General features: G+C 65.7%; 416 protein-coding genes, 6 tRNA genes, 11 pseudogenes and 1 other annotated feature. Of the genes and pseudogenes, 231 read left to right on the forward strand and 202 right to left on the reverse strand.

The genetic code is table 11. From position 1 onward, the window contains the following. Positions 1–219 precede the first annotated feature (219 nt). From ACM608_RS03960 to ACM608_RS03995, 8 genes are all read right to left on the reverse strand, one after another. Positions 220–399 carry a hypothetical protein gene (locus tag ACM608_RS03960; protein ID WP_419681969.1) on the reverse strand — a complete coding sequence of 60 codons (180 nt, stop codon included), beginning with the start codon at positions 397–399 and terminating at the stop codon, positions 220–222. Between the two features lie 146 nt (positions 400–545). Then, the gene (locus ACM608_RS03965; protein ID WP_419681971.1) at positions 546–719 is read right to left on the reverse strand and encodes a hypothetical protein; all 174 of its coding nucleotides are present in this window, start codon (positions 717–719) and stop codon (positions 546–548) included. A gap of 33 nt (positions 720–752) precedes the next feature. Then, positions 753–890: a hypothetical protein gene (locus tag ACM608_RS03970; RefSeq protein ID WP_419681972.1), complete on the reverse strand. Its 138-nt coding sequence runs from the start codon at positions 888–890 to the stop codon at positions 753–755. Positions 891–939: 49 nt separating this feature from the next. Continuing rightward, complete coding sequence (gene infA / locus ACM608_RS03975) at positions 940–1197, reverse strand: translation initiation factor IF-1 (RefSeq protein ID WP_419685084.1); 258 nt, start codon at positions 1195–1197, stop codon at positions 940–942. A 2-nt stretch (positions 1198–1199) separates the two neighbouring features. Further along, on the reverse strand, positions 1200–1406 hold the full coding sequence (locus ACM608_RS03980; protein ID WP_419681973.1) for a cold-shock protein: 207 nt from the start codon (positions 1404–1406) through the stop codon (positions 1200–1202). A gap of 168 nt (positions 1407–1574) precedes the next feature. Next, complete coding sequence (locus ACM608_RS03985; protein ID WP_419681974.1) at positions 1575–1778, reverse strand: hypothetical protein; 204 nt, start codon at positions 1776–1778, stop codon at positions 1575–1577. Then, a complete protein-coding gene (locus ACM608_RS03990) occupies positions 1778–1996 on the reverse strand; it encodes a hypothetical protein (protein ID WP_419681975.1) in 219 nt (72 codons plus the stop codon). The genes ACM608_RS03985 and ACM608_RS03990 overlap by 1 nt, the downstream gene beginning before the upstream one ends. Continuing rightward, the gene (locus tag ACM608_RS03995; protein WP_419681976.1) at positions 1993–2160 is read right to left on the reverse strand and encodes a hypothetical protein; all 168 of its coding nucleotides are present in this window, start codon (positions 2158–2160) and stop codon (positions 1993–1995) included. Before ACM608_RS03995 ends, ACM608_RS03990 begins: the two co-directional genes overlap by 4 nt. A 383-nt stretch (positions 2161–2543) precedes the next feature. Between ACM608_RS03995 and ACM608_RS04000 the strand changes: the two genes are divergently transcribed. Next, the gene (locus ACM608_RS04000) at positions 2544–2741 is read left to right on the forward strand and encodes a hypothetical protein (RefSeq protein WP_419681977.1); all 198 of its coding nucleotides are present in this window, start codon (positions 2544–2546) and stop codon (positions 2739–2741) included. A 24-nt stretch (positions 2742–2765) separates the two neighbouring features. Here ACM608_RS04000 and ACM608_RS04005 read toward each other — a convergent pair whose 3' ends face one another. Then, the gene (locus tag ACM608_RS04005; protein WP_419681978.1) at positions 2766–3329 is read right to left on the reverse strand and encodes a helix-turn-helix domain-containing protein; all 564 of its coding nucleotides are present in this window, start codon (positions 3327–3329) and stop codon (positions 2766–2768) included. A gap of 91 nt (positions 3330–3420) precedes the next feature. Here ACM608_RS04005 and ACM608_RS04010 point away from each other — a divergent pair, with 91 nt between their 5' ends. Continuing rightward, positions 3421–3873, forward strand: coding sequence for a DUF6456 domain-containing protein (locus ACM608_RS04010; protein ID WP_419681979.1), 453 nt, complete (start codon positions 3421–3423; stop codon positions 3871–3873). Here ACM608_RS04010 and ACM608_RS04015 read toward each other — a convergent pair. Next, positions 3858–4043 (reverse strand): hypothetical protein, encoded by a 186-nt coding sequence (locus ACM608_RS04015; RefSeq protein ID WP_419681980.1) that lies wholly within the window; start codon positions 4041–4043, stop codon positions 3858–3860. The two genes, ACM608_RS04010 and ACM608_RS04015, sit on opposite strands and share 16 nt — an antisense overlap. 4 nt (positions 4044–4047) lie before the next feature. After that, on the reverse strand, positions 4048–5442 hold the full coding sequence (locus tag ACM608_RS04020; RefSeq protein WP_419681981.1) for a hypothetical protein: 1395 nt from the start codon (positions 5440–5442) through the stop codon (positions 4048–4050). 120 nt (positions 5443–5562) lie between these two features. On the opposite strand from ACM608_RS04020, the gene ACM608_RS04025 reads away from it, so the two are divergent. From ACM608_RS04025 to ACM608_RS04060, 8 genes are all read left to right on the forward strand, one after another. Beyond that, positions 5563–8877: a DUF3857 domain-containing protein gene (locus tag ACM608_RS04025; RefSeq protein WP_419681982.1), complete on the forward strand. Its 3315-nt coding sequence runs from the start codon at positions 5563–5565 to the stop codon at positions 8875–8877. After that, positions 8861–9079: a hypothetical protein gene (locus ACM608_RS04030; protein ID WP_419681983.1), complete on the forward strand. Its 219-nt coding sequence runs from the start codon at positions 8861–8863 to the stop codon at positions 9077–9079. Before ACM608_RS04025 ends, ACM608_RS04030 begins: the two co-directional genes overlap by 17 nt. Before the next feature lie 127 nt (positions 9080–9206). Then, positions 9207–9731, forward strand: a complete 525-nt coding sequence (locus tag ACM608_RS04035) for a hypothetical protein (protein WP_419681984.1) — start codon at positions 9207–9209, stop codon at positions 9729–9731. 92 nt (positions 9732–9823) lie between these two features. Next, positions 9824–11137: a DNA-packaging protein gene (locus ACM608_RS04040; protein WP_419685086.1), complete on the forward strand. Its 1314-nt coding sequence runs from the start codon at positions 9824–9826 to the stop codon at positions 11135–11137. A gap of 103 nt (positions 11138–11240) precedes the next feature. Then, complete coding sequence (locus tag ACM608_RS04045; protein ID WP_419681985.1) at positions 11241–12149, forward strand: energy transducer TonB; 909 nt, start codon at positions 11241–11243, stop codon at positions 12147–12149. Between the two features lie 243 nt (positions 12150–12392). Continuing rightward, complete coding sequence (locus tag ACM608_RS04050) at positions 12393–13508, forward strand: phage portal protein (protein ID WP_419685088.1); 1116 nt, start codon at positions 12393–12395, stop codon at positions 13506–13508. 83 nt (positions 13509–13591) lie between these two features. Beyond that, positions 13592–13888: a DUF6127 family protein gene (locus ACM608_RS04055; protein ID WP_419681986.1), complete on the forward strand. Its 297-nt coding sequence runs from the start codon at positions 13592–13594 to the stop codon at positions 13886–13888. Beyond that, positions 13885–14289 carry an HK97 family phage prohead protease gene (locus ACM608_RS04060; RefSeq protein WP_419681987.1) on the forward strand — a complete coding sequence of 135 codons (405 nt, stop codon included), beginning with the start codon at positions 13885–13887 and terminating at the stop codon, positions 14287–14289. Before ACM608_RS04055 ends, ACM608_RS04060 begins: the two co-directional genes overlap by 4 nt. Before the next feature lie 167 nt (positions 14290–14456). On the opposite strand, the gene ACM608_RS04065 is transcribed toward ACM608_RS04060, so the two are convergent. Further along, a complete protein-coding gene (locus ACM608_RS04065; protein WP_419681988.1) occupies positions 14457–14732 on the reverse strand; it encodes a GIY-YIG nuclease family protein in 276 nt (91 codons plus the stop codon). 281 nt (positions 14733–15013) lie between these two features. Here ACM608_RS04065 and ACM608_RS04070 point away from each other — a divergent pair. After that, positions 15014–15767, forward strand: a pseudogene (locus ACM608_RS04070) (IS5 family transposase). A gap of 126 nt (positions 15768–15893) precedes the next feature. Here ACM608_RS04070 and ACM608_RS04075 read toward each other — a convergent pair. From ACM608_RS04075 to ACM608_RS04110, 8 genes are all read right to left on the reverse strand, one after another. Continuing rightward, a protein-coding gene (locus ACM608_RS04075) for an IS3 family transposase (protein WP_419681056.1) occupies positions 15894–17044 on the reverse strand; the annotation gives its coding sequence in 2 pieces (ribosomal slippage) (positions 15894–16792 and positions 16792–17044; 1152 coding nt in all). A gap of 97 nt (positions 17045–17141) precedes the next feature. Next, a complete protein-coding gene (locus ACM608_RS04080; protein WP_419681989.1) occupies positions 17142–17501 on the reverse strand; it encodes a gene transfer agent family protein in 360 nt (119 codons plus the stop codon). Further along, on the reverse strand, positions 17498–17905 hold the full coding sequence (locus ACM608_RS04085) for a phage tail tube protein (protein ID WP_419685090.1): 408 nt from the start codon (positions 17903–17905) through the stop codon (positions 17498–17500). The genes ACM608_RS04080 and ACM608_RS04085 overlap by 4 nt, the downstream gene beginning before the upstream one ends. Before the next feature lie 113 nt (positions 17906–18018). After that, positions 18019–18411, reverse strand: a complete 393-nt coding sequence (locus ACM608_RS04090) for a DUF3168 domain-containing protein (protein ID WP_419681990.1) — start codon at positions 18409–18411, stop codon at positions 18019–18021. Further along, the gene (locus tag ACM608_RS04095; RefSeq protein ID WP_419681991.1) at positions 18408–18584 is read right to left on the reverse strand and encodes a hypothetical protein; all 177 of its coding nucleotides are present in this window, start codon (positions 18582–18584) and stop codon (positions 18408–18410) included. Before ACM608_RS04095 ends, ACM608_RS04090 begins: the two co-directional genes overlap by 4 nt. A gap of 133 nt (positions 18585–18717) precedes the next feature. Further along, positions 18718–19020, reverse strand: coding sequence for a head-tail adaptor protein (locus ACM608_RS04100; RefSeq protein ID WP_419681992.1), 303 nt, complete (start codon positions 19018–19020; stop codon positions 18718–18720). 109 nt (positions 19021–19129) lie between these two features. Then, complete coding sequence (locus tag ACM608_RS04105) at positions 19130–19636, reverse strand: head-tail connector protein (RefSeq protein ID WP_419681993.1); 507 nt, start codon at positions 19634–19636, stop codon at positions 19130–19132. Between the two features lie 141 nt (positions 19637–19777). Next, on the reverse strand, positions 19778–20905 hold the full coding sequence (locus ACM608_RS04110) for a phage major capsid protein (protein ID WP_419681994.1): 1128 nt from the start codon (positions 20903–20905) through the stop codon (positions 19778–19780). Between the two features lie 76 nt (positions 20906–20981). Between ACM608_RS04110 and ACM608_RS04115 the strand changes: the two genes are divergently transcribed. The 4 genes and pseudogenes from ACM608_RS04115 (at position 20982) to ACM608_RS04130 (ending at position 25716) form a co-directional block, all read left to right on the forward strand. Next, positions 20982–21736, forward strand: a protein-coding gene (locus ACM608_RS04115; RefSeq protein WP_419681188.1) for an IS5 family transposase whose coding sequence is annotated in 2 segments (ribosomal slippage) — positions 20982–21323 and positions 21326–21736 — 753 coding nt in all. Because the reading frame shifts where the segments join, the coding sequence is not laid out codon by codon here. A 51-nt stretch (positions 21737–21787) separates the two neighbouring features. After that, positions 21788–23833: a phage tail protein gene (locus ACM608_RS04120; RefSeq protein ID WP_419681995.1), complete on the forward strand. Its 2046-nt coding sequence runs from the start codon at positions 21788–21790 to the stop codon at positions 23831–23833. Positions 23834–23845: 12 nt separating this feature from the next. Then, on the forward strand, positions 23846–24343 hold the full coding sequence (locus ACM608_RS04125) for a DUF2793 domain-containing protein (RefSeq protein WP_419681996.1): 498 nt from the start codon (positions 23846–23848) through the stop codon (positions 24341–24343). Positions 24344–24583: 240 nt separating this feature from the next. Then, positions 24584–25716 (forward strand): annotated as a pseudogene (locus ACM608_RS04130) (OmpA family protein). A gap of 560 nt (positions 25717–26276) precedes the next feature. Here ACM608_RS04130 and ACM608_RS04135 read toward each other — a convergent pair. Next, a complete protein-coding gene (locus ACM608_RS04135) occupies positions 26277–27668 on the reverse strand; it encodes a PLP-dependent aminotransferase family protein (RefSeq protein WP_419681997.1) in 1392 nt (463 codons plus the stop codon). A gap of 116 nt (positions 27669–27784) precedes the next feature. On the opposite strand from ACM608_RS04135, the gene ACM608_RS04140 reads away from it, so the two are divergent. The 3 genes from ACM608_RS04140 (at position 27785) to ACM608_RS04150 (ending at position 30566) form a co-directional block, all read left to right on the forward strand. Then, on the forward strand, positions 27785–28132 hold the full coding sequence (locus ACM608_RS04140) for a UrcA family protein (protein WP_419681998.1): 348 nt from the start codon (positions 27785–27787) through the stop codon (positions 28130–28132). Between the two features lie 166 nt (positions 28133–28298). Next, entirely contained in the window at positions 28299–29138 is an 840-nt protein-coding gene (locus tag ACM608_RS04145) for a PhzF family phenazine biosynthesis protein (protein ID WP_419681999.1), read from the forward strand. 57 nt (positions 29139–29195) lie between these two features. Further along, positions 29196–30566 (forward strand): glutamate--cysteine ligase, encoded by a 1371-nt coding sequence (locus ACM608_RS04150; protein ID WP_419682000.1) that lies wholly within the window; start codon positions 29196–29198, stop codon positions 30564–30566. Between the two features lie 233 nt (positions 30567–30799). Here the strand turns inward: ACM608_RS04150 and rpsI are convergent, their stop codons facing one another. From rpsI to metC, 6 genes are all read right to left on the reverse strand, one after another. Further along, the gene (gene rpsI / locus ACM608_RS04155; RefSeq protein WP_419682001.1) at positions 30800–31351 is read right to left on the reverse strand and encodes a 30S ribosomal protein S9; all 552 of its coding nucleotides are present in this window, start codon (positions 31349–31351) and stop codon (positions 30800–30802) included. Beyond that, the gene (gene rplM / locus ACM608_RS04160; RefSeq protein WP_419682002.1) at positions 31351–31830 is read right to left on the reverse strand and encodes a 50S ribosomal protein L13; all 480 of its coding nucleotides are present in this window, start codon (positions 31828–31830) and stop codon (positions 31351–31353) included. Before rplM ends, rpsI begins: the two co-directional genes overlap by 1 nt. Before the next feature lie 216 nt (positions 31831–32046). Further along, positions 32047–32991 carry a hypothetical protein gene (locus ACM608_RS04165; protein ID WP_419682003.1) on the reverse strand — a complete coding sequence of 315 codons (945 nt, stop codon included), beginning with the start codon at positions 32989–32991 and terminating at the stop codon, positions 32047–32049. 183 nt (positions 32992–33174) lie between these two features. Then, positions 33175–34293 (reverse strand): tRNA guanosine(34) transglycosylase Tgt, encoded by a 1119-nt coding sequence (gene tgt / locus ACM608_RS04170; protein WP_419682004.1) that lies wholly within the window; start codon positions 34291–34293, stop codon positions 33175–33177. A gap of 308 nt (positions 34294–34601) precedes the next feature. After that, positions 34602–35402, reverse strand: coding sequence for a TorF family putative porin (locus tag ACM608_RS04175; RefSeq protein WP_419682005.1), 801 nt, complete (start codon positions 35400–35402; stop codon positions 34602–34604). A gap of 188 nt (positions 35403–35590) precedes the next feature. Beyond that, the gene (gene metC, locus ACM608_RS04180) at positions 35591–36775 is read right to left on the reverse strand and encodes a cystathionine beta-lyase (protein WP_419682006.1); all 1185 of its coding nucleotides are present in this window, start codon (positions 36773–36775) and stop codon (positions 35591–35593) included. A gap of 82 nt (positions 36776–36857) precedes the next feature. On the opposite strand from metC, the gene queF reads away from it, so the two are divergent. Next, positions 36858–37304, forward strand: coding sequence for a preQ(1) synthase (gene queF, locus ACM608_RS04185; RefSeq protein WP_419682007.1), 447 nt, complete (start codon positions 36858–36860; stop codon positions 37302–37304). Positions 37305–37413: 109 nt separating this feature from the next. On the opposite strand, the gene cysS is transcribed toward queF, so the two are convergent. Together cysS and ACM608_RS04195 are read right to left on the reverse strand one after the other, a co-directional pair. Next, complete coding sequence (cysS, locus tag ACM608_RS04190; RefSeq protein ID WP_419682008.1) at positions 37414–38892, reverse strand: cysteine--tRNA ligase; 1479 nt, start codon at positions 38890–38892, stop codon at positions 37414–37416. Between the two features lie 56 nt (positions 38893–38948). After that, positions 38949–39599, reverse strand: a complete 651-nt coding sequence (locus tag ACM608_RS04195) for an alpha/beta hydrolase (RefSeq protein ID WP_419682009.1) — start codon at positions 39597–39599, stop codon at positions 38949–38951. An 86-nt stretch (positions 39600–39685) separates the two neighbouring features. On the opposite strand from ACM608_RS04195, the gene ACM608_RS04200 reads away from it, so the two are divergent. Beyond that, complete coding sequence (locus tag ACM608_RS04200) at positions 39686–39910, forward strand: DUF3072 domain-containing protein (RefSeq protein ID WP_419682010.1); 225 nt, start codon at positions 39686–39688, stop codon at positions 39908–39910. A gap of 289 nt (positions 39911–40199) precedes the next feature. Here ACM608_RS04200 and ACM608_RS04205 read toward each other — a convergent pair whose 3' ends face one another. Further along, positions 40200–41495 carry a glycoside hydrolase family 130 protein gene (locus ACM608_RS04205; protein ID WP_419682011.1) on the reverse strand — a complete coding sequence of 432 codons (1296 nt, stop codon included), beginning with the start codon at positions 41493–41495 and terminating at the stop codon, positions 40200–40202. An 18-nt stretch (positions 41496–41513) separates the two neighbouring features. Then, positions 41514–43802: a glycosyltransferase gene (locus ACM608_RS04210; RefSeq protein ID WP_419682012.1), complete on the reverse strand. Its 2289-nt coding sequence runs from the start codon at positions 43800–43802 to the stop codon at positions 41514–41516. A 241-nt stretch (positions 43803–44043) separates the two neighbouring features. Between ACM608_RS04210 and ACM608_RS04215 the strand changes: the two genes are divergently transcribed. From ACM608_RS04215 to ACM608_RS04240, 6 genes are all read left to right on the forward strand, one after another. Next, positions 44044–44502, forward strand: coding sequence for an adenylyltransferase/cytidyltransferase family protein (locus ACM608_RS04215; RefSeq protein WP_419682013.1), 459 nt, complete (start codon positions 44044–44046; stop codon positions 44500–44502). A 20-nt stretch (positions 44503–44522) separates the two neighbouring features. Further along, positions 44523–45674 carry an adenylyl-sulfate kinase gene (locus ACM608_RS04220; RefSeq protein ID WP_419682014.1) on the forward strand — a complete coding sequence of 384 codons (1152 nt, stop codon included), beginning with the start codon at positions 44523–44525 and terminating at the stop codon, positions 45672–45674. Next, the gene (locus ACM608_RS04225; RefSeq protein WP_419682015.1) at positions 45671–46591 is read left to right on the forward strand and encodes an NAD(P)H-dependent glycerol-3-phosphate dehydrogenase; all 921 of its coding nucleotides are present in this window, start codon (positions 45671–45673) and stop codon (positions 46589–46591) included. The genes ACM608_RS04220 and ACM608_RS04225 overlap by 4 nt, the downstream gene beginning before the upstream one ends. A 21-nt stretch (positions 46592–46612) precedes the next feature. Next, a complete protein-coding gene (locus ACM608_RS04230) occupies positions 46613–47506 on the forward strand; it encodes a hypothetical protein (RefSeq protein WP_419682016.1) in 894 nt (297 codons plus the stop codon). A gap of 228 nt (positions 47507–47734) precedes the next feature. Then, entirely contained in the window at positions 47735–48580 is an 846-nt protein-coding gene (locus ACM608_RS04235) for a glycosyltransferase family 2 protein (RefSeq protein ID WP_419682017.1), read from the forward strand. Beyond that, on the forward strand, positions 48577–49164 hold the full coding sequence (locus tag ACM608_RS04240) for a hypothetical protein (protein WP_419682018.1): 588 nt from the start codon (positions 48577–48579) through the stop codon (positions 49162–49164). The genes ACM608_RS04235 and ACM608_RS04240 overlap by 4 nt, the downstream gene beginning before the upstream one ends. Positions 49165–49318: 154 nt before the next feature. Here the strand turns inward: ACM608_RS04240 and ACM608_RS04245 are convergent, their stop codons facing one another. The 3 genes from ACM608_RS04245 to ACM608_RS04255 all read right to left on the reverse strand — a co-directional run bounded on the left by ACM608_RS04245 (position 49319) and on the right by ACM608_RS04255 (position 55660). Beyond that, a complete protein-coding gene (locus tag ACM608_RS04245) occupies positions 49319–53659 on the reverse strand; it encodes a calcium-binding protein (protein ID WP_419682019.1) in 4341 nt (1446 codons plus the stop codon). A gap of 126 nt (positions 53660–53785) precedes the next feature. Next, the gene (locus ACM608_RS04250; protein WP_419682020.1) at positions 53786–55276 is read right to left on the reverse strand and encodes a LicD family protein; all 1491 of its coding nucleotides are present in this window, start codon (positions 55274–55276) and stop codon (positions 53786–53788) included. Between the two features lie 75 nt (positions 55277–55351). Further along, a complete protein-coding gene (locus tag ACM608_RS04255; RefSeq protein ID WP_419682021.1) occupies positions 55352–55660 on the reverse strand; it encodes a hypothetical protein in 309 nt (102 codons plus the stop codon). 99 nt (positions 55661–55759) lie between these two features. On the opposite strand from ACM608_RS04255, the gene ACM608_RS04260 reads away from it, so the two are divergent. Together ACM608_RS04260 and ACM608_RS04265 are read left to right on the forward strand one after the other, a co-directional pair. Next, entirely contained in the window at positions 55760–56716 is a 957-nt protein-coding gene (locus ACM608_RS04260) for a hypothetical protein (RefSeq protein WP_419682022.1), read from the forward strand. Between the two features lie 27 nt (positions 56717–56743). Next, positions 56744–57931, forward strand: coding sequence for a glycosyltransferase family 2 protein (locus ACM608_RS04265; protein ID WP_419682023.1), 1188 nt, complete (start codon positions 56744–56746; stop codon positions 57929–57931). A gap of 4 nt (positions 57932–57935) precedes the next feature. Here the strand turns inward: ACM608_RS04265 and ACM608_RS04270 are convergent. The 5 genes from ACM608_RS04270 to ACM608_RS04290 all read right to left on the reverse strand — a co-directional run bounded on the left by ACM608_RS04270 (position 57936) and on the right by ACM608_RS04290 (position 62802). Then, positions 57936–58009, reverse strand: a tRNA-Cys gene (locus ACM608_RS04270). Between the two features lie 124 nt (positions 58010–58133). Continuing rightward, positions 58134–58802: a spermidine synthase gene (locus ACM608_RS04275; protein WP_419682024.1), complete on the reverse strand. Its 669-nt coding sequence runs from the start codon at positions 58800–58802 to the stop codon at positions 58134–58136. A 262-nt stretch (positions 58803–59064) separates the two neighbouring features. Then, positions 59065–59436, reverse strand: coding sequence for a DUF6481 family protein (locus ACM608_RS04280; RefSeq protein ID WP_419685092.1), 372 nt, complete (start codon positions 59434–59436; stop codon positions 59065–59067). 86 nt (positions 59437–59522) lie between these two features. Further along, complete coding sequence (locus ACM608_RS04285; RefSeq protein ID WP_419682025.1) at positions 59523–59837, reverse strand: GCN5-related N-acetyltransferase; 315 nt, start codon at positions 59835–59837, stop codon at positions 59523–59525. A gap of 91 nt (positions 59838–59928) precedes the next feature. Beyond that, on the reverse strand, positions 59929–62802 hold the full coding sequence (locus tag ACM608_RS04290; RefSeq protein WP_419682026.1) for a M10 family metallopeptidase C-terminal domain-containing protein: 2874 nt from the start codon (positions 62800–62802) through the stop codon (positions 59929–59931). Positions 62803–62961: 159 nt separating this feature from the next. Between ACM608_RS04290 and ACM608_RS04295 the strand changes: the two genes are divergently transcribed. Continuing rightward, the gene (locus ACM608_RS04295; protein WP_419682027.1) at positions 62962–63303 is read left to right on the forward strand and encodes a hypothetical protein; all 342 of its coding nucleotides are present in this window, start codon (positions 62962–62964) and stop codon (positions 63301–63303) included. A gap of 57 nt (positions 63304–63360) precedes the next feature. Beyond that, positions 63361–63783 carry a cupin domain-containing protein gene (locus ACM608_RS04300; protein WP_419682028.1) on the forward strand — a complete coding sequence of 141 codons (423 nt, stop codon included), beginning with the start codon at positions 63361–63363 and terminating at the stop codon, positions 63781–63783. 76 nt (positions 63784–63859) lie between these two features. Here the strand turns inward: ACM608_RS04300 and ACM608_RS04305 are convergent, their stop codons facing one another. Both ACM608_RS04305 and ACM608_RS04310 read right to left on the reverse strand, forming a co-directional pair. After that, positions 63860–64483, reverse strand: coding sequence for an HAD family hydrolase (locus tag ACM608_RS04305; RefSeq protein WP_419682029.1), 624 nt, complete (start codon positions 64481–64483; stop codon positions 63860–63862). Continuing rightward, complete coding sequence (locus tag ACM608_RS04310) at positions 64480–64743, reverse strand: DUF3572 domain-containing protein (RefSeq protein WP_419682030.1); 264 nt, start codon at positions 64741–64743, stop codon at positions 64480–64482. Before ACM608_RS04310 ends, ACM608_RS04305 begins: the two co-directional genes overlap by 4 nt. A 44-nt stretch (positions 64744–64787) precedes the next feature. On the opposite strand from ACM608_RS04310, the gene ACM608_RS04315 reads away from it, so the two are divergent. After that, positions 64788–65159: a response regulator gene (locus tag ACM608_RS04315; protein ID WP_419682031.1), complete on the forward strand. Its 372-nt coding sequence runs from the start codon at positions 64788–64790 to the stop codon at positions 65157–65159. Between the two features lie 37 nt (positions 65160–65196). Here ACM608_RS04315 and rpmG read toward each other — a convergent pair whose 3' ends face one another. Further along, positions 65197–65364 carry a 50S ribosomal protein L33 gene (gene rpmG / locus ACM608_RS04320; RefSeq protein ID WP_419682032.1) on the reverse strand — a complete coding sequence of 56 codons (168 nt, stop codon included), beginning with the start codon at positions 65362–65364 and terminating at the stop codon, positions 65197–65199. Between rpmG and ACM608_RS04325 the strand changes: the two genes are divergently transcribed. Together ACM608_RS04325 and ACM608_RS04330 are read left to right on the forward strand one after the other, a co-directional pair. Next, positions 65357–65779, forward strand: a complete 423-nt coding sequence (locus tag ACM608_RS04325; RefSeq protein WP_419682033.1) for a hypothetical protein — start codon at positions 65357–65359, stop codon at positions 65777–65779. The genes rpmG and ACM608_RS04325 overlap by 8 nt on opposite strands. Before the next feature lie 145 nt (positions 65780–65924). Then, positions 65925–66113: a hypothetical protein gene (locus tag ACM608_RS04330; protein WP_419682034.1), complete on the forward strand. Its 189-nt coding sequence runs from the start codon at positions 65925–65927 to the stop codon at positions 66111–66113. Between the two features lie 2 nt (positions 66114–66115). Here ACM608_RS04330 and ACM608_RS04335 read toward each other — a convergent pair whose 3' ends face one another. Next, positions 66116–67018 carry a LysR family transcriptional regulator gene (locus ACM608_RS04335; protein ID WP_419682035.1) on the reverse strand — a complete coding sequence of 301 codons (903 nt, stop codon included), beginning with the start codon at positions 67016–67018 and terminating at the stop codon, positions 66116–66118. 99 nt (positions 67019–67117) lie between these two features. On the opposite strand from ACM608_RS04335, the gene ACM608_RS04340 reads away from it, so the two are divergent. The 4 genes from ACM608_RS04340 to ACM608_RS04355 all read left to right on the forward strand — a co-directional run bounded on the left by ACM608_RS04340 (position 67118) and on the right by ACM608_RS04355 (position 71127). Continuing rightward, positions 67118–67426: a hypothetical protein gene (locus tag ACM608_RS04340; RefSeq protein WP_419682036.1), complete on the forward strand. Its 309-nt coding sequence runs from the start codon at positions 67118–67120 to the stop codon at positions 67424–67426. Positions 67427–67448: 22 nt separating this feature from the next. Then, the gene (locus ACM608_RS04345; protein WP_419682037.1) at positions 67449–68147 is read left to right on the forward strand and encodes a pirin family protein; all 699 of its coding nucleotides are present in this window, start codon (positions 67449–67451) and stop codon (positions 68145–68147) included. 53 nt (positions 68148–68200) lie between these two features. Further along, positions 68201–69121 carry a pirin family protein gene (locus ACM608_RS04350; RefSeq protein WP_419682038.1) on the forward strand — a complete coding sequence of 307 codons (921 nt, stop codon included), beginning with the start codon at positions 68201–68203 and terminating at the stop codon, positions 69119–69121. Positions 69122–69186: 65 nt separating this feature from the next. Beyond that, on the forward strand, positions 69187–71127 hold the full coding sequence (locus tag ACM608_RS04355; RefSeq protein ID WP_419682039.1) for a putative bifunctional diguanylate cyclase/phosphodiesterase: 1941 nt from the start codon (positions 69187–69189) through the stop codon (positions 71125–71127). Here ACM608_RS04355 and hslU read toward each other — a convergent pair. Together hslU and hslV are read right to left on the reverse strand one after the other, a co-directional pair. After that, complete coding sequence (gene hslU / locus ACM608_RS04360; RefSeq protein WP_419682040.1) at positions 71107–72408, reverse strand: ATP-dependent protease ATPase subunit HslU; 1302 nt, start codon at positions 72406–72408, stop codon at positions 71107–71109. The genes ACM608_RS04355 and hslU overlap by 21 nt on opposite strands. Positions 72409–72491: 83 nt before the next feature. Further along, complete coding sequence (gene hslV / locus ACM608_RS04365; protein WP_419682041.1) at positions 72492–73061, reverse strand: ATP-dependent protease subunit HslV; 570 nt, start codon at positions 73059–73061, stop codon at positions 72492–72494. Between the two features lie 117 nt (positions 73062–73178). Here hslV and ACM608_RS04370 point away from each other — a divergent pair, with 117 nt between their 5' ends. Beyond that, positions 73179–74270, forward strand: coding sequence for a response regulator (locus tag ACM608_RS04370; protein ID WP_419682042.1), 1092 nt, complete (start codon positions 73179–73181; stop codon positions 74268–74270). 23 nt (positions 74271–74293) lie between these two features. Here ACM608_RS04370 and ACM608_RS04375 read toward each other — a convergent pair. Beyond that, positions 74294–74370 (reverse strand) — tRNA-Pro (locus ACM608_RS04375). A 183-nt stretch (positions 74371–74553) separates the two neighbouring features. Between ACM608_RS04375 and ACM608_RS04380 the strand changes: the two genes are divergently transcribed. Next, complete coding sequence (locus ACM608_RS04380) at positions 74554–75639, forward strand: 2OG-Fe(II) oxygenase (RefSeq protein WP_419682043.1); 1086 nt, start codon at positions 74554–74556, stop codon at positions 75637–75639. A gap of 142 nt (positions 75640–75781) precedes the next feature. After that, complete coding sequence (gene lepA / locus ACM608_RS04385) at positions 75782–77584, forward strand: translation elongation factor 4 (protein ID WP_419682044.1); 1803 nt, start codon at positions 75782–75784, stop codon at positions 77582–77584. 66 nt (positions 77585–77650) lie between these two features. On the opposite strand, the gene ACM608_RS04390 is transcribed toward lepA, so the two are convergent. Beyond that, positions 77651–79039 (reverse strand): MFS transporter, encoded by a 1389-nt coding sequence (locus tag ACM608_RS04390; protein WP_419682045.1) that lies wholly within the window; start codon positions 79037–79039, stop codon positions 77651–77653. Between the two features lie 198 nt (positions 79040–79237). Between ACM608_RS04390 and ACM608_RS04395 the strand changes: the two genes are divergently transcribed. The 5 genes from ACM608_RS04395 to ACM608_RS04415 all read left to right on the forward strand — a co-directional run bounded on the left by ACM608_RS04395 (position 79238) and on the right by ACM608_RS04415 (position 85475). Continuing rightward, positions 79238–81391, forward strand: a complete 2154-nt coding sequence (locus ACM608_RS04395) for a TonB-dependent receptor (protein WP_419682046.1) — start codon at positions 79238–79240, stop codon at positions 81389–81391. Between the two features lie 4 nt (positions 81392–81395). After that, entirely contained in the window at positions 81396–82586 is a 1191-nt protein-coding gene (locus ACM608_RS04400) for an alpha-hydroxy acid oxidase (protein ID WP_419682047.1), read from the forward strand. A 14-nt stretch (positions 82587–82600) separates the two neighbouring features. Continuing rightward, positions 82601–83359 carry an SDR family NAD(P)-dependent oxidoreductase gene (locus ACM608_RS04405; protein WP_419682048.1) on the forward strand — a complete coding sequence of 253 codons (759 nt, stop codon included), beginning with the start codon at positions 82601–82603 and terminating at the stop codon, positions 83357–83359. 91 nt (positions 83360–83450) lie between these two features. Then, positions 83451–84635 (forward strand): cytochrome P450, encoded by a 1185-nt coding sequence (locus ACM608_RS04410; RefSeq protein WP_419682049.1) that lies wholly within the window; start codon positions 83451–83453, stop codon positions 84633–84635. 33 nt (positions 84636–84668) lie between these two features. Further along, the gene (locus ACM608_RS04415; protein WP_419682050.1) at positions 84669–85475 is read left to right on the forward strand and encodes an enoyl-CoA hydratase/isomerase family protein; all 807 of its coding nucleotides are present in this window, start codon (positions 84669–84671) and stop codon (positions 85473–85475) included. Positions 85476–85486: 11 nt separating this feature from the next. On the opposite strand, the gene ACM608_RS04420 is transcribed toward ACM608_RS04415, so the two are convergent. The 6 genes from ACM608_RS04420 to ACM608_RS04445 all read right to left on the reverse strand — a co-directional run bounded on the left by ACM608_RS04420 (position 85487) and on the right by ACM608_RS04445 (position 92252). Continuing rightward, the gene (locus tag ACM608_RS04420) at positions 85487–86515 is read right to left on the reverse strand and encodes an aldo/keto reductase (RefSeq protein WP_419682051.1); all 1029 of its coding nucleotides are present in this window, start codon (positions 86513–86515) and stop codon (positions 85487–85489) included. Positions 86516–86548: 33 nt separating this feature from the next. Further along, the gene (locus ACM608_RS04425; RefSeq protein WP_419682052.1) at positions 86549–87373 is read right to left on the reverse strand and encodes an IclR family transcriptional regulator domain-containing protein; all 825 of its coding nucleotides are present in this window, start codon (positions 87371–87373) and stop codon (positions 86549–86551) included. A 69-nt stretch (positions 87374–87442) separates the two neighbouring features. Next, positions 87443–89038, reverse strand: coding sequence for a GMC family oxidoreductase (locus tag ACM608_RS04430; RefSeq protein ID WP_419682053.1), 1596 nt, complete (start codon positions 89036–89038; stop codon positions 87443–87445). A gap of 2 nt (positions 89039–89040) precedes the next feature. Then, positions 89041–90537, reverse strand: coding sequence for an aldehyde dehydrogenase (locus ACM608_RS04435; protein ID WP_419682054.1), 1497 nt, complete (start codon positions 90535–90537; stop codon positions 89041–89043). Positions 90538–90547: 10 nt separating this feature from the next. After that, positions 90548–91288, reverse strand: a complete 741-nt coding sequence (locus ACM608_RS04440; RefSeq protein ID WP_419682055.1) for an enoyl-CoA hydratase-related protein — start codon at positions 91286–91288, stop codon at positions 90548–90550. Next, positions 91281–92252 carry an NAD(P)H-dependent flavin oxidoreductase gene (locus tag ACM608_RS04445; protein ID WP_419682056.1) on the reverse strand — a complete coding sequence of 324 codons (972 nt, stop codon included), beginning with the start codon at positions 92250–92252 and terminating at the stop codon, positions 91281–91283. The genes ACM608_RS04440 and ACM608_RS04445 overlap by 8 nt, the downstream gene beginning before the upstream one ends. A gap of 106 nt (positions 92253–92358) precedes the next feature. Between ACM608_RS04445 and ACM608_RS04450 the strand changes: the two genes are divergently transcribed. Continuing rightward, positions 92359–93885: an enoyl-CoA hydratase-related protein gene (locus ACM608_RS04450; RefSeq protein ID WP_419682057.1), complete on the forward strand. Its 1527-nt coding sequence runs from the start codon at positions 92359–92361 to the stop codon at positions 93883–93885. Positions 93886–93887: 2 nt separating this feature from the next. Continuing rightward, entirely contained in the window at positions 93888–94451 is a 564-nt protein-coding gene (locus ACM608_RS04455) for a metallophosphoesterase family protein (protein ID WP_419682058.1), read from the forward strand. Positions 94452–94453: 2 nt separating this feature from the next. On the opposite strand, the gene ACM608_RS04460 is transcribed toward ACM608_RS04455, so the two are convergent. From ACM608_RS04460 to ACM608_RS04480, 5 genes are read right to left on the reverse strand one after another with little or no spacing between them, the layout of a single operon-like run. Continuing rightward, entirely contained in the window at positions 94454–95233 is a 780-nt protein-coding gene (locus ACM608_RS04460) for an enoyl-CoA hydratase/isomerase family protein (protein WP_419682059.1), read from the reverse strand. Continuing rightward, positions 95230–96048: an enoyl-CoA hydratase/isomerase family protein gene (locus ACM608_RS04465; RefSeq protein ID WP_419682060.1), complete on the reverse strand. Its 819-nt coding sequence runs from the start codon at positions 96046–96048 to the stop codon at positions 95230–95232. The genes ACM608_RS04460 and ACM608_RS04465 overlap by 4 nt, the downstream gene beginning before the upstream one ends. Next, entirely contained in the window at positions 96045–97559 is a 1515-nt protein-coding gene (locus ACM608_RS04470; RefSeq protein ID WP_419682061.1) for a class I adenylate-forming enzyme family protein, read from the reverse strand. The genes ACM608_RS04465 and ACM608_RS04470 overlap by 4 nt, the downstream gene beginning before the upstream one ends. A gap of 24 nt (positions 97560–97583) precedes the next feature. Next, a complete protein-coding gene (locus tag ACM608_RS04475) occupies positions 97584–98741 on the reverse strand; it encodes a thiolase C-terminal domain-containing protein (RefSeq protein ID WP_419685094.1) in 1158 nt (385 codons plus the stop codon). 57 nt (positions 98742–98798) lie between these two features. Then, positions 98799–99233 carry a Zn-ribbon domain-containing OB-fold protein gene (locus tag ACM608_RS04480; RefSeq protein WP_419682062.1) on the reverse strand — a complete coding sequence of 145 codons (435 nt, stop codon included), beginning with the start codon at positions 99231–99233 and terminating at the stop codon, positions 98799–98801. Positions 99234–99442: 209 nt separating this feature from the next. Here ACM608_RS04480 and ACM608_RS04485 point away from each other — a divergent pair, with 209 nt between their 5' ends. The 6 genes from ACM608_RS04485 (at position 99443) to ACM608_RS04510 (ending at position 104097) form a co-directional block, all read left to right on the forward strand. Next, positions 99443–100474, forward strand: coding sequence for a phosphotransferase family protein (locus tag ACM608_RS04485; protein ID WP_419682063.1), 1032 nt, complete (start codon positions 99443–99445; stop codon positions 100472–100474). A gap of 10 nt (positions 100475–100484) precedes the next feature. Beyond that, positions 100485–101228, forward strand: coding sequence for an SDR family NAD(P)-dependent oxidoreductase (locus ACM608_RS04490; RefSeq protein WP_419682064.1), 744 nt, complete (start codon positions 100485–100487; stop codon positions 101226–101228). Further along, on the forward strand, positions 101225–101659 hold the full coding sequence (locus ACM608_RS04495; protein ID WP_419682065.1) for a PaaI family thioesterase: 435 nt from the start codon (positions 101225–101227) through the stop codon (positions 101657–101659). Before ACM608_RS04490 ends, ACM608_RS04495 begins: the two co-directional genes overlap by 4 nt. A 22-nt stretch (positions 101660–101681) precedes the next feature. After that, positions 101682–102455: an SDR family oxidoreductase gene (locus tag ACM608_RS04500; protein WP_419682066.1), complete on the forward strand. Its 774-nt coding sequence runs from the start codon at positions 101682–101684 to the stop codon at positions 102453–102455. Between the two features lie 95 nt (positions 102456–102550). Continuing rightward, positions 102551–103324, forward strand: a complete 774-nt coding sequence (locus ACM608_RS04505; protein ID WP_419682067.1) for an SDR family NAD(P)-dependent oxidoreductase — start codon at positions 102551–102553, stop codon at positions 103322–103324. Next, positions 103321–104097 carry an enoyl-CoA hydratase-related protein gene (locus ACM608_RS04510; RefSeq protein WP_419682068.1) on the forward strand — a complete coding sequence of 259 codons (777 nt, stop codon included), beginning with the start codon at positions 103321–103323 and terminating at the stop codon, positions 104095–104097. The genes ACM608_RS04505 and ACM608_RS04510 overlap by 4 nt, the downstream gene beginning before the upstream one ends. Before the next feature lie 204 nt (positions 104098–104301). On the opposite strand, the gene ACM608_RS04515 is transcribed toward ACM608_RS04510, so the two are convergent. Both ACM608_RS04515 and ACM608_RS04520 read right to left on the reverse strand, forming a co-directional pair. Next, the gene (locus ACM608_RS04515) at positions 104302–105522 is read right to left on the reverse strand and encodes a cytochrome P450 (protein ID WP_419682069.1); all 1221 of its coding nucleotides are present in this window, start codon (positions 105520–105522) and stop codon (positions 104302–104304) included. 212 nt (positions 105523–105734) lie between these two features. Further along, on the reverse strand, positions 105735–107933 hold the full coding sequence (locus tag ACM608_RS04520; protein WP_419682070.1) for a TonB-dependent receptor: 2199 nt from the start codon (positions 107931–107933) through the stop codon (positions 105735–105737). 219 nt (positions 107934–108152) lie between these two features. Between ACM608_RS04520 and ACM608_RS04525 the strand changes: the two genes are divergently transcribed. The 7 genes from ACM608_RS04525 to ACM608_RS04555 are packed head-to-tail and all read left to right on the forward strand — an operon-like array spanning position 108153 to position 114326. Beyond that, entirely contained in the window at positions 108153–109379 is a 1227-nt protein-coding gene (locus tag ACM608_RS04525; protein WP_419682071.1) for an acetyl-CoA C-acetyltransferase, read from the forward strand. 5 nt (positions 109380–109384) lie between these two features. Then, a complete protein-coding gene (locus ACM608_RS04530) occupies positions 109385–110233 on the forward strand; it encodes an alpha/beta fold hydrolase (protein ID WP_419682072.1) in 849 nt (282 codons plus the stop codon). Further along, on the forward strand, positions 110230–110982 hold the full coding sequence (locus ACM608_RS04535) for an SDR family oxidoreductase (protein ID WP_419682073.1): 753 nt from the start codon (positions 110230–110232) through the stop codon (positions 110980–110982). Before ACM608_RS04530 ends, ACM608_RS04535 begins: the two co-directional genes overlap by 4 nt. Continuing rightward, positions 110979–111716 (forward strand): SDR family NAD(P)-dependent oxidoreductase, encoded by a 738-nt coding sequence (locus ACM608_RS04540; RefSeq protein ID WP_419682074.1) that lies wholly within the window; start codon positions 110979–110981, stop codon positions 111714–111716. The genes ACM608_RS04535 and ACM608_RS04540 overlap by 4 nt, the downstream gene beginning before the upstream one ends. 23 nt (positions 111717–111739) lie before the next feature. Next, positions 111740–113095: an acyl-CoA dehydrogenase family protein gene (locus ACM608_RS04545; RefSeq protein ID WP_419682075.1), complete on the forward strand. Its 1356-nt coding sequence runs from the start codon at positions 111740–111742 to the stop codon at positions 113093–113095. Positions 113096–113113: 18 nt separating this feature from the next. Then, positions 113114–113500, forward strand: coding sequence for a VOC family protein (locus ACM608_RS04550; protein ID WP_419682076.1), 387 nt, complete (start codon positions 113114–113116; stop codon positions 113498–113500). A 4-nt stretch (positions 113501–113504) separates the two neighbouring features. Further along, positions 113505–114326 carry an SDR family NAD(P)-dependent oxidoreductase gene (locus ACM608_RS04555; RefSeq protein ID WP_419682077.1) on the forward strand — a complete coding sequence of 274 codons (822 nt, stop codon included), beginning with the start codon at positions 113505–113507 and terminating at the stop codon, positions 114324–114326. A gap of 31 nt (positions 114327–114357) precedes the next feature. Here ACM608_RS04555 and ACM608_RS04560 read toward each other — a convergent pair whose 3' ends face one another. From ACM608_RS04560 to ACM608_RS04570, 3 genes are read right to left on the reverse strand one after another with little or no spacing between them, the layout of a single operon-like run. Continuing rightward, positions 114358–115104, reverse strand: coding sequence for an SDR family NAD(P)-dependent oxidoreductase (locus ACM608_RS04560; protein ID WP_419682078.1), 747 nt, complete (start codon positions 115102–115104; stop codon positions 114358–114360). Beyond that, positions 115104–115883 carry an SDR family oxidoreductase gene (locus ACM608_RS04565; RefSeq protein WP_419682079.1) on the reverse strand — a complete coding sequence of 260 codons (780 nt, stop codon included), beginning with the start codon at positions 115881–115883 and terminating at the stop codon, positions 115104–115106. Before ACM608_RS04565 ends, ACM608_RS04560 begins: the two co-directional genes overlap by 1 nt. A gap of 10 nt (positions 115884–115893) precedes the next feature. Further along, positions 115894–116379, reverse strand: a complete 486-nt coding sequence (locus ACM608_RS04570; RefSeq protein WP_419682080.1) for a nuclear transport factor 2 family protein — start codon at positions 116377–116379, stop codon at positions 115894–115896. Between the two features lie 256 nt (positions 116380–116635). Between ACM608_RS04570 and ACM608_RS04575 the strand changes: the two genes are divergently transcribed. Genes ACM608_RS04575 through ACM608_RS04600 form a run of 6 tightly spaced genes read left to right on the forward strand, consistent with a single transcriptional unit; the run spans position 116636 to position 123212 of the window. Then, the gene (locus ACM608_RS04575; protein ID WP_419682081.1) at positions 116636–117847 is read left to right on the forward strand and encodes an acyl-CoA dehydrogenase family protein; all 1212 of its coding nucleotides are present in this window, start codon (positions 116636–116638) and stop codon (positions 117845–117847) included. Positions 117848–117868: 21 nt separating this feature from the next. Continuing rightward, entirely contained in the window at positions 117869–119011 is a 1143-nt protein-coding gene (locus tag ACM608_RS04580) for an acyl-CoA dehydrogenase family protein (protein ID WP_419682082.1), read from the forward strand. Position 119012: 1 nt separating this feature from the next. Beyond that, positions 119013–119978 carry an acyl-CoA dehydrogenase family protein gene (locus ACM608_RS04585; protein WP_419682083.1) on the forward strand — a complete coding sequence of 322 codons (966 nt, stop codon included), beginning with the start codon at positions 119013–119015 and terminating at the stop codon, positions 119976–119978. Next, positions 119978–121096, forward strand: coding sequence for an acyl-CoA dehydrogenase family protein (locus ACM608_RS04590; protein WP_419682084.1), 1119 nt, complete (start codon positions 119978–119980; stop codon positions 121094–121096). The genes ACM608_RS04585 and ACM608_RS04590 overlap by 1 nt, the downstream gene beginning before the upstream one ends. Then, positions 121096–122289, forward strand: coding sequence for an aromatic ring-hydroxylating oxygenase subunit alpha (locus ACM608_RS04595; protein ID WP_419682085.1), 1194 nt, complete (start codon positions 121096–121098; stop codon positions 122287–122289). Before ACM608_RS04590 ends, ACM608_RS04595 begins: the two co-directional genes overlap by 1 nt. After that, positions 122286–123212, forward strand: coding sequence for an NAD(P)H-dependent flavin oxidoreductase (locus ACM608_RS04600; RefSeq protein WP_419682086.1), 927 nt, complete (start codon positions 122286–122288; stop codon positions 123210–123212). The genes ACM608_RS04595 and ACM608_RS04600 overlap by 4 nt, the downstream gene beginning before the upstream one ends. A gap of 13 nt (positions 123213–123225) precedes the next feature. On the opposite strand, the gene ACM608_RS04605 is transcribed toward ACM608_RS04600, so the two are convergent. Continuing rightward, positions 123226–124083: an SDR family NAD(P)-dependent oxidoreductase gene (locus ACM608_RS04605; protein WP_419682087.1), complete on the reverse strand. Its 858-nt coding sequence runs from the start codon at positions 124081–124083 to the stop codon at positions 123226–123228. Beyond that, complete coding sequence (locus ACM608_RS04610; RefSeq protein ID WP_419682088.1) at positions 124080–124823, reverse strand: SDR family NAD(P)-dependent oxidoreductase; 744 nt, start codon at positions 124821–124823, stop codon at positions 124080–124082. Before ACM608_RS04610 ends, ACM608_RS04605 begins: the two co-directional genes overlap by 4 nt. A gap of 119 nt (positions 124824–124942) precedes the next feature. Between ACM608_RS04610 and ACM608_RS04615 the strand changes: the two genes are divergently transcribed. The 3 genes from ACM608_RS04615 to ACM608_RS04625 are packed head-to-tail and all read left to right on the forward strand — an operon-like array spanning position 124943 to position 128271. Then, the gene (locus ACM608_RS04615; protein ID WP_419682089.1) at positions 124943–126436 is read left to right on the forward strand and encodes an aldehyde dehydrogenase; all 1494 of its coding nucleotides are present in this window, start codon (positions 124943–124945) and stop codon (positions 126434–126436) included. A gap of 23 nt (positions 126437–126459) precedes the next feature. Beyond that, positions 126460–127272: an HpcH/HpaI aldolase/citrate lyase family protein gene (locus tag ACM608_RS04620; protein ID WP_419682090.1), complete on the forward strand. Its 813-nt coding sequence runs from the start codon at positions 126460–126462 to the stop codon at positions 127270–127272. Between the two features lie 24 nt (positions 127273–127296). Further along, entirely contained in the window at positions 127297–128271 is a 975-nt protein-coding gene (locus ACM608_RS04625; RefSeq protein ID WP_419682091.1) for an NAD(P)H-dependent flavin oxidoreductase, read from the forward strand. Positions 128272–128440: 169 nt separating this feature from the next. Here the strand turns inward: ACM608_RS04625 and ACM608_RS04630 are convergent, their stop codons facing one another. The 7 genes from ACM608_RS04630 to ACM608_RS04660 all read right to left on the reverse strand — a co-directional run bounded on the left by ACM608_RS04630 (position 128441) and on the right by ACM608_RS04660 (position 138331). Next, on the reverse strand, positions 128441–130630 hold the full coding sequence (locus tag ACM608_RS04630; protein WP_419682092.1) for a TonB-dependent receptor: 2190 nt from the start codon (positions 130628–130630) through the stop codon (positions 128441–128443). A 180-nt stretch (positions 130631–130810) separates the two neighbouring features. Beyond that, positions 130811–132019, reverse strand: coding sequence for a 3-oxoadipyl-CoA thiolase (gene pcaF, locus ACM608_RS04635; protein ID WP_419682093.1), 1209 nt, complete (start codon positions 132017–132019; stop codon positions 130811–130813). 15 nt (positions 132020–132034) lie between these two features. Further along, on the reverse strand, positions 132035–132670 hold the full coding sequence (locus tag ACM608_RS04640; RefSeq protein WP_419682094.1) for a 3-oxoacid CoA-transferase subunit B: 636 nt from the start codon (positions 132668–132670) through the stop codon (positions 132035–132037). 13 nt (positions 132671–132683) lie between these two features. Continuing rightward, positions 132684–133370 (reverse strand): 3-oxoacid CoA-transferase subunit A, encoded by a 687-nt coding sequence (locus ACM608_RS04645; RefSeq protein WP_419682095.1) that lies wholly within the window; start codon positions 133368–133370, stop codon positions 132684–132686. A gap of 341 nt (positions 133371–133711) precedes the next feature. Beyond that, positions 133712–134716 (reverse strand): GGDEF domain-containing protein, encoded by a 1005-nt coding sequence (locus tag ACM608_RS04650; RefSeq protein WP_419682096.1) that lies wholly within the window; start codon positions 134714–134716, stop codon positions 133712–133714. Between the two features lie 521 nt (positions 134717–135237). After that, positions 135238–137910 (reverse strand): EAL domain-containing protein, encoded by a 2673-nt coding sequence (locus ACM608_RS04655; protein WP_419682097.1) that lies wholly within the window; start codon positions 137908–137910, stop codon positions 135238–135240. 344 nt (positions 137911–138254) lie between these two features. Next, positions 138255–138331: transfer RNA gene (locus ACM608_RS04660), tRNA-Pro, on the reverse strand. Positions 138332–138467: 136 nt separating this feature from the next. On the opposite strand from ACM608_RS04660, the gene yajC reads away from it, so the two are divergent. The 6 genes and pseudogenes from yajC (at position 138468) to pepN (ending at position 145605) form a co-directional block, all read left to right on the forward strand. Beyond that, positions 138468–138806, forward strand: a complete 339-nt coding sequence (gene yajC, locus ACM608_RS04665; RefSeq protein WP_419682098.1) for a preprotein translocase subunit YajC — start codon at positions 138468–138470, stop codon at positions 138804–138806. A 10-nt stretch (positions 138807–138816) separates the two neighbouring features. Then, a complete protein-coding gene (secD, locus tag ACM608_RS04670) occupies positions 138817–140415 on the forward strand; it encodes a protein translocase subunit SecD (RefSeq protein ID WP_419682099.1) in 1599 nt (532 codons plus the stop codon). Further along, the gene (gene secF / locus ACM608_RS04675; RefSeq protein WP_419682100.1) at positions 140415–141398 is read left to right on the forward strand and encodes a protein translocase subunit SecF; all 984 of its coding nucleotides are present in this window, start codon (positions 140415–140417) and stop codon (positions 141396–141398) included. Before secD ends, secF begins: the two co-directional genes overlap by 1 nt. A gap of 38 nt (positions 141399–141436) precedes the next feature. Then, positions 141437–141781: an MTH938/NDUFAF3 family protein gene (locus ACM608_RS04680; RefSeq protein ID WP_419685096.1), complete on the forward strand. Its 345-nt coding sequence runs from the start codon at positions 141437–141439 to the stop codon at positions 141779–141781. 395 nt (positions 141782–142176) lie between these two features. Continuing rightward, positions 142177–142953 (forward strand): outer membrane protein assembly factor BamD, encoded by a 777-nt coding sequence (locus ACM608_RS04685; RefSeq protein WP_419682101.1) that lies wholly within the window; start codon positions 142177–142179, stop codon positions 142951–142953. Positions 142954–143015: 62 nt separating this feature from the next. Beyond that, positions 143016–145605: pseudogene (pepN, locus tag ACM608_RS04690) on the forward strand (aminopeptidase N). Between the two features lie 149 nt (positions 145606–145754). Here pepN and ACM608_RS04695 read toward each other — a convergent pair. From ACM608_RS04695 to ACM608_RS04710, 4 genes are read right to left on the reverse strand one after another with little or no spacing between them, the layout of a single operon-like run. Next, complete coding sequence (locus tag ACM608_RS04695) at positions 145755–146345, reverse strand: ABC-type transport auxiliary lipoprotein family protein (RefSeq protein ID WP_419682102.1); 591 nt, start codon at positions 146343–146345, stop codon at positions 145755–145757. After that, a complete protein-coding gene (locus ACM608_RS04700) occupies positions 146345–147289 on the reverse strand; it encodes an MlaD family protein (RefSeq protein WP_419682103.1) in 945 nt (314 codons plus the stop codon). The genes ACM608_RS04695 and ACM608_RS04700 overlap by 1 nt, the downstream gene beginning before the upstream one ends. 7 nt (positions 147290–147296) lie before the next feature. Further along, a complete protein-coding gene (locus ACM608_RS04705) occupies positions 147297–148094 on the reverse strand; it encodes an ABC transporter ATP-binding protein (protein WP_419682104.1) in 798 nt (265 codons plus the stop codon). Then, positions 148091–149197, reverse strand: coding sequence for an MlaE family lipid ABC transporter permease subunit (locus ACM608_RS04710; protein WP_419682105.1), 1107 nt, complete (start codon positions 149195–149197; stop codon positions 148091–148093). Before ACM608_RS04710 ends, ACM608_RS04705 begins: the two co-directional genes overlap by 4 nt. 128 nt (positions 149198–149325) lie before the next feature. On the opposite strand from ACM608_RS04710, the gene ACM608_RS04715 reads away from it, so the two are divergent. The 4 genes from ACM608_RS04715 (at position 149326) to ACM608_RS04730 (ending at position 152406) form a co-directional block, all read left to right on the forward strand. Beyond that, positions 149326–150441, forward strand: coding sequence for a CDP-alcohol phosphatidyltransferase family protein (locus ACM608_RS04715; protein WP_419682106.1), 1116 nt, complete (start codon positions 149326–149328; stop codon positions 150439–150441). Next, on the forward strand, positions 150438–151196 hold the full coding sequence (locus ACM608_RS04720; protein WP_419682107.1) for an NTP transferase domain-containing protein: 759 nt from the start codon (positions 150438–150440) through the stop codon (positions 151194–151196). The genes ACM608_RS04715 and ACM608_RS04720 overlap by 4 nt, the downstream gene beginning before the upstream one ends. Before the next feature lie 17 nt (positions 151197–151213). Beyond that, entirely contained in the window at positions 151214–151894 is a 681-nt protein-coding gene (locus ACM608_RS04725; protein WP_419685098.1) for an HAD family hydrolase, read from the forward strand. Positions 151895–151989: 95 nt separating this feature from the next. Then, positions 151990–152406, forward strand: coding sequence for a hypothetical protein (locus ACM608_RS04730; RefSeq protein ID WP_419682108.1), 417 nt, complete (start codon positions 151990–151992; stop codon positions 152404–152406). A gap of 18 nt (positions 152407–152424) precedes the next feature. On the opposite strand, the gene ACM608_RS04735 is transcribed toward ACM608_RS04730, so the two are convergent. The 5 genes from ACM608_RS04735 to lgt all read right to left on the reverse strand — a co-directional run bounded on the left by ACM608_RS04735 (position 152425) and on the right by lgt (position 157652). Then, on the reverse strand, positions 152425–153744 hold the full coding sequence (locus ACM608_RS04735) for a cystathionine gamma-synthase family protein (protein WP_419682109.1): 1320 nt from the start codon (positions 153742–153744) through the stop codon (positions 152425–152427). A 716-nt stretch (positions 153745–154460) separates the two neighbouring features. Next, entirely contained in the window at positions 154461–155240 is a 780-nt protein-coding gene (gene pgeF, locus ACM608_RS04740) for a peptidoglycan editing factor PgeF (protein ID WP_419682110.1), read from the reverse strand. After that, positions 155237–155749, reverse strand: a complete 513-nt coding sequence (locus ACM608_RS04745; RefSeq protein WP_419682111.1) for an N-acetyltransferase family protein — start codon at positions 155747–155749, stop codon at positions 155237–155239. Before ACM608_RS04745 ends, pgeF begins: the two co-directional genes overlap by 4 nt. After that, positions 155746–156798: a class I SAM-dependent methyltransferase gene (locus ACM608_RS04750; RefSeq protein ID WP_419682112.1), complete on the reverse strand. Its 1053-nt coding sequence runs from the start codon at positions 156796–156798 to the stop codon at positions 155746–155748. Before ACM608_RS04750 ends, ACM608_RS04745 begins: the two co-directional genes overlap by 4 nt. Beyond that, entirely contained in the window at positions 156795–157652 is an 858-nt protein-coding gene (gene lgt, locus ACM608_RS04755; RefSeq protein WP_419682113.1) for a prolipoprotein diacylglyceryl transferase, read from the reverse strand. The genes ACM608_RS04750 and lgt overlap by 4 nt, the downstream gene beginning before the upstream one ends. Positions 157653–157803: 151 nt before the next feature. Between lgt and ACM608_RS04760 the strand changes: the two genes are divergently transcribed. From ACM608_RS04760 to ACM608_RS04775, 4 genes are read left to right on the forward strand one after another with little or no spacing between them, the layout of a single operon-like run. Then, positions 157804–159999 (forward strand): molybdopterin cofactor-binding domain-containing protein, encoded by a 2196-nt coding sequence (locus tag ACM608_RS04760; RefSeq protein WP_419682114.1) that lies wholly within the window; start codon positions 157804–157806, stop codon positions 159997–159999. After that, positions 159996–160964: a ferrochelatase gene (gene hemH, locus ACM608_RS04765; RefSeq protein ID WP_419682115.1), complete on the forward strand. Its 969-nt coding sequence runs from the start codon at positions 159996–159998 to the stop codon at positions 160962–160964. Before ACM608_RS04760 ends, hemH begins: the two co-directional genes overlap by 4 nt. Positions 160965–160991: 27 nt before the next feature. Continuing rightward, the gene (gene phbB / locus ACM608_RS04770; RefSeq protein ID WP_419682116.1) at positions 160992–161714 is read left to right on the forward strand and encodes an acetoacetyl-CoA reductase; all 723 of its coding nucleotides are present in this window, start codon (positions 160992–160994) and stop codon (positions 161712–161714) included. Beyond that, complete coding sequence (locus ACM608_RS04775) at positions 161711–161938, forward strand: ribbon-helix-helix domain-containing protein (RefSeq protein WP_419682117.1); 228 nt, start codon at positions 161711–161713, stop codon at positions 161936–161938. Before phbB ends, ACM608_RS04775 begins: the two co-directional genes overlap by 4 nt. Here the strand turns inward: ACM608_RS04775 and ACM608_RS04780 are convergent. Beyond that, positions 161935–162813, reverse strand: a complete 879-nt coding sequence (locus ACM608_RS04780) for a LysR family transcriptional regulator (RefSeq protein ID WP_419682118.1) — start codon at positions 162811–162813, stop codon at positions 161935–161937. The two genes, ACM608_RS04775 and ACM608_RS04780, sit on opposite strands and share 4 nt — an antisense overlap. Before the next feature lie 102 nt (positions 162814–162915). On the opposite strand from ACM608_RS04780, the gene ACM608_RS04785 reads away from it, so the two are divergent. The 16 genes from ACM608_RS04785 (at position 162916) to ACM608_RS04860 (ending at position 181354) form a co-directional block, all read left to right on the forward strand. Further along, positions 162916–164427 (forward strand): CoA-acylating methylmalonate-semialdehyde dehydrogenase, encoded by a 1512-nt coding sequence (locus ACM608_RS04785; protein ID WP_419682119.1) that lies wholly within the window; start codon positions 162916–162918, stop codon positions 164425–164427. A 161-nt stretch (positions 164428–164588) separates the two neighbouring features. Next, complete coding sequence (locus tag ACM608_RS04790) at positions 164589–165734, forward strand: acyl-CoA dehydrogenase family protein (protein ID WP_419682120.1); 1146 nt, start codon at positions 164589–164591, stop codon at positions 165732–165734. 109 nt (positions 165735–165843) lie between these two features. Next, entirely contained in the window at positions 165844–166914 is a 1071-nt protein-coding gene (locus ACM608_RS04795; RefSeq protein ID WP_419682121.1) for an enoyl-CoA hydratase/isomerase family protein, read from the forward strand. Between the two features lie 4 nt (positions 166915–166918). Further along, positions 166919–167692 (forward strand): enoyl-CoA hydratase-related protein, encoded by a 774-nt coding sequence (locus ACM608_RS04800; protein WP_419682122.1) that lies wholly within the window; start codon positions 166919–166921, stop codon positions 167690–167692. 106 nt (positions 167693–167798) lie between these two features. After that, positions 167799–168722, forward strand: coding sequence for a 3-hydroxyisobutyrate dehydrogenase (mmsB, locus tag ACM608_RS04805; protein WP_419685100.1), 924 nt, complete (start codon positions 167799–167801; stop codon positions 168720–168722). Positions 168723–168867: 145 nt separating this feature from the next. Further along, complete coding sequence (locus tag ACM608_RS04810; RefSeq protein ID WP_419682123.1) at positions 168868–169317, forward strand: MarR family winged helix-turn-helix transcriptional regulator; 450 nt, start codon at positions 168868–168870, stop codon at positions 169315–169317. Further along, on the forward strand, positions 169314–171338 hold the full coding sequence (locus ACM608_RS04815) for an FUSC family protein (protein WP_419682124.1): 2025 nt from the start codon (positions 169314–169316) through the stop codon (positions 171336–171338). Before ACM608_RS04810 ends, ACM608_RS04815 begins: the two co-directional genes overlap by 4 nt. Beyond that, the gene (locus tag ACM608_RS04820) at positions 171335–171550 is read left to right on the forward strand and encodes a DUF1656 domain-containing protein (protein WP_419682125.1); all 216 of its coding nucleotides are present in this window, start codon (positions 171335–171337) and stop codon (positions 171548–171550) included. The genes ACM608_RS04815 and ACM608_RS04820 overlap by 4 nt, the downstream gene beginning before the upstream one ends. Then, positions 171547–172419, forward strand: coding sequence for an efflux RND transporter periplasmic adaptor subunit (locus tag ACM608_RS04825; protein ID WP_419682126.1), 873 nt, complete (start codon positions 171547–171549; stop codon positions 172417–172419). The genes ACM608_RS04820 and ACM608_RS04825 overlap by 4 nt, the downstream gene beginning before the upstream one ends. Next, complete coding sequence (locus tag ACM608_RS04830) at positions 172416–173816, forward strand: efflux transporter outer membrane subunit (RefSeq protein ID WP_419682127.1); 1401 nt, start codon at positions 172416–172418, stop codon at positions 173814–173816. The genes ACM608_RS04825 and ACM608_RS04830 overlap by 4 nt, the downstream gene beginning before the upstream one ends. A gap of 100 nt (positions 173817–173916) precedes the next feature. Continuing rightward, the gene (locus ACM608_RS04835) at positions 173917–175140 is read left to right on the forward strand and encodes a CaiB/BaiF CoA transferase family protein (protein ID WP_419682128.1); all 1224 of its coding nucleotides are present in this window, start codon (positions 173917–173919) and stop codon (positions 175138–175140) included. A gap of 125 nt (positions 175141–175265) precedes the next feature. Further along, positions 175266–176735 carry an aldehyde dehydrogenase family protein gene (locus ACM608_RS04840; protein WP_419682129.1) on the forward strand — a complete coding sequence of 490 codons (1470 nt, stop codon included), beginning with the start codon at positions 175266–175268 and terminating at the stop codon, positions 176733–176735. Positions 176736–176793: 58 nt separating this feature from the next. Beyond that, positions 176794–177554, forward strand: a protein-coding gene (locus tag ACM608_RS04845) for an IS5 family transposase (RefSeq protein WP_419682130.1) whose coding sequence is annotated in 2 segments (ribosomal slippage) — positions 176794–177127 and positions 177127–177554 — 762 coding nt in all. Because the reading frame shifts where the segments join, the coding sequence is not laid out codon by codon here. Positions 177555–177704: 150 nt separating this feature from the next. Then, positions 177705–179363 carry a flavin-containing monooxygenase gene (locus tag ACM608_RS04850; RefSeq protein ID WP_419682131.1) on the forward strand — a complete coding sequence of 553 codons (1659 nt, stop codon included), beginning with the start codon at positions 177705–177707 and terminating at the stop codon, positions 179361–179363. After that, complete coding sequence (locus tag ACM608_RS04855) at positions 179360–180292, forward strand: alpha/beta hydrolase (protein ID WP_419682132.1); 933 nt, start codon at positions 179360–179362, stop codon at positions 180290–180292. The genes ACM608_RS04850 and ACM608_RS04855 overlap by 4 nt, the downstream gene beginning before the upstream one ends. Before the next feature lie 9 nt (positions 180293–180301). Further along, positions 180302–181354 (forward strand): alcohol dehydrogenase, encoded by a 1053-nt coding sequence (locus tag ACM608_RS04860; protein WP_419682133.1) that lies wholly within the window; start codon positions 180302–180304, stop codon positions 181352–181354. Positions 181355–181396: 42 nt separating this feature from the next. On the opposite strand, the gene ACM608_RS04865 is transcribed toward ACM608_RS04860, so the two are convergent. Beyond that, positions 181397–182197 carry an SDR family NAD(P)-dependent oxidoreductase gene (locus ACM608_RS04865; protein ID WP_419682134.1) on the reverse strand — a complete coding sequence of 267 codons (801 nt, stop codon included), beginning with the start codon at positions 182195–182197 and terminating at the stop codon, positions 181397–181399. 277 nt (positions 182198–182474) lie between these two features. Between ACM608_RS04865 and ACM608_RS04870 the strand changes: the two genes are divergently transcribed. The 4 genes from ACM608_RS04870 (at position 182475) to ACM608_RS04885 (ending at position 188036) form a co-directional block, all read left to right on the forward strand. Beyond that, positions 182475–184844: a TonB-dependent receptor gene (locus tag ACM608_RS04870; protein WP_419682135.1), complete on the forward strand. Its 2370-nt coding sequence runs from the start codon at positions 182475–182477 to the stop codon at positions 184842–184844. Between the two features lie 27 nt (positions 184845–184871). Continuing rightward, positions 184872–185633, forward strand: a complete 762-nt coding sequence (locus ACM608_RS04875) for an SDR family NAD(P)-dependent oxidoreductase (RefSeq protein WP_419682136.1) — start codon at positions 184872–184874, stop codon at positions 185631–185633. Between the two features lie 110 nt (positions 185634–185743). Further along, entirely contained in the window at positions 185744–186952 is a 1209-nt protein-coding gene (locus ACM608_RS04880) for an LLM class flavin-dependent oxidoreductase (protein ID WP_419682137.1), read from the forward strand. An 88-nt stretch (positions 186953–187040) separates the two neighbouring features. After that, positions 187041–188036, forward strand: coding sequence for a LysR family transcriptional regulator (locus ACM608_RS04885; protein ID WP_419682138.1), 996 nt, complete (start codon positions 187041–187043; stop codon positions 188034–188036). A 7-nt stretch (positions 188037–188043) separates the two neighbouring features. Here the strand turns inward: ACM608_RS04885 and astD are convergent, their stop codons facing one another. From astD to ACM608_RS04905, 4 genes are all read right to left on the reverse strand, one after another. Beyond that, positions 188044–189450 (reverse strand): succinylglutamate-semialdehyde dehydrogenase, encoded by a 1407-nt coding sequence (gene astD, locus ACM608_RS04890; protein WP_419682139.1) that lies wholly within the window; start codon positions 189448–189450, stop codon positions 188044–188046. A gap of 139 nt (positions 189451–189589) precedes the next feature. Beyond that, positions 189590–190594: an arginine N-succinyltransferase gene (locus ACM608_RS04895; RefSeq protein WP_419682140.1), complete on the reverse strand. Its 1005-nt coding sequence runs from the start codon at positions 190592–190594 to the stop codon at positions 189590–189592. Next, positions 190594–191613: a 2-oxoadipate dioxygenase/decarboxylase family protein gene (locus ACM608_RS04900; RefSeq protein WP_419682141.1), complete on the reverse strand. Its 1020-nt coding sequence runs from the start codon at positions 191611–191613 to the stop codon at positions 190594–190596. The genes ACM608_RS04895 and ACM608_RS04900 overlap by 1 nt, the downstream gene beginning before the upstream one ends. Positions 191614–191783: 170 nt before the next feature. After that, positions 191784–191888, reverse strand: coding sequence for a KTSC domain-containing protein (locus ACM608_RS04905; RefSeq protein ID WP_419682142.1), 105 nt, complete (start codon positions 191886–191888; stop codon positions 191784–191786). Between the two features lie 85 nt (positions 191889–191973). On the opposite strand from ACM608_RS04905, the gene ACM608_RS04910 reads away from it, so the two are divergent. Then, a complete protein-coding gene (locus tag ACM608_RS04910) occupies positions 191974–192795 on the forward strand; it encodes an alpha/beta fold hydrolase (protein ID WP_419682143.1) in 822 nt (273 codons plus the stop codon). Positions 192796–192971: 176 nt separating this feature from the next. On the opposite strand, the gene ACM608_RS04915 is transcribed toward ACM608_RS04910, so the two are convergent. The 3 genes from ACM608_RS04915 to ACM608_RS04925 are packed head-to-tail and all read right to left on the reverse strand — an operon-like array spanning position 192972 to position 193942. Further along, a complete protein-coding gene (locus tag ACM608_RS04915; RefSeq protein WP_419682144.1) occupies positions 192972–193331 on the reverse strand; it encodes a DUF1428 domain-containing protein in 360 nt (119 codons plus the stop codon). Positions 193332–193379: 48 nt separating this feature from the next. Beyond that, positions 193380–193820, reverse strand: a complete 441-nt coding sequence (locus ACM608_RS04920; RefSeq protein ID WP_419682145.1) for an SRPBCC family protein — start codon at positions 193818–193820, stop codon at positions 193380–193382. Further along, the gene (locus tag ACM608_RS04925) at positions 193820–193942 is read right to left on the reverse strand and encodes a hypothetical protein (protein ID WP_419682146.1); all 123 of its coding nucleotides are present in this window, start codon (positions 193940–193942) and stop codon (positions 193820–193822) included. The genes ACM608_RS04920 and ACM608_RS04925 overlap by 1 nt, the downstream gene beginning before the upstream one ends. Positions 193943–193998: 56 nt before the next feature. Between ACM608_RS04925 and ACM608_RS04930 the strand changes: the two genes are divergently transcribed. From ACM608_RS04930 to lpdA, 9 genes are all read left to right on the forward strand, one after another. After that, complete coding sequence (locus ACM608_RS04930) at positions 193999–194679, forward strand: winged helix-turn-helix transcriptional regulator (protein ID WP_419682147.1); 681 nt, start codon at positions 193999–194001, stop codon at positions 194677–194679. A gap of 211 nt (positions 194680–194890) precedes the next feature. Then, positions 194891–195679 carry a succinate dehydrogenase iron-sulfur subunit gene (locus ACM608_RS04935; RefSeq protein ID WP_419682148.1) on the forward strand — a complete coding sequence of 263 codons (789 nt, stop codon included), beginning with the start codon at positions 194891–194893 and terminating at the stop codon, positions 195677–195679. Positions 195680–195681: 2 nt separating this feature from the next. Continuing rightward, positions 195682–196161: a PaaI family thioesterase gene (locus ACM608_RS04940; RefSeq protein WP_419682149.1), complete on the forward strand. Its 480-nt coding sequence runs from the start codon at positions 195682–195684 to the stop codon at positions 196159–196161. Beyond that, positions 196158–197330, forward strand: coding sequence for a cell division protein ZapE (zapE, locus tag ACM608_RS04945; protein ID WP_419682150.1), 1173 nt, complete (start codon positions 196158–196160; stop codon positions 197328–197330). Before ACM608_RS04940 ends, zapE begins: the two co-directional genes overlap by 4 nt. 101 nt (positions 197331–197431) lie before the next feature. Then, a complete protein-coding gene (gene mdh / locus ACM608_RS04950; protein WP_419682151.1) occupies positions 197432–198394 on the forward strand; it encodes a malate dehydrogenase in 963 nt (320 codons plus the stop codon). A gap of 35 nt (positions 198395–198429) precedes the next feature. Continuing rightward, on the forward strand, positions 198430–199314 hold the full coding sequence (sucD, locus tag ACM608_RS04955) for a succinate--CoA ligase subunit alpha (protein WP_419682152.1): 885 nt from the start codon (positions 198430–198432) through the stop codon (positions 199312–199314). 132 nt (positions 199315–199446) lie between these two features. Then, positions 199447–202344, forward strand: coding sequence for a 2-oxoglutarate dehydrogenase E1 component (locus ACM608_RS04960; protein WP_419685102.1), 2898 nt, complete (start codon positions 199447–199449; stop codon positions 202342–202344). Positions 202345–202353: 9 nt separating this feature from the next. Next, positions 202354–203607, forward strand: coding sequence for a 2-oxoglutarate dehydrogenase complex dihydrolipoyllysine-residue succinyltransferase (gene odhB / locus ACM608_RS04965; protein ID WP_419682153.1), 1254 nt, complete (start codon positions 202354–202356; stop codon positions 203605–203607). Between the two features lie 102 nt (positions 203608–203709). After that, positions 203710–205104: a dihydrolipoyl dehydrogenase gene (gene lpdA, locus ACM608_RS04970; protein ID WP_419682154.1), complete on the forward strand. Its 1395-nt coding sequence runs from the start codon at positions 203710–203712 to the stop codon at positions 205102–205104. Between the two features lie 172 nt (positions 205105–205276). Here the strand turns inward: lpdA and sppA are convergent, their stop codons facing one another. After that, positions 205277–207148 (reverse strand): signal peptide peptidase SppA, encoded by a 1872-nt coding sequence (gene sppA, locus ACM608_RS04975; protein ID WP_419682155.1) that lies wholly within the window; start codon positions 207146–207148, stop codon positions 205277–205279. Between the two features lie 252 nt (positions 207149–207400). Here sppA and groES point away from each other — a divergent pair, with 252 nt between their 5' ends. Then, complete coding sequence (groES, locus tag ACM608_RS04980) at positions 207401–207688, forward strand: co-chaperone GroES (protein WP_419682156.1); 288 nt, start codon at positions 207401–207403, stop codon at positions 207686–207688. Positions 207689–207751: 63 nt separating this feature from the next. After that, positions 207752–209407: a chaperonin GroEL gene (groL, locus tag ACM608_RS04985; protein WP_419682157.1), complete on the forward strand. Its 1656-nt coding sequence runs from the start codon at positions 207752–207754 to the stop codon at positions 209405–209407. A gap of 256 nt (positions 209408–209663) precedes the next feature. On the opposite strand, the gene ACM608_RS04990 is transcribed toward groL, so the two are convergent. The 5 genes from ACM608_RS04990 to ACM608_RS05010 all read right to left on the reverse strand — a co-directional run bounded on the left by ACM608_RS04990 (position 209664) and on the right by ACM608_RS05010 (position 212165). Further along, positions 209664–210089 carry a DUF3597 domain-containing protein gene (locus ACM608_RS04990; protein WP_419682158.1) on the reverse strand — a complete coding sequence of 142 codons (426 nt, stop codon included), beginning with the start codon at positions 210087–210089 and terminating at the stop codon, positions 209664–209666. Positions 210090–210190: 101 nt separating this feature from the next. Next, complete coding sequence (locus ACM608_RS04995; RefSeq protein ID WP_419682159.1) at positions 210191–211420, reverse strand: hypothetical protein; 1230 nt, start codon at positions 211418–211420, stop codon at positions 210191–210193. Positions 211421–211512: 92 nt separating this feature from the next. Further along, positions 211513–211656, reverse strand: coding sequence for a hypothetical protein (locus tag ACM608_RS05000; RefSeq protein WP_419682160.1), 144 nt, complete (start codon positions 211654–211656; stop codon positions 211513–211515). Positions 211657–211716: 60 nt separating this feature from the next. After that, entirely contained in the window at positions 211717–211989 is a 273-nt protein-coding gene (locus ACM608_RS05005) for a type II toxin-antitoxin system RelE/ParE family toxin (protein WP_419682161.1), read from the reverse strand. Next, on the reverse strand, positions 211989–212165 hold the full coding sequence (locus tag ACM608_RS05010; protein WP_419682162.1) for a stability determinant: 177 nt from the start codon (positions 212163–212165) through the stop codon (positions 211989–211991). Before ACM608_RS05010 ends, ACM608_RS05005 begins: the two co-directional genes overlap by 1 nt. Positions 212166–212858: 693 nt before the next feature. Here ACM608_RS05010 and ACM608_RS05015 point away from each other — a divergent pair. Beyond that, positions 212859–213638 (forward strand): hypothetical protein, encoded by a 780-nt coding sequence (locus ACM608_RS05015; RefSeq protein ID WP_419682163.1) that lies wholly within the window; start codon positions 212859–212861, stop codon positions 213636–213638. 353 nt (positions 213639–213991) lie between these two features. Here ACM608_RS05015 and uvrA read toward each other — a convergent pair whose 3' ends face one another. Next, entirely contained in the window at positions 213992–216949 is a 2958-nt protein-coding gene (uvrA, locus tag ACM608_RS05020; protein WP_419682164.1) for an excinuclease ABC subunit UvrA, read from the reverse strand. Between the two features lie 245 nt (positions 216950–217194). Here uvrA and ACM608_RS05025 point away from each other — a divergent pair, with 245 nt between their 5' ends. After that, on the forward strand, positions 217195–218265 hold the full coding sequence (locus tag ACM608_RS05025) for an alkaline phosphatase family protein (protein ID WP_419682165.1): 1071 nt from the start codon (positions 217195–217197) through the stop codon (positions 218263–218265). A gap of 307 nt (positions 218266–218572) precedes the next feature. Further along, positions 218573–220165 (forward strand): MFS transporter, encoded by a 1593-nt coding sequence (locus tag ACM608_RS05030; RefSeq protein ID WP_419682166.1) that lies wholly within the window; start codon positions 218573–218575, stop codon positions 220163–220165. A 48-nt stretch (positions 220166–220213) separates the two neighbouring features. On the opposite strand, the gene ACM608_RS05035 is transcribed toward ACM608_RS05030, so the two are convergent. Continuing rightward, the gene (locus tag ACM608_RS05035) at positions 220214–222841 is read right to left on the reverse strand and encodes a TonB-dependent receptor plug domain-containing protein (protein WP_419682167.1); all 2628 of its coding nucleotides are present in this window, start codon (positions 222839–222841) and stop codon (positions 220214–220216) included. Positions 222842–223482: 641 nt separating this feature from the next. On the opposite strand from ACM608_RS05035, the gene ACM608_RS05040 reads away from it, so the two are divergent. From ACM608_RS05040 to ACM608_RS05050, 3 genes are read left to right on the forward strand one after another with little or no spacing between them, the layout of a single operon-like run. After that, the gene (locus ACM608_RS05040) at positions 223483–223971 is read left to right on the forward strand and encodes a RidA family protein (protein WP_419682168.1); all 489 of its coding nucleotides are present in this window, start codon (positions 223483–223485) and stop codon (positions 223969–223971) included. A gap of 47 nt (positions 223972–224018) precedes the next feature. Beyond that, the gene (locus ACM608_RS05045; RefSeq protein WP_419682169.1) at positions 224019–225587 is read left to right on the forward strand and encodes an NAD(P)/FAD-dependent oxidoreductase; all 1569 of its coding nucleotides are present in this window, start codon (positions 224019–224021) and stop codon (positions 225585–225587) included. A gap of 14 nt (positions 225588–225601) precedes the next feature. Next, the gene (locus ACM608_RS05050) at positions 225602–225991 is read left to right on the forward strand and encodes a c-type cytochrome (protein ID WP_419682170.1); all 390 of its coding nucleotides are present in this window, start codon (positions 225602–225604) and stop codon (positions 225989–225991) included. Positions 225992–226000: 9 nt separating this feature from the next. On the opposite strand, the gene ACM608_RS05055 is transcribed toward ACM608_RS05050, so the two are convergent. Beyond that, positions 226001–226654, reverse strand: a complete 654-nt coding sequence (locus ACM608_RS05055; protein WP_419682171.1) for an arylesterase — start codon at positions 226652–226654, stop codon at positions 226001–226003. Between ACM608_RS05055 and ACM608_RS05060 the strand changes: the two genes are divergently transcribed. From ACM608_RS05060 to ACM608_RS05085, 6 genes and pseudogenes are all read left to right on the forward strand, one after another. Then, entirely contained in the window at positions 226648–227370 is a 723-nt protein-coding gene (locus tag ACM608_RS05060; protein ID WP_419682172.1) for an ABC transporter ATP-binding protein, read from the forward strand. The genes ACM608_RS05055 and ACM608_RS05060 overlap by 7 nt on opposite strands. Further along, entirely contained in the window at positions 227367–229862 is a 2496-nt protein-coding gene (locus ACM608_RS05065; protein ID WP_419682173.1) for an ABC transporter permease, read from the forward strand. Before ACM608_RS05060 ends, ACM608_RS05065 begins: the two co-directional genes overlap by 4 nt. A gap of 58 nt (positions 229863–229920) precedes the next feature. Next, positions 229921–231414, forward strand: coding sequence for a sensor histidine kinase (locus ACM608_RS05070; protein ID WP_419682174.1), 1494 nt, complete (start codon positions 229921–229923; stop codon positions 231412–231414). After that, entirely contained in the window at positions 231411–231854 is a 444-nt protein-coding gene (locus tag ACM608_RS05075) for a response regulator (RefSeq protein WP_419682175.1), read from the forward strand. The genes ACM608_RS05070 and ACM608_RS05075 overlap by 4 nt, the downstream gene beginning before the upstream one ends. Beyond that, complete coding sequence (locus ACM608_RS05080; protein ID WP_419682176.1) at positions 231854–232891, forward strand: sensor histidine kinase; 1038 nt, start codon at positions 231854–231856, stop codon at positions 232889–232891. Before ACM608_RS05075 ends, ACM608_RS05080 begins: the two co-directional genes overlap by 1 nt. Before the next feature lie 66 nt (positions 232892–232957). Next, positions 232958–234000: pseudogene (locus ACM608_RS05085) on the forward strand (bifunctional transcriptional activator/DNA repair enzyme AdaA). Positions 234001–234055: 55 nt separating this feature from the next. Here the strand turns inward: ACM608_RS05085 and ACM608_RS05090 are convergent. From ACM608_RS05090 to ACM608_RS05100, 3 genes are all read right to left on the reverse strand, one after another. After that, positions 234056–234571 (reverse strand): FxDxF family PEP-CTERM protein, encoded by a 516-nt coding sequence (locus tag ACM608_RS05090; RefSeq protein ID WP_419682177.1) that lies wholly within the window; start codon positions 234569–234571, stop codon positions 234056–234058. A 254-nt stretch (positions 234572–234825) separates the two neighbouring features. Next, on the reverse strand, positions 234826–237018 hold the full coding sequence (locus ACM608_RS05095) for a primosomal protein N' (RefSeq protein ID WP_419682178.1): 2193 nt from the start codon (positions 237016–237018) through the stop codon (positions 234826–234828). Beyond that, positions 237015–237962 carry a hypothetical protein gene (locus ACM608_RS05100; RefSeq protein WP_419682179.1) on the reverse strand — a complete coding sequence of 316 codons (948 nt, stop codon included), beginning with the start codon at positions 237960–237962 and terminating at the stop codon, positions 237015–237017. The genes ACM608_RS05095 and ACM608_RS05100 overlap by 4 nt, the downstream gene beginning before the upstream one ends. A 139-nt stretch (positions 237963–238101) precedes the next feature. On the opposite strand from ACM608_RS05100, the gene fsa reads away from it, so the two are divergent. The 3 genes from fsa (at position 238102) to ACM608_RS05115 (ending at position 240277) form a co-directional block, all read left to right on the forward strand. Further along, positions 238102–238755, forward strand: coding sequence for a fructose-6-phosphate aldolase (gene fsa, locus ACM608_RS05105; RefSeq protein ID WP_419682180.1), 654 nt, complete (start codon positions 238102–238104; stop codon positions 238753–238755). Positions 238756–238817: 62 nt separating this feature from the next. Continuing rightward, complete coding sequence (locus tag ACM608_RS05110) at positions 238818–239378, forward strand: DUF484 family protein (protein ID WP_419682181.1); 561 nt, start codon at positions 238818–238820, stop codon at positions 239376–239378. Next, positions 239363–240277, forward strand: coding sequence for a tyrosine recombinase XerC (locus ACM608_RS05115; RefSeq protein WP_419682182.1), 915 nt, complete (start codon positions 239363–239365; stop codon positions 240275–240277). The genes ACM608_RS05110 and ACM608_RS05115 overlap by 16 nt, the downstream gene beginning before the upstream one ends. A gap of 138 nt (positions 240278–240415) precedes the next feature. On the opposite strand, the gene ACM608_RS05120 is transcribed toward ACM608_RS05115, so the two are convergent. The 3 genes from ACM608_RS05120 to ACM608_RS05130 all read right to left on the reverse strand — a co-directional run bounded on the left by ACM608_RS05120 (position 240416) and on the right by ACM608_RS05130 (position 245003). Further along, the gene (locus tag ACM608_RS05120; RefSeq protein WP_419682183.1) at positions 240416–241468 is read right to left on the reverse strand and encodes a methyl-accepting chemotaxis protein; all 1053 of its coding nucleotides are present in this window, start codon (positions 241466–241468) and stop codon (positions 240416–240418) included. A 92-nt stretch (positions 241469–241560) separates the two neighbouring features. Beyond that, positions 241561–243060: an anthranilate synthase component I gene (trpE, locus tag ACM608_RS05125; RefSeq protein ID WP_419682184.1), complete on the reverse strand. Its 1500-nt coding sequence runs from the start codon at positions 243058–243060 to the stop codon at positions 241561–241563. Continuing rightward, a complete protein-coding gene (locus ACM608_RS05130) occupies positions 243057–245003 on the reverse strand; it encodes a SurA N-terminal domain-containing protein (RefSeq protein ID WP_419682185.1) in 1947 nt (648 codons plus the stop codon). Before ACM608_RS05130 ends, trpE begins: the two co-directional genes overlap by 4 nt. 141 nt (positions 245004–245144) lie before the next feature. Between ACM608_RS05130 and tpiA the strand changes: the two genes are divergently transcribed. The 9 genes from tpiA (at position 245145) to clpX (ending at position 253838) form a co-directional block, all read left to right on the forward strand. Further along, the gene (gene tpiA, locus ACM608_RS05135) at positions 245145–245894 is read left to right on the forward strand and encodes a triose-phosphate isomerase (protein ID WP_419682186.1); all 750 of its coding nucleotides are present in this window, start codon (positions 245145–245147) and stop codon (positions 245892–245894) included. A 69-nt stretch (positions 245895–245963) separates the two neighbouring features. Continuing rightward, positions 245964–246320 carry a preprotein translocase subunit SecG gene (gene secG / locus ACM608_RS05140; RefSeq protein WP_419682187.1) on the forward strand — a complete coding sequence of 119 codons (357 nt, stop codon included), beginning with the start codon at positions 245964–245966 and terminating at the stop codon, positions 246318–246320. Between the two features lie 64 nt (positions 246321–246384). Next, a complete protein-coding gene (locus ACM608_RS05145; protein ID WP_419682188.1) occupies positions 246385–247521 on the forward strand; it encodes an acyltransferase family protein in 1137 nt (378 codons plus the stop codon). Between the two features lie 68 nt (positions 247522–247589). Next, a tRNA-Leu gene (locus ACM608_RS05150) sits at positions 247590–247674 on the forward strand. Between the two features lie 61 nt (positions 247675–247735). After that, on the forward strand, positions 247736–249355 hold the full coding sequence (gene tig / locus ACM608_RS05155; protein WP_419682189.1) for a trigger factor: 1620 nt from the start codon (positions 247736–247738) through the stop codon (positions 249353–249355). Beyond that, entirely contained in the window at positions 249352–250323 is a 972-nt protein-coding gene (locus tag ACM608_RS05160; RefSeq protein WP_419682190.1) for a glycosyltransferase family 2 protein, read from the forward strand. Before tig ends, ACM608_RS05160 begins: the two co-directional genes overlap by 4 nt. Before the next feature lie 58 nt (positions 250324–250381). Beyond that, on the forward strand, positions 250382–251020 hold the full coding sequence (gene clpP / locus ACM608_RS05165) for an ATP-dependent Clp endopeptidase proteolytic subunit ClpP (RefSeq protein ID WP_419682191.1): 639 nt from the start codon (positions 250382–250384) through the stop codon (positions 251018–251020). Between the two features lie 152 nt (positions 251021–251172). Next, positions 251173–252363, forward strand: a complete 1191-nt coding sequence (locus tag ACM608_RS05170; RefSeq protein ID WP_419682192.1) for an acyltransferase family protein — start codon at positions 251173–251175, stop codon at positions 252361–252363. Between the two features lie 200 nt (positions 252364–252563). Continuing rightward, positions 252564–253838 carry an ATP-dependent Clp protease ATP-binding subunit ClpX gene (clpX, locus tag ACM608_RS05175; RefSeq protein ID WP_419682193.1) on the forward strand — a complete coding sequence of 425 codons (1275 nt, stop codon included), beginning with the start codon at positions 252564–252566 and terminating at the stop codon, positions 253836–253838. Positions 253839–253897: 59 nt separating this feature from the next. Here clpX and ACM608_RS05180 read toward each other — a convergent pair. Both ACM608_RS05180 and ACM608_RS05185 read right to left on the reverse strand, forming a co-directional pair. Then, a pseudogene (locus tag ACM608_RS05180) lies at positions 253898–254002 on the reverse strand (PEPxxWA-CTERM sorting domain-containing protein); the annotation flags it as partial. A 304-nt stretch (positions 254003–254306) separates the two neighbouring features. After that, positions 254307–254969 carry a DUF2490 domain-containing protein gene (locus ACM608_RS05185; protein ID WP_419682194.1) on the reverse strand — a complete coding sequence of 221 codons (663 nt, stop codon included), beginning with the start codon at positions 254967–254969 and terminating at the stop codon, positions 254307–254309. 160 nt (positions 254970–255129) lie between these two features. Here ACM608_RS05185 and lon point away from each other — a divergent pair, with 160 nt between their 5' ends. From lon to ACM608_RS05200, 3 genes are all read left to right on the forward strand, one after another. After that, positions 255130–257532 carry an endopeptidase La gene (gene lon, locus ACM608_RS05190; protein WP_419682195.1) on the forward strand — a complete coding sequence of 801 codons (2403 nt, stop codon included), beginning with the start codon at positions 255130–255132 and terminating at the stop codon, positions 257530–257532. Between the two features lie 97 nt (positions 257533–257629). Next, the gene (locus tag ACM608_RS05195; protein ID WP_419685104.1) at positions 257630–257920 is read left to right on the forward strand and encodes an HU family DNA-binding protein; all 291 of its coding nucleotides are present in this window, start codon (positions 257630–257632) and stop codon (positions 257918–257920) included. Between the two features lie 106 nt (positions 257921–258026). After that, positions 258027–258101 (forward strand) — tRNA-Val (locus ACM608_RS05200). 21 nt (positions 258102–258122) lie between these two features. On the opposite strand, the gene ACM608_RS05205 is transcribed toward ACM608_RS05200, so the two are convergent. The 7 genes from ACM608_RS05205 to radC form a co-directional block, all read right to left on the reverse strand. Further along, entirely contained in the window at positions 258123–261023 is a 2901-nt protein-coding gene (locus tag ACM608_RS05205; protein WP_419682196.1) for a calcium-binding protein, read from the reverse strand. Between the two features lie 327 nt (positions 261024–261350). After that, complete coding sequence (locus ACM608_RS05210) at positions 261351–263918, reverse strand: HWE histidine kinase domain-containing protein (protein ID WP_419682197.1); 2568 nt, start codon at positions 263916–263918, stop codon at positions 261351–261353. Further along, complete coding sequence (locus tag ACM608_RS05215) at positions 263915–264463, reverse strand: biliverdin-producing heme oxygenase (RefSeq protein WP_419682198.1); 549 nt, start codon at positions 264461–264463, stop codon at positions 263915–263917. Before ACM608_RS05215 ends, ACM608_RS05210 begins: the two co-directional genes overlap by 4 nt. Beyond that, positions 264460–265770 (reverse strand): adenylosuccinate lyase, encoded by a 1311-nt coding sequence (gene purB / locus ACM608_RS05220; protein ID WP_419682199.1) that lies wholly within the window; start codon positions 265768–265770, stop codon positions 264460–264462. The genes ACM608_RS05215 and purB overlap by 4 nt, the downstream gene beginning before the upstream one ends. A 53-nt stretch (positions 265771–265823) precedes the next feature. Continuing rightward, complete coding sequence (locus tag ACM608_RS05225) at positions 265824–266402, reverse strand: serine O-acetyltransferase (RefSeq protein WP_419682200.1); 579 nt, start codon at positions 266400–266402, stop codon at positions 265824–265826. Beyond that, positions 266399–267361: a glycosyltransferase family 2 protein gene (locus ACM608_RS05230; protein WP_419682201.1), complete on the reverse strand. Its 963-nt coding sequence runs from the start codon at positions 267359–267361 to the stop codon at positions 266399–266401. Before ACM608_RS05230 ends, ACM608_RS05225 begins: the two co-directional genes overlap by 4 nt. A gap of 144 nt (positions 267362–267505) precedes the next feature. Beyond that, positions 267506–268186, reverse strand: coding sequence for a RadC family protein (radC, locus tag ACM608_RS05235; protein ID WP_419682202.1), 681 nt, complete (start codon positions 268184–268186; stop codon positions 267506–267508). Positions 268187–268424: 238 nt separating this feature from the next. Between radC and ACM608_RS05240 the strand changes: the two genes are divergently transcribed. Genes ACM608_RS05240 through ACM608_RS05250 form a run of 3 tightly spaced genes read left to right on the forward strand, consistent with a single transcriptional unit; the run spans position 268425 to position 272103 of the window. Continuing rightward, positions 268425–271517 carry an intermembrane phospholipid transport protein YdbH family protein gene (locus tag ACM608_RS05240; RefSeq protein ID WP_419682203.1) on the forward strand — a complete coding sequence of 1031 codons (3093 nt, stop codon included), beginning with the start codon at positions 268425–268427 and terminating at the stop codon, positions 271515–271517. An 8-nt stretch (positions 271518–271525) separates the two neighbouring features. Beyond that, positions 271526–271717 carry a YnbE family lipoprotein gene (locus tag ACM608_RS05245; RefSeq protein ID WP_419682204.1) on the forward strand — a complete coding sequence of 64 codons (192 nt, stop codon included), beginning with the start codon at positions 271526–271528 and terminating at the stop codon, positions 271715–271717. Beyond that, the gene (locus ACM608_RS05250) at positions 271714–272103 is read left to right on the forward strand and encodes a YdbL family protein (RefSeq protein ID WP_419682205.1); all 390 of its coding nucleotides are present in this window, start codon (positions 271714–271716) and stop codon (positions 272101–272103) included. The genes ACM608_RS05245 and ACM608_RS05250 overlap by 4 nt, the downstream gene beginning before the upstream one ends. 147 nt (positions 272104–272250) lie before the next feature. Here the strand turns inward: ACM608_RS05250 and ACM608_RS05255 are convergent, their stop codons facing one another. Next, a complete protein-coding gene (locus ACM608_RS05255) occupies positions 272251–273033 on the reverse strand; it encodes a PdaC/SigV domain-containing protein (protein ID WP_419682206.1) in 783 nt (260 codons plus the stop codon). A gap of 168 nt (positions 273034–273201) precedes the next feature. Between ACM608_RS05255 and ACM608_RS05260 the strand changes: the two genes are divergently transcribed. From ACM608_RS05260 to ACM608_RS05285, 6 genes are all read left to right on the forward strand, one after another. Further along, positions 273202–273519, forward strand: coding sequence for an AtpZ/AtpI family protein (locus ACM608_RS05260; protein WP_419682207.1), 318 nt, complete (start codon positions 273202–273204; stop codon positions 273517–273519). A 35-nt stretch (positions 273520–273554) separates the two neighbouring features. Beyond that, a complete protein-coding gene (locus ACM608_RS05265; RefSeq protein ID WP_419682208.1) occupies positions 273555–274343 on the forward strand; it encodes a F0F1 ATP synthase subunit A in 789 nt (262 codons plus the stop codon). Positions 274344–274384: 41 nt separating this feature from the next. After that, positions 274385–274612 (forward strand): F0F1 ATP synthase subunit C, encoded by a 228-nt coding sequence (locus ACM608_RS05270; RefSeq protein WP_419682209.1) that lies wholly within the window; start codon positions 274385–274387, stop codon positions 274610–274612. Positions 274613–274673: 61 nt separating this feature from the next. Then, positions 274674–275165 carry an ATPase gene (locus tag ACM608_RS05275; RefSeq protein WP_419682210.1) on the forward strand — a complete coding sequence of 164 codons (492 nt, stop codon included), beginning with the start codon at positions 274674–274676 and terminating at the stop codon, positions 275163–275165. Between the two features lie 17 nt (positions 275166–275182). Then, positions 275183–275803, forward strand: coding sequence for a F0F1 ATP synthase subunit B (locus ACM608_RS05280; RefSeq protein ID WP_419682211.1), 621 nt, complete (start codon positions 275183–275185; stop codon positions 275801–275803). A gap of 11 nt (positions 275804–275814) precedes the next feature. After that, positions 275815–276501 carry an FkbM family methyltransferase gene (locus ACM608_RS05285; RefSeq protein WP_419682212.1) on the forward strand — a complete coding sequence of 229 codons (687 nt, stop codon included), beginning with the start codon at positions 275815–275817 and terminating at the stop codon, positions 276499–276501. On the opposite strand, the gene ACM608_RS05290 is transcribed toward ACM608_RS05285, so the two are convergent. Beyond that, positions 276498–277709, reverse strand: coding sequence for a glycosyltransferase (locus ACM608_RS05290; RefSeq protein ID WP_419682213.1), 1212 nt, complete (start codon positions 277707–277709; stop codon positions 276498–276500). The genes ACM608_RS05285 and ACM608_RS05290 overlap by 4 nt on opposite strands. 215 nt (positions 277710–277924) lie before the next feature. Between ACM608_RS05290 and uvrC the strand changes: the two genes are divergently transcribed. Next, a complete protein-coding gene (gene uvrC, locus ACM608_RS05295) occupies positions 277925–279859 on the forward strand; it encodes an excinuclease ABC subunit UvrC (protein ID WP_419682214.1) in 1935 nt (644 codons plus the stop codon). 37 nt (positions 279860–279896) lie between these two features. On the opposite strand, the gene ACM608_RS05300 is transcribed toward uvrC, so the two are convergent. Further along, entirely contained in the window at positions 279897–280475 is a 579-nt protein-coding gene (locus tag ACM608_RS05300; protein WP_419682215.1) for a YqaA family protein, read from the reverse strand. 117 nt (positions 280476–280592) lie between these two features. On the opposite strand from ACM608_RS05300, the gene recO reads away from it, so the two are divergent. Beyond that, positions 280593–281321, forward strand: coding sequence for a DNA repair protein RecO (recO, locus tag ACM608_RS05305; RefSeq protein ID WP_419682216.1), 729 nt, complete (start codon positions 280593–280595; stop codon positions 281319–281321). An 81-nt stretch (positions 281322–281402) separates the two neighbouring features. Here recO and ACM608_RS05310 read toward each other — a convergent pair whose 3' ends face one another. From ACM608_RS05310 to ACM608_RS05330, 5 genes are all read right to left on the reverse strand, one after another. Then, positions 281403–282776 carry an L-serine ammonia-lyase gene (locus tag ACM608_RS05310; RefSeq protein WP_419682217.1) on the reverse strand — a complete coding sequence of 458 codons (1374 nt, stop codon included), beginning with the start codon at positions 282774–282776 and terminating at the stop codon, positions 281403–281405. A 148-nt stretch (positions 282777–282924) separates the two neighbouring features. After that, on the reverse strand, positions 282925–283134 hold the full coding sequence (locus tag ACM608_RS05315; protein ID WP_419682218.1) for a DUF2842 domain-containing protein: 210 nt from the start codon (positions 283132–283134) through the stop codon (positions 282925–282927). Beyond that, entirely contained in the window at positions 283131–283691 is a 561-nt protein-coding gene (locus tag ACM608_RS05320; protein WP_419682219.1) for a 5-formyltetrahydrofolate cyclo-ligase, read from the reverse strand. The genes ACM608_RS05315 and ACM608_RS05320 overlap by 4 nt, the downstream gene beginning before the upstream one ends. Before the next feature lie 177 nt (positions 283692–283868). Continuing rightward, positions 283869–284180 carry a cell division protein ZapA gene (locus tag ACM608_RS05325; RefSeq protein ID WP_419682220.1) on the reverse strand — a complete coding sequence of 104 codons (312 nt, stop codon included), beginning with the start codon at positions 284178–284180 and terminating at the stop codon, positions 283869–283871. After that, the gene (locus ACM608_RS05330) at positions 284180–284395 is read right to left on the reverse strand and encodes a hypothetical protein (RefSeq protein ID WP_419682221.1); all 216 of its coding nucleotides are present in this window, start codon (positions 284393–284395) and stop codon (positions 284180–284182) included. Before ACM608_RS05330 ends, ACM608_RS05325 begins: the two co-directional genes overlap by 1 nt. Before the next feature lie 150 nt (positions 284396–284545). Between ACM608_RS05330 and tkt the strand changes: the two genes are divergently transcribed. The 3 genes from tkt to ACM608_RS05345 all read left to right on the forward strand — a co-directional run bounded on the left by tkt (position 284546) and on the right by ACM608_RS05345 (position 288114). Continuing rightward, on the forward strand, positions 284546–286522 hold the full coding sequence (gene tkt / locus ACM608_RS05335; protein ID WP_419682222.1) for a transketolase: 1977 nt from the start codon (positions 284546–284548) through the stop codon (positions 286520–286522). Between the two features lie 36 nt (positions 286523–286558). Beyond that, complete coding sequence (gene gap / locus ACM608_RS05340) at positions 286559–287569, forward strand: type I glyceraldehyde-3-phosphate dehydrogenase (RefSeq protein WP_419682223.1); 1011 nt, start codon at positions 286559–286561, stop codon at positions 287567–287569. 83 nt (positions 287570–287652) lie between these two features. After that, positions 287653–288114, forward strand: a complete 462-nt coding sequence (locus ACM608_RS05345; RefSeq protein WP_419682224.1) for an MOSC domain-containing protein — start codon at positions 287653–287655, stop codon at positions 288112–288114. A gap of 12 nt (positions 288115–288126) precedes the next feature. On the opposite strand, the gene rnhA is transcribed toward ACM608_RS05345, so the two are convergent. From rnhA to ispH, 3 genes are read right to left on the reverse strand one after another with little or no spacing between them, the layout of a single operon-like run. Further along, positions 288127–288561: a ribonuclease HI gene (rnhA, locus tag ACM608_RS05350; RefSeq protein ID WP_419682225.1), complete on the reverse strand. Its 435-nt coding sequence runs from the start codon at positions 288559–288561 to the stop codon at positions 288127–288129. Next, on the reverse strand, positions 288558–289517 hold the full coding sequence (gene thrB, locus ACM608_RS05355) for a homoserine kinase (RefSeq protein ID WP_419682226.1): 960 nt from the start codon (positions 289515–289517) through the stop codon (positions 288558–288560). Before thrB ends, rnhA begins: the two co-directional genes overlap by 4 nt. 3 nt (positions 289518–289520) lie before the next feature. Next, a complete protein-coding gene (ispH, locus tag ACM608_RS05360) occupies positions 289521–290489 on the reverse strand; it encodes a 4-hydroxy-3-methylbut-2-enyl diphosphate reductase (protein WP_419682227.1) in 969 nt (322 codons plus the stop codon). Between the two features lie 104 nt (positions 290490–290593). Between ispH and ACM608_RS05365 the strand changes: the two genes are divergently transcribed. Further along, positions 290594–291235 (forward strand): hypothetical protein, encoded by a 642-nt coding sequence (locus ACM608_RS05365; RefSeq protein ID WP_419685106.1) that lies wholly within the window; start codon positions 290594–290596, stop codon positions 291233–291235. Positions 291236–291427: 192 nt separating this feature from the next. Here the strand turns inward: ACM608_RS05365 and bla are convergent, their stop codons facing one another. The 8 genes from bla to ACM608_RS05405 form a co-directional block, all read right to left on the reverse strand. Then, positions 291428–292276 carry a subclass B3 metallo-beta-lactamase gene (gene bla, locus ACM608_RS05370; RefSeq protein ID WP_419682228.1) on the reverse strand — a complete coding sequence of 283 codons (849 nt, stop codon included), beginning with the start codon at positions 292274–292276 and terminating at the stop codon, positions 291428–291430. Positions 292277–292336: 60 nt separating this feature from the next. Further along, positions 292337–293833 carry a SulP family inorganic anion transporter gene (locus ACM608_RS05375; protein ID WP_419682229.1) on the reverse strand — a complete coding sequence of 499 codons (1497 nt, stop codon included), beginning with the start codon at positions 293831–293833 and terminating at the stop codon, positions 292337–292339. A 62-nt stretch (positions 293834–293895) separates the two neighbouring features. Continuing rightward, positions 293896–293951, reverse strand: a sequence feature (sul1 is cis-regulatory element that is thought to sense ions involved in sulfur or methionine metabolism; They are found in Alphaproteobacteria). A 46-nt stretch (positions 293952–293997) separates the two neighbouring features. Then, positions 293998–295329 carry a dihydrolipoamide acetyltransferase family protein gene (locus ACM608_RS05380; protein WP_419682230.1) on the reverse strand — a complete coding sequence of 444 codons (1332 nt, stop codon included), beginning with the start codon at positions 295327–295329 and terminating at the stop codon, positions 293998–294000. 4 nt (positions 295330–295333) lie between these two features. Continuing rightward, positions 295334–296338, reverse strand: coding sequence for an alpha-ketoacid dehydrogenase subunit beta (locus ACM608_RS05385; RefSeq protein WP_419685108.1), 1005 nt, complete (start codon positions 296336–296338; stop codon positions 295334–295336). Positions 296339–296525: 187 nt separating this feature from the next. After that, positions 296526–297797, reverse strand: coding sequence for a 3-methyl-2-oxobutanoate dehydrogenase (2-methylpropanoyl-transferring) subunit alpha (locus tag ACM608_RS05390; RefSeq protein WP_419682231.1), 1272 nt, complete (start codon positions 297795–297797; stop codon positions 296526–296528). Positions 297798–297907: 110 nt separating this feature from the next. Beyond that, positions 297908–299653: a diguanylate cyclase gene (locus ACM608_RS05395; protein ID WP_419682232.1), complete on the reverse strand. Its 1746-nt coding sequence runs from the start codon at positions 299651–299653 to the stop codon at positions 297908–297910. Positions 299654–299766: 113 nt separating this feature from the next. Further along, positions 299767–301443 (reverse strand): formate--tetrahydrofolate ligase, encoded by a 1677-nt coding sequence (locus ACM608_RS05400; RefSeq protein WP_419682233.1) that lies wholly within the window; start codon positions 301441–301443, stop codon positions 299767–299769. Between the two features lie 16 nt (positions 301444–301459). After that, complete coding sequence (locus ACM608_RS05405) at positions 301460–301978, reverse strand: hypothetical protein (protein ID WP_419682234.1); 519 nt, start codon at positions 301976–301978, stop codon at positions 301460–301462. Positions 301979–302015: 37 nt separating this feature from the next. Here ACM608_RS05405 and ACM608_RS05410 point away from each other — a divergent pair, with 37 nt between their 5' ends. Further along, a complete protein-coding gene (locus ACM608_RS05410; protein WP_419682235.1) occupies positions 302016–302573 on the forward strand; it encodes an ADP-ribose pyrophosphatase in 558 nt (185 codons plus the stop codon). A gap of 266 nt (positions 302574–302839) precedes the next feature. Here the strand turns inward: ACM608_RS05410 and ACM608_RS05415 are convergent, their stop codons facing one another. The 9 genes and pseudogenes from ACM608_RS05415 to ACM608_RS05455 form a co-directional block, all read right to left on the reverse strand. After that, a complete protein-coding gene (locus ACM608_RS05415) occupies positions 302840–304885 on the reverse strand; it encodes an MGH1-like glycoside hydrolase domain-containing protein (protein WP_419682236.1) in 2046 nt (681 codons plus the stop codon). Then, positions 304885–307782 carry a TonB-dependent receptor gene (locus tag ACM608_RS05420; RefSeq protein ID WP_419682237.1) on the reverse strand — a complete coding sequence of 966 codons (2898 nt, stop codon included), beginning with the start codon at positions 307780–307782 and terminating at the stop codon, positions 304885–304887. Before ACM608_RS05420 ends, ACM608_RS05415 begins: the two co-directional genes overlap by 1 nt. Before the next feature lie 200 nt (positions 307783–307982). After that, a complete protein-coding gene (locus tag ACM608_RS05425) occupies positions 307983–309302 on the reverse strand; it encodes a glycoside hydrolase family 27 protein (RefSeq protein ID WP_419685110.1) in 1320 nt (439 codons plus the stop codon). Positions 309303–309325: 23 nt separating this feature from the next. Beyond that, a pseudogene (locus tag ACM608_RS05430) lies at positions 309326–310351 on the reverse strand (family 43 glycosylhydrolase); the annotation flags it as partial. 25 nt (positions 310352–310376) lie between these two features. Further along, positions 310377–311357 carry an arabinan endo-1,5-alpha-L-arabinosidase gene (locus tag ACM608_RS05435; protein WP_419682238.1) on the reverse strand — a complete coding sequence of 327 codons (981 nt, stop codon included), beginning with the start codon at positions 311355–311357 and terminating at the stop codon, positions 310377–310379. A gap of 13 nt (positions 311358–311370) precedes the next feature. After that, positions 311371–312924 carry an alpha-N-arabinofuranosidase gene (locus ACM608_RS05440; protein ID WP_419682239.1) on the reverse strand — a complete coding sequence of 518 codons (1554 nt, stop codon included), beginning with the start codon at positions 312922–312924 and terminating at the stop codon, positions 311371–311373. Positions 312925–312946: 22 nt separating this feature from the next. Next, positions 312947–313873: a Gfo/Idh/MocA family protein gene (locus ACM608_RS05445; RefSeq protein WP_419682240.1), complete on the reverse strand. Its 927-nt coding sequence runs from the start codon at positions 313871–313873 to the stop codon at positions 312947–312949. Positions 313874–313875: 2 nt separating this feature from the next. Next, the gene (gene araD1, locus ACM608_RS05450) at positions 313876–314868 is read right to left on the reverse strand and encodes an AraD1 family protein (RefSeq protein ID WP_419682241.1); all 993 of its coding nucleotides are present in this window, start codon (positions 314866–314868) and stop codon (positions 313876–313878) included. 50 nt (positions 314869–314918) lie between these two features. Continuing rightward, complete coding sequence (locus ACM608_RS05455) at positions 314919–316472, reverse strand: aldehyde dehydrogenase (NADP(+)) (protein WP_419682242.1); 1554 nt, start codon at positions 316470–316472, stop codon at positions 314919–314921. 102 nt (positions 316473–316574) lie between these two features. On the opposite strand from ACM608_RS05455, the gene ACM608_RS05460 reads away from it, so the two are divergent. Beyond that, the gene (locus ACM608_RS05460; RefSeq protein WP_419682243.1) at positions 316575–317324 is read left to right on the forward strand and encodes a FadR/GntR family transcriptional regulator; all 750 of its coding nucleotides are present in this window, start codon (positions 316575–316577) and stop codon (positions 317322–317324) included. A 2-nt stretch (positions 317325–317326) separates the two neighbouring features. Here ACM608_RS05460 and ACM608_RS05465 read toward each other — a convergent pair whose 3' ends face one another. Further along, the gene (locus tag ACM608_RS05465; RefSeq protein WP_419682244.1) at positions 317327–318616 is read right to left on the reverse strand and encodes a sugar MFS transporter; all 1290 of its coding nucleotides are present in this window, start codon (positions 318614–318616) and stop codon (positions 317327–317329) included. Positions 318617–318765: 149 nt separating this feature from the next. Between ACM608_RS05465 and ACM608_RS05470 the strand changes: the two genes are divergently transcribed. Genes ACM608_RS05470 through rarD form a run of 4 tightly spaced genes read left to right on the forward strand, consistent with a single transcriptional unit; the run spans position 318766 to position 323518 of the window. Further along, on the forward strand, positions 318766–319899 hold the full coding sequence (locus ACM608_RS05470) for an aldose epimerase family protein (RefSeq protein ID WP_419682245.1): 1134 nt from the start codon (positions 318766–318768) through the stop codon (positions 319897–319899). An 11-nt stretch (positions 319900–319910) separates the two neighbouring features. After that, positions 319911–321707 carry an IlvD/Edd family dehydratase gene (locus tag ACM608_RS05475; protein ID WP_419682246.1) on the forward strand — a complete coding sequence of 599 codons (1797 nt, stop codon included), beginning with the start codon at positions 319911–319913 and terminating at the stop codon, positions 321705–321707. A gap of 10 nt (positions 321708–321717) precedes the next feature. Then, positions 321718–322575, forward strand: a complete 858-nt coding sequence (locus tag ACM608_RS05480; RefSeq protein ID WP_419682247.1) for an SMP-30/gluconolactonase/LRE family protein — start codon at positions 321718–321720, stop codon at positions 322573–322575. 46 nt (positions 322576–322621) lie between these two features. Further along, positions 322622–323518 (forward strand): EamA family transporter RarD, encoded by an 897-nt coding sequence (gene rarD, locus ACM608_RS05485; RefSeq protein ID WP_419682248.1) that lies wholly within the window; start codon positions 322622–322624, stop codon positions 323516–323518. Positions 323519–323634: 116 nt separating this feature from the next. Here the strand turns inward: rarD and ACM608_RS05490 are convergent, their stop codons facing one another. Then, positions 323635–324477, reverse strand: coding sequence for an MBL fold metallo-hydrolase (locus ACM608_RS05490; RefSeq protein WP_419682249.1), 843 nt, complete (start codon positions 324475–324477; stop codon positions 323635–323637). A gap of 129 nt (positions 324478–324606) precedes the next feature. Here ACM608_RS05490 and ACM608_RS05495 point away from each other — a divergent pair, with 129 nt between their 5' ends. The 4 genes from ACM608_RS05495 (at position 324607) to ACM608_RS05510 (ending at position 326098) form a co-directional block, all read left to right on the forward strand. Then, positions 324607–325146, forward strand: a complete 540-nt coding sequence (locus ACM608_RS05495; RefSeq protein WP_419682250.1) for a hemerythrin domain-containing protein — start codon at positions 324607–324609, stop codon at positions 325144–325146. 336 nt (positions 325147–325482) lie between these two features. Continuing rightward, entirely contained in the window at positions 325483–325650 is a 168-nt protein-coding gene (locus tag ACM608_RS05500; RefSeq protein WP_419682251.1) for a hypothetical protein, read from the forward strand. Position 325651: 1 nt separating this feature from the next. Further along, positions 325652–325906: a hypothetical protein gene (locus ACM608_RS05505; protein WP_419682252.1), complete on the forward strand. Its 255-nt coding sequence runs from the start codon at positions 325652–325654 to the stop codon at positions 325904–325906. Then, a complete protein-coding gene (locus ACM608_RS05510) occupies positions 325907–326098 on the forward strand; it encodes a YetF domain-containing protein (protein ID WP_419682253.1) in 192 nt (63 codons plus the stop codon). Between the two features lie 50 nt (positions 326099–326148). Here the strand turns inward: ACM608_RS05510 and ACM608_RS05515 are convergent, their stop codons facing one another. Beyond that, entirely contained in the window at positions 326149–326277 is a 129-nt protein-coding gene (locus ACM608_RS05515; RefSeq protein WP_419682254.1) for a hypothetical protein, read from the reverse strand. A 185-nt stretch (positions 326278–326462) separates the two neighbouring features. Here ACM608_RS05515 and ACM608_RS05520 point away from each other — a divergent pair, with 185 nt between their 5' ends. Beyond that, the gene (locus tag ACM608_RS05520) at positions 326463–327011 is read left to right on the forward strand and encodes a DUF4142 domain-containing protein (protein WP_419682255.1); all 549 of its coding nucleotides are present in this window, start codon (positions 326463–326465) and stop codon (positions 327009–327011) included. A gap of 99 nt (positions 327012–327110) precedes the next feature. Then, a complete protein-coding gene (locus tag ACM608_RS05525) occupies positions 327111–327455 on the forward strand; it encodes a hypothetical protein (RefSeq protein WP_419682256.1) in 345 nt (114 codons plus the stop codon). Between the two features lie 76 nt (positions 327456–327531). Here ACM608_RS05525 and glf read toward each other — a convergent pair whose 3' ends face one another. Further along, entirely contained in the window at positions 327532–329901 is a 2370-nt protein-coding gene (gene glf / locus ACM608_RS05530; protein ID WP_419682257.1) for a UDP-galactopyranose mutase, read from the reverse strand. Between the two features lie 167 nt (positions 329902–330068). Here glf and ACM608_RS05535 point away from each other — a divergent pair, with 167 nt between their 5' ends. Beyond that, positions 330069–332276, forward strand: coding sequence for a family 1 glycosylhydrolase (locus ACM608_RS05535; protein ID WP_419682258.1), 2208 nt, complete (start codon positions 330069–330071; stop codon positions 332274–332276). A gap of 101 nt (positions 332277–332377) precedes the next feature. Beyond that, positions 332378–333778: a hypothetical protein gene (locus ACM608_RS05540; protein ID WP_419682259.1), complete on the forward strand. Its 1401-nt coding sequence runs from the start codon at positions 332378–332380 to the stop codon at positions 333776–333778. 16 nt (positions 333779–333794) lie between these two features. On the opposite strand, the gene ACM608_RS05545 is transcribed toward ACM608_RS05540, so the two are convergent. From ACM608_RS05545 to ACM608_RS05655, 23 genes and pseudogenes are all read right to left on the reverse strand, one after another. Next, positions 333795–334538 carry an SDR family oxidoreductase gene (locus ACM608_RS05545; protein ID WP_419682260.1) on the reverse strand — a complete coding sequence of 248 codons (744 nt, stop codon included), beginning with the start codon at positions 334536–334538 and terminating at the stop codon, positions 333795–333797. Beyond that, on the reverse strand, positions 334535–335587 hold the full coding sequence (locus ACM608_RS05550; RefSeq protein ID WP_419682261.1) for a zinc-dependent alcohol dehydrogenase: 1053 nt from the start codon (positions 335585–335587) through the stop codon (positions 334535–334537). Before ACM608_RS05550 ends, ACM608_RS05545 begins: the two co-directional genes overlap by 4 nt. A 3-nt stretch (positions 335588–335590) precedes the next feature. Next, positions 335591–336331, reverse strand: coding sequence for an SDR family oxidoreductase (locus ACM608_RS05555; RefSeq protein ID WP_419682262.1), 741 nt, complete (start codon positions 336329–336331; stop codon positions 335591–335593). Positions 336332–336333: 2 nt separating this feature from the next. Next, positions 336334–338553, reverse strand: coding sequence for a hypothetical protein (locus tag ACM608_RS05560; RefSeq protein WP_419682263.1), 2220 nt, complete (start codon positions 338551–338553; stop codon positions 336334–336336). Between the two features lie 131 nt (positions 338554–338684). After that, complete coding sequence (locus tag ACM608_RS05565) at positions 338685–339239, reverse strand: hypothetical protein (RefSeq protein ID WP_419682264.1); 555 nt, start codon at positions 339237–339239, stop codon at positions 338685–338687. Positions 339240–339251: 12 nt separating this feature from the next. Further along, complete coding sequence (locus tag ACM608_RS05570) at positions 339252–340400, reverse strand: zinc-dependent alcohol dehydrogenase (protein ID WP_419682265.1); 1149 nt, start codon at positions 340398–340400, stop codon at positions 339252–339254. A gap of 86 nt (positions 340401–340486) precedes the next feature. Continuing rightward, positions 340487–342364 carry a M61 family metallopeptidase gene (locus tag ACM608_RS05575; protein ID WP_419682266.1) on the reverse strand — a complete coding sequence of 626 codons (1878 nt, stop codon included), beginning with the start codon at positions 342362–342364 and terminating at the stop codon, positions 340487–340489. 50 nt (positions 342365–342414) lie between these two features. After that, positions 342415–342825, reverse strand: a complete 411-nt coding sequence (locus ACM608_RS05580; RefSeq protein ID WP_419682267.1) for a hypothetical protein — start codon at positions 342823–342825, stop codon at positions 342415–342417. Positions 342826–343131: 306 nt separating this feature from the next. Continuing rightward, positions 343132–344226, reverse strand: a complete 1095-nt coding sequence (gene dinB, locus ACM608_RS05585; protein ID WP_419682268.1) for a DNA polymerase IV — start codon at positions 344224–344226, stop codon at positions 343132–343134. A gap of 78 nt (positions 344227–344304) precedes the next feature. Further along, the gene (locus ACM608_RS05590) at positions 344305–345636 is read right to left on the reverse strand and encodes an NtaA/DmoA family FMN-dependent monooxygenase (protein WP_419682269.1); all 1332 of its coding nucleotides are present in this window, start codon (positions 345634–345636) and stop codon (positions 344305–344307) included. Between the two features lie 18 nt (positions 345637–345654). Continuing rightward, positions 345655–347319, reverse strand: a complete 1665-nt coding sequence (locus ACM608_RS05595; RefSeq protein WP_419682270.1) for an ATP-binding cassette domain-containing protein — start codon at positions 347317–347319, stop codon at positions 345655–345657. Beyond that, the gene (locus ACM608_RS05600; RefSeq protein WP_419682271.1) at positions 347316–348143 is read right to left on the reverse strand and encodes an ABC transporter permease; all 828 of its coding nucleotides are present in this window, start codon (positions 348141–348143) and stop codon (positions 347316–347318) included. The genes ACM608_RS05595 and ACM608_RS05600 overlap by 4 nt, the downstream gene beginning before the upstream one ends. A gap of 2 nt (positions 348144–348145) precedes the next feature. Further along, positions 348146–349153, reverse strand: coding sequence for an ABC transporter permease (locus ACM608_RS05605; protein ID WP_419682272.1), 1008 nt, complete (start codon positions 349151–349153; stop codon positions 348146–348148). Beyond that, positions 349150–350694 carry an ABC transporter substrate-binding protein gene (locus ACM608_RS05610; RefSeq protein ID WP_419682273.1) on the reverse strand — a complete coding sequence of 515 codons (1545 nt, stop codon included), beginning with the start codon at positions 350692–350694 and terminating at the stop codon, positions 349150–349152. Before ACM608_RS05610 ends, ACM608_RS05605 begins: the two co-directional genes overlap by 4 nt. Beyond that, positions 350691–352055 (reverse strand): LLM class flavin-dependent oxidoreductase, encoded by a 1365-nt coding sequence (locus ACM608_RS05615; RefSeq protein ID WP_419682274.1) that lies wholly within the window; start codon positions 352053–352055, stop codon positions 350691–350693. Before ACM608_RS05615 ends, ACM608_RS05610 begins: the two co-directional genes overlap by 4 nt. Before the next feature lie 38 nt (positions 352056–352093). After that, positions 352094–354466, reverse strand: coding sequence for a TonB-dependent receptor (locus tag ACM608_RS05620; RefSeq protein WP_419682275.1), 2373 nt, complete (start codon positions 354464–354466; stop codon positions 352094–352096). Between the two features lie 141 nt (positions 354467–354607). Continuing rightward, positions 354608–355833 (reverse strand): annotated as a pseudogene (locus ACM608_RS05625) (rhodanese-like domain-containing protein). Then, on the reverse strand, positions 355830–356441 hold the full coding sequence (locus tag ACM608_RS05630) for a cysteine dioxygenase (protein ID WP_419682276.1): 612 nt from the start codon (positions 356439–356441) through the stop codon (positions 355830–355832). Before ACM608_RS05630 ends, ACM608_RS05625 begins: the two are co-directional and overlap by 4 nt. Next, complete coding sequence (locus tag ACM608_RS05635) at positions 356441–357418, reverse strand: sulfotransferase family protein (protein WP_419682277.1); 978 nt, start codon at positions 357416–357418, stop codon at positions 356441–356443. The genes ACM608_RS05630 and ACM608_RS05635 overlap by 1 nt, the downstream gene beginning before the upstream one ends. 711 nt (positions 357419–358129) lie before the next feature. Then, positions 358130–358468, reverse strand: a complete 339-nt coding sequence (locus tag ACM608_RS05640) for a hypothetical protein (protein WP_419682278.1) — start codon at positions 358466–358468, stop codon at positions 358130–358132. Continuing rightward, on the reverse strand, positions 358450–359322 hold the full coding sequence (locus ACM608_RS05645) for an SDR family oxidoreductase (RefSeq protein ID WP_419685112.1): 873 nt from the start codon (positions 359320–359322) through the stop codon (positions 358450–358452). The genes ACM608_RS05640 and ACM608_RS05645 overlap by 19 nt, the downstream gene beginning before the upstream one ends. Positions 359323–359334: 12 nt before the next feature. After that, positions 359335–360089, reverse strand: a protein-coding gene (locus tag ACM608_RS05650; protein ID WP_419681115.1) for an IS5 family transposase whose coding sequence is annotated in 2 segments (ribosomal slippage) — positions 359335–359745 and positions 359748–360089 — 753 coding nt in all. Because the reading frame shifts where the segments join, the coding sequence is not laid out codon by codon here. Between the two features lie 270 nt (positions 360090–360359). After that, positions 360360–360539, reverse strand: a complete 180-nt coding sequence (locus ACM608_RS05655) for a hypothetical protein (RefSeq protein ID WP_419682279.1) — start codon at positions 360537–360539, stop codon at positions 360360–360362. 172 nt (positions 360540–360711) lie between these two features. On the opposite strand from ACM608_RS05655, the gene ACM608_RS05660 reads away from it, so the two are divergent. The 3 genes from ACM608_RS05660 to ACM608_RS05670 are packed head-to-tail and all read left to right on the forward strand — an operon-like array spanning position 360712 to position 364210. Continuing rightward, the gene (locus ACM608_RS05660) at positions 360712–361914 is read left to right on the forward strand and encodes a 2-hydroxyacyl-CoA dehydratase subunit D (protein ID WP_419682280.1); all 1203 of its coding nucleotides are present in this window, start codon (positions 360712–360714) and stop codon (positions 361912–361914) included. A 26-nt stretch (positions 361915–361940) separates the two neighbouring features. Further along, the gene (locus ACM608_RS05665; protein WP_419682281.1) at positions 361941–363293 is read left to right on the forward strand and encodes a 2-hydroxyacyl-CoA dehydratase subunit D; all 1353 of its coding nucleotides are present in this window, start codon (positions 361941–361943) and stop codon (positions 363291–363293) included. A gap of 26 nt (positions 363294–363319) precedes the next feature. Beyond that, entirely contained in the window at positions 363320–364210 is an 891-nt protein-coding gene (locus ACM608_RS05670; protein WP_419682282.1) for an acyl-CoA dehydratase activase, read from the forward strand. 137 nt (positions 364211–364347) lie between these two features. On the opposite strand, the gene ACM608_RS05675 is transcribed toward ACM608_RS05670, so the two are convergent. Next, the gene (locus ACM608_RS05675; RefSeq protein ID WP_419682283.1) at positions 364348–365142 is read right to left on the reverse strand and encodes an SDR family NAD(P)-dependent oxidoreductase; all 795 of its coding nucleotides are present in this window, start codon (positions 365140–365142) and stop codon (positions 364348–364350) included. A 502-nt stretch (positions 365143–365644) separates the two neighbouring features. Between ACM608_RS05675 and ACM608_RS05680 the strand changes: the two genes are divergently transcribed. The 3 genes from ACM608_RS05680 (at position 365645) to ACM608_RS05690 (ending at position 370935) form a co-directional block, all read left to right on the forward strand. Continuing rightward, on the forward strand, positions 365645–367975 hold the full coding sequence (locus tag ACM608_RS05680) for a TonB-dependent receptor (protein ID WP_419682284.1): 2331 nt from the start codon (positions 365645–365647) through the stop codon (positions 367973–367975). A gap of 221 nt (positions 367976–368196) precedes the next feature. Beyond that, entirely contained in the window at positions 368197–369774 is a 1578-nt protein-coding gene (locus ACM608_RS05685; protein ID WP_419682285.1) for a class I adenylate-forming enzyme family protein, read from the forward strand. 33 nt (positions 369775–369807) lie between these two features. Beyond that, complete coding sequence (locus ACM608_RS05690; protein WP_419682286.1) at positions 369808–370935, forward strand: alcohol dehydrogenase catalytic domain-containing protein; 1128 nt, start codon at positions 369808–369810, stop codon at positions 370933–370935. Positions 370936–371079: 144 nt separating this feature from the next. Here the strand turns inward: ACM608_RS05690 and ACM608_RS05695 are convergent, their stop codons facing one another. The 5 genes from ACM608_RS05695 to ACM608_RS05715 all read right to left on the reverse strand — a co-directional run bounded on the left by ACM608_RS05695 (position 371080) and on the right by ACM608_RS05715 (position 375184). Continuing rightward, positions 371080–371778, reverse strand: a complete 699-nt coding sequence (locus tag ACM608_RS05695) for a TetR/AcrR family transcriptional regulator (protein WP_419682287.1) — start codon at positions 371776–371778, stop codon at positions 371080–371082. A gap of 131 nt (positions 371779–371909) precedes the next feature. Further along, a complete protein-coding gene (locus tag ACM608_RS05700; RefSeq protein ID WP_419682288.1) occupies positions 371910–372164 on the reverse strand; it encodes a cytochrome C oxidase subunit IV family protein in 255 nt (84 codons plus the stop codon). Next, positions 372161–372760 (reverse strand): cytochrome c oxidase subunit 3, encoded by a 600-nt coding sequence (locus ACM608_RS05705; protein WP_419682289.1) that lies wholly within the window; start codon positions 372758–372760, stop codon positions 372161–372163. Before ACM608_RS05705 ends, ACM608_RS05700 begins: the two co-directional genes overlap by 4 nt. Before the next feature lie 6 nt (positions 372761–372766). Beyond that, the gene (locus tag ACM608_RS05710) at positions 372767–373420 is read right to left on the reverse strand and encodes a hypothetical protein (protein ID WP_419682290.1); all 654 of its coding nucleotides are present in this window, start codon (positions 373418–373420) and stop codon (positions 372767–372769) included. 465 nt (positions 373421–373885) lie between these two features. Then, positions 373886–375184, reverse strand: a complete 1299-nt coding sequence (locus ACM608_RS05715) for a TetR/AcrR family transcriptional regulator (RefSeq protein ID WP_419682291.1) — start codon at positions 375182–375184, stop codon at positions 373886–373888. Between the two features lie 226 nt (positions 375185–375410). Here ACM608_RS05715 and ACM608_RS05720 point away from each other — a divergent pair, with 226 nt between their 5' ends. The 5 genes from ACM608_RS05720 to ACM608_RS05740 are packed head-to-tail and all read left to right on the forward strand — an operon-like array spanning position 375411 to position 381611. Next, positions 375411–376361, forward strand: coding sequence for a DUF7064 domain-containing protein (locus ACM608_RS05720; RefSeq protein WP_419682292.1), 951 nt, complete (start codon positions 375411–375413; stop codon positions 376359–376361). Between the two features lie 56 nt (positions 376362–376417). Next, the gene (locus tag ACM608_RS05725; protein WP_419682293.1) at positions 376418–378793 is read left to right on the forward strand and encodes a TonB-dependent receptor; all 2376 of its coding nucleotides are present in this window, start codon (positions 376418–376420) and stop codon (positions 378791–378793) included. A 29-nt stretch (positions 378794–378822) separates the two neighbouring features. Continuing rightward, positions 378823–379809 (forward strand): DUF7064 domain-containing protein, encoded by a 987-nt coding sequence (locus ACM608_RS05730; RefSeq protein ID WP_419682295.1) that lies wholly within the window; start codon positions 378823–378825, stop codon positions 379807–379809. 36 nt (positions 379810–379845) lie between these two features. After that, a complete protein-coding gene (locus tag ACM608_RS05735) occupies positions 379846–381060 on the forward strand; it encodes a phosphotransferase family protein (RefSeq protein ID WP_419682296.1) in 1215 nt (404 codons plus the stop codon). 29 nt (positions 381061–381089) lie between these two features. Further along, complete coding sequence (locus ACM608_RS05740) at positions 381090–381611, forward strand: hypothetical protein (RefSeq protein ID WP_419682297.1); 522 nt, start codon at positions 381090–381092, stop codon at positions 381609–381611. A gap of 95 nt (positions 381612–381706) precedes the next feature. Here ACM608_RS05740 and ACM608_RS05745 read toward each other — a convergent pair whose 3' ends face one another. Together ACM608_RS05745 and ACM608_RS05750 are read right to left on the reverse strand one after the other, a co-directional pair. Beyond that, the gene (locus ACM608_RS05745; RefSeq protein WP_419682298.1) at positions 381707–382057 is read right to left on the reverse strand and encodes an EthD family reductase; all 351 of its coding nucleotides are present in this window, start codon (positions 382055–382057) and stop codon (positions 381707–381709) included. A 636-nt stretch (positions 382058–382693) separates the two neighbouring features. Beyond that, positions 382694–383410, reverse strand: a complete 717-nt coding sequence (locus ACM608_RS05750) for a MerR family transcriptional regulator (protein ID WP_419682299.1) — start codon at positions 383408–383410, stop codon at positions 382694–382696. 139 nt (positions 383411–383549) lie between these two features. Here ACM608_RS05750 and ACM608_RS05755 point away from each other — a divergent pair, with 139 nt between their 5' ends. Both ACM608_RS05755 and ACM608_RS05760 read left to right on the forward strand, forming a co-directional pair. Further along, entirely contained in the window at positions 383550–384836 is a 1287-nt protein-coding gene (locus ACM608_RS05755) for a cytochrome P450 (RefSeq protein WP_419682300.1), read from the forward strand. Between the two features lie 88 nt (positions 384837–384924). Then, positions 384925–386007 (forward strand): zinc-binding dehydrogenase, encoded by a 1083-nt coding sequence (locus ACM608_RS05760; protein ID WP_419682301.1) that lies wholly within the window; start codon positions 384925–384927, stop codon positions 386005–386007. An 84-nt stretch (positions 386008–386091) separates the two neighbouring features. Here the strand turns inward: ACM608_RS05760 and ribB are convergent, their stop codons facing one another. Beyond that, the gene (gene ribB, locus ACM608_RS05765) at positions 386092–387189 is read right to left on the reverse strand and encodes a 3,4-dihydroxy-2-butanone-4-phosphate synthase (protein WP_419682302.1); all 1098 of its coding nucleotides are present in this window, start codon (positions 387187–387189) and stop codon (positions 386092–386094) included. Next, a complete protein-coding gene (locus ACM608_RS05770; RefSeq protein ID WP_419682303.1) occupies positions 387186–387977 on the reverse strand; it encodes a DUF2889 domain-containing protein in 792 nt (263 codons plus the stop codon). Before ACM608_RS05770 ends, ribB begins: the two co-directional genes overlap by 4 nt. 80 nt (positions 387978–388057) lie before the next feature. Here ACM608_RS05770 and ACM608_RS05775 point away from each other — a divergent pair, with 80 nt between their 5' ends. Continuing rightward, the gene (locus ACM608_RS05775) at positions 388058–388768 is read left to right on the forward strand and encodes a TetR/AcrR family transcriptional regulator (RefSeq protein WP_419682304.1); all 711 of its coding nucleotides are present in this window, start codon (positions 388058–388060) and stop codon (positions 388766–388768) included. Positions 388769–388773: 5 nt separating this feature from the next. On the opposite strand, the gene ACM608_RS05780 is transcribed toward ACM608_RS05775, so the two are convergent. After that, positions 388774–390366, reverse strand: coding sequence for a class I adenylate-forming enzyme family protein (locus ACM608_RS05780; RefSeq protein ID WP_419682305.1), 1593 nt, complete (start codon positions 390364–390366; stop codon positions 388774–388776). Positions 390367–390549: 183 nt separating this feature from the next. Between ACM608_RS05780 and ACM608_RS05785 the strand changes: the two genes are divergently transcribed. The 3 genes from ACM608_RS05785 to ACM608_RS05795 all read left to right on the forward strand — a co-directional run bounded on the left by ACM608_RS05785 (position 390550) and on the right by ACM608_RS05795 (position 393694). Beyond that, complete coding sequence (locus ACM608_RS05785; RefSeq protein WP_419682306.1) at positions 390550–391704, forward strand: LLM class flavin-dependent oxidoreductase; 1155 nt, start codon at positions 390550–390552, stop codon at positions 391702–391704. Between the two features lie 34 nt (positions 391705–391738). Then, positions 391739–392839: an LLM class flavin-dependent oxidoreductase gene (locus tag ACM608_RS05790; RefSeq protein WP_419682307.1), complete on the forward strand. Its 1101-nt coding sequence runs from the start codon at positions 391739–391741 to the stop codon at positions 392837–392839. A 96-nt stretch (positions 392840–392935) separates the two neighbouring features. Then, positions 392936–393694, forward strand: coding sequence for an SDR family NAD(P)-dependent oxidoreductase (locus ACM608_RS05795; RefSeq protein ID WP_419682308.1), 759 nt, complete (start codon positions 392936–392938; stop codon positions 393692–393694). A 100-nt stretch (positions 393695–393794) separates the two neighbouring features. Here ACM608_RS05795 and ACM608_RS05800 read toward each other — a convergent pair whose 3' ends face one another. After that, the gene (locus ACM608_RS05800) at positions 393795–394439 is read right to left on the reverse strand and encodes a carboxymuconolactone decarboxylase family protein (protein WP_419682309.1); all 645 of its coding nucleotides are present in this window, start codon (positions 394437–394439) and stop codon (positions 393795–393797) included. Positions 394440–394593: 154 nt separating this feature from the next. On the opposite strand from ACM608_RS05800, the gene ACM608_RS05805 reads away from it, so the two are divergent. From ACM608_RS05805 to ACM608_RS05835, 7 genes are all read left to right on the forward strand, one after another. After that, positions 394594–396981 (forward strand): TonB-dependent receptor, encoded by a 2388-nt coding sequence (locus ACM608_RS05805; protein WP_419682310.1) that lies wholly within the window; start codon positions 394594–394596, stop codon positions 396979–396981. Positions 396982–397089: 108 nt separating this feature from the next. Further along, on the forward strand, positions 397090–397539 hold the full coding sequence (locus tag ACM608_RS05810) for a nuclear transport factor 2 family protein (protein WP_419682311.1): 450 nt from the start codon (positions 397090–397092) through the stop codon (positions 397537–397539). Positions 397540–397544: 5 nt separating this feature from the next. Then, positions 397545–398378, forward strand: coding sequence for an enoyl-CoA hydratase-related protein (locus ACM608_RS05815; protein WP_419682312.1), 834 nt, complete (start codon positions 397545–397547; stop codon positions 398376–398378). A gap of 1 nt (position 398379) precedes the next feature. Then, positions 398380–399150 carry an enoyl-CoA hydratase-related protein gene (locus ACM608_RS05820; protein WP_419682313.1) on the forward strand — a complete coding sequence of 257 codons (771 nt, stop codon included), beginning with the start codon at positions 398380–398382 and terminating at the stop codon, positions 399148–399150. Positions 399151–399172: 22 nt separating this feature from the next. Further along, on the forward strand, positions 399173–399397 hold the full coding sequence (locus ACM608_RS05825; protein WP_419682314.1) for a dodecin: 225 nt from the start codon (positions 399173–399175) through the stop codon (positions 399395–399397). A 22-nt stretch (positions 399398–399419) separates the two neighbouring features. Then, positions 399420–400592, forward strand: a complete 1173-nt coding sequence (locus ACM608_RS05830) for a flavin reductase (protein WP_419682315.1) — start codon at positions 399420–399422, stop codon at positions 400590–400592. 17 nt (positions 400593–400609) lie between these two features. After that, positions 400610–401125, forward strand: a complete 516-nt coding sequence (locus ACM608_RS05835) for a nuclear transport factor 2 family protein (RefSeq protein WP_419682316.1) — start codon at positions 400610–400612, stop codon at positions 401123–401125. Positions 401126–401313: 188 nt separating this feature from the next. On the opposite strand, the gene ACM608_RS05840 is transcribed toward ACM608_RS05835, so the two are convergent. The 6 genes and pseudogenes from ACM608_RS05840 to ACM608_RS05865 all read right to left on the reverse strand — a co-directional run bounded on the left by ACM608_RS05840 (position 401314) and on the right by ACM608_RS05865 (position 406211). Further along, positions 401314–402426 carry a nucleotide kinase domain-containing protein gene (locus ACM608_RS05840; protein WP_419682317.1) on the reverse strand — a complete coding sequence of 371 codons (1113 nt, stop codon included), beginning with the start codon at positions 402424–402426 and terminating at the stop codon, positions 401314–401316. Further along, positions 402423–403373 carry a TylF/MycF/NovP-related O-methyltransferase gene (locus ACM608_RS05845; protein ID WP_419682318.1) on the reverse strand — a complete coding sequence of 317 codons (951 nt, stop codon included), beginning with the start codon at positions 403371–403373 and terminating at the stop codon, positions 402423–402425. The genes ACM608_RS05840 and ACM608_RS05845 overlap by 4 nt, the downstream gene beginning before the upstream one ends. Then, the gene (locus ACM608_RS05850) at positions 403370–403633 is read right to left on the reverse strand and encodes a hypothetical protein (protein ID WP_419682319.1); all 264 of its coding nucleotides are present in this window, start codon (positions 403631–403633) and stop codon (positions 403370–403372) included. Before ACM608_RS05850 ends, ACM608_RS05845 begins: the two co-directional genes overlap by 4 nt. Beyond that, complete coding sequence (locus ACM608_RS05855; RefSeq protein WP_419682320.1) at positions 403560–404945, reverse strand: thymidylate synthase; 1386 nt, start codon at positions 404943–404945, stop codon at positions 403560–403562. The genes ACM608_RS05850 and ACM608_RS05855 overlap by 74 nt, the downstream gene beginning before the upstream one ends. Before the next feature lie 121 nt (positions 404946–405066). After that, positions 405067–405717 (reverse strand): annotated as a pseudogene (locus ACM608_RS05860) (hypothetical protein). Next, the gene (locus ACM608_RS05865) at positions 405717–406211 is read right to left on the reverse strand and encodes a TIR domain-containing protein (RefSeq protein ID WP_419682321.1); all 495 of its coding nucleotides are present in this window, start codon (positions 406209–406211) and stop codon (positions 405717–405719) included. The pseudogene ACM608_RS05860 and the gene ACM608_RS05865 overlap by 1 nt, the downstream one beginning before the upstream one ends. A gap of 213 nt (positions 406212–406424) precedes the next feature. On the opposite strand from ACM608_RS05865, the gene ACM608_RS05870 reads away from it, so the two are divergent. The 6 genes and pseudogenes from ACM608_RS05870 (at position 406425) to ACM608_RS05895 (ending at position 412501) form a co-directional block, all read left to right on the forward strand. Next, positions 406425–409127: a hypothetical protein gene (locus ACM608_RS05870; protein ID WP_419682322.1), complete on the forward strand. Its 2703-nt coding sequence runs from the start codon at positions 406425–406427 to the stop codon at positions 409125–409127. Next, positions 409124–409609 (forward strand): nucleoside 2-deoxyribosyltransferase domain-containing protein, encoded by a 486-nt coding sequence (locus ACM608_RS05875; protein WP_419682323.1) that lies wholly within the window; start codon positions 409124–409126, stop codon positions 409607–409609. The genes ACM608_RS05870 and ACM608_RS05875 overlap by 4 nt, the downstream gene beginning before the upstream one ends. Positions 409610–409696: 87 nt before the next feature. After that, positions 409697–410131 carry a TIR domain-containing protein gene (locus ACM608_RS05880; protein WP_419682324.1) on the forward strand — a complete coding sequence of 145 codons (435 nt, stop codon included), beginning with the start codon at positions 409697–409699 and terminating at the stop codon, positions 410129–410131. Positions 410132–410299: 168 nt separating this feature from the next. Then, positions 410300–410794, forward strand: a complete 495-nt coding sequence (locus ACM608_RS05885; RefSeq protein WP_419682325.1) for a hypothetical protein — start codon at positions 410300–410302, stop codon at positions 410792–410794. 88 nt (positions 410795–410882) lie between these two features. Further along, positions 410883–411545, forward strand: a pseudogene (locus ACM608_RS05890) (DUF6932 family protein). After that, complete coding sequence (locus tag ACM608_RS05895) at positions 411542–412501, forward strand: hypothetical protein (protein ID WP_419682326.1); 960 nt, start codon at positions 411542–411544, stop codon at positions 412499–412501. Before ACM608_RS05890 ends, ACM608_RS05895 begins: the two are co-directional and overlap by 4 nt. Before the next feature lie 219 nt (positions 412502–412720). Here ACM608_RS05895 and ACM608_RS05900 read toward each other — a convergent pair whose 3' ends face one another. Continuing rightward, positions 412721–412870: a DUF2256 domain-containing protein gene (locus tag ACM608_RS05900; protein ID WP_419682327.1), complete on the reverse strand. Its 150-nt coding sequence runs from the start codon at positions 412868–412870 to the stop codon at positions 412721–412723. Between the two features lie 232 nt (positions 412871–413102). Between ACM608_RS05900 and ACM608_RS05905 the strand changes: the two genes are divergently transcribed. Next, the gene (locus ACM608_RS05905) at positions 413103–413528 is read left to right on the forward strand and encodes a DUF1810 domain-containing protein (RefSeq protein WP_419682328.1); all 426 of its coding nucleotides are present in this window, start codon (positions 413103–413105) and stop codon (positions 413526–413528) included. Between the two features lie 11 nt (positions 413529–413539). On the opposite strand, the gene ACM608_RS05910 is transcribed toward ACM608_RS05905, so the two are convergent. After that, a complete protein-coding gene (locus tag ACM608_RS05910) occupies positions 413540–414610 on the reverse strand; it encodes a hypothetical protein (RefSeq protein ID WP_419682329.1) in 1071 nt (356 codons plus the stop codon). 200 nt (positions 414611–414810) lie between these two features. On the opposite strand from ACM608_RS05910, the gene ACM608_RS05915 reads away from it, so the two are divergent. The 4 genes from ACM608_RS05915 to ACM608_RS05930 all read left to right on the forward strand — a co-directional run bounded on the left by ACM608_RS05915 (position 414811) and on the right by ACM608_RS05930 (position 419080). Beyond that, positions 414811–415971 (forward strand): IS110 family transposase, encoded by a 1161-nt coding sequence (locus ACM608_RS05915; RefSeq protein ID WP_419682330.1) that lies wholly within the window; start codon positions 414811–414813, stop codon positions 415969–415971. 677 nt (positions 415972–416648) lie between these two features. Then, entirely contained in the window at positions 416649–416981 is a 333-nt protein-coding gene (locus ACM608_RS05920) for a DUF3489 domain-containing protein (RefSeq protein WP_419682331.1), read from the forward strand. 1 nt (position 416982) lies between these two features. Then, positions 416983–417432, forward strand: coding sequence for a DUF2924 domain-containing protein (locus ACM608_RS05925; protein WP_419682332.1), 450 nt, complete (start codon positions 416983–416985; stop codon positions 417430–417432). Then, positions 417425–419080 carry a recombinase family protein gene (locus tag ACM608_RS05930; RefSeq protein ID WP_419682333.1) on the forward strand — a complete coding sequence of 552 codons (1656 nt, stop codon included), beginning with the start codon at positions 417425–417427 and terminating at the stop codon, positions 419078–419080. The genes ACM608_RS05925 and ACM608_RS05930 overlap by 8 nt, the downstream gene beginning before the upstream one ends. A 245-nt stretch (positions 419081–419325) precedes the next feature. On the opposite strand, the gene ACM608_RS05935 is transcribed toward ACM608_RS05930, so the two are convergent. Further along, positions 419326–419400 (reverse strand) — tRNA-Thr (locus ACM608_RS05935). Positions 419401–419495: 95 nt separating this feature from the next. Here ACM608_RS05935 and ACM608_RS05940 point away from each other — a divergent pair. After that, positions 419496–419624 carry a hypothetical protein gene (locus tag ACM608_RS05940; RefSeq protein ID WP_419682334.1) on the forward strand — a complete coding sequence of 43 codons (129 nt, stop codon included), beginning with the start codon at positions 419496–419498 and terminating at the stop codon, positions 419622–419624. On the opposite strand, the gene ACM608_RS05945 is transcribed toward ACM608_RS05940, so the two are convergent. Continuing rightward, complete coding sequence (locus ACM608_RS05945; RefSeq protein ID WP_419682335.1) at positions 419621–420226, reverse strand: glutathione peroxidase; 606 nt, start codon at positions 420224–420226, stop codon at positions 419621–419623. The two genes, ACM608_RS05940 and ACM608_RS05945, sit on opposite strands and share 4 nt — an antisense overlap. A 37-nt stretch (positions 420227–420263) precedes the next feature. Next, complete coding sequence (locus ACM608_RS05950) at positions 420264–420743, reverse strand: SspB family protein (RefSeq protein WP_419682336.1); 480 nt, start codon at positions 420741–420743, stop codon at positions 420264–420266. Positions 420744–420820: 77 nt separating this feature from the next. Between ACM608_RS05950 and hisB the strand changes: the two genes are divergently transcribed. The 6 genes from hisB to ACM608_RS05980 all read left to right on the forward strand — a co-directional run bounded on the left by hisB (position 420821) and on the right by ACM608_RS05980 (position 424418). Continuing rightward, entirely contained in the window at positions 420821–421417 is a 597-nt protein-coding gene (gene hisB / locus ACM608_RS05955; protein ID WP_419682337.1) for an imidazoleglycerol-phosphate dehydratase HisB, read from the forward strand. Continuing rightward, the gene (hisH, locus tag ACM608_RS05960; RefSeq protein WP_419682338.1) at positions 421410–422030 is read left to right on the forward strand and encodes an imidazole glycerol phosphate synthase subunit HisH; all 621 of its coding nucleotides are present in this window, start codon (positions 421410–421412) and stop codon (positions 422028–422030) included. The genes hisB and hisH overlap by 8 nt, the downstream gene beginning before the upstream one ends. Beyond that, positions 422030–422758, forward strand: a complete 729-nt coding sequence (hisA, locus tag ACM608_RS05965) for a 1-(5-phosphoribosyl)-5-[(5-phosphoribosylamino)methylideneamino]imidazole-4-carboxamide isomerase (protein WP_419682339.1) — start codon at positions 422030–422032, stop codon at positions 422756–422758. Before hisH ends, hisA begins: the two co-directional genes overlap by 1 nt. Before the next feature lie 157 nt (positions 422759–422915). Further along, positions 422916–423686 (forward strand): imidazole glycerol phosphate synthase subunit HisF, encoded by a 771-nt coding sequence (gene hisF, locus ACM608_RS05970; protein WP_419682341.1) that lies wholly within the window; start codon positions 422916–422918, stop codon positions 423684–423686. Next, a complete protein-coding gene (locus ACM608_RS05975) occupies positions 423683–424006 on the forward strand; it encodes a phosphoribosyl-ATP diphosphatase (protein WP_419682342.1) in 324 nt (107 codons plus the stop codon). Before hisF ends, ACM608_RS05975 begins: the two co-directional genes overlap by 4 nt. 37 nt (positions 424007–424043) lie before the next feature. Next, positions 424044–424418 (forward strand): histidine triad nucleotide-binding protein, encoded by a 375-nt coding sequence (locus ACM608_RS05980; protein WP_419682343.1) that lies wholly within the window; start codon positions 424044–424046, stop codon positions 424416–424418. Between the two features lie 101 nt (positions 424419–424519). On the opposite strand, the gene ACM608_RS05985 is transcribed toward ACM608_RS05980, so the two are convergent. Beyond that, positions 424520–424708 carry a hypothetical protein gene (locus tag ACM608_RS05985; protein ID WP_419682344.1) on the reverse strand — a complete coding sequence of 63 codons (189 nt, stop codon included), beginning with the start codon at positions 424706–424708 and terminating at the stop codon, positions 424520–424522. A 13-nt stretch (positions 424709–424721) separates the two neighbouring features. Further along, the gene (locus ACM608_RS05990; RefSeq protein WP_419682345.1) at positions 424722–425765 is read right to left on the reverse strand and encodes an alpha/beta hydrolase; all 1044 of its coding nucleotides are present in this window, start codon (positions 425763–425765) and stop codon (positions 424722–424724) included. Positions 425766–425920: 155 nt separating this feature from the next. Here ACM608_RS05990 and ACM608_RS05995 point away from each other — a divergent pair, with 155 nt between their 5' ends. Continuing rightward, a complete protein-coding gene (locus tag ACM608_RS05995; protein WP_419682346.1) occupies positions 425921–427453 on the forward strand; it encodes an amino acid permease in 1533 nt (510 codons plus the stop codon). Positions 427454–427469: 16 nt separating this feature from the next. Here the strand turns inward: ACM608_RS05995 and ACM608_RS06000 are convergent, their stop codons facing one another. Both ACM608_RS06000 and ACM608_RS06005 read right to left on the reverse strand, forming a co-directional pair. Continuing rightward, entirely contained in the window at positions 427470–428492 is a 1023-nt protein-coding gene (locus tag ACM608_RS06000) for a COX15/CtaA family protein (protein ID WP_419682347.1), read from the reverse strand. A gap of 176 nt (positions 428493–428668) precedes the next feature. Next, positions 428669–429520 carry a TIGR00266 family protein gene (locus ACM608_RS06005; protein WP_419682348.1) on the reverse strand — a complete coding sequence of 284 codons (852 nt, stop codon included), beginning with the start codon at positions 429518–429520 and terminating at the stop codon, positions 428669–428671. A gap of 83 nt (positions 429521–429603) precedes the next feature. Between ACM608_RS06005 and ACM608_RS06010 the strand changes: the two genes are divergently transcribed. From ACM608_RS06010 to ACM608_RS06060, 11 genes and pseudogenes are all read left to right on the forward strand, one after another. Beyond that, a complete protein-coding gene (locus ACM608_RS06010; RefSeq protein WP_419682349.1) occupies positions 429604–430065 on the forward strand; it encodes a Fur family transcriptional regulator in 462 nt (153 codons plus the stop codon). A 160-nt stretch (positions 430066–430225) separates the two neighbouring features. Then, positions 430226–432151, forward strand: a complete 1926-nt coding sequence (gene dxs / locus ACM608_RS06015; protein WP_419682350.1) for a 1-deoxy-D-xylulose-5-phosphate synthase — start codon at positions 430226–430228, stop codon at positions 432149–432151. 50 nt (positions 432152–432201) lie between these two features. Continuing rightward, positions 432202–432522: a hypothetical protein gene (locus ACM608_RS06020; RefSeq protein ID WP_419682351.1), complete on the forward strand. Its 321-nt coding sequence runs from the start codon at positions 432202–432204 to the stop codon at positions 432520–432522. Between the two features lie 418 nt (positions 432523–432940). Further along, on the forward strand, positions 432941–434302 hold the full coding sequence (locus ACM608_RS06025; protein ID WP_419682352.1) for a tyrosine-type recombinase/integrase: 1362 nt from the start codon (positions 432941–432943) through the stop codon (positions 434300–434302). Positions 434303–434415: 113 nt separating this feature from the next. Further along, on the forward strand, positions 434416–435009 hold the full coding sequence (locus tag ACM608_RS06030) for a DUF6088 family protein (protein WP_419682353.1): 594 nt from the start codon (positions 434416–434418) through the stop codon (positions 435007–435009). A gap of 457 nt (positions 435010–435466) precedes the next feature. Continuing rightward, on the forward strand, positions 435467–437275 hold the full coding sequence (locus ACM608_RS06035) for an ATP-dependent nuclease (RefSeq protein ID WP_419682354.1): 1809 nt from the start codon (positions 435467–435469) through the stop codon (positions 437273–437275). 37 nt (positions 437276–437312) lie between these two features. After that, on the forward strand, positions 437313–438986 hold the full coding sequence (locus ACM608_RS06040; protein WP_419682355.1) for a UvrD-helicase domain-containing protein: 1674 nt from the start codon (positions 437313–437315) through the stop codon (positions 438984–438986). 125 nt (positions 438987–439111) lie between these two features. Continuing rightward, complete coding sequence (gene dcm / locus ACM608_RS06045; protein WP_419682356.1) at positions 439112–440377, forward strand: DNA (cytosine-5-)-methyltransferase; 1266 nt, start codon at positions 439112–439114, stop codon at positions 440375–440377. Beyond that, a complete protein-coding gene (locus ACM608_RS06050; RefSeq protein ID WP_419682357.1) occupies positions 440370–440819 on the forward strand; it encodes a very short patch repair endonuclease in 450 nt (149 codons plus the stop codon). The genes dcm and ACM608_RS06050 overlap by 8 nt, the downstream gene beginning before the upstream one ends. A 653-nt stretch (positions 440820–441472) precedes the next feature. Further along, positions 441473–441778: pseudogene (locus tag ACM608_RS06055) on the forward strand (type II restriction endonuclease); the annotation flags it as partial. Positions 441779–441896: 118 nt separating this feature from the next. Continuing rightward, on the forward strand, positions 441897–442046 hold the full coding sequence (locus tag ACM608_RS06060) for a hypothetical protein (RefSeq protein WP_419682358.1): 150 nt from the start codon (positions 441897–441899) through the stop codon (positions 442044–442046). Here the strand turns inward: ACM608_RS06060 and ACM608_RS06065 are convergent. The 6 genes from ACM608_RS06065 to ACM608_RS06090 all read right to left on the reverse strand — a co-directional run bounded on the left by ACM608_RS06065 (position 442004) and on the right by ACM608_RS06090 (position 447844). Then, positions 442004–442852, reverse strand: a complete 849-nt coding sequence (locus ACM608_RS06065; protein ID WP_419682359.1) for an HNH endonuclease — start codon at positions 442850–442852, stop codon at positions 442004–442006. The two genes, ACM608_RS06060 and ACM608_RS06065, sit on opposite strands and share 43 nt — an antisense overlap. Beyond that, positions 442842–444407 carry an ATP-binding protein gene (locus tag ACM608_RS06070; RefSeq protein WP_419682360.1) on the reverse strand — a complete coding sequence of 522 codons (1566 nt, stop codon included), beginning with the start codon at positions 444405–444407 and terminating at the stop codon, positions 442842–442844. Before ACM608_RS06070 ends, ACM608_RS06065 begins: the two co-directional genes overlap by 11 nt. 52 nt (positions 444408–444459) lie before the next feature. Continuing rightward, on the reverse strand, positions 444460–444876 hold the full coding sequence (locus tag ACM608_RS06075; protein ID WP_419682361.1) for an EcoRII N-terminal effector-binding domain-containing protein: 417 nt from the start codon (positions 444874–444876) through the stop codon (positions 444460–444462). After that, positions 444877–446769, reverse strand: a complete 1893-nt coding sequence (locus ACM608_RS06080; RefSeq protein WP_419682362.1) for a DEAD/DEAH box helicase — start codon at positions 446767–446769, stop codon at positions 444877–444879. A gap of 187 nt (positions 446770–446956) precedes the next feature. Continuing rightward, a complete protein-coding gene (locus ACM608_RS06085; RefSeq protein WP_419682363.1) occupies positions 446957–447286 on the reverse strand; it encodes a hypothetical protein in 330 nt (109 codons plus the stop codon). Between the two features lie 18 nt (positions 447287–447304). After that, on the reverse strand, positions 447305–447844 hold the full coding sequence (locus tag ACM608_RS06090; protein WP_419682364.1) for a hypothetical protein: 540 nt from the start codon (positions 447842–447844) through the stop codon (positions 447305–447307). A gap of 241 nt (positions 447845–448085) precedes the next feature. Between ACM608_RS06090 and ACM608_RS06095 the strand changes: the two genes are divergently transcribed. From ACM608_RS06095 to ACM608_RS06120, 6 genes and pseudogenes are all read left to right on the forward strand, one after another. Then, positions 448086–449024 (forward strand): ArdC family protein, encoded by a 939-nt coding sequence (locus ACM608_RS06095; protein ID WP_419682365.1) that lies wholly within the window; start codon positions 448086–448088, stop codon positions 449022–449024. Positions 449025–449200: 176 nt separating this feature from the next. Further along, entirely contained in the window at positions 449201–451327 is a 2127-nt protein-coding gene (locus ACM608_RS06100) for a ParB/RepB/Spo0J family partition protein (protein ID WP_419682366.1), read from the forward strand. A 102-nt stretch (positions 451328–451429) separates the two neighbouring features. Beyond that, complete coding sequence (locus tag ACM608_RS06105) at positions 451430–451843, forward strand: hypothetical protein (protein WP_419682367.1); 414 nt, start codon at positions 451430–451432, stop codon at positions 451841–451843. Next, positions 451840–452064, forward strand: a complete 225-nt coding sequence (locus ACM608_RS06110) for a DUF6117 family protein (protein ID WP_419682368.1) — start codon at positions 451840–451842, stop codon at positions 452062–452064. Before ACM608_RS06105 ends, ACM608_RS06110 begins: the two co-directional genes overlap by 4 nt. A gap of 453 nt (positions 452065–452517) precedes the next feature. Then, positions 452518–456836, forward strand: a pseudogene (locus ACM608_RS06115) (strawberry notch-like NTP hydrolase domain-containing protein). Next, positions 456836–457873: a DUF7146 domain-containing protein gene (locus ACM608_RS06120; RefSeq protein ID WP_419682369.1), complete on the forward strand. Its 1038-nt coding sequence runs from the start codon at positions 456836–456838 to the stop codon at positions 457871–457873. The pseudogene ACM608_RS06115 and the gene ACM608_RS06120 overlap by 1 nt, the downstream one beginning before the upstream one ends. Positions 457874–458154: the final 281 nt, after the last annotated feature.

Raw genomic sequence — 458154 nt, forward strand, 5'->3', positions numbered from 1 at the left:
AAACGGTGAACTATTGTCATGCGGGTTCCCATACCCTCAGCCGTACGCAACAGGCTCCGCCCATGAGAAGATGGAGCATGAGCGAAGCGCCACGCGACGGCGACGCGATCATAGGCGTGACGCGGGTTGAAGGTGTGGAGGTTACGATTTCATGGGCGTCGGCATCCGGAGCCGAACCCTGGCTGGCTGCGAATGGGGCGCGCTACCCCGAGGCCTTCTTTATCGGGTGGAGGCACAGGGTTCCGGCTGATCCTGTTCGTCCATGATCGCAGCGCGCCGCTCGCTGTCCGCCGCTTCTTCCTCCAGCGCCGCGCGTACGACGGGGTCGGCCGTCCGTGTCGCCATCTCGCGGCAGCGGGCGGCCCAGGCTTTGAGGCGGTCAGCGGATCGGTGCGGCATCCGCCGTGCGTATCGCGGCGGATGATCGGCAGAAAGTAACGGACTGTAAATTCCACCGCCTCGAAACGATGCGAGGAAGCGTCAGCCACCCGCCGCTACCAGGATAACGTTGCCCGTCCGTCGTTCAGCAGCGGCTGAACAATTCCTCAGCCCTCGCGGGCGCGGCGGGCGTCTTCGGAGCGGGTGATCTGGTCGGCCATGGCGCGCCAGGCGTGCTCGGCGCGGAGGAAGCGGTCGCGGACATTGTCGAGCGACGCGCCCTCGGCATCGCGGGCGCAGTCGTTGGCGCGGGCCAGGTAGAATTCACTGGTGGCGGACATCGCTGCGCTCCTCGATGGCAGGGTGGTGAAAGATCAGCCCAGCATTTCCGCGACGGCGCGGCGCCATTCGGCCCGGCTGAGCGGACCGATCTTTTCGGCGGCGGCGGCATGGGTGCGGGCCGGGGTATGGTAGGTCTTCTTCAGAAATGCAGTATTGTTCAGGTAAGTCATTCAGTTCCTTGGAGCCTGTGGCTCTTATGATAGTCGGCCGCGCGACGCCTCAGCGTCGGCGGCGCGGCGGGCCGCCGGGTGTGCCCGGCGTGCGTTCACGGTAGATGATGCGACCCTTGGAAAGGTCATAGGGCGTCATTTCGACGCGGACGGCGTCGCCCACCACCGAGCGGATGCGGAAACGCCGCATCTTGCCGGCGGTATAGGCGATGATCCGATGATCGTTTTCCAGACGGACGCCGAAGCGGCCGTCGGGATAGATCTCGTCGATCAGACCTTCGAGGACGAGCAGTTCTTCCTTTGCCAGGATCAGGCCTGCTGGATATTCACGGCCTGGTTCTTGCCGCGCTTGTCGGCCTCGACCTCGTAGCTGACGCGCTGATCGCGCTCCAGGCCGCTGAGACCGCTGCGCTCCACCTCGGAGATGTGGACGAAGCTGTCGGTGCCGCCATCCTCCGGCGCGATGAAGCCGTAGCCCTTTTCTTCGTTGAAGAATTTGACGGTGCCGATGGGCATGAGACGAGTCCTTTCAAGCGCCGCCCGGAATGGGCGATCGACGATGCGATGAAGCTTGGAAGGGGTGCCGGCACGGAGCGCCGAAAACCGTCACAGGCGACGTAAGCAGAGTGCATTATGGGCGTTGCGGCCGGTAAAAGCAAGGGTGAGGCGCATCGGAGCCGGCGATCAGCCCTGCGTCGCCCCGTGGAAACAGCAGAAGCCGTGTTCGCGGATCAGCCGTTCGGCGGCGATCTCGTCGGGGTCGGTGGCGGTCAGGACGATCGACCTGTGCGGGTGCCATGGACCGTGCTCGGGCGGGAGAGCGGCGCCATGTTCCTCCGCCGTGATCGCCCAGAGGTCGTCGCGGCCGATGAAGCACCAGACGCGCATCAGGCCTGCGCCGCCGATGGATCCGGCGCCGCGACCACGGCGGTGAGCAGCGCCTTCAACTGCCGCCGCATCGTCGGCGCGCTGAGATGGGCGTCGATGCTCTCATAGCCTTCCCGGCGGAGCTGCCGCCGGAGGTCGTCCAGCGTGCGGCAGGTACCGAGGCCGGCAAGCTCGAACGCGCGGGCGACGATATCGCGCTGGGCAAGCCGCTGGTTCATGCGCCGGCGGCCGCCCGGAGCGCCTGACCCGCGTCCGACAGGAGGTAATCGTAGCGGCCGACCAGTTCGAGGTGGATCAGCCGCGCCTCGCCCTGCGCGTCGGCGGCGGCAAGGCGCTCGCCGCCGCGGCGGCGCTCGAAATAGGTGATGTCGGGATCGGGCATGCGAGCCTCCTGCAAGGGCGGGAGCTCTCCATCTGCTCTCGGTCGACAGGATGCCGGGGGAAGCCTGCCGATGACTGAGGTCTAGCAGGATAGGCGCTGCGCGTCGCGTGAAATGATGTCGGTTCGGTTGCGACACGAGTTTCGGAGGCTTCAGATCCAACAGGAGAAGCTTGGACCCAGGTCAGCCGACGATGATACTAGCATTCGCCTTGTTGAGGTTGCTCCGCAGCAATTCCGTCGACCAAACCCCAGAAACAATCGAGCTAAGTTACGGCGGACAGACAATTTGCTTCAGAACAAATTCATGGTGCGTTGCGAAATTATTCTGTATATCTTGATCCATGTTATACCATTGGTAGGATTTGGATCGGTAAGCGCGCGGCATGAGCGAGCAACTGAATACCGACGAGCGCCGCATCCTGCGGGCGATCTTCCTGGGTGAAGAGCCGGGCAAGGATGAACCTTGGCCGACCGCGATGGCCGCGCTGATCGAGCGTGGGTTTGTGGAGGTGATGCCTTGCGCGGGGCTGAAGCTGCCGGTGTGCACGACCGAGGGCGCCAAGGTGGCGCGGTTTCTCTGACCCGCGTCTATTCTTCGGCGAGCGCTAAAGGCTCCGGACCAACCGCACCGCGACGGCGATCCAGGGCGGATCGGCGATCACCTGCTGACGCCCGCCCGCGCCGGGGGGCAGGAGGTGGAGCTTGTCGCCTTTGCGGTTGAGGAGGCGGCCGAAGGCGAAGCGGCCGGCGGGGCGGGGGACGAGGATGTCGCGGTTGAGCGCGCGGGCGTAATCCTCCGGGCCGAGGGTGCGGCACCAGAGCTGATCGCCGGCGCGGAACTCGCCGAGCGCCGCCTCCACCAGCACGGCGACGAGGCCCGGCTCCGGCGCGGGAGGCGCGATGACGGCGGTCTTGCGCGGGGCGTGCGCGCCGTCTGGGCCGAGGAGCGCGGCGACGGGCAAGTCGGCGCGGTCGGGCAGGGCGACGAGATCGCCGGCGGTGACGCCCAACGCGGCGGCGATGCGGTTGAGCCAGCCGACCGAGACGGTGCGCATGCCGGTTTCCAGCCGCCCGATGGTCTGCGCGGTGGTGGGCGGCGAGCAGGCGGCGGCGACATCGGCCAGCGTCATGTTCTTGGCGCGGCGGACTTCGCGGATACGGGTGATCATCTTCTGCCCCTGAACCAGATCGGTTTTCCTATGTCCTACAGCCGCGCCGCTATGGCAACCCCTCCGCGACTCGGATGAAGGAGGTCGCGTGATGGTGGGACGGATGCTTGAGGAGCGGGTGACGGCGCGGAACGCGCGAGGGAGGCCGGTGGCGAGCGTGACCGTCAACCGGGCGGAATCGACGATCGGCTGGTTGCGCGCGCGCGGCCTGATCGACGCGCGGCAGTTCGAGGCGGGGGAGCGCATCCGCGCGGATTGGGAGGCGGCGCAGCTGGCCCCCGGCGTGACGATGCGCTGGGACGCGGGGCCGCGATCGACCGGGCTGGGGGCGGACCCATCCACCCGGCAGCTTTCCGCCAAGCGCCGCTTCGACGGGGCGATCGCGGCGGCGGGGCCGGGGCTGTCCGATGTGCTGTGGCGTGTCGCCTGCGCGGGCGAGGGGATGGAGACGGCCGAGGCGGCGCTCGGCTGGCCGCGGCGCGCGGGGCGGCTGGTGCTGACGCTGGCGCTGGACCGGGTGGCGGCGTTCTACGGGATCGGGTGAGGGATGGACGGGTTGCGCTTGCCTTTGGTGCGGCTGGTGAGGTGGAACGCGAAGCAGCGGTCGCAGCGGTAGGGGTAGAGCGGCAGGGCGAAGCGGAGGGCGGCGGCCTCCGCCTCGCCCTCCGTCGCGTAGCGCGCCTTGCGGCGGCAGGTGCTGAGTTTGGTGCGCATGCGGTTAGCGGCCGGGCTCTTCCACCTTTCGGCGGATGATGGTGGCCCGGCCGGAGCCGGGTGTGACCTTGTCGGCGGGGCTGTCGGTGGAGATGCGATCCGCGCCGCCGCCGCCGAAGACGGTGTCCGCGCCCTCCTGGCCGTCGAGAACGTCGTTGCCCGGCCCGCCGTAGAGCCGGTCGTTGCCGCCGCCGCCGAGCAGGGTCGCACCGCCGGGATCGGCGCGGACGTTGTCGATCGATCGACCACCCTTCAGATACTTGAAGGTGACATGATTGCGGGCGTCGTAGGCGGCGCGGTCGTTGTTGCGGGGTTGGCCGTCATTGCCCTTCTGCTGGAAATATTCCTCCGCCGACCAGGGCGAGGTCTCGTCCAGAACCATGCGATCGACGCGGACGACATTGTGCCGGTCCGGGCTGCCGTGGAAGTTGATGTCGCGATTGGTATCAGCGACGTGGATGCGGTTGTAGAACTCGTTGTGCCCGCTCGAGAACAGCACCGCATGGCGGGTGTCGAAGACGCGCACATTGTCGAAGCGGCAGGCGACGGCGTCGCTCAGGTAGAGGCCGTAGCCGTTCGATCCGCCGCCCTTGTTGTAGGCGCCACTGATGCGAAGGTTGTTGCCGCTGGCGGCGATGGAATCGCGGATCTGGATACCGTGGGACAGCGAGTTGGTGACGCTGAGGTTCTCCAGCCGGGTGTTCAGCGTGCCCTGCGCCGAGATGCTGCTGGCGTTGTCGGCATTGCCCTTGAACAGGCGGGGATCCGGGCGGCCGGTGAAGCGGCGGGCGGGATCGGGATCGTTCGGGCGGCTGAAGGTGATGGAGAGATTGCGGACCGTGACGTTGCGGACGGGATCGAAGATGCGGACGGGCGTGGCCTTGCCCTGGGTTGCGACGGGGAAGTCGAATTCGATGCCCTTGTATTCGGGGCCATCGATGCCGGGGTTCACGTCGTGGCGGAGATAGAGGCGGGTAATGCCGCCCTGCGGCACGGCGCGGTCGATGATGAAGAGCGCCTCCCGCGCGTAACGCTCGCCCCCTTGGGAAGGCGTGCGCAGGAGAACCATCTTTCCGGCGACGCGGCCGGGGTTGCCGGCGACGGCGATGAAGTCCTGATGCGGGGAATTCGGTTCGGCGGAGCGGACCGGTTCGGCAAGCGTGGTGGTGACCGGGTAGCGCGCGAGCGAGCGGCCGACGGCGATGATGGAGGTGGCGGAGGAGAGGATGCGGACCTCGCCCGCGCCCTGCACGGTGACGCCGGAGGTCTCGATGCGGAGCGGCGCGTTCCACCGATAGGTGCCGGCCTTGAGCGTGACGACGTCGCCGGGGCTGGCGGCGGCGATCGCCAGGTTGATCGCGGCGAGCGCGTCTGCGGGCGAGAAGAAAAGATTGGCCATGCACCCTCCAGCAATCGCGACTTAAGCGCGAAGACGCCGGCGAGTTCCGTGGCCGCGATCGCGAAGAACGTTGATCCCCGCGCGATTTTCGCCTCATCATGGCCGCGGGGGGACTTTTTCATGCGCGTTATGATGTTCCTGATCGGCGCCGCGATATGGGCTGGGGCCGCGTCGGCCGAGGACAAGCCGTTGATCGGGCCGCCGTCCGGCTGGGTGGCGCCCAGGGCGGTTCCCGCCGTCCAGGGTCCGCCTGGCGAGGCGCCGATCAGCATCGTCATGCAGGACCAGCAGGTCGCGCTGACGCCAGAGGGCGTCGAGGCGTATAACCAGAATGTCGCGCGGGTGCAGACGCCTGACGGGCTGGCCGCCATGGGCACGCTGCAGATCGCGTGGAAGCCGGAGACGGACCGGGTGACCGTCCACAAGCTCCACATCCTGCGCGACGGCAAGGTCATCGACGTGCTGGCGGGCGGGCAGACGTTCACCGTGCTGCGCCGCGAGAGCAACCTGGAGCGGGCGACGCTGGACGGCATCCTGACCGCGACGATCCAGCCGGAAGGGCTGCAGGTCGGTGACGTGATCGACATGGCCTTCACGATCCGGCGGCAGGACCCGCTGTTCCAGGGTGTGCCGGAAACATCATCGGAGGTGCAGACGGTGCTGCCGTCCGGGCTGGTGACGCAGAGCGTGCGCTGGCCGGCCAGCCTGCCGGTGCGCTGGCGATCGACCGACCCGGCGGTGACGCCGTTCGTCGAGAAGAAGGCGGGCGGCGAGCGGATCGCCAGCCTGACGATGCGTGACGTGGCACCTGCGGTGCAGCCGAAATTCGCGCCGTTCCGCTTTGCCGAGCTGCGCCAGACCGACTTCACCACCTATGCGAGCTGGGCCGAGGTGGCCGCGCGGCTGGCACCGCTCTACGCCAAGACGGCGGTGATCGCGGGCGAGCCGCTGAAGGCGGAACTGGCGACGATCAAGGCGGCGGGCGGCGGCAAGAAGGGTCAGGCGGAAGCCGCCCTGAGGCTCGTGGAGGACCGCGTCCGCTATGTCATGCTGGGCATGGGCGACGGCAGCATGGTGCCGGCGGCAGCCGACCTCACCTGGTCGCGCCGGTTCGGCGACTGCAAGGGCAAGACGGTGCTGCTGATCGCGCTGCTGCGCGAGATCGGGATCGAGGCGGTGCCGGTGGCGGTGAACGCGGGCGGCGGCGACGGGATCGACAAGCGCCTGCCGATGGTCGGCCTGTTCAACCACGTTATCGTGCGGGCGGAGATCGACGGCAAGACGTACTGGCTGGACGGGACGCGGATCGGCGATCGCAAGCTGGACCAGATCGAGACGCCCGACTTCATCTGGGGCCTGCCGCTGGTCGAGAAGGGGGCGACGCTGGTGCCGATCCTGGCGAGCCCGCGCGCGCAGCCCGATGCCGAGCGCAGTATAGAGATGGATGCGTCCCGCGGCCTGTTCCTGCCGGTGCCGTTCAAGGCGACGCAGGTCTTCCGCGGCGACGGCGCGGTGGACATGAAGACGCGGCTATCCGGGCTGACCGCCACCGACCTGGACCGGGGCCTGCGCGATTACTGGCGCGGGCAGTACGATTTCCTGACGGTGAAGACCGTGTCGGCGCGTTATGACGAGGAGAGCCGGACCGAGACGCTGAGTGTCGAGGGCACGGCCGAAATGGAGTGGAAGGACGGCTGGTACGAGGCCGACGGCATGCACCTCGGCTGGAAGGCGGACTTCACGCGCGCGGAGGGGCCGAACAAGGATGCGCCGTTCAAGGTCGACTTTCCCGACTGGGGTGTGACCCGCGAGCGGATCGTCCTGCCGAACAAGGGACGCGGCTTCACGGTCAAGGACGTGTCGGTGGACCAGACCGTCGGTGCCATCGCGTTCAGGCGGGCTGCGGCGATAAAGGACGGCGTGTTCGTGGCGGAGGCGAGCAGCCGGTCGCTTGCCCGCGAATTCCCCGCCAGCGAGGCGGCGGCGGTGCAGAAGACCCTGCGGGCGATGAACGACGTGCGCGTCTGGCTGAAGGCACCGGCCGATTACAAGGCGAATGCGGCGGAGGTGGCGCAGCTCGCGGCGGGAGCAACGACCGAGGTTGAGCGCCTGTTGATCCAGGCAGGAGCCCTCCTCGACGACGCGAAGTTCGCCGAGGCGCTGCCGCTGCTCGACAAGGCGGCGAAGGCGGAACCGAAGAACGTCGAGGTCCTGAGCCGGCGCGCGGCGGCGCTGGAGGCGCTGGGCAAGCGCAACCTGGCGAAGGCGGACATGGACGCCGGGCTGGCGATCGAGCCGGCCAACTTTGCGCTGCTGAAGATGCGGATCCCGATCGCGCTTGAGGAGGAGAACCGGGAGCTTGCCAACCTCTACATCGCGGGCGCGGTGCGCGAGAAGCCGGAGGATCCCGGCATCCTGATGCTGCGGGCCGCCCTGCGCTGGGAGGTGCGCGACGCGGCGGGTGCGCTGGAGGACGCGGAGCATGTGATCCGCCTCAACCCGAATAGCGGAGAGGCCTATCTGATGAAGGCCAACGCCTGCCGTCGATTGAAGAAAGCGGATTGCGTGGCGGAGGCGGCCAAGGCGGCGCTCGAGGTGCCGGAGGAGGAGGACAGCTATTCGATCGCGGCGGGCGCGGCGATCTATCGTAGCATCGACCGGGAGTTGGCGATCAAGGCGCTGACCGACCTGATCGCGCGCAAGCCAAGCGGCACCGCCTATCAGCAGCGGGCGCTCCTGCGTCCCGAGAGCCAGCGTGCGGAGCGGCGTGCGGACCTCGACGCCGCCGTTCGGATCGCCCCGGCGGACGAGGATATCGCGCTGGCGCGCGCGCAGCTCGCGCGCGAGGAACGGGACTATGCGACGGCGCTGCGCCTGCTCGACCGGCAGGGAGAGAGTGCGCCCGGAACTGACATCCTCAACGAGCGGGGGATCGTGCGGGCGCTGTCCGGCGATGCGGCGAGGGCGGCTATCGACTTCAAGGCGGCGCGGGCGCGAGCGCGGGGAGCGCAAGCCCTGAATGAGCTGTGCTGGGCCAAGGCAATCGCGGGAGCGGGTCTAGAGGAGGCTCTGCTCGACTGCGAGGCCGCGCTGGCGCAGAAGCCCGACGCTCCGGACATCCTCGATTCCAAGGCGTTCGTCGAATTTCGCCTGGGCCGCCACGCCGATGCGGTGAGGGACTATGACGCCGCGCTGAAGCTGCGCCCGACCCAGGGCCAGTCGCTGTTCGGCCGTGGCCTGGCGAAGATCGCGCTGGGGCAATCGCAGGCGGGGCAGGCCGATCTCGCGGCCGCGCGTGCCGCGTATCAGGAGGTCGATGAGGAATTCCGGGAATATGGCGTCAAGGCGCCTGCGCCACCCCCGTCATTCGCGGAAATAGCGTCGATCGACCGGATCAGCTTCTCGGCCCCGAAGCATGTTGGCCAAGGCGCTTGAAGCGGCTCACACCATGACAGCCGTCGAAGCGGCATTGCGGGCACACGGCGTGGCGTTCGAGCGAAGGCGCGTTTCGGCGGATCCGGCGCTGCTGAAAACCTTCCCTCCTGCCGCAGCGGGTCTGCTGGACGGCGAGCCCTTCCTTGTCTTCCGGGATGACGCACCCTCTTACGTCTACAAGCTGGAGAGTGCCACGAAATAACCCATCCGGTAAAAACATCTTGACATCCGCGCGCTGTTATGGCACATAACGGGAACACTGAGGAATTGTAGCTGAGGGGCCGGGGCGAGGGATCGCTTCCGGCCTCTTTGCTGTCCGGAGGGCGGATATGGCGGATGGGAGCGAAACCTGCATTGCGGGCGGGGCGGGGCGTGTGAAGCAGGTCCGCACGGTGCGGCATGACGGGTGGACGGCGAAGAAGATCAAGCTGTTCCTCGATCACTTCGCCGGCACCTGCAACGTTACGGCGAGCTGTGCGGCGGCGGGGATGGGGGTTTCCAGCCTCTACCGGATGCGGGCGCGGGACGCGGCCTTCGCGGCGGCGTTCGAGGATGCGCTGATCGGCGGGTATACGCGGCTGGAGGCGATGGTGCTCGATACCGCGCTCAACGGCCAGGAGGTCGAGCGCGAGAACGAGGAGGGCGAGGTCGAGGTCGTCCGCGAGAAGGTCGACCCGAAATTCGCGCTGCGCGTGCTGGCCATGCACCAGCGCAAGGTGGCGGCGATCCGGGCGGAGCGGGCGGCGGCGGAGCGTGCGCGCGAGCTGGAGGCGGAGAGCGAGGAGGGGGTGAGGGAGCGGATCCTCGCTCGGCTTGACGAAATGGCGGCGCGACGCGGCGAGGTGGTGACGTGAGCGGGGAGGGCGAGGCGGTTCCGGCCAGCCGCGACTTCCCCTCCACCATCGGCGGTGCCGATGGTCCCACTCCCCAAGCGAGCTTGGGGAGGATGGAGAGGTCGGTGATGGAGCGGCTGAGCGACGAGAGCCGCGCGGACCGGACGGACATTTTGCGTGATGCGACCGATGCGGGGCTTATGAAGATCGAACGCAGCTGGCGCGCCTGGGCGCGGGCGCGGCAGTTGCCGCCGCCGGGGGCCTGGCGGATCTGGCTGATCATGGCGGGGCGCGGGTTCGGCAAGACGCGGGCCGGCGCGGAATGGGTGCGCGGCCTTGCCGAGACCGACGGGCGTATGCGGATCGCTTTGGTTGCGGCGACGCTGGCCGAGGGGCGGCAGGTGATGATCGAGGGGGAGAGCGGGCTGATGTCAATCGCCAGCCAGGGGCATCGCCCGGTCTGGCGCGCGTCGCAGCGGCGGCTGACCTGGCCGAACGGGGCAGAGGCGCGGCTCTATACCGCCGAGCAGCCGGAGATGCTGCGCGGGCCGCAGCACCATGTCGCCTGGTGCGACGAGGTGGCGAAATGGGCGAATGGCGAGGCGGTGTGGGACAATCTGATGATGACCCTGCGGCTGGGCGAACACCCGCGCGTGGTGGCGACGACGACGCCGCGCGCGGTGCCGCTGATCCGCCGACTGATGAAGGCGAAGGACGTGCAGGTGACGCGGGGGCGGACGCGCGACAACGCCGCGCATCTGGCGCGCGGCTTTGTAGAGAGCATCGAGGCGGAGCATGAGGGGACGCGTTGGGGCCGGCAGGAGCTGGACGGCGAGCTGATCGAGGATGCGGCGGGGGCCTTGTGGACCCGCGCGATGATCGAGGGGTGCCGCGTGGATGTTGTGCCGGATCTGGTGCGCGTGGTGGTGGGGGTGGACCCCTCCGCCGGCGACGGGACGGGCAAGGGCGATGCCTGTGGGATCGTGGTCGCGGGGATCTGCGCGGCGGGGCGCGGTTTTGTGCTGGCGGATGCGAGCGTAGCGGGGGCGTCACCGGATGGTTGGGCGCGGGCTGTGGCCTCGGCTGCCGAGCGGTATGGTGCCGATCGGGTGATCGCTGAGGCGAACCAGGGCGGGGCGATGGTGAGGAGCGTGCTGCACGCGGCGTCGGTGGGTTTGCCGGTGACTTTGGTCCACGCCAGCCGGGGCAAGGTGGCGCGGGCGGAGCCGGTGGCGGCGCTCTACGAACAGGGGCGGGTGGCGCATGTCGGCGCGTTTCCGGCGCTGGAGGACGAGATGTGCGGGCTGATCGCGGGCGGTGGTTACGAGGGGCCGGGGCGGTCGCCTGACCGGGCGGATGCGCTGGTCTGGGCGGTGACGGCGCTGATGCTGGGCAAGAAGGGCGAGCCGGGGGTGCGGGGGTTGTGATCCTGGTACTCTGCTCGCTGAGCGAGGCAGGCCTCCGCAGATACACGAACGGTTAGTACGCTCGAGTGCAAGAGTGCGGGAGAACGATCGAGGAGGTAGCCCGATGCTGCTTGTGGGGTGGCAACTGAGGTCGGCGGCGGCTGTTGTCCTTTCAGCATCGCTGGCACCGACCTCTGCGTTCGCTTGTGCCGCTTACCTCCCGCCGCGCCTGACTGACGTCAGCTTGGCGGATGTCGTAGTGATCGGTCGCATCGAGAACTACCGGATCGTGCGGGATGAGGCGTTCAGGCGGGAGAGGCTCGCTTGGCCTAAGCTGACTGCGGACATGCGCAAGGCATACGAGGACCCGGAGGGAAGCCTCATTCCTGATTACGCGAGCTTCGGGGTCCAGGTCGAAAAGGTCTTGTTTGGCCGAGCGCCGTCCAGCCTGCCGGTCACATGGGACAACTCAACATTCGGCGAGCCCGAGGAGATGAGGCAAGGGCGTTATGTGCTGGCGCTGCGATGGCCCCGATCCCCCGCCCCGCCGCTTCGTGGACCGAGCGCCACGATTTCGCCAAGCCCGGAGGCTGGGACGATGACGGTCCTTCAAGCGCCATGTTCGAGCGCCTTCATCTACAAGGCGGAGAGTGCGGAAGGACAGATTATCCAGTTTTTACTGGGTCCGGCGGCGCGGAGCCTGTCCCACAGTTCGGGAGAGCCGGTTCTGTACGGAGGACGGGAGCAGCAGTTAATCAGCGTGGACGATTATCCCCCTGACGCGCTCAGCGCAGGGGCGGAGGGTCTGACGGCCGTGAAGATGGCAATGGGTGCCGACGGCCGTCCTGTCGACTGCGCCGTTATCCGATCGAGCGGGTCCGTTTCGCTAGACCGTGCGACCTGTACGCTTTTGAAGCAACGCTTCAGGCGGGTGAGGTCGGTCGGCCCCAACGGGAAGCCGCTGGCCAACCACGTTCGCCTGTCGCACTTCTGGGTGCTTCCCAGAGCGGGAGAAGACGGCCGAGACTGGTAAGCGGTTCGCGGGCGTTGCCAGCGAGAGTGCCTGTGAGGCGGGCACTCGTCTTTTCGCTGCCTTGGCGGCCGGCATTGCTGGTGCGGGAAGTGGCAGTTCGAAGCACTCACGGAGGGGGCGTGTAGCAGGTCGGGCGGTCGTGTGCGGCACGCCCTTCCACCGCGCTTCGCGCGGCCCCTCCACCATCCTTTGGATGGTCCCCCTCCCCAGCTTTGCTGGGGAGGATGTTTGGAAGGGAAATCGATGAAATGGTTCGGGCGGAAGGGGGCGGAGGTGCCTCGGCCGGTGCTGGCGCGCGGGTTCGGCGTGGCGGCGGGCGGGGGCTGGGCTTCGTCCTATGAGGGGCAGGTGCGCGAGGCTTATCTGGGCAACGCCATCGCGCAGCGCGCGGTGAAGCTGGTGGCGGAGGGGGCGGCCTCCGCGCCGCTCTATGACGCGGCCGGGGACTCTGGCCGGGATGGGGCGCGGGTGGTGACGCCGGCGCTGGTAGAGGCGGTGGCGGCGCAGCTGTTGCTGCACGGCAATGCCTATGTGCAGGTGGTGGCGGATGCGTCCGACGCGCCGGCGGAGCTGTTCGCGCTACGGCCCGAGCGGGTGACGGTGGAGCAGGACGGGCGGGGCTGGCCCGCCGCTTATGCCTATCGGGTTGGTGGAGCGGTGACGCGGCTCGCGGCGGTGGATGCGGCCGGGCGACCGGGGTTGATCCACCTGCGGGGGTATCATCCGGCCGATGATCATTATGGGCTCGGGTGCCTGGGTGCGGCGGCGCGGGCGGTCGCGCTGCACAATGCGGCGACGCGGTGGAACAAAGCGCTGCTCGACAACGCGGCGCGGCCTTCGGGGGCTTTGGTCTATGAGGCGGGGGATGGGGCGGTGCTGTCGGGCGCGCAGTTCGATCGGCTCCGAGGCGAGATCGAGGCGAGCTTTGCCGGGGCGGCGAATGCGGGGCGGCCGATGCTGCTGGATGGCGGGTTGAAGTGGCAGGCGATCGGGCTGACGCCGGCGGACATGGACTTTGCGGGGCTGAAGGCCGCGGCGGCTCGGGAGATCGCGCTCGCCTTTGGCGTGCCGCCGATGCTGCTGGGGCTGCCCGGCGACGCGACCTACGCGAATTATCGGGAGGCGAACCGGGCGCTCTGGCGGCTGACGATCCTGCCGCTGATGACGAAGGTGCTGGGCGGGTTGTCGGCTGGGCTGGCGGCGTGGTGGCCGGGGACGGCTCTGGCGGTCGATCTGGATGCGGTGCCGGCGCTGGTCGAGGATCGGCAGGCGCTCTGGGCGATGGCGAAGGAGGCGGATTTCCTGACGCGCGCCGAGAAGCGGGCGATGGTGGGGTTCGGGGCGGAGGAACAGGGCTGACGTCTCCGTGCTCCTGCGGACGCAGGAGCCTTGGCGGGGCGCTTAGGCTCCTGCTTTCGCAGGAGCACTGGGGCGGGAAGGAGATGATCGCGCAATTGGTTGCACAAGCCGAGGCGGAGGGTGCCGGTCTGGTCACCTTGCGGGCCATTACCGAAGAGGCGAGTGCTGCCGGGGCGGAGCGGGCGCTGGCGCGGCTTGGGCTTGGCGATGAGGGTGCGGTCGGCGACGTGCGGGAGTTGCGGGAGCTGCTTTCCGCATGGCGGGACGCGAAGAAGTCGGCGGTGCGGGCGGTGATCGGTTGGGTGGCGCGGGTGGCGTTCGCGCTCGTGCTGATCGGGATCGCGTTCCAGGCCGGGCTGACGGGGAAATTGGGCCAATGAGGTTCGCGGGCTACGCGGCCTTGTTCGACCGGGTCGACCGGGGCGGCGACGTGATCCGGCGTGGGGCGTTCGCGCGGGCTGTCGCCGGTGGCGCGGGGTTGCCGCTGCTGTGGCAGCACGATGCCGCGCGACCGATCGGGCGGGTGGAGCATATCGCCGAGGACGGACGCGGCCTGCGGGTGATCGGGCGGCTGACGGGCGGCGGTCAGGGCGGTGAGGCGGCGGCGCTGCTGAAGGCGGGGGCGGTGAGCGGGCTGTCGTTTGGGTATCGTGTGCGGCAAGGGCGGGGGGCGCGGCCGCGCGAACTGCTGGACCTGGATGTGGTGGAGGTGTCGCTGGTGACGTTTCCGATGCAGCCGGGGGCAAGGGTGCATGCGGTGGAGGACGGCGCTCCGGTTTGAGCGATATCAGCCTTCGCTGGGATGACGGCTTTTTTCCTCCGTCACCTCAACGCGTGTCATGCCAGCGTAGGCTGGCATCGGTCGGGAAGTGGAGGGCGCGCTTGTCGCGGGCGATCCCAGCCTTCGCTGGGATGACGCGCAGGGCTGGTATGACGGCTTTTGAGGCGTCAGAGGATGACTTCGAACAGGTCGTCCCAGTTCGGGTTGGCTTCTTCGATAAGCCTGATCTGCCAGGCCTTGAGCGCCTTTTCGCGGGTGATGGCGGCGTACATGTCGTCGTGCGGTTCGGCGAGAACGAGGCGAGTGAGGCCGTAGCGGCGGCAGAAGGCGGAGCCGGTGCCAGCGCGGTGCTGCATCATGCGGGCGGGGAGGGTGGCGGTGACGCCGGTGTAGAGGACGCCGTGGGGTTTGTTGGTGAGGATGTAGGTGTAGGCGCGAGGCATTTGGTGGAGGTTAGCGCGCGCGTCCAGCGATGCCAGCCTTCGCTGGCATGACGACTGAAGAAACTGCGTCATGCCAGCGGAGGCTGGCATCGGTCGGGAGGTGGAGGGTGCGCTTGTTGCGGGCGATCCCAGCCTTCGCTGGGATGACGATTAGAGGTGACGGTTGGGCGTGTCCGGTTCGGGCGCGCCCTTTTTCTTTGGGGAGACCAGGGTCCGGACCCAATAACGGCTTTTGCTACCGCTTGGATCGTGATTCACTGCGTTGGTGTGGAGGCGGTGGAATGGCTGATTTCTTCTGGTTTTCCGATGCGCAGTGGGAGCGGATCGCACCACTGCTGCCGACGGACGTTCGCGGCAAGGCACGTGTGGATGATCGCCGGGTGCTGAGCGGGATCGTGCATGCGCTCCGCTGCGGCGGTCGCTGGGTGGACTGCTCGGACGTGTACGGGCCAAAGAAGACGCTCTACAATCGCTTCGTGCGCTGGTCCGAGCGCGGCATCTGGGAGGGGATTTCAGCGCGCTGGCAGGCGCCGACGACGCGCCGGACCGGCTGTTCATCGATAGCAGCTGCATCAAGGTCCACCGCTGCGCAGGCGGTGGAAAAGGGGGGCCTTGGCCCATGGTATCGGCCGCACCAAAGGCGGCCGGAACACCAAGGTCCATGCCGTCTGCGACGCCAAGGGCCGCCCTCACGTCCTCCTGCTGACGCCCGGCAACGTCCACGACTGCAAGGTCGCCAAGACCTGCATCGCGGCGCTGCCCCCATCCGTCGAACTCGTCGCCGACAAGGGCTATGACAGTCAGGAGTTGCGCGAATGGCTCAACCAGCGCGGCACCCAGGCCGTCATCCCGCCGCGCTGCAACCGCAAGGTCCAGTACGACTACGACCGCACCATCTACAAACAGCGCAACGTCATCGAGCGCATGTTCTGCCGCCTCAAGGACTGGAGGCGGCTCGCCACCCGCTTCGATCGCAACATCAAGAACTTCATGGGCGCTATCGCCCTCGCCGCCACCGTCATCTGGTGGTTGTGAGTCCGGACCCTAGGTCACGCGGAGACGCGGATACGCGAAGAATAAAGAGACAAAGGAGCCGCAAAGCGGCTCAACAAAAACTCTAACTCACTCTCCGCGCTGACGTGCTCCCCTGATTGTTACCATTCAGAGGTAGAGTCCGGCTCCTTCATGATGGTTGGTTGAGTGTATGACAACCTGTCTGGGGGCATGCCCCCAGACAGGTTCGCCGGCTTTCTCGGCGGGTGTTCTCCCGCCCAGTTTCGAGTGCGGCCTGACGTGATTGTAGTCGTGCCGCCAAGCGTCGAGCACGAAGCGGGCATGGGCCAGCGACGTGAACAGCGTCTCATTGAGGCATTCGTCGCGCAGACGGCCGTTGAAGCTCTCGACGAAGCCGTTCTGCATCGGCTTGCCCGGGGCGATGTAGTGCCACTCGACCCGCCGCTCCTGCGACCAGCGCAGAATGGCCGACGACGTCAGCTCGGTGCCGTTGTCGCTGACCACCGTATGCGGCTTGCCGCGCATACCGATGAGCCGCGTCAGTTCCCGCGCTACCCGTACGCCCGACAGCGACGTGTCAGCCACCAGCGCCAGGCATTCCCGCGTGTAGTCGTCGACCACGCACAGGATGCGGAACCGACGGCTGCACGTCAGGGTGTCGGAGACGAAGTCCAGCGACCAGCGCTGGTTCGGCCCATCCGGCAGCACCATCGGCGCCCGGGTGCCCAAGGCGCGCTTGCGACCACCGCGGCGTCGGACTCGCAGGTTCTCCTCGCGGTATATCCGCAGCAGCTTCTTGTGGTTGGGCGTCATGCCTTCTCGCGCCAGCAGATAGCCCAGGCGCCGGTAGCCGAACCGGCGCCGCTCCCCTGCCAACTCGCGCAGTCGTTGCCGTAGAGGACCGTCATCTGGCCGTGACGACCGATACCGGATCACCCCGCGGCTCACGCCGACCAGGTTGCACGCCCGACGCTCGCTCAGCCCGTGATGCTCACGAGCATGGGCGACAGCGTCCCGCTTAGCGCCGGGCGTCACCATTTTTTTGAGGCCAGATCCTTCAGCACGACGTTGTCGAGCATCGCCTCAGCCAGCAGCTTCTTCAACCGGCTGTTCTCTTCCTCAAGCGTGCGCAGGCGCCGGGCCTCGGACACCTCCAGGCCGCCATACTTCGACTTCCACTTGTAGAACGTCGCCGCGCTGATCCCGTGGCGACGACACACATCCGCCGTCGCCATGCCCGCTTCCTGCTCCTTCAAGATCGCGATGATCTGCTCTTCGCTGAACCTGCTGCGCTTCATCTTCGTCCGACTCCTTCGCGTCGGACTCTACTCAAAATCGGTCACATTTCAGGGGAGCACGTCAGCGCCTCCGCGCCTCCGCGTGAACCAACTCTACTCACCGCCCCTGCAAAATCTGCCGCAGCAGCACCTTCAACACCGGCGTCACAGCCGCCAGCCCCAGCTCGACCACAGCATCGCCCAAAGTCTCGCGCGACAACCCCTCCGGCCCATCAACGCAATGCCACATCAGCGCCACTAGCTCCCGCAACGCCAGCCCACCCGAAGCCGCCCGCTCCACAAGCGCGAACAGCGGACCCAACTCCTCCTCCGCCGCTACAAGCGCGGAAAAGGTCGGCCGCAACTTCACCGCCGCCCCAGCGACCACAAGAGAAGCCTCGCCCCGCACCGGGTTCGCACCGCCCCCAGCCCGTTCGGGCTGAGCCTGTCGAAGCCCCAGCGCCTCCGCCCCGCTCACAACGACACCACCGCGCCCGAACTCTCCAGGCTCAGCGTGTACGTCCGCTCGCCATTGAAATCGCCCGCATAGTCGAGCCGGGTCAGCAGGAACCGCCCCCGCATCCGCTCCCCGCTCTCGAAGCTGATCTCGTAATCGTCCAGCACCCCCGCCAGCGCATTCCCCTTCAGCCGCGTCTCCGCCGCCGATCCGGTGAACACCCCCGCACCCGACACCGAAACCGATCGCACCCCCGCGCCGGACAGCAGTTCCCGCCACCCGCCCGATTGCTTGGAGGTGATCACCACCGCCTCGCCGTTGATCGACGCCTGCGTCGTCCGCATCCCCGCCACCGTGGCATAAACCACCGGCTCCGCCCCGTTCCCGACCTTCAACAGGAACGCACTTCCCTTCTCCGCCGCCATGAACCCCTCCATCTTGATGCCGTGGCCCCAGCGAAGGCTGGGGCCCATGTCTCGCTCCACCACCACCACCGCAGATCCGCGAGCGATGGACCCCAGCCTCCAATGGGGTGACGTCAGCCAGCCAAAACCCGCGCCCGGAACTCCACCAGCCCCGCCCACGGCCCACCCGCGCCATCCCGCGCCACCCGCGACCGCACGAACACGAGGCTCACCACGCGGAAACCGTGCAGCTCCCGCGCCATCCCAAGCACCGCGTCCTGCACATCGCCCATCAATCCCTGCAGCCGCGCCGAGGATCGCCCGTCATCGCGCACCAAGACGCCCAACCGGATCTCGCGGCCCAGCCCCGTCTTGTGGCTCCAATCCCGCTCCTCCCCGTCGCCGATCTCGACAAAGGGAAAGGCCGCCCGCGCCGGCGCACCGTCGAACACCCCCGATACCTGCGTGCCCAGACCGCTCCGAAGCGCGGACACCATCGCCCCCTGCACCGCCAGCACAGCACTCATCGCCAGAACCCCCTGAACCGCGCATCGGTCACCCACCGGAAGCGCAATCGCGGCCCGGAAAGCACGACACCCTCCTCGCTCTCGGAAACCGACACATCAGCCGGCACCCGCGCCGCCACCCGCGCACGCCAGGCCGCGACCCGCCGCCCGGCGAGCCGTTCGATAACCTGCATGGTTTTTCCCCTTGAGGTCGGTGGTTCACGCGGAGGCGCGGAGGCGCGGAGAACAAGAGCCAAAAGAGCCGCAAAGCGGCTCAAGAACTCTCAATTACTCTCCGCGCCTCCGCGTCTCCGCGCGAACCAACCTCTACCGCTCGTCCTCGGCCACCACCGTCACCAGCCCCGACCGCTCACCCGCATCCTCGACCGCCACCACACGCAGCCACCGCCCGCGCCAGCCGATCCGCCGGTCGAACCCGATCGAGCGCACCCGCATCGTCACCCGCCACCGCCCGGCCGCCTCGAGCCCATCCGCCCGCACCGTCAGAACAGAGGCCCAGACCTCCCCCTCCGCCAGCCAGACGTCCGAAGACCCCCCGATTGCATCCCGCGTCGCATCGAGCCGCTCGATGCTGACGCGCTCCGAAAGCGACCCTGAAATCTCGTCCATAGCCCGTCTCCCCTCTCCGGCCGTTCGCACTGAGCTTGTCGAAGTGCCTGAACCACCCGCCTCACCGGCGCTTCGACAGGCTCAGCGCGAACGGCGTCGGGAACAAAGGCTAACCCACCCGCATCCGCCGAAACGGCCGCCAAAGCGCCGCCACCGCCGTTGGAGGCTCCGCCTCCCCATCCCGATGCGCGTAAAGATGCGCCGCCAGCCGCAACACACCCTGCCGCACCGCCACCGGCACCTCCGCCCAGCTGGCGGAACCCCCCGCGACATAGTCCACCGTCACCAGCGACTGCCCCGGCGCGCTCACCCGCACCCAACCGTCGCCGTTCGCATCGATGTCGATCGCGTATCCGTCCACCGGCACGCCATCGATCCCGTCGATCACCGCCACCGGCGTCCGCGACAATCGCCGCCATTCCGCCGACGCCGGCACCGTCTCGCGGAAGGTCCGCGACAGGATGACCGTCCCCGTAAACCCCTCGCAGAGCGTCACCGCCGTCGCGATCAGCGATCCGATCAGCGCATCCTCCGCCCCATGCTCCACCCGCATCAGCGCCTCGGCCTCTGCCAAAGCGCCCCCCAGCGCGGAAGCAAACCCCGCGTCCTCGATCATAGCATTTCTCCAAATCCTCCCCGGCACGGGGAGGTGGCAGCGCGGAGCGCTGACGGAGGGGGCGTCCGCGCGGACAGCCCCCTCCACCATCAGCCTCCGGCTGACGGTCCCCCTCCCCGTTCCGGGGAGGATCAGCGGCCCTCAGCTCGCCGCGAACTTCATCACCTTGATCGCCTCGCTGTTCATCACGGCACCGCCCACCCGCTTGGTCGCATAGAAATGCACGAACGGCTTGTGCGTGAACGGATCGCGCAGGATCGCCGTCTCCGCCCGCTCCGTCACCAGATAACCCGCGCGGAAATTGCCGAACGCGATGGCGAACGCGTTCGCCGCGATATCCGGCATGTCCTCCGCCTCGACCACCGGATAGCCCAGCAGCGTATCCGGCCGCCCCTCGGATAGCCCCGGCTGCCACAGGAATGCGCCATCCGTCGTCTTGAACTTGCGGATCACACCCAGCGTCGCCGAATTCATCACGAAGCTTGCGCCCTGGCGATAAGGCCCCTTCAGCGCATGAACCAGATCGACCAGCCGGTCCTGCGGATTGGTGCCCGTGAACGCGCCCGCGGCGCCCGACGCCACATACTGCATCGTCCCGAACGCGCGGGTGCCGTCGCCCTCATTGGTGATCGTGCCGGTCAGGAACCCCTTGGGCTTGTTGACCCCGTCGCCGGTGACGAACGCCGCCCCCTCGACCCGCGCGAATTCGAACGCGATCTCGTTCGCCAGCCACGCCTCCACATCGAAGGCCGCGTCGTCCAGCATCGCCTGGCTCGCCGCCGGATTGGCAAAAAGGTCGCCAGATGGCGGCACGATCTCGGCAAAGACCGGCGTATCCGTCTCCGCCCGAGCCCCCGTCTCGCTCGCCCAGCCGGACGCCGTCCCGCCCCGCGTCACGAGCTTGCGATAACCGGCGGAACCCACCGTCACGACATTGGCAATGGAGCGGATCGGGCTGATCGCCTTCAACGTCCGCCCGATCTCCCCATCGATCTCGCGCGGCACCGCATAGCCGCCCGCCGCATCGCTGGTCCCCGCAAAGCTCTTCAGCTCCACACCGACCGTGCCATGCCGCAGATACCCGTCGACGAAAGCCCTGCGATCCGGATCGGGGTCGGCCGACTTCACCCCCGAAAGCGGCGCCCGCCCCTCGGCCACCACCCGCGCATCCACCTTCGCGCGAAGGGCCGCCATCTCGGCCTTCAATCCCTCCACCTGCTCCACGGCATCGAAAGAAGCCGCCAAAGCATCCGCCTTCACCTCGTACATACTAGGGTCCGGACCCAATAACGGCTTTTGCTACCGCTTGGATCGTGATTCACTGCGTTGGTGTGGAGGCGGTGGAATGGCTGATTTCTTCTGGTTTTCCGATGCGCAGTGGGAGCGGATCGCACCACTGCTGCCGACGGACGTTCGCGGCAAGGCACGTGTGGATGATCGCCGGGTGCTGAGCGGGATCGTGCATGCGCTCCGCTGCGGCGGTCGCTGGGTGGACTGCTCGGACGTGTACGGGCCAAAGAAGACGCTCTACAATCGCTTCGTGCGCTGGTCCGAGCGCGGCATCTGGGAGGGGATTTTCAGCGCGCTGGCAGGCGCCGACGACGCGCCGGACCGGCTGTTCATCGATAGCAGCTGCATCAAGGTCCACCGCTGCGCAGGCGGTGGAAAAGGGGGGCCTTGGCCCATGGTATCGGCCGCACCAAAGGCGGCCGGAACACCAAGGTCCATGCCGTCTGCGACGCCAAGGGCCGCCCTCACGTCCTCCTGCTGACGCCCGGCAACGTCCACGACTGCAAGGTCGCCAAGACCTGCATCGCGGCGCTGCCCCCATCCGTCGAACTCGTCGCCGACAAGGGCTATGACAGTCAGGAGTTGCGCGAGTGGCTCGACCAGCGCGGCACCCAGGCCGTCATCCCGCCGCGCTGCAACCGCAAGGTCCAGTACGACTACGACCGCACCATCTACAAACAGCGCAACGTCATCGAGCGCATGTTCTGCCGCCTCAAGGACTGGAGGCGGCTCGCCACCCGCTTCGATCGCAACATCAAGAACTTCATGAGCGCCATCGCCCTCGCCGCCACCGTCATCTGGTGGTTGTGAGTCCGGACCCTAGCAAAGCGGCGGCAGGGGCCGCGGCTGGGCGACCGGACGGTGCAGACATCTTCCTATGGGGAGATGGTGCCGAAGGTGTTCGGACGGATGCGGGTGGCCGGCACGGTGATCTGGGCGACCGACATCCAGGAGGACCGGCATAAGGAGGGTGGCTCAAAGGGCAGCCCCAAGGTCACCACCTATTCCTATTCGGCACGGTTTGCGGTGGCGCTTTCCGCGCGGCCGATCCGGGCGGTGCATCGGATCTGGGCGGAGGGGAAGCTGCTGCGCGGGAGTGCGGGGGACTTCAAGTCGGAGATTGGGGCCTTCCGGGTGCACCTTGGCTCACCGGGGCAGGCGGTCGATCCGCTGATCGCGGCGGCGGAGGGGATCGGGGCGACGCCGGCCTTTCGCGACTATGCCTATGTGGTGTTCGAGGATCTGCAGCTGGCGGATTTCGGCAACCGGATTCCGTCACTCACCTTCGAGGTGGAGGCGGATGAGGGGCCGGTGTCGATCGGCGGGATGGCCGATGCGTTGTCGGGTGGTGCCCTGTCCGGGGCTGGCGGGCCGTTGATCGGCGGGTTCGCGGCGAGCGGGGACAGTGTGCGATCCGCGCTGGACGGGATCACGCGGGCGGCGGGGCTGGTGCTGGGTGACGATGGTGGTGCGCTGCGCCTTATCGATCCGCGCCTGGCGGTGGAGCGGGCGATCCCGGCGGACGCGCTCGGCGCGACGGCGGGCAAGGCCGAGCCGCGCCGCCGGGTGGAGCGGAGCGGGGCCGGGGTGCCGGACGAGGTGGACCTTTCCTATTACGATCCGGCACGGGACTGGCTGGCGGGGCTGCAGCGGGCGCGGAGCGGACGGGCGGCCCGCACTGTGGAGACGGTTGAGTTGCCGGCGGCGCTCGACGCGGGGGTCGCGCGGGCCTTGGCGGAGGATCGGCTGGCACTGGCCGAGGCGGGGCGAACGACTGCGGCGGTGCGGCTCGGCTGGGCGGCGCTGCCCGTCGCGGCAGGTGGGTGCGCGAGGATCGCTGGCGGGGCGGAGAGCTGGCGCGTTGCGGGATGGGCGCTGGAGGACATGGTGCTGGCGCTCGATCTCGTGGCGCTGCCGCCCGAGCGGACGGCACCCGCCGCAGCCGCGCCGGGGCGGGCGGCGGGTGCGGCCGATCTCCAGCATGGGCCGACAATCGTCCACCTGATCGATCTGCCGGCGACGGGTAAGGCGGCCACGGTCCCGCGCCTCTGGGTCGCGGCGGCGGGGCCGGAGGCGGGCTGGCGGCGCGCGGCGCTGGCGCTGAGCGTTGATGGCGGGGCAAGCTGGGAGAGTGTGGGGGCGACCGCGCGCCCTGCCACGATGGGAACGGCGGCGGCGGTGCTGGCTGCGGGCGCGGCCGAGCTGTTCGATCTGGTGAACAGCGTCGAGGTCGAGCTTCTCAACGATGCGATGTGGCTGGCGGGGCGAGACGATGCGGGGCTGTTCGGCGGTGCCAACCTGATCCTGATCGGAGAGGAACTGCTCCAGTTCGGACGGGCGGAGCAGATCGGTGCGCGAAGGTTCCGGCTGTCGCGGCTGCTGCGCGGGCGGTTCGGGACGGAATGGGCGATGGCCGATCATGCGGGCGGCGAGCGGGTCATCTTGATCGACGCGGCGACCATGAAGCCGACCGCCCTGCCCGAGGCGGCGATCGGTGGGACCGTGCGGGTGTCTGCGTCGGGGATAGGTGATGCGGAGGCGGGGGCGACCGAGGCGGTGTACGCCGCGCGTGCCTTGCGTCCGCCATGCCCTGTGCATCTGCGGGCGACGATTGCAGCGGATGGCAGGGTGAGCCTTGGCTGGACGCGGCGGAGCCGTACGGGCTGGGCCTGGCGCGACGCAGCGGACGCGCCGCTCGGCGAAGAGGCGGAGCGGTATCGCGTGACGCTGACGCCCTCCGCAGGCGTGGCACGGGTGGTGGAGACAGCGGCACCGTCGTTCGACTGGACCGCGGCGATGCGCGCGGCCGACGGGGCGGCGGGGGCGAGCAGCCTGACCGTGGGTGTGGTGCAGCTGGGTACGGCCGCATCGAGCCTTCCACCCGCCATGCTGACAATTGCTATCTGAGGAGATGGACCGATGGCGGAGACGGCACGGCTTGGCCTGCCCCTGTTGAGCGCGGGGCAGGCGCAGAAGGAAGTGACGCATAACGAGGCGCTGGCGGCGATCGACACGATCGTCCACCCGCTTATCCAGGCGATGGACGTAATAGCGCCGCCCCCGGCGCCGACCTTAGGGCAGGCATGGATCGTGGGGGAGGGTGCGACCGGTGCCTGGGCGGGACATGACGGCACGATCGCCGGCTGGACGACGGGCGGCTGGCGCTTTCTCATCGCGCCGGAGGGGACGACGGGATGGCTGGTGGCTTCCGACCTTCCGGTCCGGCGCACCGCAAGCGGCTGGATTGCAGGCGATTTAGGGGGCAGCAGCGTGTCGGTCGGCGGGCAGACGGTCGTCGGCGCCAGGGGTGCAGCCATCGGCGATCCGACGGGTGGGACCACCATCGATGCTGCGGCGCGGACGGCAATCGCTGCGGTGCTGCAGAGGCTTCGCGCGCACGGATTGATCGCCTCCTGAACCTTCTCACCCGCGCAGTTGCAAAAATATTTGTCAGACCGGGAAACCGGGGCCGGTTTTCCACGTTTCAGGCCACGTCTGTCGGGAGGGGCTTGGTCACATCCTCGGCAACGAGTCGAACGGCTGCAGGTAGTTGTGGCTTTTCGGCAACATGGCCGGAACTTCCTCGCTTGCGCGGAAATAACGGCTCCGTTACGGGTTCAAAGGTCTCGTCAGAGACGATTTGGAAAGGGGTTTAATATGCGGAAGCTCGCCATAGTTGCGGCGCTCGCCACGACAGCGCTCGCGACGCCGGCGCTGGCGCGCGACGGCGCCTGGTACATCGGTGCTGAAGGCGGCGGTATCCTCGCCGAGGACACCGATTTTGACACCAACGGCTCTCAGGGTTCGATCGCCAATGCCCTGTCCGTCGATAGCAAGTACGGCTACGATTTCGACGGCATCATCGGCTATGACTTCGGTGCGTTCCGCATCGAGGGCGAGGTCTCCTACAAGCGCCTCGAAGTCGACGAGATCGAGCAGGGTGGTGGCGTCGCGCTGCCGACTGTTGCCGGTTACTCGTCCGCCGACTTCACCTGGGAAGCGGCCAAGGGCAGCACGCGTGCTCTCAGCGGCATGATCAACGGCCTCGTCGATCTCGGCTCGGATGATGGCCTTCAGGGCTATCTCGGCGGTGGTGTCGGTATCGCCCGCGTCAAGTATGACGCGCTGCGCGTGACCAACGCGTCCCCGGTGTGGATGTCGGATTCGGACACCAAGTTCGCTTGGCAGCTGATCGCGGGCGTCCGTTATCCGGTGACCAGCAACATCGACTTCGGTGTCAAGTACCGCTTCTTCAACGTCGATGACGTGAAGACGCAGTCGAACTACCTGAATGCGTTTGACACCAAGTCGCGCCTGCGCACCCACTCGATCCTGGCGAGCGTGATCTACAACTTCGGCGAGCCGGCTGCCCCCCGCCCCCGCCGCCGCCCCCGCCGCCGCCGCCTCCCCCCCCGCCGCCCCCGCCGCCGCCGCCTCCGGCGACCCCGGGTCCGTTCATCGTGTTCTTCGACTGGGATAAGTCGGACATCACGCCGGAAGCGGCTTCGATCCTCGACAACGCTGCGGCGTCCTACGCGGAAACCGGTTCGGCTTCGGTCATGCTGGCGGGTCACGCCGACAAGTCCGGCTCTGCCGACTACAACGTGGGCCTCTCGCAGCGTCGTGCCGATGCGGTGAAGACCTACCTGTCCGGCAAGGGTGTTCCGGCCTCCGCCCTGTCGACCGAAGCGTTCGGCGAGAGCCGTCCGCTGGTCGAAACCGCCGACGGTGTGCGCGAGCCGCAGAACCGCCGCGTGGAGATCACCTTCGGTCCGGGTTCGGGCATGTAAGGCCTCCCCTCCCGGCTTCGGCCGGGAGGACGGTGACTACGTTCAAGAAGAGGGTCGGTCCGAAAGGGCCGGCCCTTTTTCTCTGAAGGGCGCGCAGGGAAAACGCGGGTGATACGCAGCATGGGACGCTCCTGGAGCGGCAGCTGCGTCAGTTTCGACCTATTCGGTCCTGCGGCTTGATCGTGTGATCAGCACTGCGCCCATGACTACAGCGGCACGGCTATGGCGCCTTCCCGGCATCGAGGGTGACAAGCGCAGCGCTTCAGGCGCCATCCGGAGCCCTTCCTTCACATGGACGTCGCCAAGGTGCAGACTGCCGCAGGCAAGCTCGACCTGTTCTGGCCGTCGGGCGCCTCAGCAAGCCGGACCGTCTCAGGACGAACGAACGGCTCAAGTGGATGAACCGCGCGAGTGAGGAAGCCACCGTTAACGCTCCACCACGAGACCCAGAACCAGCGACGGGTACATCTCGCTGAGTTCACGGCCACCCACAACCTCGCATGCTGCCTCACGACGGTGGGCCGCCTCACGCCTTACGAATACGTCTCGACAGTCCGGATTTAACGCCCGCCGATCATGGCGGCGAGGTGGCGGTAGACGCGTTCGTCCATGGCCGTCACGTTGAAGCGCATGTAATCGCCCGCCGTGCCCGCCAGGCTGAAGACATCGCCCGGCGCGTAGAGGATGTCGTGGGCGAGGCCGGCGCTGGCGATCTCGGTCGCGCAGAGGCCAGCGGGCAGGCGGCACCAGACGAACAGCCCGGCGGAGGGCTCGATCCACGGCTCGATGCCGAGTCCCTTCAGCCTTGCGATCGCGCTGCGCATGGCGGCGGCGAGGCGAACGCGGACCTTTTCGACATGGCGGCGGTAGCTGCCGTCGGTCAGCGCGCAATAGAGCAGTTCCGTCGACAGCACGTTGGTGGACATGGCGGTGGCGATCTTCAGATCGGCCATCGCCGCGATCCAGTCCGGCCGGGCGGCGACATGCCCGCAGCGTACCGCGCTCGACAAGGTCTTCGAGAAGCTGCCGATGCGGATCACCCGGTCGAGGCCGTCGAAGGCGGCGAGGCGGGGCGCCGGCTCCATCTCGAAATCGGCGAAGATGTCGTCCTCGACGATGACCAGGTCGTGCGCCTCGGCCAGCTTGAGGAGGCGGTGGGCGATTGGGGCGGTGATGGCGGCACCCGTCGGGTTATGGACGGCGGCGTTGGTGATGTAGACGCGCGGGCGGTGCGCGACCAGCGCCGCCTCGAACGCGGCGATGTCGGGCCCGTGCGGCGTCATCGGCACGCCGACCGGCTTGGCGCGATGCGCGCGCAGCATGGCGTGGAAGTTGAAGTAGCAGGGGTCGTCGATCAGCACGGTGTCGCCTGGCTCGATCAGGAAGCGCAGTACGAGGTCGAGCGCGTTGGTGCAGCTGTCGGTCATCAGCACCTGATCGGGGCCGAGTTCGACACCCTGATCGCTGATGCGGCGGGCGATCAGGCGGCGCAGCGGCTCCGGCCCATGGGGGGTGCCGTAGTTGACGAGGATGTCGCCCGCATCCGCACGCGAGAGGTGACGCAGGCCCTTGCGGATCGTGTCCTCGGCCATCCACGCCTGGGGCAGCCAGCCGCTGCCGGGGCGCAGCGCATCGGCCCGCGCCTCGAGCGAGTGGCGCAGCATCCACAGCGGGTCGATCTGGCGGTCCCGCGCGGGGCCGATGTCGGCGAGCGCCAGCGGGGCGAGCGGGGCGGCGACGTAGAAGCCGGAGCCGGGGCGCGATCGGATCACCCCTTCCGCCACCAGCCGGTCATAGGCCTCGACCACGGTCGACTTGGAGACGTTGCTCGCCTCCGCCATCGCGCGGACCGAGGGGAGGCGCGCGCCGGGGGTGAGCATCCGCCGTTCGATGCGCTGGCGGATCGCCTGCATCACCTCTTCGGTGCGGCTGCGTTCGAGGGTGTCGCTCAACTGTCCTGTCCCTTTCACCGGTACAGTTCGTTCGAATCGTACTGAACCGTCACTATCGGTGGAAGCTCCGTTTGGCGAGAGAGGCGATGCTCTCGATGACCGAAAAGGAGGACAGGATGAGCGACAGGAAGCATCTCGTCGGCCCCTTGCTGGGCCTGATCATGCTGGGCGCGCCGGTGATGGTGGCCGCCGCCGACGGCGGTGTCGTGACGCAGGCTCGCGTGGTGAAGGACACGCGTCCGGCCAACCCCAGGGCGGCACAGGTTCTGCTCAACCGGATCGAAGCGGCGGCGCTTGAGGTCTGCGGTGCGCCGGCCGGGAGCCTTGCCGTGGTGAAGCGCGATGCGGCGAAGTCGGACTGCTACCGCGATGGCGTGGCAAACGCCGTGCGTGGATCGCGCAGCCCGTTGCTGGCGGCGGCCTATGAAGGCCGGGCGGACAGCGCGGTCGCGGCGGTGGAGTGACATTCTGGGGGCTGTCGCAGGAGGCGTGCCGCTCTCCGTCTATCCCGAGCGAAGTCGAGGGACGAACATCGAGCGAAGACGAGATGTCCAGCGTGGATGACTCGGCTACGCTCGGCTGGTGTCCCTCGACTTCGTTCGGGATAGACGGGTGAATGAAGGAGCAGGCATGGCGCGCGCATTCCAGATGGTGGACGTGTTCGGGCAGGCGGCGTTCAGCGGGAACCCGCTGGCGGTGGTGGCGGATGGCACGGGGCTTTCGACCGAGGAGATGCTGGCGATCACACGCTGGCTGAACCTGTCCGAGACGACGTTCCTGCTGCCACCGACCGATCCGGGCGCGGATTACCGGGTGCGGATATTCACGCTGAGCCATGAGCTGCCGTTCGCGGGGCACCCGACGCTCGGCACCTGCCATGCCTGGCTGGAGGCGGGCGGGGTGCCGCGCGATGGGGGCTTCGTCGTGCAGGAATGCGGGGCGGGGCTGGTGCGCGTGAAGCGAGGCGAGCGGCTGGCCTTTGCGGGGCCGCCGCTGGTGCGATCCGGCGCGGTTTCGGAGGCGGAGCTGGCTGATATCGCGGCTGTGCTGAACCTGCCGGTCGGCGAGATCGTCGATGCGCAATGGGTGGACAACGGCCCCGGCTGGGTGGCGGTGATGCTCGCATCGGCCGAGGCGGTGCTGGCGGTGCGTCCGGAGCGTGCGCCGGGGCGGCGGTTCGACATCGGGATCGTCGGGCCGCATCCGGCGGGTGGCGACGCGCGCTGGGAGATCCGGGCGCTGTTCTCGGACCAGAACGGCACGTTGATCGAGGACCCGGTCTGCGGCAGCCTCAACGCCTCGGTTGCGGACTGGCTCTACACGAGCGGGCGGGTGTCGGGGGCCTATGTGGCGGCCCAGGGTGCTGCGATCGGCCGGGACGGGCGCATCCATGTCGAGCGCGACGAAGACGGCACGGTATGGGTCGCGGGAGCGACGCGGACGATGGTGCGCGGCACGATCGACTTCTGAACCGATCCGTCTGAAATCCCGCTGGCGTCCCGATCACGGCGCGGCTAGGGGGCGGCCATGACGACGCGGACCGACACCAGCGCCAGCCCGGAGATCGAAGGTCGCGCCGACCTGATCTCGGTTTTCTCCAAGGGCGAGAAGCCGAAGGACCGCTGGCGGATCGGCACAGAGCATGAGAAGTTCGTTTATCGCAAGGAGGACCACCGCGCGCCGTCCTATGACGAGCCGGGCGGCATCCGCGACCTGCTCGCCGGCCTCACCGAATACGGTTGGACCCCGGTGGAGGAAGGCGGCCATGTCATCGCGCTCGCCGGCAAGGACGGCACGGTCAGCCTGGAACCGGCGGGGCAGCTGGAGCTGTCGGGCGCGCCACTGGAGAACCTGCACGAGACCTGCGCGGAGACCGGGCGGCATCTGGAGCAGGTGAAGGCGGTCGGCGACCGGCTCGGCCTCGGCTATCTCGGCGTCGGGCTGTGGCCGGACAAGACGCGCGACGAGCTGCCGATCATGCCGAAGGGGCGATATGCCATCATGCTGCGGCACATGCCCCGCGTGGGGACGATGGGCCTCGACATGATGCTGCGGACCTGCACCATTCAGGTCAATCTGGACTATGCGTCCGAAGCCGACATGGTGAAGAAGTTCCGCGTCGGCCTGGCGCTGCAGCCATTCGCCACGGCCCTGTTCGCAGCCTCTCCGTTCCTGGAGGGCAAGCCGAACGGGTTCCTGTCCTATCGCAGCCATATCTGGACCGACACCGATCCGGGACGAACCGGCATGTTGCCCTTCGTGTTCGAGGGCGGGTTCGGCTACGAGCGCTATGCCGATTACGCGCTGGACGTGCCGATGTACTTCGTCTTCCGCGACGGCAAGTATATCGACGCGGCGGGCCTCAGCTTCCGCGACTTCCTCGACGGCAAGCTTTCGGTGCTACCCGGCGAGCGGCCGACGATCGCCGACTGGACCGATCATCTGTCGACCGCCTTCCCCGAAGTGCGGCTGAAGAGCTTTCTGGAGATGCGCGGCGCGGATGGCGGGCCGTGGAACCGGATTTGCGCGCTGCCGGCGATCTGGGTCGGCTTGCTCTACGATCAAGGCGCGCTGGACGCCGCCTGGGATCTGGTGAAGCACTGGACAATCGAAGACCATCGCCGCATCCGCGCGGAGGTGCCGAAGCTCGGCCTCGCCGCCACCGGCCCGCGCGGCCGCGATTTCCGGACGCTCGGTGGGCTGGTGCTCGACATCGCCGAGGGTGGCCTGAAGGCGCGGGCGCGGTTCAACGGCGCCGGCGATGACGAGAGCGGATTCCTCCAGCCGCTCCGCGACATCATCGCACGGGGGAAGACCCCGGCGGAGGTTCTGCTCGACCGCTACCACGGCGAATGGGGCGGCGACCTGTCGAAGATTTACGAGGCGAAGAGCTTCTAAGCCGCGAGCGTGATTACGGCTGGCAGGCCGTTCGTCCTGAGCCCCTCGACTTCGCTCGGGACGGGCCTGTCGAAGGGTCGGGGAAGGCCGTTGCGCTGGCGCTTCGACAGGCTCAGCGCGAACGGGATTGGCCGCAGGCGGGCTGTTCGAACCGCTCTTCGCCTACGCACATCCGCGCAACAAAAAAGGCGGGGATTGCGCCCCGCCTTTTCCGTTTTGAATTGTCGCGAAACTTAGCGCTTCGAGAACTGGAAGCTGCGGCGGGCCTTGGCCTTGCCGTACTTCTTGCGCTCGACCGCGCGGCTGTCGCGGGTGAGGAAGCCGGCGGCCTTGACGGGGGCGCGCAGCACCGGCTCGTACTTGGTCAGCGCCTGGGCGATGCCGTGCTTCACCGCACCGGCCTGGCCCGAGAGGCCGCCGCCGGTGACGGTGGCGACGACGTCGTACTGGCCCTCGCGGCCGGCGACGCCGAAGGGCTGGTTGATGACGAGGCGCAGCGTCGGGCGGGCGAAGTAGACCTCCTGATCGCGGCCGTTGATCGTGATCTTGCCGGTGCCGGGCTTCACCCAGACGCGGGCGACCGCGTCCTTGCGGCGACCGGTGGCATAGGCGCGGCCCTGGGCGTCGATGATCTGCTCGCGCAGGGGCATGGTGGAGACCGGGGCCTCATAGGCCGGGGCGTCGCTATAGGCGGCGCCCTCGGCGGCGGGGGCCTGCGCGGGGGCGGCCGGCTCCTGACCGGTCAGCGACGCGAGGTCGGAAAGGGACTGGCGGTTGTCGGACATTATGCGCCCACCTTGTTCTTGCGGTTCATGGCCGCGACATCGAGGACCTGCGGGTCCTGCGCGGCGTGCGGATGCTCGGTGCCCTTGAAGAGGCGGAGGTTGCGCATCTGCTGACGGCCGAGCGGGCCGCGCGGGATCATCCGCTCCACGGCCTTTTCGAGCACGCGCTCCGGAAAGCGGCCGTCAAGCACCTTGTCGGCGCGGACTTCCTTGATGCCGCCGGCATAGCCGGTGTGCTTGTAGTACATCTTCTGCGTCAGCTTGCGGCCGGTGAAGCGCACCTTGTCCGCGTTGATGACGATGACGTTGTCACCGCAATCGATGTGCGGGGTGAAGCTCGGCTTATGCTTGCCGCGCAGGATGTTGGCGATGATCGAGGCGACGCGGCCAACGACTAGACCATCGGCATCGATCAGATGCCATTTCTTCTCGACCGTCGACGGCGTGGCCGACTTGGTCGTCTTCATCAGCGCCTTCATGGGTGCCTCTTTGTGAATAACGAAAGCGCGCCGCCCGTTGCGGGACGGCGCTGACGGAGGCGCTAATGGGGGAAAGGGGTTGCGCCGTCAAGAAAAAGCGTGAGGTATCATGATACCTCGTCGAGCGCGGTGGTCATGGCATCGCTGGTCACGGGGGCCGGTCCATCAGCCTGACGGTAACCTTTTGACCGCCTTGCGGCCGACGAGTCGAGAAGACTACGATCCGTCCGTATAAACCTTTGTCATGTAGTATATGCTAGGGACATAATCGCCGTCATTGTCGAGAACGGAAGTGACCAGCACATCGGCGCGCACAGACTCTCTTGTAAAAAGGTCGTCTGGCCGGATGTCGGGTGCGAGATGAAGCGGCTTACGATCATGTGAGATTTCGGCGATCGTTGCTGCCCAATCCTTCGGACGAGTCTTGTCATGACGAAGGAAGGATACAATCACGCCTTCATACAGGGCCGTTTCTACAGGAGGCTGATACTGAGCGATATCTACCTCACTAGGAATGGCTGAGATTGCGCTCTGCCGTATTCCCTCACCGCTGGGCAGAGTAATCGCCGTTGCGTTATGGCGACGTGCTGGTGCAAGAAAGTCCATCGACGCCTTACTGACACTCACCTGACGCTTTCCAAGAACCGTTGATAGCGCCTCTGCAAGCTGCTCAGTTGGAATTGAGAGATGATTGGCCGCTTCATTCGTCAATCTACGACGCTCTTCCGCTAGGGCTTCTTCCTTCGCCTCCAGGCGTTTGCGCTCGCCATCATCCTTCATGCGCTTAAGCCGTTTTACGAGTCTCTCTGCACCCCACATGCTAACCAACAGCATGATTAGAGAGACAAAGCTGTCATAACTGTCGGGGACATTATACCCGAAGATAAGTTGTATGATATCGGCAGGCATGTCTTCCGTTAGCCCTGGCGACAATGCAGCGATGACGATGCCCTCAAGCCGGTGGCGCATCGGACTGTTTTGGACGATCTCACGAACGATGATCTCGGCGCGTTCGACCTCGAGTTCAGGAAAGCATTCCTCCAGAACGAACAACGCCTCGCGAAAGAGCTTCTCTTGAGCAGTGAGCGACTTAGCGACCTCGGTGACCGTCGCTCGACCGTCGAACTCATAGGTGATCTGATGCCCGACACGCCGATCCATTTACGCTCCCACTCGACTTTTATAAGAGCGTAAGCTTGGCGAGGGAGGCGTGTCAAAGGTAGCCTTATCCGAAAAAATAATGTCATGCTGTCCAAGCAGACGTGGACCCAATCGGGTACTAAGAAGCGAGGTTTGTAGGGGAAGCGTTTTCCGCAGATTGATCCTCGTTAGTCGAAGCGGGCCTCACACAGTTTTGCAGTACCGCGCCCTGAACCCATCCGCGAACGCCTTCAGCCGCCCCTCCGCGATTGCCTCCCGCAATCCCCCCATCAGGCGCTGGTAGAACCACAGATTGTGTTCCGTCATCAGCATCGCGCCTAGCATTTCGCCGGAGCGGACGAGGTGGTGGAGGTAGGCTTTGGTCCAGTTCGCGGTCGGGCTTTCGGGGTCGAGGGGGGTCTGGTCCTCGGCATATTTCGCGTTGCGGATGTTGAGGGGGCCGTCCCAGGTAAAGGCCTGGCCGTTGCGGCCGGAGCGGGTGGGGAGGACGCAGTCGAACATGTCGATGCCGCGCTCCACCGCGCCGACGATGTCGTCGGGTTTGCCGACGCCCATAAGGTAGCGGGGCCTCGTCGCGTCGAGCTGGCCGGGGGCGTAGTCGAGGCAGGCGAACATCGCCTCCTGCCCCTCACCCACGGCGAGGCCGCCGACCGCATAGCCGTCGAAGCCGATGTCGAGGAGGGCGTCGGCCGAGGCCTTGCGCAGGCCCTCGTCAAGCGCGCCCTGCTGGATGCCGAACTGGGCGGCGGCCTCGCTATGCGGGTCGGAGAGGAAGGCGTCGCGGGAGCGTTTGGCCCAGCGCATCGAGCGTTCCATCGCGGCGGCCTGCACCTCGCGCGTGGAGGTGGTGGGGACCAGTTCGTCAAAGGCCATGATGATGTCGGAGCCGAGCAGGCGCTGGATCTCGGTCGAGCGCTCGGGGCTGATCATGTGGCGGGAGCCGTCGAGATGGCTGGCGAAGGCGACGCCCTCCTCCGACCGCTTCGTGAGGGCGGAGAGGCTCATCACCTGATATCCGCCGCTGTCGGTGAGGATCGGCCGGTCCCAGCCCATGAAGGCGTGCAGCCCGCCGAGGCGGCGGACCCGCTCCGCGCCGGGGCGGAGCATCAGGTGATAGGTGTTGCCGAGGATGATGTCGGCACCGGTCGCGCGGACGTCCGCCGGCTTCATCGCCTTGACTGTGGCGGCGGTGCCGACGGGCATGAAGGCGGGAGTGCGGATCTCGCCCCGGCGCATCGCGATCATGCCGGTGCGCGCGCGGCCGTCCGTCGCGGCGATGGTGAACTGGAACCGAGGAGGCATGGCGGGGGATTAGCGTGGGCGGGAGAAGGCGTCCATCTGATGAGTTCCCGAGCAGCGTCATGCCAGCGCAGGCTGGCATCGCTCGGGCCGGGGCGTGCCGTTCATCGCGATCCCAGCCTTCGCTGGGATGACGTGAGAGGTTCTGTCGAAGCGAGGAATCCAACCACTCCCGTTCGCACTGAGCTTGTCGAAGTGCTGGAGCGACGGTTGCGTTGGCGCTTCGACAGGCTCAGCGCGAACGGGGGGAGTTAAACGAAAAGGCGGCAGAGCGTTGGCTCCGCCGCCTCCTTGTGCAACTCAGGCCCGGATCAGAACGCGAAGGTGACCGAACCCAGGATGGTCGGATCGACCAGATCGTAGCCGTTCTTGGCATAGCCCGGCGCGGTGTCGAGGCCGGGGAAGAACAGGTAGGGGCTGCTCTTCTTGAAGTCGGTGTCGACGTAGGAGACGCCGAAGGTGACGTTCTTGTAGGTGTAAGAACCGGTGATGTTCCAGTCGAAATAGTCCTTCTGACCCAAGGTCAGGGCGCTGCGGCCGTGGCTGTAGCCGAGATGGCCGGAGATGCCGATCGGCGTGCCGGGGATCGTCGTCGACAGCTCGCCATAGACGTAGAGGTTGTCCTCGCGGCTGGCATAGCCGTCCAGGCTCAGCGCGTTCTGCTTCGGTGCGTAGGCGGCACCGAGCTTACCGGTGACCGGGCCATAGGTGTACTTGACGCTGGCATAGGGCTCGAAAAAGTCGCTGCGGATGCCGGGGGCGGCGGAGGCGTAGAGGTAATAAAGCACGCCGCCGTCGAGGGTGAAGCCGTCGACCGTCTTGGAATAGCCGAGGATCAGGTCGACCTCCGCATCGGCATCCAGATAGACGTAATCGTCGATCGAGGAGCCCCAGAAGCTGGCGTAGAAGCCGCTTTCATGCGCGATGGTGGCACCGGCCTGCACCGCCAGCTTCTCGTTGGTCTGCGAGATGCCGCGGAAGCGGTAGTCGGTGGTGAGCGCGGCGGTGCCGGTGATGGTGAAGGGTGCGGCGGGCTCGGCATCCTGCGCGAAGGCGGGCGTGGCGAGCACGACCAGAGACAGCGCCGAAGCGGCGATCAGCGAATTGCGCATGTAATTCTCCCTAGAAACCAGAAGTCTTCGGTTTCCATCCCGCGGCGGGGCTGTGCCGGTGTGTCATGCGTCTTCGCGCAGACCCCAGCTTGCCGCCCCGGGTGAGAGCATTAAGCGCTGTGCCCTGCTGCACAATTCCAAATCATGTCTGACAGCGCTGGTGCGTTAACAATGTGTCTGTAATGTTGCTACTCTGCAACATGTCTGAAGCGGGCGAGCGCCTGGGCGAGATCGGCGATGAGGTCGTCGGGGTCTTCGAGGCCGATGTGCAGGCGAACGAGGTTCTGCTCCTGCGGCCACGGGGTCGCGCGGCGACGGGGATCGACCGGCAGCTTGAGGCTTTCGTAACCTCCCCAGGAGAAGCCGAGCCCGAAGAGGTCGAGCGCGTCCACGAAGGCGACGCGCGCCTCGTCCCCGCCGCCGGCGAGCGCGATCGAGAACAGGCCGGAGGCGCCGTTGAAGTCGCGCGCCCAGGGTTCGTGGCCGGGGCAGCCGGGGAGGGCAGGGTGGAGGACAGCCGCGACCTCCGGCTGTTCGGCGAGCCAGCGGGCCACCTTGATGCCGTTCTCCTCATGCGCCTTCAGCCGGATGCCGAGTGTGCGGAGGCCCCGGCTGGCCAGATAGGCATCGTCCGGGGCGACATGCTGGCCGTAGAGGCGGGTGGTGCGGCGGAGTTGCTCCCAGACGGGCGGCGCGGCGGTCACCGCGCCGATCATCGCATCCGAATGGCCGACGATATACTTGGTCGCGGCCAGGATCGTCAGGTCGACGCCATTCGCGATTGCGGGGAAGAGGAGCGGCGTCGCCCAGGTGTTGTCGAGGAGGGTGACGACGCCTCGTTCCTTCGCGGCGGCGCAGATGGCGGGGACATCCTGCACCTCGAAGGTCAGGCTGCCGGGGCTTTCCATGAAGATGGCGCGGGTGGCGGGGCCGATCAGGTCGGCGATGCCCTCGCCGATCAGCGGATCGTAATAGCGGGTGGTGATGCCCATCGGCTTCAGCACGTTGTCGCAGAACACCGGTGTCGGCTCATAGGCGCTGTCGACCATCAGCAGCTCGTCTCCCGGCTTGAGGATCGAGAGGAGCGCGGTTGCGACCGCCGCCACGCCAGAGGGGTAGAGCATGGTGCCGGCGGCCCCGGGCTCCAGCTCGGTCAGGGCCTCGGCCAGCGACCATTGGGTCGGCGTGCCGCGGCGGCCATAGTAGAGCGTGTCGTCGGGGTTGGCGACGGCGTGACGGAGGTCGGCCACCGTGTCGAACAGGATCGTCGATGCGCGCCAGACGGGCGGGTTGACGATGCCGTTGGTCCATTCCTTGCGCCGTCCCGCGTTGGCGAGGCGGGTGGCGATACGGTGGGTGTCGGATTTCTTCATGCGCATACGCATAGAAGAAGGCCTCTGATATTGTCACATCGTCCGGTGGCGTTTGCGGTGAGACACTCCTATCTGCGCCGCCATGAACCCGCTCCATCTTGGCCAGACCAGTGCCCTTCCGGTGTCACCGGAAGCGGCGGTGCTCGACTACGTGCCCAATCCGCGCACCGGCAGACCCTATCTCGTGCGCTTCACCGCGCCCGAGTTCACTTCGCTCTGCCCGGTCACCGGCCAGCCGGATTTCGCGCATCTCGTCATCGACTATGCGCCCGGCGAGACGATCGTGGAGTCGAAGTCGCTGAAGCTGTTCCTCGGCGCGTTCCGCAACCATGCGGCGTTCCATGAGGATTGCACCGTCGGGATCGCCGAGCGGCTGGTGGCGGAGATGATGCCGGTTTGGCTGCGCATCGGCGGGTACTGGTATCCGCGCGGGGGCATTCCGATCGACGTGTTCTGGCAATCGGGGGAGCCGCCGGCGGGCCTGTGGGTGCCGGCGCAGGACGTGCCGGGGTATCGCGGGCGGGGGTGAGCTCTCGATCGAGTAAACCCGTTCGTGCTGAGCGAAGTCGAAGCACGGGTTACGAAAGTGTCGCTTGTTGCCCGCCCTTCGACTTCGCTCAGGGCGAACGGGTCTCTTGCTAGAGCGTAACCCGCCAGTCCCAGCCTAGCGGGTCTCCGTCCATCACCTCGACACCCTGCGCTGCCAGCTCGTCGCGGATCGCGTCGGAGCGGGCGAAGTCCTTGGCCGCGCGCGCTTCCTTCCGCTCGGCCAAGCGAGCGTCGATCTCCGCCTCGGTTATCAGCGCATCCACCGGACGAACGCGGAGGTCGGCGCGGCGGAGGTCGAGAATGCCGAGGCCGAGGACGCGGTCCATCGAGGCGATTACGCGCAGCTTCTCCTCAAGCGATAGCGCCTTGGACGCGATCGCCTGATCGAGGAGCGGCAACGCCTGCGGCGTCATCAGGTCGGCCGAGACCGCCGCGTCGAACTGGGTGAGGAGGTCGGTCGCCGCTTTCGGCAGGTCGCCTTCCAGCCGCTCGCGGTCGAGCGGGAAGTGCGTCTCGCCATGCCGGTCGACCAGCGCCTGCACGGCGATCGCCAGGCGGCGGAGGCGGGTAAGAGCACCGGAGACCGCCTCGGCCGAGAACTCCAGCTCGCTGCGGTAATGCGCCGACAGGCAGAGCAGGCGGTAGGCGAGGGGGTGGACGCCGCGATCGATCAGCGACTGCAGCGTCGAGATGTCGCCCTTCGACTTCGACATCTTGCCGCCGCGATCTACCAGGAAGTTGTTGTGCAGCCAGTAGTTCGCGCCGGTGGCGGAGGTGCAGGTGAACGCCTGGTTCTGCGCGATCTCGTTCGGGTGGTGGATCTCCCGATGATCGATTCCGCCGGTGTGGATGTCGAACTGCGCGCCGAGATATTTGATGCTCATCACCGAGCATTCGAGGTGCCAGCCGGGCGCGCCACGGCCCCAGGGCGAATCCCACTCCATCTGCCGCGTCTCGCCCAAAGGGGAGTTGCGCCAGAGAGCGAAGTCGGCGGGGTGGCGCTTGCCCTCCACCTCGGCGATGCGGGCGACGCCGCCGTCGTCCTGCGGCGGGGCGCCGGCGAGCGCGCCGTAATCGGGCACCTTGGTCACGTCGAAATAGAGGCCGGTGTCGAGCGGATAGGCGGCACCGTTCGCCTCGATCGCCTTCGCGAAGTCGAGCATGTCGTCGATGTGGTCTGTTGCGATCGACCAGCGGCTGGGGTCGAGGATGTTGAGCTGGCGGAGGTCGGTCTTGAACGCGTCGGTGTAGAAGGCGGCAACCTCCCAGATGTCCTTGCCCGTGCCGGCCGCTGCCTTCTCCATCTTGTCCTCGCCCGCATCGGCGTCGGAGGTCAGATGGCCGACATCGGTGATGTTGATGACATGGGTGACGCGATAGCCCTTCCAGTCAAGCACGCGGCGCAGCGTGTCAGTGAAGACATAGGCGCGCAGATTGCCGAGATGGGCGTAGTGGTAGACCGTCGGGCCGCAGGAATAGACGCGGGCATGGCCGGGCTCGATGGGGGTGAACGGCTGCAGCGCGCGGCCGAGGCTGTTGAACAGAGTGATCTGGGCGCCGGTGGTCATGGCCGCTCTCTACGGGCGGCACGGCCCGGCGTCATCCCCCGGAGCGGGCGCGTCGATCAGGCCGGCAGCACGCGTTGTGCGAAGCGGAGGCCGCGGGCGATGCCGTCGGGGTCGACGCTGTGGTCGAGGCCGGGCTGGAGATGCGCCTCCACCTCGAGGCCGAGGGTGCGGAGTTCGCGGACGGTCTGGTGGTAGCCGCTGGCCGGCACGACGCTGTCCGCCGCGCCGTGGATGAGGAGGATGGGCGGGCGGGACACGACGCCTCGGGTGAGGGGATCGGCGAGGATGCCGCTATAGCCAGCGACACCCGCGACCGGCCGGTCGCGGGTGAGGGCGATGTGGAGCGCCATCATCGTTCCCTGCGAGAAGCCGGTCAGGAGCAGGCGGTCTTCGCTCAGGCCATGTTCGGCGAGCAGCGCGTCGATCTGGGCGTTCAGCCCGGTTGCCGCGTGGCGAACGCCGGCGGAAAGCGCCTGCCGGTCGAAGGAGTGCAAGCCGAACCACTGGAACCCGCCTGGCGCGCCGTGACAGGGCTGCGGCGCGTTCCAGGCGACGAACAGGGTGTCGGGCAAGGCCGCGCGCCAGAGCGAGGCGAGGCCGATCATGTCTGCGGCGTTGGAGCCGAAGCCGTGGAGGAGGAGGACGATCTGCTGCGGCTTGCCGCCTGATGCGGGGAGGAGGCGTTCGCCGGAATAGGATGCTGGCATGGTCGCAGAAGCGATCGGGCCGGCGCTCCGTTCCCGGAACCTCGCGCGCGGCGGGGTGTTGAACATAACAAGAACGGAGATGATCGATGACCAAGCCCGCGCATAATCCCGAGCTCGATGAGCATCCGGCGTCCAATGCCGAGAAGGACCCGGACAATTGGGTGACCGGCGGCGAGCCGATGACCGGAGCCCAGGCGTCTTACCTGACCACGCTTACCGAAGAGGCGCATGTGGAGCCACCTGCGGAGGATTTGACCAAGGCGGAAGCGTCGAAGCAGATCGACGCGGCGAAGGGGGAGTTGGGGCGCTAGGGTTCGCCTGTTGACCGTACCTCGACTTCGCTCGGCACGAACGGGTTTTCGCGTGGGGGCCATGGGAAGCATTGACGCGACCTCACCGCTCGTCCCGAGCGTAGTCGAGGGACGGGTCAAACGCCCTCCCGATTAAGCCCGGAGCTCGGCTTCACCGCTTTCCCAAACCTAACCTCCGTTCGCACTGAGCCTGTCGAAGCGCCGGTGAGGCGATTGGTGCTGGCCCTTCGACAAGCTCAGGGCGAACGGCGTTGGACTGGGCCTATGGTAGTGTGGCCCACCTGCCGCCTCACATCATCCGCAGCAGGCTCTTGATGGGCAGGAACGCGAAGGCGACCGAGCTGTCGGCCACGCCATAGGGCATGAAGAGATCCTTGCCGATCTTCATCGCGCCGCAGGTGTAGACGACGTTCGGGACATAGCCTTCGCGGTCCTCGTCAGCGGCCGAGAGGATTGGTTGGATGGTGCGGCCGAGGACCTTCGAGGGGTCGTCCTTGTCGAGGAGGACCGCGCCGATCGAGTATTTGCGCATTGCGCCGACGCCGTGCGTCAGGAGGAGCCAGCCCTCGTCGATCTCGATCGGGGCACCGCAATTGCCGATCTGCACCAGCTCCCACGGATAGCGCGGAGTGAGCAAGATCTCGCCCTCGTCCCAGTGACCGATGTCGTCGGAGGTGATGATGAACAGGTTCTCGCCGTCCTGGCGGCCGATCATCTTGTACTGCCCGTCGACCTTGCGGGGGAAGAGGGCCATGCCCTTGTTGCGGGCGGCCGAACCCTTCATCGGCACGAGATCGAAGCTGCGGAAGTCGCGGGTGCGCATCAGCTCCGACTGGATCTCGCGGCCCGAATAGGCGGTGTAGGTGCCGATATATTCGAGGCTGCCATCGTCATGGTGGAAGGGGACGAGGCGGAGGTCCTCCAGCCCGTTGCGCTGCGCGGCGGTGATGGGGAAGATCACCGTGCCGCTGAGCGTCGAATCCTTGTGGCGGTGGACGGTGACGGGGCCGTCCACGTCGATCTCGCCTTCCAGATAGTCAGGAATCTCGATCGAATTGGCGGCGGTGGCAAAGGGCGGTTCGGGCGCCAGCTCGAAACTGCGATCGGGCGACACGATGCCCTCGCGGAACGAGACCGAGGAGATGTGTCCCTCGCCGACGGCGCGGAGCGAGATCGCCACGCGTACCGCGCCCTCGCGCAGGCCCGATTGGTCGGGATGCGGCACGATGCTGGGGTTCATCAGCGCGGCGGCGGCGTAGCTGTACTCATGACAGAAATACGCGCCGAGAAGCTGCTTCTTCTCGTCATGGATGCGCGATCCGTCGAGCTTCATCTGCTCTTCGATCTCGTCATAGCGGGCCTGGAAGACCTGCCGCGTCTGCCAGTGCCGCGCTTCGAAATCGCGCAGCACCAGGCTGAGCTCGGATCGGGTGGTGCGCATGTCCATCGCCAGCACCTCGCGGATGATCCGCTCGGTCCGGCTGAGGGTACGCCCCACCGCCTTGTTGGAAATGTGAAACGGGCGGACGACGACCCGCGAAGGATCGGCCTGCAGGCGCAGGTCGTGATTGAACAGGTCAGTCATTGAGCGGCGCGGAGCCCCTTATTCGGCAGCAACGCTCAGATACTGCCCGCCCGATGATTCCTTGAGAAGCCGGTTTATGCCGCTCGTCGCAAAATGAAATGCGAGGACCGATTCCGCGCCACGGTTGCGGTTCGGGCCGGTGGGGGTGAGGCCGTCGAAGCACTCGCCGCTCGTCGCATCCGCCAGCGGCACCATCAGGTCGTTGTCGCCCAGGAACCAGCGATAGGCGCGCATCGCCTCCTTTCGCCACCGACGGTCGCCCGTGATCTGGAAGGCGACAGCGCAGGCGTCGATCGTCGCCTGCGCCTCCAGCGGCTGCTGGTCGAACTGCAGCGGGGCGGAATAGACGCGGCCGAAGCTTTCCGAGCCGACCGGGCGGAAATTGCCCTCGGCCGAGGTCTGCTGCCGCACGATCCAGTCGAGCGTTTCGATGCCGCGTTCGATGAAATCCTTGCAGTCGAGCGCCTTGCCAGCGCGGAGCAGCGCCTCCGGCAGGCGGCAGTTGTCATAGGCGAGGACGATCTCGAACCAGGCCCAGTCGGGGCGACGGGCCATGTCGACCAGCGCCATCAGCTCCTGCCCGAAATCGCCGAGCATCTTGCGCGACAGGCCGTGGCCGGGATGCGCCTCCAGCATCGCCGCCGCCGCAAGCATCATGAAGCCGCGGGCGCGGGGGCTTTCGAAGGCGAGGCAATGGGGGGCGACCTGATCGAACAGGGTGGAGGCCCAGCGGCGCCCCTCCTCATTCCGGCAATCGCGCGCGGTGACGCCGAGCGCCCAGAGCGTGCGGCCGCAGCTGTCGTCGGATCCCTGATCCTCCAGCCAGCTGCGATCGAAGGCCATGAAGTTGCGGAAGCTGGCGGTCGCCGGGTTCCAGGCCGCCTGAACGAAGGCGGCGTAGATCGCCCACCATTTGTCATGGGTCGCATCATCGAGATGCGGCAGCTGGCTCATCAGCATCAGCGCACGAGCGTTGTCGTCGACGCAATAGCCATGCGCGCGATCCGGCACCGAATAGACGCTGTGCTGGAGCATGCCGGTCGAGTCGCTCATCCGCTCGATCGCGCGGAAATCGGCCCAGTCGGGGATCAGGTCGCGCGTGGGCGCCGGGGCCGGATGGACGCGCGCCGGCTTGCGGTCGCGGATATCGGCGAGGCACGCCATGCCCGCCTCGACGAAGCGCGGCCAGATCATCGTGCGGCCAAGCGCATACGTCCGCATGCGCAGCGCATTGCGGGCATCGTCGTCGGCCAGCAGGTCGATCACCGCATCGGCGATCTGGTCGCTATTGCCGAAATCGACCAGCACGCCGTGATTGCCCGCCAGCAGCTCGCGCGCATGGACGTAGGGGGTGGAGACGACCGGCTTGCCGAGGCCGACCGCATAGGAGAGCGTGCCGGACGTTACCTGCGCCGGATTGAGATACGGCGTGATGTAGATGTCGGCAGCGGTCAGATAGTCGAGTAGCTCGTCGTTATCGAGGAAGGCGTTGACCCAGCGGATATTGCCGCCGACCCCGAGCGAGGTCGCCAGCATCTGCAGCGAATCGCGGTACTTCTCGCCCTCATGCGCGACGAGATGGGGGTGCGTCGCGCCGACGATGACGTAGACCACGTCGGGGAACCGCGCGACGATCCGCGGCATGGCGGCGATCACGTTCTCCACGCCCTTGCCGGGTGAGAGCAGTCCGAAGGTCATGATCGTCGGCCGCGTGCCGAGATCGAAGGCGGCCTTCATGCTCTCCGGCTCGGCGAGCGGACGATCGGGGATGCCGTGCGGAATGACGGCGATCTGCTGGGGCGAGGCGCCATAGGCCTCGATCAGGATCTCGCGCCCGCGCTCCGCCATGACCAGCAGTTTGGCCGCGCGCGCGATAATCGCGTCCATCACACGGCGCTCATCGGGATTGGGCTTGGTCAGGATGGTGTGGAGCGTGACGGCGACCGGCGTGGTGATCCGGTCGAGCAGCTTCAGGACGTGGTCGCCCGCCGATCCGCCGAAGATGCCGTATTCGTGCTGGAGCCAGACCGCATCATAGCTGCCGGCCTCGATCTTGCGGGCGGCGGTCAGGTAGGAGGCGACGTCCTGCTGCTCGATCTGGCAGGTGACGGCGGCCGGGTACTCGTACCCCTTGCCGGCGTCGTTCATCGCGAAGACATCGACCTGCGTTTCCGGATAGCGGTCGCGCAGCGCGTTGTAGATATCGGTCGTATAGGTGGCGATTCCGCAGCGGCGCGGCAGGAAGTTACCGATCAGAGCGATACGGCGCACGGGCTTCGCCGGACCCCTCCCGAAACCTGCCGTCATCGCCCGTCCCTCCATCTTCACAAAGAAGCCTCGAAAACTGAACAATCTGAAAGGTATTTGGTTGCACTGCGCTGCAGCACGGAACGCATAATCTCCAGGGATGGTTAACACGGTGTTGCGATGCGGCGAGTGCCCGAGGGTCATCTCGTGAAAAGACAGAATGGGAATTTGCGCCTTGACGCATCACGTCACAATACCGAAAGGATTTTGTCATCTTGGGTAGGTAAGGCTGCAATTCGTCGTGACGTTCGCTCCGGACGCTGGGTTCAAGATCGCGGAGGGAACCAGCGGTAGGCGGGTCCTAACTTTCGGCACCTTCGACCTGTTCCACATCGGCCATTTGCGCATTCTGCAGCGTGCGCGTGCGCTGGGCGGATGGATGGCGGTCGGCGTGTCGTCCGACGAGCTGAACTACGCCAAGAAGCGTATCCTTCCTCATTTCTCCTACGACGAACGGGCTGCGATCGTTGGCGCGCTGCGCGACGTGGATGTCGTCTTCAAAGAGGAGTCGCTCGATCTCAAGCGCGATTACCTGATTCATCACCGGGCGGACATGCTCGTCATGGGGCATGACTGGGAAGGGCGTTTCGACGAGTTCAGCGACATCGTCGAAGTGTGTTACCTGCCGAGGACGCCGTCCATCTCTACGACCAGCCTTGTCGCGCGCATCCGCTCGGCGGGTGAAGCCGTTTCCGCCTGACGCAGCGAAGCCGAACGGCGATGACCAGCGTTGAGACCTTGCCAGGCGTGATCTGGGTGACCGGCTTTTCGGGTGCAGGCAAGAGCACGGTGGCGGCTGAAGTATGGCAGCTTCTGGACCAGAGCGGCGCTAAGGGGATCCTGCTCGACGGGGACGAGCTTCGCGACATCTACGGAAAGCCCTACGGTTACGAGCGCGGCGATCGCGTGGCACTGGGATACGTCAATTTCACGCTGTGCCGTTACCTTGCGGCGCAGGGCTGCACTGTCGTGATCGCCGCAGCCGGCATGTACGAGGAAATCTTGGATTGGAACCGGGCACACATTCCCAACTTCATCCAGGTGTATCTGCGCGTGTCGGACACGGAGCGTCGCGAGAGGGACGCGCGCACCAAGAAAGTTTACGGCGAGATCAACAATCTGGACAAGCTTTACGACGAGCCTGCGACCGCCGATCTGACAATTGAGAACGCCGGGAAACTGTCGCCGGTCGAAGCCGCGGAGCAGATCCTGGACTTCTATCGTGCGAAGGCGGCGCCTGCGCCCCGGGCGGTACTGCCGCCGTTCTGGGAGGAGCACTACGCGCAGGACGTGCCCAACGTGCCCTCCGATCTGGCGCAATCGCTTGCCGAAAGCTTCGGGCCCGCCGGTCGCCTCATCGAAATCGGATGCGGGCGCGGCGCAGATGCCGCCTTCTTCGCAGAACGCGGCTGGCAGGTCGTCGCCGTCGACAGTTCGGATACCGCCATATCCATCTGCCGCGCCGCCGCGGCGCAATCCTCCGTGGACTTCCGCATCGGCACCATCGCGGACGTCGCCGACGAGTTCCGCGGCACTGCCGATCTGGTCCTCTGCAGAAATGTGCTGGATGCGCTGACGGTCGCCGAGGAGGCGGAGCTTCTGCGCGACGTAAGAGCGGTGCTGCGCCCTGGCGGCAAACTGGCGATCGAATGCGCCTCGATCCTCGATCTGGCACATCGGCAGGGCAAGGCGATCGGGCCGGGCGAACGGCTTCAGGACCGTTACCGACGCTTCCAGAGCGAAACGGCGGTCCGCAGCGCGATCAGGCGAGCGGGGCTCGAGGTGCTCTCGACCAGCCACGTGGAGGTCCCGCGCGGGGCTAATGCGCCAACACAAGTCCTGATCCGGGTGATCGCCGGGCTGCCGGCGTGAGCACGGCTGCCCTGATCATCGGATATGGCGCGTTCGGCCGCGCGCTATACCACGCACTTCGCGCCAAGGCGTCGCTGTCCGTTGCCGTGTATCTGCGCACACCCACGGCCGAAATGGATTGCCGGGATGCGGATGCGATCTATCACGATCTACCCGCTATCCCGGTGGGCCGTTTCAGCCATGTACTGGTCGCGGTGCCGAGTTATGCCGTGCGATCGACGGTCGGAGCGCTTGCGCTGCGGCGCGATGGTAGCGATCCGGTCTTTATATCCTGCGCCAAGGGCATCGATCTCGAAAGCGGCCAGTTCCCGTCGGAGATGCTGGCGGACCTGACCGGATCGGATCGGATCGGCGCACTTTCCGGGCCTTCCTTCACTGACGAGATGGTAGCGGGCAAGCGGACGCTGGTGTCGGTCGCAACGCCGGATCTCGGGATGGCGAAGGACGTCGCCCGCCAGCTTTCGACCGACAATTTCCGGCTGCGCCCCACCGATGACGTGCATGGCCTGGAACTGCTGAGCGTCGCCAAAAACATCATCGCGCTGGGCGCCGGTCTGATCGATGGCCTGAAACTGGGCGAGAATTTCCGAGCCGCCTTCGTGGCCCAGGGCGTGTTCGAGCTGGCGGACCTGCTTCCCCGGCTCGGCGGGAACGCCGATACGCTGCACAGCATCGGTGGTCTCGGAGACATCCTGCTGACCTGCGTATCCGCGCGATCCCGCAACTACCGAATGGGCCTCGCCATAGGGTCAGGCGAAAGCGCGGCCGGAATCATGTCCGAGGGGTTGAACTCCGCTACCTCCTTCGTGCGCTACCTGGAGCGCAAGGGGGTGTATTCCACCTATTTCGAAAGTGTCGCCGACGCGATCGACGCGCCTGCCGGCATCATCAATATCCTGAACAATCACGCGGCCTGACCCACACGGAAAGATCCGACCATGGCGAAACCCAAGCGCAAGAAGAAACCGGCTGCCCCGGCGGAGGAGGTCTACTTCCCCATCGCTCTCCGGAATGTTCCGGCGGAGATCGCGATCGGGGATGAACGGATCATCTTCCACGGCGTCAACAAGAGCGGTTCGGGCATGATCACCGAAGTGCTCTATAAAGCCTATATGAAGGAGGGGAAGGAGGATCAAATCTTCTCCTTCTACCAAGGAAAACCCGCAAGCTCGAAGGGGTTGCGCGAGGCGATCGCCACGTCGGAAAGCGGCAAACGCATCTTGTTCGTGGATCATTACCTGTTCGGCAGCGGCGTGACCAAGCAAGTCGACTGCACCTTCGTGTCGCAGTTCCGGTACCCGCTGCCGCGCGTCGTCTCCTGCTACTTTTGGCTGAAGAAGCGTCATGCGCAGGCGAAGCGGGAGGATCCGTTTCCCTCGCTGGACGAATGGGTGCGTTCGACGGGCGGCAAGGGACATAGCCAGATCGCGCAATTCGGGCTCGGCTTCACGCCGAGCCGGGCGGAGCGGCTCAAGAAGACCACACCGGAGCAGCTATTCGAGAAATCCCTCGAAAATATCGAGAAGCACGTGCGATGGTTCGGCATCGCCGAGCATTTCGAGGAGTCCATCTTCGTCATGGCTCATCTTTGCGGGCTGCAAGCGGTGCCGGCCTGGCGGAAGGACAACCGCAACAAGAGCCGCACGCCCATCGATGAACTTGAGCCGGAGACGGTTGCCCTGATCAAGGACGTCTTCGCCTACGACTTCAAGCTCTACGACCATGTGCTCGGCATCTTCAAGTCGCGGATTGCCGGCATAGACTTCGGAGACAGTTTCCAGGCGTATCGCGAAGCCTGCGCCGACCAGTACAAGGATCGCGTCCTCCTCTGATTTCTTGGGGCGGATCGACATTCGGCTCTGCCAGCCGCCTCCGGTCGCAAACCCGTTTGCTCGCGACAGCCACTATCCATTCCGTGCTCGATCGAAGGCCGAGCGCAAATGGATCCTGATTTTCGTCGGGACGAGATGGCGCCCGCCCGGCGTTCGATCATCTTGAATGACCATGCGCAGTAGCGCTGTCATCGATCTGTCTCCGGCCGCTGGGATAGTGCCGGCGTTATGCGTATCGCCGTCATCATGATGCAACGGGACGAAAGCGATCTGCTTCATCCCTGGATCACCTATCACTCCGCCCTGCTTGGCCCCGAGAACCTCGTCATCATCGACAACGGCTCGATCGAGTCCGCGGCGCTCGCCAGGCTCGATCAGGCCAGATCGGAAGGCGTCCGCGTCATCAGCGCGCCGACGCGCGCCGACTTCAAGCGCAAGGGGCCGCTCGTCCAGAACATCGGCCGCGCGCTTTCCGAAACGCACGACTGGATCGTGCCGCTCGACTGCGACGAGTTTCTCGGCACCTTCGACAAGGATCGCTTCGTCGCCGGGCGGGATGAACTGGAGCGCGCGTTCCGATCGGCGGCGCGCAAGGGTGCCGTCGCGCGCGTTACCCACGCGTTCTGGAACCTGCCCGGGCAGACCGGGCTCTACTACAACAAGATACACAAGGTGGCGTTCAAGCCGCAGGCGCCAATCAAGCTCGACAAAGGCTTTCACCTTTTTGACGGCAAGTCGAAGAGCAGCCTTGTGCCGGAGGGTTTGGAGACCGCATCCAGGATTTGCTACCTCCACTATCACAATCGTCACGCCGCCGAGCTTCTGAAGTCGGCAAGGTACAAGCTGGAAGGGCAGGTTCCCGATTTCAGGCGCCGTACGCTGATCGATTTCAAGGGCTCCGGGCGCCATGTCGCACGGTACTTCATGTCCGAACCGGAGACCTATCACCGCAAGCTGAAGCCGGCGACCTGGGATGCGGCCGCGGTTTTCGAGGACGTCGGCCTCGTCCCCCCTTTTCCGACGCGGCGGCCCCGCTCAGCGAGGAGGAGCTTCGGCGCCTGCGGGATCCGGTGAATCTCAGCCGTTTCGAGGAGGAGACCTGCCTTTCCCGGTCAGAACTGCGGCTCCTCTACCACCACCTCTTCAATGCGGAGCGGTATTTCGAAACGGGTTCGACCGGCACTGCGCGGCTCGCCTGCGAGGCCGGGGTGGGGAAGATCGTGGCGGTCGATACCGACGTGGACCGATGCCACGAACAGATTAGCCAGGGCGCGCTCCTGAAATACATCCACTGCAATCGCCTGGAGGTGCGGCATGTCGACATTGGTGAAACATGCGAGCTTGGCTATCCGGTAAACCCGCCCGCGCGGCACCGGGTCGAGCGTCTGGTCGATCAGCCGCGCGACATCGGCTTCGACCTCGCGCTCATCTCCGGCCGCTTCCGCGTGGCGACGGCCGCCGCGGCTTATTTCGGCGCACGTGAAGGAGGTCTGGTCGCCATTCGCGATTTCGCGGGTCGGCCGGAATATCACGCGCTCCGCGAGATCTTCCAGCCGGTGGCCGAGGTCGAGAAGCTCACCTTGTTCGAACGGCGGCCGGGCGACCGCTCGATGACGGCCCTGCGCCTGAGGGACGAACATCTGAGTGATCCGCGATAGACCGCAGAGCCGAACCGCACACCCCACAGCGTGAGCAAGAAGCGGCTCTCGCCTGGCGTGAAGCGACATGCGGAAGATCAACCGAGCGGTTGCAGTCGCGTCCGTCAGCTGTCTGGCGGCGGTGACGCTACCAAGGTCCGGATGTCCGTCCGGATTAGAGGATCAAATCCGCCTGGTGCAGCGTGATCTTCCCCGTAAGATCGATCTGGAAGTCAGCCTTGCCGTCGCCGTTCACGTCCCCGAAGATGCTCGTCAGATTGCCGACTGTTACTGCACGAAGTTCGCCTGCATGTTTCCCGAACGCATTGCCGCTGATAAAGTCGAACTTCTGATCACCCTTTGCCTTTGTATCGGCGTCGATGAAGCTGAGGTCGATCCGGTCCTTGTCCTTGCTGGAGAAGTCGGTGATCAGATCCGCCGCAGCGGCCTTTCCGGTCTTGACCTTGCTGTCCGTAATCGCCGCGAAGCCGAACGTGTCCGCGCCCGAGCCGCCGGTCAGCTTGTCCGCGCCGGCCCCGCCCCAGAGCTTGTCCGCGCCCTTTCCTCCGCTCAGGGCATCCGCCTTCGCGCCGCCGAAGATCATGTCCGCCTTGTCGCCGCCGCGCACCGTCGCGCCGATCCGGTCTTCGATATGCAGGACCTGTTCGCGCGTGCTCGCCAACTGAACAGTGCGCGCACCGTCCAGCAGGAGCTCGGCGCCGCCCTTCGGCGCGCCGATATCTAGTTTGACTGGTGAGGCCTTCGTGCTGTCGCCGACCATCATTTCCAGCGACTTGCCCGTCGCCTGGCTCAGGATGGCGTCGGTGAAGTCGATCTTGACGTTGCCTTTGATATTGCTGAGGTCGAGCGCCTCGACGCTCGTGAATTTGCCGAAGCTCGCTGTCGTGGCGGTAAGAAACCCTGCCTTGACCTGAAGAACGTCGTACCCCGCGCCGCCGATCACTGCCGCCTTCTTGGTGAGGATGCCCGCCGTCGTGGACCAAAAATCCGCTCCATCCGTGCCGACCACGATCCCTACGCTGCTGTCGAAGTTGAAAGTCTTCTCAGCGCCTGTTCCCGTCTCGAACTTGAAATTGGCGGAAGTCAGCTTGGACTTACTCACGTTGTTGAGGGTGATTGTTCCGGCGTTGCCGAGATCGACGATCGTCGCCTTGCCCGACTGGGTCAGCTTCATCTCGCCGAAGCTCTTGATAGCATAGCCTTTCAGCGCGATAACGTCGCCGCCCTTCCCGGCCTTGAAGTCCCCGATGACGTCGTTCCCGTCCCCGGGATTGAAGATAAACCTGTCGGTCCCGGCGCCGCCGATCAGCCGGTCTGCGCTCAGACCGCCGACGATGGTGTCGTTGCCCTTGCCGCCCGTTAGCTGATCGCCGCCGGCCGCGCCGTCGAGATATCCGCCGGCCGCGATGGCGTAGAGCTTGTCCTCGCGGCTGCCACCGACCGCGTATTTCGCGGTGATGCTGTTCGCGTCCAGCGTGGATTTGGGATGGATCGGGAAGAGGCCAGGTGACAGCGCCCGCCACTCCTCCGTGCTGTTCCCATACTCCAGAACCTGCTTGTTCAGGATGATGGTGTTGCGGGAGTCCGCGCTGCCGTGGAAGTTGATATCCCGGTTGGTGAAGTCGACCTGGACCTTGTTATAATGTTCGGCACTGAAGCTCGACGTTATGACGCCGTGGCGAACGTCCTTCATCGTGACGTGCGTGAACGTGTTGGAGAACGCCTCGCTTAGATACAGTCCGTAACCGTCGCCCGAATCCTTATTGTGCGCGCCGTTCGCCGTCAGCTTGTCGCCAATGACTTCGAACGTCCGCTGGAACTTGAATGGGATAGACCGGGCCTGGTCGACGGTCACGTCGGTGACGGTCGAGTTGCGAACCTGGTCGAACTCGACCGTCGCGACGCCGTTCCACGCCTCGTTCTCGTTGATGAACGCGTTAGGATTGGCCTTTTTGCCGTCGGTCGTAAATGTCAGGCCGGAGATGCCGACGTTCTCTAGCATCTCCATCTTGTAGACGACCGCCTTATCGGCCGTGAACGTATAGGGAAGCTTCTGCGAAATCGTCAGCGTGTTGCCGCTGATCGCGGTGACTTCCACGATCGCTTCGCGCAACCAGTTATTGATGTCGTGCTGCCCGCCGGCCCCGAACTTCAGCCCTGTATTACCGCTAGTTTTGAGGAAGGCGTCGTCATTGTCCTGGCCGATGTAGATCATGTCCCCGACCTTGAGGTCGCCGACCGAGTTCAGCGTGATCTTGGTGGCATCGACCGTCGCGGTCGCATCCAGCGTGTCCACCCGCTCTTTGAACGCAGTGGAGGTGACGAGCAGCGCGCCGTCGTTCGAGTTCTTCGGCAGAGTAGAATGGATGATCGTCTGCCCGCTACCCGCACCCTTCAGAGTGATGTCGCCGCGAGTGATCTCCAGCTGCTCGTCCCAGTAGTAATGCCCCTTTGCAAGGATGATCTTGGCCCCCGCCGGCGCATCGTCCACCAGCGCCTGGACCGAGGCGATGCTGGCGCCCGCCGATACCTTGAACAGCAGCGGATCCTGGCCCTTGAACAGGAACTGGTCCGCCTTCAGGTCCGACTTCTCGATGCCTTTGAGCAGGATGGTGGTGTCGGCGCCGATCTTAATCTGCGCGCCGTCTGGCGTGTCGGTGATCTTCAGGCCCGACATGCCGGTCACGCCGACGCCACGCAAATCGATACGTTCGATCCGCGCGGTCAGGTCAAAGTCGGTGATGGTCGTGGCGCCACCCTTGACCTCCAGCACCAGCTGGTCGCCGCCGGCGCCACCGGCGACGGTGTCATTGCCTGCGCCGAAGCGGATGGTGTCGCCGCCCGCACCGCCCACGATCTTGTCGTCACCAAGTCCGCCGGTCAGCAGATCACGCCCGTCGCCGCCGTTCAGTACGTCATTGCCGTCCCCCCCGGCCAGCGTGTCGTCGCCCGCGTCACCCGCCAGGTTGTCGTTCCCGGCCTCTCCCGAAAGATCGTCGTTCTCCTCGCCGCCGGCCAAGGTGTCGCGGCCCGCACCGCCGCTAAGGATATCGTCGGCGCGATCGCCGGCGACTTTGTCGTTGCCGCTGCCTCCCCGGATAACCTCCATGCCCTCTCCGCCGGAGACGTTGAAGTCGAACCCGTCGGCGAGCGTGAACTCCTGCAGGCCGAAATTGCGCACCGACACATCGCCGCTGCCTTCGAGCACGATGGTGCCGAAGCCGTTGGCGAGCTGTGTGTCGACGGTGAGGTCCGTCGCGCCATAGACGATGTCGAGCCGGTCGCCCTCTGCCTGGTCCACCAGCCGCTTGTCGATATGGATCTCGCTCTTGCCGGTCGATCCGGAGACGTCGATGCGCTCGATCGAGGTCAGGCCGGCAACCACCTTTTCCGATAGCCCGACATTCGCCCCCTGAACGCGCAGGATGTCGTAGCCGGCGCCGCCGTTCAGCTTGTCGCTGCCGCTCAGCTTGGTGCGATCCCCCGACAGGTCGAAGATGTCGTTGCCGCTGGTGCCGGTACGGTTGTCGGCGGCGGCGGTGATCGAGAAGAGGGGATCGGCCGAAAGCACGCTCGCCAGCGCCCGGAGCGCATTGCCGGCGAAGACGAAATCCCGCTCGTTCACGCTGGCGGCGCTGATCCCCTTCAGCGTCACCGTGGCAGCCCCCGCCGTCACGACCGTGTTTGCGCCGCTCTGGACGATCGACAAGTCGTCGAAGCTCGCCACGCCGGCCACCCCGCGCAGGTCGATGACTTCATGCGCGTCGCCGATTGCGAAGTCGGTGATGGTCAGGTCCTCGCCATCCGCCAGGACGAAGGCGTCGGATCCCGCGCCCCCGGACACGATGTCGTCGCCCGGGCCGGCGCTGATTAGATCGTACCCGGTCCCGCCAAGCAGGGAATCGTCGCCGGCCGCCCCGGTCAGGACGTCATGCCCACTGCCACCGTCCAGCGTGTCGTCGCCCGCGCCGCCACTCAGTTCGTCGTCGCCCGTAAAGCCCTTCAGGGCGTCGTCGCCGGTGCCACCGGACAGATAGTCCTCGTAGCTGGCATCCCCGGCATTGATCCTGCCGTCCACGTCGTCGGCCACGGTGATATGCTGACCGCCGAAGTTGCGGAGGGTGACGAGACCGGTGCCGTCCAGTATGACCTTGCCGGCATCGCCGACATCCGCCGTGTTCAGGGTCATCTTGTTCGCGCCGAAACGAACGGTGAGGGTGCCGCTCGCCTGTCCGACCGTCCGGTCATCGAGCTCAAGGGCGATCTTCGTGGTTGCGGCCGTGACATCGATGACTTCGATCGAGTTGAGACCCTTGAGGAGGTTCGCGCTCAGATTGGCCTCGTCATTGCGGACCTGGAAGGTGTCGTTGCCGGCACCGCCGTTGATCGTGTCCGATCCGCTCAGGCGCGTCGAATTCCCTTCGAGGTAGACGATGTCGTTTTCCGCGCCGCCGTCGAATTTCTCTACCTTCGCTTCAAGACGATAAACAGTCATCCATCCCCACCCGTATTTCGGCGCCATCTACCAGAACGCTAAGCAGCACTCACGTTAATTTAGTGTAAAATCATGCTGCAGCGAGCGGGGAGCATCCTGATTTAACGCCCGAAACAAGGAGGCCCATCAGGGTACTGCGACTTTCCCGCCCTTCGTCCACGGCAGGTCGAAATACGGGTTCGGTATCAACCAGTCCCCGCCGTAGCGCAGGCGCAGATGCGTCTGTGGGTCGCCGGGCGCGGCGAGGCGCTGGCCCTCCAGCTCGACGGTTCCCAGCGGCACGATCGCGCTCTTCGGGACGGTGCGGAGCTCCAGCGCCTGCATGTGCATGGTCAGCTCGCCTGGCACCTGCTCGAACGCGGGCCATATGTCGAAGACGACCGGCAAGCCGGGGAACTGGGTATGCAGCAGCTTGGTCTTCGAGAATTTGGTTGGGAAGCCCAGAGCTGTCAGGCGCGCGGCGAGCATCTTCAGCTCCGCGACGACCTCCTCGGCATTGCTCGCTTTTGACAGATAGGAGATGTCTACATCGTCGTCATGCCGGATGAACTGCCCATCCCGCACAGCGCCGAGCAAGGTGCCGTAGTTGATGAATGCGGGAAAGCCGATCTGTTCAACAGCCCTGATGATCTCGGCGGTCTTCGCCGCCGCCTGGCGCCGATGGCTCACCAGCCATGAGGGTGACATGCCGTGCTTGCGCAGCATGATAGGGACGGCGTCCCGCTGTCCCCCGAACGCGACGAACAATTCGCTCAGCTCTTGCTCGAGGGCGGCAACCGTCATCGAGCGCAGCATCCGACGGAAGATCTTCATCATCTTGAGCGGGGCCAAGGCGCCGCCCAGCATCCTGCTGGCGAGATACATCGCGGCCGCGCGCCGTTCGGCGGGCTCACCATAGCTCTTGTCCGCGCCCCGCCAGATCAGCGCCCGGATGAGGAGCGACGCGCCCTGAAGGCCGCCCATCTGCAGCATGGCGTCGGCGTCCAGAGACAGTTCGTTCAGCCGTTCCAGCGCTTCCCGCCTGCCGGCACGCAAAGCAGCGAAATCCGCCGTACCGCTGTCCAGCACTCCGCTGATGTTAGCCACCTGCCGTTCAAGCGCCTCAAGGAAGCGATCAAGGGCGGCGGAGCCGACATGCACCTGCCGACCCTCCAGGATCGCGGCACGGAGATTTGATATTTGTTCACGGAAACGAGCGCCCGAGACAAAGGCGAAAGTACCCCGCTTGCCGTCTACGTCCTCCCAGGATCCGCAGAGGTCGTAGGTCGCTTCACCCGGCGGTCCGTACTGGATGTTCAGGCCCACCTGCGACACGCGGGTCGGCTGATCGAAATCGACACGCCAGAACGGCCTGTCGACGCTCTCGGTCCGGAAGATCTTGCCGGAGAGGAGGTTGGCCGCCGTTCCGCGGACGAGAGGCGACGAAGAGAAGGATGCGGCGCTGGCGGTGCCGGCGGGCAGCTTGATCCGGACGTCCCGCAGCATCAGCTCGCCATGACGTTCCAGTGACAGCTCGAACCACTTCACGCGGCAGCCGACGGGAACGCGGCCCCCGTTCAGATAGGAGAGTTCAGGCAAGGCTTCCCCGGCCAGCCGGAGCAGGAACTCGGAATCCAATGCAGTAACTCGCGCCCGATCAAAGAGACTTAGTTGGCCTCTTACACGAACCTGTCACCGCGTCACGGCCTCTCTTCAGGCCGCCAGTCGCTCCTCGAGCCCTCGCAAATCCGCAGCCAGGGACCGGAGCAGCATCGCGGAACGGGCGGAGGTGGAGACGATGGCGTAGGACCCCGATCCTTCGTCCTCGCAGGTGAAGCTCTGGCCGTTCGTCAAGATCTGCAAGCATCCGAAGCCATCGTCGACAATCGTCCCGTTCCGCGCCTCAAGCGCGGCGAGAATGGCGTGATGGTCCTCGGCGGCATAATCCAGCGAGACCCGCCCGCCGAGCAGCTCGACGACCTCCACCTCGGGGCATTGCATGTCCTTCAACCTCTGCCTCATGAGTCACTCTATCGCAGGCGGGGGTGACCGTTCCGTGACAGAGTGATGACCGTGATGCTACCGGGCGCTCACGCGGCGGCAGGCCGGGAAGGAGAATTCGTGTTCGACGACGCCACGATGCCTAAGGCCTCGCCCATCCACTTCCGGCTCGACAAGGGCGGGAACTACGCGCTCGTCCAGGCGACGATCTTCGGCCAGGTGCGCGCGGCTCTGGGCGGCACGCCATGCAGTGAAGGCTTCGCCCGCCGGAGCGATGCCTTCAACTTCTCCCTTTTCATCGGAACGCAGGCAGACGCCCTGATGTCGCATGGGGTTGCGGACAAGAACTACCTGCTGCGCAGCGCCAAGGGGCGTCCGCTTCTCCACAACTTCCGCCATGTGTTCGTGCCCGGCCGGTGGAGCGCGGAGCGCCTGCAGCGCAGCCCCGGTCTCGACTTCAGGGGCGGCATTCACGTCGTGGGCTGGCCGCGGTTGGACGCGCTGATCGCGATGCAGAATGCGGTTCCGCAGAAGGATGTCGGCGGCCGCCCGAAGGTCCTCTGGGCGCCAACCCACGATCTTGGTGGCTTCGGCGGAAAGGGGGAGGGGATGTCTTCCTTCCCCGCGTTCGAGCGGCACCTGGAGGCGCTGGGTGAGATCGCTGAGGTGACCGTCTCGCTCCACCCGCGCAACCGGCGGGACAAGAAGCCCACGCAGGAGAAGCTTGTCGAATGCGACATCCTGATCTCCGACACGGGCACGATGGTCTACGAGGCCTGGGCATTGGGTAAGCCGGTGATTTTCCCGCGCTGGCTGCTGGAGGACCGGGTCGAGCAGGCGCTCATGCCCGAAACGGCCGAGCGGCACATCTTCGACGAACGAATCGGACTTCATCCGCGGTCCTTCGACGAACTCGCGGACATGGTCCACGCGCGCCCGGCGCTGGACCAGCGGACGCGTGACTTCCTGTACAGCTATCTGGATCCCGCTCTTCTCGGGCGAAGCAGCGCTCGGATCGCGGATCTCCTCCGTTCTTTGTCTTGTCCCGGCGGGGCGCCAAAGTTGACGGTTGCCTAACGGCACTTTGCCGAAGAGAATAAAACAATGGTCCGCGCCGAAGATGTCACCGTAATCATCCCGGCTTTCAACGTCGCCGAGTACCTGCACGACGCCTTGCGGTCGGTCATGGACAACGGCGGCGCGCGATCCCGGCTGATCGTGGTGGATGACGGTTCTACCGACGGCACGTTGGGGGTCGCTCTCGAATTTCGGGTGAAGCACGCCGATATGGTCGTCGTCACGCTGCCCAATGCCGGCCAGGGCGCTGCCCGCAACCTTGGAATGCGTTTGGCGCGCACAAGCCACCTGATGTTCGTCGATGCCGATGATCTGATCGCGCCGAATGGCCTGACCGCGCTGTTCGAAGCCGCCGACCCTGACGACGATATCACCTTCAGCAACCGCCGCCGCTTCAGCGATGACGCCAGTGTCCGGCTCCGCGACAGGGCGCATTACAGTCGCCAATCGCGCGTGCCGGTGACAGATCTCCCCTCAGTTCATATCATGGCCGTTCACGGCAAGCTGTTCCGGCGCGACTTCCTGACGGGCAAAGGGATCGTCTTCCCGGAGGGGATGGACTGGGAAGACCTGCCGTTCTCTACGGAGACGCTGCTCCACGCTGACCGCGTCTCCTCGATCAAGGATGTGACCTATCTCTGGCGCGTCCGCGCGGGGGACAATCGATCGACCATGCAGAAGCTGCTGACCCCTCGTAACCTGGCCGGTAGAATGCGGCAGATCGAGATGACTCTCGCGATCGAAGCTTCGCCGGAGTGGCGCGCGCGGTTCGGCAAGTCATGGCGCAAGCGCGAGTTCGGGACCCGCATGGCGATGCATCTGCGCGCAATGCTGACGGCTGACGAAATAACCACGCGTCGTGCCTTCGGGATATTACGGCCGTTCGTCCTCGCACATTGGAATGTGATCGAACGGACGGTGCCAGCCAAGCGCCGCCATCTGTACGATGCGCTGAAAGCGGGTGACCTGACGCTGTTCCTGGCGAACCGGAGAGATCCGCTCGCGTCGCTTGCGCCGTCGTCAGCATCCGAGCCGGTGGTACAGCCCGCGCAGCCGATCCGCACGATGACGCCGTCCCGCGCCGCGACGAGGGGAATCCTGCCGAACCTTTATGTACGCGTGGCGCTCGCTGTCGGTGCCGCCGCGTCCGCTGGCGCCGCGGCGCTCACCGATCTTCTCGACTTCAGCGAGTGGCTGGAGCTTGCATTCAGCTAGGAAGTGGAGGCCCGAGCCGGAATCGAACCGGCGTGCAAGGATTTGCAGTCCTCTGCGTAACCACTCCGCCATCGGGCCAACGTCGCAGCGAGGGAGCGTTTGCTGAGGTTTGCGGCCGGGGTCAATCGATGTTTGCGGCGGGGACTGAAAACTCTTCCGCGTGATCGAGGTTGCGTCGGCTGGGGGGAGAAGAGGAGTGGGATCACCGCCCCGCCAGCCAGATCGTGTGGGTCGGGCCCTTGCCGTTCTGGCGAGCGCGGACCTTTACCTCCTCGACGTCGAAGCCCGCGCCGCGCAGGCGCTTAGTGAAGGCAGGGTCGGGGGCGGCGGACCAGATCGCTAGGGTGCCGTTGGGCCGGAGGGCGGCGCGGGCGGTAGCGAGGCCGCGGTTCGAATAGAGCGCGTCGTTGTCGGCGCGGGTAAGGCCGTCCGGGCCGTTGTCGACGTCGAGAAGCATCGCATCCCATTGCGCAGGGCCGGCGGCGATGACCTCGCCCACATCGCCGATCGCGATGGTGACGCGCGGGTCGTCGAGGCAGCCAGCGGCGAGGTGCGCCATTGGGCCGCGTGCCCAGTCGATCACCTCGGGCACCAGTTCCGCCACGGTGATCCGGGCGCCGGGGCCGAGCCGGGCGAGGAGCGCGCGCAGGGTGAAACCCATGCCATAGCCGCCGACGAGGATGCGAGGCGCCTTGTTCACGCCCAGCCGGTCGCAGGCGAGCGTGGCGAGCGCCTCCTCCGATCCGCTCATCCGGCTGCTCATCAACTCGTCGCGTTCGAGGACGATCATGAAGTCCGCGTTCCGGCGATAGAGGCTGAGGGTGCCGCCGCCGGGGACCTGGGCCGAGGCGATGAGTTCGCGGGGGATCATGGGCGGGGTGCTCTATGGACCCATGATGCAGACATCCGACGCCGTTCGCCCTGAGCTTGTCGAAGCCTGTTCTGAGCGCCTGCCTCGGGCAGGCAGTCGAAGCGGGCCAGCACCGAAGGTCGCGCTGGGGCTTCGACGGGCTCAGCCCGAACGGGGTTGCGGGTACGCCTGATAGCGTTCGGAAAAGGTGCCCCGTCGATCGGGGACAATGCGCCAAGCGCGCCACCCTGGGGCCGACCCCGGGGGGCAGGCCGCAGCCGTATCAACGGCCCTTAACGCGGGCCTTCCGCGCGGCGTAGCGGGCGTCGCGGGCTGCCTTCATCTCGGCGGCGGTGGGAAGCTTCGGACGCGCGGCCTCGGCCGCGAGGCGAGCCTCTTCGGCGAGACGCTCGGCCTCTTCCTCGGCGAGGCGGGCGGCCTCGGCCTTGGCAGCCTTCTCGGCCTCGATCGCGGCCTGCTTGGCGGCGCGCTTCTCGGCCTCGGCGGCTTCCTTCGCCTCGCGCGCGGCGACGCGGGCGGCGACGATCTCCGGATCGACCGGCGGCTTGGCGCGCAGCTTTTCCAGCGCCTTCTGCTTGGCGGCGCGGGCGGCGGCCTGGCGTTCGTTCAGATCGGGGGCCTTGAATGCGGGCATGCTGTCTCCGTAACCGGCGGCGTTCCTGATGAACGCGCGGGCGGCCCCCATAGCCGCATCGGCCGCTTCGGGCAAAGCAAAGCCGGTCATCGCGCGTTTCGCCGCTGCTTTCGCCAGACAAGCGAACGGGCGTTCAGTTGAATCAGGTCTCCGTTTCCGTCGAGAACCGCCTCGCCCAGGTGCAGCGCGCGGAGGAGAAGCGCACTGTCAGCAGCCGCATAGGCAGGCCGACCCGAGATGTGATCGTACCAGCACCCGCCGCAGGCATTGTCGAGCAGGATGCGCTGGAAGCAATGGTCGGCAGACACGGGCCAGTCGCGCGCTGCCGCCTCGGCCGGGAGGCGCTTGCGCGTCAGTTCCAGCCAGCTTCGTTCGAGGCTGGCCCAATCGTGCTTCTCCATTCGAACCGAACGCACAAGAAAGCCCGGCCGCTCCAGGAAGCGACCGGGCCGTCTGCTTCGTATCCCCGCTCAGGCGAGGATGACGATCGGTTTACAGGACGAAGTCGAGCGCGAGCAGCTTGTCGGGCGTGGTGACGTACAGCTTGAAGTCGGCCGCGCCGTCGCCGTTCAGATCGCCCTCGACATACTGGTTGGCGCCGGCCGTCACGCTGCGGAGTTCACCCGCGACGTTGTGGAAGGCGGAACCACCGATGAAGGCGAAGGCGTTATCGCCGCCGCCCGTCACCGCATCGATGCCGGACAGGTCGATCTTGTCGCCCTGACCGCGAACGAAGTCGGTGATCTTCCCGTAACCGTTGTTCACGGCGGACTGGCCGAACACGAACTTGTCGGCGCCGAGACCGCCGGTCAGCGTGTCGAGACCGCCGCCGCCCGCCAGCGTGTCACCGGCGCTGCCGCCGATGATCAGGTTGGCGAAGTTCGACCCGGCGACCGAGAGCTCGCCGAGGGCCGAGGTGCCGTCGACATTCTCGAAGCCCCAGACCGACTGGCCCACGACCTGGGTGGTCGAGAACTTCGACAGGTCGATCGTCAGCGCCGAGTTGACGACCAGCGTGTCCGTGCCGGTGCCGCCGGTGATGGTGTAATCGATAGCATCATAGGTGATGCGGTCGTTCCCGGCATCGCCGTAAAGCGAGTCGCGACCCGTGCCGCCGTCGATGACATCGTTGCCGCCATTTCCATGCACAACGTCAGTGCCGCCGCCCGCCGACAGGATATCGGCAGCAGCACCACCCGAGATCGTGTTGTTGTACTGCGATCCCGTGACGGTGACGGAGACTGTGGACGCCGAAGCATCGACATTCTCGAACCCGAACACCGACTTGCCCGCGACCTGGGTGGTCGAGAACTGGCCGAGGTCGACGTTCGCCGCCGTCTTGACGACCAGGGTGTCGACGCCCGCACCGCCCTGCACCGTGCTGTCCGCCGCGTCATAGACGACCTGGTCGTTGCCTTCGCCGCCGAGCACGACGTCGCGGCCCTCACGCCCGTCGATATAGTCGTTGCCGACATTGCCGGTGATGACGTTGTCCGCCGCGTTGCCGAGCAGCACGTCGTTGCCGGAGCCGCCGGTCGCTTTCTCGATCACCACGCCGTTGGCGATGGTGTAGCCGCCCCAGATCCCGTCGACGAAGGAGACCACGCCACCGCCGGTGGGCGAGTAGTCGAGCGTCGCCGCGATCAGATCGATGCGGGCATCCTTGCTGCCCGAATACTTGATCTCGTCATATCCGCCGGTGTCCCAGATCGTCTCGTAATAGGTGCCGGTCGCCTGCACGTCCTTCAGCGTGTAGACATTGCTGCCGGTCGCATAGGCGTGGACGCCGTAACGCTCCTGCAGCTTGGCGATATCGAAGGCGCTGAGCGTGCCCGACCAGCCGTTGCCGATCTGCGCTCGGGTGAACGGCGTACCACCATCCGGATGCGTCTCCCAGGCGTCGTTGTACGACATGACCGTGTAGACGCCCTGGTTGAGGTCGAAGATGCCGAGCGAACCGGTGGCACCGGTAACGCCGACCATCACGTCCGACCCGCCGCCATTGTCGTGCGGGTGGGCCAGGCCGTGGGCATGGCCGAATTCATGCAGCATAACCGCATAGGCATAGCCGCCCTGCTGCAGGCTCGGCTGGATGCCGTTCTCTTCCAGGCTCCAGCCGCCCGAATCGACGTTGAACGCGCCGATGCCCTGCTGCGTGCCGTAGCTCGGATCGCGCGGGTAGAAGTAGGCGCCGTACTCCTCCGAGGTGGTGGTGATCACGCGGAAGGTGGCGTTCGTCGCGCTGGTCGTCTCGACATAGGTGATGCCGGTAATCTTGGTATATTCCTTCAACGCGTCAAGCAGCTGCTGCTTCTCGTAGGAGTTCCAGCCGTAGGACTCGAGCGGCGAGGTCCCGTCGTCCGCCAGCTCGCCGAAGTTCTCGCCCTCGACCGCAAAGTAGACGGTGGCGACATTGTTGTTGGTGGGGATGTTCGCCGCGTTGACCCAGTCGATCGAATCGAGCGGATCGAGCGAGGTGAAATCGATTTCCTGCGTCTCGAGCGTATAGCCGCCGGTCTGGCCGGCATAGGCGGCGACGTCGATGTAGTAGGTGCCGCTCTTGGTCGCGTAGAAGCTGAGGCCGGAGCTGATGTCGCTCGGATAATTGTTGTCGTCGTTGAGGAGCAGGCGATTGCCGTCGGAATCGTAGAGGATCATGACGGTGTCGAGCTCACCCGCCGGCACGTCGGCGGCGTCCGTCTCGTAATCGGCACCACCCGCTACCTGGAAGGTGTAGTACTTGCCGGCTTCAAGGGTGATCTTGAAGGTGTCGACTTCACCGAGGCCGGTGTAGACTGTGCCGGCCTGACTGTCGATGAAGCTGAACACGGTGTCGCCCGCGGTGATCAGCTGCGCATCGACGAACGTGTCGGCGATGTCGGCCTGGCTGCTCTCCTGAGTCACGTCGACGGTATAGGCGCCGATGCCGCCGCCGAAATCGAGCGCGTCGATATAGTAGACACCGGTATAGTCGGCCGTGAAGGTCAGGAACGAGTTGATGCCGACGCCGCCGTCATCGTCATAGTTCACCAGCGTCCCGGCCTGATTGTACAGGATCAGCAGCGGATCGGTCATGCCGTTGACCGGCGCGCTGTGCAGCGAGATCGAATAGGTCTGACCCGCCGTCACGTTCAGGACGAGGAGATCGTCGTCATCCGGGGTCTGGATCTCACCGGTGTAGGTGACGCCGGGGGTCACCGTGTCGAAATCCTCGACATCGTCGGCCAGGGTGCTGGCCGTCGCGGCGATCAGATTGTCGGCGACCGTGTAGTCGGTGAGGAAGGAGGAAATTGCGGACGGCTTCCACGCGTAGGTGTAGTCGGCGCAGACGGAAAACTTGGCAGGCGCTACGAAGCTGCGGCTCATTGGGAAGTCCCCTCTGATGTTATCGGCGAACGGAATCACCCAGGGAGGGCGTTCATCCGTCGTTAACCCGTTCGAGCACGGTAACGAGCGGCTTTCAATGGCGAAATTTCACAAACAGAAACAATCCGCGTACACTGGCAAATATTCAGGAGGTCGAAAATGGTTGCAATCGCGAAACAATCATTCGGCTTGCTCTGTGCCCTGCTGGTGGCCGGCGAGGCGCGGAGTGCGCCGTACAAACCGCTCCCCGGAGAGCCGCCGCGGACTGCTGTCGACCACGATCCCCCCGGCCGGACCGGCCTGCCCTATGCGCGCGACCGCAGTTTTGCGACACTGGATGAATATCTCGCCTTTCGCGAGAAGCAGGGCGCGATCGACCTGCCCTGGTACAGGGAGGTCTCGCCCGGCGTCTACGAACTGCAGACCCGCCGCCTTCCCCCGCCGGAGAAGACCCGCTTCACCCGCGCGGAACTGGCGGCGAAGTTCGGCTTCAAGGAGTAGCCGGGAACCGTCTCCGCCCGCACCGGTTCACCCGCGCGCAACAGGAGGGTTCTCGCGATGGCGGTCTTCAACAAGGATATGGTCGAACTGGCGATCAAGAACAGCTTCTTCCAGAAAGAAGTCTACCTCGATTCGCGTGTCCAGATCGTGCTGATGAGCCTGAAGCCCGGCGAGGACATCGGCGAGGAGACCCACAATGCCGACCAGACCACCTTCTTCGTCGCGGGCGAGGGACAGGCGGTGGTCGACGGCAGCCGGACCAAGGTGGGTGCGAACCGGATGATCGTCATTCCCAAAGGCGCCAAGCACAACATCATCAACAAGGGCACGACGCCGCTGAAGCTTTTCAGCGTCTACGCCCCGCCGGCCGAGGAGCCGGGCGTCAAGCACAAGACCAAGGCCGAGGCCGAAGCGGCGGAGGAGGGCGTGGTCGCGAAGGTGGTGAAGAAGGTGAAGAAGGCGGCGGGGAAGGACGAGTAGGCGGCGAGCGGTTTTCCGACGCGGCAAGCACCGCCCTCTTATCCGACCGGGTGACCTGCTCAACGCGGCTGGTTGATCAAGCGGCGTGTTTGCCGTCCGCGAACCGGTTCAGGATCCACCCTTCCGCCTCGCGCCAGTCGTCGATGCGGACATGGGCGGCGGGCGCGGCGGGGACGACAGCGGCGACGTCGGGCTCTCCGATCATGTGGACGCGCCACACCTCGGGCGCGTCCTCCGCCACCGAGCGGTGGTGTCCGGCGAGATCGTCAACGAACACGGCGACGCTCGGCTGGTACTCCGCGAGCAGTCGCTTGACCGGCGGACCCTTGCCGCCCTGGTTGCAGATCACCCGGTGATGAACGCCCAGGGTTGCGAGCTGGTCGATCCGGCGGAAGCGGCAATCCTCGGTCAGGTTCGTGAGGACGACGATGTCCGCGACCTCTCCTATCGCCGCCAGCGCATCGCCGGCATGGGGGATCATCGTCTGACGGTGCATTTCCGTGCCGAAGAAGCTGTCGAACAGCGGCCAGATCTCGCCATGGGCGAGCACTGAGCCATCGGCGCGCTTGAAGGCGTCGACGAAGTCGGGACGGGTGATCTCCAGCGCGATCTCATGCTCGTCGTTCAGCCAGGAGGAAAAGTGGCTGATCATGTGCAGCAGCACTTCGTCGCAATCGGTGATCAGGAGCGGGCGGCTCACGCGGAAAGGCTCCTTGCGGTGGCGACGATATCGGCGGGCTTCTGGCCGATCGCCTCGGCACAGGCAATCAGGTCGGGCTCGTGCGCTTCGAGGAACTCCAGGACGGCCGCGAGCACCGCAGGCTCGGTCACGCGGGAACGGAGATCGTCCGGCGTCAGGCCGGTAAGCGCGAGCAGGCGTTCGGCCCGGCGATCATCCGATATGGTCCAGGCCAGTGCACTTAGTGCAGTTGTAACCCTTTCCTGATCTGGTTCGTTCATGTTGGCCCGTCTATAATGCCGCGAGGCTGAGTATCGGAGCTGCAGTGACCAAGCGTGTGCTCGTTGTCGAGGACAACGAACTGAACCTTAAGCTGTTCTGCGACTTGTTGCGCGCACACGGCTATGAAACCGAACCCGTCCGCGATGGTCGCGAGGCGTTCGATCGCGCGCGTGCATTCAATCCAGACCTAGTGGTGATGGACATCTCGCTGCCGCATGTCAGCGGGCTGGACCTGATCCGCACGTTCAAGGCCGATGCGGAGCTGAAGGCCGTGCCGATCATGGCTGTGACGGCCTATGCGGCAAAGGGCGATGAGGAGAGCATCCGCGCGGCGGGGGCCGAGGCCTATGTCTCGAAGCCGATCTCGGTCGCGCGGTTCGTCAGCGCGGTGGCGGCTCTGGCCGATCCCGCCTGAGGTGAGGGGGCGCCCGATGGCGGGCGCCGCCTAGCGCTTACTTGATCTTGGCTTCCTTGAACTCGACGTGCTTGCGCACGACGGGATCGTACTTGCTGAACGACAGCTTCTCGGTCTGGGTACGCGGGTTCTTCTTGGTGACGTAGAAGAAACCGGTATCGGCGGTGGACACGAGCTTGATCTTGACGGTGGTCGGCTTGGCCATGACCGGAAACCCTTCGAAGCGAATCTGCAGAAATGACAAGAGCGGCGTCGCCGCCGCTCCCGAACGGCGGCGGCAATGGCCGCACGCCGCCGAATTGTCAAGCCGGCTCTTGGGTCCGGACGGCGGCGCGGCGAGCCTCACGGCACAGGCGGTTGAGTTCCCGGCGGATACCGGCACCGCGCAGGTGCATGTCGGCGGCCTCGTACCCCTCCTTGCGAAGCTTCTGTTCGATACCGCTGGTGCTCGGCAGCTCGCCGGAGCGGGCCAGTTCGTAAGCGCGTTCGAAGAGCGTTTTCATGCACTCTATAACGCCCATGCAACGATTGCCGTCAATAACATGAAGCAAGGTGCCCAAGAAAGGGCATCTCCTTCTTTGATCCCCGTCGCCCATTGGGATCGCCTGCGTAATAAATGAGTAGATCTTCAACCATGTAATAAATTGTCAGTGCTGTTGAAGCGTGTCATGTATCTGCGTAGTCGCGCCGCAACATTGACAGGAGTATTGTAGCGTGGGGCAACGTGTTTTGGGAAGCTTCGTTAAAGGAAGCTGGACGGACGGGATGACGACCTTCATCGTCGACGTTGATAACGACTTCGAGACGGTCCGCGTCGAAATGATGGGCGAGGACATATGGCTGCTGGCGCAGGATGATGCCGCACAGGCCGGTCTCCAGCACCGGCCTGTGCTGAGCGGCGAGATGATCCTTGCCATAGCCGATGTGGTGATGAAGTCGCGACTGCCCGCCTGAACTCAGGTCTCGGCGCAGGAGGTCGCGAACCGCTCAACCAGCCATGACGCCGCAGGGCCGGGCGGTGTGTCGCGCCGCCAGACGGCGGCGAGCGGATAGGCGAGGCTCGGCTGGTCGGGCATGGCGAGGCGGACGAGCGTCCCCGCCATCAGATCGCCCTCGATCATCGGCAGCGGCATGTTGCCCCAGCCGACCCCCTCTCGAAGCAGCTGATGCTTCGCGCCGAGATCGGCGAGGCGCCAGGTGCGTGGGCTCATCACCGAGAAGTCGCGCCCTTTGGTCAGCGGCGAGCGGTCGGTCAGCACCAACTGCACATGATCCTTTCCCGCACCCGGCGGGATCGTCTCCAGCCGGGCGAGCGGGTGGTCGGGCGCGGCCACCGGGAGCAGCTCCACCGAAGCGATCGAGCGGCAGTCGATGCCCGGCATTTCGGAGGCGAGCGGCCCGCTGATGGCGATCACCGCCTTGCGGTCCAGCACCTGCGCAGTCACCGCGCCCAAGGCCTCGATGCTGAGGCGAAGGGCGACCGTCGGATATTCGCGCGCGAAGGCCCTAAGCACCGCGCCGAGCGCGGCAGAGGGGAACATGACATCGACCGCGAGGCAGATTTCCGCTTCCAGCCCGTCCAGCAGGCCCTTCACCTTGGCGCGGAGATTGTCGATCCCCTGCGCAACCCCACGCGCCTCGGCGAGCACCGCCTGACCCGCCACCGTCAGCTGCGGCTTGCGCGTGCCCTCCCGATCGAACAGCGACAGGCCGAGCTGCGCCTCCAGATTGGCGATGCCGTAGCTGATGACCGACACTGCCCGGTTCAGCTTGCGTCCGGCCGCCGCGAAGCTGCCGGTCTCGACCACCGCCAGGAAGACGCGCAGCTGGTCGAAAGTCGGGGTGCCGGGAGTGGACATTCCTAATTCCTCGAACGAACGGCTCAGTTTTATCCGGCTGAACGGAGAAGTCGAGCCGACGTATATCCGCCTCAACGAAGCGCCAGGTGGAGGCAGACGATGCAGGCTCATCTCGACAGCGACCCTAAGCTGACCACGACAGAGTGGCAGGCGGTGTCGATCGCGATCAAGGATGCAGCCGGCTTCGGCTGCGCCGGCGCGCCGAAGACCGGCCCGATCGGCCGCCTCTACACCGCGCTGACCGGCAACCAGCCGCCGCGCCCGCTGGCCGACCCCCGGCTGGAGGCGATCCGCCGCTTCGGGTGCGCGACCCGGCGTCGCCTGACCGGCCCGGAACATGCCGACGCGCTGCGCCGCGTGGGCTTCAACGATCGGCAGGTCGCGGCGCTCGGCCTCCTCTTCGCGTGATATCTTGGACAAGGAATCAACAATGATCGACATTCGACCCTTCGCCAGCCTTGGCGGCGAGAGCCACGGCTGGCTCGATGCCAAGCACCACTTCTCCTTCGCGAACTACCATGATCCGAAGCGGGTCCACTGGGGCGACCTGCGGGTCTGGAACGACGACACGATCGCGCCGAAGAGCGGCTTTCCGCCGCACCCGCATCGCGACATGGAGATCATCACCTATGTCCGCGAAGGGGCGATCACGCATCAGGACAATCTCGGCAACAAGGGCCGGACGGAGGCCGGCGACGTGCAGGTCATGTCGGCGGGCACAGGCGTCGCCCATTCGGAATACAATATGGAGGACGTGGCCACCCGCATCTTCCAGATCTGGATCATCCCGACCGAGACCGGCGGTGCACCAAGCTGGGGCGCCAAGCCCTTCCCCAAGGGTGACCGCGCCGGGCAATTCGTGGTGCTGGCGAGCGGCTTCGCCGATGACAACGACGCGCTGCCCATCCGCACCAATGCGCGGGTGGTGGGCGCCACGCTGAAGGCGGGTGAGACGGCGGAATATCCGCTCGGCCACGACCGTCGTGGCTACCTCGTGCCGGCGACTGGTGCGGTGACGATCGAGGACCAGCGGGTCAATGCCCGCGACGGTGCCGCGATCAGCGATGTCGATGTCCTCCGCATCACCGCGATCGAGGACAGCGAGATCGTCCTCGTGGATGCGGCCTGAGCAAAGATGGCCGTCCGCGCATCTGCGGGCGGCCACCATAAAGGAACAGAGACATGACCCTTCGTCCGACCGACATCGACACCATCGACATGGTGATCCTGCCCCCCGTCCGGGATCTGGGCGACGGGTTCAGCGTGCGGCGCGCGCTTCCCTCGGCACACCGCCGCATGGTGGGGCCGTTCATTTTCTTCGACCAGATGGGTCCGGCGGTGTTCGGCGCGGGGGAGGGGCTGGACGTGCGCCCGCATCCGCATATCGGCCTGGCGACGGTCAGCTATCTGCTGGAAGGCTCCATGCACCACCGCGACAGCGTGGGATCGGTGCAGACCATCCTGCCGGGCGAGGTGAATTGGATGACCGCCGGATCCGGCATCGTCCATTCGGAGCGGACCGGGCCGGAGGCGCGCGCCACCGGCGGGCCGCTTTACGGCCTGCAGACCTGGGTGGCGTTGCCCGCCGCCCATGAGGAGACCGCCCCGAGCTTTGCCCATCATAAGGCGAGCGAGATCCCGGCGATCGCGGCGGAGGGTGTCACGCTCACTCTCATCGCGGGCAAGTCGGATGGACTTACGTCTCCCGTTCGCACCTTTTCCGACATGGTCTATGTCGACATCCAGCTGGCGCCGCGTGCACGTTATCAGCTGAAGGCCGAGCATATCGAGCGCGCCGTCTACGTCGTGTCGGGCGAAGTTTCGATCGAGGGGCAGACCGGCTGCTTCACCGCCCATAAACTGGTCGTCTTCAAGCCGGGTGCGGAGATCGTCCTGACCGCCCACCAGGGCGCGCGTCTCATGCTGTTCGGTGGCGAACCCTTTCCGGAACAGCGGCATATCGAATGGAATTTCGTGTCGTCGCGGGCGGATCGGATCGAGCAGGCGAAGGACGATTGGCGCCACCAGCGGTTCGCTCCAGTCCCCGAGGAAAGCGAGTTCATCCCGCTGCCGGAGGTGCCGAAGCCCGTCCGCTATCCCTGATCCTCGATGGCGGGGAACGGCGATCGACTCGCCGCGCCGCAGCGATTAACGCTTGCATATGCGCGATGAGGCGTGATGTTTGCAGCGACCAGAAGGGGGTTGTTGCTGGTGTCGCGCATGAAATCACCCGCCTCTCGTGGGCGCGGGTCAGAGCAGTCAAGGCCCTGCGGCGCGCGGCCGCGCCTTTCGCAGATGAGCCGGGCAATTCGGTGATGGCGATCGACGCGCCACCGCCGAAGCGAACGCGTCGCGCCAGCATCCCCGCGCCGCTCGTGATGCGGCCATGGACCCGAGACTCCAAGATCGCCCTGCGCGATACCGATGACGCGCTGTACCGCGGCACCGCCGACCTCGGGAGCCAGATTCCCTGGAGCACCGATCCAGAGGGCAACATCGTCGACATCGGCAGCCGTTTCCTGGAACTTACGGGATGCGCGGAGGAGCTCGCCCTGGAGAGCGGCGCAACCCAATTCCTGCACCCGGACGAAGCGTCGCGCGTAGGCAGGACGTGGCAGGCGTCGCTGGAAACCGGCAACCTGTACGACATGGAGCTTCGTCTGCGGACCTCCAACGGTGCCTACAGATGGCACCGCGCCCGCGCCGCCCCCTGGCGTGACGACTTGGGATCCATCAAGCGCTGGTTCGGCGTGTTCGAGGACATCCATGAGCGGCGCGCGGCGGAACTTGCCCGTGACTGGGCGACGAGTAACGATCTGCTGACCGGCCTTCTCAACCGTCTCACGTTCGCCGAGCGGCTGGAGGAGGCCGTCACGAACAGCCGCGCGGGCGCGGAGGCCTTGGCACTCATGCTCCTCGACATCGACGGCTTCAACGAGATCAACAGCCAGCACGGCATGGAGACGGGCGACCACATGCTTCGGCAGTTCGCCGACCGCATTCGCATCAATCTCAGCTCCGGAGATTTCGCCGGACGCACCGGTGCCGACGAATTCGCGATCGTGATTTCCCCCGATGCGGTCACTGGCGAGATCGACGGCCGGATCGTAGCGCTGGCGGAGCGACTCGCCGAGCCGATCGCCGTTTCGCGCACCAATGCCGCGGGCAGGGCGAGCATCGGCATCGCGACGCATCACCGTGTGTTGATCGACGGCGCGGAACTGATGCGCTCCGCCAACCTCGCGCTGCGTGAGGCGAAGCGTCAGAGCCATCACCGGATCCGATCCTTCGAAAGCGGCATGCGCGCGGACCTGCAGCGGCGCTCCTCGATGCTCGCGGTCGCGCGGCGGGCGCTTCGGCAAAAGCAGATCGTTCCCTATTACCAGCCGCGTATCTCGATCTCCGCCAACCGTGTCGAGGGGTTCGAAGCGCTGCTCCGCATCCGGGGTTTCGGGGTGGCGCCGATCGGTCCCGACCTGATCGCGGCCGCGTTCGACGAGCCTGAACTCGCCGTCGCGATCACCGACCGGATGCTCGACCTCGTGACACGCGACATCGCGAAATGGCGCGACAGAGGCATCGAGTGCGGCACCATCGGCATCAACGTCACCACGGGCGACCTGCGCGGCGGCAACTTTCCGGAGCGTGTCTTTCGCAAGCTGAAGCGCGCAGGCCTGCCCATGGAAGCGCTGGAGGTGGAGGTGACGGAGGGGGTCCTGCTCCACAATGATGGAGACGATGTCGACCGGGCCCTGGGCATGCTGGCGCGGGCGGGGATGGTGATCGCCCTGGACGACTTCGGCACCGGCTTCGCCTCGCTGACCCATCTCCAGAAGTTCCCCGTCGACGTGATCAAGATCGACAAACGCTTCATTCGCAACCTGGTCAGAGACGCAGATGACGCCGCGATCGTGCGCGCGATCATCGATCTCAGCCGCAATCTCTCGCTCGGCACGGTTGCCGAGGGCGTCGAGACGCAGGCGCAGCTGGACGCGCTTGCCGAAATGGGCTGCGAACAGGTGCAGGGCTTTTTCGTGGCAAGGCCGATGCCGGCGAGCGAAGTGCCGACGTTCCTGTCCGCCTACGACCTAGAGGACGTACTTGGATAGATCGGTGTTGCGGGCGAGGCTGGCGAGCTGGCCTTCGACATAGGCGGCATCGACGGTCAAGGTGCTGCCCTGTCGATCCTCCGCCTCGAAGCTGACCTCCTCAAGCAGCTTCTCCATCACCGTCGAGAGCCGGCGTGCGCCGATATTCTCGACGCTGCCGTTCACCTCCGCCGCGATGCGCGCGATGGCGGCGATCCCTTCCTCGGTGAAGGTAATCTCGACGCCCTCGGTGCCGATCAGCGCCCGATACTGCTCGGTCAAGCTGGCGCGGGTCGCAGAGAGAATGCGGATGAAGTCCTCCTCGGTCAGCGCCTTCAGTTCGACGCGAATCGGCAGGCGGCCCTGCAGTTCGGGCAGCAGGTCGCTCGGCTTGGCGACATGGAACGCGCCCGATGCGATGAAGAGGATGTGGTCGGTTTTCATCGGCCCGTATTTGGTGGCGACCGTGGTCCCCTCGATCAGCGGCAGGAGGTCGCGCTGCACCCCCTCACGGCTCACCGATCCGCCGCGCACGTCACTGACCGCGATCTTGTCGATCTCGTCGAGGAAGACGATGCCGTTCGCCTCCGCATCGGCGAGCGCCGAACGGCTGACCTCGTCCTGGTCGAGACGCTTGTCGCTCTCCTCCTCCACCAGCTTGGTCCAGGCGGCGCGGACGGGCAGCTTGCGGCGCTTGGTCTTCTGACCGCCGAACGCCTTCCCCATCACATCGGACAGGTTGATCATGCCGACATTGCCGCCCATGCCGGGAATCTCGAAGGATTGATTGGGCTGGTCCTCCAGCTCGATCTCGATCTCGGTGTCATCCAGCACATGATCGCGGAAGCGCTGGGTGAAGGCGGCGCGCGTCGCCTCACTCGCATCCTTGCCGACGAGGGCGTCGAGCAGGCGGGCGAGTGCCGCCTCCTCCGCCTTGTCGCGAACGGCGGCGCGACGGCGTTCCTTCTCCAGCCGGATCGCCTCCTCCACGAGGTCGCGGGCGATCTGCTCGACATCGCGGCCGACATAGCCGACCTCAGTGAACTTGGTCGCCTCCACCTTCACGAACGGCGCGTCGGCGAGCTTCGCCAGGCGGCGGCTGATCTCGGTCTTGCCGCAGCCGGTGGGGCCGATCATCAGGATGTTCTTCGGAGATACCTCGTCGCGCAGATCCTCGTTGAGGCGCTGGCGCCGCCAACGGTTGCGCAGCGCGACGGCGACGGCGCGCTTGGCCTCGTCCTGCCCGACGATGTGGGCGTCGAGTGCTGCGACGATGGCTTTGGGGGTAAGGGCGTCGTTCATGTCTATCCTATGGATCGTCATGCCAGCGAAGGCTGGCATCGCTTCGACCAGAGAGCGACCCCAGCCTTCGCTGGGGTGACGTGTTATGGTTGGGCTTCCTCGATGCTCTCCACCGTCAGCCGATCGTTGGTGAAGACGCAGACCTCGGCGGCGATCGCCATCGCCTTGCGGCAGACCGTCTCGGCATCCGGCTCGTACTCGACCAGCGCGCGGGCGGCCGCGAGCGCGTAATTCCCGCCGGAGCCGATCGCGGCGATGCCGGCCTCCGGCTCCAGCACGTCGCCATTGCCCGTCAGGATCAGGCTCACATCCTTGTCGGCGACGATCATCATCGCCTCCAGGTTGCGGAGATACTTGTCCGTCCGCCAGTCCTTCGCCAGCTCGACCGCTGCGCGCAGCAGCTGGCCGCGATGCTGCTCCAGCTTGCGTTCCAGCCGCTCGAAAAGGGTGAAGGCGTCCGCCGTCGCGCCGGCAAAGCCCGCGATCACCGACCCGTCGCCCAGGCGGCGGACCTTCTTCGCATTGGGCTTCATCACCGTATTGCCCATGCTGACCTGCCCATCGCCGGCGATGACGACGCGGCCGTTGCGGCGTACGGACAGGATCGTGGTGCCGTGCCAGACGGCCGGCCGGTTGTCGTTGTTCCCGCTCATGAGCGGCAGATGGGAGAGAGCGATCGGGCCTGCAAGACGTAACCTTTGTTTGCAGCGCGGTAAGCATTTCGCAACCGTGCCGATCTAAGTTGCTCCGCAGCAAGTTCCGGGGGATCCATGCAGGGCCAGACGCCAGTTGCAGAAACGGTGCCGACGCCGCAGTCACGCATCGAGGCGCTCGCCGCGCTGACCGGGCATTTCGCGCATGATTTCAACAATCTTCTGACGGTCATCCGGGGTTCGGCGGAGTTGCTGGAGCGCGGGGCAGGGGACCCGGAGCAGCATCTGGCGGCGATCATGGACACGGCCGACGAGGCCGCGCTCCTGACCAGCCGCCTGCTTGCCTTCGCCCGCCGCCTGCCTCTGCGCCCGCGTGCGTTCGCTCTGCGCGCGGTGCTGGAGACGCTGCGCGACGAGGTGCCGGACGGGATCACGGTCCGGATCATGTGCGCGCGCGACCTGAAGCCGGTGATGGTCGATCCCGATCAGTTGTTGAACGTCCTGCGCAGCGCCGTCGAGAATGCGGCGGAGGCGATGCCGGAGGGCGGCGTTTTGACCTTCGCTGCGGTCAACCAGACCGCGCCGAACGGCGTGCCGCAGATCAAGCTGTCGATCGCGGATACCGGCGTCGGGATGGGCGTGGACGTGCGCGAGCAGGCGTTCGAGCCGTTCTTCACCACCAAGCCGCTGGGCCAGGGGCCGGGTCTCGGATTGAGCCAGATCTACGGATTCGCGGTGCAATCGGGCGGCACCACCGAACTGGACAGCGCGCCGGGGCGGGGCACGACACTGGTCCTGACCTTGCCGGCGGCAGAGGTCGTCGCCGAGGCGGCGGCGCAGGGCAGCATCGCCGAGGGCACACGCGTCCTGCTGGTCGAGGACAGCAACGCCGTCGCCGCCTTCGCCGAAGCGCTGCTGGCGGACATGGGTTGTGCGGTGGTGCGCGCCGCTTGTGCCGAAGAGGCGCTGGAACGGCTGCACGAGGCGGCGGACGGCTTCGACATCATGTTCTCGGATATCGTGATGCCCGGCATGAACGGCCTGGAACTCGCCGCAAAGGTCCGCGCCGAGCGTCCCGCCCTCCCCATCCTCCTTGCGACCGCGCATAGCGAGGCAGCGGCCGAGGGCGGATCGGTCTTCCCGATCCTCGCCAAACCCTACCGCCGCGACGCGCTCGCCACGATGATGGGCAGCGCGCTGGCGGCGTGATCGCTAATCTCAGATGAAGAAAATGGTCGGGGAGAGAGGATTCGAACCTCCGGCCCCTGCCTCCCGAAGACAGTGCTCTACCAGGCTGAGCTACTCCCCGACGGAGCCGGTCGTTGAATGCCTTCGGGGGCCGACCGGATGTGCCAAGTGGAGGGGGCCTATAGAGGCGGGTTCCGGCGGGTTCAAGCACCTTTCCTGCATCTGTTGTGGATGGAATATCGGCGGACCCCTCCGCGTGAGCCGGGTGATGGTGCCGCACGCGCGCCGACGCTAAGAGAAGCAAATGACGGCCACCACCTTCTACCCCGGCGATCCCGCGCCCTGGTTCCGCGCCGCGACCACAACGGTCGCGCGGTTCAACTTCGACACGGTGGCCGGGCGCCATGTCGCGCTGCTGTTCTACGGCACGGCAGGCGTCCCGCAGGCGAAGGCTGCGCTGGATGCGGTGGTGGCGTCGCGCCACATCTTCGACGATCGCACCCTTTGCTTCTTCGGCGTGACCGCCGATCCGGCCGATGTGGATGCCGGTCGTGTCGCCGAGCACGTTCCCGGCATCCGCCATTTCGTTGACAACGATCGCGCGGTGAGCACGCTCTATGGGCGGATCGAGACCGAAGGAGGCAAGGTCAGCTACGCGCCGCTCTGGATCGTGCTCGACCCGACCCTGCGCGTGGTGTTCACCGCGCCAATCGGCGAAACCGAGGAGGTGCTGCGCCGTCTCGCTGCGATCCAGGACCGGCCGCTGCCGAGCCTGCCCGCGCCCGTCTTGGTTGTGCCGCGCGTGATCGAGCCGGCGATGTGCCGGCAGCTCGTCGACCTTTACGAGGCTCGAGGCGGGCAATCCTCCGGCTTCATGCGGGAGATCGACGGCAAGACCGTCGCCGTACGCGACACCGCATTCAAGCGGCGCGCCGATTGCCAGATCGAGGACGAGGCGCTCCGCACCCAGCTTCGCCTGCGCCTCCACCGCCGCCTAGTGCCGGAGATCCGGAAGGCGTTCCAGTTCGAGGCGACGCGGATCGAGCGCTACATCGTCGCCTGCTATGACGGGGGCGAGCAGGGCTTCTTCCGCGCGCATCGCGACAACACCACGCCCGGCACCGCGCATCGCCGCTTCGCCGTCACCATCAACCTGAATGCCGAGGAGTATGACGGCGGCAACCTGCGCTTCCCGGAGTTCGGGGAGCAGAGCTTCCGCGCGCCGACCGGCGGGGCGGTGGTCTTCTCCTGCAGCCTGCTGCACGAGGCGCAGCCGGTGACGCGCGGACGGCGCTATGCCTTCCTGCCTTTCCTGTACGACGATGCGGGCGCGAAGATCCGCGAGGCAAACCTGCACACGCTGGATCTGGAGGAGCGGCCCGCGGCGTAGAACATCCTGTCTCGCGGCCGTTCGCCCTGAGCCTGTCGAAGGGCCAGCGCTGGCGCTTCGACAGGCTCAGCGCGAACGGGGGGTGAGGACTTTGGCTTGCCCCCCTTTGGCATCCGCCGCTTCGCCTGCTAGGCGCACGGGCATGACCCCGCTCGACAAGATCCGCAATTTCTCCATCATCGCCCATATCGATCACGGCAAGTCCACGCTCGCCGACCGCCTGATCCAGCGCACCGGCGGCCTTTCCGAGCGCGAGATGTCCGCGCAGGTCCTCGACAACATGGATATCGAGAAGGAGCGGGGGATCACCATCAAGGCGCAGACGGTGCGCCTCGACTGGAAGGGCCATGTCCTCAACCTGATGGACACGCCGGGCCATGTCGACTTCGCCTATGAGGTCAGCCGCAGCCTCGCCGCGTGCGAAGGCGCGCTGCTGGTGGTGGACGCGGCGCAGGGCGTCGAGGCGCAGACCCTCGCCAACGTCTACCAGTCGATCGAGCATGATCATGAGATCGTGCCCGTCATCAACAAGATCGACCTGCCCGCCGCCGAGCCGGAGAAGGTGAAGGCGGAGATCGAGGACATCATCGGCCTGGACGCGAGCGGCGCGGTGCTCGCCTCGGCCAAGTCCGGCATCGGCATCGACGAGATCCTCGACGCAATTGTCGAACGTATCCCCGCGCCGAAGGGTGACGCCACCCAGCCGCTGAAGGCGATGCTGGTCGACAGCTGGTACGACCCGTATCTCGGCGTCGTCATCCTCGTCCGCGTCATGGCGGGCGTGCTGAAGAAGGGGCAGGAAATCGCCTTTATGGCGGGCGGCACCCGCCATCTGGTCGATCGCGTCGGCTGCTTCCGGCCGAAGATCGAGCAGCTCGCCGAACTCGGGCCGGGCGAGATCGGCTTCATCACCGCGCAGATCAAGGAGATCACCGAGACCCGCGTCGGCGACACCATCACCGACGCGAAGAAGCCGGCGGCCGAGCCGCTGCCCGGCTTCAAGGAAGTGCAGCCGGTGGTGTTCTGCGGCCTGTTCCCGACGGACGCGGCGGATTTCGAGAAGCTGCGCGACAGCATCTCCAAGCTGCGCCTGAACGACGCCAGCTTCTCCTTCGAGATGGAAACCTCGGCGGCGCTCGGCTTCGGCTTTCGCTGCGGCTTCCTCGGTCTCCTCCACCTGGAGATCATCCAGGAGCGGCTGACCCGCGAATACGACCTCGACCTCATCACCACCGCGCCGTCCGTGGTCTACCACCTCCACCTCAGCCACACGAAGAACGAGGAGGCCAAGGTCATCGACCTGCACAACCCGGCCGACATGCCCGATCCGAACCGCATCGAGAGCATCGAGGAGCCGTGGATCGAGGCGACGATCTATGTGCCGGACGAATATCTCGGATCGATCCTGAAGCTCTGTCAGGACCGGCGCGGCATCCAGAAGAATCTGACCTATGTCGGCGGCCGTGCGCAGCTGGTCTACGAGCTGCCGCTGAATGAGGTGGTGTTCGACTTCTACGACCGGCTGAAATCGATCAGCCGGGGCTATGCCAGCTTCGACTACCACCAGATCGGCTATCGCGAGGGCGACCTCGTCAAGATGAGCATCCTCGTCAACGAGGAGCCGGTCGATGCCCTGTCGATGATCGTCTACCGCGGCAATGCCGAGACGCGGGGACGCGGCATGTGCGAGCGGCTGAAGGACCTGATTCCCCGCCACATGTTCAAGATCCCGATCCAGGCGGCGATCGGCGGCAAGGTGATCGCGCGCGAGACCATCGCCGCGATGCGCAAGGACGTGACCGCCAAGTGCTATGGCGGCGACGCGACCCGCAAGAAGAAGCTCTTGGAAAAGCAGAAAGAGGGCAAGAAGCGGATGCGGGAGTATGGATCCGTGCAGATCCCGCAGGAAGCCTTCATCGCCGCGCTCCGGATGGGCGAGGAATAAGGCCGGGAAAGCAGGTGACTGCCGACGATCGCGGCGTCCTGTTACCTACATAACAGCAGGCACCGGTCAGGCCGCGTGTGCCGGCGTATCGCTGGCGCCGGCTGCATGACCCGCAGGAGACTGCTCCAGGAGCCCGAGGTCGAGGCGGCGGCGTCCATGCTCCCGAAGCGAGATCATGATCAGCGCCATCACCATGGGCACGCACAGCCCGCCGATCACCGACAGGGAGACGGACAGGGGGTGCTGCACGCCCTGCAGGTGATCGCTTAATATGCCCGCCAGCACGGGCCCGAAGCCGGTGCCGAACAGGGCCGCGACCATCGCCATGATCGCAATCGCCTGCGCGCGGAGGTGGCGTGGCGTGATGTACTGGAAGGGCAGGGAGGAGAGGCTGGTCACCGAGCTGATCATGAACAGTGCCGCGCCCATCATCGCGAGTTCGGCTGTCAGGGACGATGTCATCAGGCCGAAGGCGGCGAGCGGCCAGAGAAGTGCCAACATCAGCAGCATGTAGCGCATGACGGTGCGCACGGGGTCGTCCCCCGCTCGCATCATGACGAGCACGCCGGCGGAGAGCGTCCCCGTCGCGCCGCAGATGAGATAGATCGGCCCGAACAGCGCGCCGACCTGCGCCTCGTCGATACCCTTCGACCGCATGATCGCGGCCGGCAGCCAGGTCACATAACCGGCGAGCACGACCATGATCAGCGCCATGGCGAACTGGAAGAGCATGTAGATTTTCCACTCGCGGCGGAACAGGGCGAAGACCTCCGATACGCTTGCGCCCTTCTTCGCAGCGCCGCGTGCCGGTCGGTCGGCGATCAGGAGGAGGAGGAACGCAGGGACCAGTCCCGCCGCCCCGATGATCAGGAACACGATCTGCCAGTCCGAAAAGCCGGCAAGGACGAGGATTGCGTCGGGTTCGAGATGCTGTGCCCAGACATAGACGGCACCACCCGCGCCCAGTGCGAGGCCGCCACCAAGGAACGGGGCCAGCATGAAGAGCGATGTCGCCGTCGCGAGCTGCCGCCGGTTGAAGCGATCCGACAGGGTGGCGAGCGCGGCGGGCGTCAGGCCCGCCTCCCCGACCGCCACGCCGATGCGCGCCGCCATCAACTGGCCGAAGCTGCCGGCAAGGCCGCAGCACATCGTCATCACGCTCCAGAACGCCACGCATCCGCTCATCACGCGCGAGCGACGGGTGCGATCGGCAAGCCAGGCGAGCGGCAGTGCGGCGGCGACGTAGAATAGCGAGAAACTGACGCCCTGCAGCAACCCGAACTCGGTATCGGTGATGTTGAGCGCGGCCTGGATCGGCTTGATCAGCAGGCTGATCACCTGCCGGTCGAGATAGGCGACCGTGTAGCAGACGGCGACAAGCACGGCGACCAGCCAGCTCCGCCAGCCTGCGCGGGGAAGCTCCGACGGCTCATCACTCGCGGTTCGATCCTGCACGGCTGTCCCTCCTTTGCGGCGGGTCGGCCCGCACTGTCGATGCGTGAATATAGAACGAGCGAGCGATAATCAAACAAAGTTGCTTGTCGGATTGACCCGATCAAGGAAGTGCGCATAATGCAATTCAGAACGAAGGTGCGTTAATCGCACATAAAGGGAGAGGCTTGCATGAACGGGCATTCGCGACATTTCCGATTGATGGTTCCCGCCCTTCTGGCCGGCGCGGCGCTTTCGCCTTTGCAGGCCTATGCGCAGGAGCCCGCGCCCGCACAGCCGGCGACCGGGCCTGTCGACGATAGCGGAGACATCATCGTCACGGCGCAGAAGCGGAGCGAGCGGCTTCAGGACGTGCCGATCTCGATCCAGGCGCTCACCGCCGTGGACATCGAGCGCAGGAGCCTGACGCAGGTGTCGCAGCTGCCGCAATCGGTGCCCGCGCTCCGCATCAACTATGCGGGTATCAACATCCAGCCATCGATCCGCGGTGTCGGCAGCCTCGTTGCCGGGCCGGGGTTCTACTCGAACATCCCTGTCTATGTTGACGGCTATTACGTGCCGACGCCCGGCGCGTCTGACTTCGACCTGATCAGCATTTCCAGCGTCAACGTGCTGAAGGGCCCGCAGGGCACGCTCTTCGGCTTCAACGCGACCGGTGGCGCGATCCAGCTCAACACGCGCGAGCCGCAGCAGACGCCGACGCTGACCGCGAAGGTCGGCTATGGCTCATACGACCATCTCACCACGGCGTTCTACGGATCGACCGGCATCACCGAGACGCTGGCCGTCGATGTTGCCGCCTCGTTCGAGCGGGGCGAGAGCTTCATCCGCAATGTCGTGACCGATGACGGCGATGCGGCGCGCTTCCGCCGCTGGCAGGTGCGCAGCAAGGTCCGTTGGGAGGCGAGTGACGCGGTCAACTTCACGCTGGCCTATGCTCACCGCTTCGAAAACAATCCGCGCGCCGTCCTTCTGAACGCGCGTGGGGACGAGACGATCGGCATCAGGGTGCCCGACAACATCATCGTGTCGGATCGCGGCGACTATGCCGGCACGGCGCCCGCCCAGTTCCGGATCGAAAGCGACTCCTTTACGCTGACCAGCCGCTTCGATCTGGGGTTTGCGGACCTGACGTCGTACACCGGCTATCGCAAGGATCACATCCGCCAGGCGCTCGACTACGACATGACGCCGGCCAACATCTATTCGGTCAAGACGGATATTCCCAACAAGACGTTCACGCAGGAGTTCAATCTCTCGTCGAAAAAAGATGGGCCGCTCGACTGGGTGATCGGGGCCTTCTACATGAACACCAAGGAGGTATACCACTTCGACACGAACACGCCGAGTGCGGGGTTCGGCACGGGTGAACCGTACAACCGGCTGTTCAACACCACAAACCGGCTGAAGTCCTATGCGCTGTTCGCGGATGCCACCTATGAGGTTGCGGAGAACCTGTTCCTGACGGCCGGCGGCCGCTACTCGATCAACAAACCCCATCTCGACTACGAACTGATCCCGTCCAATGCGCGGGATTCCGGCGGGGTCAAGTTCACCAATTTCTCACCGCGCGGCGTGATCCGCTACGAGCTGACGCCGCAGTCCAACGTCTATGCGTCGTTCACCCAGGGCTACAAATCCGGCACGCTGCCGGGCTCCGGCTTCTCGCTCAACCCGATCGACCCGGAGAAGATCGACGCCTGGGAACTTGGCTACAAGATCGCCAATCGCAAGGTCCGGTTCAACGTCGCCGGCTTTTACTATAACTACAGCGACATCCAGGTCACGGCCTTCGGAACGAACGGCGCCAGCGTGACGCGGAACGCCGCCAAGGCCGAGATCTACGGCGTGGATGGCGAGTTGAACTATAACATCACGCCGGACTTCAGCATCGATCTGAGCGCCGCCTACACTCACGCCGAGTACAAGAAGTTCCCCGATGCTATCGGTCTGCAGCAGGACCGCGATCCCGCAAGCCCGACCTATGGTCGCTTCCTGAACATCGGCATCAACGCTAACGGCTTCCCCGTGGCGCGTACGCCGCGCTTCTCCGGCAATATCGGCGCGACCTATGGCATGGATGTCGCGGGCGGGCGGCTCGTCCTGAACGGCAGCATGTTCTACACCTCGAAGATGTACTTCGACTCCGTGAAACAACTTCCGCAGAAAAAGTACGCGCTCCTCAACTTGCGCGCGACCTGGACCGATCCGTCCGAGCATTACGACATCTCGGTGTTCGGGACCAACGTGACGGACAAGAAGTACCAGGTGAACACGCACATCGACAGCTATTCGATCCGCCAGTTCTGGGGTGATCCGGCGATGATCGGGGCGTCGCTCACCGTGCGCTACTGATCCGATGAAGGCGTTCGGCAGCATTGAGGAGGCGCGGGCGATCGCGCGCCGAAGGCTGCCGGCGGCTGTCTTCCACTATGTCGAGGGGGGCAAGGAGGCGGAGACTACGGTCGCCGCTAACGAGGCCGCCTTCGGCCGCGTCCTCTTCGATGCCCCCGCATGCCCCACCGCGATCGATCCGGATTGCTCCACGACCGTCCTGGGGCGGCGCGTATCGATGCCGCTCGCCATCGCGCCGACCGGCTTCGTCCGCATCGTCCATCCCGATGGCGAACTCGGGGCGGCACGCGCGGCGGCGGCGGCGGGTGTGCCGATTTCGATCAGCACATGGTGCGGCACGCCGGCGGCGGAGATCGTCGCCGCCAACCCGGACACCTGGTTCCAGCTCTACATGGTCAACGGGCGCGAGGGCGCGGGCTGGTGCATCGACATGGCGCGGGAGGCCGGATGCCGCGTGCTGGTGGTGACTGCCGACATCGCCGGGATCTCGCCGTCCGACCGGCTTGCCCGGCCATTGCCCGAGACGATGAGCCTGCGCGCGGCTTTGGCATTCGCCCCCGATGCCTGGAACCGTCCGCGCTGGCTCTGGTCGCTTCTGAAGGGCGGCCTCGCCATGCCCGCCCCGAACGCGCCGCGCCGGGCGGACGGATCGCTGCTGCGGGTGCAGGACGCCGGACGGCTGCTTGCGGCGACGCCGACGGGTTGGGAGGACCTCGCCTGGATGCGCAGCCGCTGGGACGGGCCGATGGTGTTGAAGGGCGTGATGCGCGCCGCCGATGCGAAGCGCGCGATCGATCTCGGGCTGGACGGCGTCATCGTCTCCAATCACGGCGGCAAGGTCCTCGACGGCGTGCCTTCGACCATCTCCGTCCTGCCCGAAATCGTCGATGCGGTCGGCGGGAGGGGCGAGGTCCTTCTGGACGGCGGCGTTCGACGCGGGGCCGATATCGTGCGCGCGCGTGCGCTCGGCGCGCAGGCGGTTCTCGCGGGCCGTTCGTATCTTTGGGGCCTTGCGGCGGGTGGCGAAGCGGGGGTGGCGCGGGTCCTGTCGTTGTTCCGGCGCAGCATGGCCGCGGCCGTCGCCAATCTCGACCGGTCGGGGATCGACGCGATCGACCGATCGGTGCTGCGTTCGCTGCCGGATCCCGTACTGTGGAACCTGATCGATGGCGATCCGGCGCGGCGACTCTCCTGAAAGGATCGAGGATGATGCGTTTCGAAGGCAGGACGGTGATCGTCACGGGCGCGGCGTCCGCCAAGGGCATCGGCTTCGCCTCGGCACGCCGCGTCGTGCAGGAGGGCGGGCAGGTCGTGCTCACCGATCTGGACGGCGAGGCGCTGGCCGCGCGCGTCGCTGAGGTCGAGGCGATGGGCGGGGCGGCGTTGGGCGTCACGCATGATGTCACCGATGCGGCCGGCTGGGACGCCGTTCTGGCGCAGGCGACTGCGCGCTTCGGTCGCGTCCACGGCCTTGTCAACAATGCCGGCATCACCGTGCTGGCGATGGTCGAGGCGCTGGAACCAGCGATGTGGCACCGCCAGATCGAGGTCAACATGACCAGCGTCTATCTCGGCTGCCGCCTGCTGATCGGCCATTTCCGGGCGCATGGCGGCGGATCGATCGTCAACGTATCCTCGGTGGCGGGGCTGGTCGGGATGCGTCGGTGCACGGCCTATTCCGCAAGCAAGGGCGGCGTGCGCCTCATGACCAAGACGCTCGCGCTCGAATGCGGCACCGACGGAATTCGCGTGAACTCGGTTCATCCTGGCGTAGTGGAGACCGACATCCAGAAGGTCGCGCGTCGTGACGCGAGCGGAGATTCCGCGGCTATCGCAGCAGCGGTGCCGCTGGGCCGCACCGCTGTCGCCGACGAGCTCGGCGCGGCGGTCGCCTTCCTGCTCTCCGACGATGCGAGCTACGTCACCGGCACCGAGCTGGTCGTGGACGGCGGACTGACCGCGCAATGAGGCGCGCCCGGCTTGACAGCTGCGTCCCTCGCGTCGTTATGTGAACGGACGGGCGAATATCGAACTATATGGTTGTGGCGAGGAGGATGTGGTGGGCCAGACGCTGGAAAGCTTCGACATCCACGCGCCCAAGGCTCGCGAAGGCGCCGAGTGCCTCTGGGCGCAGATGCGTGACATGCCTGGGCTGTACCGCAACGAGCGCTATGGCGGCTTCTATGTCGTCTCGCGCTTCGAGGATGTGATGACCGTCCTGATGAAGCCCGCGATCTTCGGATCGGGCAAGGGCATCACCCTCCCGCCGCCCGACGCCGTCCGCAGCTTCCACATCCCGGCCGAGATCGATCCGCCGGAGCATCGCGAATACCGCGCGCTGATCGCGCCGTTGATGACCGCTGCCCATGCCCGTGCGCGCGAGCCCTTCGTGCGGGCCATGGTCACGGAACTGGTGGACCGCGTACCCATCGATACTCCCGTCGACTTCGTGCGCGCTTTCGCCCGCCCGCTGCCGATCCTGGTGGCACTGGACCTGCTGGGGTTGCCCGCCAGCGACGCGGCTGAGTTGGAGCAGATGGTCGGCGATCTCCACCGCGAGGTGGCGACCGGCGTGAAGACCGGCGCGGGCGACCGACTGAAGACCTATTCCGAGAATGTTCTCATCCGCCGCCGCGCCGACGCGACCGACCCGCAGGCGGACGTCGTCTCCTCGATCCTGCTCGGCACCGCCTTTGGCCGCCCGCTGACGCCGGACGAGCAGATGTCGATGGTGCGGCTGATCCTGGTGGGCGGGTTCGACAGCACGTCCTCCGCACTCGCGACGATGATGTGGTGGCTGGCGACCAACCCTGACGAGGCCGATCGCCTCCGCACCGACCCCTCTCTCCTCGACAGCGCCAGCGAGGAGATCGTCCGCTTCGCCTCCCCCTCCACCTATCTCCGCCGCGAGGTGATGGAGGATGTGGAACTGAGCGGCGTCCAGCTGAAGAAGGGCGACTCCGTCCTGGTCGCCTTCGGTGCCGCCAATCGCGATCCCGCAAAGTTCGCCTGTCCCGACGAGATCCGGCCCGATCGCAAGCCCAACCAGCATGTCGGCTTCGGCGCGGGCCACCATCGCTGCGTCGGATCGTTCATCGCGAAGACCGAGCTGCGCCTCGCCTTCGAGCAGATCCTGGCTCGCTTCGACGGGTTCAGGATCGATGAGACGCGCGCCATCGAATATACCACCGGTCTGGGGCAGGGCATCATCGCCTTGCCGATGATCTTCTCCCGCGCGTCCTGACCGCGCGGCTCGTACCCACTGAAAGGACCGACTTTGCCCGCGATCGACCCCAGCCGCTACGAGTGGATCAAGATCGAGAAGCGCGACGATGGCATCGCCACGCTGACGCTCAACAACCCGCGCCGCAAGAACGCCGTGTCGCGGCCGATGCATCGCGAACTCGAGCGCATCTGGGACGATGTCGACATGGACGACGACATCCGTGTCGTCATCCTGACGGGCGAGGGGAACGCTTTCTGCGCCGGCACCGACCTGTCTGTGCAGGACCAGGAGAACCAGAGCGGCCGCAAAGGCCGTCCGCCGTTCCGCAGCGCGCGCCGCCTGTTCTGGGGCATGATGGATACGGAAAAGCCGATCATCGCCAAGGTGCGGGGTCCGGCCTACGGCGTAGGCGTCAACATCGCGCTCGCCTGCGACATGGTGATCGCGGCGGAGGGCGCGAAGTTCTGCGACTCCCATGTCCGCATGGGCATTGCGCCGGGCGACGGGGGAGCGGCGTTCTTCCCCTTCCTCCTCGGCTTCCACCGCGCCAAGGAGTATCTGATGCTCGGCGAGCCGATCGAGGGGAAGAAGGCTGCGGAGATCGGCCTGATCAACTATTGTGTGTCGGATGAGGAGCTGGACGGATTCGTCGACGGCTATGCCAAGCGCCTCGCCGCCGGGCCGCCGCTGGCCATCTCCTACGCCAAGATGTCGGTGAACCTGCTGCTCAAGCAGGCAACCGCCGGTGCCTTCGAGGCCTCGCTGGCCTATGACCAGCTGACGCTCTTCACTGACGACCATGCCGAGGGCGCGCGGGCGTTCCTCGAAAAGCGTCAGCCTAATTTCAAGGGCAGCTGACCGCCTCCGTCTTAGCCGCCGAGCGCTTTACGGAGAGGCGCATCGGCGAACTTGGCCTCGAACCAGTCCGGATAGGCGGGGACCGGCGGCATCGCTTCGTCGATTGCCGCCAGGTCCTCGCCGGACAGCTGCAGCGTGGCGGCGGCGAGGTTGTCCTCCAGTTGCTCGATTTTAGTCGTGCCGAGCAGGACGCTGGTCAGCGCCGGCTTCGCCAGCAGCCAGGCAATCGCCACCTGTGCGGGCGTCGCGCCATGCGCCGCTGCGATGCCGCGAAGGCGATCGACGAGCGCGAAGCCTTTGTCACGATCGAACTCAAAGATGTCGCCGCCGCCGAAGCGATGCTCTCCCGAGGCGAGGTTCTCCCGCGTGATCCGGCCGGTCAGGAAACCCCAGGCGAGCGGGCTCCAGGCGGTAAGGCCCAGGCCGTGATGGGCCATCATCGGGATCGTGTCGCGCTCAATGTCGCGGATCAGCGCGGAATAGTGCATCTGCCCATGGGTGAACCGCGCCCACCCGTTGGCGCGCTGCATCTCGACAGCGGTCGCCGCACGCCATGCCGGCCAGTTCGAGTAGCCGAGATACCGCACCTTGCCCGCCCGAACGATCTCGTCCAGCGCTCTCAGCGTCTCTTCGAGCGGGACGAGCGGGTCGGCGCGGTGGCAGATGAAGACGTCAATCCAGTCCGTGCCGAGCCGCTTCAGGCTGGCGTCAACGGAGGCGTGGATGTGGCGCGCGGACAGGCCAGACCGCGTCAGAGCCGCGCCGCTGCGGATCCCGCACTTCGTGGCGATGACCACATCCTGCCGGCGCGGCTTCAGCACCGTGCCGAGCACCTCCTCGGACTGGCCGCGATCGTAGACATCGGCCGTGTCGAAGAAGTTGATCCCGCCATCGATCGCCCGGCCGACGAGCCGGTCAGCAAGCGAGAGGTCGACCTTGTTGATCGACGGCATCGACTGATTGCCGCCGGTGAATGTCATCGCACCAAGGGACAAGCGCGAGACCGGAAGGCCGGATCGGCCCAGCATGGCGTATTGCATCAGTCGTTCCTAACCTGCCGTACCGACGTCGCCTTACGGAAGGATTTCGGCAAGTTGAGCCTGCATCTCCAGCATCGCCGGCAAAATCTCGTTCTCGACCCGCTCCGGCGTGGCGCGGGAGACGTGGAGGCCTACTGTAACGGCCGCTACCGTATCGCCCGCAAAGTTACGGACCGGCACTGCGACCGAGCGGGAATTCGACTCCAGCTCCTGGTCGATGAACGAGTAGCCCTGTTCCCGCACGCGATCGATCTCGGTCATCAGCGCCTTGACGGAGGTGAGCGTCCGCTCGGTCAGCGCCTGCCGGTCGCTCGCCTCGACCAGCTGCTTGGCCTGCGGCTTCGGCAGCGCGGCGAGAAGTACGCGGCCGAGGGAGGTGCAATAGGCGGGCAGGCGGCTGCCGGGATGAAGCCCGACACCCATGATCCGGTGATGCGAGGCGCGGGCAATATAGACCACCTCGGTCCCGTCCAGCACCGCCGCCGAGCAGCTTTCGCGCAGGCGGTCAGCCAGATGATCGAGTGACGGCCGGATCAGTTTCGGCAGCGAGGCGGCGAGATAGGAGTGACCGAGCTTCAGGATCTGCGGCGTCAGCTCGAAATAGCGGTCGTCGGTGGTGGCATAGCGACGCTCGACGAGGGTCAGCAGGCAGCGGCGCGCCGAGGCACGATCAAGCCCGCTCAGCCGTGCGACCTCGGCAATGGTCAGCCGGTTGCGGCCCTGGCCGAACGCCTCGATCACCATCAGGCCCTTGGCGAAGCCGCCCATGCGGTCCACGTCGCGCAGCACGCGCGTGGCCGGCTGCGTCGCTTCCGCCGTCACATCCTTGACGCTTACGCCCGCTACTCCGCTCGCCATCAACATCCCCCAATGTATTCTCGTGCGATTATTGCACGGTTATTTTCGAGTGTATAGCGCGGCGGGCGTTCACCGCGCCTGTCGGATCACGTCCGCGGCGCGCCAGGCAACAGCCATCACGGGCGCGTTGGTGTTGCCCGCCAGCATGAACGGGAACACCGAGGTATCGACGACGCGCAGGCCGTCCACGCCGCGGACGCGGAGCGCCGGGTCGACCACGGAGCCCTCGTCCTTGCCCATCCGGCATGTGCCGCAGGCGTGGTAATTGGCGTAACCGAACTGAAGATACGCCCGCTCGATATCGGCGGCGTCGGCGAACTGAGGACCGGGGCGGGTTTCCTCCTCGACGATGGTGTCGAGCGGCTTCTGCCGAACCCAGCGGCGGACATAGTCGAACATGGTGCTGACGATCGCCCGGTCCGACGGGTCGCTCTCATAGGAGGGCACGATGTCGGGCAGGGCGGCCGGATCGCGGGACGTGATCATCACGGACCCGCGCGCGTCCGGCCTGATCTTGTAGACGCAGAAGTTGAGGCCGCCATGGTCCTCCACGCGCAGCGGCACGGCGTTGTAGTTGAAGGTATAGGGGGACATCAGGATCTGGAGATCCGGGCGATCCTTGGACGGATCGGACTTGGCATATGCGGCCATGTCGTAGGCGCCGCCGGCCATCGCGCCCTTGCCGCTGAGATAATAGCGCGCGACGCTGCCGACCAGATTAGCGCCCCTGAACGCCCTATTCTGCGAGAGCGCGTCGGGAACCCTCCACTGGAAAACGATGCCGCGATGCTCGAACAGGTTCTGACCGACACCCGCATTGTCATGGACGACCGGAATGTCGAGCGAAGCGAGGTGAGCGGCCGCGCCGAGGCCCGATCGCTGCAGGATCGCCGGGCTGGCCAACGCACCCGCGCTGACGATGGTCTCGCGTGCGGTGTACGTCACGGGACTGCCGTCGCGGATCGCCGCGACGCCGGTGGCCCGCTTGCCTTCGAAGGTCACGCGGTCGATCGCGACGCCGGTCAGCACGGTGAGGTTCGGGCGCTTCATCGCCGGCCGCAGGAAGGCGGTAGCGGCGGACTGGCGCTTGCCCTTGTAGATGGTGCGGGGCGCGTAGCCGACCCGCTCGCGATCGGCGGGATCGTTGATGTCCTCCATGCGGGTGAGGCCCATCGCCTCGCCGGCGGCGAGTACGGCTTCCGTTAGCTTCGACCGATATTCGGGCAGGGTGATGCGGAGCGGCCCCTTGGCACCGCGCGTGGGGCCGGCCCCAAGCTCATGCGCCTCCATCGCCTCATAGGCCTCGCCGATCCTGGCCCAGCTCCAATCCTCGCTGGTGAGTTCGGCGAGGCGGTCGAAGTCGGGTTGGCTCCCGCGCACATAGACCATGCCGTTGACCGAGCTGGAGCCGCCGAGCGTGCGGCCCCGAGCCCAGCTTTCGGCGACGTTGTTCGACCCCGCTTCCGCCTTCGTCCAGAACGGCCAGATGAAGCGGAGGTTTGACATGACCTTGGCGAGGCCACGCGGCATGTGGATGAAGGGGTGGTTGTCCTTGCCCCCCGCTTCCAGCAGCAGCACGCGCGTGCTCGGGTCCTCGGTCAGGCGGTAGGCGAGCACGCAGCCTGCCGCGCCCGCACCGACGATGATGTAGTCGTAATCGGCCACGCTCACGCGTCCTTGCCGGCGAGGGCGGCAGGCCGGCCCTGCAGCAGGATCGTCTTGGCCTCCAGGAACGGTTTCAGACCTTCGACCCCGCCCTCTCGGCCGACACCCGATTGCTTGAAGCCGCCAAATGCGATCGTGAAGTCGAGGCGTATGCCGTTATGTCCGACTGTGCCGGAGCGAAGCTCGCGGGCCACCTGGTAGGCGCGCTGCGCATCGTTGGTGAAGACCGCGTTGTTGAGGCCGAACGCGCTGTCATTGGCGATGCGGACGGCGTCGGCCTCGTCGGCTGCCGGGATGACCGACAGGACGGGGCCGAACACCTCTTCCCGCGCGATCGCGGAGGCGGGATCGACCGCGCCGAAAACGGTCGGTTCTATGTAGAAGCCGCGCTCCAGATTGGCCGGACGGCCGCCGCCTGTGCCGAGGCGCGCGCCCGTGTCGCGGGCGCCGGCGATATAGCCTTCCACCCGCTCCCGCTGTCGCGCGGTGGCGAGCGGGCCCATGCGGGAGGCGGGATCGAAGGGATCGCCGACCGTGACCTTGCCGAAGGCGGCGCTGAGCGCGTCGAACATAGCGTCGTGGCGGTGCCGGGGCACGATCACGCGGGTCAGCGCGGCGCAGACCTGACCCGTCATATCCGGCGCACGCTTGGCGAGCGCGGTCGCCGCCGCCTCGATGTCGTAGTCGTCGAGGATGACGGCCGCCGACTTGCCCCCCAGTTCCATCGTATAGCGCGCCATGCGCCCGCCGAGGATGGAGGCGATCCGTCCGCCGGCTGCGCTGGATCCGGTGAAGCTGATCTTGTCGACACGCTCGTCCTTGACCATCGCCTCCCCCGCGACCCGATCGGCGGTGAACACGTTGAGCACGCCGGCGGGAAGGCCGATGCTCTCCGCAACTTCGGCGAGCAGCAGGGCGTGGCCGGGTGCCTCGGGCGAGGCCTTCAGGATGACGGTGCAGCCCGCCGCGAGCGCGGGCGCGACCTTCAGCGCGATCAGCATCGCAGGCGCGTTCCACGGCACGATCGCGCCGACCACGCCGACCGGCTCACGCACCAGCAAGCCGAGCTTGGCGTTCGCCGTGGTCCTGTGCTCCTCCACAAAGGGAAAGCTTTCGATGATGTCGGCATAGCTGCGATAGGTGAAGGAGATGCCCTTCGACATCGCCTCCGCCATGCCGAAGATGATGCCCATCTCGTTCGGCCAGATCTGCGCGAAGTCGGCGGCGCGGGCGTCTATACCCTCGGCCAGCTTGCGCAGCCAGGCGGCGCGCTCCTGCGGCGAGAGGCGCGGCCAGGGGCCGTTGTCGAAAGCGCCGCGCGCGGCGGCCACAGCTCGGGCAACGTCCGCCTCATCCGCCTCTGCCACGGTGACGTAGAGTTCCTCGGTCGCCGGGCTGATGACGTCGATGGTGCCGCTGCTGTTCGGCGCGACCCAGTCGCCGCCGATGAACAGCTTGTCGGGATGCGCGAGCGGCGCGGCGCGGAGGTTGGTGCTCATCGTTTCTCTTTCATGCAGCGGCGGTCTTCTCGCGATCGTACCGGGCGAGAAGATCCTGTTCGATAGGAATGGCGGCGTTCCGCGCGTCGATGTCGCGGAGCATTCGGTCGTGAAGGCCGAAGGACAAGGGCTGGCGGCGGGCCTGATCGGCCATGGCGCGGGCGAGTTCGGCCGCACGGTCGAGGAGGGAGTCGGTAGGAACGATCTCGTTGACCAAGCCCCAGCCAAGCGCGGTGTCCGCGTCTATGAACGCGCCGGTCAGCATCATCTGCCGCGCGCGGCGTACGCCGATCGCGCCGGTGAGCAGCGCGCCGCCGCCCCAGCGCGGGAACAGCCCCACCTTGCAATGCGTGTCGGCGAAGCGCGCGGCCGGGCTGGCGATCGCGAAGCTGCAGGAAAGGGCCATCTCGATTGCGCCGGTGACGCACGGGCCGTCCAGCGCCGCCACGATCGGCTTCGATAGCCGGCGGAGCGCCACGCCGGGGTTCGGCTCGACCGGCGGCGCGCCGGGGAGGCGATCTTTGAGGTCGACGCCAGCGCTGAATGTGCCGCCCGCGCCGGTCAGCACCAAGCCCTCGACGCCAGGGTCGGCATCCGCTCCGGCGAGGACCGCCGCGAAGTCGGCACGCATCGCGCGGGTCAGCGCATTGCGGGCATCCGGGCGATTCAGGATGATGAAGCGGACGCCTTCCCGATCCACCGTCACCATGGGGGCGGTAGAGCCGTCGAGAAGCGCGGCGAGGTCAGGCACGGGCTGCGACTTCCGCCATGTCCGGGATGGCGCAGGCCTCGACATACTCGCGCCGCAGACGTGCGACGAGGGTAGCGACATCGGGGATGTCGTCGATCAGGTCGATACCTTGGCCGGCGCTCCAGAGATTGCGCCAGGGGCGTATGCCTTTGGGCAGGTGATCGTAGCTGGGGGTGGGCGGAGGCAGCGCCTCGATTTCCAGCCCGTGCATCGCGAGCGACGGTTTCAGCCAGTTGGCGTGGACGCCCGAGACGCGCGGGGTGAACGACAGGTCGCCGGAGGTGCCCTCCACCAGCATCTCCTTGTACGCATCCGGCGCGCGGGACTCCTGGGTCGCGATGAAGCGGGTGCCAAGATAGACGAGGTCGGCACCGAGCACCTCCGCCGCGCGGATCGCGGCACCGTTCGAGACGCTGCCCGCGAAGACGATCGTGCCGTCCCACATGGCACGCACGCGCGGCAGGAAGGCGAGGGCGTTGAGTGTGCCGGAATGACCGCCCCCGCCGCTGCCGATGCAGACCAGCCCGTCGACACCCGCTGCGATCGCCTTTTCGGCGAAGCGGAGGCTGGTGACGTCGTGGAAGACGGTCCCGCCACGATCATGGATGGCGGCGGCGAGATCGGTCGGGTTGCCGAGCGCGGTGATGAAGTGGCGGACGCCGTTGGCGATGCAGAGGTCGAGGTCGGGCAGGATTTCCGCCAGCGGACGCTTGGCGGTGATATTGGCGGCGAGCGGGCCGATGATCGCATCCGGCTGCGCTTCCCGGAAGGCGTCGAGGTCGGCGCGGATCGTGGCGAGCCAGCCGGCGAACTCCTCGGTCGAGCGCGCGTTGTGCCGGGGCAGGCTGGCCATCAGCCCGGCCTTGCAGGCGGCGGTGACAAGCTCCGGCCCGGACACGATCATCATCGGCGCGCAGATCGCGGGCAGGACCAGCGAGGATCGGATTGCCGGATCGAGGCTCATGCACTCTCCTTCAAGTGGTGCGTTATTCGCTCCAGTGTTCATATATCGGACTTCTCGCTTGTCGTCCCCCCTGTCGTCAAGTAGGCCGGCGAAGAAGGGAGAGGCCATGAGCAACGCTGAGATCGCCAGCTATCGCGTCGAGGACGGGGTCGCCGTCCTCACCATTGACTCGCCGCCGGTGAACGCGCTCGGCCATGCCGTGCGGATCGCCTTGTGCGAAGGCGTGACGCGGGCGCTGGACGATCCCGAGGCCAAGGCACTGGTTCTGATCTGCGGCGGGCGGACCTTCTTTGCGGGCGCGGATGTGACGGAGATCGGTAAGCCGATCCTGCCGCCGCTGCTGGCGGACGTGATGGCCGCGTTCGAGGGTTCCACGAAGCCGATCGTCTCGGCGATGCATGGGACCGCGCTGGGCGGCGGGTTGGAACTGGCGCTCGCGGGCCATTATCGCGTGGCCGTCCCCTCGGCGGTCGTCGGCCTGCCGGAGGTGGCCCTGGGGCTGCTGCCCGGCGCAGGCGGCACGCAGCGCGTTCCCCGCCTGATCGGTGTCGCGGCGGCCGTGGAGATGATCGGCCTCGGTAAGCCGGTGAAGGCCGAGCAGGCGCTTCAGATCGGTCTAATCGACGCAATCGTGCCGGAGGGGGAGCTTGAAACTCGCGCCATCGGCTTCGCGCGCGATCTCGTGGCGAACGGCGCGCCGCTCCGTCGCGTGCGGGATCAGGCGCCGAACCTGACGCTTGAGGAAGCGCGTGTCGTGTTCGATCGGTTCCGCGCCGCGAACCCCGACCTGTTTTTCGGCCTGAAGGCAGCGGACGGCGTGCTGCAGGCGATTGAAGCGGCGATTACCCTGCCGTTCGAAGCGGGGCTCAATCGGGAGCGCGAGATTTCCCGTGCGCTGATCGCGGGTCCGGAGTCGGCGGCGCAGCGTCACCTGTTCTTCGCCGAGCGCGCGGCCGCGAAGCTGCCGGGCGCGGAGAAGGCGAAGGCGGGCGACGGGCGGGTGGCGATGCTGCCCGACACGGGCGATCGCGCGACCTACCTCGCGGCAATCGCCGAAGCGGACGGCGAGCTGATCCTGGCCACGCGGTTTCTTGACGCGTTCGACGATCTGGCGGGTGCCGCGGTCGATCCGTCCAAGCTCGTCGGGATGCGGACGGTCGAAGGCGTCACTGAGATCATCCTTGGACCGCAGACGAACGCGCAAGCCGCCTTGCAGGCGATGGCGATTACAAAGAAGCGCGGCGAGACCGCGATCTTCGTTTCTCCCGCGCCGGGCGGCGTGGTCCAGCGGCTATCGGAGAAGATCGCCGTCACGATCGCAGGTTTGCTGTCGAAGGGGGTGCCTGCCGGTGTGATCGCCGCGACAGGCCGCAACTTCGGCTTCCGCGATGCCTTGCTTCCGGACGGCAATGGCGAGCCTGATCCCGCGATCGAGCAGAGATTGATCTATCCCGTGCTCGCCGAGGCGATCGCGCTGCGCGGCGAGGGTGTGGCGAAGCGTTCGTCGGACATCGATGTCGCCATGGTCAAGGCGAAGCTCTGGCCGGTCTGGCGCGGTGGGCCGGCATTCATGGCCGACCGGATCGGGCCGGATGTGGTGCGTGCGGGTCTCACGGAACCTGCTCCGGCCTGACGATGCACGTCGGCATCGTCTCGGACATTCACGGGCAGGTGCGGGCGCTTGAGGCGGCGCTTGAGGCGATGGGGCCGATCGATCGTCTGATCTGCCTGGGCGACAGCATCCAGCAAGCCGCGTTCTCGAACGAAACCGTCGCGCTACTTCGTGCGATGGATGCGCTGACCATCCTCGGCAATCATGAGGAGGCGTTCTTCGCGGGAGCCGGGCGCACATCACCCAGCGTGGATGAGAAGCTGGCCGAGTGGCTCGCCACGCGCCCGACCGAGATCGCCTGTGAGATGGACGAGCGCCGCGTGCTGATCGTCCATTCGACGCCCTGGCCCTCGGCGCATGCCTATGTGCCGCCGGGTCATCGCGACTTTCACCGCTTCGAGGAAGCGGTGGCGGATGTCATCCTCTACGGTCATACGCATCAGCCGGTTGTGACACGGCTGGGTGAGAGGTTGATCGTCAATCCGGGCTCAACCGGAGAAGGCCGGCCTACGGATGCGGGTTTCGTGCGGAGTTGTGCCGTGCTCGACCTCGCGACGCTCTCGGCCGAGGTGATCGACCTCGACTGATCTCAGCGGCCGGTGAACTTCGCCGCCCGCTTCTCCACCCAGGCCTTGAATGCCTCGGTGCGATCAGCTGTCTGCAGCAGGCGGATGTGGCGTTCGGCCTCGATCGTGATGAAGCTTCGCAAGTCGGTACGCTCCGCCTCGACGAAGTTCGCCTTCATCGCGGTGAGCGCGAGGGGGGCGGCGCCTGCAAGCCGTGCGGTGTAGCGGGCCAGCTCTTCCTCGAAGGTCTCGCCGGGCCAGACCCGTTGGAGCAGGCCGATGCGCAGCGCCTCGTCCGAGCCGATCTTGCGGGGGAAGAACATCAGGTCGCGGGCAAGGCCCGGGCCGATCAGCCGGGGCAGCGACCAGGGCACGCCCATGTCGCCCGCGACACCGACGTCCAGGAAGGCGGAATTGATCCGCACGTCATCGTCGCCGACCCGCAGGTCGCAGGCCGCCGCATAGCCGAGCCCGGCACCGGCGCAGGCACCCCGGATCGCGGCGATGGTCACCTGCGGCATTTCATGCAGCAGGACGCTGACCTGATAAGCGTCGAAGTCGGGTGTGGGCGGCGGGGTTTCGTCAGGCGTGCTCTGCGCCTTGATGTCGGCACCGGGACAGAAGTCCCGGCCGATGCCGCGAAAGACGAGAACGCGAATGTTCTTGTTCGCCGCGACTTCACGCAGCTTGGCGTGGATCTCGGCACCCATGCCGCGCACCAGTCCGTTGCGCGCCTCCGGGCGGTTGATCGCAACGGTGGCGATCGCGCCGTCAATCGTGAGGAGGATGCGGTCCGCGCTCACTCGCCCGTCCAGGGCAGGAAGCGGGGCGGGCGCTTCTCCATGAAGGCGCGCGCGCCCTCGCCGATGTCAGGGTGCTTCAATCCTGCCAGAGCGCGCGCGAAGGAGTCCTCGACGGCGGCGCGGAAACCGAGATCGAGATGACCGTAGACCTGCTGCTTGATCATCGCGAGGGCGCGCGGCGAGACCCGCGCCTTCAGGTCGGCGACATAGGCCTTGACCGCGTTCAGCTCGGTCCCGGCGGGAACGACATGCTCGACAAGGCCGATCTCCTGCGCCTCGGTCGCGCTGATCTTGGCGGAGGTCCACATGAAGTCGAGCGCGCGGGCGGTGCCGATGCGACGGGGGAGCAGCCAACTGGTGCCATGCTCCGCCGGCAGGCCGCGATTGCTGAAACCGGCGGTCAGGCTCGCGTTTTCGGACGCGAAGCGCAGGTCGCACATCATCGCCAGCACGAAGCCGCCCACCGCCGCCACGCCGTTCAGCGCGCATACGACCGGCTTCGAACAGGCGAGCAGGTGCACGAAGAGGCCGGGGATCTCGCCCTCCGGGAACTGCCGTGCCGAGGAGCCGCCCGACTCCGCCGCTGCGGCGAGCAGCGAGATGTCGAGGCCGGAGCAGAACGCACGGCCAGCACCGGTGATGGCGATCGCGAAGACCTCCGGATCATTCTCGGCCGCGTCGGTCAGCCGGCGCAGCTCGTCGATCATCTCGCGGGTCAGCGCGTTCAGCACCTCCGGCCGATCGAGCGTCAGGATGAGGAGGCCGTCCTCGATCCGCGCGTCGAGCCCGGCGGCATTGCTGGAAAGCGCGCTCACCGCACCTTCTCAAGGAAAGCGGGCGCTTCCTTGTACTTGTCGCGCAGCAGCACCTTGTTGATCTTGGTGGAGGCCAGGCGCGGCAGCGGCTCCCGCTCCAACGCGACGTAGCGCGGCACCTTGTAGCTGGCGAGCGCGGCGCGGCAATGGGCGACGATCGCCTTGGGATCGAGCCGGTCGATATCGCCGTGGATGACTGCGAGCGGTGTCTCTCCGAACTCGGCGTCGGGCGCGGCGATCACGACCACCTCCTCGACACCGTCGATTTCGGCGATGGCACCCTCCACCTCCATCGCGGAGATGTTGAGGCCGCCGGAGATGATGATGTCCTTGATCCGGTCGATGAAGGTCAAATTGCCGTCCGCGTCCATGACGCCGCGGTCGCCGGTGTGCAGCCAGCCGTCCTGATAGGTCTTGGCGGTCTGTTCGGGATCGTTCCAGTATCCGGCGGTAAGCCCCGCGCTGCGGATCAGGATCTCGCCCGCTTCCCCCGGTGCCGCGATCGATCCGTCCGGCAGCATGACGCGATAGTCGCTGAACATCGCGCCGGGGCCGCATTTCTCCGGTTCGCTCACCGCCGTGCGGTCGCGCGCGGCCCAGGCGCCACCGGCTTCGGTGCAGCCATAGGCGGGGCGGAGGACAAGGCCCTTTTCGCGATATTGTGCGAGGAGGCCGGGGTTGACGCGCGCGCCGCTGATCTGCGCGAACTTGATCGTCGACAGGTCGGCTGCCGCGAACTCCGGCAAAGCGGCGATCCGCTCCCAGAAGATCACCGAGGCGAGGAAGGTGGTGATCTTCTTCTCCTGCAACAGGCGGAGTGCGATCTCGGGCGTGAACTTGTTCTGGGCGTAGATCGTGGCACCGGTCGACAGGAACTGCATCAGCAGCAGCGTGCCGGATGACGAGCTGTATGGCCCGGCCGCCAGGATGCTGCCGCCGTTTCCGGTTGCCGGTTCCATCATCGCGAACTCGGCCGCGTAGGTCATCGTGGAGCCGTGGGTGTAGACCACGCCCTTGGGGAAGCCCGTCGATCCGCTCGTGCCAATGATGAACAGCGGGTCGTTCGCATCCGGCTCATAGACGGCCGGCGGCTCCGGCGCGTCACGAAGCGGGCGGATGATGTCGAGGGAGTGGAGCTTGTGCTGCTCGCCCTCGCCCAGCGCCTCGATCACGCAGTCCTGCCGCTCGGCATCGCAGAAGAGCAGCGTCGGCGTCAGCAGGTCGAGCGAGCGGCGCAGGTCGCGCGCGCTCGCGCGGAAGGTGAGAGGGGCGTTGATCCCGCCGGCCAGCATGATGCCGATGATCAGCACCGCATAGTCGAGCGAGTTGGCGGCGACCGTCGAGACGCGATCGCCGGGCTTCACGCCCTGTTCGGTCAGCCATGCGGCGACGCGCGCACCCCAGGCGTAAAGCTCGGCATAGGTGACCGGCTCGCCCTCGTAATCCAGCGCGACACGGTCGGGCCGGTCCCAGGCCCACCATCTAAATGCCCGGCTGACCGTGAAAGCCATTTCGTCTCGTTCCCGATCTAAGGGTTAAAGCGTCTCTTCGCTGCCGAGCAGCGCGGTGCTGCTCATCAGGTCGCCGGGGCCGCCGGTGACCAGCGACAGCTTCGCATCCGGCACCTGGTTGGTGGAGGTGCCGCGGATCTGGCGCACCGCCTCCGGGATCAGGCCCATGCCGTGGATGAAGCCTTCGCCGAGATCGCCGCCCGATGTGTTGATGGGCAGCTTGCCGGCGGGCGCGGTCAAGTTCTCGAAGGTGCAGAACGCGCCCGCTTCCTCCATCTTGAAGAAGCCGTGGTCGATCATCGCGCCGATGCCCATGGAGTTCATGTTCATGTAGACCTGCGCCACGTCGACGTCCTTCGGCCCGTAGCCGGACTCGCGCCACAGGCGATCGGCAAGCTCGACCTGGCCGGCGGTCGAGTAATACGGACGCCAGTTCTCCTCCAAGGCCCCGCCGCCCTCCATCGTGCCCATCGGGGCGGAGAGGATGTAGGCGGGCTTCTGCTTGAGGTCCTTCGCGCGTTCCGCCGACATGACGAGCACGCAGGCGGCACCGTCGTTCTCGCGCGAGCAGTCGAAGAGGCGATACGGCTCGGAGATCATCCGGGCGTGCTCGTACACCTCTTCGTTCATCTCGATATTGCGGCCATAGGCGCGGGGGTTGTTGGCCGCGTGATAGTAGCTCGCTTTCACGGTCGCGTAGAACGCCGACTGCGGAACGCCGTGATATTCCATCATCCGCTGCGCACGCAGAGCGAGGATCTGGGCGGGCGAATCGAGGCCGTTGACCAGATACTGGGCGGAGGTGTCGTTCTGCGCGACGATGACACGCAGCCGCTGGCTGCTGCTTTCCGCCATCGACCGGTAGACCGCGACGATGTCCGCCTGACCCGACATGATCGCCATCGACGCGATGTTGAGCGTCGCCGGCAGCGCGCCGCCGTGGAACCACACCAGCGAGGCGAAACTGCATTCGCGGGTGCCGAGCGCCGGCATCAGCTTGGCGGGATCGCTGCGCTCGGAAGCGTAGGAGATGAAGCCGTCGATGTCGCGCACGTCGATGCCCGCATCATCCGCCGCCTGCGTGATCGCGCGGATCGCGAGCTTCAGCTCCGGCTCGGGCGAGGTGCCGCGCTTGTAATAGGGGGTCTGCCCGATCCCGACGATCGCGGCCGCGCCACGCATCTTGCTCACTTGCCGTCTCTCCCTTGATTGCGTCGCTTCAGTCCAGGCTGCCTCGCTTCAGAGGTCCAGTTCCCAGACGATCGATGGATAGTTCTTGGTCTTCGGGCTGGGCGGCAGGATGCGACCCCTGACCGGTGCTCCGATCGCGAGCCCTTCTTCCGGTCCGGCGAGCACGCCCATGACGCGGATATTGCCGGCTTCCGGGATCTCGGCGACGACGGACACGTACGGGACGTCATCCTTGCGCTCCAGAACGCGGTCGAAGGCATAGCGGCTGCGCGTGTAGGTGAAGATCTTGCCCTTCGGCTCCATCTCGACCCACTCCATCTCCCAGCAGCCACAATGGCCGCAGCGGAAATGCGCGGGCCAGGTCCAGGTTTTGCAGTCCGAGCAGCGCGAAAGCTGGAACTTGCCGTCCTCCAGGCCGCGCCAATACTCGTCATCGGCCTCGATTGCCCCGGTGATCTTGTGCTGCTCGAAGCTGTACGCCATCGGCTTCCCCTCGCTTGCTAGTCGGCTACGAAGCCGCTCGCACCGTTGTGCGAATATGTAACATCCGTTCGATCTACGATACGATCGTCGTTTTGACAATCCCGATTTCTGCGCATCAGTCCAGCCTTGACAGCGCCAGCTGCACTGCCGATTGATCGAATAACGACGGTACGCGCTATATTCGAACATCAGCGTGAAAAGGGGAGGTGATGATCGAGACCTGGCGAGACGCGATCGATCTTGAGGCGCTCGGCCGCTGGATGGATGGCAAGGGGCTCGGCTCCGGCGCGATCGAGAACCCCCGGCTGCTGGCGGGCGGCACCCAGAACCTGATCCTGATGTTTGAGCGCGCGGATCGCCGCTACGTTCTGCGCCGCCCTTCCGCCCATCCACGCCCGGCCGCGAACGAGACGATCCGGCGCGAGATCCGCGTGCTCGGCGCGCTGGCGGACACGGACGTGCCGCATCCCCGCCTGATCGCCTCCAGCCCCGAAGAGGAGGCACTGGGCGCCGCCTTCTACCTCATGGAGCCGATCGACGGCTTCAACGTGACGGTCGGTATGCCCGCGCTTCACGCCGCCGACCCCGCGATCCGGCGCGACATGGGGTTTGCGCTGGTGGACGGCATCGCGCGGCTCGGCAGGGTCGATCATGTCGCTGTCGGCCTGGCCGATTTCGGCCGGACCGAGGGTTATCTGGAACGGCAGGTCGGCCGCTGGCGCAAGCAACTGGAGGGCTATTCGGAACATGCCGGCTGGCCCGGGCAGCAGGTCCTGCCCGGCGTGGTGAAGGTCGGCGCCTGGCTGGAGGCGAACCGCCCCGCGACGTTCGCGCCCGGCATTCTCCACGGCGACTACCACCTGGCCAATGTCATGTACCGGAACGACGGGCCCGGCCTTGCTGCGATCGTCGATTGGGAGCTGGCGACGATTGGCGATCCGCTGATCGATCTCGGCTGGGTGCTGACCACCTGGCCGCGGGCGGGCGATCCGACGTCGATGAAGATCGAACCCTGGGACGGCTTTCCGACTGCGGACGAATTGCTCGCCTATTATCGCGAGCGTAGCGAACGCGATCTGTCGGCTATCGACTGGTACGTTGTGCTCGCCTGCTACAAGCTCGCGATCCTTCTGGAAGGGACCAGCGCCCGCGCGCTCGCCGGCAAGGCCGATCAGGCGACCGGCGCGCGCTTCCACGCACGCTCTGTCGCGCTGTTCGAGCGCGCGCTGACGCTGATCTGAGGAGGGCGGCATGATCGATTTATTCGACCTGTCCGGCAAAGTCGCGCTGATCACCGGCGGCTCGCGCGGGCTCGGCCTCGAAATGGCGCTCGCTTTCGCCGACGCCGGCGCGGACGTGATCGTCGCCAGCCGCAAGATCGAAGCCTGCGAGGAAGCGGCCGAGAAGATCCGCGCCAAGGGCCGCCGTGCGCTGGCGCTGTCGGTCCACGCCGGCAAGTGGGAGGAGGTCGATCGGCTGGTGGAGGACGCCTATGCCGCCTTCGGCCGGGTGGACATCCTGGTCAACAATGCCGGCATGGGTCCGATGCAGCCCTCGCATGAGGTGACCGAAGACCTGTTCGACAAGGTGGTCGCGCTCAACTTCAAGGGGCCGTTCCGGCTCGCCGCCCTGATCGGCCAGCGCATGGCCGAGGGGGAGGGGGGCAGCATCATCAACATTTCCTCGGGTGCGTCGTGGAAGGCAATGCCGCGCGTCATACCCTATGCCGGGGCCAAGGCGGCGCTGAACGCGATGACGATCAGCCTGGCGCAGGAATACGGCCCCAAGGTGCGCGTGAACGCCATCGCGGCCGGCCCATTTCTCACCGACATCGCCGCTGCCTGGACGGACACGCAGCGGGAGAGCGCACCCAATGCCGTCGGTAGGCCGGGCCGGCCGGATGAGATCGTGACCAGCGCGCTCTATTTGGCCAGCCCGAATTCCAGCTTCGTCAGCGGCGTGATCCTGCGCTGTGACGGAGGGCTGCGCGGATGAGCGCGGTTCCGGACGACGGCCGGCATTGGGAGCAGGTCACCGGCTGCGGCGCGTTCGCCGATCACGTCGGTCCGCTCTACATGACGCTGGACGCGCTCGACGCCGGTGAGGCGGTCCGCTTCGGCTTCCGCGTGGCGGATCATCACTGCAACCCGCGCCCGATCTGCCATGGCGGGATGCTCTCCACCTTCGCCGACATCGCGCTCGCGCGTGGTATCCGCGTAGTCAGCGATATCCCGGCGCCGCTGCCGACCATCACCATGTCGCTCGACTATCTGGCGCCGGCGCCGCTGGGTGCGTGGGTCGATGCACGGGTGTCCGTCACGCGTATCGGCGGCGGAACCTGTTTCGCGCAGGCGCTGATGTACGCAGGCGAAACCCCGGTCCTGCGCGCGAGCGGGGTCTACAAGCGGATGAAGCCCGCAACATAGCGGCGGCCAAGAGGAGAGAGCGATGACGGAAGGGCGGAAGAACGCGGCGGTCCTCGGCGCGTCGGAGGAGGGGGGAACCGGCTGGGCGATCGCGCAGGCGCTGGCGGCGCGGGGCTTCGCGGTTACGGCGGGTGCGCGGCGGCAGGCGGGGATCGACAAATTGGCCGGCGAGATCGGCGGCAAGGCGGTCGCCTGCGATGCCACGGTCGAGGCGGACGTCGCCCGCTTCTGCGAGGCGGCGGCTGAGGACGGCGGGATCGACTGCGCGGTACTGGTCGCAGGCGCGGGCGTGGTCGGGCTGATCGACGATATCCCGGCCGACACCTTCGCGCGCAGCATGAAGCTCAACTTCGAATCGGCCTATCTGTTCGTGCGCCATGCCGCGCGGGCGATGAACGACGGCGGGTCGATCGTGCTGATGAGCTCGATTGCGGGGACCAACCCTTGGCACGGCTACTTTTCCTACGGCTGCGCCAAGGCGGCGCTGCAGATGCTCGTGAAGTATGCGGCGATCGAATACGGGCCGCGCGGCATACGGGTGAACGCGGTATGCCCGGGTCCGATCTCGACGCCGGCGGCCGGGCATCTCCTCGATCATCCGCGCGCCGGCCCGATCGTCGCAGCCGAAGTGCCGCTTGGCCGATGCGCGCGGCCGGAGGAGGTGGCGGAGGCGGTCGCCTGGCTCGGCACCGCGCCCGGCTGGATCACGGGCGAGACGATCCACACGGACGGCGGCATGTTCCTGCGCCGCCCGCCGATCGTCGCCGACATCAAGGCGGCGATGGCAGGCGGTTGAGAGTGCCGGGCATCCCACGCACGAACTAACTTGACCCGATCCACGCACATCAACAGTACGAACGTGCGATATATGAACAAGAAGGAAGGCGATCGATGAAACTGGACGGATGTACGGCAGTGGTGACCGGCGGCGCGAGCGGCCTTGGCGAGGCGACGGCGCGCGCGCTGGCGGCCGAGGGCGTGAAGGTCGCGATCTTCGACCTCAACGCTGAGAAGGGGGAAGCGCTTGCCAGGGAGATCGGCGGCGCTTCGTTCACCGTCGACATCACCAGCGACACGTCGGTCGACGAAGGTTTCGCCCAGGCACGCGCCACGCTTGGGCAGGAGCGGATCCTGGTCAACTGCGCGGGACGCGGCAACACCTTCAAGACGGCGCAGCGCGATCGCGAGAGCGGGGCTATCAGCCATTTCCCGATCGACCAGTTCGAGAAGATCGTCCTCCTCAACCTCGTCGGCACCTTCCGTTGCATCGCCAAGTCGGCGGCGGGGATGATGACCCTCGATCCTCTCAACGAGGATGGCGAGCGTGGCGTGATCGTCAGCACCGCTTCGGTTGCGGCGGTGGACGGGCAGGCCGGGCAGGCGGCCTATGCCTCCTCCAAGGCGGGCATCGTCGGCTTGACCCTGCCGATCGCGCGCGATCTCCGGCGCGAGGGCATCCGCGTCAACGCGATCCTGCCGGGCATCATGGACACGCCGCTCTTCGCCACCGCCAAGCCGGAGCTGCGCAAGCAGCTGGGCGACAGCGTGCCCTTTCCGCGCCGTCTCGGCCATGCCGAGGAGTTCGCCAGCCTGGCGGTGGAGATGTGCCGCAACAGCTATTTCAACGGCGAGCATGTCCGCCTGGACGGCGCGATCCGGATGTGAGCGGGTATCGGTTCATCTCGACGCGGCGGGAGGGTCATGCCCTGATCGTCCGCATCCAGCGGCCGGAGGTGATGAATGCGCTGCATTCGCCGGCGCATTTCGAGATGGCCGATGCCTTCGACGCCTTTGCCGCCGATGACGATTTGCGCGTCGCGATCGTCACGGGGGCCGGCGAGCGGGCGTTTTCGGCGGGCAACGACCTGAAGCATCATGCGGCGGGCGGATCGCTGGAGATGCCGGCGAGCGGCTTTGCGGGGCTGACCCGCCGGTTTGACCTCGCCAAGCCCGTGATCGCGGCGGTGAACGGGCTGGCGCTCGGCGGCGGGTTCGAGACGGCGCTGGCCTGCGACATCATCGTGGCGGGCGAACATGCGCGTTTCGGGCTGCCAGAACCCAAGGTCGGGCTGGCTGCTCTGGCGGGCGGGCTGTTCCGCCTGCCCCAGGCGATCGGGATCAAGCGGGCGATGACGATGATCCTGACCGCGCGTCAGGTCTCGGCCTGCGACGGGCGGGAGCTTGGCTTCGTCTCGGAGGTGGTAGAGCCAGGCGGCGAACTGGATCGCGCGCTGGCGATCGCGGGCGAGATCGCGGTGTGCAGCCCGGCCGCGATCCGCGCCGCGAAGGCGACCGCCATGCGTGGACTGGACATTCCTATAGCGGAGTCGATCGACGCGCAGTTCGACTGGCCGGAGGTGAGCGCGATGCGCGCCTCGCCCGATGCGATCGAAGGACCGCGCGCCTTCGCCGAGAAGCGGGCGCCGCGCTGGAATTGATAAGCTTAGCCTCATCCTCCCCCGGAAGGGCAGGGGGACCGCCGCAGGCGGCGGAGGGGTAGGTGCCGCGCAATAGGCGGCTGATATCTGTTGAACGAGTTTGCAGGCTGCGTTGCGACGTTGCCTAACCGCGTGTGCGCAGAGACTACCCCTCCACCGCCGCCTTCGGCGGCGGTCCCCCTCCCCCTCCGCGGGAGGATTTAATTACGCCTCTTTATCCGCCGGCCATTCAATGAAGACGTCGTGCATGGCTGCGACGCCGCCGGTGCGCCATTTCGGCTCGGTGCCGGGCTTCAAGCGGAAGCTGGGAATGCGGCGCATCCACTCCTCCACCATCACCCGCATTTCGGCGCGGGCGAGAAAGTTGCCGACGCAGGTATGCGCGCCCGTCGAGAAGGCGACATGGCCTCGGTCCTGACGGTCGATGTCGAACTTCTCCGGCTCCGGATTGCGGCGTGGGTCCATGCCGCCGAGATAGAGCGGGCAGGCGATCATGTCGCCGACGCGAAAGGACGCGCCTTCGAAGTCATAGTCCTTCTTCACGATGCGGGTCTGCGACACGATCGAGAAGCGGCGCAGCGCCTCCTCCACGAAGTCGGTGTACGCCTCCGGGTCGTTCCGCAGCCGCTCCTGCAGCTCGGGATGCTTGGCGAGATAGTGGAAGGTGAAGGTCATCGTGTTGGCGACGGTGTCGAGGCCCGCGATGAACAGGAGGAAGCCGATCGATTCCAGCTCCTCGTCGGTCAGCGGCCGACCCTTTACCGTCTCACCGACCAGCTTTGACATCAGATCGTCCTGCGGCTCGGCGCGGCGCTTGTCGAAATACTCCTTCATCGTGGCGATGATGTAGTTCTGCATCTCGATGCGGCGCTCGACCGTGGTCGGGCTGAAATATTCAAGGACGATCTCGCGAAAGGGCTCGAACTTGTCGAGCGGCAGGCCCATCAGTTCCATGAAGACGGAGACGGGGAAGCCGGCGCCGACATCCTCGGTGAACTCGCATTCGCCCCGCTCGATGACCTTGTCGATCATGCGGTTGGCCCAGATCCGCAGCTTGGGTTCCATCGCGGCGATATGCTTGCGGTCGAAATGCCGCATCAGCGCCATGCGGTAGCCGAGATGCTCCGGCGGATCGAGGTTGAGCGGGATCATCACATTGGGGCTGTTGGACGGCGGGATGTCGAGTTCCCGGTTTGAGAAATGCTCGGTGTCCTTCAGCAGCTGCGACATATGGTCGAAGCGTGTGATCACCCAGTATCCGCCGTTGCAGGGCGAATAGAAGATGTCGGGTGCCTCGTCGTGCAGCTTGTGCGTGTCCAGCTGAACATCGGTTTCGATGCGGCTGTCTTCGAACCGGTCGAAGAAGACGATCTGGTCGTCTCTCACATGGTCGGGCACATTGGCCGGTCGCGCGATCGTCGCCATCGTTTTACTCCTTTTCCGAAGGGCCGCCTGAGGCGGTGGCGACCCTTCCACACACATGATTGACCTGTCCGGTGACTGAACCGGGGGCACTGTCCGGCGATCCCGCCGAAAACGATCGCGCGGACCGGCCTTGATAGAGGCACGATCCGCGAGAAAATTTAGGTGCCGCCCGGCAGGCACGCCATGGCTGGCGCGCCGAGCCGGGTTGCCGATCAGTAGCGGACGGTGACCTGTGCGCCATAGACGGCCGGCTCACCCCAGACCTGACGGCTGGCGAAAGTGTCGGTGAAGTTCTGCACCCGGTATTTGGTGCTGGTGACATTGGTGCCGAAGATCGAGAAGTCGTAATGGTCCGACGGATCGGTCCATGTCGCGCGCAGGTTGAGCAGCGCATATTCCTTTTGCGGCAGCTGCTTGACGGAGTCGAAGTAGAAGCGCGAGGTGTAGAAGAGGTTGCCATTGAGCGCGAGCTTTCCACCGGCGACATCGACGTGGTAATTGGCCCCGATGCTGCCCGCGAACTTCGGCGAACGCTGCACGGGGAAGTCGTCGGCCGGGATGTTGATGGCGAGGAACTGGCCGTAGGTAGCGTTGGCCGGGTTCAGGTCCTGCTGGAAGCCGATCGCGTCCGGGAAGCTCTTGAACTTGGCGTTCGTGTACGCGCCGCTGAGCGTGACGTCGAAGTCCGGAGTCAGCTGGAACGTCAGGTCGCCGTCCAGGCCGTAGATCCGCGCGGCGGCAGCGTTGCGAGTGATGCTGGCGCCAGCCGCGCCGTAAGCGGTGACCTGAATGTCCTTGTAGTCATAATAGTATGCGGCGATGTTGAACCGGATCGCGCGGTTCGAAATCTTGTAGCCGACTTCCCAAGCGTCGATCTTCTCAGGCTTCACCGGCACCAGCGAGAATGAAGAGCCGGGCAGGGTACCGGACTTGTACCCCTTGGTGAAGGACGCATAGACGTTCGACTGCGGCGTGAGTTCGTAACGGATGACGCCGCGCGGCGAGAAGTTGTGGAACTTGACGTCGCCCTCATCGATGAACGCCGCCGGGAAAAGATTGAACTTCAGCTGCGGATTGTCCCAGCTGTAGCGGCCGCCGGCGGTGAGGAAGAGGCCGTCCGCCACCTCGTAAGTGCCGTCGGCGAAGATGGCGATCGATTCGTTCTTGTTGACAGTGTGGAACAGCGGGACAAAGGGCGCGCCGCTGCCATCCGGCGAGGTGGAGTTGCTGAGGTTGTAAAAGTAGTTGTTCTTCACGTCCATGTAGAACGCGCCAAGAACCCAGTTGAACGGACCGCTGCCCGCGGAGGTGAGATTGAATTCCTGCGTGAAGGTTTCGTCCGGGATCTTCCAGGTTGCAGCGTTGATGTTTGCCGGTGTCGTGTCGTATTCCAGACCCTGCGACACCTTGTCGCTGCGGAAGCCGGTATAGGACGTCAGGTTCGCAAAGCCGAGATCGAAGCTGCTGGTCAGCGTGATCGAGTCGGTGTTGAGGTGAATGTAGTTCGGTGCGTTGTTGGCGACTTGCCCCCGCTTGGTCACGATCGTGTTGCCGGGGATGATCGTGCCGATGGTCATGCCGTCGCGCGCGTTGGTCAAATTGGCGGCGGGGTCGTCGGTATAGCTGTGGGCATAGGCGAGCTTGAAGCTGATCGCGTCGCTCGGCTCCCACAGTATCTTCGTGCGGACCTGCCACTGGTGGTACTTGCCTGCCTCGTCATCGTTCGTGACGACGTTGGTGACGAACCCGTCGCCGCGCTCGTACCCGCCGGCGATGTCGATCGCCAGGCCGGGCGCGATGCCGGTCGACGCATATCCGGCAAGTGCGACCTTGTTGAACCGCGCGTAGCTGGCGCGGGCGATCAGCGTCGGATCCTGCTGCGGATCCTTGGTCGTGACCTGGATCGCACCGCCGGTCGCGTTGAAGCCGAAGAGGGTGCCCTGCGGCCCCTTCAGCACGTTGACGCTGCTGATGTTGATGAGGTTGAGGTCCGACGATCCGGGGCTCGGCAGGTAGAAGCCGTCCACGTAGATCGGGATGTTCGAATAGAAGCCGGGGCCGGCCACCTGGCTGCCGACGCCGCGAATGGTCGGCTGAATCGAATTGCCGGCATAGTCGATGCGCAGCGCGGGCACGCTCTGCGAAAGTTGCGCGACCTGGGTCAGGCTGCGCTTCTGGAGCTGGTCGGCCGTGACCGCGCTGATCGAAATCGGCACGTCGGTCAGCCGCTCGGACCGCTTCTGCGCGGTGACGACGATTTCGTTGGTGTCGTCCGCCGCCGTCTCTGCCGGGGCCGCCGACGGAGCCGAGGGAGGAGTCTGAGCGAACGCAGGTATCGCCCCCAGCGAAACGCCGGCCAGCATCAGCACCTTCAGCGTAATCGGATACACGTCGCCCTTCTGCACGATCATCTCCTCATCCTCCCCATGAAGTTGAGCGTTATTCGCCCATACGTTCGTAGTTCGTGCATTCTTATGGATTCGCGGAAATGCTGTCAATTGGATGCGCCGGGTTGCAGAGGGGCGCATTGCGCTGGGGTCCGCCTATCCTTGACAAGGTGTCGAGCGGCAGCGCAAACACCATCTGTATATCGAACTGACGAGCGATAATCGAACGCTACAGGAGGGATCGTGAACGAGGTCTGGATCATCGACGCGGTGCGCAGCCCGCGCGGTCTCGGCAAGGCGGAAGGTGCCATCGCCGGCGTCCACCCGCAGCGCCTGCTCTCCCAGCTTCTGATCGCGCTCGCCGACCGCACCGGGCTCGATCCCAAGGACATCGACGACGTCGTCACCGGCGTGAATACGCAGCAGGGCAAGCAGGGCCTGAACCTCGGCCGGATGGCGGTGCTCGACGCCGGCTTTCCCGCGACCGTGCCCGGCTTCTCGCTCGACCGCTTCTGCGGATCGGGCCTGACGGCGGTGAATCTCGCTGCGATGGGCATCCTGTCCGGCGCGCAGGACGTGGTGATCGCGGGCGGCGTCGAGATGATGTCGCACACCCGCACGCTGTCGCGCGAGTTCATGATGGACTCGGGCAATCTCGCGCTCCGCAAGAAGATCCCGCAGCCGCATCAGGGGCTGTGCGCGGACCTGATTGCCACGCTGGAGGGGTTCCAGCGCGAGGAGCTGGACGCGCTCGCGCTCACCAGCCAGCAGCGCGCCGACCGCGCGGTGCGCGAAGGTCGCTTCGTTAAGTCGCTGGTCGCGATCAAGGACGAGGATGGCACCGTCCTGCTCGACCGCGAGCAATACCCCCGGCCGCAGACGACTGCGGAGGCGCTGGCCAAGCTGAAGCCCGCCTTCGAAGCGTTCTATGACCGGGAGATCGACAGCGAGGGCAACACCTTTGGCGCGCTGCTGCGGCAGGCCTATCCCGACACGCAGATCCGCTACATGCACACCGCCGCGACCAGCTCCGGCGTGGTCGATGGGGCGGGGGCGCTGCTGCTCGCCTCGCCCGAATACGCCCGGGGGCATGGGCTGAAGCCGCGGGCCCGGGTGCGCGGCGTGGCGACGGTGGGCGATGACCCCACGCTGATGCTGAACGGCCCGGTTCCGGCGGCGAAGAAGGTGCTCGAAAAGGCCGGCATGTCGATCAGCGACGTCGATCTTTTCGAGATCAACGAGGCCTTCGCCGCCGTACCGCTGAAGTTCATGCGCGACCTCGACCTCGATCCCGAGACGGTGAACGTCAACGGCGGGGCGATGGCCCTCGGCCACCCGATCGGCGCAACCGGCGCAATCCTGACCGGCACGCTGCTCGACGAGCTGGAGCGGCAGGACAAGTCGGTCGGGCTTGTCACCATGTGCGCGGCGGGTGGCCTCGCCCCGGCGGCGATCATCGAGCGCATCTGAGCGTCGTGCGCGCCACGCGCTTCTCGACTGCCGGGGGCCTGACGCTGGTCGGCGACGTCGGCGGCGATCCGGCGGCCCCTTGCGTGATCCTGATGCACGGCGGGGGACAGACCCGTTTCTCCTGGATGGGTGCGGGGGCGGCGCTGGTCGCGGCCTGCTATCACGTCATCAACTTTGACGCGCGTGGGCATGGCGAGAGCGACTGGGCGGGGCCGGGTGGCTATTCGCTGGCGCTGCATGCGCGGGATCTGGCGGAGGTTGCCGGCGGTCTGCCCGGACCGGTCGCGCTGGTGGGCGCTTCGCTAGGCGGGGCGACGGCACTGCGCGCGATGGCGGATGGGATGAGGCCGGCGGCGGTGGTGCTGGTCGACATCGTGCCCAATCCCGATCCGAAGGGCGTCGCCCGCATCCGCGAGTTCATGCTCGGCAAGCCGGACGGGTTCGAGACGCTGGAGGAGGTCGCCGACGCGATCGCCGCCTACAACCCGCACCGTCGCCGGCCAGCCGATCTGGAAGGCCTGCGTCGCAATCTGCGCGAGACGGAGACCGGCCGCTTCCGCTGGCACTGGGATCCGGCCTTCCTGGGCCGCGAGATCGACTCGGAATTGGCCGAGCTGGCCGATACGGTCGAGGGTGCCCGTGAGGCGCAGGATACGCCGGTGCTCCTGATCCGGGGCTCCAGCAGCGATGTCGTCAACGATACAGGGACGGCGATTCTGCAGGACGTGCTGCCCCGGCTGGAGATCTTCGACGTGGCCGGCGCGGGGCATATGGTCGCGGGCGATCGCAACGACGTGTTCAACGGTGGCATGCTGCAGTTCCTGGCGCGGTACTTCCCGGCGACGGCGCGGTGACGCTGGCTGGCCGCAGCGTGTTGGTTACCGGCGGCAACAGCGGTATCGGCCTTGCGACCGCCCTTCGTTTCGCGCGCGAGGGAGCGGATGTCGCGATCTTCTCCCGCCGTGCCGACCGCAATGCGGCGGCGCGAGCGGAGGTCGAGGCGCTGGGTGTCCGCTGCCTGACGATCGCCGGCAGCGTCACCGATGAGGATGACGTGCGCGGCGCAGTGGACGCCACAGTCGCGGCGTTCGGTTGGTTGGACTACGCGTTCAACTGCGCGGGCCTGTCGCAGTCGCTTACGCCGCTGGAGGCGCTCGGCCTCGACGAGTTCACCGCGCTGATGGACATCAACGCGCGCGGCACCTTCCTGTCGATGAAGTACGAGATCCCGGCGATGCGCGCGCGAGGCGGCGGGGCGATCTGCAACTGCGCCTCGGCCGCGGGCCTCATCCCAAGCGCCTTTCAGGTTGCCTATGCGGCGGCGAAGTTTGCCGTCGTCGGCATGACGCGCGGCGCGGCCTTGGAGGCGGCGAAGGACCGCATCCGCGTCAACGTCGTCTGTCCGGGTGCGACGACGGGCGAGATGTGGCTGCAATTCGCCGCCGACCATCCTGATCGCGCGGCTCTCGCATTGGCCAAGCACCCGCTGGGCCGCGTGGGCGAGAAGGAGGAGGTCGCGGGTGCGGTCCTCTATCTGTGCCGCGACGCGACGTTCACCACCGGCCATGCCTTTCCCGTCGATGGCGGGCGGACGACGGGATGACGGCTGCGCTCTCCGGCAAGGTCGTCATCCTGACGGGCGCGGCCGGAGGGCAGGGCCGTGTCGCGGCGCGCCTGATCGTGAAGGCGGGCGGCAAGGTCGTGATGACCGATCGCGACCCGGGGGGTGCCGGAGTCGCGGAAGAGATCGGACCGGACGCCTGCTTCGTCGCGCATGACGTCACCGATCAGGAGGGTTGGGTGCGTGTGGTGGCGACGGCTCTCGACCGCTTCGGGGCGGTCGATGCCCTGATCAACAACGCCGCGATCGCCGGGCGCGACAGCGTGGAGACGCTGACCGCCGACCGGATGCGCGGCTATTTCGACGTGAACGTCATCGGCACGCTGAACGGCATCCAGGCGGTGTTGCCCGCCATGCGGCAAAGCGGGGGCGGGAGCATCGTCAACATCGCATCGATCTCCGCCCTGCGCGCGACGCCGGGCCTCGTCGGATACGGCGTCAGCAAATGGGCGCTGCGCGGCCTGACGCGCAATGCGGCGGCGGAGCTGGCGGGCGACAAGGTCCGCGTGAACCTCGTCCTGCCGGGGGCGGTGTCGGTGTCGATGATCAAGGACGGGCCTGCGCCCTCGGACAAGCAGGCGGTGGCGGCGCAGGTGCCGCTGGGTCGTGTCGCGGAACCGGAGGAGATCGCCCGCACCGCGATCTTCATGGCCTCGGACGCGGCCAGTTACGTGACCGGCGCCGAGATTGCCGTCGATGGCGGCTGGTGCGCCTGACAAGACCATAAGGGAGAGGACGGATGGTGGATTTCGCGGTCGAGCCTGCATTTCAGGAGAAGCTCGATTGGATGGAAGAGTTCGTCCGGGCAAAGATCTACCCGCTCGAGTATCTCTACGATTACGACAAGGATTCGCCCTACGACATCGCCAATACCGGCCTGCGCAAGATCATCCGGCGGCTGCAGGAGGAGGTGAAGGCGCAGGGTATGTGGGCGGCGCATCTGCCCGCGCATCTGGGCGGGCAGGGCTTCGGGGCGGTCAAGCTCACCTACATCAACGAGCGTTTCGGCTTCAGTGGCTTCGGTCCGGTCGTCTTCGGATGCCAGGGGCCGGATAGCGGCAATTCCGAGATCCTGGCGATGTTCGCGACCGACGAGCAGAAGGAGCGGTTCCTGAACCCGCTCCTCGCACAGGATGTCTTCTCCTGCTACGCAATGACCGAGCCGCAGGGCGGGTCCGACCCCACCAATTTCCGCACCACCGCCGTGCGTGACGGCAAGGACTGGGTGCTGAACGGCGACAAATGGTTCGCATCGAGCGCGAACCACGCCGCCTTCATGATCGTCATGGCAGTAACGGATCCCGATGCACCGCCTTATGGCCGGGCGACGATGTTCATCGTGCCGACCGACACGCCGGGGTTCGAGACGGTGCGCAACATCGGCCTGTTCTGCGACCATCGCGGATCGGGCGGGCACCCCTGGATTCGCTTCACCGACGTGCGCGTGCCCGACAGCCAGCGCCTTGGCCCGGTGGGTGAGGGGTTCAAGGTCGCGCAGTCACGCCTCGGCGGCGGCCGCCTGCATCATGCGCAGCGCACGATCGGCCGGGTGAAGCAGCTGATCGACATGATGGGCGAACGCGCGTTGAGCCGCGAGTCCTATGGCGAGGTCATTGCCAAGCGGCAGGCGGTGCAAATGGATATCGCCAACAGCTATATCGAATATCTCCAGTTCCGCCTGCTGGTGCTGCACACCGCCTGGATGTTCGACCAGCAGCTCGAACATGGGCGCGAGGGGCGCAAGATGATCTCGGCCGTCAAGGCGGCGATGGCGAAGATCGCGCAGGACGTGACGCTCCGCGCACTCCACCTCCACGGATCGATCGGCCTGTCGAACGAAATGCACTTCGGCCGCCACCTGGCGATCGCCCTGCACGAGGGCGTCGCAGACGGGGTGACCGAGCTTCACCTGGGCGCCGTGGCGAAGGAGGTGCTGCGAAACTACCAGCCGGCGGACGGGCATTTCCCGACCGACACGCTATTCAAGCGCAAGGCGTGGGCGGCGGAAAAGATCGCGCCGCTGCTGGCGGAAGTCGGCACCACATTGGAGGAAAGCCGCGCCGATCTCGACTACGCGCGGCCGGTGGAGCGGTGATCAAGAAGGGGATGTCTTATGATCGGATACGCTTTGGTGGGAACCAACGAGCCGGAGCGGGCGCGCGCGTTCTTCGATGCCGTGTTCGCGGAACTCGGGGTCAAGCGGCTGATGGATTATGGCGACACGACCTATTGGGGTGACGGGTTCACCGCCGGGACGGTCGGCATCTGCCGGCCGTTCGACAAGCAGGCGGCGAGTGTCGGCAACGGCACGATGATCGCGCTGAAGGCGCCGGGGCGGGCGGCGGTTGACTCCGCCTATGCCAAGGCGCTGTCGCTCGGGTCTGTCAGCGAAGGGAAGCCGGGGGTGCGCGCCGGCGAGGGCGAAAGCGCGTTCTACGCCGCTTACTTCCGTGATCTCGACGGCAACAAGTTCAGCGTCTTCCACATCGGCGAGGGTTGAGCCCATGCGGATGACGCTGGATTTCCGAGGACGCCTCATCCTGGTCTGCGGGGTTGCGCGCGGTGGGATCGGCGGGGCGACGGTGCGCGCGCTGGCCGGGCTCGGTGCGCGGCTTGCCTGTGTGGACCGGACGCAGGACGTTCTCGATCCCACGTTGGCGGACATCCGAGACTTGGGTGCGGAGGCGATCGGGATCGTGGCCGATCTTACCGATCCGGCGCAGACCGATGGGATCATCGGCAAGGTTCTTGAGGCATTCGGCCGCCTGGACGGCGTGGTGAACGTGGCTGGCGGGACGCGCGAGGGGGAGTGGGGGCCGCTGGAGGAGAGCGGGGTCGCGGGGTTCCGCGATACGGTCAGCCTCAACCTCGAATATGTCTTTAGCATCTGTACGCAGGCGGCGCGGTCCATGGTCGCGCGGAGCGCGCCCGCGCCGATCGTCAATGTCGGATCGATCAGCAGCCTCAACTCGGCGCCGTTCCATGGTCCCTATGGCGCGGCGAAGGCGGGGCTGAACGCGCTGACCCGGACGATGGCGTTCGAATGGGCGAGGCACGGCATCCGGGTTAACGTGGTGTCGCCAGGCGCGGTACCGTCCGAGCGGGTACTCGCGAAGGGGCTGACGCCGGATGCGGTGCGGCAGGAAGGGGCGATCAACGATGTCGTCCAGACCACCGCCGACGAGATCGCCGGGGCGATTCTGTTCCTGCTCAGCGACCTCGCGACCGGCGTCTCCGGGCACAATTTGGTGGTGGATTCCGGGATCACCACACGGAACGCGGTGCTCCCGATCCGGATGGACGCGGTGAAGGCGAGTATGTCCTAGTAGTCCTCCCCTTGGGCGAGGGAAGGATCTGTCAGGACGTCAGGCTCATGCCGCCGTCGATGACGAGCGTCTGGCCGATCACGTAGCTGGCGAGCGGCGAGGCGAGGTACAGGACTGGGCCGGCCATTTCCGCAAGCTCCGCCGGGCGCTTGACCGGGATGCGGCGGACGGTCTTGTCGACCAGCTCGTCATATCTCGGATGGCTGTTGCGGCCCATTTTTGTCTTCACGAGGCCGGGGGCGATGCCGTTCACGCGGATGCCGTCGCGGATGTAGGTCATCGACAAAGCGCGGACGAGGCCGAGGAGCGCGGTCTTCGACGCGGTATAGGCCGGCTGGTAGGGGATCGTGCGATAGGCGGCGAGCGAGCTGACCATCACGATCGCGCCGCTTGTCTCAGCGAGCATCGGCTTGAACCGCTCGGCGCAGTCGAACATCGTCGCGAGGTTGACGTCCACGACCTTGCGAAAGGTCAGGGGATCGAACTCCTCGGCCTTGAAGAAGGCGAGGGCCTGGCAGAGGACCAGTACGTCGAGCCGGTCGAACGGAGTCCGCCACGCGGCGAGGGCATCGGCCTGCCGGAAGTCGAGCGTCGAATAGGTGAGGCCGGTCATGTCGCTGAGATCGTCCGGGCCATAGTCGGAGGCCGCAGCGCGGGTGCCGGTGACGTGGACGGTGGCCCCGCAGTCGCGAAAGGCCCGCGCGATGCCGTTGCCGATCCCGCTCGATCCGCCGATGACGAGGACCTGCTTGCCGGTGAAGTCCAGCGCCTCGCGCATCAGAACAGCCCCTGGAACGAGCCGCCGTCGTTGATGATGTTCTGACCCGTAAGATAGCCCATCTGAGCGGCGCAGAGCATGGCGATGAGGTCGCCTGCCTCCTGCGGGTCGGCAATGCGGTCGGCGGCGGTGCGGGCACGGACCTCGGCCTCGACGGTCTGGTAAGGAACACCGCGCGCGTCGGCGCGGCCCTTGAGCACGTCCTGCAGCGCCTCGGTGTTGATCAGGCCGGGCAGGACGCTGTTGATGGTGACGTTATAGGGCGCCACCTCCCGCACCAGCGAGGCGATCGCGCCGGCGAGCGCGAGGCGGGCGGCGTGCGAGGGGACGCCGGTCTGCGGGAACTTGATGAAGTTGGCGGAGACGTTGACGATGCGGCCGAAGCGGCGGTCGCACATGCCCGGCGCATAGGCGTGGATCAGGTCGATCGCGGAGAAGAAGTGGACGTCGAACCAGTGCAGCCATTCGGCGCGGGTAAGGTCCTGATATCGGACGTTCCGTTGCGGCACGCCGGCATTGGCGACGAGGATGTCGGGCGCGGGGTGGGCTGCGACGAGCGCGGCGCGGCCCTCTTCCTTCGTCAGGTCCGTGGCGAAATGAGAGACCGGAACGCCGCTCTCGGCGGAGATCGCCTCGGCGGCCTCCTCCAGCGTGGCAGGCGTCCGGGCGACGATGACGACGTTCGCGCCTTCCAGCGAAAGACGGCGGGCGGCGGCGCGGCTCATCCCCTTGCTGCCGCCGCAGATGATGGCGGTGCGGCCCTTTACTCCGATATCCATGCTTCTCTCCTCAAGGTCGCTGGCCGTCACCGCGCTGGATGACAAGGCGGGTGAGGCGGGAGGCGACGATGCGCCAGCCCTCCGCCGTGCGACGGCAGGTGTCGTGGTAATGGCCGCGCCCGGCAAGGATCAGCCGCCCGGTTCGGTCGCGCAGTTCGTCGCTCATCGCCCAGATGACATGGGCAGTGTCATGACCGTCGAAGGTGAATTCCGGCATGTGGCCGTGGTGGATGGTCGCGATCTCGGCGACGGCGCGCCTGACCATCGCGATCACCGCCTCGCGCCCGTGGACCAGCAGGGGCTCGGGCGGCAGGGGCGGCGTCCATTCGCCGGTCCAGATGTCTCGCACCGTGTTGCCGTAGGTGCGGTCGAAGACGATGTCCTCGGCAAAGACGGTGTCGAGGCCGTCCCAGTCCTTGGTGTCCACAGAGCGGAAGTAGCGCGCCTTGAGCGCGCGGATGTCCTCTATGGCGGCGAGCCGCTCCGGAATGTCCATGTCCTCTCCCTTACCAGCAGAGCTACCGGATGTTGCGATAAAGCGCAAACGGACGATAAACGCACAAAAGTCGGTCCGATTGGCCCCTGTCGTGTTGACAGCCACCGGCAAAGCGGCCATCGTTTCTATATGGAACAACGGGGCGTTAATCGAACGCCGTGCGCGTGTGGAGGGGTCGTGAGGGGAACTGGACCAGCAGTCCGGGCCGGGGACATGATGTCGCCCGTTCACCGCCAGAAGCCGGGTCGCGCCTGATATGCTGCAGGAACTCGAACGCCTCGAACCATTCCGCGCGGAGGTCCGCGCCTGGCTCGCCGCCAACCTGCCCGCCGACTGGCAACAGAAGATGCTGGGTGCCGAGGAAGACGACCATGTCGCCTTCCAGAAATGGTGGTTCCAGAAACTCATGGAGGGCGGTTACGGCGCGCCGCATTGGCCCAAGGAATGGGGCGGTAGCGGCTTCTCCTTCGCCGAGCAGATCGTTCTCTATGAGGAGATCGCGCGCGCGGGTGCGCCGCGCCTGATCCTCTACTTCATCGCACTCCACCACGTCCCCGGCACGCTGCTGCACTGGGGCACGGAGGAGCAGCGCCGCCGCCATCTGCCGGCCGTGCTGAGCGGCGACGAGATCTGGTGCCAGGGCTTTTCGGAACCGAATGCCGGCTCCGACCTCGCCAGCCTGCGCACCCGGGCCGAGAAGCGGGGCGACCATTATGTCGTGAACGGACAGAAGACCTGGTCGTCCAACGCCCATCACGCGCGCTATTGCCTGCTCCTCGCGCGGACCGATCCGGCGGCGTCGAAGACCAAGGGCATCTCCTACTTCATCCTGGACCTGCAGACGCCGGGCGTGACGCTGCGCCCGATCAAGCAGATGACGGGCGCGTCGCATTTCAACGAGCTGTTCCTGGACGACGTGGTCATTCCGGCCGAGAACCTGATCGGCCCGGAGAACGGCGGCTGGGCGGTGGCGCAATCGACGCTTTCGTCCGAGCGCGGCCTCTCCGTCCTCGAACTCGCCGAGCGGATGCGGCAGGGGTTCAAGCTGCTGCTGGCCGATGCGCGGGCGCCGAAGGACGGCGGGCGCGTGCCCTATGAGGACGATGAGATCCGCCGCGGGCTGGTCGGCATCTATAGCCGGATCGAGGCCTTGCGCCTGCTGGTGAATAACCAGCTGACCAGCGTGCTGAAGGGTGAGGCCGTCGGCGTCGAGCCGTCGATCATCAAGCTCTACTACAGCGATCTGCTGCGCGACTTCACCGAACTGGGTGTGTCGATCGGCGGGATCGATGCGCAGTATCTGCAGGCCGTGCTGATGGGCGGCGCCAACGAGACCGGTTATTGGATGCAGGACTATCTCTATTCCTGGGCCTGGACGATCTCGGGCGGCAGTTCGGAGATCCAGCGCAACATCATCGCCGAGCGGGGCCTGAAGCTGCCGCGCGAGCCGCAGGCCAAGGCCGCGTAAGAAGAGGATCGGTCGACACCAATGGAATTCGCCTGGGCCCCCGAACAGGAACGGTATCGCGAGCGGGTGAAGGCCGCGCTCGACGAGCTCCTGCCCGATGATTGGGACGAGAAGTACGTCCCCGAAAGCTATGCGTCCGACCTGCAGGTCGCCTTCTCGCGCGAGTTCTGCGCGGGGCTTGCCGAGCGTGGGCTGCTGACGCCGCACTGGCCGGTCGAATATGGTGGCAACAACAGCGCCGACTGGGACCACTTCGTCCTGGGCGAGGAGATGAAGGGCGCGGGCGAACCGCGCGGCCCCCAGTACATGAACGTGAACTGGATCGGCCCGACGCTGATGCGCTACGGCACGGCCGAGCAGAAGGACCAGCACCTCAAGGGCATATCCAGCGGCAAGGTGATCTGGTGCCAGGGCTTTTCGGAGCCGAACGCCGGCACCGATCTCGCCGCGCTCAAGACCCGCGCCGAACGGCAGGGCGACGAATACGTCGTCAACGGATCGAAGATCTGGACCAGCTATGCGCGCACCGCCGACTGGTGCTTCCTGCTCGCCCGCACCGGATCGGGCCGCAAGGACGTGTCGATCTTCCTGGTGCCGATGGACACGCCCGGTATCTCGGTCACCAGCTTCCCCGGCCTGATCAAGCCCGGCCATCTGAACGAGGTGTTCTTCACCGACGTGCATGTGCCCGCCGCCAACCGCGTCGGCGCGGAGGGGCAGGCCTGGGAGATCGTGACCCATGCGCTCGCTTTCGAGCGGGTCGGCGTGGCGCGTTATCACACCGGTCTAGATGCGCTCGACCTCGCGGTCGCGCAGCTGAAGCGGGAAGGGCGCTGGGATGACGATCCGATCGCCCGATCCCGCGCCGGCATGTTGGTCGCGAAGTTCGAGGCGGCGCGGATGCTGACCTATCTGGTCGTCGACCAGCGGGTGAAGGGGATGCCGCCCGGCACCGACGCCAACCTGGCGCGCGTGGTGGCGCTCGACGCGGTGTCGGACATGATGAACTTCATCGCGGAGTTCGTGCCCGATTGCCTCGCCGGCGGCGACGTCCTGCTCGACGATTATTACCGGATCAACGTGCCGGCGGGGATCACCGGCGGCACCAACGAAATCCAGCTCGATCTCGTCGCCCAGCGCGAGTTCGGGCTGCCGCGGGGCTGAGATGGACCTTCACCTGACCGAAGACCAGCAGGCGCTCGTCGCCGCGCTGCAGGACATCATGGGCGATCATCAGGCGCTGCCGCAGGACGAGCGGTTCAGCTACGCCTGGCACGACGCGGCGCTGCAGTCGCTGCTGGCGGAGAGCGGGTTCCTGGATGCAGGCCGGGACATCGGTCCCCTTGAGGCGGCGCTGGTCACGTTTGAGGTGGCGAAGGGCATTTCGGCGATCGACACGATCGGCGCCGGGCTCGTCGCGCCGCTGACGCTGCCGTCGGAGCGGTTCGCCGGGCCCGTGGCGTTGGTCGCCGTAGCGGGGCTGGACAAGGCGATCCGCAACTTGCCGATCGCCGGCACCTTGCTGGTCGATTGCGGAGATGATGTCGTCGTGCTGCCGGTGGACGCGGCAGCGGTCGAGTCGGTCGAGAGCGTCTACGCCTTCCCCTATGGCCGCTTCGCCGAGCGCCCGGACCTTGCCGGCGGGAAGCGCTTCGCTGGCGCGGGCGCGGCGATGCGCCGCTGGTGGCGCGTCGGGATCGCGGCGGAGATCGCCGGCGCGGCGCGGGCATCCATCGACTTCACGATCGACTATGTGAAGCAGCGTCATGTTTTCGGCCGCCCGGTCGGGTCGTTCCAGTCGGTGCAGCACCGTCTGGTGCAGCGGCACGGCTGGGCGAAGAGCCTCTATTATCTGGCGATGCGCGGGGCGTGGAGCGAGCGAGCGATCGACGCCGATATCGCCGCCTGCCATGCGCAGCTCGGCATCCAGGCACTGCTGTTCGACCTTCACCAGTTCCACGGCGGCATGGGCGTGACGACCGAGCATCTGCTGCATTTCTGGACCTATCGCATCCGCGCGCTTCAGGCGGAGGCGGGCGGGCTCCACAATGCGGCCCTCGCCATCGCGGCGGCGCGCTGGGCCGAATCCGCTCCGGCGCTGGCCGAGGCTCCTGTTCGGGCGACGGCATGATGAGCGAGATGATCGACACCGAAGAACTGCGCGAGGCGATCCGTGGCGTGCTCGCCGATCGCGCGGGCGACAGCATCGAGATACCGGAAGAGGAAGGGCGAGGTCTCGATCGCGCGCTTTGGGAAGAGATGGCTGGCCTCGGCTGGCTGAGCCTCGCCATCCCGGAGGCGCATGGCGGCCTTGGCCTCGGCCTGACGCATCTCGGCGTGCTCTACGAGGAACTGGGCCGGCAACTGGCGTCCGTGCCGGCGCTGCCGACGATGCTCGCCGCCGCCGCGATCGCGGAGCATGGCGACGAGACCATGAAGGCGCGCTGGCTGCCGAGGATCGCGGCGGGCGATTGCCTGGCGGCGGTCGCACTGCCGGGCGAGGCGGGCCTGCCCGTGCTCGGCCCGGGCAACCGGATTGACGGTGCCGTCGACCACCTCGCCTTCGCCGGTGTCGCGACGCTTCTGCTCATTCCGGTGCGCAGTGCGGCCGGCACGGCCCTCGCGCTTATCGAACCCGCAGCCGATGGCGTGTCCGTCACGCCGCGCCCCGTGGTCGATCTGACCCGCAGCGTCGGCCACGTCACGCTGTCCGGAGTGGCGGTCGAGGCGGGCGCGCTTCTTCATCTCGACGCGCAGGCCTGGGATGCGCTTGTGAACCATGCGGCGATGGGGCTTGCCGTCGATGCGGTCGGCGGGGCGGCGGCGCTGCTCGACCGCACCGTCGAGTATCTCACCGTGCGCGAGCAGTTCGGGCGACCGATCGGATCGTTCCAGGCGCTGAAGCACCGCGCCGCCGACTGGAAGGTGAAGATCGAGGCGATGACCGCGCTCGCCCGCCATGCCGCGGCGCTGGGCGAAGCGGGTGCCGAGGATGCCTCTGCGACCGCATCCGCCGCGAAAGCCTATGCCTGCGACACCTATGCGGCGTTCTGCGGCGATGCGATCCAGCTGCACGGCGGGATCGGCTTCACCTGGGAGCATCCGTGCCACCTGTTCCTGAAGCGGGCGAAGCTCAGCCAGCAACTGTTCGGCAGCTCGACCGTGCATAAGGAGCGGGCGGCGCGTTTCGCTTTTGAACGGCAATCGGCGGAGGGCGATCGTCCCGCGCCGATGCTGGAGTGGGCTTGATGGAGGAGACCATGGACCAGATCGTCAGCAATCCGCCGCACGCCGGCGGCACCGTGACGCCGGGCCAGCGCCGGCTGCTCGAAAAGATGCCGGAACTGGCCGACTGCCACTTCCCGCAGGTCCGCGACACCGTGCCGGCCACCAACTACACCGATCCCGCGCGCTATGAGGCGGAGCTGGCGGCGGTGTGGAAGAGCGTGCCGGTGATCGCGGCCCCATCGGCGCTGCTGCCGGAGCCGAAGAGCTTCCACCAGGTGACGATCGCCGGGATGCCGGTGCTCCTTACCCGTAACAAGGACGGCGTGGCCAAGGCCTTTGCCAATGTCTGTCGCCATCGCGGCATGAAGCTCTGCACCTCGACCAAGACCGAGAAGGCGCCGCGGATCGTATGCCCCTATCACGCCTGGACCTACGACCTCGACGGCAAGCTGATCGGCCTGCCGCGTGCCGAGATATTCCCCGGTCTCGCCAAGTCGGAACTGGGCCTGCGCGAACTGCCGTCGCGTGAGGCAGGCGGGCTGATCTGGGTCGGCCTCGATCCTGAGAAGGAGTACGACTTCTCGACGGTTGACGGCGAGCTGGCGGAGGACTTCGACGCGCTCGGCCTCGGCACCAGCTACCTCTCGCACTACGCCACCTTCCCGGTCGATGCGAACTGGAAGCTGGTGATGGATTCGATGCTCGACAGCTATCACGTCACGCGGCTGCACAAGGACTCGCTGGCGCAGTTTTCGGTCGATTCCGAGAACCAGATCGACCGCGTCGGCCCCCATATCCGCAACGCCGCCCACCGCAGCAATTTCGAGCGGAAGCTGATCACCGATCGCCACGACGAGCTGCGCTGGATCATGGTGTTCTCGTATATCGGCTTCCCGAACGGGATCATCGTTGTCAGCCCGCATTACACGAGCCTTGGCGTGGTCCGGCCGATCGCAGTCGATAAATGCGCGGTCGACTATTACCTGCTTGCTCCGAAGAAACCGGAGACCGAGCGCGCTGAGATCCGCCTGCAGAAATCGATGGACCTGATGACGCAGGTGTTCGGCGAAGAGGACTATTGGGCGGCCGCCATGTGCCAGGAGGGGCTGTCCTCCGGCACGTTGAAGGAGGTGCAGCTGGGCGGCATGGAGGTGCAGATCCGCATGTTCCAGGATGCCGTCACCGAGTGTCTCGAACGCGCCAAGTCCGCGTGAGCCTTGACCGGCTGAAGGGGCAGTTGCGGCTGCCGGTGGTGGCCGCGCCGATGTTCCTGGTTTCCGGCCCCGACCTCGTGATCGCGGCGGGGCAGGCGGGGGTGCTGGGCGCCTTCCCCGCGATCAATGCGCGCAGCACCGAGGAACTGAAGGGCTGGATCGAGCGGATCGAGGGTGCGCTCGGCGGTTCTCCCTATGCGGTGAACCTCATCGTGCAGGCGGCGGGGTCGCCGCGCTTTGCCGACGATCTGGCGCTGATCGAGGCGAAGAAGCCGCCGGTGGTGATCACCAGCGTCGGCCAGCCCGCCGAAGTGGCGGCGCGGGTCCACGCCTATGGTGGCGTCGTCTTCCACGACGTCGCGACGATCCGCCATGCGGGGAAGGCGATCGAGGCGGGGGTGGATGGGCTGATCCTGCTGACCGCCGGTGCGGGCGGACATACCGGAACCGCGAACCCCTTCGCCTTCGTGTCGCAGGTGCGCGCGTTCTGGAACGGCGGCGTGATCCTGGGCGGTGCGATCAGCGACGGGCGCGGGGTGGCGGCGGCGCAGGCGCTCGGCGCGGACCTCGTCTACATGGGCACCCGCTTCGCCGCCACGCAGGAGTCGCTGGCGCCGGAGGATTACAAGGCGCTCTTGGTCAGCGAGACGCTGGCCGACGTGATCACCACCGATCGCGTCTCCGGCCTGTCCGCCACGTTCCTGCGCGGCTCGATCGCCCGCGCCGGCCTCGATCCCGACGCGTTGCCGGAGCGTCTGGGCGTGTTCAAGCCGAACCTGCCCGGGGGCCTGAAGGCCTGGCGCGACATCTGGAGCGGCGGACACGGCGTCGGCGGGATCACCGACCTGCCGCCCGTTGCCGAATTGGTCGAGCGTCTGGAGGCGGAGCATCGGGCTGCCCTGGAGAGCCTCAGGCCGCTCTGACCGGCTGCACCCGTCAGGTTGAGGCCGGCCGCCAGCCGATCCCGACATCGCTGACGACGGGGAAGTTGGTCCATTCGCCGGTGGGCGTGCGGTAGAAGCCGGCCGCCGCGAGTGCACCACCGTCGACATGGATCGTGGTGCCCGTCACCCAGGCGGACAGATCGCTCGCCAGGAACACCGCGCATCCGGCCGCGTCCCGCGCCTCGCCGAAGCGGCCCATCGGGATCCAGCGTTCGATATGATCGCGGTGCTCGGGCGCGATCATCTGCGACACCGGCACCTGGGCGGTCTCCGTGGTCTCGGGCGCGATGATGTTCACGCGGATGTTCTCCGGCCCCAGCTCAAGCGCGATGCTCCGGGTGAAGCCAGTGATGGCCGCCTTGAACGCGGCATAGATCGCCGCCGGGGGCGCCCCGCGATAAGCCTCGATCGTGGACAGGTTGATGATGCTGCCGCCTCGGCCGCCGGCGCGGATCAGGGGGAGGGCGGCCTTGGTGCAGGCGAAGATGTGCTTGAGGTTGATCGCGTAGAGCGCGTCCCAATCCTCTTCGCTGCGGTCCGCGAAAGATCCGCGCAGGCGCAGGCTGTCGCCGACATTGTTGACGAGGACGTCGAGCGCGCCGAACCGGCGTTCGACCTCCGTGAAGGCGCGGGCGATGGTTTCAGCCGAGCGGACGTCGCCCTCGACCACGACATGTTCCGGCCCGAGCACCTCGCGGAGATCGGCGGCGCGCGCCGGATCGATCTCGATCGTGGCGGTGCGCGCGCCGAGCGCCGCATAGGCCTCCACGATCGCGCGGCCGATCCCTGCGCCCCCGCCGGTCACGACGGCGACCTTGCCGTCGAGCCGGATCGACGGCGCCTCGGTCACGCGATCACCATCCCGCCGTCGACCGGCATCGAGATGCCGGTGGTGAAGGTGGCGCCGTCCGACAGCAGCCAGATGGCCGCCGACGCGATTTCCGACGGATCCGCCATGCGGCCCATCGGGCGGGTGCGCGTCTTGGCGAGCGCCGGGTTGGCGTTGCTGGAGTTCATCGCCAGCGGCGTGACGGTCGCGCCCGGCAGGATGGCGTTCACGCGGATGTTCTGTTCGGCGCAGTCCATGGCGGCACCGCGCACCATGCCGTCCACACCCGCCTTGGATCCGCAATAGTCGGAACTCCACGGCAGGCCCTTCACGGCGGCGGCGGAGGAGACGGCGATCACTGAACCCTCACTATACGGCCACATCGCCGCGATCTGGTACTTCAGGCAGAAGAACATCCCACGCAGGTTGATGCGGTGGACGCGGTCCCATTCCTCGACGGCAATCTCGTGGATCGGCTTGGAGCAGCCGGCGATGCCCGCGCAGTTGATCGCGCCGTGAAGCTGGCCGTAGGCACCGGTCGCGGCCTCCACCATCGCGCGGACGCTCGCCTCTTCGGAGACGTCGACGGTGACGAACTGCGCCTGGCCGCCCGCGTCGCGGATCGCGGCGGCGATCGCCTCACCTTCCTCGTTGCGGTCGGCGATGGTGATCGCCCAGCCTTGCGCCGCGAGTCCCTCGACACAGGCCTTGCCGATGCCGCTTGCGCCGCCGGTAACGATCGCCGATTTCGCCTGTGCCATATGCCTCTCCTCGCTTGGCCCTTGCCAATGATAGGCCGATGGCTAATGATGGCGATAATAGAACGCAAGGGCGATAATCGAACTTGTTACGTTCGTTTGATCAACCAAGGGAGAGGCCCGTGGCGACCAGTTTCCAGGCACCGCTCAAGGATCCGAAGCGCATCTTCATCGGCGGTGAGTGGGTCGATCCCTCCTCCGACGCACTGATCGACGTGATCTCGCCCGCGACCGAGGAGCTGTTCGTCCAGGTGGCCAGCGCCCAGGCGTCGGACGTGGATCGCGCCGTCGCCGCCGCCCGCGACGCCTTCGACAACGGCCCCTGGCCGCGCATGAGTCACAAGGAACGCGCCGACTACATGAACCGCCTGGCCGAGGAGCTGACGGCGCGGGCGGCGGATGCCGCGCAGATCTGGCCCAACGAGATGGGTATCCTCCATTCGGTCGCGAGCAGCGTCACGCCCGCCGCCGGACACTTCTTCCGCTACTACGCCAAGATGGCGGATACCTTCGCCTTCGAGGAGGAGCACAAGACCGTCTCCGGCGCGAAGCTCGGCCTGCTGGTGCGGGAGCCGGTTGGCGTGGTCGGCGCGATCATCCCCTGGAACGGGCCGATCATGATCACCGCGTTCAAGGTGGCGCCGGCGCTCATCGCCGGCTGCACCGTGGTGATCAAGGGATCGCCGGAGGCGCCAGGCCATGCGCTGCTGATGGCCGAGGTGGCCGAGAAGGTCGGCCTGCCGAAGGGCGTCATCAACGTCGTCATCGCCGATCGCGACGCGTCCGAGGCGCTGGTCCGCAATCCCGGCATCGACAAGATCAGCTTCACCGGCTCCTCGGCGACCGGCCGCCACATCGCCTCGATCCTGGGCGAGCGGATGGCCCGCTACACGCTGGAGCTGGGCGGCAAGTCGGCGGCGATCATCCTCGACGACTATGATGTCGAGACCGCCGCGAACGAAATCGCGGCCCGCGCCTGCGACATGACCGGACAGGTCTGCGCCGCGCTGACCCGCGTCGTCGTGCCGCGCCATCGCGCCGATGCCGTGGCCGATGCGATCGGCGCCGCTTTCTCCAAGGTCGTCGTCGGTGATCCCTTCGACCCGGCGACACAGATGGGTCCGGTCGCGACGCGGAAGCAGCGGGATCGTGTGCAGGGTTATATCGATCGTGCCAAGGCGGACGGCTATCGCGTCGCCGGCGGCGGCGGTCGCCCCGCGCATCTCAATCGTGGGTTCTTCGTGGAGCCGACCGTCTTCGCCGGCGTCGACAACAATGCGGCGATTGCGCAGGAGGAGGTGTTCGGCCCCGTCCTGTCGGTCATCCCCGCCGCCGACGAGGCCGATGCCGTGCGCATCGCCAACGACTCCCAGTTCGGCTTGAACGGCGCGGTGTTCACCAACGACGTCGATCGCGCCTATTCGGTCGCGCGCCAGATCCGCACCGGCACCGTCGGGCATAACGGCCATCACGTCGACTTCATGATCGCCTTCGGTGGCTTCAAGCAGTCCGGCGTGGGGCGCGAGGGCGGGGTGGAAGGGCTCTATCCCTATCTCGAAACCAAGACGATATTGCTGGGCGGCCGGCCCGGCCATCTGCCTCCCGTCGAGGTCTGAGCGCAGGCCGCACGGGAGAAGTCATGCCGATCGTCGAAGGGCGGCTGCGCGCCGCATTGTACCTGCCTGCCTCCAACGCGCGTGCGCTCGCCAAGGCGAGGACCTTGCCCGTGTCGCTGGTGATCCTCGACCTTGAGGACTCGGTGCCCGCCATCGATAAGACCAGTGCGCGGGACGCGGCGGTGGCGGCGGTCGGGCCGGACTTTCCGAACGCCATCATCCGCGTCAACGCGGCCGACAGCTCGCATCATGACGCCGACGTGACCGCCGTGGCGGGAAGCGCCGCGCCGGCCGTCGTCGTCCCCAAGGTCGATGATGCGGCGACTGCCGCAAGGGTTGCGGCGGCGCTCGGCAAGCCGATCTTCGCGATGATCGAGACGCCGAAGGGTGTGTTCGCCGCGCGCGAGATCGCGGCCGCGGAGGGTGTGATCGGGCTGATCGCTGGCGGCAACGACCTCGCCAAGGAACTGCGCCTGCCTCCTGCGGGCAATCGGCCGGGCCTGCACCTGTCGCTTCAGATGATCGTGCTGGCGGCGCGGGCCGCAGGCGTGCTGGCGCTGGACGGCGTGTTCAACGGGTTGGAGGATGCCGCCGGGCTTGAGGCCGAGTGCCTGGAGGGCAAGGCTCACGGTTTCGACGGCAAGACCCTGATCCACCCCAATCAGGTGGAGACCGCCAACCGCGTGTTCGGGCCGACCGCCGAGGAGGTCGAGGATGCAGAGGCGCTGGTCGCTGCCGCCCGCGACGGGGCCGAGCGGTTCCGGGGACGTATGATCGAGAACATGCACGTCGCCACCGCGCGTGACATCCTGGCCGAAGCAGCCCGCTTCGTCTGAAACAGCTCAGAAGGCTTCACGACCATGCTGCGGACACGCGTCACCGAGCTGCTGGGTATCCGGCATCCGATCATCCAGGGCGGGATGCAGTGGGTCGGACGCGCCGAACTTGCGGCGGCGGTGTCGAACGCCGGTGGCCTCGGCATCCTGACCGCCCTGACGCAGGCGACTCCCGACGATCTTCGCCGCGAGATCGCCCGCTGCCGCACCATGACCGACCGGCCGTTCGGCGTGAATCTGACGATCCTGCCGACGATGAGCCCGCCGCCTTATGCCGAGTACCGGCAGGCGATCATCGACGAGGGCGTGAAGATCGTCGAGACGGCCGGCTTCAAGCCGCAGGAGCATGTCGACGCGTTCAAGGCGCACGGCATCACCGTCATCCACAAATGCACCGCCGTCCGCCACGCGCTCTCGGCCGAGCGGATGGGGGTCGATGCGATCTCGATCGACGGCTTCGAATGCGCCGGCCATCCGGGGGAGGAGGATATCCCCGGCCTGGTCCTGATCCCGGCCGCGGCAGACAAGGTGACGGTGCCGCTGATCGCCAGCGGGGGCTTCGGCGACGGACGTGGCCTCGCGGCGGCGCTGGCGCTCGGCGCGGAAGGGATCACGATGGGCACGCGCTTCTGCGCGACCGTCGAGGCGCCGATCCATCAGGCGGTGAAGGACGCCATGGTGGCCAATGACGAGCGCGCGACCAACCTGATCTTCCGCCCGTTCCGCAACACCGCGCGGGTGCTGAAGACGGAGCGTTCGGACGCGGTAGTGGAGATCGCCAACCGTCCGGGGGCGAAGTTCGAGGATGTCGCGCATCTGGTGCGTGGCGCCGACGGCCGTCATGCTCTGGAGAACGGGGCGCTGGAGGAGGGACTCGTCTGGGGCGGCCTCGTTCAAGGCCTGATCCGCGACGTGCCCACCTGCGAGGTACTGATCACGCGCATCGTTGCCGAGGCGGAGGCGATCATCTCAGGACGTCTCGCGAAGCTGATCGGCTGAACGTCTCACAACAGCATCAACGATCCTCCCCGCCAGGGGGAGGTGGCGCCGTTAGGCGACGGAGGGGGAGGGCGGCGATGTCCTTCCAATTAGAAGTATGCCGCTGTCCTCCCCCTCCGTCAGGCTGCGCCTGCCACCTCCCCCTTGCGGGGGAGGATGAAGCTGGACATCAGTAGCGGAAAGTCACCGACGCGCCAACGGTCGCGGGCTCGCCATAGGCCTGGCGGATGGCGACGGTGTCGGGCAGCGTCTGCGTGATGTACTTGGTGTCGGTCACGTTGGTTCCGAACACCGAGATGTCGAAGCGATCGGAAGGATCGGTCCACGTCGCACGCAGGTTGAGCAGGCCATAGGCCTTCTGATCGAACTGCTCCACCGCATCGAAGTAGAACTTGCTGGTGCGGTAATAGTTCGCGTTAAGCGCCATGCGGCCACCGGCAAGATCGAAGCCGTAATTGGCGCCGACGTTGAAGGCGAAGCGCGGCGAGCGGAGCACCTGGAAGCCGGAGGCGTCGATGTTCACGGGCTGGAAGGTCGAGAAGGTCGGGCTCGCCGGGTTCAGATCCTGCTGATAGCCGATGGCGTTCGGGAACTTGTCGTAGTCCGCATGGGTCCAGGCGACGTTTGCGAAGACGTTGAAGTCCCGCGTGATGTCGTAGGAGAGTTCGCCGTCGATGCCGTAGATCTCGGAGCTTGCCGCGTTGCGGATCACCGAGACGCCCTGGCCGAAGAACGATGCGACCTGCACGTCCTTGTACTTGTAGTAGAAGCCCGCAAGGTTGAAGCGCAGCGGCCCGCTCGCCGTCTTATAGCCAAGCTCGAACGCGTCGATCTTCTCCGGGTCGACAGCGGTGGTCGAGAAGGACGAGGCAGGCAGGATGCCCGACTTGTACCCCTTGGTATACGACGCGTAGACGCTGGAGCGCGGCGTGATCTCGTAGCGGACCACGGCGCGTGGCGAGAAGTTGGTGAACTTGTCGCCGCCGCTATCCGCGACATTCGCCGAGTAGAGGTTGAACGCCACCTCCGGCTTGTCGATGCTGTAGCGACCGCCGACCGTCACGAACAGGTCGTCCACCACCTCATAGGTGCCATCCGCGAAGAGGGCGTAGGAGTTGGTCTTGTTCTCGCTGTCGAACAGGCGGAAGTAATCCGCGCCACCGGCGGCAACATTGTAGTGATACGCGCTCTCGTTGTACAAGTAGAACGCGCCGACCACCCAGCTGAAGCGCCCGCCCGGCTTGGACGTCAGGTTGACTTCCTGGGTGAAGGTCTTCTCCGGGATCGTCCAGATCGCCGCCTGAACTTCGGCGGGGGAGGCGTCGTAGTCGAAGCCCTGGTAATCCCGCTCCTTGCGGTAGCCGGTGTAGGAGGTGAGCTCCGCGAAGCCGAGATCGAAGACGCTGGTCAGCGTCACCGAGTCGGTCTTCAGCTTGTCGAAGTTCGGACGCGTGTTCGACACGTCGCGGCGGCCCGAGGCGACGATGGTGCCGGGGATCAGCGCGCCGGCGCTCATGCCGTTGCGTGCGTTGACCATGTTGGGCGTGGGATCGTCGCTGTCGCTATGCGCGTAGGCCAGGGTAAAGCTGACACCGTCGGTCGGCTCCCAGAGCGCCTTGGTGCGGATCGACCACTTCTCGAACTTGCCGACATCCTTCTCGCCGGTGACGATGTTCCGCTTGAAGCCGTCGCCACGCTCATAGGAGGCGGCGAGGTCGACCGCGAGCGTGTCGGTCAGGCCGGTCGAGCCGTAGAAGCCGCTCGTCAGGTGATCGAACGACTGATAGCCGACGCGCGCCAGGATTGTCGTGTCATGCTGCGGCGCGCGGGTGGTGACCTGGATGGCGCCGCCGGTCGCATTGCGGCCGAACAGAGTGCCCTGCGGCCCCTTCAGCACGTTCAGCGACGCGATGTTGATCAGGTTGAGGTCGGTCGCGACCGGGTTGGGGATATAATAGCCGTCGATATAGGTCGGGATGTTCGAGTTGGTGCCCGGACCCGCGATCGCGCTGCCGACGCCGCGGATGGTCGGCTGGACGGTGTTGCCGCTGAAGTCGATGCGAATGGCCGGCACGGTCTGCGAGATCTGCGCCACCTGCGTGACGCTCTGCCGCTCCAGCGTGGCGGCGGATACGGCGGAGATCGAGATCGGCACGTCCTGCAACCGCTCGCTACGCTTCTGCGCGGTGACGACGATTTCGCTCGGCTCGGCCTCCTCCGGCGCGGCCGCGGCGACCTGCGGGGCCGGCTCGGCTGCGGTCTGGGCGGAAGCCGGCACCGCGATGAGGCCGGCGGTCAGCGCGGCGATCGAAGCGGCGTTGCGGTGGAAGGAAGAGCGGGCAGTGTGGGCGGGGAGCAAAGCTAGGTCCTCTCCTGGGGAAAACTGGAAAACTCTGACGTGCGTTATTCGAACTTAAGAGCGATATTGCGTTGAGACGTTCTGCGCCGTTCTGTCAACCGAAAATGGTCGAGGGAAGACGAAAGCTCGCCCGCGTTGCTTCGAAACCACTGTTGCATAGGCGCAGTCCGCGCGGTCCGTTCAGACCCGCTCGACGGCGAGCGCCAGGCCCATGCCGACGCCGATGCAGAGCGTCGCCAGCCCCCGCCTGCCGCCGCTTTTCTCAAGCTGGTGGACGAGGGTCATGGCGAGCCTCGCACCCGACATGCCGAGCGGGTGCCCGAGGGCGATCGCGCCGCCATGGGCGTTGACCTGGGGCGCGTCGTCGGCAAGGCCCAGGCCACGGAGAACCGCGAGCGACTGGCTGGCGAAGGCCTCGTTCAGCTCGATCGCGTCGAAGTCGCCGATGCCGAGGCCGAGTTGGCGCATTAGCTTCTGCGAGGCGGGCACCGGGCCGATCCCCATCACACGCGGCTCCACGCCGGCCGAGGCCATGCCGAGGATGCGCGCGCGGGGCGTCAGACCGTGGGCACGCGCGGCGGCCTCGCTGGCGACGATCATGGCGGCGGCGCCGTCGTTGATGCCGGACGCGTTCCCCGCCGTCACGGTGCCGTCCGAGCCGAAGAGCGGCTTCAGCCTCTGCAAAGTCTCGATCGTCGTGTCGGCGCGCGGATGCTCATCGGCCGATACCTCGATCACCTCACCCTTCTTGCGGCCGGGCACCGCGACGGGCACGATCTCCTCCGCGAAATAGCCGCTCTGCTGGGCGGCGGCGGCACGCTGCTGGCTGCGGAGCGCGAAGGCGTCCTGATCCGCGCGGCTGATCCCGTAGTCCTCGGCCACATTCTCGCCGGTGCGCGGCATCGTCTCGGTGCCGTAAAGCGCATCGAGCGCCGGGTTGACGAAGCGCCAGCCCATGGTCGTGTCCTCGATCTTCTGGTTGCGGCCGAAGGCACCGTCCGCCTTGCCCATCACGAACGGGGCGCGCGTCATGCTCTCGACCCCGCCGGCGACGGCAAGCGCCATCTCGCCGAGGCGGATGGCTCGCGCCGCGGATCCGACCGCCTCCAGCCCCGAGGCGCAAAGCCGGTTGATGGTGACACCCGGTACGGTGTGCGGCACGCCCGCCAGCAACAGGCTCATCCGCGCGACATTGCGGTTGTCCTCGCCCGACTGGTTGGCACAGCCGTAGAAGACCTCCTCGACCGCTGCCGGGTCCATGGCGGGGTTGCGCGCGATCAGCGCCTTGATGGGGAAAGCGCCGAGATCGTCGGCGCGGATCGCCGCAAGCCCGCCGCCATAGCGGCCGATCGGCGTGCGGACGGCGTCGCAGATGAAAGCTTCGGTCATGTGTCTCTTCTCTCTTCAGGCGGCGAGCGGCACGCCTACGAGGCTGCGCAGTTCGTCGATGCCAAGTCCCTCGACCGCTTCGACAAGGCGGGCGCCGCCGCTGCCGGTCTCGAACACGGCGACGTCGGTGTAGACGCGCGAGACGCAGCCGATGCCGGTGAGCGGATAGGTGCAGGCGTCCACCAGCTTGCTCTCGCCCGACTTGGTGAGCAGCTCCATCATCACGAAGGTCTGCTTGGCCCCGATCGCCAGGTCCATCGCGCCGCCGACCGCCGGGATCGCATCCGCCTCGCCCGTATGCCAGTTGGCGAGGTCGCCGGTCGTGGACACCTGGAAGGCGCCGAGCACGCAGATATCGATATGCCCGCCGCGCATCATCGCGAAGCTGTCGGCATGGTGGAAGAAACAGCCGCCGGTGAGCAGCGTCACCGCCTGCTTGCCGGCGTTGATCAACTCCCAATCCTCCTCGCCCGGGGCGGGGGCGGGGCCCATGCCGAGCAGGCCGTTTTCGCTCTGGAGGAGGATCTCGCGATCGACGGGAAGGTAGTTGGCGACCTTGGTCGGCAGGCCGATGCCGAGGTTCACATAGGCGCCCTCCGGAATGTCGCGGGCGACGCGGGCGGCCATCTGGTCGCGGGTGAGGCGGTTCATCATGCGTCTCCGGTCAGGCGGCGGCGTCGAGGGCGGCGGCGGTGGCCTGGACCACCCGCTGGACGAAGATGCCGGGGGTCACCACCGCTTCGGGATCGAGTGCGCCGAGCGGCACGATCTCGGCCACCTGCGCGATCGTCGTCTTCGCCGCCATCGCCATGATCGGGCCGAAGTTGCGCGCCGTCTTGCGGTAGACGAGGTTGCCCCAGCGATCGGCTCTCAGCGCCTTGATCAGCGCGAAATCGGCGTGGATCGGATATTCCAGCACATGGTTGCGCCCATCGATCTCGCGGGTTTCCTTCCCCTCGGCAAGCAAGGTGCCATAGCCGGTGGGCGTGAAGATCGCGCCCAGGCCGGCGCCTGCCGCCTGGATGCGCGCGGCGAGATTGCCCTGTGGCACCAGTTCCAGCTCGATCCGGCCCGCGCGGTAGGCGGCATCGAAATGGTGCGAGTCCGACTGGCGCGGGAAGGAGCAGATGATCTTGCGCACGCGCCCCTCGCGGATCAGTGCGGCCACGCCCTGCTCGCCGTTCCCGGCATTGTTGTTGATGATGGTGAGGTCGCCGACGCCGCGCGCGATCAGCGCGTCGATCAGCTGCTCGGGCATGCCTGCCGTGCCAAAGCCACCGATCATCACCGATGCGCCGTCACGGATGTCGGCCACCGCCGCCGCGACATCGGGTACGGCCTTGTCGATCATATCCTCTCCTCACAGTCGATCAGCACATCTGGCGTCATATATCGACCATAATGTCGCATATCGAACGGTGTTGGACAATGGCGAATGGGGTGTCGCCAGCGAGGCGGGCACCCGGTCGAAGCGTGTAGCCCACATAAGCGGGCGTCTTACGGCTGGGACCCACAAGCCGATTCACATGGTGACCGGATACGATTCGGCCTCGGCCTTGAACCGGAGAGCAGTGGTTCCGGTTTAAGCCGTTGCTGCCGACTGCGCATCGCTGAAACCTTGGCCGGCTCCGACCGCTCCTCCCCGCGATACTTGTCCTCAGCCGGCATCCGGCGGCAGCGGCACTCGATCCATCACGAGGGTGCCGTCAAGACTATTGCGGCTACGACGCGGTTGCGCCCCAAGTCCTTCGCTTTGTAGAGCGCGGTATCAGCGGCCTGGACCAGTCCTGCCGGCATTTGCACAGATGCCCCCGAGCGCGCGAAGGCCGTCCCGACGCCGATGCTGACGGTAACGCGCATCGCATCGCCAATCCCCATGGCATGATCCACCCCGAGCGCCTCAACCTGCATGCGGATGGCTTCCGCCACGTCTGAGGCGCCGGATGAATCGGTGCCGGGCAGAATTACGGCCAGTTCCTCGCCGCCATAGCGGGCGGCCGAGTCCCCCGGCCGGCGTGCGCAATTCTTGACCGCGGCGGCGACCACCTTCAGGCATTCGTCGCCGGCTTGGTGGCCGTATAGGTCGTTGAAGCTCTTGAAATGGTCCACGTCGATCATCAACAGGGACATCTGCGCGCTATCGCGCACCGTGCGATGCCATTCACGTTCCAGTTCCTCGTCGAAAGCGCGACGGTTCAGCAACCCGGTCAGGCCGTCGGTTGCGGCCAAAGTCCGCAGTTCATCCTCCAGTCTCTTGCGTTCCGAAACATCGCGCATGACCATCACCACGCCTGCGGCTGCGCCATCGCCGCCGTCGCTGAGCCGGGCATTGGCTTCGATCCAGACGTCATGACCATCCCGGTGCACCATACGGCACTGGACGGTCGCTTCCCTCAGTTCTCCGGAAATAAGGCGGTCATTGATCGCGCGCACCATCGGCTCGTCGTCTGAATGAATGGTCCGCGGGCCGATCGCCATCATCTCCGTGGCCGACCAACCCAGCATTCCCTGCACAGAGGGCGACACATAATCGGGGAAATTCCGCGCGTTGATACGAAAGATCACGTCCGGGCTGTTCTCCGCCAGCCTGCGATAATCGATATTCTCGCTCTCCTCGTTGCGCGCGCGTTCCCTTCTCGCGGTCGCGAGACGGCGTGCTTTGCCAAGAACCTGGAGGATCTTCTTCAGAATGGCCACGCATGTCTCCTCTAATCGCGTTCAGCCGGTTACGCCGTCCACCTGAGCGCGTGTCGAAGCGCGCGTGCGGAGGCCTGACCTTTCGAGAAGCCATTCGGCTCGGTCCGCGCGACGTCAGGCGCATGGCCGGGCCAGCCAGATCCATGCCGGCCGAACCGCCAAGCCCATGCGGTCGCGTCGCCCTGCGATCCGCGCACAAATGCTCAGCCTCGTGCTCCGTAGGCGCATGTTCATGCCCGACGCGGGTGGCCGCGGCATGCCGACAAGCGGTCCGTTGCCCGAGACGTCGATTACATAGAGTTGTGCGGCGTGATCTCCCTAATAGACGAGTGTTGCTCGCCGGGAAATCCGAACGTGTTCTTTCGAACACCGGTAGCGATCGCTGAAAGTCGGCCGCTCCAAACCTCGACATCGCGTGTCCGATAAGCTGTTCGTCGCCCCTGACAGGTCTGCAAGGGACTGACATCAACAACGCTCCAATGGCCGTTAAGCTCAATGCCGTCCTCTCTTGGACTTGATCGTCAGCCTGCCGCGTCGCTCAGCTGGCGGCGCAGATATTCGCAAAATGCGCGGGCCGGCATCGGCCTGCCGTAGCGATAGCCCTGCGCCTCCTCGCATCCTCTTGATACGAGATAGCGCTCCTGCTCGTCGGTCTCGACACCTTCGGCAATCACCTCCAGCCCCAAGGTGCGACCCAATGCCAGAATGGCCTCGACGATCGCCCTGTCATGGGGGTTGTGCGGAAGCTGGGATACAAATCCACGATCGATCTTGAGGCGATCCACCGGCAAGTCCTTGAGGCTCTTCAACGAGGCAAAGCCTGTGCCGAAATCGTCCAGCGCCAGGGGAACGCCTGTGGCCCGAAGGCGTGACAGCGCCTCTCTCGACCCTGCGGACTCCAGCCCGATATCCTCGGTGACCTCGATTTCCACAGCGCCTGTCGGCAGCTCATACTTTTTCAGAATATCATGCATATAGTCGTCGAAGCCGTCCCAGCGCAGCTGTTCGGCGAACAGGTTGATACCGACACGTATGGCCAATCCGCGGCGCAGCCACAGGGCCGCTTGACGGCAGGCCTCGTCCACGATCCATCCGCCGACCTTCAATGTGTGACGGCTGCCTGCCAGAACATGCATGAACTCGCCTGGCGCCAGAACACCGCGATCGGGATGGTTCCAGCGGAGCAGGGCTTCGGCCCCGACAAGCCGCGCATCGGCCAGACGCAGCTGTGGCTGATAATAGAGTTCGAACTCTCCGATGGCCACAGCGCGGGCCAATTCATCCTCCAGCTGCCGGCGTGCCTCGTAGCTGTACCGCTCGGCCTGGGTATAGACGTGGCTTATCGCGCCGCCGGCCGCTTTGGCGCCGTAAAGAGCCAGGTCGGCATCCGCGAGCAGGCCCTCCGCCCCCGCGTTCGTCGCTTCGTCGAGGAAAACAATTCCGCAGCTGGCCGTCACCCGATGGTCAAGACCATGGACGTAGAACGGCTCGCGGGCCAGGGCCTCTATCAGCGAATCGCCAATCGCCACGCATTGTTCCTTGTCGAGACCGAACAGCAGGGCGACGAACTCATCGCCGCCGAGCCGCGCGATCATGCAATGCATGCTGGCGCACGAGGACAGCCGCCTCGCCACTTGCCGCAGCATCTCGTCGCCGGCGGGATGGCCCAACCGGTCATTGACGTGCTTGAAGCCGTCGAGGTCGATCAGGGCGAGGGCGGACAGGGAGCGGTCGGCTACCTTTTCGGTCGCGACCTGCATGGCGTGGGCTCTGTTCGGCAATTCGGTCAAGGGATCGTTCAGCGCCAGATGACGCAATTCTTCCTGCGCCCTGTGCTGGGCCGTCACCTCCCGAATAAAGAGGGTAAGTCCGCCGTCGGTTGCCGGGAAGGCGTTCACTTCGAAATGACCAGCAAGCTTGTCATAGCGGAAGATGACTTGGGTGGGCCGTCGCTCCTCCATCGCTGTTCGTAGACTTGCTCTGAGCTCCCGGTTGGTGATCTCCGGGAAGGCTTTCCAAAGCTTCTTGTGGAGCGGGTTGAGCGCACCGAGGCGAGCCTCCGCCCGGCCGTTGAGGAAGGTGACGGACCAATCCGGACCGATCGTCGCGACGATATCGGTGGTACTCTCAAGGGTGTCGCGCAGGCGGCGTTCGCGCTCCACGACGGTCTCGGCGAGCGCGTCGAAGGCCGTTCCGAGATCGTAGAATTCCGATCCAGGATCGAGCCGACCGACGCGTGCGGTCTCGTCGCCATCCCGCCAGGCCGCGACCGTCTGCGCCAGGCGCTTCACAGGGCGCCGGATATAATGGGTCGCGAAACGCCACGCGAGCAGTAGCGCTGCTCCGAGAACGAACAGCAGCATGCCGAAGCCGACGAGTGTCTCATCCCGTAGAGCCTTTGCGGCCACCGCGCGATCGACACCGATCGCGATCAGAAACGGCATGCCACGATCCACTGCCGGGGGTGTAAAGGCCAGCAGACGGTCGCTTCCATCGAACCACCTCACGCGCATCACGCCCGGCCGCTCGGCCCGGAAGGCGGGGCCGAAACGGTCCGGCATCTGGCTGCCTATGCCTTGCCCGTTCGGAAGATGTACCAACAGCTTCTGATCGGGGCCGATGATTGCGAGCTCACTGTGGGGCGGAAGCTGCGCGCGCCCCACATCAGCGGCAAGGCGCTTGAGATCGAGTCCGGCGACCAGCACGCCCATCAGCCGGCCATCGGCATCTGCGAACGGAAGGCTGAAGTTGAGCGATGGCCATCCGCGGTCGCGGCCGACGATGAACCCTCCGGTCGTGAATTCGCGTGTCCTGATCGCCTTCTGAAAGTACGGTCGATCCGCGATCCTCGCGCCCGTCCTCGTACTGCTGCACCAGATGTGCCCGCGGGCGTCTGCAACCCCGATCACGATATAAATGGGGAATTGCGCCTGAAGCTGCTTAGCCAGCATGCTACAGTACTTCTCATCACGCTCGCGAACGGCCTTCACCAGCGACAGGGCCGAAAGCAACTGTCTTGCGCCCTCCACGATGCGCTTCTGCTCGGCGCCTGCGCGATAGGCGGTGCGCAGGGCGGTCTGCGCAAGTTCGTCCTGCTGCTCCGCCGCTTCCTGGCGAACGCTTATGATTTGAAGTATGCCAATCGGAATCGCGGCGAACAGCACGATCAGCAGGAGCCGCTGGACGACGGTCACGTGGATCGTCGGTTGGGATGTACGGCGCTGACAGGCATTCGAGTCCTCTCCGCCATGTTTCCCGGCTTCACGGATCCAACGCGATGGCGCATCCAGAGTTCAACCGGACCAGTGGCGCCGATCGTTCAGGAATTGCCGTCGACGGGATCGTCACTCGCCTTCGACGCGCGGTAATCGACCCGGTATCAGCGCAGCCGCTCGACCTCGGTCTCGCCGCTGCCGAATGGACCAAACGAGTCCCAACCTGGGGAGTGTGCACCGGCCGTGTCTGCCGGGTGATTGCTGCCTGCGCTGTTGGGCGCGGCGGCGTGAGACGATACGACGTCTAAGTCTTTGATCTTGTTTGGTCGGGGCGACAGGATTCGAACCTGCGACCCCCACACCCCCAGTGTGATGCGCTACCAGGCTGCGCTACGCCCCGACCAGAGCCGCGCGCCTTAACGGGGGCCGGTTGCGAAGGCAAGCGCGGCCGCGCCCATTGCGCCCGATCCGCCCTTCGTGATAGCGCGCGGCCGATTTTGCGGTCGCACCGATCGCTCTCGAACGCCGGAATCCAGATGTTCTCCACCCCTGCATTTGCCCAGACCGCCGGCGCCGCCGGTTCCTCCGCGGGCAGCACCGTGTTCTTCGTCGGCCAGTTCGTCCTGATCGGCCTGATCTTCTACTTCCTGATCATCCGCCCGCAGCAGAAGCGCGCCAGGGAACACCGCGCGATGATCGACGCGGTGAAGAAGGGCGACACGGTGGTGACGGCAGGCGGCATCGTCGGCAAGGTCACCAAGACCGAGGATGCCGAGCTGGAGATCGAGATCGCCCCCTCGGTCAAGGTCCGCGTGGTCAAGGGCACGCTGACCGACGTCCGTCCGCTGGGCGGCGCGAAGCCGGCGAACGACTGAGCGCCAGGCGATGCTCGACTTCCCGCGCTGGAAGGTCCTGTCGATCAGCCTGACGCTGCTGGTCGGCGTGCTCCTCGCCATCCCCAGCCTTCTGCCGGAACGGGTCACGGACAAGTGGCCGTCCTACCTCGCGCCGCGCATCAACCTCGGCCTCGATCTCGCCGGCGGCAGCCATCTGCTGCTGGAGGCGGATACCGCCGATGTCGCGCGGCAGCGGGTCGAGGCGATGGAGGAGATGGTCCGCAACGAGATGCGACGCGCCGACCCGGCGATCGCGATCGGCGACATCTCGACCAACAACGGCGCGCTCAGCTTCTTTGTGCGTGACGTGGCGCGGCTCGACGCGGCGGTGGACAAGGCGCGCAGCCTGACCAATGCGGTTGGGGTCACCGGACAGCGTGACTGGAACGTCGCGGTGGTCGATTCGACCCGCATCGTGATGACGCCGACGGAGGCCGGGCTGAAGTCCGAGACCGAAAAGGCGATGGACACCGCGACCGAAGTGGTGCGCAAGCGCATCGACGAGCTCGGCACGCGCGAGCCGACGATCCTCCGCCAGGGCGACGACCGCATCCTCGTGCAGGTGCCGGGCCTTGAGGACCCGACCGCGCTGAAGGAACTGCTCGGCAAGACCGCCAAGCTGGAATTCAAGCTGGTTGACCAGACCGCGACCACCGATCAACTGGCCCGCAATCGCGCGCCGATCGGCAGTCAGATCCTGCCCTATCCCGACAATCCCGCCGGCACCCCGCGCATCGCGGTCAAGCGTCGTGCGATCCTGTCCGGCGACGAGCTGGTCCAGGCGGACCAGGGCTACGACCAGAACAACCGTCCGATCGTGAAGATCACCTTCAATGCCGAGGGCGGGCGCAAGTTCGCGCGGGTGACGCAGGAGAATACCGGCAAGCCCTTCGCCATGATCCTCGACAATTCGGTGATCTCGGCCCCGAACATCAACGAGCCGATCCTGGGCGGTTCCGCGCAGATCAGCGGCAACTTCACCGTCGATAGCGCCAATCAGCTCGCCATCGCGCTCCGCTCCGGCAAGCTGCCGATCGCCTTGAAGGTGATCGAGCAGGGGACCGTCGGGGCGGGCCTCGGCGCGGATTCGATCCGGGCAGGCGTCATCGCATCGGTGGTGGCGACCGTCGCGGTCCTCACCTTCATGCTGCTGACCTATGGCCGCTTCGGTTTCTATGCGAACTGCGCGGTGGTCATTAACGTCTTCGTGATCCTGGGCGTGATGGCGCTGATCAAGGGCACGCTGACCCTGCCGGGCATCGCCGGCTTCATCCTGACCATCGGCGCGGCGGTCGACGCCAACGTGCTGATCAACGAGCGCATCCGAGAGGAGCGGCGGCGCGGCCGTTCGATCGTCCAGTCGGTGGAATTGGGCTACAAGGAAGCCAGCCGCACGATCTTCGAGGCGAACGTGACGCACGCGATCGCGGGCCTCATCATGCTGCTGCTCGGCTCCGGCCCGGTGAAGGGCTTTGCCGTCGTCTTGCTGATCGGCATCGCGACGTCGGTCTTCACGGCCGTGCTGTTCACCCGGATGCTGGTGGTCGGCTGGCTCAAGCGGAAGCGCCCGACGGAGATCGTGATCTGATGCGCCTGCTGAAACTCGTCCCCGACAACACCAACCTGCCCTTCGTCTCGCTGCGCTATTGGGCGTTCGCGCTGACGGCATTGCTGACCGTGCTCGCGGTCGCTGCGGTCGCGGTGCGTGGCCTCAACATGGGCGTCGATTTCGCCGGCGGCGTGATGGTCGAGGCGCAGTTCCCGACGGCGCCCTCGCTCGACAAGGTGCGCGAGGATATCGATCGCTTGGACGTCGGCGACGTGCAGCTACAGGCGGTCGGCACCAACAACTCGGTCCAGATCCGCCTGCCCGTCCCGAACTCGACCGATCCGGAGGCGAGCGCCAAGCTCGTCACCCGCGTCGAACAGGGGCTGCGCGCCGACTTCCCCGGTGTGACCTTCTCGCAGCAGCAATCGGTGTCGAGCAAGGTGTCGGGCGAGCTGGTGCGCAACGGCGTGCTCGCGGTGTTCCTCGCGGTGTTCGGCATCGCGATCTTCAGCTGGCTGCGTTACGAATGGCAGTTCGGCGTCTCCACCTTCGTCGCGATCGCGCACGACGTGCTGATGACCCTCGGCTTCTTCGCGATCACGCGCTTCGAGTTCGACCTGAACATCGTCGCCGCCGTGCTGACCATCGTCGGCTATTCGATCAACGACAAGATGGTGATCGACGACCGCATCCGTGAAAACATGCGCAAGTACCGCCAGATGGACATGCGCGCGCTGATCGATCTGTCCGTCAATGAAACGCTGCCGCGCACGGTGATGACCTCGATCACCATCCTGCTCGCGCTCGGATCGCTGCTGATCCTCGGCGGCCATGTGCTGCGCGGGTTCACCGCGGCGATGATCCTCGGCATCATCGTCGGCACCTATTCGTCCGTCTACGTCTCCTCCTCGCTGCTGATCTCGCTCGGCCTGAAGCCCGGCACCAAGGTCGGCGGCGGCAAGGCCGTGGCGAGCCCGGCGGCGGGTGCCGAGCGGATCGGGCCGAGGGAGGGCGGGCGCTGAGCCTGCGCCTGACGCGCGAGGAGGCACCCGGCGGACCGATCGTCCGGGGCTTCTCGGGCAGCGGGTTCAAGGTGAACGACCTCGTCTTCCCCGGCGGCGTGATGATGACGACCGAGGAAGCGTGGGAATGGGACGCGCCGGCGCTCGATGCGTTGAGCGTGGCCGATCTGGAGCCGCTGCTGACGGCCGGCCCTCCGCCTGAGTTCGTCCTGCTCGGCACCGGCACCACGATGCGGATGCTCCCCGAACTCGCCAAGGCGCTGGAGGCGCGGGACATCGGCCTCGCCGCGATGGACAGCCGCGCCGCCGCGCGCGCCTGGGCCGTGCTGCGCGGCGAGGGGCGGCAGGTGGCGGCGGCGCTGATCGGCCTGGATCGGGCCTGATATCGCATATCCACGGCCGCTCGCGCTGAGTGTGTCGAAGCGCCGGCACCACCCAACCGCACAACCCGTCATGCTGACTTTCGTCAGGATGACGTTAGAGGCTCAGGGGAAAACCCTGTCCTACAGGGCAGGCGATGTGCTCCATCTCCGCGTATGCTCGCCGTTCCCGACTCTCTCCCGCGACACGCACCACCGCGCTTATGTTCAGTCGTGCCGCTTGGCCGCCGCGTAACTGCCGCGTCTGCGGCGCGCGACTGCCGCTTCCCCGCCGCAACCGGCGCAAAAGCCGCTCGCGAGCCGCAACTTTCGCAACTTAGCGGCTTCAGTCGATGCAGTCGTCGGACAACGCCATGGCCGCTTCCCACGCCCCGAACGCTCGGCTAAGACCCCGGTCCATGTCGCGCTTCGCCTATCGTCCGCTCGCCGCCGTCGCGGCCCTCGCCATCCTCGCTGGTTGCGCTACAGGCAAGAACAAGGCGGACACCACCTATGTCGCGACGGACGTGGACACGCTCTATTCGGTCGCGAAATCCCGGCTGGCGCGCGGGCAGTACAAGACGGCGGCGCAGGTCTTCGACGAGGTGGAGCGCCAGCATCCCTACTCGGTCTGGGCGCGGCGGGCGCAGCTGATGAGCGCGTTCAGCTACTATCTCGCCCGCGATTACACGGCGTCGATCGAATCCGCGCGCCGATTCCTGTCCATCCATCCGGGCAACCGTGACGCGCCCTATGCCTATTACCTGATCGCGATCGACTACTACCTGCAGATCAGCGACGTAAACCGGGACCAGAAGGTGACGTTGCAGGCGCAGGATGCGCTGGGCGAGCTGATCCGCCGCTACCCCGACACGACCTATGCCGCCGATGCGCGCGTGAAGCTGGACCTCGTCCACGATCACCTTGCCGGCAAGGAGATGGAGGTCGGGCGCTTTTACCAGCGGCGCGGCGACTGGATCGCCTCGGTCGTCCGCTTCCGCAAGGTGACCGAGACGTACCAGACGACCAGCCATGTGCCGGAGGCGCTGATGCGCCTGACCGAGTTTTATCTGGCGCTGGGCCTGCCCGACGAGGCGCGGAAGACGGCCGCCGTCCTGGGCGCCAACTATCCGGGCACCGACTGGTACGAGGATGCGTACAAGCTGGTGACGACCAAGAAGCCGCGCGACTCGTAAGTGACGCTACGAACCGGGCGCGCGCGATTGTATTGATGCGCCCGCCTGCCTAGTTCGGGCGCATGGACGTTCAGACTGCCCCCGCCGCCCCGCGTATCATCCGGCGCGAGGATTACCGCCCGCCAGACTGGCTGGTCCCCGACATCGCGCTCGACTTCGATCTGGATGCCGGGGCGACACGGGTCCGCGCGACCTTGTCGGTAACTCGCAACGGCGCGCATGACCGTCCTCTCCGACTGGACGGGTCGGACCTGTCGCCCTCGTCCGTGCAGGTGGACGGCGCCGACGCCGACTGGCGCATCGAACAGGGCGCTCTGGTGATCGACCTTCCCGGCGACGCGCATGAGGTCACCACCGAGGTCGAGATCGCACCCGCCCGCAATACCCAGCTGATGGGCCTCTACGCCTCCGGCGGCCTGCTCTGCACGCAATGCGAGGCGGAGGGGTTCCGCCGCATCACCTTCTTCCCCGATCGGCCGGACGTGCTCTCCCGCTACCTCGTGCGGATGGCGGCGGACAAGGCGCTCTATCCGGTGCTGCTGGCGAATGGCGACCATATCGGCGGCGGCGACCTGCCGGACGGCCGGCACTGGGCGGAGTGGCGCGATCCATTCCCCAAGCCCTGCTACCTCTTCGCGCTGGTCGCGGGCGATCTCGCCGCCAACCGCGACAGCTTCACCACCATGTCCGGCCGGCAGGTCGATCTCGGCATCTGGGTGCGGGAGACGGATCTGCCGAAGACCGAGCACGCCATGGCCGCGCTGAAGGCGTTCGATGGCCTGGGATGAGCGGGTCTATGGCCGCGAGTACGATTTGGGCGTGTTCAACATCGTGGCCGTCGCCGACTTCAACTTCGGCGCGATGGAGAACAAAGGCCTCAACATCTTCAACTCGCGCTACATCCTCGCCGATCCGGAGACCGCGACCGACGCCGATTACGACGCCATCGCCGGCGTCGTCTCGCATGAGTATTTCCACAACTGGTCGGGCAACCGCGTCACCTGCCGCGACTGGTTCCAGCTGTCGCTGAAGGAAGGCTTCACCGTCTACCGCGACCAGGGCTTCTCGGCCGATCAGGGGTCGCCTGCGGTGAAGCGGATCGAGGATGTCCGCGCGCTCCGCGCCGCGCAGTTCCCGGAGGATGCGGGGCCGCTCGCCCATCCGATCCGCCCGGAAAGCTACATGGAGATCAGCAACTTCTACACGGCGACGATCTACAACAAGGGCGCGGAGGTGATCCGCATGTTGGCGACGATCCTCGGCCCCGACCGGTTCCGCGCCGGATGCGACCGCTATTTCGCCGACCATGACGGCACCGCCGCCACCTGCGAGGATTTCATCCGCGCGATGGAGGATGCGTCCGGCGTCGATCTGACGCAGTTCCGCCTCTGGTATACGCAGGCCGGCACCCCCCGCGTCACCGCGATCCTCAGCCATGAGGCGGGCGGCGGGCAGGCGCGGCTGGTGCTCGAACAGGCCGTGCCACCAACGCCGGGCCAGGCGGAGAAGCGGCCGATGCCGATCCCGCTCAAGATCGCCCTGTTCGGCACGGCGAGCGGTCGCAACCTCACCGGCGAGACGCTGGTCATGCTTGATGAGGCCCATAAGGAGGTCCTGTTCGACGGCATCGGCGAGGCACCCGCGCTGTCGATCAACCGTGGTTTCTCCGCCCCGATCGTCGTCGATGCGCAGCGTTCGCCCGCCGACCTCGCCTTCCTCTCGGCACATGACGACGACCCCTTCGCCCGTTACGAGGCGATGCAGCAGCTGATGATCGACACGCTGGTGACCGTCGTCGCCGGCGGGCAGGCGGATCATGCGCCGGTGATCGAGGCGGTCGGGCGGACGCTCGCCGACGCCGCGCTCGACAAAGCATTCATCGGCGAAAGCGTGCTGCTGCCGAGCGAGTTGTTCCTGGGGGATCAGATGCTGACCGTCGATCCGGTCGCGATCCGCCGCGCGCGGGAGGCCTTGCGCATCGACCTCGGCCAGAGCCTCGCGGCGGAGTGGCGCGCAGCCTATGCCGGGTCGGGTACCAACCGCTTCGCCTACACGCCGGAGGGGAAGGGCGCGCGCCGCCTGCGTTCGGTCGCGCTTGGCTACATCGCGGCTTCGGGTGCGCCGGACTGGGGGCAGGTCGCCTTTGCGCAGTTCGGGCAGGCCGACAACATGACCGACCGGCAGGGCGCGCTCGGTGTGCTGGCCAATGGCGATGTGGCGGAGCGGGAAGAGGCGCTGGCGATCTTCTACGACCGCTATCGAGCGGATCCGCTGGTGCTCGACAAATGGTTCACCACACAGGCGCTTTCGACGCGCGAGGACACGATCGACGTGGTGGAGCGCCTGTCGCGGCATCCCGACTTTACCCTCGCCAACCCGAACCGCATCCGCTCGCTGATCGGTGCCTTTGCCGCGAACCAGTACGCGTTCCACGATGCGGGCGGGCAGGGCTATCGCTTCCTCGCCGACATGATCCTCACGGTCGACCGGCTAAACCCACAGACGGCGGCACGGCTGGTGCCGGCACTCGGCCGCTGGCGGCGCATGGACGAGGGCCGGGCGGCGTTGATGCGGAGCGAACTGGAGCGGATCGCGGCGGCGGCAGGCCTGTCGAAGGACGTCTTCGAACAGGTGACGAAAAGTTTGGGGTGAAAGGTCCTCCCCTGGAAGGGGAGGGGGACCGCCGCCGACAAGCGGTGGTGGAGGGGTAGGTGTCACGAGGACTAGGGCCAGTCCTTGCTGAACCTACCCCTCCACCGCCTTCGGCGGTCCCCCTCCCCCTCCGGAGGAGGATGCCGCCTCTACCGCACCCAGTCCGCGACCTGCGCCGCCACCTGGTTGGCGGCTGCGTTCAGGCCCGCCGTCACCGCCGTCGGCGTCGCGCCTGACACCGGCACGCGCGCCTCGAAGCGGCGGCTGTCGATGCGTTCGCCGCCACGACCCTGCTTCAGCGCGTCATAGGTGACCACGACCTCCATCCGGTCGGAATCGAGGCCGAAATGGTCGAGATCGCCGACAATACGGTAGCCGGGGTCGATCGTCGCCTGACGCGGGTTCAGCACGATCTTGCCGGTGCGCGCGGCAACCGTGGTGGCGAGCAGTTGCTGGAACAGTCGGGCGGGCGCCTCCACCCATTGCGCGTCCTTTAGATAGGTGACGGTGTTGCCGCCGGAGCGGACGGGCACGCGGATGGTGTTGAGTTCGGCCGGGGTGCCGGGGACGTAGACGGTGATCGCCTCGCCCGGCCCTGCCGAACGCTGCGTATCGGGGGCAACCGACTGCGCCGGAGTAAGCGTCATCAGGAACGGCGGCGGCTTCGCACCGAAGCTGAGGCAGGCCGCGAGCGGGGTCGCGGCCAGGATGGCGAGAACGGGTTTCAGCCGGTTGCGCATCATTTGCCCTTATAGTCCGGAAGCTTCGATCCGCCGATCAGCCCGCCCGCACCGCCGCGATCCAGGCGGCCGGCGACGGCGGTAAGCGCCTGCGACATGTCGCGCAGATCGCGGACGAGAAGGCCGACCTCCGGCGCGGTTGTCTTGGAGAAGTTCTGCACGCCCGGCCGCGCGTCGGCGATCAGCGCATCGAGACTGTCCATCGTCTTGGCGGCGGAGGCGGTGGCGCGGCGCAGGTCAGCCATCGCGGGCGAGACGTCTCTCTGCATCACGTTGTTGGTGCTGCCGGCCAGCCGCCCGATCTGCTCGGCGGCGGCACCCGCCTGCTGGATCGCGATGCGTGTTTCGGCGAGCGTCGCGGCAATCTCCGGCGCGCGGTCACCAAGCGCGCCGGTCACCTTGTCGAGATTTGCGAGGATGCCGCTGATCGACTTCTGGTTCTCGGGCGAGAGGGTGGCGGTCAGCCGCTCGGTCAGCGAAGTCAGCCGCTCCAGCAAGGCAGGCGCGCTGTTGAGGAGCGCGCCGAGGCCGCTGCGCTTGGTGGGGATGACCGGCACGCCGAGTGGTCCCGGCGCGGTGATCGGCGGCGCGCCGCGCACCGCGCCATCGAGGTTAATCTGGCTGACCCCGGTGAAGCCGACGCCCGCAATCGAGGCGCTGGTGCCCTGCAGCACCGGCGTGTCCCCATCCACCGCGATGCGCACGCGGACGAGGTCCGGCGTTTCCGGCATCAGCTTGATCTCCTCGATCTTGCCCGACGGAACGCCCGCGTAAGTGACCGTCGAACCCTTGGCGAGGCCGTCGACCGACTGGCCGAAGAAGATGTCGTAGCGGTGGGTATTGTCGCCCGAGAGGTTCGCCATCCACAGGATGAAGCCCAAGGTCGCGACGACGAGCGCGAGGACGATGCCGCCGACGAGAACGTGGTTGGATCGCGTTTCCATTAGCCCCTCATGCCTCGCCATGCGCCTCTGCGGCGACACGTCCCCGTGGGCCGTTGAAATACTCCTGGATCCACGGATGATCCAACGCCAACAATTCCGGGATCGTTCCGACCGCGATGACCCGCTTGTCGGCGAGCACTGCGACACGATCACAGATCGCGTGCAGCGTGTCGAGATCATGGGTGATCAGGAACACGGTAAGGCCGAGCGTGTCGGCGAGCGTCCGCGTCAGCCGGTCGAAGGCGGCCGCGCCGATCGGGTCGAGGCCGGCGGTCGGCTCGTCGAGGAACAGGAGTTCGGGATCGAGCGCGAGAGCGCGGGCGAGGCCGGCGCGCTTCCGCATGCCGCCCGAAAGCTCGGATGGGAACTTCGGCGCGGCATCCGCGGGGAGGCCGGTCATCACCACCTTGTAAGCAGCGATTTCGTCCAAGAGCGTCTCGTCCAGCGTCGGGTGGTATTCACGCAGGGGGACCTGGACGTTCTCCAGCACCGTCAGCGTCGAGAAGAGCGCCCCGTTCTGGAACATTACGCCCCAGCGGCTGCGCACCGACTTCGCTTCGCTATCGGCGCGTCCGACCATCGGCTCGCCGAAGACCGAGACCTCGCCGGCGAGCGGGTGTTGCAGACCGACGATCGACCGCATCAGCACCGACTTGCCGGTGCCCGAGCCGCCGACCACGCCGAGGATCTCACCGCGTCGCACGTCGAGGTCGAGGTTCTCGTGGACGATCTGCTCGCCGAAGCCGTTCCTGAGGCCTCGGACGGTGATGATGTCCCCTTGCCGGTCGCGCGGTGCGATCGTCATACCCAGCCGATCGCCGCGAAGAAGACCGCGAAGAACGCGTTGACGACGATTACCAGAAAGATCGACTGCACCACGGCGGCGGTGGTGCGCAGGCCAAGCTGCTCGGCATTGCCCTCGACCAGCATGCCCTGGAAACAGCCGGCCATCGCGATGATCAGCCCGAAGACCGGCGCCTTGATCAGCCCGGTTAGCACGTCGGTCATCGGCACGACCTCCCGAATGCGGGAGACGAAGGTGATCGGCGGGATGTCGAGCGAAATCCACGAGAACAGCCCGCCGCCCAGCAGCGCAAGGAGCGAGGCGTAGAAGCCGAGCAGCGGCAGGAGAACCACCGTCGCCAATACGCGCGGCAGGACCAAGGCCTCCATCGGCGAGATGCCGATGGTGCGCATCGCATCGACCTCCTCCGCCAGCTTCATCGATCCGAGCTGAGCCGCGAAGGCTGAGCCGGAGCGGCCCGCGACCATGATCGCGGTCATCAACACGCCCAGTTCGCGAAAGGTGATGCGGCCGATCAGGTTGATGGCGAACACCTCGGCCCCGAACTGACGCAGCTGGATCGCCCCCTGCTGTGCGATGACGACGCCGATCAGGAAGCTCATCAGCCCGACGATGCCCAGCGCCTCGACACCCACCACCTCGAACTGGCGGACGGCGGCGTTGAAGCGCAGCCGGCGGTAGCGGATCGAATCCCAGGACGCGATCAGCACCGCGCCGAAGAAGCCGAGCAGGCCCCAGAGCGTGTAGCCCGCGCGGGAGGTGGCGTCACCGACCTGGCGGAGCACGCGGTGCCAGTTCGCTTCCTTGTCGGGGCGGCGCTGGGCAGGTTGATCGAGTTCGCCGAGCCGCTCGATCATCTGGCGATCGTCCTCGTCTCCGCCTTCAATGCGCGCGTCGTAGTCGCGAACGAGACGGTGGATCAGCCATGCACCCACAGTGTCCATTCGCTCGACACCGGAAAGGTCGATCGTCTTAGGCGGAGCGGAAAGGTTCTCCAGCCGGTCGGGGAGGGTGCCGATCCTCGACAGGGTCAGCGGGCCGGTGAACCGCAGCACCGTGCCGCCGCCATCCTGGTCTTGAGTGAAGTCGGCGGCTGCGCTCATCGGGTCCGGACAGTGGTGCGAAAGTCGTTCGCGGGCAAGACGTGAACCGTTGGTCCGCCGAAATGGTTGCCTGAAGTCACCGCCCCATCATAATCTTGCCACAGGATCGTCGCAGGCCGCGCCTCCATATGTCGCGCCCTGCCTTTATCCTCGCCGGACAGAACGCCACGCGGGCTTTCGGCCTCTCCCCGTCCGAACGGGCCCGCCGCTTTGCGGTGAAGGCCGGGCTGACGCCGGTCGATGCCGTCCCGGCTTCCGGCGCGGTGATCCTCGCCAATCTCGCCTTTGCCTGGGATCCGGCCTGGCTCCGCTTCCTTGAGAACGAGCCGGGACTTGTCGTGACGATGAACGGCGTGCCCGCACTGGCGCATTGCCCCGATCCGCCGAGCGCGTCTGCGGTCGCGGAAGCGATGGCGGGCGGGGAGGCCGGTACGGCCGGGCTGCGCGAGATGCGTGCCGAGGACGGCACCGTCCTCTACAATCACATGCTCCGCAAGCGGGAGAGCGCGTACCTGATGCCGCTCACGCCCGCCACAGCGCGCGCGGTGGAGAAGGCGAGCTATGACGGCGCATACAAGGGCGTCACCGACGTCCTCACCCTGTACCTCTGGCGCGGCCTCGCCTTTCACCTGACCCGCTGGGCGGCGGCGGTGAAGATCAGCCCGAACATGGTGACGACCATCGGCGCGCTGTTCTGCGTGATCGCCTTCTTCCTGTTCAAGGAGGGGTGGTTCTGGACGGGGATCGCCGCCGGCTTCGTGTTCATGGTGCTCGACACCGTGGACGGGAAGCTCGCGCGCTGCACCGGCACCTCGTCCAAATGGGGCAATGTCTTCGACCACGGCCTCGACCTGATCCATCCGCCCTTCTGGTACTGGGCCTGGGGAATGGGTCTGGACGAGTGGGGTCGCCCACTTGCCCCGGGCGTCCTGACCGCGATCATGGCGGTGATCCTGATCGGCTATGTGGTGCAGCGGCTGATCGAGGGTGCGTTCATGCGCAGCTTCGACGGCATCCACATCCATGTCTGGGAACGGATCGACAGCCGGTTCCGCCTGATCACCGCGCGCCGCAACCCCAACATGGTGATCCTGATCGCCGCGCTGTTGCTCGGGCGGCCGGATACCGGGCTGGAGCTGGTCGCCTGGTGGACGGCGCTCTCCTGCCTGTTCCACCTCGTCCGCTTGATCCAGGCCTATGCGCGGCGGGCGAGGGGCGGTGCCATCACCTCCTGGCTGGCGTGACGCATACCGCCATTCTACTGGCCGGGCGCAGGCCGGGCCTCGATCCGCTCGCCGCGTCCGAAGGGTTGGCGCTCAAGGCGCTGATCCCCGTCGGCGGACAGCCGATGGTCGCCCAGGTCGCCACGACCCTGCTGGACAGCGGCGCGGTGTCGGCGGTGCGCGTGCTGACGCAGGACGTAGCGGAGATCGCGCGCGTCCTGCCCGACGATCCGCGTGTCACCGTCCACAAATCCGGCGGCGGCATCGCCAGTTCGGTCGCGGCGATCGCGGGAAGCCAGATCGCGCCCTGGCCGCTCTTCGTCACCACCGCCGATCACCCATTGCTGACGCCGAAAACGGTCCGCTCCTTCATCGTGCGCTCGCAAGGGACGGACGTGGCGGTCGGGGTGGTCGAGCGGGAGACGGTGCTCGGTCGCTTTCCGGCGAACAAGCGGACCTGGCTCAAGTTCAAGGGCGGCTGGTGGACCGGCGCCAACCTCTTCGCTCTCGACGGCCCAGCGGCCCTGCCGCTGATCCGCCTGTGGAGCGAGGTGGAGCAGGACCGCAAAAAGGGCTGGAAGCTGATCGCCCGCTTCGGCCCCTGGCTCCTTATTCGCGCGCTGACCCGCACCATAACCCTGCCGGCCGCAGTCGCGACGGCCGGCCGGAGCATCGGCGTGCGCGTCGCCGCCATCGCGCTGGACGATCCGCTCGCCGCCGTCGATGTCGACAAGCATTCTGACCTGATGCTCGCGCGCGAGGTGCTGGGCCGGTGAAGCTCGCCATCTACGACATGGACCGGACGATCACGCGGACCGGCACCTTCACGCCGTTCCTGATCTACGCGGCGGCGCGGCTCGCCCCCTGGCGGCTGCTGTTCGCGCCCGTCGTGCCGTTCGTCATGCTCGCCTATGCGGCGAAGCTGATCAGCCGCGCCAAGCTGAAGGAGGTCAACCAGCGTCTTCTCCTCGGGCCCCATCTCTCCAAGGAAAGGCTGGCCCCGATCGTCGACGGCTTCGCCGAGCGCACGGTCAGGCTCAACGCCCTGCCGGGCGCGATGGAGCGGATCGAGCAGGACCGCGCCGATGGCTACCGCCTCGTCCTCGCCACCGCCTCCTACCGCTTCTATGTCGAGGCGATCGCGGGCAAGCTCGCCTTCGATGACGTCATCGCCACCAACAGCATCATTGGCCTCGATGCGCGGATCGCGGCGCGGATCGACGGCGAGAACAACTACGGTCCCGCCAAGCTTCGCATGGTCGAATCGTGGATGGCGGCGGAGGGGATCGACCGTTCGACAGCGACGATCCGCTTCTATTCGGACCATGTCTCCGACGCCCCTGTCCTGGAATGGGCCGACGAGGCCTTCGCCACGACTCCCAGCCCGAAGCTGCGGGCCTTGGCCGAAAAGCGTGGCTGGCCGATCCTCGACTGGAGCCGCATCGCGGTCGGAGCAAATGCGACGGGCGCATAAATCCAACCGATCATCGCTATCGCCAGATTCCAACCAAGCCGTTAATAAAACCATCATCGGAGGCAGGATATAACCGCCCCGATGGAGAGGGTTGAATGAGCAAGCATCTCGCGGCGTATCAGCACCGCATCATCGATATCGTCGGCCGCGCGGAAGCGGTGATCGGGGCGGACACCCGCCCCAGTTCGCAGGCGCTCGGCAAGCTCCGCTGGGATCTGGCGCGCGCGATGAACGAATATCAGGTCTTCAAGCACAGCCGCATCTTCGACCCCGCCATCGCGGCCGGAGGCGAGCGGGGATCGGCCGCATCGCGGATGCGCGAGGCGTGCATGGCGATCGGGTCCGAATACCGGCTCTATGTCGCCGCGTGGAACGCGACCAACATCCTCGACAACTGGGATGACTACCGCGCCGCCGCCCTGACCATGCTCGCCCGCATCCGCGCGCATGTCGATGCGGAGATGGAGCACCTGCCGGCGCTGGTAACAGCGCCGGAGCGCAAGGCGGCGTAACGCCCTCTTCGGACGGGATTATACCTGCGCCAAGGCCTGGTCGAAATCCGCGATCAGGTCGTCCGGGTCCTCCACACCCACCGAAATCCGCACCAGACTGTCGGTGATTCCCAGCGCAGCCTTACGCTCGTCGGGCACCGACAGGTGCGTCATCGCGGCCGGGTGGCTGGCGAGCGTCTCCGTCCCGCCGAGGCTGACCGCCAGCTTGGCGATCTTCAGCGCGTCGAGGAAGGCGAAGCTCTCCCGCTCACCCCCCTTTAGGAACAGTGAGAAGGTCGATCCCGCGCCCAGGCAGTGGCGGCGGTAGATGTCCGCCTGCCTGCTTCCCTCCTCCAGAAAGCCGAGATAGCCGACGCTGTCGATCTTCGGATGGTCGCGGAAGAAAGCGCAGACCTTCGCCGCGTTCTCGCCCGCCCGCGACATCCGCAGCTCCAGCGTCTCCAGCGAACGGAGCAGCATCCAGGCGGAATGCGGGTCGGTGATCGTGCCGATGGTGTTACGCATCGCCCGGATCGGGTTGATCGCCGCCTTCGACCCCACGACGCCGCCCGCAACCAGATCACTATGCCCGCCGGCATATTTGGTCAGGCTGTAGAGGACGAGGTCCGCGCCGTGGCGCAGCGGCTGCTGCCAGAGCGGGCCGAGAAAGGTGTTGTCGATGACGACCGGCGGCCGATCCTCGACGCCGGCGAAATGCGTGTCGCGCGCGGCGGCGACAGCCTGGATGTCCACCAATGCGTTGGTCGGATTGGCCGGACTTTCGAGGTAGATCAGCGCGACGCGGCCTTGGCGCTTGGCGCGGTCGATCACCGCGTTGATCTCCTCCGGCGTGGCGCCCGCTGGAAAATCGAGCCACGTCACGCCGAAGCGGCCGAGGATGCGGCCGATCAGCGTCTCCGTCGCGGCATAGAGCGGGGCGGAGTGGACGATGACGTCGCCGGGCTTGACCAGCGACAGCAGCAGGGTGGCAATCGCCGACATGCCGGAGGAGAAGGTGAGCGCGTCCTCCGCATCCTCCCAGACGGAGAGGCGATCCTCCAGGATCTCCTGATCCGGACCGTTGAAGCGCGAATAGACCAAGCCCTCCGCACCACCCGGCCGCTTGCCGGTGACCCCTTCGAAATGGCGCTTTCCCGCCGCCGCGCTCTCGAACACGAAGGTGGAGGTGAGGAAGATCGGCGGCTTCAGCGATCCCTCGGACAAGGCCGGGTCATAGCCGTGGCCCATCATCAGTGTCGCGGGCTTCAGCTTGCGCCCGCCCACTTCCAGCACATCGGGCTTCGGGCGGCGGCGCGGGGTGGCACCGGTCAGGTCCGCTTCGGTTTCGTTGTTCGCCATCGGTCATTCTCCTAGGGCATCGAACGCAGCTTGGCGCGGTATGCTCCACCGAAGCGGGCGCGTGGTTGAGGTCGGAAGTTGACGAAGTTTACGCTACGTCCACGCCAGAATCACTGCATGTCGGCTACTTTTGGCGGCGCAGCGGCTCGGCCGGAGAACGTGGGGCAGGAGCTGTGAAGCTGGGTCATTCCGGCGGCATAGCGACGCAAGCAGGCTGTAGGACAGCGAAACGGCTGGTTAGGCCTTAACTCATAGAAGTCGCTTGTTGGCTCACGCCCCAGTTGCAGACATTCGCCGACCCTGACATTCTGCCGCGGAAAGCGGTGAGGGATGCCGGGTGCCCATAGCTTCCTCTTGGAGCGACGTGCTGTTTCTCCTTGTCGCTGCCACAGTGGTTCTCGGTGCGACGGCGCTTGCAGTTCGTCTATTCGGACGCAGATTAGCGAAGCGTAGCCGCGCTCTCGCCGTCGTCATCTGCGCACTGGCGCCGCCGGTGTTGATAGCTGCAATAGCGGCGCTTCTCCTCGCTAAAGCGCCTCAAGGGCCTCCGCCGAACGATGGGCCTGCTATGCTGTTCATAGCGCTCATGACACTCGCGCTACTTTCGTCTGTCGTGAGCGTCCCGGCCAGTGTGCTGCTGATCCGCAAGGCCAAATAGGACAACGTCCGCTTTCCACCAACTTCGGGCGTTGAGCCCTCCCGCCGATAGCGGTTGTTTATGGGGTCACCTCCTGGCCGGGAAGACCGATTAGGCTGATCTCCCGCCCGTAATCCGCCTCAGCCCGGTGTGTGGCGCGGCGATAGCTGTAGAACCGCGCTTCATCCGCATAGGTGTCGAGGCCGAGCGCCTCGATCCGCGTCACTCCGGCCGCCGCCAGCCGCCCGGCGACGAAGCCCTCCAGGTCGAAATGGTGGTGCCCGGCGCGGCCGTCCGCGAAGAAGCGCTCGTTCTCCGCATCGGCCTCGCAGAAGCGGCGGAAGAAGGCCTCGTCGACCTCATAGGAGGTGCGCGCGATACAGGGTCCGATCGCCGCCGCGATCCGGCCGCGATCCGCGCCGAGTGTCTCCATCAGCGCGACGGTCGCGTCCACGACCCCGCCGATGGCACCCTTCCACCCGGCATGGGCGGCCCCGACCACGCCCGCCGCCCGATCGGCGAGCAGCACCGGCGCGCAATCGGCGGTGAGGATGCCGAGGAGGATGCCCGGCCGGTCGGTGACCAAGGCGTCGGCATGAGGGCGTGCGACATCCGGCCCGGCCTCGGCGATGACGGCGGTGGCGGAATGGACCTGATGGACGGTGACCAAGGTCGCGCCCGGCAGCACCGCGCCCGCCGCACGCCGCCGGTTCTCGGACACGGCGACGGGATCGTCCTTTGATCCAAGGCCGACGTTCAGCCCCGCGACCACGCCTTCCGACACCCCGCCGCGCCGGCCGAGAAAGCCGTGCGGCAGGCCGTCGAGCAGGCCGGAGCGGATGACCTCTACCCCGCTCACAGTTCAAGCCGCATGATGAGGTCGCGGTCGATCTTCTTGCCGACGGGGAAGTCGTAATCGCCGACATGGACGAAGCCGGCCTTCTCGTAGAAGCGCTTGGCGCGCGGGTTGTTCTCCCAGACTGTCAGGTAGAGTGCCGTCGCACCACCGGCCCTCGCGTTCTCCACCGTCCAGTCGAACAGCACCCCCGCGATGCCGGTGCCGTGATGCGAATAGGCGACGTAGAGCTGGCTCAGCTGCGCCGCGCAGGCGGGATCGATGCCGGGCAGCCAGATGGGGCTGAGCTTGGCGTAGCCGACGATCGTCTCGCCTTCGGTGGCGACCCGGAAGCGGTGGGCGGGATCGGCGAGGTGACGGGTCAGCTCGCCCGTCGGCCCGTAAGCCTCCGCCAGATAGGCGTTGAGATCGTCGGCCTCGTAAGACCAGCCGAAGGTCGGCATCCACGATGCGACCGCCATCGCGTCCAGCGGCACGGCGTCGGCGGGCGTGGCGTCGCGGTACTCGATCATGCCGCGAATCCCGCCGGGGCTGGCCAGCCGGGTGCCGCGACGCCCAGCACCTTGAACAAGGTTCCCATCTGCTCCGGCCTCGACAAACGCGCGGCGGCGGCGGCGATCTCCGCCGCGCGGCCCGGCTGCGCACGGGATAGCGCCTCGGTCCGCGCGCTGAGGCCGAGCGCCTCCAGCCAGACACCCTGATCGGCCGGGCCGAAGGCGTGGCACCCTTCGGCCTGAGCCGCAGCGGCGAGCGTGGCGAAATCGACATGGGCCGTCAGGTCGACCTCGCCCGGCGTGTCGAAGGGGTTGGCGAAGGCATGGCCGCGCACCGCCTGCAAAGTGTCGCCGATCGCCGGCCCCTCATAGCCATAGTCGATCGCCAGCATCGCGCCGCCTTGTGCCCGCAGCTTTCGGGCAAGCCCGCGCATCACGGCGACGGAGGCGGGGCTGGTCTCTATCACGCTTCCCGCCGGCGCGTCGCGCAGATCCTCCGGCACGATCGTGTCGACGGTCTCGCGGCCGGCGACAGGGAGGAAGAGGAGGTCCTGGCACGCCACCCGCCGCTCGACCCAGCCCTCGCCACGCTTGACGATCTGGACGATGGGCAGCGCGTCGAAAAACTCGTTGGCGACGATCAACAGCGGCGCGTCGGGCAGGCTGTCGATCGTGTCGTGCCATGTCGCCCCGGGCACCCGCTCGGCCTGAGCCTTGCGCAGCACCGGGCTGGTCTCGACGAAATGCACCTCCGGCGTGAGTCCCGCCTTCGCCATTACCCGCAACGCATCGGCGGCAAGCGTTCCTCGCCCCGGCCCAAGCTCGACGTAGACCGCATCTTCTGGCGATCCGGCGCGCGCCCAGACATCGGCAAGCGCCGCCCCGACCAGCTCCCCAAACATCTGACTGATCTCGGGCGCGGTGGTGAAATCCCCAGCCGCGCCCAGCGGATCGCGCGTGGCGTAATAATGCGCGTTCGCCGCCGCCATGAACTGCGACACCGGGATCGGCCCGCCTAGCGTGATCGCCCGGGCGAGCCGCTCGGGCAGAGGCGCGTCTTCGCTCACGCCACGCTGTCGCCGCCGGCGATCGGCTCGACGCGCTGGCGGCGGCCCTTGGCGGTTGCCATGAAGTATCCGCCGACCAGGATCATCGGCACGCAGAGCGTCTGCCCCATCGTCAGCCCCCAGCTGAGATGTTCAAGGCCGGCATCCGGCTGGCGGAACAACTCCACGATGAACCGCGCCACCCCGTAGAACAGCAGGAACGCGCCGGTCAGCTTGCCGGGCTGGTAGCGGGCGTCGGTGCGCCAGAACAGGAACCAGAGGATCAGGAACAGCACCGGCCCTTCCAGCGCCGCCTCGTAGAGTTGGCTGGGGTGGCGCGGAATGCCATCTTCCGTGCGCGGAAAGACGATCCCCCAGGGCACGGTGGTCGGCCGGCCCCAAAGCTCCCCGTTCACGAAGTTCGCCAGCCGGACGAAGAACAGCCCGAACGGCACGCAGCAGGCGACATAGTCCGGCACGCGCAGCCAGTGCAGCCGTTCCTTTCGGGCGAGGAGGAGCATGGCGATCGCGACCCCGATCATGCCGCCGTGGAAGGACATGCCACCCTCCCACAGCTTGAAGATCTCCAGCGGGTTACGCAGGATTTCGGGGCGGTAGAACAGTATGTAGCCGATGCGCCCGCCCAGGATGATGCCGAGCGTCACGTAGAAGACGAGGTCGTCGGCATGACGCCGCGCCATCGGCGCGCCGGGCCGGGCGAGCAGCTTCAGAAGATACCACCAGCCGGCGATGATCCCGGCGATATAGCCCAGCGAATACCAGCGGATCTGGAAGAAGCCGAGGTCGAGCGCCACGGGCGAGAAGCCGAGCTGCTCGAACTGGATCGCCTGGGTGAGGCCGAGGAGGTGGATCATGTGGCGGCGCTCCGATGCTCGCCGCTCCATAAAGGGGCGGGCGGGGGAGGCAAGCGGAACCCCTGCTCGCCTGCCTCACGGAGGCACTACGTCCCGCCGCCGTTCGCATAGGGGCTGGCCCCTCCGCAGCCGCGCCCCTATGCACCGCGCCATGGCGATGCGGCGCGGGATCAGCAGGCGGGACGTTCTGGTGGCGGGCGGCGCGGGGGCCGGGCTGGTAGTCGCCTGGACGCTGTGGCCGCGCGAGACGCTGCCCAACCTGACCGCCGCGCCGGGGGAGCAGGTGCTCGACGCCTTCCTGCGGATCGGCGCGGACGGGCGGGTGATCGTCGCCGTTCCGCAGGCGGAGCTGGGGCAGGGGATCTGGACCGCTTTGCCACAGGCGCTGGCGGACGAACTCGGCGCGGATTGGCGGACGGTGGCGGTGGAGCCCGCACCGATCGGGCCGCTCTACGCCAATGACCTGATCCTGAAGGAGAATGGCGCCGGCGATCCCGGCTGGCTGGACGGCTGGCGCAACCGATCGCGCGCGCAGGCAGCAGTGAAAGCGACGGTTGTCGCGACCGCCGGATCGACCTCGATCCGTTCGTTCGAGGCGCGTTTCCGCCATGCAGGCGCCGTTGCGCGAACGCAGCTCTGCCGCGCTGCCGCTGCACGCTGGGGCATCGATCCCGCCGCCTGCGACACCGCGGACGGCTTCGTGGTCCGGGGCGAGGACCGGCTGCGCTTCGCCGATCTGGCGGAGGAGGCGGGCAGGCTCGACCATCCCGGAGATGTCGAACTGCGCAAGGGCGGGGAAGGCGGCCTGTCCGGCCAGCCGGTGCCGCGGCTCGATCTGCCGGGTAAAGTCGACGGGTCCGCGCGCTATGCCGCCGACGTGCGCCTGCCCGGCATGGTCCACGCCGCCGTCCGCATGGGACCCTGGGGTCAGACGACGCTGGCCGGCACCACCACCAAGCCCGCCGATGCGATCCCTGGCGTGCTGGGGATCGTGGAGAACCCCGGCTGGGTCGCGGCGATCGCCAACAACTGGTGGGCGGCGGACCGGGCGCTGGCGGTGATCCGCCCGACCTTCTCGACCGCCGGGCCAATGCCCGACGATGCTGCAATACGCCGCGCTTTCACCCTCGCCTTCGAAGAGCCGGGGGAGCGGGTGCATGAGCGTGGCGAGGGTGCCGACAACCTCTTCGGCGATGGCGTGGTCACCGCCGAATACGCCACCGGCTTCGCACCGCATCTCACCATCGAGCCGCTGACCGCCACCGTCCGCATCTCGGGCGACAGGGTCGAGGTCTGGGCACCGACACAGGCGCCGACAGCTCTACGCGCCGCCGTCGCCGCAGCACTTGCCACCACGCCGGGCCTCGTCACCATCTACCCCGTCGCGGCGGGCGGCGGCTTCGGTCGCAGGCTGGAGCATGAGGCGGCGGTGCAGGCGGCGGTGATCGCCCGCGTGACCGGCAAGCCGGTCCAGCTGACCTGGCCGCGCGAGAGCGAGAGTGTGCGCGGCCGCCACCGCCCGCCCGCCCGCGCGCGCCTTTCTGCCAAGCTGGGCGCAGGTGGAGCGGTCGATACGCTGGTTGCGCGGATCGCCGCGCCGGCGGATGGCGGATTGCTCGCCCGCCTTGCTCCCGAGGCCAGCGGCCGCAGCGATGCGGCGGAGGCGGTTGCGGGTTCCGTGCCTGCTTACGGTATCCCGAACCTGGCGGTCGATCATCACGCCGTGGACACCGGCGTGCCGAGCGGTGTCGGCCACGGCATGGCGCATGGCTACACCGCCTTCTTCACGGAGAGCTTCATCGACGAACTGGCGGCAAAAGCCGGGGTCGATCCCTTCGCCTTCCGGATGCGGATGCTGACCGGACAGCCGCGCCTCGCCCGCTGCCTCGCGACCGTGACGCAGGCGGGCGGCTGGGGCGGTGGCGGGCAGGGGCTCGCCTGCCACAGCGCGTTCGGCAGCCACATCGCCATGCTCGCCGAGGCGCGGATGGAGGGGGAGGCGATCGCGGTCGACCGGATCGTCGCCGCCGTCGATGTCGGCCGCGTCATCCATCCGGACATCGTCCGGCAGGTGATCGAGGGCGGCATCGTCTACGCGCTGGGCAATGCGCTCGGCCGTCCGGTCTCCTATGCGGGCGGGCTCGCCAAGGACCGCAACTTCGACACGATCTGGCTGCCGCGCCTCGGCGACTGCCCCAGCATCGAGTTGACGGTGCTGCCGAGCACCGAGCCGCCGGGCGGCGCGGGAGAATTGGGGGTGCCGCCGGTGGCACCCGCCATCGCCAACGCGTTGTTCGCGGCGGCGGGCAAGCGTATCCGTCAGCTTCCCTTGGGATCAGCGGCATGATCGGCGTCCTCCTCATCAATCTCGGCACCCCCGACGCGCCGGACGCCGCCTCGGTCCGCCGCTACCTGAAGGAGTTCCTGTCGGATCGCCGCGTGGTCGAGATCCCGCAGATCATCTGGCAGCCGATCCTGCGCGGCGCGGTGCTGACCACCCGCCCGGCGAAGTCGGCGGAGGCCTACAAGCTGGTCTGGCGAGAGGATGGCTCTCCGCTCGCCGCGATCACCCGCGCGCAGGCGATGGCGCTGAAGAACGCGTTCGGGCCGGGGGTGCTGGTCGATTATGCGATGCGCTACGGCCGCCCGGCTATCGCGGACGGGATCGCCGCCCTTATGGAGAAGGGCTGCGACCGCATCCTCCTTGCCCCGCTCTACCCGCAATATTGCGCGGCGACGACGGCGACGGCGAACGACGCGGCCTTCACGGCGCTCGCCGCTATGCGCGCGCAGCCCGCGATCCGCACGCTGCCGCCCTATTACGCGGACCCCGTCTATATCGATGCGCTCGCCGCTTCGATCCGAGAGGGTCTCGCCGCGCTCGACTTCGAGCCCGACGCGCTTCTCGCCAGCTTCCACGGCATGCCGGAGCGGACAAGGAAGCTCGGCGACCCCTATCACGACCATTGCCGGGAGACCGCGCGGCTGCTTGAAGAGGCGCTCGGCCGTCCGATCATGACGGTGTTCCAGTCGCGCTTCGGCCGGGCGAAATGGCTCGAACCCGCGACCGACACGACGCTCGCCGAGCTGCCGAAGCGCGGCGTCCGCAGCGTCGCGCTGGTCTGCCCCGGCTTCTCCGCCGATTGCATCGAAACGCTGGAGGAGATCGCGATCCGCGGGCGGGAGACGTTCCTCGAAGCGGGCGGCACCGCCTTCGCCTACATTCCCTGTCTGAACGACAGCGCGGACGGCAACGAAATGTTGCGCGTCATTCTCGCACGGGAACTTGCGGGTTGGCTCCCCGCTACCTAGCCTATGGCCTCAGCCTCAGGAGAAGTTATGGCCCGCATCGCAATCGTCACCGGCGGCACCCGTGGTATCGGTGAGGCGATCAGCCTGGCATTGCAAGCCGAAGGCGCGACGGTGATCGCGAACTATGCCGGCAACGAGGCGAAGGCCCGTGACTTCAGCGAGCGCACCGGCATCGCTACCAGCCGCTTCGACGTGTCCGATCCGGATGCGGTTCAGGCGGCGGTGGACCAGATCGTGGAGAGCCATGGCGAGGTCGACATCGTCGTCAACAACGCCGGCATCACCCGCGACGGCACGTTGCTGAAGATGAGCTACGAGGATTGGAAGGCGGTCATCGACACCAATCTCGGCGGCTGCTTCAACCTCGCCAAGGCGACCTTTTCGGGCATGCGCAACCGGGGCTGGGGCCGGATCGTCAACATCGGGTCGATCAACGGGCAGGCGGGGCAGTACGGCCAAGTGAACTATGCCGCCGCCAAGTCCGGCATCCACGGCTTCACCAAGGCACTGGCGCAGGAGGGCGCGAAGTTCGGCGTCACCGTCAACGCGATCGCACCGGGTTATATCGACACCGACATGGTCGCCGCCGTTCCCGCCGACGTGCTCGGCAAGATCGTCGCCAAGATCCCCGTGGGGCGGCTGGGTCAGGCGGAGGAGATCGCGCGCGGCGTCGCCTTCCTCTGTTCGGAGCGAGCCGGGTTCGTGACCGGATCGACTTTGTCGATCAACGGCGGGCAGCACATGTATTGAGCGGGCCGATCAAGCGATCGGTGATGATCGCCGGCCACGCGACCTCCGTCAGTCTGGAGCCGGTGTTCTGGGACGCGTTGGCCGAGGCGGCGAAGGCGGAGGATCAACCGATCTCCGCCTTGGTCGCACGGATCGACGCCCAGCGGATCGAGCATAAGGACCCCGCAAATCTGGCCAGCGCGATCCGGGTCTGGCTGTTTGAGCGGGCTCGGGCGGTGCGCTAGCTGCCGAGCAGGAGGTCGCGCTCGGCCGCCGTCACCTTGACGATCCAGTCGAGGAAGCATCGGGTCCGCGTCAGGTCGCGCGTATCGCGATGCGTCACCAGCCAGAACGAACGCTGGATGCGGATGTCGGGCAGGATGCGGGTCAGCGTCGGATCGATGTCGCCGATGAAGCAGGGCAGGATTGCGATCCCCGCGCCGGAGGCGGCAAGCTGGTGCTGGGCGTTGATGCTGGACGTGCGCAGATGCGGCTCCAGCCCGACGTCGAGTTCCTCCAGATAGCGAAGCTCGGGCGCATAGATGAAGTCGGGGATGTAGCCGATCAGGCGATGTTGGCGGAGGTCCGCCGCCGTCCGGATCGCGGCACTCGCTTCGACATAGCCGCGCGACGCGTAGAGGCGGAGGCCGTAATCGGTCAGCTTCCGCGTCACCAGCGGCCCCTTGCGGGGGCGGGCGAGGAGGATCGCCACATCGGTCTCGCGCTTGGACGGGCTGAGGAAGCCGCTCGTCGCCACCAGATCGATGTGGATCGAGGGGTAGGCGTCGGCGAACGCATCGAGATGCCGCGCCAGAAACCAGATACCGAACCCCTCCGAGGCGCTGACTCGCACCGTGCCGGAGGGGTCGGGCGTGTCGGCTTCGCCGAGCCGCTGCATGATGTCGTCCATCTGCCCGACCTTGTCGGCGAGCCGCTGTCCCGCCTCGGTCAGGCGCGGGCCGTCGCGATGGCGTTCGAACAGGACCTCGGGCAGCGCCTTCTCGAGTCGCTGGAGACGGCGGCTGACCGTCGTCGCGTCCATGTTCAGCCCGGCGGCGGCCTTGGCGATCTGTCCGGCGCGCGCCACGGCGATGAAGATTCGCAGGTCGTCCCAGTTCATGGACCTGCATTATTGCAGCACTCGCCTGCGCGCAAAGGTCTTGCGGCGCCAGCCGGATAAGCCGAACGGGGACTGAATATCCGTGACGAGAGGACAGCTTTGATGGCTACCGCGCCCCGCGACGTCTCCCATTTCCTCGCCAGTGGCGCGTCCGCCGCACAGGCGGCCCGTTTCAGCGACATCTTCGATCCGAACACCGGCAAGGTGCAGGCGCGCGTCGGTCTCGGCTCGGCCGCCGATCTCGACTCGGCCGTGGCCGTCGCCGTCAAGGCGCAGGTCGGCTGGGCCGCGACCAACCCGCAGCGCCGCGCCCGCGTCATGTTCAAGTTCAAGGAACTGATCGAAAAGAACATGGACGAGCTGGCCCACCTGCTCTCGTCCGAGCATGGCAAGGTCATCGCCGACTCCAAGGGCGACATCCAGCGCGGCCTTGAGGTGATCGAGTTCGCCTGCGGCATCCCGCATGTCCTGAAGGGCGAGTACACCCAGGGCGCCGGCCCCGGCATCGACGTCTATTCGATGCGCCAGCCGCTCGGCGTCGTGTCCGGCATCACGCCGTTCAACTTCCCGGCGATGATCCCGATGTGGATGTTCGGCGTCGCCATCGCAGTTGGCAACGCGTTCATCCTGAAGCCGTCCGAGCGTGACCCCTCGGTCCCGGTGCGCCTTGCCGAGCTGATGCTGGAGGCCGGCCTGCCCGAGGGCGTCCTGCAGGTCGTGCAGGGCGACAAGGAGATGGTCGATGCGATCCTCGACCATCCCGATATCAAGGCGGTCAGTTTCGTCGGCTCCTCCGACATCGCGCATTATGTCTACCAGCGCGGCGTCGCCGCCGGTAAGCGCGTGCAGGCGATGGGCGGTGCCAAGAACCACGGCATCGTCATGCCCGACGCCGATCTCGATCAGGTGGTCAACGACCTCGCCGGCGCCGCCTTCGGCTCGGCGGGCGAGCGTTGCATGGCGCTCCCTGTCGTCGTGCCGGTCGGCGAGAAGACGGCGAATGCGCTCCGTGAGAAGCTGATCCCGGCGATCGACGCGCTGCGCGTCGGCGTGTCCACCGACAAGGACGCGCATTACGGCCCGGTGGTCACCGCCGCGCACAAGGCGAAGATCGAAAGCTACATCCAGATGGGTGTGGACGAGGGCGCGGAGCTGGTGGTCGATGGCCGCGGCTTCAGCCTGCAGGGGCATGAGGACGGCTTCTTCGTCGGCCCGACGTTGTTCGATCAGGTGAAGACCTCGATGCGCTCCTATCAGGAGGAGATCTTCGGCCCGGTCCTCCAGATCGTCCGCGCGGAGAGCTTCGAGGACGCGGTGCGCCTGCCTTCCGAGCATCAGTACGGCAATGGCGTCGCCATCTTCACCCGCAACGGCCACGCGGCGCGCGAGTTCGCGGCGCGCGTCAATGTCGGCATGGTCGGCATCAACGTGCCGATCCCAGTTCCGGTCGCCTACCACACCTTCGGCGGGTGGAAGCGCTCGGCCTTCGGCGACACCAACCAGCACGGCATGGAAGGCGTGAAGTTCTTCACCAAGGTGAAGACGATCACCCAGCGTTGGCCGGACGGCGGCGGCACCGGCGACAGCGCCTTCGTCATCCCGACGATGGGGTAAAGCGATCATCTCCTCCCCGGAACGGGGAGGGGGACCATGCGCAGCATGGTGGAGGGGGCTCTCCGCAGGGGAGCCGGGTCGCTCGCGACACGCCCCCTCCACCACCGGCTACGCCGGCGGTTCCCCTCCCTGTGCCGGGAAGGATATTGTAAGGCCGCAGCATGACCAGCCAGTTCGACCTGACCGAAGACCAGCGCGCCATCCAGGAGATGGCGCAGCGTTTCACCGCCGACGCCATCACGCCCTTCGCGGGCGAGTGGGACGAGAAGCACCATTTCCCGCGTGAGGTGGTGAAGGCGGCGGCCGAACTCGGCTTCGGCGGCATTTACGTCTCTGAAGCAGGCGGCGGCATCGGACTCGGCCGGCTGGAGGCGGCGCTGATCATGGAGGCGATGGCCTATGGCTGCCCCTCCACATCGGCCTTCATCTCGATCCACAACATGGCGGCGTGGATGATCGACCGCTTCGGCGACGACACGGTCAAGGCCAAGTACCTGCCGTCGCTCATCGCCTGCGATCGGCTCGCCTCCTATTGCCTCACCGAGCCGTCCTCCGGCTCAGACGCCGCCGCGCTCAAGACAAAGGCGGTGCTGGACGGCGACCATTACGTCGTCACCGGTTCCAAGCAGTTCATCTCCGGCGGCGGGGAGAACGAGGTCTATGTGACCATGGTCCGCACCGGCGCCGAGGGTCCGAAGGGCATCACCTGCCTCGTCATCGAAAAGGACATGCCCGGCGTCAGCTTCGGCGCGCAGGAGAAGAAGCTCGGCTGGAACACCCAGCCGACCGCGCTCGTCAGCTTCGATGGCGTGCGCGTGCCCGTCGAGAACCGCGTCGGCGCGGAGGGTGAGGGGTTCCGCATCGCGATGATGGGCCTCGACGGCGGCCGCCTCAACATCGGTGCCTGCTCGCTGGGCGGGGCGCAGCGGGCGATCGACGAGTCGGTGAAGTACACCAAGGACCGCAAGCAGTTCGGCCAGTCGATCGCCGACTTTCAGAATACGCAGTTCACGCTGGCCGACATGGAGACCGAGCTGCAGGCCGCCCGCGCGCTCCTCTACCTCGCGGCCGTCAAGGTGACGGAGAACGCCCCCGACAAAACCCGCTTCGCCGCGATGGCCAAGCGCTTCGCCACCGACACCGGCTGGACGGTGGTCGACCGCGCCCTGCAACTGCACGGGGGCTACGGCTATCTGAAGGACTACCCGATCGAGAAGATTCTTCGCGATCTGCGCGTCCACCGCATCCTGGAAGGGACCAACGAAGTCATGAAGATGATCGTCGGCCGCGAAATGGTGCGCCAGTGATGGTGACCGACTGCACGCCGTTCGTGCTGAGCGAAGTCGAAGCGCGGGTTGCTGGCGGCGCTCTTGTGACCCGTCCTTCGACTACGCTCAGGACGAACGGAGGAATGTTGTGAGCGAGGAGAACGCTGCCGAAGTCCTCGTCTCCGTCGATGGCGGGGCGGGGCGGCTTTCGCTGAACCGGCCCAAAGCCATCCATGCGCTGACGCACGGCATGTGCGACATCATGGTGGACGCGCTGCTCGCCTGGCGGGACGATGCAGGCGTCAAGGCGGTGATCGTCGATCATGCCGAGGGGCGCGGCTTCTGCGCGGGCGGGGACATCCGTGTCCTGTCCGAAAGCGCAAAGACCGACGGCGTCGATGCGCTTGCATTCTGGCACCGCGAATATCGCCTCAACCACCTCATGTTCGTCTATCCGAAGCCGATCGTCGCCTTCATGGACGGCATCACGATGGGCGGCGGTGTCGGCATCAGCCAGCCTGCGAAGTACCGGGTCGCAACTGAGCGGACGGTCTACGCCATGCCGGAAACCGGTATTGGCCTGTTCCCGGATGTCGGGGGCGGCTGGTATCTGTCGCGGATGCCGGGGCGGACCGGTCAGTATCTGGCGGTCACCGGCGGCCGCATCGACGGCGCGGACGCGATCGCTTTGGGTGTCGCCACGCACTATATCGAAAGCGACCGCATCCCTGAGGTAAAGGCCGCCATCGCCGCCAACCCGGAGGACGTCGTCGCCATCCTCGACGCGGCCTCAACGACCCCACCTGCGGGCAAGCTCGCCGAAGTCCGTGCCGACATCGACCGCCTGTTCGCCAGCGACCGGCTGGAGGACATCTACGCCGCGCTGGAGGCGGACGGATCGGACTGGGCGGCCAAGCAGATCGCGCTGATGAACACCAAGTCGCCGCAGACGATGAAGGTGGCACTCCGCGAACTGGTCGAGGGCGCGAAGCACGCGGACTTCGCCGACGAGATGCGGATGGAATACGCCGTCGCCTCCCGCGTCCTAATGCGTCCCGACTTCGTCGAGGGCGTACGCGCGGTGATTGTCGACAAGGACAACGCGCCGAAGTGGAACCCGCCGAGCGTTGCCGATACACCCGATGCGCTGATCGACAGCTTCTTCGCGCCGCTTCCCGCGGGCGAGGAATGGACCCCGTTGCCTGAAGCCGGAGCCTGATCCCATGAGCTATGAGACCATCCTCGTCGAAACGCAGGGCGCGGTCACCGTCGTCCGCCTCAACCGCCCGCAGGCGCTGAACGCGCTCAACACGCAGGTCCTGACCGACCTGATCGCCGCCTTCGCCGCTTATGACGCCGATCCGGCGCAGCGCTGCCTGATCCTGACCGGCAGCGAGAAGGCGTTCGCGGCGGGCGCGGACATCAAGGAGATGCAACCCAAGGGCTTCGCGCAGATGTATGCGGAGAACTTCTTCGCCGGGTTCGAGCATGTCACCCGCACGCGCAAGCCGTGGATCGCGGCGGTCGCGGGCTTCGCGCTCGGCGGCGGGTGCGAGCTGGCGATGATGGCCGACATCATGATCGTCGCCGACAATGCGAAGTTCGGCCAGCCGGAGATCAAGCTGGGCGTCGCCCCCGGCATGGGCGGGTCGCAGCGCCTGACCCGCGCCGTCGGCAAGTCCAAGGCGATGGACATGTGCCTGACCGGCCGGATGATGGACGCGGTCGAGGCCGAGAAGGCGAACCTCTGCTCCAAGATCGTGCCGCTTGCCGATCTGTTCGAGGAGGCGCTGAAGATGGCGCAGGCGATCGCCGCCCAGCCGCCGCTCGCCGCCATCGCCAACAAGGAGATGGTCAACGCCGCGTTCGAGACGACGCTGTCGACCGGCATCCTGTTCGAGCGTCGCCTGTTCAACGGCCTGACCGCGACCGACGACAAGGCCGAGGGCATGACCGCCTTCGTGGAGAAGCGTCCGGGCAACTGGACGGGGCAGTAACGCAGCGGTTCGTCATTCCGGCGAAAGCCGGAATCCATTCCGTGCTCCCTCCGATCTGAAGCGGAGCGCGAGTGGATGCTGACTTTCGTCAGCATGACGATCCGGTCTGAAAGACGAACATCAGGAGAGTCATATGGCGAAGATCGGTTTCATCGGGCTCGGCAATATGGGCGGCGGCATGGCCGCGAACCTGGCGGCAAAGGGGCATGAGGTCCGCGCTTTCGACCTCGCCGAAGCGGCGCTGGTCCGCGCTGAGGAGGCGGGCTGCACCCGCGCTGCTTCCGCGCGAGAGGCCGCAACCGGTGCCGACTTCGTCGTTACGATGCTCCCTGCCGGAACGCATGTCCGCGCGGTCTATAGTAACGAGATCATCAACGCAGTGTCCCCCGGTACGCTGCTGATGGATTGCTCGACCATCAACGTCGCCTCCGCCCGCGCGGTGATCGCGCAGGCGGCGGAGAAGGGCATCGCCATGCTCGACGCGCCCGTCTCCGGCGGGATCGCGGCGGCGAACGCCGGCACGCTGACCTTCATGGTCGGCGGCGAAGAGGCGGCGTTCGAAAACGGCAAGCCGATCCTGGAGGCGATGGGCAAGGCCGTGATCCGCGCGGGCGATGCGGGCGCGGGGCAGGCCGCCAAGATCTGCAACAACATGCTGCTCGGCGCGACCATGGTCGCGACGTCGGAGGCGTTCCTGCTGGCGAAGAAGCTCGGCCTCGACCTGCAGACCTTCTACGACATCTCGTCCAAGGCGAGCGGGCAGAGCTGGTCGATGACGAGCTACTGCCCGGTCCCGGGCGTCGGCCCGGAAACCCCGGCCGATCGCGGCTATGAGGGCGGGTTCGCCGCCGCGCTGCAGCTGAAGGACCTCAAGCTCGCCCTTCAGGCGGCGCAGGAAGCGAACGCCTCGGTGCCGATGGGGAGCCTCGCGGAGTCGCTCTATCAGGTGATGGTCAACACCGGCGCGGGTGGCCGCGACTTCTCCGGCATCATCCAGTTCCTCGACGGGGAACTCGCCGCCGCTAAGTGACGGCTGCGGTCACGTCCACGCTCTCCGTCACCCCCGCTTCTCGTCGCGGGTTGCAGAAGGTGGAAGCGCCGGGTCAGCGTATCGGCACTGCACATGCGGCGGTCGGGGGACTTGCGGAAGAAACTTAGCATCCTAAGTTTCGCGCGTGACTCGGCACGAGAAGGAACGGCAGGCGGCGTCCGCCTTGTACCCGCTGGCGCGTCGCTGGCATGCGGCGGCGGATGAGGCGCTCGGCGGGCTCGGTATCAAGTCTGCGGCGGCATGGTGCCTCGTCCACCTCGCACGGCTCGGTCCCGATGTCCGGCAGGTCGATCTGGCCGAGGCGATCGGGATCACCGAGCCGTCGCTCGCCCGCACCGTCCAGCTTGTCATCGCTGACGGGCTGGTCGAGCGCAGCGTCGATCCTGCCGACCGCCGCTCCAGCCCGCTCCGGCTTACCGCCAAGGGCATGGAACTCGCGGCGGTCGCAGAGGAGCGGCTCGCCGCGCTTCGGCGCGAACTGTTGACCGGCATCTCGGACGCGGACCTCGACCGGGTCCTGGGCGTATTCGCTTCGGTCGCCGCGCGGCTCGGCGGCCGGAGGCTGGGGCTATGACCGATCGGTTCGGATGGACGGCCGCGCTCTTCTCGCTGAAGAGCTTTGCCGCCGCCATGCTCGCGCTCTGGCTCTCGCTGCGCATCGGTCTGGAGCGGCCGTATTGGGCGTTCCTCACCGCCTATATCGTCGCCCAGCCGCTCGCCGGGGCGGTGCTGTCGAAGGCGGCGTTCCGCGTCTTCGGCACGATCGCGGGCGCGGCGGCGACGGTGGTGATGGTGCCGACGCTGGTCGACACCCCGGCGCTGCTGGTGGTCGCCCTCGCCTCCTGGCTTGGCCTGTGCGTCTACGTCTCGCTGCTCGATCGCACGCCCCGCTCGTACATGTTCGTGCTCGCGGGCTACAGCACCTGCTTGATCGCGCTGCCCAGCCTCGACACGCCGGGCGAGATCTTCACCATCGCCTCGCTCCGCGTGCAGGAGATCCTGATCGGCATCCTTTGCAGCAGCCTGGTGCACGGCGTCGTCTTCCCCGGATCGGTGACCGACCTGCTCTTCGCCCGGGTCGACGCGATCCTCGGCGATGCCGCCCGCTGGTCACGGGACTCGCTGTCGGGGGAGGGTGGTCCGACCCTCGATGCCGAACGCCGCAGACTGGCGCAGGACGTTACCGAGTTGCACCAGCTTTCCGTCCATCTTCCCTTCGAGACCGCCCGCATCGCGCCGCGCCTCCGCACCGTCCGCGCTCTGCAGGATCAGCTCTCGCTGCTCTTGCCCCTCGCCGCGGCCGTCGAGGATCGCATCGTGCAGCTTGGCCGCGACCTCCCGCCGCCGCTGGCTGAGGTGCTGGCCGACGCACGCGCCCTATTCGACGATGCATCCGCTGCCGACTGGCGTGAGCAAGCGGATGCGCTGATCGCCCGATGCCGCGCGCTGGAACCACCGCTGGAACGGGATCCGAGCTGGACCGAGATGATGGTGCTCAGCCTCGCCAGCCGCCTCGCCGACCTGATCGCGGCCTTCCGCGACTGCCTCGACCTCCGCGCGCAGATGGCCGCGTCGAGCGCCCGCGCGGTCACCCCGCGCGTTGCCGAACTGGTGGGCCTCGCCCGCAACCGTGAACTTCACCGCGACCATCGCGGCGCGCTCGGCGGAGCCGTCGCGGCTGCGGTGACGATGATCGTCGGCTGTACCCTCTGGATCGGCAGCGGATGGCAGGACGGCTATGCTGCCGTGATGATGGCGGGCGTGTTCCTCGCGCTCTTCGCCGCCGTCGACAATCCGGTGGCGCCGCTCCGCGCCTTCCTGATCGGCACCAGCGTCGCAACGGTGCTCGGTGCGATTTACGGCTATGCGATCATGCCCCGGCTCGACGGTTTTCCGATGCTGGCCGCCGCTCTCGCGCCGCCGCTCCTGTGGCTTGGATCGCTGATGACCTCGCCGCGCTGGGGTGCGGTGGCACTTCCGGTTCTGCTCGGCCTCGGCAGCCCGGCGCTGATCTCGGCGCGCTACGTCAACGCGTTCCCCGCCTTCATCAATGGCGCGCTGGCGCAGGTGACGGGCATCTGGTTCGCGATCGTCATGGTGCGCCTGCTGCGCTCGGCGGGCGGTGAGAGCGCGGTCAGGCGGACGATCCGCGCGGGATGGCGCGACATCGCCAATCGCGCGAATCTCGCCGCTCCGCCGGACCTGCGCGGCTGGCTCAACCGGATGCTCGACCGCATCGCGCTCCTCGCCCCGCGCCTCGCCGCGCAGGGAGAGACCGCGCGCCTCTACGACGCGCTCCGTGACCTCCGCACCGGCCTATCGATCGGCGAACTCCGCCAGCTGCGCATCGACCTGCACCGACAGGCCGAGCCGCTGACCCGCGTGCTGGCGGGCGTCAGCGACCATTACCGCCAGCTCGATCCGGCCGCCCCCGCCGCACCCGACGATCGCCTGCGCGGAGACATCAACGCCGCGATGGACGAGCTGCTCGGCGATCCCGACGCACGGGTACGCCGCGCCGCCGCGATCGGCCTCGTCAGCCTGCGCCGCAGCCTCTTCCCGGCGGCGGCCCCGTTCGAACGGGCGGCGGCATGATCGGGGAGGTCGCGATCGGTGGCGTCTTCGTGCCCACGCTCCTCCTGCTCGGCTGCGCGGCCCTGCTGATCACTTTCCTGATCCTGCGCGTGATGAACGCCTTCGGGCTCCACCGCGCGTTCGCCTATCGCGCCGCCGTCGATCTCGCGATCTTCGTCATCGTCCTCGGCGTCCTCGCCGCCTTGCTCCCCAAGTTCGGTATTCAGTCATGAAGAGATTCGTCGCGCCGCTCGCGCGCAGCGCCGCCACCATCGCGATCGTCATCCTCGCCATCCTCATCGCTCTGTGGATGTGGAACCGCTATGAGCGCGATCCCTGGACCCGCGACGGGCGGGTGCGCGCGGATGTGGTGCGGGTGACGCCGGACATCGGCGGGCTGGTGACCAGCGTCGCCGTCCGCGACAACCAGGCCGTGCGCGCGGGCGACCTGCTCTTCGTCATTGATCGCCCCCGCTACTCCCTCGCGCTCCAGCAGGCGGAGGCGCGGATCGCCAGCGCGCGAGCCACGCTCGGCCAGGCCCGGCGCGAAGCACAGCGTGACCTCGCGCTCGGCGACCTCGTCGCGGCCGAGACCCACGAACAGAACGTCGCCCGCGTCACCACCGCGCAGGCGAGCCTCGCCGAAGCGACGAGCGCGCGCGAGGCCGCCGCCCTCGACCTCAGCCGCACCCATGTCGTCGCATCGGTCAACGGCGTCGTCACCAATCTCGATCTTCACCCAGGCGACTATGTCGGCGCGGGGCAGCAGGCGATGGCCCTGATCGACCGCGACAGCGTCCGCGTGGAGGGGTATTTCGAGGAGACCAAGCTCCCCCGCATCCGCATCGGCGCGCCCGTCGCCATCCGCCTGATGGGGGAGGGGCGGGAGCTGCGCGGCCGCGTCGACAGTATCGCCTATGGCATCGACGACGCGACGCGCAGCAATGCGGGCAACCTTCTCCCCAATGTCGACCCCACCTTCTCCTGGGTTCGCCTCGCCCAGCGCATCCCCGTCCGCATCCGCCTGACCGAGGTGCCGGCCGACATCCGCCTCATCGCCGGGCGCACGGCGACGGTGACGATCCAGCCGAGCGGACGATGACCATGCGCGCGATCGGATTGGCGCTGTGCCTCGCGCTCAGCGCCTGCGCCACCGCCGGGCTCGATTACCGTCCGCCCGAACATGCCGCCGCCAACCTGCCCGCCGCGACCGGGCCGTTCGATGCGGCGCGTGGGCCTTCGTTCAGCGCGGAGGAGGCGCCGGACGCCTGGTGGCGGCTCTACGACGACCCCCGTCTCGACGGACTGGTCACCCAGGCGCTCGCCGCCAATGCCGACCTCCGTGCCGCAGACGCCAACCTCACCCGTGCCGAGGCGGTGTTGCGCGAGGTCGCGGCCGGCCGCACCCTGTCCACCAGTATCGGCGGCGGCGCGAGTCTTGACCGGCCGTCGCAGCTCGGCGGCAGCCTGCCCGGCGTGGTCGGCTACAGCCTCGGCCTGTCGCTCGCCTATCCCCTCGATGTCCGCGGGCAGATCTCGCGGGCGATCGAGGCGAGCGAGGGCGACCGGCAGGCCGTCCTCGCCGCCCGCGACTCCGCGCGTGCGACCGTCGCCGCATCGGTGGTCCGCGCCTATGCCAACGTCTGCGGCGCGAACTACAGCCTCGCCGTCAACGCCCGTGTTACCGCCGTGCAGCGCGACACGCTGGCGGCGACCCGCCGCCTCGCGCAAGGAGGACGTGGCACGGCCTTCGACGTCAGCCGCGCCGAGGCTGCGCTCCGCAACAGCGAGGCGGCCTTGCCTGCCTTCGCCGCCCAGCGCGACGCCGCGCTCTACGCGCTCGCGGCCCTGCTCGGCCGGCCGGCGGCCGATTACCCGCGCGAGGTCGCCGCGTGCGCGACCCTGCCGCGCCTGAACCGCGCTTTGCCGGCCGGCGACGGGGCAGGACTGATCCGCCGCCGCCCCGACATCCGCGCGGCCGAACGGACGATCGCCGCCGATACGGCGCGTATCGGGGTGGAGGTGGCGGACCTCTACCCGCAGGTCAGCCTCGGCGGATCGGTGGGGCTGGACGGACCGGTCAGTCGCCTCGGCTCCGGCTCGTCCTTCGGCTTCAGCCTCGGCCCGCTGATCAGCTGGTCCTTCCCCAACCGCCCCGTCGTGCGCGCTCGCATCGCCCAGGCCGAGGCGCAGGTGCAGGGCGATCTCGCCCGCTTCGATGCGACGGTGCTCGGCGCGCTGCGCGATGCGGAGACGGCGCTCGCCACCTATGCCCGCGATCGGGAACGGCTCGACGCTCTCATCCAGGCTCGTGACAGCGCCCAGCTTTCGACCGAGCAGGCCGGCCGCCTCTTCCGCTTCGGCCGCAGCGATTTCCTCTCGCTCCTCGACGCCCAGCGCACGCTCGCAGACAGCGAGGCGCTCCGCACCAGCGCCGAGGTCCAGCTGGTCGATGACGAGGTGCGCGTCTTCGAGGCGCTCGGCGGCGGCTGGCAATAGGACGCGGCTATAGCGCCGGCCTATATCAACATAGCCAGACGGTCCTTCGGTGCCGGCCCCCGAATGGCTACCGCCATATCGAACCATCAGGACGAGGCATGTGACGACAGGGGCTGCGGGGACCATCAACTATCCGATGGAAGGTCTGGTCGTCATCAACCTCACCCAGATCTACAACGGTCCCTATGCCACTTATCTGATGGCGCTCGCCGGGGCGACGATCATCAAGGTCGAGCCGCCGGGCGGTGAGCCGCTGCGCCGACGCGCCGTGGTCGGTGGCGCGGGTCTTCCCTTCGCCATGCTCAACGGCTGCAAGCAGTCGATCATGCTCGACCTCAAGAGCGCCGAGGGCAAGGAGGCGCTGAAGGCGCTCGCCGCCGAGGCCGACGTGCTTGTGGAGAATTTCGCGCCCGGTGCGATGGATCGGCTCGGCCTCGGCAGCGCGACGCTTCAGGCCGCCAACCCGAAGCTGATCTACGCATCCAGTTCCGGCTACGGTCGCGACGGGCCTTACGCGAATTATCCCGCAATGGACCTGACTATCCAGGCGATGTCCGGCGCCATCCAGATCACCGGCTTCCCCGATCAGCCGCCGGTCAAGGCGGGGCCGGCGATTGCCGACTTCTTCGCCGGCATCCACCTTTACGGCGCGATCGCCACCGCCCTCTACGAACGCGAGCGGACCGGCGTCGCGCGCCGGCTGGAGGTGTCGATGCAGGACGCCATCTACGCGTCGATGAGCTCCAATTTCGGCATGCACTGGTTCACCGGCGGCAAGGCCGAGCTGACGCGCACCGGCAACCGCCACGGCGGCCTCGCCGAATGCCCGTACAACGTCTACCCGACGACCGATGGCCATATCGCGCTGATCTGCGTCGGCGATCTTCACTGGCAGGCGCTCTGCCGCGTGATGGGCCGCGACGACCTCGCCCAGCACGAACGCTACCAGACGCTGAAGCTGCGCGTGTCGCATATGGACGAGGTGGACGAAATCATCGGTGCCTGGTCCGCCGGCTTCGACACCGAGACCATCTTTGCATTGCTGATGTCCGCCAAAATCCCCTGCGCGCCGGTTCGCGGGCTGGAGGAGGTCATGGAGGACCGCAACATGCACGCGCGCGGCACGCTCGCCCGCATCCAGCACCCGGAATATGGCGAGATCGTCGTGCAGCGTTCGCCGATGCGTTACGAGGGCGTGGAGGACGTGCCGCTGGAGCCGAGCCACGGACTCGGCGCGGACACGCAGGCAGTTCTGCGCAGCCGCACCAGCCTGGATGAGGCGGTGCTGGACGCGATCGCGCGGGCGGCCGCGCCGAAGGCCTAAACTCCGACGTCCGCCGCTATAGCAACTCGGTATCGCGGCAGAGGCAAATGCTATTTCGCGGCCCTGCCCGCGACCGTCAGAGCGGTGTCGTCCCCCTGACCAGCCCCATCCGGCGAGGTGCCAGCATGATCGATCATCCGTTCCTCGGTAACGCGCCGAAGCAGCTCTTCATCGGCGGTCAGTGGCGCGACGCCGCGTCCGGCGAAACGTTCGACTGCATCAACCCGTCGGACGCATCGGTGCTGGTGAAGGTGGCACGGGGCGGGGCGGCGGACATCGATGCGGCGGTCGCCGTCGCGCGCACCGCCTTCGATAGCGCGTGGCGCGACTGGAAGCCGCTCGATCGCCAGTCTCTGCTCCTCGCCGTCCTCGCCCGCATCGAAGCGCGTTTCGACGATCTCGCCCGGCTGGAGACGCTCGACATGGGCGCGCCGATCGCCCGCACTTCGACCTTCCGGCGCTGGATACGCCAGACCTTCCAATACTATGCGGCGCAGGCGCTGAGCACGCGCGGCGACGTGATGAGCAATTCGGTGCCCGGCGACTTCATGAGCTACTCGCTGAAGGTGCCGCTCGGCGTCGTCGGTGCGATCATCCCCTGGAACGGCCCGCTCATCACCCAGCTGTGGAGCATCTGCCCGGTCCTCGCCACCGGCTGCACCCTCGTCCTGAAGCCTGCAGAGGAAGCGCCGCTCTCGGCCCTGATGATGGCGGAGATCCTGCAGGAGGCGGGCGTGCCGGACGGCGTCGTCAACGTCGTGCCGGGCCCGGGTGCGACCGCCGGTGCCGCGCTTGCCGCGCATACCGGCATCGACAAGATCACCTTCACGGGATCGACCGCCACCGGCCGCAAGATCATCGAGGCCTCGGCCAGCAACATCAAGCGGGTGTCGGTCGAACTCGGCGGCAAGTCCCCCGACATCGTCTTCGACGATGTCGATCTGGAGGCGGCGGCGCGGGGCGCTGCGATGGCCTGTTTCAACAATACCGGCCAGATCTGCTACGCCGGTACACGCCTGTTCGTCCAGCGCGGCATCTACGATCGCTTCGTGGAGGCGGTGGCCGAGGTCGGCCGCTCGCTCCGCGTCGGGCACAGCCTCGATCCGGACACGCAGGTTGGACCGCTTGCCTCGCGCGCGCAGCTCGACAAGGTAGAATCCTATTTCGACGTCGCCCGCGCGGACGGGGCGCGGATCGTCTCCGGCGGCGAGCGGCTGCAAGGCGCGCTCGGCACCGGATTCTTCGTCACGCCGACGGTGATTGCCAACGCGCATAACGACATGCGCATCGCGCGGGAGGAGATCTTCGGCCCGGTGGTGACGGCGATCCCGTTCGATGACGAGAGCGAGGTCGTGAAGCTCGCCAACGATACCGTCTATGGTCTGGGTGGTGGGGTGTGGAGCCGCGATGTCGGGCGGGTCCACCGGGTCGCGCGCGACCTGCGCTGCGGGATGACCTGGGCCAATTGCTACGGTGTCACCGACCCGGGCGTCACCTTCACCGGCGCGAAGCAGAGCGGTTACGGCAACAAGGGCGGCCCCTGGCACCTCGACGAATACCTTCTGAACAAGACCGTCTGGCTCAACCTCGCCTAGGCTCAGGACCCTTTACGACGGCGTGAGCATGTGATTCCAATCGGGTCGGAGGTGAGCCATGTCCGACCTGATGCTGTTGTCGCGCGCACAGATGGCGCGCATCGAGCCGTTCTTCCCGCGCTCGCGCGGGCTGCGGCGGGTTGATGATCGACGGGTGGTGAGCGGGATCGTCTACGTCATCCGCCACGGCCTCCAGTGGAAGGATGCGCCGGCTGGCTACGGACCGCACAAGACGCTGTATAATCGCTTCGTGCGGTGGAGCCGGCTCGGCGTGTTCGAGCGCATATTCGCAGGGCTCGCGGCCGAGGGTGCCCCGCCCGAACGGCTAATGATCGACGCCACCCACCTGAAGGCGCACCGCACGGCGGCGAGCCTTGCCAAAAAGGGGCTGCTCCCCGCTGCATCGGCCGGACCAGAGGCGGGCTGAACTCGAAGCTCCACGCCGTTTGCGACGGACAGGGGCGCCCCGTCGCGATGCTGCTGACCGAAGGGCAGATGAGCGACCACAAAGGTGCTGCCCTGCTGTTGCCGGTCTTGCCGCCTGCCCGCGAACTGCTCGGCGACCGCGGCTACGACAGCAACCGCTTCCGCGCCGCACTCGCTCAACGCGGGATCGCGCCCTGCATCCCGTCCACCCGCTCGCGCAAGGTGCCGATCCCGCACGACACCACCCTCTACCGCCAGCGTCATCGCGTCGAAAACATGTTCGCCCGCCTCAAAGACTGGCGACGCATCCACACACGCTATGACCGATGCGCGCACACCTTCTTCTCGGCCATCTGCATCGCCGCCGCCATCATCTTCTGGCTACCACAATGAGTCCTGACCCTAAGCGCGATTAGCTATATCCGATTGATATGAAGGCAGTCGCCGATCCTAGTTTCGACGCCCCGGCGGCCATGACACGGTGATTCCAGTAGGATGCCAGACCAGCCGAGTGCTGCGGCCTTAGGGCATGAGAGGATCAGAATGTCGCAGTTGAACGCGGTGCAAAGCAAGTCGGACGCGATTTCGGCCGATGTCGTCGTCGTCGGTGCTGGCTTTGCCGGGCTATATCTTCTCCACCGTCTTCGTCAGGCAGGTTTCTCTGCCGTTGTTCTTGAGGCGGGCGACGATGTCGGCGGAACCTGGTACTGGAACCGCTACCCGGGCGCGCGTTGCGACGTGGAGAGCCTGGAATACAGCTATTCCTTCTCCGAAGAGATCCAGTCGGAATGGGAGTGGCAGGAACGCTTCGCCGCCCAGCCGGAGATCCTGTCCTACATCACCCATGTCGCCAAGCGGCTCGACCTCTATCGCGACATCCGCTTCAACGAGCGGGTGAAGTCCGCCGTCTTCGATCGGGGGACGGCGCGCTGGACGATCGCCAGCGAGACTGGCCTCACGCTCGACGCGCAGTTCTTCATCATGGCGACGGGCGCGCTTTCGGCTTCCCGCCTGCCCGACATCGCCGGCCTCGAAAGCTTCGCGGGCGAGGTCTTCCACACTGGTCGCTGGCCGAAGGAGCCGGTCGACTTCACCGGCAAGCGTGTCGGCGTCGTCGGGACCGGATCCTCGGGCATTCAGGCGATCCCGGTCATCGCCCGCGATGCAAAGACGCTGACCGTCTTCCAGCGCACCCCGAACTACTCGGTCCCCGCACGGAACGCCCCGCTCGACCCCGAACATGTGCGCAAGTGGAAGGCGCAATATCCGGAACTGCGGCGGCAGGCGCGCGACACCCGGTCGGGCGTGCTGCACGAATACGGACAGACGCCGGCCAGCGCTGCGTCCCCCGAGGAGCGCGAGGCCGAGTACCGGCGGCGCTGGCTGAAGGGCGGGACGAACTTCCTCTACGCGTACAACGATGTCGGCCGCGATCCGGAGTCGAACGAGGCTGCCGCGAGCTTCGTTCGTGAGCGGATAGCCGAGATCGTCCAGGATCCGGAGACGGCCCGCCTGCTGACCCCGACCGACTACCCGATCGGGGCCAAGCGCATCTGCGTCGACACCGACTACTTCGCGACCTATAATCGGGACAACGTCTCGCTGGTCGACGTGAAGTCCGATCCGATCGCGCGCATCACGCCGACGGGCATCGAACTGCAGAGCGGTGCCCGCCACGAACTCGACATGATCGTTTTCGCGACCGGCTTCGATGCGATGACCGGCGCCGTGCTGGCGGTCGACATCCGCACGACGGACGGCGTTTCGGTCCGGGAGGAATGGCAGGCGGGACCCAAGACCTATCTGGGCCTCGCCGTCGCCGGCGTGCCCAACCTGTTCCTCGTCACCGGGCCGGGAAGCCCCTCGGTCATCAGCAACATGGTTCTCTCCATCGAACATCATGCCGAGTGGATTACGGACTGCATCACCCATCTCCGCGCGCAGGGCCTGAACCTCATCGAAGCGGAGCGGGACGCGCAGGAGGCCTGGGTCGCCCATGTGAACGAGGTCGCGCGCGGGACGCTCTTCGAAAAGGCGAACTCCTGGTATCTCGGGGCGAACATACCCGGCAAGCCGCGCGTCTTCATGCCCTATGTCGCCGGCGTCGATGTCTACCAGCGCCGCTGCAGCGAGATCGCCGAGCAGGGTTATACCGGCTTCGACCTGAGCCGCGTCGGTGAGACGGTGCCCTCGGCGGGATGACCGACGCCTCCGCACTTGCCCTCGTCGCTGACGACCTGAAGGATACGCTCCTCGCGTTGCCCGATCTCGGCGCGCTCGATGCGGAGGGCCTGCCAGGCGTGCGGGCGATGATCGCCGGAACCCCTCCCGTGCTCGGCCTGTCGGATGGCGTCGAGTTGGCCGAGGTGTCGATCCCCGGCGCGGACGGCGGCCAGGTGCCCGCTCTCCTCTACCGTCCCGCCGATCGCGGGGGAGCGGCACCCGCTCTGCTCAACATCCACGGCGGCGGCTATGTCGCAGGCACAGCGCAGCGCGAGGATGCGACCGCGCGGCTGTTCGCGCGCGCGCTTCAATGCGTGGTGCTCTCGCCCGACTACCGCCTCGCGCCCGAACATCCCTATCCTGCGGCCCTTCATGACTGCCAGGCGGCACTGCGCTGGCTGCGGGAGAGTGGGTTCGTGGATCCAACCCGCATCGCCATGCGCGGCGTCAGCGCCGGCGGCGGCCTCGCTCTTGGCCTCGCTCTGCTGGAGCGCGACGAGGGCGCGCCGCCGATCTCGCATCTCCATCTGCTGTATCCCATGCTGGACGATCGCACGGGCGAACACCCGCATAATGGTCGATATGTGTGGAACGCGGCGGCCAACCGCTTCGGCTGGGCCTCGCTACTGGCGGGGCAGGACCGCGCGGCTCCTCCGCCCTATGCCGTTCCCGGCCGCGCAGCCGATGTCTCTGGCCTGCCGCCGGTCTTTCTTGCCGTCGGCGCAATCGACCTCTTCGCAGATGAGGCGCTCGCCCTCGCCAGTCGCCTGATGGCTGCGGGCGTGCCGGTCGAGATGCACCTCTACCCGGGCGCCTATCACGGCTTCAATCTGGTCGAGGGGAGCGCGTCCGCCACGGCGCTCCACCGCGACGGGCTGGCCGCGCTCGCCCGCGCCTTCGAAGAATAGGAGACGGACATGGAAGCCTGGAAAGTCGTCGCGCCGAGCGCCCCTTTGGAGCACTTCACCGGCCCCACGCCGAGCCCGGTGGGCAGCGAGGTTCTGGTCGAGGTCACCCATTGCGGCGTCTGTCATTCCGACCTGCATTTCTGGAGAGGCGAGTACAATCTCGGCGGCGGCAAGGTCCTGAAGCTGGCCGATCGCGGCGTCGAACTCCCCCGCGCACCGGGGCATGAGGTCGCGGGACGGGTGGTCGCGCTCGGGCCGGACGCGACGGGCGTGGTGGTCGGCGATCTGCGCGTGGTCTACCCCTGGCTCGGCTGCGGCGCGTGCGAGCATTGCGCCGAAGGGCATGACAATATGTGCGCGACGCCGAAGGCGATCGGCGTCGTCCGCGACGGCGGCTTCGGCAGCCACGTCCTCGTGCCGCATGCCCGCTATCTGGTGGACCCCGGTAATGTCGATCTGGCGCTCGCCGCCACCTACGCCTGCTCGGGCATCACGGTCTATTCGGCGATCCGCAAGATCATGCCCCTGTCGCCGGATGCGCCCGTCGTCCTGATCGGCGCAGGCGGCCTCGGCCTAATGGGCATCGCCATGCTGAAGGCGATGGATCATCGCAACATCGTCACCGTCGACATCGATCCGGCGAAGCGCGGCGCCGCGCTTCACGAGGGCGCGACGCAGGTGGTCGACGGGACGGGTGAGGGGCTGACCCAGCGCATTCTCGACAGCTGCGGACCGGTGGCGGCGGTGATTGACTTCGTCGGTGCGGATGCCACCGCTCGCGCAGGCTTCGACGCGTTGGCGAAGGGCGGCAAGCTCATCATCGTTGGGGTCGCCGGCGGAGAGCTGACCTTGTCGCTGGCCGGCATGATCTTCGGCGCCAAGGCGGTGCTGGGAAGCCTGACCGGCGATCCCCACGACCTCCGCGCGGTCATCGCACTCGCCAATTCTGGCAAGCTCAAGCCCACCCCGGTCACCCTCTGCCCGCATGACGAAGCCAACCGCGCCCTGGACGAGCTTCATCACGGCAAGGTGACCGGACGCATGGTGCTGGTCCGCGGGTAGAGGTGATACGCGCCCGCCGTTGCACCGGCGGGCGCTTGCCACTCACCCGAACTGCTTCTTCAGATCCGCCATGAAGTCGTTCATGTTCGGCAGGCCCGTGCCGCAGGTCACGCCGCCGTCGATCGGAATAATCGCCCCCGTCACGAAGGAAGCCGCGTCGGACGCCAGGAAGGCGACGACCTCCGCCACCTCCTCGGGACGGCCGACCCGCCCGAGCGGCGTCGCGCCGACGAAGGCCTCGTACAATCCCGGCGCGGCCTTCACGCCGGAGAACAGGGGCGTCTCGATCGCGCCGGGGCAGATCGCATTGACCCTGATGTTCGACTTGGCGAGATCGAGAGCGAGGTTGCGGGTATAGTTGATGACGCCGCCCTTCGCCGCGTTGTACGGTGCCATGCCGAAGTCGCCGAGAAGGCCGGAGATCGACGCGTTGTTGATGATCGCCCCGCCGCCGGCCTTACGGATCAGCGGGATCGCGGCGCGGCAGCCGTAGAAGACGGAGAACAGGTCGATCTCCATCACCTGCCGCCACAATTCGGGCGTGGCGTCCTCGGTCGAACCCATGCCGCCGATGCCGGCATTGTTGAAGAGGATGTCCAGCCGGCCGAAGCGCTTCTCCGCCTGTTCCATGAGGTTCGTCATCGCCGCGAGGTCCGACACGTCGCAGGACTGGAACATGGCCGCCTGACTGCCGAGCTCCTCGACCAGCTCATTGCCGAGCGACGCGTTGAGGTCGCCAAGAACGACCTGCCCGCCGTCCTTGACGATGAGCCGCGCCGCCGCCGCGCCCATGCCGGATGCGCCGCCGGTGATGACCGCGACCTTGCCCGTAAATCTCGCCAAAATGCCTCTCCCTCTTTCCGATCAGACTGGACGCTGATCTTCGCATTGGAGGGCGGCGCGGCTGTTCTTGGAAGAACTTAATTGCGGGGGCGCCATCGCAAAGCGTTATACCGGCAAGCTTTCCTATGATCGATATAGCCCGCGCCTATATCGCTAGACCGAGTTCGTGTTTCAGGCTGCTTGCAACCTGACGCATCTCCTCCGCTCGATGTTCGACGCATCGCAATGTCACCGCCGGATCGAACCTGGACGCGTGGCGACAATGGAGGGGCAAGATATGAACCTGACGAGCAGACTTTCGTGCACCACGGCGCTCACCGTGGGCCTTGCCGTGGCGACCCCGCTCTGGGCGCAGTCCACCGCCGCACCGGGCGCCCCTGCCGGCAGCAGCGCCACGGGATCGCAGACATCCGCCTCCGCACAGCCGGGCTCGGGCTCGGGTGCCGTGGAGTCGGAGGGCGTCGCCGACATCGTCGTCACCGCGCAGAAGCGTTCGGAATCGCTCAGCCGCGTCGGCCTTACCGTCTCCGCGCTCAGCGGCGACCAGATGAAGGCGCAGGGCATCGTCAGCGTGGCGGATCTCGCCAAGGTCACGCCGGGCCTCACCTATGCGAACAGCGCCAACAACACGCCGGTCTATACGCTGCGCGGCGTCGGCTTCTACGAAACCTCGCTCGCCGCCTATCCCGACGTCAGCGTCTATGTCGACGAAGTGGGCCTGCCCTTCCCGGTGCTCGCGACCCAGGCCAGCCTCGATCCCGAGCGGGTCGAGGTGCTGAAGGGGCCGCAGGGCACCCTCTTCGGGCAGAACGCGACGGGTGGCGCGATCAACTTCGTCGCCGCCAAGCCGACCGACAAGTTCGCCGCAGGGGGCGACCTCAGCTACGGCCGCTTCGACACCTTCAGTGGAAACGCCTATATCAGCGGCCCGATCAGCGACACGTTGAAGGCACGTCTTGCGGTCAAGGCCGAGCATGGCGAGGAATGGCAGAAGAGCTACACGACGAACGACAAGCTGGGTAAGTCGCGCGTCCTTGCCGGCCGCCTGCTGCTCGACTGGGATCCCGCGCCCACCGTCCGCTTCCGCCTCAACCTGAACGGCAGCATCGACAAGTCCGATCCCCAGGCGGCGCAATACATCGAATACTTCCCGCAGAACGTGACTGCCTTCCCGGCGCTCGCCAATTACCCCTTCTCCCCGCGCAATCCGCGCGCGGCGGATTGGGGCACCGGCATCGATCGTCCGTCAGGCGACGACAAGCAGTTCCAGGCGGCCCTGCGCGGCGAGTTCGACCTGACGCCCGACATCACGCTCACCTCGCTCAGCTCCTACATCCACTTCAAGCGGGACCAGGTGAACGATCCGGATGGCATGCGCATCCAGGAATTCACCTTCGACGTCATCGGCAAGATCGACAGCTATTCGCAGGAACTGCGGCTGGCGAACGGCTCCGACAATCGTTTCCGCTGGATCGTCGGCGGCAATGTCGAACACAGCAAGGTCGACGACTTCAACGTCCTGCGCGTCAATGCCTCCACGTCTGCGGCGTCGCTCGGCATCGTCGGCAACAACTTCTTCTCGAACCAGCGGATGACCAATCTGGCCGGCTTCGCGAACGGCGACTTCGACGTCAACGACCAGATCACGTTGAAGGCGGGCGTGCGCTACACCTCCAGCAAGCGCAAGAACACGTCCTGCACGCTCGACAATGGCGACGGCCTCACCGCCGCGCTGCTGACCTCGATCTCCAGCGCGCTGCGCGGCACGCCGACGCCGCCGATCCCGCCGGGCGGCTGCATCAACCTCGGCCCGGACAATCTGCCCGGCCTGTTCCAGGACAAGCTGAACGAGGACAACATCTCCTGGCGCGCCGGCATTGACTACAAGCCGTCGTCGACCGCGCTCATCTACTTCAACGTGTCGAAGGGCTATAAGGCCGGCAGCTTCCCGACCGCCACCGCGTCGAGCGACGTGCAGTTCGCACCCGTCGTCCAGGAATCGGTGCTCGACTATGAAGGCGGTGTGAAGCTGCAGCTGTTCGACCGCCGCATCTCGCTCACGGCGGCCGGCTTCTACTACGACTACAAGAACAAGCAGCTCCGTTCCAAGATCATCGATCCGGTCTTCGGCGTCCTCGACGCGCTGGTGAATATCCCCAAGTCGAAGGTGAAGGGCGGCGAAGTCTCGATCACCGCGCGGCCCGTCCAGGGCCTGACGATGAGCGGTTCGGCCACCTATCTCGATGCCGAGATCACCCGCTATTCGGGCATCAACGGCGCCGGTCAGGCCGCGAACTTCGCCGGCTTCCCGGTGCCCTTCGCGCCCAAATGGCAGATCGCGGGGTCGATGGACTATACCTTCCCGCTCTCCGAAACTCTGAACGCGACCTTCGGCGGCAACGTCAACTATAACGCCTCGACCTATGCCGTCGTCGGCCGCGATCCCGCTTCGAAGATCGACTCGTATACCTTGCTCGATGTGCGCGCCGGCTTCGAAACGGCGGACGGCCGCTATCGCCTTACCTTCTGGGGCCGCAACATCACAAACACCTATTATTGGACCAATGCCGCGGTCGTGAACGACGCCAAGGTTCGCTTCGCCGGACGGCCGGCCACCTACGGCGCAACCTTTGGCTTCCGCTATTAAAAGCAAACGAGACCGGGAGAGCGGGTGATGTTGAAGGACAAGGTGGTCGTCGTAACCGGTGCCGGTTCCGGCATCGGCAGGGCAGCGGCGATGATGTTCGCCGGCGACGGCGCGAAGGTCGCGCTGATCGATCGTAATGAGGACGCGGCCCGCGCCGTGTCGGAGGAGATCGGGCAGGCCGGTGGCGAAAGCCTCCCCCTCGGCTGCGACGTGTCGAAGGAGGCGGAGGTCGAAAAGACCATCGACGCCGTTATCCAGGAATGGGGCCGCATCGACGGCGCGTTCAACAATGCCGGCATCGAACTGCACAGCAAGTCGGTGCCCGATCTCACCGCCGACGAATGGCGCAAGGTCATCGACGTCAACCTGACCGGCATCTTTCTTTGCATGAAGTTCGAGATCGCGGCCATGCGCGGGACGGGTGGCGGTGCCATCGTCAACACCGCCTCGGCAGGCGCAATCGCGACGCAGCCGAACATGGCGGAATACGCCTCTTCGAAGGCCGGCATCCTGGGTCTCACCCGCGCCGGCGCGGCCGAGTTCGGTGAGACCAAGGTGCGGGTAAACGCGGTGCTGCCGGGGCTGATCCTCACCCCGATGACCGAGGATCGCCTCTTCTCGGACCCGAACTTCGCCGCCGCCGTGGACCCGCTGCTCCGCCGTCATTCGATCGGCCGCTTCGGCAAGCCGGCCGATGTCGCGGAGGCGGTACGCTGGCTGCTGTCCGACCATGCCGGCTTCATCAACGGCGTCAGCCTTCCCGTGGACGGTGGCTTCACCGCCGGCTGATTTCGCGGGCGTTATAGTCCCGCCTTATAGCCGCATATCCAATACCAAGATGTGATCGCGCGCATGCAAGACTATCAAATGCGTGAGAGGATTTCTGAGGAGTATCGCCAATGTCCGACGGCCGGCTTCGCTTCGGTGCGTTCGTTGCCCCCTTCCATCCGCTCAACGAGCATCCGGCCCTCGCGCTCGACCGCGACATGGAACTCGTCGAATGGATGGACAAGCTCGGCTATGACGAGATCTGGCTTGGCGAGCATCACTCGGGCGGGTGGGAGATCAGCGCCAGCCCGGAGGTCTTCATCGCCGCCGCGGCCGAGCGCACCAAGCGCATCCGCTTCGGCACGGGCGTGTCGTCGCTGCCCTACCATCACCCCTACATCCTCGCCGACCGCATCCGGCAGCTCGACTATCTCACCAAGGGCCGGGTGATGATGGGCGTCGGCCCGGGATCGCTCCCCTCGGACGCCTATATGCAGGGCATTCCCACCCCGCGCGTCCGCGATCGCATGGACGAGGCACTCGAACCCATCGTCCGCCTGCTGAACGGTGAGACGGTGTCGATGGAGACCGACTGGTTCAAGCTGCAGGAGGCGCGGCTGCAACTGACGTCCTATAACGAGCAGGGCGTCGAGATCGCCGTCGCCAACCAGGTCTCGCCGACGGGCGCGCGCAGTGCCGGGCGGCTCGGCCTGTCGCTGCTCTCGATCGGCGCGACCTCGGCCGGCGGCTTCAACGCGCTATCGACCAGCTGGCAGATCTGCGAGGAGATGGCGGCCCAGCATGGCCAGACCGTCAACCGCCGCGACTGGCGGCTGGTCGGGCCGATGCACATCGCCGAAACGCGCGAAAAGGCGCGCGAAAATGTTCAGTGGGGCTTCCACCGCTGGAGCGACTACTTCGTGAACGTCGCCGCCCTTCCGCTGACCCCGCCGCCCGGCGTCGATCCGATCGACGCGATGATCGACAGCGGCTTCGCGGTGATCGGCACGCCCGAAGACGCGGTCGCCCAGATCAAGCGGCTGCAGGAGCAATCCGGCGGCTTCGGCTCCTTCCTGCAACTCGGCATCCCTTGGGCCGACTGGGCGGAGACCAAGCGCTCGTTCGAGCTGTTCGCCCGCTACGTCATCCCCGAGATCAACCAGCTGAGCACCAATCGCATCGCCTCCGAACATTGGCTGCGCGAACACAACGCCAAGTTCCGTGGCGAATTGCAGGCAGCAGTCGGCGCCAAGATCGCGCAGCACGCGGCGGAAAAGGGCAGTACCGACCAGATCCAGCCCGAAATCATGGAGGCGTTCGTCGGCAAGCCTGGAGGGTAATCAAAGTCGCGAATAGGGCTGAAGGCCTGCTCCAGGTGAAGCTTCCCTAAAGCGAAGTGCCGGAGTAGGCTGCCCGAAAACAGAGAGGATGACCGGTATGGATATTCGCCACCTGCGCTATTTCGTGGGGATCGCGGATTGTGGCAGCCTGATGAAGGCCAGCGAGCGGCTCCACGTCGCCCAGCCGGCGCTCAGCGTCCATATCGCCAATCTGGAGGTCGAGCTTGGCGTCAAGCTCCTCGAACGCAGCAATCGCGGGGTGGAGCTGACGGAGGAGGGGCATAACCTCTACGCCCGCGCCACCACCCTGCTGAGCTATTATCAGGAGACGATCTCCAGCATCCGCGACCGCCGCGCTCAGGCGACCGGCACGGTCTCGGTCGGTGTGCCCTCCACCATGTCCGGCATGATCGCGGCCGAGCTTTACCGCCGCGTCCGCGACGAACTGCCCGATGTCACCCTCTACATGACTGACGCCAGCACCGCGATGCTTTACGAATGGCTGCAGGACGGACGGCTCGACTTCTCCATCCTCTTCAGCCTGCCGGAGAGCTCGAACCTCGATCTGATCCCGCTGGATGTCGAGGAGTTCTGCCTGGTCAGCAAGGCCGGCACCTCGTCAGGCACGGAGACCATCGAGTTCGACGAACTGTTCGAGCATCCCCTCGTCGTCTCCTGTCAGTCGACGACATGGCGGAAGATCCTGGATCACGTCGCGGAGAAGAAGGGGCGGACCTTCAAGGCCTCGATCGAGACGGAGGCCGTCAGCGTGATCAAGTCCATCGTCCGCTCGGGCGAGGCCTGCGGCGTCCTGCCGCTCAGCTGTGTGGTCGATGAGGTTCGCCAGGGCGTGTTCGACGCCCAGCGCGTGATCAACCCCGACATCAAGGGCATCCTCGCTCTGGCCAACCTGCCGTCATTGCACATGACTCCCGCCAAGCGGGCGATCCGCGATCTCGTCGTGCGCGTCATGCGCGAGGTTCGGGCGGGGGAGGGCGGAACGCCGGCCCTCAACAACGTCACGCCGATCTTCCGCGCCGTCCCCAGCAAGCTCCTGCCGATGGCGCGCCAGTCCGCCCGGTAACGACCGCCTAGATCAGCCCCGGCACCTCGACCGCTTCGACCGCTTCGGCTTCGAAGCTGGCGACAGGATAGGCGCAGTAATCCGCTGCGTAATAGGCGCTCGGCCGGTGGTTGCCGGACGATCCCAGCCCGCCAAACGGCATGTTCGCCGCCGCACCCGTCGTCGGCCGGTTCCAGTTCACGACGCCCGCCCGGATTTCGCCGACGAACCGCTCCCAGAGCGCCGCGTCACCGCTGATCAGGCCCGCCGACAGGCCGTACTGCGTGGCATTCGCCGTCCGGATCGCCGCATCGAAATCAGGCACGCGGAGGACTTGGAGGACAGGGGCGAAGATCTCCGCATCGGGCACATCCACGCCCGTGACGTCGATGATGGCAGGGGAGACGAAGGCCGCGCTCCGGCCCTCGACGTTCTCGAACGCGCGGATCACCTTGGCTCCCTGCGCCACCAGCCCCTGATAGGAGGCTAGCGCACCGGCCGCCGCCTGTTCGGATACGAGCGGACCCATGAAGGCCGCGCCCTCCTCGTCCCAGGCGGCGATGCGCAGCCGCCCCGCCATCGCGTCCAGCGCCTCGACGATCGCATCGCCCGCCGGACCTTCCGGCACGATCAGCCGCCGCGCGCAGGAACAACGCTGTCCAGTGGTGACGAACGCCGACTGCACGATGATCGAGGCCGCCGCTTCGGGTTTGTCCCAGGCGACCAGCGGGTTGTTGCCGCCCAGCTCCAGCGCGAGGATCAGATGCGGCCGGTCGATCGTCGCCCGTTTCAGCGCCGCGCCGGCCCCCGCCGATCCGGTGAACAGCAGCCCGTCGATGTCGCCCGCGACCAGCGCCTCGCCCGTCGCCCGCGCACCTTGGACGAGGTTCAGCACGCCCTTCGGCAGCCCCGCCTCACCCCACGCCTTCACCATCGCCTCGCCGAACGCAGGGGCGATCTCGCTCGGCTTGAACACGACGGTATTGCCCGCGAGCAGGGCAGGGACGATGTGCCCGTTCGGCAGATGGCCGGGGAAGTTGTACGGCCCGAGCACCACCATCACGCCATGGCCATGATGGCGCAGCACCGCCTGCCCGAACGGCATCGCCGCCGACCGCGTACCCGCGCGCTCCGCCTGCGCGGCGATCGAAACGGTCACCTTGTTGACCATCGATCCGATCTCGGCCCGCGTCTCCCAAAGCAGCTTGCCGGTCTCGCGCGCGAGCAGTGTCGCCAGTTCCTCCTTCCGCGCCTCCAGCACGCCGGCAAAGGCGCGCGCGAAGCCGATCCGTTCCTCAAGCGAAGTCCGCCGCCAGCCGGGTAGGGCGGCGCGTGCGCGGGCGATGGCGGCTTCGCATTCGGCGGGGGAGGCGGCGGGGCCTTCCCAGACGATCTCCCCGGTCGCGGGATCAAGGGACTTGAAGACGTCGGTCACAAATACTTCCTCATCACAGAACCGTTCGTCCTGAGTAGGCACTGAGCTTGTCGAAGTGCCGTATCGAAGGATGCTTCGATACGCGTCTTCGACTTTGCTCAGCCGCTACTCAGCACGAACGGATATGTTGTGCAGTCGTCTAGCCCGCCACCCGCACATACTCACCCGGGCCGACGCGCAGCGCATGCGCCGCCGCCCCATCCACCACCGCCACGCCGTCGCGCAGCACCACGTCCGCCCGCACCGCACGAAATCCGCCGACCGCCGCGCGGGACACCAGCATCGGCTCCCCACCGCTTGTGTCGCCGATCTCCACCCGCCACACCGCCGCCTCATGCACGGTCCGCAACGTATCGCGCGGGCAGGTCATCGTCGGCCCGCCATCGAAGATGTCGATCAGCCCCGACTTCTCGAACCCCTCGCGCTCCAGCAGCGCGCGCGCCGCCTCGCCCTCGCGGTTCACCCGCTCGATCGCGGCGCAGGCCTCCTCGCCGATCAGCTCGACATAAATCGGGTGGCGCGGCGCAAGGTCCAGGATGAACTGCCCGTCCGTCGACATCACCATCCGGTCCGCCTCCTCGAAGGGCAGGCGGAAGAACTTCGACGCGACATCCTCCCAGAACGGCGAGCGCCCTTCATCATCGAACCAGCCGCGCAGCTCCGCCATGATCGTCCGGCTGAACTTCGCCGGCTCTGCGCCGATCAGCATGTAGCGCGATCGGGCGAGCAGGCTCCCCGCGCCGCCGGAGCGCCGCTCCGGCCGCAGGTAGAGCGACCCCACCTCGGTCCAGCCATTGCACTCATTGACCAGCACCAGCGCGCGATGGTCGAACCGTGTGTCGATCGCGGAGGAATACTGCGCCAGCGTCATCACCCGGAACGAGAAGTGCGGCCGCCTGACCCCCACCGCCGCGCGCACGCCCGCCAGTCCCTCGACCCGCCCGGTCTCGCCGTCCTCCAGCATCAGCGTATACCAGGCCGCCTGCGGCTCGACGTGCCCGGCGAAGCTCGCCTCGGCCAGCTCCAGCCGCGCCGCCAACGTCGCCTCGTCCTCCGGCAGGCTGGTGAAGCCGCGCCCGGACAGCACCGCCAACTCCATCAGCACGTCGAGATCGCCGGTGGACGCCGGCCGGACGACCAGCATCAACCCGCCTTGGTCATCGCGAAGATGCCGGTCGCATTCCCCGCGTCGAACTTCAGGTCGATCCGGCCCGCCTCGTCATCCAGCCGGGTGATGAACTCGTAGAACGATCCCGGCACCGCCCGCGTGACCATCCGCCCATCGGCATCGCGGAACTCCCGCTCGACCTGATCGGCGCGAAAGGCGGTCTGCTTCACCCGTCCGCTGCCGGAAATCTCGACCGTATCCTTCATCGGCCGGCCCTGATCCTTCAGCATCTGCGCTAGCGCTTCGACATCCTGCACCCGATCGGTCGCGTGGTTGAAGGCGTTGCCCTCGGTCGCGATCCAAGCCGCCTCGGCCGACTGCGCCTTCAGCACCTCGTAATCGGTGAGCGCAGGCACGTCATGGTGCCGCCCGAACGCGCCCGCCAGCACCGGCAGCGCCGCCGCGGCCTTAGTGAAGTCGACCGAACCCTCCGCCGCAAAGCTATCCAGCGTCGCCACGGTCGCCGCATCGATCGGATCGCGCGAACTGTCGAACACCCGGTGCGCCGCCGCCTCGAACGCCCCATCGAACTGGTCGACATACAACTCGCTGACGAAGAACTGCGGGATCTCGGCCGGCAGATCGGCATGGGCGTAGACATGGCCCTGCATCTTCAGCTTGGGGAGCGGGTAGAGCCCGGCCAGCGAATAGCCGATCGGCTCCAGCAGCCGCTTGAACGCCGTCTCCCCCGCCGGCAGCGCGCCGGTCGGCCCGTCCGCGAAGCGGATCGTGCGGAGCGCGCCATGGTCGAAGAACACGCCGTTCTCCGCCGCAACCTCGCGCACATAGGCCGCCCCGCTCGGCACCCGATCCAGCAGATCGTCGAACAGCACGACGTTCAGAGCCATTGCGAACGCCGCCCGCGACACCCGCGCTCCATTCTCGGACAGCAGGGCAGGGGCGATCCTGAGCGCGCTCAGTGACCGCGCCGCCGCCTCTTCGCCGATGGCCGAGGCGACCAGCCGGGCAACACTGCCCTCGGCTCGCGATGACATGAGGCACAATCTCCCAAACCCGTCGGTATGGTCACGAATATAGGATGCGATCCGCCCGTCGGCAAAACGGCGTGCGGCTACCGCTTCCGTGCGAAGGCGTATGCGCCCCGGATCCGCCGGTTGAAGAACTGCCCCTTCGATGCGGTCCGCCGCATCCTCTTCGCGACGGCCTACGGCACCTCGAAATAGCTGTAGATGCGTCCGGTGACGAACTCGATGTCCAGCCGCCGTTCCGCCGCGTCATAGTCGAAGGACTGGATCACGCTCGACGGCATGAACGCCAAACGCCCTCTCCCGCGATTGGATGCGGAACGTCTTTGCGGCAGCCGCCGTTTGACGAGGAACCTGAAGGAGCCACCTATGCCGATGATCGAAGCCCGCGACGGCCTGCCACTGCACGTCAAGGACATGGGAACCGGCCGCGCCGTCGTCCTGATCCACGGCTGGCCGCTCACTGGCGACATGTGGGAGTATCAGACCCTCGCCCTGATCGAGGCGGGTTATCGCGTCATCACCTATGACCGGCGCGGCTTCGGTCACTCCGGGCACCCGGCGACCGGCTATAACTACGACACCTTCGCCGACGATCTCGCTGCCGTGCTCGACGGCCTCGACCTGCGCGACGCCACCCTCGTCGGCTTCTCGATGGGTGGGGGCGAGGTCGCGCGTTACCTGTCGCGCTACGGCTCCGGCCGGGTCGCCAAGGCAGCGCTGGTCGGTGCGGTGGTGCCCTATCTGCTCAAGACCGACGACAATCCCGACGGCGCGGATGAAAGCGTGTTTGAACAGATGAAGGCGCAGATCCGCGCGGATCGGTTCGACTTCCTCGGCACCTTCGCGCAAGCCTTCTACGGCGTCGGCTGGGTGTCGAGCCCGGTCAGTCAGAAGCTCCTGGACTGGACCTTCATCCTGGCGATCATGGCCAGCCCCAAGGCGACGATCGACTGCGTGGACGCGTTCGGCCGCACCGATTTCCGCCCCGACATGGCAGCCTTCACCATGCCGACGCTGATCATCCACGGCACCGCCGACAAGACCGTGCCGATCGACCCCAGCGCCCGCGCCGCCGCCCGCGCGATCCCGCACGCGACCCTCATCGAATATGAGGGCGAACCCCACGGCCTCTTCGCCACCGCACCGGACCGCTTGAACCGCGACCTGCTGAAGTTCCTGGCGCTTTAGCCTCTTGATCCTCACCCGGAGGGGGAGGGGGACCGCCGAAGGCGGTGGAGGGGTAGGTTCAGCGAGGATCGGCCGTGGTCCTTGCGGCGACTACCCCTTCACCATCGCCTGCGGCGGCGGTCGCCCTCCCCTTCCAGGGGAGGACCTCAAGAGCCGAACGCCGCCTCCGCCCGCCCTCAGTCCTTGTCGCTGTCATAGACCGGCACGAACCCGCCGAAGATCATGCGCTTGCCATCGAATGGCATGTCGCCCATCGCCTTCATCTCAGGGTCGTCCATCATCGCCTTCTGGCCCGCGTCGCGCACCTCCTTCGACGGCCAGATCACCCAGGAGAAGACGACGTTCTCGCCCTCTTCCGCCTTCACCGCGCGGAAGAAGTCGGTCGTCTTGCCCTCCGGCACGTCATCGCCCCAGCATTCGACGATCTGCAGCACGCCATGTTTCTTGAAGAAGCCGGCCGCCGCCTTGGCCATCGCGACGTACGCGTCCTTTCTGTCATGCGGCACCGGAACCAGGAATCCATCGACATAGGTCATCGTCTCTCTCCTTGTTTATCCCGACGTCCTCCCCCCTTGCGGGGAGGATCACTCGCCCTCCGCAATCTCCGCGAGCTGGTCCGCCACCTGCCCCCAGCCGGTCTCGAACCCCATCGCCTCGTGCTGCTTGCACGCCTCCTCGGTCCAGTGCCGTGCGCGGGCGGTGTAGCGGGTGCCGGCGCCCTCTCTCTCGAACGTCGTGATCGCCACCATGAACGGTCCCTGCGGCACCCAGCCCGGCGCCAGCGCATCGGTGGTCACCAGCCGCTCGTTGGGCACCACCTCCAGGAACACGCCCTCCATCGGCATCTCCTCACCCTCGGGGCTCTTCATCACGATGAAGGACCGCCCGCCCGGCCGGAGGTCGAACTCGGCGGTCGTGACCTGATAGGGGCGGGGCGCGAACCACTCGGTCGTCCGCTCGGTCCAGATGCGATAGACCAGCTCCGGCGGCGCGGCGATGAAACGGGTGACGGACAGCTCGAACATCACGCGGCCTCCTCTTGGGCGTCCGCCATCGCGGCGGTCATCTTGTCCGCTTTGGATGCCGCGAGATCGGACACCGGCAGGTTCACGAAGGTCAGCCGTGCGGCTGTCGCTGTGTCGCTCATCTCCCTTGCGAATCGATGTTTGACTGTGATGCCGCCTGAACCTACGTAAAGCAACTATGAAGTCACAAAAAGAAACCAAAGAGTCGCGCCGCCGCTATCATGATGCCTGTGGGGCGGCGCATGGACTGGAACTGATCGGCGAACGCTGGGCGCTCCTCGTCCTGCGCGAACTCATGCTTGGGCCAAAGCGGTTCAGCGCCATCCGCGCCGACCTCCCCGGCATCAGCGCCAAGGTTCTGACCGAGCGGTTGGAGGGGCTGGAGGCGGACGGCCTCGTCATCCGCCGCCAGCTTCCGCCCCCTGCCTCGGCCTGGGTCTACGAGGCGACCGCCTGGGGGCTGGAGGCGGAACCGATCATGCAGGCACTCGGCCGCTGGGCGGTGCGCTCGCCGAACCACGATCCGACCATGCCGATCAGCCCGGTCTCGCTCCTCCTCTCCTTCCGCACGATGCTCGATCCGATGCGCGTCGGCGATCTCGACCTCCGCATTGGCTTCCGCTTCCCCACCGACACCTATGTCGGCCACCTGACTCGCGACGGCTTCGCCATCGCGCGCGGAGATCCCGATGACGCCGACCTGACCCTCATCGGCACCGCGCCCGCGATCGGCGCGCTCGTCCACGGCGGGGTCCCGGTGGAACAGAGTGGCGTTACGGTCACCGGCAACATCGACCTCGTCGGCCGCTTCGCCACGCTCTTTCCGCTCCCGCCCAAAGTTGCGACGGGGAACTCGTGAGGTTGTGCTGTCCTACACCTCTGTCATTGGGGTAGGCAGAAAAGGCTGGCTGTTCAGCGGATTAGGGGAGGGGGAGCGGGACCCTGCGTGAACCGCAACTTTCGCAACTTATTCAGGAACGCCCCATCTGAGAACCCTTCGCAACTGCGGAAAAGGGTCTTTCGGTCTGCGCGTTCACCCGCTATCGCCCGGTCGATAAAAGGGATCGAAGATGGCCGAATTCGCACTTCCGAAGAACTCGAAGATCAAGCCGAAGGGCAAGGTCCACAAGGCGGCGTCCGACGCGAAATCGGTCAAGGCGTTCCAGGTCTACCGCTACGATCCCGACGCGGGCGAGAACCCGCGCTACGACACCTTCGAGATCGATACCGAGAATTGCGGGCCGATGGTCCTCGACGCGCTCATCAAGATGAAGAGCGAGCAGGACCCCTCGCTGACCTTCCGCCGCTCCTGCCGCGAGGGAATCTGCGGCTCCTGCTCGATGAACATCGACGGCAAGAACGGCCTCGCCTGCACGACGGCGATCGAGGATTGCAAGGGCAAGGACGTCCGCATCACGCCGCTGCCGCATATGGACGTCATCAAGGACCTCGTCCCCGACTTCACCCATTTCTACGCACAGTATTCGTCGATCCAGCCCTGGCTGAAGACCGTCTCGCCCGCGCCTTCCGGCAAGGAGCGGTTGCAGTCGCCGGAGGAGCGCAACAAGCTTGACGGCCTGTACGAGTGCATCCTCTGCGCCTGCTGCTCGACCTCCTGCCCCAGCTACTGGTGGAACAGCGACAAGTTCCTGGGTCCGGCGATCCTCCTCCAGGCCTATCGCTGGCTCGCCGACAGCCGCGACGAATATACCGGCGAGCGGCTGGACGAGCTTGAGGACCCGTTCCGCCTCTATCGCTGCCACACCATCATGAACTGCGCGAATGTCTGCCCGAAGGGCCTGTCGCCCGCCAAGGCGATCGCGGAGACCAAGAAGCTGCTGGCGGAGCGCCAGATCTGAGCGTGACGGTGCCGGGCGAGGGTCCTGCCGCCGACGTCCGGGCCCCCTACGCCTTCCCGCTGGCCGAGGATCAGCCCGGCTGGAACCGCTGGGTGCCGGCGCCCGAAGGCTTCAACGCCATGTTCGGCCCCGTCCTGATCCGTCGGGAAGGGGAGGGGCCTCGCGTCCGGCTTCGTGCCCAGCCCGATCTCGGCTGGATGAACCCGCGCGGTGTCGGTCATGGCGGCGCGATTGCCGGATATATCGATTCTGTCGGGTTTCTTGCCTGGTACTTCCTCAGCCCCGGCGACTTTCGCGCGGCGACCGTCGATCTCCAGATCCAGTATCTGGCACCGGTCATCATCGAGAAGCCGGTCGATGCGGTTGTCGAGATCACCAAGGAGACCGGCAAGCTGGTCTTCGCCAGCGGCCGGATCGAGCAGGAGAACGAGGTTGCGGCAGCCTTCATGATCTGCCTGCGCAAGATCAAGGCGCCGCGATGACCCGGGTGCTCGCCCGGTACGACGCCCTCCTCGCCGCCGGAGAGCTTCGCCCCGACCCCGATCAGCGTGCCGCCGCCGAGCAGTTGGACCGCCTCGCGACCGAACTGGAAGCGCCACCCAGAAAACTCGGTCTGTTTGAGAGGCTGCGCGGTCACAAGCCGGAACGGCCGCGCGGGCTCTACATGTGGGGCGGGGTCGGTCGCGGCAAGTCGATGCTGATGGACCTGTTCGTCGAGTGCGTACAGGTCCCGGCCAAGCGCCGCGTCCATTTCCACGAGTTCATGCTGGAGGTCCACGATCGCCTCCGCGTCGAGCGGGAGAAGGAGGAGGGCGACCCGATCCCGCCGGTCGCCGCGGCCATCGCCGCCGAGGCCGGCCTGCTCGCCTTCGACGAGATGGTGGTCAACAACATGGCGGACGCGGCGATCCTCAGCCGGCTGTTCACCGCCCTCATCGACGCGGGCGTGGTCGTCGTCACCACCTCGAACCGCCCGCCGCGCGACCTCTACAAGGACGGGCTCAACCGCCAGCTCTTCCTGCCCTTTATCGACCTGATCGAGGCGCGGCTGGATGTGCTCAGCCTCAACGGCCCGACCGACTACCGCCTTCAGCGGCTCGGCGGCTTTCCCACCTGGTACTGCCCGAACGGCTCCGCTGCGACCGAGGCGCTCAGCCGCGCCTTCTTCCGCCTTACCGACTTCCCGGTGGAAGACCGCGCCCATGTCCCGTCCGAGGAGATCGCCGTTCCGGGCGGCCGCAAGCTCTTCGTGCCCAAGAGCGTGAAGGGCGTTGCCGTCTTCTCGTTCAAGCGGCTCTGCGCGAATGCTCTCGGCGCTGCCGACTATCTGGCGATCGCCCGCCGCTACCACACCGTCATCATCGTCGGCATTCCCCGGCTCGGCCCGGAGAACCGCAACGAGGCCGCCCGCTTCGTGACGCTGATCGACGAGCTGTACGAGCACAAGACCAAGCTCCTCGCCGCTGCCGATGCCCCGCCCATGCAGCTCTACCCCTCCGGCGACGGCGCCTTCGAGTTCGAACGCACGGTGAGCCGCCTCATGGAGATGCAGAGCGAAGACTATCTAGCCGCCGGACACGGCGCGAGTTCCGGAGGGGGGGCTGATCGGAACTCTGCCAATTTAGCGTCGCAAGTCCGCAAATTCGCCTAATCCTCCGGTTGCCCCTGTTCGCACATGCGGCTAAGCGATCGGCGTTTCTCCGGGGTGCGTCTCACAGCACCCTTCTACGATGACCTTGAAGGGAAGACGGGGTGGCTCGCAAGAAGATCGCGCTGATCGGCGCAGGCAATATCGGCGGCACGCTGGCGCATCTCGCCGCGACCAAGGAACTCGGCGACGTGGTGCTCTTCGACGTGGTCGAGGGCGTACCCCAGGGCAAGGCGCTGGACCTGTCGCAGTGCGGCCCGGTCGAGCGGTTCGATGCGAAGATCACCGGCACCAACGACTATGCCGACATCGCCGGTGCTGACGTCATCATCGTCACCGCCGGGGTCGCCCGCAAGCCGGGGATGAGCCGTGACGACCTGCTCGGCATCAACCTGAAGGTGATGAAGGCGGTTGGCGAAGGGATCAAGAACAACGCCCCCGACGCCTTCGTGATCTGCATCACCAACCCGCTCGACGCGATGGTCTGGGCGCTGCGCGAGTTCTCCGGCCTGCCGCACAACAAGGTCGTCGGCATGGCCGGCGTGCTGGACTCGGCCCGCTTCAGCCACTTCCTGGCCGAGGAGTTCAACGTCTCGGTCAAGGACGTGAACACCTTCGTGCTCGGCGGTCATGGCGACACTATGGTGCCGGTGCTGAAGTACTCGACCATCTCCGGCATTCCCGTGAGCGACCTGATCGCCATGGGCCTGTCCACCAAGGAGAAGGTCGACGAGATCGTGAAGCGCACCCGGGGCGGCGGCGGCGAGATCGTCGCGTTGCTCAAGACCGGCTCGGCCTTCTACGCGCCGGCCACCAGCGCCATCGCCATGGCCGAGGCCTATCTCCGCGACCAGAAGCGCATCCTGCCGGCGGCGGCCTATCTGTCGGGCGAGTACGGCGTGAATGACCTTTATGTCGGCGTGCCGGTCCTCTTCGGTGCGGGCGGCGTCGAAAAGATCATCGAGGTCAGCCTGGATGACGAGGCCAAGGCCAATCTCCAGGTCTCCGTCGACGCGGTGAAGGAACTTCTGGTCGCCTGCAAGGGCATCGACGAGAGCCTCGCCTAACCACTTCGACCCAAGAACAAGGAAGACCGACCCACATGTCGATCCTCGTCAACGCGAACACCAAGGTCATTACCCAGGGCTTCACCGGAGCCCAGGGCACGTTCCACTCCGAACAGGCGATCGCCTACGGCACCAAGGTCGTCGGCGGCGTCACGCCCGGCAAGGGCGGCACCCAGCATATCGGACTGCCGGTGTTCGACACCGTCAAGGAGGCCGTGAAGGTCACCGGCGCGGACGCCTCGGTTATCTACGTGCCGCCGCCCTTTGCCGCGGACTCGATCCTGGAGGCGATCGACGCGGAAGTGCCGCTGGTCGTCTGCATCACCGAGGGTATTCCGGTGCTCGACATGGTGAAGGTGAAGCGCGCGCTCAGCGGTTCCAAGACCCGCCTGATCGGCCCGAACTGCCCCGGCGTCCTGACGCCGGGCGAGTGCAAGATCGGCATCATGCCGGGTTCGATCTTCTCCAAGGGTTCGGTCGGCGTCGTCAGCCGCTCCGGCACGCTGACCTATGAGGCGGTGTTCCAGACCACCAACGAGGGCCTCGGCCAGACTACGGCGGTCGGCATCGGCGGCGATCCCGTCAACGGCACCAACTTCATCGACGTGCTGGAACTGTTCCTGGCCGACGAGGCGACCAAGTCGATCATCATGATCGGCGAGATCGGCGGCAGCGCCGAGGAAGAGGCCGCGCAGTTCCTGAAGGACGAGGCGAAGCGCGGCCGCAAGAAGCCGATGGTCGGCTTCATCGCCGGCCGCACGGCGCCTCCGGGGCGCCGCATGGGCCATGCCGGCGCGATCGTCTCCGGCGGTCAGGGCGGCGCCGAGGACAAGATCGCGGCGATGGAGGAAGCGGGCATCCGCGTCTCCCCCAGCCCCTCCGAGCTCGGAATAACTCTGAGTAATGTTCTTAAGGGTTGAACTTTTCTCGGGCGGGGACCAGATGGCCCCGCCCGAACACTATTAACCCGGTGTAGATTTCTGTGGCGGATGCGGCACGCCACCAGCGAAGCCCGGTCGCGATCGGGCACGCGACACGGCGAGGACGACGACGTGGGATACGACGCTCTAGACTTCAGTGACGTGGAGGGCGTCAGCCCATCTTTCGTCGAGGCGCTCTACAAGCAGTACGCTGCCGATCCCACCTCCGTCGAGGCCAGTTGGCGCGACTGGTTCTCCGGCCTGGAAACTGCCGCGAGCGGGCCGAGCTGGCAGCGCAAGAACTGGCCGCCGGTCGAAACCGACGCGCTGACTGCCGCTCTCGATCCGACCCAGATGGCGCCCGCGCCCAAGCCGGCGAAGGGCAAGCCTGCCCCGGTCGCCGCGCCGCAGCCCTCCGGCGGTATCGATATCTCCAGCGCCGCCGCCGACTCGATCCGGATCATGAACCTGATCCGCACCTATCGGGTACGCGGCCATCTCGCGGCGGATCTCGACCCGCTCGGCCTCGAAAAGCGCGATCTGCCCGCCGACCTCTCGCCCGAGTTCTGGGGGTTCAGCGGCACCGACCTCGACCGCAGCATCTATCTGGGCGGCACGCTCGGCCTCGAGAAGGCGACGGTTCGGGAGGTCGTCGACATCCTCCGCCGCAATTATTGCGGCCATGTCGGCCTGGAATACATGCACATCGGCGATGTCGAGGAACGCAAGTTCCTGCAGGAGCGGATGGAAGGCCGCGACAAGGAGATCAGCTTCACGCCTGAGGGCAAGAAGGCGATCCTCGCCAAGGTGATCGAGGGCGAGCAGTACGAGAAGTTCCTCGCCAAGAAGTATGTCGGCACCAAGCGCTTCGGCCTGGATGGTGGCGAGTCGATGATCCCTGCGCTTGAAGCGGTCATCAAGTACGGCGGCTCGGCGGGGGTCAGCGAGATCATCGTCGGTATGCCGCACCGCGGGCGCCTGAACGTTCTGACCAACGTCATGGGCAAGCCCTATCGTGCGATCTTCAGCGAGTTCGCGGGCGGCTCCGCGAATCCCGAGGATGTCGGCGGCTCGGGCGACGTGAAGTACCATCTCGGCACCTCGTCCGATCGCGAGTTCGACGGCCATAAGGTCCACCTGAGCCTCGCGCCCAATCCAAGCCATCTGGAGGCGGTCGATCCCGTCGTGCTTGGCAAGGCGCGCGCCAAGCAGACCAAGCTGGACGATCTCAAGCGTCGCCAGGTCCTGCCCGTGCTGCTCCACGGCGATGCCGCCTTTGCGGGGCAGGGGATCATCATGGAGTGCTTCGGCTTCTCCGGTCTGCGCGGCTATTCGACCGGCGGTACGATCCATTTCGTCGTGAACAACCAGGTCGGGTTCACCACCAGCCCTCAGTTCGCGCGCTCCTCGCCATATCCGTCCGACATCGCCAAGATGGTGCAGGCCCCGATACTGCATGTGAACGGCGACGACCCGGAGGCGGTGACCTTCGCTTGCAAGCTCGCCACCGACTTCCGCCAGACCTTCGGCCGCGACGTCGTGATCGACATGTGGTGCTATCGCCGCTTCGGCCATAACGAGGGCGACGAGCCCGGCTTTACCCAGCCGCTGATGTACGACGAGATCCGCAAGCATCCCCCCGTCTCGGTTATCTACGGGGAGCGCCTGAAGCAGGAAGGCGTCGTCGACCAGGTCTGGATCGACGAGCAGACCAGTGCCTTCATCGGCCGCCTCGACGAGGAGTTCGAGGCGGGCAAGTCGTACAAGCCCAACAAGGCCGATTGGTTCGAGGGCGACTGGGCCGGCCTTGCCACGCCAGACGAGGCGATCAGCGCGCGCCGCGCGGCGAAGACCGGCGTGACGCCCGATCAGGTGGCGGAGATGGGACGTGTCCTGACGACCGTTCCCGGCGACCTCAGCATCCACAAGACGCTCGCCCGCGTGCTCGAAGCCAAGAAGGGCATGTTCGAGAGCGGCGAGGGTTTCGACTGGGCGACCGCCGAGGCGATGGCGTTCGGCACGCTGCTGACCGAAGGCTTCGGCGTTCGCCTGTCGGGGCAGGATTCCGGGCGCGGCACGTTCAGCCAGCGCCACGCCGTCTGGGTCGATCAGAAGGACGGGCACAAGTACATCCCGCTCTCCGCGCTCGACCGCCGTTTCCAGGTCCTCGACAGCCCGCTCAGCGAGTTCGGCGTACTCGGCTTCGAATACGGCTATGCCTCCACCGCGCCGAACACGTTGGTGATGTGGGAGGCGCAGTTCGGCGACTTCGCCAACGGCGCGCAGGTGATGATCGACCAGTTCATCGCGGCTGGCGAGGCGAAGTGGCTGCGTGCCAATGGCCTCGTCATGCTGCTGCCGCATGGCTACGAGGGGCAGGGGCCGGAGCATTCGTCTGCCCGTCTGGAGCGCTACCTCCAACTCTGCGCCGAGGACAATATGCAGGTCGCGAACTGCACCACGCCGGCGAACTACTTCCACATCCTGCGCCGGCAGCTGCACCGCAAGTTCCGCAAGCCGCTGATCATCATGACGCCGAAGTCGCTGCTGCGGCACAAGGCGGCGGTGTCGTCGCTGGCGGACTTCACCGGCGACAGCCAGTTCCACCGCGTGCTCTACGATCCCAAGGCGCCGGCCGATGTCGAGGTAAAGCGGCTGGTGCTCTGTTCGGGCAAGGTGTTCTACGATCTCGCCGACGCGCGTGACGCAGCGGGGGATGCGAACACGATGATCCTCCGTGTGGAGCAGATCTATCCGTTCCCGGCCGATGACCTCGCCGCGCGGATCGGCCGGATGACCAATCTGGAGACGGTCGTGTGGTGCCAGGAGGAGCCGAGGAACGCGGGATCCTGGTTCTTCGTCGAGCCGTTGATCGAGGAAGTGCTTGCCACCGTCAAGACGAAGCCGGCCCGCGCGGTCTACGCCGGGCGCGCGGCTTCGGCGGCGACGGCGACCGGCCTCGCCAAGACCCATGCGGCCCAGCAGGCCGCGCTGATCGCCGACGCACTCGGCCACCAACAGAAGGCGTAAGGACAAACGATGGCGACCGACGTAGTCGTACCGACCCTGGGCGAATCCATCACCGAGGCGACCCTTGGCCAGTGGCTGAAGCAGCCCGGCGAAGCGGTGAAGGCTGACGAGCCGATCGCCAGCCTGGAGACTGACAAGGTCGCGGTCGAGGTGCCGGCACCCGTCGCCGGTGTGATCGGCGAACATGTCGCGGCGGAAGGCGACACGGTCAATGTCGGCGCGGTGATCGCCCGCATCAACGAGGGCGCGTCCGCCGACAGCAGCGCGACCCCGAAGGTCGAGGATCGTACCGCAGTCGGCCAGGCCGAGAAGGCGGCTCCGCCCGCTCCGGCAGCTGCCCCCGCGCAGGAGGAGCCGGCGAGCGGCTCGGCTCCGCTCACCTTGTCTCCCTCCGTGCGCCGCGTGGTGCTGGAACGCGGTATCGATCCGACGACGATCAAGGGCACCGGCAAGGATGGCCGGATCACCCGGGACGACGTGATGGCGGCGCCTGCTCCGGCCGCGAAGGCACCTTCGGCTCCTGCGGCGGCATCCTTCGCTCCCGCCGCATCCTCTGGCGGCGAGCGCAAGGAGGAGCGGGTCAAGATGACGCGCCTCCGCCAGACGGTCGCCCGCCGTTTGAAGGAAGCGCAGAACACCGCAGCGATGCTCACCACCTTCAACGACGTCGACATGTCGGCGGTGATGGAGGCGCGATCCAAGTACAAGGACCTGTTCGAGAAGAAGCACGACGTCCGCCTCGGCTTCATGGGCTTCTTCGTGAAGGCGGCGTGCCAGGCGCTGAAGGACGTCCCCGCGGTCAATGCGTCGATCGAGGGCGACGAGATCGTCTATCATGACTATGCCGACATCTCGGTCGCGGTCTCGGCGCCGAACGGCTTGGTCGTGCCCGTCATCCGCGACGCGGACAAGCTGTCCGTCGCCGGGATCGAGAAGACGATCGGCGACTTCGGCAAGCGCGCCAAGGACGGTACGCTGAAGATGGAAGAGATGAAGGGCGGCACCTTCACCATCTCCAACGGTGGCGTGTTCGGATCGCTGATGTCCACCCCGATTATCAACCCGCCGCAGTCCGCCGTCCTTGGTCTCCATCGTATCGAGGAGCGGCCGGTCGTGGTGAACGGCCAGATCGTCATCAAGCCGATGATGTACCTGGCGCTGAGCTACGACCACCGCCTGATCGATGGCCGCGAGGCGGTGACCTTCCTGGTCGCGATCAAGAACGCGATCGAGGATCCGACCCGCGTTCTGATCGACCTGTAAGAGACTTTCGGCCCTGACCGTCATCCCGGCGCTTGTTGGGAGCTAGTTCCGACGGTGGGCCTGGATACCGGCCTCCGCCGGTACGACGATGAGGAAGAACGAATGGCTGACTACAATTTCGACGTGCTGGTGATCGGTTCCGGTCCCGGCGGCTATGTCGCGGCGATCCGCGCGGCGCAGCTGGGGCTGAAGACAGCCTGTGCCGAGAGCCGGGAGACGCTGGGTGGCACCTGCCTCAACGTGGGCTGCATTCCGTCCAAGGCAATGCTGCATGCCTCGGAGCTTTTCGGAGAGGCGGCGACTGGCAAGCTCGCCAAGCTCGGCGTCAAGCTGGGTTCCGTCGAACTCGACCTGGGCGCCATGCACGCGCAGCGTCGCGAGGCGGTGAAGGGGCTGACCGGCGGCATCGAGTACCTGTTCAAGAAGAACAAGGTCGAGTGGCTGAAGGGCCATGCCAAGTTCACCGGCAAGGACACCGTGGATGTCGCGGGCAAGACGGTCCGCGCCAAGAACATCATCATCGCCACCGGCTCCTCGGTCACCCCGCTGCCGGGCGTCGAGATTGACGAGGATGTCGTCGTTTCCTCCACCGGCGCGCTGGAGCTGGCGAAGGTGCCGGAGAAGATGGTCGTGATCGGCGGTGGCGTGATCGGACTCGAACTAGGTTCGGTGTGGAGCCGCCTGGGTGCCAAGGTGACCGTTGTCGAGTTCCTCGACCAGATCCTGCCCGGCATGGACGGCGAGATCCGCAAGGAAGCCAACAAGATCTTCAAGAAGCAGGGTCTTGAGTTCAAGCTGTCGACCAAGGTCACGGCCGTGAAGGTCGACGGCGGCAAGGCGACGCTGACCGTGGAGCCGGCCGCAGGCGGTGCGGCCGAGACGATCGAGGCCGACGCCGTGCTGGTCTCGATCGGCCGCAAGCCGAATACCGATGGACTGAACCTCGAAGCGGCCGGCCTCTCAGTCAACAAGCGCGGGCAGATCGAGATCGACCATGACTTCGCCACGCCCGTGCCGGGTATCTGGGCGATCGGCGATGTCGTGCCCGGCCCGATGCTGGCGCATAAGGCCGAGGACGAAGGCATCGCGGTGGCGGAGAACATCGCGGGCCTGACCGGGATCGTGAACCACGATGTCATCCCCTCCGTCGTCTACACCACGCCGGAGATCGCAGGCGTCGGCCTGACCGAGGAAGCGGCCAAGGAGAAGGGCGCGATCAAGGTCGGCAAGTTCCCGATGGCCGGCAACAGCCGCGCGAAGACCAACCACGAGCCCGACGGCTTCGTGAAGGTGATCGCCGATGCCGAGACCGACCGCGTGCTGGGCGTGTGGATCATCACCTCGGTCGCCGGCACGATGATCGCGCAGGCGGCGCAGGCAATGGAATTCGGCGCGACGTCCGAAGACATCGCCTACACCTGCCACGCGCATCCGACGCATTCCGAAGCGATCAAGGAAGCGGCGATGGCGGTGCTCGGCAAGCCGATCCACATCTGAGAAAGAGCGCACCGGAGTTGCCCGCGTGAGCGCGGCGACTCCGATGAAGCTCGTCCTATGTCCGATGGTGCGGTGTAGGACAGGACCTTCTTAGGTCTCTTCTCAGACTGTCCGTTCGGGTGCTGGCCCTTCGACAGGCTCAGAGCGAACGGAGTGGAAGACGTTCAGTTTTCTAACGGATCTGAAGTGCAGTTCTGGCCAGCGTCGCCAACCAGCTGTTTTCGGGCCTCACCGGTCGCGCCGCCGCTGTTCCGCATTCCAGGCAGCGGGCCTGAATCGCGGCACCGGTGGACAGCTTCTCCGCTTCCGCCAGTGCCTGCGCGATCAGCGCCTGGGGGCGGGCGGCGAGGCGGGTGAAGACGTCGACGCGGGCGTCGCCGCGCCGTTCGCGGTCGCGATAATCCTTGAAGAGTTGCGCCCAGATCGACGGTGCCTTCTCGATCAAGACCGGACGCGCATGCTGCGGATCAACCTTGGCGAGCCGCGCGGCGGCGGTGACGGCGGCATCGAGGCCGCCATACTCGTCGATCAGGCCAAGGCGCTTGGCGTCGATCCCCGCCCAGACACGGCCCTGGGCGATCTCGTGGACGGCGGCGAGCGTCATGTTGCGCGACCGGGCGACGAGGCCGAGGAACCGGGCATAATAGTTGTCGACGCCTGCCTGGACGAGACGGTCGACCTCCGGCGTGGTGCCGCGCAGGACATCGGGCTGTCCGGAATAGGGCGTGGTGCGAACGCCATCAGCGCCGAGGCCAAGCTTGGCGAGACTGCCTTCGAAAGTGGGGATGATGCCGAACACGCCGATCGACCCGGTAATGGTGGACGGCTCGGCAAAGATGCGGTCGGCGGGGGTCGAGACCCAATAGCCGCCGCTCGCCGCCACCGAGCCCATCGAGACGACGACCGGCAGGCCCGAGGCCTTGACCTTGACGATCGCGCTGCGGATGCGCTCGGATGCGTTGACCGATCCGCCGGGGGAATCGACTCGGACGACGAGCGCCTTCATCTTGCCGTCGGCAAGAGCGCGCAGCAGGTTGTCGGCGATGTCGTCGCCGCCCGCCGTGCCGGGAGGGGCGCTGCCATCCACGATCTCCCCCGCGATGGTCAGGACGCCGATTGGGGCCCCGGCGGGCTGGGGGACGGCGCGGGCATAATCGTCAAAGCGGATCTGCCTGTACGGCGTCACACCGTCATTTGCCCCGCCGGCGAGTTCGGCGAGCCGTGCGTTGAAGGCGAGGCGGTCGCCGATGCGGTCGATCAGTCCGGCGGCTTGCGCGGCCTTCGCCATGTCCCCGCCCGACGCGGCGACGCGATCGGCAGGGGCCGCGACATAGGTGGCGACCTGCGCCTTCGGCCGTGCCCTGGCGACGTCCGCCTGCCAGTTGGTCCAGATGGTGTCGGCGAGCGCCTGCGCGGCCGCCCTGGCCTCGGGCGACTGGTCCGAGCGGGTGAATGGTTCGACCGCCGACTTGAACTTGCCGACGCGGTAGACGTGGGCAGTGACGCCCAGCTTGTCGAGCAGGCCCTTGTAGTAGAGCTGCGTGCCGCCGGGGCCGGTGACCAGCACCGCGCCGATCGGATCGAGCCAGACCTCGCTGGCATGGGCGGCGAGCTGGTACCCATCGTCGGTATAGCCGCTCGCGAAGGCGAGAACCGGCTTGCCGGAGGCGCGCACCTTGTCCAGCGCCGCGCCGACCTCGCCGAGTGCGGCATGGCCGCCGCCGCCGAACTGGTCGAGATCGAGCGCGACCGCCTTGACGCGGCTGTCGCCCGCTGCGGCGGCGAGGCTGCGGAGGATGTCACGCAGCCGGTATTCGCGGGCGCTGGTGTCGTTGGTCAGGATCGCGGTCGGCGGAACCTCGGCGGGCTGCTCGACGATCGGCCCGTCGAGATCCAGCACCAGCGCGCCTTCGCGGATCGAGATGGGAGCGGGGCGGAAGGAGAGGGCGGCGTAGAGCGCGCCGAAGAACAGCAGCAGCAGCAGCAGGACCAGCGCGTCCTTCACGCCACGCAGGATCTTCCATGTCCATTTCAGGATTTTCATGCCGCTCCGCTTCTGATCACAGACGGGTGTCGCCGGTTCGATCCCGCTCCTACCCCGCTTCGCCGCCGCCGTCATTGCCTTGCAAGAAAAGCACCGTCTTGTCGCTTCGCCGCTTGAACGACTTTTCCGTTGTCCTAAATGCGGGGCGTTGGCACTCCTGCAAAGAGAGTGCTAACAGCAGTTCACGGATGCGGACGAGTCGCCGAGAAGGGGCTCGCCCGCGCCTTACCATGGAAGCAAAAGGAGACGAGCATGGGGTTCCGTCCACTGCATGACCGCGTACTGGTCAAGCGCATCGAGGCCGAGGAAAAGACGGCCGGTGGCATCATCATCCCCGACACCGCCAAGGAAAAGCCGCAGGAGGGCGAGGTCATCGCCGCCGGCACCGGGCTGAAGTCGGACGACGGCAAGATCACGCCGCTGGACGTCAAGGCGGGCGACCGCATCCTGTTCGGCAAGTGGTCCGGCACCGAGGTCAAGCTCGACGGGCAGGATCTGCTGATCATGAAGGAAAGCGACATCCTGGGGATCGTCGGCTGACGCCAACGGATTCGGGATCTTACGCTGATCTTCAACGCAACGAATTGAGAAGGAACACAGAACATGGCAGCGAAAGACGTCAAGTTTTCGCGTGACGCCCGTGAGCGCATCCTGCGCGGCGTCGACATCCTGGCCGATGCGGTCAAGGTGACCCTGGGCCCCAAGGGCCGCAACGTCGTGATCGACAAGAGCTTCGGCGCGCCGCGCATCACCAAGGACGGCGTCACCGTCGCCAAGGAGATCGAGCTGAAGGACAAGTTCGAGAACATGGGTGCGCAGATGCTGCGCGAAGTGGCCTCGAAGACCAACGACAATGCCGGCGACGGCACGACCACCGCGACCGTCCTGGCGCAGGCGATCGTCCGTGAGGGCATGAAGTCGGTGGCCGCCGGCATGAACCCGATGGACCTGAAGCGCGGCATCGACCAGGCGGTCGAGAAGGTCGTCGCCGACGTGAAGTCGCGTTCGAAGCCCGTGTCCGGCACGCAGGAAGTCGCCCAGGTCGGCATCATCTCGGCAAACGGCGATACCGTCGTCGGTGAGAAGATCGCCGAGGCGATGGAGAAGGTCGGCAAGGAAGGCGTCATCACTGTCGAGGAGGCCAAGGGCCTCGAATTCGAGCTGGATGTCGTCGAGGGCATGCAGTTCGACCGCGGCTACCTCTCGCCGTACTTCATCACCAACCCGGAGAAGATGACGGTCGAGCTGAACGACCCGTACATCCTGATCCACGAGAAGAAGCTGTCGAACCTGCAGGCGATCCTTCCGATCCTGGAAGCCGTCGTTCAGTCGGGCCGTCCGCTCCTGATCATCGCCGAGGACATCGAGGGCGAGGCGCTCGCCACGCTCGTCGTCAACAAGCTGCGCGGCGGCCTGAAGGTCGCGGCCGTCAAGGCGCCGGGCTTCGGCGATCGCCGCAAGGCGATGCTGGAGGACATCGCGATCCTGACCAAGGGCGAGATGATCTCCGAGGACCTCGGCATCAAGCTTGAGAACGTCACGATCGGCATGCTCGGCACCGCCAAGCGCGTCACCATCGACAAGGACAACACCACCATCGTTGACGGTGCGGGTGAAGCCGAGTCGATCAAGGGCCGCATCGAGGCGATCCGCCGCCAGATCGAGAACACCACCAGCGACTATGACCGTGAGAAGCTCCAGGAGCGTCTCGCCAAGCTCGCCGGCGGCGTTGCCGTGATCAAGGTCGGCGGTTCGTCCGAGGTCGAGGTCAAGGAGCGCAAGGACCGCGTCGACGACGCGCTGCACGCGACCCGCGCGGCCGTGGAAGAGGGCATCGTCCCCGGTGGCGGCACCGCGCTGCTCTACGCCTCGAAGGCGCTGGACGGCCTGGTCGGCGCGAACGACGACCAGACCCGCGGCATCGACATCATCCGCCGCTCGCTGACCGCTCTGGTTCGCCAGATCGCCAGCAACGCGGGTCATGACGGCGCGGTCGTCTCAGGCAAGCTGCTCGAGAGCAACGACCCGACCCTCGGCTTCAACGCGCAGACCGACAAGTACGAGAACCTCGTCGCGGCCGGCGTGATCGATCCGACCAAGGTCGTCCGCACCGCCCTCCAGAACGCGGCCTCGGTCGCGGGCCTGCTGATCACCACCGAGGCGGCGGTCTCCGACGCCCCGGCGGACGAGAAGGCCGGCGCCGGCGGCATGCCGGGTGGCATGGGCGGAATGGGCGGCATGGGCGGCATGGACTTCTGATTTCGCACCGGTGCAGCCGATGGCTGCACCGGAGACGAAATCAGAACGGCCGGCGGGTCGGCGGCAAGTCCGCCGAACCCGTCCGACGGGCCGGGCTGCGCCCGGTTCGTCCCAAGCCAGACCGAAGTTGGGGCCGGGGGAGCGATCCTCCGGCCCTTTTCTTGTGTGTGCCTCACTTGGTCGTGGCTTGTGCCCGGCGCGATTCCCGCTTTCGCGGGAATGACGAGAGGGGTGCAACGAGCGTGACGCCTGCCCCTTAGTCCTTAAGGTCCGCCGGCACCTTGCCGCCGTTTTCGGCGAGCTTCTTCATCACCGCCTTGTGGAGGGCGATGTTCATTTCCGCCGAGCCGTCCTTCGGGCCGGCATAGCCGATCTCCTCGGCCAGCTCCTTGCGGGCGGTGAGGCTGGAATCGAGGCCGAGGAGCTTCATCAGGTCGACGATCGAGCTGCGCCAGTTGAGCTGCTGCCCGGACTTGGCGGCGAGATCGGTCAGCACCGCCTCGACATCCACCTCGGCCATCGGCGCGGGGGCGGGTGAGGCGGCGGGGGCCGGGGCGGGCTTCGCGGTGGGGGCGGCGGGGGGCGGGGTTGGAGCAGCCTTGGGCGTCGGCGCGGGGGCCGGGGCGGGGGCGGCGGGCTTGTGTCCGAAGATGGCGTCCTTGATCTTGCTGAAGATGCTCATGCGTTCTGCCTTTGTGGGGGATGGGATGGGCGGAACGTGTGGGGGGGAGCGATGATCCTGCCCGGGGAGGGGGAGGCAGTCAGAGGCGCTGGAGGGTTGGGTCAGCAAGAGCTGGCCTTGGTGGTTGCGGCACCTACCCCTCCACCAGCCTGCGGCTGGTCCCCCTCCCCCTCCGGGGGAGGTATGAGTTGCGCGGCCGCCGCCTCTTCCGCCGCCACCGTCTTTTCCGCCCATTCGGTGGCGAAGTCCTCGAGATAGTTCTCGAACCAGCGGTCGCGGGCGATGGTCTCCCTGGCTCCCTGCGCGGCGATCTCGACGTCGGCGGGGGTGTCCATGATCGCGACCTCCTCGGCGGTCAGCTCGCGCTGGTAATCGGGCGCCCCGTAATAGCTCCACCACTCGCCGTCGAAGCCCTCCGGCGCGGGGAAGCGGGTGCGCCAGCACTGGCTGCCTTGGTGGAACCAGACGGGCTTGGGCTGCTTCAGCGGCGGCAGATCGTCGCTAAGTTGCGAAAGTTGCGGTTCACGCGCTGCCTCGTCCGGATCCTCCACGGGGGTGACGGCGATCAGCCCGGCGGCCTCGGCGCGCTGCCACTGCTCGGCGGTCCAGGTCGCGCGGGTGGCGAGATCGAGATCGGCGGTGTCGACCTCGGAGGCGAGGCCCGCGCCTGCCTTCAGGAAACGGTCGGCGCGGGCGAGCGCCACGACGGGGGCGAGATCGGCGGCGGCGCTGTCGCCCGGCGCGCCCGCCTCTCCGACGGGAAGCCGCGCGGCGAGGAACAGGCCGGCGCGGGCCGGCCCCTCGTCACGCTCGACCAGGTCGAGGAAGGCATCGAACTCCTGCGCGACGAGGCGGGCGGCGAGGCCGTGGCCGTGCGGATCGGGCGCATCCGCCTGCCGATCGGCGCGGGCGAGCATGTGCAGGCCGAGGCGGTTGTCGATGCGGGTGCGGGTGATGGTGACGATCTTGGTGCCCCCCTCCCTGTCGATGGCTTCCTTCTCGACCGTCTCCTTCTGGCCGTGGATGGCGCGGGCGAGGAGGGTGGCGGCGATCCGTTCCCGCCCATGCAGGTTCGCCGCCGCCCAGCCGAGCGCGAAGGCCGAGCCCGGCGCGCGGCGACGGAAGCTGTAGGCAGAGGTCGCGCTGAGCCCGACGACGAGGCAGGCGTCGTCCACGGTGTGCCCGTCGGCGATGAGTTCGAGGAAGCGGCGCTGGCGATCGGGCGTCCAGCCGTCGTTGCGGTGGCGGTGGGCGGATGCGGTTTCGGGCGCCGGGGTGGCGGTGGCCGCATCCGACGCGGCGGGGGAGGAGATGGCGGTGTGGGCGTTCATGGGCCGAGTCCTGTCGAAATGGTTTCGCGGACCCGACTGATATGCACCAACCGGGGGTGTAGGACAGGGGTTTGTTGCGGGTTTGTTCCAGTCTACTCGGCCGGCGCGGTGCGCCGCTTGTGGTCGCTGAAGCGTTCCCCGTCACGCCGCTCCGTGCGGTGGCCGTTCACCTTCCAGTGCTTGCACAACTTGCAGCCGGCGCGGGCATTGCGGGGGCGTTTGCGCTTGTGATGCATGGTCCGATCTCCTGAAGACAGTCGATCAGGGTATCAGAGTGGCAGGTCAGGCGGCAAGCGTCAGGGGTATTGCTGACGAGTGTGGACCAGCGTGAGAATCTCTATCGCGTTGGCGGTGACGCGGTAGATGAGAATGTAGTTCGGGTGGACGACCGCTTCCCGCGTGCCGTCGATGCGGCCAGGGCGGTGTGCATAGGGGTGGTCTGTCAGGCGCTCGGAGGCTTCGATGATGCGATCCGCAAGCCGCTCGGCCGCGAGTTTGTTGCGTTCGGCGATAAAGTCGATCGCGGCGCGAAACTCGTGTCGCGCTTCATCACTCCAGATCAGGAGCATCAGGCTTTGCGATGCTTCTCGATGATCGCCCGGACCTCGGCCACAACCTGATCATGGGGCACGCGCGGCTTGTCCGATGCAATCGCGCGGGCAACCTTGGCGCGGACCCAGGCGTCATGCGCCTCCGCCTCCTCGGTCGTCGCAAACTCGGAGACGAGAGGGTCGAGCTTGGTCATGGGGGTAAGATAAGGCAGATGGCCGGATGTTGGAAGAGGGGCGGGTGAGCGCAGGCGTTAAGACCGGACTTTCCGCTGCTCCCGCCGCAAGGCATCATCGTCTCATGGGGGAAAAGATTTAGCAAACTGTCGCCGTAACTCCGCGCCGTAAGTCCGTTTGACGAAGCGCTTGGCCGCTACCTCCAGCCGATCTCAAGGAAGTCGAGAATAACATAGAGCGCGAAAAAACGGAGCGGCCGGAGCCGCCCCAAGTGGTTGATGACGAGCTACCCGAAGGCAGCGACTAGACCGCTAAATTAGCGGCGGCGGTAGTGGGGGCGCACCCGCTCGATACGGCAATGCCGGATGCGGATGTAAGTGCGAACGAAAACCATCGGTCGCGTGCTCCATCTTGCCCCGAGCGCCGAATTATGCGAAACGGTGCTTCTCACAGTCAGCCGTTCCGAAGGCGATTTCGTCGGTCGGGGTAGGTTACGGGAGAGGCGGCCTTCGGGTCGCCTTTCTCATATGCGGCTCTCGTTACCGCTGCTCGGTCGCTATCAAATTGGCTCCTCCTGCATCAAGCGAGTCTCGCTCGCATCGGTTTGATAAGCAGAAACCGTTCCGCCCGCAAGCCTTCTTCAAGGGTGATGTGAAATTCATTGAAATTGAAATTCAGGCGTGAGAATAATCCGATGTACTTCGGAGGCTGACATGGCGGACACCCCCTCTACACGTTTCCCGTTTATCAACCTCACCAAGGCGCTGGATCGAGCCGAGGCGCTCTACAACGACGATCGGCGAGGTAATGGCCTCAAGATGCCAACGGCGTTTGCCTCGTGGGGCTATTCGGACAAGAGCAGCGGCGGCTTCCAAACAGTAGCGGCGCTTAAAGGCTACGGTCTGCTGGCTGATGCTGGAGCAAATGCCGAGCGAGCGGTCAAGCTCACCGATGCCGCGCGCAAGTACTTTATGACCGAGATTGAGGATGACCGAGCGGAGCTGCGCGCCACGTTCGCTCTCTCACCGAACCTCATGCGTCATTTGCACAAACACTGGGGGGATGAGCTGCCGAGCGACCCCGTTGCGCGCAGCTACTTGAAGACCGAAATCGGACTGAACGATCAGTCGGCGCGTGCAGCATTGGGCATCTACAAGGACAATCTAACCTTCGTTTTCAATAAGGGATCGGGTGATGGCGATGACGATCAGGCGACCGCCCCGACCGGCGGCGATCGTCAAGAGGACGTTACGGTGCAACATTCACAAGTTCAGGCGACCGCGCCCCAGAGGACGGCTCCGACTATGATCGTTGAAGGGCCGGAGCTTAAGCTGTCGCGATCCGTCAATGGCGGATACGTCATTCATCTAAGCGGTGCGATTATGAACAAGGCGCACGCAGAAGAGGCGCTAACCCTGATTACTGCGCTGAAAGCGGCACTTCGCGAGGCGCCAGAGATGCCATCGCCGACGGACGATGGCAGAAACATTTGACCCGAAGCGGGGCTTTTTGGTGTAAGCTGCATCCATGTCACTATTGAAGCCATGGTCGCCATACAGGCAAATCGTGATCGAGACCTACGAAGGGCCGTCGAGAGGCGGCAAGGGCAGCGTCCGCGCTAGGCCAGTCTCCGGGCAGTTTTATTCTGAAACCATGAATGTGGAATGCTCACGCGATATGCGGAAGCGCTACGCGGTAGGCACTAAGTTTCGCATCTATGCGAAAGAGGTGACGAAGGAGGATGGAACGCCCTTCTTATACACTCATTTCAGTTGGCCCGCTGAGATCGTGAAATAATGGTGGATCACGCACGTATATAGATTCTCCCCGGAAGGGGAGAGTGAGATTAGGCGGTTGCTTTTGTCTTCCGCACTCTCTTCACCGGCGCTGCCTCCGCCACCGGTGCCACGCCCGCCCGCGCCAACAACGGCGCCAAATACCGTCCCGTATAGCTGCCCGGCACCTCCGCCACCTGCTCGGGCGTGCCCTCCGCGACGATCTCGCCGCCCTTGACGCCGCCTTCGGGGCCGAGGTCGATGATCCAGTCGGCGGTCTTGATGACGTCGAGATTGTGTTCGATCACGACGACGCTGTTGCCCTGTTCGACGAGGGCGTGGAGGACCTCCAGGAGCTTTCGCACATCCTCGAAATGGAGGCCGGTGGTGGGTTCGTCGAGGATGTAGAGGGTCTGGCCGGTGGCTCTACGGGCGAGTTCCTTGGCGAGCTTGACGCGCTGCGCCTCGCCGCCGCTGAGCGTCGTCGCCTGTTGGCCGACATGGACGTAGCCGAGGCCGACCTCCGCCAGCATGTTCATCTTGTCGCGGATCGGCGGTACGGCCTTGAAGAACTCGGCCGCGTCCTCGACCGTCATGTCCAGCACGTCGGCGATCGACTTGCCCTTGAACTGCACTTCCAGCGTTTCGCGGTTGTAGCGCTTGCCGTGGCAGACGTCGCAGGTGACGTAGACGTCGGGGAGGAAGTGCATCTCGATCTTGAGCAGGCCGTCGCCGGTGCACGCCTCGCACCGGCCGCCCTTCACGTTGAAGGAAAAGCGGCCGGGCTTGTAGCCGCGCGCCTGCGCCTCCGGGAGCCCCGCGAACCAGTCGCGGATCGCGGTGAAGGCGCCGGTATAGGTCGCGGGGTTGGAGCGCGGGGTGCGGCCGATCGGCGACTGATCGATGTCGATCACCTTGTCGAGATGCTGAAGGCCGTCGATCCCGTCGCACGGGCCGCAGATCACGCGCGCGCCGTTCAGCGCGCGGGCGGCGCCGGCATAGAGCGTGTCGAGCGTGAAGCTGGACTTGCCCGATCCCGAGACGCCGGTGATGCAGGTGAAGGTGCCGAGCGGGATCGACGCGCTGACGCCGCGCAGGTTGTTGGCGCGGGCGTTCTTCACCGTCAGCTTCTTGCCGTTGCCCTTGCGGCGGGTGGGGGTGACGGCGATCTCGCGCCGGCCGGTCAGGTAGTCGGCGGTGAGGCTGGCGTCGTTGGCGAGGACCTGATCGAGCGTGCCGGCGGCGATCACCTCGCCCCCACGCTTGCCCGCACCCGGCCCCATGTCGATGACGTAGTCGGCGGAGCGGATCGCGTCCTCGTCATGCTCCACGACGAGCACGGTGTTGCCGAGATCGCGGAGGCGGCGGAGGGTGGCAAGCAGCATGTCGTTGTCGCGCTGGTGCAGGCCGATCGACGGCTCGTCGAGGACGTAGAGCACGCCGGACAGGCCGGAGCCGATTTGGCTGGCAAGGCGGATGCGCTGGCTCTCCCCGCCGGAGAGGGTGCCGGAGGTGCGGTCGAGATTGAGGTAGTCGAGGCCGACATTGTTGAGGAAGCCGAGCCGCTCGACAATCTCCTTCAGAATGCGTTCGGCGATCGCCTTCTGCTGATCGGTCATGCCCTCCGTGAGGCCCGAGAAGAAGGCGAGGGCGTCGACCACCGAGAGGTGGGTGGCGTGGCTGATGTCCTGCCCGGCGATCTTGACGGCCAGCGCCTCGGGCTTGAGGCGCGCGCCGCCGCAGGTCTCGCAAGGGGAGGGCGTCTGGTACTGCGCCAGCTCCTCCCGCATCCACGCGCTCTCGGTCTGGAGCATGCGGCGGTTGAGGTTGCCGATCACGCCCTCGAAGGGCTTGTTGACCTCGTACGACTTCTTGCCGTCGATGAAGCGGAGGGTGACGGGCTTGCCCTTGGTGCCGGTGAGGATGACGGCCTGCGTCTCCTCGGGAAGGTCGCGCCAGGGGGTGTCGAGGGTGAAGTCATAGGCGCGGGCGAGGCTGGCCAGCACCTGCATGTAATAGGGGCTGGGCGGGTTCGACTTGGCCCAGGGGACGATCGCGCCCTTCTTGATCGTCAGCGCCTCATTGGGGACGACGAGGTTGGGATCGAAGAGGAGCTTCTCGCCGAGGCCGTCGCAGGTGGGGCAGGCGCCTTGCGGGGCGTTGAAGGAGAAGAGGCGCGGCTCGATCTCCGGAATGGTGAAGCCGGAGACGGGGCAGGCGAACTTTTCGGAGAAGACGATGCGGTTGTCGGGCACGCCCGCGCCCTTCATCTTCGCGCCCGAGGCGGTGCGGTCGGCATCCGGCAGCGCGCCGTCGGCCAGATCCACATAGGCCAGCCCCTCGGCCAGCTTCAGCGCGGTTTCGAAGCTGTCGGCGAGGCGGCTTTCGATGCCTTCGCGAACGGCGAGGCGGTCGACCACCACCTCGATGTCGTGCTTGTACTTCTTGTCGAGCGCGGGGGCGGACTCGATCTCGTGGAACTCGCCGTCGATGCGGACGCGGGTGAAGCCGTCCTTCTGCCATTGCGCGAGTTCCTTGCGGTACTCGCCCTTGCGCCCGCGCACGACCGGGGCGAGGAGGTAGAGGCGGGTGCCCTCCGGCAGGGCCATGACGCGGTCCACCATCTGGCTGACCGTCTGCGCGGCGATCGGCAGGCCGGTGGCGGGCGAATAGGGCACGCCGACCCGCGCCCAGAGCAGGCGCATATAGTCGTAGATCTCGGTCACGGTGGCGACCGTCGAGCGCGGGTTGCGGCTGGTCGTCTTCTGCTCGATCGAGATCGCGGGGCTGAGGCCCTCGATATGATCGACGTCGGGCTTCTGCATCAGCTCCAGGAACTGGCGCGCATAGGCGGAGAGGGACTCCACGTAACGCCGCTGCCCCTCGGCATAGATGGTGTCGAAGGCGAGGCTGGACTTGCCGGAGCCGGAGAGGCCGGTGATCACCGTCAGCGTATCGCGCGGGATGTCGACATCCACGCCCTTGAGATTGTGCTCGCGCGCGCCGCGGACGCTTATGTGCGTGAGCATACGGCGCACCTCTGCTCGGGGATGTGGGTCAGCATGTGGGGTGTTCTAGCTCTGTTCTGGCGAGAGGGCTAGCGGGGAGATAGGGAGCGGTGGCTGGAATCGCCAGTGAAAGTGCGGGCGTCCGCGAACTGACTTCTATCCTGTCTAAGGCTCGCCAAGCCGCCGCTGGCCGATTCTCGTCGGACCGAGGCTCCTATGGTGGCAAGTGGTGCCGGCCTTCGCCGGCTTGACGATGGGGTGGTGAGATGCGGAAGTTGGTTGCTGTTCTGATCGCGGGTGTCGCGGCGCTTGCTGGCCCCGCCTTTGCCAAGGACAACGGCCAGCGCCTGATCCTCGTCACCCTCGACGGGATGCGCTGGCAGGAGGTGTTTCGCGGGCCCGATCCCCAGCTGATCGAGGACAAGGCGTTCACCGATGACGAGATCCGCCCGCTCGCCAAGGCGGCGTGGATGGACGTGCCCGATCGCGCCGCCGCCCTGATGCCCTTCGTCCATAAGATGGCGGAGGCGGGCGTGCTCTATGGCGAGCAGGACAAGGGCCAGTGCATGCGCGTCGCGAACGGCATGTGGTTCTCCTACCCCGGCTATAACGAGATCCTGACCGGCAAGCCCGACGACGCGATCCGCAGCAACGACAAGGTCTACAACAAGAACACGACCTGGCTGGAATGGCTGAACAAGCGGCCGGGCTTCCAGGGCAAGGTCGCGGCGGTGTCGATGTGGGATGCGTTCCCCTACATCATCAACGACAAGCGGAGCGGCGTGGCCGTGAACGCCGGTATTCCGGGCAACAAGTCGCCGACCGACGTGCTCGCCGTGCGGCAGGCGATCGATGCGATCCGCGGCCCCAAGCCGCGCGTGCTCTACGTCGCCTTCGGGGAGACCGACGAGGTCGCCCATGCCGGGCAGTACAACCAGTACCTCTATGCCGCGAACCGCACCGACGACCAGATCCGCCAGATCTGGGAGGCGGCGCAGGCCGACCCGGACTATCGCGGGCGGACGACGCTGATCGTCACCACCGATCACGGACGCGGGGCGGCGCCGAATGTGAACTGGACCTATCACGCCAGCGCCGCCGCCGTGGTCGCCGCCAACAAGCCCGGCACGCCGGAGGAGATCAGGAAGAACGGCTTCGCCGGATCGAACGAGATCTGGTTCGCCGCGATGGGCCCGGCGGTGAAGCAGGGCGCGGCCCCGTCGGGCGACTGCCTGACGCAGGGGCAGGTCGCATCCAGCGCGCTGACCGCCCTGGGCGAGGACTGGAAGGCGTACGACCCGACGATCCCCGCGCCGTTGCCGCCATTTGCCAGATAGTTCGTCATCTCGGACGTGATCCCGGATCCCGCTGCCTTGCGGACCGCCCGACGAAGCGGAACCCCGGATCACGTGCGGGATAATGGCTTCAAAGGCCCCCTGAAGGTTCCGGAGATTCATTTCGTCACTGTTGCCGTAATTTAGGAACCGCAGCGGCGTTGAAAGCCGCAAAGGTCGCAACCCAACGCAGGTGCGCCTGCGCCTGCGCGCGCAAGAGGGGATGGGTCCGCCCTCCGATCTCTTCCGATGCCAAGCGCTTGCCCTTCTGTTCGCTCCCCGTAATACCGGGGCGAGGAGAGGGGGCCATATGTCATCGCACACACCCGCGCAGAGTGAGGCCGCGCGTAACCGGCTGGTGATCGTCGCGTCGACGCTCGGCACGGTGTTCGAATGGTACGACTTCTTCATCTATGGCACGCTTGCCGCGATCATCGGGCGGCAGTTCTTTCCGGCGGGGAACGAGACGGCGCAGTTCCTGCTGGTGCTCGCGACCTTCGGCATCGGGTTCGGGATGCGGCCGATCGGGGCCGCGTTGTTCGGCCATTTCGGCGATCGGCTGGGGCGGAAGTACACGTTCCTCGCGACGATCGTGGTGATGGGCCTTGCCACCGCACTGGTGGGCGCCATGCCCTCCTATGCCAGCATCGGCGTGGCCGCCCCGCTGCTCCTGGTCGTGCTGCGCGTGTTCCAGGGGCTGGCGCTGGGCGGTGAATATGGCGGGGCGGCGATCTATGTCGCGGAGCACGCGCCGGCGGGCAAGCGGGGGTTCTATACTAGCTTCATCCAGGCTGGCGTGATCGGCGGCTTCCTCCTCAGCCTGATCGTCACGATCACCGCGCAACTCGCCGTCGGCGACGAGGCGTGGCAGGCCTGGGGATGGCGCATCCCGTTCCTGTTCTCGATCGTGCTCCTCGCCCTATCGCTCTGGGTGCGGCTGATGCTGCACGAAAGTCCGGTGTTCCAGGCGATGAAGGCGAGCGGCGACATCGCCAAGGCGCCGCTGAAGGAGACCTTCGCCAGCTGGGGCAACGTCAAGCTGGTGCTGGTGGCGCTGTTCGGCCTCGCGGCGGGGCTGACCGTCATCTGGTACACCGCGCAGTTCCAGGCGCTCTATTTCCTGCAGAACACGCTGCATATCGCCGACACGCCCGCCCGCGCGATCGTGGGGGCGGGCGCGGTGGTCAGCCTGTTCTGGTTCATCCTGTTCGGCTGGGTGTCGGACAAGATCGGGCGGAAGAAGCCGATCGTGATCGGCTATGCGCTCACCATCCTCGCCATCTTCCCGCTGTTCCACTGGATGGCGGCGAGCGGCAATCCCGAGCTTGCCGCCGCCAGCGCCCGCGCGCCGGTGGTCGTGACCGGCAGCGACTGCACCTACGATCCCTTCGCGCAGAAGGAGCAGCCGACCGCCTGCGGCAAGGTGCTGGACGTGCTGTCGAAGAAGGGCGTGTCCTATACCAAGGCCACGGGCGCAGTCGGCGCGGCGCCGGTGCTGACGATCGGGGGCGAGCCGGTCGACGCATCGGACAAGGCGGCGATCGAGGGGGCGCTGACGCGGGCGGGCTATCCGCTGGACAAGATCACGCCGCCACTCTCCCGATCGGTGCAGATCGTCATGGTGATCGCGCTGATCGGGTTCCTGTCGGGGATGACCTATGGCCCGGTCGCGGCGTTGCTGGTCGAGCTTTTTCCGGCACGCATCCGCTATACGTCGCTGTCGGTGCCCTATCATATCGGGACGGGGTATTTCGGCGGGTTCCTGCCGCTGATCAGCCAGTACATCGTGGCGCGGACGGGCGATCCCTTCGCCGGCCTTTGGTACACCGTCGCGGTGGTCGCGATGGCGCTGGTGGTGACGCTGATCTGGCTGCCGGAGACGGCGGGGCGGGAACTGGACTAGCAATCCGGTCTCCGCGCCCGGCGTGAACCGGGCGCGGAGTGATCGCCGTCAGAACTTCACGCGGACGCGGCCGTACCAGAAGCCGCCGTTCATGCCGAAGGGGCCGCCGCTGCGCGGATAGACCTGACCGTCGGCGGTGCCGCCGGTGATCGGGTAGATCGGGTTGTCGACCGTATTCTTGATCTTGTCCGGATAGTTGTTGAACAGGTTCGTCGCGCCGACCGAGAGCGTATAGTGATCGGACAGGGTGTAGCTGACGTCGATGTCGGTGGTGAATTCGGAACCGAACTTGTCGCCCGGATAGTCCTGTTCGGTGGACCATGACGAGTAGAAGTTCTCCCGGACGGTCAACGTGAAGTCGCCGATCGAGTAGACGCCCGAAGCGTTCAGCCGGTGCCGAGGCGAGTAATGGCTGATGTCGTAGATGCGGGCATCGTTGATCGCGACGGGATTGTGACTGGTCACCTTGTTCTTGTTGTAGTTGTACGCGATCGTCAGGTTGAGAGGATTGTCGAGGGCGTTGATCTTGTAGTTGGCGACGACGTCGACGCCGCGCGTGCGCGTGTCGAAGCCGTTGGTGAAGTAGTTGACGTCGCCGCCCTCGCCAACTGCCGCCAACGCAGGTTGCGCGATCAGGTCCGCCGCCGTCACGCCGAAGGACGAGGTGATGCTGATGCGGTTGCGGACCTTGATCTGATAGGCGTCGATGGTGACGGTGAAGTCGGTCATCGGTTCGAGCACGAGGCCGAGGCCGTAGTTGGTCGATTTCTCCGGCTTGAGGCCGACAGCGCCGAAATACTGAGCGATCGGGCTGTCGACCGGGTAGGTGCCGGTCTGGACCTGAACGCCAGCGCTGAAGGAGGTGGTGAGGATCTCGGTCGCGGCCTGGCCTGGCGATGGCGCGTGGAAGCCGGTGCCGACCGTGCCGCGCACCGAGACCCCGGGGGTCGCCTTCCACAGCGCGTTGATCTTACCGACCTTGGCGCTGCCGAAGGTGTTGTAATGTTCGTAGCGCCCCGCCGCGCCGAGGGTGAGCGTGTCGGTGACGTCCGCCTCGACGCTGAGATAGCCGCCCCAACTCTTCTGGGTGGTCGTGCCGGCGGAGTTGGGGCTGGTGCCGCCATAGCCGCTGGCGCCAGGGGACATGCTGACGGTCGAGTCGAGCACGAAGACACCCGGCGCGGTTTCGACGTAAAGCGGCTGCGTGCTGTACGGGCCGATACCGTAGGATTGTTCGTCGCCCGCCGTCGAGGTGTAGGACTCGCGGCGGAACTCGCCGCCGAAAGCGATGGTGATCGGGCTGGCGAGGCCGGCATCGACCTCATAGGTGAAGTCGGCGTTGGCGTTGAACTCCTTCTGGATCAGCTTGCCGAACTTGAACTCGGTCTGAGACAGCGGTCCGTAGGACGCGTTCAGCGACTGGTACATCGACAGGTCTAGCGAATTGCGGGCCAGTGAGGCGGACAGGTCGTAGCGCAGGTCCGACACCTCGCCCTTTACGCCGAGCACGCCATAGGCCTGATCCTTCACGCCGACGAAGCGGGGGGTGAAACCGGCCGGATAGAGCGAGCTGAAGTTGAAGACGTTGCTGTCCTTGATGAAGCCGCCGGCCGCGCAGGTGACGCTGCCCGGCGGGCAGGGCGTCAGGTAGACGGGATGGGCGAAGGCACCGTTCATGCCCAGGCTGTGCGAGACGCCGCCCTCATCCACGAAGGTGCCGGAGATCGGCGGGCGATAGTTGAAGCTTTGGTCCGCCTTCGAATGGGCGAGATTGCCGAAGAAATAGATCTGCGCGTAATCCGCGACGTCGAAGCCGGTATTGAACATCAGCTTGTAGCCGTCGGTCGGTGACGAGCCCCAGATCTGCGCCGGCCCCGGATAGTTCGGGATCTGATCGGCAAGGCCGGGATTGTTCTCGGCCAGGAGTGCCGCCAGCGGGCGGGTGACGCCGCGGCTGGTGCCGTTGTCGTCGAAATACTCACCGGCGAAGGTGATGAAGCCGGCATCGCCCACGGGGAGGCCAACGCTGGCCGCGAACTGCTTGCTCTCTCCGTCCCCGCCATTGTCGTAGAACTGGCCGTAGCGGGCCGTCGCCTCGAAATGCGGATCGGTGCGCAGGCTGTAGTTGAGCACGCCGGCGATCGCGTCAGAGCCGTATTGGGCGGTCGCACCTTCGCGCAGCACCTGAAGATTGCCGATCGCGATCGAGGGAATGAGCGAGATGTCGGCGCCCTGCGAACCGATCGACAGCGCAGTGTCGCCGCCGCCCGCGACCTGGACCAAGGCGGAGCGGTTGAAGCGCTTGCCGTTGATCATGACGAGGATCTGATCGGCGGGCAGGCCGCGCAGGGTGGGCGAGCGCACGAAGGTCGACGCGTCGGAAATGGTGTTCTGGCCCACCGAGAAGGAGGGCACGATGTTGCGCACGACGTCGAGCATGTCGGCGGCCGGCTGCGTGGTCAGTTCCTGCGCGCTGATCACGTCGACCGGGGAGGCCGAGTCGGTCAGGCTGCGGTCGAGGCGGCGAGTGCCGAGGACGACGATTTCAGAAGCGGATGCGCCGTCCTCGGCCTGTGGCGCGGGTCCTGCCTCACGCGGGCTTTCCGGCGTGGTCTGCGCAGAGGAGGCGGCGGCGCTGCCGAGCAGCGCCACGGCCAGCGCTGCATGCGAGATCATCGATCTTGTAATCATTAAAGCTCCCCCGTTGAAGACAACCTCCAGGAGCCTCTCCGTCAAAGCTGCGGTCGATTGCCGCCTGCTTCGATACGCCAACGAACAGCCCTCCGCCGGACAAGTCGTCCGCCACGGAAGCATCAATCAACCGGACGCCTCATCTTCGCTTCAAGCGAAGGGAGGCGCGATCGGGCAGTCTCTTCGATAAGAGTCGATGCTATGTTGCAGATTGCCGCGACGACAAGAGGATTCGTGAAAGAAAAATGACTCCCCGCACCGACGGGTAGGAGAGTGATGTTTTTGTCACATGGTTGACACATGTATTCGATGCGGCATCATGAGTCGGAATCCGGGCCGGAAAGGTATCCGGACTGGAGAGACTCGAAACTGTTGTTGCCATAACTCCGTTCGGGACTCCGTTCCGAGCGGCCGGCTTAAGCTCGACTGTATCGCGGTGGGTGCCTATTCCTTGTTCATGAGGGTGCGTATTTCATGTGCAGATGTCCGCCGCTTAATCAGGCCTGTGCCGCTTCGACGAGTTTTGGCCGTGCCATTGTCGCCGAAAGATGAAAGAGTGGCGCGCCGGCCAAGCCATATGGCGGGGCCGCTGCCATGACCTTGCGATTGCGAGAGGAGACGCTTGAATGAACAAGTTCCTTGGTGCCGCCGCCGCGCTTTTCTTCGCCGGTTCGGCCAATGCGGCGGAGATCGTCCGCCATTCCGCCGGCGCGGAGGCGATCATCCTGGAAGGGGTGACGGTGCCCGCCGGCAGCGAGACGCTGTACCTGAGCGGCCAGCTTGCCGATCCGATCGACCCGACGAAGAAGACGACCGCCGAGGATTACGGCGACACGCATACACAGGCCATTTCAACGTTCAAGAAGATCAAGGCCTCGCTGGAAAAGCATGGCTACAGCATGGGCGATGTCGTCAAGCTGACGGTCTTCGTCGCGGGCGACCCGAAGTTGGGCGGCAAGCTCGACTTCAAGGGCTTCAACGACGCCTACAAGATGTTCTTCGGAACGGCAGAACAGCCGAACAAGGTCGCGCGTTCGACTGTGCAGGTCGCGGCGCTGGTGCAGCCGCAATATCTGATCGAGATCGAGGCGACGGCGGTCAAGGCGCCGAAATAGCCCGCGCCGGCCACTCAGTCCATTCCGACAAGGAAGGTGTTTCCGACATGACCATGAGCCGCCGGTCGTTCCTGACCAATCTCAGCGCGATCGGCGGAACGGCGCTGCTGTTCGCGGGCATGAAGGCGTTCGGCATGGACGTCGCCTCCGCCGTCACGGCACCACCGCCGCTGGAAGGCGGGGGCAAGGGCAAGACGGTGGTCGTGCTCGGCGCGGGCGTGGCGGGGCTGACCGCTGCCTATGAACTGGGCAAGGCGGGCTATGACGTGACGGTGATCGAGGCGCGGGCTTTCGCAGGCGGCCGGGCGCAGACCGCGCGCAAGGGGTTCCAGCTGACCGAGCTGACCGGCCAGTCGCAGACCTGCGATTTCGACGAGGGCCTGTACATCAACCACGGACCCTGGCGCATCCCGTTCCACCAGCGATCCACGCTCCACTATATCCGCGAGTTCGGTATCGAGCTGGAGCTGTTCAACAACGACAACGACAACAGCTACATCTATTCGACCAAGGGCAGCGGGCCGCTGGCCAACCGGCCGGTGCGCAAGGCGGAGATCGCGGCGGATGCGCGCGGGCATTCGGCCGAGATCCTGGCGAAGGTGGTGGGGGCGGGCGCGCTGGACCAGCAGTTCAGCGCCGCCGACCGCGAGCTGTTCATCGAGTACCTCGCGACGGAGGGTTACCTCGACCTCAAGGACAAGAGCTATTCCGGGACCGAGGGGCGCGGCTGGATCACCAAGCCGGGCGCGGGGCTGAACGGAGGCGTGCCGTCAAAGCCCCATGCGATGAAGGACGTGCTCGATTCGCAGGCCTGGCGGGTGCTGTCGTCAGTGTCGAACTGGGACCAGCAGCATACGATGTTCCAGCCGAAGGGCGGGATGGACCGGCTGCCCAAGGGCTTTGCGGAGCGGATCGGCGACAAGATCCGCTATTCGACCGAGATCGAGAAGATCCGGCAGTCCGCCAAGGGCGTCACCGTCAGCGTGGTGGATGCGACCGGCAAGCGCGGGACGGTGACGGCGGATTATTGCATCAACACCATTCCATTGTCCGTCCTGAAGATGATCGACAACGGCATGTCGCCGCAACATCAGGCGGCGATGGACGGCGTGTCCTATGCGCCGGTCGGCAAGATCGGCCTGCAGATGAAGCGAAGGTTCTGGGAAGAGAACCACTGGATCTACGGCGGCCATGTCTACACCGACTTCGGCGAGATCGGCTCGATCTCGCTTCCTTCGACCGATTGGCTGGGCAAGAAGGGCGTGCTTCTCGGCTATTACAACTTCATCGGCGATGCGGCGAAGGTGAGCGCGCTGAGCCCGGCCGACCGGGCGAAGTTCGCGGTCGATTTCGGGCAGAAGATCTTCCCCGAATATGCCGAGAGCTACGAGAACGCCTTCTCGGTCGCCTGGCACCTGGTGAAGTACAATCTGGGCGGCTGGGCGCAGTGGACGGAAGAGGCGCGGGCGCGCGACTATCCGGTGCTCCTCCGCCCCGACCGCCGCATGTACCTGGCCGGCGAGCATATGAGCCATATCGGCGGATGGCAGGCGGGCGGCATCGAGAGCGCATGGATGCAGATCGACGCGCTGCACCGGCAGGCCTCGGCGGCGTAGGGGAGCATCGGGCGATGAGGGGGATCTTCGGGGCGGTCGCGGGTGCGGTGGCGCTGCTGGGTGCGACGGCGGGTGGTGCTGCGGCCCGCGGCGCGGCGGTGTTCGCGAACAACTGCGCGGCGTGCCATCAGGCGAACGGCAAGGGGATACCGGGCGCCTTCCCGGCGCTGGCGGGCGACAAGTTCGTGACCGGTGATCCGCGCGCGGTGGCGCTGACCCTGCTCAACGGCCGGGGCGGGATGCCCGCATTCGCCGAGGTGCTGAAGGACGACGAGCTGGCGGCGGTGGCGAACTATATCCGCTCGACCTGGGGCAACAAGGCCGCGCCGGTGCCGCCGGCCTTGTTCGCGGCGGGGCGCAAGGGCGGTAAGGCGATCCTGTCGCGGCCGATCCCGGCGCATTGAGGCGCGGGATCAACGTGTGCGAGGCAGCGCCTTCTTCACCGCGGGAAGCATGAGGCGGAGGTTGGCGGCGACGCCTTTTGCGTTGGGGTGGATGCCGTCGGGCTGGGTGAGCGCCGGGTTGCCGGCGGAGGCTGCCAGGAAGAACGGGTAGAGCGGGACGGCGTGGCGCTTGGCGAGCATGGGGTAGATGTCCTCGAACCGGCGGCGATAGGCAGGGCCCAGATTGGGGGCGGCGCGCATTCCGGCGAGGAGGACCGGGATGTTGCGGCGCTTCAGCTCGGTGAGGATCTGGTCGAGGGTCTTGGCGGTCTGCGCCGGGGGCAGGCCGCGCAGCATGTCGTTGGCGCCGAGTTCGACGATGACGAGGTCGGGTTTCACCTTGAGCCCACGCAGGCCCCAGCGGAGGCGTGCCCAGCCCTGCGCGGCGGTGTCGCCGGAGATGCCGCCGTTGCGGACGGTGACGGGCAGGCCATCCTTGCGGAGCGCGGCCTGAAGCTGGGCGGTGAAGCCATCGCGCGGGGGCAGGCCGTAGCCGGCGGTGAGGCTGTCGCCGAACGCCCAGATGGTGAGCGGGGCGGGCGCCGCGAAAGCGGGACCGGCGACCAACAGCGCAAGGGCGTAGACAAGGCCGGAAAACAGCCCATATCGCCTGAACAGTGACATCCGCCTTCTCCTCCGCACCCGACGCGCCCGAACCCGTTAGCACCGTCATCGCGGCGCGTAACGTCACGCTGACGCTGGGGCGGGGAACGGCGGCGGTCGAGATCCTGCGCGGCATCGATCTTACGGTGACGGCGGGGGAGACCGTGGCGCTGCTGGGGCCGTCGGGATCGGGCAAGTCTTCGCTGATGGCGGTGCTGTCCGGGTTGGAGCGGCCGAGCGGCGGGGCGGTAGAGGTGACGGGCCTCGATTTCGCGCGGCTGGACGAGGATGCGCTGGCGATCGCGCGGCGCGGGCGGATCGGGCTGGTGTTGCAGGCCTTCCACCTGCTGCCGACGATGACCGCGCTGGAGAATGTCGCGGTGCCGCTGGAGCTGGCGGGCGAGGGCGACGCCTTTGCGCAGGCGGAGGCGGAGCTGGTCGCGGTGGGGCTTGGCCACCGCATCCACCATTATCCGGCGCAGCTTTCCGGCGGGGAGCAGCAGCGGGTGGCGATCGCCCGTGCGCTGGCACCGAGGCCGCAGCTGATCTTCGCCGACGAACCGACCGGCAATCTGGACGGCAAGACGGGTGCCGCGATCATGGACCTGCTGTTCGCGCGGCGGGAGGAGGCGGGGGCGACCCTGTTCATCATTACCCATGACCCGCAGCTGGCCGAACGCTGCGGCCGGGTGATCGCGCTGGCCGACGGGCGGATCGTTTCCGACCAGCGGCGATGAAGCTCGCGCTCCGCTTCGCGCTGCGCGATCTTACACGCGGCGGGCGGGGGCTGATCCTGCTGGCGCTGTGCCTGTTCCTCGGCACGGCGGCGCTGGCCGGGATCGGCAGCCTGTCGGCGAGCATGATCGCCGCGCTGGACGCCGAGGGACGGACGATCGTCGGCGGCGATCTGGAGATGCGGGTGTCGCAGCGGCGGGCGACGGTCGAGGAGGCGGCGGCCTTCGCCGAGCATGGGCGGGTATCCGAGACGATCACCCTGCGCGCGATGGCCGAGGCGGAGAATGGCGCGGCACCGGTGCTGGTCGATCTGAAGAGCGTCGATGCCGGCTGGCCTCTGGTCGGACGGCTGACAGCGGAACCGGGCGCAATCGCGGCGCGGCCGGGGGGCGGGCGGGTGATGATCGCCCGCGCGCTGGCGGACCGGCTGAACGTGCGGGTGGGCGATGCCCTGCGGATCGGCCCGGCGCGGTTCCACGTCGGCGGCCTGATCGCGGAGGAGCCTGATGCGCTTGGTGAGGGGTTCTCCTTCGGGCCGCGTGTGCTGATCGACATGGCCGGGCTGGATGCGACCGGGCTGGTGCAGCCGGGCAGCCTTTATGCGAGCCGGTACAAGATCGTGCTGAACCGGGGCGAGCGGCCTGTTGAAGTCGCCGAGACGCTGAAGAAGGCGTTTCCGGGCGCCGGCTGGTCGAGCCGCACGGTGGAAGAAGGGGCGACGAGCCTGAAGCGCGGGATCGGTCAACTGACGCAGTTCCTGCTGCTGGTGGGACTATCCGCGCTCGCGATCGCGGGAATCGGCGTCGGCAGCGGGGTCGCCGGGTATCTCGCGGGCAAGACGCAGATGATCGCGACGATGAAGGTGCTGGGTGCGGAGACCCGCACGATCGCGACGATGTTCCTGGCGGAGCTGGGCGTGGTCGGCGGTGCGGGCATCGCGGCGGGGTTGATCGTCGGAGCGGGCATTCCAGCGATCGTCGGGGCGCTTGCCGGGAGCGCGCTGCCGGTGCCGCCACGGCTGGGCATCTACCCGGTGCCGTTGCTGACGGCGGCGGCGCTCGGCGGGCTGGTGGCCTTGCTGTTCGCGCTGCCCGCGCTTGCCCGCGCGCGGCGGGTGCCGGCGGCGAGCCTGCTGCGCGATGCGCTGGCGGAACGGGGGCGGCCGTCGCTGCTGACGCTGGCCGGCATGGCGGTGATCGCCCTCGGCATCGCGGCTCTGGCGATCGGGACGGCGCAGGACCGCAAGCTCGCGGCGTGGTTCGTGCTGGCGGTGGTGCTGCTGCTCGGCCTCCTCTGGGCGATCGGCTGGGGGATCCGGGTGCTGGTGGCGCGGCTGCCCCGGCCGCGGCGTCCGCTGATGCGGCTGGCGATGGGCAATCTGTGGCGGCCGGGCGCGCAGACCGAGCGGCTGACAGTGGCGCTCGGCCTCGGCTTCTCGCTGTTCGTGGGGATCGCGGCGATCGACACCAGCCTGTCGAGCGAGATGACGCGGAGCGTGCCGGAGAAGGCGCCGCGCTTCTTCGCGATCGATCTTCAGCCGGCGGATGAGCCGGCCTTCGTCGCGGCGGTGCGGGGTGCGGCACCCGCCGCGCGGATCGAGACGACGCCGTCGCTGCGCGGTGCGATCGTGGCCTTGAAGGGGCAATCGGTCGCAGAGATGAAGAACCTGCCGGAGGACGCCTGGGTGCTGCGCGGCGACCGCACGATCACATGGTCGGCGACGGTGCCGCCGCGCAATGCTGTGGCGGCGGGGCAGTGGTGGCCGGCGGACTATCGCGGGCCGCCTTTGGTGTCGCTGGAGGACCGGGCTGCGGAATCGCTCGGGCTGAAGGTCGGCGACGAGATCACCGTCTCCGTGCTGGGCGTCGACGTGACGGCGCGGATCGCCGCGCTCCGCAAGATCGACTGGCGGGCGATGGGGCTGAACTTCGCGATCGTCTTCTCCCCCGGCCTGATCGAGGAGGCGCCGCACGGGCTGCTCGCCGGGGTCTATGCACCGGCGGAGCGCGACGGGGCGATCGCGCGAGCGGTGGGGGCGGCGCTGCCGGCGGTCACCTTGGTGCGGACGGGTGACGTGATCTCGCAGGTCGGCGAGCTGATCGGGCGCATCTCGCTGGCCGTACGGGTGGCCGGCGGGGTCGCGGTGGCCGCGGGCGTCGCGGTGCTGATCGGAGCGATGGCCTCCTCCGCGCAGAGCCGGCGGCGCGAGAGCATCGTGCTGAAGCTGCTGGGCGGCACGCGCGGGCAGGTGCTGGGCGCGCAGGCGATCGAATTCGCTTTGCTTGCGGTCGTGCTGTCGGCGGTAGCGCTGGGCGTGGGCTGCGCGGCGGGGTGGTACACGATCACGGGCCTGTTCGATCTCGGCTGGGCGCCGGGATGGGGCACGATCGCCGCGACCCTGGGCCTGGCGGTGCTGCTGACCACCGGCATCGGCGTGCTGGGGAGCCTTCCGCTGCTTCGCGCCCGGCCGGCCGAGGCCCTGCGCGACGCGTGAGCCCACGCCGCTGAATCCGCTGGAAAAGCCGGTCCGCTCCTCCTAGTAGGGCGGCGCTGTGGCCCCCGTCGAGAACGCCGAACAAATCGCCGAGCGGCGTTTCGACCGCAATGTGCTGAGCCTCTTGGGCGTCGGCTTTGCCGCGCTGTTGATCGCGGGCCTTGCCTCGATGCTGGTGATGATCCGCAGCCAGGATCAGGTGGAGTGGATCAACCACACCTATGAGGTCGAGCGGCAGGTTTCCGACCTTCGCCTCGCGCTCGAACAGATGCGCAGCGCCCGGCGCGGCCTGTTGCTCCGCATGTCCCTGCCGGAGGAGAGCGCCTATGAGGCTGCCCACGCCCGGCTGGAGGCCGGGATCGAGCGCATCCGCCAGCTGACGGCCGACAACCCCAGGCACCAACGTGACGTCCAGTTGCTGGACCGGCAGGCGAGCGAGCTGGACCGGCTTTTCCGCGGCTCCATGCGCGTGGGTGCGTCTCGTGCCTCGGTGGACGAGGCGAAGCGCATGGCTGCTGCTGCGGCGCTTGAGATGACGGCACTCCGGATGCTTGACGCGGAACGCGGCCTGCTTCGCGAGCGGGATGCGGCGCAGCGCATGAGCGTCACCGTGTTCTACGCCGTGGTTGCGCTCGTGCTCGCCCTGATCGCCGGTATCGGCATCGCGTCCGTCTTCATCATTCGGCGCTATACCCGCGCGCTGTCCGTTTCCCGCAACGCGTTGCGCGACCTGAACGAGAATTTGGAGGCGGCGGTGCAGGTCCGCACCCTCGACCTGCAGCGGGCGAATGACGAAATCCAGCGTTTCGCCTATATCGTCTCCCACGATCTCCGATCGCCGCTGGTGAACGTGATGGGCTTTACCGCCGAACTCGACGCTTCGATCAAGCCGCTGCGGGCGATGATCGAGAAGGCCGAGGAGGTCGCGCCCGAGATCGTCAGCGAGGATGCGCGGCTGGCGGTGGCGGAGGACCTGCCGGAATCGATCAGCTTCATCCGCACATCGACCCAGAAGATGGACCGCCTGATCAACGCGATCCTGCGCCTGTCGCGGGAGGGGCGGCGGACGATCGCGCCGGAGGCGCTCTACCTGGACGAACTGGCGCGGAGCGTGATCGACAATCTGCGCCACCGCATCGACGAGAACGGCATCACCGTCACCATCCAGGAGCAGATGCCGCAGATCGTCACCGACCGGCTGGCGCTGGAGCAGATCCTGTCCAACCTGGTCGAGAATGCGGTGAAGTACCTGCAACCCGGCCGGCCCGGCGAGATCGGGATCGGTTGCGAGACGCGGCACGGCCGCATCCTGCTGTCCGTCAGCGATAACGGCCGGGGCATCGAGGCGCGCGACCATGACCGCGTGTTCGACCTGTTCCGCCGATCCGGCATTCAGGATCAGCAGGGCGAGGGCATCGGCCTCGCCCATGTTCGTGCGCTCGCTTATCGGCTAGGGGGCACCATCGGGCTGGAATCGGAGCTGGGCCGCGGCTCCACATTCACGGTCAATCTGCCGATCGCCTATTCAGAAGGCAGGGGGGACAAGTCATGACGAACCAGCAACCCGTCAACATCGTGATGGTCGAGGACGACGAGGGCCATGCGCGCCTGATCGAGAAGAACATCCGCCGCGCGGGCATCTCCAACCACATCCACCACTTCCTGGACGGCAATACGGCGCTGCAGTTCCTGTACGACGACCCCAAGGGGCCGGCGAAGAACGGCCCTGCGCTGATCCTCCTCGACCTCAACCTGCCGGACATGAGCGGGACGGACATCCTCGCCAAGATCAAGGCGGAGGGGAGCCCGCTGAAGCGCGCGCCGGTCGTCGTGCTGACCACCACCGACGACAAGCTGGAGATCCAGCGCTGCTACGATCTCGGCTGCAACGTCTACATCACCAAGCCGGTGAACTATGAGAGCTTTGCCGACGCGATCCGTCAGCTCGGCCTGTTCCTCTCGGTGATCCAGGTGCCGGACGTCGAGGACTGATGACCGGCGCCGCCGCAACCTCGATCCTCTACATCGACGATGATGACGGACTGCGGCGGTTGACGCGGCGGGCGCTGGGGCGCGCCGGCTATGCGGTGACATTGGCGGGGAGCGGCGCGGAGGGCATCGCGCTTGCGCGCGAGACGGCGTTCGATCTGGTCGCCGTGGATCATTACATGCCCGGCCTCGACGGCCTGCAGACGCTGGCCGAGCTGAAGACGCTGCCGGCGCCGCCGCCCGTCATCTACGTGACGGGCTCGGAAGAGGGGCGGCTCGCCATCGCGGCGCTGAAGGCGGGTGCCATCGACTATGTCGTGAAATCCGCGACCGAGGACTATTTCGACCTGCTGATCCGTGCGATCGAGCAGGCGCTGGAAAGCGTCCACCTGCGCGCCGCCAAGGAGGCGGTCGAGGCGCAGCTGCGCGAGAGCAACGAACGGCTGCAGACCCTGCTGAGCGAGGTGAACCACCGCGTCGCCAACAGTCTGCAGCTCGTCTCCGCCTTCATCCACATGCAGGCGCGCGAGGTGACCGATGCCGGCGCGAAGGCGGTGCTGGCCGATACCCAGCGGCGGGTCGCGGCGATCTCGCAGGTTCACAAGAGGCTCTACACCTCGGACTCGGTGGAGGCGGTGGACATGTCGGACTACCTCCAGGCGCTGGTGCAGGAACTGGGCGACACCTGGTCCACGCCCGCCGCGCCGCGCGAGATCCGGCTGAGCGCCAACCCGCTGAAGCTTGCGACGGACAAGGCGGTGGCGGTGGGAATCATCGTCACCGAACTGGTCACCAACGCCTGCAAATACGCCTATGCCGCCGATGCGCCGGGCGAGGTGCGTGTCGCCCTGAGCGAGAGCGACGGCGCTTTCCGCGTGGTCGTGGAGGATGATGGCTGCGGCCTCGGCCAGTCGCCGGTGAGTACGGGCACGGGGCTCGGATCGAAGCTGATCGGCGCGATGGCGGCGACGCTGCGAGCGACGATCGACTATGAGCCGTCGGATCCCGGCCTGCGTGCGGTGCTGTCGGCGCAGATCTGATGCCCGCGCTTTTTTAAAGGCAAGCGGCGGGATGCGGCCAACCGCATGTTGCGGCATCCTGCGGCCATGAACACGATAAGCATCGATGCGGAGGAGGCCTGGGCGGCCGTGCTGCGGCGCGACCGGGCGTTCGACGGCCGCTTCGTCACGGGCGTGCTGAGTACGGGGATCTATTGCCGTCCGTCATGCGCCGCGCGGCATCCCGCAAGGCGGAACGTCGTGTTCCATGCCGATGGCGCGGCGGCGCGGGGGGCCGGGCTGCGGGCGTGTCTGCGGTGCCGCCCGGACGAGATTGCGCGCGACGAAGCGGGGATCGCGCGGGCGGTAAAGCTGATCGAGGGCGCGGAGGAGCCGCCGTCGCTGGCCGAGATGGCCGAGGCGGCCGGCTATGCGCCGCATCATTTCCACCGCCTTTTCCGACGCGCGATGGGTGTGACCCCGGCTGCCTTCGCGCGCACCGTGCGGGCGCAGCGAACCGAGGATGCGCTGGGTGGCGGCGCGGCGGTGACGGACGCGATCTACGAGGGCGGGTTCGCCGCACCCTCCCGCTTCTATGCGGAGGTGCCGGACCGACTGGGCATGACACCATCGGCCTGGCGTGCGGGCGGACGCGGGGTGACGATCCGCTGGTCGGTCGCGGAGACGACGTTCGGGACGATCCTGGTGGCGGCGACATCGCGTGGGATCTGCCGCCTGGCCTTCGAGGAGGATGCCGCTCGGTTGCGCGGGCGCTTTCCCGCTGCCGACATCATCGAGGATCGGGATGGGCTCGGCGGCTTGCTGGAGCAGGCGGTGGCTGCGGTCGAGCGGCCGGAGTTGCGCGGCGACCTCCCGCTCGACATCGCGGGCACGGCGTTCCAGACCGCGATCTGGCAGGCGCTGGCGGCGATCCCCCCGGGGAGACGCGCAGCTATGCCGCGCTGGCGGCGGCGGCCGGAAACGCCCGCGCGGTGCGCGCGGCAGGGACCGCCTGCGGGTCCAACCCGGTCGCCGTGCTGATCCCCTGTCATCGGGCGGTGCGCGCCGATGGCGGGATGGGCGGCTATGCCTGGGGTGAAGGGATCAAGCGCGCCCTGCTGGCGCAGGAGAAAGCTGGCACCGCGCAATAAAAAGGGCCGTGGTCCGAAGACCACGGCCCTCTTCGAACCCCCCTTGGGTTAACCGTCAGATCGCAACAGCGACCTGCGAACGCCGGCGACGCAGCTGCATGCCGCCCAGGCCGAAGCCGGTCACGAGCATCGCCCAAGTCGCAGCCTCAGGAACGGCGGCGGTGACGTCGATCGTCCCAGAATAGCTGGCGGCGTTACCGGAGGTGCCTGCAACCAGCAGGGTATTGGCCAGCGCGGCAGCGCCGTCGAACGTCCGGAATTCGTACTTGCCCTCACCGACCTTGGTGAAGTCCGCCCCGTTGAAGGTCACCGACGTGAAATCGATGTCGCCCGGACCACCGGCTTCAGGGCCCGCATAGGAGGAGCTGATCGTCAGGCTGACCAAATACCCGTTCGGGATCGAGAAAGCCGGAAAATTTCCGACGTTGAAGGTGTCGGAGAAGGTCGGCGAGGCAACGAGGTTGTTGCCGAACGTCCCCGTCGTGCCATTGAAAGTCAGATAGGTTGCCGCCGACGCAGGCGCGGCAATCGCAGAAACCGCGAACATCGCAGCGATAAGTACATGCTTCATCGTCGCCTCCCCGCCCTGAGCGGTCTTGAAGTCTCGCCACCCGGACGATCCGGAGGGCCAAGCCGATACCGGTCAGGCATCGTTAACAAAATCGCAACTACCATCCGAAACGAGCTTCCGCAACGCGGCGGAAACGGCGAGCCGCCAAAAAATCGATCCGATTTACGAGATTTAACCTCAATTTGTGCCAGTTTGATGCAGTCCCGAAAGGAACCGCATGCTGCGACGCCAGAGCCCCCGATCGAATAGGCGTTTCAGAGGAAGTTGTAGGGATCGACGTCCACCGCGATTCGGACCTTGGGATCGGGAGCTACCAGGTCCAACCAGGTCCGGATGAACTCCTGCGTCCCCGCGCTCCGCCGCGCGTGGACGAGCAGGCGGTGGCGATGGCGGCCGCGCAACATGCCAAGCGGGGCGGGGGCGGGGCCGAAGACGCTGATCCCCTCCTGGCTGGGCGCTGCCCGCCCGATCGCCTCCGCCATGCGCCGGGCGCGATCGCCGTCTTCCGACGAGATGATGATGCCGGCGAAGCGGCCGAATGGCGGGGCGGCGGCCATGCGCCGGGCCTCCGTCTCCGCCGCGTAGAAGCCGTCCGCGTCCCCGCCGACCAGTGCGCGGATGACGGGCGCGTTCGGCTCTCGCGTCTGGACGAGGACGCGGCCGGGCTTGGCGGCGCGCCCGGCCCGGCCGGCGACCTGGGCGATCTGCTGATAGGAGCGCTCGGCCGCGCGAAGGTCACCGCCGGACAGGCCGAGATCGGCATCGACCACGCCGACGAGCGTGAGGTTCGGGAAGTGATAGCCCTTGGTCACCAGTTGCGTGCCGATCACGATGTCGATCTCGCCCGCCTCCATCCGGTTGACGAACTCGGCGGTGCGCGCAGGCGACCAGAGGGTGTCCGAGGTGACGATCGCGGTGCGTGCCTCCGGGAACAAGGCGGTCACCTCGTCGGCGATGCGCTCGACGCCGGGGCCGCAGGCGACCAGGCTCTCCGCCTCGCCGCATTCGGGGCAGGCGGGCGGCGGCGGGATGCCATGGCCGCAATGGTGGCAGGCGAGCCGCGCCGTCAGCCGGTGCTCGACCATCCAGGCGGTGCAGTTCGGGCATTGGAAGCGATGGCCACAGGTCCGACACAGGGTGAGCGGGGCGTAGCCGCGTCGGTTCAGGAAGAGGAGCGCCTGTTCCTTGCGCTCCAGCGTCTCGGTCAGCGCCTTGACGAGGGCGGGGGCGAGCCAGCGTCCGCGCTGGGGCGGATCCTGCAGCATGTCGATCGCGGCGATATCGGGCATCTGCGCGCCGCCGAAGCGGGCGGGGAGCTTCAGTTCCTTGTAATGGCCGAGCGTCACCTGCTGGCGGGTCTCGATGGCGGGAGTGGCGGAGGCGAGGATGACGGGGATCTCCTCGAACCGGGCGCGCATCACCGCCGTGTCGCGGGCGTGGTAGAGGACGCCGTCCTCCTGCTTGAAGCTGCTTTCATGCGCCTCATCGACGACGATCAGGCCGAGATCGGCATAGGGCAGGAACAGCGAGGAGCGGGCACCGACGACGACCTTGGCCTCGCCACGCACGATCGCGCGCCAGGCGCGGCGGCGCTGGGAGCTGCGCAGGTCCGAATGCCAGGCGACGGGCGCGCAGCCGAACCGCGCCTCGAACCGCTTGAGGAAGGGTTCGGTGAGCGCGATCTCCGGCAGGAGGACGAGGGTCTGGCGGCCGGCGGCGAGCGCCTCTGCCACCGCCTCGAAATAGACCTCGGTCTTGCCGGAACCGGTCACGCCGTCGAGGAGGAAGGGCTGGAAGCTGCGAGCGGCGACGGCGGCGCGGAGGGTGGCGGCGACCTGACCCTGTTCGGCGCTAAGCGCGGGCTGGTCGAAGGCCGGGTCGGGGAGGGGGTAGGTGTTGTCGATCGTGACCTCCACCGCCTCGATCGCGCCGGCGTTGACGAGGCCGCGGATGACGGCGTCCGACACGTCGGCAATGGCGGCGAGTTCGCGGACGAGGCCCTGACGCCCTGCGAGGCGGTCGAGCGCCTGCTGCCGCTGCGGCGTCATGCGCGGGGGGATGACGCCGGTGGGACGGTATTCGGTGACCGAGCGCGCGCCGTCGAGCGCGCTGGCTGAGGCGAGCGCCATGCGCAGGACGGCGGCGGGCGGGGCCATGTAATAGTCGGCGGTCCACTCGATGAGGCGGCGGAGCGCGGGCTTGAGCGGGGGCAGGTTGTACGCGCCAAGGAGCGGGCGGAGGCGGTTGTCGCCGACCTCCTCTGACGGCAGGCGATCCGCCTCCCACACCACGCCGGCTAGCTGGCGGGGGCCGAGGGGGGCGAGGACGATCGAGCCTGCCTCCACCGCCATGTCCTGCGGCACGCGGTAGTCGAGCGGCCCCAGCGCGGCGTTGAGGGTGAGGACGCGGACGCGGCGCCGATCGAGAAGCACGGGGTCGCCGATCATGGCGCGCGGCTTTCCTGCCTCAGAAGCTCCTCGAGACTGGTGCGCACGTCCTCCGGGGGCAAGAGAGCGAGTTCCGTGACGGAACGGGTGCGGCCGAGTTCGACGGCGAGGCGGTAGCCGAACCAGTAGCCCGCGCGGGGCGGATAGCCGGGAAAGCTGTCGTTGGCGGTGAAGAGCTTGGCGTAGGTCTCGCCCGTGGCATCGAGATTGTCGAGGACGAGCCCTGCCGTCTCCGCCCGGCGGGCGGCGATCCGCTCGGGCAGATCGGGCGGGGTGCCGAACAAGGCCGCCGCCGGCACGCCGGGGTTGAGCCGGCCCGAGGCGTAGGCGGCGAGACCCTCCGACCATGCGCCCCACCAGACCGGCAGCGGATCCCTGGCGAAGGCGGCGGGCTGAAGCTGGCGGTGGTAGAGGTGGAACATCTCGTGGTGGATCAGCACCGGCAGCGTTCGCTCGCTCTGAAGGCGGGAGATGACGTCGACGCCGAAGAGCAGGGTGCTGCGGCTTGGCCCGGGAATCATCGCGCCGTCGAACCGGCCAAGCGAGACGCCGAAGACGATGTCGGAGGTGCAGCGGAAATCCGGGAAGGCGGCGAGGAAGCGGCGCTGCATTCCGGCGAAATCCCGGCCGATCAGCCGCTGCATCACGGCGAAGGCGGCGGGATCGAAGGGGCGGAGGCCGGGCTGCGCCGCACCGCCCGCGAAGAAGAGGCGCGCGGGTTCGCGGAGTTCCTCCGGGCGCGTGATGCCGCCGACGAGGTAATAGGCGGAGAGGCGCGGTGCCAAGTCGCGCACGAACAGGTCGGCGCGCTGGTCGGGGGTGAACGTGCGGGTCGCGGCGGAGAAGCGGGCGAAGGCGGGCAGCGTGTTGACCACGCGGCAGCCGGGGGCGGCGTCAGCGGCGGTGGCGGAAAGGAGAAGGGCGAGGAAGATGAGGGTGCGCACAGGTGCCCGATAGGTGGGGGCGCCGGGGGCGGCAATCCACCCGGGCGAGCAGCATCGTCACGCCACGTCCCGGCTGAGGGGTGACGGTCGGGGTCGGAGCGACTAGGGGAGCCGCCAAACCTCCACGGGATTCGCAGCCATGAAGTTCTTCGTCGACACCGCCGACACCAACGACATCGCCGAGTTGGCCGAGAGCGGCCTTCTGGACGGGGTCACCACCAACCCGTCGCTGATCGCCAAATCCGGCAAAAGGTTCGTCGATGTCGTCGCGGAGATCTGCAAGCTGACCCACGGCCCGGTCTCGGCCGAGGTGGTCGCGATGGATCACGCGACGATGATGAAGGAGGCCGAGGTGCTGCGGAAGATCGCCGACAATGTCGCGATCAAGGTGCCGCTGACGCTGGATGGCCTCAAGACCTGCAAGGCGCTGTCGGACGACGGCACTTTGGTCAACGTGACGCTCTGCTTCTCCGCCAATCAGGCGCTGCTGGCGGCGAAGGCGGGTGCGGCGTTCATCTCCCCCTTCGTCGGCCGCTGGGACGATATCGGCAGCGACGGCATGAACCTGATCGCCGACATCCGCACGATCTACGACAATTACGCCTTCGGGACGGAGATCCTGGTCGCGTCGGTCCGCCACCCTATCCATGTGCTGGAAGCGGCGAAGATCGGCGCGGACGTGATGACCGCGCCGCCGGCCGTCATCAAGATGCTGCTCAACCATCCGCTGACCGACAAGGGCCTCGCCGGCTTTGCCGCGGATTGGGAGAAGACGGGGCAATCGATCCTGTAGCCAGGGGCCCCCGTCACAACGAATCCATGCAATGTTAACCAAAGCGGGTTAGCTTGCCTTGCATGGCGACGGTGATCGACTTCGGGCCACATGCGATGGCCAGCCTGCGCGCCCGGGTGGCGGCGGTGGAAGAGGTCAACCGCGATCTGCTCGCCTTCGCGCGCGGCCATTCCGGGGCGGTGTCGGCGATCCATGGCGCCGTGCTGGAGGCGATGGGCGCGGAGGATCTGGAGCACCTGATCCATATCGTGACGCAGGTCTGGCCGGACACGCTGGGCCTTGATGCAGTGGCGATCGGGCTTGTCTCGGGCGGCAGCGCGCTCCGCGCCGATGCCGGGGGGCATCACGCCTTCGATCCCGACCTGCTCGCCCATGTCGTCACCCGCATCGATCCGGTGATCCTGCGCAATGTCGGGCGCGGTCATCCGTTGTTCGGCCCGGCCGCCGACCTGATTGCCGCCGAGGCCCTGGTCCGGCTGGAGGATGAGAACGGGCAGGCGATCGGCGTGCTGCTGCTCGGCCAGCGCCGGGCGCAGGGGTTCGAGAACCGGGCGGGATCCGAACTGCTGATCTTCCTCGGCGCGTCGATTTCGCGCATGATCGGGCGGTGGCTGACGGCTTAGACGATCTGGTTCACCCGGCCTCCGCCATCGTCGCGGACTGGGAACGGCATCTTGCGGTGGATCGGCGGAGGTCGGCGCATACCGTGCGGGCTTATGGCGCAACCGCGCATCGACTGGTGCGCTTCCTCGGACAGCATCTTGGCAAGCGGGTAGACGCGGTTGACCTCGCGAAGGTTGGTGTCGCCGATCTGCGCGCGTTCCTGGCGCTGCGGAGGGCTGAGGGTCTCGGCAACGCGTCCGCCGCGCGGGAATTGTCGGCGGTGAAGGGCTTCCTCGCCTTTGCGAGCGGGGAGGCGGCACCTCGTATGCGGGGGCCGCGCGTCAAAAAGGGCGTGCCGCGCCCGATCGCGCCCGATCGCATCGCCGCGATGGTGGAGGATGTCGAGGAGAGCGCGTCGGCCCCTTGGATCGGCGCGCGGGACGAGGCGGTGCTGCTGCTGCTCTACGGCGGGGGCCTGCGCATCGGCGAGGCGCTGCGGCTGACCGGCGCAGTGTTGCCGCTGGGTGCGACGATCCGGGTAACGGGCAAGCGGGACAAGACGCGGATCGTGCCGCTGCTCGCGCCCGTGCGCGAGGCGATCGAGCGCTATGTCGGGCTGTGTCCCTATCCGCTCGGCAAGGACGCACCGCTGTTTCGCGGGGCGAAGGGTGGCCCGCTGTCGCCCGCGCTGGTGCGGCGGGCGGTACAGGCGGCGCGGACGCGCCTGGACCTCGACGCGCGGGCGACGCCCCACGCGCTGCGGCACAGCTACGCCACGCATCTGCTCGGCCGGGGCGTGGACCTGCGATCGCTGCAGGAGCTGCTCGGCCATGCCAGTCTGAGTTCGACGCAGATCTACACGGCGGTGGATGCCGCCCATCTGCTCGACGTCTACAGGCACGCCCATCCAAGGGCGTGAGGGTACGCGGGGCGAAGAACTTGAGCATCACGAAGTCCCTTGGTTTGGGTGCGGGACTTCAATGACGGAAACTGGCTAAGTCCCGATTAGGGTTTGTTCCAGGTTGATAACGACTTTCGTTGCATGGCCGTGCCGAGTTCACGCGGCGGCGCGGAGTTGTGGCGCGTTGGTCTGTGTGGAGCGGCTCTCGATACAGCCGATCCAGCCGAGGCCCTTGTAGGTTTCGTAGCCTGGCGTTTCCGCGAAGGCGACGAGACGATCGCCGTTTCGATAGTGGCCGCGCCTGCAGTCCGCCGTCTCGAGGCCGAAGGTCTCGGTGAGGAAGCCGCGATCGTCGGAGGCGGCGATGACCTTCATCGAACGATCAAGGATCAACAGGCGCGCATCCTCCCGCTCCTCGCGCGAGAGGCCGATGCCGGCGAGAACCGCGCGGGCTTGCGGCGCCCAGTCGAAGAAGATGCCCAGCGCGCCGATGCGCTCGCCATGAGTGTCGCCACCCTGACGGACGGCGGTGGAGTATGTGGCAACCGCCGCGCCATCGAGCGCAGCCTCCGTCCCGATGTCGCAGACGTGGAAGTCGTCGCCGGAATCGAGCGCCATCGCGCGGCGGAACCACTCGGAAGAGGACACATCCATGCCGATGGCATGGCGGTAGCGATCGGGGCGGCCGGTCGCGATGACACGACCGTTGCGGTCGGCGACCCAGAGATCGAGGTAGACGGTATAGGAGCGCAGGATCGTCGCCAGCCGGTCGGAGGCATGGGCGCAGCTTTCGGGCGTCGCCTCCTCCGCCGCGTTCACCACCGCGCTGTCGGTGGCCCACCAGCGGACGTCGCAGGAGCGCTCGTACAGGTTGCGGTCGATGATCTCGACGGCGGAGCGGGCGAGGTCGGCATAGCGTTCGCCCCGGAAGTCGAGCACCATTTCCGCGCCGGCGGTTTCCAGGAGCGCGACGTTGCCGGCGATCGCATCCCGCAGTTCGCTGCCGATGCCGCGAATCTCCTGCGCGATGGCGGACATCTCCTGCGCCACGACCGAAAAGGCGGTGCCGGCCGTGCCCGCTCGCGCCGCTTCGAGCCGCGCGTTCAGGGCGAGCACGCCCGCCTGCCGCATCACGCCATCGATGCGACCGACCTTGTCCTCGGTGATACGCGTTACTTCGTAGAACAGCTTGAGTAGATCGTCCTGCATCGCCCGTGTTCCCTGAAGAGAACCGCCTCTCCGTTCGCACGATCGACGCCGCGCGTTTGTTACGGCTGTGTTGCAGGTATAAAGTTAAATATTCATTGACCGAATTTCGGCTCAATCGCGCGAATTTTCGCTTCGGCAGCGGCGGCGAACAGGGCCCGGGACTTGGCCTGGCACTCGCGATGCTCGGACAGCGGATCGGAGTCCGCGACGATTCCGGCGCCCGCCTGGACGTGCATGACGCCGTCCTTCACCACCGCCGTCCGGAGCACGATGCACGAGTCCATCGATCCGTCAGGGGAGAAATAGCCGACGCCGCCGGCATAGGCACCACGCGTCTCCGGCTCCAGCTCGGCGATGATCTCGCAGGCGCGGACTTTCGGGGCGCCCGACACGGTGCCGGCGGGGAAGCCGGCGAAGAGGGCGTCGAGCGCGTCCTTGGCGGGATCGAGCCGGCCGACCACGTTCGAGACGATGTGCATGACATGGCTGTAGAGTTCGACGGTGAAGCTCTCGGTCACGGTCACGCTGCCCGCCTCCGCCACGCGGCCGACATCGTTGCGGCCAAGGTCGAGGAGCATGAGATGCTCGGCCAGTTCCTTCGGATCGGCAAGGAGGCTGGCCTTGTTCTCGGCATCCTCGATGGCCGTCTTTCCACGCGGGCGGGTGCCGGCGATCGGGCGGATCGTCACCTCGCCATGCCGCGCCCGCACCAGGATTTCGGGCGAGGAGCCGATCAGCGCGAAGCCGGGCATGTCGAGATAGTAGAGGAAAGGCGAGGGGTTGATGCGGCGCAGCGCGCGGTAGAGGTCGACCGGCGGCAGCCCGAAGGGGGTGCTGAAGCGCTGGGCGAGGACGACCTGGAAGATGTCGCCGGCAGCGATGTAGTCCTTGGCCCTGGCGACCATGTCCAGATAGCGCGCCTCGGGCATCGCCGGTTCGGGATCGGCCGCGAGGTCACCCGATGTCGCGCGCTGAGAAGGCACCGGCCCGGCGAGGCGCGCGGCGGCGGCCTCGATCCGCTCGATCGCGGTGGCGATGGCGCGGTCGGGATCGGCGGTGCCCGCCCAGATCGGTGCGACGAGGTGAAGTTCGTCCGCCAGCCGGTCGAAGATCAGGATCACCGTGGGACGCACGAACATCATGTCGGGCAGGTCGAGCGGGTTGGGCGCGGGCCGGTCCAGCTTCTCGACAAGGCCGATCGTCTCATAGGCGAAGAAACCGACGAGGCAGGCGAGGGCGGGCAGCCCTTCCGGCATGTCGCCGCGACATTCGGCGGAAAGCGCGCGCAGGGCAGCGAGCGGATCGCCTTCCGCTGGCGTGAAGGCGTCGCGGTCCGTCCGCCACGCACGGTTGATCTCCGCCGTCCGGCCGTGCGCGCGGAAGACGAGGTCGGGATCGAGGCCGATCAGCGAGTAGCGACCCCGGATCGCACCGCCCTCGACCGATTCGAGGAGGAAGTCGCCGCGTTCGGGATCGATCAGCTTCAGCGCGGCGGAGACCGGTGTCTCCAGATCCGCGACCTGTCGGCGCCAGATGAAGGCGGTGCGGCCCTGCTTCAATGCGCGCCGGGCGTCGGCATCGCGATCGCTCACTGGCCGGCCGCAGCGCCGCTCAGCTGCGCCTTGAAGCGGCCGACCGCCTTGTCGTCACGGCTGGCACCCACCAGATCCTCCGCCGCCTTGGCGAAGGCCTGGGAATATTCCTGCCCGGCGGCGGGGGAGAGTTCGCGACGGACCTGCACGGCGAGGCCCGGGACGGTCGCGAGGTCGCCCTTGTCGATTGTGTCGAGCTTGACGACCAGCCAGCCCGAGCCGTCCGGCGCGGCCTCGGCGCGAGCGGTGCCCTTCGCCATGCTGAACAGGGTGACGAGGGCGGGGGGCACCTGCGCACCCTGACGCCCGATGTCGTAGCGGCGGGCGCGCGCCGGCTGCGGCGCGGGGAGGGGGACACCGGCCTGGGCGAGTGCCTGGGCGAGCGGCATGCCCTTGCCGACCTTCGTCGCGATCGCCTGCGCGGCGGCGCGGGCGCGATCCTGCGCGCGCTTGGCGATCAGATCGGCGGCGACCTGCTGGCTGATGTCCTTCAGCGGGCGGGGAGCGGCAGGAACGATCTGCGGCACAGTGAGGAGGGCGTAGCGCTGGTTCTCGGCAATGGTGGTGACGACCGGATCCTCGTCCGGGCCGGTGGCGAAGGCGTCCCGGAGCAGCGGGGCGACATCCGCCGGGGCGGCATAGGCCGGCTGATCCGGCGCGGTGGCGTTCGGCAGGAGCGGCGGCGTCTGTGCGACGGCCAGGCCGTTTGCCTTGACGATGTCGTCGAAGTTCTGCCCGTCGGCGATCGCATCCTCGACCGCGGCGACGATGCCGGACAAGGTGTCCTGCGTCTTCTGCTTGGTCAGTTCGGCGATCAGCTCGGGCCGGGCCTCGGCGAGGGTCTTGCCCGGCTCGCTGCGGATCGCGTCGATGTGGATGACGTGCCAGCCGAAGTCCGACTTGATCGGGCCGACCGTCGCGCCCTTGGTGGCGGAAAAGGCGGCGCTGGCGGCGGCTGGGGAGATCAGGCCGGCGAGCTGCGCCCGGGTCTGCTCGCCGATGCGGCGGTCCTGGTCCTTGTAGCCGAGCTGCCAGGAGGCAGCGTCGAAGCTCATGCCCCCGGAGACCCGCACCGCGAAGGCCTTGGCGGCGCTCTCGCTCGGCAGCACGACCTGCGACAGGGTGCGGACCTCGCGCGAGGCGTATTTGTCGCCACCGGCCTTGTAGGCGGCGGCGATCTCGGCCTCGGTGGGGGTCGCGCGGGCGGCGACCTGTTCCTGCCCGATCGTGGCGTAACGCAGCACGCGGCGTTCCGGCACGGTGTAGCGGAGGATGTTGTCGCGGTGAAAGGCGATCAGCTCACGATCGGTCGGCGTCGCGCCGCCGCGAAAGGCGGCGGCCGGCACGGTGCCGATCTGCCCGCTGCGGGTTTCCAGAAGAAGGCCGGCATAGGCCGCCGCGACGCTCGCCGGCATGTCGCTGGCGGCGCCGACCGGGGCCAGCACCATGCGGGAGAGAAGCTCGTTGCCGAGATCGCGGCGCAGCAGCTTTTCCGGGATGCGCTGCCGGGCGAGGAGCGCCTCGAAGGTCGCCTGGTCGAACTTGCCGGTTGGCCCGGCGAATGCGGGCATGCCGGCGATCTGGCCGTCGATCAGGCGCTTGCTCGCCTCAAGCCCCTGGTCGCGGGCGAACTCCGCGACGGCGGCGGCGGCGATCATCTGATCGACCGTCCGCTCGACGCCGCCCTGCGCCACGAAGGCGGTGACGGTCAGGCTCGGATCCTGCTCCTTCAGCGCCTCGACCTGGTTCTGGATGATACGCATGGCGTCGGCGCTGCCGATCCGGGTTCCGCCGACCTTGGCGAGCGTGGCGCCGTCCGCCTGGCCGCCGCCCTCAAACCCGGTCGGGCCGTTCACGCCGGTGACCACGAAGGCGATCATCACGAGGCCGAGGATGCCGAGCACCACCCAGGAGGACAGGGCGCGGCGGAAGAAGGCGAGCATGGTCGGTCCCGGGGGCAGCTTGGCTAGAAGCGTTCGCCATAGGGCGGGGGGGCGAAGTCAGCAAGCGGGGCGGTTGAGGCGGGTAGTTGAGGCGGGGCGGGGGGCCTGCTACCGGCACCCGGCAATCAACAGGGGAACATGATGGCGCTGCGGAAACTGGTCGCGGGAAACTGGAAGATGTTCGGCAGCCGCGATGCGCTGGCCGAGCTGGACGGCATTGCCGCCGCCGCCAAGGCGAATACGAGCGTCGATGTCGCGATCTGCCCGCCCTTCACGCTGATCCACCATGCGGCGGAACTGCAGCCCGATCTACTGATCGGCGCGCAGGACTGCCACTTCAACGAGACCGGCGCGCACACCGGCAACGTCTCCGCCGTGATGGTGAAGGAAGCGGGCGCGCGCCTCGTCATCGTCGGCCATAGCGAGCGGCGCGACGCGCAGTGCGAGAGTGATGCCGACGTGCAGGCGAAGGCGAAGGCGGTGATCGCCGCAGGACTGACCGCGATCGTCTGCGTCGGCGAGAGCGAGGCGCAGCGCCTGGCGGGCGAGGCGGAGGCGGTCGTCTCCGCACAGGTGCGCGCCTCGGTTCCGGCCGACGCGGATGGGGCGGTCGTGACCGTCGCCTATGAGCCGATCTGGGCGATCGGCACTGGCCGCACCCCGACGGTGGATGACGTGGCGGAGATGCACGCGCGGATCCGCGCGACCCTGGTCGACCTGTTGGGCGAGAAGGGCAACGGCGTGCGCATCCTCTACGGCGGTTCGGTGAAGCCGTCGAACGCGGCGCAACTGCTGGCGGTGAAGGACGTGGACGGCGCGCTGGTCGGCGGCGCGAGCCTCAAGGCGGCGGACTTCGTGCCGATCATCGAGGCGGCGGCTGCGGTTTCCTGAGCGGTTGAACCCTTCGCCCCGCTCGTCTACATCGCGCGCCTTCCCTATCAGCCAAGATCGCGCGCGCCCATGTTCACCTTCCTCCTTGTCGTCCACGCCATCATCGCGGCGGCGCTTGTCGCGGTCATCTTGATGCAGCGGTCGGAAGGCGGCGGGCTGGGGATGGGCGGCAGCCCGTCGGGCCTGATGTCGGCGCGCGGTGCGGCCGATTTCCTGACGCGGGCGACCACTATCCTGGCCGGGCTGTTCGTGCTGATGAGCATCGGCCTCGCCGCGCTCGCCACCGTGACACGCGGGTCCAGCGAGATCGACACGACGCTGGCGACGCCGCGCACCCCGGCGCAGGCGCCCGCCCCGCAGGCCCCGCCCGTCAAGGATCCGCTGTCGACTTCGGCCGGCAACAGCTCGGTCCCGCTGGCCCAGTAAGCCGGTCCTTCGACGTAGCGGGACCTTGCCGTTTCGGTTAGGCCATCGCTTCGGGGGCAAGGCGATGCGTTTATCCGTGGTTCCGGCCGATCGGTCGGATCTCAGGCACAACAGTTTCGATGCGATGCGGCTCGGCCTCGCCCTGGCGGTCGTGTGGTCGCACGCCTTTGCGCTCTGGCATGGCAGCGAGGACGGGGAGTGGATCTCCCTTCTGCTCGGCGGGGTCTACAACGCCGGCAATCTCGGCGTGCTGGGGTTCTTCACGATCAGCGGCTTCCTGATCGCCCGGAGCTATGTATCGTCCCGGTCGGTGCTGTCCTATCTGCGCAAGCGGGTGAGCCGGATCTATCCCGGCTACCTCGCAGCGGTGCTGATCTGCTCGCTGGTGGTCGTGCCAGCGTACTCGTCCCGCCCCTTCGGCATGGTTACAGGCGAGGAGTTGGTCGGCCTTACGTCCAATCTGCTCCTGAAAAACTACATCGTTTCGTCCGACGCCTTTGGAGGCGGACCGGTGAACGGCAGCCTTTGGAGCATTCCATACGAGTTCTGGTGCTATCTGGGCGTTATCGCGCTTGGCCTGCTGGGATGGCTGAAGCGCCCCTTCGTGGCGGTGACCATCGCGGGGGTGGTGATGCTTGTGAGGTCATGGCTCGACTGGATCCACGTGACGCCTGGGGGATACTGGATCGACGCCGTGATCGGCTATCCGTACTTCTGGTTCATCGTCCTGCCGTCGTTCCTGCTGGGGACGGCGGTGTTCATCCATGGCGAGCGGTTGCCCCGCAACGGCTGGCTGCTGGCAGGTGGATCGACAGCCGCGATCCTGCTGGCGCATGTTCTTCCGCGAGATCCTTATGCGATATTGGTGCTGCGGCTGCTGATCCCGCCGCTCTTGGCCTACGCGATCTTCTATCTGGGGTTTCACCCGACCTGCCGGCTGCCGCATGCGGCACGTTATGGCGACTTCAGCTATGGTGCGTATCTCTACGCCTTCCCGATCCAGCAGATGCTGGTTGCGAGCCTGAAAGGCACGATCCCGTTTCCCGCCTTCGTCGTTCTAAGCCTGGTTCTTTCGGTCCTTGCAGGCGTGGCGAGCTGGTATCTGGTGGAACAGTGGTTCCTGCCCCGCGTCCGCCGCATCCAGGCGAAGCCCGAGAGCAGCCGACCGTTGGAGGAAGAGGCGCTGCTCGTAGCACCCTGAGCCCCGATGCGCTCCCGCCTTGCCCTCCAAGCCATCGCTGCTATAGACGCGGCCGACCGACGGTCCGAGCGGGCGTGGCGGAACTGGTAGACGCAGCAGGTTTAGGTCCTGCCATCGCAAGATGTGGGGGTTCGAGTCCCTTCGCCCGCACCAGCTTCCGCTATAGGCCCCGAGGGGCCGTAAACGCGATTCCAGAACAGAAGGCTTGGGCTAAATGCAGACCGTAGAGACGTTGAACGAGGGCCTGAAGCGCGCCTACTCGCTGACCATCCCGGCCGCCGACATCGAGCAGCGGATCGAGGCCGAGGTCAAGGCGGCCGCCCCGCAGATTCGCATGCCCGGCTTCCGCCCCGGCAAGGTGCCCGCGAACCTCGTCCGCAAGATGCACGGCCCCGCCCTCCGCCAGGACGCGCTGAACAAGGCGATCCAGGAGGGCGTCCAGAACCTCCTCGCCGAGAAGAAGCTGCGCCCGGCGATGCAGCCGGCGGTCGAGCTTTCGTCCTATGACGAGGGCAAGGATGCCGAGCTGTCCGTCTCGCTGGAAGTGCTGCCGGAGATCGCGACGCCTTCGATCGAAGGGCTGAAGCTGGAGCGCCTGCAGGTCGAGGCGGATGAGAGCGCGGTGGACGAGCAGGTCAACCGCCTCGTCCAGCAGCAGAAGAGCTATGGCGACAGCGATCCCGAGCGTGCGGCCGAGACCGGCGACCTGGTGATCATGGATTTCGCGGGGAAGTCGGAGGGCGTCGCCTTCGAGGGCGGCACTGGCGAGGACATGTCGGTCGAGATCGGCTCTGGCCGCCTGATCCCCGGCTTCGAGGACCAGCTGGTCGGCGTGAAGGTTGGCGACGAGAAGACGATCTCGGTCACCTTTCCCGAGGATTACGGTGCCAAGAACCTGGCCGGCAAGCCCGCGACCTTCAACCTGAAGATCAAGGAAGTGAAGGTCGCCAAGGAGGGCGTCGCCGACGACGACTTCGCCAAGTCGCTGGGCCTCGAAAGCCTGGAGCAGCTGCGCGGCCTGTTCAAGGGGCAGGTCGAGCAGGAACTGAACGGCCTGACCCGCACGCACATGAAGCGCAAGCTGCTCGACCAGCTGGCCGAGGCGCACAGCTTCGACGTGCCGCCGTCGATGGTGGAGGCCGAGTTCCAGCAGATCTGGCAGCAGCTGGAGCATGAAGCTGGTCACGAGGAAGATCCGGAGGCGGCGAAGGCCGATCTGGAGAAGGACCGCGAGGATTATCTGAAGATCGCCGAGCGCCGCGTGCGCCTGGGCCTCCTCCTGTCCGAGATCGGCCAGGCGAACGGCGTCGAGGTCTCCGGTCAGGAGATGCAGCGCCTAATCGCGCAGGCCGCGCAGCAGTACGCGCCGGCCGATCGCGAGCGTTTCGTCCAGTACGTTCAGAACGAGCCGATGGCCGCCGCCCAGCTGCGCGCGCCACTCTATGAGGACAAGGTCGTCGACTTCCTGTTCGGCAAGGCGGAGATCACCGACCGCACCGTCACCCGTGAGGAACTGGAAGCGGCGATCGAGGCGGATCTGGACGTCAAGGCCGATGGCGGTCATGTCCACGGTCCGGACTGCGGCCATGATCACCACGACCATGACCACGATCACGCGCCGGCCAAGAAGAAGCCTGCCGCGAAGAAGGCGAAAGCCGCCGACGTTGATGGCGAGGCTGTGAGCGACGAGCCGGTCGGTGAAGAGGCGTCGGCCGAGCCTGCGCCGAAGAAGACCCGCGCCAAGAAGGCGGCCGAACCGGCGGCGGAAGGTGACGAGGCAGCCGAGGCGCCCGCCAAGAAGCCGCGCGCGAAGAAGGCCGCTGCGGCCGAATGATCGGACGGGTGGGGGCGGCCGATCTGCGGGTCGCCGTCCTCCTGCCATGCTATAACGAAGAGGCGGCGATCGGAGCGACGGTCGCCGCCTTTCGTGCGTCTCTGCCGGGCGCGACGATCTACGTCTACGACAACAACAGTACTGACCGCACGATAGAGGTCGCGCGCGCTGCGGGTGCGGTGGTCAGGCGCGAGCGGGCGCAGGGCAAGGGCCATGTCGTCCGGCGCATGTTCGCGGATGTGGAGGCCGACATCTATGTAATGGCGGACGGCGATGCGACATACGACGCGGCGGCGGCGCCGTTGCTGGTGGCGCAGCTGATCGACGAGCATCTCGACATGGTGGTGGGCGCCCGGCGCTCGGAGGTGCAGGCGGCCTACAGACGCGGGCATCGGCTGGGCAATCGGATGCTGACCGGCATGCTGGCCAAGCTGTTCGGGCGCAGCTTCACCGACATCCTGTCCGGCTATCGCGTGTTCTCCCGCCGGTTCGTGAAGAGCTTTCCGGCGCTGTCGCTCGGCTTCGAGATCGAAACGGAGATCAGCGTTCACGCCCTCGAACTGCGCGTGCCGGTGGGGGAGGTCGAGACCGCCTATGCGGCGCGGCCTGAGGGATCGGCGTCCAAGCTTTCCACCTATCGCGATGGGTGGCGCATTCTGACGACGATCCTGACGCTCCTCAGGATGGAGCGGCCGGTGCTGTTCTTCGGCGCCATCGGCACGCTGCTGCTCCTGCTGGCGGTGCTGATCTCGATTCCTCTTGCGGTGACCTATGTCGAGACCGGGCTGGTGCCACGGATGCCCACCGCGCTTCTCGCCACCGGCGTGACGATCATCGCCTTTCTCTGCTTCTTCTGCGGCCTGATCCTCGACACCGTGGTGCGCGGCCGGCGCGAGGTGCGGCGTCTCGCCTATCTTGCCTTGCCGGCATCGCCGCCCTCATCGGACGCGCCGGTCCAAGGCTCTTGAACTGCCCTCCCCAAGCGCCGATGTTGGACGGGTTAGGGCAGAAGGATAGAACCACCCCATGAGCCAAGACCACGCCGATATCGTCAACGGCCTCGTCCCAATCGTCATCGAGCAGTCGAACCGCGGCGAGCGGAGCTTCGACATCTATTCCCGGCTGTTGCGTGAGCGGATCGTGTTCATCACCGGCCCGGTCGAGGATCACATGGCCTCGCTGGTCTGCGCCCAGCTTCTCTTCCTCGAGTCCGAGAACCCGAAGAAGGACATCTTCATGTACATCAACTCGCCGGGCGGCGTCGTCACGGCGGGCATGGCGATCCACGATACCATGCAGTACATCCGCCCGCGCGTCGGCACGCTCTGCATCGGGCAGGCCGCGTCGATGGGCAGCTTCCTGCTCGCCGCCGGTGAGAAGGGCATGCGCTACGCCACCACCAACGCGCGGATCATGATTCACCAGCCGTCCGGCGGCGCGCAGGGCATGGCGTCCGACATCGAGATCCAGGCGAAGGAAATCCTCCGCATCCGTCACCGGATGAACAGCCTCTATTCGCAGTACACGGGCCAACCGATCGAAGTGATCGAGAAGGCGATGGACCGCGACAAGTTCCTCGAGGCGGACGAGGCGAAGGCGTTCGGCCTGATCGACGAGGTGTTCGACAAGCGTCCGGTGCCGAGCGAGGCACAGGAAGCCGCCTGACGCGTATCGAAGCGGGATCGTCTCCGGTCCCGCTTTGCCCCTACTGGCTGATGTAATCGCGCCGAGGTAGGCGTGTCTTAAGGCTTGTCTCGCTAATGAGGCCTCGTAAGCACTGACGACATAAGGGTCGGGCAGGCAGCGGGGGTGCAGCGATGGGCAGTCAGGCGGCGAAGGGCGAGCGTTTCGAGGTGCTCGACAGCCTGCGCGGCGTGTGCGCCAGCATGATCGTGCTGCTGCACTTCCACACCACCGGCTATATCGCGAACTCCACCCTGGTGTCCCATGGCTGGATGTTCGTGGACTTCTTCTTCGTCCTGAGCGGGTTCGTGATCTGCGCCAGCTATGGCGCACGCCTGGAAAGCGGGTTTCCGATCGGCCGTTTCATGTGGCTGCGGCTGGGCCGCATCTACCCGCTGCATCTGTTCATGCTGCTCGTCTTCCTGGCGTTCGAACTTGCTTTCTGGACCGGGTTGATGGGCGGTGCGGATCGCCGCCCGTTTGAAGGATCGAACAGCATCGGATCGTTCATCGCCAGCCTGTTCCTCGTGCAGATCTTCTATGGTCCGGACGGTGTCGCCAACTGGAACGGCGTCAGCTGGAGCATCCAGGCCGAGATGTGGACCTACCTCATCTTCGCGCTGCTGTTCCGATGGACGCGCGGGTGGGTCGTGGCCGCTTCCATCGCGGTTGCGGTCGTGGCCGGCCTCTACGTCTTCCTGCTCACCGACCGGTATCTGAACGTGTTTCACGATGGCGCGCTGGCCCGGTGCCTCTTCGGCTTCTCGCTGGGGGTTGTCGCCTACCGCATACACGCAGGCCGGAGCCAGACTGTTCGCCCGGCCTTCGCCCTCGCAACCTTGGGTGAGGCGGCGGCGGTCATCGCCGTGATAGCGCTGATCGTCACGGCGAAGAGCGGGCCGTTTTCCATCGCGGTGCCGCCGCTCTTCTTCGTCGTCGTGTCGCTCTTCGCGCGGGAGGGCGGGGGGATCAGCCGGCTGCTGAAGCTGCGACCGTTCCTCCTCGTCGGGACACTGTCCTACTCGATCTACATGATCCACTTTTTCCTGCAGCTCCGGTTCATCAACGTCCTGAGCGCCGTGGAGCGGCTATCGGGGGGACGCATAGACATTGTCGGGACAGTAGACGGGCATAATCAGGTGGTCGCGTCACCTCTGGTCAGCGATGCGTTGTCGCTCGTGGTCCTCGCCCTGAGCATCGTCGCTGCCCACTTCACCTACACCTTCATCGAGCGGCCGGCGCAGCGCTGGTCGCGGGAGGCGAAGGTCGGCGAGCGACGCCCGCGGGCGGAAGCCGTCGCCGAGCGCGAGGCGCCGACTTTCTGATCCGGGCGTTCGCTGATTCGGGCATGGACGCGCTGCGACCGCAACCTCCTCAGATCGGGGTTGTTCTAGGCTCGCGGCCATCCATATTGGCAGGGTGCGGCAGGACCGCCGGCGGCGGCGGCGCGGGTCAAACCTTGCCGGTTCGCAAAGGCGGGGACTAGGATGGGCGCCGACTCGGCGTTCCGAGGGTAAAGGACATTATGACAAAGCTTTCCGGCGGCGACAGCAAGAGCACCCTGTATTGTTCGTTCTGCGGCAAGTCGCAGCACGAGGTGCGCAAGCTGATCGCAGGCCCCACCGTCTTCATCTGCGATGAGTGCGTCGAGCTGTGCAACGACATCATCCGCGAGGAGACGAAGGGTGCGCTCGCGCGCAAGGGTGACGGCGGCGTGCCGAGCCCGCAGGAGATCTGCGACGTCCTCGACCAGTATGTGATCGGGCAGGCGAAAGCGAAGCGCGTCCTCTCGGTGGCGGTCCACAACCATTACAAGCGGCTGAACCACGGCGCGAAGGGTGCCGATGTCGAGTTGGCGAAGTCCAACATCCTGCTCGTCGGCCCCACCGGCTGCGGCAAGACGCTGCTCGCCCAGACGCTGGCCAAGACGTTCGACGTGCCGTTCACCATGGCGGACGCGACGACGCTGACCGAAGCGGGCTATGTCGGTGAGGATGTCGAGAACATCATTCTCAAGCTGCTCCAGGCCTCCGACTACAATGTCGAGCGGGCGCAGCGCGGCATCGTCTACATCGACGAGATCGACAAGATCAGCCGCAAGGCGGACAACCCCTCGATCACCCGCGACGTCTCGGGCGAGGGCGTGCAGCAGGCGCTGCTGAAGCTGATGGAGGGCACCACCGCCTCCGTGCCGCCGCAGGGCGGGCGCAAGCATCCGCAGCAAGAGTTCCTGCAGGTCGACACGACGAACATCCTGTTCATCTGCGGCGGCGCGTTCTCGGGCCTTGAGAAGATCATCGGCGACCGCCTGCAGGGCAAGTCGATCGGTTTCGGCGCGATGGTCGCTTCGCCCGAGGAGCGGCGCACCGGCGAAGTGCTGCGTCAGTGCGAGCCCGAGGATCTGCTGAAGTTCGGCCTGATTCCGGAGTTCGTCGGCCGCCTGCCCGTCATCGCGACGCTGGAGGATCTGGACGAGACCGCTTTGGTCAAGATTCTCTCCGAGCCGAAGAACGCTCTGGTTAAGCAGTACCAGAAGCTGTTCGACATGGAGGACACCAAGCTGTCCTTCACCGACGACGCCCTGATCGCCATCGCCAAGAAGGCGATCGAGCGGAAGACCGGCGCGCGCGGCCTGCGGTCGATCATGGAGGGCATCCTGCTCGACACCATGTTCGACCTGCCGGGTGCGGACAGCATCGACGAGGTGCTGATCGACAAGGACGTGGTTGAGGGCCGCAAGGACCCGGTCCGCGTCTATGCCAAGAAGGGCAAGGGCCAGGCGGGCGGCGACGCGGCCTGAGCCTCGGCAAGCAAGCTTGAAAAGTGACCCGCCGGAGCGATCCGGCGGGTCTTTTCGTGTCAGGCGAAGCGAACGGCGGCGTTCGCCGGACGACGACGCATCGCGCTGCCGACCAGGCCGAATCCCGCGATCATCATCGCCCAGCTCGTCGGCTCCGGCACGGCCGCCGTCGGGGTGATCGTCGCCGAGAAGGTGAGGTCATGGTAGTTCAGCTTGGAGAACATCACCTCGTCGAGATTGGCGCCCAAGACGCTGCCCTGGACCAGATCGCCGAGGCCGGAGATCGATTCGAGTTGCAGCCGCCGAAGGGCAGGCAGTCGCCGAGATAGGCGAGACCCGAATTGCCGGCGATCCCGTACGTGCTGAGGAAGGCGACGCATTCCTGCCCCTGCGCCTCGCACAGCCTTGTTCCCGGTCGCTGTTCCATCGCGGGACCACGACCTTCGGCGAGCGTGCGAACTCGTGCGATCAGTACCGCATGAAGAGCGAGATCGACGCGACGTGGTTGACTGCCTTGTCCCCGCGCGGGCGGTCGACGAGCTGGTTGAGATAGCCGGCTTCGATCGTGGACTTGCCCTTCAGCGGCAGTTCGAGGCCGGCGAAGGTACGGAGCTGGTCGAAGCCCTTGCGGGCGCCCCAATCGGTATCGTTGAGGGCGACGAAGACTTCCGCATAGCCGAGCGCGGCGATCCCGTCCCGGTCCGACCCGAGCGGCGTTTCGGCCCGGATCATCTCGCGCACGCGCCAGCCGGTGTCGTTGCCGTCGGACAGCCAGCGCTGCTCCAGGCGGGTGCGGGAGGAGAGGGTGGGGCTGATCGTCCAGCTTACCTGCTGAAAGCTGCGCTCCTCGTTGCGGTCACGTCCGCCTTCGATGGGCAAGGCGACATGGGCGTAGCCCTGGTAGACGGTGACCGCCGGGGATAGCCGCAAGCCGATCGCGGGACGCAGAAGCAACTGGCCGAGATGCGAGACGCCCTGGTCGAAGCGCGGCTGGACCTCGGCGAAGTAGACGAGATCGCCCGCGACAGGCCCCATGACCGTGGCGTTCACCCAGAGCTGTTCGTCTTCGCGGGTCGCCGCCAAGGTCGGCGAAGCGGCTATAAGGGATAGGAGGAGGGCGAGCTTTCGCATCGCGCGTCTATCGCAGCGTGAGCGAAGAAGGTCAGGGGTGAACACCTGTCCAGCAACGCTTTGTCACGTCGCCTCGCGCCGGAAGCGCGCCGATCATTGCGTGTCGCACACAAGGCTCCATATACATCTATGTTGGCGGGGTTCCCGCCGTGGAGTGATGATGACCGAGACCCTGCCCGTTCTCCCCCTGCGCGACATCGTCGTGTTCCCGCACATGATCGTCCCCCTGTTCGTCGGGCGTGACAAGTCGGTGGCGGCGCTTGAGGCCGCGATGGCGGCGGACAAGGCGATCTTCCTGGTTGCGCAGCGCGACCCGGCGAATGACGACCCCGATGTCGAGGCCTTGTTCGCGATCGGCGTCACGGCGACGGTGCTGCAGTTGCTGAAGCTGCCCGACGGCACGGTACGGGTGCTGGTCGAGGGGCGCCAGCGTGCGCGAATCGACACCCTGCGCGTCGAAGGCGCGCATCTGGTCGCGGTTGTCGAGCCGCTGGCGGACGCGGCCTCGGACAACAGCGAGGCGGTCGCGCTGCAGCGCTCGGTGATCGAGCAGTTCGACAACTATGTGAAGGTCAACAAGAAGCTGCCGGACGAGACGGCGGTTCAGGTGGCGCAGATCGATGAGCCCTCGCGGCTGTCCGATGCGGTCGCCGCCAACCTTTCGGTCAAGGTTTCCGACAAGCAGGCGCTTCTGGACGAGCTGGATCCGGTCCGCCGTCTTGAGATGGTGTTCAGCCTGATGGAGGGCGAACTGGGCGTCCTGCAGGTCGAGAAGAAGATCCGCAGCCGCGTGAAGCGCCAGATGGAGAAGACGCAGCGCGAATACTACCTCAACGAGCAGCTGAAGGCGATCCAGCGCGAGCTGGGCAATTCGGACGGCGAGGAGGGCGGCGACGAACTCGCCGAACTGACCCAGAAGGTCGCGACGCTGAAGCTGTCGAAGGAGGCGCGCGCCAAGGCGACGACCGAGCTGAAGAAGCTGAAGTCGATGGCGCCGATGTCGGCCGAGGCGACGGTGATCCGCAACTATCTTGAGGTTCTGCTCGGCCTCCCATGGGGCAAGAAGTCCAAGGTCAAGAAGGACATCGCCGCCGCGCAGGCGGTGCTCGACGCCGATCATCACGGCCTTGAGAAGGTCAAGGACCGGATCGTCGAGTATCTGGCGGTGCAGGCGCGGACCAACCGGCTGAAGGGGCCGATCCTGTGCCTCGTCGGCCCGCCGGGCGTGGGCAAGACCAGCCTCGGCAAGTCGATCGCCAAGGCGACCGGGCGCGAGTTCATCCGCCAGTCGCTGGGCGGCGTACGCGACGAGGCGGAGATCCGCGGCCATCGCCGGACGTATATCGGCTCGCTCCCGGGCAAGATCGTGTCGAACCTGAAGAAGGCGGGCACGTCCAACCCGCTGTTCCTGCTCGACGAGATCGACAAGCTTGGTCAGGATTTCCGGGGTGATCCGGCCTCGGCCCTGCTGGAGGTGCTCGATCCGGAGCAGAACGCCAAGTTCCAGGACCATTACCTGGAAATCGACTTCGATCTGTCGGACGTGATGTTCGTCTGTACGGCGAACAGCCTGAACCTGCCGCAGCCGTTGCTCGACCGCATGGAGATCATCCGGCTTGAGGGCTATACCGAGGACGAGAAGGTCGAGATCGCGCAGAGCCACCTGATCGGCAAGCAGATCGAGGCGCATGGCCTGAAGAGCGGCGAGTTCACGCTGACCGAGGCGGGCCTGCGCGACCTGATCCGGTACTACACGCGGGAAGCGGGCGTCCGCACGCTGGAGCGCGAGATCGCCAAGCTTGCGCGCAAGAGCCTGCGCCAGATACTGGAGGGCAAGGCCGAACGGGTCGAGATCACCCCGGAGAACCTCGCTGACTATTCCGGTGTCAGGAAGTTTCGCTTCGGCGTGTCCGAGGAGGAGGATCAGATCGGTGCGGTCACCGGTCTCGCTTGGACCGAGGTCGGCGGCGAACTGCTGACCATTGAGGCGGTGACGGTGCCCGGCAAGGGTGGGATCAAGACGACCGGCAAGCTGGGCGACGTGATGCAGGAGTCGATCCAGGCGGCGTTCTCCTTCGTCCGCGCGCGCGCGCCGAGCTTTGGCGTGAAGCCGAGCTTGTTCGCCCGCCGGGACATCCACATCCACCTGCCCGAGGGCGCGGTGCCTAAGGACGGCCCGTCAGCCGGCATCGGCATGGTGACGGCGATCCTGTCGACGCTGACCGGCGTGCCGGTGCGCAAGGACGTGGCGATGACCGGCGAGGTGACGCTGCGCGGCCGCGTGCTGCCGATCGGTGGCCTGAAGGAGAAGCTGCTGGCGGCGTTGCGCGGCGGCATTGCCACGGTGCTGATCCCGGCCGAGAACGAGAAGGACCTGGCCGATATTCCGGCGACGATCCGCGACGGGCTGAAGATCGTCCCCGTGCGCCATGTGGATGAGGTGCTGGCGGTGGCGCTGGTCTCCCCGCTCGATCCGATCGAGTGGACCGAGACGGACGAACTGGCCGCCCAGCCTCCGGTCGGCAGCCCGGCAGCGGCCGAGGAGAACCCTGTTCATCATTAGGTCAGCTTCCGCCATTTTCGGCGGATTCGTTTCCTTTTGACAGACACGCCCCTGATACGATTAGATCGCTCCAACGGCCGTCCGACTCGGAGAACGGCTGAAGAGAGGGGATGCGATGAACAAGCAGGACCTTATCGCAAAGGTTGCGAGTGAAGTTGGCGTCGCGCGCAGCGACGCCGGTCGCCTTATCGAATGCGCGCTTGAGACGATCAGCGAGACGTTGAAGTCCGGAGAGGATGTACGCCTCGTCGGCTTCGGGACCTTCTCGGTTACCCGGCGCAAGGCCTCTACCGGACGCAATCCGCGCACCGGGCAGGTGATGAACATCGCCGAATCGAGCCTGCCGAAGTTCCGCGCCGGCAAGGCGCTGAAGGAAACGGTGAACTGATCGGCGGGCTTGTCCGGCGACGCTTTCGCGCCGCTGGACAAGCCGCGATCGACCCGTTATCCGCGCCCTCTCCCCGGACGAACGGTCCGGTGGCGACCCCAGGCATGGGCGCATAGCTCAGCGGTAGAGCACACCCTTCACACGGGTGGGGTCGCAGGTTCAATCCCTGCTGCGCCCACCATGCCTGTCCTTCGATGCGATCTTAGACGAGGACGAAGTCGGCGGCCTGCAGCGGGCCGAGCGCGGAGACCTTGAAGGAGAAGTCCACCGACTTGTCGCCATCCATGTCGATCGCGACGGTGTACTGTCCATCGCCGCTGACGCGCACTTCGCCGGCATGGCCGGTGAAGGCGTCGCTGCCGATGAACGAAAGCCCCTTGCCATTCCCGGTGACGAAGGGCGCCAGCATCTTCAGCTCCAGCTTGTCGCCTTGCCGGCTGGAGAAGTCGGTGACGATCGACGTCGGAGTTTTGCTCAGGTCGTTGGCGAAGACGAAGCGATCTGCGCCCGCGCCGCCGACCAGCGTATCGGCACCCTTGCCGCCGCGCAGGACATCGTCGCCGTCGCCGCCCATCAGCGAGTCGTCGCCATTGCCGCCCGCGATGCGGTTGTTGGCGACGCCGCCGATGATGGTGTCGTTGCCGTTGTCGCCACCCAGCTCGATCCACACGCCCTTCTTGGTCGTGCAGTCCTGGATGAAGTCGGACATGTAGCTGCCGACGCCACGGGTGGCGCCGTCCAGCATGATCATGCGCTCGACATTCAACGGCAGCTGGTAGCTGACCGAGCAGTAGAGCGTGTCGGTGCCGCCATAGGCCGCCTCGACCACCATGTCGCCGACATTGTCGACGAAGTAGGTGTCGTTGCCCGCCGCGCCGATCATCTGGTCGGCGCCCTTGCCGCCGTCGATCACGTCGTCACCCGCCTCGCCGGACAGACGGTCATTGCCGTCCATGCCGCTCAGGAGGTCGTTGCCGAGGCCACCCATCAGGATGTTGGCGCCTGAGTTGCCGAAGATGTTGTTGTCGAGCGCGTTGCCGGTGCCGCGCAGGTTCGCGCTTCCTTCCAGGAGCAGGTTCTCGACATTGACGGGCAGGACGTAGTCGACGCTCGCCAGGACGGTGTCGATGCCGACCTTCGCCGCCTCGCTGACGAGGTCGCGGACGTGGTCGACGAGATAGGTGTCGTCGCCGATGCCGCCCGCCAGCGAATCCGCGCCGGCGCCGCCGTCCAGAGTGTCCTTGCCCGCAGCACCCGACAGCGTGTCGTTGGCAGCGCCGCCGAGAAGCTGGTTGTCGAGTTCGTTGCCCGTGCCGGTGAAAGCGCCGGTGCCGGTATAGATCAGCCGCTCCACATTCGCGGGCAGGGTGTAGGAGGCGAGAGCGACCTTGATGGTGTCGGTTCCGCCGTTCAGCTGCTCGACGACCGTCTGCTCGGCATTCGTCACCAGGAACGTGTCGTCGGCATTCGTTCCGGTAAGGGTGTGGTCTTCCGCTGGCGCGCCGGGCCTAGGCATGTCGCTGCCACCACCCTGGACGCCGCCCTCGGCGCGGGCTGCGGCGGAAACGGCCTTCAGCGCGTCATAGCGCGGGCTGCTGTCTTGATAGATGCTGTCCAGAATGCCCCAGTAGCCGAACTTGGAGGAGTCTCCCACGTCCTGGAACGCGACCAGTTCCTTGCCGCCAGCGGCGCCGAAGTCGTTGGCCATCTGCGTGTAGAGATCGCCCATCCGCGGGTCGTTCATCAGCTTCGCGAAGAACGTCTGCATCTCGGTCTGGGTGTCGCCCAAGAAAAGATTGGTCGTAAGGTGGGCGCCGCCCTCATAGGCGATCAGATCCAGGCCGTGCTTGGCGGTGAAGGCGGAGAAGAAGGCGTAAATATCCTTCAGATCCTTGAGCGAGCCACCGGTCGACAGCTTCGCGCCGGTGCGGATCTCTTCGAAGGCAGCGGCCATACCGGCCTCACCGGATCGCGCCCAGGACAGCAGGGTCTCAAGATCCTTGCCGCCAGTCGCGCCGCTTAGAACGTCGAAGTAGGTCGTGATGGCGAACGCGTCGAACAGCGTTCCGACCGACCCCTTGCCTGCACGGGCGACCCCGTCCGCGACATAATTGGCAAGATCGCCATAGTAGGTCTGGGAGGTCAGAACGTTGACCAGGCGGTCGTCGCTGCCGAAGACATCGTTGGTGATCGCCGCCACCTGCGCGGCGCGGTAGCCGTAATAGGTGACCCAGCCGGCCGCGAAATGTTCATTGGGGTCGTTGCGATTGATCGTGCCGTCGCCGTTCGCATCCGTGCCCCAAAGCTCGTTGCCTTTTTCCAGCGCGATATCCGAGGCCTTGAAGCCCCAGTTCCACATCTCGTTGGAATATTCGAAGTTGACCTTCAGCGAAGGGTCAAGGTGCTCCTTCACGAAAGCCGCCATCTGCTTGACGTAATTGTCGTCAGCAAGGGTGGGGACGTTCAGCCACAGGTCGGTCTTGGTCTCATTCGCGAGCTTGACCATGATCTCCAGCGGCACGCCGTTATTGGCGTAGCTGGCCGAGCTCTCGACAGACCGGGTGTTCCAGTCGACTTCCTTGGACTCGTTGGTCCCCTGCCAGTCCATCATGCGCAGCATGTCCCAGTTCTCGACTTTCTCGATGAACTCGGGATTGAAGGTCTTTCCGGATTCGAACAGCGCCTGCTGATCCTCCCGGACTACATGGATCCCGGTGATCGGGTCGCTCGCCGACATGTTCTTGATCTCGACGCCCATGGCATAGCCGGGGCCGGTGAACTCGACCACAACCTTCCCGGGTTCCGAGCTGATGATCTTTCCGCAGAAGACGCCGACAGTGCCGGTGCCCTCGTAGCTGATGACATAGCGGTTGGTCGGCCCGTCGCCGATCGGATCGACGGCCACGAGGGAGCGGATCGACTGATAGCCCTCCGGCACCCCGGTCGGGTAACCGTTCTTGTCGTAGGAAAGCTGGACCGCGGCGTCGAAGCTCCAGTCGCCGCGCGTTCCCGACCAGGGGCCCGAGGTCTTGAAGCGGTCCAGGAACGGCGCCTGCTTGGACCAGTAGTTCACCGCGGTCAGGTTCATTCCGATCGTAGGCATTCGAGATCCAATCGCCGGTTCACATCCGATGAGCAGCGAATAGATCAGGAGGATTGAAGCGATGATGGAAGCGCGTGGTTTCCAGCGCGTTAAGAAATTCAGGTTTGCGGTCAGCATCTTAGTTCATCCACCGATTAACGCCGCTTCAACCCTGTTGTCGGCGTGACGCGCCAAGGCGAGCCGACCTCCGGTGGCATACCGGCGGACGACAGGCACACGGATAACATGTTTGAGGGTAGACGACCTGCGTTTGATCCCGCAGGCGTCATCTGGATCACATGACCACAAGAGCACGGGCGTCCGCCGGCAGCTTTGCGGCTGCGTCGATCAGTCGGCGATGCGGGTGATCGCCGCGACGAGACGCTCCGCGGTGAACGGCTTCTGCAGGATGCCGCTCTCCGCCAGCTCGCCCGGCAGCTGAGCCTGTTCGCCGTACCCGGTGGCGAAGATGAAGGGGACGCCCAGCTCCTTGAGGCGCGACGCGATCGGGAAGCTGACCTGGTCGCCGAGATTGATGTCCAGGATGGCGAGCGAGGGCTGATCCCGGTCGATGGTCGACAGCGCATCGCGAACGCCCGCTGCGGGAAGGACCCGCTTGGCGCCGAGCCCCATCAGCAGATCCTCGGCATCCAGAGCGATGATCAGGCTGTCCTCCACCAGGAGAACCGTCTGGCCTTCTAGCGCGCGCGCGATCTTGGCCGGATCTTCACCCGCGCCGTGATCATACTGGGGGGTAACCGCATCCCGCACGATCCGTTCCGCGCGCACCGTGACATGGCGGGCCGGAATGCAGAAGGAGGCCTCCAACCCGCCCAGACGATAGCGGATGTCCGCCTTACCGCCGAGATCGTAGGGCACCGATCGGCCGATGATGGTCGAACCGAAGCCCTCGCGGGTGGGGGCCTGCACCGGCGGCCCGCCCCTTTCGGTCCACTCGACCAGGAGATCACCGTCCGCCGTGCGCTTCCAGTTCACCGCCAACGTCCCGTCGCGTGAGAGCGATCCGTACTTGACGCAGTTGGTCATCAACTCATGCACGACGAGCGCCATGGTGGAGAAGGCGAGCGGGTCGAGCAGTACGTCCGGCCCCGACATCTTGAGCGCTTCGGCCCGGTGCGGGAGATAGGCGCCCGCCTCGGTCTCGATCAGGTTGGCAAGGGGGGCGGGGCCCCAATGGTCCTCGGTAATCTGGTTGTGCGCGCGGGCAAGCGCCTGCACGCGGCCGTCTACCTCGGCGATATACGCGTCGCTCGACACGCCATCCCGGCGGGACTGGCGGATGATACCCCGGATCAGGCTCAGGATGTTGCGGACGCGGTGGTTGAGTTCGGCAATCAGCAGCTCCTGCCGCTCGCCGAAGCGTTCCCGCTCGGCATGCGCCGCGTCCGAGAGGCGGAGGACGACCTCGATCAGGGTAGCCCGCAGGGCCTCGGCGACGCCCATCTCCGCCGGGCTGAAAGGCTGGGATCGGCCGTGGACCAGTTCCGACCATGCCTCGAAGCTCTTGCGCGGGGTGAGACGCGGGCCGTTCGGGCCGTACTCGATCGGCTTATGGGGATCGCCGGCCCAACGGACGGTGCGCACCATTTCCTGCCGGAAGAGAATGACATAATCGCGCGGACTGCGAGAAATCGGGATCGCCATCAGCCCGGCCGCCCGATCAGACCACACCTCGCCCGCCGGAAAGAAACCGGCGATGCGGTCGGTGGCGAAGACACGCGAGGCGGCGGTGCCGTTCAGCGTGCGAACCAGCGCTGCCAGAGCATCGGCGGGAGGTGTCATGCCGGATGTCGCCTGCCGACCATCGATCCACACGGCGATACCGTCCGCTGGGATCGCCTTGCCGATCGTCTCGGTCAGCCAGGAGGGATCGTCGAGCAGCGAGGCGTCGCCGGCGATTGCGGCGAGGATGCGGTCGGACACGTCGCGGGCGCGGCGCTGGTAGTCGGCTGCTTCCTTCCGCTCGCGGCTCTCGAGCTTCATTGCGAACATCTGGCCGAACAGCTCGGCCGTCGTGCGCCGCTCGAAGGACGGACAGCGCGGGCTGTAGTGATGGCAGGCGAACAGGCCCCAGAGCCGCCCCTCGACGATGATCGAGATGGACAGCGAGGCCCCGACGCCCATGTTCTTGAGATATTCGATATGGATCGGCGAGACCGAGCGCATGATCGAGAGCGAGAGGTCGAGCTGATTACCGGCGGTATCCAGCGCAGGGAAGATCGGCACCGGCTTCGCCTCGATATCCGCGATCACCCGGAAGATGTTGCGCTGATAGAGCTTGCGGGCCTGCGCCGGAATGTCGCTTGCGGGGTAACGCAGGCCCATGAAGCTGCCGAGGCCGCTGCGCGCCGCTTCCGCCACCACCTCGCCCGAGCCGGCGTCGTCAAAACGATAGACCATGACGCGATCGAAGCCCGTCAGGGCGCGGACCTGCCGCGCGCCCTCGCGGAAGAAGGCGTCGAGCGTGTTGGTGTCGTCCAGTCTCGACATCATCAGGCGGACCGTGCCCGCCGCGTCAATCGAATCGGCGGCGTCGCTCGGCTCCGCCTCGATCACGATCGTGCCGTTGGAGAAGTGGACGGCGACGTCGAAGAGGCGGTCGTTGTCGAAGAGACAATGGGCGAACAGCCGCTCCATCGAATCCTCGCCGCGCATGACGGTCATGCGGTTGCGGATCGAATGGATCGCGTCGGCCGTGAAGATCTCGGTGAGCGGCAGGCCGATCAGCGGCTCCGCCTCGCGCCCGGTATAGTCGCCGATGTTGCGGGAGACACGGCTGATCAGCCAGTCGCTCGTCACCGCGACAAGGAAGCCGATCGGCTGGATTGCACCAAGCAGGTGGATCGGCTCGCGATCGCAATTCGTGAGATCGACGGGCGACGGGATTTCGTTCAACGCATACCTCGTTCGGCGCGGGCCGCCGCCTCGAAGCGGTCGAACACGGCACGGGCCGAAGCCAAAGCAGCCTCGACGCTCTCCGGGGAATAAAGCGTCGATCCAAGGATTTCCAGCAACTTCCGCCATGCGCCGGGCGTCTGCGCTGTCCCGAGATAGGTGCGGGGCAGGTCGGCCGGAATGCGCCGCGCCAGCATCGCGCCGCCGAGCCGCGACCCTTCCAGAACATAGAGCGCGCCGAGTGCCGCATCGGTGTCGGTGAGTTTCAAGGGCGTCAGATCCGGTGCGGTCTCCTCCAAAGCCTGAAGGTCCGCGAGAATGCGATCGGCGCGGCGGCGTCCCGTCCAGTCCGGCACCATCGCCTCGATGCCGATGCAGTCGATCGCCTGCTCGACGGGGATGAACGCGCGTGCATGCGCCCGCAGGAAGCGGCGGTAGTCGGACGGATCGCTCAGGTCGAAGGCACCGAATGCCGCGTCGACGCGGTCATGGGCGTCACGCGTCCCCTCACGAAGGGCCTCGTGGACGGGCAGGCGCACGCTCACGCCCGGCCGAACACCCGGCGGAAGATCGTGTCGACATGCTTCAGGTGGTAGCCGAGGTCGAACTTCTCCTCCAGCTCGGCGTCCGACAGCGTCACCTCCGGATCGTCCTTGAGCAGTTGTAGCAGCGAGAGCTGGCCGTCCGATTCCCACACCTTCATCGCGTTGCGCTGGACGAGGCGATAAGAGTCCTCGCGGCTCACCCCGGCCTGGGTCAGCGCCAGCAGCACGCGCTGGGAATGGACGAGGCCACCCATCTTGTTGAGGTTCTTCTCCATCCGCTCCGGATAGACGAGCAACTTGTCGATCACTCCGGTTAGCCGGGCGAGCGCGAAGTCCAGGGTGATGGTCGCGTCGGGACCGATATAGCGCTCGACCGAGGAGTGGCTGATGTCCCGCTCGTGCCAGAGGGCGACGTTCTCCAAAGCCGGGGTGACATAGCCGCGGATCATGCGGGCGAGGCCGGTCAGGTTTTCGGTCAGCACCGGGTTGCGCTTGTGCGGCATCGCCGATGAGCCCTTCTGGCCGGGGGAGAAATACTCCTCCGCCTCAAGCACCTCGGTACGCTGGAGGTGGCGGATCTCGGTCGCGAGCCGCTCGATCGAGGAGGCGATGACGCCGAGCGTCGCGAAGAACATCGCGTGGCGGTCGCGCGGGATAACCTGGGTGGAGACCGGCTCGACCCCGAGGCCGAGCTTCTCTGCGACATGCTCCTCCACGCGCGGGTCGATATTGGCGAAGGTGCCGACCGCGCCCGAGATCGCGCAGGTCGCGACGTCGGCGCGCGCGGCCTTGAGGCGGGTGAGGTTGCGGGCGAACTCGGCATGAGCCTCGGCGAGCTTCAGGCCGAAGGTCACCGGCTCGGCATGGATGCCGTGGCTGCGACCGATGGTCGGCGTCATCTTGTGCTCGAAGGCGCGGCGCTCGATCACTGTCAGCAGCTTTTCGAGATCGGCGATCAGGATGTCGCTTGCCCGCGCCAGTTGCACGGCAAGGCAGGTGTCGAGCACGTCGGAGCTGGTCATACCCTGGTGCATGAAGCGCGCCTCGTCGCCGACCTGCTCCGCCACCCAGGTCAGGAAGGCGATGACGTCGTGCTTGGTGACTGCCTCGATGGCGTCGATGGCCTCAACGTCGATGTCCGGCTTGGTCGCCCACCAGTCCCAGAGCGCCTTGGCCGCCGACTTCGGCACGACGCCGAGTTCGGCCAGCGCCTCGGTGGCATGGGCCTCGATCTCGAACCAGATGCGAAACCTCGCCTCGGGCGTCCAGATCGCCACCATGTCGGGCCGGGAGTAACGCGGAACCATTGAGCCGTCCTGTCAGGAGAAAGGGCGGCGGGTAGCAGAGCGGGAGAGGGGCTTCAATCGACCCGATTGAGCGGCCGGATGACCGGCCGGGGCACGGTGACAATGCTGCCGGGCGGCACGTCCTGAGCGAGGACGACGTTCGCCCCGATCATCGATCCCGCGCCGACGGTGATCGAGCCGACGATCACCGCCCCTGCGCCGATATCGCACCCGGCCTCAATCACCGGCTTCAGCCAGCGCGGGTCGTTGTGGCGGCGCAGGCCGAAGGTGGTGTTCTGGCGGATCTGGACGTCGTCGCCGATCGACAGTGCCTCCAGCGTCATGCCGCTATGGTGCCAGATGCGGACGCGGCGGCCGACAATGACGGTGTAGCCGAGGTCGATCCCGCCCATCCATTCCACCAGCTTGTGCATGACGCGGTAAAGGATGGTCAGCGGCGTGCGGACCAGCTTGCTGCGGAACCCCATGCGCCAGTTGCCGAGACGGTGGACGGCGATCGCCCAGAACCCCTGGCTGAAGATGTCGCGGCCGTGGGTCGCGAAATCCTCGCGGAGGAGGGCGGCGAAGGAGAGGCCGGGCGGGTTGTGGTTGAACCGGCCGAGATCGATGTCGGACTGCGGTCGATCCGTCATGCGCCCGATCCGTAATTGTGGCGGATCATGTCGCCCCAGAGATGCGGCGGGTCGGTGACCGGTTTGCCGCGCAGGCGCGCGAGGAGCCGGCCGACAGGACGCCCGAAGAGCCATGCTGCATTGGCGGCGTGGAACGCCCCGCTGCCGAAGTTCTTGGCAAAATAGCGGCGGCGCGACTCGAACCAGTAGCGCGGACGGCGCTTCACCTTGGCCGTCGCACCCGTGACGCCGGAACTGGCACCGACGAGGTGGACGATCCGGCTTTCGGGCACATACCAGCATTCGGCCCCGGCACGCGCCGCGCGCAGGCAAAAATCCGTCTCCTCGAAATACATGAAGTAGCTTTCGTCGAGGAAGCCGATGCGATCGATCAGGTCGCCGCGTACCATCATGCTGGCGCCGGCCACCCAATCGGCGCGGATCGGGTGATCGACCGGCGCGGGCGCAACGATCTTGCTGGCGAAGAGCCGGTGGAGGGGACCGAAGTCGAGTGCTTCGAGCAGTTCGTTGAAGGGGCGGTGAAAGCGGAAGGCGCTGTAGATCGCCGTGCCGTCCATCTCCTCAGATCGTCCGCCGGTGATGCCGGCCGTCGGATGCGCGTCCATGAAGCGGGTGAGCGCACCGATCGCGCCCGGGCGGACGAGCGTGTCGGGGTTGAGCAGCCAGACGTATTTCGGCGTGGGCCGGCCGGTCTCCGCTTTCCACCGGGCTAGTGCCTCGTTGTTGCCGTAGGCGAAGCCGCCATTCCTGGGCAGTGCGCGAAAGCGGCACCAGCTGCCCCAGCCGTTCGCCTCCACCGCCGCCGCGATCTTCTCCGCCGAACCGTCGCCCGAATCGTTGTCGACGATGATCGCGTTGATCCCCGGCGCGATCTCCGGCGCGAGCGATTGGAGGCACGCGATCGACAGCTCCGGCGTGCGGTAGTTAACGATCAGGACGAGGGTTTCGACCGGCGGCATGGCGGGTGATCTATGCGGCGCGGGTTAAAATCGGGCAAGCGGGCCCGAGATAACCTCATACACCAACGTCGTTCGCCCTGAGCCTGTCGAAGGGCCAGCGCCGACCGTCTCCCTTGCCCTTCGACAGGCTCAGGGCGAACGGACTTAGAGAAGCCCCTCCGCCCGCAGGCTCTTATGCCCGCTTGCCGAGACGATGATGTGGTCGTGAACCTGGATCTTGAGCGGCTTGGCGGCGGCGATCAGCTCGCGGGTGATGGCGATGTCCTGACGGCTCGGTGAGGGATCGCCGCTCGGATGGTTGTGGACGATGATCAGCGCCGCCGATCCGAGGTCGATGGCGCGGCGCACAACCTCCCGCACGTAGATCGCCGCCTCGCTGGTCGATCCCTCGGAGATCGGCTCGTCGCGCATCAGCATGTTCTTGGCGTTGAGGTGGAGGACGCGGACCCGCTCGATGTCGAGATGCCCCATATCGGCCTGAAGGTAGTCGAGCAGCGCCTGCCAGTTCGAGAGGACGGGTCGGTCGAGTACCTGCTTCTGCAGGAGGCGAAGGGCGCTCGCCTGCGCGATCTTGATCGCGGCGATCGAGGTGTCGCCGATGCCGCCAATGCGGGCCAGCGCCTTGGCGTCGGCGGTCAGGACCGCGCCGAAGCTGCCGAACGCGTCGATCAGGCGCTTGGCGATCGCCTTGGTGTCGCCGCGCCGGATCGACAGGGTGAGCAGGTATTCGAGCAATTCATGGTCGAGCAGCGCATCCCCGCCACCGTCGAACAGTCGCTGGCGCAGGCGCGCGCGGTGACCCTCACCGAGATGATCTTCCCCCATGTGGGTGAGGGTAGGCGGATTCTCCTACCCCTATCAACCGCGACATATTCCGAACCCCGCTCGCCCTGAGCCTGTCGAAGGGCTGGAGATGACCGTGTCGCTGGCCCTTCGACAAGCTCAGGGCGAACGGCGTTGGGGTGGAAAGCCTCCTTGCACTCCCGCTGGACAAATCCGGCATTCATCTTGAGGAGAATAGGTGAGCCGAGGTTCGGTTGGCCAGAGGGATACGGGGGCGGGATTGGCGGTAAGGCTGCAGCCGAAATCCCTGCTGGTGCTGATCCTCGCCGTGCTTTGCCTTGTCAGCATGGCGCTGTGGACGATGCGGACGCCGATCGCGACGGGCCTGATCGCGCGCGAGTTGGAGAAGCGCGGGGTGCCGGGCCGCTATCGCGTGGCGGCGATCGGCCTGCGCACACAGGTGCTCGAAGACATCCTGATCGGCGATCCGCGCCGCCCGGACCTGACGGCGCGGCGGGCCGAGGTGACGCTCTATTACGGGCTGAGCGGCGTCGGCGTGTCGTCGATCGTGGCGGAAGGCGTGCGGCTGCGCGGGCGGCTGGTGGATGGCGCGGTCAGCTTCGGCCAAGTCGACAAGCTGCTTCCCGCGCCGACCGGCGAACCATTCAAGCTGCCTGAGTTCGCCGTCGAGATCCGCGACACGCAAGTCGTGCTGGAAACACCCTGGGGTGTGCTGACCAATCGCATCGAAGGTCGCGGCAAGCTGTCGGACGGTTTTCGCGGCCGCGTCCGCAGCGACATCCCGTCCTTCGCGGCGGCTGGCTGCGACGCCGTGCCGCTCCATTCCGATCTGACGCTGGAAACGGAGGCGAATCGGCCGCATGTGGCCGGACCGGTGATGGTGCCGGCGCTGACCTGCGGCGGTGCGTCGCTGCGCGCGCCGTTCCTCGGGATCGACGCGCGGGCGAACGAGGCGCTGGATGGCGGCGAGGGGTCGATCCGGCTCGATGCCGCCGGTGCGACGGCAGGGTCCGTTAGCCTCGGCCGGATTGCGGGCAAGGCGACCTTCGCCGGAACGACCGAGCGGGCCTCGGGCGGCCTGTCCTTCGCCGCCCAGCCGCTGCAGTTGCCGCAGGGGGAGGCGCGCCGCCTAGCCCTGACGGGGACGTGGAGCTCGCGCGGCGGCGCGGCCGATCTGACGGGCAAGGTTGAAGTGAGGGGCGCGGCCCTGACGCGTGGCACCCTCGCCGCCGCGACCTCGACCCTGCGCGCGGCGGAGGGCACTCCGGTCGGGCCGATCGGCGCGGCTCTGGCGACGGCGGTCGGGAAGGCAGGCGCGGACTTTGACGGGGGCGCGGAGTTCACGGTGGCGCATCGCCGGACGGGGAGCGTTCTGCGCCTGGCCAGCATCGACGCACTGAGCGCCTCGGGCGCACAGCTGGTGACGACGGTCGGGGAGGGGCTGCGCTACGACTTCGCGGCAGCCAAGACCTCCGGTGCGTTGGCGCTGACGCTCTCTGGCGGCGGTTTTCCGGAGGTTGCGGCGGATGTCCGGCAGGATGCGCCCGGCGGTGCGATCGAGGGCGAGTTGCGCATGACGCCCTTTGTTGTGCCGGGTGGGCGCCTGGCGGTCGAGCCGGTGCGCTTCACCGCAGTGAACGGCGCGATCAGCCGCTTCGGCACCGTGGTGGAGCTGGACGGCCCAGTCGGTGATGGTCGCATCACCGGGCTTCGCGCGGCGATCTCCGGACGGGTGAGCGGGTCGGGTGCGATGTTGATTGGGGAGGGGTGCCAGCCGGCCGGCTTCCGCCAGTTGGACATCGCCGGCGCCAGCCTCCGCGATGTGCGGCTGAACCTCTGCCCGCTCTACGGCACCGCACTGGTGGGTGTGTCGAAGAACGGTGCGCTCGGCGGCGGCATCCGCATCGATCGACCGAGGCTCGGCGGAGAACTCGGCGGAGCGCCGCTGCTCCTTACCGCCGCGCGGGTGGACGTGCCGCTGCGCCACCTCGGCTTCACAGCGCAGGCTCTGTCGGTGCGGCTGGGAACGGGCAAGGACCCGACCCGCCTCGATATCTCGGGCCTCAAAGGCGACGCGACGGCCGCCGGGATCGCGGGCGGGTTCGAGGGGGCGGCGGGCAAGATCGCCAACGTGCCGCTGGTCATCTCAGACGGCCAGGGCGAGTGGTCGCTCGCGGGGGCGGCACTGGCGCTCAAGGGCAGCCTCGGAGTTGACGACGCTCAGGCCGATGCACCGCGCTTCCGCCACATGACCTCGGGTGACTTCGCGCTGACCCTCGGGAACGGTGTGATCGCGGCGGGCGGTCACCTGAACGAGCCGAAGAGCGGGGTCCCCGTGGCGCAGGTCGACATCAGCCACCGGCTTGCCGATGGTTCGGGAAAGGCCGTGCTCGACGTGCCCGGCATCACCTTTCGCGAGAAGCGGCTACAGCCGGAGGCGCTGACCCCGCTCACCGTCGGGATCGTCGCCAATGTGGAGGGCGAAGTCCACGGGAGGGGCGAAATCCGATGGGACGCGCGAGGTGTCTCCAGTGACGGCCGATTCGGGACGGATGGCCTCGACCTCGCCGCCGCCTTTGGTCCTGTGAAGGGGTTGCAAGGAACCGTGCACTTCACCGACCTACTGGGTCTGGAAACCCCGCCGCGCCAGGAGGTCAGGATCGCCGAGGTGAACCCCGGCGTGGCGGTGGCGGACGGCGTCGTGCGCTACCAGCTGCTCCCCGGACTGCTCGTGAAGATCGAGAGCGGGCTCTGGCCTTTCGCGGGCGGCGATCTCGCGTTTGAGGAGACCACGCTCGACTTCTCCGAAGCGGCGAAGCGGCGGATGGTGTTCAACGTCACCGGCCTCGACGCCGGCAAGTTCATCCAGCAGCTGGAGTTCGAGAACATCGCCGCCACCGGCCTGTTCGACGGAACCCTGCCGATGGTGTTCGACAAGACCGGCGGCCGCATCGAGGGCGGGCGGCTGACAGCGCGGGGGGAGGGCGGCACGCTCGCCTATGTCGGTGAGGTGTCGAACGCGCAGCTCGGCACCTTCGGCAAGATGGCCTTCGATGCGCTGAAGTCGATCCGCTACCGCAACCTGGCCATCGAACTCGGCGGGCCGCTGGATGGGGAGATCGTCAGCAAGGTCGTCTTCAACGGCATCAATCAGGAGCCGCTGGGCGGGGTCAAGGGCTTCGGCAAGAGCCTGATCGGTCTGCCCTTCAAGTTCAACATCACCATCCGGGCGCCGTTCCGCGGGCTGGTCAACACCGCCACCACCTTCGCCGATCCGACCAGCCTGATCCGGGGAAACTTGCCGGCGGCTGACACCAACGTTCAGAGACAGGAAAGCGAGACTGTGCGATGAGGGATGCGATGAGAACGGGACGCATGTTTGGCCTGGGATTGCCGGGAGCGGTGGTGCTGGCGGGCTGCGTCCAGGTCTCGGCGCCGGAAAAGCCGATCGAGATCAACCTGAACGTGAACGTGCGTCAGGAGGTCGTGGTCCGGCTGCAGAAGGATGCCGAGGATCTCATCACCAACAATCCGGAGTTGTTCCCGCAATGACCCGCTTGAACAAGATCATCCTCGCCACGGCCGCGGCGGCGGTTCTGGCCGGCGGCGTCACGGTCCGCGCCTACGCACAGGCGGGCGACCCCGATGTCTCGGCCGCGATCGCCAGCGGAACCGTCGGCGAGCAGGCCGACGGCTATCTCGGCTTCGCCAAGGCTGGCTCCGGCGACCTGAAGGCGAAGGTCGAGGCGATCAACATCAAGCGCCGCGCAGCGTACACCGACCTTGCCGCCAAGCGTGGCGTGTCGGTGAAGGACGCGGCGGCGGCGGCCGGCTGCCAGACGCTGTCGCGGCTGGCGAACGGGCGGGCGTACCTGCTGCCCGGCGGCGGCTGGGCGACGAAGCGCGGCGCGATCGCCCTGCCGGGGTATTGCGGGTAGTCCACTCTATCCTCTCCCCTTGTGGGAGAGGTCAGGAGAGGGGATCGCATGAGGAGGCTCGATGCCTCCGAGTGTGAATGGCGGGACGCTTGCTGACGCTCGCGACCCCTCTCCCAACCCTCTCCCACAAGGGGAGAGGGCTCCCGCTCATTTAAGACCGAACTCCTCCCGGTATTCCGGCCTGATCTCCGCCAGCAGTGCCGCCGTCACCGGCACCGGCACCTGATAGTCGCCCTCGGCATAGGGCCCCGCTTCATATGGAGCGACCTGCACGAGGAATGTCGTAAACCTGCCACTCCCGGCCGGCACGATCACCTGATCGGCGATCTTCGGGCACGCCGTCTCGAAATCTGTCCCGCGCTTCACCGGCTCCCCGCGCTTCTCGGCTCGCTGCTTGTCCAGCGTCTCGCAGAACGGCCCGCTCATCGTCGTAAGCGCCCGGTCCGGGTTCACGAACAACTCGCGGAAAGGAATCGCGCGGCCGAGCTTCCGTGAGACCAGCCGAGCGTCGAAGCCCTGCATCCCGTGTGCGCCGCCGAGATACTCCTCGAACTCCGCGCCAAGGCTGAGCAGCCCCGCCGACCCGCCCTTCACCATCCAGCGCTTCGAGAGGCTGTGCTGGCGATATAGCCAGCCGTTCTTCCGCGCCTCTTGCTGATCGGCGGCGGCGCCCTTCACGCCCTTGGCCTTCAGCCGCTTGGCCTCAGCCTCCAGGTCCGCGTTCACGGCCGGGATCGCCGCCGCAACCGCTGGCCAGGCATAGGCGAAGTCGTACAGCTCGCTCTTATCGGCGATCACGACATCGGCGGCCGCTGCCGGGGCGGGTTCCGCAATAGCACCGGTCTGATTCGACGGCTGAGGATCGGGTGCCGCATCCGGCTGCGAGCAGGCGGCGAGCGTAAGCGCGAGGGCAGAGATAAGCCTCTTCATGCCTTGAAAAACCGCCGACGGGCCGGGGCGATCCAGCGGGCCCGCCGCCCGGTTGACTTGAGGACAACCGCTTCCTAAAGGGACCGCGCCTTGGCGGGCTCGCTCGCCTTCATCGTCCTGCCCGCCTGACGAGATCGCCGACGGGGATCACCGAGGAAGGAGCACGCGATGGAGACGAATGAGCCCGGGCAAGACCCCGGCGGCGTTCACGATCCGCGCATCTCTTCGCTCGATGAGCGACTGCAGAAGGCGCATCACGCCGAAGCGGTCAGGACCGGCAAGAGCAAACCGACGTCCAAGGGGTATTCCCAAGGCAATCGGGTGCTCGCCGAACTGATCGGGGGGCTTGTCGGCGGTGCGCTGATCGGGTGGTTGATCGACCGCTGGTTCGGCACCTCGCCTTGGGGCCTGTTGGGGTTCGTGTTCCTCGGGATCGCGGTCGCCTTCAGGAACATCATTCGGATTTCGAACGAACGCCCGGAATGACTTCGGGCGTTCGGGCTATACGGGGGTAGGGAAGCGTGGCGGCCGAATCTGGCAAGATCGATCCGATGCACCAGTTCATGATCGAACCGGTGTTCGGCAATCAGCTGTCGATCGCGGGCTATAACGTCGCGTTCACCAATTCCGCTCTGTGGATGGTGGTGACGCTGCTCGCGTTCTGGCTGTTCATGCTGGGCGGCATGAAGCGGGAACTGGTGCCCGGCCGCTGGCAGGCCGCGGTCGAGGGCTTCACCGGCTTCATCTCCGGCATGATGACGCAGAACATCGGGCCGGAAGGCAAGAAGTTCGTGCCCTACGTCTTCTCGCTGTTCATGTTCATCCTGATCTCGAACCTGATGGGCATGATGCCGGTGGGCATCATCCCCGGCCTCCACGCCTTCACCGTGACGAGCCACTTCACCGTCACCGGCGTGCTCGCCATCATCAGCTTCGCGATCGTGCTGATCGTCGGCTTCGCGCGGCACGGCCTCCACTTCTTCTCGCTGTTCGTGCCGCACGGCACGCCCGTCGTGATGATCCCGCTCTTGTTCGTGGTCGAGCTGATGAGCTTCCTCGTCCGCCCGTTCAGCCTGGCGCTGCGACTGTTCGTCGCGATGACGGCGGGCCACATCCTGATGAAGGTGCTGGCCGGTTTCGTCATCAACGGCATGAATGCGGGCCCGCTCTACGGCGCGATCGTGTCGGCACCCAGCTTCATCCTGATGATCGGCATCACCGTGCTGGAACTGCTGGTCTGCGCGATCCAGGCCTATGTCTTCGCGCTGCTCACGTCGCTTTACATCAACGACGCCGTGAACCTTCACTGAGTAAACTTTCCAACACAAACGGTTAGCTAAGGAGTTTTCTAATGGACGCAGAAGCCGCAAAGTTCATCGGCGCCGGTCTCGCCGCCGTCGGCCTCGGCCTCGCCGCCCTCGGCGTGGGTAACGTGTTCGCCCAGTTCCTGTCGTCGGCGCTGCGCAACCCGTCGGCCGCCGACAGCCAGCAGGGCCGCCTCTTCATCGGCTTCGCCGCCGCCGAGCTTCTCGGCCTGCTGGCGTTCGTCGTCGCGATGATCCTGCTCTTCGTCGCGTAAACTGCTTCGGCGGGGCGGTTCGCCGTCCCGCCCCTTATTCTAACGGGGATTTCGCCGGCTCATGCCTCAGATCGCACAGATCGCCGCGACCTACGCATCCCAGATCTTCTGGCTGCTGATCGTCTTCGGCCTGATCTACTTCGTCATCGGCCGGGGCATGCTGCCCAAGATCGAGGCGACGGTCGAGGCGCGCGAGAAGCGGATCACCGACGACCTCGCGGCTGCCGAGCGGGCGCAGGCCCGCGCGCGGGAAACCGAGGCGACCTACAGCCAGCATATGTCGGAGGCGCGTGCCGCCGCCCAGAAGCTGACCGGCGAGGCCAAGGCCCGTGGCTCGGCCGAAGGGGCGGCGCAGGTCGCCCGTGCGGATGAGGGCATCGCCGCCCGCACCGCCGAGGCGGAGGCGCGGCTCGACGAGGCGCGCAAGTCCGCTTTGGCCGGCATCGAGGATGTCGCGACCGATGCGGCGCTCGAAATTGTCACCCGCTTGTCGGGTGCCGGGGTCGATCGCGCCGCCGTCCAGCGTGCTGTCACCGCCGCCCTGGCGCACTGAGCGGGAGAGAACCGACCATGAACCCCGCATCCGCCGCCGCCGAGTACAACCTGCAGCACGCCGACCGGCTGGAGGGCATGCCCGCCGCTCCTCATGGCGAGACCAACACGACCACCGAGGCTCATGGCGAGGGTGCGGAGCACGTCAACCCGACGGCTCTGGGCTTCGACGCGACCTGGTACGTCGCACTGGCGATGGTCGCGGTGATCGTCATCATGCTGATCCAGAAGGTTCCGGCCGCGATCGGCCGTGCGCTGGACAAGAAGATCGCCGGGATCCGTGCCAATCTCGACGAATCGCAGCGGCTCCGCGAGGAGGCCGAGGCGCTGAAGGCGGAGTACGAGGCCAAGGCGGCCGCCGCCGAGAAGGAAGCCGCCGACATCCGCGCCCATGCCGAGACCGAGGCCGCCGCGCTGGTGGCGCAGGCCAAGGTCGATGCCGAGGCTCTGGTCGAGCGCCGCACCCGCATGGCCGAGGACAAGATTGGCGCCGCCGAGCGCGCCGCCGTTGCCGAGGTCCGCGCCAAGGCCGCCGATGCCGCCGCCAAGGCCGCTGCGGCCGTGATCAGCCAGCACCATGACGCGAACGCCGACCGAGCGCTGGTCGACAAGGCGATTGCCGGGCTGGGCCGGCGCTGAACGAAACGGCCGTGCCCGAGCGGCCGCCTCTCGCCACGCGCTTCGCGGAGCTGGAGAAGAAGTACCGGCTCGTCGACCACGAGCGTGCGGCGCTTCACTGGGGCCGGCTGAAGCACCTCGTACCCGCCCCGGACATCGTCGTGGATGCGGGCGCGTCGTTGGGCACGCCGCGCCTCTACAAGGCCTTTCCCACGGCCAAGTTCATCCTGGTCGATCCGATCGAAGAGAACCGGGCCGGTCTCGAAGCGTTCGGCGCAAGCTATGACATCGATATCCGCATCGTGGCACTGGGCGCGGCGCGCGGAGAGGCCGTGCTGAACGTCGGCGGCAATGCCGGCAAGTCGCGCAGCTCCTTCCTGGAGCGCAGCGACCACCTCGCCGGCGGAGACGAGAAGCGGCTGGTGCCGGTCGCGCCGCTCACTGACCTAGTGCCGCCCACAGGATCGATCGGGCTGAAGATCGACACGGAAGGTTATGAACTGGAGGTGCTGAAGGGCGCCGAGCCGCTCTTCCCCCGCATCCCCTGGATCGTGGCGGAGACCTCGATGTTCCCGCGCTTCCACGGCGATCCGCTGTTCGCCGGCATATATGGTTTCCTGGCGCCGCATGGCTATCAGTTCCGCGATTTCGTCAGCATCCGCCGCAACCCCGATGGTGGGCTGCGTCACGTCGACGCACTGTTCGTGCGCACACTTTAGCCGCGCGCTACCTCTTCGATCAGGTTCATCCACGCCGGTTCACAAACCCGTTTCTGATCGTACTCGGCCAACACGGTCTTGCGCGCCGCCTTTCTAAGGCCGGTGTAGCGGGCAGGGTCGCGGCAGATGGCGATAAGGCGATCAGCGAGCGCCTGATGGTCGAAGAAGTCGAACAAGAGCCCGTTCTCGCCGTCGCGGATGACATCACGGACGGGCGCGGTGTCGGAGGCGACGATCAGGCTTTCGCAAGCCATCGCGTCCAGCAGCGACCAGGACAACACGAACGGGTAGGTCATGTAGACATGCGCCCAGCTGATCGAGAAGATCGTGATCAGCGCCTCGTAGTTCACCGCGCCGACGAAATGGACGCGGTCCATGTCGATCCTGGCGCCCAGCTCCTTCATCATGTGCTGCTTCCACGTCCCCTCGGCGGGGGCGGGGCCGTAGCCGCCATTCTCGTCCATGCCGACCATCAGCACGCGGGCCTCCGGCACCTGTTCCAGCAGGCGGGGCAGGGCGCGCATCATGATGTGGAAGCCGCGCATCGGCTCGAAGCGGCGGTTGATGAAGGTGATGACCGGCGTCGATCCGTCGAGCACGCGGCCGTTGGCGAAACGCAACTCGGGCTGTGGCAGGCGTTGTGCCTTGTCGACGTCTATGCCCTCGTGGATCACGCGGATCTGGCTGTCGAAGGCGCGGGGCAGGGTGCTCGCCTGATAGGGCGTCGGGCAGACGATCCGGGCGGCATTGGCATAGCTCGTCGCCAGCACCGTATTGCGGGCGAGGACGCGATAGGGGCTGGCGTTGACGCGGAACTCGGGGTCGAAATCGACGTCGGAGTCGTGCGCGCGGTAGTAGAGTTCGCCGACCTGGATCTGAGGCGCGTCGAACACCTCACCAAGGAACAGCATCTCCCCCCAGGCCGGGTGGCCGATGATGACATCGGGTTCGAACCCGTCGGCTTTCAGCTTGCGCGCCGCCTCCGCCGCCGCTGCGCCGGCGATCAGGCCGCGCTGTGCCACGGCTGCGATCGGCTGCGCGCCGGGCACATCCTCCTGCGCCTGCCAGCGGATCGTGGGGAAGCCTTCGAGGTCGCGCCCGGTCGGGCCGTTCAGCAGCGCGCCGTCCCAGCCGCGCTGCCGAAGGAGGGCGGCGATCGAGGCAAAGCGGCCGGGGCTGCCGTTGTGGACGAAGAGGGCGCGTGGCATGGCCGGAGTTGTGGCGGGCGAGGGCGATGGGTGCAATGTAGTATCATCCTCCCCCGCAAGGGGGAGGCGGCAGGCGTAGCCTGACGGAGGGGGAGGACATGGAAAGCCGAGGAGATCGCTGTCCGCCCCGTCCGTCGCCTTGCGGCGCCACCTGCCCCTGGCGGGGCAGGATCAGGGGAGTGACGGGCGCTGACATCTGCAATCGCCCATCCTAAATGACCCTCGTGTCCCAGCCACCCGCAACGCCCGACCGTTTCGCCGAGGAAGCCGCCGCCTATACCGTGCGCGGATCGGATGCGCCGGATCTTGAAACCGGCATCGCCGCGATCCGCAACGTACTGAAAACCCTGCCCGTTCGCCCGGGTGTCTACCGGATGCAGGATGCGCGCGGCGACGTGCTCTATGTCGGCAAGGCGCGCGCGCTGAAGAACCGGGTGACGAACTACACACAGGTCGCGCGCCTTTCGAAGCGGCTGCAGCGGATGGTCGCGCAGACCCGGTCGATGACGATCGTGACGACCAATACGGAGGCCGAGGCGCTGCTGCTGGAGGCGCAGCTGATCAAGCGGTTTCGACCGCCCTACAACGTCCTCCTTCGCGACGACAAAAGCTTTCCCTTCATTCACTTGCGCGAGGATCATGCCTTTCCCCGGGTGATGAAGCATCGCGGCGCAAGGCGCAGCAAGGGCCCGTATTACGGCCCGTTCGCCAGCGCCGGATCGGTCACCCGCACGCTCAACGCCCTGCAGAAGCTGTTCCTGCTCCGCTCCTGTTCGGACAGCTACTTCGCCAACCGATCGCGCCCCTGCCTGCTGCACCAGATCAAGCGCTGCTCGGCCCCCTGCGTCGGCAAGATCAGCGAGGCCGATTACGCCGAGCTGGTCGCGGACTCGAAGGCGTTCCTGTCCGGCAAGTCGACGCAGGTCCAGAAGAAGCTGGGCGACCTGATGACCGCCGCCGCCGAGAACATGGATTTCGAACTCGCCGCTGTGTTCCGCGACCGCCTTCGCGCGCTGACCTTCATCCAGGGCGCGCAGGCGATCAATGCGGAGGGAGTGGCGGACGCCGACATCTTCGCGCTCGCCTGCAAGTCCGGGTCGATGTGCATCGAAGGGTTTTTCATCCGGGGTGGCCAGAACTGGGGCCACCGCAACTTCTTCCCCGCGCACACGGCTGAGGTGCCGGAGGACGAGGTGCTGACCAGCTTCCTCGCGCAATTCTACGAGGAGGTGCCGCCGCCCCGCCTGATCCTGCTCGACCGCGTGCTGGAGGAGGAGGCGCTACTGTCCGACGCGCTGGCCGAGAAGGCGGGGCGCAAGGTCCAACTGAAGCAGCCCCAGCGCGGCGAGCAGCGCCGCTTGCTGGAACAGGCGCAACGCAACGCGGTCGAGGCGCTCGACCGCCGTCTCGCGGAGGGAACCACGCAGGGCAGGCTGCTGCAGGAGGTTGCCGACCTGTTCGATCTGGACGGCGCGCCGAACCGGATCGAGGTCTACGACAACAGCCACATCATGGGCACCGACATGGTCGGCGCCATGATCGTCGCGGGGCCGGAGGGGTTCCGCAAATCGGCCTATCGCAAGTTCAACATCCGCAATCCGGACATCAGCCCCGGCGACGACTTCGCGATGATGCGCGAGGTGCTGGAACGCCGCTTCGCCCGGCTGGAGAAGGAGGATCCGGAGCGCAAGGGCGGGGAATGGCCGGACCTGCTGCTGATCGACGGCGGCAAGGGCCAGGTCTCGGCCGTGGCGCAGGTGCTGGACGAGCTGGGCGTGGCGGACGTGCCGCTGGTCGGCATCTCGAAGGGGCCAGACCGAAACGCTGGGCGCGAGCATTTCCACATGCCCGACGGCCGCGAATCGATGCTGCCGCTCAACTCGCCGATCCTCTTCTTCCTGCAGCGGCTGCGCGACGAGGCGCACCGCTTTGCGATCGGCGCGCACCGGACCAAGCGGGCGAAGACCTTCACCGCCAATCCGCTGGACGACGTGCCCGGGATCGGCCCGGCGCGAAAGAAGGCGCTGCTGATGCACTTCGGCACGGCGAAGGCGGTGCGCGGGGCGGCTCTGGCCGATCTGGAACGCGCGCCGGGCGTGTCGAAAACGATGGCGCGGACGATCTACGACTACTTCCACCCGAGTGGGTGAGCTTTTGATAGATAACGGGTCGCTCGTTCCGTCGAGATCAGAGCAGCGCCACCGCGACGAAGCCGCCCACGATCAGCGCCAGCACGCCGAGCGACACCAAGGTCAGCCGCTTCTCGATGAACGCCTGAATTGGCGTGCCATAGCGCTTCAGCAGCGCCGCCACGATAAAGTAGCGCGCACCACGCGTGATCGCGGAGGTCAGCAGGAAGATGCCGAAGTTGAACTTCGCGACGCCACTGGCGATCGTCACCAGCTTGTAGGGGATCGGCGTCAGCCCCTTAACCAGGATGATCGTCGCACCCCATTTGGCGTAGAAATCATGATACTGGCTGAACGCGTGGCCGAGGCCGTAAAGATCGATCACCCATTTGCCGACGGTCGCGAAAAGGAAGTAGCCGACCATATAGCCGAGCACGCCGCCGAGCACCGATGCGATGGTGCAGATCGTCGCGATGCGCCAGGCGCGGTCCGGCCGGGCGATGACCATCGGTACCAGCATGACGTCGGCCGGAACCGGGAAGAACACGCTTTCGGAAAAGGAGATCAGCGCCAGGCTGCTTTCGGCATGGCGATGCCCCGCCAGGCGCAAGGTCCAGTCATAAATCCGCTGAAACATAGCCCGATCCCGCCGCTCGGCGCCCCTCTACGGTCTTGCATGAGGGGCGTCGAGAGGAGAATGCTGCCCTGCGGCATGAGGGGTATCAAGACCTAAAGACTCGGCTAAACCCGCGCGATGCACGTCACTGCCGATGCCGTTGTCTGCGCCGTTCTCGCCCATGGCGAGCATGGTGCCGTGGTGCGCGCGATGACGCCGATGGACGGGCTTTTGGCCGGCTATGTCCCGGGTGGCAGATCGCGACGAATGCGTCCGGTGCTGCAGCCGGGAAACCTCGTCCGTGCCGAATTTCGCGCCCGGACGGAGGCGCAACTCGCCGTCCTTTCGGTCGAGCTGATCCACAGCCGCGCGCCGCTGCTCGGCGAGCCGCTTGCCGCCGCCGCGATCGACTGGGTGACGGCGCTGACAGCCGCGGCCTTGCCCGAGGGACAGCCCTATCCGGAGGTTCACTCCGGGCTCGACGGCATGCTGGCCGCCATTGAGGCCGCGCCGAGCGCGCGCGCCTGGGCGGCGGCACTGGTGCGGTACGAACTGCTGCTGCTGTCCGCGCTCGGCTTCGGCCTGGACCTGTCTGGCTGTGCGGCCGGCGGGGCGGGGGAACTAGCCTATGTCAGCCCGAAAAGCGCGGCGGCGGTCAGCCGGGAGATGGGCCAGGCCTATGCCGCCCGGTTGTTGCCTCTGCCGGCGTTCCTGCTCGACGGATCGCAGGCCGACTGGACCGGTATCGAGGCGGGCTTGCGGCTGGCCGGCCATTTCCTCGGCCGCGACATCCTCACCGATCGCCGCGCCGATGTGCTCGCGGCACGGGAGCGGCTGGTCGAGCGGTTGCGGCGGATTACCGGTTGAGCCGTGCTCCTGCGAAAGCAGGAGCCGCTTTCCAGTGACGCGCCTAGGCTCCTGCGTTCGCAGGAGCACGGTTGAGGCCACTCAACACTCCACCACGTTCACGGCGAGACCTCCGCGAGACGTCTCCTTGTACTTGGTCTGCATGTCGAGGCCGGTCTGGCGCATCGTCTCGATCACCTGGTCGAGGCTGACGAGGTGGCTGCCGTCGCCCATCATGGCGAGCCGCGAGGCGTTCACCGCCTTAGCCGCGCCGATCGCGTTGCGCTCGATGCAGGGCACCTGCACGAGCCCCGCCACCGGATCGCAGGTGAGGCCGAGATTGTGCTCCATGCCGATCTCCGCCGCGTTCTCGACTTGACCGTTCGATCCGCCGAGTGCCGCCGTCAGCCCTGCCGCCGCCATAGAACAGGCGACGCCGACCTCGCCCTGGCACCCGACCTCCGCGCCGGAGATCGAGGCATTGCGGCGGTAGAGCGCGCCGATCGCGGCGGCGGCAAGGAGGAAGCGGCGCACGCCCGCGCGATCCCCGCCGCACATCCGCTCGTAATAGCGGACGACCGAGGGAATGATCCCGGCGGCACCATTGGTCGGCGCGGTGACGACCCGGCCGCCGGCCGCATTCTCCTCGTTCACCGCCATCGCCCAGAGGTTGAGCGCGTCCATCGCCGCCAGCGGATCGCCATCGCCTTTGCCGGCGATCTCTGCGGCAAGCTTCGGCGCGCGGCGCTTCACGCGCAGTTCGCCGGGAAGCACGGGTGCGGTCGCGGTGATGCCGGCCTCGATGCAGGCGCTCATCGCATCGGCGATACGGTCGAGGCGGGCCTCGACCTCGGCAAGCGGTCGCCGCGCCACTTCGTTGGCGAGCACCAGGTCGGCGATGGAGAGGCGGGCTTGGTCGCACAGGTCGAGCAGCTCCGCACCCGACGCGAAGGCGTAGGGAATCTTCGCCTCGTCTCCCGGGTCGGGGCTGTTCCGACCCGCTTCGTCCTCATCCAGCACGAAGCCGCCGCCCACCGAATAGTAGATGCGTCGGACCAGCACCGCGCCATGCTCGTCCAGAGCTTCGAACGCCATCGCGTTGGAGTGGAAGGGCAGGCGCTCGCGCTGGTGAAAGGCGATGTCCGCAGCCGGATCGAACGCGACAGGCCAGCGGCCGAGCATGGAGATGCGGTGATCGGTCGTCGCATGATCGACGATGCGGGCGATGGCGTCGGCGCTGGTCCCGTCCGGCCGCTCCCCCGCGAGGCCTGCGATGAGCGCCACGTCGGAGGCATGGCCCTTGCCGGTCAGGGCCAGAGACCCGTACAAGTCGCAGCGCAGCCGCGCCGTCCGCTCGGACAGCCCGGCCGCCTCAACATGCAAGCCGAACCGCCGCGCGGCGACCATCGGGCCGACGGTATGTGAACTCGACGGCCCGACGCCGATCTTAAACAGGTCGAAGACGCTGACGGTCATGAATATCCTCCCCCGCCAGGGGGAGGTGTCAGGCATAGCCTGACGGAGGGGGAGGGCGGCGATACATTCGTCATCGGAAGGCGCTCGCTGCCCGCCCCCTCCGTCGCCTTAGGCGCCACCTCCCCCTTGCGGGGGAGGATGTTGTCCTTCAAGGCCGCCAGCGCGCTGTCTCCATCCATTGCAGCAGCGGCCGAAGCGGCAGGATCCACACGATCCCGGCCACCAGATAGATCACCGTCTGGATCAGGATCGGCAGGCGACCGATCCAGTCGCTCGCCCACAGGATCAGCGCGGACCAGACCGCGATGATGGCGAGGATCAGGAGGGCGCCTGCGGGTTTGCGCCAGCTGGGGTTCATGGGGCCTCGATCCATTCGCTTTCGGTGACGACGGCATGGAGCGGAACGTCCCAGGGGTCCAGCGGCAAGGCGTCCACCTCCTGCACGCTCCACGCAACGCCGATGCGCCGGGCAGCGGGGTGGGCTGCGAAGGCGCGGTCGTAATGGCCCGCGCCCTGGCCGATGCGGTTGAGCGCGCGGTCGAAACCAAGGAGGGGGGTCAGGATCACGGCAGGAGAGACCTCGCGCGCGTTCGGGTTCGGCTGGATCAGCCCCATCGTGCCCTCGAACAGCGGCTCGCCCGGACGCCAAAGGAGGAAGCGCATCAGATCGTCGCGGCCGATCACATGCGGCAGCGCGACGTCGATCCCGCGTTCGAGAAGCGGTTCGACTGCGCCACCGACGTCCACCTCTGCACCGCCGGCCAGGTACAGGGCGACCGGTCCCGCCGTGATGTCGGTCATTACACGATCGCACAGCGCCGCCTGCGCGGCATCTCGTTCCTGCGCGGACATCGCATCCACGAAGTCGCGGCGCTTGGCCCTCAGGGCGCGACGAAGGGCTGGCTTGTCGATCATATGAAAGCGGTGGCGGGACCGCCGTGGCCGTTTGCCGTGAGATCCTCTGACGCCCAAAACGTCAGGTGGGGACCATGTAGTTCGGGCCAGGGCCCTACCAGGGACAGCCCCCTAGGATGATGAATAGCCTCAGGGATTTCTAAAGCTCGCACCGGGCAGTACCCGCCGCCTCACTATCTAGGGCTTCGCCGCCCGCGCCTCAAGGGCTGCGGCGACGGCTTCGATGCGTTCGGCCATGCGCTCGATGTTGCTGGCAAGTTCAGGGTCGCCCGCCGGCGTCTTGCCGTCGCGATGATCAAGCAGTTCGTCGCCGAGCAGGATCGCGGCGAACAGGATCGCGCGCGCCTCGCCCATCTCGCCCAGCGCACGCGTGGCGTCACGGACCTTGTCGTCCAGGATGGCACCCACCCGCTCCAACCGGCTCTCCCCGCCAGGCGCGCAAGCAACGCGGTATTCGCGTCCGCCGATCGACAGTGTCACGTCCGCCATCAGTCCTCGCCTTCTGCCAGCAGGGCATCGATGCGCCCGATCGCCTTGCCGACCGTCGCCCGCAGCGTCTCGTGCCGCGCGGCAAGCGCGTCGTACTCGGCCTTGGCGACCATCGGGGTTGAGGAGGGGACGGGCAGTTTGGCGAGACCGGCCTCGACGCGTCCGAGCGCCTGGCCCAGCCGGTCGATCGCGGCCGCGAGGCGGGGATCGTTCATGCGCCAAGACATAGCACGTCGCGGCCCCGGAACAACGCCGTGGCGGGCCGCTGTGGTTGACCTCTTGACCTCCCCGCGACAAATGGACCCGCGTGCGCGGCATACCGCCCGAATCGTCTTCTAAATCACAGCCAAAGGCTCGACGTTACAATGACCACCGTACCCTTCAAGACGCTCGCCAATGCCGTGCGGGCGCTGTCGATGGACGCGGTTCAGGCGGCGAATTCGGGTCATCCCGGCATGCCGATGGGCATGGCCGACGTGGCGACCGCGCTCTTCACACGCCATCTGAAGTTCGATCCGAAAGCGCCGAAATGGGCGGACCGCGACCGCTTCGTGCTGTCGGCCGGTCATGGCTCGATGCTGATCTACAGCCTGCTGCACCTCACCGGCTACGACCGGCCGACCATGGATGACCTCCGTAATTTCCGTCAGCTCGGCTCCCCCTGCGCCGGCCATCCGGAGAATTTCGAACTGGCAGGGGTCGAGGCGACCACCGGTCCGCTCGGCTCCGGCTTTGCGACCGCCGTCGGCATGGCGATCGCGGAACGGCATCTGAACGCGATCTACGGCGACGATCTGGTCGATCACCGTACCTGGGTGATCGCAGGCGACGGCTGCCTGATGGAGGGCATCAACCATGAGGCGGTGGGCCTCGCCGGTCACCTGAAGCTCGGCCGCCTGATCGTGCTGTGGGACGACAACCGCATCACCATCGACGGCGCGGTGTCGATGTCCTCCAGCGAGGACGTGAAGGCGCGCTATCTGGCGTCCGGCTGGCACGTCGTCTCCTGCGACGGCCATGACGAGGCGTCGATCGAGGAGGCGTTGGAAGTCGCCAAGGCCGATCCGCGCCCCTCGCTCGTCGCCTGCCGCACGATCATCGGCTATGGTGCCCCCAACAAGCAGGGCACCTCCGCCACGCATGGGTCCCCGCTCGGGGCGGACGAGATCGCCGCCACCCGACAGGTCCTCGAATGGACGCACCACCCCTTCGAGCTTCCCGACGATGTCACCGACGCCTGGGTGCGCTTCGGCGCGCGCGGCGGCGACGCGCACAAGGCGTGGACGGATCGCCTCGCAAGCAGCGGGAAGCAGGACAAATTCTCCCGCCGCATGGCCGGCGAGATCGATGCCACCGGCTGGCTGAAGGGCCATGTCGACGGACTCCTCGCCAACCCGCAGAAGGTCGCGACGCGCAAGGCGTCCGAACTCGCGCTGGAATCGATCAACGCCGCGATCCCGGACACTGTCGGCGGATCGGCCGACCTCACCGGATCGAACAACACCAAGACCAAATCGACCGGGCCGCTGACGGCAGACGATTACGCCGGCCGCTACATCTACTACGGCATTCGCGAGTTCGGCATGTCCTGCGCGATGAACGGCATGGCGCTGCACGGCGGCGTGGTGCCCTATGGCGGCACCTTCCTGGTCTTCTCCGACTATTGCCGCGCCGCGATCCGCCTTTCGGCCCTGCAGCAGACCCGCGTCGTCTATGTGATGACACACGACTCCATCGGCCTTGGCGAGGATGGCCCGACCCACCAGCCGGTCGAACATGTCATGTCGCTGCGCCTGATGCCGAACCTTGACGTGTTCCGCCCGGCGGACACGATCGAGACGGCTGAGGCCTGGGCGCTGTCGCTCGCCGACACTGACGGCCCCTCGCTTCTCGCACTCAGCCGTCAGAACCTGCCGCAACTGCGGGACAAGGCTGACGAAAACCTGACTGCCAAGGGCGCCTATACGCTCCGCGCCGCCAAGGCAGAGCGCAAGGTCGTCCTCATCGCCACCGGGTCGGAAGTCCACATCGCGGTCGAGCTCGCCGACAAGCTCGAGGCGGTCGGGGTCGGCGCGGACGTGGTTTCGATGCCCTGCTGGTCGCGCTTCGATGCGCAGCCGGAGAGCTATCGCGACACCGTCCTGCCACCCGACACCGGCATCCTGCGCGTCTCGATCGAGGCGGGGACGACGATGGGTTGGGAACGCTATACGATGGTCAAGGGCCTGCGCTTCGGCATCGACGGCTTCGGCGCGTCGGCTCCGGCCGAGGCGCTCTACGACCATTTCGGCCTGACGGCTGAGAAGATCGCGCCGCAAATCCTTGCGGCATTGGGGAAGTAAGGACCGCGGGGGTCCTGTTTGAGGGAGATTACGGACATGGCAGTCAAGGTTGCGATCAACGGCTTCGGCCGCATCGGGCGTCTCGTCGCCCGCGCCATTCTGGCACGGCCGGAGGCGGGGCTGGAACTGGTCGCGATCAACGACCTGGGCGATGCCAAGTCGAACGCGCTCCTCTTCAAGCGCGACTCCGTCCACGGGGCGTACAAGGGTTCGGTCGAGGTCGACGGCAACGACCTGATCATCGACGGCAAGCGTATCAAGGTCTCGGCGGAGCGTGATCCCGCCAACCTGCCGCACAGCGCCAACGGCGTGGACATCGCGCTGGAGTGCACCGGCTTCTTCACCGACCGCGCGTCGGCCGAAAAGCACATTTCGGCGGGTGCCAAGAAGGTCCTGATCTCCGCGCCGGCCAAGGGCCCGGACCTGACCGTCGTGTTCGGCGTCAACCACGACAAGCTGACCGCCGAGCATAACATCGTGTCGAACGCGTCCTGCACCACCAACTGCCTGGCCCCGATCGCCAAGGTGCTGAATGACACCGTCGGCATCGAGCGTGGCCTGATGACCACGATCCACAGCTACACCAACGATCAGAAGATCCTCGATCAGATCCACTCCGACATGCGCCGCGCCCGCGCGGCCGCCATGTCGATGATCCCGACCACCACCGGCGCCGCGCGTGCGGTGGGCGAGGTGCTGCCGGAACTGAAGGGCAAGCTGGACGGCTCCTCGATCCGCGTGCCGACCCCGGACGTCTCGGTCGTCGACCTGACCTTCACGCCGAAGCGCGACACCACCAAGGAGGAGGTCAACGAGCTTCTCAAGGCGGCGGCGGAGAGCGGCCCGCTCAAGGGCATCCTCGAATACGTCACCGATCCGCTCGTCTCGATCGACTTCATGGGCAACCCGCATTCGTCGTCGGTGGACAGCCTGGAGACCGCGGTGATCGAGGGCAAGCTGGTCCGCGTGCTCAGCTGGTACGACAACGAATGGGGCTTCTCGAACCGCATGGTCGACACCGCCGGTGCGATGGCGAAGTTCCTCTGAGACTTTGCCGTCGTGCCAGCGAAGGCTGGCATCACTCCGATCCTGAGCGACCCCAGCCCTCGTTGGGGTGACGGCAAAGTACAGTGACGAAGACCGGCATCCTCCTCGGCATCGCCCGCCATGCGCGGCCGAAAGGGCCGATGGAGGTGCTCGACCGCGCCTTCGTCGGTCTTGACACCGGCGTCGAGGGCGACTTCCGCGGCGCGATCAAGCCAGGCGGGCGCGGGCGGCGTCAGGTGACGCTGATGACGCTCGCCGACTGGCAGATCGCGACCCGGCTGGTCGGCGCGGCCCTCGAATGGCAGCACCGCCGCGTCAACCTGCTGGTAGACGGCCTGGTTTTGCCGAGAGAAGAGGGCGGGCTGATCCGCATCGGCGCGCGCTGCACCCTTCGCATCACCGGCGAATGCGATCCCTGCCGTCGCATGAACGCTCTGGTCGACGGGCTGGAGCTGGCGCTCAGGCCGGACTGGCGCGGCGGGCGCACGTCGAAGGTAATCGCAGCCGACGAGATCGTCGTCGGGGATGCGGTAGTGGCCCTTTAGCGAAAGGGGATCTTACCGGAACCGCTCCGCCTCGGCGCAGGCCAGCGCGTCCACGCGGTCGTTCTCCGGGTGGCCGGAATGGCCCTTCACCCATTGCCAGTTCACCTGATGCGGCCTCACCGCCGCCACCAACTCCTGCCAGAGATCGGCGTTCTTCACCGGCTGCTTGGATGCCGTCTTCCAGCCGTTCTTCTGCCAGCCGAAGATCCACTTGGTGATGCCGTCCATCACATATTTGCTGTCGGTATAGAGCGTCACCGCACAGGGTCGCTTCAGCGCGTTCAGGGCCGCGATCGGCGCCATCAGCTCCATCCGGTTGTTGGTGGTCAACTTCTCGCCGCCCGACAGCTCCTTTTCGCTGTCGCCGAAGCGGAGGAGGGCGCCCCAACCGCCGGGGCCGGGATTCCCCTTGCAGGCCCCGTCGGTGAAGATCACGACATCGCTCATCCGAGCAGCAGGTCCGGCTCGGCGCTGGCGTAGAAGTCGAGGCGGCGGAGATAGGCGAGGGGGTCCTTGCGCGTGACCATCGCGTCGGCCGGCGTGTTCAGCCAGTCCCAGGCGCGGGTCAGCAGGAAACGGAGGCACGACGCGCGGGCCAGCGCCCGGAACGCCGCGCGCTCCGCCCCGCTCAGCCCGAAGCTCTGGTCGTAGCCCGCCACGAGCGCATGGGCGCGGTCGACCGAGTAGTTGCTGCCGTCCGCGTCAAAGCACCAGGCGCTGTGCGTCACCGCCAGATCCCAGGCGCGGATGTCGCGGCAGGCGAAGTAGAAGTCGATCAGCCCGGTGACATCGCTGCCCAGCATCAGCACATTGTCGGGGAAGAGATCGGCGTGGATCACCGCCTGCGGCAGGTCGGCCGGCAGGTTCGCGTCCTGCCAGGCGATCTCCGCCGCCACCCGCGCGCCGAGACCCGGCGCAATCGTATCGAGCGCGTCCCCGCAGCGTCCCGCCAGTTCGCGCCGACCCTCCGCGCCCAGTGTGTTCGGCCGTTCGCCCGCAAAGTCCGCCAGCGCCTCGTGCAGCCGCCCCAGCGCCGCGCCGGTCGCATAGGCCTGCTCATGCGTCGGATGGCTGACCGACACGCCGGGCAGGAACTCGATCAGGCATGCGGACCGCCCGGCTACGGTCTGCAACTGCACGCCGTCCCGGTCGCGGATCGCGCGCGGCACCGGCAGGCCCTTGTCGGCGACATGGTCCAGCAGCGCCATGAAGAACGGCAGGTCGCCGGCATCCACCCGCTTCTCGTACAGCGTCAGGATGAAGCGGCTACGGGTGGTCTCGACCAGGTAGTTCGAATTCTCCACCCCCTCCGCGATGCCCTTGGCGGAGACGAGCGTACCCGCGTCGTAGCGCGACAGAAGCGCCGCCATGTCCTCGGCGGAAACCTGCGTGTAGACGGCCATGGTTCAGGCGGTCGCGAGGCCGCGGGGCAGCTTGAACGTCAGCGTCTCCACCGCCGTGGTGACCTCCTCGCCTTCGATGCGGAAGCGGGCGCGCAGCCAGTCGAGGACCTCGGTTACCAGCACTTCCGGCGCGGAGGCACCCGCGGTGATGCCGAGCGTGGCGACACCGTCCAGCCAGCGTGCGTCGATGTCCTCGGCCCGCTCGATCAGGATCGCCCGCGCGCCGCCGCGCTTGGCGACCTCAACCAGCCGCAACGAGTTGGAGGAATTGGGCGCGCCGATCACCAGCACCGCGTCGCAATCCCCCGCGATCTTCTGCACCGCCGCCTGCCGGTTTGAGGTGGCGTAACAGATGTCCTCGCTGCGCGGCGCCTGGGCGTTGGGGAAGCGGGCGGTGAGCGCGGCGATGATCTCCGCGGTGTCGTCCACCGACAGGGTGGTCTGGGTGAGATAGGCGAGGTTGTCGGGATCGGCCGGGGCGAGCGCGGCGACATCCTCCACCGTCTCGACCAGCGTCATCGCGCCCTCATCGACTTGCCCGAAGGTGCCGACCACTTCCGGATGGCCGCGATGGCCGATGAACAGGATGTGTCGCCCGTCCTTCACCAGCCGCTCGGCCTGGCGATGCACCTTGGAGACGAGCGGGCAGGTCGCGTCGAAGAACTCCAGACCGCGCTCCGCCGCCTTCTGCGGTACAACCTTCGGCACGCCATGGGCGGAAAAGATCACCGGCACGCCGTCCGGCACCTGATCCAGCTCCTCGACGAACACCGCGCCCTTGGCCTTCAGCGCATCGACCACGAACTTGTTGTGAACGATCTCGTGCCGGACATAGACCGGCGCGCCCAGCTTCTCGATCGCGCGCTCGACGATCTGGATCGCGCGGTCCACCCCCGCGCAGAAGCCGCGCGGCGCGGCGATCAGCAGGCGGAGAGAAGGGCGGGCATCCAGCGGGGAGGCGGCATCGGGCATGGCGGCGGGCTTACGCGATTGCTTGCCGAGGCGGAAGGCGGTTCCTATGAAGGCCGCTCGCCGCCGGTGGTCCCGTGCGGCCAGCCGAGGTGGTGACGAGGATCATGGTGCCGACACGCAAGCTTTCCGTCGCGGGCGTGGCCCTGCTCACCCTCGCGCTTGCCGGCTGCAAGAACGGCGACATCGCCAGCGAGCTGAAGATCACGCGATCGGCCTGTCCGGCCGTCGCGGTGCCGGCCTATACCGGCGATGTCACCCTGTTCGATCCGCCGGCCAGCCGGGAGGCGCGGGCGATCGACGTGGTCGCGAACATCTCCAACCTGACCAGCTCGTGCAACTCCGGCACGGATCCGATCACGGCGGAGGCGAACTTCGAGGTTTCGGCGCGCCGCACCAACACGGCGGGCGCGCGCGACGTCACCCTGCCTTACTTCGCGACCGTCGTCCGCGCCGGCACGCGGGTGACCGCCAAGAGCCTGTCGCGCGTCACGCTGCATTTCGACGATGGCGCGGCGGTCGCACGCAGCACCGGCACGGCGCGGATCGACGTCAGCGCATCCGCCGCCAAGCTGCCCGCCGACATCGAGGCCAAGATCAACCGCAAGCGCAAGGCGGGCGACGAGGACGCGGCAATCGATCCTATGAGCGACCCCACGGTCCGCGCGGCCGTCCAGAACGCCAGCTTCGAGTTGCTGGTGGGATTTCAGCTGACCGAGGACCAGCTGAAGTACAACGCGACCCGCTAAGCCGCGTCGGAACGAAAAGCGCGCTAAATCATTAATTATGGCGACACCATAATCGCCGTGATGGTGGGATCGCGGCCTTCACGAGAGGTTGCGCCATGAACAAGCCTGAGGGCTATCCCATTGCTACGTCCGACATCGTTCTGGTCTACGGTGTCGCCGCCGCTTTCGTCAGCCTGCTTGGCTGGGGCGTCGTCACTCTGGTCTGACTGCCGCCTCCTGCCGCGCGAGTTCGGCGTCGAAGGCTGCTTCGGCGCGATCGACCTGACGACGGAGTTCGTATGGATCGATGAAGGCGTCGCGATCACCGGCCATCTGGCGGCGTCGCTTGCCCGCCATGTCGAAGAACTCGGAGTGGAACGTCAGGAACACATCCGCGCGCATCCGCTTCAACGTCGCCAAGCTCTGGCGGAAATCCCCCGCCGCTTGGCGATATGCACGATCGTTGATCAGGTTCTGCCCGGCGACGGTCAGGCTGCACGCGAAGAGTATCTCGACCTTGCGAATGCCTTCGGTCGTCGTCATCGACCAGCTGGTGCACCCCTTGGTGTGGCCGGGCGTCAGATGCGCGGTGAGGCGGGTGCCGCCGAGGCGCACCTTATCGCCGTCACCGATCGAACGATCGACCCCGACCGGCGGAAAGTTGCCGACATCCGGCCGGGCGAGATCGGACCCGCGCTTCAGCACCTCCCGATCGCGTGAGCTGGCGACAAGCTTCGCTCGCGTAACGCCACGGATCGCCGCCAGCCCGCCGGCATGGTCCCAATGCGCATGGTTGTTGAGCAAGTAGCGCAGGTTCTTCGGATCGAATCCCAAAGTGCGGATATTATCCAGCACGACGCCCGCGCTCTCCGCCGGTGTGCCGTCGATCAGGATCATCCGCTTGCGATCGACGATCAGATAAGCGGCAATGCCCTCGGTTCCGACATAGTAGACGTTGCCGACGATCCGGAATGGCGCTTGCGGGGCCGTCCACGATGCGGGTGCGGCGTGGGCCGTGGAGGCCACGAGGCTCAGGAGCGAAGCAGGGATCGTCAGGCGCATCGCCGCAGCTTGCGCCCCATGACCGGTTTGGCAAGCGGTTTGCTGCCTTACCCTTCGCCTTCAATGCGGCACAGCACCCGTCTCGACGCCGGTCTTGTCGTGGAGGGCGAAGCGATCGATGATATCCGCGCTCGCCCGGTTGTAACCGCTTACCTCCACGATCCGCCCCTGAGATCGCAGCCGCGCGACGATCTTGTCGAGCGCACCGACGGCGGAGATATCCCAGAAATGCGCCGCGGTGACGTCGATCAGGACGCGCGGCGCGGTCTCGTCGGCCTGGAAGGCGCGGGTGAAGCGATCGACTGAGGCGAAGAAGATCTGCCCCGCCACGCGGTACGTAGCCGTCGCTCCATCCTCGGACAGGCGGCGCTCGACCGCGAACATCCGCTGCACCTTGCCTGCGAAGAAGATGCCGGACAGCAAGACGCCCGCCAGAACCCCCAGCGACAGGTCCTGCGTCGCGACCACCACGGCCACCGTCACAAGCATCACCACAGAGGATGTCGGCGGATGGCGGCGGAGATTGGCGATCGACGCCCAGCTGAACGTTCCGATCGACACCATGATCATCACCGCGACCAGCGCCGGCATCGGGATGCGGCCGACCCACGGTCCGAGCACCGCCAGCAGGAACAGCAGGAACGCGCCGCCGGTGAAGGTCGACAGGCGCGTTCGCCCACCCGAGCTGACGTTGATCACCGACTGCCCGATCATCGCGCACCCGCCCATGCCGCCGAACACGCCGGCGACGATATTCGCGCCGCCCTGACCCGCGCATTCGCGGCGCTTGTCGCTGTCCGTGTCCGTCATGTCGTCGACGATCTGCGCAGTCAGCAGCGACTCCAGCAGACCCACCGCCGCCATCGTCAGCGAATAGGGCAGGATGATGCGGAGCGTCTCCAGCGTCAGTGGCACCTGCGGCAAGGCGAAGCTCGGCAATCCCTCCGGCAGGAGGCCCATGTCGCCGACCGTGTTCACCGCCACGCCGCCGCCGATGCTGACCGCCGAGAGGATCAGGATCGCAACGAGGGGCGAGGGGATGGCCTTGGTGACACGCGGGAACAGGTAGATGACGGCGAGCCCGCCCGCGATCATCGCATAAGTCTGCCACCCGACATTCGTCAGCTGCGGCAGTTGCGCCATGAAGATCAGGATGGCGAGCGCATTGACGAAGCCGGTGATGACCGATCGCGAAACGAACTGCATCACCAAGTGGAGCCGCAGAAGCCCCGCCGCGATCTGAAAGAGGCCCATCAGGACCGTCGCCGCGAAGAGATATTCGACGCCATGATCGCGCACCAGCGGCCCGACCAGCACGGCCACGGAGGCGGTCGCGGCCGAGATCATCGCCGGCCGCCCGCCCGTGAACGCAATGATCACCGCAATCGCGACCGAGGCGTAGAGGCCGACACGCGGATCAACGCCCGCGATGATCGAAAAGCCGATCGCCTCGGGGATGAGGGCGAGGGCGACGACGATGCCGGCCAGCACGTCGCGGCGTGCGGTGGCGGCATCGGTGAACCATTCCCGCCGATAACGGGTGAGAGCTTTCTGCATGCGACGTTCCGCAGCAAGGCACATCGCGCGGACGATCCCCGCGCATGATCGACGATGTGTGATGTTGTCCGGCGGATCGGCGGCCGGAATAGCCATCCGGAATTGCACCGGATCCTTGCGAATGCGGAGCCCTTAGCGGTGGCGAAGCCGGGAACGCAAGTCCGCTATTCGGGGGCGAACAGCAGCGCCGGCGTCTCAACCAGTCGCCTGACCGCCTGGACGAAGCTCGCGGCGTCCCAGCCGTCCACGACCCGATGGTCGCAGCTGATCGAGAGGTTCATCAGCTTGGCGGCGACCACCTGTCCATCGCGGAAGACGGGACGCTCGACGATCCGGTTCGGGCCGATGATCGCGACCTCGGGCCGATTGATCACCGGCGTGGTGGCGATCCCGCCGAGCGGCCCGAGTGAGGTGATGGTGATGGTAGAGCCGGACAGCTCCTCCGACTTCGCCTTTCCGGTCCGTGCGGCGTCCGCGAGGCGGGTGATCTCGGTCGCGAGCTGCCAGATGTTCCGTGCCTGCGCGTCGCGGATGACGGGGACCATCAGTCCGCCGTCGGTCTGCGTCGCCATGCCGAGATGGACAGCGCCCGATCGCGTCACCACACCGGCCTCATCATCATAGCGTGCGTTGATCATCGGGAAGGCGGGCAGCGCCTTGCAGATCGCGGTGATGAGGAGGGGGAGCATGGTGAGCTTCGGTTTGGCCCCGCGTGTGGCGTTCAGGTCTGCGCGAAGCTCCTCCAGCTTGGTGACGTCGATCTCCTCGACATAGGTGAAGTGCGGAATCGCGCGCTTCGACGCGGCCATATTCTCGGCGATGCGGCGGCGCAGGCCGATGACGCGCACCTGCTCGTCGGCGCGGGCGGGTGCGGCGGGGGCATAGCCCGCATTGTAGGAGATGAATGCGTCGAGATCCGCGTGGCGGACCCGGTCGCCTTCGACGCGGATGTCGGCGAGGTCGATGCTGAGCGCCTTGGCACGCGCGCGGACGGCGGGAGAAGCGAGGACCTTCCTCCCATCCTCCCTTCCCGAAGGGGGGGGAGGGGGATCGTCAGCCGCAGGCTGATGGTGGATAGGTGGCACTTCAGCGCCATCTGCGACGTCGCCCCCTCCACCACTCGCTTCGCGAGCGGTCCCCCTCCCCGAGCTTTGCTCAGGGAGGATTTCGGTCTCCTCCGCCCTTTTGGGTGCGGCCACCGCCGCCGCCTCGTTCGGCGCGACCTGCACCTCCGGCTCCACGGCTTCCGCATCGCCTTCGGTTTCGAACACCACCAGCATCGATCCGATCGCGATCTGGTCGCCGACCTCGCCGGCCGTCTCGACCACTTTGCCCGCAACCGGCGCCGTCATCTCCACCGTCGCCTTGTCGGTCATCATGTCGGCGAGCGGCGCGTCCTCCTCGACGATATCGCCCGGCTTCACATGCCAGGCGACGATCTCGGCCTCGGCAATGCCTTCGCCAATGTCGGGGAGCTTGAAGGTGTAGCGGGGCATCTCGTCAGTCCTTCATCACGCGCTTCAGCGCTTCGCCGATGCGGACGGGGCCGGGGAAATAGGCCCATTCCAGGCTGTGGGGGTAGGGCGTGTCCCATCCGGTCACGCGCTCGATCGGCGCTTCGAGGTGGTGGAAGCAGCGTTCCTGCACCAGAGCCGACAGCTCCGCGCCGAAGCCGCCGGTGCGCGTTGCCTCGTGCACGATCACACAGCGACCGGTCTTGCGCACCGACTCTTCGATCGCTTGGATGTCGAGGGGAACGAGTGTGCGCAGGTCGATCAGCTCGGCGTCCACGCCGGTGTCCTCAATCACAGCGGCGGCGACATGGACCATCGTGCCATAGGCGAGGATCGTCACGTCCTCACCCGCTCGCACGACATTTGCCTTGCCGAGCGGGATCCGGTAGATCTCCTCGGGCACCTCGCTCGCCGGGTGCTTGGACCAGGGCGTGACGGGCCGTCCGTAATGCCCGTCGAAGGGGCCGTTGTAGATCCGCTTCGGCTCGAAGAAGATCACCGGATCATTGTCCTCGATCGCGGAGACGAGCAGGCCTTTGGCGTCATAGGGCGTAGATGGAACCACCGTCGTCAGCCCCGCGACATGGGTGAAGATCCCCTCAGGCGACTGGCTGTGCGTCTGCCCGCCGAAGATGCCGCCGCCAAAGGGCGACCGCACCGTCATTGGCGCGATATACTCGCCCGCCGAACGGTAGCGGAGCCGCGCCGCCTCCGACACCAGCTGGTCGAGCGCGGGGTAGATATAGTCGGCGAACTGGATCTCCGGCACCGGCCGCAACCCGTAGGCGCCCATGCCGACCGCGACGCCGATGATGCCGAGTTCGGAGATCGGTGTATCGAACACCCGCTCCTTGCCGTACTTCTTCTGCAAACCTTCTGTCGCCTTGAACACGCCGCCGAAGAAGCCGACGTCCTCGCCCATCACCACGATCTTGTCGTCCGCCGCCATGCAGCAGTCGAGCGCAGAGTTGATCGCCTGGATCATGTTCATGGTGGTCATGCGCGGGCACCTCCGACGAAGTCCTCTCCCCTTGCGGGAGAGGGTTGGGAGAGGGGTTCGCGCGCGCCGGCTCGATGCCGGCGCGGGCGATCGCCGGTCGCGCAACGCTCGCCTTCGGCTCGCACCCCTCTCCCCGGCCCTCTCCCGCAAGGGGAGAGGGAGCTCGTCCCGATGAGCCTCATATCCCCGCCGCCTCGCGCTCGGCCTTCATCTGGGCCATCTGTTCGCGGAGGTGCCAGGGCATGTCCTCGAACACCTCCTCGAACATCGTGTCGAAGGGCTGGTGGAGGCCGTCGCCGAGGATGCCCAGCTTCTCCGCCTCCTTGCCCGCCGCGCGGACCTCTTCGGCCAACTCCTTGTCCATCGCCGACTGCCGCTCCTCATCCCACGCGCCGAGCGCGATGAGGTGATCCTTCAGCCGCACGATCGGATCACCCAGCGGCCAGGCCGAACGCTCCTCTGCCGAACGGTACTTCGACGGGTCGTCCGAGGTGGAGTGCCCCTCGGCGCGATAGGAATAATGCTCGATCAGCGTCGGCCCATTGTTCGTGCGCGCCCGTTCCGCCGCCCAACGGGTGGCCGCATACACCGCCAGCGCATCATTCCCGTCCACCCGCAGCCCGGCGATTCCGTAGCCGATCGCGCGCGCGGCGAAGGTCGTCGCCTCCTCCCCCGCAAAGCCGGAGAAGCTGCTGATCGCCCATTGGTTGTTGACGACGTTCAGGACCACCGGCGCGCGATAGACGCTGGCGAAGGTCATCGCCGAGTGGAAGTCCCCTTCCGACGTCGACCCCTCGCCGCACCAGGCGGTCGCGATCCGCGTGTCCCCGCGCGAGGCGGAGGCCATCGCCCAGCCCACCGCCTGCGGCATCTGCGTAGCGAGATTGCCGGAGATCGAGAAGAAGTTCTTGTCGCGCGCCGAATACATGATCGGCATCTGCCGGCCCTTCAGCCGGTCGCCTCGGTTCGAGTAGATCTGGCACATCATGTCGACCAGGCTCTGCCCGCGTGAGATCAGGATGCCCTGCTGCCGGTAGGAGGGGAAGACCATGTCCTCGGCATCCAGCGCGGCGGTGGACGCGATCGAGATCGCCTCTTCCCCCGTGCACTTCATGTAGAAGCTGGTCTTGCCCTGCCGCTGCGCACGATACATCCGCTCGTCGAAGGCGCGGGTCAGCGCCATCTGTCGCAGCATGCGGATCAGCGTGTCGGGATCAAGCTTCGGGTCCCAGGGGCCTAGCGCCTTGCCCTCGCTGTCCAGGACACGGACGAGGCCATAGGCCTGCGCACGGATCGCGCTCGCCTCCGCCGCCGTGTCGGGGCGCGGCGTCTCGCCGGCCGCCGGAATGATCAGGTGGCTGAACTCGGCAGGGTCGCCGGGGCGGAACTTCGGTTCCGGAACGTGCAGCTTCAGCGCGGGCTGATTCCGCCGCGCCGCCGGGCTGTCCATGCTACTCTCCGTACTAAGCCGTCCTTATGGACGATCGATGGCGCGGAAAGCTCCCGCGCCGTGCGGCGGCGCTGTTAGCGGAGAACGGGCGCGGGACCAAATCGCCGGTTCTATACCTCTGTCTCAGGCACGGGACGTGCCTGATCCCAGCTGTTCCATCGTAGATCGAGGCTGTCGATGCCAGGGCCAGCATCGGTGAAGACGACGCGGTTGCGACCCGCCTGCTTGGCTTCGTAAAGCGCGCCGTCGGCGGCGCGAAACAGTGCGCCGAACGATGTTCCGGCGGTGCCGAATGCGCCACCGACGCTGACCGTGACAGGCCGGCTGTCCGACACGACACCATGGCGGCAGGCGGCCAGATCTGCCCGAAGCTTTTCAGCGAGGGAGAGGATATCCTCACGCGATGCCGCGCCGATGCCGATCATGAACTCCTCGCCGCCCCAGCGACCGGCGATCCGCAGGTTGTTCTCGTACACCTTCAGCATCCGCGCAATGCGCGAAAGGACATCGTCGCCGACCTCGTGGCCGAACAGATCGTTCACCGACTTGAAGTGATCGACGTCGATCAGCAGCAAGCCCAGACCGAAATCGGGCCGAAAGGGCTGGAGGTAGAATCGCTGCCAGCACTCGAGGATACCGCGCCGGTTGAGCAATCCGGTCAGCGTGTCGCGACGGGCAAGCTCGCCCATCTCGTTCTCGGAGGCGCGCGCCTCGTCGCGCTCGATCCTCAGGCGGGACAGGCGGATGGTGGTGGCGACCGACAACCACAGCGTCTGCAGCGCGCTGGCGAACAGGACCAGAAGCTGCGGCCCGCCGCCGAACATCCGGTCTTCCAGGTTGAAGACCGTGGTGGAGGCAAGGGCCAGCATCGGCACCGACCAGGCGCTCGCCAGATCGCGCGCCTCCCGACTGCCGCGTCCCCACGCGATCGCGAGTGCGACGGCGACGAGGCCGAGAATGGAGAGGGTCAGCACCTCCAGCATCGGGCCGTAGACATCGACGTTGCCGCCGAACTCGGTCGCCGCCAAGATGCAGCAGGCGAAGATCGCGACCCCGAGTACGATCAGCGTGCTGCGCAACCAGCGCGGCAGATAGGCGGGCGCGAAGGCTGTTGCGGCGCTGAACGTCGCCATGGCGATGGCGATGCCCGATAACGCCGTGCTCGTTCGCGCTGCGATCGTGCCGGCCATGCCCGGAAAGGCGATCAGCGCCAATTGCGACCAGACGAGGCCCCAGACCAGAACCGAACAGGCCCATGCGCCGTGCCACGCCAGGAACTGCCGCCTGATCGCCACTGCAAGGCACAGATTGTAGATCGTGCCGAGGAACAGCAGCACCAGCCCCGCACCCACCAGCATCGCCGCGAGCGACAGGTCCGACCCGGCTTCGTCGGCGGGCTTGAGGCGGAGGCGCAGCAGCCGTTCGGAAGAGAGCCTGTCCACGCGCAGATAGATCGCCTGCAACGCCGCGTCGCGCAGGGGCGGGCTGAAGAGGATCTGGCCGCCGATGCGCCAGCGCTGCCCGAAGTCGCCGCGGCGGATGGTCTCGCGGTCGATCACGCCATCCGTATAGCGGTAATAAGCCACCGCCCGATCGAAGCGCGTCTGGTGCATCATCAGGGCCCATTCGCGGGCATTCTGCGGAATGGGGGTCCGTAACCAGAGCGAGGCTTGGCGGTAGTCCCGTGGGTGCCCGCTACAACGGTACGTCAGACGATCGACCGCCGCATCCGGAACCTGCTGCGGCGTGACGGCGAAGCAGAGCGCCTCGCCAGTGCGCAATAGTTTCGCTCCGGCGGGCGAAGCGGCCGCGAAAAACGCGAGCAGGATCATCAGGAGCGAGCGGATACGGAACATTGCAGCGTTGCCCCCCCGGCGAACTGCTATCGAACAGTTCCCAGCCCCATATCGAAGCCCCCTAAGTCTTTGAACCGAAAACTGCACCACCTTGCTGGAGATCGAACGCGCCCTCAGAACAGCCCGTCGATTCTGCTTTCCGCGTCGATGCGGATCGCCTCGGCCGCCGGAACGCGCGGCAGGCCCGGCATGGTCATGATCTCTCCGCAGATCGCGACTACGAAGCCCGCTCCGGCGGCAAGGCGCACCTGACGCACGGCAAAGGCATGGCCCTCCGGCGCGCCGCGCAGGTCCGGGTCGGTGGAGAAGCTGTACTGCGTTTTCGCGATGCACACCGGCAGCCGGCCGTGCCCCGCCGCCTCCCAGCGCGCGAGTTGTGCCAGCACGCTCGGCTCCGCGGTCACCTCGCCTGCCCGGTAGATGCGCGTGGCGATCGTCCGAATCTTGTCGAACAGCGGCAGGTCGAGGTCGTAGAGCGGGGCGAAGTTGCCACCACCTCCGTCCGCCAGAGCAACGATCGCCTCAGCGAGCTCAGTGGCACCCGCGCCGCCTTCGGCCCAGTGGCGGCAGACATAGGCGGCGGAGCCATGCGCCGCGGCGATGGCCCAAACAGCGGCGGTTTCCGCTTCGCTGTCGGTATGAAAGTGGTTGATAGCAACGACCGCAGGCACGCCGAACTGGCGCAGGTTTTCGAGATGACGGATCAGGTTCAAGCCGCCCGCCTCCACCGCACCCACGTCCTCCCGATCAAGGTCCTTGCGCGCTACCCCGCCGTTCATCTTCAAGGCGCGAACGGTGGCGACCAGCACCACGGCAGCGGGCTTCAACCCGGCCTGACGGCACTTGATGTCGAAGAACTTCTCTGCGCCAAGGTCAGCGCCGAACCCCGCCTCCGTCACCACATAGTCGCCCAGCGCCAGCCCGGCTCGCGTGGCGATCACCGAATTGCAGCCATGGGCGATGTTGGCGAACGGTCCGCCATGGATGAAGGCGGGTGTTCCCTCCAGCGTCTGGACGAGGTTCGGCTTGATCGCGTCGGCCAGCAGCACCGCCATCGCGCCGTCCGCCTTCAGGTCACGCGCGGTCACCGGTCGCCGGTCGCGGGTATAGGCGACGACGATGTCGCCCAGCCGCCGCTCCATGTCCTCGAGGCTTTCCGCGAGGCAGAGGATGGCCATCACCTCCGACGCGACCGTGATGTCGAAACCGCTTTCGCGCGGGTAGCCGTTGGCCGGTCCGCCGAGCGACTGCGCGATGTCGCGCAGCGCCCGGTCGTTCATGTCCATCACCCGCCGCCAGACCACCCGACGCACGTCGATGTCGAGCGCGTTGCCCCAGTGGATGTGGTTGTCGATCATCGCCGCCAGCAGATTGTGCGCGGCGGTGATCGCGTGGAAGTCGCCCGTGAAGTGGAGGTTGATGTCCTCCATCGGCGCGACCTGCGCCCGCCCGCCGCCTGTCGCGCCGCCCTTCTGGCCGAAACACGGGCCGAGCGACGGCTCGCGCAGGCAGAGCACGGTCTTGCGCCCGCTCCGTGTCAGGGCATCGGCAAGGCCGACCGAGGTCGTCGTCTTGCCTTCGCCTGCCGGGGTCGGGTTGATTGCGGTGACGAGGATCAACCGACCGTCGCCTTCGCCTTTACGTTGACGGCCCAGAAGCCAGTTCAGATCGATCTTAGCCTTGTGGCGGCCATAGGGTTCCAGCGCCTCGTCGGGCACGCCGATCTTCGCCGCGATCTCCGCGATCGGCTTCAGCGGGGCGGCGCGGGCGATCTCGATATCGGTCAGCATGGACCGGTTGGTAGCGTCACATCTGCCGGCTGTCATAGGCCCATTGCAGCAGGGCCTGACGCTGGACGGGGCGGCAGCTCGGGTCGCCCGGCTCGCAATGCTTGCGGATCTGTCCCGCATGGCGGGCGAAGGCGCGCCAGCGGCCGATCTGCCGCTTGTCCTCCGCGCCCAGCCGCCGGCCCATATAGTAGCGGCAGTACCACTGGAACCAGCCGCGCGGGTCTTCCTCCCGTATCCAGCCCTTCGCGCGCCAGACGGAGAGCGGCTGGCCGGACAGCACGCCGAAATAGTTGAGGTCCGGGTCTCGCTTGCCGCCGGCGAGCTTCGCTTTCGCAAACCAGCTCGCCGGAAACTCGGCGCGGCAGTCGGTCATGTACTTGCCCCCGAACACGCCGAGCGCGAGCATCTCCTTCGGCGTCAGTTCTGGCCCGAAGCCGGGGTCGAAGTTCCGGCCGGCCGGCGCCTCCAGCGCATAGGTATAACCCTGCTGCATCCTGTCGTTGACCGTCACTATCCGCTGTTTGCCGTCCGCCATGCTTCCCCTCGGCCGCTTTCCCGCGCACAACCGTGCCATGATCCTCGGCGAAACGCTCATCTACCAGAACTTCGTCTCGCTCCGGCTGGTAACGCTGGCGATGGCGGATGGACGCACGGCGGAGCGGCATGTCGAGGATCACGGTGACGCCTCCACCGTCCTGCCCTTCGATCCGGTGCGCCGCGTCGCCCTCTTCGTCAGCCAGCCGCGCGCGGCCGTGATGCGGGCAGGCGAGGGCGACATTCTCGAAGCGCCCGCCGGATCGCTCGAAGCGGATATGGCACCGGACGCCAATGCGGCGGAGGAGGCGCTGGAGGAGGCGGGCGTCCGCCTGACCGCGCTCGATCTCGTCGCCCGCAGCTGGTCGATGCCGGGCGTCTCGACCGAGCGGAACTGGCTGTACCATGCGGAATACGGCCTCGCCGATCGCGTCGGGGAGGGCGGGGGCGTCGCGGATGAGAACGAGCAGATCACCGTTCACGAGATCCCGCTCGATCGCGTCGCGTGCATGGCTGACGCCGGCGAAATCCCGGATATGAAGACGCTGCTGCTGATTCAGACACTTCGGCTGCGCCGGCCCGAACTCTTCGCCTGATCACATTGTAAACAACGGCTGCTTAGCGCTGTTGGACCTTGATCGCCGCGCGCGGGAGGTGTTGATTGGAGCGCGTGATGATGCTCCTGCCCCTTCTGATCGCCACGGCCGCGCCGTCGGAGGCCGTTCAGCCGGCCACTTCGCCGGCCTGCGGGCCAGAGCAGCCGGCGATGTGCGCGGGGCCAATCAAGATGCGCGTCCGCCAGCCACAGGCCGGACAGGAGCCGGTCAAGGCGCGCGCCGAAGCTCCAGAACGCGAGGACCGCTCAGAATAGCTTGAACTCCGCCAGCCGGACCTGACGTCCGGCGGCTTTGTCGATCAGCAGGCGGACATGCCGCGCGGTGACAGGCGTCCAGCCCAGCCGCTGCGTTCCGTTCGCGAGGCCCGCACCGGCGGTGAGATCGGTCCAGCCCTTTGGACCTTGGTACTGGATGCGGACACGCGTCGGCGCGGCGAAGTTGCCGCCCTCGAAGAACGACAGCTCGCCCGCGCCGATCTCCATTGGCTCGCCGAAATCGATTGCGAACCATTCCTGCGCCTTGACCGAGCTGGACTCCCAGCCGTTCGGCAGCTCAGGGAAGAACCACACGCGTCCATCGAGCGCATCGTGCAGCTTCTCGGGATCGCTGCCGCTTGACGCTAGCGCACGCGGGAAGCCCGACCGCACGAGCTGGATGCTCTTGGCCAGCGGACGAGGGGCAGGTGGATTTGCGCGTGCCTCGACAGAAACGGTCAGGGGCCCGAGATCGGCCCGGCTGCCCGCTAGCGTGCCGTCGACATAGACGCGCAGGCCCGCGCCGTAGCGGCCACCTTCGGCATCCCAGGTCACCGTCACCAGCCGCCCGTGATAGGGCACGTCCTGAAGCGCGAAGTAGGACAGGCCACCGGCCGGGACGAGCGGATCGACAGTCAGCTCGTCACCCGCCAAGGGTTGCAGGCCGACAAGCCCCGAGATCACCAGATCGTCGAAGCCGCTGTGGAAATAGTGGTGGCTGCGGGCGAGGCCGACAATCGGCTTGCCCGTCTCCGGATCGTAATCCTCTTCAAGGTCGATCCGATCGGCCTGATAATGCAGCCGCGCATATTGGCGGAGCAGCGCGAGATAATCGGCCCGCGAGACCGCCGCCGCGCCGCCCGCATGCAGTCGCCGGGCGAGGGCGGTCAGCACCTGCGTCGTCTGAAACGGCCAGACGGGGCCGTTCCACTGGCACTCCCGCTGCCCGGTTTCCTTGTCGTAGCGGTACTGCCGCATGTAATATTCGTAGGACGGCTCCACCGTGCGTGGCCCGGCCGCCCCCGCGAACACGTCCTTCGACAGCAGGTGCCTCCACGCGCCGTCGTAAGGCGACGCCCCCTCCACCACGCCGAAGGTCCAGGGCAGATATCCGGCCAGCTCGCGCGCCCGGATCGGCTGCCAATAGTGCACGTATTCGTTCTCGATCCGGTGCCGGTCGATGAAGTGGCCGAGCTTGCCGCTCCATAGATCGGTGGTGATCCGCGTCTTCAGCCGATCGGCCCGCGCATCATAGTCCCGCGCCGACGCCACATCGCCCGCCAGATCGGACAGCCGCGCGATCGCGCGGGCGTTGGCGAACATGTAGCCATTGATGGTCGGGCGAAAGGCGTGGCCACCGGTGAACCCGTCCTTCCCGCCCGAGGTGTCGATCGAGGACACGGTGTATTCGGTCGCGTCCATCAAAGGCTCGACCCAGTACAACCCCTTGTCGAAGTCGAAATGGTCGTCCCACAGGCCGTAGATATGGCGCATGGCGGGCAGGTGCCGGGTCGCGACGGCGGCATCGTGATCGACCAGATAGCGCGCCCACACCGCATCCGCGATCGCCTCGCTGAAATGCCGGTCGTTGCCGCCCTCTTGGTAGAGGAAGTCGATATAGTCCCCCGCATAGCGCCGGGCGCGCAGCCAGCGGCCCTCGTAGAGGTGAAATCCGGTGGCGTCGTTCAGGCTGGCATAGGGCTCCCGCTGCCAAACCACATCGTCCATGAACTCGGTGGTGATGTAACCCTTGGCCCCAAGGTCGCGCTGATGCGCGCGGTACACCGACCAGCGATAGTAATAGACGGCGTCGAGTTGCGGGTCCGAACTCTCGAACAGCGGGATGTTGTCGCGATACCAGGCGGCATCGTTGCCGTAGCGGGTAGCAAGCACCCGATCCTGATCGATCGGCGCCGCCGCGACGGCCGAAGAGAGGCCGGCGAGCGCTGCGAGGGAGAGGCACAGCGCCCGCCGGAGGGACCCGGCCCATCGCCCGCTGGGGAGGCGGCGAGTGGACCGGGCGCTCGGGGACGGCATCAGTCGAAGTTGAACTTGACGCCGAGTGCGAAGGTGCGCGCGATCAGCACGGTGCCGAGGTTGAACATGTCCGGCCCGCCGGCATCCTCGAACTGATAGTATTCCTGCTGCTTCGACTTGGTCAGGTTCACCGCATCGAAGGTCACGCCCAGCCGATCGCTGATGTTATAGGTCAGCTGGAGATCGAGGCTCTTTTCCGGGTTGCGCCAGACACCGATCGGGTTGGCGAACAGGCGGGCCTCGTTCCGCTGCAGAAATTCCTTGCGCCAGACATAGGACAGGCGGGCGCCGATCGGGCCGTTATCGTAGGCCAGGGTCGCGTTGTACGACAGCTTCGACACGCCGAAGAACTGAGACGAGGTTTCGCCGACTACCGCGCCGGTGCCGTCCACCAGCGGGATGTTCTGCTTCGAATCGAGGATCGTCGCGCTGCCGATGAACCCTAGGCCATCCAGCGGACCCGGCAGGAACTTCGGGAAGTAGGTGAGGCTGAGCTCGACGCCCTTCAGCGTGCCGTTCGACGCGTTCTCCGGTCGCGTGATCAGGAAGCTGTCGGTGTTGAGGTTGCTTCCGGGGATCGTCAGACGTGTCGTCAGCGGCACAACCAAGCCGTTGATCTTGCGGTGGAAGAACGTCGCCGCGACGGCGCTGTCGCGGTCGAAGTACCACTCGATCGCGGCGTCGAGGTTGCGGGAGCTGGTCGGCCGCAGGCTGGCGTTGCCGCCCGTACCGCTACCATAGCCGACATTAGTGAGATCGCCGACCAGGTTGAAGTTCGGGTTCAGGTCCGTGAACGTCGGCCGGCGCAGCGTCTTGCCGTAGTTGAAGCGTAGGCGAAGCCGGTTGGTCACCTCGTAGATCGCCGTCGCGCTCGGCAGCCACTTCTCCGTGCCCGACGTGGACGAAGTTTGCGCCAGCGTCGGCGAGTAGCGATCGGTGAAGGTGAAGTCCGTATCCACCATCACATAGCGGACGCCGCCCTGCACCCGCAGCGGACGGCCGAAGATCGACACTTCGCCATCAGCCATCAGGTAGTAGGCGGTGGTGATCTCATTGATGTCGAAGACATCGGTGTACGACAGCTGATCCGAGGTCCGGAATGCGGTATTACCGGGGAAAGCAGCCTTGTACCGCTCCCGAATGGCGTCGCGGTTTTCCCAGAGCCAGTACCCGCTCGGCAGCACCCATGACGACGGCACGTCGGCGCGGCCGTCGAAGAAGTTCTTGTTGGTGAAGGTCGAACCCTCACCCAGCTCCGAAAGCGGGATGCCGAGGATGCCGCCGTCCTGCGCGCGGGTGGAGGCAATCGCCTTGCGGTCGTCATACCGCACGCCGCCGCGGATGCGACGGAGGAACCCGTCATCCCAGGTGTATTCGCCGTCGATCGTGAAGGTAAGCGCGCTGCCCTTCTGCTTGTCGCCATTGTCGTACAGCTGGGCGACATTCCACACCGACGCGTCGGTCAGCTGCGAGTCGTCGTTGAAGTGATAGGACGGAATGCCTCCGCCAGCGTTGAAGTCGGCGGTTATGCCCGACGCGACACGTTCGGTGCGCATCGCGAAGAACTGGGTCTGGTACTTGGAGTCCTGATAGGCGACGTCGGCGACGATCTTGCCGCGCTCGCCGATGTCCCACTTCGCGTTGAAGCCATAGAGCCAGCTGTCGGTCTTGTTCTTGGTGAAATCGCCGGAGTTGAACCCGTAGACATCGCCCGCATAGCGACGCTTCACGATGTTCGTGTCAGGGTACAGCTCGAGCAGCGGATCGGGGCCGAGATTGCCCCAGAAGTCGACGAAGCTGAACATCAGGCTATTGAAGGTCTGCCCGCGGAAGCCGGTGTAGACCACTTCGGCCGTGTAGGTGGACCGGTCGTTTGGTGCCCACTGGACCGCACCGTTCAGCGCGATGCGCTCGCGCTTGCCGTACAGGTCGCCGCTGAACACCGCGTCGCGTGACAGGTAATAGGGCGTTTCCACACCGTTGATGTTGAGCGTCGATCCGGGGGCCGTCGGCAGGCCGCGATCGGATCCGGGCTGCCAATTCTCGTTGTTGCCGCCCGGGAAGATGCGCTCCAGCGGCGCAAGCCCCGAACCCGCAGGCGGGGTCTCGGTCGCGAACGGTACGAGCGCGCCTGCGGTCACCGACATGTTGCGGAACTTCTGACGGTTATATGCACCGGTCAGCATCACGCCGATGTCGCCGATGCCGGTTTCCCAGCGGTTGCTGATCAGGCCGCTGAGGAACGGGTTGGTGGTGTCCGCTTGCTCGTTGCGCAGCCCGCGCGCGATGCCGGAGATGGCGAAGCCGTCGAAGTCGAAGGGACGGCGGGTCGCGACGTCGATCTGGCCGGCCAGACCTGTCTCGATCTGATCGGCCGAACGCGTCTTGAACACGTCGACCTTCTTGACGAGGTTCGCGGGCACGTCCTGCAGCGAGAAGGACTGGCCGGTGCCGGTGAAGATGTTGCGGCCGTTCAGCGTGGTCAGCGGATCGCTGAGACCACGGATGGAGATCGCCGCGGTCTCGCCGCCGGCACGATCGGTGACCTGGATGCCGCTGACGCGCTGCAGCGCCTCGATCACATTGTTGTCGGGCAGCTTGCCGACATCTTCCGCCACGATCGAGTCGACGATCTGGATGTTGTTCTTGCGGCTGTTGATCGCGCCGATCGCCGATGCGCGGACGCCGGTGACCACGATGTCGTCGCTTCCACCTTCATCGCTGCTGGGCGGGGTGCCGGTGGTGGAGGCGCTGCCCTCGGGCGTGTCGGGCGTCCCGTCTGACGGCTCCTGCTGCGGAACGCCGCCGGGCGCGGGGACTTCCTGCGCGAACGCGGTGCCGCCGATGACCAGCGAGATGACCGATGCGGAGCCGAGAATGACTGACTTGATTGCCAAGGTGACCTCCCCTTCATCACGGCCGTCGTACTGCGACCATTAGTCCTACAAATCAAAAGCCGCTCTGACAGCGGTCGAAGCAGCCGTCAAGCGGCTTTCATGCAACGTTCATGTAGAAAGAACCCGACGGGCAACACCTCGGAGACAGGGTCAAAGGCGGCGACCTTCTGCGAGCGGCGGAAAAGTCCGACTTATGTGTGTTATGCGGGCCTCACCCGTAACAGCGCTGCGCCGTGCGGGGGCAGGGTCTGCGCGATCCGCGGCCCATTTCCGGGCAGGTCGCGTCCGCTCCACAAGTCGCGCACCGCAAAGCGCCCGGTGATCCCCGCCATGCGGGCGGGAAGCGAGACCTCGCGGGCGGCCGGACCCGTGTTGAACAGGGCGACATAGCGCGCGCCGTCCGCGCCCTCCGCCGTCCACACCCGCGTGCCGTCCTCTACGAAGAGCGGCTGGTTGCCGCTGCTCGTCTGGTTTGCGGCGATCACCTCGCGGTTGGTGAGGAGGGCCAGCGTCGGGGTGTCGAGATGGCGGAGGTCGCCGCCCATGATCAGCGGGGACCGCGCGATCGCCCAGAGGGTCATCAGCGTCCGCTGTTCGTCCGGCGTGAAGCGGGTGTTCCGCTCGCCGAGTGCCAGCCTGCCGAGGGGCAGCATGTCCGCGTCCGGCCAGCGGCCTTCGGAGCGGTGAGGGTTCCAGTTCTCAAGCCGCGTGAACTGTGCCTCCAGCATCGCCCAGTCGTCCCAAAAGTCGTCGCTGATCCGCCACATCTGCGCGTGGCGGCGCACATGCTCCGCGCGGACGACCGGCGTCTCGCCGGGGGAGAGAGACAGGACGATGGGACGGCCGCAGCGCTGGATGGCATGATGCGCGGCCTCGATCTCCGGCGCATGGGCGTCATAGGGGCGACTCATGTCGTCCATCTTGACGAAGTCGACGCCCCAATCCGCATAGAGGCGGAAGATGCTGTCGTAATAGGCCTGCGCGCCCGGCGTGGTCATGTCGACGCCGTACATGTCCGGGTTCCACGAACAGGTGCTGGAAGTATCGGCGATGTCGCGGGCGCGGATGGTGGTGCCGAAGACCGGCAGGTTCCGCTCCACGGCCAGGCGCGGGATGCCGCGCATGACATGGATGCCGAACTTCAGGCCGAGGGCGTGGACCTTTTCGGCGAGCGGGGCGAAGCCCCTGCCGTCCACAGAGGAGGGGAAGCGGTTCGGCGCGGGGATCACCCGGCCATAGGCGTCCAACGCGGGCGTCGGCTTGGTGTTGTAGTCGTAGCTTTTCGCCTCCGGCTCGTACCACTGGATGTCGACGGTGAAGACGTCATAGCCGAAGGGCAGCAGCTTCTCCGCCATGATGCCGGCAGTCTCGATAGCCTGAGCCTCGGTGATGGTCGTGGCGAAGCTGTTCCAGCTGTTCCAGCCCATCGGCGGAGTCGGCGCGAGTCCCATCGCTTTCGCTCTCTCCTTCGCCCCTGCGATCGCCGGCAGCGCGCTCGCCACGGCAGTCGCGGCGAGCATCTCGCGCCGGCTGAGGGTCACGCCAGCCGCCCGTTCGCCAGCGGCTCGCCGAAGTCGGGAACGCCGTCCGCCGTGTAGCGGATCGGCTGGACGCGGGTATGGCGGTTCGGGTCGAACAAAGGATCGCCCTTGATCTCGGCATAGTCGCGGCCGTGATAGACCAGCATGTCGCGGCCCTTCTCATCGACCGTGAAGCTGTTGTGGCCGGGGCCGAAGACCTTGTTCTTCTCCGACGTCTTGAACACCGGCACCGGCGACTTGGCCCAGCTCTTCGGGTCCATGATGTCGGCATCGTCCCGCGCCGTCAGCATTCCCATGCAGTAACGTGCGTCGGTGGCGCTGGCGGAGTAAATCATGAACAGGCGGCCGTTCTTCGCCAGAACAGCAGGTGCCTCGGCGACCTTGAACCCCTGGATCTCCCAGGGCAGCTCCGGCACCGTCAGCCGCGTCGGTTTGGCGGCGAGGCCGAGCATCCCGTCCATCGGCGCGATGTAGAGATTGGAGTTGGTGTCGATCCCCTCCTCACGCTGCGCCCAGATGAAATAGCGGGTGCCACGATGCGTGTAGACGGTGGAGTCGAGGTTGAAGCTGTCCCAGGCCATCTTGAACTGGCCGAGATGCTCCCAGCGCCCGGTCATCGGATCATCGCCATCGCAGATGACCGCATGGGTGCGGATGCGGAACACATCCTCGCCGCCGCCGCTCGGCCCCGCCGCGAAATACATGACCCAGCGGCCGTCGATCTTGTGCAGCTCCGGCGCCCAGATGAAGCCCGACAGCGGCCCGCTCGCCTCATGCCGCCACAGCACCCGCTCCTCGGCGGTGGCAAGCCCGGCGATGGTCTTGGAGCGGCGCAGCACCAGCCGGTCGTATTCGGGGACCGAGCCGGTCAGGTAGTACCAGCCGTCGGTATGGCGGAAGACCTGCGCGTCGGCACGATTGCGGACGAGCGGGTTGACGATGCCTTCCTTCGGGCTGCGGGCGAGGGCAGGGGCTGCGGCGAGCGCAGCGGCGCTCGCGACGAAGCTGCGGCGGCTGAGCGTGAACATGTCCGATCCTCTCACTGTTCGCTGATTATTGTTCGGCGACCGGCCAGCCATCCGCACCCCAAGTCAGCGGAGCGATACGGAGGGTAGGCGCGCCTTTGTTGTCTTTGTCATAGGCATGGTAAACGAGGAGGTCGCGGCCGTCCTTGTCGTGGATGAAGCCTGCGTGACCCGGCCCGCGAAACCGCTCCTTCTCCGGCAGGTCGGCGCGCAGCAGGATGGTCCCGCCGCCGTTCATCATCGAACTGCCGTCCTTGCCGAGATATGGCCCGGTGATGTCCTTCGATCGGCCGATCACGGTATAGTAGGTGCTCTGCGCGCCCTTGCAGCAATAGTCGTAGGACGCGATCAGCCAGTAATAACCGCCGTGATCGACGATGAACGGCGCCTCGACCGGAGCCGGGCCACCGGCCGGGGCAGGGCGGCGCGCGATCGAATGTGCTTCACCGACCGCCTTGCCGGTCTTCTTGTCGAGCGCGAAGAGCTTCAGGCCGGTCCAGAAGCTGCCGAGCGCCAGCCAGTGACGCCCCTCCCGATCGGCGATGAAGTTCGGGTCGATCGCGTTGAAGTCGCTGTCCTTCGTGGATTGGACCACCAGTCCCTCGTCGCGCCAGGCGTTGCCGGGTGCCTTGGGGTCGAGCGTCGGGCTGGTGACGAGGCCGATGGCGGAGTGGTTCGATCCAAAGGTCGAGACCGAGTAATAGAGCCGCCAGCGCCCGTTTACGAAGCTGATGTCCGGCGCCCAATAGCCCTGGCTGCCGGGCACCGCCTGCTTTGTCCAGGCGGGCAGGTCGAACAACGGCTTGCCTGCCGTCCAGTGGATAAGGTTGGGCGAGGTGTGGACGCCGCCATGCGTGCTAAAGACGTAATAGGTGTTGCCTTCACGCGCGATCACCGGGTCGTGGACGGGGGTGATGTCCCCCGTCAGCTGGTCGTTGAGCGATGCGGCTGGCGCGGGTGCGCAAGCGGCCCCCGCCAGCATCGCCAGGGCGAAAGCAAACTTGCGCATGGCTCGCTCTTCCTTATCGCAGGTCCAGCATCACCACCGACTTCGGCGGCAGCGTCACCGTGAGTGTGCCCCCGTTCACCTGCGCACCGGTGAACGGGGCCGGCGCGACCACATTCGGCGCGTCGAAGCTGTTGAGCGAGGTCATCGCCGGGGCGGTCAGGACCTTGCCGGTGACGGCGGACGCGGTGACGCCGGTCAGCGTCGTCGTCACCGTCATCGGCCTGTTCGGGTCGGCGTTCGACAGGCCGACATGGACCACGCCCGCCTTGTCGCGGACGGCCGAGGCGCTGACCGCCGGCACCGTCCACTTGTCCTTGCCGTACCAGGGCGACTTCACCTCGATTGGCAGGACGGTGCCGTCCATGTACGGCTTGTACATGGCGAAGACGTGGTAGGTGGGCGTCAGCACCATCTTCGGCCCGTCCGTCAGGATCATCGCCTGTAGGACGTTCACCATCTGCGCGATGGCGGTCATGCGAACGCGATCGGCGTGCTTGGCGAAGATGTCGAGGTGGATCGCGGCGACCAGCGCGTCGCGCATCGTGTTCTGCTGACGCAGAAAGCCGGGGTTGGTGCCGGGGTCCCCCGCGAACCAGGTGCCCCATTCATCGACCGCCAGGAAGACGCGCTTCTTGGGATCGTACTTGTCCATGATCGCCGTGTGCTTGGTGATCAGCTCGTCCATGCGATTGGCCTCGAACAGGGTCTCGGCCCAGGCTGCCTCGTCGAATTGCGTGGCGGACGCGCGGGGTGGCCAGCGGCCTGGGATGGTGTAGTAGTGGAGCGAGAGGGCATCGAGCTGCTCGCCCGCGACCCGCATCATCGTCTCGGTCCAGTTGTAATCGTCGACATTCGCCCCGGCGGCGATCTTTAGGATCTTGGTGCCGGCAGGGGCCTTGATGAACGTCGCGTAGCGGCGGGTCTCGTCCGCCGCGAACTCGGCCCGCATATTGCCGCCGCAGCCCCAAAGCTCGTTGCCAACGCCGAAATACGGCACGGCCCATGGAGCCTTGTGGCCGTTCGCCGCGCGCTCCTCGGCAAGGCTGCCGGCGGGTGCGGTCATGTACTCGACCCACTCCGCCATCTCACGCGCGGTGCCGTTGCCGACATTGCCTGCGACATAAGGCTCGGCGCCGATCTGGCCGACCAGATCCATGAACTCGTGGGTGCCGACCTCATTAGGCTCAGTCACGCCGCCCCAATGGGTGTTGATCTTGACCGGGCGGCCCTTCTGCGGGCCGATGCCTTCACGCCAGTGATATTCGTCGGCGAAGCAGCCGCCCGGCCAACGAACGACCGGCACGGCGAGGTTGCGGAGCGCAGCCACCACGTCGTTGCGGAAGCCACGGGTGTTCGGGATCTTGCTGTTCTTGCCGACCCACAGGCCGCCATAGATGCCGTTGCCGAGATGCTCGGCGAACTGGGTAAAGATACGCCGGTCGTAGACGGGGCCGGGCTTGTCCGCGCTGATCGACGCGGTGGCGGTCGTTTCGCTGCTCTGCGCGGCGGCGATGCCGGCGGTGGACAGGAGGAGCGCCGCTGCCGCGGTCGCGAAGGTCCTGATCATGTTCTCTCTCCCTGAGATTTGTTTATTCGTGAAACGGTTCGACGATGTCCCGTCGCGCGCGCAGATAGGCGTCGGCGACGAGCTTGAGCGGGCTGGTGTCGATGTCGCTGCGACCGGTGCGGATCAGCGTGGCGAAGCGGGCGTAAAGACCGGCATATTCACGATCTTCGCTATGCTCGGTCCCGCTCGGCAGGGTCAGTACCGCGCCGCCGCGCGACAGCTTGCAGGTGCCGGCGTCGGTCTCGATGGTGATGTCCCAGCTTTGCGGTCCGGTCTGCCGCCAATCGAGGTCCATGCTGATCGGCGCGCCCGCCGTGTCGCAGAACTCCAACCGGGCGGCGATCGGGGCCGATCGGTTCTCGGGCCGCTCCAGCACACCCGATCGCAGGAAGAACGGGCGAGGCAGGATATGGGTCGCGATCGAGAGGGCGTTGATGCCGGGGTCGAAGACGCCCAGGCCGCCCGGCTCCCAGATCCAGGCCTGACCCGGATGCCAGACGCGCACGTCCTCTCGCCAGACGATCTCGACCTTGTGGATGTGGCGGTCGGCGAGCCATGCGCGCGCCGGGGCGACACCCGCCGCGAAGCGCGAATGCCAGGCGGCGAAGATGCTGGCGCCGACGCGCTTGGCCCGCGCCTCCAGCGCATCGACTTCGGCCAAAGTCGCGCCCGGCGGCTTTTCGAGGAAGACGTGGACGCCGCGCTTCAACGCGGTGGTTGCGAGATCGTAGCGGACCTGCGGCGGGGTGCAGAGCGCCACCGCATCGACCGCCGGACCCTCGGCGAGAAGCTGATCCAGGCTCTTCAGGTGCGGGACGCCCTTCACGCCTTGATCGTGCGGGCTGACCGTCGCCGCCAGGCTGAAATTGGTGTCGCCAGCGATGGCGGGCAGGTGCTGATCGCGGGCGATCTTGCCCATGCCGACGACGGCGATGCGGACGGGATCCATCCTCAGAGCGCCTTGACCGCCACCGGCGTCTCGCTTGCACGGGCAAGCGGGTTGCGGAGGGGCAGGGTGAAGGGCGCCGCCTCGATCTCGAACACGTCGCCCTCCTCGGTTCGCACGCCGTCGCTGAACGACAAGGTGGCGGTGCCGAAGAAGTGGACGTGGATGTCACCCGGACGACGGAAGAGGTCGTACTTGAAGTGGTGGTGCTCCAGATTGGCGAAGCTGTGCGACATGTTCGCCTCGCCCGACAGGAACGGCTTTTCCCAGAGCACGGCATCGCCTCGGCGGATGCGGCTGGCGCCCTCGACATGGTCGGGCAGCTCGCCGACGAGAAGCTCCGGCCCGAGCGATGCCTGACGCAGCTTCGAGTGGGCGAGCCAGAGATAATTGTGCCGCTCGGTTACATGGTCGCTGAACTCGTTGGCGAGGCAGAGGCCGAGGCGGAAGGGCGTGCCGTTCGGACCGATCAGGTAGATACCCGCCAGTTCCGGCTCCTCGCCGCCATCCTGCGCGAAGGACGGCATGGCGAGCGGCGCGCCGGGTGCCACCAGTTGTGATCCGTCGCCCTTGTAGAACCACTCAGGCTGCTGGCCGACCGCGCCGTCGGCGGGCTTGCCGCCCTCTACGCCTTCCAGGAACATCTTCATGGAATCGGTCTGCGTCACCGCTTCTGCGGCGGCGCGGTGCATCTTGTCGCGCCCCTCGGCCGAACCGAGATGGGTGAGGCCCGTGCCAGCCAGGATCATATGCGCCGGGTCGGCATGATCGATCGGCGCGATGATCCGCCCGGCCGCGAACTCGGCGGCGAGATCGATCGACACGCCGGTGCCGCAATCGGCGATCGCAGCGGCAAGGCTGGTGCCCTTGGTGATCGCGCGGGTGGCCAACTCATAGATCGAGGTCGCGCCGTGAACAAAGGCGGCGCGGTCGCCATCGGCCGCGATGACCGCGCGATGACCGGAGTCGCTGCGGTGCTGTAGAAGGCGCAGGGCCATGCGGTACTCTCCCTGAACGGGCGCGACTTACGGCCGCGCCCTTGAACGTGTCAGTTGCGCTTGCCGTCGACGAGGTGGGGGAGACCCTCCGCACCATCGCGCAGCTCGGCCGGCAGGAGCGCCGGGGCGAGGTTCTGGTACGAGACCGGCCGCAGGAAACGGTCGATCGCGAGGCTGCCGACAGAGGTGGTGCGCCCGTCCGAGGTGGCGGGGAAGGGACCGCCATGCACCATCGCATGGGTCACCTCGACGCCCGTCGGCCAGCCATTGGCGAGGATGCGGCCAGCTTTGCGCTCCAAGATCGGCAGGAGACGGGCGGCGAGCGCCTCGTCTTCCGCATCCATCTGCAGCGTCGCGGTCAACTGGCCCTCTGCCTTGGCGATGACCTCGGCCAGCTCCGCCTCGTCGCGGCAGCGGACCAGGAGGGAGGATGCGCCGAAGACCTCATGGCCGAGCGCGTCGTCGGACAGGAACGCCTTGGCCTCGGTCGAGAAGAACGCCGCCTGACCGCAGGTCACGCCCTCGCCGCTGTTGCCGCGCGCGACCGTCTCGACACGGGGGTGCTTCTCCAGCGCCGTGACGCCTTCGTTATAGGCGTTCTGGATACCCTTGGTGAGCATGGTCGCGCCGACGCTTGCGCCTAGCGCCTCGGCAGCGGCGGAGACGAAGGCGTCGAGACCTTCGCCCTCGATCGCCAGAACGAGGCCCGGATTGGTGCAGAACTGGCCCGCACCCATCGTCAGCGATCCGACGAACGCCTTGCCGAGATCGGCACCGCGGGCCTTCAGCGCATGGGGGAAGAGGATGACGGGGTTGATGCTCGACATCTCGGCATAGACCGGCACCGGCACCGGCCGGCCCTGAGCGAGACGGACGAGGGCGAGGCCGCCGCCGCGCGATCCGGTGAAGCCGACCGCCGTGATGCGCGGGTCCTGGACCAGCGCGGCACCGAGGTCATTGCCGGGGCCGACGAGGTGCTGGAACACGCCCTTGGGAAGATCGGCCTTGGCGACCGCGCGGGTGATCGCGGCGGCGACGAGCGCGCCGGTCGCGGGATGGGCGGGATGGCCCTTCACCACCACCGGGCAGCCGGCCGCCAGCGCGGAGGCGGTGTCGCCGCCGGCGGTCGAGAAGGCGAGGGGGAAGTTCGACGCGCCGAAGACCGCCACCGGGCCGAGCGGGATCATGCGCAGGCGCAGGTCGGGTCTGGGAAGCGGCTGCCGCTCCGGCAGTGCGGGGTCGATGCGGAGGCCGAGCCACTCGCCACCACGCACCACATCCGCGAACATCTTGAGCTGACCGATGGTTCGGCCACGTTCACCCTCCAGCCGGGCGCGCGGCAGGCCGCTCTCACGCATGGCGGTGACGATCAGTTCGTCGCCGATCTCCAGGATTTCGGCAGCGATCGACTCGAGGAAGGCGGCACGCGTCTCGCGGTCGGTAGCGCGATAGGTGTCGAAGGCGGCTTCGGCGAATGCGCAAGCGGCATCGACATCCGCCGGACCGTGGGACGTGAAAGCCTCGCCAACCGGCTGCCCCGTCGCTGCGTTGATGGAGTGGAAACCAGCGGCCTCGGCGGGCGCGGTCAGCGTGTCAGAGGTCATTGCCTTCTCCTTATTACTCCGACTTAATGCAGAGCGACGGCCAACGCAATCTTTCGTTCCATGCGGATGCGACGGCTGTTAGGGCGGGGGGTAGGAGAACAAATGACGGAAACGGGCCAGAATAGCGCCGGCGATCAGTCCGAGCGGAAACCGCGCGGCACGGGACGTCGCCTTCACGGCGCAATTGCGCACAAGCTGGGCACCGCCATCATGTCGGGCGAGTTCCAGCCCGGCGACATCCTGTCGAGCGAAGTCGCCTTTTCGGAGGCGCTCGACGTCTCGCGCGGCGCGTATCGCGAAGCGGTGCAGGTGCTCGCCGCCAAGGGGCTGGTCGAGAGTCGACCGAAGGCGGGAACCCGCGTGCTGCCTCGTAACCGCTGGAACCTCCTCGATCCCGACGTCCTCGCCTGGGCCTTTGCGGGGGAGCCGGATACGCAGTTCGTCCGCAGCCTCTTCGAGTTGCGCGCTGTTGTCGAACCCGCCGCCGCCCGCTTCGCGGCAGAACGGCGCGGGCGCGAGGACCTGCGGCTGATGAAGGAGGCGCTCGCCGCCATGCGCCGGCACACGCTGGCGACCGATGCCGGCCGGGCAGCGGATCGCGACTTCCACGACGCCATCCTGCGCGCGACGCGTAACGACGCGCTTGTGGTGCTGAGCGCCAGCATCGGTGCGGCGGTCAGCTGGACCACGCAGTTCAAGCAACGCTCCCGTGCGCTCCCGCGCAACCCGATCCCCGATCATGCGAAGGTCTACGATGCGATCGCGGCCGGTGACGGTGATGCGGCAGCGGCGGCGATGCGCGTCCTAGTCGATCTCGCGCTGGACGATACCCGGAGCGCGATGAAGAACTGAACTCAGGCGGCGGACGCCGCCGTCGGCTTCGATCCCCAAAGCGCGTAGAACAGCACGTAGAGTTCGCAGGCGGCGGTCAGCAGGAAGGACCATTGCAGGCCGTAGCTGTCGGCGATCATGCCCTGCACGAACACCAGCGCGCCGCCCGCAATCGCCATGATCAGCAGGCCGGAGCCTTCCTCCGTCAGCGGGCCGAGGCCGCGGATGCCGAGGGTGAAGATCGTCGGGAACATGACCGAGTGGAACAGTCCGACCGCGATCAGCGCCCACATCGCGGCATGACCCGTCGTAAAGGTGGCGATCAGCATTACGACGAGCGCGCCCACACTGACGAAGGCGAGTACGCGCTCGGGCGCCACCTTCTGCATGACGAAGCTGCCGATGAAGCGGCCGATGAACATGCCACCCCAGAGCAAGAAGAGGTAGCGGGACGCCTGTTCGTGCGTAACGTTGCCGATCTCCGGCTGCGACACGAAGTTGATGAAGAGATTGCCGACACCGATCTCGGCGATCAGGTAGATGAAGATAGCCGGCACGCCGAGGACGAGGTTGCGGTGCCGCCAGAGCGATTGATGACGCCGCTCCTCCTTCGCCGCGCGCCGCGTCGCCTGACCCATCGCCGGAAGCGGGAAGCGGGCGATGATGATTGCCAGGATGACCAGCGCAGCAGCGACGATGAGGTAGGGCAACTGCACCGCCTGCGCGTCGGCCAGGCGCTCCGCCGGGGTGAGCACCGCGCCATTCGCCGTGCCGGAAATCGAGCGGCCCAGGATAAGATAACCACCGAATAGAGGCGCAAGAGTCGCACCCAGCGAGTTCAGCGACTGGACGAGGTTGAGGCGCGAGGACGCGGTCTCCGCCGGGCCGACCACCGCGACATAGGGGTTGGCCGCGACCTGCAGCAGGGTGATCCCGCTCGCGATGACGAACAGCGCGAACAGCGTCACGCCATAGGACGGGATGCGCGCCGCCGGGATCATGCCCAGCGCGCCCGCCGCCATCAGCGACAAGCCAACGACCATCGCCTTCTGATAGCCAATCCGCTCGATCAGCTTCGCCGCGGGGAAGGATGCGACGAAATAGGCGATGAACCACACGCTCTCGATCAGCGTGGTCTGCAGGTAGCTAAGCTCGAACACGCTACGCAGATGAGGGAGCAGCGTGCCGTTGATGACGGTGATGAAGCCCCACATGAAGAACAGGCTGGCCAGCAGCGTCAGCGCCGGGCGATAGTTGGTCGCCCCGTTCGGTGCGGCCGCGACATTGGCGGATGTGGTCAGCGGTGCGGGCATTCCTCAGCTCTCCCTGGCAGGGCTTGCCGCCCCAACTTCTCGATCATCGCAGATACGAGCGGCTTGCTCTGTTTATATTTGTCGGACTATATAAAGCAACGACACGCGTCAACGGCGCACATGCTACGCGCCTGCCTCAGGGGACGGACATGCTGAAGGGACTCTATTCCGGCACGGCAGCACTTGCGCTGATCGCAACGCCGGCGCTCGCCGCCGATGCGAAGCGCGAGGCGGCGGGCAAGCTGAACGACGGCACCGCGATCGAGGCGATCATCCTCAGCAACGCGCACGGCGTTTCCGCCCGCATCCTGACCTATGGCGCGACGCTGCAGGCGCTGAGCGGCCTCGATCGCAACGGCAAGACGGCCGATGTCATCCTCGGCTATGACGACGTCTCTTCTTACGAAAACCACCCGAACTTCTTCGGCGTGACCGTCGGCCGCTATGCCAACCGCATCGCAGGCGGCAAGTTCGCGCTGGACGGCAAGACCTATCAGCTGCCGCTGAACGACAAGACCAACTCGCTGCACGGCGGCGGCAAGGGGTTCGACAAGCAGGTCTGGAAGATCGTCTCGGTCAAGAGCGGCCCAGCGGCGAGCGTCGTCCTCTCTCACGCCAGCCCCGACGGCGAATCGGGCTATCCCGGCGCGCTCGACACGACCGTCACCTATTCGCTCGATGAGGCGGGTGCCCTCACCATCGCCTTCGCCGCGAAGACGACGAAGCCGACGGTGGTCAACATGACCAACCACGCGATCTTCGATCTTGGCGGGGAGGGATCGTCCGAGGGTGCGACCTTCCACAAGCTGACGATCCCCGCCGCCGCCTACACTCCCGTCAACGCCGCGCTGATCCCGACGGGCGAGCGTCGCCCGGTCGCCAACACCGTCTTCGACTTCCGCGCTCCCCGCGTCGTCGCCGATGGCATCCGCGACGGCACGGACGAGCAGATCCGCTTTGGCCAAGGGTATGATCACAATTTCGCACTCGACAAGGGCCTGACCGCTGAACCGCAGCTTGCCGCGCGTTTGGAAGACCCGAAGTCCGGCCGCGTTTTGGAGGTCCTGACCACCGAGCCTGGCGTGCAGTTCTACACCGGCAACTTCCTCGACGGCACTTTCGTCGGCAAGCACGGTCATCTCTACCGCATGGGCGACGGCATCGCGCTGGAGCCGCAGAAGTTTCCTAACGCGCCGAACCAGGCCGATTTCGTCTCCGCCCGCGTCGATCCCGGCAAGCCGTACCGGCACGTCATGATCTACCGCCTCTCCGTCTCCCGCTGACCGGACACCCGATGACCGACACACAAGCGCCCAAGCTGCGTTCGCGCGCCTGGTTCGACAATCCCGCAAATGTCGACATGACCTCGCTCTATCTGGAGCGCTACCTCAACTTCGGCATCAGCTTCGATGAGCTGCGCTCCGGCCGGCCGATCATCGGCATCGCGCAGACCGGCAGTGACCTGTCACCCTGCAATCGCCACCACCTCGTCCTTGCCGAGCGCATCCGCGACGGTATCCGTGAGATGGGCGGCGTGCCGCTGGAATTCCCGGTCCACCCGATCCAGGAGACCGGCAAGCGCCCCACCGCCGGCCTCGACCGCAACCTTGCCTATCTCGGCCTTGTCGAGGTGCTTTACGGCTATCCGCTGGACGGTGTGGTGCTGACCACCGGTTGTGACAAGACGACGCCGGCCTGCCTGATGGCGGCGGCGACGGTGAACATCCCGGCGATCTCGCTCTCGGTCGGCCCGATGCTGAACGGCTGGCACAAGGGCGAGCGCACGGGTTCGGGCACGATCGTGTGGAAGGGCCGCCAGCTCCTCGCCGCCGGAGAGATCGACGACGAAGGCTTCATCAAGCTGGTCGCGTCTTCGGCCCCGTCGACCGGCTTCTGCAACACGATGGGCACCGCCTCCACGATGAACAGCCTGGCGGAGGCGCTCGGAATGTCGCTCCCCGGCTCGGCGGCGATCCCCGCGCCCTATCGCGACCGGCAGGAATCGGCCTATTGGACCGGCCGCCGCATTGTCGAGATGGTGCATGAGGATCTGAAGCCCTCGGACATCCTGACCCGCGACGCCTTCCTTAACGCGATCGTCGTCAATTCGGCGATCGGCGGATCGACCAATGCGCCGATCCACCTTGCCGCGATCGCCCGCCATGTCGGGGCGGATCTCTCGCTGCAGGATTGGGAGACCTACGGCCACAACGTGCCGCTGATGGTCAACCTGCAGCCGGCAGGCGAGTATCTCGGCGAGGACTATTACCGCGCGGGCGGCGTGCCCGCTGTCGTGGCCGAGCTGATGAAGCAGGGCCTGATCCGCGAGGATGCGATCACCGCCAACGGCAAGTCGATCGGCGACAATTGCCGCCATGCGAAGATCGAGGACGACAAGGTCATCAAGCCGTTCGCCGCGCCGTTGAAGGAAGAGGCAGGCTTCATCGTCCTCTCCGGCAATCTGTTCGATGCCGCGATCATGAAGACCAGCGTGATCTCCTCCGAGTTCCGCGAGCGCTATCTCTCCAATCCAGACGATCCCGAGGCATTCGAGGGGCCGGCGGTCGTGTTCGACGGACCGGAGGATTACCATCACCGCATCGACGATCCGTCGCTCGGCATCACGCCCGAGACGCTGTTGTTCATGCGTGGCGCGGGCCCGGTCGGCTATCCGGGGGCGGCAGAGGTCGTGAACATGCGCCCGCCGGCCTATTTGATTCGCGAAGGCGTCCATGCACTTCCCTGCATCGGCGACGGGCGGCAGTCGGGCACCAGCGGATCGCCCTCGATCCTGAACGCCAGCCCGGAGGCGGCGGCAATGGGCGGCCTCGCGCTGCTCAAGACCGGTGACCGCGTCCGCATGGATCTCGGTAAGCGCCGCGTCGACGTGCTGATCCCCGACGACGAGTTGGCGGAACGGCGGCGGGTGCTGCAGGAAGCGGGCGGGTACGCCTTTCCGCGTTCGCAGACGCCGTGGCAGGAGATCCAGCGTGGCGTGGTCGGCCAGATGGACACCGGCGCCATCCTCGAAGGTTCGGAGAAGTACCAGCGGATAGCCCAGACGATGGGCCTGCCCCGCGACAACCACTGAGGGTTCGGCAATGGCGGAGTGGCGGATCGTTGATCGTGTGGAGCGCGATGTGCTGGGCGAGGGAACGCTCTGGTGCGCCCGCCAGAACGCGCTCTACTGGGTCGACATCCTCGCGCCCGCCATCAACCGCCTGTCGCTGACAGATGGCCGCATCGATCGCTGGGCCATGCCGGAGCCGGTGGGCTGGCTGGTCGAGCGGGAGCAGGGCGGCTTCATCGCCGGCCTGAAGAGCGGGTTTGCCGCGCTGACCGTCGATCCGCTGTCGATCACGCCCATCGCCGATCCCGAGCCGCATCTACCGGGCAGCCGCATGAACGACGGTAAGGCCGACGTGTCGGGCCATATCTGGTGCGGCACGATGGACACGGCGGAGGAAAACGCCTGCGGCACGCTATACCGCCTCGCGCCCGACCTCAGCTGGCAGGCGATGGATCGCGACTACGGTGTTCCCAACGGCCCCGCTTTTTCGGGCGACGGCCGCTGGCTCTATCACAGCGACACCGCCCAGCGGACCGTCTATCGCTTCGCACGCGATGAGAGCGGCGGCATCACCGAACGCGTGCCCTTCATCCGCTTCGAGGAGGCGGACGGCTATCCCGACGGCATGACCGTCGACGCCGAGGATCACCTCTGGATCGCGCATTGGGGCGGCGGCCGGATCAGCCGCTTCGACACGCAAGGCACGCTCGTCCGCTCGATCGCGCTTCCCGCGCGTCAGGTGACCAACGTCACCTTCGCAGGCGAGAACCTCGACCGGATGTTCGTCACCTCCGCCACGATCGGCCTCACGCCTCATCCCGAAGACGGCGCGCTGTTCGAGGTCGACGCCGGCGTGAAGGGTCGACCAACGCCTCTGTTCCGCGGCTGAGAAGCACGGCTTGCCCTCCTACCGCCAAGTGCGGCATCGCGGAGGCATGGAAACGAAGCATCGGACCGGACTGTTGCTGGGGGTCGGCGCCTACACATTGTGGGGACTGCTGCCGCTCTACCTGAAACTGCTGCACGGCGTTCCGGCTCTTCAGGTTCTCTCGCACCGCGTCTTGTGGTCGGTCCTGCTGCTGGTCGGGCTGGTCCTATTGCTGAGGCGCGGTCGGGCGGTGATGGCGGCGGCGCGCGGACGCACCCTCCTTCTCCTCTGCGCGTCCGCCGCGCTGATCGCCGTGAACTGGCTGGTGTATATCTGGGCGGTGCTGAACGGGCATGTCCTGGAGGCGAGCCTCGGCTACTTCCTCAATCCCATCGTCAATGTGGTGCTGGGCATGACCGTGTTGCGCGAGCGGATTGGGCGGGGGCAGCTGGCCGCGATCGGGCTTGCGGTGGCAGGTGTCGCGGTCATGTCGCTCGCGCGCGGTGGCTCGCTCTGGATCCCTCTCGCGCTTGCTTTGTCGTTCGGCACCTATGGGCTTATCCGTAAGATGGTGGCGATCGATGCGCTCGGCGGGCTGACCGTTGAGACGCTGTTGCTGGCGCCGCTCTGTCTTGCGCTCGTGCTTCACACCGACGCGAGCGGGCAGGGCGCCTTCGGGCATGATCGCACGCTCGACCTGCTGCTGATCGCCGCCGGCGCGATCACCGCGGTGCCCCTCCTCATGTTCGCCTCGGCCGCGCGCCGGCTGCGCTATACGACGATGGGGCTGCTGCAGTACATAGCGCCGACGCTGCAGTTCCTGGAAGCGGTGCTCCTCTTCGGTGAGCCGCTCCGAACGGTCGAACTCATTGCCTTCGGCCTCATCTGGAGCGGCTGCGCCCTCTACGCCTGGCACGCGCTTCGATCGTCCCGCGAACCGATACCGGTCTCCGCGCCGGAGTAGCTGCAAACCCCGGGATCAAACACCTGGGCTGGCAATAGCGTCAGTACCCCCATGCAGCCATTTTCACCGGGCTTGTAGAAGCGTCGACGGATGATACCGTCGCGCGCTTTGGTCGGTCAGCGAGATATGGGTGGCGTGCGCTGCATCGCTTCCAGCTCAAGCTGGTCGTGCGAGCAGAAGATGGTGACTTCACCGCCGTGTGCGCGTTTTAGATCGCGCAGGCGGTACTGGTTCTGGAAGCGCGCGACACGGTCGACCTCCATCAGGTTCTGGTAGAAGCGCAGTCCGGGCGTGCAGCGTCGCCGGTCAGTGTCGAGTTCGCGCCGATAAAAGTAGGCGTCACCGGCGTTCAGCACCCATCCATCGGCGGTGCGTACCGCAACCCCAGCGTGACCCCAAGTGTGACCGGGCAAGGGAACCATCAGGATTTCGGGCGAAAGCCCGTCCAGCTGAGATACCCTGTCGAAGCCGAACCAACGCTCGCCCCCTCGTGCGTAGGTGCGCCAATCGCGGACATCCTCCCATTGCGCAGGGCGGTAGCGGCGCTTGCTGATAAACCCGCGCCGCTTGTGCTCGGCGGCATCGCGCTCGGCCTCCAAGACATGCACGCGCGCCTGCGGGAAATCCTCAAGCCCCCCGGCGTGATCGAAGTCGAGATGGGTGAGGACGATGTGCCGCACGTCCTTAGGATCAAAACCAAGCTGCCGGATCTGGTGAATGGCGGTCTCTTCGGCACGAAAGCGGATGTTGAGCAGGCCGCGGAGGAATTTACTGAGGCGCGGATGCGGGTGGCGGACATCCTCGCTGCCATAGCCGGTGTCGACGAGAACAAGGCCGTCGCTCGTCTCGATCAGTTGCACGGCGCAGGGAATCAGGCCGAACACGCTCTTGCTGAAGCCGTCGAACAGCGGTCCTCCGAAGGGGCAATCGGTGCCGCAGCGCAAATAATGGATCTTCATCTTCGGCAAACGACAGGGTTTGTCGCGTGTTCCGCCTCCGATCTTGCCTGATCAATGTAAGTGGCTGACTTTTACTTGGAACCCTGCTCACGGGCGAACATTCTGACGGCCCGCCCAAGGAGATGCCGAATGTCATTCCTCGACCGGATCGTCGCTGCGATCACGCCGCCCGAAAGCGAAGAGACCCGCATGGAGGCGCGGCGCGAGGCGCGATCGCGCGCCCTGGTCGGTAGTTGGCTTGCCGAGGTGATCGACCAGCATGAGGCGATCGAAGCTGCCTTCGCCGACGTCCACCAGGCGTCCGACGCTGAAAGTCGCCGCCGTGCGACCCGCCGGCTTGCCGACCTCCTTACCGCCCATGCGAATGCGGAGGAGACGATCCTCTATCCGGAAGTGGCGGATAGCGGCCACAAGGCGCACGCCTCGCTCGCCTATGAAGAACAGGCAATGACCAAGGTGCAATTGGCATTGCTGGAGAAGATCGAGCCGATGTCGCAGGACTATATCGATAAGCTCGAACATATTCGCGGCGCCGTGACGCATCACATGTACCAGGAGGAAAGCAGCTGGTTCCTCGAGCTTCAGGAAGAGGTGCCGTCCAGTCACCAGGCGGCATTGGCTGAGCGTTTCCGGCATGAGGTTTCGCGCTATCTTCAGCCGCTTGGCTGAGCCGTGCCCTCTCTTTCTGCCACGGGCGCCGACCTCGAACTCGGCGAGCATCCGGCTTCGAACGCCGTTGGCGCAGGCTGCAGACCATCCTGTTCAGCGTCTTCGCGGTTCTCGTCCTTGCCGCGTTAGCGGGGGTGTTCGGGTCCGGGCCGCTGGCCAAGGCCTCAGCGCAGACCGAAGATCGCTCAGTCACGATCGATTATCGGCGGTTTGCCCGTGCGCGTGCGCCGGAGAAATCACGCATCGACGTCGGCCCGTCCCTCTCCGACCTTTGTCGTCCGTATCGACCGAGCGACAGCCGATGGGCTTGGTATCCAATCCCTGTGACCCCAGCCGGTGGGTAATCGGAGTGATGTGCGCGGTCAGGACTACGTCTTTGTACGCGGTGGTGAGGGCAGCTCCGTGATCGAGGTCGGCGGCAAGCCGGAGAAGGCGGGTATTCTTCGGGGCGTCATCCAGGTGGATGGCGAAAGCGTGGCCGTCCGGCAGATCGTCTGGCCCTGACATGGACACCGTCATTCGCGCCACCATCGTCTACTTCGTCCTGCTGTTCGTCATTCGGACCACCAGCCGTCGCGTGCTTCGCTCGGCAACACCGATGGACCTCGTCCTGATCTTCGTCTTCGGCGGCGTTGGTGTGCAGGCGATCCTGGGGGAAGACCGATCGATCTCCGCCATGCTCATCTCACTCGAGACCTTCAGCCTGCTCCACACCGTCATCGCCGCCGCCAAGCGGCGATGGCCGTATATCGGCCTCTAGATGGAGGGCGCGCCGACAGTGGTGTTCCGCGACGGCGCTTGGGACGAGCAGGCATTACGATCGCTCCACATGGCGCAACGCGACATCGTGACGGAAGTGCGCCAGGGCGGCCGGCGGAGCATGGACGAGGTCGAACCGGTCGTCGCTGAGCATAATGGCGGCATCAGCATACTGCCGAAGCGTCAAGACTAACGCCTGAGGAGTAAGTGGCGGCCGGCCTCACGGGCCGACCGCCACTGAATTCATCCCTTCTTGCCGGAATTCCCGCTCTTGCCGCCGCCGCCGCGACCGGTTCCGGTGCTGCCGGAGGCGTCGTCACCGCCCTTCTTCGTAATTGCGCCCGGATTGCCACCGGCACCTTTCTGAGCCATTGTCTCTCTCCTCTTCATCGTCGCAGCCGCGCCCAGCAGGCGCAGCCGCGAACGGTCAACACCCGGCATTTCATGCGGGTCCGCAAATCTCGGAAGAAGCGGCTTTATCTTGCCGAGTTGTTGCCGCGTGGCGGAACCAGGGACGACGCCAACTGTTCGCGGGCGGACATCAGCAGGAGAGTTACATGCTGCGTACGATTGCCTTCACCCTCGCTCTTACCGCCGCCACCCCGCTCTTCGCGCAGACCCCGCCGCCGCCCCCGCCGGCCGAGGCCAAGATGCAGGCGCTGCCCTATGTCACCGCTGCCGGCATGAGCGATCTCTACGAGATCAACTCCAGCCAGATCGCGTTGGAGAAGTCGCAGAACCCGGACGTGCGCAAGTTCGCGCAGATGCTGATCGACCATCACCAGAAGACGACGGCCGCGACCGTCAAGGCAGCGCAGAAGGCGGGCCTGACCCCGCCGCCGCCGGCGCTGGGCGGCGCGACCGCATCGATCACGGAACTGCAGACAGCCTCGACCCCCGACTTCGACCGTCTCTATCTCGGCCAGCAGTTGCCGGCGCATCAGGCGGCGCTGGACCTGCACCAGAGCTATGCCAAGGAGGGTGATAAGGCACCGCTGAAGGCGACCGCGCGGACGGCCATTCCGATCATCAAGAAGCACATTGCCGCCGTGACCAAACTCCAGGCCGGCAAGTCGAGCGATCATGCGGGCCACGCCAGCATGTAAATAGATGAGACGGCCGGCGCGGCGGGCAACGCTCGCTGCGTGGTCGCTTGTTTCGCTGGATCGGATATATCCGTCAGCGGCACAGTCGTGGAGTTGAGTATGACAATGCGGTCACCGGAAACGCATTCTTCGATACTGCCGGTCGCGCTTAGCCTGGCGGCACTGGTCGCGGCGCTGATCTCGCTCGCAATTTTCCCGACGCTTCTGCTTGACCGCAGCGGCGGGGCGCAGTCCGGCGGCGCGGAGGGTGCGCTGATCGTCGGCATCGTCGGTGCGCTGGTCAGCCTGTTGTTTTTCATCCTATCACTGCGTCATCGTGGCGGCCGCGGGACCAAACGGGTGGCTGTGATCTCCAGCGGGATCGCGGCAGTGCTCTTCATCTTCCTGAGCGCCCAAGCGCTTCAGGATCCGGAACCGACGCCGGTGACGAACTACCAACAGTAAGAAGGCTCATCGGGGCCGGTACGAAGAAGGGCCGCCCGTATTGGGCAGCTCTTCCTTTTTTCGGCATGTGCCGGCTTTAGGCCACCTTCGCGATGCGGATCTCCGAGCCCAATGCGACGCGCGGCTCCTGATCGGTCCACCGCGCGGCGAGCCGGCGGTAGGTTGCCAACGCCTGCCCGACCACCTGGTCCATGTTGTAGTAGCGATAGGTGGCGAGCCGGCCGACGAAGCTGACGTCAGGCAAAGCGAGCGCCAGCGCCTCATATCGCTTGTACAGCGCCTGGTTCTCCGCGCGCGGGATCGGGTAGTAGGGATCACCCTCGACGCTCGGGTATTCGTAGGTGATGCTGGTCTTCGGCGCATCCTGACCGGTCAGGTGCTTGTATTCGGCAATCCGCGTATAGGGCACGCTTTCCGAGGGGTAGTTCACCACCGCGACCGGCTGATGGCGCGGCGCGTCGATCGTCTCGTGGCGGAACCTGAGCGAGCGGTAGGGCAGCTTGCCATAGCAGAAGCCGAAATACTCATCGATCGGGCCGGTGAAGATGAGGTGGCGGTGCGGGTAGGCATCCCGTACCTCGCAGAAATCGACGCCGAGCAGCAAGTCGATGTTCGGATGATCCAGCATCCGCGCGAACATGCTGGTGAAGCCTTCCTTCGGCATCGCCTGGTACTTGTCGGTGAAGTAGCGATCGTCCGTGTTGGTCCGCGTCGGCACGCGCGAGGTAACGGACTTGTCCAGCTCGGACGGGTCCATGCCCCATTGCTTTCGCGTGTAGCCCTGGAAGAAGGTCTCGTAGAGTTCTCGCCCGATCGCGGAGATCACCACGTCCGCCGAGGTCCGCACGACATCGACCGGCTCGGCCCGAGCGGCAAGGAAGGTGGCCGCCTCTTCTTCGTTCGCCAGGTCGAGACCGTAGAGCAGGTTCAGCGTGGTGCGGTTGATCGGCATCGGCACCAGCTTGCCGTCGACATCGGCGAGCACGCGATGCTCGTAGCTGCGCCACTCGGTGAAGCGCGATAGATAGTCGAACACATCCGCCGAATTGGTGTGGAAGATGTGCGGACCATATTGGTGGATCAGCACGCCCGCATCGTCCAGCCGGTCGAAAGCGTTGCCGGCAATATGCGGGCGGCGATCGACCACGAGCACGCGCTTGCCCGCGTCCACCGCCAGCCGCTCTGCCATGACCGCACCCGCAAAGCCCGCGCCGACCACCATCGCGTCATAGGGCTGTGGCCGATCGCCGGTCCAGACAACGGGCGAGACGATCGGGTGAACGTGCGCGCTGGTCTCGACGGCGGTCCAGATGAGCGCACTCATCTGGTCAAAGGTGCGGTCCCAGCTGCCGGCCTTCAGCATGCAATCAACCTCGCCCAGCCAGTCGCGCTCATGGCGGAGGCTTAGCGCCTCATCGCAGGCAGCGATGAAGGCCGCGGGGGTGTCGGCGATCCTGACCGCCGCCACTACACCATAGTGCCTGATTACGTCGGTGATCGGCGTCGAGACCACCGGACAGCCGCCTGCGAGATATTCGGGGGTCTTCGTTGGGCTGATGAAGCGCGTCGCCTCGTTGATGGCGAAGGGCATCAGCGCAACGTCCCATCCGCGAAGATAGGCGGGAAGCTCGGCATATTGCTTGCCGCCGAGATAGTGGATGTTGGGCCGCTGCGGCAGATCGCGCGGATCGATCTTCACCACAGGCCCGACGATGACCAGCGACCAGTCCGGCCGCGCGTCGGCGATCTCGGCCAGCAGCGCGAGATCCATCCGCTCGTCGACGACGCCGTAGAATCCGAGGCGCGGACCCCGGATGTCCGCCTGATCTTGCGGCTCCGCACCACCGAAGCGGGCGGCGGCGAAATGGTCGACATCGACGCTCGAAGGGAAAGGGTGGATCGCGCCGTGGCGGTCGCGCTTCGCCTCATAGAGGCTGTATCCGCCGGTGAAGACGAGGTCGGCCTGAGACATCAGCCGTTGTTCGAGCGGAAGCAGTTCCGGCGGTGCGCCCTTGAAGTTTGCGAGTTCGTCCATGCAGTCATAGACGATGCAGTCGGTTGCGACGTGCTCGGAAAAGGGGAGCATCATCGGCGTGTAGTACCATCGAAGGACTGGCCGCTCCGGCTTCGATCCGATCGCCTCGTCCAGAAGACTGCGGAGGGCCATCAATTCGGCATCCCTGCTCAATCCGTTCGGCAGCCTTGGCGTGACGACGGTGACGCCGCTCTCCGCGCAGGTGGCGATATCGACTGCCGGCGCTTCGGAGCCGTAGATCGGCTCTTCCCAGAAAAGTACGCGCCATTCGCGCGCGAAGCGGGTCATTAGATGTTGCGGCCGCTGAAAGACGAAATTCCATCGCAGGTGGCTGAAGCACAGCAGCGTGCCCTTGGTCGTCCTGCCTTCTTCGACAAATAGGGCGGAGATGTCGCTGCGACGCTCTGACATTGCGGATTCTTGCTCCTTGATGAACAAGTGCAACATGCGGCATCCTCCGCGGTTCCGATAATGTAAAACTTTCAATATGTTGATCCATGTTATTTGAGAATTGTCTTCGAAGTGCAGTTGGCGTCTTGGTCGAAGGAACAGAACTTATGACCGGCAATTGACTGGCGATGCCGCACCATGATCTGGAACTCTGGGGTGGGCCAGAATGCACGGTGAACCGCATCGGCGACCGTTATGTCGATCAGTTTGCGCGCGCCGGGCATTTCGATCGCATCGAGGATCTCGACCTTTTCGCTGACCTCGGCATCAAGGCGCTCCGCTACCCGATACTTTGGGAACGCGTCTCCCCGGCCTCATCCAACGAGCAGGACTGGATGTGGATCGACGCGCGTCTGGAGAGGCTAAGAGCGTTGGGCATCCGCGTGATCGCCGGTTTGGTTCACCACGGAAGCGGGCCATCCTATACGAACCTGCTGGACGATGAAGGCTTCGCGCCGGGCTTAGCCGATCATGCGCGGCGGGTGATGGCGCGATATCCATGGATCGAGGATTGGACACCGGTCAATGAGCCGCTGACCACCGCCCGCTTCTCCGCGCTGTACGGCCATTGGTATCCCCACGTCCGCGAGGAAGGTGCGTTCTGGCGCGCGCTGCTGAACCAGATCGACGCGGTGCGGCTGTCCATGGCCGCCGTCCGTGAAATGAACCCCGCCGCGCGGCTCATCCAGACAGACGATCTCGGCCGCACCTTCGCCACGGCGGAGGTGAGGGGACAGGCCGCTTTCGACAATATTCGCCGCTGGGTCGGCTGGGATCTGCTCTGCGGTCGGGTGACGCCGCAGCATCCGCTCTGGTCGCATATCTGCCGATTCGGGCTGGAGGCCCGCTTGGCGGCGATCGCGGACGCGCCTTGTCCGCCCGACGTGATCGGGGTGAACCACTACCTGACCAGCGATCGTTTTCTCGATCATCGGCTCCATCGCTACCCCGCGCATCTTCAGGGCGGAAACGAGCGGCAGCGATACGCCGATGTCGAGGCTGTCCGCGTTCTCGAACCGCCTCCGCCAGGCCTTGAAGGCGTCCTGCGGGAAGCGTCAGAGCGGTACCGCATCCCGATCGCCCTTACGGAAGTTCACAACGGCTGCTCGCGCGAGGAGCAGGTGCGCTGGATCGCCGAGGCCTGGGACACCGCGTCGAGATTGAGGCGCGATGGGGTTCCGATAGAAGCGGTGACAATCTGGGCGCTCCTCGGCAGCTCGGACTGGAACACGCTTCTGACTGGCTCCGGCGTCTACGAGCCGGGTGTCTTCGACGTCAGCAGCGGCAGACCGCGTCTTACAGCACTCGCAGCTCTCGTTCGCGGCTTGCCACAAGCCGCGCCACGTCCGCCGCTTGCCACGCGTGCCGGCTGGTGGTGTCGGCCAATCCGATTGGAGCACCCGATTGTCCATCGCCCGGCGCCGCTGTCGGCCCACCGCACTGCCCCGCTGTTAGCTGAATTGAGTCCTGCGCCGCTGATGATTATCGGGGCGACCGGAACGCTCGGCCAGGCATTCGCTGGCGCCTGTGATCTCCGTAACATCCCTTATCGGCTGACCGGCCGAAGCGAGATCGACTTGCGCGATCCGGCCAGCATTACGCGCGCGCTGGACGAACATCGGCCCTGGGCCGTGATCAACGCGGCGGGCTGGGTCCGCGTCGATGAAGCGGAAACAGAGGCGGAAGCTTGCCTGACCGCGAATACGACCGGGCCAATCCAACTCGCCGGAGCCTGTTCGGTGCGGGGCATTCCGACGATGAACTTTTCCAGTGATCTCGTCTTCGGTGGTGACAAGAGCGAACCCTATGTGGAACGCGACGCGACATCGCCGCTGAACGTCTACGGCGACAGCAAAGCGCGTATGGAGGAGGGCGTGCTGGTTCAGTCCGGCCGGCATCTGGTGATCCGCGCGGCGGCCTTCTTCTCGCCCTTCGACATCTACAACTTCGCCCACGCCGTGGCGAATGCGGCCGCCCGGGGAGAGGCGTTCCGAGCCGCCGCCGATCTCGTCATCAGCCCGACCTATGTGCCGCAGTTGACGGCGACCGCGCTCGACCTGCTGATCGACGGAGAGGAGGGCATTTGGCATCTTGCCAATGCCGATGCCCTTAGCTGGGCTGAGTTCGCGCGTCGGGTTGCCGCGGCGGTCAATTCATCATGGACAGGCTTAGAGGAGGTTCCTGCCAGCGAGTTGGGGTTCGCGGCACGGCGGCCTCGCTTCGCCGCGCTGCGGACCGAGCGGGGGGCGGGCCTTGGTGTGCTCGACCTTGCAATTCGAGAGTTCGCCGCCGGCTTCAACGCGGATCTTCTCAAGGGTCGGCAGTACGCTGCCTGAGGCGAAAAGCCGCTTATCAGCCGAAAAACGTAGTGGTCGCACCTCGATCCGGCCGCTAACGCGCTCTCGTGTTCCTCCGCGTCGACCCACCCGCTCCGTTGATGTCCCGGGTTCGCGTCTGCTCCGGGCAACCATACTTCCAAACCGAGGACGGCAGGCCGTGGACGCCGATCGGTCATAACGACGCGATCACCTGGCCGGAACTCGCCCCGCTCTTCCGGAGGCGCGATCTGCCGACGGTCGAACGGCATCTGATCTGGCTGAGAGATCACGGCGTCACCTGCATCCGGCTGATGCTGGAATATTGCCATGGTGAGAACCGGTACCTGGAACGACCGGTCGGGCGCTTCATGCCGAACATGGTGCGGCTCTGGGACGACCTGTTCATGTTGCTGGAGCGGGTCGGCATGCGCGTCCTGCTCACCCCCTACGACACGTTCTTCATGTGGATCCGGTGGCGGCACCATCCCTATAACCGCGCCAATGGCGGCATTTGCACGAGCCGGCGCAGCTGGCTGACCTGCCCGGAGACGCGGGATGCGATCAAGAACCGGCTGGCCTTCGCCAGCGATCGCTGGGGTGGCAGTCCGGCGCTGTTCGCCTGGGATCTGTGGAACGAGATCCACCCGGCTCATGGCGGTGACGACGCTGGAGCAGCAGCACCGTTTATCGATGATCTTTCGGGGTGGCTTCGGGCACGGGAGATGGAGAGACGTGGTTTCGCCAACCTTCAGACCGTCTCTGTCTTCGGCCCGGAGTTGATCCGCCATCCGGCGTTGGTGGAGACGATCTTCCGGCACCCCGAGCTCGATTTCGCCAACACGCATCTCTACGAAAAAGGCACCATCGATGACCCGCGTGACACCGTCACCCCAGCGCTGTCGGTCGCACGCCTAATGCGCACTGCGGTGCGCGAGGCCGGATGCGAACGCCCCGTCTTTGACTCCGAGCACGGGCCGATTCACAGCTTCAAGGACCGCAAGCGTACGCTTCCTGCGGCGTTCGACGACGAGTATTTCCGCCACATCCAGTGGGCGCATCTGGCAAGCGGCGGTGCCGGCGGCGGAATGCGTTGGCCGAACCGTCATCCGCATGTGCTGACCCCCGGCATGAGGCAGGCACAGAAGGCGCTCGCCGGTTTCATTCCCCTGATCGACTGGACGCGCTTCCGCCGACGCAATCTGACTGAGGAGCTTCGCTGCGACGATCCGGGCGTGGCGGCGGTCGGCTGCGGCGACGAGAAGCAGGCGGTCGTCTGGCTGGTCCGGACGGATCGTACCGCAGGCGACGGCACCTTGCTGGCGTATGACGCAGCTCGGCCAGCGAGGGTGCAGATCCCTGGCTTGAACGAAGGCGACTATGTCGCTTCGATCTACGACACGGTGAAAGGCTCCGTCGTTCGCCAGGTCGAAAAGGCTGCGATGAACGAGTTCCTCGACCTATCAGTCGGACCGGTGGCTGCGGACCTCGTGATCGCGATCCGACCTAGAAGCGCCATTTAAGTGAAGGCCGGCCCGGTCAGTAGATCTTCTGGTGAAGCGGCTCGATCCGCAATGTCACGACATCGACACCAGGTGGCCGCGTCGCCGCATACATGATCGCATCCGCCACCTCGGCCGGAGGGAGCAGCTGGTACTCTTCGACTAACCGGCTGCGCTCTTCAGGTGAAAAGGGCTGCATCGCCGAGCCAATCGCTCCCGGCTCTATAAGGGTCAATCTTATGCGCTCGGGCATCAGTTCCTTGCGCAGCGTCTCCGCGAAGGACGCCACACCGCCCTTCGCTGCATTGTAAACGCTTTCGCCGACCGCTTTGATGTGAACGCTGATCGAGCCCACCAGGATGATCATACCCTCATCGCTTCCGCCCGCCCGGATGCGCTCGATCGCCGCCTGTGTGCAGGCGACATAGCTCGCGAGATTGCTTTCCAGCACGTATCGCCAGCCCGCATCGTCCATTTCCATCAGTGGACCGGAGCCCACGCCTGCACAGGCGACCAGCAGTTCCAAACCGCCGAGCTGTTGGTCGACAGCTTCGAAGAGGTCGGCAACGCCGGCGCTGGTGGAGAGGTCGGCAGGAAACGCCTTCACCCTTTCTCCACCGCCCAGCGCTTCCACCGCGCCGGCGACATCCGCCTGCGGACGATCGGTGATGAGGACCTGCGCACCCGCATCCAGCATGCGGGCTGCCACCGCTCGCCCCACACCGCCCGCGCCACCGGTGATCAGGACCCGCTTGTCCTGCAGGATCGATGTCGCGCTCATATGGTGATCGCCACGAACACCGCGCCCGTCTCTTCCTTTCGGTCGGCCACGTCGAACGCCTCGTTGATCTGGTCGAGCGGGAAGCGGTGGGTGATCATCTTCTTCACGTCGATGCGGCCTTTCGCGATCAGGTCGAGGACCATGCCTTGCTCACGATAGATGTCGTGCATGGCGAAGCTGGCGCTGGGGATCAGCTTGATCTCGGACATCTGGATCCGTTGCCACTCAAGCGGGATGGCGAGTTCGCCGGCATCGAAGCCGCCGACGATGACCACCTTGCCACCACGACGCACCATCTTGGTCGCCTGGGGCAGGGTCTGCGGCATCGACTCACCGCCGGCACATTCGAACACGATGTCGGCGCCGCGTCCGCCGGTAAACGCCTTCACCCTCTCGATCCGATCCGCGTCTGCGGCATTCACGACCGCATCGGCCCCGAGTTCCCTGGCAAGGTCCAACGAGCTCTGCACCTTGTCGCAGATGATGACATCCGCACCGCTCGCTTTCGCCAGCATCATCTGAGCAAGGCCGATCGGTCCGGCGCCGATCACCGCCACCTTGTCGTTGATTCCGAGCGCGGACAGATGCTGCGCGTGGAGGCAGACCGAGAAGGTGTCGATCAGCGACGCCTCCTCGAAGCTCACATGATCGGGCAGCTTGTAGAACTTCTCGGCCGGACCTGCGACATACTCGGCATAAGCGCGCGACACGTATTTGGTCCGAACGTCGTACAGGTGTTCGCAGATGTTATAGCGCTGGATGCGGCAATAATCGCATATGCCGTCGCCCATCACCGTTTCGATGACGACGCGATCTCCCGGTCTCACATTGGTGACGGCCTCGCCAACCTCCACGACTTCGCCCGCGAGTTCATGCCCCATGATGTGGCATTCGAGCTCTGGCTCATGCTTCTTCCAATGGCGCAGGTCCGTGCCGCAGATGCCGGCAACGCGGACGCGGGCGAGGACGAAGTTTGGCGCGGGGATGATCGGCCGCTCAGCCTCGGTGATTTCGAACGTACCTTCGGCGGTCTTGAGTGCAGCCTTCATCGCTCAGCTGGTCTTCTGGATGCGCGGCTCGATCCGCAGGTTGACGACATCGCTTGCCTGCGATCGGGTCAGGATGAACTGGATGGCTTCGGCGATCTCCTCAGCCTGCAGCATCTGGTGCCGGGCGACGGCCTCGCGCTTCTCCTCCTCGCTGCATTCCTGCATGTCGGTATCGACAGAGCCGGGCTGCACGACGCTGACCTTGATGTTCTTGTCCGCGATTTCCTTGCGCAGGGTTTCCGCGAAGGCCTGAACGCCCGCTTTCGTGGCGGAATAGACGCTTTCACCCTCCGCCTTGATGTCGGTGCTGATCGATCCGACGAACAGCAGGTGGCCGCTACCCTGACGCTCCATCCGCTCGATCGCGGCCTTCGCGCAGGCGAGATAGCCGACGAGATTGGTCTCGATCACATAGCGCCAGTCCCGCTCTGCCATCTCGTGAATCGGCTCGGCACCGAGTGCGGCGCAGGCCACAAGCATGTCGATCCCGCCGAGCTTCTCGTCCACGCTTGCGAAGACCTTGCTGATTCCGTCCGCAGTCGCGGAATCGGCCGCGATCCCGATGGCCTCGCCGCTGCCTTCCGCTGCCGAGAGCGCGTTGTTCAACTCCTTCTCATGGCGGCCGAAGGTGAGGACGCGTGCGCCCTCACCGACAAGGAGGTTGAGGGTGGCGCGCCCGATGCCCGTGGTGCCGCCGGTCAGGAGGATGCGCTTGCCCGCAAGGTCCGTGTGCTCGATGGCCATGCTCACTCCCAGGTGATGACGAGCCGCCCATTGGCGGGCGCATGATAGTCGATGCGGTCTTCGGAGGTTTCGTGCGGACGAATCACGTCGCCCCCGTCCGTTGTCAGCGTCGTTTTGGTCAGCTTGCGCCGCTTGAGCCGGACCAGGCGTAGATTGGCCGTGCATGTATCGCCGCCATCCAACGAGAGCGTCAGCGCACGGTCTCCGGTCCGCTCGATGCTGCGGACCAGATAGTCGCAATACAGGCGGAACGGCGCGCCGTCGACATTGTGGAAGGCGCGGGAGGCGAAGATGAAGGCGGCGCCGGCCCCGTAGACTTCTTGCCCGACCTGACCGGCCTGCTGACCGTCGGGATAGAGATCCTCCAGCGGGAAGGACAGCTTTGGGTCGATATGTCCATTAGCCTCGCGCTGCTTGTCCGCGATTGCTTCTGACGGTAGAGCGTCCGGGTAGTAGTACCAGGCGCGGGACAGCACATACTTGCAGTATTCGCTGACCAGCATTCGCGCTTCCGGTTCCAGGTCCGGCCCGCCGTCGTTCAGATACTGCTCAAAGGCAACGAAGCTGTCGAAGCACTCGTACATTGCCATGTAGGGCGCATCCTGCAGGCAGGTGACGCCCAAGAACGTTTCATAGTGTTCGGCATGGCCGATCTGGCTGTCCCAGATGACAGTGTTGTGGAGAAAGCTGCCGAGGTAGACATAGCTCTGTTCCAGATAGACGTCGCGGTTGGTGATCCGCCACAGACGCATACACGCCGCCGCGCCCCAGGCTGTCAGATTGGCCTGATAGTTGATGTTGAAGCGCAGGCCGAGCGCCGCTTCGATCGCGGCCTTCGCCTCATCGAGATAGAGCTTGTCGCCGGTCAGTTCGAATGCCTGAAGCATGACCCACGCGTAGATTCCGCCGACGTCGGTCTGGCCCCTGCCATCCGCGGGTGCGGTCTCCTCGATCACCGAAAAGTCCGTAACCTTGTACTGGACTGGCCATTTGTAGTCGAAGTGGTGCGCCGCCCGAATGCCGAAACCGAGCGAGTCCATGAAGAGGGCGCGCGCACCCTCATCACCATCCAGCGCAAGGATGCCGAGGTTTAGAAGCGGGTGGTAAAGGTACCAGCTATCGACGGCATCGGCGTCCTTGTCCTTCCCGACATTCGGCAGATAGCGCCGCAGCGTACCCAGCTCGGGATCGTAGAATTTGCGCAATCCCTTCTTCAGCGCGGCTTCGAGCGGATGAGGCTCACCGCGCCAGGTGCCCCAGCTGTGAAGGGCGGAGATCACCGACATCTGCACCATGATGTCGGGATATTCCGCCGCCGTGTACGGGTGGACGTAGAGGTTGCCATAATGGCGGATGGTCGCCTCTGGCGCTTCCGCGAGGTCTCGCGCCGCGCGTTCGGCACGATCGACCCAGTCGCGATATTGGACCGGCGGCTGCTCCAGCATCTTGTAGGCGGCACCGAGCATCTGGACGAACTGTCGGGCGGACTCCCGCTCATGCGGAGGTGCCTCATGCCGGAAGACGAGGATCACGTCGGACAGGATCACGGGCTGACCCGGCTGCAGGCAGACTTCAGCGGTATCTGCGTCCCGTGCAGGAGTAGGGGGAAGGTAGCCAAGCTCGGGCCACTCGCCGCCAACGACGCCGTCGGGTGTGGTGCCGGTTGCGCGGAAATAGTCGTTCAGCGAGGTCAGGTTCTGGAGGTAAAGCACGTTGCCGAACGCCGGCTCGTCGATGCGGAAGTAGAGCATGCCGGCATTATGGCCACGCTGCGCCGCCTCGACATTGCCGTCCGACTTCAACGGGTCGTTCTCGTTGTCCAGCGGGTAGAGGTCGCGCGGTACGAAGGGCAGCGTCATCGTGGCGGACGGTGTGAACTCGACCAGCACGCGCAGTCGTTCAAGCGCCTCCTTGCTCTTGAAGAAGGTGATCAGGTGCTTGCCCGAATTGCTGGTGACCTCCACCCGCGCGGCTTCCCCCGATCCGCAGCGCAGCGACTTGCACGCGAATGGCGCCGCCAGAAAAGCCAGGCGGAGCGCAAGTCCGCCGCGATCAGGGCGCCGGACGATGGCGAAGATGGAGTCACGAGCGGCCCGAACCTCGACCTGCAGCTCGCCAGTCTCGAACTGCGCGAGCGCTTTCCCGTCGGAGTTCAGCGTGTCCCTGAGTGCGAGAAGATAGGGACTGACCGGTGTGCTGGGTTTTTCGATCGTCGTTGCCATCGGCTGCCTCCCTTCTGGTCACCGATGAAGCGATCGGAAACTTTCAGGTTCCGGCTCGTCGACGAAAAAAGTCAGTCTTCGAACCTCCATTAATCAAGGAAAAACCGACCGCATCTCGGGCGCGGACCTCTCTACTGGGCCCGTGCGGCTGCCTCCTCGCCATCTACCCCGGCTGGCGCGAGATCTATAGCCCGGTCCTTGCGCTTGCCTGACCGGCGCGACCATATCAGGAGCACGGCGCCGATCGCGACTGCCACGCCGGCCTTCTTCGCCATGCCCTTGGGGTTGTGGCGCAGCTCGGACCGCCAGCCGAGTTCGGCGGGGATGTTGGGTACCCGGCCGTGGGCGAGATCCTCGACGACACCCTCGACCACGTTGATGCGATCCGCGCCCATCAGCAGCAGCCAGTGCCACCAGTCGGACTCGCTGCGGCGGAAGGCGTAGCGGCGGATCATCCCGCTCAACCCGGCCGGCGGCGTCGACGTGCCGACGACCGCCGGCAGCCGGTTGTGCTCGATGGATTGCAGGATTTCGACATCCGGCGCCTGCTGCGCCGGGCGGCTCCAGGTCAGGCCGCGCGTCTTCTGATCCTCGATATGCCGCATCGGATAGGTTGGGTCGTTCTCCGGATCTGCATCGACACCCCAGCCTGGGATGGAGGACGTGTCCACGATGGTCTTGGTCACCTTCCTTCTCCTTCACGCGGGGTTCGGGATCAGCACCGGCTTGATGCAGCCGTCGAGCTTGGACGAGAAGATGTGGTAGGCATCCGCGACATCCTCCAGCGGTACCCGATGGGTGATCATCGCCTTCGGATTGATGTGGCCGTTGCGGATGTGCTCGATCAGTCTGGGCAGCAGGCGCTTTACCGAAGCCTGGTTCGCACGGACGGTGATGCCCTTGTTCACGACATTGCCGATCGGGACCATGTTGCCGGTCGGACCGTAAACGCCGACGATCGACACGATCCCGCCCTTCTTCACCGAGTTGATCGCCCAGTGGAGCGCGATGGCGTTGCCCGCCTCCAGCTTGAGCTTGGTGCCGAACAGCCATTGCAGGCCGTTGCCCACAGCATCGCCGCCGACCGCGTCGATGCACACGTCGGCACCGAGCGAATCCGTCTGTTTCTTGAGGAAGACGACCATGTCGTCGATCTCGCGCAGATTGTAGACTTCGGCATGGGCGAAGGACCGTGCGAACTCCAAGCGGTAATCCTGGCTGTCGATCACGATCACGCGACCGGCACCGAACAGCCAGGCCGACTTGGCGGCCATCAGCCCGACGGGCCCGGCACCGAACACGACCACCGTGTCGCCGCGCGTGATGCCTCCCATCTCCGCCGCCTGATAGCCGGTCGGCACGACATCGGTGAGCAGCACGGCGTCGTCTGGGTCCATCCAGTCGGGGATCACGGTCGGACCTACGTCTGCGTATGGAACCCGGACATATTGCGCCTGGCCGCCATCATAGCCGCCGGCAGTGTGCGAGTAGCCATAGATGCCACCGACCGCAGTCGCCTGCGCATTGGACTCGTGGCAGTTGCCGAACAGTCCCTGCTGGCAGAAGTGGCATTTGCCGCATGCGATGTTGAACGGCACCAGTACATGATCGCCGACCTTCAGGTTGCGAACCTCTGGCCCGACCTGTTCGACGATACCGCAGAACTCGTGTCCGAAGGTCATGCCCACACGCGTGTCGGGCACCATGCCGTGATAAAGGTGCAGGTCCGATCCGCAGATGCACGAGCGGGTCACGCGAACGATCGCATCCTCCGGATGCAGGATCATCGGCATCGGTTTCTCGTCAGCCCGGACGCGGTAGGGACCACGGAAGTTCATCGCCAGCATGGTCGAGTTCCTCGGTTATGAGGTCGCGTAACGCCACTGGTTGCCAAGGGTTGCGCAGCGATCGAGACGCGCCGTGGCGCCGCTGATCATCCGGCAGCGCCGCCCTTCTTCCGCTTCGGGGCAAGGATCTCGTCGAGGCGTCGGCGCGCGCCGGAAATGGGCTCCACGTGTGGATATTTGTGACCTCCGGGGCATTCCACCATTATCTCGCGCTGGTGCTTGCCCACTTGAGTCAGGAGCCGGATCTCGCCTCCTTCGCCGGCGTTCGAGATGGCGCGCGCGAGTGCATCGGGGCTGAACGCCTGTCCATCGACGCCGATCAGTTTGGCGCCGGAAGTAAGCGCGGTATCGAAGGCGGGGCTTCCCCATCGAACCTCTTGCACCTTTCCGTCCGTCGAAACCGAAAGACCGAGCGAGAAGATGAAGCTCGTGACGCCGCTCAGTTTCTCCCGTGCGCGCCAGAGGTCCGTCGGCTGGTCACGATACACCAGCCGGTAACCGCCTCGCTCCAGTCCAGCGAGCGGCGCGTCCGCCCGCGTATTATGGAGCTTGTCAATGAAGAAGTCGGCCCAATCGAAGTCGGCTAAACCGGTCAGCGTTCGCACGACATCGTCGAACTTGTAGGTGATCGTGACGGCGTCCTGCGTCGCGTCCGTGCCGAAGAACAGACGCGCGAAGTCGTCGAGCGACCGGGTGTCGCCGCTCATCTCACGGATGCGGGTATCCACGTCCAGCCAGACGAGGGCTCCCTCCGTGTAATAGTCCTCGCTGCGTTGCCAACTGGGCCAGGGCAGCGGCGAGCGCGCTGCGATGATCGGGTCTTTGGTCGTGTCGCTCATCGGCCGCCAGCGCGAGCCTGCCTGCATGTCGTGAGTGGCGGCCGTGTCGGCCAGAGCAGCGAGGGCGTGGTCCGGAGTCCACAGGCCGGATCGGGCGGAAAGCACGCGGTCCCAATATTGGGTCTGCCCCTCATAGACCCACATCAGGCTGTTGCGGATCGGCTGGTAGAAGCACGGTGCCCAGGAATCCGCGCCGCGCCGGTGCTTGCCGTTCCAGCCGTGGATATACTCATGTGGAAAGCTGTCGCGGCGCGGAAAGCTCCCCTCCCAATCCGCGAAGTAACCCGGGATGCTTGCGATCTCGCAAGAGCGGTGGTGCTCGACTTCGATGCTGCCGATCTCGTCGCTGAGCGCGAGCAGCGCCTCGAACCGGTCGAACGGCCTCGGCCCAAACAGCAGGTCCGCCTCCTCGACCACCGCGCGATGGGGGGCGATTTGGTCCTCCGTGGCCTCAAGCTGGTAAGCTTCGTCCGCGAACACGTTCAGCGCGACGCCTTGATCATCGAGTTTGAAGCAGCGGTAATGCCGGCCGGCCATGAGCGGAGAGTCGACAAGTTCGTCCAAGCCGACCGTCTCGAAGCGGATCATCTTAGAGTTTGCGTCTGCGATCGGAAGGGCGGTCGCGAAAAGCCAACCCTCCGGCAGCGTGAGCCGCGCCTCGACGGAAATGCCGCGGGAGAAGAATCCGGCCGGGTAGAGGACCATGCAGTTCCATTCGAGGTTCAGGAGGTCGGGCGAGACGACCACCCGGCCTTGCGAACTGTCCGTCGGAGAGAGGAACTGAAAGCGTGCCTCGATCTGCTTCACCTCATCGGGCACATCGATCCGGAAGGCGTGAACCTCGGTGGGGTGCCGCACCCAGTGCAGTGGCTTGCCCGAGGCCTCGAACTGCAGGCCCGCGAGAAGCTCGATGGGTGCTTGAGGTGCGTGGTAGCCCGGCAACCACTTCGGCAGCAGCACCGTCAGCACACCCGAGCCTGCAACCGGTATGATCTCATGCACATGGAAGATGCGCCGCAAGACGTCGCTGGCATCGACATACACGCGCAGGGTGCCACAATACTCCGCATCCTCCGGCTCGGGCATCGGAGAGGGTTGCGACAAAGGCTGCGGCAGATCGGTCATGCGAGAACCTGTGAAGGCTAGGTGTGAGGGGTGCGTACCAATCGGCCCCTTCAGGTTCTGCGAACGGGCTGCGTCATCTCGACAGGGTCACTCGCGTCCATGGTCTCGTCCAGTGCATTGTCGAGGTTGGCCTCGACGTCGAACGGGTTCTGTTCGAGCCTGTCGGCGATGCTGCGATCGCGGCCAGCATCCTGGCGCGGGTCCCGTTGCTGGTTGCCGGCGTTAGGCGCGCGCCCCTCCGGCGATTCACCCGTTAGCGGTTCCTTCGTCACACTTTGCTCCTCGTGTTCAAGCGTCTTGGCTGGACGCCCTGCCGAGTGATTGCGCGGCATTGAAAGCCTGGCCAGTAGGATCGGCAGATCACCCGTCACGAACGTGTCGACGGGAACGGGCCAGCAGGATCGCAAGGCCGGACGGAGCACAGCCAGCCATTCATCTTCGTTCGCCTTGTCACGCTCCACTAACTGGAAGTCGGAATGGCTCGACCCTGACATTCTATCCGTTCACCTGCCGCCTGACTGATCTGGGTTGCGACGGATTTCTCCACCGACAGTCAAGATCACCCAGGCACACGTACACTCGTGCGGAGAACAGAAGAGCCACGACAAAGTTCAGCCGCTCTCGCAAAATTGAATGCAACATGAGTTAGAGGGACAGAGGTCGAGTCCATCTAAGTGATCGGTCTCCAAACGGAGATCGCCACTGTTGCTTCAGTTAACCTGTACTTGTGGTGGACGGCGGTCTGTCCTCTTGTGTCCGCAAGAGCGCTATCCTGCATCTCGGCTATCAAACAGGGGCAGGGCGGACTCGTCCTCCCGGTCTGCGCCGGCGAAGTTCGAAACTGTCACTCCGACCAGCCTTACGCCCAGCTCCAGAGGATAAGTGGATCGCAACAGATCGAGGCTTACCTGCCGGAGCGAAGCGGGACCGGCAATTTGGCCAACATGGCTGCGGCTGCGGGTGATCTGGCGAAAGTCCTGGAACTTAATCTTGACGGTAACCGTACGGCCAAAGGCTTGTGCGTTCTCGCACCATTCCCAGACGTCGTCGGCCATACGGAGGAGTCCGGCCTCGATCTCAGCCGCATCGGTAAGATCGCGGTTGAACGTGGTCTCCGACCCTGAGGACTTGCGGATCCTGTCGGGATTGACGGGGCGATGATCCTCGGCGCGCGCGATCGCGTGATACCAGCCGGCCGAGCTGCCGAAATGCTCTTCCAGAAACGCGAGCGACTTCGCCCGCAGGTCGGCGCCGGTCTCGATCCCCAGACGCTGCATCTTCGCCGCAGTCACGGGACCCACGCCGTGAAAGCGTGAGACCGGCAGTGTCTCGACCCATGCTGGCCCCATCTCGGGCGTGACGGCGAATTGTCCATTGGGCTTGCGGTGGTCCGAAGCCAGCTTGGCCAGGAACTTGTTGTAGGATACGCCCGCGGAGGCGGTAAGCCCCGTCTCCTCAAAGATGCGCGAGCGGATCGCCTTGGCGGTGGCCCAGGCTGTCGGCAGGCCGGCCCGGTTCTCGGTCACGTCCAGATAGGCCTCGTCCAGCGAGAGCGGCTGGATGAGAGACGTGAACTCGGCAAAGATCGCGTGGATCTGGCGGGAGACGGCCTTGTACACATCGAAGCGGGGCCGCACGAAGATGAGATCGGGGCATCGTCGAAGCGCCGTGACGGAGGGCAGGGCAGACCGGACCCCGAACGCCCGCGCCTCGTAGCTCGCCGCTGCGACAACGCCACGCGCGGCGGCATGGCCGACGGCCACCGGCAGCCCGCGCAAGGCAGGATCATCGCGCTGCTCCACGGACGCGAAGAAGGCGTCCATGTCGATATGGATGATCTTCCGAGTCGATCCGGGTTCCATCGATCATGTTTAGCATTGCGAGAACGAATGCGGAACAACTGCAATTCTCGCCGGCCGGGGAAGCTTTCGTCAGCAGACTCACGCAGCGGCAGGTACCAGCTTCGCGGAATGTCTGTTGCTCGGGCTAGCCAGTTCGAGGTTGCCCCGCAATGTGGCATCCTCGTACTCGTCCCGGAACAAGCCGCGTTCGCCAAGAAGCGGGACCACCTGCGCACGGAAGCGCTCCCAGTCGGCAGGGTGCTGGACGAAAAGATTGAAGCCGTCGGCGGCCCCGCTCTGGTGCCAGCGCTCGATTTCGTCGGCGATCGTCGCCGGGGTGCCCACAAGCCGCAGCCAGCCCGACCGGAAGGCGGTCAGGACTTCGCGCAGCGTCTTGCCGCTCGCGCGCGCGGCCGCGAGGTCGGCATGAAAGCGGCTGATGCCCGCGTCCCCTGGTGAGGGCACGTCAGGGAACGGTGCGTCGAGGTCGTAGCCGGAGAAGTCATGACCGGCAAACTGGCGCGACAAGGCCCCGAGCTGTCCGTGCAGATCGTCCGTGGCGAAGCGCTCGTCGAAGATGTGGCGCGCCTCCTCTTCCGTGTCCGCGATCGTGACGCTGAGCGCGGGGATGAACAGGATCGACTGCGGGTCGCGACCATAGCGGCGCGATCGCTGGCGGACATCGGTGGCAAGCTCCAGCGCCTCGGCTTGATCGCGCGCGAAGCTGAAGACCAGGTCGGCTACCTTGGCGCTGAGTTCGCGCCCCTGATCGGACGTGCCTGCCTGGACGAGTGGCGGCTGACCCTGTGGCGAACGCTGGATATTGAGCGGTCCCGTCACCGAGAAGAACTCGCCCTTGTGATCGAGGCGATGAAGCTTCGCGGGGTTCAGGAAGCGATCGGCGGCGCGGTCGCGCGTGAAAGCATCTTCCTCGTACGACTGCCAAAGTTCCTGCACGACATTCACCGACTCCGCCGCGCGGCGATATCGGGTCTCGTAATCGCCATGTCCCGATCGGCTGAAATTGCCGGCGGTGCCCGGGTCCTGGCTGGTGACGATGTTCCAGCCGGCGCGGCCTTTGCTGATGAGGTCCAGCGAGGCGAGCCGGCGCGCGATGTCGAAGGGTTCGCTATAGGTGGTGCTGATCGTCGCGACGAGGCCGATGTTGCTGGTGGCGGTCGCGACTGCCGAGAGCAGGGTCAGCGGCTCCAGACGGTTTAGGTGATGGTGCGGGAAATCGGGCGTGATGTACTGGCTGTCGACGATGAAGACGAAGTCGAACTTCGCGGCTTCGGCCTCTCGCGCCTGTTTGATGTACCAGCCGATGTTAATGCTGGCGTCGAGCGGCACCGCCGGATCGCGCCACAGGCCCTTGCCCGACGCATCGCCGATGCCGATCAGGACCGCGCCGAATTTGAGTGGCCGGGTCATCGTCCGCTGTCCTTCCGATCAGAGGGTGAGGCGCGCAGGTTCGCCCGCATCGAGGTCGATGCGCGGCGCGGCGTTGATGAGCGCCCTCGTATAGGGATGAGTCGGCTTGGACAGGATCTCGCCCGCCGGCCCGCATTCAACGATGCGGCCTTCGTGAAGGACCGCCACGCGATCGGCGATGCCAGCGACCGAGCCGAGATCGTGCGAGATGAACAACTGGGCGATGCAGCGCTCGCGGGCGAGGCTCTTCAGGAGTTCGAGGACGTGCACGCGATTGACGGCGTCAAGCGCGCTGACCGGCTCGTCCAGGAGGAGGACGAGCGGATCGAGAACGAGCGCGCGGGCGATCACCGCGCGCTGGCGCTGCCCGCCAGAAAGATCGCGGGGGAGACACTGGCCGAGGGCCGGATCGAGGCCGACCGCAATGAGCGCATCGGCAACCCGCGTCTCCCGCTCCAGCGGATCGGTCCCGCGGAGAGCGAGTCCTTCCCCGACCGAGGCGGCGATTGTCAGGTCGGGATCGAGACTGCGGAGCGGATCCTGGAACACGTATTGCAGGCGGTTGGAACGGCGCAGCCGGGCGAGAGCGCGGCCGGTCAAGCCGTCGAGACGCTCGCCGCCGAGCGTGATCGCGCCGGCGGACGGGCTGACCAGACCGAGGATGGTGCGCAGCAAGGTCGTCTTGCCGGAGCCGGTCTCGCCGATCAGCGCCAGGATCTCGCCTCGCCCGATTGCCAGATCGACATCCTGAAGCACGGTCTTGCTCGCGTAACCCACCTCAAGGCCGCGTATGTCGAGCAGGGTGTCCCGCTCCGGGGCAGAGGCGGCCTCCACCCCCTTGTCCAGCGAATATGCCGCGTGCGTGTCGAGCAGGCTGCGCGTGTACTCATGCCGGGGACGGCTGAGCACCTCGCTTGTCGGTCCCGCTTCCACCACCGCGCCGTCGCGCATGACGACGACATGGTCGCAGACCTGCGCGACGACGGCGAGGTCGTGCGAGACCATGATCAGGGCGAGGCCCTGTTCGCGCCGTAGGTCGGCGATCAGGCGCAGCACCTCCGCCTGGACCGTCACGTCGAGGGCCGTGGTCGCCTCGTCCGCGATCAGCAGCGAAGGCCCGGCCGATACGGCGATGGCGATGAGCGCACGCTGGACCATGCCGCCGGACAGCTCGAACGGATATTGTCCGTACACCACCTCGGGCTCGGCGATGCCGACACGCGAGAGGAGGTGGAGCGCGCGCGACTTCGCTTCCTTGCGTGAGATGCGGAGGACGGCGCGCAGCCCCTCGACGATCTGGCGGCCGACCGGGATCGACGGGTTCAGATAGGAACCCGGATCCTGGAATACGGCGGCGATCTCCACCCCGCGCAGGCCGCGCCAGCTCTTGCGGTCCCGACGCGACAGATCCTTGTCGCCATAGCGGATCGTGCCCGAACTGACCGACAGGCCGTGCGGAAGGACGCCAAGGATTGCCCGGCAGGTCAGCGACTTGCCGCTGCCCGATTCTCCGACGATACCGAGGGTGCCGCCGCGTGGCAGGTCGAAGCCGACGTCGTGGACAAGCACGCGCCCGTCCTCCGTGGTGATGCGCAGATCCCGGACGGAGAGCAGCGGGCCCTGGGGAGGCGGGGCCGAGCGGACCCGCGGCTCGAAATGGATGATGTTCGTTTGCTGGTTCATGACCGCACCTCCACCACGCGCGCATTCCGGTCGCGCATCGCGTCGGCGAGCGCGTTCAACGACCACACCGTCACGACGATCAGCAGGGCGGGCGCCATCGGCCCGAACGGTCGATCGTAGAGCGTGGTCAGATCCGTCGCGAGTTCGCCGCCCCAGGTCGGATCGGGCGGGACCACGCCGATGCCGAGGAAGGTGAGCGAGGCGACGATCGACAGGCAGGCGCCCGTCATTGATGCGGTGGTGACCGCGAGGGTCGGCAGCACCTTCGCCAGCACATGCCGACGGATTACCCAGCCGGTCGATGCACCCATCAGGCGGGCAGCCTCGATATACTCCGAGTTGACCACCGACAGCGCGGCGGCGCGACTGACGCGGAAGAAGGCCGGCGTGATGAGGACACCGACCGCAAACATCGCCTGAACCAGGCCGTTGCCGAGCATCGCAGTCATTGCGATGGCGAAGACGAGGAAGGGTAGCATGATGATCGCGTCGATCAGGCGTAAGCTCACCCATTCCGCGTGCCGTCCCAGGAAGACGGAAAGCAGGCCGGGGACAACCCCCAGCACAAGCCCCACCGTGACGGAGAGCAGCGCCGCCAGCACGGAGATGCGCGATCCCGCGAGCAGCCGGCTGAGCACGTCGCGGCCGAGCGCGTCGGTGCCGAGCCAATAGGCGCCGCTCGGCCCCTGCAGCAGCGCGGCAGGGTCTTGCGCCAGGGGGTCGCGCGGGGCGATCGCCGGGCCGACAAGGGCGAGCAGGGCGACGGTGAAGAGGACGGCTATCGCGATGATCGCGAGCGGGCGGCGGCGGAACGCGGCGGTCATGGTCAGCGCCTCCTGCGCGATGCTGGCTGAAGGATGCCGAGCAGGATGTTGATGAGGAGATTGCTGGCGAGGACGAGGACGATCGACACCACCAGCGCGCCCTGAACCACCGGCACGTCGCCGCGCAGCGCTGAGTCCGCGGCAAGGCGCCCCATGCCGGGCATGTTGAAGATCGCCTCGCTGACCACCGCACCGCCGATCAGCATCGGCACCCGTAATGCCAAGATCGACAGCGCCGGGCCGGCGCCGTTGCGGAGCACGTGGACGAAGAGGATGCGGCGGGCGGAGAGGCCCCGCACCACCGCACCCGTCACGTAGTTCTCCGACAAAGCGGAGACGAGGCCGGTACGTAGCTGCCGCGCGAGTTCGGCGATCAGTTCGATGCTGAGCGCCATGGCGGGGATGGCGATCGACTGCAGCCAGTCGGTCGGGTCCTCGCCCCAGGGGACATAGCCGGCGGAGGGAAGAAGTTCGAGCCAGAGGCTGAACAGGAGGATCAAGGCGATCGAGACGACGAACGGCGGCAGCGAGGCCGAGGTGGAAGCGAAGAGGGTGACCGCCCGGTCAAGGCGTCCGCCCTGTCGAACGGCAGCAGCGATCCCGAAGGCGACACCAAAGACGATACCTGAAAGCAGGGCGCCGCCCGCGATCGACAAGCTGACCGGCAGGCGCTGCAGGATGAGTTCCAGCACGGGGACGCCGTTGAACCACGAGGTGCCGAGATCACCGCGCAGCACCCCCGCCATCCAGCCGAGATATTGGAGGTAAACCGGCCGATCGAGGCCGTATTGCGCGCGGATCTGTGCGATCATCTCAGGGGTCGCGTTGTCACCGGCAAGGCCCGCCGCCGGGTCGAGCCCGCTCGCCCAGCCGAGCAGGAATGTGATGAGTGTGGCGAAAAGGAATACCGGCACCGCGATCAGGAGCGTCGACCAGACGAAGCGCAGCAAGGCCTCGCCGTGGCGAAGGCGAACCCGGAGCGGCGTGCGCTGTAATGCGATGCTCGTCATTGCACGGTGACCCCTTCCCAGCGGATCTGCGACGGCAGGACGTTGAGGTTCCTGATGCGCGGCCGCGCGATGACCGACCATGGCGTGCTGAGGATGTAGTTGGTGGGCGATTGCTCGACGCCGATCCGCACCGCCTCATGCAGACGGGCGCGATAGGCCGGATCGTCCACCGGCGTGCGCCGCACCGTGTCGATCGCCGCCAGGAAGGCTGGCGAGGCATAGGGACCGGAAAGGTTCATGATCCCCTGCGGTCCATAGGTGGCCAGCAGGTTCTGCACCGGGGATTCCCGCCCGATGGTGCCGTCGATGGCGATGGCGGGGCGCTTGGCGATGTAGACCTCGCTCTGCCAGGTGGACGAGCCTGGGGGCACGATGCGCAGCTTCGACTTGATACCGACGCGCTGCAGCTGCGCCTGGACAAGCTCGGGCACGCCGTCGTTGAGGATCGGGTTGACCGCGATCTCGACTGACAGCGCGCCGGGCGCGTAACCCGCCGCTTTCAGCAGCGCCTTCGTGCGGGCGGGATCATAGTTCCACAGCTTCTCGACCTCCGGATTGAAGGCGAAGTGGCCGGGCGGAAACGGCTGGTGCGTTGGCGCGGCATGGCCGACCGCTACGGTCTTGATGATCTCCGCCCGATCGAAGGCATAGCGCAGCGCCTCCACGACTTTGGGATTGTCAAAGGGCGGCCTGTTGCGGTTGATCGAAACATCGGCGGCGTTGAGCGAAGGCGCCTCCAAGACTGTCAGACCTCGATCCTTCGCCTCCTGAATGCGGCGGGGTGCCACGCGCGCGGCAACGTCGATCGAACCGGACTGCAAGGCGGCGATCAGGGTCGACTGGTCCGGCTGGTTGGTCAGCTCAAGCCGATCGATATGGATATTCGCCGCGTCCCAATAGCCGGGGTTCTTTTCGAAATAGGCGTGCGATTCCGGCACGAACTCGACGATCCGGAACGGCCCGGCGCCGACCGGCCAGAGCGCCAGCTTCTTGGCGTCCTTGCGCGCGGCGGCGGGGCTGGCGATGGCGCCGACCCGACCCGCGAAGACGTAGGGAAGCTGGTAATCCGGTTCCTTCAGGTGGAAGGTGACGGTGAGCGGCCCGTCCACGCTCACGCTCTCGACGCCGCCCAGATCGCTCTTGAGGAACGAGTCCGCCTGGGTGAGCCCGCGATCGAAGAACGCCTTAACCGCCGCCGAATCCAGCGGAGTGCCGTCGGTGAAGGTCAGCCCCTTGCGCAGCTGGAAGGTCAGGGCCTTGCCGTCGGGCGAGTAGCTCCACGTCTCGGCCAAGGATGGCTCCGCGTTGCCATCCTTGTCGAGGCGCGTCAGCGAAGCATAGGCAAGGCTGATGGTGTTGATGTCGGCACCCGTCCGGCTGGTCACCGGATCCCACGACGTGGGCAGCGCAAAGGCGAAACGGACCCGGGCCGCCCCCGCCTGTCCGTCCTTGTCCGAGCCTCCGCAGCTCGCGACGAGGATGCCGGCGGCGAACAACAGCGCCGCCCGGCCGATATACCGTCCCACGTCGTGAAGCCTCATGCGGCGAGCACCGTCTCGCGGACCTCGGCCACGGGTTCTGGCGTCCGGACGTTCGTCGGCTTCGGCAGGCCGAGATTGCCGCGCAAAGTCGTGTCCTCGTAATCCGTCCGGTAGACGCCCGCGTCCTGCAGGAGCGGCACGACCTCGTTCACGAAGCGGTCGAACTGCTCGGGGCGGCCGAGCATGACGTTAAGCCCGTCGAGAGCACCCGCCTCGAACCAGCGGATGATGGTGTCGGCCACCGTTCGTGCGCTGCCGACGAACGGGCTCTTCCGGCTGAGCGCCACGGCCTCGACGGTCTGCCGCAAGGTCAGACCCTTTTCGGTCGCGAGCTTGGTGATCCTGCTCGCCTGGGTGAAGAAGCTCTTGCGGGCATATTCCAGCGCCTCGACCGGGAAGGGTGCGTCGAGATCGTACTGGCGGAAGTCGTGCCAGCCGAAGCCGCGGCCGAACTCGTTCAGGGCGAGATCGAAGCTGTGGTCGGCGCGATTATGCGCCTCCTCGATCCGGCGGGCGTCCTCATCCGTATCGCCGACGACGATCTTGACGCCGGGGAAGATGAGGACCTCCTTCGGATCGCGCCCCGCCGACGCCGCGCGCCGGGCGATGTCGCGCGCGAAGGTCTGCGCGTCCTCAATGTTGGCAGAATGAGTAAAAATCGCATCGGCGGTCTGCGCGCCCAAGTCGCGGCCCTGTTCGGAATCGCCTGCCTGGAAGATCACCGGCTCACCCTGGGGCGAACGCTGGATGTTCAGCGGCCCGGTGACCGAGAAGTACTCGCCCTTGTGATTGAGCGGATGAAGCTTTTTGGCGTCGAGGAAGACGCCACTCTCACGGTCGCGGACCAGCGCGCCGTCTTCATAGGACTTCCACAAGCCATGGACGACGTCGAGATATTCATGGGCGCGGCCGTATCGCGTGTCGTAATCATAGTGCTCGTCCAGGCCGAAGTTACCGGCCGCACCGGCATCGCCGCTGGTGACGACGTTCCAGCCGGCCCGCCCGCCGCTGATCAGGTCCAGCGAGGCGAAGCGCCGCGCCAGGTTGAACGGCGAATTGAACGAGGTGGTGGCCGTGCCGACCAGGCCGATATGGCTCGTCGCAGTGGCCAGCGCCGAAAGAAGCGTGAGCGGCTCCAGCCGGTTCAAATAATGCGGCGGGGAGTCCGGCGTGATGAACTGGCTGTCGACGATGAAGACGAAGTCGAACTTCGCCGCCTCTGCCTTGCGCACGGCATCGATGTACCATTTGATGCTGACGCTGGCGTCGGTCGGAACGGAAGGGTCGCGCCAGTGGCTGTGATGGCCGGGTCCGCCGACACCCATGGGCACGAGGCCGAGCTTCAATGTCCGCTTGGTCATGATCTCTACTCCTTCGAATTGATGCGGGGCATGCGCGGTCACAGCTTGCCGCGCAGGGTGATGCCGAAGAGACGGGGGTCGCCGAGTGAGGCGAGGACGACGCCGAACTGGCCGCTCACCGACTTGGTGTTGTAGTAATCCTCGTCGAACAGGTTGCGGACCCAAGCCGACAGTTCCCAGCGTTCGTCAGGACTCTTCACGCCGGCATGGAGGCCGACCAGGGTCGACTTGCCCACCCATGAATAGGGATCGAGATTGACCGCCGCGTAGTAACCCGTGCGATAGCTGACGTCGCCGCCAAGGTAGACCTGCGCGTTGCCGACATCGAAATTGTATTCGGCGTTGGCCGTGCCCGAAAAGCGCGGCGCTCCGGAGGCGCGGCGGCCGGACAGATCGATCGATCCGAGATAGCTGTTCAGGTACTGCGCCGGTGCGCTGGTGTAGGACCTGTATTCGGCATCGTTGTACGTGCCCGCCAGCCCGATCGAAAAGCCATCGAACGGCTGAAGACGGGCATCCAGTTCGACACCCTTCGACCGCACATCACCGACATTGGTGATGTAGCTGACAGCCGGGGAAACCGAATTGTTGATGTAGTTCGCCTGGTAATTGCCGACGTCCATCCAGAACAGGGCAAGGTTCACCTCCGCCTTGCCGCCGAGGAAGCGGGTCTTCAGGCCCAGCTCGTAGCTATCGACCTTCTCCGGCTTGACGAAGATGTCCACGCCGGGCGTCTGCCGGATCAGGTTGATGCCCGGCGACTTGTAGCCGCGCGAATAGGACGCGTAGCTGTGAATATCCGGAGTCAGGTCATAGGCCGCGATGAGCGTACCGGACAGGTTGTTGGTGTTCTTCGACGCCTTGTAGGAAGCGGTCGGCGCATAGGCGGCGCGTAGAGCGGCGATCGACGCCTGTAGCGCCGGCGCAAAGCTGCCGATCGGGGCCAGATCGCCGCGCAGATCGGCATCGTAGACGCCGGTCTTGTGCTCGTAGGTGAAGCGCAGGCCGCCGGTGACGCGGAAGGCGGGCGACACATTCCAGGTCGCTTGTCCGTATCCGGCATAGCTGTAGGTCGCCGGGATGACCTTGGCGTAGGCCGTCACGCCATCCAGCGCACCGGGGAGAGCCGCCACCGGATTGGATGGGGCAAGAAGCCAGCCCGAGGCATCGCGCCCGTAGATCTGGATCGAGCGGTCGTTCGCCTCCTGCCAGAAGAAGTAAAGACCGGCGGTATAGTCGATCGTGTTGTTGCCGTTCGAGGCGAGGCGGAGTTCCTGGCTGAACTGCTGCTGCTTGGTATCGACGACGCTGAAGTCGACGACGTTCGCGCCGATCTGGTCGCCATCGTAATTGGGGATCCACTTCCAGTTGCGGTAGGCCGTGATCGAGGTGAGCGAAACCGGACCCACATTCCAGTCGGCGCGCGCCTGCAGGCCCCAGCTCGGCATCTTGTCGTATTGCGAGGAGTCGATGTCGGTGCGGCGCGCGAATGGGTCGATGGCGATCGGCGTGTATCCGACCGCCGCCGCGCGATCGTAGAAGCTGCGCACGACAGCACCGTTGGCCAAGGTCGTCGGCAGCACGCCCGACACGATCTGGAAGCCGACATCGCCCTTCTGGATGCCGTAATCGGCGATGAAGCGGAGCTTGAAGTCCTCCGACGGCTTGTAGAGCAGGTCGAACTTCGCCGTGTGATTGTCGAGGTTGTCCCAGTCCTCACGATAGCGCGTGTTGTAGATCAGGCCGTCGCGCTGGGTTCGCAGATAGCTGATCCGAAAGGCGACATCGTCGTTGAGGGTGGAATTGAGCGCGACATAGCCGCGCAGGTAATCATGGTTGCCGTAGGACAGTTCGGCCTGGATTTCCTGATCCAAGACAGGCTCGCGCGTCTTGATGTCGAGCGCGCCAGCCACCGTGTTCTTGCCGAACAAGGTGCCCTGCGGACCCCGCAGAAGCTGGATGCTTTCCACGTCGGGAAGGTCGGTGATGACCGATCCGGTGCGGGGCCGGTAAACCCCGTCGACATAGAGGCCGACGCCCTGTTCGAGGCCGTCATTGGTGCCGCCGGCATTGGTGCCGATGCCGCGCACGGTGATCGTCTGGTTGCGGCCGCTGAACCCCTGGATATTCAGGCTAGGCAGCTGCTGCAGCACCTGCTTCAGGGTGGTCGCCCCCTGCCGCTCGAACTGACCGCCGGAGATCGCGCTGATGCCGATCGGCACGTCCTGAACGGTCTCGTTGCGATAGCGGGCGGTGACCGTGATTTCCTCGACCTCGGCGGACGCCGGCGCCGCGGCTGCCTCCGCCTCCGCCGCGATTGCAGGTGCGTGAGCGATGAACGCGGCAAGACCGGCGCCCGCCAGAGCGGCGGCGCGAATGGTATTCAGATTGGATCGTAGGTGACGCTGCAAGTCTTCCCCCTGAAGATGCTTCGATAAAGTGACGAAGCCGTCTTCATGTACTATGTCTATCGTTTCAATAGAGTTTTGGTTGGACGTGTATGAGTTCGCTTAATCATGGGCCACATTGTCGAAATCGTTATGAAATGCTGATCAGATCACGAAAAAACCGTGGGTGCTGTCGCGCGCCAGCTGGGCGACAAGACCATATTCCCAGTCGAGATAGGCCTGCATCGCGGCGCTCGGATTGTCCGTGCCTTCGTAGGGGCGCTTGTACCGGCCCTCCGGCGAACGGGCCGGCGGCGCGTCACCCGCGCCGGTTTCCAGCGGTCCATCGAACGCGCCGTCGAGCACGTAGACCTCCCACCCCATCTGCGCGAGCCAGGACGCCGTCATGTCCGCGCGGGAGCCGAGATCGTCGGACAGCACGATGCGCGCGCCGCGCACCGGCGCGTTGTGATCGGTCTCCTGCACCAGCTGTCCGCCCGGCGCGTTGAGGAAACCCGGCAGGTGGCCGGCCGCATATTCTTCCGGCGTGCGGACATCGAAGCGGTAGAGGGTGCGCGTGACATCGGCAGCCAGCGCCTCCAGTGTCGCCGCATCGATATGCTTGGCCCCGGCGCGGTAGGCGACGTCACGCGCGCGGGCACGCGCCGTATCGATGATGTCGCCGCCCACCTCAGGCGCGGCGCGCTGCTGTCCGCGATCCAGCGCCTTGCCGGCCAAGGTCCATCCGATCGTGCCGTTGCGGAGCGCCGCCACCCGATTGGGCAGGCCGGCATTCACCAGCGACTGCGTACCGATGATGCTGCGCGTACGGCCGGCGCAGTTGACGATGATCAGCGTGTCGGGATCGGGCGCCACGGCGGGCGCGCGAAGCACCAGCTCGGCCCCCGGCACGCTGGTCCCGGTCGGAATGCTCATGGTCGCATATTCATCGAAGCGGCGGGCATCGACGATGGCGATGTCGGCCTTTTCCTCGATCAGGGCATCGACATCCTCGGCCGAGAGAGAGGGGTATGACGGCGATGTTCGACCAGCTCGCCGAAGGCTTTGCTGTAGGAGTTCACGTCCTGAAACAGCTCGTAGCCTGCGTCGCGCCACCCCTGCAGCCCGCCGTCCAGCGCGCGGACATTCGTGTACCCGAGCGCACGGAACGCCTCAATCGCGGCGGGAACCAAATTCTGCCCGTCATCATAGAGGACGATGGACACGTCGCGACGCGGAAGGCGTCGGACCGCCTCTATCGCGATGCGATCCGGCGGCAGTTGCGCGGCGAAAAGCGGGTGTCCCTGCGCGAACTCATGCTCGGAACGCAGGTCGATCAGGGCGATCTCGGCGCGGGTGAGGAGCGCCTGACGGATGGCGGCGGGGTTCATAGGCTGGGATTCCAGAGATTGGGAAGGGTAGCGTTGGCGTAGCCGGAGACGAAGGGACGCCGCTGGCCGTCCTCACCGAACACGCTCCGTTCCACCGCGCCGATATTGGCGCCGTAGACATGGATACTGATCGACACGCGATCATCATACGCGTTCGACACGCGATGGATGTCACCGAGACGCGGGCTGAAGCTGTCGACCTCTCCGGCGTTCAGGAGCTGCGGAGAACCGTCGGGCGCGAGACCATGAGCGGGATCGCGCCGAAAGCTCTCGACCCGCTCCGCCCCGCGCAGCACACCGACAAGGCCCCAGATGCGATGGTCGTGGATCGGGGTCGATTGTCCCGGCCCCCAGACGAAGCTGACGACCGAAAACCGCTCGCGGCTGTCGCAATGGAGGAGGTACTGGCGATAGCCTTCCGGTGACGCCTCAGCATAGGCGTCGGGCAGCCAGTCATCCCGTGCGACCAGTTCGCCCAGAAGCACGCGCACATCTTCCAAAATGCCGCGCTCTTCCCGCACAGCGGCGACCGCTTCGCCGACGCCGCGCACAAAGCCGCGCAGACGCGACAGCCCGGCGGCCGGTCGATCGAGCAAGGCGGCGGGCATTAGCCGACCGAGAGGTGTGGCGCGGACGCTTTGCCGCGCATCGTGGCCATGCGTTCTTCGCGCAGCCGGACTTTGCGCGACCATTCCTCCCCGACCCAGTGCGGGTCGACCGAATGGGATTGAAGCGTCATCTGATTGTAGACGAGTGACGCGGACGATGCGGTCACTGTCCCGACGTCCCGATGCAGGAAGATCAGCCGCGCATCCGGGAACGCCTTCAGCAGGGCTGGCAGATCCTGGGTGAATTGGGGCACCTTAAGCACCCAGGGTCGCGCCTCCTTGTCTCGGCGGAGCCAGGCGAGTGTCTGCAGCAGCAACCTGAATTCGTGATAAACACCGGTGCTGTCGTCATTTTCCACCACGGCCGTGTAGTTGGGCACGCGCCATTGCGCCTCGAATGCGGAACCGAAGATCGAGAGATTATGCAGGCCGATCTCCTCGTCCGGCGCATGCCAGGTGGTCGGGTGGATCGCATCGAAACGCGGGTTCAACAGGCGGGCACAGGCAAGGCCCAGCCAACCCTTGATCTTCCGTCGATCGAGACCGGCCCACCCGTTCATCGAAGCGACGGGATTCCAGCTTTCGTAGAAACGAGTGTAAGTGAGCCGGGGATCGCAGGCGAGCAGTCGCTGCATCCGTGTCGTTCCGGATCGCATCTGGCCGACGATGACGATGGGGTCCTTGATCGGCTGATACTTGATCTGCGGGTGCGCCTGCCAGAGTGCATATGCACGGAAGCGGGCGGTGAGTGCGGACATGATCTGTCCGTAAGCGAGTGTGCGTCCCAAGCTTGTCAGCTTCGCGTGCTGCTCCAGATCGTCGCATAGCATCGCCAGACGGTGCCGCCATCCGCTCGCATCGCCGTCTGGGTCCGCCCGTGCCCGAACGGCGGCTTTCGATATCAGATGCTCCGGATCCAGGCTCGGCCGTGCGGCCCATCCGCGCTGCCAAGCTGATTCCAGCATGAAGTTGATCATCTGCACCCGGAAAGTGCCCGAAGCGGCGACAGAAGGCGAGGGGTTGAGTGTAGGGCAAGGCGGCAACATCCCGGCGCAAACGCACGGTGAAGTCGCGGGTGCCGGACGGCCGCATACGTCGAATAGATGGTCCGAACGGGAGCGCCCCACTGGACGGCCCCCAAGGCCTCTCATAACGCGGTTCTTTCGAACTGCGTGGTGCGCGACGCAGTCAAAAGCGAACTGGTCTGCGCCGCGAAAAACCCTTGGATCTGCGCGTTTTGATACAAAAAAGGGTCGAAATGAGCGTGAAAACCTCAAAAGTGAGCACGTGCGTGCACGCGCAGCTCCAGCTAAGTTATTGTTTTTTGGACTTTCTTTCGGGTCTGGCGCACGGCGCGCACGGCTAAAAGGAAAATGTGTGCGTTCTCGAGGTCCTCACATACCCTTTGTGGGGTTTAGGCGGCGAGAAACATCGAGGAGAGATCGTAGAAACCTAAACCGACGTGCTCTACATCAGAAGCGCATGAGAACACATCGTGAACATCGCATCTAACTCGTTGATTATTGGATTTTTCTGTTGTAGTCAACCGAGGTTGAAGATGAGGGTGATCCGCGCCCAAGGCTAAGGCGGCTCTGAGCGTCGACGCACTCTGCCACAGCGTGTGCCGCATCGCCTTAATGAGAGCCGATCGAAGGCCCTCCACGGCATCGCTGCCAAACCCGACGGCTTCATTCGTCCGCAAGTATCACGAACCATGGTGCATAAGAGCTGTTGACCACCATCCGCCGGTTTTCGTCGGGAGCGCCGTCGCTCCACCAGACCGGACCACGCTCACCGAGGCCGACCTTGGCCGTTTGAACGCGCTCTCGTGCTTGCCGGAGCGCTGCATCCTCTCCACTCTGACGCGCGGTGCGGACCGCCCGCCGCGCCGCCATCAGTTCGTCCACCAGAGTTCGCCGCTCGTCCGGCGACAGCGCGGGATTGCTCTTCCGCCATAGACGACCGCGAACGATCAGGTACCGGCCGTCTGGCGTGGCAAGCGGTTCGGCTACTTTCGGCGTCGCCACAGGACGGCACCCAACCCGACCAGGCCTATCGCGGCGACACCTGCTCCAGCCGCCGCCCTCCGGCGCTGGTCCGGCCGGCGTCGACCACCATCGATGCCGCTGGGGTCGGCAGGTGGATCGAACAGCGCGCCGCTTCCATCCTCGCCGGGATCGGCTTTCTTGCTCCAGCTGTCCATGAAGCCGTTCATCATCGCAGCGCCAAGGTTTGGCACGAAGAACTGGTTGAGCTTGAGCGCCAAGGCCGGCGCGCCCACCGCCGTCGTGTTGCGCGGGCGGTCCGCAAGCCTCACGACAGCCTTGGCTACTGTCTCGGGTGAAAGCGAACCAGGCGGCAGCGATAGCTTGGCGCCGGTATAGTTCGCGGCATGGTCGATGCCTGGCGTGTCGACGAAGGTCGGGTACACATCGCAGATGTGGATGCGCGGGTGCTTGGAAAGCTCGCCACGCAGCGCCTCGCTGAAGCCGCGGAGCCCGAACTTGCTTGCTGAATAAGCCGCTGCATAGGGCGTCGCGACGAAGCCGCCGACCGAGATCATGTTGATGAAGATGCCACGGTCCTGCGCCAGGAAGATCGGCAGCACGGCATGGGCGTCGTTCATGTGGCCGAGGAGGTTGCTGGCGACGACTTGCGCGTGATCGGCGATCGGCACGTCCTCGTATTTGCCGACCACGCCGACGCCGACATTGCTGAACCAGACGTCGATCTCGCCAAGGATTTCGCGGGCGTCCGCAGCTAGCTGGGCCACGGCACCGGCGTCGGTCACGTCGACCACCCGGATGTGTGCTTCACCGCCGGCTGCGCGACAGCGTTCGGCGATGTCGTCGAGACCTGCCTCTCCACGCGCCGCCAGAATTAGGGTCCGGACTCACAACCACCAGATGACGGTGGCGGCGAGGGCGATGGCGCCCATGAAGTTCTTGATGTTGCGATCGAAGCGGGTGGCGAGCCGCCTCCAGTCCTTGAGGCGGCAGAACATGCGCTCGATGACGTTGCGCTGTTTGTAGATGGTGCGGTCGTAGTCGTACTGGACCTTGCGGTTGCAGCGCGGCGGGATGACGGCCTGGGTGCCGCGCTGGTCGAGCCACTCGCGCAACTCCTGACTGTCATAGCCCTTGTCGGCGACGAGTTCGACGGATGGGGGCAGCGCCGCGATGCAGGTCTTGGCGACCTTGCAGTCGTGGACGTTGCCGGGCGTCAGCAGGAGGACGTGAGGGCGGCCCTTGGCGTCGCAGACGGCATGGACCTTGGTGTTCCGGCCGCCTTTGGTGCGGCCGATACCATGGGCCAAGGCCCCCCTTTTCCACCGCCTGCGCAGCGGTGGACCTTGATGCAGCTGCTATCGATGAACAGCCGGTCCGGCGCGTCGTCGGCGCCTGCCAGCGCGCTGAAAATCCCCTCCCAGATGCCGCGCTCGGACCAGCGCACGAAGCGATTGTAGAGCGTCTTCTTTGGCCCGTACACGTCCGAGCAGTCCACCCAGCGACCGCCGCAGCGGAGCGCATGCACGATCCCGCTCAGCACCCGGCGATCATCCACACGTGCCTTGCCGCGAACGTCCGTCGGCAGCAGTGGTGCGATCCGCTCCCACTGCGCATCGGAAAACCAGAAGAAATCAGCCATTCCACCGCCTCCACACCAACGCAGTGAATCACGATCCAAGCGGTAGCAAAAGCCGTTATTGGGTCCGGACCCTAGTCGAGCACTGATTTTCGCGAACGCGACTGCGGTCGCGGCGCCGATGCCACTGGAGGCGCCGGTGATCACGACGCGCTTGGCTGTGTTCTTGTCTGTCACGATGTCTGCCTTGAAGAGGACGTCAGCAGCAGGACGAATATTGGGAAGCGTCGTTCCGGCCCTACCACGGGTCTCGCCAGCATGGCCGATGCACGATCACCGGGTCAGTTGCTCGAGCGTCATCGGCGTGAAGTCATGAACTTCGATTCCCACGTCGGGTAAGCTATACTCCGCGCCGGAGGGCTGCACCAACTCAGGCAAAACGGTGTTCACCCATTTCGTCGGCGCCCGCCATATGATGATGCTGTCTGACGCCGGCACCTTGCTGACACCCACTCATTCGAACATCAGAGATGGTAAGAGGCGCCACCTTGATGCGAACGGGACGAGGCTTTTGATCATTCTGAGGTTGACTCACTATCAAATTGACTTACAGGTCCGTTGAAACTGGGGTAAGTTGTCTGCCTGCGCCAACGCCTGCCGACCGCTCCGCGAGAAGAGGCGTATTGTGACTGGACTGATTGGGTCGGTCGAAGCTTTCCGAAGGTTGCGCCAAGCGGCGGACGATCCCCTCAATTATGTGGGAAGATGGAAGGCGGAGCATAGGCAACCTGTCGTCGGCATCTTTCCGATGAACTTCCCGGTGGAAATCGTCCATGCTGCCGGCGCTTTACCCGTTATCATCCAGGAAGATGCGGAGCCGATTACGGCGGGTAACAATCTGCTGTCAGAATTCAACTGCGGGTACACGCGCAATATCGCGGATCAGGCGGCCATGGCAAGGCTGGGCAGCTATGATGCCTTCGTTCTGGCGGATCATTGCATACAGATCTTTGGCGCCGCAGACGTCGTTCGCGAGTACTATCCTGATACGCCTCTGATCTTCAGTCAACTGATCTCAGCTATGGGGGATCGTTGGACAACGGGCGAAGTCATGAAAAGCACTCGGTCGTTCGTTTCCGATCTCGAGGGCCTTTTCGGCAAATTCATAACAAGTAAAGATCTACAGCGCAGCATCGTGTTGTTCAACGAGAACAGGCGTTTGCAACGATGGCTGTTCGACGCACGCCGCGATGGGCGTCTGACAATCCCGGCGGCCGCTATGCAGGTGATAGTCAAATCCAGCATGGTCATGGATATCGAAGAGCACAGTGGATTGCTGAGAGAGATCAAGTCGGCAAGCGAACGCAACTCGGCAGATCCCGATCTCATCCGATTGCACCTGTCAGGGCACTTCTGCCATGCGCCCAAGCCGAACCTCCTCGACCTGATCGAAAGTGCGGGCGCGATTGTCGTAGACGACGACCTGTACCATGGTGCTCGCTATATATCGACCGATACGCCGGAGAATGTTCCTCCTCTTGAAGGCCTGGCAGCTTGGTATCTGAATCGAAACGTCGCCATCCCGTGTCCGACGCGCGTTCAGAACGACGTGGATTGGGATGCCTATCTTCTTCAGGCCATTGAGAAGAGTGGGGCCGAGGCAATCGTCGTGTTGATGGCGAAGTTCTGCGAGCCTCACATGCTCTATTATCCCGAGTTGAAGCGGGCTCTTGAGGAACGCGGTGTACCGCACGTCCTGATCGAGACGGAGCATGAAGGCTTGGCCGCAGAGACGGTGCGAACCCGGATCGAAGCCATGTTGGAGCGTATCCGCAGGGCGCGACGCGCTGCCGCGCCCCATGCGGCCGCGCTGTCGGCATGCTCTTAACCAGCACTCCAGGTGGGAGAGATCCGGTGACACAGACCAGCACGGCAGTAGCCGGCAAGACGACCCGCCTGGCCGCGACCGCGGCCGGACGTCACATGGTGAGTGACTATTGGGAGAACATTTTCACCGCACGCGAGCGGGGAGCTCAGGTCGTCTGGTACAATGGCGATGCGGTGAACCCCTTCTTTCAGGCGGCCGGGATCGAGTGGGTTCATGGCGAGGCCTTCTCCGCTCGCCTCGCGGCCCAGCGGCTGGAGAAGGCCGCTCAGCTCGCGGGCAAAGAGTACGGATATGTGGACGAGCTTTGCTCCTACGCGCGAACTCATCTCGGGTGCGCCGTGCTTGCGAAGAAAGGGGCTGAGGAGGCCAGGAATGGTGTCGTCAGCGAAGCCAATCGCGAACATCTCGCGAGCAGGTTGCCCGTCCCCAATTTCTTCGTGAATGCATATGCCGGCTGCAGCACGGGTCAGCAGTGGGATGAAATCACCTATCGTGTGTTCGGCAAGGATGTGCCGATATTCAACATCTCGATGCCATTCCTCTGGGGCGGAAGGCCGGACGCCATGTACATGCAGGGGCGTGAGTGGGAAGAGGCCACGGCCTTTGTCTCGCGTCAGCTGTACGAACTGGTCGTCTTTCTGGAAAAGATGACCGGACGGCCTTTCGATTGGGATGCGCTGCGCCGGATCATGGGGCAGATCAAGGAAGCCGCGACCTTACGCCGTGAGGCGATGATGATGTGCAAGGGCGTAACGCCGACCCCTATGACGTTCTGGGATTGGATTGCCAGCGTGGCGCATATCAACTTTCTGCCGGCATCGGACGAACTGGTAGCCTACTTCCGTTCGATAAGGGATGAGGTGGCGATGCGCATCGAACTGGGTATTCCGGCCATCCAGAACGAGCGCTACCGCCTCTACTTTGACGGGATTATGAACTGGAACAAGCTTGGGGTTCTGGCTCGAACGTTCGCCGAACATGACGTCGCTGTGATCGCGGGTCGCTACACGCATAACGCGTTCTGGCAGGAGCCGGACCTCATCGATCCCGAAGATCCGATACGGGGCATGGCGCAACATTATCTGCTCTGTCCCATGAACCACGGCGTCGGAACTCTTAAGTACCTGACGAACCGGGATTGCGAGGACTATGGAATCGATGGCATCGTCTTCCATTCCACCCGAACATGCCGCGCATTCACGAACACGCAAGCGCTGCTCGCAAAGTCCGCGCAGGAGAAGCTCGGCCTGCCGTCCATGTTTTTCGAGGGTGATATAGCGGACGAGTCCTACTATAAGCCTGAGTTGCTGGAGGCCCGGTTAGAGGCGCTTCTCGAAACCATAGACGTGAAGCGCGCTAAGATGAGAAGTGCCGCCTGACATGCCTTGTGGGATCGGAGAATAGGGTGTCGTCGTACTTCATGGGTGTCGACCTCGGCTCGACGACTGCGAAGACCGTGATCCTTGATGAAGGCAGCAATGTCCTTGCTGCCACGGTCGTTCAGATGGGCGCTGTCAGTCGCGAGGGGATGCGCCGCTCGATCGATCAAGCTCTTCAGGCCGCCGGCATCCACCAGTCACAAGTAACCTACTCAATCGGCACCGGTTACGGGCGAAGGCTTGTGCCTGAGATCGGCCGAACCTACACGGAAATAACCTGCCACGCTCGGGGTGCTGCGGTCGTCCTCCCTGGAGTCCGCCTGGTCGTCGATATAGGTGGCCAGGACAGCAAAGCCATCCTCGTCGACTCCACTGGACTGGTGGAGAACTTCGTCATGAACGATCGCTGCGCAAGTGGCACGGGCCGCTTTTTCGAAGTGCTGGCTCGTGCGCTGGAATGTGATGTGGGTATGGTCGGCGAACTCGCCCTGCAAGGATCTCGGAATCTTGAGGTCAGCAGCCTGTGCGCCACATTCGCAGAGACGGAGATCATCGCTCTACTCGCCGGGGGTGCAGATCGGCGCGACGTGGCACTTTCCGTTCATCGTGCGATCACGCATCGGCTGCTCGGCCTCATCGCCGGGGTGGGCAAACACACGCCGGTTTTGATGACCGGCGGAGTGGCGCGAAACAGGGCGGCGGTTCATCTACTCGCACAGGCGCTGGAAGCAGATGTCAGCGTGCCGTCAGATCCGCAGATCATCGGAGCCTATGGCGCGGCACTCCTTGCGCTCGAAGCCGCGGGGATCGTGGCGTGCAAGGGGGACCTGTCACGGCTGGAACCGATCGAGCGAGAGGTGGAAGCGCTTCTCGTGCCCGCCAACCGCCCTATGCCGAACTGTCTGACCTGCGGCTAACGCCTCGTCTGCAGTCGTCAACTCTGCCTTATGTCGAAGCCAGATCGGCAGGAAGACTTCTACGCTTATTCCGAACCGTGCTTCGATGTCGCCAGCCGCGCAGGCTAGCGAACATGGCACGTCTGTCGGCTACGCGTTCATGCTGCCGAGATTCCTCCATTCATGCTGATCGCCTGACCGGTCAGCTTGGCCGCGCCGGGGCTCGCAAGATAGACGATGAGCCCGGCCAGGTCGTCGGGCTGAACGACGCCGAGCTCGGCCAGCTTCGCCGCATTTCCAAACAACTTGGCGCTGAAGGGATCGTTCATGACGCGATCGAACACGTTGGTTCCGCCGATCAGCGACGGCGTCACGGCATTCGCGCGGATGCCGTCACGCTTGCCTTCCATCGCCAGGGTTCGGGTGAAGGTCACGATCGCGGCCATCGCCGCTCCCAGCACGGTCTCTCCGGGAGTGGGAACCTTTGCGGCGTCAGAGGCGATGTTGATGATGACGCCTCTTTTCTGCTCACGCATGCCGCCCAAGACCGCGCTGCTAAGCAGCAGCGGAGCAAGGGCCTGCTGAACCAGGATCTCGGGTATCTCCTCGAGATCCATCCGGAAGAGGAGTTTCGGCACGTAGGACGCGGCTGTCGAATTGACCAGCACGTCGACTCGGCCAAATGCTTCCGTGGTGTCCTCCACCACCCGTCGTGCTTCCGACACGACATTCGCGTCGGCCAGGATCAAGCGAAAATCGACTTCCTCGTAGCTTGATTTCAGAGACCGCAGCGCCGCTTCGCCACGCTCTGGGTTGCGGCCGACGATCGCGATCTCGCGGCTTCCAGCCTTTGCGAACTCCCGCGCGCAAGCCAGTCCGACCCCGGATGTCCCACCCGCAATCAGCACAGCACTCTGCGACAGCTGCAGCGGAGCAGCACCTTCATCTTCCAACATCATCCTCCCACCAACGTGTCTGAGCGTCCTGGTCTTGTCCCATCCAAGCGGGCCTGGCGCGCCTTACATCAGCAGATCCAAGCTCGTACTGAGCATTCCTCATCTCGTCAATCGCGCCGCCCACTGCTCTTGTTTATCGCACAAAATCGCGAAAATTGCTTTGTAAGTAAACGGAGATCCGACATCGTGATGTGGTTGCACCTGAGTTCTAGGGTTCGGTTACCTAAATCCACAGACTGGCCTGCAGCACCTGAAATGATAAATCAGTTGACAGATGTTCGCTCGGATCAGCATTCTACTGAGGCTGACTCAGCGGGAAGCCTGTGGGCCTTACGGTGGAGCAGCACTGCGGTGCGGTGGAAAGTGAAGGCGGGTAGGGCGGGGGCATTTCCGCAATCGCCGTCACGATCTTCCAGGGCAGTCGAGAACACAGCCGGGTGAACGGCGGCTACCGTACAATAAAACGATGACTTGGATCAAAGTCGGGGAGGACTGATTGATGAAGGCACATAAGGTATTGTATCTGTGTGGCGCGTCTGCGTCGCTTGCTATCTGTGGAGCTGCGTACGCTCAGACCGCGGGTCCTTCGGCCGATGCCGGCACTCAGCAAGGATCCGATATCGGCGAAATCGTGGTGACCGCGCAAAAGCGAACCCAGAACATCAATGAGGTGGGTCTCGCAATCACGGCTATTTCTGGCGAACAGCTGAAGTCCAGGCAGATATCCTCCCTCTTGGATATCGCCAATAGCGTCCCCGGTCTGACCTTCGCGAACAGCGCCACCAATACCCCGATCTACACGCTTCGGGGCGTTGGCTTCAGCGAATCCTCGTTGGCGGCCTATCCGGACGTGGCGGTCTATATCGATGAGCAGCCGCTTCCACTGCCTGTTCAGACAACGCTGGGAGCATTCGATCTCGAGCGCATCGAAGTCCTGAAAGGGCCGCAGGGTACGCTCTTCGGCAACAATGCAACGGGTGGTGCGATTAACTATGTCGCGGCCAAGCCGACCGAAGATCTGAAGGCTGGTGCCGACTTCAGCTTCGGGCGATTCAACACCGCAACAGCCGAAGCGTTCGTGAGTGGCCCTCTGTCGGAGACCCTAAAGGCTCGACTATCGGGTCGCCTCACCCGTGGAGATGATTGGCAGCACGGCTATACGACCAACAGCGAAACGGGCAAGCAGCGCCAATATGCGGGTCGACTGCTCCTCGACTGGCAGGCGAGTTCCAGGCTCAAATTCGCACTCAATCTCAACGCGTGGCAGGATCGCAGTGATCCTGTGGCCTTGCAGTTCCAGCACTATAGATCGAACGTGGCTGGGGTAGATGCTGATCCCGAAATTGTGAGTTATCCGAAAGCGCCTGACAGCCCGCGGGCTGCGGATGCCTCGCCAGGTTCGTTCGGCAACAGCCGGCAATTCCAGGCGGCCCTCCGATCAAGCTACGAGCTGACTGACGACATCACGCTCACGGCCCTGACCAACTATATCGATTTCAAGCGCCATCTCGCATTCGATCAGGACGGCGTCGCCGCACAGGATTTCGACGTCTTCAATCAATCAGGACGCATAAAGACCTTCTCGCAAGAGGTCCGCTTGGACAATGGCGCCCGCGAGCGTCTTCGCTGGATCGTGGGTGGTAACTACGAGCATGATCGCGTCTTTGACCGTCAACTCCTGCGTTATGCGAATTCCTCTGCCGCCAACGCGCTGGGCGTGACCGCCGGCGGTGCCAAGAGCCTGCAGATCATGAAGAACTACGCCGGGTTCGCCAACGCCGAGTTCGACGTCACTTCCAAGGTCACTCTGAAGGCAGGGGCCCGCTATACCCAGGCTGACCGCTTCTACGACGGGTGTACGGTTGACGTCGACGGCGGCAACAACCGGCATGTGTTTCAGGCGATCGCGAGCCAGGTGAGTGGAACGGCCGTCGCACCTGTCGGCCCAAATGAATGTACCACCATCCGGGCCGACTTCCGTTCGCTGGGCAACTTCGTAGACCGGCTCAACGAGAACAACGTTTCGTACCGCGTCGGCATCGATTTCAAGCCTGATAGCGGGTCCCTGCTGTTCCTGAACGTCGCCAAGGGCTACAAGGCGGGCAGTTATCCAACGGCAGCCGCATCGACGACGGCACAGTTCCTTCCCGTCAAACAGGAGTCCGTGCTTGACTTCGAGGGTGGCTTCAAGCTGACGCTCGCCGACCGCCGTATCCAGTTCAACGGCACCGGCTTTTACTACGACTACCGCAATAAGCAGCTTCGGTCGAAGCTGATCGACCCGGTGTTTGGTCTGCTCGACAATCTCCAGAACGTTCCGAAATCCTCGGTGAAGGGCGGGGAGATCGAGCTGAGCGTGAGGCCGGTCACCGGCGCTGCGATAAGCTTTGCTGGAACCTATCTTGATGCGACGATCAAGCGGTTCTCCGGCTTCAATGCCGGTGGCGTGTTCTCCGATTTCGCCGGCTCCCGCGTTCCGTTCACGCCCAAATGGCAGCTCTCGATCAATCCCTCTTATGAGACTGCTGTCTCAGAAACGCTGCAGGCCTTCATCGGCGTCAACGTGAATTATCGCAGCAAGACCAATGCAATCGTGGGCGGCAGCCCGATCCTCGTCAACGGTAAGGATGTCTATGCCATCGATGCGTACACGCTCGTCGACGGGCAGCTGGGTATTCGGACCGGGGACGGCCGATGGGAAGGTCAGGTCTGGGGTAAGAACATCTTCAACAAGTATTACTGGACCAACGTTCTGGCGGCGTACGATACGATTAGTCGCTATCCCGGAACGCCCGCGACCTACGGCGTATCTCTGAAGATGAGGTATTAGCGAGGTTTGGAGATCGGGCGCAAGGTAGCGGGTGTGGCAGCTCTTAGTCACTCGGTCGCAGAGCACCCGATCGTCGCAACTCCAGAGCCGGATGGTGTCGAAGAGGGTCGGAAATCGGTATGGCAAGTGCTGCTGTAGCTTCACCTGAGCCACAGATGAGGCCGCCACTCACCGAGTCTTACTGGCCGGCGGATCTATCTCGGCCTCTCATCTCGCAATCCGTGGGGGACGCTCTTAGGGAAGCGGTCCGTCTCGTGCCGGATCGGGTCGCCCTGGTGGAGGGCGTTCCGGAGCACTCCGCCCGTAGACGATGGTCGTACCGGCAATTGCTGGAGGACGCGGAGCGAGTGGCTGGAGCGCTACTCACGCGCTTCGCCCCGGGTGATCGCATCGCGATCTTCGCCGGAAACTGTCCGGAATGGATCTTGGTCGAGTATGGCGCGGCGCTTGCCGGCATGATTCTTGTTCCAATCAATCCTGCCTATGAGGTTCAGGAACTGGCAACCATATTGCAGGGTGCCGAAGTAGCTTGCCTCTTCTACGCCGATACGTATCGGAACCGGCCTCTCCTGCCGGTGATCGAAGCGGCGCGGGTGATCGTCACGGAGCCGCCTGAGATCATCTCCTTTGATAGCTGGTCGAGCTTCATCGCCAACGAACCTGGGGCCGTTCCTCTTCCAGATGTCGGCGCCGATCAGACGGTGCTGATACAGTTCACTTCGGGGACCACGGGGAAGCCCAAGGGTGCGCTGCTTCATCATCTAGGCATCATGAACAGTGCCCGCTTCGTTGCGGAGCGTGCGGAGTTTCCGAGCGGCGGCGTATGGATCAATGCGATGCCTCTATTCCACATCGCGGGCTCGGTGGTGACACTACTCGGCACGTTGAGTGCGCACGGCACATATGTCCTCGCACCGGCCTTCGAAGCCGGACTCATGCTAGAGCTGTTTGAGTCCGAGCGGGGAAATGCCAGCCTGATCGTTCCCACGATGATCATCGCGATGCTGGAGCATAAGGATCTCCATCAGCGGGACCTTTCATGCGTCACGACGATCCTGACCGGTGCCGCGCCCGTGCCAGCGGCCCTCGTAACGAGAACAAAGGCGGCATTTGGATGTGGACTCACCATTCTTTTCGGGCAGACCGAAATCAACGGCGTGGCCTGTCAGACCCGGCTAACCGACGCGACCGCCGATCAGGCCGAGACGCTTGGGCAACCGCTTCCGCAAACCGAGCTTTGTATCGCGGATCCCCAGACGGGAGAAATCGTCCCCATCGGACATTCGGGTGAGATCTGCATTCGCGGCTATCAGACGATGCGCGGGTATTACGGCCTTGAGGAGGCCACGCGCGATACCATCCGGCCGGATGGTTGGCTGCGCACAGGTGATCTGGCCGCGATGGACGAAAGGGGGTATTTGAGGATCACCGGCAGGCTGAAAGACCTGATCATACGCGGCGGTATGAACATCTATCCTCGCGAGATCGAAGAAACCCTGTTTGATCATCCAGGTGTAACGCAGGTCAGTGTTGTCGGGATCGAGGACGAGCGCTGGGGTGAAATCATCGCTGCCGTCATATTGCCTTCGTGCGTTCCCCCGCCACATCCCAACGAGCTCTTCGAACATTGCAGAAATCGTCTCGCCTCTAACAAGGCACCAACCGCATGGTTCTTCGTAGGAAGCTTTCCGCTTACTCCGTCTGGAAAGATCCAGAAGTTCGCCTTGATCGAAGAGATCAAGGCCGGCCGCCTCACGCCTGTACCGTGGGAGAAGAAGTCATCAAGAGTCACTTCGTGAACAAAGGGCTGAAATCAAACAGGAGAGTTGCACATGTCCGCTAATATTTCGCTATCGACGGGCCATGTGCATGATCACGGCGGCGCCGGACTCATGAGAGCTTGCCGTTACCAGGGCGTTCGCAAAGATCTCCTCGTCGAAGAAGTTCCTGTTCCGGAGATCGGGGCCGGCGATGCGCTCGTTCGCGTGGTTGCCTCGGGCATATGCCGGAGCGACTGGCATCTCTGGAACGGTGATCTCGCATGGCTCGGACTTGATATGCCCGCGCCGACCACGCTCGGTCATGAGATCGGCGGCGTGATCGAGCGGGTAGGCTCGGGAGTTCGACACGTTGAGCCCGGAATGCGTGTGACCATTCCCTTCAATCTTGCCTGCGGCTTCTGCCAATATTGCCGTGCAGGGGCGCAGCACCTCTGTGACAATCAACAATTCCCGTTTCTGGTCGAGGGGGGCGGCGGCTGGCAGCAGTTCATTCGCGTTCCAACGGCCGACGTTAACTGCATCCCTCTGCCCGATGGCGTGGACGAACTGACCGCTGCGGCGCTCGGCTGCCGGTACATGACGGCGTGGCGGGCGGTGGCGGATCGCGCGAACGTGGCCGGGGGAGAGTTCGTCGTTGTTCATGGATGCGGAGGCGTCGGACTGGCGGCCGTCCAGATCTCCGCGGCTCTCGGCGGACGAACGATCGCCGTCGACATCGATGACCAGAAGCTCGCGACCGCCAGAGCGGCAGGGGCTTTTGCGACACTCAACGTCAAGGGTATGGACCCCACGGAGGTCGGTGCCGCAATCAAGGATATGAGTGGCGGATCGGGAGCGGAGGTCGCCATTGACGCTCTGGGCGGCACCGCGACGACGCTTGGGGCGCTATACTCGCTTCGGAAAGGGGGGAGGCTTGCTCAGGTCGGAATGACCGGAAGGGCAGAGCAGGGTATCGTCGGCGTTCCCCTTGATCTTCTCGTGCTACAGGAACTTTCGATCATCGGGTCGCAGGGCAATCCGCAATCGGGATATCCGCGGCTGCTCGGTCTGGTCGCCTCCGGAAGGCTCAATCCCACCGCTCTGGTAAGCCGCCATGTCGGCCTTGAAGAGGTGCAGGGCGTCCTGGAAGACATGGATGAGTTCAAGACGACCGGCTACGTGATCATCACCCGTTTCTGATCGCATGGCGCCGAGCCGGCTGATCGACAGACCAGTGGGACCTACTTCGTCGAGCACATCGCTCGAACCGATCTGCCGGGGGCATCAACTTCGCTCGAATCAAGGCCGATGGGACAATCGGGATCAGTTTATCACTCCTTGCGACTAACCTCGAGCCGCCAATGCGAGTTCCAGACGATCCCCGAGAGTCGTGAGGCGTGCGACCTGGCGGTCCAAATCGCCAAACTTGCCGACGGTGACGATCATCCCGCGATAGATGACGTTTGTTATGCCGTCGGCTGTCTCGTTGATGTCGAAGTCACCTTCGTTGCGGAGGTATGCCCAGGTTTGATGCTCAATGCATCCGAATATCATGTCTCGCAGCAAGGACGGGGAGACATCGCTTTGGAACTCACCGGCAGCGATCGCTCCTTGACAAAGGCTGCGTATCTCGCCCGTGAAGCGACGATTGAGATCGAAGAACGGCGATGACCGGTAGCTCGCGCTCGGCCTAAGCTCGGTCAGCAGGAAACGCGTCAAGACTGGCTCGCGCTTAGTAATCTCGAGCGCGCGCCAGACAAGATGGCGTAGCCGGTTCCACGTACCCTTGATCGACGGAAGATTGGGATCTCGATTAAGATGCTCCGAAAACCAGTCCTCGGCTACGCGTACGAGAAGGTCGCGCTTGGTTTCGAAATACCTGTAGATCGTTCCTTCGACCACGCCAGCCTTTGCGGCGATCTCGGCCATGGACAGATCTTCATAGCCCCTTTCGCGGATCACCTCACGGGCGATCGACAGAATGTTCGCGATCCGTTGCTCGCTCGAGAGCCGTGAGGCGCGACGTCGTACGGGCTTAGCCATGAAGGCTATGAGTCACCACGATGATGAAAAGGCAAGTGGAAACAGTAGCAGGTCATTGCACCCGGCGGCAGCTGGTGGGCCTTACCGCCCTTCAGCGGCAGTAGGATCAATCAAGATCGATCAGGAACCATCTACCACGGAAGCACCGTCAGCCCCGTAAAGAGGATCGCGGCAATCACGCCGGTCCAAAGCAAGGTGAACTGCCGAAAGGGCCTGTGCGGCCATCGCAGGTGCATGAACTCCGAGATGACGAGGTTCACCTTCACCATCGCGGCCACAACGATGGCCAGGCCGGCGAATAGTGTCGCGGAGTGGGTCTCACCCATGGCGAAGCTTCCGAGGGTCAGGACGACAAGCGCTATGCCGGCTACGCTGGAGCGCGTCATCGAGTTCCTCCAGCGAGATACAGCATGGGGAACAGAACGAGCCAAAGAAGGTCGACCATGTGCCAGTAAGCGGCGGCGCTCTCTAGCCAGCGAAGGCGCTGACTTTCCTGCATGGTGTCCATCCGTCGGAGCGTGACCACGAGGACGCCAATACCTACGACGAAGTGCAGGAAGTGAATTCCGGTAAACGTGAAATAATAGGCGAAGAACTCGTTTGTGGTGAGTCCGATGCCAGCTTCGATCTTGTGTATGTATTCGACAGCCTTCGTTATCGCAAAGCCGAGACCGACCACGAGCGCGGCGATCAGGCGGAACTTGACGTTCGCCCATGCCCCGTTTCGGCCGGCCTCCACCGCTTTGACCATCAGCCAGCCACTGCCGATCAGGACAAGGGTGTTGAGCAGGCCAAGCAGCGGATCGAGGGAGGCGCGGGATGTGCGGTATGTGTCCGGGTCCTGCGCTTGCCCCATCATGAAAAGCAGGAAGAACACGGCAAACATTGCCATGTCCGCGCAGATGAAGAAGAGCACCCCTTCATCGCCGGGGAGAGAAGGCCGCTCCCCGGCAGGTTCTTCGTACCCCACGATGTCCTTCACCGTGCGCTACTCGCCAAGCTCGGCGCGCATTCGGTCGATCGCCTTCAGCTGATACCAGGTAACGATAGGAGCATAGACAAAGAAGATCGCAAATTCGATCCAGAAGTTGAGGATCCCGTGCCTCGCAAAGGCGCCATCCTTGAAGAAGGGCATGAAGCATTCCGCGACGAACATGAAGCCGACCCAAATGGAGAACCAGCAAACCCATTTGGGAAAAAAGGGTCGCGCTCGCTTGTCACGCAAGAAGCCGGCACCGAGCGCAAACATCTGAACCGACGTCACCGAATAGGCGAGATCGATCAGCAGCCACGCTCCATCGTAGAGAAGCTGTATGATGTTGTCGGGCAACGTGTCGGGACGGTATGTCGCCGTCAACCAGAACGAGCTCGACACGAGCACGGGAACGACGGTGAGGCCCGCACCCCAGACCTGCAGGTTCGTCAGGATGTGATCGCGGCCGAGGACGTGGTCCATTACCTTGCCGATCGAAATACCCCAAACTGCATAGCTGACCGTAAAGGTCATGCTGATCACCATTCCCAAACGGATCTCGGCACCATGCGTTCGAAAGGCGGTCGCGATTTCCGCCGCCGAGGCCGACGCCGCAAATGGCGGCAGGTTGCGCCCCAGCCAGCCCCAGAAGACGATGAATATGGCCATGAAGAGCATGCCGTTCCAGGCGCAGAAACGCAGCGTGCCCCAGCTGTTGTCCTGAGTTAATGGTGGTGTCGCCGTCGGTCATCCCCCAGTCGTGATTATTAGTTCGCGTGGTAAGCAACTTGGCCTTGCCGAATGGCCGCGTTCTACGATGATGTGCCTGCGGGCACTTCCAGCCCGAACAGGAACGTCAGCCAGCGTTGGCGCATGATTTCGGGGCGGCGAGACAGCGAGCACCCCCGAAACATCATAGACCCGGACCGAAGCCGTTTGGTCTCCGGCTCAGAAGCCGAGACTCCGCCCATCCGCATCCTCCCTAATAGATGCACCTACGCCAACTGCGTGACGTTTATACGCACGCTAGGCGAAGTCATGTGGTTGTCAATAGGTTTACGAAGTCTGGTTGATTGGCGTCTTGAGTGGCCTGCAAGACGGATGATCGCGTTCAGCTGACGGGCAGCTGTTAGCTCACGAAAGAAGCTTTTTCACCACATGCTCGATCCCGGGTCCTCTGACTGGTTCATCGTCGCAGACCGTCTCGTTCATCACCGCTTGTCCCTTCACCCAGATACCGAACGCGGCCGCCGCAGACCGGGCGATGCTGCAGGAGGGCGGCCAAATCGTCTGGCTTGCTCGATAGGTGCCCGATCCTTCGATCTTCCGCAGGTGCAGGATCAGCGGCTTCAGTTCCGGCACCCGCCGCGCCTGCAGAGCTGCTTGGCCGGTAAGCCGAGCGACACCGATGTAAAATCCTGCTGGGTGCTCGTCGCCTCTGGGGTCGATCAACTCTCCGAGCCGGTCTGCCCATTCCTGCAGTGTCGGGAAAGCGACTCCGCCCCCGCTGTTCGGGTCGATTTCCTTCGGTATGCCCTTGAACAGGGCCCGCCAAACGGCCTCATTGATGAAGGAGCCGGTGTCACCGAAGTGATACGTGATCATAGATAGCGAGCGATTGGCACGCTTGGCGACCCGGCGCAGGTTCAGTGACCGGATACCGCCCTTCAGGATCTCGGGTATGGCAACTTCAAGCAGCTGCTCCTTGAGGGATGAGGTTTCATCCTGGAGCGCCAAGGCGTGCGCCTCGACGCTCTGCCGGCTCATGAAGCTGGTGATCTCCGACCCGAAATTGTCTGGCGAGGCGTTCGTCAGCCGGGCCACCAATGCTCGCAAGGTTTCACCTACCAGAAGGACGTAATCCAATCCGTCCCAAAGCGAAAAGGAATAAACCTCCTCCATCATGACGTAGGTGTTCAGGGTGCGAGCGTTAGTTCCGTCCAGGCCCATGCGCTCCAGGTGGTTACGCCAGAACGCTTCGCGTCGCGAAATCCATTGCCGGAGCGGCTCCACGCTGTCGTCGACATCCGCAGCCTTGAACAAGATCTCCGACCAGAAGGGACCTGTACGGCAGATGCTGCGAAGTCGTAGGTAGGAGGAGACCAGGTCGAGAAGGCTGCGAGAGCTCAGGGTGAGCCCGTCAATCGTGTGGTCGAGACTGTCGTGCCACGCCGCATCTTCCTCAAGCGCTGCCCGCATCGCCTCGGCGATCAGCTCCCTCTTGCCTGCGAAGTAGAGGAAAACGCCGGCGGGCGAGCAGCCGGCAGCCGTCGCGACGTCTCGCAACGTCAGGTCGTCCAATCCGTCGCGCGAAATACCCGCCACTGCCGCTTCGACTAATGCGTCGCGGGTCGGGGTCGCTGGTGTTTGCACGTTTCCGTTCCTTGCCATGTGATTCTCTAAAGACCGACGACCAAAATAGGCAACGCTCACCGGTAAAAAAACGATGTGTCGATCACAGGCGAGAACCCATCCAGCTGAAATTGTTCATGGAAAGCTAAAACGGTCCACGTCTCGGTAAACGGGTTTACGGCTTGACGGAGTGTCACAGGTGTTGCAACATCATGACCAGGCGAAAGGCGGAAAACCGCACGTCCGCAGTTCCGACGCCACCATGGGCGCTTCGGATCTGTCGTTCCGCGCAAGGATGGGATGATTGATGGCTTTCGAGAATGTGACGACCGCTCTCCCGGCTTTGGCGATCGAGCATGACAACCGGCATCGCCTGCGGCCGGCTCCGCATTCGCGCGAAGGTGTGGTTTTCATGCTTTCCCTTCCGGAGGAGGGGCTTGCAGGCTTCATCTATCCCTGGATCAACGGTAACGGCACCGCGAACGCCGCGACCTGCATCTTCGGTCCGGGTGTCTCCGCGCCGATACAGGAGCGGTTCGAAGACGTTGCGGTGTCCGAGGACATGGATTTCTACGACTGGAGCGTCGGCGGGCTAAGGCTCAAGATCGACGAGCCTATGGTGAGCGCCGACGTCTCCTTTCATGGGGAGAAGGTTCAGCTGGATTACCGTTTTGATGGTATGCATCCGGCATATGCATTTGGCTCTCACAAGGACGGGTGTCCACAATACTACGCCGACGATCGCATGGAGCAGCACGGACATGTGAAGGGCGTCCTTCGAGTAGAGGGGCGGTCGATCCCGTTCGAGACGGTCGGTCAGCGTGACCACGCTTGGGGTACGCGTATCTGGGGGCTTAACCAGCACTACAAATGGTTCCACGCGACGACACAGACGTCTGCGGTCCACTTCTTCGAGATGCAGTCCTTCGGTGCGGTTCATGTGCGGGGTTTCGTCTTCAAAGACGGTGTGATGTCGCAAGTTGCATCGGTCGCGCACGAATATGTCTTTGATGACGACATGCATCATATCTCGATCGACGTGGTCGTGGTGGATGATCTGCAGCGGGTCACGCGCGTTGAGTGCGAAACCTTCGCCAAGTACCAGTTCAACGCTGATCCGAAGATCGTCCTGAAAGAGTCCGCCACAATTGTGAAGGTGGATGGCGTAGGCGGTGTCGGATGGTGCGAGTTCTGCTGGAACAAGGATTATTACGACCTTGCTCGCATCCATGCCGAGGAGTTTCAGCCGTACAAGTAGTCGCGCGTTAGTACATGAAAAAAAAGACATACAACACAGGATGAGGAGAGTTTTTCATGGGCATTCGTATGCGCCGTGCGGATCTGATGATCTGCAATATCCTCCTTGCGGCGATCTCGGCAGTGCCGGCGCTGGCGCAGGACGCCGCAACCACAGGCGGCTTGGACGAGATTATCGTGACCGCACAGAAGCGTTCGCAATCGATCAACGACGTTCCGGTCTCGCTGACGGTCGCGTCCGGCAACCAGTTGCGTGCCGCCGGTGTCGCCTCCACCGCGGATCTCGCGAAGGTTGTTCCAGGCCTGACCGCGCAGCCGTCGCCGATCAACACGCCGGTCTACACCTTGCGCGGAGTCGGCTTCTTTGAGTTCTCGCTTGCCGCGACGCCAACCGTCGCCGTCTATAATGACGAGGTGCCGCTTCCCTTCGGCGCGATGAGCAAGGCGACCGGCCTGGATCTGGAGCGAGTGGAGGTCCTGAAAGGACCGCAGGGGACTTTGTTCGGGCAGAACACCACGGGCGGCGCAATCAATTTCATTGCGGCGAAGCCGACTAATGATTTCCGTGCCGGTGTGGATGCTGAGTATGGCCGGTTCAATACCGTCGACGTGCAGGGCTTTGTCAGTGGACCGCTCACGAATACCCTGAAGGCTCGTATCGCACTGAGGGTAAAGAACGGGGATGCATGGCAGAAGAACCCCTTCCGCGACGACTCGCTGGGGAAGGTTCGGGAGAAGCAGGGTCGCATCCTTGTGGACTGGGAACCTGCCGATCGGCTCAAGGTGTCCTTCAATGTGAACGGCTGGACGGACAAGTCGGATAGCCAGGCGCCTCAGCGTACCGAAACGTTCATCAGCTCTCCGGGTAACCCGAACTCGGCGATCGTGGCGGCACTTCCGCCGCTCCCCAACTACAACAATCGCACTGCGGATTGGTCTCGGACCGGGGACTTCGGGACGGAGCGTCTGCCGCTGCGCCATGACGACAACTTCATCCAAGGGTCCGCCCGGATCGACTTCGAGCTTAGTGACGATATCAAACTTAGTACGATCTCCGCATATGAGCGGTACAAGACGGACTCATATCAGGACTATGACGGATCTGCTCTCAACATCGCTGACCTCCATAGCAAGGGTAAGATCGAGACCTTCTCTCAAGAGATACGCCTCTCCGGCAGCACCGGCGGTCTGATCTGGACCGTCGGCGGCAATTACGAAGACGATCGCGTGGACGACGCCTACATGTTCTATGCACAGGATGCGTCCACCAGCTATGTCGCCGGGCCTCTGCGCGGCGGGCCTGCCATCGCCATCAATAACCAGCGTATCAAGACGTATGCTGTCTTCGGCAACGTGGAGTACGAGATCGCTCCTCGTCTCAACCTGATCGCCGGCGCGCGCTATACCGATCGTCGTGCGCATCAGATACGCGCCGGCCTTTTCGACACGTCCGCTCCGTTCATCGGGGAGCGTCATCTCGATCCGAACATCTACAGCTTTCCCAAGGCGTTCACTTTCCTTCAGACGGTCCTTCCGCCTTTCGTCACCGATCCCATCACGCTTACGCCGACCGACAACGTCACATTCGGAGATGACGGTTATCCGCTCGTGAAGCCGCTGACGCAGCGGCTGAACGAGGACAATGTGTCCTGGCGAGCGGGCATCAACTACAAAACCGCCAATCGCGGTCTGATCTACGCGACGGTGAGCAAAGGCTATAAGGCAGGGTCGTTCCCGACGACCGCCGGCGCGACCGTGCGTGAATATCGTCCGGTGACCCAGGAGTCGCTGCTGTCCTATGAGGTGGGCTTCAAGCAGCCCCTGTTCGACCGTAAGGTGCAGGTAAACGGCGCGGCGTTCTACTATGACTACAAGGACAAGCAGCTTCGCGGCCGCGTGCTGAACCCCATCTTCGGCCCACTCGATGCGCTCGTGCAGATCCCGAAGTCGCGTGTCTGGGGCGTAGAGGGCGAAGTGACGGCACAGCCGGTCACCGGATTGCAGATCAGTGCTGCGGCCACTTACATCAATACCAAGATCAAGGAATTCGTCGGATTCAATCAGTCCGGTGTGCTTTCGGACTACTCTGGTTTCCGCTTCCCGTTCTCGCCCAAGCTGTCGATCGTCGCTGCGGCCGATTATGAATTCCCGGTGAGCGACACGCTCCACGCCTTTGTCGGGGTCTCTTCCCTCTCGAACTCCTCCACGACCGCCAGCATCGGCGACATTCCTCAGCTGCGGATTAAGGGTTATACGCTCGTGGATGCGCGTCTGGGCTTGAAATCGCCGGATGACGTTTGGCGTTTCTCCGTTTGGGGACGGAACCTTTTTAACACCAACTATTGGACAAGCGCCAACCAGTCCCAGGATGTGTATGTCCGGTTCACCGGCCGACCTGTCACCTATGGTGCTTCCGTCGGTTACCGCTTTTGATCCATACGAATTAACGGCAGGAGTAGAGAATGATTCAGGCCGACGTATTCAGTTTTCACGCGCGTGATCCTGCCGACTGGACCTGGACGGAGACGGTGTTCTTGTTCTTCTCCGTTCCGGAGGAGGGGATAAGCTGCTCGATCTATGTGCTTGCCCGTCCGAACCTGGGCGTTTGTCACAGCAGCATCGAGATTCACAAGGGGTTCTGCCATCATCCGTGGGAAGGCGGGTTCACCGACGCGCAGCTCCACCTGCCGTGTCCCGCCGACTTTTCCAATTTTACGCTTCCGAACGGACTTTCCTTTCAGAGCCGAAATCAGCCTCGTGATTTCGCGATCCAGTATCTCAGCAAGGATGGCGCGTGCAGGTTCGACGTCGACTACGTAGCCCTCAGCTATCCCTTCGATACCCACGACCCGAACGACAACCCTCTTGTCGCCCATAGCAAGGAGTCGGCGAACGTCCCCGGGTACGATGGGTGGCACAACGGCCATATGGAGAGCATCGGCCGAATCACCGGCAAGGTGACGCTGTACGGGAAGACCTACGAGGTCGATTGCATCGATGGCATGGACAAGAGCTGGGGGCCGCGGCCCGACTTCGGTCAGCAGGGGTCCAGCTGGTTCCATGTCGCCACCGATGACGGGTTTGCCGCCTTCCTTGCCATGGGACTGAACTTCGTCGACCGGGAAGTCACTTACGGGCCGCTCCGCTTCGGCTTCGTCGTCGTCGATGGCGAGAAGACCGGGATCGTCGAGGCAAGCATGTCGTCGCAGCGGAGCGATATGCTGGTGATGCGTACTGTGGTCGACTTCAAGGATGCGAAAGGTCGTACCTACCATGCGGTAGGCACGGCGCTGGCCGCGGCTCCCTGGTACACGTTCAATCCGGCTTGCGTGTCGTTTCAGACATTGCTGAGGTGGGAGTGCAACGGCAAAACAGGGGCGTCGCACTTTACGGACTTCATGGGCTTGAATTTCATGACCCAAGGTGTCGCACCGCGGCACGTTCCTTGAGCGGTCTCTATTAGAACAGATGACGAGGGGACTTAGGTGAGGCAGACCGACTGGCGTGATTGCCCGAGCGAGGCGAATATCGAGCGCATCCGCGGGGCTTTCGATGTGGAACCGGAAGTCGACCGCATCCTGACGCGCAAAATGCGGGCTAGGAGTCTGGCGCCATACGCGCACTTGACCATCGACCAGGTCGTTGCAGGTCTCCAAGGCCTCCTGAGTGCCCGTATCGGTGCTGGTTTCACCATCGAGAACGCCCGATGGTTGGCCGGTGGCGCGGCCAAGTTGCAGATGGCCTTCGACCTTCGGTGGCGCGGGTTGAACGGGACAGACGAATTCCGGGTTGATCCAATGGTCGTCCGCATGGGGCCGGCCGAGTCGACGATCGAGACGTCGCGCCAGCGGGAGTTCGAACTTCTCCGGGCCGTACAGGGGCATCTCGCCGCGCCTGAGCCCTATTTCGTCGATGGCGATGGCGAGTGGATGCCGTACCCAGCGCTGGTTTACGCATTCGCTGAGGGCGTGACGAAGCCTCCGTCGAGTGGCAGCGGTCAGGTTTCCGGGATCGGCATGGCGTTCTCGCCACAATGGCGGAGCAAGCTGGCACCGCAGGTGACGCGTGATCTCGCCGCTTTGCACCGGATCGACGTGGATCAGAAGTCGTTCGCGGCGCTCCAGGTGCCGCGGCCGGGTTCGAATGCGGGTATTCTCAAGCAGATCGACTGGTGGTCACGCGTTTGGGAGGAGGATCGCCAAGAGAGCGAGCCCTTGATCGAGATCGCCGGTCAGTGGCTGCGCCGCAATGCCCCGGCAACAGATCGGGTATCGATCGTTCATGGGGACTTTCGAAGCGGAAATTTTCTTTTCTCCCCGGAAACGGGCGAGATAACGGCCTGGCTTGACTGGGAATTGGGCGTTGTAGGTGACAGGCACCAGGATCTTGCGTGGATCACGGCATATGAGTTTGGCAATGTCGATGAGGACGGACGCACATTTCTCGCCTGCGGATTGATGCCGGTCGAGGCGCTGCTCACCGATTACCAGGACAAGTCGGGGTTGACGGTTGACCGCGACCGGCTCCGCTACTTCAAACTGTTCAATCTTTGGTACACGACGATCATCTGCCTTGCGACCTGTCATCGTTCGGCAAAGGGGGGCAAGTCGCACCAGGATGCCGTGGTCGCCTGGCTAAGTGGGCTTGGTTATCTCCAGCTTGAGCAAGTGCGCCAAACCCTTTGTGAGGTCGCGCGATGATACCGGAAATTGATACATTGCTTGCGTCGGTGTCAAAGGCCCTGAGCGACGTGGTGCGACCTTCCGTCTCGGGCGATAATCCCTTGGCGGTGGAGCAGATCGACCTGTCGATCCGCGCACTTTCATTCGTCCGTGATCGCCTGCCCATGTGGCACCGATATCTGCGGGCCGATATCTCGATGCATATCGATATGGCGCAAGCGGTGCGGGGGGACTTTCCCGCATTGGCCGGCGACGCCGAACTCGCCTTCGCTGTAGAGCAGGGTCGGCAGGCGCTTATGGATGCCCGCCTTTCTCCTTTGGAACTGCAGGCGCAGGCCGCGACACTGCGTGATGCAATCGAGGCATTCACCCGATCGGCACCGGAGGCGGTTCGCGATGTCCTTTCCGTGGCCATAGCCGAACGGTCCAAGCCGATACTGGATGCCGCCCGCGCATGGAACGGCCCGATGGGCTTCGAACGTAGCCCCGAAACAAGCGCGGAACTCGCCGCCTTTCTTACGCGCATCACCGACGTCGGGTTCACCGTGAGCGCGGGAGATCCGATCTGAGATGCTCGTGTACCGCCACTTCGAAGAACGACCTTCAAGCCGGAAGGTCGTCGCCTTCGGCGTGACTGCTCAGCTTGAAGGTTCGCCGGCACGAACTATGCCTTCTTTCCAGATCCACTGATCTCGGTAACTTGAATGGTAGGGACCGCATCGGTGTAGTTCGGTATGTCGGTTAGCAGATCAGGTCCGAACGCCGCGAATGAGCTGGTCCACTTCTCCAATGAGTCGAACACCAAAGTCGCTATCGCCTGATATGCCGCTGGCGCGACGTCATCCAAGCCTTTGGCGACCCACCATTCGACCAAGTCCATCTTTGCGCCCGCCATCGGCATATGCTGCTCAACATAATAGGTCCAGTCGAAACGCTCACTATGGGGGTATAGAACGTGAACATGTACTCGCGGCATAGCCCTCTCCAAGGAAGTCAAAGGTGCGGTACGCACCATGCAGGCACTATAGAACTCGCACGTTCGAAGGGCAATATCATGGCTTTCACGCCGCTCTTTAACGCAGCGTATGCCGCTTGGCCGATCTGACCTTCTTCCGACGCGACCGAAGCGGTGTTGATATGCCTCCACGCTCGCCATCTGAGTTAAGGGGTTCTGCTGACATCATGCCATTCATCGACTTCGCGTCGCAGGAGAACATTTCCACAAGATTGATGGAGATGGTGCAGGCAAACGAGGCAAGGTTATGGACGACGATCTCGCCAGTTTGTTGAGCCCGCGTGCCGGTCTTCTTGCCTGTGGGTGGTGACGCCGGCGTAATTGATCAGTATCCGCCTTTGTTCAAACTGACGGAGAGCCTTTCAATGGTCGCGCGTCAAGCAATATCTTGTTAACGACATCGGCTTGGCAAAAGGTGCCTTCGATGTACGCGCGACCCGCTCTCCCTGCTCGCCAGATCGAAGATTGTGACCTTCGCTCCTCAAGCGACGAGTGCATGTGCGGTTGCCTCGCCAAGGCCGGATGCGTCCCCGGTCACAATCGCAAGGTCGCGAAATTCCCGTCGCCGTCTAAGCTCGCTCGCATTAGGCGGACCATATGAGGCAGCCAACAAGAGCGCTGACGATCGGTACTAACTCAAGGGACCGGCCGGTCTCGAGACTTCGCTGGATCAACCGCTTCGTGGATGTTGCGCATGAATGCCTTGAGCCGAAGCAAGCCGAAGAAGTCTAGCATCAACGGCAGGGCACCCTGAAGCATCTTAGCGGCGCTTTCCTCAGATATCCGCCCAGCACTCCCCTTCAGAAAGATCTCGGCTTCTTTCGCGGCGACCTCCTCCGCCGCCTTCATGTAGAAGGCAATGTTCTCGGGGGGGAAACCAGTCTCTTCAACGAAGCCAAGATCACGAACCTGGGCCCAAATCTCGACTAATCTGGCGTCCGTGAGGCTAAGCTTCGCCTCGGAGCCGTCGGCGACGAGATCGACCATTCCCATTTGATCAAAGACCTGAGCGTCCGCCTCGGCTTTGACATTGCGCTCAGAGATCGAGGTGAGTGGTACAAGCCTAGTCTCGTCGAGACCGAAACGGATGGCAAGAAGCTCCTCGAGATGTTGGTAGGTTGTGGCGCCCGCTCCACTATCCAGACCATTGCCGTCCATCAGCTCCTTTATCTGATCGAGGGTAAGGCGGCTCCCTTTCTGGAGTTCGCGGATGACCATGATCGCGCGCACATGCGTCTCGTCATAATCGGCCTGGTTCCTTGCGAGCCGTGTCGGTTCCGGCAGCAAACCCTTCCGCAAAAGGATGCGGATCACCTCACGATCGACACCGGATTTCTCTTCGAGCTCACGCATTCGCATCTGATCAACTAACCTCTCCGCGGCATGGACGGCAACTCTTAGGATCGTTCGAAGCCAGCGCTGCGCTCGAACTATCTTGTCGCCCGCTGATCGCGCGTGTATCAAACACGCATAACGCGTGCTGTGAACACGCATGTATGATCTTCGTTATCTCAGGAGAGACCCGTTGGCCACGAACGTAGAAGATGCGCCTCGCTCGAAGGTCGATCGTCCTTCGCATGTTCCCGCAAATCGCGTTTACGAGATTGACATGTACGCACTCGATGGCATCGAAGGCGGCTACCACGAAGCCTGGAAGAAGGTTCAGCACCCTGGAATCGCAGACCTGATTTGGACGCCGTACACCGGCGGACACTGGATCGCTACGAATGGCGACACGGTCAAAGAGGTCTACAGCGATCCGGAGCGGTTCTCGAGTGAGGTGATCTTTCTGCCCAAGGAGGCCGGCGAGAAGTACCAGATGGTGCCGACGCGCATGGATCCGCCCGAGCACACGCCCTATCGGAGGACCCTCGACAAGGGCCTCAACCTCGCTCAAATCCGCAAGGTCGAAGGCAGGGTGCGTCAGGTCGCCGCGGAACTCATCGACCAGTTCGCCGGTAAGGGCGAGTGCGACTTCTCGGCCGAGTATGCGGGTGTTTTCCCGGTCTACGTTTTCATGGCGCTCGCCGACCTGCCGCTAGAGGACATCCCCATCCTCAGCGTGTTCGCACGTCAGATGACGCGGCCGGAAGGGAGCACTCCGGAGGAGATGGCAGCAGACCTGGAGGCCGGAAACAACGGCTTCTACGCCTATGTCGATCCGGTCATTCGCGCCCGGAAAGGAGGGACAGGCGACGATCTGATCACACTCATGGTGAATTCCGAGATCAATGGTCAGCCGATCGAGCATCAGAAGGCGCAGGGACTCATATCTCTGCTCCTGCTCGGAGGTCTCGACACAGTCGTCAACTTCCTCAGCTTCTTCATGATCCATCTCGCAAAACATTCGGCGCTGGTCGCCGACCTGCGCAGCGATCCGCTGAAGCTGATGCGCGGTGCCGAGGAGATGTTTCGACGCTTCCCCGTCGTGTCCGAAGCGCGCATGGTAGCGAAGGACCAGGAATACAAAGGTGTGACGCTGAAACGCGGCGACATGATCCTGCTGCCGACGGCGCTTCACGGACTGGACGAGACGATAAACCCGGAGCCTTGGAAGCTCGATCTCGAACGGCGCAGTATTCAGCACAGCACGTTCGGAGGTGGTCCACACCGTTGCGCCGGCCTGCATTTGGCGCGGATGGAGGTGATCGTCACCCTAGAGGAGTGGCTTAAGCGCATCCCGGAGTTCCGACTGAAGGAAGGCGCTGCGCCAATCTATCACTCCGGGATCGTCGCGGCGGTGGAGAACGTGCCCCTCGTCTGGGACGTGAAACGTTAAGCCAGCTTGTACTCGCTGACCGCAAGGATAGCGCCCGAGGACTGACCACGTTCTAAGAGATGCGATAGGAACACAGAGAGGATTGTTGATGTTAGGTCGTGCGTCCGTACTGGTGAAGCCGAACCAGCTCGAAACTTGGGACGTCGAGATCGCGGATCCGGAGCCAGGCGGCGCTCTCGTCTCGATCGTGCTGGGTGGTGTCTGCGGCAGCGACGTTCACATCCTCACCGGAGAAGCCGGCGAAATGCCGTTCCCGATCATCCTCGGGCACGAGGGGATCGGTCGCATCGAGAAGCTCGGAGCCGGAGGAACAACGGATTACGCGGGTGAAGAGCTGAAGGCTGGAGACCTTGTCTACTGGTCGCCTATCGCCCTTTGCCATCGCTGCTATTCCTGCAATGTGCTCGACGAGACCCCGTGCGAGAACACGCGCTTCTTCGAGGACGCCTCGAAGCCTAATTGGGGGAGCTATGCGGACTATGCCTGGCTCCCGAACGGGATGCCTTTCTACCGTCTCCCCGATAACGCTCAGCCAGAGGCCGTAGCCGCATTGGGATGCGCGCTTCCGACGGCGCTTCGCGGCTTCGATCGGTGTGGCCCGATCCGGCTCGGTGAAACGGTCGTCGTACAAGGCGCCGGTCCAGTGGGCCTGTCTGCGATCCTGATCGCGGCACAGGCGGGCGCGCGGGAAATCGTGGTCATCGACGGTTCGCCGATCCGCTTGGAGGCTGCAAGAACGCTGGGCGCAACTGTCGCGATTGGTCTGGATGTCTTGCCCGATGAGCGACGACGCATGGTGTACGATTGCGTTGGCCGGAACGGCCCGAATGTCGTGGTCGAAGCAGCGGGGGTCCTACGGGCCTTCCCGGAAGGCGTCGATCTGACCGGCAATCACGGCCGTTACATCATCCTTGGGCTGTGGGGCGCAATCGGCACCCAGCCGATCAGCCCACGTGACCTGACGATCAAGAACCTGACCATCGGGGGTGCGACCTTCCCGAAGCCAAAGCACTACTATCAGGCTCTGCACCTTGCCGTCGCCCTGCAAGACCGTTTGCCACTCAGAGCCTTGGTCAGTCATCGTTTCGGAGTTGCCGGCGCAGGCGAAGCGCTCGCGCTGACGAAGAGCGGGAAGACCATCAAGGCTGTCATAGATCCCACCGTTAGCTGACGAGCTGTCTGCCCGTTACGCGACTGCGCTACCGCTCCTCCATCATGAGGAGCGGTAGCGATGGTCCTGAGGCCTCGTGACCGATCACTCCTCCGCCAACGGGATACGATGCGATACAGACAAGCCAAAGCCCTCCAGAGCGGTGAGCTTGCCGGCGCTTGAGGAGAGCAGGATCATGTCACGCACTCCAAGATCGCGCAGGATCTGTGCACCGATTCCATAATCTCGATAGCCATGGGTATCGGCGTAGATTTTCCGGTTGCCCTTCACGCGTTCCGATGTCGAAGTCGGGCTCGGATCACGGACAAAGACCGCCACGGCAGGTCCGTCATGCTCCGCCAATCGGCGAAGCGCCGCAGGTACATAATCACGATGCGCAGCGCGCCATCCGAGAACATCTGCGGTAAGGTCGAGCTGATGAACCCGCACAAGCGTGGCGACGCCATCGCGCGGGTTCCCCCGTACGAGCGCGACATGCTCTCCGCCATCGATCACATTCCGGTAGACGACAATCGTGAAGTCGCCATACCAGCTCTCGAAGGGCGACTGAGCAACGCGCTCGACCAGAGACTCTGAGCGTCGGCGGTATTCGATAAGGTCGGCGATTGTGCCGATGTTCATCTGGTGCTCGCGCGCGAAATCTACGAGTTCCGGAAGGCGCGCCATTGAACCGTCAGGGTTCATCACCTCGCAGATCACGCCCGCCGGCGTGAGCCCCGCAAGCCGCGAGATATCGACGGCCGCCTCGGTATGTCCTGCCCGTACAAGAACGCCGCCTCTGCGCGCTACAAGCGGAAAGACGTGGCCCGGCGAGACGACGTCGTCTGCGCCTTTCGAAGCATCCACAGCCACGGCGATGGTATGTGCCCGATCATGCGCAGAGATCCCGGTCGTGACGCCTTCCCGCGCTTCGATTGATACAGTGAAGGCAGTGCCATGTCCTGACTCGTTGCGCTTCGTCATCGGCTGCAAGGCCAACTGCTCGGCGCGCTCTGCCGACATCGCGAGGCAGATCAGACCACGTGCATGCGTCGCCATGAAATTGATCGCGAGCGGGGTCGCAAACTGCGCGGGGATGATAACGTCACCCTCATTCTCCCGGTCGGGTGCGTCGACCAGGATGTAGGGCCGCCCGTTTCGCGCGTCCTCTATGATGGTTTCGATGGAGGAAATCTCAGTCATTTGGCATAGTCCCTGAGGCGATCTATCACGTGATTTGGCAAGGTCGCGGGCGTTACACCGAGGGTGAAATCTCGTACGTAATTGAGCGCCCCTCGCCCTTGCGCCCAGCGTTCGCCGGAATAGGACCAGCACATGCCTGCCATGCCAGGCGCATCCGACAGAGCGGGGGGCTGACCCTTATCAATGATATGCTGACGGCCGCGTGCGACGAACACGCCCCGCTGGAGCATTGTCGCCGCCATCAATGCGTCACCGGCAAATGACCGGCTCGCCCACTTTATGAAGCCGCTCATCAACGGGTGGCCGGCAAGCGCGGCGGGAGCAGAGAGCTGGAAACCGGAGAGCTGCCAGCGGTGGATGATTTCGCCGTCGCGGGCGATGGTGATCCAGGCGGGCGTATCGACCTGATCAGGGACAAGGATATCCCAAGTCGCTGACCGTTCGTGATGCGCGGCCGTCCAAACTGCCAGGTCGGTCAGATGCGTGCAGTTCAACGCTTGTGGCAGCCTTGCCATGAGTTGTCGCGCATCATCGCGGACGCCCGAGCCGATCAGCATCTCGAGACCGGTGATTGAACCCGGACACATGTCAGTGGGAGCACGAAGGAACCCGGCATCGAGACCGGTGATGCGATCACCGTTATGGTCAAGCATCAGCCAATAAGCGTGAAACGCGTCATCCACCTGAGCGACCACGCCGCCCGAAACTGGCCTGAACATGAGCCGCCGGCGAAATGCACCGCGCCCATAATGCGGGTTCAGGGGGAGGTGGGCGAGTTCGGCGATCATGACGTTCAGGCAAGCCGCTTCGATCGTGCCGGAGCCGCCTTGGTCAACTTTGCCGTTGACCTCTCGCGCGGGTGCCGAGCATGACTCTCCCGGGAAACAATCCGCGCTGGCGCGGGTCGGGGGCGTTCACGATGGGCAAGGTCAGCAACATTTCTCAGCGCCGGCGGTCGGCACAGACCGTCGGCAGCGCTGACTACGCGGCGAAGCGCGAAGAACTCGTTCGCATCGCGGCGCGTCTCTTCAAGGAGCAGGGTTATCAATCGACGAAGCTCGCCGATATCGCCCGCGAAGCCGGCCTCGATCGAGCAACGGTCTACTATTACGTTGGCAGTAAGGAGGAACTGTTCCGCGAAACGGTCGAAGGGGTTCTTGACGTCAACATGGCCGCCGCGGAACGGCTTATCGCCGATCGCTCGCTGAGCTGGCGGGATCGTCTCCACTCGATCTACGTAACGCTTATGGTCTCGTACGAGGAGAACTATCCGGCGACCTTCGTCTACATTCAGGAGCAGATGCACCAGGTGGGTGGGGAGGAAACCATCTGGGCGCAGGAGATAATGAAGAAGACCCGCGCTTTCGATCAGACACTCATCCGCTTCATTCGCGAGGCGATCGGGTCTGGCGAGTTGCGCGCGGACATTCCGCCGCGCCTTGTCGAAAACGCGCTTTTCGGCATGCTGAACTGGACGCACCGGTGGTTCACCCCGGGCGGTCCCATGACCGGGCTCGAGGTGGCTGAGGCCTTCTGGTCCATCTTCATCGACGGCATGGGATCGAAGGAGACCGCTTAGATCGGTCATAGTCGAGCACGAAGCGCCCGTTTGTCGATCTTGGTCGCCGACATCGGCCAATCGGTGGCTGCCATGAAGATGACCGCCCGAGGAACCTTGTAGCTTGCGATCCGCCCGCGACAATGAGCGATCAGCGCTTCCTCGTCGGCCGTCTGACCTTCGTACAACTCCACGAACGCTATCGGAACCTCATCCAGGCGGCTGTCCGGACGACCGACGACCTCGGCGGTCTTGACTGCAGGGTGGGTGCACAGGAACGCTTCAACCTCGATCGCGGCAACGTTCTCACCCCCGACCTTCAGCATGTCCTTGCATCGTCCACCGAAGATCAGGCTGCCGTTCGGCAAGCGCGTATAGAGATCGCCCGTTCTGAGCCAGCCGTCCGGATCGAGAGCCTCCTGCGTTTTTTCGGGCGCGTCCCAGTACCCGTCCATGACATTATATCCACGCACAAGGATCTCGCCCATCGTTCCGTCCGGAAGATCGGCACCTGTCTCCGGATCGACGATCCTGACTTCCACGCCAGGACTTGGCCTACCGTTCGTAGTGGATCGAGATTCACGGGACTCGTGCCGGTCGCATAATGCGAACACCCCGGCCGTCTCGGTCATGCCGCAGGCTTGCAGGACCTCGGCATCGGGGAAGATATCCTGAACTCGATTGACTAGCGTGGGCGGCGCGATGAGGAAGAGGTGCCGGAGGCTGGCGAACTTCGCAGGATCGAAGTCGGGGTGATCGATGATCCCCTGCACGATGGCCGGGAACCAGGGCCAGGCGAGCGTCACGCCATATTCCGCCATGAGGGCGATGGCGCGACCGGGTTCGAACCAGCTGTCCGCCAGGAACGTGCCGGCAACCCCGATCGATCCGATAAACGGCGCCAGGCTTCCGATGTGGAAAAGCGGCCCGCCTGCCCATGTGACGTCGTTGGCCCCAGACGATAGCCTGTATCGTGCCCGCTCGACCGGACCTCGGGTCACGGCCTCATGCGGCAGCACGCAGCCTTTCGGGTTCGCGGTGGTGCCAGAGGTGTAGATGATGAGGGCGGGATCGCGCACACGAACGCATCGGCGGGCATGGTTGATGGCCTCGGCATCGGTCTTATCGGCCGCGGTGAGGAAGGCATCTCGACCGATCACCGCATTTCGTCCCTCGCCTCGCAGCAGGACGATCTGGCGTAGGGATGGCGCGACGTTGCCACCCGACAACGCCTCTTCGATGACGGTGATGAAGTCGACCGGATCGGTTTCGTGTTGGCTTGTGAGAAGCACGACCGCATGCGCATTGCCGATAATGTAGCCGATCTCTGCGGCACGGTGCCGTGCGTTCAAAGGCACAGCGACACAGCCCGCGAGCATCGTGCCGAAAAGCGCCTCTGCGAACTCGATGCTGTTCGGGATCAGGATCGCGACGTGCTCGCCACGCTGTACGCCATGCGAGCGCAACGCCTGCGCCACGCGCAGGGCGCCCGAGGCCAGCTCGGCATAGCTTGCCGTCGCCTGTGGAAGCACCAGCGCCGTCCGGTCCGGATGTGATTGCGCCGCCCGCAGCAGCAGGTCGCCCACAGTGGCAACCTCGGTCGAAATAAACGGGGACATCTTCCTCTCCACCCACGCTCCAAGGCGCCTACGACCTTATTTGGAAAAACCTCAGCCAGTAGTCAACGCAAGAGTTGACAGCCCGCTTGTTGCTGTCCGATACCACCGTCAACACCTGTGATGACAGCGTGCCGGATGAACGTCGGGAAGGCGGTCATCACGGCTTCAGAAAGCGGGAGTGGGATGAAGTATCACCTGATGCAGACCGGCGTTGTGGGACGCCGGCACGAGATCGAGCAGGGCATGGCCGGTCAGCGACATGACCTCTACCAGCGCTTCCTTGAGGAAGTTCGCGGCTATGTGCAGCTCGCGGACGAACTCGGCTTCTACGGCTACTGCCAGCCCGAGCATCATCTTCAGATCGAGGGTTTCGAAGCGAATAATCATCCCGGCATGTTCAGCCTGTTCGTCGGCCAGCACAGCAAGAGGATGAAGGCCGGCATCATGGGTTACACCATGACGACCCACAATCCCGTGCGCGTCGCCGAGGAAATCGCAACCCTCGATCACATGCTGCAGGGGCGGCTGTATTGCGGCTTCACGCGCGGCTACCATGCGCGCTGGGTCGATGCCTACGGCATCAAGGATGGTGTCAGTGCGACCACCCCCGACAATGTCAAGGCGCGGGACGAGCAGGACGCGCGCAATCGCTCCTTGTTCGAAGAAGGCGTTCGTGTCGTCAAGAAGGCGTGGACCAGCGATGTCTTCAGCCACAAGGGCGACAATTGGCAGTTCCCGCCCGAGGGCGGTTCCACCGGGCATCCTGCCTACGCCAAGTTCGGCAAGGGGCAGGACGAGAACGGGATCGTTCGTCAAATCGGTATTGCGCCGTTGCCGTATCAGCGGCCTCATCCGCCGATCTATGGCGGCTTCGCAGCGTCCGGCCGGACGATCGACTTCTGGGCGGAAGAAGGCGGAAAGCTGATCGTCCTCTCCGACAATCTCGACTTCTGCGAGTCGCTCAACAATCGCTATATCGCGACGGCGGCGAAGAACGGCCGCGAAGCGACGAGGACGGACGCCTCTGCCTGGGGCGGCTTCCTAATGCTCACCGATGACAAGGATCGTGCCGAGTATCTGCTGAAGGAGCATATGTGGTTCTGGGACGAATGGTTCATACCCTTGGGCCAGCGTCCGCCGAACGTGCTGATCGGGTCCGCCGACGAGATTGCCGACAAGATCGGCCGGGCGCACGACCGGCTCGGCTTCGATGAGTTGTTTCTGATGTTCGGGCAAGGGCACCTGGAACCCGAAGCGAACCAGGAGGAACTCGACAAGTTCATCAGCAAGGTCGCCCCTCGCTTCTCGACGAAGGACGCGAGCGGCGTCTTCATCTGATCCGAACCAGAACACGTCTCCAGGAGAGAAAATCATGGCTATGCAGTGTGGGATCTTCATGACCCCATATAACCCGCCGAGCCGCACGGCCCGGCAGGTCTTCGACTGGGCGGTGGACATCGCCCGCATCGCCGACGAGGCGGGTTATGTCGATTACATGATCGGCGAACACTATACGCTGGGGTGGGAAAATATCCCCATGCCCGAGGCGATCATCGCGGCCTGTGCGCAGACGACCAAGTCGATCAGGTTCGCCCCGATGGCGCACCTTCTGCCGTACCATGACCCCGCGACCCTCGCGATCCGCATCGGCTGGCTCAGCCAGGTGATGGAAGGACGCTACTTCCTCGGCGTGGCGCCCGGCGGTCACCACACCGACGCGATCCTGCACGGGTTCGAGAACATTCGGGAATTGCCGCCCCGGCAGATCGAGGCGCTTCATCTGATGGAGCGGGTTTGGGAGGGCAAACCGTTCCTTGAGAAGGGAACGTACTACCAGGCCGGTTTTCCTGGACCTGAGACCATGCCCGAATATGACGTGATCATCGCGAACAATGGCCCATATGGCGGCCGCGAGAACCTCGAAATCGCGGTGACCGGTCTGTCGCAGAACTCCTCGTCCATGCGCTTCGCGGGCGAGCGTGACTACAGTCCGATCTCGTTCTTCGGCGGCACGCCGCAGATGAAGGCGCACTGGGACACCTGGGCCGCGGCGATGGAGTCCAAGGGAAGGACACCGGATCGCAAGCGCTATCGGGTCTGCCGCGATGTGTTCATCGCCGATACCGACGCGGAGGCGAAGAGGCTGTTCCTGAAAAGCGGGCTTGCCCAGACCTGGGCCAAGTACCTCAAGGAGATCTACGTCAAGTTCGGCCTCTTCAACGGCATCATCGCCGATTCCGGTAAGGATGTGACGCCGGACACGATCGACGAGGACTTCCTGGCGGAGCATGTCGTGCTTTGCGGGTCGCCGGAGACCGCCATAGAGAAGCTCGAGACCCTCGCCGACAAGGTCGGTGGCTGGGGCCAGCTCGTCTACAATCAGCATGACAGCATCGACGATCCGAAGCCTTGGGAGGAGTCGATCCGCCGACTGGCCACCGAGGTGTGCCCCAAGGTGCGAAACCCGATCTGATCGAATGCGAGACGGCGGTCGGCGTCCAACCCTCTACAAGTTCAGGCGGGGTGGCCGGAGAGGACGCCCCTTCCTTTCCTTTTTCGGAGTGACAAGATGGGGAATCGTCTGGACGGCAAAGTCTGCATCGTGACCGGTGCCGGCAGCGGAATGGGCCGGGCCTGCGCGATCGAGATGGCGGGGCAAGGTGGCCGCGTTGTGGTGTCAGACGTCAACGAGTCAGCAGCCAATGAAACCACAGCGCAGATTGTCTCCACCGGTGGCGACGCTGCCGCCTTCACTTGTGACCTTCGTCGTCGCGAAGAGATCAAGGCGCTGATCGAATTCACCGTCGCAGAGTTCGGCGGGATCGACGTCCTCCACAACAATGCCGCCGTGCACGAGACCGATCTCACGCCTCATACATCGATCGAGAATCTTCCTGAGGACATTTGGGACTTCGTTTACGAGGTGAACCTCAAGGCGCTCTGGCTGACGATAAAGTATGCCGTTCCGTACTTGAAGAACTCCAGAAAAGGCGCGTCAATCGTCAATGTCGCCTCAACGGGATCGTTCGTGTCCTATCCTCAGGCGGGCGCATATTGCGCAACGAAGGGCGGCGTACTGATGTTGACAAAGGCCGCCGCAGTCGATCTTGCGAAATACAACATCCGCTGCAACTGCTACTGCCCCGGGGCGATCGAAACGCCGATGGTCCAGAAATACTACGAAGCGGCGCCAGACAAGGACGCGATCATGTCCGTGCTCACCGGGTCGCACCTGATCCCGCGCCTGGGACGTCCGGAGGAGATCGCCAAGCTGGCTGCTTCCTCGCGTCCGAGGACAGCAGCTTCGTCACAGGTGCGGCATACGTGATCGATGGTGGGACACTCGCGTGGCGCGGGGTCAACGCCTAGCGTTGAAGATCCTACGCGGGGGGAGCAGCATAAGATACTCAACGAACGACTTCGCGTTGCTAGGCTGTGCCCTGATGGTCTGGCGCGGCACTCGCCAGATCAAGGACTTCCGCGATCGCGATATGGCCTGCACCCAAGGCGATCGCGTTCGCCAAATGGAGGCGAAATCCGGGCATGAAACGGTGGCTGGGCGTTGCGTCGCATGCCATCGCCGTCAGTTCCTTGATCCGCGCGCGCACTTGCCCGCTTTTCCAGGGTACGGCGCAGTACAGGAAGAAGGCTTCGAACTGATCGGGCGACAATAGCAGCATCGATCTGAGAAAGCCGGGAAGCTCTCGCTCGAAAGCTCTCCAGAACGGGTCATCGCCAACATACTTTAGCCATAGCTCGTCCTGCTGAGGCGTTAGTGTCTCGGCGATCTGATAACCGTTCGCTCGCGCCTGCTGCACGACGGACGCGCATGCCACCATGAGCGAATGAACGCCAAGGCCGGAAACGAGCGAAAGTATCTCCTGGATCTGAGCCGGCGTTGCGCCGGCGGCGAATGCGGCACCGACGCTTTCCGCAATTGCGGGTCGATCCAGCGAGGTCACGGACGAGCGAACCCCGAGATTGATCAATGCACGATCTAATTCGCTGAGCGGCTCGCCCCCCTCCGTGGCGAGATCAAGCGCCAGCTTTCGAATTTCCATTAACGACGTCACGATCTCTCCCCCTTCGCCGAGCCAGTCTCTTCTGATCGACGCCCTCAGTCAACTTTACTGTTGACCAGATTGAGCGAATCGTCAACGTTGACGTTGAAGGCGGTCCGGGAGGCCGCCTCGGATCGAGGCTCAAGACCTTATCGAGGGGATTCTGATGTTCTTGCATATCATTTCACCGCGTGCCGCCCTGCTGGCCGGCGCCGCTTTGCTGACCGCTGCTGCACCCGGCGCGGCGCAGAGCCCTGCAGCCGCAGGCGCGGCCCCAGCGGCAAGTTCGAGCCCGAACGTAGAAGAAATTGTCGTGACCGCGCAAAAGCGCGAGCAGAAGCTGAACGACGTCGGCCTGACGGTTACCGCAGTCAGCGCCCAGGCTCTTCAGGCGCGCAACATCACCACGCTGGCGGACATCGCTCAGGTCGTTCCCGGACTCGTCTTCTCCACCAGCGCGTCCAACACGCCAGTGTACACGCTGCGCGGCGTGGGCTTCAACGACACCACGCTCGGCTCGTACCCCGATGTGAGCGTCTATCTGGACGAAGCGCCGCTTCCGTTCCCAGTGATGACCAAGCTCACTGCCTTCGATCTTGAGCGCGTCGAGGTGTTGAAGGGGCCGCAGGGCACCCTGTTCGGCAACAACGCGACAGGCGGCGCGATCAACTACATCGCTGCGAAGCCGACGAAGACGTTCCAGGCTGGCGCGATCTTGGGTTACGGCCGCTTCAACACCATCGACGGCGAAGCATATGTCAGCGGCCCCGTGACCGAGACACTCTCTGCTCGTGTCTCGGGCAAGGTGACGCGGGCGGATGGTTGGCAGCGCAGCTTCACCACGGGTGAAAAGACCGGGAACACCCGTAATTACGCGGGCCGCGTGCAGCTCCGTTGGGAGCCGACGGATCGGCTGCGGGTCGCGCTGAACGCGAACGGATGGCTGGAAAAGGGCGAGCCGCCAGCGGTGCAGCTCATCGCCGTCCGCAATCAAGGGCCGGCAAATCCCGTGACGAACGCGCCGATCGCGCCGAACAATCCGCGTGACGCCGACTTTAGCTCGAACATCAACCCGTATCTCGACAACCGCTTGTGGCAGGGCATCGGCCGCATCGACTACGACTTCACGGATGACCTGACGGTCACATCGCTCACGTCCTACACCGACTATGAGCAGAAGATGGCGTTCGACGGAGACGGTACCGTCCAGAACAATGCCGACTTCCGCTTCTTCGGCGGTGGGATCAAAAGCTTTTCACAGGAACTGCGCCTCGCAAATGGCGGCAGCGGGCCGTTCCGCTTCATCGCGGGCCTCAACTACTCGTCTGACAAGTCCAGGGACACGTCCGAGCTCGACTATCGCGATTCGACGATCAACACCGGCACCGCTCCGTTCCTTGGTGGCATCTTCCGCTCCGCGTTCCGGGCCAATCAGAACATGAAGAATTATGCCGCCTTCGGAAATGTCGAGTATGACGTCGGCAATCTGACATTCAAGGGTGGCGTCCGCTATACCGAGTCCAAGCGGAAGGCGAACAGCTGCTTCTTCGGCGTCGCCGCGGAGGGCTCGAACGCGCCGTTCGCGCCGCTGTACACCTTCTTCGCCAATCTACTTCGCGGGCAGCAGGGTTTGCCCCCGATCGCGCTGACCCCCGATGACACGCTCGGCTGCCTGACCATCAACTCCACGGGATTGCTTGGCGGCGCGCCGACCTACCTTCCGGGTGAGTTCCTGGGTAAACTGAACGAGGACAACCTTTCTTGGCGCGCGGGCGTCGATTTCAAACCGCGTCCAGGTATGCTCCTCTATGCGAACGTGGCGAAGGGATACAAGGCTGGTAGCTTCCCGTCGGTCGCCGCTTCGACGACGCAGCAAAGCCAGCCTGTCACCCAAGAGTCGTTGATGTCGTATGAGGCGGGCCTCAAAGCCTCGCTGATCGATCGCACGTTGCAGGCTAATGTGGCCGCGTTCTACTATGATTACCAGGACCGTCAGATCCGTTCCAAGATCGCGGACCCGAACTTCGGCCTCCTAGATGCTCTCGCGAACGTGCCGAAATCGACGGTCAAGGGCTTCGAGATTGAGTTGACGGCAACGCCGGTTCGCGGCCTCAATGCTTACGCGAACTTCACCTACATCGACGCGAAGGTGAAGGAGTATGTCGGCATCAATCCGGAGACCGGAGCCGTCGGGCAGAACTTCGATGGGGCGAAGTTGCCTTATACCCCGAATTACCAGCTCTCGACGGGTGTGAGCTACGACTTCCCTGTGTCCGACTCTCTCAACGGCTTTGGTGGTGCGGATCTGACCTTCCGGAGCGATACGTCCGCCTTCATCGGCGCGTCGTATCTGTTCGAGATCAGGGACTACACGCTGGTGGACCTTCGCGCAGGCATTCGCGATTCCGCGGATCGCTGGTCGTTCCAGGTCTGGGGCAAGAACGTCTTCAACAAGTACTATTGGGACAACGTCGCATTCTTCTTCGATACGGTCACACGTTGGCCGGCGCGTCCTGCGTCCTACGGAGCGACCTTCAGCGTCAAATTCCGCTAATCTGCGCGCGCCGGCCGGTTCAGCAAGGTCGGCGCACGCTTCCTTCTATGTCGTTGACACCCTACCCGAGCGTAGGCACGGTCAACGAAAGTGTTGACTGGAGCTTGTATGACCGAGAGCAAACTCGTCGAAATGCGTGCTATCGAACGGACGATGTTCGACTATTCCTATCACCTCGACATGAACCATCCCGACGAGCTGGCCGCACTTTTTGTGGACGATTGCGAGGTCAGCTATGCGCCCAATTTCGGCGCCATCGGCATGGAAGCGTACAAAAAGACGCTGGAGGGCATCGGCACCTTCTTCCGGGGAACCTCCCACCACAATTCCAACATCTGCATCGACTTCGTGAACGATGCCGAAGCGAACGTTCGCTCGATCGTCCTAGCCATCCATCGCTACACGAAGGAGCGTCCTGACGGCATTCTTTACGGCCAGTATTTCGACACCGTGGTCAAGGTCGACGGGCAGTGGAAGTTCAAGCGGCGCGAGCTGCGAACCACGCTTACCACCGACTACCACGTCAAGGCGTTCAACCCGATCGGACGGGCGGAGTAGACGTCGTGTCCGCCTATGAGACGATCCGGCTCGACCACGAACCCTCGATCAGCTGGATTGTGCTAAACCGGCCCGAGGCGGCAAACGCGCTCTCACCCCAGCTTCTCGGCGAGTTTGCCGATGCGCTTGGCAAGCTCCGGACCGAAGGCGCGCCGGTAATCGGGCTGCGCGGAGAGGGGAGGGGGTTCTGCTCGGGTATGGATCTCAGTGCCTATGGTGGAAGTGACACCGGGCCGGCGGATCCCATGATCGATCAGGCCAGGCTGCAGGACAATGTCGGACGCTGGCTGTTGATGTGGGACCATCCGAAGCCCGTGATTGCGGCCGTGCATGGCTACTGCATGGCTGCAGCTGCACAGATGTGTGTCTTTAGCGACATCACGATCGTGGCGGATGATTGCAGGATCGGGGAACCGACCATCCCCATCGGCGGCGGATTCATCGCGCCGACCTGGGTCTCTTTGGTCGGTGCGAAGCGGGCGAAGGAATTCGCGTTCGTGCCCGGCAACTGGATCGACGGCCCGACAGCCGTCGAATGGGGCTGGGCCAACCATTCTGTGCCGGCGGATCACCTTTTGTCCTCCGTCCGCTCGCTTGCGGAGCGCATCGCGCTGACCCCGCCAGACGTCCTGCGGTTGAAGAAGCTGTCGATCAATCGCGCGGCGGAGGCAGCCGGCTTCAAACAGGCCTTGTCCGGCATCGCCGAGATTGATGCCCTTCTTCATCTGGCGCCAGCCGTCCTGGAGGTGCGGGCCCGCATGAAGGAGCAAGGCCTCAAGGCCGTCATTCAACAATACAAGGTAGCGCCGACGAGCCCGATCGTCGTGCCTGGAGATTAAGATGGCAGATGTAGAATTTACCAAGGACGGTCATGTTGCGCGCGTCCATCTCAACCGCCAGACGACGCTGAATGCGATCACGCAGGAGATGGATGATCTCCTGCTCGACGCTTGGAACGCGATCAACGACGATCCGGAGATCTGGTGCGCGATCCTGTCGGCGGAGGGGGAGAAGGCCTTCTGTATCGGGGCCGACGTGTCGGGCGGTGCCGAACGCAAGACGCGGATGGCCCTTGGTGGCGGGCTGACCGGCATCGGCGGCCCGCTCGTAACCTTGAAGAAGCCCCTTATCGCTGCGGTTCAGGGGTTCTGCGTGGGTGGCGGGTTTGAGCTGGCGATGTGCGCGGACATCATCGTCGCCGCGGACAATGCGCAATTCGGCCTGCCGGAGACCAAGGTCGGTATCATCGGTGAATGTGGCGTTGTGCACCGTGCTGTCCGTCAGCTGCCGCACCATATTGCCATGGGCATGATCCTGACCGGCGATCGCATCAAGGCGGATGCGGCGGCTCAGTTCGGCTTGGTCAACGAGGTTGTGCCCTATGCCGACCTTGCCGCAACGGCGCAGAAATGGGCGGGCAAGATCACCGCTGCCTCGCCGCTCGCGAACCAAGCCGCGAAGGCCGCGGCGCTTGGGCGACTTGGTTATCCGCTTGAGGTCGCCCTTATGACGCGCTTCGAGGAGATCGAGCGCTACGCGGAAAGCGACGACAAGCGCGAAGGTGAGATCGCAGGCGGCGAGCGACGCAAGCCGGTATGGACGGGTCGCTGAACCGGATGGCGGAAGAGGCGATATGAACGACCACATCTATAGGGTGATTGAGGTTGTCGGCTCATCGACCGAGAGCAGTGACGACGGGATCCGCTCGGCGATCGCACGCGCCAGCGCCACGCTGAATGACATCCGCTGGTTCGAAGTTGTCGAGACACGTGGCCACGTCGAGAACGGTGCAGTTTACCACTTCCAGGTGACGTTGAAGGTTGGTTTCACGTTAAATGAGCCGGGCGCAGGGGTGTGACGGCCTTTCGGATCATGTATTGATGTCGCAGCTCCCTCGGCCGACGGTCGATCCGAAACGCTATCGGCAGGTCTTGGGTCAATATCCGACTGGCGTGTGCGTTGTGGCGGGCCGGCGCGACGACGGCGAAATCGTCGCGATGGTGGTGGGTTCGTTCACTTCGGTGTCGTTGGACCCTCCGCTTGTCGGCTTTTTCCCTGATCGAGGTTCAAGCAGCTGGGCGAAATTGCGCGATTGCGAGCACTTCTCCATCAACGTTCTTGCGGCGGATCAGGAGACTGTCTGTCGTAAGCTGGCGTCCAAAGACCCGGACAAGTTCGCTGGTACATCGCATCGTCTAAGTGAGCGCGGTAATCCAATCTTGGATGGTACAGTCGGGTGGATCGAGTGCGACCGTCACAGCATCTCAGATGCGGGCGATCACGAAATAGTGCTCGGCCGGATTAGCGACCTTGATATCGGCAGCGGTGGTCTTCCTCTACTATTCTTTCAGGGCGAATACGGTGGGTTCAGCCCTGCATCCCTCGGTGCGGGTGAGGGGAGCGGGTTGACGCTGGCGCAGCTCAAGGCTGTCGATCAGGCGCGGCCAATCATGGAGCGGCTTGCTCGTGAGCTCGACGGCAGGTGCATCGTCAGCGTGCCGGTAGGGGACTCGCTTGTGGTAGCGGCGAGCGCTGGTCAGGCTCGGGATGGCGGCACCGCGACCTTGGTGGGGCAGCGGCTTCCCTTCGCATGGCCGACCAATTCGATCTTCCTCGCCGGGAAAACGGCTTCAGATAAAGAGGCTTGGTTCCTTCAGAACTCGGATGCGGAACGTATACCCGCAGCCTTGGCGACCCTGAAATGGGTGCGTGATCGCGGCTATTCGGTGGGTCTGCTCAACGACGCTCATCGCGCCTTTGTCGCCCGACTGGCACATCTCGGGGAGGCAGGTGAGCACGGTCCGCCGCTTACGAGTTTTATGAACGGGCTGGTCTACGATCCGCCGGAACTCACGCCCGACACCCTTAGGGCGGTCAGGCTCGTTACCGCGCCAATTCGCAACAATGATGGCGATGTTGCGATGGCGTTGACCTTGTTCGACTTCGGTCGACCGACCGGGGCTGATGGTATCGAGGGTTATATCGAAGCGGTTGTCTCATCGGCCAACGCGGTGAGCGTGTCGTGCGGCGGGGCTCACCCTCGCGCATCCTGAACATGTCGGAGAGGAAGATGGATCTGGAATCACGCGTTCGGCGGCTGGAGGATCGCGCTGCGATCAGTGACCTCGTAGTCGGCTACTTCCTCGCGGCAGACGGCGACGACATGGACGGTGTGTCGGCCAGCTTTGCGCCGGATGCGACATTCAGCTCATCGGGTGTTGCAAACGCGAAGGGGCGGCCGTCGATCGCCGACTTCATCCGTTCTGCGCGTCTCCACATGGGTCTGACGGTGCATACTCCACATTACGTGCAACTTGAGTTCTCCGAGAGTGATCATGCGAGCGGCCTCGTGGGTGCTCACCTAGAACTCGATCTCGACGGCACCCCTGTGTACGGCGCGGTCCGCTATGAGGACACCTATGTGCGTCTTCCTGATGGGTGGAAAATCCAGACGCGCGACATGAGAGTAATCTTCATCGCTCCGTGGTCGGAGGCCGGTAATGCTCTGGCGGCTGAGGCTGCAGTGCGTTGGCCAGGAACGTCGGGGTCGCCGTCCGATTACGCCCGCGCGTCGGTTCGGAGCTAAGTGGTGAGATAATCCGAGCGCCGACGTCCGAATTGTGAAGGTGTGTCCTGTTGCACCCTGTGTGCCATCCTCCCCGGCCAGGACGCGCCTGTTGTACCGATCTCAGAACCCCACAACCGCAATTGGTGGAAAACGGAATGGCCGCTTTAAGAAGGCAACCGCTGTAAACGCTCCTTCGTTCAGCTAGCTCAGTCTAGCGCGGTATCGAAGAGGTCGCGCATGCCCCGGTCGTCGCGGCTCGCGCTTCTGGCGAACCTTTGTCGTATGCCCGGTCGGTTGCCAAGCGCTTCGATCTCCGCCGCAGGTAAGTAGACCATGGCGGTTAGCCCCCACTTGGGCGGAAAGAACATGTCGATTGGCTCGCTCGATCCGCGGTATCGCGCCTTGATTCTGCTCATCGCGCTGGTGAGCCCGGGCACTGCTTCGCGGCAGTACTTGTCGAGTTCGCAGAACAGGCCTTGGCAGTCGATCGCGTGCAGCGGCCGGCCGAACAATCCATGAAACGGTAAGCCGAGGCGCGCAAATTCCGCGTCCTGATTGTCGACCATCCATAGAATAGCGTCGGACGGCGAATGGTCACCCAGGTGGGTGAAGGCCTTTTTCAGCCCGCGGAGCGCGCCCGGGCCGGCCTGGGTGTGGTCGTTTTCACTGAATGCCGTCAGTTCAGAGTAGTTGATGTCGATGGCGGTCTGGTATGCCATGAAGGGCCCGAGCAGCGGGAAGCTCTGTAGAAGCTCCACGACGTCGCGTAGGTAAGGCAATTGCAGGACCCGTTCTGCGCACATGCTCTCCAGGAACATGTGCTTGAACAGCGCAACGTGGTTCCGGTGCTTCTCCTGGAAGCCGAAGGCCTTGTTGGCGCATAGGATGAAGGCACCCGTATAGAGGCCGCCGTTGCGGGCCTTGACCTGGTCGAGCGCCGTCTCAAATGCGCCGGAGCGGAGGTGCTCTAGCCTCGGCGGACCGCCCAGCTCATCGACTACCCCCTTCCACGTCGCGATGTTGCTGAACGTGCGGAAGGCCGTGATCTGGAAGACGCGGTCTTGAGGCGCCGTTTCTGGGTGGTCGTCGTAGGCCACGTGCCGAATGAGGTATTGTGACACGCGGTCCGCCGCACGAAAGACGTTGCAGAACTTGAAGGTCTGCAGGATCGGGTCGGGCGACCAGGGCCAGCCGCTGCCCGCAAGCCGGGCCTCGAACGCCGCCTGGCGCTTCGATGCGAACTGCCAGTAGAGGTCGTAGACGCCGGCGCGTGGCATCGGCGGTGCGCGCCGCACGAGATGGCTGCCGGTTGAGCTCATTCCTGCCTCAGGAATACACCGGTGCCGTGCAGGTTGAAGTAGCGTCGACCCGCAGCCAGAGTCATCGCCGCTATCCGTTCGCCGATGGTGTCGAGGTGGCGATCGACGCCTGTCCAGTGATCGAATACGATGGCGCCGCCCACCTGAGTGCGATCCGCTATGACCGCCAGGATCGCGCTGGCCGACGTAAAATTGTCCGTGTCCACAAAAGAGAGCACGAGCCGTTCGTCATTGAGGCGCGCGCATGTCTCCACTACGTCTCCTTCGACGATCTCAACGTCGCGGTCCGCGAACATGGCGCGCAGCGTGCCCACGTCGAGGAATACGCAATCCGGATGGGCGTACATGTCCAGTGGGCTGCGCTTCGACGGAAAGCCATCAAACGTGTCGAAACCAATCACCTTCCAGTCGGCACCGAGTTCCTCAATGAAGCGGGACATGAGCATCGTCGTGCCGCCCTTGAACATGCCGAACTCGGCCACCACGCCGGTAAGGCCCCGCGCGCAGGCGTTCCTCAGGCACTGATAAATGTGCAGAAGGCAGTTGGGATAGCCGTTCGCGAACGAAGGGATGAGGGCGTCGCGCCGGACGCGGTCGAACAGCTCGTCCCGAAATGCGAAGTGGCCGAAGCCGGCGATGACGATGGTTGTGGTCGCGGGAACCAGCCCGGCTACCGCTTGGAGGAGAGGCTCCTTGCCGTCGTCCTCCGCGATGACGATGACGTCGGGAGTCGCGGACGCGAGTTCGGAGAGTGGGAGTATGGAGCCGCCCGCTTGCGCTGCGTATCGACCGACGAGCGTCGCGGCCCCCTCCGTGAAGATCGGATCGGCGGCGAATTCGATTGCCGCCGCCGACCAGCCAACTATCGCAATACGGGCGCCCGGATCGCGCTTAGCGAGGGTCTGCACGAGGCGGCTCCGAAGGTCGGTCGTGATGTTGAGCGTCATTTCGGAGCTTTGTGCCGGAGGAACCGGGCGACCGCCTCTCTGTCGCGCCCAGCCAGCAGCGCTACAAGTTCGCCGGCAAGCGTGGACATGAGAGCAGCGGTCTCGAGGCGATCCCCGGGCAGGGCGTCGCTCTCCGCTCCGCGCCAGCTACGATCGAACGCTTCGACGATTTCCCGTATGATGGTTTCAACCTCGCGCCCGCTCGGCGTCAGATCCAAGCGGTCGATGAGCAGATCGAGGTTGGCGTCGTGGTCGCTCAAGGGCTCCAGAGCGTCCGTTGGGATCAATGTGCCCGGCGCCATCCCCTCCGCCAGGAAAAAGCCGGTACTTCTCCACATAGACGAGGAGGTCTATCGCGGTGTCGAGCGCCGTCTCGCCCGCCATGAGTGCTCTGGTGGCGACCAGCGTCTCCAGCCGATCGACCTTGCGGGCGATGTTGGGCTGAATGCTGACCAGTTCGCCCCGCCGCTTCCACGCCCCGGCATAGGCTCTGTTCTTCTCCGCGTGCAGCCGCTTAATGGCGTCCCTCACGTCCTCGTCGAAGATCTCGGCTGCCGTTCCGGCGGCGGCGAAGAATGCCGCGACCTCCTCTTGCGGGATGCACTCAAGGATGGCGGGGCGGCGCCGGCCGAGGTGTCGGTAGGCGGCCACCACGTGATCGGCGGCCGGTAGTTGGCCGAGTTCCCAGACCAGTCGCCGGTCGTCCCAGACCTCCGAGGCCCACCTTAGGTGAACGAGCGTGAGTGCGGCATCGAGCAGCGGGTCTCCCACGGAGCCGAAGCTGCCGATCGGCTGTCCAGGATCCGTGGCGACGGCCTGCTCCAGAGCGAACCAGCGCGCGAGCCTAGCGGCAAAATCCACCCAGGGGGTTGCAAACGGATGCCGTACGATCCCGAAGTCATACGGCGACGGCCAGCGCGCCGCCTGCACGATCCTGCCCGCGCGATCGACGTGCCGGTCGTACAGGTGAAGCGACATGGCGAAGTAGTTCGCGGAACCGACCTCCACGCCGAGCCAGAACGCGAGCATCTCCTGCAGAATGCTCCACTCGAACGAGTTGACGCCCGAAAAGCCCCATATCACGTCGTTGCTGCGCAGCGTGACGCTCATCTCGAGCCGCTTATCGCGGACGATCCATCCCAGCCAATTGGTGCACGGGATGTCCTTCGACTGGACGAAATCGCGGTCAGGATCGAAAAGCGACATGACCGCGCGGCGGCTGGTCGGGTCTTCGGTCAGCAGCCGCACCGTCTCGGCGATCTGGTCGCGCCCGTTCCAGTTCCGCAGGCGCGGCCCGTATGCGGCGCGCCAAGTCTCCCCGTCGTCCGAAAATTCGAGCGCCCTGGGTAGGTACCTCTCTAGCCAGGCGATGTCATCCCGGCCGGCGAGCACCCACATGGTCTCCGCGACCTGCGCGAAGACGTCGTCGTTGCGTTCCGGCACGAAGAGGTAGCGCTCCAGCGGACGCTCCAGCCGCGTATGGCGGGCGACGACCTCGCGGGTTTGCGAGCCACGCACTGAGATCGTCGATCCCGTGCTCAACAGCTCTCCGACGATGTCTACCGTCGCCACGCTGATGTTGCGGTAGGACGTCACGCCGGCCCACGGTGTTCGGTGGCGCGGTGGTATCGTCGCGCGGCGTCCGAAATCGATGGACCGAACGGCCGAGCCGCGCCGGGGGAAACCATAGCCGTCAAACCATCTTCCGCTTGACGTACGAGAACGTCTTACCGGTCTTGTCGAAGTCGATGGGGTCGCCGACGATGGGCGTCGCCGCGGCTGCCTTGAGCCCCTCGATCCACCTGATGAGGTGCGCTCCCTCTTCCATTGTGAACTTGCGACGGTCGCGCGAATTCTTCCAATACCTAAGCCCGACGAGTATTTCCTGCGGCACGGCGCGCGCCTGGTCACCGAGATAGAGGAAGTGGTCGGACAGCAATATCCGGTTTACGCGCGTGTCGTGATCCCGGTTCAGATCGCATTGCAAGCCGCCGGGAAGGCTGTGCACAGAATCCTCCTGGACCCAGTCGGCCTAGGGCCCGTCGCGATGGTAGATGTTGTCGCCGACCTGCGCCTTCTGCGAACCGTTCCGCGTCGCCTTCCGCCCGGCGAATTCCGCCGAACTCCAGTATTCGTCGAAGTCGCTGATTCTGGTGACACTCATCGCGAATACGAGCCGCAGCGCCGGTGGGAGCTTGGTGCTGGTCAATCCGACCACCCAGTCGTCAAGCTGCGCTGTCCTCCTGATCTCCGGTTTGCAACAGGCCAGGCTGCAGACGCCTCCAAACGGGTTGGGCGCGAAGCCCAGGTCGTAGCTGACGGCGTAGACGTGGACGTGCGGCATCAGGCGGCGCAGCTGCCACGCGCGCCATCCCCCGAGGTAGCGCGAGATCCGCCTTCCGGTCGCTCGAAGGGGGAACTCGTGCCGTCGATCGCGTCGACCACGTTCTCGGAATTCCAGCCAACTAGGGCATCGCCGTACTTCTTGAACGCCTCGGGGATGTGGTTCTCGCGCCCGCCGCGCTCGTAGACCCCGACGATCCGCTTGCCTAATTCGTGTGCCTTCCTGATCTCCCAGTTGACCCATGGTCGCGCGTGGGTCTCCTTGCCGATGAGCACCACTACCGTGGACGCCCAATTCATCTTCATCCGCAGCAGGCGCTTGATAGCGTTGTCGCTCACGCGACCCTCGTCCAGTCGACGCTGGTTGGCCGGCTTGGCGCGGATGGAGCTGTTGCGGATCTCATGACCGCTGCGCTTGAGCATGTCGGTCAGGCCGCTGACGTGGGCGTCGTCGGCATGGTGGTGGCTGATGAAGACGTGGCGACGCTTTGCCATCGGAGAGACATCCTCGCTTTTCCACCCGAACTCCACTGGCATTCAGAGGCGGGAGATTTGTTCCATCAACGTGCTCTCACCTTGCGTAACCAAACTCAACCGTTCGGCGCGACAGGTCGTTCTTTGACGCGAGCGCCGCGGTGTTTAACGTGCAGGCGGCTGGTGGGTCGACGCCTTTCAGCGATGACGTAGCGATCAATTGGGACGGCGCCGGTGAGCGAGACGACCTGGAAGGACGAGCTGGGGGCGTTGAACGGCGGCGCGACGCCCGTCCTAACGAACGCGTTCCTAGAGGCGCACGGCCACCGTGCGTGGGCTCCCAACGAGGCGGATGTTAAGGCCGCTTCGCTGCTGCATCTGGAGCTGACGTCGCGTGTCGCGACGCAGGAGATCGGCTATTCGAGCGGTGACGAGGTGTCCGCGCTCGAGAGCGTGCACGCCTTGTTCGAACGGACCCGTGTGATCTGTCGGGAGAACGCGACGGGGCGCATCTTCGAGACGGTCGCGTGGTTCGTGCTGAACCACCACGTTCGCCCATTCACCTCGCGCTGGCACCGTCGTAATCGCGCGGGGCGCTTGGCCGCGCTCGACGACACGGACGACTTCCGACTGCAGCTAGCCGCCTTGCAGGAGATCCTGCGAACTCTGGATCTCATGCTCCTTAGGCTGTCGGGCGAGAGGGATCCTGGGCAGCTGCCGCAGGCGGAGGCGGCCTCCGTGGATTTGGAGATGGGAGTGGCGCTGTCTTGGGGTCTAGACAAGGGCGATCCGAACGATCTCGATGGTGTGGGGGGCATCTCCTTCGACGAGATCGCGTCGGTTGAGCGGAAGGCGGTCGGTCGACGGCGGCTGCGCTACGGCATTGAGCCGACGGCTGAGCGGGCGACGGGTCTGGCGCTTTCTGGCGGCGGCATCCGCTCAGCGACCTTCGCCCTCGGCGTGCTGACCGTGTTCGCGAAGCGCGGCCTACTCAAGCAGTTCGACTACCTTTCGACGGTCAGCGGCGGCGGCTATCTCGGGGCGTTTCTGACGAACTACCTGGCTCCCGGCGTGGCAACAGATGTCGTTTCACCGGGCGGGCACGCTGGCAACGTCGGGGCCGGTGACGGCCCGATCGGGGCGGCGCGGCCGATCGGACTAGAGCGTGGCGACAGGCCGTTCGGGGAAACGCACCGCGATGCCGCGGCGACGGGCCACATTCGTCAGAACAGCCGCTACCTCGCGTTGGGACCATTGTCCGAGAAATGGTCCACGGTCCTTGCGCAGACGAGCGGCCTGCTGAACAACCTCCTAGCGCTGTCTGCGGTCCTGTGCCTTTTGTCGGCTTTATTCGTGATCCTCATACCTCCCTTCTTTATCAATTGGATCGCCGTCGCTTCCCTAGGAGCGCTCACTCTGGCCGTAATCGGAGCGCCATTGGCGTGCCGGCAGGGACGCGCCGGGGTGAAGTTTGCCGACCAAGCGACGGCTATGTGCGCGGTGGTTCTGGCCGGGGCGCTGGCCGCAATCGGCACGCGAAAGGCCGCAGCGTGGATGGCTTCCGCGATCGGTGACGACCCCGTGCGGCTGCTTTACGTCTGCATCGCTCCGCTCGGCCTGCTGGTCGTCGGCATCGTGCTGGAACGAATCTTGACCAGGGCGGCGATCGTCGGCCGCTGGTTGGCGCGCTCCTCCGCCCCGCTGTTCGTGGCGATCGTGACGCTGGCGTCGACCGCATCCTTCATCGACCTTGGGCGACATGGCCTTTGGTTTGCCGCCGCCGCGCTCGGCATCGCATTTTACTATCTCGTTTTTCTAAACCTCAACGTCACCGGTCTGCACCGGCACTATCGGCGCAAACTGGCGGAAGCCTTTCTCGTCGCCGACGCGGAGCCCGGAGAGGTAACTATCGACGACGATCGCAAGCTTAGTTCGCTCGCCGAAGGTGATCTCGGCCCCTATCCCATCTTCAATGCGGCGCTGAACGTGCCGAGTTCCGACGCACCGGCGATGCGGGGGCGCCTCACCGACTTCTTCTCATTCACACCGCACCACTGCGGCAGTCCGATCAGCGGCTATTATAGGACGCCGGAGTGGGAGCGCCTTGAGCCCGACCTGACGATCGCCACGGTGATGGCAATCTCCGGTGCGGCGATCTCGCCCCGCATGGGTCTGCAAAACCGGGCGCAGTTCGGCTTTTGGCTTTCGCTACTCAACGTCAGGTTGGGCTATTGGCTGAGAAACCCCGCGGTCGCGAAGTCGAGCCTGAACGGCCTGCCCGGCCTCAGTTATCTCCTCCGGGAACTCACCGGCCGCATGGACGAGCGGACCGCCTTCCTGAACCTCTCCGACGGCGGCCACATCGAGAACCTGGGAGTCTACGAGTTGCTGCGGCGACGCTGCAAGTTCGTGGTGGTGGTCGATGGCGAGCAGGACCAGGACATGACGTTCCACGCCATGGCGAATCTTCAGAGGCTCGCCTCGATCGACCTGGGCGTGCGCATCGAGATCAATCTCGATGAACTGAGGCGTGATCGCGACGGCCTCAGCCGCTCTCACTTCCAATTCTGCCGCCTCCGCTATCGCGATGGGGAATTCGGCTACATGCCCTACCTCAAGCTGTCTTTAACCGGCAACGAAGGGGAGTTCTTGCGTCGTTTTCGGCTCGACGAGCCGGCCTTCCCTCATCATCCAACGGCGGATCAGAACTTTAGCGAGGCCCGCTTCGAGGCCTATCGGAGTCTCGGACAGCACGTCGGCGAGAAGCTTTTCCTCCAGAGTATCGTTGGGGCGTTGCCGACGGACCAGGATGTCGACATCGGGCGATGGTTCGCAGCAATGGGGAGGAGCCTGCTCGAGCCCCTTGACGCGGCCGCGACGGTAAGCGGGCACGGCTCCGGGATCGTCGCACCGACAGCGATCGGGGAACCGGCTTGACCGTCGCCCTGGTGATCACCGCTCCACAACCCCTGGCCGACGCGAACGGATGGCCGATGGTCTATCTAGGCGGCACCATCGACATGGGCCACTCCGAGAACTGGCAAGCGCAGGCCGTGGAACTGCTTGCCGGCGAGCGCGCGGTGATCGTCAACCCACGCCGGGCGGACTGGAACGCCGACTGGCTGCCGATCGCCGAAGAGCCGCACTTCAGAGAGCAGGTCGAGTGGGAGCTCGAGGCCCTCGAGGTGGCCAACGTCATTGTGCTGCATCTCGCGTCTGATTCCAAGAGCCCTATCAGCCTTCTCGAACTCGGATTGCATGCTCGCGGAGGAAGGCTGATCGTATTCTGCGCCCCCGACTACTTCCGGAAGGGCAACGTCGACATCACTGCCGAGCGCTACGGCATCGAGCGGGCGTCGTCGGTGGATGATCTAGTCGAAAGGGTTCGGTGCAAGTTGGCGCGGCTTGCCCGTCTCTAACTACCGCGCCCATGACCTGGTGTTCGCGGACGTTGCGCGTGGGGTTCGACGCGTAGTATGCATCAAATCTGGCATTGGAGTGACTTCATGGCGCGCCGGGTCTTCTTCAGCTTCCACTACGATCGCGACATCTGGCGCGTAAACCAAGTCCGCAACATCGGCGAGATCGTCGGCGTCGCGGCGGCGGGCTTCCACGACGCCTCGCTTTGGGAGGAGGCCAAAACCAAGGGCGACAAGGTCATTAAGGCGCTCATCGACGATGGCCTGGCGAACACGTCGGTGACCGTCGTGTGCATCGGCGCAAAGTCAGCCGGTCGCAAGTACATCGATTACGAGATCGAGCAGTCGATCGCGCGCGGGAACGGGATCGTCGCGCTTCGGATCAACCATCTCAAGGACAGGACGGGCGCGACGGATCCGGTCGGTGCGACGCCTCAGGCTGTCGTCGATGCTGGAGTCCCCGTGCGCAGCTACGTTGATCACGCGACGCTGAAGAAGTGGATCGATGAGGCGGCCGGCTGAGCGGGCGTGCGAGCTGCGTCCCTTGCACGGTTCCGTCGGTGACCGCGTTGCGGTGCCGGCAGGAGCACCGATTTGCAAAGTCGGTTGCGCTGCGATCTCCGTCGAGACGGCCGGGGCGCGGGTCCGAGCACGTTCGCATCAAAGCTCCCTCATGCAAGGTGTTCGGCAATGGCCTTCAAGACGACGTTGAGCGATCTGCGCAACGGGATCGAAGAGATTCACCGCGAGATGATGCGGCAGCAGCGCGATGGCGAGGCGTCGAATGCTGCGGTGGTCGCGAAGGTGAGGCGTGACAAGGTCGAGGAGGTCGCGCTGCTAACTGACGAGCTCGTCGACATAGCGCTCATCAAGCTGCTGAACGAGGTTAGCAGCCGCAAGGGCGTGAGGAACTTCGATGCCGGGACGCTTGACCTTTTCGACAGATATCGGGGCATTCCAAAGAGCGTGACGATCCTAAAGGGTAAGAAGAAGAGCACCTCGCTGCTGACCATTGTCCAGGCGGACCTCTGGCTGAAGGCGCGGATGCAGAAGCCCGCCGATGATCGCCACGAACCCTTCCGCCGGATGGTTGACGACTGCCGACCGTTCCAACGATCCGAGGACGATACGCTCGCGACCATGATGGAACGCCGCGCGCAGGCTGAGCGGCTCCCGACCGTCTGAGCCGTCCGCGTGGCGCTATCGTTGGAACCGGTCTTTCGCCACGTCAGTTGGTAGTGCAAGGTGGCTAGGCAGAACAAGGCGAATGCGCGTGCCGATACCGGTTTTCACGATTGACGGTGTGCTGCCTCCCTATGTCGGCCCGAACGGTCCGGGGGGTGCTCCCACTGACATGACGCCCTATGTGGTCACCGCGCTCGAGATCGTGATTACGCTGGGCCAGACCACGGTCCGCCAAGTAATCCTCCGAAGCTGGCTTGCTCACCGCGCTGCGCTACGTGCACTTGGTGTAGTCAACGGGTTCCAGTGGCTCGACGGCAGCTTCTGCGAGGATAAGGTACCCGGCGATCTTGATATCGTCACATTATTCTAACGGCCGGCGGCCGCTTCGGACAACGCCGCCGCACAGATCCTTCGAGCGAGTAATCCAGCAGTGTTCCGGCGAGCAGCGGTAAAGGCGACCTACAACCTAGATGCATTCTTCGTTGATCTGGACAGCAATCCGTCGTCGATGATCGACTACTCTCGCTATCTACTAGGTCTCTTTTCACATCGGCGCGGGGATGAGCTATGGAAAGGAATGCTTCAGGTCGACCTGTCTGACGCGCAAGGTGATGCGGAAGCGCTGGCCGAGCTCGACCGCCTCGAGCGAGCCGCGGCTGAAGCGGCACCAGCCGTGCCGACCGGAGAGAAGTTAGCCGCGTCTGGGCAGAACCCCGCCAAGGCCGATTACGTCCAAAGGCAAGCAGCATGAGCGTCCTTGCCAAAATCGAAAGGGATCGTGTCTCGGCAGAGATCGCATCGGTTGACAAGCTGCTCGCAAGGCTGACCGAGGACGACATCTTCATGCGCGAGGATCTTGAAGATCGCCGGGCGGAGCTTGTCACAATTCTTGCCAACATGGCCGATACCGACGAGATTTATGCCTCAGCGGCGCTCTTTTTCGGTGGCCGACCAGTTGTCGCATCGATCGGCATTGAGGCTCAGTTCGGCGGCGATGCGGTTTCCAAGTTCCAGGACTTGGTGTCCAAGCTCATGGTGCAGGAGCAGGGTCTAGGCCAGCGGGGCCCTGTCCCCAACAAGGCCGCCTCAACGATGCATATCACCAATGTCGTTCGAGGCTCGTTCGGGTTCCTCATGCAAGAGGTGCGTCCGCAAACACAGCTTGTAAAATCCGGCTTACCTACCGCCGTCGCCAGCGCTAATCGCCTGATCGCGGCACTCGGCGCGCCTAATGACGACGAATTCCAGGAGGTCGCCGGAGAGGTCGATCCGCGCGCGCTGGCGACCGCCTCGGAGTTTTTCGGGCTGATGCGATCGAATGGAGCGACTTTTCGGCTAGTTGTCGGCAACAGTGATCGCTCGTTCACCGGCGCGGAGATCGCTGTCGCGGTTGAGCGTGCTGCGGAGACCTCGATCGAAGAATCCGAGGAGCAAGTCCAAGGAACACTCGAGGGAACGCTTCCGAATGCTCACGCCTTCGAATTCCGAACGCTCACCGGCGACGTGCTCAACGGGAGGGTCGATCGCGAGCTCACCAGTGAGCTTCTCGCGACTTGGAACACATCGATCCTCGGCAGCTCGGCGGTCGCCCGCATTCTTGTTCGGACGGTCAAGCGGAACGGAGTGGTTAGCCGCCAGACCTACACGCTGCTGAGCTTGGCGATCCTTGAGGGGCCAGCAACCGAGACCGTTCCGCAGCTGCGTTGATACCGCGCATCGGTGCTGTCAGATCAACATAGCAGGCGGCGGTAAAGGGCGGTTGCAGGAGTTGACCGGTGTCCTACGCAAGGTGGGGCCCGCTATAGGAAGGCGACGGCTCGCTTAAGCTGCCCCTGAACTAAAGTCTGGTTCCGGGAAGCGGCAGAAACGAGCTGAGCGACCGATTGTGGGTCGTTCACCCCGGATCGGATGCCTGCGGTCGGGTCGTTAGTGACTCTCGGATGCTCCCGCTGCTCGGCACCGATCGGAGCAAAACTTCACATGCTCCCAATCGCGTTCCCACTTCTTTCGCCATGCGAAGGGACGGTAACAGGACGGGCAAGTTTTCGTCGGGAGGTTGAGCTTTCGGTGCGCCATGCAACTTGAACGCGCCGCAGTCGATTCCGCGCCTAGTGCAAACAAAATTGAAAGCTGAACCGGCGTCCGGAGCTGGGCAAGTGGAGAGGGGCGAATGGCCGAATTTGGGTCGTAGCGTCTGATACTACCCGGTAAGTCTGCGCTCCGGCACCCGCGTCGCGAGTGAGCGGCTGATCTTACATCGCCGCACGAAAACGTCGCGAGAGAGGCTCGGTTTGAATATGGCTCCTGAATGCGAACCGAAGATTCTTTCGACCTGGCTCGCTTTGTCGAAGCGCAGTCTGCCATCTACACCACCGCACTTGGCGAGATCCGACGGGGCAGCAAGCGTTCACACTGGATGTGGTTCATATTCCCTCAGATCGCCGGCCTTGGTTCGAGCGCGATGGCTAGGCGCTACGCGATCGGGTCGATCGAAGAAGCTCGCGCGTACGACGGCCATGCCGTTTTGGGCGCTCGCTATCGGGAGTGCGTCCGAGCGCTTCAGGATCTGACGGAGACAACTGCCGAGCAGGTATTCGGCACGATCGACGCGCGGAAGCTATGTTCGTCACTGACCTTGTTCGAGGCGGCAAGCGGCGAGCCGTTGTACCGGGCGGCTCTTGACCGCTGGTGCGGCGGGACCGACGCCGCGACGCTCCGAATCATGGCCACCTGAGTGACTGCTGATCAGGCGTTTGGCATTGCGACATCGACGTCCTCGGGAACTCTAAGGCCATAGACGACGCATGCCTTTCGGATGATCCGCATCTTCTCTTCGTTTGAGATATTGAGGCCGACGAGCCAGCCCGACGCGAACTCCGCGCTTTTGGCGAGATCCGGACGGAGCGGGTTTATCTCCGCGGCAGAGCGGGCGATATGGCTGCGGGTTCGGCCGCGCGCGAGTTCGGCAAGCTCTGGTATCTTGGCCGCGTCCAGTGCCGTGATCGTGCGCAGGACCTCGACGAGAGCGAAGGTGGCGTTCTCGAAGTTCTGGCTCTTGCCGAGCAAGGTAGCAGTGATGGTGCCGGCCGCCTGGTCCGGCGCGCCGCGCTTTGTCGTTGCCGCCGGACTCGCGGATGCAGGTGGGATTGGCGCTGCGGGGACCGCGATCACTTTTTGCGACGCCATACGGGCTGGCGCGGTTGAATAAACAGCTGGGACTTCGCCGGTAGTTAGGCGCCTCAGGAAGCGGGTCACATCATCAACGCTGGGCTTGAACCCGCAGAGCGCCTCCGCTTTGTCGCCGACGATGTCGATGAGCAGCTGCTCAGGCTCGGCGAGTAGCTCAAGCCAGGCGCGGGGTAGGGCGGTGACCGCTTCGCGCTGACCCGCGGCATCCTGGAAGTCGCGGAAGGCGTCTTCACGGGCCACACCGCTACGAATGCGGTCGTATGCCAGGTAGCGCTGCAGGACCCGCTCGCACTCGGCGGGATCGCGGTCGTCGAGCTGGAGGCGATAGAGCCTCCGCTCGTCATAGCTGCCTTGTGCGGCAGGCAGGTAGAAACTCCATTCGCGTCCGTCGGTCAGGACGCAGAGCGGGACTCCCTCATGGAAGGCGTACTCGAACAGCTGCCGATCTGCCTCTGCGGCACGGCCAACCCCTTTGACCTCGATGAACACGGCAGGTTTCTTGCCCAGGCGGAGCAGGGCGAAGTCGACGCGGCCACGTGGGATTGCCAACTCCGGCACCATCTGGTGCGGGTCGGCACTGTCCCAGCCGAGCGAACTGACGATCGGGGTGACGATGCCGTGCGACACGGCTGCCTCATTGACGTAATCGCCGCGTAGCAGACGCTCCCGAATGCGTCCGATCAGCTCCTGCAGCTGCGTTGTCATATCCGGTTCAGCCCCCTGTCGCGCCTATGTCCTCTCGGGGCGACGGCCAAAGCCGGTTGTGGTTTAGCTGAGGTCTTCTCTGTCCGGCGGGTGCACGATGGCGCGCGGAAGGAGAGAGCGCGATGACCAAGAAGATCAGCAATCCCGAGATCCTGGCTGTGCGGGCGGCGGCCGAGACGGACCCGGCGCGGGGCCGCGTATGGGTCGGCCTCGATGTGGGGCTCAAGTCGACGGCGGTGTGCGTGCTGGATGGCGACGGCAAGGTCGTCCACCAGTGCTCGATGAAGACACATCCGACCGAGATCGGACGTTACCTGGCCAAGAATTTCGCTTCCAACGTGGCGGTGGTCGGCATGGAGACGGGCGCCATGTCCGTGCACCTGTCGGGCGGCCTGCGCCGGCTTGGCTACCAGGTGGCGGTGATGGACGCGCTCCAGGTGCATCGTGTGCTCTCCTTGAAGCGCAACAAGACGGACGCCAACGACGCCCGCGGCATCGCCGAGATCACGCGCACGGGCCGCGACTATCTGACGGAGGTCTACGTCAAGAGCGCGGCCTGCTACGAGGTGCGCGCGCAGCTCATCATGCGGCACCGGCTGGTGCAGCAGCGGCTCGCCAACGAGAACATGATCCGGGGGCTGCTGCGCGTCTATGGCGGGCGGGTCGAGCCCGGCGCCAAGTCGGCCGCCACCTATCGCGACCGTGTGATCGAGCAGCTGATGCAGATCCAGGATCGCGACGGGCTGAACATGCGCCCGCGCATCCTGCCGGTGCTCGACCTGTGCGAGCGGCTCCAGGCCGACGCGGAGCGGATCGAGACCGAGCTGGAGATGCTCGCCGCCGCCAACCCGATCTGCCGGCGCTTCATGGCGGTGCCCGGCCTCGGCGCCATCACCGCCTTGTCGTTCTTCACAGCCATCGAGGAGCCGTCCCGTTTCCACCGCGCCGACGATGTGGCGGCCTATCTCGGGCTCACGCCCAGGGTCTACCAGTCGGGCGAGAGCCTCACCCACGGCAAGATCAGCAAGATGGGTAACCGGCTCACCCGTACCCATCTCGTCACCGCTGCCACCGTGCTGCTGTCCGCCACCAAGACCTTCTCCTCGCTCAAGGACTGGGGTCTACGGCTCGCCAAGAAGGTCGGCTTCAACAAGGCCAAGGTGGCGGTCGCGCGCAAGCTCGCCATCATCCTGTTCGGAATGTGGCGCGACGGCACCCACTTTCAGTTCAAGGCCGAGACGGTCGAGCCGCACCGCCAGATGATGCAGGCGGCGCGCGCCTGACAGCCTTTCACCCCATCCGTCCTCATGGACGGTACGATCCTCCCGGGAGGCGGAGGGACCGGCGACTTCGCTTTGAACGTTGGGGCAGCGATGACCCCGAGCTACGGTTGTTGGAGCGCCACCCTTCGATACGAACCGACCCCAATGTGGCGTGCGACACAGAACATGGCTGCCTTACGCAACCATCGCATGACCCCGAAGAGACTGTTGCACCCCGGGTTGATCGACACCGAACACAAGGACGTTGCCAGAAAAGGCGAACCATGATGAAGTAGCACTGCCAGCGTCGCCCCGCCACAGGGGACCTCAGCTAGAGAATGTTGGAAACCTGGTCGATGATCAGGCGCATGCGCCTTTACCGGCAAGCCGGCTGGACATGCGCGCATGCCACCCGGCCCGACCAAAGTCGTGACCGAGTTCATCGAACCGGGGTTTCCACGCCCCACCGCCGGTCTCCCGGCGGCGTTGCTCTTCTGATTGGGGCGAGACTTGCTGACAAGAGCGGACTTCGTCGCAACTTAAGTCCGATCCGAGTGGACTTCGTTTTTGTGTCGAGCATACCGGCTCACGTGAACGCGGCCGAGTTGAGCGGCCGCTGCCCCGGATCGACGCGATCGACGGGGCTCTGGCTGGTGGGAGCGGCGCTGGTGCCGCCTTCTTCAACCGGAGACGATCACATGACCAACACTCAGCAGCCCAAGCCGACCCGCCGCATCCGTGCCGCTGCGGCGCATGCCACCCCCGCACCTGCGATCGGCCCCTTGCCGAAGAAGCCGCGCACCAAGGCGGTCGCAGAGGCTGCCGCGCCGCCACCCGCGCGCTACAAGAGCGATCAGGTTAAGGACGCCCTGCGGCGCAAGCAGGGCGCTACCTTGGCAGAGCTGGTCGAGCTGACCGGCTGGTTGCCGCACACGGTCCACGGCTTCCTCGCCGGCATGCGCAAGAAGGGCTCGGCCATCGACAAGGGCGAGCGCGGCGAGACTACCTGTTACTTCCTACGTGACGCCTGACATGGGCAAGCTCGAGCGGCAAATCGAAGCGCTGGCGACATCGTCGCCAGCGCAGCTGCGCGAGGAGTGGCAGGGGCAGTTCGGAGCGGCAGCGCCCGCGCTGCCTCTCTCGCTTATCCGGCGGGCATTGGCGTACCGGCTCCAGGAGCAGCAGCTCGGGCACCTGCCTTCCGCCACCCAGCGGGTGCTCGATATGCTGGCAACATCCACATCGACGCAGCTGCCGGAGCCGCCCATTCAGCTGAAGTCAGGTACTCGACTGCTCCGAGAGTGGAACGGCCGCATGCATGCGGTCCTCGTAACCGACGACGGCTTCAGCTTCGAGGAGCGCCGTTACAGCTCATTGTCGCACATCGCCCGTGAGATCACCGGCGCGCACTGGTCTGGACCGCGCTTCTTCGGCCTCAAACGACGCGAGCCGCCGAAGGCGAGGGGAGGGGCGAGTGGCTAAGCGTCCGAGCCGGTCGGCTCCATCCATCGTTAGCGGTAAGCGCCAACTTCGCTGCGCCATCTACACCCGCAAGTCGACGGAGGAGGGGCTCGAGCAGGAGTTCAACAGCCTTGATGCGCAGCGTGAGGCCTGTGCGGCCTACGTCCTGAGCCAGCGTCATGAAGGCTGGTTGCTAGTGCCTGGCCAGTACGATGACGGCGGCTACTCTGGCGGCAACATGGAGCGGCCCGGCCTCAAGCGCCTGATGGCTGAGGTCGAGGCGGGTAAGATCGATACCATCGTTGTCTACAAAGTCGACCGACTGACCCGTGCTCTGTCCGACTTCGCGAAGATCGTCGAAGTTCTCGACCGCCATGGCGCGAGCTTCGTCAGCGTGACTCAGGCCTTCAACACGACGACAAGCATGGGACGGCTGACACTCAACGTGCTGCTGTCGTTCGCCCAGTTCGAGCGCGAGGTCACGGGAGAGCGGATCCGGGACAAGATTGCTGCATCCAAGCGCAAGGGCATGTGGATGGGCGGTCCCGTACCGCTCGGCTACGATGTCATCGACCGGCGACTTGTTATCAATGACGCCGAAGCCGACACGGTCCGGCTGATCTTCCATCGGCATCAGGAGCTCGGGACCGTGCGCGACCTTGCTGAGGATCTCGCAAACAACGGTGTCTTGTCGAAGCGGCGGGTGATGCGTGACGGCCGCATCGTCGGAGGACAGCCCTTCCGGGCTGGCGCGCTGACCCATCTGCTCCGCAATGAGCTGTACATCGGCAAGGTGCGGCACGGCGATCAGGTCTATGATGGCCTGCACGAGCCGATCGTCGATGCTGCAGCTTGGGAGGCCTCACAGGCCTTGCTCGACCGCAATGCGCCCCGCCCGCACTCCGGCCATATCAGCATCCTGGCCGGACGGATCATCGGCAGTGAGGGCAGGGCGCTCCGGCCCGAGCACGCCAACAATCGCGGTCGCCGCTACCGCTACTACGCCGCCGCAAATGCTGGCCTGGGTGAGAGATGGCGGCTGCCGGCCGGTGACATCGAAACCCTGGTGCATGATGCTCTCGCCGCCTTCCTAGCCGATCCGCTTCGTCTCGCCGCCGAGTTCGAGGGCATTCCGATGCGGTGGCATTTGGGCGACCTTGGCAAGGAACTGGCGGCCAAGCTGAACAAGCCGGCATCCTTTCAGAGGCTCATGGCCGATCTGCATGCTGTCGTTATCGTCGATCGAAGCGCGACCACCGTCCGAGTTGGTCATGCGGCGCTCGCCATGCTTATGGGCGCCATCGAGACGAGCGATTCAGATCGGACGGTCGATTTAGCGCTGCCCGCGTTGCTCAAGCGGCGAGGGCATGAACTCCGCCTTGTTCATGCAGCGCCAGACGCGCGACAGCCGCAGCGCGACGATCGTTTGATCCAACTGCTCGCGAGTGGCGCCGCCGCGTGGCATGAACTGCAAACCGGACCCTTGGTTGACAGCACACGCCGCAGCCATCTTGTCCGGCTAGCGCGGCTCAAGTTCTTGGCACCGGACATCGTCACCGCCATCGTCGATGGCCGGCAGCCTGTCGAGCTCACCAGTCGGACACTGCTGCGGATCTCTGACCTTCCGCTCGACTGGAAGACCCAGCGGAAGGTGCTCGGCTTCGGCTGAAATCCACCCTGGATAAGCTTACGATAGCCCGGCTGAGAGGCCGGGCTTTTTTCATGCGCTCACTCCAACTCAGGACAGTTTTACCGGCCTCAGAGACGTGGACCAGAAAACCGCGCTACTTGGAGGGAAGCGATCACGTCTCTGTCCTGAGGTGTAGTGGACCCTCGCGCAAAGTACCGGAAAACGCGGACTATTTCCGCGCTTCCGCAGGCGGGTCTCTCATAACGCGGTTCTTTCAAACTGCGTGGTGCTGCCGGTGAGGATTGAACTCACGACCTCAGCCTTACCAAGGATGCGCTCTACCACTGAGCTACGGCAGCATCACCAAGAGTGGCGAAGCCACCCGGCGAGCGGCGGGCTATGGCCATCCGCCCCCCATCTTGTCAACCGCCTCGGCACGGGTCAGACGGCCAAAATGAGCGAAAAGGACGAACGCGCCACGCGGCTGGCCGAACAGCTCCGCCAGAACCTTCGCCGCCGCAAGGCGCAGGCGCGGGAACTAGCGTCGGAGGAGAAGCCGGACGCGCCCGAGGCGAACGGCTAAATCTTCTGCTTGAGCGCCGCCTCGATCGCCTTCGTCACCGCCGCATCATCCGGCGCGGTCTTGGTGCCGAAGGCGGCGATGAGCTTGCCGTCGCGGCCGATCAGGTACTTGTGAAAGTTCCACCGCGGTCCATTCTCCGGCCCCAGCACGCCCGCCGCCCATTTATAGACCGGGATCGACTGAGGCCCGACGACATGCGCCTTCTCTGTCATCGGGAACTTCACGCCAAAGGTGCCGCGGCAGAATTCGGCCGTCTCCTTGTTCGTCCCGTACTCCTGGTCCTTGAAGTCGCCGGAGGGCACGCCGATGACCGTGAACCCCTTCGCCTTGTACGTCGTGTAGACCGACTGCAGCGCCTTGAACTGGGGCGTGAAGCCGCAGAAGCTGGCGGTGTTGACCAGCATCACGACATCGCCCTTGAACTTCGACAGGGGCAGGGGCTCTCCGTCGATCGCGGTCAGCTTGAAGTCCCAGGCGCGGTGCCCGCGCGCCTCGGCCGACGCCATGGCCACCGGCGGCTCCGGCTTGAACGCCTGATAGGCATAGGCCGCACCCGCCAGCAGGGTCAGTGACGCGACGGTCGCCAGAGCCTTCCACTTCATGCGCACATCCTTCCAGACCGGCGCCGAAGATGCGCCCTCACTTCTTACGGGTGAAATCCACCGACACGACGTTCGATCCATCCTCGGCTGGGACCGCCACAGGGGCGTCGTTCTCCGCGTGCTCGGCAGGCGTCGGCTGCGCCTCGGACTGCACTTGGAACTGCAGCGCGAAATTGACCGCCGGATCGACGAAGCCCGTGATCGCCGCATAGGGGATCACCAGCCGCGCCGGGATCTGGTTGAACGACAGGCCGACCTCGAACCGATCGCTGCTGACCGTCAGGTCCCAGAAGCGGTTCTGGATGACGATCGTCATCTCGTCGGGGAAGCGCTGCGACAGGTGATCGGGAATGTCGACGCCCGGCGCGCCTGTCTTGAACGTGATGTAGAAATGATGCTCCCCAGGCAGGCCACCCGACTTCTCGATCTCGCCCAGCACCCGGCCGACCACGGCGCGCAGGGCCTCCTGCACGATCTCGTCATAGGGAATCAGGCTGTCGACGGCACCATCACTCATGGCCTCGCTAGGTGGACGGGTGGGGCGGGCGGGTCAAGCGCGTTGCACCGCACGGATCGGGCGCTATAGCGGCGGCCATGCGCACGGGGTCGGTTCACCGCAAGACGAACGAGACGGATATCCAGGTCGAGCTGAACCTCGACGGGACTGGCGTCTACACCGTTTCGACGGGCATTGGCTTCCTCGACCATATGCTCGAACAGCTATCGCGCCACTCGCTGATCGACCTTACCGTCGCTATTAAGGGCGACCTCCATGTCGACCAGCACCACACCACCGAGGACAGCGGCATCGCGATCGGCGAGGCGCTGACCAAGGCGCTCGGCGATCGCAAGGGGATCACCCGCTACGGCCATGCCTATGCCCCGATGGACGAGACGCTGACCCGCGTCGCGATCGATATCTCCGGTCGGCCCTATCTCGTCTGGAACAGTGGCTTCACGCAGGAGAAGCTCGGCGAATGGGATACCGAGCTGATCGAGCACTGGTTCCACTCGTTCGCCGGGGCGGCCGGGCTGACGCTCCATGTCGAAACGCTCTACGGTCGCAACAACCACCATATCGTGGAGAGCGCGTTCAAGGCGCTCGCCCGCGCTTTGCGCACGGCCGTCGAGATCGACCCGCGCAAGGCGGACCAGGTCCCCTCCACCAAGGGGAGCTTGGGCGGTGCCTGATCGGATCGCGCTGATCGATTACGGCGCTGGGAACCTTCGCTCGGTCGAGAACGCGCTGATCGCTGCGGGAGCCGAGGGCGTCACGGTGACCGCCGACCCTGCCGCTGTCCGCAACGCCGATCGCATCGTCCTGCCCGGCGTCGGAGCATTCGCTGCCTGCCACGCGGCGTTGGCGGCACTACCCGGCATGGTCGAGGCGCTGAATGAAAGCGTGGTGAAGGGCGGCCGCCCCTTCCTCGGCATCTGCGTCGGCATGCAACTTATGGCGACCGCCGGCGAGGAACATGGCCGCCATTCCGGCCTCGGCTGGATCGGCGGCACCGTGCGGCGGCTCGAGCCGGGCGGCGCGCTCAAGGTCCCGCATATGGGCTGGAACGACGTCCGTTTGGCCGGCGGCGATACCGGCCTGCTCGTTGGAGGAGAGGCCTATTTCCTCCACTCCTACGCATTCGATGCCGACGATCCCGCCCATGTCGCCGCCACCACGGACCATGGCGGCCCCGTCACCGCCGCCGTCGCGCGCGACAACATGATCGGCGTGCAGTTCCACCCGGAAAAGAGCCAGGCCTATGGTCTCGCCTTTCTCGCCCGCTTCCTCGCCTGGAAACCCTGATGCCCTTCCACATCTACCCCGCGATCGACCTCAAGGGCGGCAAGGTCGTCCGCTTGGCCGAGGGCGACATGGATCGAGCCACGATCTACGGCGACGATCCGGCGGCGCAGGCGACGGCGTTCACCCGCGCAGGGGCGACCCACCTCCACGTCGTCGATCTCGACGGGGCGTTCGCGGGAGGGTCGGTCAACGGCGCGGCGGTCGAGGCGATCGTAAGGACCTTCCCCGGCAAGGTTCAGGTCGGCGGCGGCATCCGCACCCGCGCGAGCATCGATCGCTGGATCACCCTCGGCGTCGACCGCGTGGTGATCGGCACCGCCGCGCTGGAGGACCCCGATCTCGTCCGCGAGGCGGCGGGCGCGCTGCCCGGCCGCATCATCGTTGCCGTGGACGCGCGCGACGGCATGGTCGCGACACGCGGTTGGGCGGATATCTCGACCGTCTCGGTGGCGGACATGGCGAAGCGCTTCGCCGATGCCGGCGTCGCCGCGCTCCTTTTCACCGACGTGGGCCGCGACGGCCTGCTCAAGGGCTGCAATGTCGAGGCGACGGTGGCGCTCGCCCGCGAGACGGACATCCCGGTGATCGCCAGCGGCGGCGTCGCCGACATCCGCGATATCGAGGCGCTGGTCGCCGCGTCCGGGGCGGGCATCGAAGGCGTCATCACCGGCCGCGCCCTCTACGATGGCCGGCTCGACCTCGGCGAGGCGCTGAGGCTGGCGGCGTGAGAATCGAAGCCATTCTCATCCTCCCCCGCAAGGGGGAGGGGGACCGCCAGAGGCGGTGGAGGGGGCGGCAAGGGCAAGCCCCAACAACTTTGCACACCGTCCGCCCCCTCCGTCAGCCTGCGGCTGCCACCTCTCCCAGGCGGGGGAGAATACTTGAATGACCGTCCGCACCCGCATCATCCCCTGCCTCGACGTGGCAGGCGGGCGCGTGGTGAAGGGCGTCAACTTCCTCGACCTCGCCGACGCGGGTGATCCGGTCGAACAGGCGAAGGTCTACGACGCGCAAGCGGCCGACGAACTCTGCTTCCTCGACATCACCGCCAGCCATGAGGAGCGCGGCACGATCCTCGATGTCGTCGCCCGCACGGCCAGGGTCTGCTTCATGCCGCTCACCGTCGGCGGCGGCGTACGCTCCGCCGAGGACGCACGAGCGCTCCTTCTCGCCGGGGCGGACAAGGTCGCGGTCAACTCCGCCGCCGTCGCCCGGCCGGCAGTCGTCGCCGACATCGCCGAACGCTTCGGCAGCCAGTGCGTCACCGGCGCGATCGACGCTCGCCGGGTGGGGGAGGGGCGCTGGGAGGTGTTCACCCATGGCGGCCGTAAGCCGACCGGCATCGACGCCGTCAGCCATGCCCGCGAGCTCGCCAGCCGGGGTGCGGGCGAACTCCTCGTCACATCGATGGACCGCGACGGCACGCGCGACGGCTACGACCTCGCGCTCACCCGCGCCATCGCCGACGCTGTGAGCGTGCCGGTGATCGCGAGCGGCGGTGTCGGCAATCTCGACCATCTCGTCGAAGGCGTGGTCGAAGGCCATGCCTCCGCCGTTCTCGCCGCCTCGATCTTCCACTTCGGCCAGCATTCGGTGGCGGAGGCGCGCGCGGCACTGGCCGGGGCGGGGCTGCCTGTGCGAGGATCGCGGCCATGAACGACACGCTCGCTACCCTGGAGGCCACGATCGCCCGCCGCCGCAAGGCGGACCCGGCGCAATCCTACGTCGCCACCCTCTTCCAAAAGGGCCGCGCCAAGATGGCGCAGAAGCTGGGCGAGGAGGCGGTCGAGACCGTGATCGCCGCCATGAAGGGCGACCGCAAGGAACTGGTGATGGAAAGCGCCGACCTCCTCTTCCACCTCACCGTCCTGCTCGCAGAGGCAGGCGTGCCCTTGTCCGACGTCATGGCGGAACTGAACCGGCGCGAAGGGATCTCGGGCATCGCCGAAAAGGCCGGGCGCACTTCCCACAGTTGAGCCAGCCACCAGCATGACGAAGAGGATGGAGGAACCCATGCCCATCGACGCCGCCCAACCCTACGACGACACCAACATCTTCGCGAGGATCCTGCGCGGGGAGATCCCGTCGAAGAAGGTCTACGAGGACGACCATGTCCTCGCCTTTCACGACATCAACCCGCAGGCGACTCTCCACATTCTCGTCATTCCCAAAGGTCCCTACGTCTCCTGGGATGACTTCTCGACCAAGGCGAGCGACGCCGAGATCGCCGGCTTCATCCGCGGCGTCGGCCATGTCGCGCGGGAGGCGGGTCTGGTGGAACCCGGCTACCGCCTCCTCGCCAATATCGGCCCGCACGGCGGGCAGGAGGTGCCGCACCTCCACGTCCACATCTTCGGAGGCGAGCCATTGGGGCGCATGATCGCCTAGGTTCCGTCATCCTGACGAAGGTCAGGATCCATTCGCGCTACGTCCGACGCTGGAACGCTGCTGCGAATGGATGCTGAATCAAGTTCAGCATGACGAAAGGCTTAGCCGCCGATCAGCGCGTTCGCGGCGATGAAGTCCACGGCCGCATCGTTCCCATAGGCGATCGTCGCCACCGGCTTGGAGGCGCGCGCCCCCGCCGCCTTGTACGTCGCCTGCGCATCCTGGGCGAAAGCGGGAACGGGAGAGGCCGCCAGCATCGCGACAGTCGCCAGTGTACCCGTATACTTCATCACCGCTTCCCCTTCAGCCGAATTCGCCGCGGAGTGCCGCCAGCCGTGCCGCCTTGAACCGCTGCGATATGCCAGCCTCCGGCGCGATCGCCTCGAAGCCATGGAATGCGCCGGGAATGGCGTGCAATTCGACCGGCACGCCGGCCGCGGTCAGCCGCTCGGCAAAGGCGATGTCCTCCTGCACGAAGAGGTCGATCCCACCCACCGCGACATAGGTCGGCGGCAGGCCGGCAAGGTCCTCGCGCCGGGCCGGCACCGCAGCCGCAGGCACATCCGTGCCGCCGGGCGGCATGCCCAGGAAGGAGGACCAGCCGAAGCGGTTCGCGGCACCATTCCACACGAGCGTGCCGACATCCGGCGGCACGCCTCGCGAAGAGGCGGTGCGGTCATCGAGCATCGGATAGATCAGCAGTTGCAGGACCAGCGGCACCTCGCCCCGATCCCGCGCGGCGAGCGCGAGGAGCGCGGCATGGCCACCGCCCGCGCTTTCACCCATCACCGCGATCCGCTTCGGATCGACACCGATCGCAGCGGCGTTGTGGTACACCCAGAGCAGAGCGGCGTAATTGTCCTCCACCGATCCGCGCCAGTCGGTCTCCGGCGCGAGGCGGTATTCCACCGAGACGATGGTGCACTCCACGTCGCGCGCGATCTGCTGGCAGAAGTTGATCTCCTGCCTGGCCGACCCGCTGACATAGCCGCCGCCATGCGTGTGCAGGATTGCGGGGCGGTTCGCGCCCGGCCTGGCGTTGATCAGGTAGACCGTCACCTCGGGCGCACCGGTCGACCCCGGCACCCTCCGCGCCTCCCACGGCACGTCTGCAAGCGGCTTCGGCGCGCTCGCCGCCCAGTCGCGGCGATCTCCGGCCAAGGTGGCGCGCGAAAGCGGCGGACGAACGGCCATGTCCCTCCGGATCTGCCGCGCCGCATCTCGCAGTTCCGGATCGACAAAGGAGAGGTTGTCATCGGCGGCGAGTGCTGGCGCGACACGCCCTACGAACGCCAGCGCGGCCAGTGCCGCCGCCCCCGTCAGCCCCTCTCGTCTCGTGATCCGCATCGCCCGGCTCCTCGAACCAGGGCAGCATACGGGCGGGCCCGCCCGACGCCAAGCTATTGCGCCCGGCGGATTCGCCGCTAGGCTTCCGCCTTTCGACGACGGGTTATCCGCAGCGGACAACCGCGCGACGCCCGCCAAAGGGGACATGTAAGCCTATGATCTTTTCCCGGGTGAAGCCGCTCGACGCAATTCTGGCGACCGCGCAGAAGAAATCGCTGCACCGCTCGCTCGGCGCCTTCCAGCTGACCATGCTCGGCATCGGCGGCGTCATCGGCACCGGTATCTTCGTGCTGACCTCGGAGGCGACGCAGAAGGCGGGGCCATCGATGGTGATCTCGTTCATTATCGCCGCGTTCGTCTGCGCCGTAGCGGCGCTCTGCTATTCCGAGCTCGCCTCGATGGTGCCCGTCGCGGGCTCCGCTTACACCTATACCTATGCGGTGGTGGGCGAGCTGCTCGCCTGGATGGTCGGCTGGGCGCTGATCCTCGAATATGCGGTGGGGGCGAGCGCTGTTTCGGTCGGCTGGTCGGGGTATGTCGTCGGGCAGCTGAAGGGGTGGCTGGGGATAGAATTACCCGCCGCCTTCGTGTCCGGGCCCTTCGCGGGCGGGATCATCAACATCCCCGCCGTGATCATCTCGCTGCTCACCACCTGGCTGCTGATGATCGGCACCAGCGAGAGCGCGCGGGTGAACGCCGTCCTGGTCGCCATCAAGATCACAGCACTCACCGTGTTCGTCGTACTGGCGATCCCGGTGATGAACGCCGACAATTTTGAGCCCTTCATGCCGCTGGGCGCGGTCGGCACCTTCGGCGCGGCGGCCTCCATCTTCTTCGCCTATGTCGGTTTCGACTTCGTCTCCACCGCCGCCGAGGAGACCAAGGATCCGCAGCGCAACGTCCCGATTGGGCTGATCGCGTCGCTGGTCATCTGCACCCTGTTCTACATCGTCGTCGCCGCCGGCGCGATCGGTTCGCCGCTCGGCGGACAGCCGGTGACCGATGCGGCCGGCGTGGCGCTGGATCCGGGCTCGAAGGAACTGGCGGCCCGCTGCGCCGCGATCGTCTCGGGCGGCGCGCTGGAGCCGCTGCCCTGCTCGCGTGAGGCGCTCGCCCATGTGCTGCGCATCATCGGCCACCCCGCCATCGGCAACCTCCTCGGCCTCGCCGCCACCCTCGCTCTGCCCTCGGTCATCCTGCTGATGATGTTCGGCCAGACTCGCATCTTCTTCACGATGGCGCGTGACGGCCTCTTGCCGGAGCGGTTGGCGGCGGTGCATCCGAAGTGGCGCACCCCGCATGTGGTGACGGCGGTCACCGGCGTCGCGGTTGCCTGCGCCTCGGCCTTCCTGCCGGTCGGCAAGCTCGCCGACTATTCCAACTCCGGCACCTTGTTCGCGTTCATGATGGTCGCGATCTCGGTGATGGTCCTGCGCCGCACCGATCCCGGCCGCCACCGCCCGTTCCGCACTCCGGCGGTATGGTTGGTCGCGCCGCTCGCGATCATCGGTTGTGTCACCCTGTACCTGTCGCTGCCGGGGCTCGCCATCGCGGTTCTTCCGTGCTGGGCGGCGGTCGGCCTCGTGATCTACTTCCTCTACAGCCGTCGGCGCAGCCATGTCGGTCACGGCATCGTCGAGGTGCCGGAACTCGATCCCGACGCCCCGCCGCCGCCGATCGCGCAGTAAGCGCGCAGGGGGCGGCTCAGCGCCGCCCCAGCCGGTGCGCGGTCGCTGCCAATGTCGCCAGCAACAGGCAGGCGACCGCCTGATGCGTGACGGCGATGAGGATATCGACCCCGGTCAGCAGCGTGGCGATGCCGAGGCCGATCTGCACCACCACCAGGGTCAGCGCGGCGTGACCGAACCCGGTCGCGCGGGTCCTCTCGGCGCGGATCGCCACCATCACAACCGCCAACGCCACGATCCAGGCGAACCAGCGGTGGACGAACTGCACGACGATCGGGTTGTCGATCAGGTTCTGGAACCACGACCAGCCCTGATGCCATCCGCCCGCCGGGAACAGCCCGCCGCCCATCGTCGGCCATTCCGCGAAGGCGAACCCCGCGTCGAGGCCGGCCGTCAACGCGCCAAGGATGATCTGCACCGCCAGCAGCACGATCGCCGCCAGCGGCAAACCACCCAGCCGCGCCGGGCGCGCCGACGGATTGCGGGCCAGCACGAGCAGGTCCAGCGCCGTCCAGATCAGCCCGGCGAAGATGAACAAGGCCGCCGACAGATGGGTGGCAAGGCGCAGATGGCTGACATCCGGCCGGTCGATCAGCCCGGAGGCGACCATCCACCACCCGATCGCACCCTGCAGTCCGCCGAGCGCGAGGAGGGCGACAAGGCGAGGCCCGTAGCCTTTCGGGATTGCCCCGCGCCACCAGAACCACAGGAGCGGGAGCGCGAACACCAGCCCGATCAGGCGGCCGAGCAGGCGATGCAGATACTCCCAGAAGAAGATCCCCTTGAACGCCGCTAAGGTCATGCCGTTGTTGACCTTCCGGTACTCGGGCGTTGCCTGGTACGCCGCGAACTCCGCCTGCCATTGCGCGTCGTTCAGCGGCGGTATGGTGCCGGAGATCGGCTCCCATCGGACCATCGACAGCCCGCTCTCGGTCAGCCGGGTGATCCCGCCGACGATGACCATCAGGAACACCATCACCGCGACGATCAGCAGCCAGCGGGCGATGGGGCGGGGGCGGGGCAGGGCGCTATGGGGCATGGCGTGGGCCTATGCGCTTCGCCCGAACTCCACGCAACGCGGCACCGGCGCTACAAAACTCCGTTCGTGCTGAGCGTAGTCGAAGCACGGGTGACAAGCGGCGGCTCTTCTAACCCGTCCTTCGACTTCGCCCAGGACGAACGGCTGCTGGTCGCGCGCGTACCTCGCCGCAGCTGCTACCTGTTTCCGCCGATGATATCCCCCAAAGGCCCGAGCACCGATCCCTCGCCCCGGTTCTGGCCACCGGCCGGCATCGCCGCCGCCAGCATCCGCCCGGCCAGCCTTGAGAAGGGCAGCGACTGTATCCACACCTTCCCCGGCCCGGTCAGCCGCGCGAAGAACACGCCCTCGCCGCCGAAGATCATGCTCCTGACGCCACCCGCACGGACAAGGTCGAAGTCGATACCCGGCGTGAGCGCCGCGACGCAGCCGGTATCGACATGCAACTCCTCGCCCGCCGCAAGCTCGCGCTCGATCACCGCGCCGCCCATCTGCACGAAGACCCAGCCATCGCCGTCCAGCCGCTGCATCATGAAACCCTCGCCGCCGAACAGGCCGGTCATGATCCGCTGCTGGAAATGGATGCCGATCTGCACGCCGCGCGCGGCGGCGAGGAAGCTGTCCTTCTGGCAGATCAAAGTGCCGCCGTAATCGTCCAGCTTGATCGGCAGGATCGCGCCCGGCGTCGGTGCTGCGAACGAGACACGCGCCTTGCCCGACCCGTGATGCGTGAACACGGTGGTGAACAGACTCTCCCCCGTCACCAGCCGCTTGCCCGCAGAGAGCAGCTTGTCCATGAACCCGCTCTCGCTGTTCGCGCCCGATCCGAACACGGTCGTCATTTCGATCGACGCGTCCTTCCACACCATCGCGCCCGCCTCGGCCACGGCGCTCTCGCCGGGATCGAGTTCGATCTCGACGAACTGCAGCTCCTCGCCCTTGATCTCGTAATCGATGTCGTCGGACACGCCTGCGCTGCGGTGGTGCGAACGCTGGACCTTGGGCACGCCCCAGGGGGAAGAAGACATGAGAGACCTCGTGATGGTTGGCGCCGCCAGACTACCATGAGGACGAGGTTGCCCGCACCCTCTCTCCACCTTAACTTGGGTCCATGAAACACGCCGATCACCACCGCCAGGGTGCCGACCTGAACGCCGCCGCGCAGGCGACGCTGGAGGCCGCCGGCGAGCAGTGGACGGCGATGCGCGCCAGCGTGTTCGCGGCACTCGCCACGTTTGGCAAGCCGGCGTCGGCCTATGACGTGGCGGAGGCGGTGTCGAAGGCGGAGGGTCGCCGCGTCGCCGCCAACACCATCTACCGAATCCTCGACATCTTCGTGGCCGCCAACCTCGCGCTTCGCGTTGAAAGCGCCAACGCCTACGTCGCGAACAGCCATCCCGGCTGCGTCCACGACTGCATCTTCCTGGTCTGCGACGCCTGCGGGCAGACGACGCATGTCGATGACGACAGCGTGGCGCTCGGCGTGCGCGAAGCCGCGAAGCGCGCCGGATTCCAGCCGGTCCGCCCGGTGATCGAGGTCAAGGGTCGCTGCGCCAACTGCGCGGTCCACTAAGGTTTCACGCAGTCCCGACTCCGTTCGCGGTGAGCCTGTCGAAGCGCCAGCGAGACGGTCCGCACCGGCCCTTCGACAAGCTCAGGGCGAACGGCCGCGGCCTGTATCGAAGCGCAAGGGTTCGACACCGCTCCCCACCCGGCCTAAAGCTGATCCGATCATGGCCGATTCACCGACCACCCCGCTCCTCGACACCGTCACCACGCCGGAGGACCTGCGCCGCCTCGATGCGGCTCAGATGCGCCAGATCGCCGACGAATTGCGGCAGGAGACGATCTCCGCCGTCTCGGTGACCGGCGGCCATCTCGGCGCGGGCCTCGGCGTGGTCGAACTGACCGTCGCACTTCACTATGTCTTCGAAACGCCGCGCGACACGCTGATCTGGGATGTCGGGCATCAGGCCTATCCGCACAAGATCCTGACCGGTCGTCGCGATCGCATCCGCACCCTACGCCAGGGCGGCGGACTCAGCGGCTTCACCAAGCGGAGCGAGAGCGAATACGACCCCTTCGGCGCGGCGCACTCGTCCACCTCGATCTCCGCCGCCCTCGGCTTTGCCGTCGCCAACAAGCTGGCGGACAAGCCCGGCAAGGCGATCGCGGTGATCGGCGACGGTGCGATGTCCGCCGGCATGGCCTATGAGGCGATGAACAATGCGGAGGCGGCGGGCAACCGCCTCGTCGTCGTCCTCAACGACAACGACATGTCGATCGCCCCGCCTGTCGGAGGCCTCTCCGCCTATCTCTCCCGCATCGTCTCCAGCCGCGAGTTCCTCGGCCTGCGCGATCTCGCCAAGCGCCTCGCCAAGCGCCTGCCGCGCCCGCTCGCCAACGCCGCCAAGAAGACCGACGAGTTTGCGCGTGGCATGGCAATGGGCGGCACCCTCTTCGAGGAGCTCGGTTTCTACTATGTCGGCCCGATCGACGGCCACGACATCGACCGCATGATCCCGATCCTGGAAAATGTCCGCGACAACGCGCAGGGTCCGGTCCTCGTCCACGTCGTCACCAAGAAGGGCAAGGGCTACGCCCCCGCCGAGGCGGCGGCCGACAAGTATCACGGCGTCCAGAAATTCGACGTCATATCCGGCGAGCAGCAAAAGGCTCCCGCCGGCCCGCCGAGCTACACGAATGTCTTCGCGAAAGCCTTGATGGCGGAGGCCGCGCGCGATCCCGCGATCTGCGCGATCACCGCCGCTATGCCCTCCGGCACCGGTCTCGACAAGTTCGAGGCGGCCTATCCCGACCGAACCTTCGACGTCGGCATCGCCGAGCAGCACGCCGTCACGTTTGCCGCCGGTCTCGCCGCCCAGGGCCAGCGCCCGTTCTGCGCGATCTACTCCACCTTCCTGCAGCGCGCCTATGATCAGGTCGTGCATGATGTGGCGATCCAGAACCTGCCCGTCCGCTTCGCGATGGACCGCGCAGGCCTCGTCGGCGCGGACGGATCGACCCATGCCGGCAGCTTCGACCTGCCGTATCTCTGCACGCTGCCAAACTTCGTGGTGATGGCCGCCGCCGATGAGGCGGAGCTGACCCACATGGTCCACACCATGGCGCTGTACGACGACGGCCCCAGCGCCGTCCGCTACCCGCGCGGCAACGGCACCGGCGTCACCATCCCGGCCGAGCCGCAGCGGCTGGAGATCGGCAAGGGCCGGATCGTTCGCCAGGGACGACAGGTGGCACTCCTCTCGCTCGGCACCCGGCTGGAGGAGGCGCTCAAGGCCGCCGACCAGCTCGACGCCATGGGCCTGTCCACCACTGTCGCCGACATGCGTTTCGCTAAGCCCCTCGACGAGGCTTTGATCCGCTCGCTGCTTACCAGCCACGAGGTCGCGGTGACGGTGGAGGAGGGGGCTGTCGGCGGTTTCGGCGCGCATGTCCTGACGCTTGCCTCGGACGAAGGCCTGATCGACGCCGGCCTCAAGCTCCGCACCCTCCGCCTGCCCGACCGCTTCCAGGACCAGGACAAGCCGGAGAAGCAGTACGCGGACGCCGGCCTCGACGCCGCCGGCATCGTGGACGCGGTGCTGAGAGCCCTCCGCCGCAATTCGGTCGGAGTCGTGGAGGGCGCGCGGGCCTAGGATTGCCAATGTGTTCGAAGTTCACGTGAGCGCTGACCAACCCGACCGTCATGCAGGCGAACCCGGCGGCGGATAGCATCCTTAAGCAGATGCTCTCCCGCAATCGCGCTGGAGATCGGCCCGGCGGCGGTGAACGGCGGCGGGACCGGCGCGCGAAGGCCGACATCAACAACGTGTCGGATCCACAGAGCTTCCTCTTTCCTCCAAGGGCGTCGAGGCGGCGGCGGGCGGCGAAGGATGCGGCAGGGCTCCCGCTTGCATTGATGTCGTGTCGCACGGCGAGCGCCGGTTCGTCTCCAGTCATGAAGTCGGCCGCCAACAAGCACGGCATGGTCTACGACGACGGGTCCGACATTTCGACATTCTCGTGAACCCAATGCGGAGACGGCCGCTAGCAAGGGCAAAATCTTCATTCGCGAGATGGCGACGGTGCGCTTCGGCGTGTGCCGTCCGGCCAGCTTCGTCCGGGCAACCGGCGTGGCGGCCGCCTTTCGTGACCCGCCCACCCCTTCGCCGGAGTCGTTCTGCGAACCCTTTGGAAAAGAAGGCGAGAAATGCAGAAGATGGCGCACCCGAAGGGATTCGAACCCCTGGCCTCTGCCTTCGGAGGGAATATCGCTAGCTCCGCCAAAAAGCGCAAGGAGCCGCCGATGTCCGACTATCATACTGTAAACACTAAAGAATTTGCATTCTTTCTCCGCCGAACTTACTCTTCTGTCCGCCACAGTTTTCGCCCAAGTGCTTACGTGGTGCTTACGCGAGAGGAAGCTGTAGGGTCGGAGGAAGCCCATGTCTAAGCTCACAAAACGCGTCGTCGACGCCGCCGAAAGTCGCGCAAAAGATTACGTCATATGGGACGACGAACTGCCCGGCTTCGGCCTCCGCGTGTTCGCGTCCGGCAAGCGCAGCTACGTGATCCAGTATCGGCTCGGCAAGCGGTCGCGCCGCTTCACAATCGGATTGCACGGCGTCTGGACGCCTGAGCGCGCGCGCCAGGAGGCGAAGGTGCAGCTGGGACGGATCGCGCAGGGCGAAGATCTGGCAGAGGAGAAGCAGCTCGACAGCAAGGCGATCACCGTCAAGGAGCTGTGTGACCTCTACGTTGCCGATCTGAAAGCCGGCCTCATCCTCGGCAAGGGAGGCCGCCCCAAGAAAGCCAGCACCATCCTCTCCGACACGGGCCGCATCGAGCGTCACATCATTCCCTTGCTTGGTACGCGTAGGGTCAAGGATTTGGTGAAGGCGGATATCACGAAGGCCCTGAAGGACATCATGGCCGGCAAGACTCGTTGCAGCGTCAAGACGAAGAAGCTTCGCGGCCGTGCTATCGTGCGTGGTGGAGCGGGCACGGCGACGCGCACCATCGGGCTCTTTGGCGGAATACTGACCTACGCGGTCGAGGCTGGCATTATCGATCTGAATCCGGCGCATGGTGTCAGGCGGCCGAAGGACAACGTCCGGGCGCGGCGTCTGACCGAGGCAGAGTATCGGCTGCTCGGCGAGATATTGGATAAGGCGGCCAAGACAGAGAAATACGAGCTATCAGTTGAGATCATACGCCAGCTCGCGCTCACAGGATGCCGGCGGACTGAGATGGTGACGCTCGCCTGGGCGGAGGCGGACACGAGCGCGAGTTGCTTGCGTCTGGTCGACAGTAAGGAAGGAAGCTCCATCCGCCCCATCGGACTCCCTGTTGTCGAGTATCTCGAAGCAAGTCGGAAAGCTCGCACAGGCACGTACGTGTTTCCCGGACACGGAGACGACAACGCGTTCGGAAGCCTTCCGAACCATTGGGAGCAGATATTCAGAGATACGCCGCTGGCCGACATCACGCCCCATGTCCTCCGGCACAGCTTTGCCAGCATCGCAAACGATCTCGGCTTCACAGAGGTGACGATCGCTGCTCTCGTTGGCCACTCAAAGGGCTCAGTCACCAGCAACTACATACACACGCTCGATACAGCGCTTATCATGGCCGCCGACACGATCGCCGGTTACATCCAGGGCTTGCTCGACGGCATCGAGTTCAAGCAAACGGCCTACGCCGTGGACCGCGACTCTCGCCGCGCCGCGCTCGCTCGCTTCCTTCAACAAGCCTCGGCGCCGGATGCCGCTGAGGCGGCAAGCGAGCAACAACGCGCCGCTGCATAGCAGACAAGTTAGCGGCGCTCCCAACCTAGGCACGCCGCTACCTGCAAGTCAGAAAAACATGCCCTATTTTCTGACATATGAAGAGGGTAAGCGCCTCCGTTCCGGATCGGGTTATGAAACGCGTTCGCGCCAGCGGACGCGGCAGTGTCTTCACGCCCAGCGACTTCCTCTCTGTCGCCCCTCGCTCCTCGGTCGATCAGGCCCTTTCGCGGTTGGTAAAGGGCGGACAGCTCCGTCGGCTTGCGCGCGGGCTCTACGACTTTCCAAAGCTGCATCCGAAGCTCGGGCCACTGTCGCCTGCGCCGGACGATGTCGCACATGCGCTTGCTAGGGAGACCGGCTCCAAAGTTCAGATCGCCGGCGCGCGGGCAGCAAACGCGCTCGGCCTGTCGGCGCAAGTCCCGGCACAAAGCACTTATCTGACCGATGGTCCGTCGCGTCGTGTCGTGCTGGGAAAGCGCGTCGTAGATCTTCGCCACGCCTCGCCCAAGCATCTGATCGCCCCGGGCAGCCCCGCCGGGACGGTGGTTCAGGCGCTTCGCCATGTTGGCCCCATTCGGGCGGCTGATGTCGTGCAGGTCGCGGCGCGCCAGCTGTCGGCCAACGACAAGAAGACGTTGGCCTCAACCGCCCTTCAAGCGCCGGCTTGGATGAGGCCAACGCTCGTCTCGATCGCCGATGCAGCGGTCACCAACAGCCCCAGCTGATGTCGGCAGCTTGCGCGAACTAAGCGGCCGTTGAGAGGTCAAAACCGGCTTCCTAAAGCCGGCCATACGTTTACTTCGTGCCGCTGGCTGGGCCGAGCCCGAAAAGCGGAGGGCAGCTTTCAGGTGAGATTGAGCGGAAATAGACGCTGCGTATCGCCGCGACCATCGTACCGCCGGGGTCTGTCAATGCCATGCGATCGTTACTGCCGGCCTGAGACCAGCGGGGCTAGGTGCGTAACCTTGGACGCGCATAAAGTGTGACGCCGAAGGTGGCTGGCTGTCCTTTTTTCTTGGTGTTACTCCAGCTTGTGGCCTTCTCTATGACCTACCAGCTTCTCAGGAAAGTCACCAAAAAAAGACCTGATAAGTGATATTTGGCCACGTGAATTGCTCGAAACTGGGCTTCGCCGATGACATGAGGCTGCGTTGAGGCGTTAAAAAATAGGGGAAAGACTGCGTGCGCGTTGTTCGGGTTCACATAGAGAATTTCCGTGGGATACGGCTAGCAGACCTCCACTTCGAAGGAACGACGGTCCTCCTCGGTGACAACAATACCGGCAAGTCGACCGTGTTCGAAGCAATCGAACTGGCAATTGGCGCGGATCGACTGTCGCGCACTCAGGCGATAGATGAGCACGATTTCCACGGTGGGCGGTATATTGCCCAACCGGATCAGCCAGCGCCTAAGATTGTCGTGGAAGTGATCGTGGCCGGGCTCGACCAACAGCATTGCGATCGTTTCCGGGCCAATCTGGAATTCTGGAACACCGCCAACCGCTCCCTGCTCGGACCCGGCGGAGCGGCCCAAGCGGAGCAAGCCGGCGTAGAACCCGCGGTCCGCATCCGTTTCGAAGGCGCCTATGATCCGGACGGGGACGAGTTCACCGCGAAGACATGGTTTGCAGTGCCCCATGCCGAGGATGGCACCCCGACCAGCGAATGCCGATCGAGCGACAAGCGCGAATTCGGTTTCCTGCATCTTCGCGCTTTGCGCACGGGGAGCCGCGCGCTCTCCATGGAGCGCGGCTCGCTGCTCGACGTGATCCTCAAGACCTATGAGGTCCGGACGCGCATGTGGGAGAGCCTGCTCGATAATCTGCGCGGCCTTGACGTCGTCGGTGCGAACGATCCGGAATTTGGTCGCATCCTCACGGCCATTCAGGAGGCCATGCGCGAGATCGTGCCCGGTGAATGGGCCGACGCGCCGCATCTGCGGGTATCGGATCTGACCCGCGAGGATCTGCGCCGGGTGCTGAAATCGTTCCTAGCGACGGGCGTGCCCGGTTACGCGGCCCCATTCCAACATCAAGGCTCGGGCACAATCAACGCGCTCGTCCTTGCGATGCTCGGGCTAATCGCCGAGCGCCGGAACGGCCGGGTCATCTTCGCGATGGAGGAGCCGGAAATCTCCTTGCCGCCGCACGTTCAGCAACGGGTGGTCGACAAGGTCCGGGGACTGGCGTCGCAGGCTCTGTTCACCTCCCACTCGCCCTATGTGATCGAGCAATTCCAGCCCGAACAGATGACGGTGATGCGGCGCGACCAGACGGCACTCCTGACCGCGACGGCCGTGGTCCTGCCACAAAACCTGCGGCTGAAGATCTTCCGCGACGGGTTTCGAACCCGCTTCTGCGAGGCGCTTCTCGCCCGACGCGTTCTCGTCGTGGAAGGCAAAACGGAGTTCGTCTCCTACAGCGCCGTCTCGCGGCGCGCGGCGGAATTGCAGCCGGGGCAGCACAAACGCCTCGATTCCCTTGGCTGGGTGCCGTTCGATGCCGGCGGGGAGACCGCGGTCGCTTCGTTCGCCGCATTCTTTCGCGGGCTAGGCAAGACCGTCGCCACGATCTTCGATCGTCAGAATCCCGGCGCGGCCGCCGCGATCCAGCTGGCGTGCGATCGTGCATTCGAGCAGCCCTATGCCGGGTTCGAGCATCTGCTGCGCGATGAAGTCGCGCCCGCCATGCAGCGCTGGTTCGTCCAGTGGCTTGTCCATGAGGGCGAATGGCCGGCCGCTCTCGCGGGCCAAGTGCCCCCGGATGGGTCGCCGGAAGCGGTCTATTCCGCACCGTTCCTTGCGCTTTTCAAGCACAAGAAGGGCGATGACTATCTGACGCTCTTCTTCAGCCAATGTCAGATTGGCCATTTCCCGCGGACCATGACGCAGATTCTCGGTCAGTTACGGGCGATGGTGGAAGCGCCGCCGCCGCCACCTGTCCCGCTGCCGCCAATACCGCAGGCCCCCATTCCGCCGGTGCCGGGCGGCTAAGCCCTTGGCTCTCGTCCTTTGCGATCAGCGCCGACGCTTGCTGGCGACGGAAGGCAACATTCTGGTGCGAGGCGGCGCCGGGTCGGGGAAGACAACGATCGCGCTGGCGAAGGCATGCGGGGATCTGGAGGCTGGCCGGCTCGGCGCGGGCGGCAAGGCGCTGTTCCTGAGTTTCGCGCGGGCGACGATCGCGCGCGTTGCAGAGCAGGCGACGGCGACGATCCCGCGTGAGCTGATGGCCCGCATCGAGATCAACACCTATCACGGCTTCGCCTGGTCGATACTCAAGAGCCACGCCTATCTGCTGTGCGCCAGGCCGAACGTCTCGCTGCTGCTGCCGGCGCAGGCGCGTGATCGACTCGCCGGCCTGACCGGCGCAGCGCGCATCACCGAACAGCGGCGGCTTTTTAATGAGGAAGGGTTGATCGCCTTTGACCTGTTCCCCAGCCTCGTCGCCGAGCTCCTTGAGGCGGTGACGTTGCTGGCGCGGGCCTACGGTGATGCTTACCCTTTCATCATCGTCGATGAATTCCAAGACACGAACGCCGACGAATGGCGGATGATCACCGCTCTCGGCCGCCAGAGCCGGCTGATGGCGCTCGGCGATCCGAAGCAACGCATTTACGATTTTAAGGGCGCAGACCCGCGCCGGTTCGATGAGTTCATCGCCGCATTCCGACCAAGCGAGTTCGATTTTCAGGGCGAGAACCGCCGCAGCGCAGGGACAGACATCACTCTTTTTGCCGATGCGATGCTGACGGGCGTTTTCCGGCCACAGCCTTATGCCGGCGTCACCATTTCCCAATACGGTGGGCAAAGCCTGCGACCGCTGAAAGAGTCCATCCTCCGGACGGCCAATCGGCTGCGCCGGGGCGGAGATTGGTCACTGGCCGTCCTCGTTCCCGCGAACGTGCTCGCGACCAGCATCTTCGAATATATGGCGAAGGCCGAACATGGCCTGCCGAGCTATCCGGTCGAACTGCTCGTCGCGGCCGAGGGGCCAATGCTGGCAGGCGCAATGATCGCGTTGTTGCTCGAACCGCGAGGCCCGGCAATCGAGCTCGGGCCGCTTGCCCTAGAAGCCCTTGCTGCGTTCGAGGTGGGGCGGAGCGAAGCGGCCTCTGCCGGCGCGATTGCCAAGGCCAGCAGACTGCGCAAGACCGCACGGGCCGTTCGTGAGCGTGGTGACGCTGGCTATGGCGCCCGAGGCATTGGCGCGGATCTTCAGCAACTCCTCGTAGCTGTCGAGGCGCTGGTATTGACTGGCGATCCCGTAACGGACTGGCGCGCGATCCGCGCGTTGTTCGCAGCCAGCCAACGAGCGGAGCTACAGGCGATCGCAAAGGAGGCGCGGCACATGCGGCTACTTCGTCGCGGAGCTCAGATCGAGGGTCGACTGGCGGAAGCGTGGCGCGAGCACGGAGCTTACCGCCATGCGCGTGACCTGTTGCGCGCGGCGGTCGTGGAAGATCAGTTTGCCGCCACGGCCCGTCCGCATCGCGGGGTGACGGTGATGACGATCCACAAGGCGAAGGGGAAGGAGTTTGACGAGGTGATCGTGTTCGAGGGGCCGTTCCAGCGGTACCTTCGGCCGGGCGGTGCCAACGAAGAACGATCAGCGAGGTTCAACCTCCATGTCGCGGCAACCCGCGCCCGGGCAGCCGTCACGATCATGACCCCCTCGCGTGACCCCTGCCGCCTCCTCCCGTGAGGGAGATGACACAGGGAATCATCCTAATGCAGAAAATGTTCGCATTGCGTTCCGCGCGGGGTTGACGGGGGGATTCCTAGGGGACAAAAAGTCCGCTGAGATTCCCCATGCCGAGAGTGCAAAGAATGAACGAAATCCTGTCGGCGTCACGGTTTGAAGTGCTTTTGGAAGCGCGAACTCTCTTCACGCAGCGCGAGTTGGCGGAGCGGTTGGACTACAACCCAAAGCAGATAAGCCGGTGGGAGAAGCGCGAACTTGAGATTCCCTTGGCAGTCGTCCCTGCGCTTCAACGGATTATCGGAGGTCATAACGTCGCCGGCCAAGGCGACAGTGATTTTACTTTTATCGACCTGTTTGCAGGCATCGGAGGGATCCGGCTCGGATTTGAGGCGATCGGCGGTCGCTGTGTTTTTACGAGTGAATGGGACGATTATGCCCAGAGGACATATCGCCGCAATTTCGGTGAGGATCATTCCATCGCGGGTGACATAACCAAAATTGATGAGTCCGACATCCCGGACCATGATGTGCTTTTGGCGGGTTTCCCCTGTCAGCCGTTCAGCTTGGCCGGCGTTTCAAAAAAGAATGCTCTCGGTCGACCCCATGGCTTCGAATGCACCACGCAGGGAACTCTCTTTTTCGACGTGCAGCGCATCATCGCCAAGAAACAGCCAAAGGCATTTTTACTTGAGAATGTGAAGAACCTCGTCAGTCACGACAAGGGTAACACTTTCCGCGTGATCATGGACGTGCTGGAGCGGCAGCTGGGATATACGGTCAAGCCAATGGTCGTGGACGGAAGGCGCTTCGTGCCGCAGCACCGTCAGCGCATTCTGCTCGTGGGGTTCAGGGAGGACGTCGGGTTCGAGTGGGAGGAACTGCTGGCGACCTTTCCGGAAGTCGCGGCTGGCCCAAAGCTCAGATCCATCCTCCATGCGGAAAACGGAAGCGAGAAGGATGGCGATCAAGGCCGCTTTCTTCTTCCAACTGGTAAAGTTCAGCCAAAATATGTGCTGACGGACCGGCTTTGGGCATATCTTCAGGGATATGCTGAAAAGCATCGTGCGGCAGGCAACGGCTTCGGTTGTAGCGTCGTTGGACCCGACGAAACGAGCAGGACGCTGTCTGCGCGCTACTATAAGGATGGTTCGGAAATTCTGATCTATCGGGGCAAGGGCAAGAATCCGCGCCGGCTGACCCCAAGGGAATGCGCGCGTCTGATGGGATATCCGGAGACGTTCGAAATTCCCGTCTCGGATATGCGCGCATACAAGCAGTTCGGAAATTCCGTTGTTGTGCCTCTGATCGAAGCGGTAGCGCGCGGCATGAAGCCGGGGATCATGAAGCTGGTTCAGTCTGATGTGGAGCGGCTAGCCGTCGCAAATGGCTGACACGGTCGACGCGGCCACCCGAAGCCGGATGATGTCCGGCATCCGGGCGCGCGATACCAAGATCGAGTTGGCGATCCGCAAGGCGCTATTCGCCCGGGGGTATCGCTACAGGACGGACGTTCGGCGCCTTCCGGGCCGACCAGATATAGTATTGCCGCGCTGGAAAGCCGTCATCCTCGTCCATGGGTGCTTTTGGCATGCACATGACTGCGGCCTTTGCCGCATTCCAGCGACACGGCCAGAATTCTGGAAGGCGAAGCTGGAAGGAAATTCGGAGCGTGACCGCCGGAACGAAGCTGCGCTTATGGATGCTGGGTGGAGAATTGCCACCGTTTGGGAATGTGCCTTGCGGTCCAAGGGATCCGAAGCTGTAAAGGAGGTGGCGGGACAGCTGGATGTCTGGATCAGGGGGCCGGAACAGATGATAGAGATCCGCGGGTGAGGAGCGGCCACCTTTCAGATTATTTTCGCCAGGTCGCTTGGAAGCGACTGACCGCGGTTGACGCGGATCAGCATCGTTCTCATCAACACGAGTTCGGGGGTGTGGGCGCACTACGCACCATGCTTGGCGAGGAAGATCGCCGGAATATTCGAACCACATTCATTTATCTGGCCGACGACGATCCAGAGCCGCTGAGAGAGCAGGCGTGGCTCAGCTGGTACGACACGCGCCGAAAGCAGAGCCATCGCGGTCCGGAGTATCGCCTGTATTTTCCGGACACGGTCGTTTCAGACAATGCAACCGAGGGCGACCTCCTCATCATTGGAGTGCGGCCGGACGATTCGCTCATGGCCATCATCGCAGAGGGCGGATCGACGATCGCTGGCCAGCTGCTTTGGCTCTTCGGCGTGGACCATGCTCACCCGGGCTATTCGGTGAAGGGCGAGATTGAAACCAACCAACTCCGCTTGGAATTCGCTTCGCGTTTCATCCTCGAAGAGCTCGGTGTGGATGTCGAGTCCGCTGACGATGACTACCTCGATCAGATGAATAAGCGCTTTGGCTCCAGCTTTCCCGGCACCCGAGAATTTTCTAATTATACGCGCGAAACGCTTGGCGATCTCGATATCAAGGGCGACCCTGACGGAGCGCTGATGGCGCTAGTGGAACGCGAGGAGGTATTGTTCCGCACATTCGAGCGTCACCTTATCGGCGACCAGCTCCAGGAAGGTTTTGACGAAGTCGACGAATTCGTAAGGTTCAGCCTCTCGGTCCAGAACCGTCGCAAAAAGCGCATGGGTACGGCGTTAGAGAACCATCTTGAATATATGTTTCAGGAGTTGGGAATCAGGGCAGACCGCAATCCGGTCACAGAGGGCAAGTCAAAGCCGGATTTCATATTCCCCGGCATTACAGAATATCATGATCCCGCATTTGAGACCCAACGGCTGACAATGCTGGGGGTAAAGAGCACCTGCAAGGATCGCTGGAGGCAGGTGCTATCCGAGGCAGACCGCATTCCAGACAAGCATTCTGTTGACTCTCGAGCCCTCGATCAGTCTGGCCCAGACCGACGAAATGCGCCGGCAGCGGCTCCAGCTGGTCCTGCCCTCTCGATTGCACCGCACTTACGCGCAGAGCCAGCAGTCATGGCTCTTGTCCATTTCGAAATTGGTTGAGCTTCTTCACGACCGGGACAGCATCGCCCGCAGTTCTTCGACCGAATAGGGCGGTGCGCGTCGATGGGCGACGCTGTGGCAGTTTGGGCAGAGCGGCGCAAGATCGTCCCGCGGATTGATGATGTAGTCGGGGCCTAGCTCAGAAACCGGCGTTAGGTGATGGACTTCGATCAGCCCGGCGGCGGCGTCGCCGTAAAGGATGTCCAACTGCAGATCGCAGGCCTTGCAAGCATAGCCGTGGATGGCAAGGGCTGCAGCGCGGTTGCGCCGGTCGCGTTCGTAGCGGTTGACCTCGATCCGAGTTTTGGCGCCTTCGGGAAGACCCTCGGCATCGGCCTCTGGAATGTCCTCTTCGTGCGGTTCTAGGGGGAGCAAGGCGAGAACGGCAGCCGCAATCCGCGCCGTCCACTGCTCAATCAGACGGCTGTCGCCCTCTTCGTCGCCCTCATTGATTGCCAGCATGCCTCGACGGACGACAAGCCCCATGCTGCGCCAAGGCGACGACCATGCTGCCGGGCCGTCAGCCGCGACCGCACCACCGTTGACCGTGAAATCAACTTCCGCACCATCGGACCGGCATTTCTCCAGAACGGCTGAGAAGGTCGCGCGTCCTGTCTCATCGGCAGCGCCCATTGCCTCGACAAGAGCGCCGGCGAAGGTGCCGGGCAGGAGTTGGACATCGAGACGGCGCCAGCCCACCGTTGCGCGGATCGCAAAGGTGTTGGCCTTGGGATGGCCGGCAGGATGTAGCTCCAGCCAGCGCCGGCCCTCGCCATCGCGGCCCTCGCTCCCCTCGAAATCCAGCCCGGCCTCGGCCGATACCCGGCGGGCCAGCGTGTGCGGATCAGGCGACATCCTTCTCGATCTCTGGATCCGGCAGCGTTTCGACCAGCTTCTCTAGAATGCGCGAAACCTCATAGCGCAGATCGCGGAATAGCTCGTTGGTGTTGTCGCGGACCGTCGAGTGCTCGGCCACGCAGAGCGCCCACAACAGGGAATCGAGACCCTGCATGGTGACGCTTTTCGAGAGGTTCGGGACATACACCTTGCTGTAATAGGGATGGCTCGTGTTGATCTGCACAGCGCGATGCTGCTCGATCATGACTGGCTGGAACAGCAGGCCGTTGGTGATCCCGTCGACCGGCTGCACGAAGACCTCCCCTGGTCGCTGAGCCTCGGCCATCGGCAGCTTTAGCCGGAACTTGCCGTGCTGGTTCTTGATGACAACCTCGCCCGTATTGGGGTCGGCGACGTTGACCTCGGCCCCCCCGGCGTCGGCCTCGCGGTTGCGGATATTGTTGTTGGAGTTGTCGTGCGCACCCTCGCTCTTCTTGGCGATCTTTTTTTGCTCGCCCTCGCGCCGCCGGCGATTCGCCTCGCGGCGCGGCGCGGGCAGAAACTGATCCTCCAGCCATTGCGCCAAATCTTCGTTGAGGATGATCTGCGACTTCTTGATATCGAGATGAAACGCATCATCGAGCTTATTGTCGAAGGAAAATTCAACGCGGATCAGGTTGTAGTGCGGTTCTCTGCGATAAATTCCGAGCCAGTCGGCCGCGTGAATCAGGCGCTCCTCGCGGTAGATGTAGATGCCCTGAGTATCGTTCCCGACCCGGGCTAAGGCCGCCGCCTCCTTGGACGGGAACTCCTCCTCGCGGGGCAGGATATAGGCCTTGACCGTGAACTCGGCCGTGCTGCCATCAGCCAGCTCGGCCGGCACGGTCTGTTGCGCCACTAGCTCCGAATAATGCCGCTGGAATGGGTCCCAAGCCTCGACAGGCTTGCCGTTCAGCTCGATCTCGACATGTGGCGCCCGCTTGTCCTTGGCGTCGAGAAACCGCTGATAGATCATGCCAAGATGCTGGCGGAGGTCATCCTCCTTCGACTGCAGGGCCTTCTTCGCCCACCCTGCCTTCTTGTCCTCGAAATCCTTGACGAGCCGGTCGACCTGTTCCCAGAGAACGACGGTGCCGGCGCGGCCCGCGGCCACGATGTCTAGCTGTTCGACCGCCTCGGGGTCGCAATCGGCTGTGAGCAGCAGCTCCCACGACTTCGCCTCGGCAACATGGTTCAGGTCCCACGTCGCCATCAGGGGCGCCGTGTTCCCATCGGGCCGGGAAATTACCGAAAGCCGCTTGCAGAACGCGGTAGATGCCGTTTTCAGGCCAAGGCCATACTTGCCGAGGCTGGCCGCGCTTGGCCGCGCGGCGGAGCCGTACTGCATCGCGTTGATGAGGCCCTGCCGGTTCATGCCATCGCCATTATCGACGATCAGCAGCCTGATCTTCCGCTGCATGTCGGCGCTGAGCCAGAGCTGGACCTTCGTGGCATGCGCGGCGATTGAGTTGTCAACGATATCGGCTACGGCGGTATTGAACTCGTAGCCTGTGTCGCGCAGGCCCTCGATCATCCGCTCCGGATTGGGCGGCAGGTTGATTGGCTCGATTGTCATGGTTCCCCCTTTAAATCTGGACGACGCGCCAGCCCGATCCGAGCTTGAGGACGCCTGCCTCATTCAATGCAGCCTGCCGCTGCCGGCGATGCGAGATCATGTAGCGGTCGCCGTCATGGGACAGCACCACCTCATCCCCGACGACCAGCCCGGCCTGCCGGATGTATTTGGTCATTCGGGTCAGCCTATACTCATTGCGGGTGCCCTCAAAGAACTTGCCGTTGTAGTAGATGAAAGCAAATTCCCAGAACGTTCCGCTGCTGTCGAGAAAGCGCAGGTGGCAGCGCGGATTGTGTTGCGAGGCATCGAGCTTCGGGAAAAAGGACAGGATGTCTTCTTCCTTGGGAACGAGGATGCCTGCCTGATGGCCGCCCGTCTCGCCCGTGTCGTTCTTGCTCAGGAGCTTGGCGATACTGCGCTTGGTCATTCAGGTTCCCTGCTTCGCAAGTGGTGATCGGCCTAAGGCCGCCACGATGTCGGCATAATCGTCGTCGCCGCCCTCCACGCCGATTACGGCCGTGCCGGAGATCGCGCGCTTGCGCGTCAGGCGCTCGTCGATCACGTCCTCGACTGTATTGGCGACGAGCAGCCGGTGGATCGTCACGGGGAGCTCCTGCCCGCGCCGGTGCGCACGGGCTGAAGCCTGGTCCTCAAGGGCCGGGTTCCATTCCGGATTGTAGTGGATGACGTGGTTAGCGGCAGTGATGTTAAGCCCCGACCCACCTGCCCGCGGGTTCAGGATCAAGGCCGCTCCGCCCTTCACGGCGCTGAATGCGTCGATCAGCGGCTGGCGTGCGTCGATCGCTAGGCGACCGTCAATAATGCCGGTGAAGGCATTGTGCCGGCGCGCGATATACTGCGCGATCAGGTCGGCCATACCGGTGAAGGAGGTGAAGATGATGACTTTCTCGCCGAGGGCGAAGATCTCCTCGACCAGTTCGTTAAGCCGACGGAATTTCGAGAAGTCCATCGGATCGCCTGTGTGGCGATCGCTGTCGATAAGGGCCGGATGCGCGCAGAAGCGGCGCATCGCGGTTAGGGCGACGAGGGTTGCTGCGGCGCCATACTCGACCGCGATGCGGTCGCGCAGCTCGTCATAATGCGCGGCCTCGCCGTCATCCAGCTCGACCACCTGCGGAATGTCGATGCGCGGAGGCAAGTCCTTGGCAACATCGGCAACACGCCGGCGCAGCATTAGCGGGGAGACAAGCGGCTCCAGCGCGGCCGCGCCGTCGACATCATCCTGGAAATGCGTCTGGAAGGTGCCGGCGTCACCGAGGTGTCCGGGCAGCACAAAGTCCATGATCGACCACAGGTCGAGCAGCTTGTTCTCGACAGGGGTGCCGGTGACAGCGAGGCCCACCTTGCGCGGCAGGGCCTTGACGGCCTTCGTGCGCTGCGCAGTCGGGTTGCGGATATATTGCGCCTCGTCGAGAACGATCACCTGCCAGTCGATCATCCCCAGCAGGCTGTTGTCCCGCACAACGCTGTCATAAGAAGTGACGACGACATCATAGCCCTGCAGGTCCGCCGGCCGACCTGTGCGATCGGGACCGTGATGCTTCAGCACCTTTAGGTCGGGAGCAAACTTTCCTATCTCCCGCCGCCAGTTTTCAAGCAGCGAGCCGGGCGCCGCAATCAGCGCCGGGTGCAGCGGTCCCGAGCCGCAATCGCGCAGGGCGCTGATGATCTGGAGCGTTTTGCCCAGCCCCATCTCGTCGGCCAATAGCCCGCCGACCTGTTCTGACAGCAGGAACTTGAGCCAGCGCCAGCCCGACGCTTGGTAGGGGTAGAGGGTGGCATGCACGCCCTCCGGCAACTCCTCGCCGTCCGGCGCGAAAGCCAAGGGCGATATATTGCGGTCGGCAAGCTTGTCCTCAATCAGGCCGCTGGCGGTGGCCTTCCTGATCGCAAGGAACGACCGGAGCGATCCGGCCCGGCCGAGCGACGCGCCGGAGGATTCCAGCATGGCCATGATGTCGGCGCTCTGGTCCGGCTCGACCGGATACCAGACGCCATCCGCAACGACATGGCCGCGCGCCAGATCATCCTGCTGCAGCGCGATCGTTTTGCCGCGGCAGGACCCAGAAAGCGAAAAGACCGGAACGCCATCTCCTTGGGAGTCGTCAATCACGACAAGAGGATCGAGCGGATAGCGAGACGGACGCAGTCCCTCCACCTGCGCAGGAATCCAGTCCTCGCTCGGCTTTTTTTCAATCAGCGCACGATAGACTTCGTCGACCTTCGATACGCGGGCGTTGCCCTCTGGATCGAGCAGCCAGAGTTCTCTTCCCCTGATATCCCACGCGCCTTCGCCCATAAACCTTATATGCCAACTCTTTAGTGCCGCGTTGCGAGACGAATCGTGCTTTGATCTGCAGTGGCCCCTCATTCAGCACCTTATGAGATTTGGCTGAGGTTGGCAGTCAGTTTTGCTTCCGCGTTACGATTTCGCTTGGGCCGGCGGGGCAGTGTGCAGGATCTCGATGGCCAGCTTGACCGCCATGCTAGCCGCAACTCACCTTGACGACACGCCGCGTACCCGCGTCGAAGTCGATGTTCAGGCGATCCGCCCTGTAGTCCTCGGTTCGGGCGCAGGCCGTGCAAACCACACGCCGGTTTTCACCGTGCGAAGCCACAGGCAGGCTGTCGACCGACCGGCCGACCCAGCTTTGACGCTCCGCAGCTCGGCATTGGTCGGGTATGGGCGCATCGGCCGAGGCGGTTTCTGTCGGCGGCGTGGACTCGCGCGTCGCAGAGGCGGCTGGCACCTCTGGCGAGGTCGTGCAGGCGGCCAGAGCCAATAATGCTCCGAACATAATGAGCGTTTCGCGCATCTTGCCAAGCCTCGCCATCTAGCCGCAGGCCACGCTAGCGACCCGACGGGTATTCTCGTCGAATGAAATGTTCAGTCGCTCGCGCCGCAGGTCTGACGTTTGGGGCGAGGTGGTGGTGCCGATACGCCAGACCGCGTCAACAGGCGGCTTGGGCAGAGACTCGACGGGCTGTCCAACCCAATCCTGACGTTCGGACGCACGACACTGGTCGCCGAAATAGTAGGTCCTCGACCCGTCCGTGCTTTCGGCGATCCATATGTTTGGATCCTGCGGATGATTGCGGATCGTCGATCCCTCTGGCGCCCAATAGGTGAAGGCCGGTGGCGGGTTGGCCTCCATCTTCACCGACGGAGTAGCGAGCGCGACGGAGCGCGATGCCGTGTCCGCGACGGACGCCTCAGGCTCCGCTGTGCAAGCTCCAACGGTCATCGCACCTAGCAGCAAGCTGCAAGCCGCGCCTCGCGACCGGATCGTGTCGAGTATCAACGACCATGCTGGTCTGTAATATTCTCGTCGTGCCATGCGATGCTCATGATCGTTGTTCATGTCGTCGTTCATAGCGCCGATGACGTCTGGGCACGAGGGTCGTTCAAGACGGGAGAACTGTTGAGACGATTTGATATTCCCCGCGAACCGAAAAGGGGAAGGTCTTCCCCTGCGGCCGAGCCCTGTCTCGGCCGACCCCTTCTGCGGGGCTGCCGCCCCGCAACGCCCCGCGAGAGTGAGAGTGCGGACGGGTTTTCCGTGACGGGTTGAAGGCTGGGAGAGTGGCTCCCGGCGCCCGTCGCGGAGATCCGCGATGTCAAAGCAACGCACCACACGCCCCGCGACCGAACGGGTGAGCCTCTATGATGAAATCACGACCAAGATCATCGCCGAACTGGAGGCCGGCCGGCTGCCCTGGGTCCAGCCGTGGGGCGCGACCGGCGCCAATGCCCCGGTCGGCATGCCGGCCAACGCAGCCACCGGCCGGCTCTATTCGGGGATCAACGTCCTCATTCTCTGGGGCGCGGTCATCACCCAAGGCTTCCCCGGCCAGCGCTGGCTCACCTTCCGGCAGGCGCTCGCGCTTGGCGGCAACGTCCGCAAGGGAGAGAAAGGCACGACGGTCGTCTATGCCGATCGCTTCGTCCCTGACGACGAGAAGCGGCGGGCGCGCGAAACTGGAGAGGATGCCCAAGCCATCCCCTTCCTCAAGCGCTTCACTGTCTTCAACACCGCGCAGTGCGAGAATCTGCCCGAGGAAGCCGGCGCCGCTGCGACATCGCCGCCCGCCAGCCTGATCGAGCCTCAGGTGGAGGCGCTGATCGCCGCGACAGGCATCGACTTCCGCATCGGCGGCGCGCGCGCCTATTATCATCCCGCGCTGGACTATGTGCAGGTGCCGCCGCCGCAAGCCTATTTCGAGCCGATCAACTGGCACCGCACGGCGCTGCACGAACTCGGGCACGCGACAGGGCATGCCTCGAGGGTCGGCCGAGACCTGAGCGGCGGCTTCGGCACGAAGAAATATGCGTTCGAGGAGTTGGTCGCCGAGATCAACGCCGCATTCTGTTGCGCGACGCTCGGCATCGTGCCGACCGTTCGCCATGCCGACTACATAGGTTCGTGGCTCGAAGTGCTTCGCGAGGACAATCGCGCGATCGTCCGCGCCGCCAGCCAGGCGAGCAAGGCGGCCGATTGGTTGCTCGCCCACGCGCCGGTGGCTGCGGTGGAGCTGGAAAGGCGCGCGGCGTAGGCCCGATGCGTCCCGCATGTGACGCAAACCCGCAAAGGCGTGAAGCCGGATCGTCGGCTTTACGCCTTTGCGCACCGCCAACCGGCGAGGTGCTAGAGGGAGAGAGGGGACGGGATTTCGTGACGGGTTGGAGGTCGAGAGAGAGTCTTCGGCCGCCCGTCGCGGAGTACATCCCGATGGCTACTGCGGTTCAGAAGATCACTCTCGCGTCCTCGCGCGACATCCCCTTCAACAAGCTGGTCCTGAGCCAGTCGAACGTCCGGCGCGTGAAGGCCGGCGTTTCGATCGAAGACCTGGCGGCCTCGATCGCCCGGCGGGGCCTGATCCAGAGCATCAGCGTCGTGCCCGTCGCTGACGCTGAGGGCAACGAGACCGGCATGTTCGAGGTGCCCGCTGGCGGCCGCCGCTTCCGCGCGCTGGAGATGCTGGTCAAGCAGAAGCGCCTCGCCAAGATCGCGTCGGTGCCCTGTGTCGTGCGTGAGCGCGACAGCGCCATCCTCGCCGAAGAGGTCTCCCTCGCCGAGAATATCGAGCGCGCACCGCTGCATCCCCTCGACCAGTACCGCGCCTTCCAGGACATGCGCGACAAGGGCATGACCGAGGAGGAGATCGCTGCGGCCTTCTTCGTGCCGGCTCAGGTCGTGAAACAGCGGCTGCGGCTCGCCTCCGTGTCGCCCATGCTGCTCGAGGTCTACGCCGACGACGGCATGACGCTGGAGCAGCTCATGGCTTTCACCGTGTCGACCGATCACGCTCGCCAGGAGCAAGTTTGGGACGCGGTCAAGGACGCCTGGTCCAAGGAGCCGTACCAGATCCGGCGCATGCTTACCGAGACCACGGTGCGCGCCTCGGACAAGCGGGCATTGTTCGTCGGCATCGATGCCTATGAAGATGCCGGCGGCGTCACCACGCGTGACCTCTTCCAGTCCGACGACGGAGGATGGCTGGATAACGCAGCCCTGCTCGACCGTCTGGTCGCGGAGAAGCTGAAGGCTGCGGCGGAGACGATCGCGGCGGAAGGCTGGAAGTGGATCGAGGTCGCGGCCAGCTTCCCCTATGACGTGACGCACGGCCTGCGCGAACTGGAGGGCGAACCCCTCGATCTCTCGGCTGAGGAACAGGCCACCATCGCGGCGCTCAACACCGAATATCAGAAGCTCGAGGTCGAATATGAGGGCGCCGACGAGCTGCCGGACGAGGTCGATCAGCGCCTCGGCGAGATCGAGACGGCGCTCGCTGCTTTCGAGACCCGGCCGGTGCGCTTCGATCCGGACGACATCCACCGCGCGGGCGCGTTCATCAGCATCGCCCATGACGGCAGTCTCGACATCGACCGCGGTTACGTACGGCCCGAGGACGAAGCGCCGACCGAGCCCGAGGGCGAGTCCGGCGCGGAAGCCGGCCGTGATCCGGCCGAGCCCGTGGTGCAGCGGGCGGTCATCACCATCGGCGGGCAGCCTGCCGAGCCCGACGACGACGAGGACGACGGCGTCATCAAGCCGCTGCCGGAACGCCTGGTCGTCGAGCTGACCGCCTATCGCACGCTCGCGCTGCGCAACGCCGTTGCCGAGAATCCGCATGTCGCCATGACGGCGCTGCTTCACAAGCTCGTGTCGGACACCTTCATGACCCGGATGTATACCGGCGCCATGGAGGCCGGAGTGAAGCACGTCTTCTTCCCGGCCCAGGACGATGCGCTGAAGGACAGTCCGTCGGCACGCGCGGTGCAGGACCGCCACGCCGCCTGGGCGGGCGACATCCCGAAGGACGACGATGGCTTGTGGGACTGGCTCGCGGGCTTGGACGATGCGAGCCGGATGGCGCTGCTCGCACATTGCGTCAGCTATGGCGTCAACGCTCTCTATGAGCGTCCGAACCCCCACAGCGCCAGCGGCGTATCTCAGCATACGCTGGACATGCGGCTCGCCCAGGCCGATCGCCTCACCAGGGCGACCGGGCTCGATCTGGTCGAAGCCGGTTGGCGTCCGACATTCGGCAACTACCTCAACCGGGTGACCAAGCCCCGCATACTGCAGGCAGTCCGCGAGGGCGCCGGCGAGCAGGCCGCGCAGCTCATCGACCATCTGAAGAAGGGCGACATGGCCAAGGAGGCGGAGCGCCTGCTGGCCGACACCGGTTGGCTACCCGAGCCGTTGCGCCTGGTCGCAGAGGTCGAGGCGTCCACGCCGGATACCGAGGTCGATGGCGAGGATGACGGCGCGGCGCTGCCTGACTTCCTCGCGGGCGAGGACGAGGAATCCGCCGGCGACGACGAGGACCATGAGCTGGTCGCGGCCGAGTGATCGCCAAGGCGGAGCGGCTTCGGCTGCTCCGCCCATCCTTCGAACTAACGATCCTTTCCGAGCCCGGCCCAGCGCCGGGCTTTTTCGTCTCAGGAGCCCGCCATGATCAATTTCTTCACCCGCTTTTCCTGCCTTCTCGACGTCGGCACCCCCGCGAACGCCGTGCGCGCCTTCGACATCTACACCGCGCTGATGGCCGAGAACGCCAGCGAGGATCCCCCCGCCGAGCCGTTTCTGCTCTCGCTGACGCCAGAACATGGGCCCGCCCGGCTCTGGCTCCGCGATCCGGGCAGCGCCGACCAGCAACTTCTCATCACCTTCGTGACGCGCTGCGCCGAAGCATTCGGGCTGACCGGGCGCTGGGGATTTCAATGGGCCAACATCGCGTCCGATCCCGTGGTGAACGGCTTCTACGGCGGCGCTCATGTGCTCGACCTCTCGACCGGCGCGACGCTCGAGTGGATGAGCACAGGACGCTGGCTGGCGGACCGCCTGGCGGAAAGGGATGCGCGATGAGCATTCCCGACCACGCCCGCACCAATTTCCAGACCTTGCTGCGCGCCGCGATGGGCGGCGACCTCGCGCTGATGGAATGCACCGAGGTCGCGACCGGCGAGACCCGCTACGTCATCTGCGCCGTTGGGCGCGACGGCGGCGAATTCGTGTTCACGCCGTTTGGCCATCTGGCGGACGGCGATCCTTTCGAGCTCTACCGCCCGCCGGAGGCATCGGCATAGGCATCGGGGCGCTGGTCGCCGGCGAGCACCGCTTCAACCTCAGCTCTGATGCTCCTGGGGACCTAGCGGCAAGCACAAGCTCGAGCATGCGCCACATGCCATGCGATCCTCTGATCTTTCGACGGTCGTTCTGGCATCGGGTTGTCCTCGTGCCATGCCTTGTTCACAAGCCTTGTCCCCTCTGAGGCCGATCCTGGCGTAGAACCTCTGCCAGACCGCCACTTCCCACTGCCCGTCGACGCCGGCGAAGCCGATCGGCCGGTGCTTCGGGTTGGCGTCCGGCTTGTTTCCCTACGAGAGCTTAGCCTCCCATCCGCACCTCCGGAAGCCGGTGCGACAGGCCGGGTTACGCCCACGTCAGAGTGAGAGGGTGGCCGAGACGGGTTGAGTCCGTCCGGTCGAGAGAGAGCGCCGGGCAGGCTCGTTCCTGCCCCGCTCTCCGAGGTTCCACTCATGCTCCATGCTTCGATCCCTGCCGCCAAGGCGACCTCGCTTCCGCTCGCGCCGGACGCGCCCCCGGCCGCCGCCATTCTCGCCGCCGCCGGCCATCTCCTTCCTCATCTCGAACAGGGCCGCGCGATCGACGCCGCGATCCTGCGTTCGGCCATGGAAAAGGCCCTCGGCGCCTCTGACGCCACTGGCGCCTGGGACTGGAAGACGGCCTACGACGCCTGCGAGGCGGCGACGGTGCTTTTCCTGCGCAAATACGGAAAGCCGCTTTTCCGCAAGGCCTCGTCTCCGGCTGCACGGCTCGCCGCGCTCGGCAAGATCGCCGGTCTGCTGCCTACGCACACGCGCCGGTCCGAGGAAGCCCAAGCCTTCCAGCAATTCTCGACTCCGACGCCGCTCGGTATCGCGGCCTTGACCGCCGCGGCACTCACACCCGCCGACCGTGTGCTGGAGCCCTCGGCCGGCACGGGCATGCTCGCGATCCTCGCGGAGATCGCCGGCTGCGATCTCATCCTCAACGAGCTGGCCGAGACCCGCGCCGATCTGCTCGCCTCTTTCTTTCCCGCCGTTGCCGTCACGCGTTTCGATGCGGCCCAAATCGACGATCATCTCGACCGCGCCGCCATCCCCAGCGTCGTCATCATGAACCCGCCATTCTCAGTCATGGCGAACGTCTCCGGTCGCGTCGCCGACGCCGCCTATCGCCACATCGCTTCCGCTCTGGCGCGGCTCGCGCCGGGCGGCCGACTGGTTGCGATCACCGGCTCGAATTTCTCGCCCGACCTGCCGGCCTGGCGGGACAGCTTCATCCGGCTGCAGGCGCGCGGGCGCATCGTGTTCACCGCGCCGATCGCGGGCTCGGTCTATGCCAAGCACGGCACGACCATCGAAACGCGCCTTACCGTCATCGACAAGTCGCCTGCCGAGGATGCTGCGAGCTTCCCGCATCCCCCGGCATTGCGCCCGATGTGGCGACGCTGCTCGCCTGGATCGAACGGGACATAGCTCCGCGCACGGCCGTCGAACTTCCTAAAGCCACGCGCGTCGCCGCGCCGCGCACCGTTCGGGGGTATCTCGCTCGGGGCGCGAACGCCACACCCGTCCGCCGCATTGCCCAGGTCGAGGGCGCGCCGCTCGACTATGACCCCGTCGACTGGACGCCTCCCGAAGGGGGCCGCCTTTCGAACGCGATCTACGAGGCCTACTCACTTCAGTCGATCTGCATCCCAGGCGCGCAGCCCCATCCCACCAAATTGGTGCAGTCGGCCGCCATGGCATCGATCGCGCCCCCTAAGCCGAGCTATCGCCCGACGCTTCCGGCCGCGATCGTCACCGAGGGTGTGCTGTCCGATGCCCAGCTTGAGACCGTTGTCTATGCCGGCGAGGCCCATGGCGAATATCTCGCTGGCGCCTGGACCGTTGACGAGACCGGCGATCTCGTCGCCGCCGCGCGGGACGACGCGCCTGACGCCATTCGCTTCCGCCGAGGCTTCATGCTCGGCGACGGCACCGGCGCCGGCAAAGGTCGCCAATCCGCCGGCATCATCCTCGACAACTGGCTGCAGGGTCGCCGCAAGGCAATTTGGATCTCGAAGTCCCACAAGCTGCTGGAGGATGCGCAGCGCGACTGGTCGGCGCTCGGTATGGAGCGCCTGCTGGTCACGCCCCTGTCGCGCTTCCCGCAGGGCACGCCCATCCGGCTGAACGAAGGCGTCCTATTCACCACCTATGCTACGCTACGGTCCGACGACCGGGGCGAGAAGCTTTCGCGGGTCAAGCAGATCGTCGAATGGTTGGGCTCCGATTTCGATGGAGTGATCATCTTCGACGAAAGCCACGCGATGCAGAATGCCGGAGGCGGGAAGGGAGAACGGGGCGACGTTGCGCCTTCGCAGCAAGGCCGTGCGGGGCTCCGGCTCCAGCACGCGCTTCCGAACGCCCGGGTCGTCTACGTGTCGGCGACCGGCGCGACGACCGTCCACAATCTTGCCTATGCCCAACGGCTCGGCCTGTGGGGCGGCGACGACTTCCCCTTCGCCAATCGCGCCGAGTTCGTCGAGGCCGTGGAGAATGGCGGCGTCGCGGCCATGGAAGTGCTCGCCCGCGACCTGCGCGCGCTCGGCCTCTACACGGCCCGGTCGCTCTCCTATGATGGCGTCGAATATGAGCTGGTCGAGCATCAGCTCACCCCTGAGCAGACCCGCATCTACGATGCGTATGCCGGCGCCTTCGCCATCATCCACAATCATCTCGATGCGGCGATGCAGGCCGCCAACATCACCGGCTCGACGGGGACGCTGAACCGGCAGGCGAAGTCGGCCGCGCGAAGCGCCTTCGAGAGCGCCAAGCAGCGCTTCTTCGGCCATCTGCTGACCAGCATGAAGACGCCGACGCTGATCCGTTCGATCGAGCAGGACCTTGCCAGCGGCCACACCGCTGTCATCCAGATAGTCTCGACCGGCGAAGCTCTGATGGAACGGCGCCTGGCCGAGATCCCGACCGAGGAATGGAACGACGTGCGTGTCGACATTACGCCGCGCGAATATGTTCTCGACTACCTCGCCCATTCCTTCCCGGTGCAGCTTTACGAGCCGTTCTCCGACAGCGAGGGCAATCTGTCGTCGCGGCCGGTCTACCGAGACGGCCAGCCCGTCGAGAGCCGTGAGGCCGTCGCCCGTCGCGACGAACTGATCGAGCGTCTTGCATCGCTGGAGCCCGTTCCTGGCGCGCTCGACCAGATCGTCCAGCGCTTCGGCACCGATCTCGTCGCCGAGGTCACCGGCCGCTCGCGCCGCGTCGTGCGCAAGGGCGAACGCCTTGCAGTCGAGAACCGGGCAGGATCGGCCAATCTTGCCGAGGCGGCCGCCTTCATGGATGACCAGAAGCGCATCCTCATCTTCTCGGATGCCGGCGGCACGGGGCGCAGCTATCACGCGGACCTTGGCGCGAAGAATCAACGCCTGCGCATCCATTATCTGCTGGAGCCCGGGTGGAAGGCTGACGCTGCGATCCAGGGGCTCGGTCGTACCAACCGCACCAACCAGGCGCAGCCGCCGCTCTTCCGGCCGATCGCCAGCGACGTGAAGGCCGAGAAGCGCTTCCTCTCGACGATCGCGCGTCGGCTCGACACGCTCGGCGCCATCACGCGCGGTCAGCGCCAGACCGGCGGCCAGGGCCTGTTCCGTCCCGAGGACAATCTGGAAAGCCCTTACGCCCGCGATGCGTTGCGCCAGCTCTATCTCCTGCTCGTTCGCGGCAGGGTCGAGGACTGCTCGCTCCACCGCTTCGAGTCCGCCACCGGCCTGAAGCTCACGGACGACAACGGCATCAAGGACGAGCTGCCGCCGATCACCACCTTCCTCAACCGCCTGCTGGCCCTGACCATCGATTTGCAGGGCGTGCTGTTCACGGCGTTCGAGCAGCTCCTGACCGCCAAGGTCGAGGGCGCGATCCGCAGCGGCGTCTACGACATCGGGCTTGAAACGCTGCAGGCCGAGAGCTTCATCGTTACCGACGCCCAAGTAATCCACACCCATCCGGGCAGCAGCGCGGAAACGCGGCTTCTCACCATCACCCGCCGGGAGCGCAATCATCCGACGAGCTTGGCCGATGCGCTCGACCATCTCTCCGATCCACAGACGCGATTGCTGGTCAACAGCCGCTCGGGGCGCGCCGCCGTGCAAATTCCCGCGTCGTCAATGATGCTCGACGATGGCGAGATCGAGCGGCGAGTCTGCCTGATCCGGCCAATGGAGCAGCACTATGCGCCGCAGCGCATGATGGAGGAGAGTCATTGGGAGGAAGTCGATCGCGCCGCCTTCGCTGCCGCGTGGTGGGCGGAGCTGAACGACGTGCCGGATTTCTCTGACAGCACCATCCATATCGTCACCGGCCTGCTGCTGCCGATCTGGAAGCGGTTGCCGAACGAGTCGACCCGCGTCTACCGGCTACAGACCGATGCCGGCGAGCGCATGATCGGCCGGCGCGTCTCGCCCGCCTGGGCGGCGAACGCCGTCACGACGGGGGCCGCGTCGCTGACCCCGGAGCAGGCCTTCACCGCTCTGATGGACGGCACCACGATCCTTTACCTCACCGAGGGCCTCCAGCTTCGGCGCGCCCGCATCATGGGCGCCCAGCGGTTGGAACTGACCGGCTTCACCGAGGCGATGCGGGATCGGCTGCGGGCCTATGGCCTGTTCAGCGAGATCATCTCCTGGAAGCTGCGCTTCTTCGTCCCCTTCGACGGCGCCGGGCCAGCCATCCTCGCCAAGTTGCTCGACACCTTCCCGATCGCGCGCGTCTCAGAGCGGGAGGCCGCGTGATGGCACGTAAGGATGCTTCCGATCTCGCGCACTGTCTCGGCCGGCAGGCCGAGGCGGTGTGCCGGCACTATCTTTCGAGCGGCCGCCGCGAAGGCAACTACTGGCTGGTCGGCGACGTGCGCAACGCGGCCGGACGCTCGATGTACGTCCGGCTCAAGGACACGCCGAAAGGCCCAGCCGGTAAATGGACCGACGCGGCGACCGGCGAACATGGCGATCTCCTCGACGTCATCCGGGAGAGCTGCGGCCTCATCGCCTTCAAGGACGTCGCCGATGAGGCCCGGACCTTCCTCTCGATGCCGCCGCCCGAGCCGCAACTTGGGGAGCACCAGCGGCAAAGCCCGGCACCACATGGCTCCCCCGAAGCGGCACGCCGCCTGATCCGCATGTCGCAGCCGATCTATGGCACGCTCGTACAGGCGTATTTACGGGAACGCGGCATTACGGATTTACGCGGAGCCGGAAGCCTGCATTTCCATCCGCGATGCTACTATCGCCCTGACGAGCATTCGCCGACCGAGACCTGGCCGGCGATGATTGCGGCAGTCACCGACCTCGACGGCAAGATCACCGGGGCGCATCGCACCTGGCTCGATCCGCGCCGCCGTGACAAAGCGCCAATCGACACGCCGAGGCGGGCGATGGGCGATCTCCTGGGAAACGCTGTCCGCTTCGGCATCGGCAACGATGTGATGGCGGCCGGCGAAGGCATCGAGACCGTCCTGTCGCTCCGGCAAGTCCTTCCCGACATGCCGATGCTGGCGGCGCTCTCAGCGGCGCATCTCGCCGCCATCCTGTTCCCCGACACGCTGCGGCGGCTCTACATCGTCCGCGACAAGGATCCGGCCGGCGACGGTGCGCGCGATACCCTGATCGAACGGGCCGACGCGGCCGGGATCGAGGCGATCGTCATCTCGCCCGAGCTGGGCGACGTCAACGAGGATCTGCGCACCCTCGGCCTGGAGGCACTGTGCATGGAAGCCCGGTTGCAGGTCGCGCCGCAGGATGTCGCGCGGTTCATGGCGTTTGCTGCATAGCCGGCAAGAGAACGGGCGTGCGGATCGCCGACGTGCTCGGCGGATGCATCGATCCGTCCGGGGGACCGCGCCTCGGCCTTCGAGAGGGCGATCGGCCCACAAGCCGGCCAACCGGGCAATGGCGGCGGCCGACTATTTTCCGGCGGCCCTGCGGGCCTTTCCATCGCGAGGCAAAATAGCCGGCCTTAGCCATCGAGCCCTGCGCTCGCGCTCCGGGTGCCCGGCCGTCCGGCCCGTGGGCTTCGTCGCCATGAAGGCCGCGACGGCAAGCGGTCCAATCG

It is taken from the genome of Sphingomonas sp. ID0503 (assembly GCF_048565625.1).
Lineage (GTDB): Bacteria > Pseudomonadota > Alphaproteobacteria > Sphingomonadales > Sphingomonadaceae > JBLZUR01.

Bases quoted from the DNA above. Each gene is read 5' to 3' on its own strand.
- ACM608_RS03960 (WP_419681969.1), bottom strand. From the start codon at position 399: ATGCCGCACCGATCCGCTGACCGCCTCAAAGCCTGGGCCGCCCGCTGC.
- ACM608_RS03965 (WP_419681971.1), bottom strand. From the start codon at position 719: ATGTCCGCCACCAGTGAATTCTACCTGGCCCGCGCCAACGACTGCGCC.
- ACM608_RS03970 (WP_419681972.1), bottom strand. From the start codon at position 890: ATGACTTACCTGAACAATACTGCATTTCTGAAGAAGACCTACCATACC.
- ACM608_RS03980 (WP_419681973.1), bottom strand. From the start codon at position 1,406: ATGCCCATCGGCACCGTCAAATTCTTCAACGAAGAAAAGGGCTACGGC.
- ACM608_RS03985 (WP_419681974.1), bottom strand. From the start codon at position 1,778: ATGCGCGTCTGGTGCTTCATCGGCCGCGACGACCTCTGGGCGATCACG.
- ACM608_RS03990 (WP_419681975.1), bottom strand. From the start codon at position 1,996: ATGAACCAGCGGCTTGCCCAGCGCGATATCGTCGCCCGCGCGTTCGAG.
- ACM608_RS03995 (WP_419681976.1), bottom strand. From the start codon at position 2,160: ATGCCCGATCCCGACATCACCTATTTCGAGCGCCGCCGCGGCGGCGAG.
- ACM608_RS04000 (WP_419681977.1), top strand. From the start codon at position 2,544: ATGAGCGAGCAACTGAATACCGACGAGCGCCGCATCCTGCGGGCGATC.
- ACM608_RS04005 (WP_419681978.1), bottom strand. From the start codon at position 3,329: ATGATCACCCGTATCCGCGAAGTCCGCCGCGCCAAGAACATGACGCTG.
- ACM608_RS04010 (WP_419681979.1), top strand. From the start codon at position 3,421: ATGGTGGGACGGATGCTTGAGGAGCGGGTGACGGCGCGGAACGCGCGA.
- ACM608_RS04015 (WP_419681980.1), bottom strand. From the start codon at position 4,043: ATGCGCACCAAACTCAGCACCTGCCGCCGCAAGGCGCGCTACGCGACG.
- ACM608_RS04020 (WP_419681981.1), bottom strand. From the start codon at position 5,442: ATGGCCAATCTTTTCTTCTCGCCCGCAGACGCGCTCGCCGCGATCAAC.
- ACM608_RS04025 (WP_419681982.1), top strand. From the start codon at position 5,563: ATGCGCGTTATGATGTTCCTGATCGGCGCCGCGATATGGGCTGGGGCC.
- ACM608_RS04035 (WP_419681984.1), top strand. From the start codon at position 9,207: ATGGCGGATGGGAGCGAAACCTGCATTGCGGGCGGGGCGGGGCGTGTG.
- ACM608_RS04040 (WP_419685086.1), top strand. From the start codon at position 9,824: ATGGAGAGGTCGGTGATGGAGCGGCTGAGCGACGAGAGCCGCGCGGAC.
- ACM608_RS04045 (WP_419681985.1), top strand. From the start codon at position 11,241: ATGCTGCTTGTGGGGTGGCAACTGAGGTCGGCGGCGGCTGTTGTCCTT.
- ACM608_RS04050 (WP_419685088.1), top strand. From the start codon at position 12,393: ATGAAATGGTTCGGGCGGAAGGGGGCGGAGGTGCCTCGGCCGGTGCTG.
- ACM608_RS04055 (WP_419681986.1), top strand. From the start codon at position 13,592: ATGATCGCGCAATTGGTTGCACAAGCCGAGGCGGAGGGTGCCGGTCTG.
- ACM608_RS04060 (WP_419681987.1), top strand. From the start codon at position 13,885: ATGAGGTTCGCGGGCTACGCGGCCTTGTTCGACCGGGTCGACCGGGGC.
- ACM608_RS04065 (WP_419681988.1), bottom strand. From the start codon at position 14,732: ATGCCTCGCGCCTACACCTACATCCTCACCAACAAACCCCACGGCGTC.
- ACM608_RS04085 (WP_419685090.1), bottom strand. From the start codon at position 17,905: ATGGCGGCGGAGAAGGGAAGTGCGTTCCTGTTGAAGGTCGGGAACGGG.
- ACM608_RS04090 (WP_419681990.1), bottom strand. From the start codon at position 18,411: ATGAGTGCTGTGCTGGCGGTGCAGGGGGCGATGGTGTCCGCGCTTCGG.
- ACM608_RS04095 (WP_419681991.1), bottom strand. From the start codon at position 18,584: ATGCAGGTTATCGAACGGCTCGCCGGGCGGCGGGTCGCGGCCTGGCGT.
- ACM608_RS04100 (WP_419681992.1), bottom strand. From the start codon at position 19,020: ATGGACGAGATTTCAGGGTCGCTTTCGGAGCGCGTCAGCATCGAGCGG.
- ACM608_RS04105 (WP_419681993.1), bottom strand. From the start codon at position 19,636: ATGATCGAGGACGCGGGGTTTGCTTCCGCGCTGGGGGGCGCTTTGGCA.
- ACM608_RS04110 (WP_419681994.1), bottom strand. From the start codon at position 20,905: ATGTACGAGGTGAAGGCGGATGCTTTGGCGGCTTCTTTCGATGCCGTG.
- ACM608_RS04125 (WP_419681996.1), top strand. From the start codon at position 23,846: ATGGCGGAGACGGCACGGCTTGGCCTGCCCCTGTTGAGCGCGGGGCAG.
- ACM608_RS04140 (WP_419681998.1), top strand. From the start codon at position 27,785: ATGAGCGACAGGAAGCATCTCGTCGGCCCCTTGCTGGGCCTGATCATG.
- ACM608_RS04145 (WP_419681999.1), top strand. From the start codon at position 28,299: ATGGCGCGCGCATTCCAGATGGTGGACGTGTTCGGGCAGGCGGCGTTC.
- ACM608_RS04150 (WP_419682000.1), top strand. From the start codon at position 29,196: ATGACGACGCGGACCGACACCAGCGCCAGCCCGGAGATCGAAGGTCGC.
- rpsI (WP_419682001.1), bottom strand. From the start codon at position 31,351: ATGTCCGACAACCGCCAGTCCCTTTCCGACCTCGCGTCGCTGACCGGT.
- rplM (WP_419682002.1), bottom strand. From the start codon at position 31,830: ATGAAGGCGCTGATGAAGACGACCAAGTCGGCCACGCCGTCGACGGTC.
- ACM608_RS04165 (WP_419682003.1), bottom strand. From the start codon at position 32,991: ATGGATCGGCGTGTCGGGCATCAGATCACCTATGAGTTCGACGGTCGA.
- tgt (WP_419682004.1), bottom strand. From the start codon at position 34,293: ATGCCTCCTCGGTTCCAGTTCACCATCGCCGCGACGGACGGCCGCGCG.
- ACM608_RS04175 (WP_419682005.1), bottom strand. From the start codon at position 35,402: ATGCGCAATTCGCTGATCGCCGCTTCGGCGCTGTCTCTGGTCGTGCTC.
- metC (WP_419682006.1), bottom strand. From the start codon at position 36,775: ATGAAGAAATCCGACACCCACCGTATCGCCACCCGCCTCGCCAACGCG.
- queF (WP_419682007.1), top strand. From the start codon at position 36,858: ATGAACCCGCTCCATCTTGGCCAGACCAGTGCCCTTCCGGTGTCACCG.
- cysS (WP_419682008.1), bottom strand. From the start codon at position 38,892: ATGACCACCGGCGCCCAGATCACTCTGTTCAACAGCCTCGGCCGCGCG.
- ACM608_RS04195 (WP_419682009.1), bottom strand. From the start codon at position 39,599: ATGCCAGCATCCTATTCCGGCGAACGCCTCCTCCCCGCATCAGGCGGC.
- ACM608_RS04200 (WP_419682010.1), top strand. From the start codon at position 39,686: ATGACCAAGCCCGCGCATAATCCCGAGCTCGATGAGCATCCGGCGTCC.
- ACM608_RS04205 (WP_419682011.1), bottom strand. From the start codon at position 41,495: ATGACTGACCTGTTCAATCACGACCTGCGCCTGCAGGCCGATCCTTCG.
- ACM608_RS04210 (WP_419682012.1), bottom strand. From the start codon at position 43,802: ATGACGGCAGGTTTCGGGAGGGGTCCGGCGAAGCCCGTGCGCCGTATC.
- ACM608_RS04220 (WP_419682014.1), top strand. From the start codon at position 44,523: ATGACCAGCGTTGAGACCTTGCCAGGCGTGATCTGGGTGACCGGCTTT.
- ACM608_RS04230 (WP_419682016.1), top strand. From the start codon at position 46,613: ATGGCGAAACCCAAGCGCAAGAAGAAACCGGCTGCCCCGGCGGAGGAG.
- ACM608_RS04235 (WP_419682017.1), top strand. From the start codon at position 47,735: ATGCGTATCGCCGTCATCATGATGCAACGGGACGAAAGCGATCTGCTT.
- ACM608_RS04245 (WP_419682019.1), bottom strand. From the start codon at position 53,659: ATGACTGTTTATCGTCTTGAAGCGAAGGTAGAGAAATTCGACGGCGGC.
- ACM608_RS04255 (WP_419682021.1), bottom strand. From the start codon at position 55,660: ATGAGGCAGAGGTTGAAGGACATGCAATGCCCCGAGGTGGAGGTCGTC.
- ACM608_RS04265 (WP_419682023.1), top strand. From the start codon at position 56,744: ATGGTCCGCGCCGAAGATGTCACCGTAATCATCCCGGCTTTCAACGTC.
- ACM608_RS04275 (WP_419682024.1), bottom strand. From the start codon at position 58,802: ATGATCCCCCGCGAACTCATCGCCTCGGCCCAGGTCCCCGGCGGCGGC.
- ACM608_RS04280 (WP_419685092.1), bottom strand. From the start codon at position 59,436: ATGCCCGCATTCAAGGCCCCCGATCTGAACGAACGCCAGGCCGCCGCC.
- ACM608_RS04285 (WP_419682025.1), bottom strand. From the start codon at position 59,837: ATGGAGAAGCACGATTGGGCCAGCCTCGAACGAAGCTGGCTGGAACTG.
- ACM608_RS04290 (WP_419682026.1), bottom strand. From the start codon at position 62,802: ATGAGCCGCAGCTTCGTAGCGCCTGCCAAGTTTTCCGTCTGCGCCGAC.
- ACM608_RS04295 (WP_419682027.1), top strand. From the start codon at position 62,962: ATGGTTGCAATCGCGAAACAATCATTCGGCTTGCTCTGTGCCCTGCTG.
- ACM608_RS04300 (WP_419682028.1), top strand. From the start codon at position 63,361: ATGGCGGTCTTCAACAAGGATATGGTCGAACTGGCGATCAAGAACAGC.
- ACM608_RS04310 (WP_419682030.1), bottom strand. From the start codon at position 64,743: ATGAACGAACCAGATCAGGAAAGGGTTACAACTGCACTAAGTGCACTG.
- rpmG (WP_419682032.1), bottom strand. From the start codon at position 65,364: ATGGCCAAGCCGACCACCGTCAAGATCAAGCTCGTGTCCACCGCCGAT.
- ACM608_RS04330 (WP_419682034.1), top strand. From the start codon at position 65,925: ATGACGACCTTCATCGTCGACGTTGATAACGACTTCGAGACGGTCCGC.
- ACM608_RS04335 (WP_419682035.1), bottom strand. From the start codon at position 67,018: ATGTCCACTCCCGGCACCCCGACTTTCGACCAGCTGCGCGTCTTCCTG.
- ACM608_RS04340 (WP_419682036.1), top strand. From the start codon at position 67,118: ATGCAGGCTCATCTCGACAGCGACCCTAAGCTGACCACGACAGAGTGG.
- ACM608_RS04345 (WP_419682037.1), top strand. From the start codon at position 67,449: ATGATCGACATTCGACCCTTCGCCAGCCTTGGCGGCGAGAGCCACGGC.
- ACM608_RS04350 (WP_419682038.1), top strand. From the start codon at position 68,201: ATGACCCTTCGTCCGACCGACATCGACACCATCGACATGGTGATCCTG.
- ACM608_RS04355 (WP_419682039.1), top strand. From the start codon at position 69,187: ATGAGGCGTGATGTTTGCAGCGACCAGAAGGGGGTTGTTGCTGGTGTC.
- hslU (WP_419682040.1), bottom strand. From the start codon at position 72,408: ATGAACGACGCCCTTACCCCCAAAGCCATCGTCGCAGCACTCGACGCC.
- hslV (WP_419682041.1), bottom strand. From the start codon at position 73,061: ATGAGCGGGAACAACGACAACCGGCCGGCCGTCTGGCACGGCACCACG.
- ACM608_RS04370 (WP_419682042.1), top strand. From the start codon at position 73,179: ATGCAGGGCCAGACGCCAGTTGCAGAAACGGTGCCGACGCCGCAGTCA.
- ACM608_RS04380 (WP_419682043.1), top strand. From the start codon at position 74,554: ATGACGGCCACCACCTTCTACCCCGGCGATCCCGCGCCCTGGTTCCGC.
- lepA (WP_419682044.1), top strand. From the start codon at position 75,782: ATGACCCCGCTCGACAAGATCCGCAATTTCTCCATCATCGCCCATATC.
- ACM608_RS04395 (WP_419682046.1), top strand. From the start codon at position 79,238: ATGGTTCCCGCCCTTCTGGCCGGCGCGGCGCTTTCGCCTTTGCAGGCC.
- ACM608_RS04400 (WP_419682047.1), top strand. From the start codon at position 81,396: ATGAAGGCGTTCGGCAGCATTGAGGAGGCGCGGGCGATCGCGCGCCGA.
- ACM608_RS04405 (WP_419682048.1), top strand. From the start codon at position 82,601: ATGCGTTTCGAAGGCAGGACGGTGATCGTCACGGGCGCGGCGTCCGCC.
- ACM608_RS04420 (WP_419682051.1), bottom strand. From the start codon at position 86,515: ATGCAATACGCCATGCTGGGCCGATCCGGCCTTCCGGTCTCGCGCTTG.
- ACM608_RS04425 (WP_419682052.1), bottom strand. From the start codon at position 87,373: ATGGCGAGCGGAGTAGCGGGCGTAAGCGTCAAGGATGTGACGGCGGAA.
- ACM608_RS04435 (WP_419682054.1), bottom strand. From the start codon at position 90,537: ATGAGCACCAACCTCCGCGCCGCGCCGCTCGCGCATCCCGACAAGCTG.
- ACM608_RS04445 (WP_419682056.1), bottom strand. From the start codon at position 92,252: ATGAGCCTCGATCCGGCAATCCGATCCTCGCTGGTCCTGCCCGCGATC.
- ACM608_RS04450 (WP_419682057.1), top strand. From the start codon at position 92,359: ATGAGCAACGCTGAGATCGCCAGCTATCGCGTCGAGGACGGGGTCGCC.
- ACM608_RS04455 (WP_419682058.1), top strand. From the start codon at position 93,888: ATGCACGTCGGCATCGTCTCGGACATTCACGGGCAGGTGCGGGCGCTT.
- ACM608_RS04470 (WP_419682061.1), bottom strand. From the start codon at position 97,559: ATGGCTTTCACGGTCAGCCGGGCATTTAGATGGTGGGCCTGGGACCGG.
- ACM608_RS04475 (WP_419685094.1), bottom strand. From the start codon at position 98,741: ATGCGTGGCGCGGCCGCGATCGTCGGGATCGGGCAGACCCCCTATTAC.
- ACM608_RS04480 (WP_419682062.1), bottom strand. From the start codon at position 99,233: ATGGCGTACAGCTTCGAGCAGCACAAGATCACCGGGGCAATCGAGGCC.
- ACM608_RS04485 (WP_419682063.1), top strand. From the start codon at position 99,443: ATGATCGAGACCTGGCGAGACGCGATCGATCTTGAGGCGCTCGGCCGC.
- ACM608_RS04490 (WP_419682064.1), top strand. From the start codon at position 100,485: ATGATCGATTTATTCGACCTGTCCGGCAAAGTCGCGCTGATCACCGGC.
- ACM608_RS04495 (WP_419682065.1), top strand. From the start codon at position 101,225: ATGAGCGCGGTTCCGGACGACGGCCGGCATTGGGAGCAGGTCACCGGC.
- ACM608_RS04500 (WP_419682066.1), top strand. From the start codon at position 101,682: ATGACGGAAGGGCGGAAGAACGCGGCGGTCCTCGGCGCGTCGGAGGAG.
- ACM608_RS04505 (WP_419682067.1), top strand. From the start codon at position 102,551: ATGAAACTGGACGGATGTACGGCAGTGGTGACCGGCGGCGCGAGCGGC.
- ACM608_RS04515 (WP_419682069.1), bottom strand. From the start codon at position 105,522: ATGGCGACGATCGCGCGACCGGCCAATGTGCCCGACCATGTGAGAGAC.
- ACM608_RS04520 (WP_419682070.1), bottom strand. From the start codon at position 107,933: ATGATCGTGCAGAAGGGCGACGTGTATCCGATTACGCTGAAGGTGCTG.
- ACM608_RS04540 (WP_419682074.1), top strand. From the start codon at position 110,979: ATGACGGCTGCGCTCTCCGGCAAGGTCGTCATCCTGACGGGCGCGGCC.
- ACM608_RS04545 (WP_419682075.1), top strand. From the start codon at position 111,740: ATGGTGGATTTCGCGGTCGAGCCTGCATTTCAGGAGAAGCTCGATTGG.
- ACM608_RS04550 (WP_419682076.1), top strand. From the start codon at position 113,114: ATGATCGGATACGCTTTGGTGGGAACCAACGAGCCGGAGCGGGCGCGC.
- ACM608_RS04555 (WP_419682077.1), top strand. From the start codon at position 113,505: ATGCGGATGACGCTGGATTTCCGAGGACGCCTCATCCTGGTCTGCGGG.
- ACM608_RS04560 (WP_419682078.1), bottom strand. From the start codon at position 115,104: ATGCGCGAGGCGCTGGACTTCACCGGCAAGCAGGTCCTCGTCATCGGC.
- ACM608_RS04565 (WP_419682079.1), bottom strand. From the start codon at position 115,883: ATGGATATCGGAGTAAAGGGCCGCACCGCCATCATCTGCGGCGGCAGC.
- ACM608_RS04570 (WP_419682080.1), bottom strand. From the start codon at position 116,379: ATGGACATTCCGGAGCGGCTCGCCGCCATAGAGGACATCCGCGCGCTC.
- ACM608_RS04575 (WP_419682081.1), top strand. From the start codon at position 116,636: ATGCTGCAGGAACTCGAACGCCTCGAACCATTCCGCGCGGAGGTCCGC.
- ACM608_RS04580 (WP_419682082.1), top strand. From the start codon at position 117,869: ATGGAATTCGCCTGGGCCCCCGAACAGGAACGGTATCGCGAGCGGGTG.
- ACM608_RS04585 (WP_419682083.1), top strand. From the start codon at position 119,013: ATGGACCTTCACCTGACCGAAGACCAGCAGGCGCTCGTCGCCGCGCTG.
- ACM608_RS04590 (WP_419682084.1), top strand. From the start codon at position 119,978: ATGAGCGAGATGATCGACACCGAAGAACTGCGCGAGGCGATCCGTGGC.
- ACM608_RS04595 (WP_419682085.1), top strand. From the start codon at position 121,096: ATGGAGGAGACCATGGACCAGATCGTCAGCAATCCGCCGCACGCCGGC.
- ACM608_RS04610 (WP_419682088.1), bottom strand. From the start codon at position 124,823: ATGGCACAGGCGAAATCGGCGATCGTTACCGGCGGCGCAAGCGGCATC.
- ACM608_RS04620 (WP_419682090.1), top strand. From the start codon at position 126,460: ATGCCGATCGTCGAAGGGCGGCTGCGCGCCGCATTGTACCTGCCTGCC.
- ACM608_RS04625 (WP_419682091.1), top strand. From the start codon at position 127,297: ATGCTGCGGACACGCGTCACCGAGCTGCTGGGTATCCGGCATCCGATC.
- pcaF (WP_419682093.1), bottom strand. From the start codon at position 132,019: ATGACCGAAGCTTTCATCTGCGACGCCGTCCGCACGCCGATCGGCCGC.
- ACM608_RS04640 (WP_419682094.1), bottom strand. From the start codon at position 132,670: ATGAACCGCCTCACCCGCGACCAGATGGCCGCCCGCGTCGCCCGCGAC.
- ACM608_RS04645 (WP_419682095.1), bottom strand. From the start codon at position 133,370: ATGATCGACAAGGCCGTACCCGATGTCGCGGCGGCGGTGGCCGACATC.
- yajC (WP_419682098.1), top strand. From the start codon at position 138,468: ATGTTCTCCACCCCTGCATTTGCCCAGACCGCCGGCGCCGCCGGTTCC.
- secD (WP_419682099.1), top strand. From the start codon at position 138,817: ATGCTCGACTTCCCGCGCTGGAAGGTCCTGTCGATCAGCCTGACGCTG.
- secF (WP_419682100.1), top strand. From the start codon at position 140,415: ATGCGCCTGCTGAAACTCGTCCCCGACAACACCAACCTGCCCTTCGTC.
- ACM608_RS04685 (WP_419682101.1), top strand. From the start codon at position 142,177: ATGTCGCGCTTCGCCTATCGTCCGCTCGCCGCCGTCGCGGCCCTCGCC.
- ACM608_RS04695 (WP_419682102.1), bottom strand. From the start codon at position 146,345: ATGCGCAACCGGCTGAAACCCGTTCTCGCCATCCTGGCCGCGACCCCG.
- ACM608_RS04700 (WP_419682103.1), bottom strand. From the start codon at position 147,289: ATGGAAACGCGATCCAACCACGTTCTCGTCGGCGGCATCGTCCTCGCG.
- ACM608_RS04705 (WP_419682104.1), bottom strand. From the start codon at position 148,094: ATGACGATCGCACCGCGCGACCGGCAAGGGGACATCATCACCGTCCGA.
- ACM608_RS04710 (WP_419682105.1), bottom strand. From the start codon at position 149,197: ATGAGCGCAGCCGCCGACTTCACTCAAGACCAGGATGGCGGCGGCACG.
- ACM608_RS04715 (WP_419682106.1), top strand. From the start codon at position 149,326: ATGTCGCGCCCTGCCTTTATCCTCGCCGGACAGAACGCCACGCGGGCT.
- ACM608_RS04725 (WP_419685098.1), top strand. From the start codon at position 151,214: ATGGACCGGACGATCACGCGGACCGGCACCTTCACGCCGTTCCTGATC.
- ACM608_RS04730 (WP_419682108.1), top strand. From the start codon at position 151,990: ATGAGCAAGCATCTCGCGGCGTATCAGCACCGCATCATCGATATCGTC.
- ACM608_RS04735 (WP_419682109.1), bottom strand. From the start codon at position 153,744: ATGGCGAACAACGAAACCGAAGCGGACCTGACCGGTGCCACCCCGCGC.
- ACM608_RS04745 (WP_419682111.1), bottom strand. From the start codon at position 155,749: ATGATCGAGTACCGCGACGCCACGCCCGCCGACGCCGTGCCGCTGGAC.
- lgt (WP_419682113.1), bottom strand. From the start codon at position 157,652: ATGATCCACCTCCTCGGCCTCACCCAGGCGATCCAGTTCGAGCAGCTC.
- ACM608_RS04760 (WP_419682114.1), top strand. From the start codon at position 157,804: ATGGCGATGCGGCGCGGGATCAGCAGGCGGGACGTTCTGGTGGCGGGC.
- hemH (WP_419682115.1), top strand. From the start codon at position 159,996: ATGATCGGCGTCCTCCTCATCAATCTCGGCACCCCCGACGCGCCGGAC.
- phbB (WP_419682116.1), top strand. From the start codon at position 160,992: ATGGCCCGCATCGCAATCGTCACCGGCGGCACCCGTGGTATCGGTGAG.
- ACM608_RS04780 (WP_419682118.1), bottom strand. From the start codon at position 162,813: ATGAACTGGGACGACCTGCGAATCTTCATCGCCGTGGCGCGCGCCGGA.
- ACM608_RS04785 (WP_419682119.1), top strand. From the start codon at position 162,916: ATGGCTACCGCGCCCCGCGACGTCTCCCATTTCCTCGCCAGTGGCGCG.
- ACM608_RS04790 (WP_419682120.1), top strand. From the start codon at position 164,589: ATGACCAGCCAGTTCGACCTGACCGAAGACCAGCGCGCCATCCAGGAG.
- ACM608_RS04800 (WP_419682122.1), top strand. From the start codon at position 166,919: ATGAGCTATGAGACCATCCTCGTCGAAACGCAGGGCGCGGTCACCGTC.
- ACM608_RS04815 (WP_419682124.1), top strand. From the start codon at position 169,314: ATGACCGATCGGTTCGGATGGACGGCCGCGCTCTTCTCGCTGAAGAGC.
- ACM608_RS04820 (WP_419682125.1), top strand. From the start codon at position 171,335: ATGATCGGGGAGGTCGCGATCGGTGGCGTCTTCGTGCCCACGCTCCTC.
- ACM608_RS04825 (WP_419682126.1), top strand. From the start codon at position 171,547: ATGAAGAGATTCGTCGCGCCGCTCGCGCGCAGCGCCGCCACCATCGCG.
- ACM608_RS04830 (WP_419682127.1), top strand. From the start codon at position 172,416: ATGACCATGCGCGCGATCGGATTGGCGCTGTGCCTCGCGCTCAGCGCC.
- ACM608_RS04840 (WP_419682129.1), top strand. From the start codon at position 175,266: ATGATCGATCATCCGTTCCTCGGTAACGCGCCGAAGCAGCTCTTCATC.
- ACM608_RS04850 (WP_419682131.1), top strand. From the start codon at position 177,705: ATGTCGCAGTTGAACGCGGTGCAAAGCAAGTCGGACGCGATTTCGGCC.
- ACM608_RS04855 (WP_419682132.1), top strand. From the start codon at position 179,360: ATGACCGACGCCTCCGCACTTGCCCTCGTCGCTGACGACCTGAAGGAT.
- ACM608_RS04860 (WP_419682133.1), top strand. From the start codon at position 180,302: ATGGAAGCCTGGAAAGTCGTCGCGCCGAGCGCCCCTTTGGAGCACTTC.
- ACM608_RS04870 (WP_419682135.1), top strand. From the start codon at position 182,475: ATGAACCTGACGAGCAGACTTTCGTGCACCACGGCGCTCACCGTGGGC.
- ACM608_RS04875 (WP_419682136.1), top strand. From the start codon at position 184,872: ATGTTGAAGGACAAGGTGGTCGTCGTAACCGGTGCCGGTTCCGGCATC.
- ACM608_RS04880 (WP_419682137.1), top strand. From the start codon at position 185,744: ATGTCCGACGGCCGGCTTCGCTTCGGTGCGTTCGTTGCCCCCTTCCAT.
- ACM608_RS04885 (WP_419682138.1), top strand. From the start codon at position 187,041: ATGACCGGTATGGATATTCGCCACCTGCGCTATTTCGTGGGGATCGCG.
- ACM608_RS04895 (WP_419682140.1), bottom strand. From the start codon at position 190,594: ATGCTGGTCGTCCGGCCGGCGTCCACCGGCGATCTCGACGTGCTGATG.
- ACM608_RS04900 (WP_419682141.1), bottom strand. From the start codon at position 191,613: ATGTCATCGCGAGCCGAGGGCAGTGTTGCCCGGCTGGTCGCCTCGGCC.
- ACM608_RS04905 (WP_419682142.1), bottom strand. From the start codon at position 191,888: ATGCCGTCGAGCGTGATCCAGTCCTTCGACTATGACGCGGCGGAACGG.
- ACM608_RS04910 (WP_419682143.1), top strand. From the start codon at position 191,974: ATGCCGATGATCGAAGCCCGCGACGGCCTGCCACTGCACGTCAAGGAC.
- ACM608_RS04915 (WP_419682144.1), bottom strand. From the start codon at position 193,331: ATGACCTATGTCGATGGATTCCTGGTTCCGGTGCCGCATGACAGAAAG.
- ACM608_RS04920 (WP_419682145.1), bottom strand. From the start codon at position 193,820: ATGTTCGAGCTGTCCGTCACCCGTTTCATCGCCGCGCCGCCGGAGCTG.
- ACM608_RS04925 (WP_419682146.1), bottom strand. From the start codon at position 193,942: ATGAGCGACACAGCGACAGCCGCACGGCTGACCTTCGTGAACCTGCCG.
- ACM608_RS04930 (WP_419682147.1), top strand. From the start codon at position 193,999: ATGAAGTCACAAAAAGAAACCAAAGAGTCGCGCCGCCGCTATCATGAT.
- ACM608_RS04935 (WP_419682148.1), top strand. From the start codon at position 194,891: ATGGCCGAATTCGCACTTCCGAAGAACTCGAAGATCAAGCCGAAGGGC.
- zapE (WP_419682150.1), top strand. From the start codon at position 196,158: ATGACCCGGGTGCTCGCCCGGTACGACGCCCTCCTCGCCGCCGGAGAG.
- sucD (WP_419682152.1), top strand. From the start codon at position 198,430: ATGTCGATCCTCGTCAACGCGAACACCAAGGTCATTACCCAGGGCTTC.
- odhB (WP_419682153.1), top strand. From the start codon at position 202,354: ATGGCGACCGACGTAGTCGTACCGACCCTGGGCGAATCCATCACCGAG.
- lpdA (WP_419682154.1), top strand. From the start codon at position 203,710: ATGGCTGACTACAATTTCGACGTGCTGGTGATCGGTTCCGGTCCCGGC.
- sppA (WP_419682155.1), bottom strand. From the start codon at position 207,148: ATGAAAATCCTGAAATGGACATGGAAGATCCTGCGTGGCGTGAAGGAC.
- groES (WP_419682156.1), top strand. From the start codon at position 207,401: ATGGGGTTCCGTCCACTGCATGACCGCGTACTGGTCAAGCGCATCGAG.
- groL (WP_419682157.1), top strand. From the start codon at position 207,752: ATGGCAGCGAAAGACGTCAAGTTTTCGCGTGACGCCCGTGAGCGCATC.
- ACM608_RS04990 (WP_419682158.1), bottom strand. From the start codon at position 210,089: ATGAGCATCTTCAGCAAGATCAAGGACGCCATCTTCGGACACAAGCCC.
- ACM608_RS04995 (WP_419682159.1), bottom strand. From the start codon at position 211,420: ATGAACGCCCACACCGCCATCTCCTCCCCCGCCGCGTCGGATGCGGCC.
- ACM608_RS05000 (WP_419682160.1), bottom strand. From the start codon at position 211,656: ATGCATCACAAGCGCAAACGCCCCCGCAATGCCCGCGCCGGCTGCAAG.
- ACM608_RS05005 (WP_419682161.1), bottom strand. From the start codon at position 211,989: ATGCTCCTGATCTGGAGTGATGAAGCGCGACACGAGTTTCGCGCCGCG.
- ACM608_RS05010 (WP_419682162.1), bottom strand. From the start codon at position 212,165: ATGACCAAGCTCGACCCTCTCGTCTCCGAGTTTGCGACGACCGAGGAG.
- ACM608_RS05015 (WP_419682163.1), top strand. From the start codon at position 212,859: ATGGCGGACACCCCCTCTACACGTTTCCCGTTTATCAACCTCACCAAG.
- uvrA (WP_419682164.1), bottom strand. From the start codon at position 216,949: ATGCTCACGCACATAAGCGTCCGCGGCGCGCGCGAGCACAATCTCAAG.
- ACM608_RS05025 (WP_419682165.1), top strand. From the start codon at position 217,195: ATGCGGAAGTTGGTTGCTGTTCTGATCGCGGGTGTCGCGGCGCTTGCT.
- ACM608_RS05030 (WP_419682166.1), top strand. From the start codon at position 218,573: ATGTCATCGCACACACCCGCGCAGAGTGAGGCCGCGCGTAACCGGCTG.
- ACM608_RS05035 (WP_419682167.1), bottom strand. From the start codon at position 222,841: ATGATCTCGCATGCAGCGCTGGCCGTGGCGCTGCTCGGCAGCGCCGCC.
- ACM608_RS05040 (WP_419682168.1), top strand. From the start codon at position 223,483: ATGAACAAGTTCCTTGGTGCCGCCGCCGCGCTTTTCTTCGCCGGTTCG.
- ACM608_RS05045 (WP_419682169.1), top strand. From the start codon at position 224,019: ATGACCATGAGCCGCCGGTCGTTCCTGACCAATCTCAGCGCGATCGGC.
- ACM608_RS05050 (WP_419682170.1), top strand. From the start codon at position 225,602: ATGAGGGGGATCTTCGGGGCGGTCGCGGGTGCGGTGGCGCTGCTGGGT.
- ACM608_RS05055 (WP_419682171.1), bottom strand. From the start codon at position 226,654: ATGTCACTGTTCAGGCGATATGGGCTGTTTTCCGGCCTTGTCTACGCC.
- ACM608_RS05065 (WP_419682173.1), top strand. From the start codon at position 227,367: ATGAAGCTCGCGCTCCGCTTCGCGCTGCGCGATCTTACACGCGGCGGG.
- ACM608_RS05075 (WP_419682175.1), top strand. From the start codon at position 231,411: ATGACGAACCAGCAACCCGTCAACATCGTGATGGTCGAGGACGACGAG.
- ACM608_RS05080 (WP_419682176.1), top strand. From the start codon at position 231,854: ATGACCGGCGCCGCCGCAACCTCGATCCTCTACATCGACGATGATGAC.
- ACM608_RS05090 (WP_419682177.1), bottom strand. From the start codon at position 234,571: ATGAAGCATGTACTTATCGCTGCGATGTTCGCGGTTTCTGCGATTGCC.
- ACM608_RS05095 (WP_419682178.1), bottom strand. From the start codon at position 237,018: ATGATCGGCGACCCCGTGCTTCTCGATCGGCGCCGCGTCCGCGTCCTC.
- fsa (WP_419682180.1), top strand. From the start codon at position 238,102: ATGAAGTTCTTCGTCGACACCGCCGACACCAACGACATCGCCGAGTTG.
- ACM608_RS05110 (WP_419682181.1), top strand. From the start codon at position 238,818: ATGGCGACGGTGATCGACTTCGGGCCACATGCGATGGCCAGCCTGCGC.
- ACM608_RS05120 (WP_419682183.1), bottom strand. From the start codon at position 241,468: ATGCAGGACGATCTACTCAAGCTGTTCTACGAAGTAACGCGTATCACC.
- ACM608_RS05130 (WP_419682185.1), bottom strand. From the start codon at position 245,003: ATGCTCGCCTTCTTCCGCCGCGCCCTGTCCTCCTGGGTGGTGCTCGGC.
- tpiA (WP_419682186.1), top strand. From the start codon at position 245,145: ATGGCGCTGCGGAAACTGGTCGCGGGAAACTGGAAGATGTTCGGCAGC.
- secG (WP_419682187.1), top strand. From the start codon at position 245,964: ATGTTCACCTTCCTCCTTGTCGTCCACGCCATCATCGCGGCGGCGCTT.
- ACM608_RS05145 (WP_419682188.1), top strand. From the start codon at position 246,385: ATGCGTTTATCCGTGGTTCCGGCCGATCGGTCGGATCTCAGGCACAAC.
- tig (WP_419682189.1), top strand. From the start codon at position 247,736: ATGCAGACCGTAGAGACGTTGAACGAGGGCCTGAAGCGCGCCTACTCG.
- ACM608_RS05160 (WP_419682190.1), top strand. From the start codon at position 249,352: ATGATCGGACGGGTGGGGGCGGCCGATCTGCGGGTCGCCGTCCTCCTG.
- clpP (WP_419682191.1), top strand. From the start codon at position 250,382: ATGAGCCAAGACCACGCCGATATCGTCAACGGCCTCGTCCCAATCGTC.
- ACM608_RS05170 (WP_419682192.1), top strand. From the start codon at position 251,173: ATGGGCAGTCAGGCGGCGAAGGGCGAGCGTTTCGAGGTGCTCGACAGC.
- clpX (WP_419682193.1), top strand. From the start codon at position 252,564: ATGACAAAGCTTTCCGGCGGCGACAGCAAGAGCACCCTGTATTGTTCG.
- ACM608_RS05185 (WP_419682194.1), bottom strand. From the start codon at position 254,969: ATGCGAAAGCTCGCCCTCCTCCTATCCCTTATAGCCGCTTCGCCGACC.
- lon (WP_419682195.1), top strand. From the start codon at position 255,130: ATGACCGAGACCCTGCCCGTTCTCCCCCTGCGCGACATCGTCGTGTTC.
- ACM608_RS05205 (WP_419682196.1), bottom strand. From the start codon at position 261,023: ATGCCTACGATCGGAATGAACCTGACCGCGGTGAACTACTGGTCCAAG.
- purB (WP_419682199.1), bottom strand. From the start codon at position 265,770: ATGGTTCCGCGTTACTCCCGGCCCGACATGGTGGCGATCTGGACGCCC.
- ACM608_RS05225 (WP_419682200.1), bottom strand. From the start codon at position 266,402: ATGACGGATCGACCGCAGTCCGACATCGATCTCGGCCGGTTCAACCAC.
- ACM608_RS05230 (WP_419682201.1), bottom strand. From the start codon at position 267,361: ATGCCGCCGGTCGAAACCCTCGTCCTGATCGTTAACTACCGCACGCCG.
- radC (WP_419682202.1), bottom strand. From the start codon at position 268,186: ATGGGGGAAGATCATCTCGGTGAGGGTCACCGCGCGCGCCTGCGCCAG.
- ACM608_RS05245 (WP_419682204.1), top strand. From the start codon at position 271,526: ATGAGAACGGGACGCATGTTTGGCCTGGGATTGCCGGGAGCGGTGGTG.
- ACM608_RS05250 (WP_419682205.1), top strand. From the start codon at position 271,714: ATGACCCGCTTGAACAAGATCATCCTCGCCACGGCCGCGGCGGCGGTT.
- ACM608_RS05255 (WP_419682206.1), bottom strand. From the start codon at position 273,033: ATGAAGAGGCTTATCTCTGCCCTCGCGCTTACGCTCGCCGCCTGCTCG.
- ACM608_RS05260 (WP_419682207.1), top strand. From the start codon at position 273,202: ATGGAGACGAATGAGCCCGGGCAAGACCCCGGCGGCGTTCACGATCCG.
- ACM608_RS05270 (WP_419682209.1), top strand. From the start codon at position 274,385: ATGGACGCAGAAGCCGCAAAGTTCATCGGCGCCGGTCTCGCCGCCGTC.
- ACM608_RS05275 (WP_419682210.1), top strand. From the start codon at position 274,674: ATGCCTCAGATCGCACAGATCGCCGCGACCTACGCATCCCAGATCTTC.
- ACM608_RS05280 (WP_419682211.1), top strand. From the start codon at position 275,183: ATGAACCCCGCATCCGCCGCCGCCGAGTACAACCTGCAGCACGCCGAC.
- ACM608_RS05290 (WP_419682213.1), bottom strand. From the start codon at position 277,709: ATGCCACGCGCCCTCTTCGTCCACAACGGCAGCCCCGGCCGCTTTGCC.
- uvrC (WP_419682214.1), top strand. From the start codon at position 277,925: ATGACCCTCGTGTCCCAGCCACCCGCAACGCCCGACCGTTTCGCCGAG.
- ACM608_RS05300 (WP_419682215.1), bottom strand. From the start codon at position 280,475: ATGTTTCAGCGGATTTATGACTGGACCTTGCGCCTGGCGGGGCATCGC.
- recO (WP_419682216.1), top strand. From the start codon at position 280,593: ATGCACGTCACTGCCGATGCCGTTGTCTGCGCCGTTCTCGCCCATGGC.
- ACM608_RS05310 (WP_419682217.1), bottom strand. From the start codon at position 282,776: ATGACCGTCAGCGTCTTCGACCTGTTTAAGATCGGCGTCGGGCCGTCG.
- ACM608_RS05315 (WP_419682218.1), bottom strand. From the start codon at position 283,134: ATGAACCCCAGCTGGCGCAAACCCGCAGGCGCCCTCCTGATCCTCGCC.
- ACM608_RS05320 (WP_419682219.1), bottom strand. From the start codon at position 283,691: ATGATCGACAAGCCAGCCCTTCGTCGCGCCCTGAGGGCCAAGCGCCGC.
- ACM608_RS05325 (WP_419682220.1), bottom strand. From the start codon at position 284,180: ATGGCGGACGTGACACTGTCGATCGGCGGACGCGAATACCGCGTTGCT.
- ACM608_RS05330 (WP_419682221.1), bottom strand. From the start codon at position 284,395: ATGAACGATCCCCGCCTCGCGGCCGCGATCGACCGGCTGGGCCAGGCG.
- tkt (WP_419682222.1), top strand. From the start codon at position 284,546: ATGACCACCGTACCCTTCAAGACGCTCGCCAATGCCGTGCGGGCGCTG.
- gap (WP_419682223.1), top strand. From the start codon at position 286,559: ATGGCAGTCAAGGTTGCGATCAACGGCTTCGGCCGCATCGGGCGTCTC.
- rnhA (WP_419682225.1), bottom strand. From the start codon at position 288,561: ATGAGCGATGTCGTGATCTTCACCGACGGGGCCTGCAAGGGGAATCCC.
- thrB (WP_419682226.1), bottom strand. From the start codon at position 289,517: ATGGCCGTCTACACGCAGGTTTCCGCCGAGGACATGGCGGCGCTTCTG.
- ispH (WP_419682227.1), bottom strand. From the start codon at position 290,489: ATGCCCGATGCCGCCTCCCCGCTGGATGCCCGCCCTTCTCTCCGCCTG.
- ACM608_RS05365 (WP_419685106.1), top strand. From the start codon at position 290,594: ATGGTGCCGACACGCAAGCTTTCCGTCGCGGGCGTGGCCCTGCTCACC.
- bla (WP_419682228.1), bottom strand. From the start codon at position 292,276: ATGCGCCTGACGATCCCTGCTTCGCTCCTGAGCCTCGTGGCCTCCACG.
- ACM608_RS05375 (WP_419682229.1), bottom strand. From the start codon at position 293,833: ATGCAGAAAGCTCTCACCCGTTATCGGCGGGAATGGTTCACCGATGCC.
- ACM608_RS05380 (WP_419682230.1), bottom strand. From the start codon at position 295,329: ATGCCCCGCTACACCTTCAAGCTCCCCGACATTGGCGAAGGCATTGCC.
- ACM608_RS05385 (WP_419685108.1), bottom strand. From the start codon at position 296,338: ATGAACATGATCCAGGCGATCAACTCTGCGCTCGACTGCTGCATGGCG.
- ACM608_RS05390 (WP_419682231.1), bottom strand. From the start codon at position 297,797: ATGGACAGCCCGGCGGCGCGGCGGAATCAGCCCGCGCTGAAGCTGCAC.
- ACM608_RS05395 (WP_419682232.1), bottom strand. From the start codon at position 299,653: ATGTTCCGTATCCGCTCGCTCCTGATGATCCTGCTCGCGTTTTTCGCG.
- ACM608_RS05400 (WP_419682233.1), bottom strand. From the start codon at position 301,443: ATGCTGACCGATATCGAGATCGCCCGCGCCGCCCCGCTGAAGCCGATC.
- ACM608_RS05405 (WP_419682234.1), bottom strand. From the start codon at position 301,978: ATGGCGGACGGCAAACAGCGGATAGTGACGGTCAACGACAGGATGCAG.
- ACM608_RS05410 (WP_419682235.1), top strand. From the start codon at position 302,016: ATGATCCTCGGCGAAACGCTCATCTACCAGAACTTCGTCTCGCTCCGG.
- ACM608_RS05415 (WP_419682236.1), bottom strand. From the start codon at position 304,885: ATGCCGTCCCCGAGCGCCCGGTCCACTCGCCGCCTCCCCAGCGGGCGA.
- ACM608_RS05425 (WP_419685110.1), bottom strand. From the start codon at position 309,302: ATGCTCGCCGCGACTGCCGTGGCGAGCGCGCTGCCGGCGATCGCAGGG.
- ACM608_RS05435 (WP_419682238.1), bottom strand. From the start codon at position 311,357: ATGCGCAAGTTTGCTTTCGCCCTGGCGATGCTGGCGGGGGCCGCTTGC.
- ACM608_RS05440 (WP_419682239.1), bottom strand. From the start codon at position 312,924: ATGATCAGGACCTTCGCGACCGCGGCAGCGGCGCTCCTCCTGTCCACC.
- ACM608_RS05445 (WP_419682240.1), bottom strand. From the start codon at position 313,873: ATGGATCCCGTCCGCATCGCCGTCGTCGGCATGGGCAAGATCGCCCGC.
- araD1 (WP_419682241.1), bottom strand. From the start codon at position 314,868: ATGGCCCTGCGCCTTCTACAGCACCGCAGCGACTCCGGTCATCGCGCG.
- ACM608_RS05455 (WP_419682242.1), bottom strand. From the start codon at position 316,472: ATGACCTCTGACACGCTGACCGCGCCCGCCGAGGCCGCTGGTTTCCAC.
- ACM608_RS05460 (WP_419682243.1), top strand. From the start codon at position 316,575: ATGACGGAAACGGGCCAGAATAGCGCCGGCGATCAGTCCGAGCGGAAA.
- ACM608_RS05465 (WP_419682244.1), bottom strand. From the start codon at position 318,616: ATGCCCGCACCGCTGACCACATCCGCCAATGTCGCGGCCGCACCGAAC.
- ACM608_RS05470 (WP_419682245.1), top strand. From the start codon at position 318,766: ATGCTGAAGGGACTCTATTCCGGCACGGCAGCACTTGCGCTGATCGCA.
- ACM608_RS05475 (WP_419682246.1), top strand. From the start codon at position 319,911: ATGACCGACACACAAGCGCCCAAGCTGCGTTCGCGCGCCTGGTTCGAC.
- ACM608_RS05480 (WP_419682247.1), top strand. From the start codon at position 321,718: ATGGCGGAGTGGCGGATCGTTGATCGTGTGGAGCGCGATGTGCTGGGC.
- rarD (WP_419682248.1), top strand. From the start codon at position 322,622: ATGGAAACGAAGCATCGGACCGGACTGTTGCTGGGGGTCGGCGCCTAC.
- ACM608_RS05490 (WP_419682249.1), bottom strand. From the start codon at position 324,477: ATGAAGATCCATTATTTGCGCTGCGGCACCGATTGCCCCTTCGGAGGA.
- ACM608_RS05495 (WP_419682250.1), top strand. From the start codon at position 324,607: ATGTCATTCCTCGACCGGATCGTCGCTGCGATCACGCCGCCCGAAAGC.
- ACM608_RS05505 (WP_419682252.1), top strand. From the start codon at position 325,652: ATGGACACCGTCATTCGCGCCACCATCGTCTACTTCGTCCTGCTGTTC.
- ACM608_RS05510 (WP_419682253.1), top strand. From the start codon at position 325,907: ATGGAGGGCGCGCCGACAGTGGTGTTCCGCGACGGCGCTTGGGACGAG.
- ACM608_RS05515 (WP_419682254.1), bottom strand. From the start codon at position 326,277: ATGGCTCAGAAAGGTGCCGGTGGCAATCCGGGCGCAATTACGAAGAAG.
- ACM608_RS05520 (WP_419682255.1), top strand. From the start codon at position 326,463: ATGCTGCGTACGATTGCCTTCACCCTCGCTCTTACCGCCGCCACCCCG.
- ACM608_RS05525 (WP_419682256.1), top strand. From the start codon at position 327,111: ATGACAATGCGGTCACCGGAAACGCATTCTTCGATACTGCCGGTCGCG.
- glf (WP_419682257.1), bottom strand. From the start codon at position 329,901: ATGTCAGAGCGTCGCAGCGACATCTCCGCCCTATTTGTCGAAGAAGGC.
- ACM608_RS05535 (WP_419682258.1), top strand. From the start codon at position 330,069: ATGCCGCACCATGATCTGGAACTCTGGGGTGGGCCAGAATGCACGGTG.
- ACM608_RS05540 (WP_419682259.1), top strand. From the start codon at position 332,378: ATGTCCCGGGTTCGCGTCTGCTCCGGGCAACCATACTTCCAAACCGAG.
- ACM608_RS05545 (WP_419682260.1), bottom strand. From the start codon at position 334,538: ATGAGCGCGACATCGATCCTGCAGGACAAGCGGGTCCTGATCACCGGT.
- ACM608_RS05550 (WP_419682261.1), bottom strand. From the start codon at position 335,587: ATGAAGGCTGCACTCAAGACCGCCGAAGGTACGTTCGAAATCACCGAG.
- ACM608_RS05555 (WP_419682262.1), bottom strand. From the start codon at position 336,331: ATGGCCATCGAGCACACGGACCTTGCGGGCAAGCGCATCCTCCTGACC.
- ACM608_RS05560 (WP_419682263.1), bottom strand. From the start codon at position 338,553: ATGGCAACGACGATCGAAAAACCCAGCACACCGGTCAGTCCCTATCTT.
- ACM608_RS05570 (WP_419682265.1), bottom strand. From the start codon at position 340,400: ATGCTGGCGATGAACTTCCGTGGTCCCTACCGCGTCCGGGCTGACGAG.
- ACM608_RS05575 (WP_419682266.1), bottom strand. From the start codon at position 342,364: ATGACCGATCTGCCGCAGCCTTTGTCGCAACCCTCTCCGATGCCCGAG.
- dinB (WP_419682268.1), bottom strand. From the start codon at position 344,226: ATGGAACCCGGATCGACTCGGAAGATCATCCATATCGACATGGACGCC.
- ACM608_RS05590 (WP_419682269.1), bottom strand. From the start codon at position 345,636: ATGACCCGGCCACTCAAATTCGGCGCGGTCCTGATCGGCATCGGCGAT.
- ACM608_RS05595 (WP_419682270.1), bottom strand. From the start codon at position 347,319: ATGAACCAGCAAACGAACATCATCCATTTCGAGCCGCGGGTCCGCTCG.
- ACM608_RS05600 (WP_419682271.1), bottom strand. From the start codon at position 348,143: ATGACCGCCGCGTTCCGCCGCCGCCCGCTCGCGATCATCGCGATAGCC.
- ACM608_RS05605 (WP_419682272.1), bottom strand. From the start codon at position 349,153: ATGACGAGCATCGCATTACAGCGCACGCCGCTCCGGGTTCGCCTTCGC.
- ACM608_RS05610 (WP_419682273.1), bottom strand. From the start codon at position 350,694: ATGAGGCTTCACGACGTGGGACGGTATATCGGCCGGGCGGCGCTGTTG.
- ACM608_RS05615 (WP_419682274.1), bottom strand. From the start codon at position 352,055: ATGACCAAGCGGACATTGAAGCTCGGCCTCGTGCCCATGGGTGTCGGC.
- ACM608_RS05630 (WP_419682276.1), bottom strand. From the start codon at position 356,441: ATGCCCGCCGCCTTGCTCGATCGACCGGCCGCCGGGCTGTCGCGTCTG.
- ACM608_RS05635 (WP_419682277.1), bottom strand. From the start codon at position 357,418: ATGATCAACTTCATGCTGGAATCAGCTTGGCAGCGCGGATGGGCCGCA.
- ACM608_RS05680 (WP_419682284.1), top strand. From the start codon at position 365,645: ATGAAGGCACATAAGGTATTGTATCTGTGTGGCGCGTCTGCGTCGCTT.
- ACM608_RS05690 (WP_419682286.1), top strand. From the start codon at position 369,808: ATGTCCGCTAATATTTCGCTATCGACGGGCCATGTGCATGATCACGGC.
- ACM608_RS05695 (WP_419682287.1), bottom strand. From the start codon at position 371,778: ATGGCTAAGCCCGTACGACGTCGCGCCTCACGGCTCTCGAGCGAGCAA.
- ACM608_RS05700 (WP_419682288.1), bottom strand. From the start codon at position 372,164: ATGACGCGCTCCAGCGTAGCCGGCATAGCGCTTGTCGTCCTGACCCTC.
- ACM608_RS05710 (WP_419682290.1), bottom strand. From the start codon at position 373,420: ATGGCCATATTCATCGTCTTCTGGGGCTGGCTGGGGCGCAACCTGCCG.
- ACM608_RS05720 (WP_419682292.1), top strand. From the start codon at position 375,411: ATGGCTTTCGAGAATGTGACGACCGCTCTCCCGGCTTTGGCGATCGAG.
- ACM608_RS05725 (WP_419682293.1), top strand. From the start codon at position 376,418: ATGGGCATTCGTATGCGCCGTGCGGATCTGATGATCTGCAATATCCTC.
- ACM608_RS05730 (WP_419682295.1), top strand. From the start codon at position 378,823: ATGATTCAGGCCGACGTATTCAGTTTTCACGCGCGTGATCCTGCCGAC.
- ACM608_RS05745 (WP_419682298.1), bottom strand. From the start codon at position 382,057: ATGGTGCGTACCGCACCTTTGACTTCCTTGGAGAGGGCTATGCCGCGA.
- ACM608_RS05750 (WP_419682299.1), bottom strand. From the start codon at position 383,410: ATGCGTGAGCTCGAAGAGAAATCCGGTGTCGATCGTGAGGTGATCCGC.
- ACM608_RS05755 (WP_419682300.1), top strand. From the start codon at position 383,550: ATGTATGATCTTCGTTATCTCAGGAGAGACCCGTTGGCCACGAACGTA.
- ACM608_RS05760 (WP_419682301.1), top strand. From the start codon at position 384,925: ATGTTAGGTCGTGCGTCCGTACTGGTGAAGCCGAACCAGCTCGAAACT.
- ribB (WP_419682302.1), bottom strand. From the start codon at position 387,189: ATGACTGAGATTTCCTCCATCGAAACCATCATAGAGGACGCGCGAAAC.
- ACM608_RS05770 (WP_419682303.1), bottom strand. From the start codon at position 387,977: ATGATCGCCGAACTCGCCCACCTCCCCCTGAACCCGCATTATGGGCGC.
- ACM608_RS05775 (WP_419682304.1), top strand. From the start codon at position 388,058: ATGACTCTCCCGGGAAACAATCCGCGCTGGCGCGGGTCGGGGGCGTTC.
- ACM608_RS05780 (WP_419682305.1), bottom strand. From the start codon at position 390,366: ATGTCCCCGTTTATTTCGACCGAGGTTGCCACTGTGGGCGACCTGCTG.
- ACM608_RS05785 (WP_419682306.1), top strand. From the start codon at position 390,550: ATGAAGTATCACCTGATGCAGACCGGCGTTGTGGGACGCCGGCACGAG.
- ACM608_RS05790 (WP_419682307.1), top strand. From the start codon at position 391,739: ATGGCTATGCAGTGTGGGATCTTCATGACCCCATATAACCCGCCGAGC.
- ACM608_RS05795 (WP_419682308.1), top strand. From the start codon at position 392,936: ATGGGGAATCGTCTGGACGGCAAAGTCTGCATCGTGACCGGTGCCGGC.
- ACM608_RS05805 (WP_419682310.1), top strand. From the start codon at position 394,594: ATGTTCTTGCATATCATTTCACCGCGTGCCGCCCTGCTGGCCGGCGCC.
- ACM608_RS05810 (WP_419682311.1), top strand. From the start codon at position 397,090: ATGACCGAGAGCAAACTCGTCGAAATGCGTGCTATCGAACGGACGATG.
- ACM608_RS05820 (WP_419682313.1), top strand. From the start codon at position 398,380: ATGGCAGATGTAGAATTTACCAAGGACGGTCATGTTGCGCGCGTCCAT.
- ACM608_RS05825 (WP_419682314.1), top strand. From the start codon at position 399,173: ATGAACGACCACATCTATAGGGTGATTGAGGTTGTCGGCTCATCGACC.
- ACM608_RS05830 (WP_419682315.1), top strand. From the start codon at position 399,420: ATGTCGCAGCTCCCTCGGCCGACGGTCGATCCGAAACGCTATCGGCAG.
- ACM608_RS05835 (WP_419682316.1), top strand. From the start codon at position 400,610: ATGGATCTGGAATCACGCGTTCGGCGGCTGGAGGATCGCGCTGCGATC.
- ACM608_RS05840 (WP_419682317.1), bottom strand. From the start codon at position 402,426: ATGAGCTCAACCGGCAGCCATCTCGTGCGGCGCGCACCGCCGATGCCA.
- ACM608_RS05845 (WP_419682318.1), bottom strand. From the start codon at position 403,373: ATGACGCTCAACATCACGACCGACCTTCGGAGCCGCCTCGTGCAGACC.
- ACM608_RS05865 (WP_419682321.1), bottom strand. From the start codon at position 406,211: ATGGCAAAGCGTCGCCACGTCTTCATCAGCCACCACCATGCCGACGAC.
- ACM608_RS05880 (WP_419682324.1), top strand. From the start codon at position 409,697: ATGGCGCGCCGGGTCTTCTTCAGCTTCCACTACGATCGCGACATCTGG.
- ACM608_RS05885 (WP_419682325.1), top strand. From the start codon at position 410,300: ATGGCCTTCAAGACGACGTTGAGCGATCTGCGCAACGGGATCGAAGAG.
- ACM608_RS05895 (WP_419682326.1), top strand. From the start codon at position 411,542: ATGAGCGTCCTTGCCAAAATCGAAAGGGATCGTGTCTCGGCAGAGATC.
- ACM608_RS05900 (WP_419682327.1), bottom strand. From the start codon at position 412,870: ATGGCGCACCGAAAGCTCAACCTCCCGACGAAAACTTGCCCGTCCTGT.
- ACM608_RS05905 (WP_419682328.1), top strand. From the start codon at position 413,103: ATGCGAACCGAAGATTCTTTCGACCTGGCTCGCTTTGTCGAAGCGCAG.
- ACM608_RS05915 (WP_419682330.1), top strand. From the start codon at position 414,811: ATGACCAAGAAGATCAGCAATCCCGAGATCCTGGCTGTGCGGGCGGCG.
- ACM608_RS05920 (WP_419682331.1), top strand. From the start codon at position 416,649: ATGACCAACACTCAGCAGCCCAAGCCGACCCGCCGCATCCGTGCCGCT.
- ACM608_RS05925 (WP_419682332.1), top strand. From the start codon at position 416,983: ATGGGCAAGCTCGAGCGGCAAATCGAAGCGCTGGCGACATCGTCGCCA.
- ACM608_RS05940 (WP_419682334.1), top strand. From the start codon at position 419,496: ATGAGCGAAAAGGACGAACGCGCCACGCGGCTGGCCGAACAGCTCCGC.
- ACM608_RS05945 (WP_419682335.1), bottom strand. From the start codon at position 420,226: ATGAAGTGGAAGGCTCTGGCGACCGTCGCGTCACTGACCCTGCTGGCG.
- ACM608_RS05950 (WP_419682336.1), bottom strand. From the start codon at position 420,743: ATGAGTGATGGTGCCGTCGACAGCCTGATTCCCTATGACGAGATCGTG.
- hisB (WP_419682337.1), top strand. From the start codon at position 420,821: ATGCGCACGGGGTCGGTTCACCGCAAGACGAACGAGACGGATATCCAG.
- hisA (WP_419682339.1), top strand. From the start codon at position 422,030: ATGCCCTTCCACATCTACCCCGCGATCGACCTCAAGGGCGGCAAGGTC.
- hisF (WP_419682341.1), top strand. From the start codon at position 422,916: ATGACCGTCCGCACCCGCATCATCCCCTGCCTCGACGTGGCAGGCGGG.
- ACM608_RS05975 (WP_419682342.1), top strand. From the start codon at position 423,683: ATGAACGACACGCTCGCTACCCTGGAGGCCACGATCGCCCGCCGCCGC.
- ACM608_RS05980 (WP_419682343.1), top strand. From the start codon at position 424,044: ATGCCCATCGACGCCGCCCAACCCTACGACGACACCAACATCTTCGCG.
- ACM608_RS05985 (WP_419682344.1), bottom strand. From the start codon at position 424,708: ATGAAGTATACGGGTACACTGGCGACTGTCGCGATGCTGGCGGCCTCT.
- ACM608_RS05990 (WP_419682345.1), bottom strand. From the start codon at position 425,765: ATGCGGATCACGAGACGAGAGGGGCTGACGGGGGCGGCGGCACTGGCC.
- ACM608_RS05995 (WP_419682346.1), top strand. From the start codon at position 425,921: ATGATCTTTTCCCGGGTGAAGCCGCTCGACGCAATTCTGGCGACCGCG.
- ACM608_RS06000 (WP_419682347.1), bottom strand. From the start codon at position 428,492: ATGCCCCATAGCGCCCTGCCCCGCCCCCGCCCCATCGCCCGCTGGCTG.
- ACM608_RS06005 (WP_419682348.1), bottom strand. From the start codon at position 429,520: ATGTCTTCTTCCCCCTGGGGCGTGCCCAAGGTCCAGCGTTCGCACCAC.
- ACM608_RS06010 (WP_419682349.1), top strand. From the start codon at position 429,604: ATGAAACACGCCGATCACCACCGCCAGGGTGCCGACCTGAACGCCGCC.
- dxs (WP_419682350.1), top strand. From the start codon at position 430,226: ATGGCCGATTCACCGACCACCCCGCTCCTCGACACCGTCACCACGCCG.
- ACM608_RS06020 (WP_419682351.1), top strand. From the start codon at position 432,202: ATGCAGGCGAACCCGGCGGCGGATAGCATCCTTAAGCAGATGCTCTCC.
- ACM608_RS06025 (WP_419682352.1), top strand. From the start codon at position 432,941: ATGTCTAAGCTCACAAAACGCGTCGTCGACGCCGCCGAAAGTCGCGCA.
- ACM608_RS06030 (WP_419682353.1), top strand. From the start codon at position 434,416: ATGAAACGCGTTCGCGCCAGCGGACGCGGCAGTGTCTTCACGCCCAGC.
- dcm (WP_419682356.1), top strand. From the start codon at position 439,112: ATGAACGAAATCCTGTCGGCGTCACGGTTTGAAGTGCTTTTGGAAGCG.
- ACM608_RS06050 (WP_419682357.1), top strand. From the start codon at position 440,370: ATGGCTGACACGGTCGACGCGGCCACCCGAAGCCGGATGATGTCCGGC.
- ACM608_RS06060 (WP_419682358.1), top strand. From the start codon at position 441,897: ATGCGCCGGCAGCGGCTCCAGCTGGTCCTGCCCTCTCGATTGCACCGC.
- ACM608_RS06065 (WP_419682359.1), bottom strand. From the start codon at position 442,852: ATGTCGCCTGATCCGCACACGCTGGCCCGCCGGGTATCGGCCGAGGCC.
- ACM608_RS06070 (WP_419682360.1), bottom strand. From the start codon at position 444,407: ATGATCGAGGGCCTGCGCGACACAGGCTACGAGTTCAATACCGCCGTA.
- ACM608_RS06075 (WP_419682361.1), bottom strand. From the start codon at position 444,876: ATGACCAAGCGCAGTATCGCCAAGCTCCTGAGCAAGAACGACACGGGC.
- ACM608_RS06080 (WP_419682362.1), bottom strand. From the start codon at position 446,769: ATGGGCGAAGGCGCGTGGGATATCAGGGGAAGAGAACTCTGGCTGCTC.
- ACM608_RS06085 (WP_419682363.1), bottom strand. From the start codon at position 447,286: ATGCGCGAAACGCTCATTATGTTCGGAGCATTATTGGCTCTGGCCGCC.
- ACM608_RS06090 (WP_419682364.1), bottom strand. From the start codon at position 447,844: ATGAACGACGACATGAACAACGATCATGAGCATCGCATGGCACGACGA.
- ACM608_RS06095 (WP_419682365.1), top strand. From the start codon at position 448,086: ATGTCAAAGCAACGCACCACACGCCCCGCGACCGAACGGGTGAGCCTC.
- ACM608_RS06100 (WP_419682366.1), top strand. From the start codon at position 449,201: ATGGCTACTGCGGTTCAGAAGATCACTCTCGCGTCCTCGCGCGACATC.
- ACM608_RS06105 (WP_419682367.1), top strand. From the start codon at position 451,430: ATGATCAATTTCTTCACCCGCTTTTCCTGCCTTCTCGACGTCGGCACC.
- ACM608_RS06110 (WP_419682368.1), top strand. From the start codon at position 451,840: ATGAGCATTCCCGACCACGCCCGCACCAATTTCCAGACCTTGCTGCGC.
- ACM608_RS06120 (WP_419682369.1), top strand. From the start codon at position 456,836: ATGGCACGTAAGGATGCTTCCGATCTCGCGCACTGTCTCGGCCGGCAG.